Genomic DNA, 459,025 nt, shown 5'->3' with positions numbered 1-459,025 from the left:
CGCCGGGCCAGCGACCCGACCAGCGACCCGGCGAGCGTCGCCGCACGCAGCGTACGGTCGCCGAAGAACTGGCTGTGCAGGATGGCGTCCTCCAGCACACCGATCTGCTCGGCGGTGGACAGCGCCGACTCCAACTTCTCGTCGTCGCTGGTCGCGGCGGCCGCGCCGGCGCGCAGGTCGGCGAAACTCTGCAACAGGATGTCCAGGAGGGTCGGCGGGACGTCCAACTCGATGTGGTGCCGGCGTAGCAGCTCCTCGGTGCGGAACCGGACGATCTCCGCCTCGCTGCGCTTGTTGGTCACCACCGGAATCCGCACGAAGTTGAACCGCCGCTTGAGCGCCGAGGAGAGGTCGTTGACGCCCCGGTCCCGGCTGTTGGCGGTCGCGATGATCGAGAAGCCGGGTTGGGCGAAGACGATGTTGTCCTGGTCCAGCTCGGGGATGGCGACGTACTTCTCGGACAGGATCGAGATCAGGGCGTCCTGCACGTCGCTGGTGGAGCGGGTCAGCTCCTCGAAACGCCCGACCACGCCACGCTCCATCGCCGTCATGATCGGTGAGGGGATCATCGACTCGCGGGACTGGCCCTTGGCGATCACCATGGAGACGTTCCACGAGTATTTGATGTGGTCCTCCGTCGTGCCTGCGGTGCCCTGCACGACCAGGGTCGAGTTGCGGCAGATCGCGGCGGCCAGCAGCTCGGCCAGCCAGCTCTTGCCGGTGCCGGGATCGCCGATCAGCAGCAGGCCCCGGTCGGAGGCGAGGGTGACGATGGCCCGTTCGACGAAGCTGCGGTCGCCGAACCACTTCTGCGGGATCTCGCGGGACAGGCCGTCGGCCCGCTCCGAGCCGAGGACGAACAGCCGGACCATGCGCGGGCTCAGGCGCCACGAGAACGGCTTCGGGCCGGTGTCGACCGACTCCAGGAAATCCAGCTCGTCGGCGTACGTGACCTCGGCGGGGGCGCGCAGCATCTCGGACATGAGGGGTTGCTCTCCTAGGTGAGGAAGTTCTTCAACTCGACGACGAGCTTGCGGATGTGACCGGAGATGACCGGGGTGCCCTGGTCCTTGAAGCGTTGCCGGAACCAGGGGTTGACGCTCTGCTGCCCGGAGCTGCTGACCGAGCCGACCGGAATGACCTTGACGCCGGAACGGTGCACGGCCTGGAGCCCGTCGAAGACCGCCTGGTGGTTGGCCTCGTAGAAGTCGGAGATCCACACCAGCACCGTGTTCTTCGGCTCGGCGATCTTGGGCCGGGCCAGCGTCAAGGCCGCCGTGCCGTCGGTGCCGCCGCCCAACTGGGTACGCAGCAGCACCTCGAACGGGTCGTGCACCCACGGGGTGAGGTCCAGTGCCCGGGTGTCGTACGCGACGAGGTGCACGTCGACCTTCGGCAGCCCGGCGAAGATCGAGGCGAGGATCGTGCAGTTGACCATCGCGTCGACCATCGAACCGGACTGGTCGACCACGACGATGAGTCGGGACGGCGTGGTACGCCGGGCGGTGTGCCGGTAGTAGAGCCGGTCGACGTAGAGCCGCTCGTCGTCCGGGCTCCAGTTGGTCAGGTTCTGCCAGATGGTCCGGTCGAGGTCCAGGTTGCGGAACACCCGCTTGGGCGGCACCGACCGGTCCAGTGCGCCGACACTGGTCTGTTGCACCTGCGTCCGGAGCACCTCGGCGACCTCGTCGACGAAGCGCCGGATCAGGGCCTTCGCGTTGGCCAGCGCCACCCCGGACAGGTTGGCCTTGTCGCGCAGCAACTGCTCGATCAGCGACATACTCGGGGTCAGCTGGCTGGCCAGCGCGGGGTCGGCGAGCACCTCCCGCAGGTGCATCCGCCGGACCAGGTCACCCTCCAGCCCGGCGAGGGTGCCGCCCAGCCCGCCGCCCTGGCGGCGCAGCTCGCCGGGCTCGCGGCCGAGGGCCTGCTCGAACCAGCCGGCGTCGGACTGCCAGCGGGCCAGTTGGGTGGCGCTGACCGGGCCGGAGCCGGTGGCGAACACGTTCAGCAGCACCTTCGACACCAGCGCCGCCCGGCGCACCTCGGCCGCACCCGGTCGGTAGCTCGAGCCGTCGTCCTCCGGTCTGGCGCCATCCGGTTCGGCGGCGTGCGTCACGGTGCCGTCCGGCTCGGCGTACTCCGCACCGGCGGTGTCCGGCCCGGCGGCGTCCGGCCCGGCGGCGTCCGGGTCGGCGGTGTGCGGCCCGGCGGCGTCCGGGTCGGCGGTGTGCGGCCGGTCGTCGTGCGGCCCGGCTTCGGCGGAGGTGAGCAGGCCGCGCAGCTCTGCCGCGAGCGCCGGGAAGCGCTGCACGATGGTGTCCACCGAGACCGACGGGTCCAGCAGGGCGGCGGGTAACCCGAGGTCGTCGACCACGGCCACGCTCGCCGACTCCAGGCCGGGCTGCTCGTCGCGGTCGAAGAGGCGGGACAGCAGCCGCCAGTAGAGGACCTGACGACGGTTGGCGTCGGCGAACCCGCCGGTGGGGATCGGCGCGGTCATCGGCGCAGCAACCGCCCCGCGCGCTCGCGCAGCACGGCCACGGCATCGCCCGCCCGGGCCTCCTCCTTGGCGACCTTCGGATCGGTGACCCCGCACGCCCAGTCGCCATTGTGTGCCTGCACCGTCCGCCGCTTCACGGTGGCCCGGACCGCCAACGGCTGGAGCAGCCAGCGGCCGTCGTCCCAGCGCAGAAGGCCCAGGCAGGCCGACGCGGCGGCGACCAGGTCGGCGGTCAGCGGGCCGGCGGCCGGCAGCCGGTCGACGGCCAGCGCCACCCGTTCGCCGTCCACCTCGATGCCGAGCGTGCCGTCCTCGTCGCGGATCGCCGCGCCCTCGACGAGCACCGGCTCGGCGATGCCCGTCGGGTGCCGGTCGAGTGGGTCGGTCGCGGCCGTGCTCGCGGCGGGCAACAGCACGCGGGCGGTGGCGAACGGGTCGGCGGGCTCGTCGAGCTGGACCCGGTCATCGATCCAGCCCAGGTCGCCGCCGCGCAGCGGCAGATCGGTCACGACCAGCGCCCGCCGCTCGGCCAGCGCGGTGAGCAGCAGCGGGTGTGCCGACAGCAGCCGCCAGATCGCCGGCCCGACGATCGTGTCGACCTTCGCGGCGGCGACCGCCGTACGGACCAGCAGCGCCGGCCCGCCGTCCGCCGGCTCCAGGACACCGTGCAGCTGGACCTGCACGGCGGTGTCGTGACTGTGCACGTCCACACCGAGCGGCAACAGCCGCCCGGAGACCGCCGTCGCCTCGCCGGTCGGCGGTGCGCCCTCGGTGAGCAGGACGCCCCGGGCCCACAGGTCGGCCCAGCGGCGGGCCGGCACCTGCGCCATGGCGGCGACCGGCACGCAGGCCCGCAGCTCCGCGGCGAGCCCGTCGAGCAGCACCGCGACCCGGCGCAGCTCCGGAACGGCCAGGCTGGCCTCGACCACCCCGGCGGCGGCGGAGAGCAGCTCGTGGTCGACGCCACGCCAGCCGGTGACCGCCACCTCGTGCCACCACGCCCGCGCTCCGGCGAGCGCGGGCGGCGCCTCGGAGGGCCTGGTGGTCGGCGTCGTCCACGGCGACCGGGTGCGGCCCACCGCCTCGTCGAGCTGCCCGAGCAGGGCGTCGTGTGCCGCGCCGAGCAGCGCCGAGCGCGCCCCGGCGAGCGCGGCGAGGTGCTCCGGGGCGACCGATCCGACGGTGACCGCGTCGACCGCGGCGGTCACCGCACCACCCAGGGGGGTGCCGGCCAGCGCGTCGGCGAGCGCGGCGAGCGCCGCGGCGCCCCGTTCGCCGATCCGACCGAAGCCGTCGGCGAGGGCGTCGTCGAAGCCGGCGACCACGTCGAGCGCGTCGCTCAACCCGGCCGGGACCACATGCAGGCGCGCGACCTGGGCGCCGCGCATCAGCGGCCCGCCCCGGTGGCCGGGAACCAGTGCAGCTCGGGCAGCGCGACCGTGCTGACGGGCAGCTCCAGGTAGGAGAGGTGGCGCAGGAAGCGGCTGAACACCACCGCCGCCGAGGCCGGCTCGGGCTGGCCGTCGAGCCGGGACAGCAGCTCGCTGCCGTCGGCCACCCCGTCGCCGACGGCGACCCGCAGGTAGCGGGCCACCCGGTCGACGCCGTACTGGAGGACGGCCTCGTCGGCGAGCGCATGCAGGTGCTTGCACGGGATGCCGCGCAGGCCGCCGCAGGGCCGGTTGTTGTTGGTGCTGCACTGGTAGGCGTGGGTGCCGGCGGCGACCGACGAGACGTAGACCCGCTCGACGTCCGATCCGCTGGAGACCACGCCCTGCAACCGCCCGTCGGCCAGCTCGACGAAGGGCACCTTGGCCAGCTTGCGGGGGCGGGCGGGCGGCACCACCGCCACCACGCTGCGCCGCCGCCAGTCGGCTCCGTCGGCGTTCGTCACGTCACGGCCTCCCACATCGAGAAGAATCCAGGGTGGTGCGCACGCCGGCCGGTGCCGGTGCCGCTACGACGACACGATCATGGGCTACGGGTACGACAGATCCGGCTGCGGCGTCGGTCGTCGGGAACCGTTCGGCGCAGCCGGCGCGGCGTTCGGCTCGCGGCCGTGTCGGGCCGGGTCCGGGCCGCCCGATCGATAGCCGAGCGTCGATGGATTTGTTCGGAAGTGGTCGCCGTCGGCGCCGGTGAACCTCGTGCCTGCTGGCCCGGCGCCCGCCCCCTGCGAGCCCCGGTCGGCGGCGCGGATGTCGTCGGGTCCGCGCGGATGGTCGTCGCCGCTGGTCGCGATCGGCCAGGATGGGCGGGACGGCCGGGCCACGGCCGCGGCGAGGAGGCGGGCGATGCGGGTAGGCGGCTGGGTGACCCGGGGGCGGCACGCCCGTGCGGCGGCGACACTGGCGGCTCTCGTCACCGGCGCGGTGCCGCTGGTCGCGGTGCACTCGCCGGGCCCGGCGGCCGCCGGCGCGGCGTCGGCGGGGGTGCCCGTGTGCCAGGTCCGCGACAATCGGCTCACCGAGATCTCCGGGATGGTGGCCACCGACGACGGGTACGTCGTGGTCAACGACGGCGCCGACGACGAGGCCCGCCTCCGGATCTTCTTCCTGGACCGGCGCTGCGCGGTGGCGCGGACGGTCAGCTACCCCTCCCGGCCCCGCGACACCGAGGACCTGGCCCTCGGCCGGGACGGCACCATCTGGGTGGCCGACATTGGTGACAACGACCGCAACCGCGAGACGATCGCGCTGTGGCGGCTCGCGCCGGGGGCGGACCAGCCGGTGCTGTACCGGATGAGGTACCCGGACAATCCGCACGACGCCGAGGCGCTGCTGCTCGACGCGGCCGGCCAGCCGTTGATCATCACGAAGGGCGGCAGCGGCACCGTCGTGGTGTACTCGCCGGCCACCGCGCTGAAGCCGGGGGCCACCACACCGCTGACCTCGGTCGGCCGGGTGGTCCTGCCGTCCAGCACCACCAGCAACCCGTTCTCGTTCCTCGGGCGGGGCGTCGTCACCGGGGCGGCGAACGCGCCGGACGGCCGCCGGGTGGTGCTGCGGACCTACGCCGACGCGTTCGAGTACGACGTGGCCGGCGGTGACGTGGTCGCCGCGCTGACCGGCGGCACCCCACGGGTCACGCCGCTGCCCGACGAGCCGCAGGGCGAGTCGATCACCTACAGTCGCGACGGCCGGTCCCTGCTCACCGTCTCCGAGTCCGCCGACCAGCCGGCCGGCAGCCACCCGACGATCCTGCGGTATCCGGCCCCGACGGCGACGGCCGCTGCCCCGCACCCGGCGGAGTCCCCGACGGCGGCCCCGCCCGCCCGCTCCGCGGCACAGGCGGCCGGCATCGGGGGCGGCCGGGCCTGGCCGCTGGCCGCCGGCGCCGGGACGCTGCTGGCACTGTTCGCCGTGGCCGGGGTGCTGTGGCGGCGGCACACCGACCGACGCTGACCGGCGACGGCGTGCGCGGCACGGTGTGCGGGCGGGCGCCGCGTCGCGAGCCGGGGGACCGGCGCGCTGCGGCAGGATGGGTGGATGTCCGTGCTGTCCGAGCTGCGCCACCCGATCGTCGCCGCGCCGATGGCCGGCGGCCCGTCCACCCCGGCCCTCGTGTCGGCCGTCTGCGCCGTCGGCGGGCTGGGCTTCCTGGCCGCCGGCATGATCGACACCGCGCGGCTGGTCGCCGACATCGCCGAGGTACGCGCGCGTACCGACCGGCCGTTCGGGGTCAACGTCTTCCTGCCCGGCGACGGCAGGGTCGACGAGGCCGCCATCCGGGCGTACGCGCAGCGGCTCGCCCCGCAGGCCGACCGCCTCGGGGTGCGGTTGGGCGAGCCGGTGGGCGGCGACGACGCGTACCCGGAGAAGCTGGCCGTGCTTCTCGCGGACCCGGTCCCGGTGGTGTCCTTCGCGTTCGGGCTGCCCGACCGCGCCGTGGTGGCCGCCCTGCGGGAGCGCGGCACCGAGGTGTGGGCCACGGTCACCGGCCCGGCCGCCGCCACGGCCGCCGCCGAGCTGGGCGTGGACGCCGTCGTGGTGCAGGGCACCGAGGCCGGTGGGCACCGGGGCGGGATCCCGGACGACGACGACTACGCGCTGTTGCCGCTGCTCCGGCTGGCCGCCGCGCGGTGTGACCGGCCGTTGGTGGCCGCCGGTGGCATCGCCGACGGCCCAGCCCTGGCGGGGGCGCTGGCCGCCGGGGCGCAGGCCGCCCAACTCGGCACCATGTTCCTACGCTGCCCGGAGGCGGGCAGTTCACCCCTGCACCGCGCGGCGGTGGCCAGCGCCGCGCCGACCGCGTTTACCCGGGCCTACACCGGCAAGCGGGCCCGCGGCGTGGTCAACGACTTTCTGCGTACGCACGACCCGGTCGCGCCGGCCGGCTACCCGCAGGTGCTGCACCTGACCCGTCCGCTGCTCGCCGCCGCCCGGCGCGAGGGCGACGCCTCGGTGGTGAATCTGTGGGCCGGGCAGGCGCACCCCCTCGCCCGGGAGGTACCGGCGGCCGAGCTGGTCGTCGAGGTCAGTGCCGCCGCCCGGGCCGCGCTGACGGCGGCGGCGCAGCGGGCGACCCGCTGGGGCTGACCAGGCGACCTGTCGTCGGTCCGGGCGGGCGGAACGGCCCGGACGCGCAACCCGTTAGAGTCTCGCCGTGATCGAGATCGGCGCGCACGTCGACCTGTCCCACCCGCCCGACCGGGTCTGGCTCGCACTGACGGATCGGGAGCTGCTCGGCCGCTGGTTCGCCGAGGCGGACATGGTGGAGGGGGTGCCGGACCGGCTGTTGCTGCACACGGCCGGCCTGCCCGGCTTCGACGCCGACGTCGAGGTCGAGGTGACCGAGCGGCGGGTGCCGGAGCTGCTGCTGTTGCGCTGCGACGAGGCCGGTCGGCTCACCGAGCTGACCTGCGCCGTCACCGCCACCAAGCAGGGCAGCCGGTTGATCGTGCGGGAGGTCCCGACCCACGGTTCGTGGTCGGAAGAGCAACACGAGCCACGTGAACAGCAGCTCCGGCAGGCATTGACCGTGCGCCTGCCGGCCATCCTCGACTGGCTGGCGTTCCAGCAGGTCGATCTGCGGCGTGGCGTGGCGGGGATGACGACCGAGCTGCCGGTGCTCGGCGCGTCCGGTCGTGCGCCGGCCCGGGGTCGGCGCCGTGCGGCGGTCGCCGGACTGGCCGCGGTCGTGCTGGTGGCCGGGCTGGTGGCGTGGCTGACGCTGCCGGGCGAGCAGGAGCATTCCGCCGCGCCGACCTCGACCCCGACGCCGACGTCGCCGAGCATGGCGGGGGCGGCGCCGACCGGGCAGCCGAAGGTGACATCGTCGCCGCGACCGTCGCGCAGCGTCACGCCGACCACCGCCCGTCCGAGCCGCACCCCGGCGGCGACACCGTCGCGTACACCGACGGCGGCGGTGCCGCCGCCCCCATCGCCGCTGGTGGCGCGGTACGACACCGGTTCGAGCCGGCTGTTCGGCTACACGGGGGAGGTGGTGGTCGACAACCCGGGCCCCGCGCCCGTGGAGCAGTGGGTCGTGGTGGTGACCCTCGCCGTGGGCAGCAGCGTCGACGACGTCGAGGGGGCGGACTGGCGTCAGGACGGGCAGGCCATCACCTTCAGCGGCCTGGCCGTGCCCGCCGGCGGATCGCGGACGATCCGGTTCGACGTCCGCGACAGTCGGCCGAAGGCCAGGGAGCCGCAGGGCTGCACGGTGGGCGGCAACCCGTGCGCGGGGCTCTGACTAGGCTTCTCGGCATGGCACTGCTGCACCGGGCGACGCTGCGCCCCACCAAGCTCGAACTGCTGACGACCTGGCTGCCCGACCGGCCCTGGTGGCAGGGGCCGGCCGGCGTCGACGTGGTGAGTCGGGGGGCGTACCGCTTCGACGACCCGGCCGGCGAGGTCGGCATCGAGACGATCCTGGTCGCCGCCGCCGACGGGCCGGTCCACCAGGTCCCGCTCACCTACCGCGCCGCGCCCCTGCAGGACGCCGACGAGTGGCTGGTCGGCACGACCGACCACTCGGCGCTGGGCCGCCGGTGGGTGTACGACGGCTGCGCCGACCCGGTGTACGCGGCGGCGCTGACCCACGCCATCCTGGCCGGCGCCGGGCAGGCCGAGCAGTACTTCGAGGTCGACGGTCGGCGCGAGGTGCGACCGCCGACGATGGCGATCGACGTCAGCGGCGACGGCGGGGCCGTGCCGGCGATCGGCGTCGTCCGGCAGGTCGTCGACGAGGTCGACACGGTCATCGTCACCGACGCGGTGGAGTTGGTCGTGGTCCGCCGGCCGGCCGCCGGGGCGGTCGGGGCGCGGGGCGCCATGCTGAGCGGCGCCTGGGACGGGCAGCCGACGCCCGTGCCGCTGGCGTACGCCCGGAGGCGGTGACGGCGGTGACGGCGGTGACGGCGGTGACGGCGGTGACGGCGGTGGGCGGCCCGACCGATCGGGCCGCCCACCGCGTTCACCACTGAGCCGGAGGCGGTGGTGGCGCCACCGGCGGTCGGTCGTCGCAGGTGATGGTGTTGGGCAGCAGCCACGGGGCGAGCCAGCCGCCGTCGTTGCCGCCCAGGTCGGTCAGGGTGAATTCCGACCCGGCGGGGGTGAAGTGGAACGACCCGCAGTTGTTGACGCCGACCGCTCCCACGTTGCGGGCGTCCACGTTGGCGAATGAGGCCGACCCGGCCGAGCGGGCGCTGAGCACCGACGTGCCGGTGCCGTCGACCCGGACGTCACGCAAGCGCACGTTCGTGATCGAGTAGAGGTCCTTCACCGGCCAGTCGCTGACCAGCATGATCGCGTTGTAGGTGCTGTCCAGGTACGCGTCGCCGGTCACCTCGACGTTCGCGTCGATGCTGCGGTCCAGCGCGAACATCCAGATGGCGCCGAGCCCGACGTTCCAGTTCAGCTCGTACGTGCCGGCGCGGGCGGTGGTGTTGGCGGTGAACCGCAGGTGCCCGGCGAACGGCTCCGCGCCGAAGCGGGCGCCGGCGTGCAGCCCGCTGCCCTCGCGGACCGGGTCGGCGATGAGGTTGTGGGAGACGGTGGTGTCGGTGCCGCCGTAGATGGCGATGCCGTTGGCGAGCGTCGGTGACTGCACGGTGTTGTGGTCGAACGTGTTGCGGGCGTTGGCCGTCTTCTCCGACCACATCGCCAGGCCGTCGTCACCCGTGTTGCGGACGAAGGTGTGCGCGACGAGGGAGTCGGTCACGCCGGTGTGGAAGTTGAGCGCGTCGGCGATCTGGTCGACGACCATGGTGTTGGTGACGCGGACGTTGCGCATCGGGCCGTCGAACCACAGGCCCGCCTTGGTGTGTCGCAGGTGCAGCCCGTCGATGGTGGAGTCGCTCAGCGCGCCGCCGATCGCGTTGACCTGGTCGGTGTCGATGCGCTCGCGTACGTCGCCCTCGATGGCGAAGCCGGAGAGGTGGACGTCGTGGCTGCCACCGTCGGCGGCGTCGCGGCCGTAGAAGCCGACGCCGGTGTGCACCGAGCCGTCCGGCGCGGGCGTGGACAGGGCGACCTCGCGCCCCTTGAAGACCGTGTACCAGTTGCCGGCGCCCTCGATGGTCACGTCGTCGACGATGATGTGCCGGTTGACCTGGTACGTCCCCGGCGGCACGTAGACCGTCAGGTGGGTACGCCGGGCGAACGCGATGGCCTTGTCCAGGGCGTCGGCGGAGTCCCGCCGACCGGTGGGGTCGGCCCCGAACGCCAGCACGTTCGCGGCGAGCAGCCGTACGCGCGGCGGTGCGACCAGTTCGGAGTCGAGCAGGTCGATGACCGTCCACGCGGCGGCGCTGCCGGCCGGCGCGGTGAGCCGGACCGTGTCACCGGCCCGGTAGGTGCGCCCCAGCAGCAGCCGCTGCTCGTCGTAGAAGTGGGTGGGCCGAAACGGCGTGCTGATGCTCGGGTACGGCGTGGTGGCCGACGGCACGCACTGGCACTCGGTGATCCACCAGTCCGGGTGCAGCAGCCCGGCCTGCGGATCGTTGGTGAACGGGTACTGGTTGTAGAGCCACGAGTACTGCGAGGTCAGCGTCATGGTGCGGACGTGCTTGCCGTTGACGGCCACCCGCAGCGGCGCGGTGGTCCCGCCGCCGGAGGGCGCGTCCGGGATGCTGTACCGCACGGTGATCCCGTTGGCCGCGCTGGGCAGGACGAACTCGACGTACTCGCCGGGGGTGAGCTGGACGGCGCGGCGGCCGGACGCCTCGGCGGGCAGCGTGTAGGCGGACCGGTCGGGGCCGATGACCTCGCCGTTGGTCCGGGCGTTCTCGGCCTCCTGTTCGACGAAGTCGACGTCGGCGCCGCGCCCGGCGACCAGCGCCGGATCGAGCGCCGCCCGGGTGATGACCGGCTGTGCGCCGGGTGAGCCGGCCTGCCCGGCGGCGGCCACGGTGGGCCCGGCGACCAGCACGGCGAGGCCGGTCGCGAGCGCGACGGCGGTGGCGACCGGGCGGGCCGGGCGTCCCCGTGCCGGCAGGATGCTGCGAAACATCGGTGACCCTCCTGGTGGGGTGGTGGTGGAGGTCCGCCCGGCGTTCCCCCGGACGCCCGACATTGATCGTCATGATGCAGCACCGAACATCGCACTGCAAGACGTCAATTGAAGATTGAAAAGAGGCGACTATCAGGCCGCAAGAAATGGACGGTTGGTGAGTTGAGGTGTCGCGCGTCGCGTACGCCCCGGCCACCTCGGCCGGCGTAGGCTGAGCCGCGTGGATCAAGAAGACCGGATCGCCCTATTCCTCGACTACGAGAACCTGGCGTTGGGGGCCCGCGACCACCGTGGCGGCGCGGACTTCGACTTCCGGCCGATCGCCGACGCGCTGGCCGAGCGGGGGCGGGTCGTGGTGCGCCGGGCGTACGCCGACTGGTCGTACTTCGACGAGGACCGCCGGATGCTCACCCGGTCCCACGTCGAGCTCATCGAGATCCCGCAGCGCATGGGCGCGTCCCGCAAGAACGCCGCCGACATCAAGATGGCCGTCGACGCGATCGAGCTGGCGTTCGAGCGCGACTACATCTCCACCTTCGTCATCTGCAGCGGCGACAGCGACTTCACCCCCCTGGTCCACAAGCTCCGCGAGCTGAACAAGCGCGTCATCGGCGTCGGGGTCGAGGGGTCCACGTCGGCGCTGCTGCCCCCGGCGTGCGACGAGTTCCTCTACTACGACCGGCTGGAGGGTGTGGACATCCCGCCAACCCGCAGCCGGCGCGGTCGCCCGACCCGACAACCCGGCCCCGACCAGCGTCCGCCGGAGCCGGAACAGCAGCGCGAGCAGGAACACGAGCAGGAGGCCGAGGGTCGGCCGGCGGGTGAGGAACCCGGCCGGGACGTGGACGCCCTCGCCGTGCAGGTGGCCCAGACGGTGGCCGGGTTGCAGGGCAGCGCGAGCGGCGAGGTGACCGCCTCCCGGCTCAAGCGCACCCTGCTGCGCAAGGACCCGACGTTCAGCGAGTCCGACTACGGCTTCCGTACCTTCGGTGAGCTGCTGCGCCACCTCGCCAAGCACAACGTGGTCGACCTGGCCGAGGGGCCCGCGAAGGGCGACCCCGAGGTGTCCCTGCCCGAGCACGGCGATCGGGAGGTCGCCTTCGGGCTGCTCCGGGGCGTGGTGGGCGACCTCGGCAGCGCCGGGAATCCGGTGGCGCTCTCCGGTCTGAAGAACCAGCTGCGCCGGGCCCGCCCCGACTTCAGCGAGAAGAAGCTCGGCTACCGCAGCTTCCTGCAGTTCTGCAAGGCCGCCGCGACCAGCGGCGCGGTCGACCTGCGGTGGAGCCCGGAGGCGGACGACTACCTGCTCATCGCCCAGGACTGAGCGACGCTATGACGGCCCGGTCCCGTTCGACCCGGCCGTGCGGGTGGCGTTCCCGCCACCGTTCACTGCGGGTGACATTCAGATCACCGCAGAGGGTGGATCGCCGCATCCCAGCCCCTCTGGGCAGGACAGGTTGGCCAACGCCCTGGCTGACGTGTTCAGCGGTACGTGACGGGGGCCTGATTCATCGCTCAGGGCGGGGAGGAATCGCCGATGCGGTTCCTCCCCGTCGCCCGCACAGGTGGAACTGTGTCTGAGTTGCGGCTATTACGGCGGTATACGCTCACCTGCGCCGTACCCCCAGCACGAAAATTGCTATACGGTCGGCGAATGAAGGTGGAGGAACACTGGTGGAACGGTGACACGACCCCGCGCGGGCGCCGGGACGTGTATATCCGTACTGACGGGCAGGGTTGGGAGGTCCGCGCCCAGATCGGTGGGGCGTCGGGTCGTGAGCGGGTGCAGCAGTGCCCCAGCCGGGCCTCGGCGGCCATCCTCGCCGACGCCTGGCGCGGCACTCACCCATCCTGGCGCGAGCTGAAGCAGCGCTGATCCGGCACCGGGCCGGGCCGGCAACGCTCCTGGGCTCCCGCCCGGTGCGCTCCCCGGCCCGCCCGGTGCTCGACTCAACCGCCGACCGTCAACGTGTTCTACTCCACGTCGCCGATGTGGCGGCATCAGGACGCTCGGATACCGCAATGTCGCCGGACTGGAGTGCCCGGTGGCCCGGGTCCGGCGAGTGCTTTCCGTGTTCCCCGCGACAGGCCGGGTACACGGGGGCGGTCCGCGTCCGATGGAGGTCGCCCATGTCGCAGGGTCCCGACGAGGAGAACCCCAGGCTCGACGAGGAGGTCCGGGAGGCCGAGCGCCGCCTCGCCGGCCTCGCCACCTCGACGGACGACGCGCTGACCGACGACGACGCCCGCGTGCCGGACGACGCCCTCTCCGAGCAGGCCCCGTCCGAGCAGGAACCGGAGTAGGGCCTGTCCGGCAGGCAAAGCCGGACAGGCCCGTGATCCCGGGAAGGGCTCAGCGCTTGAACGTGAAGGCGAAGTCGCCCGAGAGCTTGCCGCTCAGGCGAACCGTCGAAACGATCTTCCCCTCCTCGCTCAGCCTGTCGACCTCGGCCCGGGAGAGACCGAAGCCCTCGGCGATCAGTCGCGCGGGCCGGACCGGGATGCGCGCCGCGAAGCGGACCGAGACGTCGACCACCTCGCGGTCCAGGTGCGCCGATCCGTTGGTGTCGAGACGCCAGGCGCCGTCCCAGTTTAGGACGAATCGATTGCGACGCTGCACGGCCGGATCCTGAAGCAGCTCGGCGATCAGGCCACGGTCGTTGTCGTGCAGTTGGTCGAGCAACTCAGGTCGGATGGTGCGGACTGTCGTCCGCTCCAGGACCGTGAGCTTCACCGTGTCCCCGCACCCGGTGCAGAGCGCGAGGAGCCAGATGTCGATGAGCTTGTGGTTGGCGTTGACGCGGATTTTGCCGCTCGGCCGCAGGTGCGGGGACGCGCACACGTGGCAACGGCGGCGAACGATGGGCAGGCAGATGGGCACGACGGCCCATTGTGAGAGCACAGAAGTACACCGGTTTCAGTGAGAAGTCCGCAGCAAAAAGGAGCGCGGCGCACAGGCGCGACGCGCGTATCAGCGCTCGGGAGGTCTCACAGGGTGTACAACGGGACGTCCTCGCCTCGACGACAGGTTGAGGCAGGACGCTAACGGCGCAACCGCCGCCGATCCACCGGTTTTCGCGTACCTCGAAGGGCTCGGCCGTCTCAGGCGGTCGGGACGGGCAGCACCACGCCGTCGGCCGCCGACCGGTGCGCCAGCTCGATCAGCTCGACCGTGGCGACCGAGTCGCGCGGGTCCACCGGCATCGGCGTGCCGTCGCGCAGCGCCGCCGCGACCTGGGCGTAGAAGCTCTGGTACGCCCCGGGCTCGGTCGGCGTCGGACGCAGGTCACCGTCGACGCCGAGCAGGCCGTACCGCTCCGGCGGAACCTCGCCCCAGCCGGGCTGGTCCGGTCGGCCGCCGTCGTGCAGCGCCGCCTCCTGCACGTCCAGCCCGTAGGTCGTGTAGCCGGCCCGGTCGCCCAGCACCCGCAGGCGCGGGCCGAGCTGAGCGGTGATCGCCCCCATCCACAGGTGCGAGTGCACACCGTTGGCGTGGGTCAGCGCCACGAACGCGTCGTCGTCGACCTCGGTGCCCGCGCGGCGGCGGTCGACCTCGGCGTACACCCGCTCGACCGCGCCGAAGAGCTGCACGGCCTGGTCGATGAGGTGCGCGCCCAGGTCGAACAGCGCGCCACCGGCCTCCTGCGGGCCGGCAAGCTCCCGCCAGCCCGGCTTGATCGCCGGACGGAACCGCTCGAACCGGGACTCGAAGCGCAGCACCCGCCCCAGCTCGCCGCGCTCCACAAGCCCGCGGGCGGTCAGGAAGTCGCCATCCCAGCGGCGGTTCTGAAACACCGTCAGCGGCACTCGGAGACGGTCGGCCTCCTCGACCAGCGCCCGGGCGTCGGCGGCGGTGGAGGCCAGGGGCTTGTCGACGACGACCGGCAGGCCGGCCGCGAGGGCCGCCCGCGCCATCGGCACGTGCTGCCGGTTCGGCGTCGCGACCACCACCAGGTCCAGAGCCTGCGGGGTACGCCACAGCTCGTCGGCGTCGTCGACCAGGCGGGCGTCCGGGAAGTGCTGGTGCGCCTGCTCGCGCCGTTGCGGATCGCGCGTCACGATGGCGTCCAGCCGCAGCCCGGGTGTCGCGGCGATCAGCGGTGCGTGGAACACCCGACCCGCCAACCCGTATCCCAGCAGACCGACCCGCAGCGCCTCCGCCATGCCGTACTCCCATCTCCTGGCCCGCGCCCTGGACCGGCGGCGGTGCCGATGCTCGAATCTACGCCGCGCGCGATCGGGCCTGATCCGGGCCCGGCGCTGGTCAGCCCACCGGGTCGGCGCGCAGATAGGTGAGCACGGCGAGAACCCGGCGGTTGGTGTCGTCGCTGGGTGGCAGGTCGAGCTTCAGCAGGATGTTGCCGACGTGCTTGCCGACGGCGGCCTCGGTGACGTGCAGCCGGGCCGCGATCGAGGCGTTGGAGCGGCCCTCGGCCAGCAGCGCCAGCACCTCCCGCTCCCGGCCGGAGAGCGCGGCGAGCGGGTCGCGGGGGCGGTGCAGCAGTTGCCGTACGACGTCCGGGTCGATGGCGGTGCCGCCGCCGGTGACCCGGCGCAGCGTGTCGACGAACTCGGTCACCTCGGCCACCCGGTCCTTGAGCAGGTAGCCGACCCGCTGGCCGTCGCCGCTGTCCAGCAGCGCCGCCGCGTACCCCGTCTGCACGAACTGGCTGAGCACCACCACCGGCAGGCCGGGACGCTCGGCGCGCAGCGCGACCGCCGCGCGCAGCCCGTCGTCCCGCCGACCGGGTGGCATCCGAATGTCGGTCAGCACCAGATCGGGTTGGTGGGTGCGGGCCGCCTCCAGCAGCTCCGGCGCGGACCCGACGGCGGCGCACACCGTGAAGTCGAAGCGGGTCAGCAGCGCGACCAGGCCCTCACGCAGCAACACCTCGTCCTCGGCGAGCACCACCCGGGTCAGCGGCGACATGGCAGCTCCACCCGGACCAGCGTAGGCCCGCCGGGCGGGCTGGCCAGCAGCAGCCGTCCGTCGGCGGCGGCGACCCGGTCGGCGAGACCGGTCAGGCCGCTGCCCCGGGCCGGGTCGGCGCCGCCGCGCCCGTCGTCGGACACCTCGACCACCAGGTCGCCGCCGGCCCGGGACAGGCGCACCTCGGCGCGGGTCGCCCCGGCGTGCCGGGCCACGTTGCTCAACGCCTCCGACACCACGAAGTACGCGGTGGTCTCGACGATCTCCGGCAGCGCGCCGTCGACGTCGGCGTGCACGGTGACCGCGACGGGCGCCGCGTCGGCCAGCTCGCGTACGGCGCCGGCGAGACCGAGGTCGGTGAGGCTCTGCGGCCGGATGCCGTGCACCAACTGCCGCAACATCACCATCAGCCCGCGCGCCTGATCGTGCGCCACGGCGAGTGGCCGAGCGGCGGGGGAGTCCGCGGGTACGTCCAGCCGGGCCAGGCCCAGTTGCAGGGTGAGGCTGGTCAGCCGGGGCTGCGCGCCGTCGTGCAGGTCCCGCTCGATGCGGCGCCGTTCCGCCTCGTACGCGCCGACCAGCCGGGTGCGGGAGCGGGCGACCTCGCGCAGCGCGGCCGCGTCGACCGGCGAGCCCAGCGCCCACCGCGCCACGGCGGCCTGGCCGGCGGCGAGCAGCCCCACCCCGTAGCAGAGCACCGGCAGGAGCAGCACTCCCACGACGGCGTACGGAACGGCTTCGCCGGTGCTCTCGATCGGCCGCCAGATCACGACCGGTTCGGTGTCCCCGGCCAGCCAGGGACTGGTGACCATCCCGACGTCGAGCAGCACCAGCACCAGGAACACCCAGTACGCGACCGGCACGAAACCGCCCAGCCAGAAGAGGTACGCGACCTCCCGCCAGCCGGCCGCGGTGCGGTAGCGGGCGGCCAGACCCGGCCACGGTGACGCGGGCAGCGGGCGGCCGTCCACGAGGCCGAGTCGCCACCGTTCGACGGCGGCCACCGGGAAGCTCACGATCGGCGCGAGGGCCACCAGGGTGAGGCTGCCGACGGCCAGGAACAGCATCAGCGGTATCTCCGGCGGCCTCCCGTGCAGCCGCAGCGCGGTGGCGGCGGCCAGCAGGGGCGCGCCGATGACGAGCAGTCCGACGGCGAGCACGCTGGCGATCGGCGCGGTGCTCGCCAGGTAGGCCAGCGCGCGCCAGGGCCAGGCGGAGATCAGCCAGTCGCGGCGGCGCAGCGTCGCGGCCAGGTGGCGGGGGTGTTCCGAGGTCATGCCGCAGACGCTAATCGCCGGTCACCGGGCGCCCCAGCCGTCCAGATCCCCTTTCCTGGGTATGCCCAGCACTACCGGCCGAACGGGTGTGTGGGGTCCGGAAACGGGAAGGACGCGCCGTCACGCGATCCGTGTGACCTGTGGTGGCGGCGGCTGGAGAGACATTGGGTGCCAGAACCTTCGTGGTGGTCGGCGGTACCAGCGGGCTGGGTCTCGCGGTGGCCCGGCTGCTGGTCGACGAGCACCGGGTCGTGGTGTTCGGCGACGTGCCAGCCGAGGTCGCCGCGACGACCGACGAGCTGGGGTGCGACGGCGCGGTCTGTGACGTCTCCTCCCACCAGCAGGTCCGGGACGCGTTCGCCGAGGTGGTGGGGCGCTACGGCACCGTCGACGGGGTGGCGGCGTGCGCGTCGATCTGGGCGGGCGGCGACCTCGGGGACCTGTCCGTGGAGCACATCCGGCGAGCCGTGGAGGTCAACGTCCTGGGTACGACGTACCTGCTGCGGGAGGCGCTGGAGCACCTGCACCGGCAAGGCTACGGAAACGTGGTGTACATCGGCGCGATGGCGCTGGCGGCCCCCCGGCCCGGCATCCCGGTCTACCGGGCGACCAAGAGCTACGGCAGCAGCCTCATCGAGTCACTGGCCCAGGCCCAGCACAGCAACCGGGTCAAGGTGATGCAGTTGCACCCCGGGCCGATGCCCACCCGCCTGCAGGAACGCGTCGGCGCGGAGTTCCTCGACGAGGTGTACGCCCTGCCCGAGCAGGTCGCCACGGAGGTCGTCCGGCTGCTGCTGCTGCAACCCGACGACCTCTACGTCTCCGGCGAGCGCGTGCTGCGCGCGGACGGGCGGTGGTGACGGCGGCAGCCGGACCGGGGGACCGTCCGGCCTCCGCGTGGGCGCCCCTGCGCGGCGCCGTCTACCGCAATCTCTGGCTGGCCCTGCTCGCCGCCAACATCGGCACCTGGATGCAGACCGTCGGCGCGCAGTGGCTGCTGATCCACAACTCCAACGCCTCCACGCTGGTCGCGCTGGTGCAGACCGCCAGCCTGCTGCCGGTGCTGCTGCTGGCGCTGCCCGCCGGGGTGCTGGCCGACAGCCTCGACCGCCGGCACCTGTTGATCGCCGTGCAGCTGTTCCTGGCGGCGGTGGCGGTGGCGGTGGCGTTGACCCTGCTCACCCTGACCGACCGGATGCCGCCGGCCCTGCTTTACCCTCACCTTCGCGTTCGGGGTCGGGCAGGCGCTCACCCTGCCGGCCTGGTCGGCGGTGATTCCGGAGCTGGTGCCGCAGGCGCAGCTGCGGTCGGCGTCCGCGCTCGGCTCGATAAGCGTGAACGTGGCGCGGGCGGTGGGGCCGGCGGTGGCCGGCGTGCTGATCGCCCGGACCGGCGTCGCCCCGGTCTTCGGGCTCAACGCGGTGGCGTTCGCCGTCTTCGCGTTCGCGCTGGTGCCGTCCTGGGACGAGCACCTGCGCCAGCACGGTGGCCGGTTGACGGGTGAGGACCGCGAGGCCGAGGCGCGGGCCCGGGAGCTGACCGACGGCGACCCGGAGGTGCGCCACCTCGTGCCGGCCGCCGCCGGGCCGGCGCTGAGCGACGACCGCGAAGGACTGTGATCTCCGTACGCCCCATCTCGTGGGCGATCTCCCCGCCGGCACCGCCTCGCGGTCGACGTACGCCGTACGACCGCGTTGTTAGGATGGCCGCACCATGGCGAGTGAGCGCAAGGCGACCGCGGACCCGGCTCGCAGCCTGGCCATTCTCTGGCGCACCCGGGAACCGACCAGCCGCAGCGCCGGGCAGGGCCTCAGCGTCGACCGGATCGTGCGGGCCGCGATCGACATCGCCGACGCCGAGGGCCTGGACGCGTTGACCATGCGCCGGGTCGGTGAGGCGTTGGGTGTGGGCACCATGTCCGTCTACACCTACGTGCCGGGCAAGGCCGAGCTCGTCGCCGTCATGATCGACACCGCGTACGGCGCGATGCCGCGTTCCGCTGTCGAGGGCGACTGGCGGGCCCGGTTGGAGCGGATCGCCCACGACAACCTGGCGCTCTACCAGCGCCACCCGTGGATGCTGCGGGCCGAGACGACCCGCCCGGTGCTCGGCCCGCACCTGGTGGCCAAGTACGACCACGAACTCGGCGCGGTCGCCGACATCGGGCTCACCGACATCGAGATGGACGCGGTGCTCACCCTCGTCCTCGGGCACGTGAAGAGTTCCGCGCGCGCCGCGTCCGAGGTGGTCGACCTGGAGCGGGAGACCGGCATGACCGACGGCCAGTGGTGGCAGTCGCACGCGCCCTGGCTGGAGACGTTCCTGACGGCCGAGGGCTACCCCACCGCGTCCCGCGTCGGCACCGCGGCCGGCCAGCAGCACGGCGGGGCGTACGGCCCGGAGTACGCCTTCGAGTTCGGCCTGCAACGCGTCCTCGACGGCATCTCCGTGGTGGTCGCCGAGCGGGCGACCAGCCGGTAGCCCCGACTTCTGGCGGATGAGCCGGTGCAGCCGGTCAGCTGTCACTGGGCAGCCGCTCGGACTCCGCGACCACCGCTCGGATCTTGCGCAGGGTGGCGTCCGGGGCGTGCACCGCGGCACGCCACCGGTCGAGCGTGCGGTTCAGCACCCGGACGAGAAACTGCAACTGGTTGACCTGCTCGCGCAGCAGCCCCAGCTCCGCTCGCGCGCTCACCGCCTCGCCCTCCAACTCGCTGACCCGCAGCTGGAGCGGCTGCACGAGGGTCAGGGCGGCCTCTGTCAGCGTGTCGGCGGCGTCGGCCTTGAACTTGCCCCGCTGCGACACGACCGTGGCGATGGCGGCCAGACCGGTCGTGCCGCCGAGGATGCCGAACAGGCTGAGCAGCACCTGCACCCAGTGCGGCGCTTCGGGTGTCGCTGTCGAGATCACGTGACGCCTCCCACGGCCCGTCGGTGGGTCGCGCACTGGTGGCCGTTGGCCAGACAGCGTAGGTCGGCGGCGATCAGGGCGGCCCGCCAGAAGGCGCCCACCGGCAAGGCGCTGATCAACGACGCCGCGACGAGGCCCTGCGGACCGACCACCGCCACCAGCGCCACCGCGTACATGCCGGTGATGGTGCCGAGCACCAGCACGCACGCGAACTCGATGCCGAGGCCGGTGGAGAGCCGACCAGGCCACAGGATGCCCAGCAGGCCGCCCACGCCGACCACGATCAGAGCGACCTCCCAGCCGAGCTGGACGGGTTCCGGCATGGACAGCTGGACCGACGGAGATTGGATGTCGAACACGAGCAGGAGGAATCCACAGATGGGCGTCGTAACCAGGGCGGCCACCTCGAACGGCTGGTTCTGGGCCCGGGAGCGGGGATGTCCCACGGCGACTCCTTGGTCGAGACCGGGACCGTCGGCCCGCTACCGGCCGATGTCGTGTCAGGTCGCGCGTACGATCCGATTCGCGGTGGCGGTCTTGCGGACGGTCGATGGTCGAGGCGATTGGCGACTCGCCGCCGTTGGCTGCCGGTTTCTGTCTGTGTAGCACCGGCGACCGGTTCTCGTCCACCCGGTATAACGTCGCCTTTCCGCAGCTCAGAGCCGATTTCCGGGGCCTGTGGGTGACCCACGCGCGAGGGGCCGCCGGTGCACCGGCAACCCCTCGTGATCGGGACGGAAAGTGTCGGAAATCTTACCTTCAGTGAGGTGGTCGTCCGAGTCGCTCTATCACCGCAGGAGCAGGTCACGCAGCGCCCGGACCACCACGGCCGGCGCCTCCTCCGCCATGAAGTGGCCGCAGCTGACCGTCTGGTGCTCCAGGTCCGGAGCCCAGGCCCGCCACACGCCCGCCGCGTCGTAGCCGAGCGCGGCGCCCCAGTCCTGCTGGAGCACGGTCACCGGCATCCGCAGCAGGTTGCCGGCCGCCCGGTCGGCCGTGTCGTGGGCGACATCGATGCCGGCAGACGCCCGGTAGTCGGCGACGATCGAGACCGCCGAACCGACCTGACCCGGCCGGGCGCGTCCTCCGCGCCCGGACGCCCGGCGACTTGCCTGTTCCTGTGGAACCGGCAATCGGGGTGCGGTCAGATGGAACAACCGGCGTTCGTCGTCGGCCGGGGATCGAGGGGGTACGCCGTGCAGGTGCTCGTCCTGATCGTGGTGCTGGCCGTCACCGTCCTGGTCGGCACCACCCTCGGCGGCCGGTACCGAGTGGCGCCACCGGTGCTGCTCATCGGGTTCGGGGTGCTGCTCGGGCTGGCGCCGCCGCTGTCCGAGGTGACCCTGGAGCCGGACCTGGTGCTGCTGATCTTCCTGCCCGCGATCCTCTACCGGGAGAGCCTCACCATCAGTCTGCGCGAGATCCGGGCCAACCTGCCGGTGATCGGGCTGCTCGCCGTGGTGCTCGTGGTGCTCACCATGGTCACGGTGTCCCTGACCGCGCAGGCGTTCGGCGTGAACCCGGCGGCCGCCTGGGTGCTCGGCGCGGTCCTCGCGCCGACCGACGCCGCCGCGGTCACCGGCCTGGCCAAGCGCCTGCCCCGGAAGCTGCTCACCACCCTGCACGCGGAGAGTCTGATCAACGACGGCAGCGCCCTGGTGATCTTCGCGGTGGCCGTGGGTTTGCTCACCCAGAGCGAGAAGCCGGGGGTGCTGGGCATCGGCGAGGAGTTCGTCGGGGCCGGCGTCGGCGGGGTGGTCGCCGGTCTGCTGGTGGGCGCCGCCGTGGTGCTGATCCGTAAGCGGCTCGACGACCCGCTGCGCGAGGGGGCGCTGAGCGTGCTGACGCCGTTCGGCGCGTTCCTGCTCGCCGACTCGGTGCACGCCAGCGGTGTGCTGGCCGTCGTGGTCGCCGGCCTGGTGCTGGCCTACGCCGGTCCGCGGGTGATCCGCGCCCGGTCCCGGGTGCTGGCGTTGGCGTTCTGGGACCTGTCCACGTTCCTGATCAACGGCGGGCTGTTCGTGCTGCTCGGCACGCAGATCCCTCGGGCGGTGAGGGGCATCTCCAGCACCTCGCCGGGGCGGGCCCTGTCGATCGTGCTGGTGGTCACCCCGGTCGTCGTCGCGACCCGACTGCTGTTCGTCTACCTGACGGCGGAGTCGGCGAACCTGCGCCGCCGGATGCTGGATCAGGGCGAGACGGCGTCCGACTGGCGGGTGGGGACCGTGGCCGGCTGGTCCGGTTTCCGGGGCGCCGTGTCGCTCGCCGCCGCCCTGGCCGTCCCCACGATGACGGCCGCCGGTAAACCGGTGGCCGAACGCGACCTGATCATCTTCGTCACCGCGCTGGTCATCGTCCTGATCATGCTTGTGCAGGGCACCACCCTGCCGCTGGTGGTGCGCTGGGCGGGGCTGACCGGCGACCCGGAACGCGTCGACGAGGCCCGGCAGGCCCGCCTGCGCGCCACCCGGGCCGGCCTGGACGCGCTGCCCCGGGTCGCCGCCGAGGTCGGCGTCGAGGGGGAGACGGTACGCCGGCTGCAGGCCGAGTACCAGCGGCACCTGGAGGACTTCAACGACAGCGGTGGGCGTACCGCCGAGGAACGCCGGCTGGACCGCCGACTGCGCCTCGGCGTCCTGGCCCACAAGCGGCGGGAGCTGACCCGGCTGCGCGACAACCGGGAGATCGACGACCTGGTGCTCCAGGAGCTTCAGGCCGCCCTGGACAACGAGGAGATCCGGCTGCTGGGGCGGGGCCCCAACGAGTGATCACCCGTCGGTGCGACCGGGGCCGGGCCTGACGGATTGGTGACACCGTCCCCCCGCGCGTGCGGGACGTTCGGGCACGTCGTCGGCGGGTACGGTAAGAAGCGGTTCGGCGTCCGTCGATGTGTTCGGCCCGCGAGGGGGTGCCCATGACCACCGGAGGGATCGAAGCCGACCTGCGGACGGTCACCGAGCGGGAGTTCCTCGACGAGCTGGTGGCGGTCACCCGCGAGCGCGTCGCCACCGAGTTCCTCTACCTGATGGCACAGGACGACGCCGTCATCGGGGTCCAGTGGGAGCAGCCCGGCGTGGACCACCTCCGCCGCTACCGGGTGCTCGACGCCTGCCCGCACTGCGTCGTCCTCGATGGGGTGGTGGCGCTGGCGCCGATGCTGCCGCTGGACGTGCTGCGCGCCGGGCGCACCCGCCCCCAGTACGAGACGGTGCTGCGCACCGGCCGGCTGCCCCACCTGGCGTTCGCCCGCCCGGCCGATCCGCCCGGCGCGAGCTGGCTGGGGGACTGCCACGCGGTCGATGGCGACCCGCACTCCGCCGCCGACTGCCCCAGGCATGCCGTGCCCCGGCCCACCGGCGACCCGCTGGAGCTGCGCCTCGGGTCGCTGCCCCGGGCCGTCCGGGAGCTGTACCCGCACGACGACGCCGCGACCGCCGACCTCCAGCGGCGGCTGCGGATCGCCCAGGACTGGCGGGCCGACGCGCAGGCGGTGGCGAGCGGCATCCGCGAAGCAGCGGCGACCTGGGCGTTCCTGCGCACCTCGTGCGTGCTGGGCGTGCCGGTGCCCGGCGTCAACGGTCTCGTGCTCACCCTGCCCCCGAGCCGGACCCCGGACGACCGGCCCCTGGCCGAACTGCACGCCGCGACGGTGCGCGCCGTGCCCACCGGTCGCCCGCTGCCCTACCAGGAGCGGGCCTGCCTGCTGCCGGAGCCGGCGTCGAGAACGCACCGCATGCCGACGTACGCCGGCGCGGTGGACCTGACCGCCGCGGCGCCGGTGCGCACGCTACGTCTGCCGTCGCCCCGCCGACCGCTGAGCACCACCGGCCGGGGCGTGCTGCTGCTCTACGAGGCCCGGCACGCCATGGGCCGGCACGTCGCGAGCGCGCCGGTGCGCGACGCCGCGTACTGGGATTCCGAAGCCGCGTTGAACGTCTTCGAGTTCACCCTGCTGGAGCGGGTCGCCGGGCGGCACTACCAGGAGGCGGTGGCCGCCTACCTCCAGGCGCTGCGCCGGGAGGGCGACCTGCTCGCCCGCCCGCACAAGGTGCTCGACCGGCGCCGACGCAAGGCGCTCTCGCTGGCGTTCGGCGGGCTGGACGACGAGGAGCTGCACCTGTGGGCGTCGGTCGCGTACCGCAACGCGATCCTGGAGCTGCTCGGCGACCTGAAGGCGTTCGCGGTGCACCTGCGCCTCCAGGCCGGCTGAACGGGCGTCTCAGAGCACCTGGGCGAGGAAACGGCGGAGCCGGGGATGCTCGGCCCCCTCGAAGATCCCCTCCGGCGGGCCGGCCTCCAGCACCACACCCCGGTCCATGAAGGCGACGGTGTCGGCGACGTGCCGGGCGAAGCCCATCTCGTGGGTGACCACCACCATTGTCATTCCGGCGGCGGACAGGTCGGCCATCACCCCGAGCACCCCCTTGACCAGCTCCGGGTCGAGCGCCGAGGTGGCCTCGTCGAAGAGCATCACCTCGGGCCGCAGCGCCAGCGCCCGGGCGATCGCCACCCGCTGCTGCTGACCACCGGAGAGCTGCGCCGGCCGCGCATCGGCCTTGCCGGCGAGCCCCACCAGCTCCAACTGGGCGCGGGCGACCGCCACCGCCTCGTCCTCGCTGAGCTTGCGCAGCCGGCGCAGTGCCAGGGTGACGTTGCGCAGCACGCTCATGTGCGGGAAGAGGTTGAACTGCTGGAAGACCATGCCCACCCGCTGGCGCAGCGCGTCCGGGTCGTCGCGCAGGACACTGCGCCCGTCCAGCAGTACGTCGCCGCGGTCCGGCTCGATGAGCCGGTTGAGGGTACGCAGCAGAGTGGACTTGCCCGACCCGGACGGCCCGATCACGCAGGCTGTCCCACCACGCCGCACGGTCAGGTCGACGCCGCGCAGGACGCGGTTCGGCCCGAAGGCCAGGTGGACGTCGCGGGCCTGGAGGCTGACCGAGGTGGTGGTCGCGGTGGTGGTCATCGCCGGTCTCCTTCCGGGGCCCCGGCCAGCGCCGGGTCGTCCTCGTCCTCGTCGTCGGCGGATGCGGTGGCCGGCCGGCCGTGGCGCAACCGCCGGTCGATCCAGTTCACGACATGCGTCAGCGGGACGGTCAACGCCAGGTAGAAGAGCCCGGCGAGCAGCAACGCGGACTCGTTGCCGGTGGTGGCCGCATAGTCCTGCCCGATGCGGAACAGCTCCCGCTGGCTGGCCACCAGGCCGAGGAAGTAGACCAGGCTGGAGTCCTTGATCAGCGCGATGAGCTGGTTGACCCAGGCGGGCAGCACCCGCCGGATACCCTGCGGGATGATCACCAGCCGCATCGCGTCGGCCCAGGAGAAGCCGAGTGCCCGCGCGCCCTCCAACTGGGCCGCCTCCACCGACTGGATGCCGGAGCGGAAGATCTCCCCGATGTACGCCGCCGCGATCAGCGACAGCGCGAGGATGCCCAGCGGGTACGGGTCCGGTCCCCAGACCTGCATGCCGAACGGCGCCAGCCCGACGCCGATCAGCAGGATCGTCGCCGCGGCCGGCAGCCCCCGGAACACGTCGGTGTAGACGCGCGCCGGCCAGCGCAGCCACCGACTGCGGGAGATGCCGGCCACGGCCAGCAGCAGGCCGAACACCGTGCCGAGCAGGGCGGCGGAGACCGCCAGGATCAGCGTGTTGGGCAGCCCGACCGTCAGCATCTCGGGCAGCGCCTCGCGCATCGCGTCGGCGTCGAAGAAGGTCTCCCACAGGGTGCTCAACGGATCCATCGGTCGCCTCTCCTACCGCCCCGCTCGCTCGTCACCGGCTCAGGACGCAGCCGACGCCGACGCCGACGGCGCGGCGGACGCGGACGGCGCCGCCACGGTGCCGCTGCCCGGAGTGAAGTCCGCCGGGATCGGGCGGCCCGGGTAGTACTGCGCCTGCAACCGGCTCCAGGTGCCGTCGGCGATCACCTCGTCGAGGCCCTTGTTCAGCGCCTCGCGCAGCTTGTCGCTGCCCTTGGCCACGGCGTACGCGGTGGGCGCCGGGCTGAGCTGCTTGGCCGCCACGGTGATCTTGCCGTTGCTCTCGGCGGCCGACTTCTCGCCGATCTCCGCCGGGGCGATCCACGCGTCGGCGGTGCCCGCCTTGAGCTGGTTGATCGCGCCGTTGTAGTCCGGCACCCGCACCGGGTCGAGCTGCTTGCCGGTGGCGTAGTCGTCCTGGACGGTCCCCTGCACCACCACGACCCGCTTGCCGGCGAGCTGGTCGAACCCGGTGATCGGCGAGCCGGCCGGCACGTCCAGCCCGAAGTAGCCGAAGTCGTAGCCGTTGCCGAAGTCGACGGTCTTCTTCCGCGCCTCGGTGATCGTGATCGAGGAGCTGCCGACGTCGAACTTGTGGTTGTTGACCTGGGAGAGCAGCGCGGAGAAGTCGGTGCCGACGAACTCGACCTTCAGGCCGAGCTTGCCGGCCACGGCGGTCAGCAGGTCGTTGTCGAAGCCGGTGAACTTACCGTCCTTGAGGTACACGTTCGGCGGGGCGTCGGTCAGCGTGCCGGCCCGCAGCACGCCGGCCTGCGCCAGCCCGTACGGGTTGCCGGCGGCGCCCGACGAGTCGTCGCCACCGCAAGCGGCCAATCCGCCGGCAACCACAAGGGCCGCCCCAACGGCAACGAACCGGCTCAAACCAGAAAAAGATCGCACAGGTGTCTCCAAAAGGGTGCGTTGACCCGGTCGATCATGAAGTTGTTGCCCCGACACGCCGGTCGGGCGGGCAACAACTTCATGATCGACGCGAGGGTCGCGGGTGTGGGCGTGGTGCGCCCGGGAGGGACGGGGAGGGGGAGTTAGCGCGTGGGGTGGCGGTTACACGCCGCGCTGCACATCCGCATCAGGTCCACGTGGCGACGCCGGGTCAGGGTCGGCGTGAGCCGACCGGCCGGTGGCGTGGGGCTGAGAATGCGCATACGGTCTCCCGGGTCTGTTGCTGACCTGGGTGCCAGGCCACGCTTGCGCCGGCGTTCTGCCGGTGCCTGGTCTTCACCCGGGGCACCCCACCGCGGAGGAGGGTTGCCGGCCAGCGAGCCGGGGCTTCGCGCTGGCGCTCATGACCTGCGCCGAGGCTAGCAGCTCCGACCGGTGGATCGTCCAGCGGTTATGACCACGCTCACCGTCGGCGACGGTTCGACCGGCAGGTCAACCGGCGTGCACGTGCGGCCGGCGGCGCGGGTCGGGCTCCTGGCGGCGCAGGATCTCCCGGGTGACCGAGGCGATGGCGCCCTGCCCGAACGCCAGGTAGCGCAGGATGTTGCGAACCGGGCCGTACTCGCTCCATTCGAAGTAGATGTGTGGGCGTCGCCGGCTCCGGTCGCGGATCTCCAGCAGCAGGGCGGCGAGCGCGGTGGGCACCGAGGAGCCGGTCAGGCTGAGCACCGGGTAGCTGTCGTGCGCCACGCTGCCGCGCACCAGCAGCTCGGTCTCGAAGTCCGACGGGTCGGTGACGTGGACCTCGACGAAGATGACGTCGCTGTCGTCGGGGAACTCGTTGTCCGCCATGGTCTGTGCCAGCTTGGCGCGGTACTCGGCCGGGTCGCGGCGCTCCGGCTCGTGCGCGATGAGGCGGATCCGACGCGTGGCCCGCTCGTCGATCATCCGGGCGGCGGCCGGGTCCAGCTCGACGTGGTCGACTCGCAGCTCGTAGGCCCGCATGAGCCGGGACAGCACCGACACCAGGATCATCCCGCTGATGAAACAGGCGGCGATCTTGACGCCGTCGGGGCGTTCCACGACGTTCGCCACGGTGGTGTAGACGAAGATCAGCGCGATGGCTCCGAAGGCGTACGTCCGTCCCCGCTGCCGCCGTCGTCGCGCCGCGAGGGTCACCGCCGTCGCCGCCGAGGTGATCAACACCAGGACCCCGGTGGCGTACGCGCCGCCCTGCGCGTCCACGCTGGCGGAGAAGACCACCGTGATCAGGAACGCCACCGAGGTGAAGACCAGCACCAGCGGCCGTACCGCCCGCGCCCAGGTCGGGGCCATGCCGTAACGCGGCAGATACCGGGGTACGAGATTGAGCAACCCGGCCATCGCCGACGCGCCCGCGAACCACAGGATCCCGATCGTCGACAGGTCGTAGACGGTGCCGAACACGCCGCCGAGGTGCTGGTGCGCCAGGTAGGCCAGCGCCCGGCCGTTCGCCGGCCCGCCCGGCTTGAACGCCTCCGGCGGGATCAGCAGGGTGGTGGTCACGCTGCTGGTGATCAGGAAGACGCTCATCGTCGCGGCGGCGGTGGTGAGCAGCCGCCGCGCTCCCCGGATCCGGCCCAGCGGCCGGTCCTCCGAGTCCTCGCGATCCCCCCGGATGTGCGGCATCACGGCCACCCCGGTCTCGAAACCGGACAGGCCCAACGCCAGCTTCGGGAACACCAGCAGGGACAGCCCGACCACCAGCAGGGGATCGCCGTGCCCGGTTCTCAGCGCGGTGGTCCAGTCCCCGACCGCGCTCGGGTGGGTCACCACCCGCCACAGCGCGTCGGCGATCACCACCGCGTTCAGCGCCAGGTAGACCGCGACCAGGACGACGGCGATCCCGATGGCCTCGCCGAATCCCTTGAGGAACACCGCGCCCAGCAATGCCACCAGCAGCAGCGTGAGGGGCACCTCGTGTCCCTTGAGCCCGCTCGGCCAGAACGGGTTCTCGTCGATGTGGGCTGTCGCGTCCGCCGCCGAGAGCGTGATGGTGATGATGAAGTCGGTGGCCGCGAAACCGAGCAGCACCAGCACGAACAGCTTGCCCGGCCAGTAGCTCAGCAGGCGTACGAGCATCGCGATCGAGCCCTCACCGTGCGGGCTCTCCACCGCCACCCGCCGGTACACCGGCAGCGCGCCCAGCAGCGTCACCAGCACCAGCACCAGCGTCGCCACCGGCGACAGCGCCCCGGCCGCGAGCGCCGCGATGCCCGGCTGGTAGCCCAGCGTCGAGAAGTAGTCGACACCGGTCAGGCACATCACCTTCCACCACGGGTGGTGCCGATCCTCGGGCGGGCGGCCGCCCGGGCCGGAATGCCGCGCGGCCCGCTCCGTCCCGCCCTCGAGCAGCCAACCGCGCAGCCGCCCGGCGCGCCTGTCGCCCTGCACCGGCGCTTCCCCCGTCCTCCGCCCATGGTCACCGCGAGTATCCGCCCGGCCACACGCGCCCGTTCCAGGTACGCCGAACCCGCCCGTCCCGGGTGGGGAACGGCCGGCGAGTCGGAGGGTTTCGGGCCGGGGGCAGAGGGGATGCAGCGCCTCCGGCGCGCCCCGCACCGAATCGCCCGGTCGGGCCGGGAGGCCGCCGGATCGGATGCCACCGGGAAAGGAGCGGGTCATGGTCGGCGGCCGTCGCTTCCGCCCGGGTGGTGGCTTCGGCCGTCAGCTCGACGAGCACGAGACCCGCGTCGGCGTGCCGCCACCGCCGGAGCCGCCCCCGCCCGCCGGTGGCATGGTGGACAGTGCCATCTACATCCGGGGACACCGCTTCGCCTCGCCGGCCGGTCTCGCCGAGACGTACTCCTGCCTGCAGGAGCAGGACGAGGCGATGGCCTGGATCGGGTTGTACCGGCCCGACATCGACCAGATCTCCTCGCTGGCGCGCGAGTTCCGCCTGCACGACCTGGCGGTGGAGGACGCGATCAACGCCCACCAGCGACCCAAGCTGGAGCGGTACGGGCACACGCTGTTCGTGGTGCTGCGCGCCGCCCGCTACGACGACCTGCGGGAGGAGGTCGAGTTCTCCGAACTGCACCTGTTCATCGGGCCCGGTTTCGTGGTGACGGTCCGCCACGGCGAGGTCCCCGACCTGGCCGCGGTGCGGCGGCGGATGGAGGCCGACGCGCCGATGCTGGCCCAGGGGCCCGAGGCGGTCCTGTACGCGATCCTCGACCAGGTCGTCGACGGGTACGCGCCGGTGGTCGCCGGGTTGGAGAACGACATCGACGAGATCGAGACCCAGGTCTTCGGGGGTGACCCGAACGCCAGCCGGCGCATCTACGGCCTCAGCCGGGAGGTCATCGAGTTCCAGCGGGCCGCCCGGCCGCTGCTCACCATGCTCGACGCGTTGGCCACCGGCGCTGGCAGCTACGGCACCGACGAGGAACTGCGCCGCTACCTGCGTGACGTGACCGACCACCTCACCCAGGTGGTCGAGCGGGTGGACGGGTTCCGGCACCTGCTGCAGAACATCCTCACCGTCAACGCCACCCTCGTCTCCCAGCAGCAGAACGAGGAGATGCGCAGCCTGACCGCGGCCAGCTACGCGCAGAACGAGGAGCTGAAGAAGGTCTCCTCGTGGGCCGCGATCCTGTTCGCCCCCACGCTCATCGGCACCGTGTACGGCATGAACTTCGTCCACATGCCGGAGCTGAACTGGCGCTTCGGCTACCTGTTCGCGCTGCTGCTGATGCTGCTGGTCTGCGGAACCCTCTACCTGGTCTTCAAGCGGCGCGGCTGGCTCTAGGAGCGGGGCGCGAGGCTCACTCGATGCCGCGCAGGATGTGCCGCTCGTCCTCACTGTCATCGTCACCGGCGGCGATGCGACCGAGCAGCACGGCGGCGGCCCAGATGGTCAGGGGCGTGGCCGCCCCGGTCATCCCGCCACCGGTCCGGTCGTGGCTGGTCTGGCTCCGCTCCGTGCGCGGTGGCCTGCGCTGAGCCTGCATGGGCCCTGCCTCTCCTCGTCGAAGCCGCCGCGGGCGGCGCGGTGTGCGCCCGCGCCCCCGCCGGGCGGCCCGCTCGCGCGGGTCACCACCGGTACGGCATCCACGTCGAACCATCCCACGCCCGGCCGCATCCGCACCCCCTGTTTTCGGTTTCCCGACTGTCGCCCGCCAAACCGGACATCTCGCCCTCGATGGTGCATCGACTGGCCGAGTGGGTAGCGAGGCACGGGTGAGTGAAGCTCTCGACACGGCCGCACCCGCCGTTCCCGGACGCCGGGCGTTGCCCCCCTACCTCGTCGCGGCGACGCTCGCCCGGGGTGCGGACGCCGGTGCCGCGGTGGGGTGGTCCTGTTGGCCACCCTGCCGGAGGTCGGGGCCGATCGTCCGGCGCTGCTGGGCGGGTTGCTGGCCACCTGCCTGACCGCACCGCATCTGCTGGGGCCGTTGCTCGCCCGCCCGCTGGACCGGGCACGGGACGGGCGGGGCCTGCTGGCCGCCGCCTTCGCCACGTACGCCGGAGCTGTCGCGCTGGCCGCGCTGCTGCTCGGCCGGGTGCCGGTCGGTGTGCCTGCCGCGCTGCTGATCGTGGCCGGGGCCTGCGGGCCGCTGCTGACGGGGGGACTGAGCAGCCGGCTGGCCGCGCTCCTCGCCCCAGACGAGCGGGCGCAGCGCCGGGGTCAGGGCTGGGACGCGGTGACGTACGGGGTGGGCGGCAGCGCCGTCCCGGCCCTCGTGGCAGTGCTCGCCGCCGTGGCCGGACCCCGGATGTCCCTGCTCGGGTTGGCCGCCGCCACAGTGGTCGCGGCGGTCCTGGTGGGCACACTGCCGGCGCGTGTGCCCGGACGGCACGGTACGGCGCGGACCGTGCCCGCCGCGCGCGGCGGCCTGCGGGTGCTGCTCGGGCCCGGGCCGCTGCGCCGGGTCACCGGGGTCACCATGGTCGGCGCGCTCACCGGTGGGGCGATCTCGGTGCTCGCCGTCATGCTGGCAGCGGACCTCGGCCGGGAGGCGGCCTCCGGTGCGCTGCTCGCCGCCGCCTACGGGGGCGGAAACCTTGTCGCCGCGCTCCTGGTCACGGCGTTCCCGCTGACCGGCGAGCCGGAGCGGCTCACGTTCCGCTGGGCGGCGCTCGGCGCGGTGGCTGTCGCGCTCTGCGCGGCAGTGCCCGGCTTCCCGGTGGGGGTCGCCTCGCTCGGCGCCGGACTGGCCGGGGTGCTCGCCCCGCTGGGTCCGCGCCTGCTGCTGGTGGCCGGCGCGTCGGTCACGCTCGCCGCGACGGCCGGGGCGACGGTCTCGCGGCGGCGACGCGACGCGGCCTAATCCGAGTAATTTCCAACCCTGGCTGGACGGTGGGCGCAGCCGACGGCCGGCGGTGACCGATGGTCACCTCCGTGCGGGCGGATGTGGTCGTGAGCCGTATACCTCAGAGTCATATTCATACCTCTGAGGTATACCGCTCAACAGCACATCGACACTGCGGGCGGCCACAGCGGATGGCCAGCGGCCTTCGCCGCAACCCCAGCCCGTCTTGAGTCAGGACTTACTGGTCTAGGGCAGCGGATGGGCGATGCCGCGGGCGTGGTCGGTGAGAGCCGCACCGACCACTGTCGCGGCGACTGGCAGCACCTCCAGGCAGCGGCGTACCGCGGCGGCCATCAGCGTGTTCGGCACCCGCATGGACAGCGTGCAGTGCGGCACCCAGCGCCCCGGCTGGTAGTGCTCGACCAGGCCGATGCCGGCGGCGGCGAGCCGGCCGTGCACCAACCGGTGGTGCGCCAGCAGCTCCGGCGTAGGCGCCGGGCCGAGCCAGAGCACCCGCCCGACGAACTGCCCCGCGTACTGGAAGTCGAGTCGTAGGGGAGCCGCCACGACGGTGCCGCGCAGTGCCTCCGCTACCTGGGCGGGATCGAAGCGCGGCGCGACCGCGAGCGAGACGTGCGGACGGTGCCGCTGCTCCAGCAGCGAGCGCATGCTCTGCACGCCCTCGGCCTCCAACGCGTCCCACAGCACCCGGATCCGCCGGGTGGCATCCGGGTCCAGATACAGCTCCAGCGCCGCGACCACGTGATCACCGTAGCGGCCGAGGTCTGGCTGTCGGTGTCCGGCGGTACCGTGATCGGAAACCGACCAGGAGGCGTGCCCCGTGGACGTGAGTGACCTGCTGACCGAGACGTACGACCGGCTGCCCGACCTCGTCCGCGCGGCGGTCGATGGCCTCACCCCGCAGCAGCTGTGCCGGGCGCCCGGCGAGGGCGCCAACCCGGTCGGGTGGCTGGTCTGGCACCTGACCCGCGTCCAGGACCACCACGTCGCCGACCTGCTCGACGCCGAGCAGATCTGGATGAGCGGGGACTGGGCGGGGCGGTTCGGGCTCACCGCCGACCCGCACAACACCGGCTACGGCCACACGCCCGCGCAGGTGGCGGAGGTCCGGCCGGAGAGCGCGCAGGCGCTGATCGACTACTACGAGGCGGTTTCAGCGCGTACCGGAACGTTCCTGGCCGGGCTGCGCCCGGCGGATCTGGACCGCGTCGTCGACGAGTCGTGGGACCCGCCGGTCACTCTCGGCGTGCGGCTGGTCAGCATCGCCGACGACGACCTGCAACACGCCGGGCAGGCCGCCTACGTCCGCGGCCTCGTCGAGGCCGACTGACCCGCGTCCCCGGTTCACCCGGTTCGGGTGACTCCCGCTCACCCCCCGCCGGGTGATCCTGCGGAGATGCGGGAGGTGACCTGATGGACACGACGGCGGCGCGGTTCCTGCAGGACCTGGACGCCAGCCGGCGCCCCGATCTGGCCGAGACCACTGCCGGGACGCTGCGGCTCGACATGCGCGGCGAGGGCTGCACCGATCACTGGTACCTGACCATCGCCGACCAGCACGTCCAGGTGACCCGGTCGGCCGACGACGCCGACCTGCTGGTCCGCGCCGATCGGGCGGTCTTCGACCAGTTGGCCAGCGGTCAGCTGCACCTCGCCGAGGCGCTGCTGCGCAACGAGCTGACCGTGCGCGGCGACATGGCACTGCTGCTGTTGTTGCGGCGGATCTTCCCCGGTCCGGCCGACGCCCGGCATCCCCGTGCGCTGGGCCGGGCGGCCCTCGCGAGACAGGAGGGGTCACCGTGAGGCAGGAGCAGGTGCATGTGATCGCCGGCAACGTGTTCGCGATCAGCGACGCCCAGGGCGACATGGAGGTCGAACCGCAGGCGCCGGTCGGGCTCTTCTCGTTCGACACCCGCTTCCTGTCCCGGTGGGTGCTCACCGTCGACGGGGAACGCCTCAACGCGCTCTCCCGCGACGACATGACGTACTTCGAGACCCGGTTCTTCCTGGTGCCCGGCGCGGCGAGCCACTACGTGGACGCCGACGTGTCGATCATCCGGCACCGCTCGGTGCACGACTGCTTCCACGAGCAGATCACCGTGCTCAACCATTCGTCGAAGCACGCCGAGTTCACCGTGCGGATGGAGGTGGGCGCCGACTTCACCGACATCGCCGAGATCCCCGACGTCGCACAGCCCCGCCCGCGGCCCGTCCACGCCGCGGCCGACACCCACCGTGCGACACTCGTGCTGCGGTACGAGCGGGAGCGGTTCGGCCGCGTCACCACGGTGCGCAGCACCGCCCCCGCCGAGGTCGACGACGAGGGATTCACCTTCCGGATCAACGTCCCGCCCGAGGGGACGTGGGAGACCACCCTGCACGCCAGCATGACGATTCAGGGCGAGGGTGACCGGGACATGCGCGCCGAACTGGAGTCGCACCAGCAGGTCCTGCGGCAGGGATTGGGTGACGACCTGACCGCGTGGCTGGCCCGGGCCCCGCAGTTGGTGGCCGAACGGTCCGGCCTGGAGGAGACGTACCAGGGCGCTCTGGCCACCCTGGCGGCGCTGCGGTACGAGCCGCTCGCGTACACCGACCCGGTGCCGGTCGGCGGCCTGCCGTGGGCGATGGGATTGTGCGGGCGGGACAGCATCATCACCTGCCTGCAGAGCCTGGCGTTCACCCCCGAGCTGGCCCGCGCGACGCTGCGGATGCTGGCGCTGTTGCAGGGTGGCCAACTCGACGACGACCACGACGAGGAGCCGGGCAAGATCCTGGTCCAGCTGCGCTACGGCGAGTTGGCCGCGTTCGGCGAGCGGCGCAACGCGCTGTACTACGGCGCGGCCGACACCACACCGCTGTTCGTGGTCCTGCTCGACGAGTACGAGCGCTGGTCCGGCGACGCGGAGCTGGTCCGCGAGCTGCGCCACCCGGCCCGGCTGGCGCTGAACTGGATCGACGAGTACGGCGACATGACCGGTGACGGCTACGTGCGCTACCAGCGCCGCAACGAGCGGCACGGCGCGGTGAACCAGTCCTGGAAGGACTCCCGGGACGGGATCGTCGACGCGCACGGGCGGTTGCCCGCGTTTCCCCGCGCCACCTGCGAGGTGCAGGGCTACGCGTACGACGCGAAGCGGCGCGGCGCCCGGCTGGCCCGCGAGTTCTGGGGCGAGCCCGAGTACGCCGACCGGCTCGATCGGGAGGCGGCGGCGCTCAAGGAGCGGTTCAACCGGGACTTCTGGCTGCCGCACCGGGAGTACTACGCGTTGGCGCTGGACCCGTACGGCGAGCAGGTCGACGCCCTGGCGTCCAACATCGGGCACCTGCTGTGGAGCGGGATCGTCGCGGACGATCGCGCCGAGGCGGTCGCCGAGCACCTGCTCGGGCCTCGGCTGTTCAACGGCTGGGGTGTGCGGACGCTCGCCACCGGACAGCGCCCGTACAACCCGGTGGGCTCGCACCTGGGGGCGGTCTGGCCGTCGGACAACGCCCTGATCGCCGCCGGCCTGCGGCACTACCGCTTCGACGCGCATGCGGCCCGCATCGCGGCCGGCATCTTCGACATGGCGCAGACGCTGGGCGGAGCGGTGCCGGAGCTGATCGCCGGTTACGAGCGGAGCCTGACGAAGTATCCGGTCCAGTTGCCCTCGGCCGGTCGTCCCCAGTCGTGGTCCTCGGGCGCGCTGCTGATGTTGCTGGGTACCCTGTTGGGCCTGCGGCCCACCGGCGAGGACCTGCTGGTGAATCCCGCCCTGCCCACCGGCTTCGGTGGCATCGAGCTGCTCGACATTCCCGGCCGTTGGGGGCACACCGACGCGTACGCCGGCGACCGCTCCACCCACCCCGAGGGCCGACGGCGATCGTGACTCAGCTGCCGTCGCTCCGGCCTGTCGCACCGCTGGCGTCCTGATCGATGGACGGGGACACGTGGGCCGGGGCAGGGCGGCGGTGGTGTGCCTGGGCGCGGCGGAAACCCTGCACGGCGAGGCTCAGGCCGGCCAGCTCGTCGGGACGCGGCGCGGCGCGCACCGCCGTCAGGAGCAGCACGACCGGACGCATGCCGGTCGACGGGTGGACGGGGAAACCGCCGAGCAGCCGCTCGGCGGTTTCCTGGTCTATCCGGTCCGCGTTCATCTCGTGTCCCTCAGCGCCGACCCCGCGGGCGATGTCACATCCGCGTCCGGAGCGGGAACCGGTGGCGACGGCACGAGGCGAAGCGCCGAGGGCCGGCCGGGGCTCAACCCATGGTCTTCGACCCGTCGATCGCCTCACGCAGGATGTCGGCGTGCCCCGCGTGCTGCGACGTCTCGGCGATGAGGTGCAGCAGCACCCGCCGGACCGTCCAGCTCGCACCCGGCTCGAACCAGGGCGCCTGCGGCAGCGGGTGGGCCGCGTCCAGATCGAGGGTGGCGATCAGCTCGTCGGTGTGGGCGGCCACCGCCTGGAACCGCTCGACCAGCCCGGCCAGGGTCTCGCCCGGCGCCATCCGGAACTGGCCGACCCAGTCGATCTCCTCGCGCTGCATGGCCTCCGCCCCACCCACGGCGAACAGCATCCACCGCTCCTCGACGCCGGCGACGTGCTTGATGAGCCCGCCCGGGCAGAGCTCGCTCACGGTGCTGCGGGCGGCGGCCTGCTCGTCGGTCAGCCCGTCGACGGTCTGCAGGAGGAAGCCCCGGTGCTGGCGCAGCGTCTGCAGCAGGTCGGCCCGTTCCCCGGTGAGCTGCGCGGTGCTGGTCATGGTTGCCCTTCCGTCGAATGTCCGTCGGGCGTCAGCCTAGGAGCGGGCACCGACACTTCGGGCTCGGACACGACGAGAGCGCCGGCCGCCAGCGGTTGCCGATCCGGGCGCGGGACTGTCCACTGAACGACATGGGTGTGATCAAGGTGGGCACGTCGTCCTGGGCGGACCAGACGTTGCTGAGCTCCGGCTGGTATCCGCGCTCGGTCAACACGCCGGCCGGCCGGCTGGCCTTCTACGCGGGGCGGTTCCCGCTGGTCGAAGTGGACACGTCCTACTACGCCATTCCGGTGCCGGAGACGACACAGGGCTGGGTCGACGCGACGCCCGACGACTTCACCTTCAACGTCAAGGCGTTCAGCCTGTTCACCGGCCACCCGACGCCGGTCGCCGTGCTGCCCCGGGATCTGCGCCCGGCCGCCGGCCCGAGCCGGGTCCGCCGTCGCGATCTGAGCGAGCAGGCGTACGACGAGCTGTGGGCCCGCTTCCGGGCGGCGCTGGACCCGATCGCCGCCGCCGGCAAGCTGGGCGCGGTGTTGTTGCAGTTCCCGCCGTGGTTGGCGCGCGGGGCGGCCGCCGAGCGTCGCATCGTGGAGCTGGCGCAGCGGTGCCGGCCGTGGCGGGTGGCGGTCGAGCTGCGGCACGGGTCGTGGTTCGACGGCGACGCCGCGGCCGCGACCCTGGACCTGCTGCGCGCGTACGACCTGTCGCTGGTCTGCGTCGACATGCCACAGGGGCATCCGTCGTCGGTGCCGCCGATCCTGACGCGGACGGCGGAGCCCGCGATCGTCCGCTTCCACGGCCACAGCGACGCATGGGGTGACGGCGACAAGCAGGACAAGTTCCGCTACGCGTACGACGAGTCGGAGTTGCGGGACTGGGCCGTGCGGCTGGCCGAGCTGGCCGCAGACGTCGACGACCTGCACGTGCTGTTCAACAACTGCTGCGCCGGGCAGGCCCAGCGCGACGCCACCCGGCTGGCGCAGCTGCTCGCCGAGACCATGCTCGCTGATCCGCGGGTGCCGCCCGGGCCGCGCGGACCGGCCGCCGGTCGGACCGTCGCGGCACGCGCCTCCTCGAACGGCTGACGCCACTGCTGCCCGCGTGCACCCCGTTCCGAGCGGGCACGCGGGCAGCGCCGGTTGATCAGGAACGTCGACCCCGGCTGCGCAGCGCGTCCTCGGACCGCTCGTTGACGTCCGCGTCGTCGGGGAAGCTCCGACCGCTGGGCGCCGGATCCGGTGGCGCACCTGGGCCGGCCATCGTCGTGCGGGTGGGTTCGACCGAACCGAAGCCGTGCCGACCGGCCGGACCGCTGCGGCCAGCCGGGGCGCCCGCGCGCCGCTCACCGCGCCGTCCCTCGGGCACCGCTGTCTCCTCGCTGCCCTCGTCCATCGGCGAGTCGTCGTCGGTGCCCCAGGGCGCGTCGGCGTCGAAGCCGTCGCCGGTGCCCCACGGGTTGACCGCCTCCGGTTCCGGCCGATCGCCACCGCCACTGCTGCGTCCCTCGTGTGCCGTCATGGCCACCTCGCTCGTCGGTCCGCCGCTACCGACGGACGGAATGCCCGTCTCCGGGCCGGTCCTGCCCGCTCGGCACGCCGTGGGGCGTGGCGGGCGCGCAGGGCCGGCCGGCGCCCCGCCGTCGACGGTCCGGCGGGAAGCCGGCCGGCCCGACGCTCAGCGTCCGGACATGGCCATCTGTCGCTTGCCCATGCCCATGCCCATGCCCATCTTGGCCATGCTCATCGGCGCGCTGCGGATCCCGCCGGTGCGGTTGAGGATCCCGCGCAGCACCTGACCGGGCTTCTGCTGCTCACCCATGTACGCGGTGACCACGACCAGTGATCCGGTCAGCGCCGGAATCGCCCACTGGAGCAGCTTCATCTGCCGCTGCGAGGAGGCGACGCTGGCCGGCGTCTGCCCGTTGGGCTCGGTGGTGCCGTTGACCGGCGGGCCGCCCGCCTTCTCCAACCGCATGCCGACCAACCGGCTGTAGCCGGTGACCGCGAGCGCGCCGATCGTCAGCGCCGTCTTGATGGCGCTGGCCTTGCCGACCCCGCGCTGGGCCGCCACCCGTGGGCTCTCCGTGACCAGTTCGCCGACCGCGCCGGCCAGGTGCGCGCCGATCGCGGCCGCGTTGACCGGAGTCCACTTCGACCAACCGGCCGAGGCGATCGGCAGTCGCTGGGTCGAGTCGTTGATTTTCGCCGCTGCGCCGTTGACGCCGAAGGCACCCATGAGGGAGCCGCCGAACCAGGCCGCCAGACCCAGATCGTGCATCGAGCGCAGTGCGGTGTGTCGTTCGGACATGTGATCCCCTTCCGCCGTGTCGGGCGATGCGGCTTACCCGCCGCCCGGGCGGCTAACCCCGTCGCCCGCCGGCCGATCCCCGTCGCGCCGACACGACGGGGACGTGCGGACGTCGCGGTCGGAGATCGCCTCCAGAGGAGTTGTCCGCGTGGTGGCGGGTAGATCCGTCCGACGCCGACGAAAGAGGGGAACGCGATGTCGCAGCCGGATGAGGTCCGCGAGAAGACCCCCAAGACCGACGCGGTGCTCATGCACCCGGACAACGATCCGCACCGGAACACCGCGGAGGTCGCGCCGCGCAGGGACCACGGGCAGATTCAGGTGGAACGCGACGACGAGCTGGTGCCGCTGGACCAGGAGGAGTGAGCGGGGCGGGCCGCCCCGAGCAGCCGGTACGGCTCAGCGGGGCGGCAGGTCCGCGGCGAAACGGGCGATCCGGCCGGCCAGCGGTGTGCCGGCGCGGACCCAGGTGAAGTGGTCCAGCGGCGCCCCGGCGTCCGCCACCGTGTAGCGCTCGCGGGTCACCGGTGCGGCGGTGAGCTTCGCGCAGAGGTGGTCCACGGTCTCGTGCGGGGTGTACTGGTCGTCGTCCACGCTGATCGCCAGCACCGGTGTGCGCACCGCGCGTACCGCCGCTTCGGTGTCCGTGCCGTCGAGCCGGGGAAAACGGCCGGTTCGCGCGGTGTGTGCCCAGTCGCGGATCACGCCGCGTGCCTGCCGACCGCCGAAGCCCCAGCCGGGCCAGACGCCGAGCAGCGCCGCGGTGGCGGCGATGCCCTGGGTGTACGGCAGCACGCCGAGCCCCCGGCGACCCGGATAGGTGCGCCAGTACGGGACGCCCACCGCGACCAGCGCCAGAGCGTCCACCGCGTCGCCACCGTGGCGGGCGAGGTGCAGCAACGCGGCCTGCCCGCCGAGGGAGTGGCCGAGCAGCACCCGGGTACGCCCGTCCAGCCGCGACTTGAGCGCCGCCAGGACGGCGTCGACGTCGCTGGCCAGCTCGACGTAGCCGTACCGGTCGGCGCGGCTCGGGGCGGGCGTGCTCGCTCCGGTGCCCCGCAGATCCGCGACGATCACGGCCAGGCCAGCGGAGCGCAGCGCGGCGGCGAACGGCCGGTAGTAGCGGGCGCGGACCCCCATCGCGGGCCAGATCACCACCACGGGAGCGCCGGGCGGGCCGGCCGGCTCGGGATAGACCTGCACGCCGAGCCGAGCGCCGTCGACGTCAACGAACTCCTGCGCGTACTCCGGGTCCCCGTTCACCGGCTCAGCCTACGGCCCGGCGTTACCGGCGGGTAGCCGAGGCGGTCCGGACGTGACGGAGGCCCCGCCGGGTGGCGGGGCCTCCGGTGGCGCGACCGGTCAGGAGACGGAGATCGTCCCGTCACCGGCGCGGACACACGACACCGCGCGGGCGGCGGTGACGGCCGCGCCGGCGAGGCACCGGCCGAGCACCTGGTGCCCGGTGGCGTTCGGGTGCCACGACTCCTGGCAGGTCTGGAAGTAGCTGACGCAGGTGTTGGCGATCCGCTGAATGGCGATCTTGTCCTTGCCGGCGAGGCTGGTCACGAAGGTGCCGGTCGCGCCGTCCTGCAGCCGGATGGGCGTGGCCAGCGCGCCGGTCGGGCTGGACGTCGACTCGCACAGCCGCGCGCCGTCGAAGGCCCGCTGCACGTTGAGGTAGACCAGGTCGTCGGCGGGGAACTCGGCGGCCAGGGTGTCCCGGGTGGCCTTGACGATGCCACCCAGACCCTGCGAGAAGCGGTGCCCGGGGGCGAGGCTGGCCCGGTGGATCGGGCAGCCGGCCGCGTACCGCTCCGCGCCGAGGTCACGGAACTTGTCCCGGGTGTCGTCCCGGCCGTCCTCCTCGTAGTACACCGGGTTCACCTCCAGCGGCAGCGGGTTGGTGTAGTCCTGGAGCACCACCCGGTGCTGGCCGTCCGCGTCCACCTGATCGAGGGTGGTCAGGATCTGGCGTACGGCGGCGGTGGTCTCCGCGGTCGCGGCGCTGAGCTGCGCGGCGGTGGCCAGGTCGGCGTCGCTGCACGGCTTCTGCTCCACCGGCCCGTTCAGGTACGCCCAGAACTCCCACCAGCCGGTCCAGGCGTCGGCGATGAACCGGTTGGCGCACGTCTCCGCGACGCTGCCGAAGGTGAACGAACTGTTGTTGGAACCCAGGCCGATCAGCACGAGGTCGATGTCCTGGGTCTGCGCGACGGCGCGTAGCTGGTCGAGCTGGGCGGCCACGGTTCGGCCGTTGGCCCGCGCGCCGGAGGCGGCGGCGATGTCGTGCGGCTGGCCGCCGGAGCAGGCCAGGTTGAACCGGTTCTGGATACCCGGCAGGTTCGCCTGGTGGAGCGAGGCGTTCGCCGACCGGTGGCAGAAGTACGCGTTGTTGTTCGGCGCCGTCCAGCCGGGGAAGCTCTGGGCGACCCCGTTGGCGTCGACCACCGGGGTGTACGCCCCCGCGCCCTCCCCGCTGATGAAGCTGTCGCCGAGCGCCACGGCGGCGGTGGGCAGCGCGGCGGTCGCGGGGGCGGGTAGCGCGACGGCGGTCGACAGCGCTGCCGTGACGATCGTGAGTGCCGCGGCGAGCGCGGCACGGCGGAACCTGGGCATGGGGCCCCCATCCATCGAAAGATGAAAGATTCTCTGAGGGCGCGATCAGATCACCCCTGTGCAACGGGCGTCAATGGCCCGTAACGGAATCGTTCGATGAAGGACACCCACGCCTGGTGCGCCTGGCTGGCAGTTGGTCGGGCGGGCTGCTAGCGGCGGCGCAGCGCGGCGACGCCGGCCGCGTTCAGACCCACACCCCAGATCAGCAGTACGCACAGCCACTGCACCCAGCGCAGAAGGCTCATCTCGCCGGAGAGCAGGTGGTGCACGCTGCCGAGCGGGGTGAGCCACGGCTGCGCCGGGCGCAGGGCCTGCACGGCCTCCAGCAGCCCGAACAGGCCCAGCGGCAGGACGATCGTGGCGAGGAACGCGACGACCGGCGATCGCAGCAGCAGGCCCAGCCCGGTGCCCACGAGGCCGGCGACGATCTGCACCAGCACGCTGCCCACCGCGACCGTCCCGGCGAACCGCCAGGGCTCGTCCGCCACGTCGGCGGGAGTGAGGGCCAGCGTCGCGGCGCAGATCAGCACTCCCACGACGCCGATCACGACGGCCGGCAGCACCACCGCGAGCACCGTCGGGACGACATGGACGGTGCTGGACGCCCGACGCAGGTCGCGCACGAGCAGGATGCCGAAGAGTGGCGTCAGGACCGACATCACGCTCTGCACCGTGCCCGAGAGCGCGGCGAACGTCCGGTCGGCGGGCGCGGCGGCAGCGACCAGCGCCACGGCGCAGAACAGCCCCGCCGCCAGGGTGCCCGCGAGCAACCACCGCCGGGCCCGCGTGCCGAGAGAGCGTCGCAGGGCGTTGCGCGTCAACACGTCCATCACGATCACCTTCCGACGACCGGTCGGGCAGGTGAGCCTACCGTCGACGGTGTCCGTGCGTGGTCCCGTGATCACAGCCGTACCGGACGTTCGCGTCGAGGGAGAGGCCGACCACCAACCGGTCAGGGCGCGGCTGAGGCGTCGAAACCGGACAACACCACACCGTGTCGAGGTCCGCATCCGGAACGAGGATGCGGGCCTCGACTGCGGGGTGCCGTCGTCGTGTCGCATCTGCCGGTTAGGCTCGCTGCGGCGCGCGCCGGCCGACTGACAGTTCGGACGCGGCACCACACCGCCGAGACCGGGGAGTACGACCAGTTGACCGCAGAGCCTGACACCCTGTACGGGGCCGATGACCTCACCCACCTTGAGGGGCTGGACGCCGTCCGCAAGCGGCCCGGCATGTACATCGGTTCCACCGACAGCCGTGGCGTGGGTCACCTCGTCAACGAGATCCTCGACAACTCCACCGACGAGGGTGTCGCCGGCCACGCCACCACCGTCGAGGTGATCCTGCACGCCGACGGCTCGGTGCAGGTCGACGACGACGGTCGCGGCATCCCCACCGACGTGCACGCCAAGTCCGGCATCTCCGGCGTCGAGCTGGTGCTGACCCGGCTGCACGCGGGCGGCAAGTTCGGCGGCTCGGGCTACAAGACCTCCGGCGGTTTGCACGGCGTCGGCGCCTCGGCGGTCAACGCGCTGTCCCGCCGCTTCGACGTGACCGTCCGCCGCGCCGGCAAGATCCACGCGATGTCGTTCCGGCACGGCGTTCCGGGGATCTTCGACGGCGACGGGCCGGACGCGCCCTTCACCGCCGGCCCCGGCCTGCAGGTGATCGGCGCGATGAAGCGCGGCCAGCGCACCGGCACCTCGATCCGCTGGTGGCACGACGCCCGCTACTTCGAGACCGGTGCGGCGCTCGACGTCGACGCCGTCCGGATGAAGCTGCGCAACACCGCCTTCCTGGTCCCCGGCGTGACGTACCGGCTGCGCGACCTGACCGGGGAGGCCCCCGCCGAGGAGGGGTTCCACTACCCCAACGGGCTCAGCGACATGGTCGACTTCCTCGCACCGGCCGGCGACCGGCCGGTCTCCGGCATGCTCCTGGTCAACGGCGAGGGGACGTACCGGGAGAACGCCGCCGACGCCAACGGCGTCATGCAGTCCAACGTGCAGCGTCGCGCCGAGGTCGAGGTGGCGTTCCGGTGGGGCACCGGCTACGAGCGCACCGTGGAGTGCTTCACCAACACCATTCGCAACGCCCACGGCGGCACCCACCGCAAGGGTTTCGAGCGGGCGCTCGTCCGCACCCTCGCCGACGCCGTCCGCAACACCCGCGGCCTGCTCAAGGCCAAGGAGGAGCCGCCCACCCTGGACGACGTGCTGGAGGGGATGACCGCCGTGGTGCACGTGCGGATCCCCGAGCCGCAGTTCACCTCGCAGACCAAGGACGAGCTGTCCACCACCGGCATCACCAAGGTCATCCAGACCCTGGTCGACGCGCACATCAAGGCCTGGCTGGAGGACCGGCGCACCAAGGCCGAGGCGCGTGTCGTCCTGCAGAAGATCGTCGACGCGGCGCGGGTGCGGCTCACCCAGAAGCAGCAGAAGGACGCCGCCCGGCGCAAGACCGCCCTGGAGGGCGCGTCCATGCCGCCGAAGCTGGTCGACTGCCGCGCCACCGGGATCGACCGCAGCGAGCTGTTCATCGTGGAGGGCGACAGCGCGCTCGGCACGAGCCGCATGGCCCGCTCGTCGGAGTATCAGGCGCTGCTGCCGATCCGGGGCAAGATCCTCAACGTGCAGAAGGCCAACCTCCAGCAGGTTCTGGACAATGCCGAGTGCGCCGCCATCGTCCAGGTGCTCGGCGCCGGCTCGGGGCGGACGTTCGACCTCGCCGCGCTGCGCTACGGCCGGGTGCTGATCATGGCCGACGCCGACGTGGACGGCGCGCACATCCGTACGCTGCTGATCACCCTCTTCGCCCGGTACATGCGGCCGTTGATCGAGGCCGGTCGGCTCTACGCCGCCATGCCGCCCCTGCACAAGATCACCACCAAGGGGCGCAACCCGCAGACGGTCTACACCTACACGCAGGCCGAGATGGAGGCGACGGTTCGCAAGCTGGAGAAGGCCGGCAAGCAGATCGTCACGCCCATCCCACGCTTCAAGGGCCTCGGTGAGATGGACGCCGACGAGCTGTGGGACACCACGATGAACCCCGCGACCCGCGCCGTCCGCCGGATCACCCTGGACGACGTGGACGCCGCCGAGCGCATCCTCGAACTGCTGATGGGGGAGAAGGTCGAGCCGCGCCGCAACTGGCTCATCGACTCGGCCGACCGCGTCGACCGCGATGCGATCGACGCATGAGCACCGCTGCCGCCCGAGGGGAAAGCTGAGTCATGGCACGCCGTAAGGAAAACAAGGTCGACCTCTCCTCGTTCGACCAGGCCGGAGCGCGGGTCTTCGACAACCCGCTGGTCACCGAGGTATCCGACTCCTACCTGGAGTACGCGTTCTCGGTCATCCACTCCCGTGCCCTGCCGGACGCGCGCGACGGCCTCAAGCCCGTGCACCGGCGCATCCTCTGGTCGATGTACGAACAGGGCTACCGCCCGGATCGTGGGCACGTGAAATCTGCCCGAATTGTCGGGGACGCGATGGGAAAGTACCATCCGCACGGAGATACAGCTATTTATGACGCGATGGTCCGCCTCGCGCAGGACTTCTCGCTCAACGTGCCGCTCATCGACGGGCATGGCAATTTTGGATCTCCAGACGATGGTCCGGCTGCCTCAAGATATACAGAAGCGCGGATGTCGCGCGAGGCCATGCTGCTCGTCGGGGAGCTGGGCGAGGACACCGTCGACGTCGAGCCCAACTACGACGGCTCACTGACCCAGCCGACCGTGCTGCCGGCAGCCTTCCCCAACCTGCTGGTCAACGGCGCGTCCGGGATCGCGGTCGGGATGGCCACCAACATGATCCCGCACAACCTGGCCGAGGTGGTCTCGGCGGCCCGCTGGCTGATCAACCACCCGGACGCCACGCTGGACCGGCTCATGGAGTTCGTTCCCGGCCCCGACCTGCCCACCGGTGGCGTGCTGCTCGGCCTCGACGAGGTGCGCCGGGCGTACGAGACGGGACGCGGCGTGGTGCGCATGCGCGGCAAGGTGGAGATCGGCCCGCTGGAGGGCAGCCGGGGCCGCCAGGCGATCACCGTTGTCGAGCTGCCCTACGGGGTCGGCGCGGAGAAGGTCATCGCGGCGATCACCAACGAGGTCACCAAGACCAAGCGGCTGACCGGCATCGCGGACGTCAAGGACCTCACCGACCGGGAGAGCGGCACCCGGTTGGTCGTCGAGTGCAAGGTGGGGGTCAACCCGCAGGCGCTGCTCGCCGACCTCTACCGGTTGACCCCGCTGGAGCAGTCCTTCGGTGTCAACAACCTGGTGCTGGTCGACGGCCAGCCCCGTACCCTCGGGCTGAAGGCGCTGCTGGAGGTCTTCCTGGCCCACCGGTACGACGTGGTCACCCGGCGCAGCTCGTACCGTCGTCGTAAGCGCCAAGAGCGGCTGCACCTGGTCGACGGCCTGCTGATCGCTCTGCTGGACATCGACCGGGTGGTCCGGTTGATCCGCGGCAGCGACGACGCGCAGGCGGCCAAGGACGGGCTGATGAGTCAGTTCGGCCTCTCCGACATCCAGGCGACCTACATCCTGGACACTCCGCTGCGCCGGTTGACCAAGTACGACCGGATCGAGCTGGAGGCGGAGCAGGAGCGGCTGCGCGCCGAGATCACCGAGCTGTCCACGATTCTCGACGACGAGCGGGTGCTCAAGAAGCTGGTCTCCAACGAGCTGGCCGCCGTGGTCAAGCAGTTCGGCGCCGAGCGGCGGACGACGCTTGTCGACGGCGACCTCAAGGAGGTGCTCGCGGCGTCCGCGCCGGCCGGCCCGCTGGAGGTCGCCGACGACCCGTGCCAGGTCATCCTCTCCGCGACCGGGCTGGTTGCCCGGACCGCGGCCGAGTCGGAGGAGAGCGCCGAGGGGCGCCGACGCAACGGCCGGGTCAAGCACGACACGGTACGCGCGATCGTGCACTCCACCGCCCGTGGTCGGGTGCTGCTGGTCACCAGCGCGGGTCGTGCCTTCAAGGTCGACGTTCTGCCGCTGCCGGTGCTGCCCGAGCAGGCCGGCACGGTGTCGTTGCGCGGCGGCATGTCGGCCGCCGAGCTGGTGCCGCTGGAGGCGGGGGAGACCGTGGTCGGTCTGGCGCCGCTCGGCGGTGCGGCGGACACCTCACCCGGGTTGGCGCTGGGCACCCGGCAGGGCGTGGTGAAGGTGTGCTCGCCGGAGTGGCCGGTGCGGTCCGACGAGTTCGACGTGATCGGCCTGCGCGACGGTGACGAGGTGGTCGGGGCGACCTGGCTGACCGACGGCGCCGAGACGCTGACCTTCGTCACCTCGGAGGCGTCGTTGCTGCGTTTCACCGCCGGGCTGGTGCGCCCGCAGGGCCTCAAGGGCGGCGGGATGGCCGGCATCAACCTGCCGGCCGGGGCTCGGGTGGTGTTCTTCGGCGCGGTACGCACCGACGACGCGGGGCACGGTGAGCCGATGGTCGTCACGTCCACCGGGGCGACGGTCAAGGTGACGCCGTTCAAGGCGTACCCCGCGAAGGGCCGGGCGACCGGCGGCGTCCGCGCGCACCGCTTCCTCAAGGACGAGACCGACGTGGCCGTCGCCTGGGTGGGGCCGCGCCCGGTCGGCGCGACCGGCACCGGCGAACCGGTGGAGCTGCCGGCAGCCGACCCCCGCCGCGACGGCAGTGGCTTCGCCGTGATGCTGGGCCCAACCGTGGTAGGCCACCTGATCGAACGCGACTAACCTCCCACCCCACCCCACCCTCCCACCCCGCCCGCACTCGTTGATCATGAAGTTATTGCCGCGACACGCCGATGGCGGTGACAACAACTTCATGATCAGCCCCGGGGTGGGGGATGGGGTGGAGTTAGGCGACGTTGAGCGGGCGGAACTGGACGCTTACCCTCGGGCCCACCGGGCGGGTGGTCTTGGGGATGGCGTGTTCCCAGGTGCGCTGGCAGGAGCCGCCCATCACGATCAGATCGCCGTGGCCCACCGGGAACCGCAGGCTGTCGCCACCGCGGCGCGGGCGCAGCAGCAGCGGCCGAGGTGACCCGAACGAGACGATCGCGACGACGGTGTCGCTGTGCGCGGAGCGGCCGATGGTGTCGCCGTGCCAGGCCACGCTGTCGCGCCCGGACCGGTAGAGGCACATACCGGCGGTGACGAACGGCTCGCCCAGCTCGGGGGCGTAGTGCCGGGTCAGCGCCGCCCGCGCCGAGGTGAGCACGGGGTGCGGCAGTTGTCGGTCGCCGCCGTACCAGCAGAGCAGGCGGGGCACGTCGACCTCGCTGTCGTACATGGTGCGACGCTCCGCGCGCCACGGCACCTCGGCGAGCAGGGTGTCCAGGACCGCGTCGGAACCGCGCACCCAGCCGGGGAGGTGGTCGACCCAGGCGCCCCGGCTCAGGTGGTGCCGCCGGATCGGACCGGGCAGTGGCCCCAGGGTCGGCGCCGCGTCGGTCAGGTCGAGCATCGACGGCTGGTAGGCGGCCTGCGTCATGCAGCCACCCTAACAGCACTTTCGTACACCCGTGCTAGCTACAACCTGCCGCCGCCCGCGCGGCCGCGGTCGCCGGAGGAGGGGGTTGCGTGGCTCGCGTTGTGCTTCGCCACCAGAGCCGGAAGGTCGTCTAGCGAGTCGATGCGGAACAGGCACCGCTCGGCGACGGCTGGCAGGTCGAGGATGTGCCCCCAGGGGCCGCGTCGGATCAGGCAGGTCTTCATGCCCGCCTCCGCAGCCGGGCGTACGTCGTTGTCGGGCCGGTCGCCGACGTAGAGGGTCGACGACGGGTCGCCGCCGGCGGCGTGGATGACGCGTTCGAAGAAGGCCGATGACGGTTTCGCCACGCCCCAACCGGTCGATGTGCCGATCATGTCCACGGGAAGGTCGAGGGCGTGCAGGAGCGCTTCGGCGTGGGCTGGTTGGTTGCCGGCCAGCCCCACGAACAAGCCCTGCTCCTTGAGTGCGGCGAGGCACCCACGCGCATCGGGGTAGAGGTCCTCTTCGCCGAACCACTCCGGTTTGCCGGCGGCGGCTCGGCGTTCCAGCTCGACCGCGAGGTCGAAATCGGGCCGGAAGGCCCGGAACGTCTCCTGCCAGTCCAGGCCGCGGGCGATTACGGCACCAAGGACCGCCGAGAGCGTGTGCCGTGGAACGCCGAACCAGTCCGCCCAGCTCGCGAACTCGCGGGACTCGTCAAGAATGGTTCCGCCGACGTCAAAGACAACCGCGTCGATCATGAGTGGAGCATAGGCGAGAGTCGCTGGACGGCCTGTCGCAGGCGGCGGCGCCAGCCGTTGGTCGCGGGCGGCCGTACGGCGTCGAACACTCCGTCCGGCCCCGCCCGTCGACTGTGGACCAGGCCCGCGCGGCCAGCGACGCGCGGCGCTGCGGCGAGCTGAGCAGCCCGTGCAGGGTCCGCGCCGCGGTCGCCCGGGCGGCCCGTCCGGGCACCCCGGCGACGGTCAGCTCCGGCAGCTCGCCGAGGCCGGCGGCCATGCCGTGCTGAACCACCCGTGTGTACGAAGCGCGTTGGTTGTCGACCACGCAGACCAGCGCTGCGGGTGCGCCGAGGCAGCAGAGTTCCCAGGTGGATATGCCGGCGGCGCTGACCACCAGGTTGGCCTCGGTCATCAGTGACGGCAACGAGCCGGTGGGCGGGACGGGACGCACGGTCTGCCGTCGCCCGGGGATGATCTCCTCCAGCTCGGTCTCGAGTTCGGGTCGGCCGACGACGACCGTGAGTTCCATGAGCGCGCAGGGCGCCCGCCCCGGCCGGGTCCGGCTCGTAGGAGTCGAGAACCAGCACGTCCAGCTCGTGGCGGCGGGCTGCCTCGACTAGTTCGGCCGGCGAATCCGGGCCTGGGTGCAGGGGGATGCCCCGCGCGGCGAGCTCCACGGTGGCCCAGGGAGCCGTTCGACGGCGCCGAACACGGCAACGCGGGCGCCCCGGCGTCACAGCGCAACCCGACCCGGGGGGTAGTCAGGACTCCTCCAGCTGCCTCCGTCGTACGTCGGCGTTGAGTGCGCGCGGCGGTGCGGGCGTCTGCTCATTGACCATGCGGCCACGTTCGACGACCCGGGTGGCCAGCCCCGGAACCTGATGTGGCCGACGTTCGTGGAATCTCTGAACTCCCGCCCGGCGGACGGTTGATGCCCACCGAAGGTCCGGTCCGCCACCAGGGCGGCCCGTGCCCATCCTTTGCGCGTTGCAGGGGTAGAACGCGTCCGGTTCACCAGGAGCGCCCCGGGTAGGGTACCCCGGGTACGGCCCCTGCCGGGCCGTCGCGGGCGTCGCCGTCCGATGTCGCACCGAGGAGGACACGCACGTGCTGGTGACCCTGCCGAGCCTCGGGATCCCGGCATGACGAGTGCCGCCGCGGCGACGGCTGCCCGGCCCACCCCCGCGCCGGCCCGGCTGCCCTCGCTGACCGGGCTGCGCTGGATCGCCGCGTTGCTGGTCTTCGGCTTCCACGTCGGGACCATGCGGATCATCGCCGAGCCGGACTACAAGGCCGTGGTCGACGCGCTGTTCACCCTGGGCCTGTCCGGGGTGCAGTTCTTCTTCATCCTGAGCGGTTTCGTGCTGGTCTGGTCGGCCCGCGCGGGCGAGTCCCGGCGTACCTTCTGGCGGCGACGGGTTGCCAAGATCTACCCGAACCACCTTGTGCTGTGGGGGGCGGCGCTGCTGGTCGCCTGGTGGTTCGCCGACGCGGTCCTGCCAGCGGCAGCGCTGGAGAACCTGCTGCTGTTGCAGGCCTGGGACCCCCGGCCGGGCTGGTTCTACAGCATCAACACCGTGAGCTGGTCGCTGTCCTGCGAGTTCTTCTTCTACCTGTGTCTGCCGCTGGTGCTGCCACTGCTGCGCCGTGCCCGGCCGAAGCTGCTCTGGGCGCTGATCGTCGCGCTGGCGTTGCTGATCCTCGCGCTCTGGCCGGCGCAGCAGTTGGTGCCGGAGGTGAGCCGGTGGTGGTTCACCCAGGTCTTCCCGCCCGTACGGTCGCTGGAGTTCTGGATGGGCGCGTTGGCGGCCGAACTGATGCGCCGTGGCCTCTGGCGGGGCCCGGGGCTGACCGCAGCCAGCGTGATCTTCCTGGCCACCTGGGTGGCAGCGGCAGAGTGGATTCGCGCCGAGCTGTGGACCACGCTGCTCGCGGTGGCGTACCTGCTGGTGATCACTGCCGCCGCGGACGCGGACGTCCGGGGTAAGCGTTCCCCGTGGCGGTCTCGGCCGCTGGTCTGGCTCGGCGAGGTCTCGTTCGCCTTCTACCTGGTGCATGTGCTGGTGATGACGAGCGTGCTGCGCTTCAGCGGTGACTGGGGGACCGGCTTCCAGGGCTGGCGTGGCCCCGTCGCGGTGCTTGGCTTCCTGCTCGCGAACCTGGTCCTCGCCGGGTTGCTGCACCGCTTCGTCGAGACGCCGATGATGCGCCGACTCGCGCCGCGTCGTACGGCCCGCCCGCGCGTGCCCAGACAACGCACGGCCGGGACCCGGGCCGCCGGGGATGACGCCCACCACCCCGATGCTGTCGGGACTCAAGCCGGGCCCGGCGGGACCGACCAGACCGACAGCCGATCACCGTACGTCGACTCGCGCTGACACCGTCCACCCTGGTCAGCAGGGTCGGCGCGGCGTGCGCCGACACGCCCGTGGTCGGTGCGTCAGGGCCGGCCCGGCAGTAGCGTTGGGGACGTGCTTCCGGTCGCGCTCGCCTGTCCGCTGTGGTGGGTGGCGCGCTGGGCTACGCGGGTGCTGACCAGCCTCGCCGCGGTCGCGGCCCTGGCGGTCGGCGCGAGCCCGGCCTCGGCCGCCGTGCCACCGGTGAGCGCCGTGCCACCCCTGAGCGCCGTGCCAGAGGCTGCCGTGCACCCGGCCTCGGCGGTCCGTGCGAGTGCCGCCGAGGAGTTCATCCCGGCCGGGTCGTTCGACGCGCAACCGGCACCGCCCGTTGACCAGGGCACCATCGCGACCGGCGTGCTGCCGGTGTCCGCGGCCGGGTCCGACCGGCTGCCTCTCGTCGACGCTTCGCGGGGCTGGGCTCCCCGGGGTCCGCCCCGGCGCTGAGTCACCGGGACACGCGTCCCGTCGTCGCGCCCTGTCGATCCGCCAGCTCCGACCCCGCCGATCCGTGGCCCGCCGTGGCCACGTCGCCGCCGGGGCTCCCCCGCTTTGCTCTCCCCGAGGAGCCGACCGTGGAGACTGCCGTCTTCTACCAGTTCGTGACCGAGGTGCCGCAGGCCGCCGCCATCTGGTCGACCCTGTTCCTGCTGGCACTGGGCGTGCTCGCCGTGCTGGTCGCCCGCCTGGGGGACCGCCCCGCGGACGACCCGGTCCCGGCCGCGCCGACCGCCCGCGAGGTGGCCGCGGCCGAAGCCGACGACCTGCGCCGGTACGCCGAGGAGGTGGCCGTCGCCGCGACCGGCGCCGCCAAGACGGCACGGCGGCGACGCGATGCCTGGCTCACCGCTCAGGAACACGTGGAGCGGGCCTGGCTGGGGTACGACGAGGCGGACACCGCCGCCCGCCGCTTCGCGGGCTCTGGCGCGCTGCCCACCCCGCACACCCCGCGGACACCCGCCGAGTACGCCTCCCGGGAGCGCTACCTGCACCGTGCGGCGATGGCGGCGTACTGGCGGGGCGATCTGACCATGGCGCAGCTCGGCGACGTGTTCGCCCACCGGCGCGGCTGGGATTCCCGGCGGCACCCGGTCGAGCAGGAGGTGCTGCTCAGCCGGGCGATCCGGGACGCGAGACTGGCCGACTACCAGGCCGCCGCCACCGCGGAGCGGGCCGCCTGGCGGGACGCGGAACTGGCCGCCGAGTCGGCGCGCACCCTTGCCGAGGAGGCGTACGCGGCAACGGCGCGGCTGCGGCCCAGCCCGGCCCTCGCCCGACCCGGGGCGAGCGGGGCGTCCCGTCCCACCCTCGTGGCACGGTGGCGCCCGGCTAGCGCGAGTTGAGCCTGATCCGTTACGTGAGCCCGGTCACGTCGTTCGGGAATCGGGCGTCCGACGCGTTGTGCGCGATATTTCCCGTGATTGTGGCGCGTTATCGGCGACCTGTCCGGTTGTCGCCCGTAGGCGTCTCCGTAACCGGTTGTCCCATCGAGTCGCATCATCGGCAATACGCGCAGAAATTGCCGCACCGAATCGGGTTTACGCAGGCGAACCTGGCTTGGCAGGCTGCGAACAGGCCAGTACTGTCGTCCCGTCCGGCGCGGTAACCGATCGCAACAGGCGACGCCGCGCCGACCCGCTCAATCGTGATTAACGAACCGGGGACCCATCAGTAAGTCTGGGGTGAATCCGCGAGCCACGGCCCGCGGTAGGGCGATCTTCCCGCCCGAATCCGTCAGCTAACCCGGTAGGCGGTGTCGGAAGGAGTTCCAAACCCGTGCAGCACCTTTCCACCCCTCGGTTGTTCCCACGCCTCCACGGTGCAGCGGTGCCCCCGCTCATCCGTCCAGTGACGGTGAGCTGACCCCCGGGTCATCGCCTTTCCCGCCCGGTCCCGCCGGGCGTTTCCCTGAGCGGTTCACCATCCGCGGACCACTGTCCGCGCGCTGGCGCCTGCCCGGATACCGGTCCGGCCCGTGGGTGTGCCGCTCTCCCCCCGATCCGTGGAGGACCCCGTGAAGCACACCATGCAGCGTCAGCTCCGTCGCCTGGCGACCGAGCGCCCATACCAGATCGTCGCCACCTCCGCCGCGGCCCTCGTGATCGCCACTACCACCGGCGCCCTGCTCACCGGCGCCGACGACGCGCCGGCCAGCCACCGCACCGCGACCACTGTCGCCGAGATGCGCAGTGACACCGCCGTTTCCGTCGGCGACGCGCGCGACGCGTCCCCCAGCGCCGCGCCGACGACCGCCGCCCCAGCCACCAGCGCCGCGTCGCCCGCCGCCAAGGCCAGCGCCAACCCGGATCTGACCCGTAAGCCGCAGCCGCCGAAGCCGCCCGCGACCAAGGTGCTCGACTACGACTACGAGGCGCAGAACACGTACTACAACTGCGGCCCCGCAGCCACCCGCAACGCGCTCAGCGCCACCGGCATCGACCGCACCCAGGAGGAACTCGGTGCCGAGCTGGGCACCACCGAGATGGGCACCAACTCGGCCGAGGACACCACCCGAGTGCTCAACGCCGAGGTGAAGGGCTCCCCGTACCGGACCCGGATGTTTGCCGGCGCGCCCAGCCCGGCCCAGATGGACCGGCTCCAGGCCGATGTGGTCAAGGCCATCACCGACGGCCGGGGCGTGGTGGCCAACGTCGTCGGCGACGCCACCGACACCGACGGCGGCTGGCACTCCTACGGCGGCGGGCACTACGTCGCTGTCGTGGGGTACAAGGACAACGGCCGGACCGTGCGGATCGCCGACTCGGCGAACCCGGCCGACCCGTCCTACTGGATCACCACGATCGACCTTGCCAACTGGATTGCCACCCGGGGGTACTCCGCCTGACCCAGGCACGTAGACCGCCGCGGGCGTCGTCCCCCACAAGGGGCCGGCGCCCGCGGCCTCATTCCGGCAGCCGCCATCGACGACTCTCGTACCCGGCCGCGAACCGTGGCAGACTGCGGCCGTGGTGGATGAATCGGGTGGCCGCACCGGTCGCCGGCCGGTCCTGCTGCTGCTGCACGGGATGGGGGCGACCGGAGACGTCTGGCTACCGTGGGCGCCGTTGCTGGAGCAGCACTGGCCGGGGCGGTGGCTCGCACCGGACCTCGCCGGCCACGGCTGGTCGGCCCCGTTGCCGTCGTACTCCTATGCTGGTTTCGCCGGCCGGATCGCCGACGGCCTCGCCCCCGACGACCGGCTCGTCGTGCTCGGGCACTCGCTGGGCGGGGTGGTCGGCCTGGCGCTGGCCGCCCGCGCCGCAGGGACACCTGTGGACGCGGTGGTCGGGCTCGGCATCAAGGCGCTCTGGTCGCCCGCTGAGCTGGCCCGCGCCGCTGAGCTCGCCGCACGCCCGGTGAGCTGGTTCGCCAGCCGCACCGAGGCGGCCCGCCGCTACCTGCGCGTCTCCGGGTTGGTCGGCCTGGTCCCGCCGGATCATCCGGTGGTGGACGCCGGGTTGCGTCAGGTCGACGGCCGGTGGCGCCTCGCCATGGACCCGACAGCCTTCGGCGTCGGCGAGCCCGACCTGGCCCCGTTGCTGGCGGCGACCGACGTGCCGGTGGTGCTGGCCCGCGGGGAACACGACCCGATGGTCACCGACGAGCAGCTCAAGGCGTACGGCGTACCTGTCGCCACGCTGCCCGGTCTCGGCCACAACGCACACGTGGAGGACCCGGCGGCCGTGCTGGCGCTGCTCGACCCATACCAACGTGGGTGAGCTGGATGACGCGGATGCGGTGGCTGGTCACCTGGCTCCGAGTGTCCGACGGACCCGGCCGGCGACGGTCTGCTTGATCCGCTCGCGCAGCGACTGCGCGTGGAGGGTCCTGACCTTTTCCTGGAGCGTCCGCGTTTCGTCCCGCAGCCACTGGATGCGCGTCAGCAACTCCTCCGGAGGGTAGGCGGAGACCGGCCGGACCGCAGGGGGTAGACGGTCTGACGGACCTGCTCGTCGAAGCGGATGGCGCTGTCTCCGTCGGCGAACGAGAGGCCGAGGTCGTGCTTGGCGAGGAACGCGGTGATCCGCGCGAAGCGCTCCTTGTGGCCCTCGTTCAGGGCCGTGTAGTCGGCTTCCGCATAGAGCTGAGCAGCGTCGACGTCGGCCGGCACATCGCGCAACAACCGGTGCGGGATGTCGAAGTATCGGGCCAGCTCCAGGGTGCGCGAGTCGTGCGCCAGCAGATAGCCGGGGATGCCCGAGATCAGCGCCGTGATGGTGCCGTGGATCCGGGTGCCGAAGGCGAAGTCGAACCCGGAGAGATACTCCATCCAGGGCCACGGGTCCATGGACATCCGCACCTTGTCCTCGACGAAGAGCGGGTGCGAGGTGTGGATCGGCATGTCGGCGGTCATTCCCCGCAGCTTCGGCGCGTCGCCGTAGAGCAGGGTGCCGAGGGTGTAGAGGTCCTGTGCCACGTAGCGCAGGTTCGGGTAGCGCCGGTGGTGGTGCAGGACGAGGGGGGCCAGCGCCTTGACGTACGGCGAGATGACGAACGCGAGCCGGTCGTCGATGCCCAAGGTCGCCTTCGTCTTCTCGATGCGCAGGCTGTCGCCGTGCAGGAACATCGACGGGCAGCCGATCTGCTCGACAGCCGAGAAACCCAGCTTGCGGAGGTAGTTCTCGGTGATCTCGCCGCGTACGCCGATGCTGTGCGAGTGGTCGAGCACCGCCGCCCGGCAGAATGCGCTGACCGGCTCGTCGATCGGGCGGAGCTGCTCCAGGTCGCCGTCCACGTCGGTCTGCGCCCCGACTCCGAGCACCACCACCGGGATCTTCAGCCGTTCGATCAGCCGAGCCATCGGCGTCAGCCGCTTTGCGTAGTCATGGCGGAACGCGTTGGCCAGTGGTATCACGAAGACGTCGTACTTCTCGTTGATCTCGTCGGCATCGCGTGGGTCCGCCCGGAAACGCGACGGGGTGATCTCAGCCGCGGAGGTGGCCAGTAGCTTGTGCGCGGCGTGGCTGAAGACCAGATTGCCGGTGTTCTTACCGATCCAGTCCCGCTCGTACGTCTCCTCGGCGCTGAGGACGTCGAACGGGCCCTTGCGGGCGCGCAGCAGGATCCGCTGATGCTTCGGTGGCTCCACCTCTCGTCCGGCGGCGGTGGCGTCCGACCCCGGAGATCGTCCGGCAATGTTCCGGGAGGTGGCACATCTTCACCTCCAGGCCTCGCGATACTAGGCCACCGTCCGGCCGGTGCCCGCACGCGGCGAGCGTGCCGCCGTCGCTGTGCGGAGCAGCTTGTGGGAGGCGAGCCGGCCCGGCGGCTCAGGTGGTGGGGGAGACCGGCACCAGGTCCGGCTCGACCGGCCGTCCGGGAGGCGGCGGGCTCCAGTCCGGCTCCAGCTCGCACCTGGCGGCGTCCAGGAACGCGTCGGCGTACGACTCGGCCGGGAAGTCACCGAGGTAGCGCCGCCGGGTCGCCCAGCGCCCCGGTGCCATCGGATCGGCGCCGAGCAGCTGGCCCAGCACCTCGTCCAGGTTCGTCATGTCCCGGTGCAGCACGTAGCCCGCGCCGGCCAGCGGGAACCGCTCGGTGAACCGGTCACCCTCGCCGCCCATGTCGGTCACCGCGAAGGGCTTGCCGGAGTAGAGGTAGTCCGAGATCACCCCGGAGACATCGGAGATCAGCGCGTCGGAGCGGTTCACGCAATCCACCAGGCTCAGGTCGCGGCCGGCGGTGCCCCAGACGTGCGGCCGGCCGGTCCGCGCCCGGTCCGCCGCGAGCAGCTCGGCCAGCCGACCCAGCTGCCGCGCCGACGCCGGGTTCTGCGTGGTGTACGGGTGAGCGCGCAGGATGACCGTCGCGCCCCGGTCGAGCAGCTTGCGCAGCATCGGTTCGGCCACCGGCAGCGAGCAGTAGTCCGCGTCCGCGTGGTGTCCCGTCCAGGTCGGGGTGTAGAGCACCGTGCGGGGTGCCTCGGCAGCCAGGGGCTGCGGGCGTACGTTGATTGCCTCGACCTGCGGGCGGCCCACTATCACGAACTTCTCCGCCGGGATCTGCACCCCGGCCCGGGCGTACCGGTCGATTGCGGCCGGGCCGGCCACGAAGATCCGGTCGAAGATTCCCGACACCGGGTTGGCGCTCGGCGCCTTGTCGCTGTCGCCGTGGTGGAGCTGAATGTGGGTGAGCTGGGTGAAGCGGATGCAGTGGCTGTTCTTCGCACCGTGGTTGACGTAGAACGCCACCCGTAGGCTCGGCGCCAGCGCCTCGTCCATCGCCCTCAGGGTGGGGCAGTAGACCACTGGCGCATCGGTGGCTGCGGCGATCGGGGCCAGGAACTCCGGCTCCCTCAGCACGACCATGAACGGCCGGCCGATCCGCTCCAGGTACGGCAGCCACATGGTGACCTGGTACTCCGAGCCGGTAGGCGCGGAGAAGTAGAGCAGGAACTCCGGCTGGTGCCCGCGCAACGCCCGGCCCACCGCCCCGCCGCCTGCCGGCGGCCGGAACCGGCGCCGGGCCAGACCCAGCGCGATCGTGCCGGCGCCGGCGCCGACCAGCAGGGCCGCCGCGAGAACGACCAGGGCCGGCATGGTCGCCGCGGCGGCCAGCGCCACCACGGCGAGGAGCCCGAGCAGCGCGTCGCCGAGGTGCGTGGCGATCGGCGCCGTCCAGGACCGCACCGGCAGGTTGGCCGCCTGGATCTCCTGGTTGCCGGCGTGCCGCAGCGGGCCCACCAGCAGCACCAGCCCGAGCAGCACCAGCGCGGCGGCGGCCAGTGCGGGGTCGAACCCACCGTCCAGCCGTCGGGCGTAGCCGACCAGGACGGCGGCGGCGATCAGTGTCGTCTCAGCGGCGGTGTCCGCGCCCTTGCGGATCCGTCGCTCAGCGGCGGTGGCGACGAGGGCGGCGACCGCCAGCGCCAGCCCCCAACCGGTCGCACCGGTCAGCGCCACGACCAGGAAGGCCAGCACGGCCAGCCCGATGCTCAGGCACCGTGCGATCAGTTTCCGGACCAGGTCACCACGCATGTCGCTCCGTTCACCATCGTCCCGGTCAGCAGTGTTCGGCCGTCAGCCGACGGTCGCCGAGGCGGCATTGATCTCGTCGGCCACCCGCGGCGTCTGGGCCGGCACGGCCTGCGCCGCTTCGCCCGGCGCCCGGCGCACGTCGATGACCTGCCCGGTGAGTTCCGAGATCAGCACGTCCAGCGACGACTGGGCGACGGTCTCCGCGGCGAGCAGGGTGTGCTCCGGCTCCTCGCCGAAGGCCCGCGTCCGCATCGGGGTGGCGGTCCGCTCCGGGTTGATGCAGTTGACGCGTACGCCGACGTCGGCCCATTCGTCGGCGAGCGCCTGGGTGAGGTTGACCAGGGCGGCCTTGGTGGCCGAGTAGAGCGCGTAGCGGGCCCGTCCCCGGGTGTAGGAGCTGGACGTGTAGAGCAGCAGCTGGCCCTTGGTCTGCTCGAGATACGGAAGGGCCTGGCGGGCGATGGTCACCGGGCCGACGAAGTTGACCTGCAACAGCCGGTCCATCGTCTCCTCGTCCATCTCGGCGAGGGCGCCCTTCTCCAGGATCCCGGCGGTCACCACCACGTGGTCGATCCGGCCGGTGGCCTCGAAGGCGGTCGTCAGCGCGGCCTCGACGTCCCCGGCCCGCTCCACGTGGGTGCCGGTGCTGGAACGGCTGAACGGGAAGACCTGGGCGCCGTAGCGCCGGGCCAGCTCGGTCAGCTCGTGGCCGATGCCGTAGCTTCCGCCGAACACGACGATGGTGCGGCCGGTCAGCTCCTCGCGGTAGCTGCGGTGGTCGGTCAGCCGGGGCGCCTGCGCCGCGGCGAGCTGGAAGAGCTTGTCCGCCAGGTGCACGTCGACCGGGTGGGTGACCTTGATGTTCTCGTCCGAACCGTCGATCACCTTGATCGGCGTGCCGGGCAGGTAGCGCAGCACCACGCCGCAGTCGTCGGTGGCGGCGAAGTCCGGGTCGCCCTCGGCGATCCGGTACGCCTCGCGGATGGTGCTGGAGCGGAACGCCTGCGGGGTCTGCCCGCGGCGCAGGGTCGAGCGGACCGGAATGCCGGTGATGCAGTCGTCGGCGTCGACCTGGATGATCGTGTCGGCCGAGGGGATGGCCACGTCGACCGCGGAGTACGTCCAGAGGGCGTTCACGCACTCCCGCACGATCCGGGCGCTGACCAGCGGGCGTACCGCGTCGTGGAAGAGGATGTTGACGTCGTCGTCACCGATCGCGTCCAGGGCGAGCCGGGTGGTCGCGTTGCGGGTGTCACCGCCCTCGATCACCTTCGTCACCTTGCGGAACCCGGCCTGCGCCACGACCCGCTGGGCGTCGGCGAGGTGGCTGGCGGCCATCATCACGATGATCTCGTCGATCTCGGGGGCGGCCTCGAAGACGGCGAGAGTGTGCTCGATGATCGGCTTGCCGGCGATCTTCAAAAGCTGCTTGGGGATGCCGAGCCCGAGTCGTTCGCCGGTGCCGCCGGCCAGCACCACCGCCACCGTCCGGCTGGGTAGCCAGGACGCCGGCGGAGCTGCCGACGCGGCGTCCGGGACGGGGGCCTGCTGGTGGGTCATTGCCGATCCTCACTGATCCACTGGTGCTGCGAGCTGCCAACGCCGGTTCCGGGCTCCCACCACCGTCGCGGCGGGAGCCCGGCGTGCGTCACCTGCTGGCCATGTAGTCCTCGTAGGCCTTGGTCACCTCGTCGGTGGTGCCGTCCATCCGGATCTGGCCCGACTCCAGCCAGATCGACCGCTCGCAGGTGTCCCGGATCGAGCCGATCGAGTGGCTGACCAGGAACACCGTACCGGCGTCCGCGCGCAGCTCCCGGATCCGCTGCTCGCTGCGACGCCGGAACCGGGTGTCGCCGGTCGCCAGCGCCTCGTCAATCAGCAACACGTCGTGCTTCTTGGCCGCCGAGATCGAGAAGCGCAGCCGGGCCTGCATGCCCGAGGAGTACGTCCGCATCGGCAGGGAGGCGAAGTCGTCGCGCTCGTTGATCCCGGAGAAGGAGAGGATCTCCGGGGTCATCTTGCGGACCTGCTCGGGACTCATCCCCATCGCCAGACAGCCGAGAGCGACGTTGCGCTCGCCGGAGAGGTCACCGAGCAGGGCCGCGTTCACCCCCAGCAGGGACGGCTGGCCCTGGGTGAAGATCCGGCCGCGGTTGACCGGCATCAGCCCGGCGATGGCGCGCAGCAGGGTCGACTTGCCGGAGCCGTTGCTGCCGATCAGCCCGACCGCCTCACCGCGGTACGCGGTGAAGCTGACGCCCCTGACCGCGTGCACCTCACGCAGCGTCGGCCGTTGCGGCTGCCGGGAGATGATGCGCCGCAGCGCGGCGACGGGGGAGCCGGCGTTGCCCGACCCGGCACCGTAGACCCGGTAGATGAGGTGGGCGTCGTCCACGATCACCGTGGGGATCCGCTCGCCAACGGCCGTGGTGGCCGCGTCCGCCGGTACGTTGAGCTGCTCAGCCACGACCGTACTCCTGTTCTCCGCGCCAGAAGTAAACATATCCGCCAATACTGACCACGGCCGCCCAGGCGACCGCCAGCAACCAGAGTCGCGGCGCCGACGAGGTCAGCGGCGCGTTCTCCAGCAGCGCGTGCCGGACCAGCTCGATGTAGATCAGCAGTGGGTTGAACTGCACGAGGGTGGCCAGCGCTGCCGGCAGGTTCTGCTCGAACACCTTCACGCTGTAGAGCACTCCGGAGCCGTACATCCAGGTCCGCATGACGAACGGCATGATCTGCTTCATGTCGGTCAGCTTCGAGCCGAGCCGGGCGAGGATCAGCGACAGGCCGATGTTGAAGATCGCCTGGAGCAGCATCGCGGGCACCAGCAGCAGCCACTCCAGCGTGATCGGCTCGCCGGTGATCAGCACGATCGCGATCAGCACGACCATCGCCGTGACCAGGTTCTGGAACTGGGTGATGGTCACCGCGATCGGCAGGCTGGCCCGGGGGAAGTGCAGCGCTCGGATCAACCCAAGGTTGCCGGTGATCGCCTGGGTGCCGCCGAGCGTCACCGAGCTGGTGAAGTTGAAGACGAACAACCCCACGCAGAGATAGGCGATGAAGTTCGGCACCGACCTGCTGGTGCTGAGGATCACGCCGAAGATGAAGTAGTAGACCGCCGCGTTGGTCAGCGGGGTCAGCACCTGCCACAACTGGCCCAGCCGCGCCTGACTGAACGTCGAGACGAGCTTGGCGTTGGCGTACGCCGTGATGAAGTGCCGATAGGACCACAGTTGCCGCGTGTAGAGGCCCAGCCCGGGTCTCGCTCCGGCGACGCTCAGGCCGTGCCGGGCGGCGAGTTGCGCCCCGGTGAGTCCCGAATCGGCGTCGGCCACCGCCGTGTTGGACATGTGAAGGCGCTCCGATCTTGTTGTGGGTGCTCGACGGCAGAGCGCGGCCCGCACGCGGCGCGTCGCTTCGTCGTTGCGTGGAAGGTAGTGGACGATACGTCGCGACGCAACCGTACCGTCGCTGCGGTACATTGTCCCACGTGACGACCGAGAAGAGGCGTGCTCCGGTGGGCGCGGCGGTGCTGCGTGGTGAGATCACCACGGCCATCCGCCATGCCCTGATGCAGGAGCTCGCGGCGGTCGGTTACGGACGGCTCTCCATCGAGGCGGTCGCCCGCCGGGCCGGTGTCAGCAAGACGGCGATCTATCGGAGGTGGAGCTCCAAGCCGGAGCTGGTCCTCGAGATCGTCTCCTCCGCGGCAGGGCAGGGCGTGCCCCTGCCGGACACCGGCGATCTCCGAGGTGACTTGGAGATCCTATTCATGATCATGGCCAGGGCGCTGCGTCACCCGCTGGCCGCGCAGATCATTCCGGACCTGCTGGCCGAGGCCGCCCGCAACCCGCAGATCGCGCAGATGCTGGAACAGGTGCTGCGGACCAACCAGCGCGACATCGCCGGCCAACTGGTCGGCCGGGCGATCACGCGCGGACAGTTGGGCCCGAACATCGACCGCGACCTGGCGGTCGATCTGATCGTCGGCCCCCTCTACTGGCGGCTTGCCGTCACCCGGGTGCCGTTGTCCGTGGAGGACCTGCCACGACTGGCGACCGTGGTCGCCACTGCTCTGGAGGTAGCATGCCAACCGACTGTCCGGGCAGAGCCGGGCTTCCATCCAACCCCCATGACGCCGGACATCGATCCGATCCATCCCTGACCGCGTCGGTACCACCCGTTTCGGTACCCACCGGACCGGCTAGCATCGCGTCCCGAATGAACCCCCTGTCCCGAGGAGGAAGCCCATGTCTGGGCTGAACGCGGAATTCATCCCCCCCGCCCGTCCGGTGATCGGCGAGGCCGAGATCGAGGCGGCTGTGCGCGTGCTGCGCAGTGGCCTGGTCGTGCAGGGTCCGGAGGTCAAGGCGTTCGAGGAGGAGTTCGGAGAGCTCGTCGCCGGGCGGCACTGCGTCGCGGTGAACTCCGGTACGTCCGCCCTTCAGCTGACCCTGATGGCGCTCGGCTTCGGCCCCGGCGACGAGATCATCGTGCCCTCGTTCTCCTTTGCGGCCAGCGCGAACGCCGTGCGCCTGGTCGGCGCCGTGCCGGTCTTCGTGGACATCGAGCCGGGCAGCTTCTGCATCGACCCGGAGGCGGTCGTCGCGGCGATCACGCCGCGCACCGTGGCCATCATGCCGGTGCACCTCTACGGGCACCCGGCCGCGATGGACCGGATCATGGCCATCGCCGAGCAGCACTCCCTCGCCGTCGTCGAGGACGCCGCCCAGGCCCACGACGCCGCGGTGAACGGGCGGCCGGTCGGCGCCATCGGCACCGCCGGGTGCTTCAGCTTCTACCCGACCAAGAACATGCACTCGCTCGAGGGCGGCATGGTCACCACCGCCGACCCCGAGCTGGCCCGGACCCTGCGGCTGCTGCGCAACCAGGGCATGGAGCAGCGGTACGCCAACGAGATCGTCGGCGCCAACATGCGGATGACCGACGTGGCCGCGGCGATCGGCCGGGTGCAGTTGCGTCAGCTCCCCGAGTGGACCGAGCAGCGGCGGGCGAACGCCAAGTTCCTCGACTCCAAGATCACCGGGATGGTCACCCCGCCGGTGGCCGACAACGCGCGCCACGTCTACCACCAGTACACGGTCCGGGTGCAGGGCGGTAACCGCGACGCCGCCCAGCGGCGCCTCACCGAGCTGGGCATCGGCAACGCCGTCTACTACCCGACCCCGATCCACCGGCTCAAGCCGTACCTCAACGAGGACGGCCAGCCCGGTCCATGGGAGCTGCCGGAGACCGAGCGGGCCGCCGCCGAGGTCATCTCGCTGCCGATCCACCCGTCGCTGTCGCCGGCCGATCTGGACCGGATCGCCGAGGCCGCCAACCTCGCCGGGGGTGCCCGATGAGCGCCAGCCAGGGACGCAAGCTGCGCGCCGGCCTGATCGGCCTGGGCGCGATGGGGCGCAACCACGCCCGGGTCCTCTCCGGCCTGGACGGCGTCGAGCTGGTCGGTATCGTCGACCCGGCCGGTGACACCACCGGCACCCTGCGCGCGCCGGTGGTGCCCGAGCTGGGCGACCTGCTCGCGCTCGGCATCGACTACGCCGTGGTGGCCTGCCCGACGGCGCTGCACGAGCAGATCGGCGTGGAACTGGCCGCCAACGGCGTGTCCGCGCTGATCGAGAAGCCGCTCGCCCAGTCGGTGGAGGCCGCGACCCGTCTCGTCGATGCGTTCGAGTCCGCCGGCCTGGTGGCTGGCGTCGGCCACATCGAGCGGTACAACCCGGCCCTGCAGAACCTGCGCACCCGCCTGGAGGCCGGCGAGCTCGGTGAGGTCTTCCAGGTCGTCACCCGCCGCCAGGGCCCGTTCCCGCACCGGATCGCCGACGTCGGCGTGGTCATGGACCTCGCGACCCACGACATCGACCTGACCAGCTGGGTCACCGGTCAGGAATACACCTCGGTGTCGGCCCGGACGGTCTCGCGCAGCGGCCGGCTGCACGAGGACATGGTCGCCGTGGTTGGTCAACTCGCCGACGGCACGATGGTCAACCACCTGGTCAACTGGCTGAGCCCGCTCAAGGAACGGTCGACGGTCATCACCGGTGACCGGGGCTGCTTCGTGGCGGACACCCTCACCGCCGACCTGACCTTCTACGCCAACGCCGCCATCGACACCGAGTGGGAGGCGCTGCGGGCGTTCCGCGGCGTCGCCGAGGGCGACATGGTCCGCTACGCCATCCCGAAGCGTGAGCCGCTGCTGGTGGAGCACGAGCGCTTCCGGGACGCGGTCGAGGGCAAGGACAGCGACATCGTGACGCTGCGGCAGGGGCTGCGGACCGTGCAGGTCGCGGCCGCGCTGCTGCGGTCCTCCGCGGACGGCAGCACCGTCGACGTGTCGCCGGGGAACGTCACCACCGTGCCGGTCGCCTGACGATTCCGTCTCGGCGGCTGGCAGAGAACGTCCGGGCGGGGCCGGTCATCGCAGATGACCGGCCCCGCCCGACGGGCAAGCTGGGACCCGTGGTTGCGGCCCGCTGACGCGGGCCGCACTGGCTCACCTGTTGACAACCTGGAGGACACGCATGGAACCGCCCACCCGCCGCCCCCGTCTGGCGGTGATCGTGGGGAACGGGATCACCGGCGACTCACGAGTCCAGAAGACCGCGCTCGCCGCTGCCCGCGCCGGCTGGGACGTCGCTCTGTTCGGGAGTGGCGGACGGGTGAAGCCCCAACGCTCGATGATGGGGTCGGTCGAGGTGATCCGCCTGCCCATCGGCAGCCACCTGCGGGAGCGGGCCAAGGGCCACCGGGTACGCCGGGTGGTCACGCAGTTCGGCTTCTCGGACAAGTCGGTGATGGTGCGCAAGGGCGCCGCCCACAAGACCTGGGTGCGGCAGACCACCGCGCGGATCGGCTGGCTCCGCGACAGCCAGCACCGGTCGCCGGCCGCCGCCCCGATCGCGGTACCCGCCAGCCGAGCTCTCGGCGCCCTCGTCCGGGTCAGCCGGGCCGTGCACCAGTTCCGGGTCCGGGCGTTCAACTGGGAGCAGCGGCAGGAGGGTCGGCCGACCGGCGACTGGCGGCGGGACTGGCCTCTGCTACTCGACCTCGACCTCGCCTTCGGGCCGGCGATCGAGGAGTTCAAGCCGGACGTCATCCACGCCAACGACGTCACCATGCTGGCACCGGCCGCGCTCAGCGCCGCGAGGATGCGGGCCCGCGGCGAGAAGGTCGCCTGGATCTACGACGCCCACGAGTACGTCAACGGCGTCGAGTGGCCGAAGGAGACGCAGGCCAGCGCCTACAAGGCACTGGAGCGGCAGTACATCGGCCATGCCGATGCGGTGGTCACCGTCTCCGACGAGCTGGCCAGGATCCTGCAGCGCGACCACAAGCTGGCGAAGACTCCGCTGACCGTGCTCAACGTCCCCATCCGGGGCTCCATCGGCACCGTGTCCGACCCGCCGTCGGTGCGGCAGGCGTGCGGCGTGGCCGACGACGTACCGCTGATGGTGTACGCCGGCTGGGTGGCTGCGAACCGGGGCCTCGGCACCGCCGTCGCCGCCCTGCCCGAGCTGCCCGACTTCCACCTCGCCATCGTGTCCGGTCGGATGAGCGCCGACCTGACGGCCCTGCTGGCGCAGGCAGAGTCGCTCGGCGTCAAGGACCGGGTGCACGTGGTGCCCTACGTGCCGCAGCACGCGGTACCGGACTACCTCTCCACGGCGGACATCGGCATCATCCCGCTGCACCACACCCTCAACCACGAGATCTCGCTCCCCACGAAGCTGGCCGAGTACCTGCACGCCGGGCTGCCGGTGGTGGCCAGCGACGTCAAGACACTGGGCGCGTACGTGACCGAGCACGGGGTCGGCGAGGTCTACCCGGCCGAGGACGTCGCCGCCTTCACGGCCGCCGCCCGGCGAGCCGTGGAGAATCGGGCGGAGTTGGTCGCCCGAATCACCGAGCCGATCCTGTCGGAACTTTCCTGGGAGGAGCAGAGCGCCGGCCTGCTGCGGCTGTACCAGGAGATCTCCCGGGTCGCCCCGGCCGCCGAGTCCCGGGCGGACCTGGCGTGGGCGGTGGACGAGCAGCCGGTGCTGCCGGCGACCACCGCCCCCACCACCACCGGGGCGCCGGGGCTGCCCGCCTGGCGTCCGCTGGACGTCACCCGGGTCCGGCTGGGTCTCGGGCCGGCGAACTACGCCGGTCAGGCCGGCGCCTTCGCCCAGGCGATCTGCCGGGACAACCCGGACGTCTCGGCCGAGGTGATCATGCGCAAGACCTCGCCGACGCTTGTCTACCCGGCCGACGTCTACATCGACCCGGACCGGCTCATCCGGGAACTGCCGTACCAGATCGAGCAGCTCAACCGGGTTATCGGCCGGTACACGCACCTTGTCGTCGACGCCTTCCTGCCGATCTTCGGCGCGTTGAACGGCGACAACATCGAGTTCGACCTGCCCGCCCTGCGCCGGGCAAAGATCAATGTGGCGCTGCTCGCGCACGGCAGCGAGGTGCGCCACCCGCTGCGGCACATGGAGCGGCACGAGGACTCGCTCTTCTTCGACGCCCCCGAGGGGTACGTCAAGCGGTTCACCTCCCGGGCGGAGCGCAACCGACGGGTGGCCGAGGAGTCCAGGCTTCCGCTCTTTGTGACCACTCCGGACCTGCTCGACGACCTGCCCTGGGCGACGTGGGCGCCGCTCGTGGTGGATCTGGATCTGTGGGCCACCGATGAGCCGGCGCGGCCGTCGTCCCGGCCGGTCGTGCTGCACGGCCCGTCGAAGCGCTGGACCAAGGGCACCGACAAGATCCTGCCGGTCCTGAACGGCCTGCACGACGCCGGTGCGATCGAACTGCGGCTCGCCGAGGGCGTGCCGTGGAGCGAGATGGTGGAGATGGTCAAGTCGGCCGACATCGTCGTCGACCAGATCACCACCGGCAGCTACGGCACGTTCGCGGTCGAGGCGATGGCCGCGGGCAAGGCGGTGGTGGCGTACCTCGCCCCGAGCGTCGAGCGGACCGTGGGCGAGCGCCCGCCGATCGTCAACGCCACCGCGAAGACGTTGCTGCCGGTCCTCGAGTCGTTGGTCGCCGAGCCGGACCGCATCGCCGAGTTGGGCCGTGACTCGGTCGAGTACGTCCGGCGGGTGCACGACGGTCGCCGGACCGCGCGGGCCTTCGAGGCGTTCCTCGCGTCCTGACCGGACCGTTGACGGCGAACGGGCCGGCGTCCCTCGCAAGGGGACGCCGGCCCGTTCTCGTTGGACCGTGCCGGGTCAGCCGGCGGGGACCAGGTAGTCCAGGCCGAAGCAGACCCTCGGGGCGGCGCTGCCGTACTCGGCGGCGTCACGGGCGATCTGAGCACCGAGCGGAATCGACGCCGGATCGGTGATCACCATCAGCTCTGGCGGTGCGGCCCGCAGCACGTGCCGCGCCAGCAGCGGGAACTGCCCGCCACGCTGGAGTCGGCCGTACGCGGGCAGGAAGATCCGCCGGTGCACCCGGTCGGCGATGCGCCGCTCGTACGCCTTGCCCGCGCGCTTGCTGAACGCGGCGAGCCGCCCCCGACCGGCCATCCGGAAGGCGAACCGGGGTGCCCGGAAGAGCAGGTTCTGTTCGACACGGACCGGGAGCCGACGCCGGTCGAGGTCGGCGAGGCTGACCACCCGTACCCCGGCGGGGAAGCGTTCGCGCCGCCACGCCGCGGCGTCGCTGATCAACACCGTCGCGCTGCCGCCGCCGGCCACCACCTCCGCCGACTCCTCCAGTACGGCGCGCTTACGGGCACCGCCGACCGCCAGGAACAACACCCGCTGCTCAGCCATCGAGCCGTACCCCCTGCTCCGTCGTCTCCGAGCCCGCCGCCTCCGCCGGGAACCAGGCGCGGCGGTGTGCCTCCGCCGTCGCCTCGTAGCTGTACCGGGCGGCGAGATCGCGCCTCGCGCCCGTGATGTCGAGCCGGTCGAACCGGTCGCGCAGCCGCCGGTAGCCCGCGAGCAGGGCGTCCGGAGCCTCCTCGACCTCCACCAGTTCGGCGACCTTGTCGGCCACCCCACGTAGGGTCTCCTCCGGCCCGCCGCACTTGGTGACCAGCACCGGCATGCCCGCGGCGACCGCCTCGACGATCGTCATGCCGAACGTCTCGAACCGGCTCGGGTGCACCAGCAGGTCGTGCTCGCGCATCAGCCGCAGCGCCTCGTCCGGCGGCACGGCCCCGGTGTACGTCACCGCGTCGGTGACGCCCAGCTCGGCGGCGCGCTTGTCCAGTTCGGCCCGTTGCGGTCCCTCACCGACCATGGTGAGGGTGAGGGTGGGGTCGTCGGCGCGGGCGGCGGCGAACGCCTCCACCAGCCAGAGAACGCCCTTGCGCTCGTTGAGCTGGCCCACGTACAGCCACCGACGCAGTGCCTCGACGGGCGCCGGGCGGGGTGTGCCGAAGGAGACCGGGTTGGGCACGTAACTGATCTTGTGAGCATGGTGCGGGAACGCCTCGACCAGCGGGTCACGGACCGGGTCGCCGACGGCGAACAGCCCGGCGCAGCGGTGTAGCACCTCGTCGTACATGGCCCGAGCCTCGGGCTGGGCCAGCACCAGGTTGAGGAAGGTGGCGTGCTCGGTGACGAAGACCCGGGCGTCCGGGCGGGCGTTCTGCAGGGCCGCCCAACCACCGGGAAGGCCGACGTGCGCGTGCACCACCGGTGCGTCGATCGGCTGCCCGCCCAGCGCCGCGCGCAGGGTCACCTCATGCCGCCGCGCGATCACCGCGTAGTCGCTGGTGACGATCAGCGGTACGGGCACGTACAGCATCTCGGCGCCGCCGACGGTACGACTCCAGTGCAGCGACCGGTGCATCAGCTCCAGGTGGCGCCGCTCGATCTCCGCGCCCTGCTCCGGTGTCAGCCGGTGGCCCCACTCCTCGGAGTGGTAGAGCCGGACCCGGTCGTAACCGGGCGCGGTGGCCTCCACCATCGCCTGCACGAACGCGCCGTTGAAGGGTCGTTGTCGGGTGGGGTACCAGGGCGTCACGATAGCTACATCTGCCGGTTCTGCCACGTGGGTTCCTTCTGGTCGTCTCGGGGACACCATGGTCGCACCGTCTCGGCGTCAGACGCGGGTCGGGCTACGACCGCTGGGCTGGGGGCCGGTAGGCGGCCAGCTCCCGTTCCAACTCGCGCAGCCGGTCGTCGCGCTGCGCCAGTAGCTCCCGCTGCCGCTCGACCTCTGCCCGCAGCTCGCGCAGCTGCCCGCGCAGTGGCCGGTGGACCAGGTCGGTGAGTTGGTATTCGTTCACCATCCGCAGCAGGGTGCGGGGGTCGTCCGCCCGCCCGGGTGGCGCGTGCGCCGCCCGCCGGGCCTGGGCCGCGTCTTCGAGGTGCCTCCGGGTGGCTGCCGGCCGGTCCACCCGCGCCACCACCAGCGCCGCGTACACGCCACGGATGTTGGCCGTGCTCAGCGGGACGGTCTCCAGGATCTGGCACCGCGCGCTCGTCAGCGCGGACAGCAGCAGATGGGTGGGCAGGTCGACGATCGGCCAGCCGAGCAGGAGCACCGACCGGTGCCCCGGGCGGCAGTCGGCGAGAACGGCCAGCTCCTCGGGCAGGACGTGCACCGACGGTTGGGATCCGACCAGACCGACCAGTAGCTGCTCCGCGCCCGGCGGGTCGTCCCGGACCACGGCCGGGTCACCGCGCCGGTACGTCACCTCCTCGGGCAGCTGGTAGTGCCGGACGAGGTCCACCGGCCCACGGCTGACGTCGAGCACCTCCCGAACCCCGTCCAGCTGTGCGGCGAGCAACTCGGACACGCGCATCGGTCGACCCTCTCCCTCACCACTGCCGGGTGAACACGTGGAAGCCCATCGGGTTGCGCCGGAAGCCGTACGGCCGCCAGCCGTCATGGCGCAGCCCGGCCGCCCGCAGCAGCGTCACGTACCGGTCCGGCCCTCGTACCACCTGGTAGTCGCCGAAGGTCTGGTCACCCGGCCCGCCCCAGTCGCTGACCACCAGCCGACCGTGCAGCCGGACCAGCGAGGCGAGGTTGCCCACCGAGCGTTCCCACTCCGCCTCGTCGAGGATGTGGAAGAGCACGTCGACGGCCGTGACCACGTCGTAGAGCACGGGGCTGCGCCAGCCGGAGAGGGTCGACTGGTGGAACCGGACGGCGCCGCCCTCGGCGCGGCAGGTCTCGATGGCGGTGGAGCTGGCGTCGATCGCGTCGACCTGATGCCCGAAGCGGGCCAGTTGCCGGCTGAACCAGCCCTTGCCGCAGCCGGCGTCGAGCAGTCGCAGCGGCGCGACGGGGTCGGCGTGGTGGCCGATGATGTCGAGCAGCATGCCGAGGCGGAGGATGTAGAACATCCGGTTGGCGGACTCGTCGTAGGACATGTCGCCGCCGGAGCGCAACGCGCTCTCGGTACGGTGCCGCCGATCCCAGTAGGCGGCGTTCTCCTCGCGGCTGAGCAGGGCCACGTCGGTCAACCTCTCAGAAGACTGCCCGGACGTACGGGATCTTCGACGCGCCGATCGAGACGGCGAAGGACGACACGAGCACCACGAGGTAGGCGCCGACGATCACCGGCAGCGAGTCGGCCGCGTACACCGCCGGGATGAAGGTCCGCAGTGCCTCCAGGATCAGCAGATGCACCAGGAAGACCCCGAACGACGCCTCGGAGAGACGGACCAGCCACGTCGAGGCCCTCGGCCCAGGCGCCAGCCGTGCACCGAGGGTGATTCCCACCAGGAAGATGCAGATCGTGGCGATCGCGATGCTGGTGCCCAGGTAGCTGATCGGCATCAGCGCCTGGAGCGTCCGATGCGCCGGGCTCACCCCCCACTGCCAGACACCCTCGGCGAGCAGGACCACCGCCACCGTCGAGGCCACCAGCACGGCTCGCCGGCTCAGCCGAACCGACCGCAGCGCCCAGCCGGCGACGAAGTAGCCGACGTACGGCCACCAGTGGGTCAGCGCGCCGAGGTGGATCGGCCGGGGCACGCCGATCAGGACGGACACCCCGACCGTCGCGAAGGACACCAGTGTGAAGCTGAGCGCGACGGCGGCCAGGACGCGGGCCCGCCGCTCGCCGCCCTGCGACAGGAAGGCGGCGATCACGGGCGCCACCAGGTACAGCCCGGCGATCAACCAGAGGAAGTACATCGCGGTGAAGATCTTGCCGTCGATGAGCAGCTTGATCACGCCATTGCGGGTCAGGTCCTCGCCGCGCATGAGCACCCGGGCCACGATCAGGTAGACCAGGTTCCAGACCACCAGGGCGGGCAGGATCCGCGCGAAGCGCTTCCGGTAGAAGGCCGCGGGCCCGGCCGCGTGCGCCCGAGGCGAGAGCACGAGCGCCCCGCTGAGCATCACGAACAGCGGCACGGTCCAGCTCGCACCGAGGTCGATGGCGGTCGCCACCCACCACTGCGTCGTACCTCTGAGGTCGCGGTTCGACACGACCAGGCCGATGGTGTGGATCGAGACGACGCCGCAGATCGCCAGCACCCGGAGCACGTCCAGCGAATACTGGCGTGCCGGTCGGGCGGGTGCGGCCGGGGTGCTGGGCTCCGTCGGGCCTGCGGCCCCCGAGGCGCTGGTCGAGCCGGTGGTCGCCGCTGGGACGCGCGCCTGGGCGGGAACCGGGAAGGATTCGGCTGGGGCGGACACCCGGCAGATGCTATACGCAGCTCGTCGGCGTGACCCGGGCGAAACGGTATGTCGGCTCCGTCGAGATTCGGAACTGTGTCATCGGTTGCCGTACACTCGCCGGGGTCTTTCAGCAGGACCTGTTCGACAGCCCGCGGCGGCGAGAGGCGACAAACTCAGCATGAAGGTGGACGGCACTGCCCAGACGGCCTCGCGGGGCCGGGTGGTGATGCTGGTGGACAACCGCGTCAACGGTGACTCCCGGGTGCAGAAGGCGGCCCGGTCGGCCGCCGACGCCGGTTGGGAGGTCATCCTCCTCGGCAAGTCTCCGGTCACGGAACCGCAGAGCTGGCGCTTGGGCGACGCCGAGGTGCGGCTGCTGCCGATGCCCGACCCGCTGGCCCGCCGCCGCCACGAGTTCCGCCGAGCCTGGCTGCGCTGGCCGCTGGCGTACCCGCCGAACGGGATCGCCGCGCACCGCGCCCAGTGGGTCAAGGCGTGGCGGGAGGATCTGCGGGTGCGCGAGGCGCAGCTGACCCTGGCCGCCCGCGCCGGCACCGCGACCAGGCTCGCCGCCCGCCGCCGGATGCTCCAGGTCGAGGAGGCCGGCGCCCAGATCCTGGGCAAATGGGTCTCCTTCCGCTACTGGCAGCTGACCCGGGCGCGCAAGGGGCGCAAGTTCCGCAACCCGTGGGACCGCGCGTACACCAAGTTCTGGCAGCTGGCGAAGGGTGACGGCGCGTGGCGCCGGCTGGAGCCCGGCCTGTGGGACTACGAGCTGGCCTACGGGCCGGTCCTCGACGAGCTGCGGCCCGACCTGATCCACGCCAACGACTTCCGGATGCTCGGCGTGGCGGCGCGGGCCAAGATCCGCGCAGCCGCCGCCGGCCGCGAGATCAAGGTCGTCTGGGACGCGCACGAGTTCCTGCCGGGTCTCAAGCCGTGGCAGGACAACGCCCGCTGGCTGCCGGCGCACCGGGCGCACGAGCGGGAGTACGCCCCCTACGCCGACGCGGTGATGACCGTCTCGGACGCGCTGGCCGACCTGCTGCGCCAGGAGCACGGGCTGGCCGTCCAGCCGGACGTGGTGCTCAACGCCCCGTCGGCCGGGCACGGTGACGTCGAGCCGGAGACTCCGGCACCCGACCTGCGGGCGCTCTGCGGCGTCGGCGCCGAGGTGCCGCTGCTGGTCTACAGCGGGGCCGCCGCTCGGCAGCGGGGCCTGGACATCATGGTCGAGGCCCTGCCGCAGTTGCCCGGGGTGCACGTGGCGCTCGTCGTCAACAAGCCGGCCGGTCCGTACGTCTCTCAGGTGCTGGCCCGCGCGGCGAAGCTCGGGGTGGGCGACCGGGTGCACGCCCTGCCGTACGTCAAGCACTGGCAGGTGGTGCCGTTCCTCGCCAGTGCGGACGCGGGGGTGATCCCGATCCACCACTGGCCCAACCACGAGATCGCGCTGATCACCAAGTTCTTCGAGTACTCGCACGCCCGACTGCCGCTGATCGTCAGCGACGTGAAGACGATGGCGGGCACGGTCCGGTCGACCGGGCAGGGCGAGGTGTTCCGTGCCGAGGACGTGGCCGACTACGTCCGCGCGGTCCGCGCGGTCCTGGCCGATCGGGAGCGCTACCGCGCGGCGTACGACCGTGCCGGTCTGCTGGAGAGCTGGACCTGGGAGGCGCAGGCCGAGGTGATGGACGCCGTCTACCGGCGGCTGCTGCCCGGCCGCCCGACCTCCGCGGCGGGCCCGGCCGGCACCGGAGGACTACCGGACGAGTCGCAGCCGACGGTCGGGGTCGGGGCGTGACCGCACCCGACGTCACGGTGATCACCGCGGTCTACAACACCATGCCGTACCTGACCGGGTGCCTCACCTCGCTGGTGGAGCAGACCATCGGACGGGACCGGCTGGAGGTCATCGCGGTCGACGACGGCTCCACCGACGGCAGCGCCCGGGAGCTGGACCGGTTCGCCCGGCGCTATCCGGGCACGGTCAAGGTGCTCCGGCAGCCCAACTCCGGCGGGCCGGCCGCGCCCAGCAACCGTGCCCTGGAGCAGGCCACCGGCAGATACGTCTTCTTCGTCGGCTCCGACGACTACCTCGGGCCGCAGGCCCTGGAGCGGCTGGTCGCCGCCGCCGACCGGTACGGCTCGGACGTGGTGCTCGGCCGCACGGTGGGAGTGAACAGCCGCTACATCCACCAGGCGATCTTCGCCGAGACCGTGGTCGACGTGGACCTGTTCGACTCGGCGCTGCCCTGGTCGCTGTCGAACACGAAACTGTTCCGGCGCGAGCTGATCGAGCGGCACGGGTTGCGGTATCCGGAGGACATGCCGGTCGGCAGTGACCAGCCGTTCACCATCGAGGCGTGCTTCCGGGCCGGGCGGATCTCGGTGCTCGCCGACTACGACTACTACTTCGCGGTGCGTCGGCTCAACGCGCGCAACATCACCTACCGGAGCCGGCATCTGGAGCGGCTGCGCTGCGCGGAGTCGCTCGTCGAGTTCGTCGCCGGCCTGATCGAGCCCGGCAAGCGGCGTGACGCGGTGCTGGTGCGGCACTTCGCCTGGGAGATCGCCAAACTCCTGGAGAACGACTTCCTGCGGGTGGACCGGGAGACCCAGGAGCGGGTCCGGGCCGGCGTGCAGGCCCTCGCCGAGCGGTACCTGACCGACGACATTCGCGAACAGCTCCCCGTCGAGGCGCGGGTCCGGTTGGCCGCCGCCCGGTACGGGGACCTGGACCACCTGCTCGCGGTGATCCGCCAGGACGCCGAGCAGGGCAGCCCGGCCGCCGTGGCTGACGGCGACCGCTGGTACGCCGGCTATCCCGGCTTCCGCGACCCGCGACAGGGCATTCCCGACGCCTGGTACGAGATCACCGACAGCCTGGCCGACTGGGTCGCCCGGCTGGACACCGTCTCGTTCGTCTTCGAGGGGACCAGGGCGCTGCTGGTCACCGCGCGCAGCCCGCGTACCGACCTGGCCGACCTTGCCACGGAGATCTGGATCGGCGCGGGTGACGCCGCCGGCGTCACCACCGCGGTCACCGCGGACGCCACCGGCACCACCGTGCGGGCGCGGATCCCGCTGGACCGGGTGCTGGCCGACGCCACGCCCGGCGGCGAGCTGCGGACCATCCAGACCCACGTCGAGGTGCACGGCAACACGGGCGTGGCCGCCGTCCGCGGCCCGCGGCGCCCGGTGCCCCAGCGGGCCGTGCTCCGCCGTGGATCCCGGCTGTACGTCTTCACCAGCACCACGAACCACAAGGGTCAGCTCGTCATCGCCGTAGCACCGGTGACGCCGCGCCGGCTGATGGCCCGCCTGCGACGCAGGCTCCCACAAGGAGGAAAGTAGTAGTCATGAACATCTGCGTCGTCGCGCTCGGGAAGATCGGACTGCCACTCGCCGTGCAGTTCGCGGCCAAGGGACACCGGGTCATCGGTGCCGATGTCTCCGAGCGGGTGGTGAACCTGGTCAACGACGGGGCGGTGCCGTTCCCCGGCGAGACCGACCTGGACACCAAGCTGAAGGAGGCGGTCTCCGCCGGGCTGCTGACCGCCACCACCGACACCGCGGCGGCGGTCGCCGAGTCCGAGGCCGTGGTCGTCGTCGTACCGCTCTTCGTCGACGCCGACGGCGTGCCGGACTTCGGCTGGATGGACGACGCGACCCGGGCCATCGCCGCCGGGCTCAAGCCGGGCACCCTGGTCAGCTACGAGACGACGCTGCCGGTGGGCACCACCCGCGACCGGTGGGCGCCGATGCTCGAGCAGGGCTCCGGGCTGACCGTTGGGCGTGACTTCCACCTGGTCTTCAGCCCCGAGCGGGTGCTCACCGGCCGGGTCTTCGCCGACCTGCGGCGCTACCCCAAGCTGGTCGGCGGCGTCGACGAGGCGTCCGCGGCGCACGGTGTGCGGTTCTACGAGGCCGTGCTCGACTTCGACGAGCGGCCCGACCTGTCGCGCCCGAACGGTGTCTGGGATCTCGGCTCCGCCGAGGCCTCCGAGCTGGCCAAGCTCGCCGAGACCACCTACCGGGACGTCAACATCGGCCTGGCGAACCAGTTCGCCCGCTTCGCCGACACCGTCGGGGTGGACGTCACCAAGGTGATCGAAGCGTGCAACACCCAGCCGTACAGCCACATCCACCAGCCCGGCATCGCGGTCGGCGGGCACTGCATCCCGGTCTACCCGCGGATGTACCTGTGGAACGACCCGTCGGCCACCGTGGTCCGCTCGGCCCGTGAGGCCAACGCGGCGATGCCGGAGTACGCCGTGGACCTGCTCGCCGCCGCCTACGGCGACCTGACCGGGGTCGAGGTGCTGGTGCTCGGCGCCGCGTACCGGGGCGGCGTCAAGGAGACCGCCTTCTCCGGGGTGTTCCCCACCGTCGCGGCGTTGCGCGCTCGGGGGGCCACGCCGTACGTCTCCGACCCGATGTACACCTCCGAGGAGCTGACCGCGCACGGACTTCCGGCGTATCAGGGTCAGCCGGTCACCGCTGCGGTCATCCAGGCCGACCACGCCGAGTACCGCACCCTCGGCGCGTCCGATCTGCCCGCCGTGACCGTGTTGGTGGACGGTCGTCGGGTGACCGACCCCGCGCGTTGGTCCGGTGTCCGGCGCGTCGTCATCGGCGGCTGACATCAATACCGGGGGTGTCGCACGCGCGGCACCCCCGGGCACGACTTCATGTGACGGTTCGACTAGGAGTGGCAGCGCCATCGACTCGGCAACCGGCGCGAATGGTAAGCGCCCCCGGATCCTCTATCTGTCCTTCTACTTCCCGCCCAGCCGGGCCAGCGGCGTCTTCCGGGCCAGCGCCACCGCGAACCACCTGGCCGGCGCCGGCTGGGACGTGACGGTGCTGACCGCACCACGGGAGTTCTTCACGCACTACCTGTCCGGCGCCAGCGACGAGACGCTGGAGGCGACGGTCGACCCCCGGGTGCACATCGAGCGTCCCTCGATGAACATGCGTCACTGGGAGACGGACCTGCGCAAGTTCGGCGCGCTGCGGGCGAACTTCCCGCTGATCGCCGACCGGCTGCACGCCGCGGTGCAGAACAGGATCTTCCCGGAGCCGTACCTGGGGTGGATCCCGAGCGTGCTGCGCACCGCGCTGCGGTTGCACCGCGAGCAGCGCTTCGACCTGGTGCTGGCCACCGGTAATCCGTTCGTCTCGTTCGCGGCGGCCCGGGCCCTCGGTCGCCTGCTCCGGGTGCCCTACGTGGTCGACTACCGGGACGCCTGGACGATGAACCAGTTCACCGAAGAGCTCTCCGTGCCCGAGGGCGGGACGGCGATGCGGTGGGAGGGCAAGGTCCTGCGGGACGCGGCGGAGATCGTGTTCGTCAACGACGGCATGCGGCGCTGGCACGCCGAGCGCTACCCGTACGCCGCCGAGCGGATGCAGGTGGTGCCGAACGGCTGGGAACCGGAGATCATGGGCCGGCCGGAGTTCGTCGTACCGGACCCGGACGTGCCGCTGCGGTTCGCCTACCTCGGCACAGTGACCTCCTACCTCCCCCTCGACGTGCTGTTCGACGGGTGGCGGCGGGCCCGCCAGCACCCGTTGCTGGCCGGTGCGGAGCTCAACATCTACGGTCACCTCGGGTTCTTCCCCGACAACGCGCCGCCGTTGCGGCAGCGGATCGAGCAGGAGCGCGACGAGGGTGTGCACTACCGGGGCGCCTTCGGCAAGGCCACGGCGGCGAGCGTGTACGCGCAGACGGACGCCCTGGTGCTGTGCGTTCCCGGCGCGCGGTACGTCACTTCGGGAAAGGTTTTCGAGTACATGGCATCGGGCAAGCCGGTGGTGTCCGTGCATGAGCCGGAGATCGCGGCGGCGGAGGTCCTGAGCGGCTATCCGCTCTGGTTCGCGGGCGCGCGGCTGGACACGGAGTCCGTCGCCCACTCGTTCGTCCAGGCGGCCAAGGCCGCCCGTGACCTCGACCGGGACACCCACGAGGCGGCGCTGCGGCACGCACAGACCTACACCCGCGCCGCCACACTCGGTCCCTGGGAGGCGCGCCTGCGCCGGCTGGCGGAGGGAGCACGGTGAGCGCTCCGGGAGTTCTCTACCTCGCCCCCGGCGGGAGCCGGGTCGCGGCGGCAGCGGTACACCTGGCGGCGCTCGCCGCCGAGGGCAGGGCGGTTGTGGCCGTCGTGGCGGATGTGGCGGAATGGTCGGCGGTCAGTCTGCCCGCGAGCGTGACGGTGCATCGGGTCCCGGCGGATCCGCGAGAGGCCGTCAAGGCGGCACGGCGGCTCGTTCTCGGCCGCGGTGGACTGCTGGCCGACATCGGTGTGGTCGTGGCAGGTGACCTGGAAGCGGCGCCGGTGGCCTGGATGGTGGGCCGTCGGCGGCCCGATCTGCCGATTCGCTTCGAGCCGGCCGGCGATCCGGTTCGACGGCCGGCCGCCGCGGACCTCGCGGTGGTGACGTCCCGGTATCCGGCGCCGGCCGATCCCCTCGGTGGGGAGTACGTGCGCTCCGCCGTGGCCGCGCTCGGCGCGCGATTCGAGCGGGTGTCGGTGCTGCACACCGATGAGTGGCGAGCGCCTCGGGGCACGTCGGCGACACCGCTGATTACCGTGACGATGGAACGGCTGGCCGCCCGGGCCGACCCCGTGGTGGTGGTGAATCAGCCCGAGGCCGAACTCACCAGGGTGACCGTCCCGCACCTCGCCGGGCCTCGGGAGTATCTCGCCCGGGCCGTCGCCCAGCTGGACGCGGCGCGAGCCGCGCTGCCGGCCGGCCGGATCGATGCGCCATTGGTGCACGCCTACGACGGCATGTTCGGTGGGGTGGTGGCGGCCGAGCTGGCCCGTCCGGACGCCCGGGTCGTGATCATCGAATCGGCGCCGCGGCTGCCGTCCATGCTGGCGCAGCCGGACGCCCGTAAGCGGTACGAGCGGGTGGTGCAGCGCGCCGACGAGGTGCTCTGCGTCAGCCAGCACCTGCGGGACGTCCTCGCCGAGCACTTCCCGAGCCACACGGCGAAGTTCCGGGTGGTGCCGAGCATCGTCGACGTCGACGCCCTCTCGCCGCGGCCGGCTCCGCCCAAAGAGCTGAGCCGGTGGTTGCACGTGGGGCCCCCACGGGATCGCAATGGGCTCTCGCCGGTGATCGAGGCCCTCGGTGAGATCGCCGCGACGGACCCGGCGGTGACTCTGACCCTGGTCCACGCGGCGGAGACAACGCAGAAGCTGCGGGACCGGATCCGCGAACTCAAGCTGCGCGAGCGGGTCACCTTCCTTCCGGCGATGCCCGGTGCCGAGCTGGGCGAGCTGCTGCGCGAGCACGACGTGCTCGTACACACCGGCCAGCCGGAGGCGTTCGGTGAGGTCCTGGTGCAGGCGGTCGTCACGGGCACGCCGGTGCTGGCGGTCCGTCAGCCGGACACCGAGCAGACGCTGACGGTCCTGTCGGACGTGGCCGCCTCGATGGTGGAGGTCGCTCAGGAAACCGCGTCACTGGTGGCCGGCTTCCGGAGTCTGGGTGACCGGCTCGACCGGTTCGACGTCGCGACCGCGCGAGCGGCGCTCCGCGCCCGGTACGGGCCGGCCGCGGTGCTACCGCAGCTGACGGGTGCGGACCGCACGGCCATGGCGGTCGAGACAGGCCCGACGGCCAGCGCCGAGCCGGTCGTTGCCGCACCTCCGGTGACACCTGCGGCGGCTCCCACCCCGCCGCAGGCCGCGACGGAGCGGATCGTCCTCGTCGCGATCAACGCCCCGCGCTTCTACCCCGCGCGGGACCTGGTGCTGCGGGCCGCAGAGGCGGGCCTCGGCGTCGATGTGATCACCGACAACGCGAACCTCTGGCGGGCAGCGGCCACCAGTCCTCGCGTGCGGATCCACCCGGTCGACGTGGCCGAGTCGCGACGCCCGATGCTCCGGTTCGAGCAGGCCCTCGTCTATCGCGCGCCGGGGAAGGTGCTGGCCGCGGTACGGGAACAGACCAGGCGGCGGGAGTCCATCTGGCCGGAACTTGGCGTTCTCAACGCGCAGCGGGCGCATCGGAAGCTGGCGAAGCTCGTGCACAACTCCGGCTTCGAGCGCGGCTACCGCGTCGTGCGGCCGAGGGTCATGTGGCGCGTCGTGCGGCGCGAGGTGCTGCCAAAACTGGACCTCGCGCGGACCCGCCGGGTGGTGGTGGCCGGCACGAACGGCCTGACGATCGGGTGGCAGCTCGCCCGTCGGTACCCGGAGATCCAGGTCACCACCTCGTTGAACGGCTACGAGTAGGCGGCTGCGTTGGCGGCCGGCCGGGAACGATCTCGGTCGGCCGCCGTCGCCGTCAGCCCTGTGCGGGCGGGTTCGCCACGTCCCGCGAGATGACCTCGCCCTTGGCGTCGACCCAGCCCTTCGGCCGGGCCGGGTTGCCGGCGACCAGCTGGTACGGCTGCACGTCCTTCGTCACCACGGAGCCGGCGGCGATCATCGCGTACTCGCCGACCTCGATGCCGCAGACCAGGGTCGCGTTCGCGCCGATCGAGGCGCCCCGCCGGACCAGGGTCGGCGTGATCGTCCAGTCCGGATTCTGCGCCCGCGGCCGGAAGTCGTTGGTGAAGACCGCACACGGGCCGACGAAGACCTCGTCCTCCAGCGTTACACCCTGGTAGACGGAGACGTTGTTCTGGATCTTCACGCGGTCGCCGACCGTCACGGTGGCGTCGACATACACGTTGCGCCCGATCACGCAGCCCGCGCCCACCTGGGCCGACGATCGGATGTGGGCCAGGTGCCAGACCTTGGTGCCGTCGCCGACCTGGGCACCGTCCTCGACGTCGGCGGTGGGGTGGACGAAGACCGAGGGGGCCGGTGAGGTGCTGTCAGTCATCCTTCAACTCGCATGTGTCGCAGGGCGCAGGGCGCCGTCGGTGACCCGCGCCGGCTCGGGCCGGGGACCGGGCACCGGTCGCGCGGATCGGGGCTGCCACGCTGCCCCGGGCACGGTGCGTGCCGTCGGGGCGCGGGACTCGGCGTAGCATATCGACCGCTCAGCCGAGCAGCGCCGCCACCGCCTCGGCGGCCGGGGTGTCCACCGGCAACGCCTGCGCCGCCGCCACGGCCGCAACCGGCAGCGGACCGTACAGGTGCGGGAAGAGTTGCCCGCCGCGGGACGGCTCCCAGCGCAGCGCGTCGCCCAGTCGCTCCTCCTCGACGCTGAGCAGGGTGAGGCCGGTGGCGCCGGTGAAGTGCCTCCGGGCGGTCTCCACCACCTGGTCGCCGGCGGAGAGGTGGAGGAAACCGTCCTGCCGGTCCACCGCCGAGCCGGTGAAGGTGCCGGCGGCCCGGGCGTCGTCCCACTCGGTCGTGGGCAGCAGCTTGTAGATCATTTCTGCAGCCTACGTCGGCCCGGTGGGCGTTTCGGCCGTACCGCCGCCGACCTCGGTCGCGGCCCGGCATGCTCAGGTGGAGCGGCCGGAAAGGGATGGACGATGGCGAGCTACGACGACGACTGGACCGACACCCAGCGCGGGTTGTACGACGAGTGCTACCGGGCCGGCGGTGAGTGGGCCGGGGACCCGGACACCCCGTCCGACGACGTACAGCATGTGATCAACCTGGCCGAGGCGGACGACGACGCCTTCGACGACGCCGAGATCGACTTCCCGCCCCTGGTCAACGCCGTCACCCAGGCCAGCGGGGTCAACGTCACAAGCGTGCCCGCCCGGCACGACGACCCCGGATTCCGGGGCTTCGCCGACGGCGTCCGCGACGCGGTCGCCGACGACGTCTTCGGGCTCTAGGGCCTGTAGCCGACCCGACCGGGAGGCGGCCTTCCCGCTCGCGGCACACTTCTGCCACCATTCGCAGGACGGCTGCGACGGATGGGGGCACGGTGCGGATCCTGCTGGTGGAGGACGACCGCCGGGTCGCCGCCGCGCTCTCCTCCGCCCTGACCCGCCGCGGCTACCAGGTCGAGCACGCGGCCACCGTCGCCGCGGCGCTCTCCGCCGCTCCCTGCGACCTGGTGCTGCTCGACCTGACCCTGCCTGACGGGGACGGCACCGACGTGTGTCGGGAGCTGCGCCGGCGCAGCAGCCAGCTCGGCATCATCGCGGTGACCGCGCGGGGCGAGGAACGCGACCGGGTGCTCGGGCTGCGCCTCGGCGCGGACGACTACGTGGTCAAACCGTTCTCGATGGTGGAGTTGCAGGCCCGGATCGAGGCGGTGCTGCGCCGGGCCGCGCACGCGGCACCCGAGCGGCACCTGATCGAGGCGGGGGCGGTGCGCATCGACGTGGCGGCCCGCACGGTGACGGTGGCGGGGCGCGCGGTCACGCTGACCCGCAAGGAGTTCGACGTGCTGCTGTCGCTGGCCCGCCAGCCGGGGGTGGCGGTGCCCCGCGACCGCATCCTGCTCGACGCCTGGGGCACCACCTGGGCCGACCGGCACACCGTCGAGGTGCACGTCGGATCGTTGCGCGGCAAGCTGGGCGACGCGCGCCTGGTGGAGACCGTCCGCGGGGTCGGCTACCGGCTGCGCGATGCGTGAGGGGCCGCCGTGCGCCGTCGACTGGTGATCAGTTATCTGCTGCTGATGGTGCTCGTCCTCATCGCGTTGGAGAGTCCGCTCGCCGTCACCCTGGCCAGCCGGGAGACCGAGCGGGTGCGGGCCGACCGGCTCGCCGACGCCACCCGGTTCGCCTCGCTGGCCGGGCCGGCGTTGCGCGGCGGCGAGCCCGGCCCGATCGGGGCGGAGCTGCGCAGCTACGACGAGCTGTACGGGATTGGCGCGGCGGTCGTCGACCGGGACCGGGGCATCGTCGTCGACTCGGCGAGCTGGCAGTCCACCGGGACCGCCACGGTGCTGGACGTCGCGCTGTCCGGGCAGCAGGCCAGCGCGCCGGAGTCGGTCTGGCCGTGGTCGGCGGGGCCGGTGGTGGTGGCGGTGCCCATCAACGACGGCGGTGAGGTCCTCGGCGCGGTGGTGATCGTGACCCCGGCCACCGAGATCCGCCGGGCCGTGAGCACCTGGTGGCTGCTGCTCACCATGGCCGGCCTGCTCGTCGTGCTGGCCTGCGTGCTCACCGCGTTCGGGCTGGCCGGTTGGGTGCTGCGCCCGGTGACCGAGCTGGACGCGGTCACCCACGAGATCGCCGAGGGCGACCGGGGCGCGCGTGTGCAGCACCGGCTCGGCCCGCCGGAGCTGCGCCGACTCGCGGCCAGCTTCAACCACATGGCCGACGTGGTCTCCGACGTGATGGACCGACAGCGCGCGTTCGTCGCACACGCCAGCCACCAGCTGCGCAACCCGCTCACCGCCCTGCGGCTGCGGGTGGAGGAGCTGGGCCCCAGCCTCACCGACGCGGACGGGCGCTCCGAGCACCGGTTGGCGCTGGAGGAGACCGACCGGTTGGCGCTGGTGCTCGACGCGCTGCTCACCCTGGCCCGCGCCGAACGGGAGGAGAACGAGCGGGTCACCGTGGACGCCGCCGCCGTGGCCGCGTCGCGGGTGGCCGCGTGGGCGCCGTTGGCCCGGCACCGGTCGGTCGCGCTGCGGCTGGCCACGAGCGACGCCCCGGCGTACGCGCGGACCGTGCCGACCGCCGTCGACCAGGCGCTGGACGCGCTGATCGACAACGCGGTGAAGTTCAGCGGGGCTGGCGGGGTGGTGACGGTGACCGTGGCCCGCCGTGCCGACGGGGTGGCCCTGGAGGTGCGCGACACCGGCCCGGGGATGACCGAGAGTCAGCTCGGCCAGGCCACCGAGCGGTTCTGGCGAGCGCCGGACGCGCAGAACGTCGACGGCGCCGGGCTCGGCCTGACCATCGCCGCCGTGCTGGTGGACGCCTCCGACGGGCGGCTCACCATGCGGCTGGCCCAGCCGCGCGGGCTGGTCGCCGGCCTGTGGTTCCCGGCGCCCGAGCCCGAGCCGGCGCAGGAGCCGGCGGACGGGGCCGCGGCCGCCGACCTGCGGCCCGCCCCGGCGCGCTGACGGCCCGAGCAGGGTGCGAAGCGGCCTCGGGCGCGGCCGGCGACGGTCAGGGTTTGGCGGCCCGGTACCAGGCGGCGGCGCCGGGGTGCAGCGGCAGCGGCGCGGTGGCGATCGCCGAGCGGGGGCTCATCCGTCCCGCCGCCGGATGCGCCGCGCCCAGCTCGGCCCGCCGCTCCATCAGCAGCCGGGTCACCTCCCGCACCAGCGGCTCCGGCAGGTCGGCCCGCACGATCAGGTAGTTCGGGTCGGCGACGGTGGTCACCGGGTTCATGCCGTACACCGAGCGGGGGATGTCCCGGGAGACGTAGACCTGGCCGTAGCGGGCGCGCAGCGGCTCCGTCCATTCACCGAGGTCCACGATCCGGGTGGCGCTGCGCCCGGCCAGCTCCTCGATGCCCCGCACCGGCAGACCGCCGGAGAAGAAGAACGCGTCGATACGCCCCGAGCGCAGGGCAGCCACCGAGTCGTCCAGGCCGAGCCGTTCCCGGCGTACCGTGTCGCCACCGAGCTGGGCCACCTCCAGCAGCCGGGTGGCGGTGATCTCGGTGCCGGAGCCGGGCGCGCCCACGGAGACCCGCCGGCCGCGCAGGTCGCCGATCGTGCGGACCGGCCCGCCGTCGGTCGTGACCAGGTGCAGCTGGTCGTCGTACACCCGGGCCACCGCGTCCACCGACGGGCTCTGCGTCGGGCTGGTGGGCAGCACATCGGCCTGGGTGAAACCCAGCTCGGCCGCTCCGGAGCCGACCAGGCGGACGTTCTCCGCCGAGGCCGCGGTGATCACCACGCTGGCCCGGACCCCGGGCAGTTCCCGGTTGAGGATGGTCGCGAGGGACTGCCCGAACGCGTAGTAGACGGCGGTGGGGCTGCCGGTGGCGATCCGGATCGCCACCGGCTCGGCCGGGTCGTCCCGGCAGCCGGCGGCGGTGAGGGCCGCGACCAGCGCCAGCGCCGCCGCTCCCGCGCGGCGTCGACCGGCCCGAGGAGACGAGGTACGACTCACGCGGTGCACTGTGCGCGCTCCGGCGGACGCGCGCAAGCCCGTACCCGTCAGTGCCGCCGGTGGGTGCGGCGCGGGCTTCGCTCAGCAGGCCGGACGGCGGGCCGGCTCCAGCACCTCGGCGCGGGCCGGCTCCGTCGACGCGCTGCGCAGGATGCGCTCGCGGTCCGGCCCGTCGGCCACGCTGACCAGGAAACAGCCGGTGCCCGGGCGGAGCACGGCCGGCACGTCGAGCACGGCCGCACTGCGGATCAGCACGGCGGCCAACTCCCGGTCGGTGAGTCGCACACCGAGGATGTGCCGGCGCACGTGTCGCCCGCCGGCCAGCAGCGCCGAGCGCCACGCCGCCGCCGCGAGCCGGGACATCCACCGGCGGCGGGCCGGCGAGGCGCCCGGCCCGGGACCGCCCAGCAGCTCCCGTCGCCCCTGCCACCATCCGGCGTCCACCATCCGGGCGTACGCGCCGCGGTGCTCCGGCGGCACCCAGAGCCGGTGCAGCTCGTAGCGGCGGCGCAGGCCGCCGACGGCCACCTCCTGGGTGACCGGGATGTCGAGGCGGGCGAGCAACTGCCGCATCCGCTGGGCGGCGTCCTCCCGGTTGAACTCGACGCTCGGCGCGTGCGACGGCAGCGCGGCGCCCGACCGGACGCCGGCCGGCGGCGCCGTGCAGCGCAGCAGGCAGGCGGCCTCGAACGCGTCGCCCAGGGTCAGCCAGTCCAGCGGAGGTGGCGTCGCCGGCGAACGGGGCCGGTCGAGCAGGGCGGGATCGCGGGCCAACGAAAGGCTCCCTTGTCGGAGTCTGGGTTCCCCTACCGTGGCCCCTGCGCGGCCGTTACGGAACGTGTCCCGCCCAGCCTTGAGGAAAAATTGCGGCTCCCGCGCCGCTACAGGTCGGTGACCACCAGATCCACCTGCCGCACCCGACCGGCGGCGACCGGTTCCTGCACCACGGTGTGCTTCAGCTCCCGCAGGGTGCCGATCAGCTCCGCGGCGGTGCGCGGTCGGGCACCGGCGAGGAGCAGGTCACGCACCAGCCGCCCCTTGGTCGCCTTGTTGAAGTGGCTCACGACCGAGCGGACCGGCACGCCGTCGACCTCCCGCTCGTGCAGCACCCGCACGGTCACCGTCCGCTCGGCCAGCGCGCCGCGCGGCGTCCAGGTGGCGGCGTACGCGCCGGAGCGCAGGTCCAGCACCGGGCCCCGACCGGCCGCGCCGGCCAGGACGGGCGCCAGCTCCCCACGCCAGTACGCCGACAGCGCCCCGACGCCCGGCAGGCGGGCGCCGATCGGGCAGCGGTACGGCGGGATCCGGTCGCCGAGACGCACCGCCCCCCACAGCCCGGAACTGATCAGGATCGACCGGCGGGCGGCCCGCAGCGCCGCCGACGGCAGCGTGGCCAGCTCCAGCGCCTCGTAGAGCACCCCGGTGTAGAGCCGCTCGGCCGGCGCGGTGGCCGCCGCGCGCAACCGGGCGTTGCGGCGCAGCTCGCCGCGCTGGCCGTCGCTGAGCCCGAGCGCGGCCAACGCGGCCTGCTCGTCCGGCCCGACGCTGAGCGTCACGAGCGCGTCGAGCACCCGCTCGCGGGCCGGGTTCAGCTCCGGCAGCGAGAGCTTGTCGGGGGTCCACCGCCGTCCGGTGCCGGCGTCGGCCTTGCCCTCCGAGGGCGGCAGCAGGATGAGCATCGGGTCTCCTCGAACGGGTGCAACGGCGGCCCGGCCAGCGTACGACCCGTCGTTACCGCCAGGGCCGCACCGGTGTGTCGGGGTGGTACACGCGATAGCCGCCCACCTCGCGTACCGGTGCGGCGTCGGGCCGGTCGGCGAGCAGCCGGCGCAGCCGCCGGTCCATCGGCGAGTCGACCTCCACCACGTAACCCGGCCGGGCGGCCCGCCCGACCTGCCGCCAGTACGGGCGGTAGCGGTTCTGCCCGGGGGACAGGTCCCCGTCGAGCACCCCGCAGACCACCGTCTCGTCGGTGTTGAAGATCAGCCGGTTGCAGGTCCAGTAGTCCCCGTACACCTCGTGGGGTCCGTCGGCGCGCAGCGCGGCGGCCAGTTCCCGGGCCTGACGCTCCTCGGTCCGCGACGCGGCGGTGCCGGTGGTCGCGAAGAGCACGGTGACCACCAGCATCGTCGCGGCCAGCGCCGCCAGCACGGCGGTGGCCAGCGCGCCGGTCAGCCGACCCAGCGCGCCGACGGTGCCCCGCCAGCAGGCGACCGCGGCCACCCAGAGCGGCCAGAGCACCGCCGGCAGCGACAGTTGCAGCACCGACAGGTAGCGGGCGTTGGCCAGGGGACTCGCCGCGGCGAGCGGGCTGCGCACGTACGACAGCAGGGTCAACGCCGCGCCGACGATCAGCGCGAGCTGCACCACGGGCCCGACCCGCGCGCCACGTGGCGTGCCGGTGACCGGCGTGTCGGGCTCCGCGGCCTGTGGGACGCGCGGCGTGCCGGCGGCCCGGCGGTACGCGAGGAGCGCGAGCGCCGCGGCGGCCACCAGCAGCACCGGGTACAACACGCCGAACCACTGCTGCCACCGGCCGCAACCGTCGACCGGGCAGAGCCCGTGCGCCAACGGCACCCCCTCCAGCAGGCCGCCGGAGATCCGGTCGGACCACGGCGGCATCGGGCCGGCCTTCGTGCTGACCTCCCGGAACACCGTCAGCGAATCCTCGCCCGGCCCGGCGCGCAGGTTGTCGACGAGCATCGGCGCGATCCCGACCACGAAACCCGCCACCAGCAGCAGCCCGGACCAGCCGAGCAGCTCCCGCCGCACCGCCCAGACCAGGGCCACCGCGGCGACCGCCAGGTACGGCATGATCAGCCAGTCCGACCAGGCGGCCAGCCCGGCCAGCAGCCCGAACAGCGCGACGGCGAGTCGACGGTGGCGCACCGTCCCGGCGGCCAGCCCCACCGTGATCAGCAGCATCAGCAGCAGCGCCGGCTTCACCTCCGGCCGGCCGCCGACCACGGTGAGCTGGTCACGCACCACCCGTTCCGGCCCCAGCGCCAGCAGGCCGACGACGAGGACGGCGAACCACGGCGTGTAGAGCCGGCGGGTGAGCCGGTACACGAGGTAGAGAAAGACCGCGTACAGGGCGAGCATCGGCAGCCGCAGTACCGGCCAGCTCGGCCCGGCCACGGCGAGCAGCGGCGCGGCCAGATACGACTCCAGCATGCCCATGTAGTGCTGGCCGTAGAGGAAGACGGGGTGTTCCCGGCCCTGCCCGATGTGCAGGGCGGCCAGCCCGAAGGTCGCCTCGTCGCTGTTCGACACCGGCACGGTGTACAGCGTGAGGACCAGCCGGTACCCGACACCGACCAGACCGAACAGCAGCGCGACGAGCGCCGGCCGGTCGAGTCGCGGACGCCACCGCCCGCGGTGCTGCTCTGGATGCGACACGACCACGCCCCCGTCGTCGTCCCGACCGGAGTGTTTCACGGACCAGGGGCCGGTCGGGGTGGTTCGGCGCAGTCCGGACCGCTCGCGTGGCCGTGACCGTCGACGTGTGGCAGGGTTGGCGCGTGCCACCCACACCCGCCGGCCAACTGGCCGTGCCGAACCTGCACCGGGCCGCGCGGATCGAGGACGCCGTGCACCAGCTCGTGGAGCGTCGGTTGCGGCGCACCGGCTGGCGGATGAACATCGTCGCGTACACCGGCTACGGCCGTCCGGGTTGGGTGCGGGTGATGTGCCGGGTGCTGCTGGGTCGTCCGGACACCCGCCAGCGGGGCAGGCTGGACAAGGTCCGGGGCTGGCGCAGCTTCGCCACCCTGCCCGCCAAACACGTCACCGTGCACATCGAGGCCGGCGGGGTGCGGCACGAGACCCAGGCCGACCGCAGCGGTTTCGTCGACACGCTCGTCGAGGCAGACCTGCCGCCCGGGTGGGGCACCGTCCGACTCAGCGTGGCGGACGCCGAGCCGGTCGACGCGCCGGTGCGCATCATCGACCCGGACGTGAAGTTCGGCATCCTCTCCGACATCGACGACACGGTGATGGTGACGGCGCTGCCCCGGCCGCTGCTCGCCGCGTGGAACACGTTCGTCCTCGACGAGCACGCCCGCAACGCCGTGCCCGGCATGGCGGTGCTCTACGAGCGGCTGGTCACCGCGCATCCCGGCGCCCCGGTCTTCTACCTGTCCACCGGCGCGTGGAACGTGGCGCCGACGCTGACCCGGTTCCTGTCCCGGCACCTCTACCCGGCCGGGCCGCTGCTGCTCACCGACTGGGGTCCGACCGCCGACCGCTGGTTCCGCAGCGGCATGGAACACAAGCGCTCCACCCTGGCCCGGCTGGCCAAGGAGTTCCCCGACGTGCGCTGGCTGCTGGTCGGCGACGACGGCCAGCACGACCAGGAGATCTACCGGGAGTTCGCCGCCGCCCACCCGGAGAACGTCGCCGGGGTGGCGATCCGCAGGCTGTCCCCGACGCAGTCGGTGCTGGCCGGTAGCCTGCCCGCCCCGGCCGGACGCCCCTCGTCGGGTCCGGTGGGGCAGAAGTGGCTGTCCGCGCCCGACGGCGCCGGCCTGTGGCAGTTGCTCCGCGACGCCGGCCTGGTCTGACCGCACGACACATACGCGAAACCCCCGGGCACCGCGACTTTTGCGGCACCCGGGGGTTCTCGTCGCGTACTACATCAACGAGGGCGAGCCCCAGGTGACGGTGCCGATGGCGCCGTTGCCCGGGTAGAGGGTCATGGTGCCATTGCTCCGGCGCCGGACCACCAGGTCGACCTTCCCGTCGTTGGTGACGTCGCCGAGGCCGCTCATGTCGAAGTCACGGCAGATGCCGCAGACCAGGATGCGGGGGCCCCAGGTTGGGGTTCCGCTGGCGGCCGTGTTGGGGTAGACCCACATGTCGCCGGTGCCGCTGTTGCGCATGATCAAGTCGACCTTGCCGTCGTTTGTCGCGTCCTCGACGCTCACGTTGTCGTACCCGCCGCAGGAGCCACAGAGCAGCACCCGGTTACTCCAGGTGATCGCGCCGCCAGTGGGCCCGTTGCCGAGGTACGCGTACATGTCGCCGGTGCTGTTCTCCCGGATGAAGAGATCGGTCTTGCCGTCCCGGTTGACGTCGCCGAGATCGGATACGCCGAAGTTGAAACAGCCGCCGCAGACCAGCTGGCGGGTGGTCCAGATCGGGTCCCCGACGGCGACGGTGTTCGGGTAGACGTACATGTCGCCGGTGCTGATCTGGCGCATGAACAGGTCGACCTTGCCGTCGTTGTTGGCGTCGGCGATGTTGAACGAGTCGTAGCCGCCGCACCTGCCGCACACCACGATGCCGGCGTCGAACGTCAGGTTGCCGTCCAGATTCGTGCCGCGGCGCAGCAGCACGTCGCCGTTGCTCTGCTTGATGAGCATGTCGGTCCGGCCGTCGCCGGTGACGTCGCGGATGTTGGGGGCGATGACCTGCTGGGCGTAGTTGCCGGGCGCGCTGGCCTCGGCGGGGTTGAGAGCGCGGTCCCAGTGCTGCACGTTGCTGATCTGGCCCGAGTAGTACGAGCTCGGCGCGCCCTGGTAGCGGTAGTGGCCGATCACGAAGCGCCCGGTGCTCGGCCAGGACACGGCAGCGGGGTGCGACGCCGTTCCGGCGAGGTTGTTGTTGACGTACAGGGCCATCGTGCTCGTGGTGGCGTTGTAGGTCGCCACCAGGTGCGTCCACACGCCGAGCTGCGCGTTGGGCGCGCTCTTGGCCTGGTCGTACGACCAGGCGTCGCCGTCGGCGCGGGCCATCCCGAACCGCCAGGTGTTGTCGCTCTGCTCCTGCCAAAGGATGAATCGGGCGGAGCGTGACCCCTCCTCGGAGAGGATGACCTTGCCGGCGGTGGTGGGCTTCACCCAGGCGGCCACGCTGAACGACTTGGTGGTGTCGATCAGCACGGGACTTGCGGCGCTGACCAGGCTGCCGGTGCCGCTGGCGTCCACGCCCGTGCCGGTGGCATCGCTGTTGAGCCGCAGGTCCGGGCTGAAGAGGTCACCCTCGTGCCACTTGGCGTTGCCGGTGCCGGTGAGGTTGGTGCCACCGGAGGTGTCGGTCGCGGTCGCCGCCGTGGCCCCCGCCTCGCCGCCGTTGAGCGGCCAGGTGTGCTTCGCGGTGACCAGGCCCTGCGCCTGCTGGGTGGCGATGGTGGGCGTCGTGCCGAGCCCGCTCACCAGGTACGCCGTGGTCAGGCCGTTGCCGCCGACGGTCCACAGGTCGGGGGTGCCGTCGGAGTTGGCGTCGGCGGCCCGCAGGCTCAGCGCCGCGCCCCGGTTCCAGTTGGTCGAGAGCGTGTACGGCGTGTAGGTGAGCTGGTTGGTGTCCTGGTTGTAGGCCAGGTTTTTCCAAAGGTGGAGGGCGCCCGTGCTGCTGTTCCAAAGGAACATCGCGGTGCCGCTGCTGAGCTGGGCGGTGGCGATGGTCCAGTTGTTCCAGTCCACGCCGCCGGTCGGGGTCAACGTCGTGGTGCTGCCCCCGTAGTAGTAGAGGCCGGCCGCGAAGGCCATGGGGTAGTAGTTGAGGAAGTAACCGTTCGTGGCGTCGCCGCTGGTGCCGATCAGGTCCGGGATGGTGCTTCCGGTCCCTCGGGAGTCGCCGGCGTTGGCCAACTGCAGCGGGGCGTTGCCGTTGCCGTCGACGAGCAGTTCGCCGGAGACGCTCACCTGGTTGTTGTAGGGCTGGATGACCGAGCCGTCGCCGCTGCCCCGCAGGACGATGCCGTTTCCGGCGTTGACGCCTGCGGTGTAGTAGATGAAGACGTCCTGCAACCCGGAGCCGAAGAAGTGGCCGGAGACCGCCTGGCCGCCGTTGAAGTCGGACGGGTCCTCGTTGCCGGTGACCCCGTTGCCCCGCGCGCCGAGGTCGTTGACCGTGGTGCGTACCGCGCCGCTGTTCATGCCCGTGCCGAGCCAGAGGCCGGAGGGCAGTCCGTTGCGTGCGCCGATGGTCAGCAGGTCGGCGACGCCGTCACCGGTGAGGTCCGCGTCAGCCGCCGTGTCGGCGGGATCCGCGTTGAAGGTGATGGTGGCGGTCTCGCCGAAGTTCCCACCGGTCGACAGGCTGGTCACGGCGAGGGTGTTGGTGAACCGGGTCGGCGTCACGACCACGGAGGCGGCGCCGGCGGAGGCGGAGATGTTGACCGGGGGCAGGCCGTTGAGCTGGTAGCTGTAGCTGGCCGGCTTGGTGCCGGAGCTCGGCGGCGTGACGGCGAAGGTGACCTCTTCGCCGATCTTCGACTGTCCCTGCGGCTGGCTGATCTCGGGAGCGCCCGTCCGGGTGGGGTCGAAGGTGAAGCTGCAGGTCGCCGACCAGTCGCTGGACGCCCCGAAGTCGGTTGCCTGGACCTTCCAGGAGAAGGTGGTGATGGCGCCGCCGGCGGCGGCGCGCAGCGTGGCGACCGGCACGATCAGCACGCCCGTGCTGCCGGACGAGTACGTGAGCAGGTTCGGGTTGGACGATGCCAGGGCGGTCTGCGTGGAGTCGGAGGTCTTCCAGAGCTTGAAGCTCACTCCGAGGGTGCCACCGTCGGGGTCGGAGACCGGGGCGTAGAGGTAGACCGGGTTGTCGCCGATCATCGACCCACCGGCGCAGGCGGTGCGCGGTGAGGTGGTCATGCCGGTCGGCTTGTTCGGCTTGTGGTTGTAGCGGATCTCCAGCGTCGGGCTGGTTTCCAGGAATTCCTTCCAGCTCTCGGGGTCGCTGGCCTCATTGGCGGCGATCATGCGGAGGGTGCGGGTGGCTCTCTTGTTGGCGACGTCGGTTCTGATCTGGCCGGTGATGTCGAAGGAAACGCCTGCGGCGTCGCAGCCGCTGTAGCCAAAGGCGAAGCTCTTTGACGCGGCGAGGGGGCCGTTGCTCTGAGATTCCCAGTAGTTCCAGGTGGCGTTCGACTTGGACAACGTCGCCGCGGGGGCGTAGACGTTGACTGTCTTTTTGGTGCAGCTCCATGATCGAGTGTTCTTGATCTTGAAGGTCGCGTCCGCGATCTCCGCGCCAGCGAGCGTGCTGTAGGGCACCGGGAAGTTGATCAGCGTGTTCGAGCGCTGCTCGCCAGAGTTGCCGACCTGCATCCGGCCGATCAGGTCGGGGGTGTTGTTCCAGTAGTTGGTCGACTGGTGCTGGTAGGAGATGCTGGCCCAGCCAGACATCCTCGGTCCGCTGGAGCTCCAGTTGAAGCTCGGGTCGATGTAGACCGGGTAGACGGTCGCGGCATCGGTGAGGAGCTTGCGGTCCGGCGTGAGGCCGAGCCTGCCGGGGGCGATGGAGACCTTGATCGCGGCGGTGCGGGCCACTCGGCCGGGGGCTGCGGTCGTCGACGCGGCGCCGCTGCGCGCGGTCGGTGCGCTGGTGGTGCCCGCCGAGGAGTCCCACATGACGGGCGCGGGTGCAGTGATGACGGCGTCGCCGGTGCGGTCCCGACCGCTGATGTTGCCGGCCACGTCGGCGTCGAGGGTGAACCCCTTGGCGGTGGTGGCCAGATCGAGCGTGGCTAGCTTCGGGTTCTTAGCCGCCGTCTCGTCTCGGACCACGAAGACGTGGGAGAACCCGCCCTGGGCGTTGACCGTCACGGTCAGGTCCACACCGGGCAGGACGTCGGGGTATGTCGCCGTCGGCCCAGCGAGCGTGGGTGCCGGCAGCGCGACGGGCGCGGTGAGGGTGAGTGATCGCTCCCCACTGACCAGGTGTGCCATCGGCCCGCTGCCACCGCCGGACAATGTGATGTCGTGCGTCGTGGCGGTCGCCGTGATGGCACCGTCGGCCCGTCGGAACAGGGTGGGGTCCAACTGCTTCCAGTCGTTGCCGACGCGCTTGCGGGTTGGCGCCGCGCTCTGGCTGAGCACGAGCTGACCGTCGGGACGAGCGGTCAGGGTCTCTGTCGAGGTGCCGGCGGCGGTCGCCTCGACCGGCTTGCCGGTCCGCTTGGCCTGCGCCAGGGCCGCGTCGATCTCGAGCGGAGCGGCCGGGCCGGCGGCAGGTTCCGGCTGGGCGGGGGCCGCGGCGGCGGCCGGTGTGGTGAGCGGAACCGTGGCCGTGGCGATGGCAACGGCGGCCACCGCACCCGATGCGACGGCGCGTAGACGCAGTCGTTTTCTGATCATGCGAAGTACTCCCCGTGAGTGACGTGAACGCAAAGGCGCGTCCGATGGCGGCCACAGTGAAGCAGCCACGCCCGCCTACGGGAAACGTCTCTGCTCACTCAGTGCTGTCCTTTTAGCGCTTAGTGAGACGGGTTTGATGGCATCAGCAGCTGATCATCGTTATCGGCTCGTGACCTCTTAGGACGGTCAAATGTGGAACATTGTTCGCGCCACGAGGGTGCGCGATCAATCACTCTGCGTGGTTGCTCATTCCATCGCGCAGAGGTGAGGTCAGCATGGCCGTCCACGGGGGAATACGCCTGCTCAAACGTCCCAGACGTCTGGTCGCGACTGTCGCGGCCATGTCCCTGGCGGCCAGCCTGTTGTCGGGTGCGCCTGCGGTGGCGAAGCCGAAGGGCCCGGAGGTGGCGAAGGCGCCGGCGACGTCGCCCGGTCAGTCGGTCAAGGGCGTGAAGCCGTTGCCGACGAGGTTCGTCACGCCACCGGATGACGCGAAGTCGACGTACCGGCCGACGCGGACGGTGTGGCCGAAGGCCACGTCGGCGGAGGTCGACCTGCCGGTCGTCGCGGCGGCTGGCGCGCGGGCTGCGGCCCCGGCGAAGGTGCGCGTGGCGGATACGCCGGTGTGGGTGCAGCCGGCGGGCGAGAAGGCAGGCCCGCGCAACCTGGCGGTGAAGGTCGCTGATCGCAAGGCGGCCGAAGCTGCCGGCATCGACGGTGTGCTCCTCTCGGTGGTTCCGGATGTCGCCTCGGGTGCGGTCCGTGTCGGCGTGGACTACGCGGGATTCGCCGAGGCGTTCGGCGGCAACTACGGATCACGCTTGCGGCTGGTCCGCCTGCCATCGTGCGTCCTGACGACGCCGACGGCGAGCCAGTGTCGGGTGGCGTCGCCGTTGGCGTCGACGAACGACGCCGGGGCGAGGTCGGTGTCGGCGGAGGTGCCGATGGCGACGGAGGCGCGTGCTCAGGCGGTGGGCGGCATGACCGTGTTGGCGGCGGTGGCCGCGGCCGGCGAGGAGGGCGGCAAGGGCGGTACGTACGCGGCCACGGATCTGAAGCCGTCGGGTTCGTGGACGGGCGGCGGGAGTACGGGTTCGTTCACGTACTCGTACCCGGTGACGGTGCCGCCGGCGGCGTCGGATCTGGTGCCGACGGTGGCGTTGTCGTACGACTCGGGCAGCGTGGACGGGCAGACGGCGTCGACGAACGCGCAGGCCTCGTGGGTGGGTGACGGCTGGTCGACGCCGCGTTCGTTCGTGGAGCAGACCTTCGCCTCGTGTATGGACGATCCGGGTGGCAGCGCGTCGCCGGTGAAGACGCCGGACCGGTGTTACGACGGCCCGATGCTGACGCTGTCGTTGAATGGTTCGTCGACGGCGCTGGTGTGGGACGCGACGAAGAAGGTGTGGAAGCCGGAGTCGGACAATGGCGAGGTCGTCACTCACGTCGAGAACGCCAACAACGGTTCGGGGACGTACAACACCGACTACTGGCGGGTGACGCTGCGCGACGGCACCAGCTACGAGTTCGGCCGCAACCGGCTGCCCGGCTGGGCCTCGGGCAAGGCGGAGACGAAGTCGGTGGACCACACGCCGGTGTACTCGCCGCACTCGGGCGACCCATGCTACAACTCGGCGGGGTTCTCCTCGTCGGTGTGCACGATGGCGTACCGGTGGAACCTGGACTACGTCACCGACACCCACGGTAACGCGATGGCGTACTACTACAACCAGGCCACGAACTTCTACGGCCGTAACAAGGGCGCCACGGATGTGTCCTACATCCGGGACAGCAACCTGGCGCGCATCGACTACGGCTTCACCGACGGCGGCGCGTACGGCACGGTGCCGAACCGGGTGGTTTTCAACACCGGTGACCGCTGCCTGTCGGGGACGTGTCAGCCGTTGAACTCGACGAACAAGGCGAACTGGCCGGACGTGCCGTTCGACCTGATCTGCGCCTCGGGAACCGACTGTGACGACTGGAGCCCGTCGTTCTTCTCCACGGTGCGGCTGACCTCGATCGAGGCCCAGCAGTACAACACGGCCACCAGCCAGTACGAGAAGGTCGACTCCTACGCCCTGTCGCACAGCATGCCGGCGACCGGTGACGGCACGTCGCCGACGTTGTGGCTGACCTCGATCGCGCGCACCGGCCACGACACCAGCGCCGGCGGCTCCACGGCGGCGATCACGTTGCCGTCGGTGTCGTTCACCGGCATCAAGCTGCCCAACCGGGTCGACGTCACCGGTGGCCTGCCGTCGTTCTACCGCCAGCGCATCGCCACGATCACCACCGAGACCGGTTCGGTGATCTCGCCGTCCTACGAGTTGCCGGTGCCGTGTGCCGCCCCGGTCACCACCGACCCGGCGACGAACACGAAGTCCTGCTACCCGGTCTACTGGACCCCGGACGGCTACGTGAACCCGTTCAAGGACTGGTTCAACAAGTACGCCGTCACCCGCGTCACCTCCACCGACCCGACCGGCGGCGCGGCGGCGCTGTCGACCAGCTACAAATACCTGGACGGCGCGGCCTGGCACTTCGACGAGAACGAGGTAGTCAAGGCCAAGTACCGCAGCTACGGGCAGTTCCGCGGCTACGGCAAGGTGCAGACGTTCACCGGCGACGGCGTCAACGACCGCCGCACCCAGGCCGAAACGGTCTACTACCGCGGCATGTCCAAGAACAACAACACCACCGTGCTGAACCTGACCGACTCCGTCGGCGGCACCCACGAGGACGTCGACGAACTCGCCGGCAAGGAACTGGAGACCACCAGGTATCTCGGCGAGAACGGTCGCGTCGACTCCTCCACCATCACCTCCTACTGGGTGTCCGGGGCCACCGCCACCCGCAGCAGGACGGGCTTGTCGGCGTTGACGGCGCAGTGGGTCGCACCGGTCAAGACGTACACCCGCCAGGCCGTCACCAGCGGCGGCTCGGTGACCTGGCGCAACACCGGAACCGACAACAGCTACGACGCGAACATCACCAGCGCCACCTTCGGTGAGCTGAAGAACACCTACACCTACACGGTGCCGGTCGACGCGGCCTACAACCAGTGCACCACCTACACCTACGCCCCGACCAACACCAGCAAGAACCTCGCCGGCCTGGTCAGCCAGACCGAAACCGTGTCGGTGGCCTGTGGCGGCTTCACCCAGGGCAGCCCCGCCTCGGTGCCCGGCAGCGCCAACACCCTGACCGCCCCCGGGACGGTCAACCGCCCCGCCCAGGTGGTAAAGGCCGAACGCAGTTTCTACGACGACCAGACCTTCGCCACCACCTTCCCTCAGACGACCGCCCCGTCCAAGGGCGACGTCACCCTCACCCAGGCCGCCAAGGACCACACCTCCGGCGCGTACGTCTGGCAGACCACCGAACGGTCGACCTACGACAGCTACGGCCGGGTCACCGACTCCTACGACGCCAAGGGCAACAAGACAAGCAGCGGCTACACCATGAATGCCGTCAAGCTGGTCACCGCCACCTCCAGCACGAACGCCGCGGGGCACGGTGGGTCGGTCACGCTCGACACGAAGCGCGGCATCCCGCTGACCAGCACCGATGCCAACGGCATCGTCACCACCCAGCAGTACGACGCGCTCGGTCGCGCGACGTCGGTGTGGCTGAACTCCCGTGCCACGAGCGTCGGAGCGAACTACAAGTTCGCCTACACCCTCTCGAAGACCGGAGTGTCCGCCACCACCACGGAAACCCTGAACAACTCCAGCGGCTATCAGAAGTCGGTCACCATCTACGACGCGTTGCTACGCACTCGCCAGACCCAGTCGGTCACCCCGACGGGCGGCCGGATGATCGCCGACACCTTCTACGACACGCGTGGGTGGACCCGCGCGTCGTACAACGGCTGGTGGGACGACGGGTCGTTGCCGGCGGTCAGCACACCCGTGTCGGCGGCGGAGCTGAGTAAGCAGGTACCGAACCAGACGTTCACCACCTACGACGGCCTGGGCCGCGCGGTCGTCGTGACGGCGGCCAAGAACGGCGTGACCGTCTCGACGACGACCACGGTGCACGGCGGCGACCGCACCACCGTCGTTCCCCCCACCGGCGGTGTCGTTTCCGCCACGCTCACCGACCCGCTCGGTCGAAAGAAGGAGTTGCAGGAGTACAGCGTCCGTCCGACGGTGACGACTCCGTCGGACACGTTCACCGGCACGTTCGCCGTCTCCGGCGGGACAGCGACGGTCAGCAAGTACGGCTACGACGAGCGTGGCAACCAGTCGACGCTCACCGACGCCAGCAACAACGTGTGGACCTCGACCTACAACCTGCTCGGCCAGGTGGTAGCGAAGTCCGACCCGGATGCCGGCGCCAGCAGCATGAGCTACGACGCCAACGGCAACCTCGAACAGTCCACCGACGGGCGTGGCAAGACCCTGTCGTTCACCTACGACTCTCTCGACCGCAAGACCGGGGAGTACGCGTCCACGGTGGCGAACCAGTCGTCGGCGAACCAGCGCGCGGCGTGGGTGTACGACAACAGCAACAACGTCGCGGGCGTCACCAACGCGCTCGGGAAGCTGACCACCACCATCGCCTACCGCGGTGGACAGGCGTACACCACCCAGCAGAAGGCGTTCAACGTCTTCGGTAGCTCGCTGGGCACGACGGTCACCATCCCCGACACCGAGGGCGCCCTCGGCGGGTCGTACGTGTTCGGGCACACCTACTCCTCGACGCTGGGCCTGCCCCTGACCGACACCTACCCCTCCAAGGGTGGCCTGCCCTCGGAGACCGTGCTGCACGGCTACTCCGGGGTCATGGACCTGCCCACCACCCTCGGCGGGTTGGCCGGCTACAGCCAGAGCGTCAGCTACGACGCCTACGGCCGGGTCGACCAGCAGAAAATCGGGTCGTCGACCAGCCATGCCTTCGTCACCAACACGTACGACCCCCACACCAGCCGACTGAAAAAACAACTCGTCACCCGCTCCACGAGCACCCCGTCAAACGTTGACGAGCAGGAGTACGAGTACGACCAGGTCGGCAACATCACCCGCAAGATCAGTAAGCGGCTGGGTGCCACCACCCCGGCGGAGACGCAGTGCTACGGCTACGACGGCCTGGCCCGCCTCACCGAAGCCTGGACCGGCACCGACGCCTGCGCCGCCACGCCCACCGACGCCAACAAGTCAATGGTCGGCAACAGCATCGGCGCGGGTAGCGCCTACTGGACCAGCTGGCAGATCGACCTGATCGGTAACCGCACCCAGCAGACCGAGCACAACCTCAGCGGTGGCACCGACACCAAGACCACCTACGCCTACAACGGCAACGGTCAGAACAAGCCCCACACCCTGACCTCGACCACCACGACCGGCGGGACCACCGGCACCACGTCGTACACCTACGACAACGCCGGCAACACCACCGGCCGCAACGCCGCCCAGGGAAGCCAGACTCTCACCTGGGACGACGCCGGCAAGCTCGCCGACGTCACCGGCGGCACGAGCGGCAACAACAGCTTCATCTACGACGCCGACGGCAACCTGCTACTGCAGAAGGAGCCGGGCAAGAACACCCTTTACCTGCCCGGGCAACAACACACCCTCAACACGACCACCACCGTCGTCACCGGCAGCCGCTACTACGCCCTCCCCGGTGGGGGCACCTGCATCCGCACCGGCAGTGGCACGGCGTACACCTTCGCCATCGCTGACCACCAGGGGACGCCGACCCTCTACCTCGACAGCACCGCCCAGAACCCGACCTGGCGGCAGTACACCCCGTACGGCGGTGCCCGAGGTGCGGCCGTCGCCGCACCCGACAACCATGGCTTCCTGAACAAGCCCATGAGCCCGACGGGTCTCACCACCGTCGGTGCCCGCTCCTACGACCCGACGCTCGGTCGGTTCATCTCGGTGGACCCACTCCAAGACGCGGCCCAGCCGCAACAGTGGAACGGGTATTCGTACGCCAACAACACCCCGGTGACGTCCAGCGACCCCACCGGCATGATCCCCGATGACTGCAAGTACTTCGACTGCTACGGCTACGACGTCAAGAAGGGTTGCCCGGGCGGCTGCGGTTCCACCGACAACGTGACCTACGGCAAGAAGAACAATCTGAGCAGCACCAAGCTGAAGCGCGGGAAGTATGTGCCGCCGCCCAGCCAAAGCCCGAAGCCAAAGAAGAAGGAGTGCTCGGCATGGTCCTGGGTTTGCAATGCAAGCAGTAAGGTGCAAAAGGCTTACCATTCAACCGGGGACTATCTCTCCGAAAATTGGGGGACTATTAGCAAGGGTCTGATCGTTGTCGGCGGCGTTGTTTGCATCGTTGCATCCGCAGGTGCCTGCACGGTGGTCGCCGGTGCCGTGCTTGCTGGCGGGATATTTGTCGACGGATATAAAAACGACTGGGAACTTGGCAAAATGGATTGGAAATCTCACGCGATAGATGCTGCGTTTATTGTCGGCGGAGCAGGACTAGCCCGTGGTGCGGCGGGATCTGGTGCAGCGTTTTGGCGAGAGGTCCCCTGGAAGCTCAATCCCTCGATGGGCGCGAAGATGCCAACCCGCACTACCGCGCTCGGGGACATGGTACGGTCCCGTGCGCCCGTGCCTCTAATTAACGCAGGCTATATGGCCGATGACGCCATTGCTGCCTTCCCTGCTTTGAGCTACGCTTCCGCTCGCACCAAGCAGGTGGTAAACAACTTTGATCTTGGTGCTAGCATGACTGGCCTGTCTGCCAACGCCAGTATGTGGGCCGGAGCGAACGGTGCAGACATCTGGTGAGGAGTTGAGGCGGGTATGAGGAACAAGCTGAACTGGGTGGGCGGCCTCCTGCTTTGGATGCTCTTCGGCTTCATGATGCTCATGTTCAGCCTGAATCCAGTAAATGGGTGGAGTGGGCTCATTGCTGTGGCCAGCTTTTTCGCGGCAATCTGTTACCTGATCTCGCTGACAACGATGTTCTCCTTCGTTAAGTTGACACGCGAGTCGCTCCAGATAGTCAACCCTGGAATGAGGGTGATCGTGCCATGGGGTCGAGTCGAGGGCGTTGACGCAGAGAACGGGCTGGTGGTCAGGGTGGCAGATCATCGAGATGTGGCCTGTTACGCCTTCCAGGGCTCGTTGTTGGGGAAGCTGTGGGGGAGTCGGAGGAATGTTGGTGCGGCCGAGGCTATCGAGGCATGGAGAAAGAAAAACGCCGACTCGGTACCGGGTGGCGAAGTTCTCTCAGAGGTTCCTTGGGTGCGCCATCTGCTTTGGTTTGCCGTTGGTTGGTCCGCCCTTGCTCTAGGGATCCCGATTCTGGCTCGCCTGCTTCAGTTCTGAGCTGATCTAAGGAACTCCCTACACTGTCCCAGCCGTCTCTCAATAGAACAGTTGCAGCGGATAGTTAGCTTATCAATCAATCTGGGTCGAGGTCTGCTGTATCTGCGTTAACAAATGCCGCTGTCGCCGGCAGGGACTGAACTTCACCCTGCCGGCGACAGTCGGTTGTCAATCCCCTTGTATCGTGGGGGCTCCGTTGTGCGGCCTGGCCTCCAGGGCGCGGGTCGCTGATGATTCCTAATCGATGGACGAACGCCAGTCGCTGCCGTCGCCGAGATCGCCTTCTCGACCGTCAAGGTCGACTGCGTGCACGCTGCCACTTCCGTCACACTTCCGCCGCCTACAACGGCAACGGTCAGAACAAGCCCCACACCCTGACCTCGACCACCACGACCGGCGGGACCACCGGCACCACGTCGTACACCTACGACAACGCCGGCAACACCACCGGCCGCAACGCCGCCCAGGGCAACCAAACCCTCACCTGGGACGAAGCCGGCGATCTGGTCGCGGTGACCGGGGGCGCCAGCGGGAACAACAGCTTCATCTACGACACCGACGGTGGCTTGCTGCTACAGAAAGAGCCCGGCAAGAACACCCTGTACCTGCCGGGACAGCAACTCACTCTCAACACCACGTCCACCGTCGTCACGGGCAACCGGTACTACGCGCTCCCCGGCGGCGGCAGCTGCATCCGCACCGGCAGCGGCACGGCGTACACCTTCGCCATCGCCGACCACCAGGGCACCCCATCGCTCTACCTCGACAACACCGCCCAGAACCCAACCTGGCGGCAGTACACGCCGTATGGCGGCGCTCGGGGTGCCACCGTCACGGCACCCGACAACCACGGTTTCCTCGACAAGCCGATGAGCCCAACAGGACTCAGCATCGTCGGCGCCCGCGCCTACGACCCGAGCATCGGCAAGTTCGCTTCGCTGGACCCGCTGCAGGACTCTCAGCAGCCCCAGCAGTGGAACGGATATTCGTACGCCAACAACACGCCGGTCACGTCGAGCGACCCGACGGGGCTCATCCCCGAGGACTGCCGGCACTTCGACTGCTACGGCTACGATCCACGGCCGCTAAAGGATGGCGATGGGCGTGGTGCTGGCGGATGTCCAGGCGGTTGTGGGACCGGGAAGAACAAGGACTGGGGCAAGGAGCACGGCAAGACGAGTACGAAGTCTAAGCGTGGCAAGTACGTACCGCCCAAGCCCAAGCCGGAGATCGTGAAGCCGCCGTCGCCCAAGAAGGCTTGCGGGGGGTGGTCATGGGTGTGCAGCAGTGGAGACTGGCTCGTCGAGCATCGCGGAGCTATCCTCAACGGAGCTGCAATCGTCGGGATGGGTGCCTGTGTCTTCGCTACGGCTGGTATCTGTGGAGGTGTGGCCCTCGCTGCAGCAGGAATCAGCGCTGGCTATCGCGGATATGATTTTTATAAGAGTGATAGGACTGCGGAGGACTGGGGTAAATTAGGCATCGGGGTAGCCACGGATTTCGCGCTAACCAAAATCCCGACGGCTAAGGTCCGTATACCAGGGCAGAACAAGCCCTTCAGAAGAGAGCTGGCTATTCCGCTTGGAAGGGTGGGAACCAAGTTGACGGGCGCGACAAAGCTGCACCTGTCGGCCGGGCGCTACGAGCAGGCCTATCGGATTGATCCGGCGCGAGCGTCGTACGTCGTCGCAGGCTGGTCGATAGGAACGAACCATGACCCGCTCACCAGCCTTTATAGCCAGTACGTTGGTTGACGATGGATATTGCCGAAGTATTGAAGTGGCTTCTCTTGGCTGGCATCATCCTGTTGGGATTCGTTGCCTTGCTGTTGCTCGGTTATCCGTCGCGCTTCACGCCTGGAATTGCTGATCGGAGCGAGGCAGAGCGCGCCGAGATGATCGAGGTTGATCGGCGTCATCATCATTTGGTTAATCGAGGGATGGCGATTGTAATTTCCGCCATCACTGGAGTTCTCGCGGTGGCCATGCTCGCTGATTCAAAGGGAGATCCAATTAGTGGGCTTGTCATGGCGGCGATTTCGGTGACTAGTGCCGTGGCTTTCGTGCTGCTCATTCATCGAAGTCGGCGGCGTGCTGGTCGCATTAACGACAGTCCTGATTCACGGCTTTAGGAACAGCGAGGGCTGTTGCTACTGTATTCGGATCTTCAGCCGGGCAGCCACCGTCGACCCCAGGGCTCAGGCAAGGTAAGCCTATGCCCGTTTCAGGTTTATTCCGAGCAGTTGTAGTGGTCGGTAGGGGTTTCGGCTGTTATGGCGTAGGGCTTTGGCGATGGCGGTGGTGCCGGTCAGGCGTAGCAGGCTGATCGCGGTGTTGCGCAGGGTGGCCATGACTCGGGGTGCGTTGCCGGTGCGCAGGCGGCTGGCGTCTTCGGTGTAGGTGGTGTCGCGGATGTGGTGCAGGGTTTCGATGGCCCAGTGCCCGCGGAGCCAGTCGGCCAGGTCAGCGGGGCTGGCTTGTGCGGCGGTCAGGTTGGTGATCGCGTAGACGGTGATGGTGGACCAGCGGCCGGTGGTCAGGTTCAGCCGACGGCGCCGGATCTGCAGCGCTTGCACGGCGTGCGGGAAATCGAGGGCGAGCGCTGCGGTGCAGGTGACTGCTTGCAGGCGGCGGATGTCGTAGCGGCCGTGGCCGCGTGTGCTGGTCTCGTCCTGGACCGGGATCTTCGCCCAGGGCAGGGCTTTGAGCTGCCGGTACAGACACGGCTGGTTGCGCTTGACGGTGAAGACGTACCCGGCCTGCTTCTCCTCGACCAGCCAGCGGGCATGCTCGCGTTGGGTGTGTAACGCGTCGGCGGTGACGACCGTCGCGGTCAGATCGAGCGGGGCCAGCAGCGGCTGGAAACGGGTGAGTTCGTTCGTCTTGCCCGCGACGTCGACCTGGCCGAGGACGGTCCCGGTGTGCTGGTCCAGCACTGCGAGGAGATGCACCTGCCCACCGGCCGGGCCGCTGCCCCGCAGCGTCTTGCCGTCCACGCTGTACGCCCGCCGGCCCGTGTCCGCCTGCGGCCGCGACGCGATGATCCATCGGCCGACGGTGTCGTCCAGGGCATCGGCGTCGACGCCGGCCAGAATCCTGCGGAACGTGGACTCGTCCGGCGCCCGGTACACCCCGGTGAACGGATCCCGCCACACACCCAGGCCTGCCAGCACCGGCTGTGGGGCATCGTCGGCCCACTCCGCGACCGCCGCCGCCGAGCGGGCGCCGGCCAGCACCGCCGCGACCGCGGTCGCCAGGACTCCCGCGAGCGGATGCACCACGCCTCGCGGGTCACGCCGGTCCGGCACCGCCGTCAACGCCTCGACCAGACTCGCCCGCCGCGAGGCGGGCAACGACACTGCGACCTGATCCGCGTGCAGGGCAAGCACACCGATCAGCGATGATGATCCCAACGGGCGCGGTCCTCGATTGATCTTTCTAGCTTCGACACCTGGATGATCATCGAAAGGCCGCGCCCGGCCTCATACCACCATGATCAGGAGTGTCTCCCCGAAACACCCGCAACGGTCATATCGCTACCTTGCCTGAGCCCTGCCGTCGACCCTGAGCGGTATTGCACCAAACAGGGTGCGGCGGTGGCTGCCGCGGGACGGACGATCAGTCGGCGGTGTGGGCGAAACAACACCAATATCGGTTACTCCACGGTCATGGTATTCAATGTCATTGCGGTGATCGTGGTGGTGGCGGCGCTCGTCGTACTCGCGCTCACTTGATCTCCCTCTTCAACCAGATGACGCCCAGCGGGGCACCTGGAGGGCCGCCGAGGCCACCAGTCCGTGCCAGCGCATGTCCTCGGCGTGCACAGCCCCCAGGTTGCCCACCCCGGACCCGCCGTAGTGGTGGGCGTCGGTGTTGAGGACCTCGGTCCACGTTCCGCCGGCCGGTAGCCCGATTCGGTAGTCGTGCAGCGGCTGGGCGGAGAAGTTCGCCACGCACACCAGCGTCGAGCCGTCCGGGGCGATGCGGACGAAGGAGACGGTGTTGTTGGCGACGTCGTCTCCGGCGATCCAGCGGAATCCGGCCGGTTCGGTGTCCTGCGCCCAGAGCGCCGGGGTGGCCCGGTAGACGCGGTTGAGGTCACCGACGAGCCGCTGCACGCCGGCGCGGGCGGGGTCGTGCAGCAGGTACCAGTCGAGACCGCGCTCCTCGCTCCACTCCCGGTCGTCGGCCAGTTCGGAGCCCATGAGCCCGCCGCCCACCCGGAGAACGTCGCCGGGATGGCGATCCGCCGACCGTCCCCGAACCAGTCGGTGCTGGCCGGTAGCCTGCCCGCCCCGGCCGGCCGTCCTCGGGGCCGGTGGGGCAGAAGTGGCTCTCCGCGCCGGACGGCGCCGGCCTGTGGCAACTGCTGCGCGACGCCGGGCTGGTCTGACCGACGGCCCCTGCCGGGCTACCGGCCGTCGAACACGTCTTCAAGGACAAGCCTCGCCCGGCCGGGGACCTCTTCGTCCGGGAAGATCTCGGCGCAAAGGCCGAGGACCTCTTCGGGGTTGTTCAGCCCGAGGTGCTCCACGAGGAAGCGGATGTCCTCGGCGTCTCGGCGTCGTGCCGCGAGAACCTTCATGGCAAGCAGATGCTCCGGGGACGCCGCCGAGACCCGCAGGCCCGGATGATCGAAGACTCGCGGTGCCTCCGGGTCCCCGCCAGCGGCGACGTACGCGCTCGCCTGTTCGTTCAGCCACCACTGCGGCAGCCCTAGCTCGTCCGCGACGGCCCGCGCTTCGTCGAGGACGATGCCGTGCGGCTGAAAAACGGCGTCAATGTCCCGCGTCGCCCGGCGGGCGTCGTAGGCCAGCGCCATGGCAGCTCCGCCGAAGATATAAAGGTCGGCGACCACGCCCCGCTTGGCCAGCCGGTCACCGAGCCTGCGGAAGGCGTCCTCGATGGCAGTACGATCCAGCAGCGGGTCGTCGGCGCTCACGCGACCTTCAACTCCTGCGGGGAGATGAACACCCCACGGCGCCGGAATGCCGCAGGCGCGTGCACCACGGCGTCGACGCGGGCGGCGCGCGTGTTGAAGGGGAACCAAAACTGCCGTAGCGACCGCGTCTCGACCCACGAGGGTGCGCCGCGCCCGTCGCGGGCGGAGAGATACTCCGCCAATGCCGCGAGGAAGACATCCCAATGATCGTCACCTGTTGGCGCTGGCTCCTGGATCAGCAGGTCAGCGCGATGCTCGGATGCTTCCCAGCCGTACTCCTCCAGGAACTCCGCCACCAGACGCCACCGCCTGGTGTCGTCGCCCCCGACGAGCAGGACACCCAGGCGTGCCATCGTCATCGGTTCGTACCTCGCAGCACGATTGCTCACGGCGTCAACGCTAGTACAGGTCTGCGCCTATCTGCCGTAAGCCCTGCCCCTCCAGCGATGCTGCGATACCGTCCCCCGACCCGCTGAGTGGCCGACGTGATCAGAAAGTCGGTTCCAGGAGTCTCCTGACGAATGCTCAGCATCACGTGATCAAGAGGTTGGCGGCGACAGTCAGCCTTGGCGGAGCCAGATGACGCCCAGTGGGGGCACCTGGAGGGCCGCCGAGGCGACCATTCCGTGCCACGGCACGTCCTCGGCGTGCACCGCGCCCAGGTTGCCCACGCCCGACCCGCCGTAGTGGTGGGCGTCGGTGTTGAGCACCTCGGTCCACGTCCCGCCGGCCGGCAGCCCGATCCGGTAGTCGTGCAGCGGCTGGGCGGAGAAGTTCGCCACGCACACCAGCGTCGAGCCGTCCGGGGCGATCCGGACGAAGGAGACGGTGTTGTTGGCGACGTCGTCTCCGGCGATCCAGCGGAACCCGGCCGGCTCGGTGTCCTGCGCCCAGAGCGCCGGGGTGGCCCGGTAGACCCGGTTGAGGTCACCGACGAGCCGCTGCACGCCGGCGCGGGCCGGGTCGTGCAGCAGGTACCAGTCGAGACCGCGCTCCTCGCCCCACTCCCGGTCGTCGGCCAGCTCGGAGCCCATGAACAGCAGCTGCTTGCCGGGGTGCGCCCACATGTACGCCAGCAGCGCCCGGACGTTGGCCAGCCGCTGCCAGGTGTCGCCGGGCATCTTGCCGGCCAGGGAGCCCTTGCCGTGCACGACCTCGTCGTGGCTGATCGGCAGCACGTAGTTCTCGCTCCAGGCGTACGCCAGGGAGAACGTGAGCTGGTGATGGTGGTGCTGGCGGTAGATCGGGTCCTTCGAGGTGTAGAGCAGGGTGTCGTGCATCCAGCCCATGTTCCACTTGAAGCCGAAGCCCAGCCCGCCGTCGGCGGTGGGTCGGGTGACGCCCGGCCAGGCGGTGGACTCCTCGGCGATCATCACGACCCCGGCGTGGTGCTTGTAGACCGTCGCGTTCACCTCCTGCATGAGCGCGATGGCTTCCAGGTTCTCCCGACCGCCGTACTGGTTGGGGGCCCACTGGCCCTCGTCGCGGGAGTAGTCCAGGTAGAGCATCGACGCGACCGCGTCGACCCGCAGCCCGTCGACGTGGAACTCCTCGCACCAGTAGAGCGCGTTGGCGACCAGGAAGTTGCGCACCTCGCGGCGGCCGAAGTCGAAGACGTACGTGCCCCAGTCGGGGTGCTCGCCGCGCCGGGGGTCGGGATGCTCGTAGAGCGGGGTGCCGTCGAAGCGGGCGAGGGCCCACTCGTCCTTCGGGAAGTGCGCGGGCACCCAGTCCAGGATCACGCCGACGCCGGCGGCGTGCAGCCGGTCCACGAGGTGGCGGAACTCGTCCGGGTCGCCGAAGCGGGACGTCGGCGCGTAGTAGCCGGTCACCTGGTAGCCCCAGGAGCCGCCGAACGGGTGCTCCATCACGGGCAGGAACTCGACGTGCGTGAAGCCCAGCTCGGTGACGTACGCGGTGAGCTGCTCGGCCAGCTCGCGATAGCCCAGGCCGGGCCGCCACGAGCCGAGGTGCACCTCGTACACGCTCATGGGCTCCTGGTGCGGCTTGCGCTCGGCCCGGCGGGCCAGCCAGTCCGCGTCGTTCCACCGGTACGTCGAGTGGTGCACCACGGACGCGGTGGCCGGCGGCACCTCGGCGTACGCGGCCAGGGGGTCGGCCTTGTCCCGCCACTTTCCGTCGGCGCCGAGGACCCGGTACTTGTAGCGGGCACCGACCCGCGCGTTGGGGACGAACAGTTCCCACACGCCGCTGGAGCCGAGCGACCGCATCGGCCAGCCGTCGTCCGGACCCCAGCCGGTGAAGTCGCCGACCACCCGCACGCCACGGGCGCTGGGCGCCCACACGCTGAACGCCACACCCTCGTCGAAGACCCGGGCGCCGAGCGCGTCCCACAGTCGCTCGTGCCGGCCCTCGCCGATCAGGTGCAGGTCCAGCTCGCCGAGCGTCGGCGGGTAGCGGTACGGGTCGTCGTGGACGGTGCCGTCGACCTCCAGCCGGTAGTCGAGCACGGTGCCCTCGACGTGGGTTTCGAAGACGCCCAGGTCGTGCACCCGCTTCATCGGGTGCCGCTCGTCGCCGACGAGCAGCAGCACGTCGCCCGCACCCCGGCGCATCGTGCGGATCGTCGTCCACCCGTCGGCGGGGTGCGCGCCGAGCAGCGCGTGCGGGTCGTGCGTCACGCCGGTGATCAGCTGGTCCATCGGTCGTCCTTCGGGGCGGCTTCGGTCGGTGCGGAGGCGGGCGGGCGGGAGGCGGCCGGGGTGGTCGGCGCGGTGCCGCCGGACAACTCATCCGGTACGTCGGTGACGGTCAGATCCGCCGCCTCGGCGCTGACGGGTGCGGGTGCGGCGGGGGGTGTCGGCCGGCGGACGGTCAGCACGTGCGCCGGTTGCAGGTACGGGTCGAGCCGCACCGCGTTGCGCTGACCCCAGTCGTAGCTGGTGCCGGTCAGCTCGTCGTACACGGTGAACCGCTCGTGCCAGTCGAACCCCAGCTCCGGCATGTCGAGCGTGGTGTTGCCCCACTGCACCTCGCGCGAGTCGAACGAGCAGACCACGATGACGGTGTTGCCGGTGTCCGGGTCGTGTTTCGACCAGCACAGCAGCGCCGGGTTGTCGATCTCGTGGAAGCGCAGGTTACGCAGCTGGTGCAGGGCCGGGTTGTCGCGGCGTACCCGGTTGAGGGTGGCCAGGAACGGCGCCAGCGAGCGGCCCTGCGCCTCGGCGCCGGCCCAGTCGCGAGGACGCAGCTCGTACTTCTCGTTGTCCAGGTACTCCTCCGCGCCCGGCCGGGCGACGTGCTCGAACAGCTCGTAGCCCGCGTACAGGCCCCAGGAGGGGGAGAGCAGCGCCGCCAGCACCGCCCTGATCTTGAACATCGGCGGGCCGCCGTGCTGCAACGAGCTGTGCAGGATGTCCGGCGTGTTCGGCCAGAAGTTCGGCCGCATGTGGTCGGCCGAGGCGACCAGCTCCTCGCAGTACTCCCGCATCTCGGCGGCCGTCGTGCGCCAGGTGAAATAGGTGTACGACTGCGTGAAGCCGATCTTGCCGAGGCCGTGCATGATCGCCGGCCGGGTGAACGCCTCGGCGAGGAACAGCACGTCCTCATCGACCTTCTTGACCTCGGCGATCAGCCAGTGCCAGAAGTCGAACGGCTTGGTGTGCGGGTTGTCCACCCGGAAGATCCGGATGCCCTCGCCGACCCAGTGCAGCACCACCCGCAGCACCTCGGCCCGGATGCCCTCCGGATCGTTGTCGAAGTTGACCGGGTAGATGTCCTGGTACTTCTTCGGCGGGTTCTCCGCGTACGCGATGCTCCCGTCCGCCCGGGTGGTGAACCACTCCGGGTGCTCGGTGACCCACGGGTGGTCCGGCGCGCACTGCAGCGCCAGGTCCATCGCCACTTCCAGGCCCTGCGCCGCCGCCGCCTGGATGAAGGCGCGGAAGTCTGCCGGCGTACCCAGGTCGGGGTGGATCGTGTCGTGGCCGCCCTCGGCGGCGCCGATCGCCCACGGCGAGCCCACGTCGGTCGGCCCGGCGGTGAGCGCGTTGTTGCGGCCCTTGCGGTTGATCCGGCCGATCGGGTGGATCGGCGGCAGGTAGAGCACGTCGAAGCCCATCGCGGCCACACCCGGCAGCCGCTCGGTCGCGGTGGCGAAGGTGCCGGAGCGCCCACCCGCCGCTCCTTCGGAGCGCGGGAAGAACTCGTACCAGGCCGAGAAGAGGGCCCGCTTGCGGTCCACCCAGAGGGAGTACGCGTCACCGACGGTCACCAGCTCCCGCACCGGGTGCTCCCAGAGCAGGTCGGCCAGGGCCAGCGCCGGGTCGACCCGCTGCGGCAACGGAAGGTCGGTGTCCGCGAGGGCGGTGAGCGCGTCGGCGACCCGGGCCCGGTCGGCGGCCGGCACCAGCTCGCGGGCGGCGGCGAGCACGCGTGCGCCCTCGGCCAGGTCGTTGGCCAAGTCCTCCGGCCCCTGCCCGGCGGCGATCTTCTTGGTCACCGCGTTCTGCCAGGTCAGATACGGGTCCTGGAACGCCTCGATGGAAAAGGTCCACTCGCCGACCGCGTCCGGCGCGATGGTGGCGTGCCAGCGGTCCTGGCCGGGCTCGCCAGGGCGCATCCGGGTGAACGGGCGTTGCTCGCCGTCCGGGCCCGCCCACACCACGTTGCAGCCCAGCGCGTCGTGCCCCTCCCGGTAGGCGCGCGCCGACACCGGGACCGGCTCGTCGACGACTGCCTTGGCCGGGTACCGCCCGCACGAGACGACGGGGGAGACGTCTTCGATCGGGAACCGTCCTGTCACTCCGCCAACCTACTGTGCGAGATCGGCTCGCGCGCGGCCAAGCACCCCGCTCAGCCCCCCGCGCGGTTCATCGGACGCACCGCGTAACGGTAGGTGTCACGTATCGTTCGTATTACGTGACGGAGGTACAGAGCATGCGGTTGAACAGCAAGGGCCAGGTGACCATCCCGGCCGCGCTGCGAGCCCGTTACAACCTGCACGAGGGCGACGAGGTCGACGTGGTGGAGGAGGGCGGGGCCCTGCGCATCGTGCGCGTACACGGCTCCGACACCCGGGGTCAGCGACTCGTCCGCCACATGCGCGGTCGAGGCAGCGCCAAGGAGACCGAGCACATGTCCACCGAGGAGCTGATGGAGCTGTTACGTGGCGAGTGACCGGCTCCGCGCCCTGCCGCCGCGCTCGCCGGACGCGGTGACGACCCTGGTCGACACCAACGTGCTGCTGGACATCCTGACCGACGACCTCAAGTGGGCAGACTGGTCCGGAAGCGCCCTCGCCGAGGCGCGCGACGCGGGCAACTTGGTGATCAACCCCATCGTGTACGCCGAGGTGTCGGTCCGTTTCGCCCGCATCGAGGAGTTGGACGAGGCATTGCCGGCAGGGGACTTCCTGCGCGAGGAGCTTCCATACCTGGCCGGCTTCCTCGCCGGCAAGGCCTACACGCGGTACCGCAAACTGGGTGGCACGAAACGGTCGCTGGTAGCCGATTTCTACATCGGCGCGCATGCCGCCGTGTGCCGGTACCACCTGCTGACCCGTGACGGGGCGCGCTACCGCACATACTTCCCGACCCTGACGCTGATCACGCCAGCCGACTGACCGTCCCGTCCCCGGAGCGCGGATCTTCACGAGGAGCCCGTGGTCGCGGTCGAGCGGCCGGTGATCGTTGGCACCTCAGCAGCACCGCGCTCGGTGTGTCGCACTGCTCAGCCGACAACGATCAAGGAACGGGGGTGTGTGCTCAGGCTCAGGCGGGCGGGTTCGGTGCCACGAACGAGCCCTTGCCCTGGCGAGTGACGATCCAGCCTCGCTCCTCCAAGATCCGCAGGGCGTAACGCACCGGCCAAGCGCTCGACTGGTACTGCTCTCGCATCTCGGCGATGGAGGGCAGTTTGTCGCCCGGCTGCAACGTGCCGGCCTGAATCGAAGCAGCAACGTCATCGATGATCTGCTCGTACAGCGGTGCTTGCGGCATGGTGGCGCCACCTCTCGTCAGCGCACCGATCTTCGCACTGTGGGTAACTCACCGTGCATGCTCTGTTGACTGTGAAGGCAGTGCCTTCTAAGTTGAGGGCAGAGGGTCTCTCGTCAGCAGCGGAGTTCCTCCTGGCAGGGCGGGGCGGTTCCCCCGTGTCGCTCCGCCCTGACCTGCGTCGTTACCACCCCTTCCGTCATGTTCGAGGAGGCACAGTTGGACGAGCGTTCGTCGAATGGGCCGTTGCCGCCGGCGTACCCGGTTGCCGGCGGTCGGCCTCCGCAGCCGGACGGGGATCGGGTGCCCTGTCCGCCGCGTTCAGCGCGGGCGCCGGTCACCCGACGGCAGTACGCCTACGGACTCGTGATCGCGGTGGTCGTACTCCTGTTGGTCGTGGTGGGGGTGCTGCGGTGAGCGCGACGGGCTCGCGGTGAACGAGCTGCCGGTAGGTCGCCGGGTCGCCCAGTGGCGGGTGCGGCGCAACATGACGCAGCAGCAGTTCGCCGACCGTCTCGGCAAGTCCAAGAGCTGGGTGGACAAGGTCGAGCGTGGGGTACGCCGGCTGGAGCGGGTGTCCAACCTGCGGGAGATCGCCGAAACCCTCCGCATCGATGTGGAGGTCCTGTTGCCCGCGCGGCCCGTGCGGGCGGACCCCATCGGCGCAGGGGTGGAGGAGATTCGGAGCGCACTGGCCCGGTACCACCTGCGGGGTTCGACGCAGCCGTCGATCGTCGACGAGTTACGTGCCCGGCTGGATCACGCCGAACAGAGCTACCGGCACGCCCGGTACGCGACGCTGCTCGCCCTGCTACCTGGACTGCTCGACGCCGCCCGCGAGACGCAGGCCGCTCGCCCCGGAAGGGCGACCGACGCACTGCTGGTCTCGGTGTACGGGTTGACCGCCCTGCTGCTGGTGAAGGTCGACCAGGGGGAGTTGGCCTGGCTGGCCGCCGACCGTGGGATGGCCGTCGCCCTCGCCACGAATGACGCACAGCTCGCCGGCGTTGCCACCGTGTCGCTGAGTCAGGCGCTACAGTCCCGCGGCCGGCGAAGGTCGGCTCTGGAAGCCGCGCTCGTCGCCGCCGAGCGCATCGAAGAGTCCCGGGACGGTGGTAGCTCTCCGGCCGTGTCCTCGCTGCGCGGGACGTTGCTCCTCCAGGCCGCCTTCGCCGCCGCAGGTGGGGGAGACGCACGCGGTGCCACCCGGTCGCTCGACCAGGCTGCGCGGATCGCCCAACACGACGGGCCCAGCGGCGGCCCTGCTGGCGGTGACACTGGTGGCTGGGGTTTCGGTGGCGGTGGTTCCAGTGGCGGCTGGGGTTTCGGCCGTGCGGCGGTCGAGGCAGCGCGAGTGGTGGCCGAGGCGGCCCTCGGCGACGTCGCGGCGGCGACCGTACGGCACGAGCGACTGGTAGCCACCGACAAGTGGCGGTGGCTGCCGCCCGAGCATCGGGCCGCGTACCTCCTCGACGTGGCCCGCGCGTACGCCCACGTCGGCGACATGCTCCGGGCGGGCCGGACCCTGCTCGAAGCGGAACGCACCGCCCACGGCGAGGTTCACGACCGGCCCGCGACACGGAAGCTGGTCGCGGTCACGTGGCGGTCCGCCGACGCCCCGGCCGGGCTGGCCCACCTCGCCGCCACCCTCCGCGTCACCTGACACCCGGCGCTGCTGACTGGTCCGTCGGCGCTGACGTCACCGCCGTTCTCGGGCAGGTCGCCGGTGCGCAGCAGTGCGGCGGCTTCGGTGTCGAGGATGCCGGAGAGGCGCAGCCGCCCGTTCGGCTGCTCGCTCACTGTCACGTGCCGGTCGCGGGCCTCGCGCGACTCCTGTGCCCGCAGCGCCGCCTCGGCGGCCGCGTCGGCGACCTCCGGGGCGACGTGGTCGAGGATCCGGGTGCCGAGCTTGCGCAGCAGGACGGCGTCGAAGTGCGCGGCCCAGTCGACGAGGACACCGACGGCCTTGTCGGCAGCCTCCGCACCGGCGGCGCTGTGCGGCGTCGCGCGTGGCGGCGAGCTCGACCAGACGGCGCGCGGCGCCGACCCCGAGTCGCAAGCGGTCGCGCAGCCACACCGCCGTCGAGGACGCACCCTGCGCGGTGGCGATGCCTCGACCGTCCAGCTCGCATACGAGGGCCAGCTTGACCGCGGCCAGCCGTTGCTCCAGGCGGTGGGCGGCGTCCAGGGAGGCGACGAGGTCCCGCTCGTCGGCGGCCCAGGTGGCGCGGTCGAGGCAGGCCGCCACAGCGGCCTCCGCCTGCGCCAACGCATCGATCACCCACGAAGACTAGAGCAGGTGTACGACGCTTTCGGCCGCTGTTGACGCGGATCATCGGACCCAGCGGAGCGGCTCAGGTGACGGAGTCTTCCGGCCATGATCGAACAGGTGAGAGTGGCGGCTTCGGGCTCATCGGCGGGTTCACGACCTGGTCGCATTTCATCGTCGAGTCCGATCAACTGATCGGCGTGCGGCGCAGTGGAATCGGGATCGTCTACCTGACCACCGCAGGGCGCTCGGGTCGGTCGACGACACCGCCGACGAGGCGTCCGCCGCACGGAACGCCCGCCGCCCGAGGCGCCGCCGCACCCCGACACGAGGGCGGCCGTGCGCCCCGCGCGGCGGACGCGTCGTCACTTTCCGATCTTGTCCAGTTCGGCGAGGTCTTCGTCGGAGAGCGACAGCCCTGCGCCGGCGACGTTCTCGCGTAGGTGCGCGACTGACGACGTACCCGGAATGAGCAGGATGTTCGGCGAGCGCCGCAGCAGCCAGGCCAGGGCGACCGACATCGGCGTGGTGGCCAACCTGGCGGCCACGGCCGACAGGGCCGCGGACTGGAGCGGGCTGAAGCCGCCGAGCGGGAAGTAGGGCACGTAGGCGACGCCCTGTTCGGCGAGCATGTCGATCAGCTCGTCGTCCTGGCGGAAGGCCAAATTGTACATGTTCTGTACGCACACGATCGGCGCGATCGCCTGCGCCTCGGCGACCTGCTGCGCCGTCGCGGTGCTCACGCCGAGGTGCCGGATCAGGCCCTGCTGCTGGAGGTCGACGAGCGTCTCGAACGGTTCGGCGAGCGAGCCGGGTTGCGGGCCTTCGGCGTTGCCGAGCCGCAGGTTGACCAGGTCGAGCACCTCGACGCCGAGGTTCTCCAGGTTCTCGTGGACCGCCCGGCGCAGGTCGTCGGGCTTACGGGCGGGAGGCCAACCGCCCTGCTGGTCGCGGGTCGCGCCGACCTTCGTGACGATGTGCAGCGATTCGGGGTACGGGTGCAGGGCCTCCCGGATCAGCCTGTTGGTGATGCCTGGCCCGTACGCGTCGCTGGTGTCGATGTGGGTGATGCCGAGGTCGACGACCTCGCGCAGGACGGCGAGCGCGCCGTCGTGGTCGGCGGGCGGCCCCATTACCCACGGGCCGGCGAGTTGCATGGCGCCGTAGCCGAAGCGGGTGACGTTCAGGTCGCCAAGCATCCAGGTGCCGCCGGGCACGGAAGCGCTGTCGTCGGGCAGGGCGCGGGCGTCGTCGGGAAGGGACGTGGAGCGCATGTGCAGACCTCGGATTCCAGGTGGAGTGCGGCGCGATCGGTGCCGCGCAGGTGCCTGCTTCACTATGGGCGGGTAACTTCCTGACAGGAAGTAGGCACTCTCAAGTGCGTAACACACCAACAGGTGGGGAGCGGCGCGGATGGCGACGACGACGGCGGCCCAGCAGAGAGCACAGACCAGGGCGGAGTACGACGTCTTCCTGGCCGAGTGCCCCAGCCGCAAACTGCTCGACCGGATCTCCGACAAGTGGGTCACGCTGATCCTGGCCGCGCTGGGCAGCGACGGCTCCCACCGGTTCGGCGCTGACTGCGCCGGTGAACCCCGCCCGCTGCGCTACTCCGAGCTGTCGCGCCTACTGGCAGGCGTCAGCCAGAAGATGCTCACCCAGACGCTGCGCTCCCTGGAACGCGACGGCCTGATCACGCGTACGGCGACGGCGACGGTGCCCGTCACTGTCACCTACGAGTTGACCGACCTCGGCCTCTCGCTGCACCAGATGATGCGCGGCATCAAGGGCTGGGCCCAGACGCACATGGACGAGGTGCTCGACAACCGCGCGGCGTACGACGCGCGTGCCTCCGCGGGATGACCGGGCCTGTCAGCCCGCCGCCCCGACCGAGCGGTACACGTCCAGGGTCTGCCGGGCGATCGCGTCCCAGGAGAAGTGCTCGACCGCGCGCCGCCGGCCGGCCAGGCCGAACCGCTCGGTGCGCGCCGGGTCGGCGAGCAGCGTGTTGATCGCCGCCGCCAGGTCGGCGACGAACGTCTCCGGAGCCAGCGGCGTGCCGGAGCCGTCGGTGGCCTGTTCGATGGGCACCAGCAGACCGGTCTCGCCGTCGGCCACCACCTCGGGGATGCCGCCGGTGGCGGTCGCCACCACGGCCGTTTCGCAGGCCATCGCCTCCAGGTTGACGATGCCCATCGGCTCGTACACCGACGGGCAGGCGAAGACGGTGGCGTGGGTGAGCACCTGGATCACCTCGGGCTTGGGCAGCATCTCGGCCACCCAGACCACCCCGGAACGGTTGGCCCGCAGCTCGGCCACCAGGCCCTGGACCTCGGCGGCGATCTCGGCCGTGTCAGGTGCGCCGGCGAGGAGCACGAGCTGGGTGTCCGCCGGCAACTCCCGGGCGGCCCGCAGCAGGTAGGGCAGGCCCTTCTGCCGGGTGATCCTGCCCACGTACACCACGCTGGGCAGCGCGGGGTCGATGCCGAGGCGCTCCAGCACGTCGGTGTCGGAGTCCGGCGCGTACTGCACGGTGTCGATGCCGTTGTAGACCACCCGGACCCGGTCCGGGTCGATCTGTGGGTAGGCGGCGAGGACGTCGTTGCGCATCCCCCCACTGACCGCGATCACCGCGTCGGCGGCCTCCATCGCGGTGCGCTCGATCCAGGAGGAGAGCGTGTACCCGCCGCCGAGCTGCTCGGCCTTCCACGGCCGCAGCGGCTCCAGGCTGTGCGCGGTCACCACGTGCGGCACCCCGTGCAGCAGCTTCGCGGTGTGCCCGGCCAGGTTCGCGTACCAGGTGTGGCTGTGCACCACGTCGGTGCCGGCCGTGCCGGCGGCCATCTCCAGATCCACGCCCATCGTGCGCAGCGCGGCGTTCGCGCCGGTCAGGCCGGGCGGATCGGCGTACGCGGTGACTCCCGGCTCGGTGCGCGCGAGGCCGAAGCAGTGCACCCGGACGTCGGCGAGGCGGCGCAACTCCCGGGCCAGGTACTCGACGTGCACGCCCGCGCCGCCGTAGACCTCCGGTGGGTACTCGCGGGTGAGCAGATCGACGCGCAGCGGGGTTGGTTCCGTCATGACCCCGCACCCTAGTGCAGAAGAGTCCCCGTACGAGTGGTGAAGTCCGACGCGGGTGGATAGCGTCGGGGCATGGCTGCCAAGGTGCTCGCGATCGTCCTGGCGGGTGGGGAGGGCAAGCGCCTGATGCCACTCACCACAGACCGGGCCAAGCCGGCCGTCCCGTTCGGCGGGATGTACCGCATGGTCGACTTCGTCCTCTCCAACCTGGCCAACGCCGGCTATCTCAAGATCGTCGTGCTGACCCAGTACAAGTCCCACTCCCTCGACCGACACATCACCAAGACCTGGCGGATGTCCACGCTGCTCGGCAACTACGTCACCCCGGTGCCCGCGCAGCAGCGTCGTGGCCCGTGGTGGTTCGCCGGCTCGGCCGACGCCATCTACCAGAGCTTCAACCTCATCAACGACGAGCAGCCCGACCACGTGATCGTCTTCGGCGCCGACCACATCTACCGGATGGACCCGCGGCAGATGGTGGAGGACCACATCGCCTCCGGCGCGGCGGTGACCGTCGCCGGCATCCGCCAGCCCCTGTCGATGGCCGACCAGTTCGGTGTCATCGAGGTCGGCGCGGACGGCCGGAAGATCCGTGCGTTCCGCGAGAAGCCCACCGACGCGGTCGGCCTGCCGGACGCGCCCGACGAGATCTACGCCTCGATGGGCAACTACGTCTTCACCACCCGCGCCCTCTGCGAGGCGGTCGAGCGGGACGCGGCCGACAAGTCCAGCAAGCACGACATGGGCGGCAGCATCATCCCGATGCTCGTCGAGCGGGGCGAGGCGAACGTCTACGACTTCCGCGACAACGAGGTGCCGGGCAGCACCGACCGGGACCGCGGCTACTGGCGGGACGTGGGGACGCTCGACTCGTTCTACGACGCGCACATGGATCTGATCAACGTGCACCCCGTCTTCAACATGTACAACTTCGACTGGCCGATCTACACCGAGCAGCCGCCGTGGCCGCCGGCGAAATTCGTCCACCAGTGGGGTGAGCGGGTCGGCCGCGCGGTCGGCTCGATGGTCTCGCCGGGTGTGGTGATCTCCGGCTCGCTGGTGGAGAACTCGATCGTGTCGCCGAAGGTGCGGGTGCACTCCTGGGCGCACGTCGAGGGCTCGGTGCTGATGGAGGGTGTCGAGATCGGCCGGCACGCGGTGGTTCGGCGGGCCATCCTGGACAAGAACGTGTTCGTCCCGGAGGGCGCCGAGATCGGCGTCGACCTGGAGAAGGACCGGCAGCGCTACACCGTCTCCGACAACGGCATCGTGGTCATCGGCAAGGGCCAGCGGGTCGAGCCGTGACCGTCGCACCAGCAGGAAGGTAGACCCCCGTGACCCATCCCCGTGCCGGCCAGCCCGCCGAGCCCGCCGACCTGGTCGACGTGCCGCGCCTGGTGACCGCCTACTACGCCGAGCATCCGGACCCAGCGGACCCGGCGCAGCAGGTGTCCTTCGGCACCTCCGGCCACCGGGGCTCCAGCCTGCGCAACGCCTTCAACTCCGACCACATCCTGGCGGTCACCCAGGCGCTCTGCGACTACCGGCGCGAGCAGGGCCTCGACGGCCCGCTGTTCCTGGCCCGGGACACGCACGCGCTCTCCGCGCCGGCCGCCGTGGACGCGCTGGAGGTGCTCGCCGCCAACGGGGTCACCGTGCTTCTCGACAGCCGCGACGGCTACACCCCCACGCCGGCGCTGTCGCACGCGATCCTCACCCACAACCGGGGCCGCACCAGCGGGCTCGCCGACGGCATCGTCATCACCCCGTCGCACAACCCGCCCGACGACGGGGGCTTCAAGTACAACCCCACCAACGGCGGGCCCGCCGACACCGACGTCACCCGGTGGATCCAGGACCGCGCCAACGCGATCCTCACCGCCGGGCTCAAGGAGGTCCGCCGGATTACCTACGCGCGGGCCCGCGCCGCCGACACCACCGGTGAGTACGACTTCCTCGCCCACTACGTCGACGACCTGCCGGCGGCGATCGACATCGACGCCATCCGCGACGCCGGTATCCGGATCGGCGCGGACCCGCTCGGCGGGGCGAGCGTGGCGTACTGGGGGGAGATCGCCGAACGGCACCGACTGGACCTGACCGTGGTCAACCCGACGGTCGACCCGACCTGGCGGTTCATGACCCTCGACGGGGACGGCAAGATCCGGATGGACTGCTCCTCGCCGAACGCGATGGCGTCTTTGATCGCCGCCCGCGCCGACTACCAGATCTCCACGGGCAACGACGCCGACGCCGACCGGCACGGCATCGTCACCCCCGACGCCGGCCTGATGAATCCGAACCACTTCCTGGCGGTGGCGATCGGGCACCTGTTCCGTACCCGCGCCAACTGGGGTCCGGCCGCCGCGGTGGGCAAGACCCTGGTGTCGTCCTCGATGATCGACCGGGTGGCCGCCGATCTGGGTCGGCCGCTGCTGGAGGTGCCGGTCGGCTTCAAGTGGTTCGTGCCCGGCCTGCTCGACGGGGCGGTCGGCTTCGGCGGTGAGGAGAGCGCCGGGGCGTCGTTCCTGCGCCGCGACGGCTCCACCTGGACCACCGACAAGGACGGCATCCTGCTCTGCCTGCTCGCCGCCGAGATCCTGGCCACCACCGGTCGCAGCCCGAGCGAGCACTGGGCGGAGCTGGCCGAGCGGTTCGGCGCGCCCGCGTACGCCCGGATCGACGCCCCGGCCACCCGGGAACAGAAGGCCGTGCTCGCCAAGCTCTCCCCGGACCAGGTTGACGCCACCGAGCTGGCCGGTGAGCCGATCACCGCGACCCTGACCACCGCCCCGGGCAACAACGCCCCGATCGGCGGCCTCAAGGTGAGCACCGAGTCCGGCTGGTTCGCCGCACGGCCCTCGGGTACGGAAGACGTCTACAAGATCTACGCCGAGTCCTTCCAAGGCCCCGACCACCTCAAGAAGATCCAGGAAGAAGCCAAAACCCTGGTAGACCAGGCCCTGACCCAGACCTAACCCACCCACCCCCACCCCCACCCCGAGCCCCCACCGCGGGGCGGGGTGGGGCGGGGGTGAGGGGTGGGGTCAGCAGCGTGGGGGGAATTCGTTTTCGTTGGGGTTCTGGAGTTCCTCTGGGAGTAGTGCCTTGAGCTGTTCGGGAAGGAACGGCAGGTCGAGCAGGCTCATCTTCAACTGGTTGCGTTCCTGGTACCGCAGCGGGTCGAAGCGCACCACCAGCCCGGCGTCGCGCCGGTAGCTGATGTCCACCGCACCCTCGTTCGCCGCGTCCCGGAACACCAGCCCGTCCATCTCCACCACGACGGCCGACGAGTGCGGCTCCAGCTCCAGCCGGATCTTCTCGCCCCCGGAGAGCACCACCGAGCGGGAGATGCCGGCCATCGGCGCCGACGGGGTGACGACCACCGCGTCCGCCGCCGGGGAGATCAACGGACCACCGGCGGCATAGCTGTACGCGGTGGAGCCGGTCGGCGTGCTCACCACCACGGCGTCGGCGCGGTAGTAGCCGTACTGCTGCCCGTCGACGGCCAGGGTGGCGGTGACGAAGCCCGAGCCGGGCCGCCGGACCAGCGCGATGTCGTTGAACGCCACGACGTCGTCGCCGCACACGTCGCAGGCCAGGCAGGCGTGCGACTCGATGGTGAAGTCCTTCGACAGCAGCCGGCTCAGCGCCTCGGGTAGCGCCGGCGGCTCGATCTCGACGAGGAAACCGAGCCGGCCCAGGTGCACGCCGAGCACCGGCTTCGGATCGCGGATGGCGGAGCGCAGCGCGCCCAGCATGGTGCCGTCGCCGCCGATGCTGATCAAGGCGTCGGCGCGGACGGCGACCTCGTTCTCCGGCACGGGCTCGACGCCGGCCGGGACACGGTGCTTGTCCTCCGTGCGCACGAAGAGCGACTTGTGGTGGCGCGTCGCCCACCGTTCGATGATCCCGACCACCTCGGTGACATCCCGGGTGGGGTGCAGTACCAGACCCAGCCCCGCCACCCGTACAGCTCACCACACCGGCGTCGGACGCGTCCGGCGTACCGGGGAAGGTGCGCCGACGGTCCACGGACCGCCGGCGCACCGTCGTGGCGTCAGCGGCGCGGCCGGCCGCTCAGGTGGGTCAGCGAGCGGGCGACCAGGTCGTTGCGGGCCGCCGGCGGCAGGCCCTCCAGCCCGAAGCCGAGGTACACGGTGTCCGTGGTGATCACCACCGACCCCTCCTCGAACGCCTGCTGGCTGCGGGACCAGTCGGTGGCGTTGCCGCCGGAGCCCACGGGCGGCCCGGCCACCGTCCAGCCGCCGAGGTCCTCGGACTCGAACGAGGTCTCGGTCACCGTCGACCCGTCGATGAGCACCCGCGCGTCGTCCAGGAAGACACCCAGGCCCTGCGTGCCCCAGTCGGAGACGTACGAGATCGACACCTCGACCTGCTTACCGGCGTACGCCGACAGGTCGATCGAGAAGTCCTGCCAGCCGCCGGACGCGCCGGTGGCCGCGTTCCACTCACCGGTGCTGCCGGTCGGCGAGCAGTCCGCGCCCTGGTAGTGCTCCGTGAACGGGTGGATGGTCCGCCACCCCGACGCGCAGCTCTCCCCGGCCTCCCGGGCGGTGTGCCCGTTCGCGTCGGGCAGGGTCGTCCAGTCGTCGCTGCCGACCTCGTGCGCCTCGACGATCAGGAAGTCCCAGTTCGTCTCGATGTCGTACGACGCGGCGAAGCGCAGCTCGCCGCTGGTGGCCCCGGTGAGGTCCACGGTGCGGGTGAGGCGCTTGAACGACTCGTCGGCCTGCCCGCTCCACAGGTACCAGTCACCGGTGCGCGGGTCGAACGGCGCCGACCCCGGTCGGACCCAGTCCACCGGCGCGGAGCTGGCGAACTGCGGGAACTGATCGACCGGCAGGAAGCTCGACGTGGTCAGGAACGACGCCGTGTGCTCCTGGTTGCCCGCCGACCCGGCCACGTTGAGGGTGCCGTCGAAGCCGGCGAACGCCCCCTCGGCGCCGCGGACCGGGTACGGGCCGTCCGCGCCGGTGCCGCCGTCGCTGACGTAGGTGTGGGCGCCCAGCCAGTACTGCTGGAAGTCGTTCAGCAGCGGCAGGCAGGTGGGATCCGCGCCGTCGGCGCACTCCGGCGGCGCGTCCGGGTGGTACACGTACGACCCGTTGGCGCCCTGGGCGTAGAGGGCGTACTGGCCGCTGACGAGCAGCTTGCCGCCCTCGTTGAGGTAGTCCCGCACGGCCAGTTCGGTGTCCAGCGCCGCCTTGGCCGCGGTTCCGGGCACCTGGCCGGGCGAGCGCAGGATGACGTCGTCGCCGGTCTCCCAGACCACCGTCTTGTAGTGCGACAGCACGCCGAGCGGGTGCGGGGCCGTGCGTCGCATGGCGTCGAAGTCGTACACGTCGCTGCTGCGCCCGGCGGCGGTCAGCGACGCGGCGACCTCGTCGGCGTACTTCGCGGTGGTGCCGGTCTGCGCCGGGCTCAACCCGGTGACGTCCTCCATGGCGAGGACGAGCACGTCACCGCCGATGTCGGTGTGCACCCGGTAGGTGAAGTGCTCGCTGGCCACCACCTTGCTGGCCACCACCCCGGCGCGCTGTTTGACGCCGGTGAACCAGACCTCCACCCGGTCGCCGGGCTTCGTGCCGGTGACCGTGCCGCGCAGTTCGGCGTAGTAGTCGTCGTTGGTGTCGCCGTACCGCTCGCCGCCGCGCCACTCGCGGACCCCGACGGTCTTCGGCCGGCCACCGTTGACGACGTAGTGCATCCGTACGTTCTTCAGGGCCCGGCGGGTGATCGAGGCGACCTGCTGGGTCCGCCCGTACGAGGTGTCGAAGGCGTCCACCACGAAGTCCGGGGTGCTGCGGCCCACCACCGACACCGGGTCGTCCGGGTCGGCCGCGGACTTGGCGACGGCCAGCGCGAACGGCAGGTTCTTGCCCACCTCGCCGGCGATCAGCGTCTCGTCGTCGGGGAAGATGAAGTCGCTGACGCAGTCCTCCGGGCGCCACTGGTCGTCCGGGTCGACGTTCGCCGCGGAGTCACAGGTCGACATCTCCGGGGTGAAGCCCAACGTGCCGTACCGGACGGTGGCGTGGCTGTCCGTGTCGCCGTTGGTGGTGTAGAGCTCGGCGGAGATGTCCGGGTCGTAGCCGGGAATGGCGGGGTGGGCGTCGTCACCGGCCATCGCCTGGTAGATCACGTCGTCCGGTGTCGGCGTGCTCACCTGCCAGCCGACGCCGTAGAGCAGCAGCTGGGCCGCCGAGTGGTAGTTGACGAAGAACTCGAAGCCGACCCGTCGCAGCAGCCCGTCCAGCGCCTTCGTCTCCGGCTCCGAGGCCGGGCGGGGGCCCCGGTAGGTCTCGCTGTTGGCGTCGGGCGAGGAGCCCTCGTTGTCGTACCCCCACTTGTAGGCGAAGTTGCGGTTGAGGTCGACGCCGTCGCCGGGGCCGATCTGGCCGTCGCCGTCGTTGTCGCGCAGGTTCTTGCGCCACAGCCGGTTGCCGGGGGTGAAGGTGTAGTCGTAGCCGTCCGGGTTGGCCACCGGCAGGAACCACAGCTCGGTCGTGTCGAGCAGGCGGGTGATCTCCCGGTTCGTGCCGTAGCTGTCGAGCACGTGGTGCATCAGCCGGCGGGTCATCTCCGGCGTGATCCACTCGCGGGCGTGCTGGGCGCCGGCGTAGAGCACCGCTGGTCGCTGGCCGTCGCGGACCTTCGTGGCGTCCCTGGTCACCTTGATGGCGAGGATCGGCTTGCCCTGCTGGGTCCTGCCGATCGTCTCCAACTTGGTCAGTTTCGGGAACCGCGCCGCCGTGGCGGTGATCTCGTCGCGCAGGCCACCCGGCGCGCTGTACGGGCGAAACGCCGACCAGCCCGCCGCGGCCTGCTCGCGCAGCGCCTGTGACGCGTCCTTGCCCCGAACCTTCTTCACCCGCAGGGGTACGCCCCTGTCGGTCAGCCGCTTCGCCTGCCGAGGAGTGAGGACCGTCTCGACGGCGGTACGGCCGCTGGCGTCCGCCCTGGCGTCGTGGCCGAGGTCCACTCCGGCCTCGCGCAGCAGGTCACGCTGCTTCGCGTCGACCGTGCCGACGTACACCTCAAGGCCCTCGCGGGCGCCCGGATCGGACGGTGGCCGCGCGCTCGCCGGTGGGGCCAGTGCCAGTGCGCCGAGCAGGGTGACCACGCCGGCGATCGCCAGTCGTCTCGGTCTCATCGCGCCTCCTTGGGTGCAGGACCTGTAGGCGCGAGCCTTCGGTGCGGCCTGATCAATGTCAATGGGTCGATGGGAGGGAGGTTGCTGACCGTGTCGGCGTCGCTGCCTGGTGTGATGGTCGGGGCAGTGCTGGCCCGGAGCGCCGTAGGTGCCCGACGATCGCCTCGCAGAACACCGCCTCGATGTCGCACTCCTCCTCGACGTACCGCCAATGGCCGCCCGCGCGGATGTGGTAGCCGGTCGAATTTTCTGCGGTCACTGTGCCGAAGTGCAGGCACTGGAACTCGAATAGATGAAACTCCGCGCCGTCGTAGCCGATATCCAGCGAGGTGAGCGGTGTGCCGAGGAGGTTCGAGACCTGCTCTGCGTAGTCGAGCAACGCGTTGCGATCGACGCCCGCCATGTCCGAGAAGTCGAAGTCGCCGCTGCCGCTGGCCCGGAAGTCACCGGGACGGTTACGCCGGTAGAGGGTGTAGTAGCGCTCGCCCATCCGGAGCACCTTGAAGTCACCGTTCAACCCAGGAATCAACGCCTGCACCAGGAACTTCTGCCGGTGCAGCGAGTTGGCGTGGTGGTCGCGGCGCAGCAGCCGTCGGCCGCGCTCGCGGACGGCCTCGGTGCGGTCGTGGGTCTGGCTGAGGGTGCGGGCGGTGCTCAGCAGTTCCTGTCGGTCGGCGGCGCGGGCCACAAACTGGGAGCCGGCACCGTACGCCGACTTGACAACCTTCGGCCACGGCCCGTCCAGCTCCGTCGTGGCGAGCTCCTCGTAGGTGCCGAAGGTGCGGGTGCCGAGGCGGCGGGCGTCCTGCGGGAAGAGGTGGGCGCGCACCGCCTCCATCATCACCTTGTTGTGGTGCGCCCGCAGGTAGCGGTAGCCCGGGATGACCCGCGCGCCGGCGGTCTCCAGCGCCAGCACCAGGTCCTCGATCCAACTCTTGTAGTGCAGCCCGCGATCCTCCGACGAGGTATAGAGCACCGGCACCCCGTGCAGGTCATCGCTCAGGTCCAGGTCGGCGAACCGGACGACCTCCGGTTCGAGCCCGGCACGGGTGAGGTATGCGGTGATCTTGTCAAGGTCCATCGTGCACAGACCGTGCTTGGTGCGGGCCGTGGAGTAGAACGTGCCGCGGTAGTCGGTCAGGATCAGAATTTTGGTCATGTCGGTCTCTCTGCTGGCAGAGGCTCGCGGCCGGCGGTGCGGTGTGGGCGGTCCGATGAGCCGGACGCCGGCCAGTAAAACATGCGCCTATCAGACTACAGTGGGACAAATGCAAATGTATGCAACGTTCGTGTCATGCTGGTTGCTATCCTCTGTCCGGCATTTCGCCGATTGCGGCAATGCTGGCGAGTAGGCCGAATTACACTTCGGACCGCGCGATCAATCCCACCCACAGCGAGAACCGGGGGACAGCGTTGCTCAGCATGGTGCGCGGCATGGCAAAAGCCCTGCGGGACCGGCGGGCCGCCGCCCGGGACCCGGAGGGATTCGCCCGGTCTCTCGGCGTCGACCTGCGGGGCCGGGTCCGGTTCTACGGCATCGACCGGGCGATGTTCGGCTCCGAGCCGTGGCTCGTCTCCCTCGGCGACAACGTCTACATCACCGCCGGGGTCCAGTTCATCACCCACGACGGTGGCACGCTGATCCTCCGCAAAGAGGTGCCCGACCTCGAGTGGACCGCGCCGATCACCATCGGGGACGACGTCTACCTCGGCGTGCGGACGACCATTCTGCCCGGAGTGACGATCGGCAACCGCTGCATCGTCGGCGCCGGCTCGGTGGTGACCCGGGACATCCCGGACAACAGCGTCGCGGCCGGCGTTCCGGCCCGGGTGATCCGCACCGTCGACGAGTATCTCGACCGGATGCGCGCCCGATCGCTGGGGTGCGGGCACCTGCCGGCGGCCGAGAAGGCCGCGGTGATCCGCCAGATCTACGGGGTGCCCGAGCAGGCCGGTGCCGGCCGGGCGGGTTTCTGATGCGAGTGGCTGCCGGCCGACCCGGCGCCCTCCTCGGCCCGGTGGCCGTGGCGCTGGATCGTCTCCTGTGCACCGGTGCCCGGGCCCGTCGGGCCGTCCGGGGCTTCGCCCTGGCCGGCCGGTTCGCCGCCCGCGGGGACAACTTCACCTTCGACCCCGACGGCGTCTACACCTGCGAGACGATCGAGGTCGGGCACAACGTGGACCTGGGGCACCGGCCGATCCTGATGGCGGCTCGGGCGCGGATCCGAATCGGCGACAACGTCATGTTCGGTCCCGAGGTGACCGTCCGGGGTGGCAACCACCGCATCGACCAGGTCGGCGTACCGATGATCGCGGTCGGCAAGGAACCCGACGACGCGACCCACGACCGGGGAGTGATCATCGGGGACGACGTCTGGGTGGGCACCCGGGCGGTGATCCTGCACGGTGTGATCATCGGTCGGGGCGCGGTGGTCGGCGCCGGCGCGGTCGTCACCCGGTCGGTGCCGCCGTACGCGGTGGCCGCCGGCAACCCGGCCCGGGTGATCCGACTGCGGTGGCCGCTGGAGACCATCCAGGACCATGAGCGGCAGCTCTACCCTCCGGAGCGCCGACTGACCTCCGCCGAACTGGCCGGCCTGGCCGAGCTGCCGGTGCCCGAGCCACGACCGGCGCCGGTGACGAAGTCGCTGACCACCGGCCGCCAGGCCCGGTAGTCGAAGCAGTGCGCCCGCTCGCGGGCCGCCCGGCTCATCGCCGCCCACCCTGGATCGTCGAGCAGCAGCGCCCGCTCCAGCCCACGCCGGACGTCGTCCACCCCGGCTCCGTCGAGCACGATGCCCTCGCGGCCGTCCACGATGTATCTCCGGAGATCACTGGTGTGGTTGAGCAGCACGGGGCGGCCGGCGGCCAGACTCTCCGGAACCTTGGACGGGAAGCCCGCCTGCGCATACCCGACCGGCGGGCGGACCAGCACCGAGAAGTGCGCCCGACGCAGCTCGGCGAGCACCCGGTCGCGGGGCACCCAACCGAGGAAGCTCACCTGGTCGTCGAGGTCGCCGGAGCTGGCGTCGTCCAGATCGGAGAGGCTGCCGGCCTGCTTACGGCTGATCCCAGCGATCACCAGGCGCACCCGGGCCCGGTCCTCGGACGCAAGGCTGCGCATGCCCTCAAGGACCACGGCCAGCTGGTCCTTGGCGCCGGCCGAGCCCGCGTAGAGCAGCCGGAGCCCGTCGTCGAGCGAGGGCGGGGCGGGGTCGTCGTAGCCGGCGCAGTCCACCTGTGGCGGCACCACCAGCGTCGGTCGGCCCAGGCCGACGAAGTGCCGCTCCAGCATCTCGGAGATGGCGATGACCCGGTCGGCGAGCCGGCCGGCCAGGAAGAACGCCCACCGGTGCCGGAGGAAGTACGGCGTGAGCCAGCCCCGGGGGAACTGCGCCCGGTCGTGCCGTTCGAGCACGTCCACGGTCACCGGGCAGCGCACCGCCGTGCGCAGCACCACCCAGGTGAGCAGGTTCCACAGACCGAGTGGCAGGTACACGCCGGCCAGCCCACCCGGGCGGATGCCCGCGCGGCGCAGTGCGGCGAGCACCCGCAGCGGGCGGAGGCGCTGGTGCAGCCAGCGGCCCAGGACTCCACTGCCGATGCGGCGGCGGGGCAACGTGATCAGCCGTACGTCCGGTGGCAGGTCGGGGGCGGCGGGCGGGCGCGACCCGTCGTCGGGCCAGTCGTTGACCACCAGGGTCACCCCGCCCGGTGGAGTGGCGGACCGGGCCAGTTGCAGCAGGCGGTTGGACAGTGCGTCACCGTGCGGGAACTGGTACGCGGCCAGCGCCAGCACCTGTGGCGTCGCGGTGGACCGGAGCGGGGTGAGGTGCGCGGTGGTGGTGGGCTGGCCCACGAGCTGCTCCCTGGGAATCGGGCTGCTGGCGTTTTGAGCGCTTAGTCTAGTTTGTCGTCCTGGTCCTACGCTGCGTATCCGTCGTGTCGCGTCAGCCACTCTTCGTCACCGCGTGCTGGTGACCGTCGTTGTAGGAATGACTTGTCGACGGGGGCGTGGAGGCGGCACCGCATGCGACGACCGATCACCGCGAGGGCGTGCGTCGCCGTCCGCCGACGGCACAGCGCGATCGATGAGCCGGCGAGGCTCTGCCGGTCAGCGCCCCGGCGGGTCTGATGCCGGCCCGTCACGGGGCTGTCGAAGAGACCGAGCCGACATCGACCATCGGGCGGCATCGGGCGGTCGCTGGCACGCCGCGGTCGAACCGCGCCGATCCGGCCTGGCGGCGATCCTCCCGGGCCGTCCCGCCCGAGGCGCGGAAGTCCCGGAGCCGGGTGCTCGCCAGCGGAATCGTGTCCTCGCTGGCCGGCAAGACGGTCGGGTTGGCCGCGCCCCTGCTGATCACCCCGCTGGCGTTTCACAACCTGGGGGCCGAGCGGTACGGCCTCTGGATGGCGGTCACCTCGCTCACCGGCATGGCGCTCTTCGCGGACTTCGGGCTCGGCAACGGGTTGCTGACCCGCCTGTCCGCCCTGCGCGGTACCGACGATCGGCGGGCGGCCGCCCGGGAGGTGTCCAGCGCCTACGCGTTGCTGGGCGTGGTGTCCGTACTCCTGCTGGTCCTCCTGGCCACGACCCTGCGGCAGGTGCCCTGGCCGGCGCTGCTGAACGCCACGGACCCGGCGGTCGCCCGCGACGCCCGCCCGATCGTGCTGCTCTGCTTCGGCGCGTTCCTGGCCAACATCCCCCTCGCCCTGATCCAGCGGGTCCAGTACGCCGAGCAGCAGGTCGCCCAGAGCAACCTCTGGCAGGCCGGCGGCAGCCTGGTCTCGGTGGTCCTGGTCTACGCGGCGGTCACCGGCGGGGGCGACCCGCTGCTGGTCATCGCCGCCGCGGTGCTCGCCGTTCCGGCGGTCAACCTCGCCAACGCGCTCTGCTACTTCGGTTGGCAGAACCGCGACCTGCGGCCCCGACTCCGGTACGTGCGCCGGGCGGTGGCCCGGGGGCTGCTCTGGCTGGGCGCCCAGTTCTTCCTGCTCTCGGTGCTCTCCTCGATGGTGCTCAACCTCGACGGCCTCCTGATCAGCCACGTTCTCGGGCTGCCCGCCGCGGCGACGTACGCGGTCGTCCTGCGGATGTTCGCGCTGTTGACGCTCTTCGTCACGTTGGTGAACCTGCCGCTGTGGCCGGCCAACGGCGAGGCGATCGCCCGCGGCGACCTGGCCTGGGTGCGACGTACGACCCCACGGATGATGTGCTTGTCCGCCGGGGTGGTCGCCCTGCCGGGGGCCGTGCTCGTGCTCGCCGGCAACGACGTGTTGCGGCTCTGGGTGCGCTCCGCCGACCTCCAACCGGTGCCCCGCGCCCTACTCGCCGCGCTCGCCGTCTGGTCGGTGCTGCTGGCCGTCGCGGCCCCGATGCTCATGGTGCAGAACAGCATCGGCCTGCTCCGACCCCAGTTCGTCGGGTGGGCGGCCTGCCTGCTGCTGGCCGTACCGCTGAAGGTCGTGCTGGCCGCGCGCGTCGGCCTGTCCGGTGTGGCGCTGGCCTCGGCGGCGACGTACGCGCTGACGGTGCTGCCGGCCGCCGTTCTCGGCTACCGACGCGCGGTGACCGGGGCCGTCCCGGCATCCCGCCCGCAGGCCGGGATCGCGACCGCCGTGGGCGCCTGAGCACGCCCGGCGTCACTTCGCCGCCGATGGCGCAGTTACCACCCGTAGTGCGACCAGCGCGTCCGGATCGGCTTGTCGCTGAACCGCCGTCGGAATGAGGGACGATGCAGGGCATTCACCACGTACGACCGGTCACGACGCCCGCGATCGGTGGTAGTCGCGCCGTGACCCGGCCGGTGGTGGTGCAGCACTCCGCCGGCGCTCCCGGTGCGAACGGCCCGCTGACGGCCGTGCAGCGGGTGCTCGCCTCCCGGCTGGCCGACCGGTACGAGTTCGTCCGGATGCACCAGAGCGTGGGCAACGGCGGCCTCAACCTGCCCCTGCTGCGGGAGTGGGTGGGCCTGCTCCGGCAGGTCCGGCCCGCCCTGGTGCACGTCCGGGGGTTGCAGAACGAAGGCCTGCACGGTGTGCTCGCCGCCCGCCTCGCCGGCTGCCCACGGGTCCTGGTGAGCGTCCACGGCACAATCCGCGACCTGCGTCAGCCCGGCCGCGTCTGGCGACGCCGGCTGCTGGTCCACGGTGCCGAGCCCGCGACGCTGCGGCTGGCCAGCCACGTCAGCGCCGTCTGCGAGTACGCCGCCCGACGGGACTTCCTGCGCGGCCTCGGCCCGAAGTTCGTCGGGGTGGTCCCCAACGGGGTGCCCCTGCCGGCGCGTCCCCGCGAGTCCCGGGGCCGCGTTCGCGCCGAGCTGGGTCTGCGACCCGATGACGTCGCCATGATCGCGGTGTCCCGGCTGACCTGGGAGAAGGGTTACGCCGTCCTCGCCGACGCGCTGCGCGACCTGCCGTCGACCACGGTACGCCGGCCGGGGCGCCCCGCCGCCCGTCGCGTCCTGCTGGTCGCGGGCGACGGGCCCGACCGCGCCGAGATCGGCGCCGCCCTGACCGGCGCGACCGGGGTCGACGTACGCCTGCTCGGCAACCGGCTCGATGTGCCCGACCTGCTCGCGGCGGCGGACGTCTTCGTCTTCCCGACCCTGCACGAGAACCTCTCGAACGCGTTGCTGGAGGCGATGGCGCACGGGTTGCCGGTCGTCGCGTCGGCCGTGGGCGGCAACGTGGAGGTGCTGCGCTCCGGCGGCGGCCGGCTGGTGCCGGCGGGTGACCCGCGCGCGCTGGCCGGGGCGCTGTCGCCGCTGCTCGACGACCCCGCCGAGCGGCTTCACCTCGGCGAGGTGGGCCGCAAGGTGGTGGCCGAGGGCTACAGCCTCGACGTCATGCTCAACGCCCTCGACCGGGTCTATCAGCGGATCCTCCCGACGTGACGGTGGCGCGTCGACGCAGCCCCGTCCCGCGGTGCCGCCGAGGCCGTGGCACACCCGGTGGCGTCCGTCCGGCGCGACGGAACGCGGCAGCGCTCGTTGAACCAGCGGTGACCGGCGCACGGTCGCTGCCACCGCGCCGTTGGTCGGGCCTTCGGCCGGCCGTGGGGGCGGGGCCGATCGGAGCGGGGAGACGCGGTGAAGGTTGTGGTGACCGGGGGTGCCGGCTTCATCGGCGCCAACCTGGTGCGAGCACTGGACGACGTTGCGCAGGTGAGTGAGATCGTGGTCGTCGACGACCTCTCCACCGGCCTGCTGGACAATCTGCACGGCCAGCCGGTCCGGCTGCGCCAGGGCACCGTGCTCGACCCGGACCTGCTGGACGAGGCGTTCGCCGGGGCGGCCAGCGTGGTGCACCTGGGCGCGCTCGGTTCGGTACCACGCTCCATCGACCAGCCGCTGCCGAGCCACCACGCGAACGCCACCGGCACGCTGATGGTGCTGGAGGCGGCCCGCCGGCACGGCGTGCGGCAGGTGATCCTGTCCTCGTCCTCGTCGGTCTACGGCGCCAACCCCGTGCTGCCCCGGCAGGAGGGGTTGCGGCCCATCCCGGTCTCCCCGTACGCGGTCTCCAAGCTGGCCGCCGAGGCGTACGCGGTCGCCTACGCGTCCTGCTACGGCCTCGCCGTGCTGCCGTTCCGCTTCTTCAACGTCTTCGGCCCGTGGCAGGGGGCGCACCACGCGTACGCCGCCGTGCTGCCCCGGTTCATCACCGCCGCGCTCGCCGGCGACCCGCTGCGAGTGCACGGCGACGGCCGACAGACCCGCGACTTCACGTTCGTCGGCAGCGTCACCGCGGTGATCGTCGACGCCATCGTCCGTCGGGTGTCCACCACCGACGTGGTCAACCTGGCCTTCGGCGCGCGGGTCTCGCTGCTCGATCTGATCGCGGAACTCGAGGACATCCTCGGTCACCCGCTTCCGGTGGTGCACGAGCCGCCCCGCCCCGGCGACGTACGGGACTCGCAGGCCGACTGCACCCGGCTGCGGGAGCTGTTCCCCGCGGTACGGCCGGTTCCGCTGCGCACCGGTCTCGAACGGACCGTGTCCTGGATGTCCGGTCGCGTGCTCGCCGGCTCGTAGGGCTTCGCACTGAGGAGACCGCGCCGTGCCCGCCCCACCCGGCGGGCGCGGCGCGGCGGTCTTCCGGGCCGTCCGGCCGTCTTCAGGGCCGTCCGAGCGCGTGTTCCCGGGCGCCGACAGGTCCCGGGGGTGCGGCGGCGTGCCGTGGCGCTGTGCTCCGGCCACCTCCGGCGGGCGGCAGCGCGACGGGGGCGACGGACACGAGCGCGAGGATCACGAAACACACCGGCGACACCTCCCAGTGCCCGGTCAACCAGATCGGGGCCTGGCTGACCAGGAAGGCACCGGCCAACCGGGAACAGGCGGGGGAGTGTCGGAAAGGGCCGGCGAACGCGTACGCCAGCATTCCGGCGTAGAGGCAGATCCCGACCAGCCCCAGGTCGTTGCCCAGGCTCAGCAGCAGATCGTGCGCGCCCACCCCCAGCCGGCCGGTGGCGGTGAACATGCCGGGGCCGATGCCGAGCAGGGGCGAGTCGAACCAGGACGACAACGCGTACGGCCAGATGTAGAGCCGTCCGGACAGGTCGCCGGTGGCGCGGCCCGCGAACGCGCCGTCGAGCCAGAGCGTCTCGGAGGCGAGCACCCGGTAGAGGCCGAGGGGCACCGCGACGAGGACGAGGGGGACCCCGACGACCGCGACCGTCCGGGCCAGCCGCCACGACATCGCGCTCAGCAGCAGGAAGGCGGCACCGGCGAGGATCCCGATCAGCGCTCCGCGCGTGGAGGTGAGGAGTACGCCCCAGAACAGGACGCCGGCCGCCGCGACGATGCAGAGGCGTTCGACCTTCGTCGAGGGGCGCAGCAGCATCAGCACCGCGGCGAGGGCGACGCCGGCCGCGAGGCTGTACGCGGTGTAGTTGGAGTTGACGCCCTCGACGCCGTACCGGACCGAGAAGTCCATCATCGAGTCGCGCGCCCGCGTCGAGTTGGACAGGGGATCGGCGATCAGCTTGACGCTCGTGGCGACGCAGCCGGCCAGGCAGGCGTAGCCGACGGCGAAGAAGGCGGCCCGGCTGTGGACGACATGGCGGACGGCGATGAACATGGCACAGGCCGCCCCGTACAGGTAGGCCATGCGCACGGCGGTGTCGACGTCCGCCGCCCAGAGCAGCGTGACGCAGGCCCACGCCCCCGTGGCGGCGGCCAGCAGGTCGGGTGGGACGAGTCGGGGCGCCCGGCAACTCACGAGGATGGCCAGCAGGGCGGCGGCGGCGCCGTAGCGGTTGGTGGCGCTGGTCGCCCACTGGGTGTCGAAGGCGATGACGCAGACCACCAGCAGCCCGGGAACGTGCCGTGCCGCGAGCGTGCGGTCCCCGGGTGCCGTCCGACCCGCGTGGCGTCCGCCGGCCCGGCCGTTCCTGACCCAGGCGCCGGCCGGGGTGGCCCCGGGAGCGGAGGGCCGTGCCCGCTCGGGCAGGACCGCGGTCACCGTGACCACCTCGGGGCGGTCGCGCGCTTCGCCATCGTCGTCAGCACCATTCGTCGATTGCCGCACGGTCACGGCCTGGTGGAGGTCGCCGTCAAACCACCATAAGGCCCAACAACTGCCCCTAAATAGAAAAGACAGCACATCTCCGTGCGGTCTGACCGCTTCACCTGCATAACCATTGGCCGCCACCGAGGGTTATTGCTGCGAGGCGCTCGTGCGGACGCGCCACCATCGGGAGTGGACATGCGGGAGCGCGTCGCTGGACCCCTGCGGGTCGCGTTGCTCGGTTTCACCCTGCCGGACGACGAGTTGAAGCGGGTGATGGCCGGTGACGCCACGGACGCCACCCAGACCCACACCTTCGCCTGGGCGGTGGTCAACGGCCTGCGCGACGCCGGTTGCGCCGTACGCCTGCTCTCCGCCGCGCCGGTGTCGAAATATCCGCGCAACCGTCGGATCCGCCTGCACGCCGGCCAGTTCCAGCAGGACGGGATCGTCGGCCGGCAACTGGGCTTCGTGAACGTGCTGGGCATCAAGCACCTCAGCCGGTTCCTCTCCGCCTGGTGGCACGGCGGCCGATCGATCCGGCGGGACCCGATCGACGTCCTCCTGGTCCACGGCGTGCACACGCCGTTCCTGTGGTGCGGGTTGATGCTGGCCCGTCGGCGCCGGATCGGCGTGGTGCCGATCCTGACCGACCCTCCGGGAGTGGGGCGGCCGGACGAGGGTCGGGTGGTACGGCTGCTGCGCGGGATCGACTCGGCGCTGGTCCGGGCGGCGCTGCGGCGCTGCTCGGGGGTGATCGCCCTGACGCTCCCGCTCGCCGAGGACTTCGCCCCGGGGCGTCCCCGTCTCATCATGGAGGGCATCTGCACGCCGCCGACCGTGGTGGGTCCCCGGCCGCCGGCCGACGGGCCGATCCGGGAAATCATCTACGCCGGTGGCCTGAGCCGGGCGTACGGCGTGGACCGTCTGGTCGAGGCATTTCGTGGGCTGCCCGATCCCGACCTGCGGCTGTCCGTCTTCGGACGCGGGGAACTCGAACCATGGCTGCGCGAACAGGCGTCCGCCGACCCGCGCATCGCCCCACCGGAGTTGATCGACCGTGCCCGGCTCGGTGCCCGCCTGGCAGGCGCGGCGGTGCTGGTCAACCCACGCCCCGTCGACCAGTTCTTCGTCCCGTACTCGTTCCCGTCGAAGATCATCGAGTACCTGTCGACGGGTGTGCCGGTGGTGACGACGAAGTTGTCGGGCATCCCGGAGGACTACCGGCCGCACCTCGTGTACGCGGCGACCGACACGGTCGAGGGGTTGCGGGCGGCGATCGGGCAGGTGCTCGGGATGCCGGCGGGCGACGCCGCGGCGCTGGGGGCCGCGGGGCGCGACTTCGTCGTCCGCACGCGCAGCCGTGCCGTGCAGGGCCAGCGGATGCGGGACTTCCTCGGTGGCCTCGTCGACTCCGCGGCCGATCACCGGCCGTCAACCGGGCGGCCCGCGACCGCCGGGAACGTGCCCGCCGGCGTCGGTCGCGTGGGCCGGTGACGGACCGGCCGGGCGCCCAACACTGCGCTCTCTTGTCCGAAATGACGGCTTTTGCCACGACTCATGCGCTGCCTACTCGTTGAACCCGAACGAGTATGCCCGGCACCTCGCTGCCCGGCCCCTTCCCTGACCACGAACGAAACGGAGTGCTCGTGAGCGCTGTACCAGCCGGTAGCCGGGTTCTGATCACCGGCGGTACCGGATCATTCGGTCAGACGATGACCCGCCGTCTGCTCGCCGGCGACGTCGGCGAGGTCCGGGTGTTGAGCCGGGACGAGGCCAAACAGGACGCCATGCGGCGGCAACTCGGCGACGACCGGGTGCGCTACCTGGTCGGCGACACCCGGGACGCCGACTCGGTGCTTCGCGCCACCCGCGACGTCGACTACGTGTTCCACGCCGCCGCCCTCAAGCAGGTGCCCTCCTGCGAGTTCTTCCCGCTGGAAGCCGTTCGCACCAACATCCTGGGCAGCAGCAACGTCATCGAGGCGGCGGAGCGCAACGGAGTCGGCTCGGTCGTCGTGCTCAGTACGGACAAGGCCGTGCACCCGATCAACGCGATGGGGATGAGCAAGGCCATGATGGAGAAGGTGGCCCAGGCGTACGCCCGGAACAACCCACGCAGTCGTACCGTCGTCTCCTGCGTCCGCTACGGCAACGTGATGTACTCCCGCGGCTCGGTGATCCCGCTCTTCGTGGAGCAGATCAAGGCTGGCCGCGCGCCCACGGTGACCAACCCGACGATGACCCGGTTCCTCATGTCCCTGGCCGACTCGGTCGACCTGGTCGAGCACGCGTTCCAGCACGCCCGGCCCGGCGACATCTTCATCCGCAAGGCCGCGGCGGGCACCGTCGGCGACCTGGCCCAGGCGGTGTGCGAGCTCTTCGACGCGCCGTCGAAGATCGAGACCATCGGCGTACGACACGGCGAGAAGGCCCACGAGACCCTCGCCAGTCGCGAGGAATTGGCGCAGGCCGAGGACTTCGGCGACTTCTTGCGGGTACCGGTCGACGCCCGGGACCTCAACTACGCGCTCTACGTCTCGGAGGGCGAGCTGGGCGAGGCGCCGGCCGAGGAGTTCAACTCCGCGAACGCGCAGCGGCTCGACGTACCGCAGATCATGCGGTTGCTGCAGACGCTGCCCGAGATCCGGGCCGAGCTGGCGCTGCGTGACCCGGTGCTGGCGTCGTGCTGAGGATCGCGGTCACCGGCGCCGGCGGGTTTCTCGGCTGGCACGTGCGCGTCCTGGCCCGGGCGCTCGGGTGGCCCGAACCGGTGGTGATCGGCCGGGCGGATCTGCTCGACGAGGCGACGCTTGCCGCGCGGCTGGACGGCGTCGACCGGGTGTTGCACCTGGCCGGCGCCAACCGGGGCGACCCCGTCGAGGTGGCCACCACGAACGTCGACCTGGCCGCCGCGGTGGCCCGGGGCTTGCGCCGCTGTGTCGACCCGCCGGGCACCGTCGTCTTCGCCAACTCGGTGCAGGCCGGTAACGGCACGCCCTACGGTGACGCGAAGGCCGTCGCCGCGGCGACCCTCGCGGCGGTCCGTCCGGACCTGATCGACGTGCTGCTGCCCAACCTGTACGGGGAGCACGGCCGGCCGCACTACAACTCGGTGGTGGCCACGTTCTGCCGGCTGCTCGCCGACGGGCGGACACCCCAGGTGCACGAGGACCGCCAGATGGAGTTGGTGCACGTCACCGACGCCGCGGCGCGGCTGTTGGGCGTTCCGGCCGAGGGCTCGTGGGACCCGTCGATGCCGATGCTGCGGATCGGGGTCCGCGACCTCGCCGACCGCTTGACCAGTTTCGCCGGCCTCTACCGGGGTGGCGAGATTCCGCGCCTGGCCGACCGACACGACGTACGGCTCTTCAACACCTACCGGTCGCAGTGCTTCCCGTCCCACTACCCGCTGCCGCTGCCTCGGCGTGCGGACGCGCGCGGCGAGCTGGTCGAGGCGGTACGGGCGCACGGGGCGGCCGGGCAGACGTTCAGCTCCACCACCCGACCCGGCGTCACCCGCGGCGAGCACTTCCACCTGGCGAAGGTGGAGCGGTTCGTGGTGCTGCGCGGTAGCGCCGAGATCAGCCTGCGACGGGTCGGCGAGGACACCGTGGTGCGGTTCCCGGTCAGCGGGGATGAACCCGTGGTCGTGGACATGCCGACCATGTGGGCGCACAAGATCGTCAACACCGGATCGGATGAGCTGGTCACCCTCTTCTGGGTCAACGAGCTGTTCGATCCCGCTCGACCCGACACCTACCCCGAGCGGGTGGAGGCGACCGAGCCGGTTTCGGCGGTACCGGCGTGACGAAGGGATGGGCATGACCAGGGTCATGACGGTGGTGGGCACCCGGCCGGAGATCATCCGGCTGGCCCGGGTGCTCGACCGGCTCGATCGGACGGTGGACCACGTCCTCGTCCACACCGGCCAGAACTGGGACCGGTCCCTGTCGGACGTCTTCTTCAGCGAGCTGCGGCTGCGCCAACCGGACCGGTTCCTCCGGGTGGACACCTCCTCGCTCGGGCGGGTGCTCGGCGGGGTGCTGATCGGCATGGAGCAAGCGATTGAGGAGGTACGCCCGGACGCTCTGCTGGTGCTCGGCGACACCAACAGCTGCATCGCCGCGCTGATGGCCCGCCGCATGCGGGTGCCGGTCTATCACATGGAGGCCGGCAACCGCTGCTTCGACCTCAACGTGCCCGAGGAGACCAACCGGCGGATGGTCGACCACGTCGCCGACTTCAACCTGGTCTACACCGAACACGCCCGCCGCAACCTGCTGGCCGAGGGGCTGCACCCGCGGCGGGTCCTGCACACCGGCTCGCCGATGCGGGAGGTGCTGGAACACTATCGCGACGGTGTCGAGCGGTCCACGATCCTCGACCAGCTCGGGCTCACCGCCGGCGACTACTTCGTGGTCAGCGCGCACCGGGAGGAGACCGTCGACCGGCCCGACCGGCTGCTCCGGTTGCTGGACTGCCTCCGGGCCGTCCGGGACACCTGGGGGCTGCCGGTGCTGGTCTCGACCCACCCGCGCACCCGCAAGCGGCTGGAGGCGCTGGCCGACGACGCGCTCGCGCTCGACGGCATCGCCTTCCACGAGCCGTTCGGGCTGCTCGACTACGTACGGCTGCAGACGCAGGCCCGATGCACCCTCTCCGACAGCGGCACCATCAGCGAGGAGTCGGCCATCCTCGGGTTCCCGGCGGTGACCCTGCGGGAGTCGATCGAACGCCCCGAGGCGCTGGACGCCGGCGGCATCGTGATGACCGGCTTGGACCCCGACGGCGTACTGGAGGCGATCCGGGTGGTGGTCGACCAGGTCGCCGTCGACGGCGTACCCTGCCCCGCCGACTACCAGGTCCCGGACACCTCGCGCCGGGTCGTCGACTTCATCCTCTCCACCGTGCGCCGGCATCACGACTGGGCCGGCATCCGGCGCTGATCCGCCCGTTCCGCCCGCACACGCACGTACGCCACGCACCGCCGGGCCCGGTCGCCATGACCGGACCCGGCCGTCGTGTCTCCCCGACAGCGCCGGCGGTGTGGGGCGGGTCAGCCGCGGAGCCCGCCCGGCGCCGCCGCGCCGACCTTCTCCGGCGCCACCACCGCGGGGGCCGCCGCGGATCCGCCGGGCGGCCCGAGGAGCCAGGCGGACAGCCGGCCGTGCCGGCGCAGAAGGGCCAGGCCGAGCAGGGCGCCGGTGAGCACCTCGGTGGCGAGGGTGGCGGTGGCCGCTCCGGCCGGTCCCGCCAGCGGCACCGCCGCGAGAGCCAGCGGCGTGATCAGAGCGGCGTTCAGCACCATGACGTGGGTCGCCTCCCGATAGCTCGCGTCGCCGATCTGGTTGAGGGTCACCGCCCGGACGACAGTCATGAAGGGGAGCGCGAGCGCGAGGAGGATCAGCCACATCGCCGGCCCGTGTGGGGGGAGCCGGAGGAGGTCGCCGACGATCCACGGGGCGGCGAGCGCGCTCACCGCCGTGATCGTCATCGCGCCGAGGATGGCGATCCGTTCGCCCTGCCGACCGTCGTTGGCGTGGGACAGGCCCTGCCGGCGCCGTACCCGCCCCACCAGCGACACCCGCAGCGCGGCGGTCAGTACGCCCGTCTGGGCCTGGTACACGCTGAACACCGCGCCGTACGCCCCCATCACCGGCGGCGTGACCAGCAGCGACAGCAGGACGGCCGTCATCCGGCCACCCCAGTATTCGGCGACGCTGTAGCCGAACAGGTGACGGTTCATCCGGAACGCGGTGAGGGCGCGTCGCGGCGACAACTCGCTCAGCGTGCGCGGCCGCAACCAGGACCGTCGACCGAGGAACGCCTCGGCGGCGAGGAACTGGAGAGCCGCCGCGGTGAGCAGCGCGGCGCTGAGCTGCCCCCCGGCGGCGACCAGCACCAGAGCGGGGATCTTGCACCCGCACACGGCCACCGCCGTGCTGACGAACCGCAGGTCCCGTGCCAGGTCCGCGAGCTGGAAGTCGGCGGTGTTGTTGCCGACGGCCACCAGCGCGATCGCCAGCATCGTCGGCCAGGCATAGCCGGAACGGCTGTAGAGGACGCCGATGGCGACGGTACCGAGCGCCATGCACGGCAGCGTCACGAACACCCACTGGCTGCGTACCGCCACGCGTTGTGCCGCATCGCCGCTGATGTAGAGCAGGGGCGCGCCACCGGCGACGGCGATGGACACCAGCGTCAGGGCCGCCGTGACCGCGACGTACGCCCCGATCTCGTCGGTCTGGCCGTGCCGTGCACTCAGCGCGAGCAGCGCGGCGTTCAGGAGCCCGTTCAGCAGGTTCGTGGACGAGGCGACCAGCGAGTGCCGGGTCGACGACCTGATGCGGCGCGGCTCGCGCCGGTGCCGGCCGCGCCGCATCGACGTGGTGGTGTCAGGGCCTGCGGTGCCCACGCGCGTTCCTGCCTCGCCGGGCCGCCTGGGTGAGCAGGTCGGCGAGGAGGGCGGCGTTGCTCGCCTCACTCATGTGGGTCAGGTAGAACTGACGCCCCGCCCGCCCCATGGCCCGCAGCCGGTGCCGGGGCGTCGCCCGAGCCGACCGGATGACCGAGGCGAGGGCCTCGGCGTCCCCCGGCGGGGCGGCGAAGCCGGCCTGGGCGTCCCGGGCGATGCGCGCCACGTCGCCGGGCGCGCAGACCAGCATGGGCTGACCGCAGGCGAGGATGGACTGGGTCTTGCTGGGCAGGGTGATCCGGAACAGCGGCTCGTCCGCCAGGGAGATCAGGTTGAGGTCGGCGACGGCCATCCGGGCCGGCATCCGTTCCGGGGGCACCGGGTCGAGGAAGTGGACGGTGCCGAGCCGCTCGCGCTCCACCTGGCGGACCAGCAGGTCCCGGTCCACGCCGTCGCCGACGAGGACGAGGTGGACGTCCGGCATGTCCCGCAGTCGCGCCATGGCCTCGATCACCACGTCGAGTCGCTGTGCCGCGCCGAGGTTGCCCCCGTACATCAGCAGGAAGTCGTCGTCCGTCAGACCCAGGCGGGCGCGCAGGCCGGGCTCCGGCTCGGTGGGCTGCATGACCTTCTCGTCGGCCCAGATGTAGACCACGGATACCTTCTCCGCCGGCACTCCCCGGTCGATGACGATGTCGCGCAGCCCCGGCGTCGGAACCGTCACGTGGTCGGCCCACCGGTAGGTCTGGTTGGTGAAGCGGTTCAACACCGCCTCCGCGACCCGGCGGGTCGGGCCCTCGGTGAGGAAGCCGGTGGCGAACACGTTGTCCGGCCAGAGGTCGATCACCATCGTCACGTACGGCGTCCGCCAGCGCATCTTCGCCATCATCGCCGCCGCCGTGGCGGTCACCGGCGAGGAGTACACCAGGGCGACGTCGGCGTCGCGCAGCGCGCGGGCGCCGAGCAGCGAGGAGGACGCCGCCCAGCTCGCGTAGTTCAGGGCCCGACCGAGCGCCGACCGGTCGTGGCTCGGGTAGAGCGGCGTGCGGTGCACACGCATCCCGTCGCGTACCTCGACGCTGCGGCGTCGCGCCGAGTAGCCGTCGTACACGACGCCTCTCGGGTAGTTCGGCACGCCGGTGAGCACGTCGGCGGCGAAACCCTGGTGGCGCAACGACATGGTCAGGCGCTCGGCGAGCGCCGCGGGCTCCGGAGGGAACCACTGGCTCACCAGGGTGACCCGGTCGGGTCGTTGGCCTTTGCTGGCGGCGAACGCCGACGCCTCCGCTGGCCGACCGCCTCGGTCGAGGTCACCCGTCACGTTCACTCCTGGTTGGTCGACTGGTTCAGCGGCCCGGTCCGGTGCCGCCGGCGAGGGTTCGCCGGACGCGGCGGGGTCGGGCCGCGCGTGGTGGTCGCGCGGTTTCGGTGCGCGGTGGGGGAAGGGGGGCCGCCCTACGCGTGCTGGTCCACAAAGCCGTGGATCTCGCCGGTGAGCCGGTCGATCTGCCTCTCGTCGAGCGACGAACCACTGGGCAGGGTCAGCCCTCGGGCGAAGAGTTGATCCGCGGCGCCGGTGAGTCGCGCCTCGGCGGCGGCGAACAGCGGCTGTCGGTGCATCGGCTTCCAGGCCGGCCGGGTCTCGATGTCGGCCTGCGCGAGGTGCCGGGCCAGGTCCGCGGCGTGCCAGCCGGTGAGCTGCGGGTCCACTACGATGACGGTGAGCCAGCAGTTGCTGCCCGGATCGTTCTCGGCCAGTACCTCGACCCCGTCCACCGAGGCGAACAGCTTCGAGTAGTGCTCCCGCAGCCGCCGGCGGCGGGCCGTCATCTCGTCCAGCCGCGACAGTTGTGCCCGGCCGATCGCGGCCAGGACGTTGCTCAGGCGGTAGTTGAAGCCCATCTGGTCGTGCTCGTGGTGCTGGGCCGGAATGCGGGCCTGGTTGGCGCGGTGGCGAGCCCGGGCGATCAGGTCCGCGTCGTGCGAGAGCAGCATCCCGCCGCCCGTAGTGGTGATCATCTTGTTGTGGCTGAAGGAGAAGACCCCGGCGTCTCCGAAGGAGCCGGCGTGGCGGCCCCGGTACGTCGAGCCCAGCGCCTCCGCCGAATCCTCGACGACGGGCAGCTCCGCCTCCCGGCAGAGAGCCAGCAGGGGGTCGTAGTCGACGCACGAGCCGAACATGTCGACGGGCATCACCGCGCCGATCCGCCGGCCGGCTCGGCGCAGGTCGGCGACCACCTCGCCCAGCAGCTCCACGTCCACGTTGCCGGTGGCCGGGTCGCAGTCGACGAAGACCGGGGTGGCGCCGCTGTAGAGCACGGCGTTGGCGGTCGCCACGAAGGTCACGGTGGGCACCAGCACCACGTCCGCCGGGCGTACGCCGCAGCAGAGGAGGCCGAGGTGCAGGGCGGCGGTGCCGGAGTTGAGCGCCAGCGCGTACGGCACCCCGACCCGCTGGGAGACCTCCTGCTCGAAGGCGTCCACCTCCGGCCCGAACGGTGTCGCCCAGCCGCTGCGCAGCGCGCGCAGGACAGCGACTTCCTCGGCCGGTCCCACGTCGGGAGGGGACAGGTAGATGGGCGCACTGGGCATGGAGGACTCCTCGCAGCAGGTCGGTCGCCTACGCAGCACTCAACGATCCGATCTGCGGAGAGTTTCGACATCTTCTCCGATAAAGGGCGTTTTGGCCAGTATCAACCCGCTCGGCGCGTGTCTCCGTGGTGCTCTCGCGGTCGCCGCCCGACGGCCGTCACTTTGGAAGCTCGCACCGCATCCGGACGAACCGCGCCAGCAGCGGGCCTGCGTCGACCGGTGCATCGGTGGCCGGTGCCGCCGTGAAGCAGCGCTCGATCGCCATCAGCCGGCCGAGCGCGGCGGCCAGAGCGGGACCGCCGGACGTGGCGGGTACGCGGACGGCCGAGCCGGCCACCCGCAGGCTGATCTCGATCCCCTCGACGGTGCGGACGGTGAGGTCTCCGAAGCCGTACGCGTGGTGGTGCGCCGCGAAGGCCGGCCAGTCCGTCAACCGCAGCGGGGCCGCGGTCGCGGCGTCCGCGCCGACCACCCCGTACCACCGGGAGTGGGTGTGCTCGGTGAAGCCGTGGCGCAGGTACAGCCGGCGCGTGGCCGGGTTGTCCACCGACACGTCGAGCAGCAGTGCCCGGCAGCCGAGCCGTTCGGCGAGGTCCCGGCCGTCGCGCAGCAGGCGGCTACCGAGACCCCGCCCGCGCTCGTCGCCGCGCACCGCGATGCCGTTGAGCAGGAGGCGGCCGGGCAGCAGCCGCCAGTCCGCCACGGCCCGTAGGCCGTCGGGACCGCGTACGGCGCGCAGCAGCAACGTGCGCGAGTCCGCCGGCGGCGTCAGCGCCGCGGCCAGGAACGACCGGTAGCCGCTGGCGTGGTAGGCGACGAGGCCGGAACACGCGTCGGGCACGGAGGACGCCAGCAGGTCGGTCGCCTCGCCGAGGGCCGGATCGTTCGGGTCGCCGAGCGCGTCGACCTCGACGTCGGTCAGGGCGAGACGCACTTCAGCTCTCGCTCCTTGTCGAGGTCGAGCATGTGCGCGCTGGGGTCGACCGCCACACCTCGCCCGGAGAGGACCATGGCGACGGTGGCGGCCAGGATGCGCAGATCCATCCCGAGACTCCACTGTTCGACGTAGCGCACGTCGAGCGCCAAGCGCTGGTCCCAGGCGACGCTGTTGCGCCCGTGGATCTGGGCGAGCCCCGTGATCCCGGGGCGCATGTCGAAGCGACGCCGTTCCCGGTCGCTGTACCAGGCGTCGTAGCGGGGCAGCAGCGGCCGTGGCCCGGCCAGGCTGAGATCCCCCCGGAGGACGTTGACCAGCTGGGGCAGCTCGTCGATGCTCAGGCGACGGAGCGCCCGACCGACCGCGCCGCAGCGCAGACCGTCCGCCAGCAGATCGCCGTCCGCGTCGCGTTCGTCGGACATTGTGCGAATCTTGAAGATCCGGACGGGTTGTTGCCCACGCCCACTGCGCTCCTGAACGAACAGCACGGGTGCGCCGAGTTGCACCCGGACCAGCAGCAGGGCGACCGCCAGAATCGGCAGAGTCAGGAGCAGAATCAGCAGGGAGAGCGCTATGTCAAGCAATCGCTTCACCCGATGTTGAGCACTTATCGACATGCGTCAGCCTTAGCTGTCGTCGTTGCTATCCGTACGTGTTGTATCAGTGCGGCCGCAGCCATTTCCCGATTTCGCGGACATCGCCACCGTTCAGGCGAAGCGATAGGCGGGAAACCAGCCGGCGGCGCGCAATGTCGCGGTGGATCGCCCGGTCCGCGCCGCCGCCGTTTCGACAAGCTGCCCGTACGCGTCGTCGTCGATCACGAGGGAGGCCGTCAGAAAGGGTGCCAAGGCGCCGCCGAAGGAACGCTTGAACATCAGCAGCCGATCGTCGTCGGCGGAGGTGACGCCGCCACCGAGGTGAACCCGTCGGCAGCCGTTCTCGGCCGACCACCGCAGGATCGCCCAGACCAGGAGATTGTTGGCCCCCAGGCGGGCGGCCTCCGGTGTGGACCCGGCGAGGTGGTAGTGCGCCAGTTCGGCGTGCCGCAGCACCAGCGCCGACGCGACCACCGCCCCGACCTCGTCGCGCACCTCGGTGACCAGCAGATTCTTGCCGAGGCCGTCGAGCAGGGCCCGGTAGTAGGAATCGGAGAAGAAGTATCGGGCGCTGCTGCCGAGTCGCGTCATCGTCTGCTCGTACAGTCGGCGGAAGCTGCTGCGCGACGCCACATCGGTGGCGTCGACGTAGCGCACCTCGGCGGTCAAGCCGGCCCGTTCCGCCTTCCGAACGGCGGTTCGCGCCCGCCCCGCCAGCTGTTTCCAGACGGCATCGGCTCCCCGATCGACAGGCACGACGACATTCTGGCCCTGCCAGGAAAAGTTCAACCCCGGCAATTCTCTGGTGAGATCCGACGAGCGGGCGTCGAGGGGTGAGAACCGGAGGAACAACGACACGAGACCGGCCGCGCGCCACCACTCGACGAATTGCGGCCAGAGGCGTTCCACGTCGCGCCGGCCGCACGACGGGCCGACATGGATGCCGGCGTATCCGTACGGGCTGATCCCGTCGGACCATCGCCCCTCGACCCGTCGTTGCAAAAAGGGCACCAGGATCCGGTCATCCCAGCGGGTCATGCGCCACACCGCGTCCTCCGCCGTGGCGGCCGCCCAACCGTAGCCGCGCGTGAAATAGACGTCGGGGCAGCGGTCGTCGGGCGGCGAGTGGAGGTCGGTCAGGCCCGAGATCGTCGGTTCGTCACTGCGCGAACCGACGTCCCGTTCGCGTGCCGCCATCTGCTCCCCCATGGTCGACGGTGTCGTCGTCTGTCTCTGGGAGGCTCAACGAAGCAGAGTCACACGGGGTTCGCTTCCGGCGGGGCGAACAGCACACCGGCTCATCCTCCAGTGGCGTCGGCGTCCAGGCGGCGGGCGAGCAGGTCACGCAGCGGGACCGACTCGCCGTCGCGGCCACCCGCACCGATCACGAGCGGCGCGGGGCTGGGCTGCGGGTCGACACCGAACAGCCGGGCCCGCAGGCCACCGGGCACGGTCAGCAGATGGAAACGACCGGCCACGTCCACCGCCCGGGTCTCGGCCCGGTCGACGTACCAGCCGGTCAACCGGGTCCGGTAGCGGCCGCGTCCGTCGTACCCCCGGGCCACCAGCCGCGTCGCGGGCAGGCCCCGGCGGGTCGCCTCGGCCACGAACCAGGCCACCAGCTCCGCCGCCCGCGCCTGCTCGGCGGCCCGCCGCCGCGCGTCGGCGTCGGCGTGCGCCCGCACCGCCTGCCGCTGCCGCTCCCGCCACTGGAGGCCGTCACTCTCACCCACGACCCGACGGTACGCGACACGACTCAGCGCAGGACGGCCCGCAGGGTGTGCCGGGCGACAGGGGCACTTGCCGCCGGTGTCGATGCCGCGCAGGGCGACCACGACAGCGGCCAGGTCACGGGCGAACACGTCCGGGTCGCCGATCCGGTCGAGCTGGGCGGTCGAGCTGATTTCGCCCCCGCAGCACCTCCGCGCGCGTAGATCGTGGACAGTTTCCGTCAGCGTCGAACGGAAACTGTCCACGATTCGCGGCGTGGACGCTGCCCCAGAAACGGGGCAGCTCGACAGGGCTCGCGGGAGGTCCGGTCGGTCAGGCCAGGCCGGCGCGGCGCAGGGCCTCCGCCATCGCGTCGTTGGCCGGCGCCGGCGCACCCTGGCGCTGCTGCCCGCCGCGCCCGCCCTGCCCGCCCTGCCCGCCGCGACCACCCTGCCCGCCGCGACCACCCTGCGGTCCGCGTTGCGCCGGGCCGCCACGCCCCTCCTGACTCGTCCGACCACCACCGGTGGCGGCCGGCTCGTCCTGCAGGCGCAGGGTCAACGAGATGCGCTTACGGGGTACGTCCACGTCGACCACCCGCACCTTGACCACGTCGCCGGACTTGACCACCTCGCGGGGGTCCTTGACGAACGTCCGGGACATCGCCGACACGTGCACCAGACCGTCCTGGTGGACCCCGACGTCCACGAACGCGCCGAACGCGGCCACGTTGGTCACCACACCCTCCAGCACCATGCCCGGCGTCAGGTCGCTGATCTTCTCCACCCCCTCCACGAAGGTGGCGGTGCGGAACTCCGGTCGCGGGTCGCGGCCGGGCTTCTCCAACTCGGCGAGGATGTCGGTGACGGTGGGCAGGCCGAACCGGTCGTCGACGAAGTCGGTGGCCCGCAGCCCGCGCAGGATCGCGCTCTTGCCGATCACCGAGCGCAGGTCCTGACCGGTGCTGGCGAGGATGCGCCGCACCACCGGGTATGCCTCGGGGTGGACGCTGGAGGAGTCCAGCGGGTCGTCGCCGTCGGGAATGCGCAGGAAGCCGGCGCACTGCTCGAACGCCTTCGGCCCGAGCCGGGCCACCTTCTTCAGGTCGGTCCGCGAGCGGAACGGCCCGTTGGCGTCCCGGTGCAGCACGATGTTCTCGGCCAGCCCGGCCCCGATCCCGGAGACCCGGGTCAGCAGCGGCGCGGACGCGGTGTTGACGTCCACCCCGACCGCGTTCACGCAGTCCTCCACGACCGCGTCCAGCGACCGGGACAGCTTCACCTCGGACAGGTCGTGCTGGTACTGGCCGACGCCGATCGACCGCGGGTCGATCTTGACCAGCTCGGCGAGCGGGTCCTGGAGGCGGCGGGCGATGGACACCGCGCCGCGCAGCGACACGTCCATCCCGGGCAGCTCCTGCGAGGCGTACGCGGAGGCGGAGTAGACCGACGCGCCGGCCTCGGAGACCATCACCTTGGTCAGGTTGAGCTGCGGGTGCCGGGTGATCAGCTCCCCAGCGAGCTTGTCGGTCTCCCGCGAGGCGGTGCCGTTGCCGATCGCGATCAGCTCCACCCCGTGCGCCCCGGCCAGCCGGGCGAGGGTCTCGATCGACGCGTCCCACTGTCGACGTGGCTCGTGCGGGTAGATCGTGTCGGTGGCGAGCACCTTGCCGGTGGCGTCCACCACGGCCACCTTCACCCCGGTGCGCAGGCCCGGGTCGAGGCCCATGGTCGGTCGGGTGCCGGCCGGCGCGGCCAGCAGCAGGTCACGCAGGTTGGTGGCGAAGACCCGTACGGCCTCCTCCTCGGCCGCCTGCCACAACCGCATCCGCAGGTCGGCCCCGAGGTGGATGAGGATGCGGGTACGCCACGCCCAGCGGACCGTGTCGGTCAGCCAGCGGTCGGCCGGGCGGCCCGCGTCGGACACCCCGAACCGGCCGGCGATCACCGCCTCGTACCGGCTCGGACCCGTCGGCACGGCGTCCGCCTCGCCGGCCTCCTCGGGTTCCATGGTCAGGTCGAGCACGCCCTCCTTCTCGCCCCGGAACATCGCCAGGATCCGGTGCGACGGCAGCTTCGGGTACGGCTCGGAGAAGTCGAAGTAGTCGGCGAACTTGGCGCCGGCCGTCTCCTGACCGTCGCGTACCCGCGACACCAGACGGCCCCGCGACCACATCTGCTCGCGCAGCGTGCCGATCAGGTCGGCGTCCTCGGCGAACGTCTCGATCAGGATCGCCCGCGCGCCCTCCAGCGCGGCGGCGGCGTCGGCGACACCCTTGTCCGCGTCGACGAACCCGGCAGCCGTCGCCCGCGGATCCTGGGTCGGGTCGGCCAGCAGCGTCTCGGCCAGCGGCGCCAACCCGGCCTCGCGGGCGATCTGCGCCCGGGTCCGCCGCTTCGGCTTGTACGGCAGGTAGATGTCCTCCAGCCGCGACTTCGAGTCGGCGGCCATGATCTGCGCTTCCAGGGCCTCGTCCAGCTTGCCCTGGCCGCGGATCGACTCCAGCACGGCGGCCCGCCGCTCGTCCAGCTCCCGCAGGTAGCGCAGCCGCTCCTCCAGGGTGCGCAGCTGGGTGTCGTCGAGCAGGCCGGTGGCCTCCTTGCGGTAGCGGGCGATGAACGGCACGGTGGCGCCGCCGTCGAGCAGCTCCACGGCCGCCCGCACCTGACGCTCGGCCACGCCGAGCTCGTCGGCGATCCGCTGATGAACAGACTGGGTCACGATCTCGATCCGCCTTCGACTCGATCCGCCCTCGAAGAGCGGGTACCGCCTGCATTCTGCCGGGAGGCCCCGACGGCTGTCGTCGCGCCCGGCCGGGTCGCCCCGTCTCGCCCAGCGCGCCCGTGCCGATCCGTCGACAGACCCCGCCGGGCCTGCGCTAGCGTGGCGATCATGGAATCACCTGCGGAGCCGCGCGCCCGGCGGCTCTTCGGCGGCAGCGCCCGGGCCCTCGGCGACCTCACGGCCAACCCGTTCCGCGCCGACCGGGACCGGATCGTCGGCTCGCCGTTCTTCGCCCGACTCGGCGGGGTCACCCAGGTGATCAGCCCGGTCGGCTCCGGCCTGCTGGTGCACAACCGGCTCACGCACAGCCTGAAGGTCGCTCAGGTGGCCCGGGCGATCGCCGAACGCCTGACGGCCGACGACCGGTGGCGCGGCCTGCTGGACAAGCTCGGCGGCTGCGACCCCGACGTGGTGGAGGCCGCCGCCCTCGCCCACGACCTCGGCCACCCCCCGTTCGGGCACCTGGGGGAGCGGGTGCTCGACCGGCTGGCCCGCCAGCGCCTCGGCCTCGCGGACGGTTTCGAGGGCAACGCCCAGTCGTACCGGATCGTGACGAGCACCGAGATCGGGGGCGCGGCCACCACCGGGCTGGACCTGACCGCCGCGGTCCGCGCGGCGATGCTGAAGTACCCGTGGACGCGGCTGGACTACCCCGACCCGCACCCGCGCCTGCTGGACCCGCCGCCCCGCGGCGCCACCCCGCCGCCGGACGACCCGGAGAGCGGCTCGTTGAAGTTCGGGGCGTACCGGACCGAGCTGGACGACCTGCGGCAGGCCCGGGAGCCGTTCGCCGGCCGCATCCCGGAGTGGCAGCAGACCGTGGAGGCATCGGTCATGGACACCGCCGACGACATCGCGTACGCCATCCACGACGTGGAGGACTTCTACCGGGTCGGTGTGCTCCAACAGGGTTCGGTCTCCGCCGAGCTGATGGCCTGGCAGCGCGAGAGCGGGCACCTCCGGGCGATCACCGACGCGGCGCTGGCCACCGCCGCCCGGCGGCCCGGCGCCGCCATCGAACGCCTGCGCCGCCAACTGCACCGCAAGGACGCCTGGATCGCCGACGACGACGCGTTCGCCGCCGCCGTCGAGCACGTCCGCGAGGAGTTGGTGGACGGGCTGCTGGCGATGCCGTTCGACGGCTCGATCGAGGCGGAGCAGTACGTGTCGCGGTTCTCCGCCCGCTGGTCCACCCGCTTCGTCGAGGCGATCACGGTGACCGACCAGCCGTCGGTGCGCTCCGGGTACGTGCTGCTCGGCTGCGCGCAGTGGCACGAGGTGCAGGTGCTCAAGTTCGTCCACCACCGGTTCGTGCTGGCCCGCCCCGATCTGGCCCTGCACCAGCGTGGTCAGGCCCGCCTGCTGGGCACCCTGGTCGAGGCGCTGTGGGAGTGGCTGCTCGACCCGGAGGAGGAGTCCCGGCTGCCCCGCCGGCTGCACGACCTGGTCGAGCTGGCCGAGGCCGAGCTGCACCCGCGTACACCGCACCGGCTCGGCCGGGCCCGAGGCCGCGCCATCGTGGACTTCGTCGCGCAGCTCACCGACGGCCAGGCGGTCGCGATGCTGGACGCGCTCTCCGGCCGCTCCGGCGCGCTCTGGACCGACGCCTTCGTGCTCTGAGGTGAAAGGAAGGGCCCCTTGTTAAACGCCAGGCGTTAACAAGGGGCCCTTCCTTTCACTAGGCGATCGCCTGCCACCACCCGTCGACGGCGGGCGGGTCGTCGACGACCACCCGCTCGCCGGGGCGGGGCACGGCCAGTCGCACGTCGCGGGCCTTCGCCTCCGCCCACAGCCGGTTCACCGGCTCGGACCAGTCGTGCAGGGCCAGGTTGAACGTCGCCCAGTGCACCGGGATGAACAGTCCGCCGCGCAGGTCCAGGTGGGCGTCGACCGCCTCCTCGGGGAACATGTGGATCGTCGGCCACGCCCGGTCGTACGCGCCGATCTGCATCAGCGTCACGTCGAACGGCCCGTGTTCCGCGCCGATCGCCGCGTACCCGGCGAAGTAGCCGGAGTCGCCGGTGTAGAAGACCTTGCGTCGGGCCCCGGCGACCACCCAGGAGCTCCAGAGGGTGCCGTCGCGGCGCAGCCCTCGGCCGGAGAAGTGCTGGGCGGCGGTCGCGGTGATCTCCAACCCGTCGACCCGGTGCGACTCGGACCAGTCCAGCTCGATGATCCGCTCGGCGGGCACACCCCACCGGTCCAGGTGGGCGCCCACCCCGAGCGGCACCACGAACGGTGCCGACTGCCCGGCCACCAGCGCCCGCACGGTGAGCATGTCCAGGTGGTCGTAGTGATCGTGGGAGATCAGGATGGCGTCCAGCGGGGGAAGTTCGTCCAGGCGTACCGGCGGCTCGTGCAGCCGGCGCGGGCCGACCACGCCGGACGGCGAGCAGCGGTCACTCCAGACCGGGTCGAGCAGGACCCGCCGACCCTCGATCTCGATGAGCGCCGAGGCGTGGCCGTACCAGACGATGTTCAGCTCGTCTGCGGTGTCGGCGGCGGGCGACGCGCTGGGGCGCAGCAGCGGCACGGGTGCGGTGGGCCGCCGTTTCTGCTTGCCGAAGATCAGCTCCCGGAGCAGGTTGCGACCCGGCTCGGCGACCATCGTCCGGGTGTCGGCCTGGTTGTGGAAGGTGCCGTCGCGAAACTGGGGCGAGCGGGCCGCCCGTTCGGCGCGGGCGCCGGCGAGCCGGCCACCCAGCGCCGCCGGCACGTCCCGGGCCACCCAGGCCAGGCCGGCGAGCGCGGCGAGCCCCGCCGTTCCCCGCATCAGTCGCCCGAGCGACAGTTGCCCGTCCGTGCGTTCCGCTGGCGCCATCGCCGTCCCTCCGCCGTGTCCCCGTACTACACGGTAGTTGCCCCTGGCCGTTCCCGCCCCGGCGGTGGCCCGCACCGGGCCGGTCGTCACCCGACGACCGACCCGGCAGCGGAATCAGCCGCCGTTGCTGGGTCGGCGGGCGGTCGTCCGGTACGCCGTGCCGGTGCCGCCGAGACGGTCCACCGCCGCCAGGAACTTCGGACCCATGGCGGCCCGGGCCTGCACCGCCGGGTGGGTCGCGCCGAAGTTGTCCGGGTCGGCCTGCCCGTCGGCGAAGAGCGCGTAGGTCAGCACCGCCGCACCGGACCGGTCGAAGATCACCCCGGCCTCGTGCCGGGCGTCGGCGAACCAGCCCGCCTTGGTGGCGATCCGGGCCCGCTCGTCCGACGACATGGTGCGCCGGATGCCGTCGGTGAAGGCCACCGGGGAGCGCAGCACCCCGAGCAGGTACGCCGTCGAGGCCGGCGACAGCAGCGTGCCGGCGACCAGGGCGCGCAGCAGGTCGTGGGTCTCCCGGGGGGTGCTGGTGCCGAGGAAGAACCGGTTCGGGTTGGCCACCGGCTCGACCTGGGTGTTCGGGAAACCCTTGCCCACCAGGATCGAGTTGATCTCGGCGGCAGGGGCGACCAGCCCGCACAGCCGCACCGCCGTGTCGTCGGAGACGGTCAGCAGGTTGGCCAGCACGTGCCCGAGGGTCACGCTGCTGGGGTACGCGCCGTCCAGGCTGAAGATGCCATCGCCACCCGGCACCACGATCGCGGCGGTCACCTCGACCCGCTGGTCCAGCGCCAGCAGCCCGCGGTCCACCTTGTCCAACACCGCCGTGGCCACCGCGATCTTGTTGACGCTGTACGCCTCGATCCGCCGGTCCGCGTCCGCCGCTACCGCGACGACCGGCGGGCCCGCCGGGGCGGCCACGCTGACGTACGCCTGCCAGTTGCCACCGGCCGCGGTGCTGTGCCGGGTGAAGGCGGCGGCGACGCGGTTGGCAGCCCGGGCAGGGGTGGTCGGTGCCGCCTCGGTGCTCTCAGCGGCGCTGGCCGGGGCGGCCGCGCCGAGCACCGTACCGGCAGTGGCCACTGTGCCCAGCCCGAGTGCCGTCCTGCGGTTCAGTCGGATGGTCAATCGTCTCTCCCATCGTGGGGCGCCGGAGCGCTTGCCGGCCCACCACCCTAGGCGAGTTGATCGACGCACGATGCCCCGAAGAAGTCCCGAACAGTCCCGAACAGGTCAGCCGTGCGGGGCTCGCAACACCGGCTCACTCCTCGCACTCACGGAGCCACCTTCGTTCGTGGCTGCGGGGCTCGCAACACCGGCTCACTCCTCGCACTCACGGAGCCACCTTCGTTCGTGACTGCGGGGCTCGCAACACCGGCTCACTCCTCGCACTCACGGAGCGAGCACGACCTTGATGCAGCCGTCCTCCTTCTTCTGGAACATGTCGTACGCCCGCGGCGCCTCGCTCAGTGGCAGCCGGTGGGTGCGCAGGTCCTCCACGCCCAGGGGGTCGTCGTCGCCGGAGAGCAGCGGCAGGATCTCGTCGGTCCACCGGCGCACATGGCACTGCCCCATGCGCAACTGGATGCCCCGATCGAACATCTCCATCATCGGCATCGGGTCGGCCTCGCCGCCGTAGACGCCGGAGAGCGACACGGTGCCACCGCGACGGACCGCCTTGACGGCGGCGTGCAGGACGCTCAGCCGGTCGACGCCGACCCGGTCGGTCATCGTCTGGGCGAGCTTGTCCGGCAGCAGCCCGACGGCCGCGTGGGCCAGCTTGCCGACCGGCGAGCCGTGTGCCTCCATGCCGACGGCGTCGATGACGGCGTCCGGGCCGCGCCCGTCGACCAGGTCGATCAGCGCGCCCGGCACGTCGGACAACTCGCGGACGTCGAGCACCTCGATGCCGTGCCGACGGGCCAGCTCCAGCCGCTCGGGCACCAGATCCAGCCCGATCACCCGCCCGGCGCCGAGGTGGCGGCCGATCCGGGCGCAGAACTGGCCGACCGGGCCCAACCCGAAGACGGCCAGGGTGCCGCCCGGCGGTGTGTCGGCGTACTTCACCGCCTGCCAGGCCGTGGGAAGGATGTCGGAGAGGTAGAGGTACCGCTCGTCGGCGCCGCTCTGCGGGATGACGATCGGTCCGAAGTGGGCTTGCGGAACGCGCAGGTACTCGGCCTGCCCACCGGGCACCGAACCGTAGAGGGAGGTGTAGCCGAACAGCGCCGCGCCCTTGCCCTGGCTGGTCACCTGGGTCGTCTCGCACTGGGCGTAGAGCTGACGCCGGCACATCCAGCAGCTGCCGCACGAGATGTTGAACGGCACCACCACCCGGTCGCCGGGCTTGAGGCCGGTCACCTCCGACCCGACCTCCTCGACGATGCCCATCGGCTCGTGACCCAGGACGTCACCGGGCTTCAGGTACGGCCCCAGCACCTCGTACAGGTGCAGGTCCGAGCCGCAGATCGCCGTAGACGTGATTTTCACGATGGCATCGGTCGGCTCCTCGATCCGGGGATCCGGCACCTCCTCCACCCGTACGTCCCGCTTGCCCTGCCAGGTCAACGCCTTCATGTCTGGCTGCCCTCCCTCGGTCCTGCCTGACTGCTACCCGGGCAAGGGCGGTTGAACCGGCTGCGGCCGACGGGCGTGTCGCTCGGTTGGCCGAGGGGTGTGCCGGGCCTTCGGCTGGCGTTGCTGGGCTGGTTGGTTGGGGCTGGGGGCGACCGTGCCCGGCTTCGGGCGGTCAGGCTTGATCCCTGCGCCGGGCACGGTCGCCCCCAGCCCGCGCTGGTCACCGTCCGTGCGTTCGCTGCTGGCGCCGATCGTGGTCTGGGCTGGGTCGTCGTGCGTGCGTTCGGGGGTTGGCGTGGCCGTTCGTGGTCTGGGCTGGACGGCCGTCGGTGTGTTCGTCGCTGGGCGCGGTGGTCTCTGGCCCGTGCGGGGTGGCCGTGAAGTGCTCCTGCCCTGATGGGAGGCGGTAGCCCCCTTGATCGACCCGGGTTCCAGGAAGTCGGGGTGTCGTAGGCGCAGGGACAGCCCGACTTCCTGAATGCCGAGTTGATCTGGTCGTGCTGCCCGTTCGACAGTCCCTGGAAGCGGCGAAAGTCGCGGGCATTCACCCTTTTTGTCCACCTTGCCACAAGCAGGCGGCACGTACGCCGAGGATGCGGCGGAATGATCGACTTCGTTTCGCCGATGCGGCGGCATCCGAGCGCCTCGGACACCGCCACATCGGCGATATCGAGTGGATCTTGCGCTCGGCCCAGGCCAGGCGACCAGGCTGGGTCGGGCCGCCGGGCCAGGCCGGGGCAGGGCCAGGGCCGGACCGGGACGGTCGCTGCGTTCGGCGGGTGCCCACCAAACGCCTGACCGCCGTGTCTCGAGGGTCGGGGCACGGCGGTCAGGGTGGCCAGGAGTGGCCAGGGGGTCAGGAGCCGGGGGTGTTGCCGGCGCCCTTCGTGGTGGCCGCGAGGTAGTCGCGGTTGAGCCGGCCGATGGTGTTCAGCGGAATGCCCTTCGGGCAGACCACCGTGCACTCGCCGGCGTTCGTGCAGCCGCCGAAACCGGCCTCGTCGTGCGCGTCGACCATGCCGATCACGCGGGTGTAGCGCTCCGGCTGGCCCTGCGGCAGCAGCGAGAGCTGGGTGAGCTTGGCGGCGGTGAAGAGCATGCCGGAGCCGTTCGGGCAGGCCGCCACGCACGCGCCGCAGCCGATGCAGGCCGCCGACTCGAAGGCGGCGTCCGCGTTGGCCTTGGCGACCGGGGTGGTGTGCGCCTCGGGCGCGCTGCCGGTCGGCGCGGTGATGTAGCCACCGGCGGCGATGATCTTGTCGAAGGCGCCCCGGTTGACCACCAGGTCCTTGATGACCGGGAAGGCGCTGGCCCGCCACGGCTCGATGTCGATCGTCTCGCCGTCGGTGAACTGCCGCATGTGCAGCTGGCAGGCGGTGGTGCCGCGCTGCGGCCCGTGCGCGTCACCGTTGATCATCAGGCCGCACATGCCGCAGATGCCCTCGCGGCAGTCGTGGTCGAACGCCACCGGGTCCTCGCCGTCGAGGATCAGCCGCTCGTTGAGCACGTCGAGCATCTCCAGGAACGACATGTCCGGGGACACGTCGTCGACCGGGTAGGTCACCATCCGACCCTTGTCCTCAGGGCCCTTCTGGCGCCAGATGCGCAGGGTCAGGTTCACTTGTAGCTCCGCTGCGTGGGGTGGACGTATTCGAACTTCAGGTCTTCCTTGTGCAGCACCGAAGGCTCACCGGTGGCGGTGAACTCCCAGGCCGCCACGTACGCGAACCGGTCGTCGTCGCGCTGCGCCTCACCGTCGGGGGTCTGGTGCTCGGCCCGGAAGTGCCCTCCGCAGGACTCCTCGCGGTGCAGGGCGTCGATGCACATCAGCTCGGCCAGCTCGAAGAAGTCGGCCACCCGGCCGGCCTTCTCCAGCGACTGGTTCAGCTCCTCGCCGGTGCCGGACACCTTGACCCGCTGCCAGAACGCCTCGCGCAGGGCGCGGATCTCGTCGATCGCCTTGCGCAGCCCGGCCTCGCTGCGCTCCATGCCGCAGTGCTCCCACATGATCTGGCCCAGCTCCCGGTGGAAGGAGTCCACGGTCCGGTCCCCGTCGACCGCCAGCAGCCGCTGGATCCGGTCCTCGACGTCGGTGCGGGCCTCGACCGCCGCCGGGTGGCTGGCGTCGACTTTCTCCAGCGGACCCGAGGCCAGGTAGTTGGCGATCGTGGTGGGCAGCACGAAGTAGCCGTCGGCGAGGCCCTGCATCAGCGCCGAGGCGCCGAGCCGGTTCGCGCCGTGGTCGGAGAAGTTCGCCTCGCCGATCACGAACAGGCCCGGGATGCTCGACTGAAGGTCGTAGTCGACCCACAGGCCGCCCATCGTGTAGTGCACGGCGGGGTAGATCCGCATCGGCACCTCGTACGGGTCCTCGCCGGTGATCCGCTCGTACATCTCGAAGAGGTTGCCGTACTTGGCCTCGATGGCCTTGCGGCCCAGCCGGCCGATCGCGTCGGCGAAGTCGAGGTAGACGCCGAGCTTGGTCGGCCCGACGCCCCGGCCCTCGTCGCACACGTTCTTCGCGGCGCGGGAGGCGATGTCGCGGGGGACCAGGTTGCCGAAGGAGGGGTAGATCCGCTCCAGGTAGTAGTCCCGCTCGTCCTCCGGAATGTCACGCGGGTTGCGGTCGTCGCCCTTGGTCTTCGGCACCCAGACCCGGCCGTCGTTGCGCAGCGACTCGCTCATCAGCGTCAGCTTCGACTGGTGGTCGCCGGAGACGGGGATGCAGGTCGGGTGGATCTGCGTGTAGCAGGGGTTGGCGAAGTACGCGCCCTTGCGGTGTGCCCGCCAGGTGGCGGTGACGTTGCAGCCCTTGGCGTTGGTGGAGAGGTAGAAGACGTTGCCGTAGCCGCCGGAGGCGAGCACGACCGCGTCGGCCATCTCGGTGCTGATCTCGCCGGTGACCAGGTCCCGGACGACGATGCCGCGGGCCTTGCCGTCGACGACGACCAGCTCCAGCATCTCGTGCCGGGCGTTCATCTCCACGTTGCCCAGGCCGATCTGCCGCTCCAGGGCCTGGTACGCGCCGAGCAGCAGTTGCTGGCCCGTCTGACCCCGGGCGTAGAAGGTGCGTTGCACCTGGGCGCCACCGAAGGATCGGGTGTCCAGCAGGCCGCCGTACTCGCGGGCGAACGGCACGCCCTGGGCGACGCACTGGTCGATGATGTTGACCGAGACCTCGGCCAGCCGGTGCACGTTCGACTCCCGGGAGCGGAAGTCGCCGCCCTTGACGGTGTCGTAGAACAGCCGGTGCACCGAGTCGCCGTCGTTGCGGTAGTTCTTCGCGGCGTTGATGCCGCCCTGCGCGGCGATCGAGTGGGCCCGGCGCGGGCTGTCCTGGTAGCAGTAGGACTTGACGTGGTAGCCCTGCTCGGCCAGCGTCGCCGCGGCCGAACCGCCGGCCAGGCCGGTGCCGACCACGATCACCGTCATCTTGCGGCGGTTGGCCGGGTTGACCAGCTTGGCCTCGAAGCGCCGGGTCTCCCAGCGCTTCTCGATCGGGCCGGCGGGAGCCTTCGTGTCGGCGATCGGGTCGCCCTCGGTGAAGAGTTCCATGTCAGGACACCAATCCGGTGAGAACGGCGAACGGGACCACCAGGTATCCGGCGCAGAGCGCCACGGCGAAGACGAGCGCGGCGTTGCGCGCCCGGCGCTCGCCCCGGGGCGTCTGCTGGCCGAGGCTGCGGAACGCGCTGAACGCGCCGTGGCGCAGGTGGAAGCCGAGCGTGACGATCGCCAGGGTGTAGAAGAGCGTGACGTACCAGCGCTCCGGCGCGAAGTCGGCGACCACGTTGCCGTAGGGCTTGCCCTCGTTCCCGACCGGATTGAGCGTGCCGGTGGTCAGGTCCAGAAGGTGGTAGATCACGAACAGCAGGATGATCACGCCACCCCAGCGCATGGTGCGGGCGGCGTAGCTGCCCCGGACCTTCTTGCGGTGGGCGTACTTGACCGGGCGGGCGGCGCGAGCGCGCAACGCCAGCACGGTGGCGGCCCAGATGTGGGCGACGACGGCCACCACGAGGACGGTGCGCAGGATCCACAGGAACCAGACACCGGGCAGCAGCGGCTTGCCGATGTCGCGCAGCCAGTGCGCGTAGTGGTCGAACGAGGTCTCCCCCGTGAACACCTTCAGGTTCCCGAGCATGTGCGCGATCAGGAACAGCACCAGCAGGATGCCCGTCACCGCCATGACGGCCTTGAGGCCGACGTTCGAGCGGATGGGCGACCGAGTTTTCGTCATTACCACGAGACCGACGCTAGGAGCACTTCGATCAGTCGTCCAATGCATCAAACTCGTAGTGTTAATAGCCCTAGGCTATGTAGATGCAGCTCCATCAGCTCCGGTACTTCGTTGCGGTGGCCGAAGTACGACATTTCACCCAAGCCGCCGACATCGTCGGCATAACCCAGCCCTCGCTGAGTAAGCAAATTCACGCCTTGGAGACCGACCTCGGCGCACCGCTGTTCGAGCGGGTAAGGGGCAACATCGCCCTCACCGCGGCCGGCGAGGTGCTCCTGCCGCTGGCCACCCGGATCCTCGCCGACGTGGAGACCGCGACCCGGGAGGTGCAGGAGTTGGTCGGGCTCCGGCGGGGTCGCGTCCGGCTCGGCGCGACCCCTAGTCTCGCGACCTCGCTCGCCCCGCCGGTGCTGCGCCGGTTCCGCGACGCGCACCCGACGGTCGACCTCCAGGTCGAGGAGGGCGGGTCGCAGGATCTCGTCCGCAACCTGTTGCGCGGCGACCTCGACCTGGCTCTGATCATCATGCCGGCCCAGGGCGTGGACCCGGGCCTGCGGGTCGACCCGATCCTGCGCGAGAGCCTGGTGGTGGCCTCGGTGGGGGAGGTGCCGACGGCGTCGGCCACCGGGGAGCTGCGCATCACCGACCTGCGCGGCCAGCCGATGGTGATGTTCCGGGAGGGCTACGACCTGCGCGACGCCACCATCCAGGCGTGCCGGGAGGCGGGCTTCGAGCCGACCTTCGCGGTGGACGGCGGCGAGATGGACGCGGTGCTCAGCTTCGTCGAGGCCGGCCTCGGTGTCGCGCTGGTGCCCGGCATCGTGTTGGCGCGTCGGCCCGGGGTGCGCGGTACGCCGCTGGCGTCCCCCGGCGTGCGGCGGACCATCGCGGTGGCCCGACGGCGGGACGTGGTGCCGACGCACGCGGGGCGGGAGCTGCGGCGCATCCTGCTCGACTACGTCCAGTCCGCCATTGACCAGGGGGAGCTACCGCCCGGCGTCGAGCCTCGTTGAGCAGATGTCGGGACGGCGGCGCCTGCCGAGCGTTCCGGGAAGATCATCCCTTTCGCCGTGATTGGTTAAATCGACCTTAACCTTGCAATATATGGCTCGATGTCCGACCAGGTCACCTAAGGTGGAACCTTGCACGGCGCAAAACGCTCATTCATCTCTTAACGGCTCACCGGCGGCTATTTCGCCGGCAGGAGGCTAGACATGAGGATTCTGGTTACCGGCGGCGCTGGCTTCATCGGGTCGCATTTCGCGCGCAGCCTGCTCAGCGGACGCTACGTCGGTTTCGAGCACTGCGACGTCACGGTGATCGACAAGCTGACCTACGCCAGTGATCGGGCCAACCTGCCGGCCGCGCACCCCCGCCTGACCTTCGTCCGCGGGGACATCTGTGACCGGCAGCTGCTCGCCGACCTGGTGCCGGGGCACGACGCCGTCGTGCACTTCGCCGCCGAGTCGCATGTCGACCGGTCCATCGACGACCCGGCGCCGTTCTTCGAGACCAACGTGATGGGCTCGCACTACCTTCTGGCCGCCTGCGCGCGCGCCCGCGTAGGCCGGGTCGTGCACGTCTCCACCGACGAGGTGTACGGCTCGATCAACGAGGGCTCCTGGAACGAGACCTGCGTGCTGGAGCCCAACTCCCCGTACGCGGCGTCCAAGGCGGCCAGCGACCACGTGGTCCGCTCCTACTGGCGCACGTACGACGTGGACGTCTCCATCACGCGTTGCGCCAACAACTACGGGCCGTACCAGCACGTCGAGAAGGTCATTCCGCGCTTCGTCACCAGCCTGCTCACCGGCCAGGACATCACCCTGCACGGCGACGGCAGCGCCGTCCGCGAGTGGTTGCACGTCGACGACCACTGCCGGGCCATCGCGCTGGTGCTGGCCAAGGGCCGCGCCGGCGAGGTCTACAACATCGGTGGCGACATCGAATTGACCAACCGGGCGCTCGCCGAGCGGATCCTCGGGTTGGCCGGCGCCGACTGGGACCGGGTCCGGCACGTGCCGGACCGCAAGGTGCAGGACCAGCGCTACTCGCTGGACTACCGCAAGATCTCCGAGGAGTTGGGCTTCGAGCCGCAGATCCGGTTCTCCGACGGGCTCAGCGAGGTCTTTCACTGGTACCGGGAGAACCGGGCCTGGTGGGTACCGAACGCCACCGAGACCCGCAGCCCGGCGTTGACGACGTCGGTCCGCGGCCTGCCGGCAGCCCGGGCGCTCTCCGTGCCGGTGCGCTGACGCCCCGAAAGGCAGCAACCGGGCGCCGCGAGGCCGCGTCAGCGGCCCTCGGCGTCGTCCATCGCCCGGTAGATTCGCTGTTCAGAGACGGGGTACGGGGTGCCCAGCGCCTGGGCGAACACGTTCACCCGCAACTCCTCGATCATCCAGCGGATCTGCCGGACGGCCGTCTCCTGCCGGCGGGCCGGCGGCAGGGCGGCGAGCAGATCGTCGTACTCCTTCTGCACCACCGCGATCCGGTCCTGCTGCTGCCGGTCCCGCTGGGGGTTGCCGCCCAGGCGGTCCAGCCGGCGCTCGATGGCGGTCAGGTAGCGCAGCAGGTCGGGCAGGCGGGCGTACCCGGTCTCGGTGATGAAACCGGCGTGCACCAGAGCGGCGAGCTGCTTGCGGATGTCGGCGAGCGCCGCCACCACGGCGAGGTTGCGGGTGGCGCCGAGCCGCTGCTCGACGGTGTACGCGGCGGCGAGGACCCGGCGCACCCGGTCCATCACCTCGACGACGGTGTCGACCAGGTCGGCCCGGACCTTCTCGCGCAGCGCGGCGAAGCCCTCGGCGTCCCACGCCGGCCCACCGGCATCGCCGATCAGCCGGTCGATGGCCGCGCCCGCCGCGTCCTCGATCAGTTGCTGCACACCGCCGTGCGGGTTGCGGCTCAGCGCCAGCTTCGCCTCGTTGCTCAGCCGACCCTGAAGGAACCGGGCCGGGGACGGCACGGTGAGCCGCAGCAGCCGACGGGTGCCCGCCCAGTGCGCCGCCTCCGCCTCGGCGGGGGAGTCGAACACCTTCACCCCGACCGTGGCGCCCTCGTCGACCAGCGCCGGGTACGCGGTCACCGCGTAGCCGGCGCGCACCTGCTCGATGGTCCGGGGCAGGGTGCCGACGCTCCACTCGCGCAGCCCGGTACGGGCCACCTCCGGCGCGGCGGCCGCCACCACCTGGCGTACCTCCTGGCGGAGCTGGCGTTGCAGGGCCGGCAGGTCCTTGCCCTCGGCGACCGGCTTCTCATCGGCGTCGAGCACCCGGAAGGTGACCCGCAGGTGTGCCGGGAGCTTGCCCGGCTCCCAGGCGTCGCGGGGCACTGTCACCCCGGTCATCCGCCGCAGCTGGCGGGTGAGCGCGTCCAGCAACGGCTCCTCGCCGGGCCTGATCGCGGCGAGCGCGGCCCGCGCGTAGTCCGGCACCGGCACGAAGTTGCGGCGGATCGCCTTGGGCAGCGTCCGGAGCAGCGCGATGGCCGTCTCCTCGCGCAGCCCCGGCACCTGCCAGTCGAAGCTCTCCGCCGGCACCTGGTTGAGCAGCGGCAGCGGAATGTCCACAGTGACGCCGTCGGTCGGCGTGCCCGGCTCGAACCGGTAGGTCAGCGGCAGACTCACCCCGTCGGCCTGCCACTCGTCGGGGTAGTCGCTCTCGTCCACCCCGGCCCGGCCGTCGTTGACCAGCACGTCGCGGGTGAAGGTGAGCAGGTCGGGCTGGTCCCGGCGGATCTTCTTCCACCAGGTGTCGAAGTGCCGGCCGGAGACCACGTCGGCGGGGATCCGCTGGTCGTAGAAGCCGAAGATGGTCTCGTCGTCGACCAGGATGTCCCGGCGTCGGGCCCGGCTCTCCAGCTCCTCGATCTCGGCGAGCAGCCGCTTGTTGTCCGCCCAGAACCGGTGGTGGGTCTGCCAGTCGCCCTCGACCAGGGCGTGCCGGATGAACAGCTCCCGGCTCAGCGCCGGGTCGATCCGCCCGAAGTTGACCTTGCGAGAGGTGACCAGGGGAACGCCGTACAGGGTGACCTTCTCGTAGGCCATCACCGCGGCCTGCTTCTTCTCCCAGTGCGGCTCGCTGTAGCTGCGCTTGACCAGGTGCTGCGCGAGCGGCTCGACCCACTCCGGCTCGACCCGGCCGGCGATGCGGCCCCAGAGCCGGGAGGTCTCCACCAGCTCGGCGGCCATCACCCAGCGCGGCGGCTTCTTGAACAACGCCGACCCGGGAAAGAGCGCGAACTTCGCCCCCCGCGCCCCCAGGTACTCGTGTTTCTGCGTGTCCTTCAGGCCGATGTGCGACAGCAGGCCCGGCAGCAGCGACTGGTGCACCTTCGGGGTGTCGATCTCGTCCGGCAGGTCCGCGCCGCCGCGGCGGCCCGCACCCCGGCCGGCGTACGCGTCGTCCGAGGTGTCGCGCGCCGGCCGCCCACCCCGCCGGTCGCCTTCCCCAGGGGTACGCAGCACCTGGCGCAACTGGCTGACGATGTCCTGCCACTCGCGGATCCGCAGGTAGTTCAGGTACTCCGCCTTGCACATCCGGCGGAACGCGCCCGACGACAGCTCCCGCTGCTGCTCGCGCAGGTAGCGCCACAGATTGAGGTACGCGACGAAGTCCGACTCGGAGTCGGCGAACCGGGCGTGCGCCTGGTCGGCCTGGGCCTGCTTCTCCGCCGGCCGCTCGCGCGGGTCCTGGATGGAGAGCGCGGCGGCGATCACCAGCACCTCGGTGGGGCAACCGTTGCGCTCGCCCTCGACCACCATCCGGGCCAGCCGTGGGTCGACCGGCAGTTGGGCCAGCCGCCGGCCCAGCGCGGTGAGCCGCTTCGCCGGGTCGGCCTCGGTCGGGTCCAGCGCGCCCAGCTCGTGCAGCAGGTTGATGCCGTCGGTGATGTTGCGCTTGTCCGGCGGGTCGATGAACGGGAACGCGGCCAGGTCGCCGAGCCCGATCGCGGTCATCTGGAGGATGACCGACGCCAGGTTGGTGCGCAGGATCTCCGGGTCGGTGAACTCGGGCCGGGACAGGAAGTCCTGCTCGTCGTAGAGGCGGATGCAGATGCCGTCCGACGTACGCCCGCAGCGGCCCTTGCGCTGGTTGGCCGACGCCTGCGAGACCGGCTCGATCGGCAGCCGCTGCACCTTGAGGCGGCTGGAGTAGCGGGAGATCCGGGCGGTGCCCGGGTCCACCACGTACTTGATGCCGGGCACGGTCAGCGACGTCTCTGCGACGTTGGTGGCGAGCACCACCCGGCGCGAGGTGTGCGCGGCGAAGACCCGGTGCTGCTCGGCGCTGGACAGCCGCGCGTACAGCGGCAGGATCTCGGTGCCGAGCAGCGAGCGCTTGGACTGCGCCAGCTTGCCCAGCGCGTCGGCGGTGTCGCGGATCTCCCGCTCGCCGCTGAGGAAGACGAGGATGTCACCGGGGCCCTCGGCGGCCAACTCCTCGACGGCGTCACCGATCGCCTGGATCTGGTCGCGGACGTTCTCCTCGTCGCCGTCGCCGTCCTGGTCGCCCTCGGCCACCTCGACCAGCGGCCGGTAGCGCACCTCCACCGGGTAGGTCCGCCCGGAGACCTCCACCACCGGCGCCGGCACACCCTGCGGTTCGTCGGCCGTGGGCGGGCCGGCGAAGTGCCGGGCGAAGCGGTCCGTCTCGATGGTCGCCGAAGTGATGATCACCTTGAGGTCGGGTCGGCGGGGCAGCAGCTCCCGCAGGTACCCGAGGATGAAGTCGATGTTGAGGCTGCGCTCGTGCGCCTCGTCGATGATCAGGGTGTCGTACTGGCGCAGCATCCGGTCGGTCTGCAACTCGGCCAGCAGGATGCCGTCGGTCATCAGCTTCACCAGGCTGCGGTCGCTGACCTGGTCGGTGAAGCGCACCTTGTAGCCGACCACGTCGCCCAGCTCGGTGCCCAGCTCGTCGGCGATGCGGTCGGCCACCGTCCGGGCGGCCAGCCGCCGAGGCTGGGTGTGCCCGATCAGGCCGTGCACGCCGCGCCCCAACTCCAGACAGATCTTGGGGAGCTGGGTCGTCTTGCCGGAGCCGGTCTCGCCGGCCACGATCACCACCTGGTGATCACGGATGGCGGCCGCGATGTCGTCCTTGCGGTCGCTGACCGGCAACCCGGCCGGGTACGTGATCACCGGCACCGCCGCCCGTCGGGCCGCCAGCCGTTGCTCGGCTCGGGTCAGCTCGGCGGTGATCTCGGTCAGCGCCGCCTCCCGACGCTGCGGGTCGCGCAGCTTGCGGGCACCGTCGAGGCGCCGCTGGAGCCGGCGTTGGTCGCGGAACATCAGGGGAGTGAGGCGGCGGTGCAGCTCGCGGACGGGATCGGTCGCGGCGGAGGCGGCTGGATTCTGCATGTCGTGCCCAAGGATAGGCAGCGCGGCGGCGGACCGCCCCTGGGTTACCGCTCGACGGGTGCGGCGGTGCGGGGACGGCCGTCTAGAGTTGCGGCCGACATCGAGCGCTGGGGGGCCGGGATGGAGCTGCGGGACACCGACCGGGCGTTGGTGCAGGCCGCCACGGCGGTCGCCAAACTGCGGTGCCGCGGCCAGCGCCATACCGGCGCGTCGGCCGCCCGGACCGCCGACGGGCGGGTGTTCTCCGGCGTGAACATCCAGCACGACAGCGGGGACACCTGCGCGGAACTGGTCGTGATCGGCACCGCCGCCACGCAGGGCGTGACCGAGCTGGAGACGATCGTCACGGTCACCGACCGGGGCCGCGCGATCGTCGCGCCGTGCGACCGGTGTGGGCAGGTGCTCGGCGCCTACTTTCCGTCGCTGCGAGTCATCGTCGGCGAGGTGGACGACCTGCGGGTGGTCCCCATCGAGGGCCTGCGCGGCTGACCGTCGAGGGCCCCGCTGCGCCGGCCTCAGTCGCCGGAGGCCGCCTCCAGCATCGACCGGGGCATCGGTACGCTCTCGAACCGCACGTTGCCCTCCGGCACCATCCAACTCGTCACCCGTGCGACGAGCAGGCCGGCGCGGACGGCCGGATCGTCGGCGTAGAGCGCGCGTACCTCCTCCGGCGATACCGAGAACACGACGAAGCCCCGTAACTGGCCGTCGTCGGCGTCCAGGAACGGTCCGGCCGCCAGCACCAGCCCCTGCTCCACGAACCCCGCCTGGTGGGCGAGGTGGGCGCTTTGCACCCGGTCGATCGCCTCCAGTGGCAGGGTCGGCGGATCCGACGGCCGGCTCAGGAGGACGACCGTGTGCTGGTCGAATCGCATGGTCACACCCTATGGCGCGATCGAGGCGGGATGTCCCTCATTCGGGTGGCATCGGTATTTTGTCGCACTTGTTCCCGTCCGCGAAACTCATTCTCTTATCGAGGAATCGGACGCGAATGGGGGGTGTGGTCTGGTCACCAGACCCGATTAGGTCACTTTCTGCAGGTCGGCTAAGGTTAGGCGAACCTAAGCTCGAACGTGCAGGAGATTTGTGACCACCCTCGTCGACCGGCCGACGCCGGCCCGCAACCGGTCCGGCGCCCGTACCGGCCGGCGGGTGGCCGTCACCGTCGGGGCGGCACTGGTGCTGCTGCTCGCCGTGCTGGCGAGCTTCGCGCTGGGCAGCCGGCCACTCGGTGTCGATGCCGTCTGGCACGCCCTCGTCGCGCCGGACGGCAGCGACGCGAGCACGATCGTCCGGGAACTGCGCATGCCGCGTACCGCCCTGGGCCTCGCTGTCGGGCTCGCCCTCGCCGTGGCCGGGGTGTTGTTCCAGGCGCTCACCCGCAACCCCCTCGCCGAGCCCCGCATCCTCGGCATCAGCGCCGGCGCGTCGTTCGGCGTGGTGCTCGCCATCTCCGTCTTCGGCGTCGGCACACTCGCCGGCTACGTCTGGTTCGGCATCGCCGGGGCACTGGTCGCCGGGCTGCTGGTCTTCGCCATCGCCACCCGGGCCCGCGAGGGCGCGAGCCCGGTCACCCTCGTGCTGGTCGGCGCGGCGCTCGACGCCAGCCTCGCCTCCGGGGTGTACGCGCTGCTCAGCATCGACGCCCGCACCTTCGAGGAGTACCGCTTCTGGGTCGTCGGCGGGTTGGCCGGCCGGGACCTCGGCGTCACCGCCCAGGTGCTGCCGTTCGTCCTCGTCGGGTTGCTGCTGGCGGCGCTGGTGGCCCGGGGCCTGGACGCGCTGGCTCTCGGCGACGACGTGGCCCGCGGCCTGGGCCACCGCATCGGGCTGGTCCGCCTCACCGGTGGCCTCGCCGCGGTGCTGCTGACCGGCGCCGCGGTGGCCGCCGCCGGGCCGGTCGCCTTCGTCGGGCTGGCCGTGCCGCACCTGGCCCGCGCCCTGGTCGGCGCGGACCACCGCTGGACCCTCGCCGTCTCCGCCCTGCTCGGGCCGGCGCTGCTGCTCGGCGCCGACGTCGTCGGCCGGCTCGTCGCCCCGCCCGGCGAGATACCGGCCGGGATCATCACCGCCCTGATCGGCGCACCGCTGCTGGCCGTGCTGGTCCGCCGCGCCCGGGTGGTGACCGCGTGACGACCACCCAGCGCCCGGTCCCCGGCCCGGCAGGCCCCGCCGCCTCGTCTGGGGGCGGCTCTGCGCCGCTGCCGGGGCGGTCGCTGCTGCTGCTCGGCCCGGTCAGCCTGCAGATCCGCCGCCGGGCGGTGCTGGTCGCCGCCGTGCTGACCGTGCTGCTCCTGCTCGCGATGCTGCTCAGCCTGTCCCTCGGCACCCCGTACGTCGCCCCGGCCGACGTGCTGCGGGCGCTCTCCGGCGCGGGCACCCCGTACGACCTCGTTGTCCTTGATCTGCGGTTGCCCCGGATCGTGCTGGCCGCGGTGGCCGGGGCGGCCTTCGGCGTGGCCGGCACGCTGATCCAGAGCGTGGCGCGCAATCCGCTCGCGAGCCCGGACGTCATCGGCATCACCCAGGGTGCCGGCCTCGCCGCGACCGTGGCGCTGACCAGCGGTGCGGCGGCGGTGCTGGTGGCGCCGAGCGCGCTGGTCGGCGGCCTGCTGGCGGCGGTGCTGCTGTTCGCCCTCGGCGCCCGGCACGGACTGGCCGCGCAGCGGTTCGTCCTCGCCGGCGTGGCGGTCGCGTTCGCCTTCCGGGCGCTCACCGAGGTGGTCATGCTCACCGCCGACCCGATCGACGGCCTGCGGGCGCAGATCTGGCTGATCGGCACCCTCGCCGGCAAGGGCTGGACCGAGGCCGCCTGGATCGCCGGCACCCTGCTGGTGCTGCTGCCGGTGCTGGCCTGGGCCGGCTGGGCACTGAACAGCACCGCCCTGGACGACGACACCGCGCGGGGCGTCGGGCTGCGTCCCGTGGCCCGCCGGATCGGGCTCGCCGGCACCGGTGTGCTCGTCGCCGCGATGGTCACCGCCCAGGTCGGCGCCGTCGACTTCGTGGCGCTCGTCGCACCTCAACTGGCCCGTCGGCTGGTCCGCGCCGAACGGCCCCCGCTGGTCTGCGCCGCGCTGCTCGGCGCGCTGCTGCTGGTGCTGGCCGATCTGGCCGGCCGGCGGCTGTTCGCACCGACCCAACTGCCGGCCGGTGTGCTGACCGCCGCGATCGGCGGCCCGTACCTGATCTTCCTGTTGCTTCGTGGACGGCGGCGGTCGTCGTGACGCCCTCAAGGAGTCGTGTGATGCTCTCCACCCGCGACCTGGTCGTCGGCTACGACGAGAGGACCGTGCTCGACGGGCTCACCCTGGACCTGCCGACCGACGCGTTCACCGTCATCGTCGGCCCCAACGCCTGCGGCAAGTCCACCCTGCTGCGCACGATGGCCCGGCTGCTCACCCCGCGACGCGGCACGGTCCTGCTGGACGGCACCGCCATCGGTGACCTGCCCACCCGCGACGTGGCCCGCCGGCTCGGCGTCCTGCCGCAGAGCCCGCTCGTGCCCGAGGGCGTCACGGTGGCCGACCTGGTCGGGCGCGGCCGACAGCCGTACCAGCGGTGGTGGCGGCAGTGGTCGTCGTCCGACGCCGCGGCGGTGGACGAGGCGATGAACCTGGCCGACGTGGCCGACCTGGCCGACCGGCCGGTGGACAGCCTCTCCGGTGGCCAGCGGCAACGCGTGTGGATCGCCATGACCCTGGCCCAGGACACCGACGCCCTGCTGCTGGACGAACCGACCACCTTCCTCGACCTGGCCCACCAGGTGGAGGTGCTGAACCTGCTGCACCGGCTACGCGTCGAGCGGGGCCGCACCGTGGTCGCCGTGCTGCACGACCTCAACCAGGCCGCCCGCTACGCCGACCACCTGATCGCGATGCGCGCCGGCGCGGTGGTGGCCACCGGGCCGCCCCGGGAGATCCTCACCGCGGACCTGGTCCGGGACGTCTTCGGGCTGGCCTGCGTCGTCGTCCCCTGCCCGGTCACCGGCGCACCGCTGGTGGTGCCCGCGCACACCGGCGGCCCCGCTGCCCCGCCGTCGGGCCCTGGTGCCGCGTCCGCTGACGCGGACGCCCCCGATTCGTCGACGGCGTCCGTCCCGGACGCCCGACCCGCCTTCGGCGACGCGGTCAACCCGCTCGCCGGCACGTACCCCTCGAAAGGACTCTGATGCGTCGTCTCGTCGCCGCTCTCGCCGCGGCCGTCGCCCTCGGGGCCGGCCTCACCGCCTGCGGTGAGAGCGACCCGGTCGCCGGCACCACCACCGGGGAGACCCGGGAGATCACCCACGCCATGGGCACCACCAAGGTCCCGGCCGAGCCCAAGCGCGTCGTCGTGCTCGACACCGACAAGATCGACACGGCACTCTCGCTGGGCATCACGCCCGTCGGCGCCGCCACCGCCGGTGAGGCGAAGAGCTGGCCGACGTACTTCGGCGCGGACAAGCTCACCGGCATCAAGGAGGTCGGGGTGCTCACCGAGCCCGACCTGGAGGCGATCAACGCACTCAAGCCGGACCTCATCCTCGGCAGCAAGTTCCGCCAGGAGAAGTTCTACGACGAGCTGGCCGCCATCGCGCCCACCGTGTTCACCGACAAGGTGGGCATCACCTGGAAGGAGAACCTCCTGCTCGACGGCAAGGCGCTCGGCCGCGAGCAGCAGGCCAGGGACCTGCTCGGCGCGTACGAGAAGCGGGCCAAGGACTTCGGCGCCACCCTCGGTGACCCCGCCGCCCGCAAGGTGTCGATCGTGCGCTTCATCCCGGGCAACATCCGGGTGTACGGCCCCGACTCCTTCTCCGGCATCGTCGTCGGCGACACCGGCCTCGGCCGCCCCGAGCGGCAGCTGCTGGCCAACAAGGAGGACAAGCGCTTCGACCTGGTCAGCCCCGAGCGGATCAACGAGGTCGACGGCGACGTCATCTTCGTGACCGCGTACGGCGACAAGGCCGCCGCCGAGCAGGCCAAGGTGGCGGGCGGCACCCTCTGGAAGGGCCTCGGCGCGGTCAAGGCCGGCAAGGCGTACCCGGTCTCCGACGAGATCTGGATGACCGGCATCGGCGTCGGCGCCGCCAACAAGATCCTCGACGACCTGGCCAAGTACCTCCCCACCACCTGACAACCCCTCAGCGCCCGCGCACCGCAGGCCCCGCGCTCCGCGCGTCGCAAGCCGCGCTCCGCGCACCGCAGGCCCCGCGCTCCGCGCGTCGCAAGCCCGCGCTCCGCGCGCGCCCACCCCAAGATCCGCGCAACTTCGGTGAAAGTGCTGCCTCACGACCTGGTGAGACAGCAAGATCCCTGAAACTGCGCGGATCTTGGCGTGTGTGGGTGTGGGTGTGGGTGTGGGTGTGGGTGTTCGTGTGGTGTTGGGCCGGGTCAGCGGGAGCGGGACCGGAGGGCTTGACGGAGTTCGGCGAGGAAGCCGTCGAAGTCCTCGCGGAACCGTTTCGCGGTCACGTGCAGGACGATCCAGTCCTCGCCGAGCAGGCGGTTGAGGCGGCGTCGGTCCCGGTGGAACTGCTCGGGATCGTCGTGCCACAAGCCGTCGTACTCGACGGCGACCCTGAGATGTGGCCACGCAAGATCGAGGCGGGCCACGAACCTGCCGTCTCGCTCGACGACGAACTGGGTCACGGGTGCCTGCACCCCGGCGAGCACGATCCGCACCCGCAGCCGCGACTCCGGGGCTGATTCGGCGCCGGCGTCGGCCAGCTCAGCTACCCGCATCATCCGTCTCCAGCCTCGGTTGCCGGCTCTCGACCGGGAGCCTGCGCGAAGCTCAGGGATCACCACCAGCCGTTGGCTGGCGAGGCGGTCCACGATGGCGACAGCCTCCTCGGTCGGCAGCCACTGGGCCAGGTCCCAACATGTGCGGGTCGGCGTGGTCAGCGGAATGCCCTGACGTATCGCGACGTCGGTCGCTGCGATCTCGCTGGCGTGCACGACGAGCCCCGAGACGGGACCGAACCGCTGAGCGGCGGGCACGAGCACGTCGAGGGGCTCGTGGTCGGCAACCGATGCCGCGCCGTAGAGCGCCGCCGCACTGCGACCGGCGATCACCACACCCGGTGGCAGCACCCAGCGCACCGCGGCGGCGCAACGAGTGCGATGGGTGACCTTCAGTCGGGCATCCGCGTAGACGTCGCGGAACAGTGGGCGCCATGCCCTGCCGCGCAGCTCCGTTCGGGTGAGCAGGCCTTGGGCAACGACACGGGAGCCGCGAAAGACGCGCCCCTGGAGGCTCGCAGGCCGTCGTGGGGAAACAGGCATGACGACACCTTGACCGGCAGAGGTGTGCGCCTGCAGCCCCTGTGGATAACCCCCGAACAGGTCCTGAACACCAAGATCCGCGCAACTTCGCTGTTCTTGCTGCCTCCTCACGACGTGAGACAGCAGCATCCCCGAAGTTGCGCGGATCTTGGGCGGATAGAGCGCGGCGGGCGGGTTGGGGGGTTGGGGGTGGTGGGGTGGGGTGGGTGGGGGTGGGGGTTTAGGCGGCGGTGCCCCAGATGGCGCGGAAGGCGGCGGCTTCGCCGGACAGCCAGCGCTCGATCTGGTCGGGCTTGGCGTCGCTGGGCATGCGGTGGGCCTGGCCGCGACGGATGTCGACCAGGATCGGCTCTGCGTGGGGGAGAACCGCGTCCATGTGTCGTGCCATCAGGTGCAGGGTGGCGAGCACCGATTCCTTACTCGGTGGGGCCTCGTCGAAGTGCAGCCGGACCGCTTCGGCGCGGCCGTCGGCGTGGCGTACGCCGAAGTGGGGGTTGATCTTGACCGGTAGGTCACCCAGCATTGCCAGGGCATCGCGGGTCTGGGCGAGGTCGACGGCTGCCGGATCGCCGAGGGAGTGCAGCCAGGCCGTGGCGCCGGGGACGAGCGCCTGGTAGAGCGGGCGCCAGCGTGGCTTGACCACATCGACCACGCCGGTCAGGTGCGTGCCACCGGTGTGGAAGGCGATGTCGGCCTTGAGCGCCTTGACGAACTGGCCGTGCGGGTTGAAGCCGGACCTGCTGGCGCGCTGCTTGCGCAGCCCGCCCACGAAGGTCGCTTTGGTGGGGCCGGTGCGGTCGACGTAGCGGGTGAAACCGAGCAGTGTGGCGTAGGGGGTGAGGGGCGTGGAGGCGGGCACTGTCACGAGCGTCCTCCCAGGTCAGGAACTCGATTAGTACATACATTCTAATCGACGGGTCTGACATCGCCCAGCGAATCCGGGGTCCGGAGATGTGCGGTTTCCGGAGGACCTGCGCTGCCGGCCGACCCTCACCCGGCGCGGGGTGTGTCCAGGGTCGTCAGGGCGGCGGTCAGGCGGTCGATGCCGAACGCGAAGGCCTCGTCGAGGTCGCCACCAAGGTTGAAGGCACCCGCCAGTTCCATGCTGATGAAGCCGTTCGCCCAGGCGGTGAACAGGCGCGCGGCCGACAGGGCGTGCTCGGGCCCGGCGAGTTCCGCGGCGAGGCGCAGGGCGGGGGCGCTCGCCCGGGTGAGGATGTCGAGACTGGGCCTGGTGTCTGCGGGGCCGGTGGCGAAGATCAGGTGGTAGCCCGCGGGTTGGGCGTGGGCGAACGCGCGGAAGGCGTGGGCCAGCTCGGCGAGGTCTCGGCCCGGATCGCCGCTGCCGGCTACGGCGCCGAGCTGCTCGCCGAGGTCGTGCACTGCTGCTTCGGTGACGAGCCGGATGAGGTCGTCACGGTTGCGGACCCGTTTGTACAGCGAGGGGGCGCGGACGCCGACCCGCTGGGCGACCGCCTGCATGGTCAGGCCCGGAAGCCCTTCGGACTCCAGGATCTGGCGGGCGGCCGCGACGATGTCGGCGAGGGACGTCCGGTCGGGAGTCGGCATGCGTGTTCCTTCCGGGGGTGGGCGACGTTCGTCACCCATCATAGCTATAGCCCTTAGGCATCATGGCTATGTATCGTAGCTATCAGGGAACGACGTCACCTCGGAGGAAGTCATGAAGCTCGGGCCGCACCTGCACCGCATCGGCAACGACATCGTCGCCGCGTACCTCGTCGAGACCGACGAGGGCGTGACCGTCGTGGACGCCGGCCTCTCCGGTCACTGGCCGGAGCTGCTGGCGGAGTTGTCCGCCATGGGTCGCTCGCTCGCCGACGTCCGAGGTCTGATCCTCACCCACGGCGACACCGACCACATCGGCTTCGCCGAGCGGTTCCGGCGCGACCACGGCGTACCGGTCTACGTGCACGAGGCGGACGCCGCCCGAGCCCGCGGCGAGATCAAGTCCAAGGCGCCCTTCGGGACCTTCAAGGTGGGTGCCGTGGCCAGCTTCCTGATGTACGCGGGCCGCAAGGGTGGGCTGCGCACGACGTACCTCAGCGAGGTGATCACCGTGCGGGACGGTCAGGTGCTCGACCTGCCCGGCGCTCCGCGCGTCATCGGGATGCCCGGCCACTCGCCGGGCAGCATCGCCGTGCACGTGCCGATCGCCGACGCCGTGTTCGTCGGCGACGCGCTCACCACCCGACACGTGCTGACCGGCCGGTCGGGCCCGCAGCCGGCGCCGTTCACCGACGACCCGGCCCTGGCACTCGCCTCGCTGGCCCGCATCGAGGACCTGCGGGCGACGTGGATCCTCCCCGGCCACGGCACCCCCTGGAACGAGGGTGCCGTCGAGGCGGTGCGCCGGATCAAGGCTGCCGCCCAGGCCGGGTGATGGCGGGCGTCAGAGCTGGCCGACGTCCGTGATCCGGACGACCGCGGCGCCGACCTCGTCGGAGGCCACCAGGTCGATCTCCGCGCTGATGCCCCAGTCGTGGTCGCCGTTGGGGTCGTCGAAGCTCTGCCGGACGGTCCACCGCTCCCGGCCCTGCTCGATCATGAGCAGTGAAGGCCCCCGGGCGTCCGGCCCGACGCCGATCGAGTCGTACTCCTCGAAGTACGGCGCGAGGGCGTCGGCCCACGCGTCGTAGTCCCAGCCGTCCTCGGCGTCCAGCTCGGCAAGCAGGTCCCAGCGGCGTAGCGCGGCCAGCTCGACGCGGCGGAACAGCGCGTTGCGCACCAGCACCCGGAACGCCCGCGCGTTGCGGGTCACCGCGGGTGGCCGGTCGGTCAGCGCGGCGTGCGCCTGGGCCACCTCGGCCACGTCGGACGGGTTGCGCAGCCGCTCCCACTCGTCGATGAGGCTGGAGTCGACCTGGCGGACCAGCTCGCCCAACCACTCGATGAGGTCGATCAACTCCTCGGTCTTGGCGTCCTCGGGCACGGTCTGGCGCAGCGTCTTGTACGCGTCGGCCAGATAGCGCAGGACCAGCCCCTCCGAGCGGGTCAGCCCGTAGAACTGCACGTACTCGGTGAAGGTCATGGCCCGCTCGTACATGTCGCGGACCACGGCCTTGGGGGAGAGCTGGTGGTCGGCGACCCACGGGTGGCCCTGCCGGTACATCTCGTACGCGGCCTCCAGCAGCTCGGCGAGGGGCTTCGGGTGGGTCACCTCGTCGAGGAGCTCGATGCGGGCCTCGTACTCGATGCCCTCGGCCTTCATCGCGGCGACCGCCTCGCCGCGCGCCTTGAACTGCTGCGCGGACAGGATCTGCCGGGGGTCGTCGAGGATCGACTCGATCACGCTGAGCACGTCGAGCGCGTACGACGGGGACTCGGCGTCGAGCAGTTCGATGGTGGCCAGGGCGAGGGGGGAGAGCGGCTGGTTGAGGGCGAAGTCGAGCTGGAGGTCGACGGTGAGCCGGATCCGCCGGCCGGTCTCGTCGGGCTCGGGCAGCTCCTCGACCACCCCGCCGGCGCGCAGGGCCCGGTAGATGGCGATGGCCCGGCGGATGTGCCGGCGCTGGGCGGCCGGCTCCTCGTGGTTGTCGGTGAGCAGGTGCCGCATCGCCGTGAAGGCGTCACCGGGGCGGCCGATGACGTTGAGCAGCATCGAGTGGCTGACCTGGAAACTGGAGGTCAGCGGCTCCGGCTCGGCGTCGACCAGCCGGTCGAAGGTGGGCCGACCCCAGCCGATCGACCCCTCCGGCGGCTTCTTGCGGACCACCTTGCGCCGCTTCTTCGGGTCGTCGCCGGCCTTCGCGAGGGCTTTCTCGTTGTCGATGACGTGCTCGGGGGCCTGCACCACGACCCGGCCGATGGTGTCGTAGCCGGCCCGACCGGCCCGCCCGGCGATCTGGTGGAACTCGCGGTTCTTGAGCAGCCGGGTCCGCACCCCGTCGTACTTGGACAGGCCGGTGAACAGCACGGTGCGGATCGGCACGTTGATGCCGACGCCGAGGGTGTCGGTGCCGCAGATGACCTTGAGCAGGCCGGCCTGCGCGAGGGTCTCCACGAGCCGGCGGTACTTGGGCAGCATGCCGGCGTGGTGCACGCCGATGCCGTGCCGGACCAACCGGGACAGCGTCTTGCCGAAGCCGGAGGTGAACCGGAAACCGCCGATCGCCTGGGCGATCATGTCCTTCTCGGCGCGGGTGCAGACGTTCACGCTCATCAGCGCCTGGGCGCGTTCCAGCGCGGCGGCCTGGGTGAAGTGCACGACGTACACCGGGGCCTGCTTGGTCTCCAGCAGCTCTTCGAGCGTCTCGTGCAGCGGGGTCATCGCGTACGAGAAGATCAGCGGGACCGGCCGCTCCGCCGAGCGCACGACGGCGGTCGCCCGCCCGGTGCGTCGGGTCAGGTCGTCGACGAAGCGGGTGGTGTCCCCCAGGGTGGCGGACATCAGGACGAACTGGGCCTGCGGCAGCTCGATGATCGGCACCTGCCAGGCCCAACCCCGGTCCGGCTCGGCGTAGAAGTGGAACTCATCCATGATCACCTGGCCGACGTCGGCCTTGGCGCCCTCGCGCAGGGCGAGGTTGGCCAGGATCTCCGCGGTGCAGCAGATGATCGGGGCGTCGGCGTTGACGCTGGCGTCGCCGGTGAGCATGCCGACGTTCTCGGCGCCGAAGACCTCGCAGAGCGCGAAGAACTTCTCCGACACCAGGGCCTTGATCGGCGCGGTGTAGAAGGTCGTCCGGCTGTCCGCGAGGGCCGCGAAGTGCGCCGCGATCGCCACCAGGCTCTTACCTGAGCCGGTGGGCGTGTTCATGATCAGGTTGGCGCCGGAGACGATCTCGATGACCGCCTCCTCCTGATGGGGGTAGAGGTCGAGGCCGCGCTCCTTCGCCCAACCGGCGAACGCGTCGAAGAGGGTGTCGGGGTCGGCGCTTGTCGGCAGCGCGGCGGTGAGCGTCATATCCCGTCCATGGTGCCTGGATCATGACCGTTCGCGCCAACCGGGTTGTCGCGCGACTCGCTCAAGGCGTAAGGAAGGGCCCCCTTTACAACGCCAGGCGTTAACAGGGGGCCCTTCCTTACCGGTGGCGGTAGATCAGGTCGGCGACCGGCCGCCCGGCGGTGATCGCCCGCCGCTCGAACTTCGTCACCGGGCGGTGGGCCGGGCGCGGCGCGAAGCCGCCGTACGCGTCGACGAGCCCCGGGTCCGCGTCCAGGGTCTCCCGCATCGCCTCGGCGTACTCGGCCCAGTCGGTCGCGCAGTGCAGCGTCCCGCCGGGCACCAACCGGGAGCGCAGCAGCGCCACGTGCGCCGGCTGGATGATCCGCCGCTTGTGGTGGCGGGCCTTCGGCCAAGGGTCGGGGAAGAAGATGTGTACGGCGTCCAGGACGCCCTCCGGCAGGCCGCTGACCAGCTCCAACGCGTCGCCCTGAGCCACCCGCACGTTGCCGAGGTCACCGCGGTCCACCAGGTCGAGCAGGTTGGCGATTCCCGGCGTGTGCACCTCGACCGCCAGATAATCTCGACCCGGGTCGGCGGCGGCCATCGTGGCGGTGCTGTCGCCCATGCCCGAGCCGATCTCCAGCACCACCGGGGCCCGGCGGCCGAACAGGGCGGTCAGGTCGACGGGCTCGTCCGACACGTCCAAGCCGTAGGACGACCAGAGCCGCTCCAGTGCGTCGGTCTGGCGGCCGCTCATCCGGCCCCGGCGGGGGTGGAAGGTGCGGATCGTCCGGCCGGCGGGCGGGACGGTGGCGGGGTCCGGGTCGGTGGTGGTCACAGCGACCCGAGCGTACGCGACGTCGTCCGCGGATCGGATGTGATGTGCGACCGGTAATGAGAGGATCGATCTGGTACGGCAGGCCGGGCGGTCCGCTGCCCGGCGCGGTCCTACGGCGTCGAGAGGGGGCACCGTGGCAGTGACCCGCGGCGGCGTGACCCTGTCGGTGGTGACCGTGCTCGCCGGCCCCCTGCTGGCCGCCGCCCCCGCGCACGCCGCCCCCGCGGCCGGCGGTCCCGTGGCCGCCGCGTCGGTCCTCGCCGCGCCGGCTGCCCTCGTCTTCGTTGCCGCCGCGCCCGGTGCGCTCGTCTCCGCTGGTCTCGTGCCCGTCGCCCGCCCGCTCGTGCTTGTCGCGCCCGGGGGTCAGCCCGAGGGTCAACCCGGAGGCGCACCCCAGCCCGCTCCGCCGGTGGACGTCTTCGTCGAGGTGAGCCCCAGCACGGTGCAGCCCGGTTACCTGGTCGGCATCCGGGCCAGCTGTCGGGACAACTCGGTGGGCGCCACCGTCGTCTCCGACGCGTTCGGCGCGGTCGGCGTGCAACCGCAGCGCGGCGTGCTCACCGCCGCGCCGATGGTGCGCGAGCGCACCCGCCCCGGCAACTACCGGGTCAAGCTGGAGTGCCGCGACGGCGAGACCGCGTCGACAATGCTCCAGGTGGTCAAGAAGGTGCCGTCCCCCCAACCCAGCCGAGGCCCGGCCACCGGCTTCGGTGGCAGCGCCGGGGGGATGAGCGACAGGCTGCTGCTGCCCGGCGGTGCGGCGCTCACCATCACCGGGCTGATCTTCGCCGTGATGGCCCTGCGTCGGCCCCGTACCGTCCGTGGCGTCGCGCGCCGCTGAGCCCGCCATGGAGATCTTCCGCCCCACGCCACCCCCCGCCGGCTCCCGCCCGCCCACGGGCTCGGGCCCGCCCGCCGGTTCGTGGTCGCCCGACGGCGCAGAGCCGCACGCTGGCTCGCCTCCGGTGCGCGATTCGCGAGTCCCCGCCGACCGAGCAACGGTCGCCGACCGTCCGCCGGTGGCCGCCCGTCCGCCGACCGCCGTCGCTCCTCGGCGCAGCCGTCCGTCGGGCCGTAGCCCCTGGTCGGTGCCGTTGGCTGTGGTGCTGGTGCTGGCGGGGGTCTTCGCCACCGGGGCGGGGCTGGGCCGCTCGGTGGGCCCGTTCGACTGGGCGCCGGCGGGCGGTGACCGCCCGCCCCGCAGCGAGACGGTCGGGTTGTCGGCCAGTCGCCCGGTGCGGCTCACCGTCCCGGCGATCAAGGTGGCGGCGCCGGTGGCGCCCGTCGGGCAGGCGCGGGACGGCACGATCGCCGTACCGCCGCTGGAACGGCACAACGAGACCGGCTGGTACGACCGTGGGCCGACGCCCGGCGAGCCCGGTCCGGCGGTCATCGTCGGGCACGTGGACACCAAGAACGGTCCGTCGGTCTTCTACGACCTGGGCAAGCTGCAGCCGGGTGACCTGATCGAGGTGGCCCGTGCGGACCGGTCGACGGTGGTGTTCAAGGTCGACACCGTCGAGCACTTCCCGAAGGACCGGCTGCCCGCCGAGCGGATCTACGGCCACGACGGCCCCGCCGGCCTGCGATTGATCACCTGCGGCGGCCAGTTCATCGGCGGTCGCACCGGCTACGCCGACAACGTGATCGCCTTCGCCACCCTCCAGTCGTCCCGGAAGCCGTGATCCCGGCCGGGCTCGGCATGATCCAGACGAGATCGGCGGAGTCGGGGTGTCCCGGCGGCGCTGACACCCCCACCTCCCCGAAGCCGAGTCGAGCAACCGCGGCGAGTCAGCGCAGGAAGTCCAGGAGTTGGCGCACCGTCTCGTCGGGGGCCTCCTCCGGGATGAAGTGCCCGACCGGCACCGGCCCGCCGCGCACGGCCGACCAGGTGGAACCGGTCATGACCCAGGTGCCGCATCACCTCGATCTGGTCGCGGGCGATGGCGCGCATGCGGTACGGCTCATGCTCGGCGGTGTGCCGCTGTCGCCCCAGCCCCGCAGGTCGGTGGCGACGACGGTGAAGTGCTCGGCGAGCCGGGGCGCGACCTTGTGCCACATGAGGTGCGTCTCGGGGATGCCGTGCAGGAGCAGAACGGGTGGCCCGCTGCCGCCCCGGCGTCCGTGGATCGTCGCGCCGGCCGTGGGGATGTCGAACTCCTCGAACCCGTCGAACACGGCCGGACGCTATCAGCGCAGGTCGCCGCCCGGGCGTGGTTCCGCCGAGCCCAGGATCGTCGGCAGGTGGTCAGGACTGGGGGACGTGCAGGGCCACCTCGAACTCCAGGAGGCTGGCGCCGCTGGAGACCGGCGGGCGGGGCTTGTCGCCGGGGGCGGCGGCGTGTGCCGCGCGCGAGGGGCCGGATGCCCAGGCCTGGTACGCCTCCTCGCTCTCCCACCTGGTGTAGACGAAGTAGCGGGTCTCCCCGGCCACCGGGCGGAGCAGTTCGAAGCCGAGGAAGCCGGGGGAGTTCTGCACCGCGCCGGCCCGCGCCGCGAACCGCTTCTCCAACTCGGGGCCGGCGCCCGGCGGAACCTCGATTGCGTTGATCTTCACGACTGCCATCTGCCCACCCTAGCCAGCGCCGGCGCTCAGAACGTCTCGACGGCGGGGACCAGATCCGCGTCGATGACGATCGGGGCGTGATCGGAGGGGCCCTTGCCCTTGCGGGCCTCCCGGTCCACGTACGCCGCGCGGACCGCCCGCGTGAACGGGGCCGAGGCGTACACCAGGTCGATCCGCATGCCCTTGTTCTGGTGGAACATCCCGGCGCGGTAGTCCCAGTAGGTGAACGGGTGCGGCCCCTTCATCGGCGTCGGCACCACGTCGCTGAGCCCGAGGTCGCGCAGCGCGGCCAGGGCGGCCCGCTCGGCCGGGGTGACGTGCGTCGAGTGGGTGAAGATCGCCGGATCCCAGACGTCCGCGTCGGTCGGTGCGACGTTGAAGTCGCCGCAGACGGCCAGCGGCAGGCCGCCGGCCAGCTCCGCCTCCAACGCGTCGCGCAGCGCCGCGAACCAGGCCAGCTTGTACGCGTAGTGCGGGTCGTCCGGCGTGCGGCCGTTGGGCACGTACACCGACCACACCCGCAGCCCGTCACAGGTGGCGGAGATCGCGCGGGCCTCCGGTGCCGGAAAGCCCGGCTCACCCGCGAAGCCGACGCGGACGTCGCCCAGGCCGACCCGGGACAGGATCGCCACCCCGTTCCAGCGGCCGTCGCTGTGGCTGGCCACGGTGTAGCCCAGCTCGCCCACCTCGGCCACCGGGAAGGCGCCGTCCGGACACTTCGTCTCCTGCAGGCAGACGACGTCGGGCCCGGTGCCGGCCAGCCATTCCAACAGCCGGGGCAGCCGGGCCTTCACCGAGTTCACGTTCCAGGTCGCCAAGCGCATGGCTCCACCCTGCCGCATCCGCTGCCGTGTCGCCGGGTCAGCTGCCCGGGGTGTCGCCGGGACGGGTCTGTTCGGCCAGGAACCGTTCCAGCTCCGCGCCGAGCTCGTCGGCGGTGGGCAGCGGACCGGCGTCGGGGGCGAGCAGGTTCCGCTCGCCGCGTCCGCGGGCGAACGCGTCGTACTGCTCCTCCAGGGCCTGGACCAGGGCGGCGGCGTCCTCGGTCTGGGCGACCTGCCGGTCGATTTCCACCCGGACCACCTCGGCGGCCGAGCGCAGCCCGTCGCCGGGCAGCAGCAGCCCCGTGCTGCGCGACACCGCGCTCAGCAGCACCTCGGCGGCGGCCGGGTACTCGGTCTGCGCCACATAGTGCGGCACGTGCGCGGCGAACCCGAGCGCGTCGCGGCCCTGCTCGCCGAGGCGGAACTCCAGCAGGTGACCGACGCTGCCGGGCACCTGGACCCGTTGCAGCCAGGGCTCGTACCCGCTGATCAACTCCGGACGGGTGGCGTGGGCGGTCACGCCGGTCGGCCGGGTGTGTGGCACCGCCATCGGGATCGAGTTGAGCCCGACGGTGAGCCGTACGTCCAAGCGGGCGGCGAGCCCCGCGACGGCGGCGATGAACCGCTCCCACTGCAGGTCCGGCTCGGGGCCGGTGAGCAGCAGAAAGGGTGTCTCGTCGTCGTCGTTCAGCAGGTGCAGCTCCAGCTTGGGGGCGTCGAAGCTCTCCCAGTGGTCCTCGACGAAGGTCATCACCGGTCGTCGGGAGCGGTAGTCGAAGAGCTGGTCCACGTCGAAGGTGGCGATCGGTCGGCCCTCGAGCGAGGTGAGCAGCTGCTCGCGGGCCAGCCGGCTGGCGTTGCCAGCGTCCACGAACCCGGTCAGGGCCTGGACCAGGACCGGTTGCCCGAGCTCGGGCAGGTCGTCGGTGAGCTGATAGAGCTCGTGTGGGTCGAGCACCGGTGCGGACCTCCCTGGAATGTGCCTGAGCGGATGCCGACACGGTGGACGGCACCCGATTCCGGCAACGTACCCGCCATCCTGGCGCATTCCTGCGTCGGGCGATCCGCCGACCGCCGGCTGGGCGTGATCGGACGAACCACCCGATTACGCCGATCGGCCGATGGGCGGTTCGGCTCAAAGGCCGATTTCGTCGATCATGTCGGTCCTCGCGGCCCGATGTCCGTCCCTGTCGCCGTCCGTGCCGGCCCACGTGCCGCGCCGGTTTTCTCCGGTACGCGAGGTCCCTTCCCCGGGCAGGTCGAGCCGCCCCGCTCGTCCACCCGAGGACCCCGATTCTGTGGCGAGGGCCACGTGATCACAGTGCGTGATCGGGGTTTCGGCCTGCCTAGCCTCGGTTGATGCGTGACGACGGCACCCTCGACGACCCGTACGCCCCGAGCGGCCCCACTACCGAAATGGAGGAAGGCACCTCAGCTGAACGGACAACCGCCGCGACTCGGCTTCGGGCGTACGCCCGCGACCTGACCGGTCGACGCCGCGCCCAGGTGGCCCTCGCCACCGGCGTGGTCTGCTGCCTGGCTCTGGCCGCCGTCGCGCAGGTCCGCGACGAGACCGCCGGCGCGGCGACGCGGGCCGACTCGCGCGCCAGCAGCGCCGAACTGGCGCAGCGCGCCGAGCAGCAGCGCGCGTCCCGCTCTCTCGACCGCGCCGCCACCCCTTCTGCCACCCCGTCCGCCTCCGCGGCCTCCGCCGACCCGGACACCACCTCACGTGCCCCCAAGGTCGCCCCGGCGCAGCCGACCGACCCGGCGCCGGTCGCCGGCCTGGACGACGACCAGATGGAGAACGCCGAGGCGATCGTCCGCACCGGACGCAAGATGGGCGTCCCGCGCCGTGGCCTGGTCATCGCGGTGGCGACCGCCATGCAGGAGAGCAACCTCTACAACGTCGCCAGCGGCGTACTGCCGGAGTCGCAGGACTACCCGCACCAGGGAATCGGCTGGGACCACGACTCGGTCGGTCTGTTCCAGCAGCGCTCCAGCAGCGGCTGGGGTCCGGTCGGCCGGCTGATGGACCCCGAGTTCGCCACCCGGCAGTTCCTCAACGCACTGGAACAGGTGCCCGGCTGGCAGCAGATGCGACTCACCGACGCCGCGCAGGCGGTGCAGGTCTCCGCATACCCCGAGCACTACCAGCAGCACGAGTGGCGGGCCACCCGGGTCGTCGACGCCATCGTGCCGGCGGGGCGGTAGCCTACCGACCACTGTGGACGGTGAGGGTTGACCCTGTCGCGTCCCGGGTACATCCGTTGCGGGTTCGGGGTACACATGATGCAGGGATCATCGACAGGAGGACGTCATGTCTTTGATGCAGCGGATCAGCACCTTCCTGAGATCGCCCAAGGGTCAGCAGCTGGTGGACCGGGGGCGGCGCGAGCTGGCCAAGCCCGGCAACCAGCAGAAGCTCAAGGGGTTGGCGGCGCGACTGTCCAACCGCCGTCGCTGACCGCGCCACCGGCCATCCTGCCCGTACCCACCCCTGGGGAGACCCGGTGACCGACACCCCGCCCGCCAGCGGTCAGCCCGCCGCGCCCACGCCCGAGCCGTCGGCCGGCCTGCCGGCCGTGCCGGTGGCCGCGCCCGAGGGGCCGCCGGCCCGACTCTGGGACCGGATGCGCGACGATCCGCAGTACGCCCCGGAGCACCTCGCCCTGGAGGCGGTGCGCCGGCTCGGGCCCGAGGCCGCGCAGTGGGCCGCCCGCGCCCGCAGCGAGCACCCCGGCGTCTCGTCCGACGTCCTGGCCGACCAGGCGGCCCGCAAGTTCGTCAACCTGGCTCGCCTGTCCGGGGCGGTCTCCGGAGCGGCCGGGCTGCCCGGGGCCGTCCTCGACGTCGGCGTGCTGGCCTGGACCCAGGCGCGCATGGTCCTGCACATCGCCGCCGCGTACGACGTCGACCCGCTGCACAGCGACCGGGCCACCGACCTGCTCGTGCTCCAACGGGTGCACAAGGTCGCCGAGAGCGCCCGCCTGGCGCTCGGGGTGGCCGCCGGCCGGGAACGCGCCGACGCGCTCTTCGGCCTGGGCGGCCAGCGCCCGCTTGGCCGGGTCATGGTGCAGCTCGGCGTCCGGCTGGCCCAGATGGCCGGCGTGCGGGCCGCCAAGCGACTCGTCGCCAAAATCGTCCCGGGTGCGGCGATCGTGCTCGGCACCTGGGCCAACTCGTCCGCCACCAAGGACCTGGCCGAGCGCTCCCGGGCGCTCTACCGTCGGCGGGGCACCGCCGTCCCGGAGCCTCGCCGCTCCTGAACCGCCCTCGGGCGGTTCAGTCGGCCAGGCCGGACGAGCGCCAGGTCACCTCGGCCAGCCGGTCCTGACCCGTGGCGTTGGGGTGGAACCAGTCCAGCGGGTTGAGCAGGTCCAGGGTGAAGCGGACCTTGTGCGCCGCGCCGCCGTCGTGCCGGCAGCGCGAGCCGTACGCCCGGCAGGCCGCCACCAACTGCGCGTTGTACGCGTCGATCCGGTCCCGGACGGCGGCCCGGCGGGCCTTGTCGGCGGGCGCCGTCGACGTCGCGTTGGCCAGCAGCGCCGGGCAGATGCCCCGCCGCCACGCTCGTGCCGCCCGCGCGTCGCCGTGCCCGACCTCCCACAGCCGGTAGAGGTCGGGGATGCTCACCACCAGCACCCGGGCCTTCGGTCGGCCGGTCCGCAGCACCCGCAGGCCCCGGTCGACGTCCGCCCGGAACTGGGTCACCGGGGTCATCGCGTCCACCCCGCCCCGGCAGATGTCGTTGGCGCCGATCAGCACGGTGATGTAGTCGGCCCGGTCGCGTACGGCCGCCTGGGCCTGGCCCTCGAGGGCGTCGGCGCGGGCGCCGGGCCGGGCGTGGTTGTACGCCTTGCCGCGGATCGCGGAATTCTCATCGAGCAGCCGCCGATAGTGGCTCTGCACCCGCAGGCCGTCCCCGGTCGACCAGGAGTTGCGCTCGCAGGAGGTGAGCACCAGGCAGGAGGCGAAGCCGGTGCTGATCGAGTCGCCGAGCGCGGCGATGCCGCCGGGCCCGCCGGACGACGGCGGGCTCTTCGTGGGACGGGGGGAGGCCGACGTGCCGCCCTCGCAGGCCAGCGCGACCAGCGCGGCGAGACAGGCCAGGGCGGCAACCCAGCGTCGAGGCATGACATCCCCCGTCTCGCAGCACAGAGCAACAGCGCGGTAACTCTAAGCGCTGGATGTGGTCGAGCGGGAAGTTGCTGTCGGGTATGTGGCCAAGTGCCGGCGAAAGAGCTGCGGGAGTGCTATAAGCGCCACCAGCGCGGGCGATGGCTACCGGTTAACAGCGCCGATCGGGGGTAGCTCAGGAGGTATGACGAGATCGCAGCCCCGGCGTGCCCGTGGCACGGTCGGCCACGCGTACAGCGCCTTGAACCTCCGACTCACCCTCGCCGGCTTCGGGTTGGTGAGCATGGTGCTCTTCGCGGTGCTGGCGTTCTGGGCGGGGCTCGCCTGGCTCGGCGTGCTCTGCGTGATCTTCGCAGTCGTCGCCGTGGTCGACCTGGTCGTGATCCAGCGACGCCGCGCCGCTCGCCGCCGCGAGGAGCCAGGCGCACGACACTCGCTGTTCGAGTGACAGGAGGACGAGATGCCCCACATCGCCACCACCAACCCCACCACCGGACAGGTGCTCAAAACCTACGAGGCGATGTCCACCGAACAGCTCGACGCCGCCATCGAGCGCACCGACCTCGCGTACCAGCAGCTGCGCGGCACCACCGTCGACCAGCGCGCCCGGTGGATGAACGCCGCCGCCGACCTGCTGGACGCCGAGCGCGACGAGATCGCCCGGATCATGACCACGGAGATGGGCAAGACGTACGTCGCGGCGCAGGCCGAGGTGACCAAATGCGCCACCGCCGCCCGCTTCTACGCCGACAAGGCGCCCGCGTTCCTCGCCGATCAGCCGGCCGACGCCGCCGCCGTGAAGGCGACCCGGGCGTTCATCCGCTACCAGCCGATCGGCGTGGTGCTCGCGGTGATGCCGTGGAACTTCCCGCTGTGGCAGGTGATGCGCTTCGCCGCCCCGGCGTTGATGGCCGGCAACACCGGCCTGCTCAAGCACGCCTCGAACGTGCCGCAGACGGCGCTGCTGCTGGAGGACGTGTTCCGTCGCGCCGGCTTCCCCGAGGGGGCGTTCACCACAGTGCTGGTGGGCTCGGACGCCGTCGAGCGGATCCTCGCCGACCCCCGGGTCCGCGCCGCCACCCTCACCGGCAGCGAGGCGGCCGGGCGCTCCATCGCCCAGATCGCCGGCCGGGAGCTGAAGAAGACCGTGCTGGAGCTGGGCGGCAGCGACCCGTTCGTGGTGATGCCCTCGGCCGACATCGACGCCGCCGCCGAGGTGGCCACCACGGCCCGCTGCCAGAACAACGGTCAGTCCTGCATCGCCGCCAAGCGGTTCATCGTGCACACCGACGTCTTCGACGCCTTCGCCGAGAAGTTCGCCGCGAACATGACCGCGCTGCGCGTCGGCGACCCCATGGACCCGGACACCGACGTGGGTCCGCTGGCCAGCGAACGCGGTCGCGACGAGGTGCACGCCCAGGTGCGCGACGCGGCGGACAACGGCGCGACGGTGCTCTGCGGCGGCGAGCTGCCCACCGGTGACGGGTGGTACTACCCGCCGACGGTGGTCACCGACCTCACGCCGCAGATGCGGATGTGGTCCGAGGAGGTCTTCGGGCCGGTCGCCGGCCTGTACCGGGTGTCCTCGTACTCCGAGGCGATCGAGGTTGCCAACGGGACCAGCTTCGGCCTCGGGTCGAACGCCTGGACCCGGGACGCGGCCGAGCAGGAGAGCTTCGCCACCGACCTGGACGCCGGCAACGTCTTCATCAACGGGATGACCACCTCCTACCCGGAGCTGCCGTTCGGCGGCGTGAAGAACTCCGGCTACGGCCGGGAGCTGTCCGAGCTGGGCATGCGGGAGTTCTGCAACACCAAGACGGTCTGGGTGGGCGAGGGAGCGGCGTCGGCCGGCGCTGGCGCGCACGCCGAGTAGCTTCGGGCGCGGTACGCATCACCAGACGACGCCGTGGGTAGGAAGTGCGCCCATGACGTCGTTCGGATTCCACGCCTCCCACGAGCAGATCCCTCCCCGCGCCCTGCTGGAGGCGGTGATGCACGCCGAGCGCGCCGGCTTCGACGCCGCCATGTGCTCCGACCACTTCTCCCCGTGGAGCGCCCGGCAGGGCGAGTCCGGCTTCGCCTGGTCCTGGCTGGGCTCGGCGTTGCAGGCCACCGGCATGTCGTTCGGCGTGGTCAACGCCCCCGGCCAGCGCTACCACCCGGCGATCATCGCGCAGGCGATCGGCACCCTCGGCGCGATGTACCCGGGCCGGTTCTGGGCCGCGCTGGGCACCGGCGAGGCCAGCAACGAGCACATCACCGGCGACCCGTGGCCGCGCAAGGACGTCCGCGCTGCCCGGCTGCGCGAGTGCGTGGACGTCATCCGGGCGCTGCTGGCCGGCGAGGAGGTCAGCCACGACGGTCTGGTCCGGGTGGACCGGGCCCGCCTGTGGACCCGCCCCGAAGAGCCGCCCGCGCTGGTCGGCGCGGCCGTCAGCGTGGCCACCGCCCGCTGGTGCGCCGAGTGGGCCGACGGGCTGATCACCGTCAACGCGCCGGTGGAGCACCTGCGCGAGATGATCGACGCGTACCGGGACGCCGGTGGACGCGGCCCACTGCACCTCCAGGTGCACGTCTCCTGGGCGCCCGAGCAGGCGCAGGCCGAGGCGCTCGCGTACGACCAGTGGCGCAGCAACGTCTTCACCCCACCGGTCTGCTGGGACCTGGAGACCGTCGAGCATTTCGACGTGGTCTCGGCCGACGTGCCGCCCGAGCGGATCGCCCAGGTGGTGAACATCTCGGCCGACCTGGGCCGGCACGTGGGCTGGCTCCAGGAGTACGCGGCGCTCGGTTTCGACCAGATCGCCCTGCACCACGTGGGGCAGGAGCAGCGCGGGTTCATCGACGCGTTCGGCGCCGAGGTGCTGCCCAAGCTGCGCCCGGCGGGCTGATCGGGGGTCGCTCGCCCGACCCCTAGGCTCGTATTTCATGGAAAGCCTGTTTCCGGTCGTCGTCTTCCTGGCGATCGCCACGCTCGGCGCGGCGCTGGCCCGCCGGCTCGGCCTGCTCGCGCCGATCGTGCTGGTCGTGCTCGGCCTGGCGCTCTCGTTCGTGCCGGGCTTCCCGCAGATCGAGCTCGAACCGGAACTGGTGCTGATCGGCATCCTGCCGCCGCTGCTGTACGTCGCCGCGCTGGACACGTCGGTGCCGGCTTTCAAGAACAACATCCGGCCGATCCTGCTGCTCGCCGTGGGCCTGGTGCTGTTCACCGCGTTCGCGGTGGGCGTGGTGCTGCACCTGTTGCTGCCGCAGGTCCCGTTCGCGATCTGCCTGGCCCTCGGCGCGGTGGTCGCCCCGCCGGACGCCGTGGCCGCCACGGCCGTCGCCCGCCGCGTCGGCCTGCCCCGCCGGGTGGTCACGATCCTGGAGGGGGAGAGTCTCGTCAACGACGCCACCGCGCTGGTGCTGCTGCGGGTCGCGACGATGGCCTCCATCGGCACGGCCGTCGGCACCGACAGGATCGGCCTCGAGGTGCTGCGGTCCACCGGCGGCGGCATCCTGATCGGGGCGCTCGGGGCGTTGGTGTTCGGCTTCCTGCACCGGCGGATCAGCGACCCGCTGCTGGACAACGCGCTGTCGTTGATCATTCCGTTCGCGGTGGTGTTCACCGCCGAGCACCTGCACGCCTCCGGCGTGGTCGCGGTGGTCGTCACCGGTCTGGTGCTCGGGCACAAGCTGCCGCAACTGCTGTCGGCGGCGTCCCGGTTGCAGGTCGGCGCGTTCTGGCGGCTGGTCCGGTTCCTGCTGGAAGGACTGGTCTTCCTCCTGGTCGGGTTGCAACTGCGGGAGGTGCTGCGCGAGCTCGACGAGCCGACCGGCTCGCTCGTCCTGATTACCTTCGCGGTGCTCGCCACCGTCTTCTTGACCCGCTTCGTCTGGCTCTTCCCGGCCACCTACCTGGCCCGGTTGGTCCCCCGGATCCGCCGCCGGGATTCGGCCCCGTCACCGAAGGTCCCGATCATCATCGGCTGGGCCGGAATGCGGGGCGTGGTGACGCTCGCCGCCGCCCTGGCCCTCCCGTTGACCCTGGCCGACGACGAGCCGTACCCCCGGGCCCTGTTCATCTGGTTGGCCTTCGCGGTGATCGTGGTCACCCTGGTCGGTCAGGGCGCCACGCTGCCGCTGGTCGCCCGACGGTTGAAGCTGCCCCAGGACGACCCGGTGCAGGACGCGTTGTCGGCCGCCGGAGTGCAGCAGCAGGCCAGCAGGGCCGCGCGGGACCGGTTGGAGGAGTTGGCCGAGAGCGCACCGGGGTCCGTGGTGGATCGGCTGCGCCGGGTGCAGGAGGACCGCACCAACATGGCCTGGGAGCGGCTCGGCGGCGACGAGCGGGAAACCCCGTCGCAGGCGTACGGTCGGCTGCGACAAGAGATGATCGACGCCGAGCGGGACGTGTTCCGGGCGGCCCGGGACGCCGGTCGAATTCCTGAGGAGGCGCTGGTGCGGGCCTATCGTGACCTGGACCTGGAAGAGTCGTTGCTTCGGCAGGAGGTCGAGCAGTGAGCTGTCAGCACCTGACCGAGGCCGGCACCGCCGAGCCGCGCACCCCCGACGAGTGCGCCGACTGCGTCGCCGTCGGCGACACCTACTGGGTGCACCTGCGTACCTGCCTGAGCTGCGGCCAGGTCGGCTGCTGCGACTCGTCGCCGAACCAGCACGCGAGCAAGCACTTCGCGTCCACCGGCCACCCGGTGATCCGCTCGGCGCAGCCGGGCGAGGCCTGGCGCTGGTGCTTCGTCGACGAGGAGATCGGCTGACAGGTCCCGAACGACGCCGGCCGGCCGGTCCCGCCCATCGCGGGAGCGGCCGTCGGCGTCCACCGGTCGGTCAGGGGCGTGGCGGGCGGCCGGGATGCCGCTCACCGCTCACCGGCCCGGCACCGAGGGCCGGCCACTGCTCAGGGGCCGGCCCGGCCCGGCGTCGCGGGCGGTCGAGGGCTGGCCATCGCTCACCGGCCAGCCCGGCCCGGCGTCGCGGGGCGGCTGGCCAGGGCCCACCGGGTGAGCGCGGGGCTGGCGAGGCCCACCGCGGCGAAGAGCGCGCCGACGGCCAGCCAGCCGGGCATCCCGCCGTCGAGCACCACGAGCGTCAACAGGGCGGGGCCGACGGCACGGGCCAGACCGGCCAGCATGCCGTCCGCTCCCTGGTAGGCGCCGACCGCGTCCGGCGGAGCGAGATCGTAGGCGAGTTCCGCTCCGCCAGCACTGTGCCATAGGTCGCCGGCGGTGTAGACGACGGTGGCGACCAGCAGCAGTGCGACAGCCGCAGTGGTGGGCAGGCGGGCCGTGGCCGCGTACAGCAGCATCGCGGCGGCCAGCACCATGCCGGCCCGGCGCATCGTCCGCGCCGCCGGAGCGGCGGTGTCCGCGCCCCGGCTCAGCCGCACCGCCAGCAGGACGGTGAGCACCGTGTTGGTCAGCAGCACCGCCGACACGACCGGCGGTGGCGCTCCGACCACGGTCACCGCCCAGAGCGGCACCACCAGCGTGAGGACCGTCTGGTGCAGGGCGAGCACTGCCGACGCGCCGCTCACCGCGAGGAAACGGCCGTCACGCAACGGCCGCCCACGGCGGGCAGCGGCCGTCGGGGCCGGCGTGGTCGGGGCCGGCAGGGTCGGGCGCTGCACGGTTGGGGCCGGCAGGGTCGAGGGCTGCGCGGTTAGGGCCGGCGCGGTCGAGGGCCGCACGGTTGGGGCCGGCGCGGTCGGGGTCTGCACGGTTGGGGCCAGCATGGTCGGGGGCTGCGTGGTTTGGGCCGGCATGGTCGAGGGCTGCGCGGTCGAGGGCTGCGCGGTCGAGGGCTGCGTGGTTGGGGGGACAGGCAGGCAGCCGCAACAGCAGCGCCGCCGACACCAGATAGGTGGCCGCGTTTCCGGCCACCAGGATCTGGTACGCCAGGTGTGTGTCGGCGGCGAGCGCGAACCCGGCCAGACCCGCTCCGACCCCGGTGCCGAGGTTCGCCACCGCCCGTAGCGTGGCGAAGGCGTGCACCCGACTCTGCGGGCCGGCGACGGCGGCGATCAGCGCGGCGCGGACCGCGAGGTTGCCCGAGGCCAGCAGCAGATCGAGTACCGCGACGACGAGGAACACCGGAAACGAGCCGACCAGCAGGTACGTTGCCGCGACGACCGCCTGGAGCACCTGGAGGACGGCCCGCAGCGTACGCGGGTCGCGCCGGTCGGCCAGACCGCCGAGCGGCACGCTGGCGGTCAGGCCGACCAGCCCCGCGACGCTGAGCCCGACGCCCACCTGGGCGGCGGAGAGCCCCACGTCCCGGGTGAGATAGATGGCCGCGCCGGTCAGCCACAGTCCCGAGCCGACGGTGTTCGCCAACGTGGCGAGGGAGAGGGTGCGCAGCCGCCCGGACGGCGGCAGCGGCGACACGCCCCGCATCAGCGCGAAATGACAATGGCCGAGGTGTGGTCGATGACCCGGTCGCTGTGGGTGGCGGGATCGCCGTCGGCGGCCTGGGCGTGGTGCGTGGGCCGGTTGTTGTCGGTGGCCCGTTCGAACGTGTCGCCGTTGACCGTCATGGTGGCGACGCTAGGCAGGCCGGGCGGAGTTGGCGGTCCCGAACGACGCGAGGCTTGTCACACCGCCCGGCCGCGATGGCATGGACTTCGGGGCATGCCGCTGGAGGCCGGCGACGTGCCGGTGCGCGGTATGCCTGCCGTTCCGCCGTCTTCTGGCGACCGAGTCTTATGCGGCATGAGCCGGACGTCTGGAGGGATGCCGTCGGACACCGTCCTCCGGGGGGGCGACAGTGTTGGGCACGCACGCGCGATGTCGTACGCCGGGCTCGTGCCTGGCGGGATGGGCTCCGGTCACGTCCGCCGGTGATAGTGGTTGCGGCGGGGGAGTTGGTCGGGGTCGAGCCAGGCCGGCGGGACGAAGTCGGGGTGACCGTCGCGGCCGAGACGGACGGTCCACTCGTCGTGGTGGACGTGTCGGTGGTGGTGGCCGCAGAGGAGCACCGCGTTGTCGAGGCTGGTGTCGCCGCCGTCGGCCCAGTGTCGGATGTGGTGGGCGTCGCACCAGCGGGGTGGGCGGTCGCAGCCGGGGAAGGCGCAGCCGCGGTCGCGCAGCACGAGGGCGCGGCGGAGTGGGCCGGTGATGAGGCGGCGTTGCCGGCCGACGTCGAGGACCTGGTCGGCGCTGCCGAGCACGGCGGGCAGGATGGCGGCGTCGCAGGCGAGGCGGCGGACCGTTTCCGGGGTGAGGCGGGGGCCGGTGTCGAGGGTGCCGGCGTCGAGCTGCCGCGCCAACGTGTCGAAGCTGGTGGTGACGACGATCTGCGCGGGCTCGCCGCCGTGCTCGGGGAGCTCGCCGGTGCGCAGGGTGAGACGGCAGAGGTCGGCGAGCGCGTCGTGGCGGCGTTGCCCGGGACTGCGCGCGTCGTCCGGGCCGGACGGCGCGGTCAGCGGGTCGATCGCCGCCCGTAGCAGGCCGCCGGCCTCGGCGTCCAGAGTGCCGCTCAGCCGCAGACGGCCGTCCGACAACTCGGACAGGGTGACGTGACGGTCCCGGTCGGAGCGGCGGGCCTCGGCCTCCAACGCGGCCCGGGCGGCGGCTTCGGCGATCTCCGGGGCGACGTGGTCGAGGATGCGGGTGCCGAGCTTGCGCAGGAGGGCCGGCTCGAACTGCCCGGCCCACCCGACCAGCACGCCGACCGCCTTGTCGGCGGCCTCGGCGCCTGCGGTCGTGTGCACGGTGCCGACCGTGTCGCCGATGACGCGGGCCTGCTCCACGCTGATGTTGCCGCTGGCCAGAGCGGCGCGCACCCCCGGCGCTCCGGTGTCCAGCGCGCCGGCGAGGTCGACCAGCCGGCGGGCGGCGGAGACCGTGAGTCGTAGCCGGTCACGCAACCAGACGGCCGTCGAGGACGCGCCCTGCGCCTGAGCCGTGCCGCGACCGTCCAGCTCACGCACGAGGGCCAGCTGCACGGCCGCCAGGCGCTGCTCAAGCCGGTGCGCAGTGTCGAGTGCCGCGACGAGGTCGGGCTCGGTGAGTGCCCAGGCCGGCGCGTCGACGCACGCGGCGACCGCCGCCTCCGCCTGCGCCAACTCCTCCACCATGGACCGATAATAGAACAGGTGTACGACAACTTTCGTGACACGATCCGCGTGCCCCGTGCCGCGCAATCGTCTGCTGCCGGGCGGCCATCGGCATCCACACTGACCGAGGCAGCTCTCGCTCCGGCTCGGTCATCGACGGTGCCGAGCCGTTCGGCCGACTGGGCGGGGGAGTTGTTTGGCTGGTGGAAGACGTGGAGGCGTGAATCGGCGAGCACCGACCACACCGGGCGCGAGACGCAGACCCCGCGGCACGCTGAAGCGGCCCGCACCTGCCGGGTGTGGGCCGCTTCGCTGGCCGATTGCCGCCGCCCGTCACATCGACGCAGGAGCGGGCCTCAGGGCGTGTCGCCGGAGTCGCTGGTGACGCCACTGTCGTCGGCCTGGTTGTCGTCCCCGCCGTACCCCTTGCCGCGCAGACTGCCACGGCGCTGGCGGCGCTGCTCGTGCCCGCTCGCCCGGATCGCCTGGCGGGCTCGGCGCATGGTCTCCGCGGGCCGGTCGGCCCGGGTACGGCGACGGCGCCGCAGTGTGAAGAACGCCAGGACGGCCAGGAGCAGGACTGCCGCCGCCCCGGCCAGGAGCCACCCTCGACCATCCATGCTCGTGATGGTAGGTACACAGGTCCAACCGAGCTGGTGGCCGCCCGGGGGAGGGCGGCCACCAGCCGTGCCTGCTCAGGACAGCGAGCAGGGGTTTCCGTTGACGGTGACCAGGCCCGGCCCGGGGTTGGCGCCGCCGTTGGTCGTGGCGTTGAAGCCGAACGTCACCGTGCCGCCGGGCACGATCTTGGCGTTGTACGACTCGTTCTTCGCGGTGACCGTCGCGCCGGCCTGGGTGACCTTCGCCAGCCATGCCTCCCGGACGCGCTGGTCACCGGTGAACGCGAACCGTACGGCCCAGCCGTTGACGGCGGTGGTGCCGGTGTTGCGTACGGTCAGCTGCCCCGTGAAGCCGGTGCCGCCCTGCCAGGCGCCGTAGTTGGCGTAGGTCACCGAGCAGGTGCTGGCCGGCACCGCGCCGGCCTCGTCCTGGTCGGCCAGGAACGGGGAGATCCAGGCCAACGCCGAGTTCCAGTTGATCGCGACCTCGTTGGTCGAGTACGAGTTGATGTCGTCGACGTAGCAGAACATCGGCTTGCAGCCGGCGAGCAGCTGCGCCGCGAACGGATCCTGCAGGGCCGCGTTCGCGCCACCGGCGAGGGAGCCGGCGGGCGGGCGGGGCAGGTCGGGGTTGAGCTGGTGGCCGAAGATCCGGCTGTGCTGGTTCTGCGCGTTGTGTTCGCCCCAACCCGTCACGTACGAGATGTTCAGGGCGTTGCGGCCGAGGATGTAGTCCATCGCCTGGACGGCGCCGTCGCGGTAGGCGGCGTCGCGGGTCAGGTCGAAGGCGGTGGCCAGGACGATGGCGTTGTTGATGATGCTGCTGTTGCCGCCCCAGAAGTAGCTGTTGGCGTCACCGGGCATCGGCAGCCCGTACGCCTGCCGGCGCAGCTCGGCCAGGTACGCGTCGGCGGCGCCGGTGACCGAGGCGCGGACCCGGGTCAGCTCGGCTGCCGGCAGACCGTTCGGCACGGTGGCCAGGTCGAGGCGGCCGAGCGCCGCGACGCTCTGCCAGCCGAAGCCCCGCGGGTCGAACACGTCGCCGGTGTGGTGCGGCGAGGCGCTCAGGTCGGTCAGGTAGGTCTGCTCCCCGGTGCTGAGGTACAGCTCGACTGCCGCCCAGTAGAACTCGTCGGTGACGTTGCCGTCGTCGTACGCGCCGCCGCCGGTGCCGTCGTTGGGGCTGGCGTACACCGCGGGATGGGCCTTGGCGGCGGCGTAGGCCGTCTTCGCGGCAGTGGCGCAGCGCCCGGCGAACGCCGCGTCGTAGGGGGCGAACAGCCGCGCGCACTGGGCGGCGGTGGCGGCCAGGTTGAGGGTGGCCGCGGTCGACGGCGGGTGCAGCTCGCGTGGCTGCGGGTCGTCCTGCGGGGCGAGCGGCAGCCCGGTCCAGTTCTGGTCGTGGATCTTGTGGTGGACCATGCCGGCGAGGGGCTTGCCGGCCGGTACCTGCATGCGCAGCAGGAACTCCAGCTCCCAGCGGGCCTCGTCGAGGATGTCCGGCACGCCGTTGCCGCGCTCGGGCACCCGCAGCGAGCCGTCGGCCAGCCCCGCGCCGCCGTCGGCGGTGGCCGCCGTCTTGGTCCGCTCGAACGTGTTGAGCAGCTGGTAGGTGGCGATGCCGCCGTTGACCACGTACTTGCCGTGGTCGCCGGCGTCGTACCAGCCGCCGCGCACGTCCAGGGAGTAGTCGCAGACGCCGGGCTGGCAGGGCACGTTGGTGTCGCCCTTGTTGGGGGCCACGCCGAGGTGGCCGGCGGGGCGGGCGTACTCGTCGCCGATCAGGTCACCGTCGATGGCGATGCCGCTGCGCTGGGCGTAGAAGAACTGCAACGAGTCGGCGCGCAGCCGGTCGTAGAGGGTGCCGGAGATGTCGAACGGGTGGCTGGTCTCGCCGTCGACGGTCAGCGTCAACCCACTGCCGGGCGTGCGGTAGCTGGAGAAGTCGACGGTCTGCACGTTCTGCCCGGAGGCGGCGTCCACGCCGCGCGTGGTGGTCGTGCCGCTGGCCAGGACGGCGCCGGCGGCCGAGCGCAACTTCCAGGGCAGCGGCGCGGTGGCCTCGGTGACCACGGTGGCGTTCTTCGGGCCGCCGGGCAGGTAACCGACCTGGTTGACGCGCACCCGCGGCCCGGTGTCCGGCTCGTACGGCGCGGGCGGCTCGCCGCCGCGCAGCGAGACGTCGTCCAGGCAGATGGTCTGCGCCTGCGCGCTGCCGCCGACCTGGAAGATCAGTTGGGCGTTCGGGTTGTCGTCCGGGACGGTGAAGGTCTTCTCGACCCGCTGGGCGGTGCCGGTCGCGGTGGCGTCCACGGCGGCGTACGTCGTGTACGGGGCGCTGCCGAGCTGCAGCACGGCCTTGACCGCCGCGCCGGGGGTGGCGGAGACGGCGAAGCCGAGGGTGTATTCGGCGCCCGCGATCAGCGGCACCCCGTCCTGGCCGATGCCGGCGTCCCAGGGGTTGGCCAGCCCGCCGGGGACGGTGGTGCAGAGCCGGCCGTCGGTGACCGCGAGCGCGCCGGTGCCGAAGGAGAACCAGGGGCTCACGCCGGCGCTGAAGTCGCCGTTGTCGATCTGCTCGGGGGCGTCCGGTGGAGGGTCGGCGTGGGCCGCGCCGGCGCCCGCGCCGGTGAGGGCCAGGGTGGTCGCCGCGGCCAGGAGGAGGCGGCGTCGGGATGGCGTCACGGGGAGTCCTTCCGGGACGGGAAGAGGAATGGTGATGGTGGTGCGGTGGTGCAGAACCTGGGAGCGCTCCCAAGTATCGGGTCGATGTTTCCAGTGGCGGATCGCCCTGTCAATTGATCTGACTGGATGGGTTCTGGCGCGCGACGAGGGTGGCCGGTCCGGCCGCGCACTCCCGTCGCGTCGGCCGGGCAACGTGAGATTGACCGCGCCACGCCCCGTCGTCCTGATCTCCTAGAGACAACTGCGCCCTTCGCCTGGCAGGCTGCCTCCCATGACCCTGAAGCTGCGTTCCGTGGGAACGAGCGACCGTGGGCTGATCCGCAGCGGAAACCAGGACGCCCTGCACGCCGGCGCCTGGCTCGTCGCCGTCGCCGACGGCATGGGCGGAATGGCCGCCGGTGACCTGGCCAGCTCGCTCACCATCGACGCGGTCGCTCCGCTGGACGTGGAGACACCCGAGGACGCTCTGGTGGCGGCCCTGCAGGACGGCATCGCGCTGGCGACCGCCCGGATCCGGCAGGCGGTCGCCGACGACCCCGAGCGCCAGGGCATGGGCACCACGCTGACCGCCCTGCTCTTCGCGCGTACCGGCAGCTGTTTGGCCCTCGCCCACGTCGGTGACTCGCGGGCCTACCTGTTCCGCGAGGGCGTGCTCAAGCAGGTCACCCGCGACGACACCTTCGTCCAGATGCTCGTCGACCAGGGCGTCATCACCGCGGACCAGGCGAGCAGCCACCCGCGCCGGGCGGTCGTCACCCAGGCGTTGCAGGGCGAGGACGTCTCCCCGTCGTACGCGACGATGGTGCCCCGGGCCGGCGACCGGTGGCTGCTGTGCAGCGACGGCCTCTCCAACGTCGTCCGCCCGGACACCCTGGCCGAGGTGCTCACCAGCTACCCGGACCGGTCCGCCTGCGCCGGCAAGCTGATCGACCTGGCGCTGCACGCCGGCGGGCCGGACAACGTCACAGTGGTGGTGGCCGACGTCGTCGAGGAGTAGCCCTCCTCAGCGCCGACGCGGCGCGGCACGCCGGGTGGGCGTCGCCGTCCCCGGGTCCTGCGGCCACGGATGTCGGGGATAGCGACCGCGCAGCTCCGAACGGACCTGCGCATAGCCGGTACGCCAGAACGACGCGAGATCCGCGGTGACCGCCACCGGTCGGCCGGCGGGGGAGAGCAGGTGCAGCAGCACCGGCACCCGGCCGCCTCCGATGCGCGGGGCCGCCGGCCAACCGAACGTCTCCTGGAGCTTGACCGCCAGCACCGGCGCCGCCGGGTCGGCGTAGTCCACCCGGATCCGTGAGCCGCTGGGCACCTCGATGCGTTCCGGGGCCAGCTCGTCGAGGCGCGCGGCCTGAGCCCACGGCAGCAGCCGGCGCAGCGCCGAGGTCACCTCCACCCGGCTCAGGTCGGCGCGTCGCCGGGCAGCGGCCAGTTCCGGCCCCAGCCACGTCGGCGCGGCCGCGAGCAGCGCCTCGTCGCCGACGTCGGGCCACTCGTCGCCGAGGTGGTGCCGGCAGAACGCCATCCGCTCGCGCAGCCCCCGTGCCGCCGGCGTCCACGGCAGCAGCCCCAGCCCCTCCTGGCGCAGGCCGGTCAGCAGCGCCGCCGCCACCTCCGCCCGGTCCGGGCGGTCCAGCCGCCGCGCCACCAACTCGATCGCGCCCAGCCGGGTCACCTCCCGGGCGACCACGTCCCCGTCGGACCAGCCCACCTCGCGGCGTGTGGACAGCAGCGGGCCGGCCGCCTCTCGGGCGGTCGCCTCGTCCAGGGGGGTGGCCCGGCGGATCCGCGCCGACGGCGTGCCGGGGCGGCGGTCGGCGACGGCCACCGCGAGCCAGTCGGACCCGGCCAACCCCGACCCGACCGCCAGCTCCGCGGCGGTCCCACCCGTCATGAGGTACGCGGACCCGCCCGGCCGCCGCACCCGGGCCAGCCGCTCCGGGTAGGCGAGACCGACCAGCAGCCCGGCGGCGAGATCGTCGGTGAGTCCGCCCGAGGGGGGCCGCCCACCGGCGGGCAGCGCGGCGCGTAACCGGCGTACCTCGGTGCGCCAGCGGGCCGTGGCGCCCGCGTCGACCCCGGTGCGCAGCCGACGCCAGCCGGCCACCAGGTCGTCGCCCGGGCCGGCGGCGCTCTCCTCGGCGAGCAGAGCCACCACCTCGGCGGCGCGGTCCGCGCCGACCCGACCGGCGCCGTCGAGCAGCGCACGGGCCAGCCGCGGGTGCGCCCCGGCCGAGGCGATCAGCCGACCCCGCCCGGTGATCCGGCCCGTCCCGTCGACCGCGCCCAGCGTCTCGAGGGTGTCCCGGGCCACCGCCATCGCCGCGGCCGGCGGCGGATCGGGCAGCGCCAGCCCCACGCCGTCCGGGCGCCCCCAGGCGGCCAGCTCCAACGCGAACCCGGTCAGGTCGGCGGTGGCGATCTCCGGCTCTGCTCGGGCGGGCAGCCGCTCGTGGGTCGCCTCGGACCAGCAGCGGTAGACGTACCCCGGGGCCTCCCGGCCGGCCCGGCCGGCCCGCTGGGTGGCGGCGGCCCGGGAGACCGGCACGGTGATCAGCGCGCCCAGCCCACGCGCCAGATCGATGCGGGGCACCCGGGAAAGTCCGGCGTCCACCACCACCCGCACGCCCGGCACGGTGAGGCTCGTCTCGGCCAGCGCGGTGGACAGCACCACCCGACGCCGGCCGTCCGAACCGCGGGGCCGCAGGGCGACGTCCTGCTCGGCGGCGCGCTGGCGACCGTGCAACGGCAGCAGGTCGACGGTGTCCCGCAGGTCGCCGAGCCGGCCGGCGACCGCGGCTATCTCACCGGCCCCGGGCAGGAAGACCAGCACGTCGCCGTCGTGCTCGCGCAGCGCCCGCCGGACCGTGGCGGCCACGTGGTCGAGCAGGGCACGGTCCACCGGCCCGGCCCCCGGCGGCGCGACCGGCCGCGCCGGAGGCGCCCAGATCCGCCGTACCGGGTGCAGCGCCGACTCGGCCCGGACCACGGGGGCTGCGGCGGTCCCGCCGAGCAGCGCGGCGAACCGGTCGGTGTCCGGCGTGGCGGACATCGCGAGCAGCCACAGGTCCGGCCGGAGGGTGGCTCGGGCCTCCACAGTGAACGCCAGCGCGAGGTCGGCGTCGAGCTGCCGCTCGTGGCACTCGTCGAGCAGCACCGCACCCGTGCCGGGCAGCTCCGGGTCGTGGTGCAGCCGGCGGACCAGCAGGCCGGTGGTGACCACCTCGATCCGGGTGGCCGGGCCGACCCGCCGCTCGCCGCGTACGGCGTAGCCGACCCGGTCGCCGACGCGCTCGCCGAGCAGCTCGGCCATCCGCCGGGCCGCGGCGCGCGCCGCCACCCGCCGGGGTTGGGCGATCACCACCCGGCCGTCGACCCGGTCGGCCACCGCCAACGGCGCGAGAGTGGTCTTGCCGGTCCCCGGCGGGGCCACCAGGACCGCGGCGCCGGCCGCGTCGAGCGCGGCCAGCAGCGCGGGCAACGCCGGACGGACCGGCAGGTCCAGGGTTACGTCGGAGAGCACGGCCCAGTCTCGCACCGGTGCGGGAGACTCAGCCGCGCTGGACCTCGGCGAGACCGTGCAGGAACGACCGCCAGGCGGCCGAGCCGAACGCGAGCACCGGGCCGGAGCGGTCCTTGCTGTCCCGGACGGCGATCCGACCGTCGACTGTCGCGACCTCCACGCAGTTGCCGTTGCCACTGCTGCGCGTGCTGGTGCGCCAGTCCGCCCGGGTCAGGTCGAGCGCCGTCATCCGTGGTACCCCTCGTCTGCGTCGGCGTGCCGCAGACGCGGTCACGCAAAGTTACGAGAAGCCTCCTTGAGGTGGGTCAGCGACGCCTCCGGATCGAGTGCCATCCGGCACAGCTCCTCGTGCAGAAGGCTATACCCGAGCACATGATCGGCATCTTCCAGAGCCAGACCCATCGTGAGGTTATCCAGGTAAACCACGGACGCGTCGGCGGCCTCGGCGAAGTTGAGGATCACGTACGGGGTGGTCATCGCCGGATGCTCGCCGGCCGCGAACGGCAGTACCTGAATTGTCACGTTGGGTAACTGGGCGATTCGGCTCATGTGGACCAGTTGCTCGGCCATCACGGCGGGGCCGCCGACCGGGCGCAACAGCACGGCCTCATTGAGCACCACCGACAATTCGACGGGGTCGTCGCAGTGCAGCACCTCCTGGCGGCGCAGCCGGGCCGCGACCTTGCGCTCCAGGCCGTCCTCGCCGGCGGTGCGGCGGAAGATCGCCCGGGCGTACGCCTCGGTCTGCAGCAGTCCGGGCACCGACTCGGCCTCGTACGTGCGCAGCGTCGCCGCCTCGGCCTCCAGTCCGACGTAGAACTCGAACCACTCCGGCAGCACGTCGCTGTAGTTCTGCCACCAGCCGCGCTGCTGCGCGCCCCGGGCGATCTCGATCAGCGCCTCGGCGTCCGCGCCGGTGACCTGGTACAGGGCGAGCGCGGCCCGCACGTCGCGGGGCTTGATGCCGATCTGCGCGTTTTCGATTCGGGACAGGTTGCTCTTGGACATGTCGAGCTGGCGGGCGGCTACGTCGAGGGTCATGCCCGCCCGTTCCCGGAGCTGGCGGAGCTCGCGAGCGATGCGCCGACGGCGCACGGTGGGGCTGGCGGCGGGCCGGATGGTGGAGGCGGCGGTCACCGTCCGAGTCTGTCACGACAAGATCCGCAGGTCGCGCCTGCACGGAGTGCAACTTTCAAATCTGGGAGTTGCGTTGCAGTAGCTCTCGGTGCATCCTTTCCGGGCGCAAACACTGTGGACACTGAGCGGGAGGACCGTTTGCTCATCGCCGACGAGTTCTTCCTCATCGCCCACAACGACACCCGCGGCAAGGCCAAGCTCCACCCGGCGGCGACCGGCCTCGGCCTGGCCGCCGGGCTCCTCGGTGAACTGACCCTCTACGGGCACATCACCGTCTCGGGTGGACAGGTCACCGTCATCGACCGGCGCCCACCCGCCGACGCGCTGGCGCACACCGTGCTCGACCAGTTGATCGGTGAGTCCCAGCACCGGGCGGTGAACGTCTGGCTCAGCTTTCTGGCGCAGAGCGCGACGACCTCGGTGGGCGAGCGACTCGCCCGGGCCGGGGTACTGCGCCGCCAGGAGAGCCGGCGGCTGCTCCGTACCTCGGTCAGCTATCTGCCGATCGACCTCAACGCCGTGGCCTGGCCGGCCACCCGGCTGCGGGCGCTGCTGGAACGCCCCGACCCGCCGAGCGTGCCGGATGCGCTGCTGCTCGGCCTGGTCGTGGCCGCCGGGCTGACCCGCGAGGTGCTCTGGAGCGCCGGCCCCCGCGCCCACCACCGGCTGAACGTTCTCATTCCCGCGCTGCCGGCGCCCCTGAAGGAGCTTGTCGGGCACACCGAGGCCGCCGTCGGCGCAGCCGTGCTGCGCGGCATCCCCTGATTCCCCCGGTAATTCAACCCCTCCCTTCGACGACCGGAGTAGTCGTATGCCATCGACATCGACAGTCGACCGACCCAGCAACGTCTCCGAAGCCCTCGCGAGGGGACGCCTCGGCGTCCCCTCGGTCATCTTCTTCGTCCTGTCCGCAGCCGCGCCGCTGACCGTGGTGGCCGGCGTCGTCACCACCGGCTACGGCGTCATCGGCGTGACCGGCATCCCGCTGGCCTTCCTCGTGGTCGCCGCGGTGCTCGCCCTGTTCTCGGTCGGCTATGTGGCGATGTCCCGCCGGGTCGAGAACGCCGGCGCCTTCTACGCCTACATCTCGCGGGGCCTCGGCCGGCCGGCCGGTGTCGGCGCCGCCTGGGTGGCGCTGGTCGCGTACAACGCGCTTCAGGTCGGGCTCTACGGCACCATCGGCGTCGCGGCCGAGCCGGTGCTCGACCGGATCTTCGGCGGACACCCGCACTGGTCGATCGTCGCCCTGGCGGCATGGGCGCTGGTCGGCCTGCTCGGCCTGCTGCGGGTCGACATCAACGGTCTGGTGCTCGCCGCGCTGCTGGTCGCCGAGATCGTGGTCATCCTCGTCTTCGACCTGGGCCAGCTCGGCAACCCGGCCGACGGTCAGGTGAGCTTCGCCGCCCTGTCGCCGGACAACCTCTTCGTGCCGGGGGTGGGCGCGGTGCTGGTGCTGGCCATCCTCGGGTTCGTCGGCTTCGAGTCCGCGGTGGTGTTCAGCGAGGAGAGCAAGGACCCGAAGCGGACGGTGCCGCTGGCGACGTACCTCTCGGTGGCGATCATCGCCGGGCTGTACGCGCTCTCGTCCTGGACCATGACCGTCGCCGTCGGGCCGGACAAGATCGTCGCCGAGGCCGGGGAGCAGAGCGTCGGGCTGATCTTCAACCTGGCCGCCGCCCAGCTCGGCGACACCGCGGTCACCATCGGGCAGGTGCTCTTCCTGACCTCGGTGCTCGCCGCGATGATCTCGTTCCACAACACCACGGCCCGCTACGCCTTCGCGCTGGGCCGGGAGCGGGTACTGCCGGCGGTGTTCGGGCAGACCTCGCCGCGGACCGGCTCGCCCCGGGCCGCGTCGCTGGCCCAGAGCGTCCTCGGTCTGCTGGTGATCCTGCTCTACACCGTCAACGGCTGGGACCCGGTGGTCCAGCTGTTTTTCTGGGGCGGCACCACCGGCGGGTTCGGCGTCCTGCTGCTCATCGCCACCACCGCGGTGGCGGTGATCGCCTATTTCGTCCGCCACGGCGGCGAGACCCTCTGGCGGCGGGCCATCGCACCCGGCCTGGCCACCATCGCACTCGTCGTGATCATCTGGTTGGCCGTGTCGAACTTCGCCAACCTGCTCGGCGTCGCACCCGACTCCAACCTGCGCTGGGCACTACCCGCCGTCTATCCGGTGGCGGCCGCGCTGGGCGCCGCCTGGGCGCTGCTGCTGCGCACCAACCGTCCGGACACGTACGCCCGGATCGGTCTCGGCGCGGCGAGCGCCGCGGCGGCCGTGCGGTCGGGGGAGCAGCAGGCGCGGACGCCGGCCGGTACGCGGGTGTCCCGATGAGCGTGACCATCGAACGGCTCGGGCCGCAGGACACGGCGCTGGTCGCCAACCGGATCGCCGAGGCGTTCACGGCCCTGGAGGTGACCTCCTGGCTGGTGCCCGACGCGAGCAAGCGCGAGGCCGTGCTGGCCGGGGACTTCGAGATCCTGGTCGACCACGCGATGCGGCACGGGTTCGTGCACGCCACCGCGGACCGGGCCGGTGTCGCGGTCTGGTTCCCGTCGGTCGGTGAGCCGGCCCCGCCGCCGCCGGACTACGACGCGCGGCTCGCCGCCGCGTGCGGCGAGTGGACCGACCGGTTCCAGCATCTCGACGAGTTGTTCGCGGCCAACCACCCGCATCCGGACCATCACCACCTGGCCTTCCTGGCCGTGCAGCCGGGCCGGCAGGGGCACGGGTTGGGCACCGCGCTGATGAGGCACCACCACGCCTGGTTGGACGCCAACGAGATGCCGGCCTACCTGGAGGCGAGCAGCCCGCGCAGCCGGGACCTGTACGCGCAGCACGGCTACCGGGCCGGCGAGCCCTTCCGGGTGCCCGACGGCACGCCGTTCTGGCCGATGTGGCGGGAGCCCGCCGGCCGCTGACGGGGCGGCCGGGCCGCTCCCCCTGGGGGAGCGGCCCGGCCGGTGCGCCGGTCTAACGTCCCGACGCACGACGAAGGGCCGGGTCCACGCTGACCCGGCCCTTCGTCGTGTGGCGCCTAGTACGTGCCGTCGAGCTGGCCGCGCAGCTTGGTCAGCGCCCGGGCCAGCAGCCGGGAGACGTGCATCTGCGAGACGCCGATCTGGTCGGCGATCTGCGACTGGGTCAGGTTGCCGTAGAACCGCAGGGTGAGGATCTTCTGCTCACGCTCGTCGAGGGTGGCCAGCGCGGGGCCGAGGGCGACCCGCAGCTCGGCCAGCTCGAACTCGTTGTCCTCGCCGCCGAGCATGTCACCCAGCTCGGTGGCCCGGTCGCCGTCGCCGGTCGGGGTGGACAGCGACACCGCGTTGTACGCGCGGGCGCCCTCCAGGCCCTCCAGGACCTCTTCCTCGGTGAGCTTGAGGTGGGCGGCGATGTCGGCGACCGTCGGCGAGCGGCCGAGGGTCTGCAGCAGCGAGCTGTTGGCGTCGGAGATGGCCAGCCGCAGCTCCTGGAGGCGGCGCGGCACCCGGATGTCCCAGGTGCGGTCGCGGAAGTGCCGCTTGAGCTCGCCGATGATGGTGGGGATCGCGTAGCCGGCGAAGTCGACACCGCGGGACGGGTCGAACTTGTCGATGGCCTTGATGAGGCCGACGGCGGCGGTCTGCGCCAGGTCGTCGGTCGGCTCGCCCCGCCCGCTGTAGCGGTGGGCGAGGTGGTTGGCCAGCGGCAGCCAGGCCTCGATCGCGCGGTCCCGCAGAGCGGCGCGCGACGGGTGGTTGGCGGGCAACGCGGCCATGGCGTTGAGCAGGTCGGCGGCGCTGTCGGTGAGCGCCCGCGGGTCCAGCTTGGTGGTGCTCGTCTGCTCGGCAGCCGTGGTGCTCGCCTGCTCGGTGATCGTTGGCGCGGTCATGGGTGGTCCTCCCTGCACCTCGTCCGCGGACAAAAAGGCGTGACGCTTCGGTTTAGCTTCGAATGGGCCGTTCGGGACTCACCTTAGCCTGATCGGCTCCCGGAAATCTAGCCGAAAGGTTGATGTACTTAAGGTGTGTCGAACCACAAAACGCCCATAAACGGCGGCAGTTGAGCAGGTTGTGAGGTCTCTTACCCATTTACCGGGCGAACCTGCGGCACCCGGTCATCCCCACCGGCCCGACCGGTTGGTGCCGCACCCTCCGCCAACTGGTCAACATGAAATCCGACAATCGGGCAGCAGTGTCGACTATCCGTCGTTGTCCCGTCGGCGGGACCGGCCGTAGCGTCGCTGGGTAGACACCCGGTTCGGAGGCACCATGCTCGATCCAGCCGCTCCCCAGCTCGTCGTGAACAGTCGCACCCTGTACTTCAGCTGGTTGCCAGCGGATCCCGACGCGGTCGCCGCCCTCGTCCCCACCGGGCTGCGTCCCCGTGCGGACCGGCAGGTGTTCCTCAACCAGTACGTCGTCGAGGACGAGACGCAGACCTCCGGCTTCGGCGCCTACTCGTTGACGTATCTCGGCGTCTCACTCGCGGGCGTGGACGCGCCCGGCGGGCTCAACCCGGGCGGCTGGTGGACCCACTACGTGGCCTCCAGCCGGCTGGTCCGCGAGTACGCCGCGGCGCGGGGCGCCCCGGTGCTCGCCGGCCGGACCAGGATCGAGGTGAGCGGCGAGGTGCTGCTCTCCGAGACCGAGGCGGAGGGGGCGCCGCTGATCCGCGCCCGGTGTCGGGTGGGGGAGACCGGCCACGTGATCAGCAGTGGGCACCACCGCTACTTCACGTGCCGCGACGGCCAACTGCTCAGCTCGGTCTACCCGTTCGTGGCCGAGCCGGTCGCGCCGTTCGAGATCGAGTCGGTGGAGTTCCTGCAACCCCGACACCCGATGTACGCGCTGCGCCCCGCCAACCCGCTGACCATCGGCTTCGGCTACTTCTCGCCGCGCTCCTCGTTCGCCTACCCCGGCGGGCTGACCGTGCACCCGGGCGGCGTCGGCCTGCCCGAGCCGGCCCGGCAGACTCACCAGGTGCCGGCCAGCCTGGCGCGCAGTGGCCTGCCGTCGGGGTCGTAGACCAGCCGGTACACCGGCAGCGCCCAGGTGCGGATGTACCAGGGCAGCCGCTCGGGGCGGTGCGGGCGCAGCCGGCCGGGCGGACGATCGCCGACCTGGCCGCCGTCGTACCACCGTTGCCGTTCGTCGGCCGCGGCCGTGATGGCCGCGACGGCGTCGGCCGGGTCGAGCAGGTCCGCGTCGTCCGCGCCGTCCGGGTCCCGGTCCAGGTGCTCGCGCCAGAGCCGCAGCCGCAGGTCCCGGGCGAAGACGCGCGCCCCGTCGCCCCGACCGGCCGGGTCGGTGGGCGTCCGCTCGTCGCGCGTGTCGTCGAGCACCGCACAGGACAACTCGCTGTCGTGCGTCCAGGAGCGGCGGTTGAAGTTGTCGCTGCCGACGCTGGCCCAGACGTCGTCGACCACGCAGACCTTCGCGTGCACGTAGACCGGGGTGCCGGCGTGGTTCTCCACGTCGAACACGTGCACCCGGTCCGGCGCGGCACGCTCGCACAGCGACAGCGCCTGCTCCCGGCCGACCATGTTGGGTGGCAGGGCGAGCCGGCCGTCCACGTCCGGGTGCCGGGGCACCACGGCGACCAGGTGCAGCTCGGGATTCTCCCGCAGCGCCTGGGCGAACAGGTTGGCCACCTCGGTCGACCAGAGGTACTGGTCTTCCAGGTAGATGAGCCGCCGCGCGCGGTGGACCGCCTTGGTGTAGCCCCGGGCCACGGTCCGCTCGCCGTCGGGCGCGAAGGAGTAACGCGGCCGCACGGCGGGGTAGGTGCGCAGCACCTGGATCTGGTGCGGCCCGCACTCGGGCGGGTCGGCGGGCTGGTCCGGCAGCGGGTCCGGCCGCAGGTCCGCGCCGCGCAGCCGATCCCGCAGATAGGCCATCGGGTTCTCCGAGTCCAGCGGCATCGGGTCGGTCCAGCGCTCCCGGAAGACGGTGTCCAGCGCACCGACCACCGGGCCGCGCACCGCGAGCTGCACGTCGTGCCAGGGCGGGTTCGAGCCGTACCGGGACGACATCTGCACCGGCTGGGGGTCGCCCTCGTGCGCGGCGTCGTCGCGACGGCTGTGGCACAGGTCGATCCCGCCGGCGAACGCGATGTCCCGCTCCGGGGCGCCCGGGTGCCGCAGCACCACCAGCTTCTGGTGGTGCGAGCCGCCGCGACGGACCCGCTGGTCGAGCAGCACCTCACCGCCGGCCGCCGAGACCGTCTCGCTGAGGTTGCGGTTCTCCGCCTCGCTGTAGGCCAGCACGTCGAGGTGTGAGCGCCAGATCAGGCCCTTGACCACCACGCCGCGCTGCGCGGCCTGGGCGAAGAGCTGGGCCACGGTGGGGCCGTTGGGGCGCAGCCGCTGGTCCGGGTCGCCCCGCCAGTCGGTGAAGAAAAGATGGTCACCGGCGGTCAGCGCCTCCACCTCGTCGACCAGCCGGTCGAAGTACGCCGCGCCGTGAATCAACGGCTCGGCGAGGTTTCCCCTGGTCCAGACGGGTAACTCAGAGACCGGGTTGGCGCGTTCCTGTGCGGTGAGGAACCAGTCCTGTAACGGCACGTCCAGCCCCCCGGAGGTCGACAACGTCCTCACGGTAGGACCCCCGACGCGGGTCCGCATGCCAGGCCGACCGACCGGTGACCTGGATGACGACGACGCGAGTACGCCCGAACAGCCGAGGAGGCCACACCATGCCCCGCGAAACAACGAACCCCGTGAACGAGTACCGCGAGCCGGCGGTGGAGAGCGAACGGGGTGCGCTGGTAGCGGTGTTGCTGATGGTGATTCTGGGCGTCGCGGGGATTTTCGCGGTCTCCTGAGGCGGCGGCGGTACAGCACCGCGCCGATCTTGCACTTTCGAACGTCTATATGGGTAGTTTTGGGTGCTTATGCCCAGTCAGAAAGTGCAAGATCGGCGGCGCGGGGGAAAGCGGAGGGACGTGCCTACCGGGGTGATCGTCCTCACCTGCCGATGTGGGGGGCACAAGAGCACCCGCAGCGGCAGCAATCAAGGGGCCTGCGTGGAGGTTGCCGACAACCTGCCCGGCGTCGTTGGCGTTCGGGACTCGAAGGATCAGGCAGGCCCTGCGCTGGTCTTCAGCCCGGCGGCGTGGCAGGCGTTCGTCGACATGACGAAGGCTCACGAGGCGGCCCGACCGGTGCTACGCAAAGACCCCCGGCGCGAACCGGGGGCCTTTCGCGTGCTCAGGGTCAGGGGCGCGGGCCCTGGCCGTCGGTGTGCGGCACCCGCTCGGTGGGGATGACGCCGAGCCGGCCGGCCTTGAAGTCCTCGAACGCCTGGAGCAGCTCGTCGCGGGTGTTCATCACGAACGGGCCGTACTGTGCCACCGGCTCCCGGATGGGCTGACCGCCCATGATGTAGAGGTCCAGCGCCGGGGTGTTGCTGTCCTGCTCGGGGTCGGCGCTGAAGCGCAGCGCGTCGCCCGGACCGTGCACCGCGAGCTGACCGGTGCGGACCGGCCGGCGCTCGACGCCGACGGTGCCGCGCCCGCCGAGGACGTACACCAGGGCGTTGAACTCGGGGTTCCAGGGCAGGTCGACCTGCGCGCCCGGCTGCACGGTGACGTGGGTGATGGTGATCGGCGTGAACGTCGACCCCGGGCCCCGGTGCCCGGCCACCTCACCGGCGATGACCCGGATCAGCGCGCCGCCGTCGGGCGTGGTGAGCAGAGCGGACTCCCGGCCCCGGATGTCCTGGTAGCGGGGCGGGTTCATCTTCGCCGCGCGGGGCAGGTTGACCCAGAGCTGCGTGCCGTGGAACAGCCCGCCGCTGAGCACCAGGTGCTCCGGCGGAGCCTCGATGTGCAGCAGGCCGCTGCCGGCCGTCATCCACTGGGTGTCGCCGTCGGTGATGGTGCCGCCGCCGCCCTGCGAGTCCTGGTGGTCGAAGACGCCGTCGATGATGTACGTGACGGTCTCGAAGCCGCGGTGCGGGTGCCACGGGGTGCCCTTCGGCTCGCCCGGCGCGTAGTCCACCTCGCCCATCTGGTCGAGGTGGATGAACGGGTCCAGGTCGGTCGTCGACACCCCGGCGAAGGCGCGACGGACCGGGAAGCCCTCGCCCTCGAAGCCGCTGGGCGCGGTGGTCACCGTGCGGACCTTGCGGAAGCTGGTGGACTCGTCGAGCTTGGGCAGGCGGGGCAGGACGAGGACGTTGTCAACGGTGATCGCGGGCATCGGGGGCTCCTTAACGTGTGGCGTGGGTGCTCGACGTGGCCCGGGCCGCCCGCAGGCGGCGGCCGAGCCGGTCGAAGACTCGGGTGAGGCAGGCGACCTCGGCGTCGTCGAGGTCATCCATCAGGTGGGTACGCACCGACGCCAGGTGGTGAGGTGCGGCTTCGGACAGGGTGAGCAGCCCGGCGGCGGTGAGCACGGCCTCGCTGCCGCGTCGGTCGTCCGGGCAGGCCTCCTTGCTGACCAGCCCGCGCCGCTGCATCGAGGAGATCTGGTACGTGAGTCGGCTGGGGGAAAAGACCAGCCGGCCGGCCAGCTCGCCCATCCGCAGTCGTTGCCCCGGCGCCTCGGAGAGCAGGACCAGCACGTGGTAGTCGGCGAAGGTGAGGTCGCTGTCGGTGCGCAGGTCGTCCTCCAACTGGGTGAACAGGCGCTGGCTGGCCTCGATGTAGGCACGCCAGGCGGTCGCTCGGGTGCTGTCCAGGCTCTCTGTCACGCCCACCACGGTAGCACTAGTTAAAAATTTAACTAGTGCTACCAGCGTTGCCTGCGTCACGTCTGTTCAGTTGGCGGCGTGCTTAGTGCAGTTTTGAAGAAAGCGCGGGGTAATTCGGGCGGCGGTGTCGGGGCGGTCTGTGCCAGACTCCGGCCTCGTGGAACACGTGGAACTTGCCGCCGCCGACCTGCTGCTGCGCCCGTGGCGGGAGGCGGACGCCCCGGCGGTGCGCGACGCCCTGCGCGACCCCGACATCGCCCAGTGGAACCCGCAGGGTGGCGGCCCGGTCGACGACCAGACCGCCCTGCTCTGGGTGCGTCGCCGGGCCGACTGGTCGGGCGGTGACCACGTCTCCATGGCGGTGACGAAGGCCGCCGACGGCGAACTGCTCGGCTCGGTGTCGCTGCACAGCATCCACCACGGCGACGCCTCCATCGGCTACTGGACGGTGCCGGTGGCCCGCGGGCGTCAGGTGGCGACGCGGGCCGTCGTCCGGCTCACCGAGTGGGCGTTCGACGACCTTCGGCTGCACCGGGTGGAGCTGTGCCACGCGGTGGCCAACGCGGCGTCCTGCCGGGTGGCCGACCGGGCCGGCTATCTCGCCGAGGGGACGCTGCGCGAGGCGTACCAGTACGGCGACGGGCGCCGCTACGACGAGCACCTGCACGCCCGCCTGGCCACCGACCGCTAGCCGACCGACGCCTCGGCCCGGGCCGGCGCGCGGCCCGGGCCGGCGCGCGGGAAGGGGCCTGGGCGCCTCATGGGGAGGCTGTCGAGCTGCCCCAGATATGGGGCGGGCGGCTTCGACCGCTACGCGAGTCGACGGTCGGCCCATATCTGGGGCACCTCGACAGGGCGACCAGGCACGTGGTGCAGCTCCACGCCGGCCCAGATCTCGGGTGAACCTGCCCACTCGCGGTGGCCGTGCTGGCCGGCCGATCGGGTCCACGAGGCCGTGGTGGCCGGGGCGGCACGCGCGCCTGGCTGCCGACCGCTAGTTACTCGGTGACCCTGCGCAGGAACGCCACGAGGTGGCTGGTGGTGCGGTCGATCTTCTCGGCCAGCGTGATGGTCTCGTCGATCCGCCGCCCGGCGTCCTTCTTGCCGCGTAGGTAGAGCGAGCAGGCCAGGTCGGAGCAGACGTACGCGCCCACGGAGTTGCCCTGCCGGCCGTCCCGACCGGCCTTGCGGGCCGTCATCAACGAGACGCCGTCGCCGGTGTGGGTGGTCAGGCAGAAGGAGCACATGCTGCGCCGGACCCGCCCGGTCTGCTGTGGCGCCACCCGCAGCACGACCCCGACGAGGCCGTCGTCGGCCTCGGCGATCAGGTAGGCCCGCTGCGGCGCGGCCGCGTCGCGCCAGCCGAGGAAGTCCAGGTCGTCCCAGGGGCGCATTTCGAGATCGTTCGGTACGGCCAGCCGCTTCGCCTCGCCCTGCGTGCAGTTGACGAAGGAGGCGCGGATGGCGGGCTCGGTGAGGGCTAACATAGGCATTAGCCTAGCTCTCCTAGGCAAACGATTAACGAGGCTAGATTTGGGGTGTGCTGCGTGGCACGTGCCGGATTGACCGCCGAGCGGCTGGCCCTGGCGGCGGCCGAGCTGGCCGACGAGGTGGGCGTCGAGAACGTGACAGTCGCCGCGCTCGCGCGGCACTTCGGCGTGAAGGACGCGAGCCTGTACTTCCACATCAGGAGTGCCCAGGACCTGCGGGTCAGGATCGCCCTGCTGGCGCTCGCCGAGCTGGCCGACCGGGTCGCCGACGCGCTCGCCGGCCGGGCCGGCAAGGACGCGCTGGTCGCCTTCGCCAACGCGTACCGGGACTACGCGACCCGGCATCCGGGCCGCTACGCCGCGATGCAGATCGACCTCGACCCCGAGACGGCCGCCGCGAGCGCGGGCGTCCGGCACGCGGAGATGACCCGGGCGATCCTGCGCGGCTACCGGCTCTCGGAGCCGGACCAGACCGACGCCGTCCGGATGATGCACAGCACGTTCCACGGCTTCGTGAGCCTGGAGCGGACCGGCGGTTTCCGGCACACCCCGCGCTCGACGGATGAATCCTGGGCCCGCGCCCTCGACGCCCTCGACGCCGTCCTGAGCAACTGGCCGTCACGGTGAGGTCGCCGGCGGCGACCGCCTAGGCTTGCAAGCGTGGGCGATCTCGAACTGGCCGACTGGCGGGAGCGGGTGGCCCGGCTGTACCTGTCCGACGTCGACCTCGCCGGCTTCCGCGCCGGCCGCGACGAGTTGTTCGCCACCCACCCGCAGAGCCCGATCCCGCCGGCCGAGCGGCCCGCGTTCACCGGTGTGCGCTACTTCGCACCGAACCCGGATGCCGTGGTGGAGGCGCCCCTGCGACCGGCCAGCGGCGAGCTGCGGGTGGACACCGGCGGCCCGGACGGGGTAGTCGCGTACCGGCGGGTGGCGGTGGCCGAGACGCCGTGGGGGCCGCTCACGCTGTGGTGGATCGAGGCGTACGGGGGCGGGCTCTTCGTGCCGCTGCGCGACGGAACCTGCGGGCAGGAGACCTACGGCGGTGGGCGGTACCTCACCGACACGGTGAAGGGCACCTTCGGCCGGGGCGTCGAGCTGCTGCCCGGCGACCGGGTCCGGCTGGACGCCAACTACCTCTACAACCCCAGCTGCGCGTACGACGACCGCTGGGCCTGCCCCCTCGCGCCCCCGGAGAACCGCATCGACGTGCCATTGCGAGCCGGCGAGCTGGCGTACCACGGCTGACCGGCCGCCCCGGCGAACTGCCGGGACGGCCGGTCGTGCCGGTGAATCAGCGCGAGTTCGCCGGCGTCGAGCCGGGCACCTGCATCCGGGCCAGCAGTTGCCGGGCCTGATCGGCGAGCTGTGCGTCGACGGTCACCGCGTACTGGCCAGCGCGCAGGGAGCTGGCCGAGGTGAAGTCGCGCTGCCCGCCGGTCATCGCGTGCGCCACGGCGCCGAACACGGCGCCCCAGATCGCGCCGATGACCAGGCCGACCAGGATCACCGCCAGCCAGTTGCCGACGGTGAAGATGCCGAACAACAGGCCGATGAAGAGTCCGAACCAGGCGCCGGTGCCGGCGCCGAGCAGCGCCGCGCGGCCGGTGGTCATCCGCCCGAGCACCGTCTCCACCAGCGTGAGGTTCGTGCCGACGATGGCGCTGTGCTCCACCGGGAAGCGGTTGTCGGCCAGGTAGTCGACCACCTTCTGCGCGGACGGATAGTCCGGATACGAGCCGATCGTCACCGTGGGCGGGCCGCTCTGGGGCCCATGCCCGTCCCCGGCCGGCGTCGACAGGCGGCCTGCCGGCCCGGACGGAAGCACGTCACCACTGTGTGCGCCGGGCCGCCACGCGGCGGCCGGCCCCGAAGCTGAGGTCATGAGCATCCTCCCTCGTCAGCCGACCGCGTTCCCGCCAGTGCCGGTCGGTAACGCCGGCCGCCGGAGTGGGGTGCGTGTCTCCGGTGAGGCATGCGCGGAGACGGTCCGGGTAGGCAGTCGGGTGGGGCCTGTCCGGCGAGGTGCCGATGCGGGTGCACAACGCTGAGCGCCCGGTGCTGCACGCCGGCGACTGGGTCGACGAGTCGCTGCTGGACGCCATGACCGCCCGCGCGCGGCGACTCATCGGCGTGTACGGCAACAACGACGGCCCCGCGCTGCGCGCCCGGCTGCCGGAGGTGGCCCGCGTCGACCTCGACGGGCTACGGGTCGCCGTGGTGCACGAGACCGGCCCCCGCACCGGCCGGGAACAGCGGTGCGCGGCCCGTGCCCCGCCCCTGACCGCCGAGCTACTGGCCGCGACCCGTCTCGGCCTGCAGCTCGTCGATCCGCTTGGACGCCTCGGCCTTGGTCAGGTCGTCCGGCAGCGTCGCGTCCGCCTCCCGGGCCAGCGTGGCCAGGTACGACTCCTGGACCGCCGTGGGCGGCTCGTCGCCGGTGACCCACTCGTCCGGGTCCTTGATCGCGCCACGCGGGTCGACCTGATCGTTGCTGCGGTCCGTCATCATCATCACCCTCCCTTCGAACAGGTGTACCAGTACCCCGATCGCCGCCGGTTCATGCCCGTCCACCGCGACCCTCGGCACCTAGGATCACCGGATGAGCGTGAACTCCTCGGGCGTGGTGGTGGTCGGGGCGGGCATCGCCGGGGTGGCGTGCGCGGTGGAGCTGGTCCGGGCCGGGGTGCCGGTGCAGGTCCGTGAACGGGGGCACGTCCGCGGCGGTCGGATGGCCAGCAAACGCTTCGACGGCCGCCCCGCCGACATCGGCGCCGCGTACTTCACCGTCAGCGACCCGGACTTCGCCGCCGTGGCCGACGAGTGGCGTGCCGCCGGCCTGGTCCGGGAGTGGACCGACACCTTCTGGTCGTACGACACGAACGGCCGCCGCGACGCGCCCGGTCCGCTGCGCTACGCGGCGCCCCGCGGGCTGCGGTCGCTGGTCGAACACCTGGCCGGCGCGGTGCCGGTGACCGTCGACCGGCTGGTGCTCGCCGTGGAGCCCGGGCCGACCGTCGACGGCGAGCCGTACGCGGCGGTCGCCCTGGCCATGCCGGGGCCGCAGGCCGCCCTGCTGCTCGATCCCGCCCTGGCCGACGCCACCCGGGTCGTGCAGGCGCAGACCTGGTCGCCGGCCCTGGCCGCGGTGCTGCGTTTCCCGTCCCGGCGCTGGCCGCACTTCCACGGCGCGTTCGTCAACGACCACCCGGTGCTCTCGCTCATCTGCGACGACGGCGACCGGCGCGGTGACGACGCGCCGGTGCTGGTGGCGCACACCGTGCCGGGGTTCGCCGCCCGGCACCTGGCCCAGCCCTCCGGCGCCGGACCGGCGATCGAGCAGGCCGTCCGGGACCTGCTGGGGCTGGCCGAGGAGGCCACCGACGTGCACATGCACCGCTGGACGTACGCCAAGCCGGCCGGCGACCTCACCGGGAACACCCACCACCTCGACGCCGACGGGATCGGTCTGGCCGGCGACGCGTTCGGCAAGCCCCGCGTGCAGAGCGCCTGGCGCTCCGGCCGCGACCTCGGCCGCGCGCTGGCCGCCCGCCTCGGCTGAGCGCCGCTGCCCACTGCTCAGGGGGGCCCGGCGGCGGCGACGGGCTGGGCCTCGCGTTCGGACGGGTCTTCGGTCCGCTCACCCGCGCGGTCCAGCAACTGCATGACCGGGGTCGCCGCGACGCCGTGCACCACCACGGAGACGAGCACCACCAGCCCGACGGTCGCCCACAACAGCTCCGCCTGCGGAAAGTCCGCCTTGGTGGTGGCGTACGCCAGGTAGTAGAGCGAGCCCACCCCACGGATGCCGAACAGCGAGATCACCCAGTGCTCGGCCGGCCGGCCGGGTGCGCCGCGCAGCGACAACCAGCCGACGGCCGGCCGGACCAGGAAGACCAGCGCCAGCCCGACGGCCGCCGCCGGCCAGGTCAGCGGGGCGAGCAGACCGCCCACGATCGCGCCGCCGAGCAGCAGCAGCAACACCAGGGTGAGCAACCGCTCGACCTGCTCGGCGAAGTCGTGCAGCACCGAATGGAACTCGTGGGTCCGCTCGGCGGCCCGGATGGCCCGCGCGGCCACGAACACCGCCAGGAAGCCGTACCCGCCGGCCACCTCTACCAGCCCGTACGCCAAAAAGGTGGCGGCCAGCGCCAGGAAACCCTCGGCGTGCCGGGCCAGCCGCAGCTCGCTGGGGGCCCGGAAGAACAGCTTGCCGAGCAGCCAGCCGATGAGCAGGCCGCCGCCCACACCGACGCCCACCTTCCAGAGCACGTCGACGGTGAACCACTCGGCCACCCAGGCGCGCGGGGCGAGGCTGGTCGAGGCGATCGCGATGGCCGCGTAGACGAACGGGAACGCCAGGCCGTCGTTGAGGCCCGCCTCCGAGGTCAGGGCGAAACGGACCTCGTCCTCGGAGTCCTCCACATCGGTCGGCTCGCCGACCTGCACGTCGGCGGCGAGCACCGGATCGGTCGGCGCCAGCGCGGCGCCCAGCAGCAGCGCCGCGGCCGGCACCAGGCCGGCCCACCACCACCCGAGCAGCGCCACCGCCGCGATGCACAACGGCATCGCGATGGCCAGCAGCCGCCAGGTGGAGGACCACCCGGCCCAGCTCAACGGTCGGTCGATCTTCAACCCGGCGCCCATCAGGGCGACGATCACCCCGATCTCGGTCAGGTGGGTGGCCAGCTCGGGGTGGGCCAGCGGGTCCGGTGTCGGCAGCCCGACCGGCAGGAGGAAGACCAGCATGCCGAGGGCGAGGAACGCGATCGGCATGGACAACGGGCGGCGCTCCAACACCCGCGGCAGGATGCCCGCGAGCAGCGCGCCCAGGCCCACCAGCGCGAACGCGACGTCTACCGGCTCCACGGACACCACCCTTTCGCCGCACCCGCGCGGCGCGGGCAGGTGGCCAGAGACCATGCCCCGGAAGACTTACGGCTATGCGTGTGCGCCCCGGTGAACCGGAGTGAGTCTCACCTCGGCCGGGTGAGCGGGGAATCCGCCAGCTCGGCCACCAGCGCGGCCGGGTCGTCGTACACCGCCACCGCGCCGGCGCCGGCGAGTTCTCCCCGGCTGGTGCCCCCGCAGGTCAACCCGACGCAGGGAATGTCCAGTTTGCCGGCCGCGGCGACGTCCCAGACCGAGTCACCGACGAAGACGACGCGCTCGGCGGCCAGCCCGGACTGCTCCAGCGCCGCCTCGAGAATGTCCGGTGCTGGCTTGCTCTCCTGCGCGTCCGCCGAGGAGGTGACGGTGTCGATTACGTCGTCGGCGTTCAGGGCCCGGCGCAGCGCAGCCACCTCGTGTTCCGCAGCGGAGGTGGCGAGCACCACCCGCAGCCCCCGCTCGGCGCACGCCCGCAGCAGGTCCGCCGCTCCGGGCAGCGGAGTCAGCCGCTCCCAGTACTCGGTGTACAGGGTGTTGTGCGCCTCGCGCAGCTTCGGGTCGTCGTCGCGGTCGCGCTCGGGGCCGAGCAGGTGGTCCAGCAGCTTGTCCGAGCCCATCCCGATCGAGCGGTGCACGGTCGCCATCGGCACCGGATGGTCGGCCTGGCGCAGCGCCTCCCACCAGCTCACCGTATGCAGGTAGGTGGTGTCGACGAGCGTCCCGTCGATGTCGAAGAGCACCCCGTGGGGTTGTTCGGTGGCCATGGGCGCACTCCTACCCGCTCGGCGGTCGGCTGATTCGTCCGGGATCGCCGACGCCGGTCGGACTCAGCGCGGCTCGGCCGGCGGGACGAGGATCTCGAACCAGACCGTGGACCCGCGCACCGACGGGTCGGTGCCCCAGGCGTCGCTCAGCTCCTCGATCAGGCCCAACCCGCGCCCGCGACTGCTCAACGTGTCGGTGCGGGCCCGGGTCACGGTGCCCCGGGTGCCGGAATCGGCGACCGAGACCAGCAGCCGCTCCGGACTGAGGTCGATCTCCACGCGGGCGGCCGTGCCGGCGTGCAGCAGCGCGTTGGTGGTCAGCTCGCTGGTGCACAGCACCGCCGCGCCGATCACCGACTCGGGCACCCGCCACTCGGTGAGCTGGCCGGTCATCCAGTGCCGGACCCGGCTGGGCGCGGTCGGCTCGGCCGGCACCTCCATCGCCGTCGACCGGCTCGGCTTGAGCGCGTGCTCGACCGCCAGCACGGCCACGTCGTCCTCGGTGCCGCCGGACACGGCGGCGGTGGCCACCGCGCAGAGCGCGCGGGGGTCGCTGGTGCCGGCCTTGGCCACGGCGTCGCCGAGGGCGTCCAGCCCGGCGGTGAGGCTCTGCCGCCGGCGCTCCACCACGCCGTCGCTGAACAACAGCAGGGTGTCGCCGGGAGGGAACGCGACGGTGACGGTGCTCGGGCGTCCACCCAGTCCCAGCGGGGGACCGGCTGGCAGGTCCACGTACTCGGCGTGCGACCGGCCGTCCGCGGCGCAGCGGCGGATCAGCGGCGCGGGATGACCGGCGCTGGCCAGGGTCAGCTCCCGCCGCTCGGCGTCGATCACCCCGAACGCCACGGTGACGAACAGCTCATGGGTGCCGGCCTCCACACCGAGGCTGGTCACGAGCCGGTCCAGCCCGGCCAGCACCGCGTCCGGCGCCGGGTCGGCCAGGGCCAGGGCCCGCAGCGCCGCCCGCACCTGCCCCATCCGCGCCGCGGCCTGCACGTCGTGCCCGGCGACGTCGCCCAGCACCACACCGAGCGTGCCGGTGGGCAGCAGGAACGCGTCGTAGAAGTCGCCGCCGGCCGCGTTGCCGTCCACCCCCGGGTCGTAACGGGCCGCGATCCGCAGCCGGGGCAGGTCGGGAAGGTGCTCCGGCAGCATGCTGCGTTGCAGCAACTGGGCCGTGCCGTGCTGGGTCTCGAACCGCCAGGCCCGCTCCGCGGCCTGACCGATCAGCTCCGCCGAGGCGGCCAGCAGTGCCCGCTCGGCCGCCGACCAGGAGTGCGGCACCTGGTAGCCGACCGTCAACCCACCCCGGATCACCGACGTGCCCAGCGGCAGCACAGCCATCGACCGGATCTTCTGGTCGTGGCGGTCCACGGCGGTCTCGCGCAGCGGCTGCCCGTCGTAGGTGAACGACGGCTCGCCCGAGTGGGCCGCGAGCGCGACCGGGCCCAGCCAGTCCGCCGGCGTCCGCCGCCACAGCGGCGGCAACCGCTCGTCGGCCTCGTCCATCAGCTCGCCGCGGACCCGGCGCACCATCCGCCAGCCGCCGCCACCCTCGTCCACCACGAACGCGACCCGGTCGGCGTCGAACGTGGTGATGGTGTGGCGCAGCGCGACCCGGGCCACGTCGTCGAGGGTGAGGGTGCCGGCGAGCGCGGCGGCGACCTCGCTGAGACTCTGCAACTGCTGGGTAACGTGGGTGGTTTCGGCGGCCACCGTCAGGATTCCCACGATCTGCCCGGCGCTGTCGCGGACGGCCGAGTGACCTCTGGTGAAGACCATCTGCTCGACCACTTCGGAGCTGTCCCGGATCAGGGGGAGCGTGGACTCCTTCTCCAGGAAGGGCACACCCTGCCGGTAGGCGCGCTCGATCACGTCCCCGAAGCCGGGCAGCGTCCAGACCTCCGCGTACACCTCGGCGGCCGGTCGACCGAGGGCAGCCGGGTGCTTGCTCCCCAACAACTCGGCGTAGCCGTCGTTGTAGAGCAGGACGAGGTCGTCGCCGTACGCCAGTGCCATCGGCATCGGCGAGGCGAGGATCAGCTCGACCACCGCCCGCACCGCCGGATCCCACCCCTCGCGCGGGCCGAGGGCGGTGGCGGACCAGTCGTGGGCGAGCACGGCGGCCGCACCGGGCCCGGTGGATGCGCCGGGGACCGGAATTGCTGGCGTGGGGACTCGCCCGACCGTTCCTGGCATGTTCGCAGCCTAGCCGGCCGTCGGCCAGCCGCATCCGATCATGTGCGCGGGTCGCGACCGAGCCCGACGGTGGGACTGTTAGGGCAGGTCAGGGCCCTTGTCGATCGACTTGTCGGAAAAATGGCAGTGAGCCGCGCGGACTGCCGTACCGGTGGCCGGGTATGCGCCCGGCGCAGTCCATGCGACAGGAGGGACATCATGCTGAAAACCCTCGCGGTTCGGCAGGCCAACATCGGCGATGCCATCGCCGACACCTGGAGGTCGGTGCTGCTCTTCATCCCGAAGGCAGTGGCCTTCATCGTCATCCTCGTGGTCGGCTGGCTCATCGCCAGAGCGGTCCTCAAGATCGTGGATGCGGTGCTGGAACGGGTGCGCTTCGACCAGGCGGTCGAACGCGGAGGCATCAAACGGGCACTAGAGAGAACGAAGTACGACGCCAGCGACATCCTGGCCAGGTTGGCGTACTACGCCGTCCTGCTGTTCACCCTGCAGTTCGCCTTCGGAGTCTGGGGACCCAACGCGATCAGTAACCTGATCAGCGGTGTGGTGGCCTGGCTGCCGCGCGCGTTCATCGCGATCGTCATCGTGGTGGTCGCGGCGGCGATCGCCAACGCCGCCCGTGATCTGGTCACCGGGGCGTTGGGCGGGCTCTCGTACGGCAAGGTCCTGGCCGACCTGACGGCGATCTTCATCATCGCGCTCGGCGTGATCGCCGCGCTGAACCAGGTGGGTATCGCCACCACGGTCACCACTCCGGTGCTGATCGCGGTGCTCGCCACGGTCGCCGGCATCCTGATCGTCGGCGTCGGCGGTGGTCTGGTGAAGCCGATGCAGAACCGCTGGGACGGCTGGCTCGACCGGGCCGCCCAGGAAGCCCGGGCGGTGCAGGAGCATCGGCGGGCCGCCTCGGCCGGGCGCGGCGACATGCAGCGGCAGATGGCCGACCGTGGCGGCGACCGGACCCAGGCCATGCCCCGGGTCGACGAGCAGTCGACGATGTCCGGTGGGCGCGGCACGTACCAGTCGGGTGCGGCCGACGAGACCCAGCAGTACCGCCCGTAGCGGGGCGCGACGGCACGATCGTGAGGGGAAGGGCGTCCGCGTCACGCGGGCGCCCTCTCCGCGTCCTGGAGTCGTACGGGGTGACCGGGTCGGTCAGGAACGGTTGAGCGAACGGGCCAGCGCGCAGACGGCGACGAGCCGGGTGAGCGGCCACTCCGGCTCGCTCCAGTCCACCGGGCCCCGCGGCGGCGTCCACCCGTGCTCCAGGGCGGCCTCGCGTACCCCCTCGGCGTAGCCGGCGAGCGTCGCGGCGGTCAACGGCCGCCGGTCGCCGTCCAGGCTGTCCCGCACGGCTGCGGCATGCTGGTCGACCAGCGCCAGCAGTCCGGGACGCGCGGCGGCGGCGGCGAGGCCGGCGGTGCCCACGGAGACGGTGAGGGCCGCCAGGGTGGACCGCGCCGACTCGACGGCGGTCCGGGAGTCGACCCGGTTGAACGGCACACGCATGGTGACCGAGGCTAACGGACCGGTCACCGGGTCGGCCTCGGCCGCTCGGCGGGTGTCGGTTGTGCCACCGGACGAGTCGGTGCTGGCCGCGGGGGTTGATCCGGCACAGACGGGGCAGCAGGAGAGGGACGGCGCAGCGCGGCACAGAGCGCGGGCGGCGCCGGGTGGGGCGGCAGACAGCGTGGAGGCACCGATGGGGGAACCGACGGACGGGCCGGACGAGCGGCACCGGCGGCCGGCAGGGGTGAGCGACGAGACGGTCGCGGCGCTGGGCAAGCTCGGCGAGGCGCTGGAGTGCGTGGAACGGGCCCGTGGCCACCTGTACTCGCTGCACCAGCTGATCGGGCACGCCGACCTGATGCTCGACGACGCGGTGGAGCAGTTCCGCGCCGCCGGACATCCACACATCGCCGAACGGATCGACGCTGAACTGCTCGGCCGCAACGTGATCGCCGGCCGGTGGACGTTCCAGATCGTCGAGGACTTCGACGACGGCTACCACGCGCTGTTCCGCGAGCTGGACCGGCAGGCCCGGGACGAGTTGGTGGGCGGGCGGCGTCACCTGTACGAGGCGGAGATGAAGGAGCGCCGCCGTACTCGGGGTCGACCGGGACACGAGGCCCGGCCGGCCGGCGAGGACTAGTCGGTCGCGTTGGCCGGCCGGCGCCGAGCGGCGTCGTCGGCGATGATCACGGTCGCCACCATGAGCGCGACGCAGAGGCTGAACAGCCAGGACTCGTCGGAGACGAGCCAGGCCGACACGGGCGCCTGCAGCGCGGCGAGCAGGAAGCCGAGCCAGGCGAGGCGGCGCTGACGCGTGGAGAGGATTCCGGAGCCTTGATGCATCCCGAAATTCTTACGCGAACTGGCCCGTTTGCCGTCCTCCGATCGGTCGATTCTGGCTGAGCTGTCCGCTTTCTCAACCGTCCGGACACGAGTTCTTGTCGCGACGGACGGATGACTCCCGCCGCCGGTAAGGTGCGCTGCGGCAGGATGGTGTCCCGTGTCCACCTCGCCCGCGCCGCCCCGCGCCACGCTGCTCCTGCTGGCCTATCTCGCGTTCGTCAGCCTCGGCCTGCCCGACGGCCTGCTCGGCGTCGGCTGGCCGTCGATCCGCGCGGACTTCGGCGTACCCACCGAGGCGGTCGGGCTGCTGCTCACCGCCGGCACGGTCGGCTATCTCGCCTCCAGCGTGCTGGCCGGGTTCACGCTGGCCCGCCTCGGGGTGGGCGCGCTGCTCGCCGGCAGCACCCTGCTGGCCAGCCTGGCGCTGACCGGCTACGCCGTGAGCCCCGGGCTGGCCGTGCTCGTGGGCTGCGCGCTGGTGCTCGGGCTGGGCTCCGGTGCGATCGACTCCGGGCTCAACGCGTACGCCGCCGGGGCCTTCGGCCCGCGACACATGAACTGGATGCACGCCTTCTTCGGCCTCGGCGTGGCGATCGGTCCACTGATCATGACGGCGGCGCTCAGCGCCGGGCTGGCCTGGCGGTGGGGGTACGGCATCGTGGCCGGCGCCCAACTCGCCCTCGCCACCGCGTTCGCGCTCACCGTCCGCGCGTGGCAGCGCCGCGCTCCCGAGCCGGGCGTGGGGACGACCGACGCCGCGCCGGCGGTCCGGGTGCCGGTCCTGGCCACGCTGCGGCTGCCGACGGTCTGGTCGGGGACAGTGGCCTTCGCGCTGTACGTGGCCATCGAGGTGTCCGCCGGACTCTGGGCGTTCCTGCTGCTCACCCAGGGACGTGGCCTGAGCGCCGCCGTGGCGGGCGGCTGCGTCTCCGCGTACTGGGGCAGCCTCTTCGTCGGCCGGGTGGTGCAGGGCGTGGTGGCCGAACGGCTCGGGCCCCGGTTGGTGTTGCGGGTGAGCCTGGGCGGCATGGCCCTCGGTGCGGCACTGATCGCGGTGCCCGGGTCGGCCGTGCTGGCCGTGCTCGGCCTGGTCGTGCTCGGGTTCGCCGCCGCGCCGGTGTTTCCGCTGCTCACCCTCACCACCGCCGACCGGGTCGGCGCGGCGCACGCGGACCGGGCCATCGGGTTGCAGATCGGCGCCGCCGGTCTGGGCGCGGCGCTCGTTCCGACGGGCCTCGGCGTGCTGATCAGCACCGTGTCCGTGCAGGTGCTCGGCTCGGCCCTGCTGGGGCTCGCGCTGGCGCTGATCGTGCTCTACGAGCTGGGCGCCCGCCGGCCCGCCGCCGGGAGCGGGCCGGAGCGGACCGGGCCCGCCGCCGGAAGCGGGCCGGAGCGGACCGGGCCCGGCGCCGGAAGCGGGCCGGAGCGGACCGGGCCCGGCTCCGATGCGTCCGGGCCCCCAGCGGTCGGGTCCGCCGCGTCCGGGACGCCGGCCCAGTCCCGGACCGCTCTGCCCGATGATGCGGACTATCCGTTGTCCGGTCCGGTCCGGCCAGTCGTCGACGGGCGGTAGGCGCGCTCAGGGTCGGTCGGCTCCCGCCCCGCGCCCTCGGCCTGACCGCCCCGGTCGGCCGCCGCGGGCCCGTGCCCGAAGGCGGCCTCCTCACCGGCGTCGTTGCCGGTCACGTCGTCGGCCTGCCCGTCGATGCTGGAGCCCGCCACGGCGCGCTCCAACTCCTCCAGCGGAAGCCGTTCCTCGTCGCGCCACACCCTGTCGTCCGTCATGACCTCAGCCGTACCCGGGCGCGATGATCGCAAACGGGTACCAGCCGGCCCGAGACACGGCGATGGCCGCCGGGAACTCCGGCGGCCATCCTCGGTCGATGTGCCCGATCACGGCTGCGGGCGGTCCACCGAGCCACGCCAGGCGCCGGTCTCCTGACCGCGCCGCTCGATGAACGTCTTGAAGCGCTCCAGATCGCCCTTGGCCCGCCGGTCGACGATGCCGAGCTTGTCGCCGGCCTGCTCGACCACCCCGTGCGGCTCGAACTCGAGCTGGAGGGTGACCCGGGTCTTGCTCTCGTCCAGGCGGTGGAAGGTCACCACACCGGCCTGCTGGGTGCCGCCGGTGGAGCGCCAGGCGACCCGCTCGTCGGGCAGCTGCTCAGTGATCTCGGCGTCGAACTCGCGCTTCACGCCGGCGATGTCGACCGTCCAGTGAGTCATCGTCTCGGAGAGCTGCCGGACCTCCTGCACGCCCTCCATGAACTGGGGGAACTCCTCGAACTGCGTCCACTGGTCGTACGCGGTGCGCACGGGTACGGAAACCTCGACGTGTTCGGTAACGCCACTCATCAGGAACCCTCCTCTGGTCGCGGGTGATGGCCGGATCGGGGGACGATCCTGCTCACCAGCGAGTTGTCTCGTTCTTGTGGCCGAGCGCGGCCCACACCTCGGAGACCGTCTGGTATTCGGTGCCCTCGGGCAGCCGCTCCAGCGCCGCCACGATGTCGTCGGGCGCGTCGTTCTCCCGGGCGCTGGCGATGAGCACCAGTCGGTCGCCGGGCAGCGCGCTCATGGAGATGAACCGGCCGAGCCGGCTGCGCTGCTCGACGTCGGTGGAACTCATCCCCTGCGGGGTGCCGGTGCGCAGGTCGCCCGCCGGTGCCGTGGTGGTCTCCGGCTGGTCCTCGCCGGCCGGTTCCGGCACCCGGGATTCCTCGACCCGAGAGCCACCGGTCCCCGGCCCCTGCACGAGGCCGCTGACCTCCTGGCTCATCTGTTCGTCGATCCTCGGTCCGTGCTTGCTGTTGCCACGCTCCATGCCTTCTGCGCTACCCGGCACCCCGCCCGGTAAACCGGCACCGCGTCACGAACCGGCCCCCGGGCCGGACATCCGGGCAGACACCGGCGCTCAGGAGTCGGCGGCCTTTCGTGGCGGCAGCACCGGCTCCTCCGGGGCCGGGTCGCCCGCCTGCAACTGCCGCCCGCGCTGCACCTCGGCGTTGATCTGCACCCCGAGCATGAGGGCGGAGTTGGACAGGTAGAGCCAGACCAGGAACGCGATGGCCGCGCCCAGGCTGCCGTAGGTCGTCTTGTACGAGGCGAAGGTGGCCACGTAGAAGCCGAAGCCGAAGGAGACCGCCGCCCAGGAGACCAGGGCCACCGCGCCGCCGGGGGTGAGCCAGCGGAACCGGGGCTGGCGGACGTTCGGGGCGATCCAGAACAGTAGCGACAGCAACGCCATCATGATCATGGCGAGCGCTGGCCACTTCGCCACGCTCCAGACCGTGCGGGCCAGACCGCCGGCGTTGATCAGGTCGCCGACCGCGTCGGTGACCGGCCCGCTGACGATCAATCCGAGGGCGACCACCGCGAGCAGCACCAGGGTGATCGCGGCCAGGCCGATCTGCAACGGCCGCAGCTTCCAGACCGGCCGCCCCTCGGTCACGCCGTAGATGGCGTTGGAGGCGCGGGTGAACGCACCGATGAAACCCGACGCGGACCAGAGCGCGCCGAGCAGACCGAAGCTCAGCAGCAGCTTGGGGTTGCTCTGCTGGAGCACCACGGCGCGGATCACCCCGATCACGCCGTTCTCGTCGTCGGTCAGCACCGAGCCGGCGCCCACCTGCCTGGCCAGGTCGACGACGGTGTCGACGGTTTGCTCGCCGCTGGAGACCAGGCCGACCAGGGCCACCACCACGATGGCGGACGGAAAGAGCGCCAGAACCCCGTAGTAGGTCAGCGCGGCGGCCCAGTCCGAGCAGTTGTCGGTGACGAAGTTCTGCACGCTGCGCACCAGCACTCCACGCCAGGTACGCCAGCTCAGCTGCCGCACCCGGCGCGGCACCTGCGCGTCGTCTGCGCCGTCGCGCGTCGTACCGGGCTCCGTGGTCGTCATGCCCGCTCCCTGCGCCCCGGCCACCGGATGACCGGTCGTCCGGTCGGGCCTGGCCGGGCCGATACCCGGAGCGGGAAATCGACAAACCCGGGCCGGCACGGCCGTGTTTGCCGTCCCGCCCGCGGGGAACGGTCATCAATGACCCTGTCGACACTCCAGGAGGACGAGATGCCCGGGCGCGAGGACATGCCCAGCACGCTGCGACGCTCGCCGGACAAGGCGCAGCGCACCTGGGAGAAGACACACGACTCGGCGGTGGACACCTACGGCGAGGGCGAGCGGTCGCACCGCACCGCCTTCGCGGCGGTGAAGCACCAGTTCGAGAAGGTGGGCGACCACTGGGAGCCGAAGGGCCGCAAGGGCCCGAGCGACCGCCAGGCCGCCGGCGGCGGCCCGGAGCGGCGCGCACCCACCGCCGGTGGCGTGGACGCCAACGCCAGCAAGGACCACCTCATGTCGGTGGCCCGCAAGCTGGACGTACCCGGCCGGTCGAGCATGACCAAGCCGGAGCTGGTCACGGCCATCGAGAAGGCCAACGACCGGGCCACCCGCAAGGCTCGCGGCGACTGACCCACGCACAGCACGGTACGGGCGGACGCGCCACCCCTGCGTCCGCCCGTACCGTTCACCAGTGCCCGCCGCCGGGCGCCTCGATGTGCACCGCCTTGGTGGCGCTGAACTCGTCCAGCAGCTCCGGCCCGTACCCGAAGCCGTGCCCGCTGGCCCGGCGCGGATGGGCGGCACCGCCGGGCGCCCCGCCGAACACCGAATTGATCTTCACGGTGCCCACCGGCAGCTCCCGCCAGGCCCGCTGCGCATGGCTCATCGACGCGGTCAACACCGTCGCGGCCAGCCCGTACGGGGAGTCCGCCGCGCAGGTCAGCGCCTCGTCGAAGGAGTCGACCACCACCACCGGGGCGACCGGGCCGAACGTCTCCTCCCGCACCAGCACCATGTCGTGGCGGCAGTCGGTGACCACGGTCGCCGGGTAGTACGCCCCGGGCCCGTCCGGCACCTCTCCGCCGGTACGCGCCCGCGCGCCGGCCGCCACCGCCGCGCTCACCTGCCCGTGCACGTGGTCGCGGTGCCGTCGGTCGACGAGCGGGCCCAGCTCGGTGCCCGGGTCCCGGCCCGGCCCGACCCGCAGCGCGCCGGCCCGCCGCACCAGCGCCGCCACGAAGTCGTCGGCCACATCCCGGTGTACGTAGATTCGTTCCACCGCGACGCAGATCTGCCCGGCGTTCGCGAACGCCCCGAGCGCGGCCTGCTCCGCCGCCCAGTCGGGGTCGACTCCCGCGTCGACGACCAACGGGTCGCTGCCGCCGTTCTCCAGCAGCACCTTCGCGCCGGTGTGGGCCGCGGCGGCGGCGATCGTGCGCCCGGTGGCGGTGGAACCGACGTGCGCGACCACGTCCACGTCCTGTGCGGCCAGCGCCGCGCCGACCTCCGGACCACCAGTGAGCAGGGACAGCACCCCGGCGGGCAGCGCCTCGTCCAGGGCCCGCGCCAGCAGCCAGCCCGTCGCCGGCGTTCGCTCGCTGGGCTTGTAGAGCACCACGTTGCCGGTGACCAGAGCCGCGCCGAGCAGTCCGCAGGACACCGCCACCGGGTCGTTCCAGGGGGTGATGGCGGCGACCACGCCCCGCGGCTGGGGCGTCATGAAGTCCACCGCCTCCGCCGCGCCGTTCAACGTCCGCCCGCCGCGCAGCGGGGCCAGCTCGGCGTACTGTCGCAGGGTGCCGATGCCCGCCTCGACGCCGCCGCGGGCGTCCGCGAACGGCTTGCCCATCTCCGCGGTGACCGCCGCCGCCAGCTCGTCGGTGACGGCCGCGACCGCGTCCGCCGCCCGGTGCAGCGCCGCCGCCCGCTCCGCCGGCGCGGTCGCCGCCCACGGCGCTGCCGCCTCCCGCGCCGCCTGGGCCGCCTTGCCGACCTCGTCCGCCGTGGCGACCGGCACGGAACTGACCGGTTCGCCGTCCGCCGGATCGTGGACGACCAGCTCGCCGCCGGCCCCGCCCGCGCCCCACACCCCGCCCACCAGTTGCGCAACCGTGTACATGCGGCGCTGGATGCCCCGGCCCCGGCGAGACAAACGCGTTTCGCCCGGTTGCGCGCCGGGTAGGCGGATCGGGTGACTACCGCCGGCGCGCAGAGCGCGGACGCCGTCGTCGTCGGCGCCGGGCACAACGGCCTGGTCGCGGCGAACCTGCTGGCCGACGCCGGATGGGACGTGATGGTGCTGGAGGCGACCGCCGTACCCGGCGGCGCGGTCCAGTCCGCCGAGGTGACCGCAGCGGGCTACCTGAGTGACCTCTACAGCTCGTTCTACCCCCTGGGGTACGCCTCGCCCGTGCTCGACGGGCTCGACCTGGGCCGGTACGGGCTGTCCTGGCGGCACGCCCCGGACGTGCTGGCACACCTGCTGCCCGACGGCCGGGCGGCGGTGATCAACCGGGATCCCGACGTCACGGCCGCCTCGCTGGAGCAGTTCGCCCCCGGCGACGGGAAGCGCTGGCTGGACGCGTACACCGACTGGCTCGACGTTGCCGAGCCGATGCTGACCGCCATCACCACGCCGTTCCCGCCGGTGCGCGGCGGCCTGGGCCTGCTGCGCCGGCTGCGGGTCGCGGGCGCCCTGCGGCTGGCCCGCCGACTCGTGGTGCCGGTGCGCAAGCTCGGCGACGAGCTGTTCGACGGTCCGGGCGGGCCGGCGCTGCTCGCCGGGTGCGCCCTGCACACCGACCTGTCCCCCGAGGAGGCCGGCTCCGGCGTCTACGGCTGGCTGCTGGCCATGCTGGGCCAGCAGGTCGGCTGGCCGGTGCCCGACGGCGGCGCGCGGCAGATCACCAACGCGCTCGTGGCCCGCCTGTCCGAGCGCGGTGGCCGCATCCTCTACGGCGCGCGGGTCGACCGGGTGCTCACCGCGCGCGGCCGGGCGATGGGCGTGCGCACCGAGGGCGGCGCGTTGTGGCGGGCCCGCCGGGCCGTCCTCGCCGACGTGCCGGCCCCGGCCCTCTACCTCGACCTCGTCGGGCCGGCGGCACTGCCGTCGCGGCTGGTTGAGGACCTGGCGCACTTCCGGTGGGACGGCTCCACGCTGAAGGTGGACTGGGCGCTCTCCGCCCCGGTGCCGTGGACCAACCGGGAGGTCGCCGGCGCCGGCACCGTGCACCTCGGCGCGGACCTGAACGGAATGACCACCTATGCCGGCGAACTCGCCCGCGGCGAACTGCCCCGCGACCCGTTCCTGCTGGTCGGGCAGATGTCCGTGGCCGACCCGAGCCACTCACCGCCGGGCACCGAGTCGCTCTGGTCGTACACCCATCTGCCGTTTCGGCAGGACTGGCGGGCCGAGGAGATCGCCGGGCACGTGCAGCGCATGGAGGACGTGCTGGAGGCGGCGGCCCCGGGCTTCCGGCAGCTCATCGTGGGACGGCACGTGGCCGGGCCCGCCGACCTGGAGAAGGGCGACCCGAGCCTGGTCGGTGGCGCGCTCGGCGGGGGCACCTCCGCCGCGTACCAGCAGCTGTTCCTACGCCCGGTTCCCGGCCTGGGAAGGGCGGACACCCCGGTGGACCGACTCTTCCTGGCCAGCTCGTCGGCGCACCCGGGCGGTGGGGTGCACGGCGCACCGGGCGCGAACGCGGCCCGCGCGGCCCTGGCCCGCGACCGCGCGCTGACCGGCACCGCCTACGCGGCGGCGATCGCCACCGCGCACCGAGCCGTCTACCCCCCGACCTGATCCGTCGACCGGGGGGTCCGCGACGCGAACCTCCCGGTCGACGAGGTGCGTCAGTTGGTGATGTTGCGGTGTTTGCTGCGGAGGCGGAACGGCATCAGGGCGCTCTCGACCTTGGTCGCCGTGGTCATCTTGGAAACGCCGTCGCGCCGCTCCTCGAAGCGGATCGGCACCTCCAGGATCGTGTGGCCCAGCTTGGTCGCAAGGTAGTGCATCTCGACCTGGAAGCTGTAGCCGTTGGACTGCACGCGGTGCAGACCGATGTCCTGCAGCGCGTCGGCTTGCCAGATCTTGAAGCCGGCGGTCAGGTCACGGATGCGCACCCGCAGCAGCGTGTGCACGTAGAGGTTCGCCCATCCGCTGAGCGCGCGCCGGTACAGCGGCCAGTTCTCGTCCAGCTCGCCACCGGGCACGTACCGGGAGCCGATCACCACGCCGGCCTGGGTGGAGAGCAGCGCGCCCAGCATCCCCGGCAGCGCCTCCGGCGGGTGCGACAGGTCGGCGTCCATCTGAGCCACGAACTCGGCGCCGCTCTCGAGAGCCCGGCTCATCCCGTCCACGTACGCCCGACCCAGACCCTCCTTGCCGGCCCGGTGCATCACCTCGATCCGCTCCGGATACTCGATGGCCAGCTTGTCGGCCACCTCGCCGGTGCAGTCGGGGGAGTTGTCGTCGGCGACGAGGATGCGCAGGCCCGGCAGCGGCAGCGCGAGCAGCCGCTCGACCAGCGTCGGGAGGTTGCCCGCCTCGTTGTAGGTGGGCACGACGACGGTCAGGTGTGCGTCTCGCCACGGCGACGGCAGTTGGACGGGCTCGATCATGTCGGACATCCTCAGTGTGCGGACTGGGCTACCTCAGAGGGTAGCCAGTTGCCCGATCCGAATTGAAAAGGCTCCCCGTCGGTCGGGTTGGCCGCAGGTGGCGGCGCGCTCAGCGCAGGCGACGGGCCATCGCCGTGAGGGCCATCGCGACGCCGGCGAGGGCGTACGCGCAGGCCACCGCGCGGCCCACACCGGCGCTCGCGCCGGTCACCACCACCGTCTGCGTCACCGGGAGCTCCTCTGTCGGGTGGCGATGTCGGAGAGCCGGTCCAGCGTCTCCCGGTTGCGCAGGTGCAGCACCAGGTCGTTGGCCTTGTTGCGCACCCAGCGCAGCGGACCGGCCGCGAAGTCCTCGCCGAGGCGGACGCGGGTGGCGCTGCCGTCGACCGGTTCCAGGGTGAACGTCACGATCGCCTCGCCGGCCGGCCACAAGCCGGCGCGCAGCACCAGCCGGTGCGGCGGCTCGCAGGCCAGCACCGTCGAGGCGTCCTGCAACGAGAACGGCCACGGCCCGGTCCGGTGGTGCAGTTGGCTGCCCACCCGCGGCCAGGCGTCGTCCACGTCGCGCATGTGCGCGGTCCCGACCACCCAGTCGCTGTACGTCCACCCGTCGGCCAGCACGTCGAACACCTGCTGCGGGGAAGCGCCGATCACTGTCTCCACTATCGCCACTGGGCTCCCATACCCGCCTCGCGACGGAGGTTAACGGACCGGCGGGTTAGCTTCTCGGAAGCGGCGGGTAAGGCCGACCCGGGGCACCGCCGGCGGCGTTGGCCCACGGCGCCGACGACGACGTTTACTCCTCGGGGCGCCGGGAACCCGCCGGCTGTGCGACAGGACCAGGAGGATCCGTATCAGCGCAGGCCAGCCCGGGTTTACGCCGGTGTTGGCCGGGCTGGCCGCGGGCCTGTCGAACGCGCCGGGGGAGCCCTGTACGACGCGGTCCTGCTCGACCGCGACGGCACCCTGATCGAGGATGTGCCGTACAACGGCGACCCGGAGAAGGTCCGTCCGGTGCCCGGGGCGCGGGCGGCGCTGGACCGGCTGCGGGCCGCCGGGTTGCGCCTGGCGGTGGTGACCAACCAGTCGGGCCTGGCCCGGGGCTACTTCAGCGAGGAGCAGATGCGGGCGGTGCACGCCCGCGTGGAGGAGCTGCTGGGCGGCTTCGACGCCTGGCTGGTCTGTCCGCACGACGACTGCGACCGATGCGACTGCCGTAAGCCCGCGCCCGGTCTGGTGCACGCCGCCGCCCGCGAGCTGGGCACGAGCGCGTCGCGCTGTGTCCTGGTGGGCGACATCGGCCGCGACGTGGGCGCCGCACTGGCCGCCGGGGCGGCCGGGGTGCTGGTGCCGACCCCGGTGACCCGGCCGGAGGAGATCGCCGCCGCCGGCTGGGTGGCCGCGGACCTGCCCTCGGCGGTGGACGAGATCCTGCGCCGCCAGCGGGCCGTGCAACCCGCCGAGGTCGGCGAGCGGGTGGGCACGGCGTTGGTGGTGCGTTCGGACTCGGCCGGGGACGTGCTCGTCACCGGGCCGGCGATCCGCGCCGTCGCTGCCGGCGCGCAGCGGGTGGTGCTGCTGTGCGGGCCGCGAGGACGCGCCGCCGCCGAGCTGCTGCCCGGCGTCGACGAGATCATCGAGCATCCGCTGCCGTGGATCGATCCCGCGCCGACGCCGATCGACCCGGACGTCATGCGGGGCCTGACCGCCCGTCTCGCCGCCGTCGGGGCGGACGTGGCGGTGGTGTTCACGTCGTTCCACCAGTCGGCCCTGCCGCTCGCGTTGCTGCTGCGGATGGCCGGAATCACCCGGATCGCCGCCATCAGCGACGACTACCCGGGCTCCCTGGTGGACATCCGCCACCGGGTGCCGGTGGGCGTCCCCGAACCCGAGCGGGCGCTCTCCCTCGCCGCCGCCGCCGGCTACCGACTGCCGGTCGGCGACGAACCCGTGCTCCGGCTCCGGGGCGACGCCGTGGCGCTGCGCCCGGCCGCTGCCGGTGACCCCGGTTACGTGGTGCTGCACCCCGGGTCGGCCGCGTCGAGCCGGGCCTGCCCGACCGAGCTGGCGGCGCGGATCGCCGCCGCGCTGACCGCCGCCGGGCATCGGGTGCTGGTCACCGGCGGGCCCGACGAGCGTACGGTCACCGCCCGGGTCGCGGCGGCCGGCGGCACCGACCTGGGCGGTGCGACCGACCTGGCCGGGCTGGCCGCGCTCGTCGCGGACGCCGCCGCCGTGGTGGTCGGCAACACCGGACCCGCGCACCTGGCCGCCGCAGCCGGGGTGCCGGTCGTGAGCCTGTTCGCGCCGACCGTCCCGTTCGGACAGTGGGGGCCGTACCGGGTGCCCACCGTCCGGCTCGGCGACGCGAGCGCGCCCTGCCGTGACACCCGCGCGGCCAGCTGCCCGGTCCCGGGGCACCCGTGCCTGAGCGGCGTCGACCCGGCCGAGGTGGTCGAGGCGGTACGCACGCTCGTGCCCAGCGGTGGTGGCAACCGATGAACATCCTGCTCTGGCACGTGCACGGCTCCTGGACCACGTCCTTCGTGCACGGCCGCCACCGCTACCTGATCCCCACCACAGCCGACCGTGGCCCGTACGGTCTCGGCCGGGCCCGCACCTACCCGTGGCCGGACAGCGCCGTCGAGGTCGCCCCCGACGACCTGCCCGGCAGCGACGTCGACCTGGTCATCCTGCAACGTCCGGAGGAGATCGACCTGGCGGAGCAGTGGCTCGGGCGGCGCCCCGGGCGCGACGTGCCCGCCATCTACGTCGAGCACAACACCCCCAAGGGCGACGTGCCGAACACCCGCCACCCGATGGCCGACCGCGCCGACCTGCTCGTCGCCCACGTCACCGGGTTCAACCAGATCTTCTGGGACACCGGCGCGACCCGCACCAGCGTGGTCGACCACGGCATCGTCGCGCCGGCCGTGTCGTACACGGGTGAACTGGACCGGCTGGCCGTGGTGATCAACGAGCCGGTGCGGCGGGGTCGGGTCACCGGCACGGACCTGCTGCCCGAGTTCGCCGCGATCGCGCCGCTGGACGTGTTCGGCATGGGCGTCGCGGGTCTCGCCGACCATCTCGGGCTGCCCGCCGACCGGCTCGCCAGCCACGACGACGTGCCCCAGGACCGGATGCACGCCGAGTTGGCCCGTCGGCGCGCGTACCTGCACCTGTGCCGCTGGACCTCCCTCGGGCTCAGCCTCATCGAGGCGATGGCGATCGGCATGCCGGTCGTCGCGCTCGCCACCACCGAGGCGGTGACCGCGGTGCCACCAGAGGCGGGGGCGCTCGCCACCCGGATGGACACCCTGCTCGACGCCGCCCGCCGGTTCATCGCCGAGCCGGCGGCCGCACGTCAGGCCGGCGTGGCGGCACGGGCCGCCGCGCGGGACAGGTACGGCCTCGACCGTTTCCTCGCTGACTGGGACCGGCTGCTGGAGGAGGAAGTATGCGGATCGCGATGATCTCGGAGCACGCCAGCCCGCTCGCCATCCTCGGAGGCGAGGACGCCGGCGGCCAGAACACGCACGTCGCCGAGCTGTCCGCCGCGCTCGCCGCCGCCGGGCACGAGGTACGGGTCTACACCCGCCGCGACGCCCTCGACCTGCCGGTGACCGTGCGCGCCCCGGACGGGTACGACGTGGTGCACGTGCCGGCCGGCCCGGCCGAGCCGGTCGCGAAGGACGCGCTGCTGCCGCACATGCGGGAGTTCAGCCGCTGGCTCATCGAGCGGTGGCGCGGCGGGGACTGGACGCCCGAGGTGATCCACGCGCACTTCTGGATGAGTGGCCTGGCCGCGTTGACCGCCGGTCGGCAGACCGGGGTGCCGGTGGTGCAGACGTACCACGCGCTGGGCACGGTCAAGCGCCGCTACCAGGGCGTGCAGGACACCAGCCCGGCCCGGCGCATCTCCTACGAGCGGGAACTGGGCCGCTCGGTGGACCGGGTGGTCGCCCAGTGCCGCGACGAGGTCGGAGAGCTGGTCCGGATGGGCGTGCCCCGGTCCCGGATGACCGTCGTGCCCTCCGGGGTCAACCTCGCCTCGTTCTGCCCGCTCGGGCCGGTCGCCGACCGGACTTCGGGCCGAGCCCGGATCCTGACCGTGGGCCGGCTGGTCGAGCGCAAGGGTTTCCAGACGGTGGTCCGCGCAATGGCGCTGGTGCCCGACGCCGAGTGTGTGGTGGTCGGCGGCCCACCCGAAGGGCTGCTGGAGACCGACCCGTACGCCCGCAGGCTGCGCGCCCTGGCCGAGTCGTGCGGGGTCGCCGACCGGGTGCACCTCGTCGGCGCGGTGCCCCGGGAGGAGATGGGCCGCTGGTACCGCTCGGCGGACCTGCTGGTCGCCGCGCCCTGGTACGAGCCGTTCGGGTTGACCCCGCTGGAGGCGATGGCGTGCGGCGTACCGGTCGTCGGCACCGCCGTGGGCGGCATCCGCGACACCGTCGTCGACGGCACGACCGGTGACCTCGTACCGGCCCGGGATCCGCAGGCCCTCGCCACCGCGATTCAGCGGCTGCTTGACGACCGGATCCGCCGCTTCCGGTACGCCACGGCGGCGCGCGAGCGGGTCCGATCGCACTACTCCTGGGCGGTCACTGCGGAACGCCTGGCCGAGGTCTACGGCGAGGTCGCCGCCGTGCGCCGGCCGACCCGGGTGGTGGCCTGATGCCGGCGGGCAGCCCGCTCGACGTGCACCTGACCAACCTCGCCGCGGCACTGGCGCCGTACCGCCGGTGTGAACCGCAACTGGCGCGCTGGGGCGCGGCCCTGGCGCACCGGCTGGCCGGCGGCGGACGGCTGCTCGTCGCCGGCAACGGTGGCAGCGCCGCCGAGGCCCAGCACCTCACCGCCGAGCTGGTGGGCAAGCTGCACGACGACCGCCCGCCCCTGTCGGCGATCGCCCTGCACGCCGAGACCAGCGCGGTCACCGCCATCGCCAACGACTACGGCTACCCCGACGTCTACGCCCGCCAGGTCCGCGCCCACGGCCGGCCCGGCGACGTCCTGTTGCTGCTCAGCACCAGCGGCACCAGCCCCAACCTGCTCACCGCCGCGCACGCGGCGCGCGACGCCGGCCTCACCACGTGGGCACTCACCGGGCCCGCCCCCAACCCGCTCGCCGACGCCTGCGACGAGGTGCTGGCGGTGCCGTCGACCGACAGTCAGGTCGTCCAGGAGCTGCATCTCGTGACCAGCCACCTGATCTGCGAGTACCTCGAACAGGAATTGCCCGCCGCGCTGGCCGTGACCGGTGCCGCCGCGGACGTGCCCGCCGAGCCGGCGCCGGCCGGTCGGCTCGCGTCCGGGCCGGTGCGGACCGGGGTCGAGGTGGTGCTCGACGGCGGGGCCGGACAGCAGGTCGACGCGTGAGGATGAGGAGGTAGGCGTGAGGGGACCCGTGGTGGTGGTCGGGGACACCCTGCTCGACCGGGACGTGGAAGGGGTGGTGAACCGCCTCTGCCCGGACTCCCCGGTCCCGGTGCTCGACGAGACCTCGGCCGTCGACCGGCCCGGCGGCGCCGGCCTCGCGGCGGTCTTCGCGGCCGCGCAGGGCGCCGAGGTGGTGCTGGTCACCGCGCTCGCCGACGACGCCGGGGGCGCGCGGCTCAGCGCGCTGCTCGCCGCAGCCGGCGTGCAGGTGTACCCGCTGAGCCTGTCCGGGGCGACGCCGGAGAAGATCCGGCTGCGGGCCCGGGGCCGGGTGCTGCTGCGGCACGACCGTGGCGGCGCCTCCGGTGAGCCGGGCCAGCCCTCCGACGAGGTGCTGCGGGTGCTCGCCGCCGCGTCGGCGGTGCTGGTCAGCGACTACGGTCGGGGAGTGGCCCGCCAGCCCGCGCTGCGCGCCGCGCTGGCCAGCACCCGCGCGCCGGTCGTGTGGGACCCGCACCCGCGCGGTCCGGCTGCGGTGCCCGGGGTGCACCTGGCCACCCCGAACGAGTCGGAGGTACGCGAACTGGTCCCCGCGCTGCCCGGCGCGTCCCGGCTGGCCGCCGCGTCCCGGGGCGCGCAGGGGCTGCGGCGGCGGTGGCGGGCCGGCGCGGTCGCGGTGACGTTGGGCGGGGACGGCGCGTTGCTCTGCCACGCCGGATCGACGCCGCTGGTGGTGCCCACCCCGGGCAGCGCCGAGGGCGACACCTGCGGGGCCGGCGACCGGTTCGCCGCCGCCGCCAGTCTCGCCCTGGCCGAGGGCGCGCTGGTCTCCGAGGCGGTGCAGGCGGCGGTCGCCGAGGCGTCCGCGTACGTGGCGGGCGGGGGAGTGGCCACGGCCCTGCCGCCACCGGATCAGCCGTTTGCGCGCAACCTGCGAGCCGGGTCGCACCGCGGATCGGTGAGCGGGCACGGGATCGTCGGCCCGGCCGGTGAGCGGGTGGGCGTCGCGGCGGTCGCCACGCTGCTCGCCGAGGTGCGGGGTGCCGGCGGCACCGTGGTGGCCACCGGAGGCTGCTTCGACCTGCTGCACGCCGGGCACGTGGCCACCCTGCAGGCCGCCCGGCAGCTCGGCGACTGCCTGATCGTCTGCGTGAACTCCGACACCAGCGTGACCGGCTTGAAGGGGCCGGACCGGCCGGTCATGTCCGAGGGTGATCGAGCCCGGCTGCTGGCCGCGCTGAGCTGCGTCGACGCCGTCCTCGTCTTCGACGAGCCGACGCCGGAGGCGGTGCTGTCCTGGCTGCGCCCCGATGTCTGGGTCAAGGGCGGCGACTATGCGACCGGCGGCCCAGACGCGACCGGGCTTCCCGAGGCGGAGGTCCTGCGCCGCTGGGGTGGGAACACGGTGGTGGTGCCGTATCTGGATGGTCGTTCCACAAGTGACCTGATCGCCCGCTCGGCCGGCGGCCAGGCCCCCGGCCTGGACGGACGACCGCAGCAGCCGGTGTCGACGACGCGGGAGCGCGCCCGATGACCGCCACGAGGTCCGGTGCCGGGCCCACCGTCCTGGTCACCGGCGGCTCCAGCGGGCTCGGCGCGGCGGTGGTCGCGGCGGTGGCCGCCTCCGGTGGCCGCCCGCTCGTGCTGGACCGGCAGGCGCCGGTCGACGGCGTGTCCTGGACCGAGTGCGACCTCGCCGACACCCGCGCCGCCGAGGTGGCCACCCAGCACCTCGCCGAACAGGCCGGTGGCCTGGACGCGGTGGTCACGGCCGCCGGCATGGACGTGCCGGGTCGGCTCGTCGACGTGCCGGGGGAGACCTGGGACCGGATCGTCGCCGTGGACCTGCTGGCCACCGCCGCGGTGATCCGGGCCGCGCTGCCGTTCCTGCAGACCTCTCGGGGTCGCATCGTCACCGTCGCCTCGACCCTGGGGGTCAAGGCGGTCAGCGACGCCACCGCGTACTGCGCGGCGAAGTTCGGCGTGGTCGGGTTCACCCGCGCCCTGGCCGCCGAGCTCGCCGGCCAGGTCGGGGTCACCCTGCTCATTCCCGGCGGAATGCGGACCGCGTTCTTCGACGAGCGCGACCCGCAGTACAAGCCGGGGCCGGACGCCAACCTCAACGACCCCGTCGACACGGCCGCGGCGGTCATGTTCGCGCTCAACCAGCCGCCCGGCTGCGCGGTGCGCGAGCTGGTGGTCTGCGCCGAGCAGGAGACGTCGTACCCGTGATCCTCGTGCTGCGCGCCCTCGGCGTCGGCGACCTGGTCACCGCGGTGCCGGCGCTGCGGGCGTTGCGGGCCGCGTACCCCGACCGGGAGCTGGCGCTCGCCGCGCCCGGCGGCCTGGCCCCGCTGGTCGACCTGGTCGGGGGTGTCGACCGGCTGGTGGACACCGCCGGGCTGGACGGGCCGTCCTGGCCCGGCCCCGCCCCGCAGGTCGCGGTGAATCTGCACGGGCGCGGCCCACGGTCGCATCGGCTGCTGGCCGCCGCCCGTCCGGGGCGACTGCTCGCCTTCGCGAACGCCGACGCCGGGTTCGGCGACGGGCCGCGGTGGGTCGACGACGAGCACGAGGTGGACCGCTGGTGCCGGCTGCTGTCCTGGTACGACATTCCGACCGACCGCCGTGACCTCGGACTGCGCCAGCCCGCAAGGGTCGGTCGACCGGCCGGCGCCACCCTGCTGCATCCGGGCAGCAAGGTCCCCGCCAAGCGGTGGCCCGCCGAGCGGTTCGCAGCCCTGGCCCGGGCGCTCGACGAACGGGGGCACCACGTGCTGGTCACCGGCTCGGCCGACGAACGTGCGCTGGCCACCCGGGTGGCCGAGGAGGCCGGCCTGGCGCCGGCCGCCGTGCTGGCCGGCCGGACCGACCTCGGCGCGCTGGCCGCGCTGGTCGCCGACGCCCGCCTGGTGGTCAGCGGGGACACCGGCGTGGCCCACCTGGCCACCGCGTACGGGACCGCGTCGGTGGTGCTCTTCGGGCCGGTGCCTCCGGCGGCGTGGGGACCGCCGCCGGACCGGCCCCGACACCGGGCCCTGTGGGTCGGTGAGGGGGATTGGCGCAGGTGGGACGGGGTAGGAAGCCACCCGACATTGACGGCCCTGCGCCTCGACGAGGTGCTGGCCGCCGTGGACGAGGTGGAGAGGGCGGTGCGGGTCTCCGGTGCGGTTGCGGCGTAGCGACCCGGGTCGGCCCGGTTACGGGCGACGCCGGCGCGGCAAGGGCTGGACCTTCGTCGACCCGAGCGGTGCGGTCGTGCGGGATCCCGCCGTCCTGGCGCGGCTGCGGGACCTGGTGATCCCCCCGGCCTGGCAGAACGTGTGGATCGCGCCGCACGCGAACGGGCATATCCAGGCGACCGGCGTCGACGCGGCTGGACGCAAGCAGTACGTCTACCACCCGGTGTGGCGGGAGAAGCAGGACGCGGCGAAGTTCGACCACATGCTGGAGGTGGCCCGGCGGCTGCCGGGGCTGCGGGATCGGGTGGGTCAGGACCTGGGTGGGCGAGGGCTGGGTCGGGACCGGGTGCTGGCGACCGTGGCCCGTCTGCTCGACATGGGGATGTTCCGGGTCGGCAGCGACCAGTACGCGGCCGGCGACGACCCGACGTTCGGGGTGTCCACCCTGCGTCCGGAGCACGCCCGCAGGCGTGGCGACTGCGTGGTCTTCGAGTTCCCCGCCAAGGGCGGCATCGAGCAGGTGCGCCGGATCGAGGACCCGGAGTTGTGCGAGGTGCTGGTCAACCTGCGTCGGCGTCGCCGACGGGCGGAGCGGCTGTTCGGCTACTGGGACGGCCGGGAGTGGCGCGACGTGCGCAGCGACGAGGTCAACGGCTACCTGCGCGACGCCAGTGGCGGCGAGATGACCGCCAAGGACTTCCGCACCTGGCATGCCACGGTGCTGGCCGCCGCGGAGTTGGCCGCGGCCGACCCGGCCCGCTCGGCCACCGCCCGGCGCAGGGCGGTGGCGGCGGTGATGCGTGCGGTGGCCGAGTTGTTGGGCAACACCCCGACGGTGGCGAAGACATCCTATGTGGACCCTCGGGTTGTCGACCTCTACCACGACGGAGTGGTGGCACTGGTGGATCCGGGTGCGCCTCGCGAGGAGATCGAGCGGGTCGTGTTGGAGTTGTTGGAAGAGGCCTGACCGGCCCCGCCGACGATCCTGGGGGGAAGCGACGGGGCCGGAGCCTCGGCCCGGGGGCGGCACCGGGCGGCCGCCCGCCGCATCCCACGGCGGGCGCCTCGCCACGGCCCCCGTTCGTGGCCGCTGTCGAGCCCGGTGCGCGGGCGTCGCATCGGCCACGTCGGTCGTCAGTCTGCCGGGGACGAGTTGACTCTGGACGCCAGGCGGTTGACGGGCCGCGCCGAAAGCGCGTCGCCGTCGCGACACGCCTGCGGGCTCATCCCGTACGCCGCCCGGAACACGCGGCTGAAGTGGGCCTTGTCTCCGAAGCCCCAGCGCGCGGCGATGACCTGCACGGGCTGGGTCCGCAGTGTCGGGTCGGTCAGGTCACGCCGGCACCGGGCCAGCCGAAGGTCCCGGATGTACGACGCCACCGTGGCGTTCTCGGCCTCGAAGAGGCGGTGCAGTGTGCGCAGCGAGATGTGCTGGGCGTCCGCGACGACCTGCGGGCTGAGCGTCGCGTCGCCCAGGTGGCGGTGGATGTACGCCTGCACCTGGGCGACCAGCGCCCGGCGGCGGACCTCGGTCGGCACCGCGTCCTCGGCGACGAGGTGCCGGCCGAGCATGGTGGTGGCCAGGTCCAGCCCCACCGCGCCGAGCCGGCCGGCGTCGGCGGCGTGGTACTGCTCGGGGTGCCTGGTCACCTGGAGCAGGAACTGCGCCAGCAGCGTGCCGAGCCCCTCGCTGCCGGACATCCGGCCGCCGTAGAGCGCGGCCATCCGCTGGCGTGGCAGCGGCAGCGCGGCGTGCGGGATCAGCGTGATGATCGAGGTGGCCTGGGTCCGTTGCGGCTCGGTCGAGTGGTGGCAGACGTCGTGTTCGCGGGAGGCGTCGTAGAAGGTGAACTCGCCGGCCAGGATCTCGCTACGGCGGCCGTCCTGACTGGACGTGCCGACGCCAGCGGTGGTGAGGGCGAGCACGTAGAGCTCCGGGTCCGACCGGCGGACCAGCTTGCGGGTGCGGGTGGCCTCCAAGGACGGGTACTGGTATTCGACCAGTTGGATCGCGCCGAGGTCGACGAAGTCGGCCCGGGCGGCGAAGTCGGCCGTGTGCGCGGACTGGATCCGCAACGGCGCGGAGGTGCGTGCTACCAGATCCAGCCACATGCCGAACCGTTCACCGGGTGGCAGGACGGTGGTGTCGACGGTATCGGTGGGCAGCATCGGCGCCGCCTCAGGCCGCTCGGCGGGCGATCAGCGCCTCGATGCCGTCGAGGATCCGGTCCAGGCCGAACGTGAACTCGTCGTCCGGGTCGTCGTCCTGGTCGAGGACGCCGGCGTTCAGCAGCCGCAGCAGCGCTGGGAAGCGGACCGGGTCGATGAGGCGCCCCACCATCCGGCGGTACGCCGGCATCAGCTCGCCCGGCTCGACGCCGGCCGCCCGGCTGCCCTCGGTGATCTGGTTGGTGAGCGTGGCCTCGTTGCGGACGTACCCGGTGACCAGCAGGAGGATCGACATCTTCTCGCCCTCGGCCAGGGTGGTGTCGTCGAGGCAGCGCAGCCCGTCCTCCATCCAGTCGAGCTGCTGGGGCGTGACCGGCGGGCCGGTGATCGGCACGTGCAGCAGCCAGGGGCGCTGTCGCAGCACGTCGTGTTCGGCCCAGGCCCAGCGGGTCAGGCGGGCACGCCAGTCGTCGTCCGGCGAGGCCGGGCCGGGCGACGGGCCGTACCCGGCGTCCACCATGAGCGTCAGCAGCTCGTCCTTGGAGCCGACGTGTCGGTAGAGGGCCATGGTGGCCGCGCCCAGTTCCTTGGCCACCCGGCTCATCGAGACGGCCGTCAGCCCGTCGGCGTCGGCGACCCGCACGGCGGCGTCGACGATGGCGGGCACGCTGAGGCCGGGGCGGGGGCCCCGCGTTGGCCGCTCGCGCAGGCCCCAGGCGCTCTCGATGGCCGGCGGAAGCGCCGGGCCGGTGTCGTCATTCGTCTCCGCCACATTTCCTCCTTGCCTCGCCATCGTAGTTCTGCGTATGGTCTACGCATTACAGCGTACGTAATACGCAGAAGGAGTTCTCCATGACAGCGACGACCTCACCGGCACCCCGCGCGGGCCGGCGGGAGTGGATCGGATTCGCGGTGCTGATGCTGCCGCTGCTGCTGGTCTCGATGGACGTGTCGGTGCTCTACTTCGCCGTCCCGTTCATCAGCGAGGAGCTGCGGCCCACCGCCACCCAGCAGCTCTGGATCTTCGACATCTACGGTTTCGTGCTCGCCGGGCTGCTGATCACCATGGGCGCCCTCGGCGACCGGATCGGCCGGCGTCGGCTCCTGCTGCTGGGCGCCACCGCGTTCGGCGCCGCGTCCCTGCTGGCCGCGTACGCCGACAGCGCCGCGACGCTGATCGCCGCGCGTGCCGTGCTCGGCGTCGGCGGGGCCACCCTGATGCCGTCCACGCTCGCCCTGGTGCGCAACATGTTCCACGACGCCAAGCAGCGGGGCACCGCGATCGGCATCTGGACCGCCACGCTCACCGGCGGCATCGCCGTCGGTCCGGTGCTCAGCGGCGTCCTGCTGGAGCACTTCTGGTGGGGCTCCATCTTCCTGATCAACATTCCGGCGATGCTGCTGCTGCTCCTGCTCGCCCCGGTCCTGGTGCCCGAGTTCCGCAACCCGGTGCGTGGGCGGTTCGACCTGGTCAGCGCGGCGCTGTCGCTCGGCGCGCTGCTGCCGGTGATCTACGGCATCAAGGAGATGGCCCGTGACGGCGTCAGCGCGGTCCGGGTGCTGGCCGTCGTGGCCGGTCTGCTCGTCGGAGCGCTCTTCCTGCACCGGCAGCGGACCCGGGCGTACCCGATGGTCGACCTGGCGCTGTTTCGCCGCCACGGCTTCGCCGGGTCGCTCGCGGTCAACCTGCTGGCGATGTTCGCCCTTGTCGGGTTCGCCATCTTCACCACCCAGCACCTGCAACTGGTGCTCGGCCTGAGCCCGCTGCGGGCGGCCCTGTGGAGCCTGGTGCCCTCGCTGGCCGTGGGCGGCGTCGCCCCGGCCGCCGCCGCGCTCGCCCAGCGGGTCGAGCGGGCGTACCTGATCGGCGCCGGCTTCGCGATCGCCGTGCTCGGCTTCGTGGTGCTGACCCGGGTCACGCCCGAGACGCCGCTCTGGCTGCTGCTGGTCGGCGCCAGCGTGTACGCGGGCGGCCTGGTGATGGTGATGTCGCTGGTCACCGAGCTGGTCCTCGGTGCGGCGCCGCCGGAGCAGGCCGGTGTCGCCTCCGCGCTGACCGAGTCCAGCAGCGAGCTGGGCGGCGCGCTGGGGATGGCCATCCTGGGCAGCGTGGGCGCCGCGATCTACCGCCGCGAGGTCCTCGACGAGCTGCCGGCCGGGCTGCCGGCGGACGCCCGCGACGCGGCCGGGGAGACGCTGGGCGGCGCCCTCGCCGCGACCCGGGGACTGCCGGCGGAGGTGGGTGACGCGGTGCTGCACGCGGCCCGGTTCGCCTTCACCGACGGGCTGCACCTCGCCGCGATCGCCGCCATGGTGGCGATGGTCCTCGGCGCGGTGACCGCGCTGGTGACGCTGCGCGGCGTCCGGCCGGCCGACCCGGCGGCACTGGCCGCCGAGCCGACCGAACCGACCGGTACGCCGCTGTCGGAAGCGTCGTCGCTCAGTCGTTGAGCACGTGGGCGAGCCGGTCGCGGAACCGCCGCTCGGAGTCGCTGACCGACTCGCCGCCAATGCCCAGCAGACCGCCGCTGGACGCGGCGCCGACCACCTGCTCGGCGATCTTCACCAGCCAGTGCTTGTACGCGCCGGCCTCGCCCTCGTCGACCCGGGCGGCCAGCAACGCGGACGCCTCGCCGGCCCGCACCAGCACGTCGTCGATCATCGCGCCCGGGTCGGCGGGCGCGATGACCGGCAGCTCCTCGCCGCTGTCCGGGTCGCCGACCCGCGCGACGATCTCGCCGGCCACGGCGGCGACCAGCGGGCTGGCCGACTCCCGGCCCGCGGCGATGGTCTCCAGCCCGGCCGCGTTCTCCGCCATGGTCCGGCGGGTGCCGTCGGACTCGGCGGCGCTCGCCGCGGTCAGCACCGACTGCGGAAGGCCGACCAGCAGCCCCCACTCCCCGTCGGAGAAACCGAAACCGGTGTACGCCGGCTGCTCGATCACGGCAACGCCCCTTCCGCCCTGCTCAGTGTGGTCAATCCACGGGCCCCGCACCGGTGCCCGGGTCAGGCTAGTCCAGGGTCAGCAGACCCTGCTCGGACACCACGCGCACCGACAGGGTCTTGTACCCGACCTCATCGAAGAGAACCGTCATCTTGTCGTCCTCGTAGGAGAGCACCAGGCCGTGCCCCCACTCCGCGTGGCGCACCTGGCTGTGCACCGGAAACGGCCCGACCGCGCCCTGGTCGGCCACGCTGGTGCCCCGGTGGCAGTTGTCGCAGTGCGCGCAGACCTCGGTCATCTGCTCGCCGAAGTAGGCCAGCAGGGTCTGCCCGCGACAGGCGGTGGTCTCGGCGAAGGCCCGCATCATGTCGGTGCGGGAGCGGGTCACCGTCTGCTGGCGTTCCGCCTCGGCCAGCGCCGCCGCCGCGGCGTCGGTCGGGGTGGGCGAGTAGCGGGGCGCCCCGATGCGCTGCCGGGCGCGCGGCTCGGCGGCGCCGGCCTGCTCCAGCAGCGACAGGTACTGGCCCAGCTTGCGCGGGCCGAGACCGGTGGCCTCGCGCAACTCGGTCTTGGTGGCCGGCTTGCGGCGCAGCAGCGCGGCCAGGTCCCGCAGCTCGTCGGAGTCCGGCAGGCCGCCGCTGAAGAACCGTTGCAGACCGACGTCCTCGGCCTGCCAGAGCAGCAGCACCCGGGCCGGCTGCCCGTCGCGTCCGGCGCGGCCGATCTCCTGGAAGTAGCTGTCCGGTGAGTCGGGCAGCGCCATGTGCACCACCCAGGCGATGTTCGGCTTGTCGATGCCCATGCCGAACGCCGAGGTGGCCACCATGATCGGCACCTGGTCGGCGAGGAACGCCTCGTGCAGCTCGTTGCGCGCGCCGGCCGGCATGCCACCGTGGTAGAACTGCGCCGGGAAGCCGGCGTCGGTCAACCGGGCGGCCAGCTCCTCGGCCGACCGGCGGGTCGGCACGTAGCTGATCCCCGGTCGCGCGTCGTCGCGCAGCAGCGCGATCAGCCGCCGCCACCGGTAGTCCTCGGTGGGGCAGTGCGCCACCTCCAGGAACAGGTTGGGCCGGTCCAGCCCGGACACCACGACCTCCGGCTCGCGCAGCCGCAGGCGGGCGATGATGTCGTCGCGTACCGGCGGGGAGGCGGTGGCGGTCAGCGCGACCACCGGCGGCCTGCCGATGCCCTCGATGAGGTGGCCCAACGCCAGGTAGTCGGGCCGGAAGTCGTGCCCCCAGGCCGAGATGCAGTGCGCCTCGTCGATCGCCACCAGCGCCGGCTTCAGCGCGGCGACCTCGGCCATCCGGTCCGGGTTGCTCAACTGCTCCGGCGTGATGAACAGGAACTCCGCCCGGCCCGACTCGATCTCGGCGATCGCCTCGGCCTGCTGCGCGGCCGACTCGTTCGAGCTGATCCGCACCGCCCGCAGCTCCGGACGCTGCCGCTCGTTGAGCGCCGCGATCTGGTCCTGCTGCAGCGCCAACAGCGGGGAGATCACCACGGTCGGGCCGGGGATCAGGCTGGCCGGGATCTGGTAGATGGCCGACTTGCCGGCGCCGGTGGGCAACACCACCAGGGCGTCACGTCGTTTCATCACCGCGCGCATGGCGGCGAGCTGGTTGGGCCGCAGCGCTTTCCAGCCGAAGAGGCTCCGCGCCGCGCGGCGCAACGTCATCGAGTGCGTGGACAGTTTCATCGAGGGCCGGAGGTACCCGAGCCCACGACCGCCGAAACGCGTTCGGTGATCATGGGCTCGGCGGATCCGTGGCTCAGCGCAGGTGGGGAAGCACCTCGCGCTGGTAGAGGTCGAACAGGCCCTGGTAGTGCGGGCCGGTGTTGGCCACGTACACCTCGTCGAAGCCGGCCTTGGCGTACTGGTCGATCATCTCCAGGTGCGCGTCGGCGCTGTTGCCGCAGACGAACGCGTCGCGCACCATCTCCGGCGTGACCAGCTCGGCGGCCTGCTCGAAGTGGCGCGGCGAGGGCAGCACCTGGGACAGCTCGCCCGGCACCCCGGCGTTGGGCCAGCGCTCGTACGCGATCCGCGCGCCCTCCTCCTCGCTGGTCGCGTACGCCGCCTTGAAGCCCGCCTGGCACGGCTTGTCGCCGCCGCCGTGCTCCCGGAAGCGCCGGACCAGCTCACCGTCGGGCATGGTGCTCACGTAGCCGTCGCCGATGCGGGCGGCCAGATCGATGGCCTTGGGCCCGAAGCCGGAGACGTAGATCGGCGGCGGGGTGTCGGGCAACGTGTAGATCCGGGCGTTCTCGACGGTGTAGTGCTTGCCGTGGTGGTTGACGAAGCCGCCGCCCCACAGCTCCCGCAGCACCTCGACGGCCTCCTCCAGCATCTCCAGCCGGACGTCGGCCTGCGGCCAGGCGTCGCCGAAGATGTGCTCGTTGAGCGCCTCGCCGGTGCCGACGCCGAGCACGAACCGCCCGCCGTGCAGCACCGCGCTGGTCGCCGCCGCCTGGGCGATCACGGCCGGGTGGATCCGTACGGTCGGGCACGTCACCGCCGTGGTCACCGGCAGCGAGCAGACCTGGCTGAGCGCGCCGATCATCGACCAGACGAACGGGCTCTGGCCCTGCGCGTCCACCCAGGGGTGATAGTGGTCGGAGATCCACAGCGCCTCGAAGCCGGCCCGTTCGGCGCCGCGGGCCTGCTCCACCAGCTCGGCCGGCGTGAACTCCTCACTGGACAGAAAATAACCGATCTTCATCGTGCCCCCTCGGCGCGCGTGTCCTGCTCGATGCCGAAGCCGTACCCCGGTGGCGGCGGGTCACACACCGGTTCGGGCGCGGCGACGTCACGCCACCGCGAGTCACCGTCGGCCGAACATCGCCCGGATCGCCGCGAGCAGGAGCAGAGCGCCGACCACCAGGCCGAGCAGGCGTACGCCGGGGATGTCGGCCGGGCTCGTGGCGTCGGCCAGCAGGGCGGGGTCCATCCCCGCACTCTCCCGGGAACGGTGCCGCCGGGCAACTGTAAGGTTTATTGACTATTGAATCGCTCGGTGTGACCATGGCAGCACCGCCTGCCGGTGGCGGTGCGCCGAGGGCGCGCGAGAGATGGGGTACGGGGGCCGCATGAGCGAGCGCAACCAGCGGGTCGGCGTCACAGCGCCCGCGACCGACGCCGAGCGTTTCGAGGCCACGGCGTGACCGCGCCCGCCGGGCACCTTCCGGCACTGGCCGCCGCCGTCCTGCAACCCGGGTTCGTCGGCACCACGCCGCCACCCTGGGTGTGCCGCTGGCTCGGCGAAGGGCTCGGCTCGGTGGTGCTCTTCGCCCGCAACGTCGTCGACACCGCCCAGGTGGCGGCGCTGACCGCCACCCTGCGCGCCGAGCGGCCGGACGTCATCGTGGCGATCGACGAGGAGGCCGGCGACGTCACGCGCATCGAATCCGGCCGGGGCAGCTCCCGGCCCGGCAACTTCGCCCTCGGCGCGGTCGACGACCCGGCGCTGACCGAGGCGGTCGCCCTCGACCTCGGTGTCGAGCTGGCGGCGGCCGGGGTGACCCTGGACTACGCGCCGGACGCCGACGTCAACTCCAACCCGGCCAACCCGGTGATCGGCGTGCGGTCGTTCGGGGCCGACCCGGCGCTCGTCGCGCGGCACACCGCCGCCTGGATCCGCGGGTTGCAGCGCGGCGGCGTGGCCGCCTGCGCCAAGCACTTCCCCGGGCACGGTGACACCCGCGTCGACTCCCACCACGACCTGCCCCGGATCACCGCCGACCGGGCCCGCCTGGACGCCTGTGAGCTGGCGCCGTTCCGCGCCGCCGTGGCGGCCGGCGTACAGGCGGTGATGACCGGCCACCTGCTGGTGCCCGCGCTCGACGAGCGGCTGCCGGCCACGCTGAGCCAGCGCATCCTGGGCGGGCTGCTCCGCGACGAGATGGGTTTCTCCGGCGTGGTGGTGACCGACGCGGTGGAGATGCGCGCGGTCGCCGACCGGTACGGCTTCGCCGGCGCGGCGGTGCGGGCGCTCGCCGCCGGGGCCGACGCGATCTGCGTCGGTGGTGAGCGGGCCGACGAGGGGGCGGCCCGGGAACTGCGCGACGCCATCGTGGCCGCCGTCGTCTCCGGTGAGCTGCCCGAGGAACGCCTCGCCGAGGCCGCCAAACGGGTCGGGCAGCTCGCCGCCTGGACGGTGGCCGCCCGCGCCGCCCGCTCGGACGCCGTCCACGGGGCCTCGGATGTCGGGTTGGTCGCCGCCCGTCGTGCCGTGCGGGTCACCACCGGCCCGGACGTGCCGAGCGCGCTGCCGCTGACCCGCTCCGCGTACGTGGTCGAGTTCGAGCCGCCGCGCAACATCGCCATCGGCGCGGAGACCCCGTGGGGCATCGGGGAGCCGCTGGGCGAGCTGCTGCCCGGCACGACGACCGTCCGCCACGCCGAGCCCGACGTGCCCGCCGACCCGGGCGCCGCAGCCGGGGACCGCCCCCTCGTCCTGGTGGTCCGTGACCTGCACCGCCACGAGTGGATGCGCGCGGCGGTACGGCGTGCGCTCAGCGCCCGGCCCGACGCGGTGGTGGTCGAGCTGGGCGTGCCCGAGTTGGTCACCGGGGCGGTGCACCTGGCCACCCACGGCGCCACCCGGGCCAGCGGTCAGGCCGCCGCCGAGGTGCTGACCGGCCGGGCCCGCTGACCCCGACCCGTTCGGTTACGGCTGCTCGGCGACCAGGTCGGCGTACTCGGGGTGCTTGTCGATGAACGCGGCCACGAACGGGCACTGCGGCACCACCCGGCCGCCGCGGGCGCGCACCTGATCCAGGGTGCCCCGGATCAACGCGCCGCCGACGCCCTTGCCCTGGAAGCCGCGGTCCACCTCGGTGTGGGTGAAGACCAGCACCTCCCCCCGGGGCACGTACGCGGTGAAGCCGGCCAGCGCGTCGTCGACCAGGATCTCGAAGCGGTTCTTGGCGGGGTTGTCCTCGACGAGGGTGCTCACCGGGTCATTCTCCCCGTCCGGTCGGCCACCGCGTCGAGTTCGGCCAGCAACCGGTCCACCTCGTCCGCCGTGTTGTAGTGGTAGATGCTGGCCCGCACCGCGCCGCCGCTGTCGCGCAGACCCATCGTCTGGAAGTACTCGTAGGCGTAGTAGTCGCCGGACGACAGGCAGAACCCGGCCTCGCCCAGCGCCTGCTGGGTCGCCAACGGCGACATTCCGGCGACCCGGAAGGAGACCGTCGGGCAGCGCCGCGCCGGCGAGCCGTAGACGGTGATCGCGGGCCGCGCGGCGAGACCGGCGAGTAGCCGGTCCACCAGCGCCTCCTCGTGCGCCTGCGCGGCGGTGAGCCCGGCCCGCAGCCGCGCCCGGCGGTCACCGACCGCGTCCGGGTCCAGCCCGGCGAGGTGGTCCACCGCGGCGGTCACGCCGGCCAGCAGCGCGAAGCTCGGGGTGCCGTACTCGAAGCGGTCCGGCGCCGCGTCCGCGGACGGCACCAGCTTCGCCGGGCGCAGCGCCGCCCACCGGGCCGGGTCGGCCACCATCGCGGCCAGGTGCGGCCCGGACCACTTGTACGCGCTGGTGACCAGCACGTCCGCGCCGAGCGACGCCAGGTCGGTCGGCCCGTGCGGCACCGAGTGCACCCCGTCGACGCAGACCAGCGCCCCCACGGAGTGCGCGATCTTGGCGATCGCCGACACGTCCGGCACGGTACCGATGGCGTTGCTGCCGGCGGTCACCGCGACCAGCCGGGTCCGCTCGCCGACCAGGTCGGCGTACTGGCCGCTCGGCAGCTCGCCGGTGTGCCGGTCGAACTCGGCCCAGCGCACCGTCGCGCCGGCCGCCTCGGCGGCCTGCACCCACGGGCGCACGTTGGCGTCGTGGTCGAGCCGGGACACCACCACCTCGTCGCCGGGCCGCCAACCCGCGCCGAGCGTACGGGCCAGGGTGTACGTCAGCGCGGTGGCGCTCGGGCCCAGCACCACCCCGTCCGGCTCGGCGCCGAGCAGGTCGGCGACCGCCTGACGGGCCGCCGCCACCACCTCCAGCGAGCGGCGGCCCGGCTCGAACGCGGCGCTGCGGTTGCCGACGGCCGTGCGCAGGACGTCGGTGACCGCGTCGATCACACCGGCCGCGGTCTGGGTGCCCCCGGCACCGTCGAAGTGGATGAAGCCCTCGGTCAGGGCGGGATAGGCGGCCCGGGTACGGGCGATGTCGAAGGCCATGTCGGGACCCTAGTCGGGGTGCGTTGCGCGCTCGCTCCCGCCTGGGCGTCGCGGACGTCTCGTACCCTTGCCGAGGTGACGAACCGACCCGCCACCATTCCCCTGCCGCCCGTCCGCCGCGCCGCCGGCCTGTTCGCCGGCCTCGCGCTCGGCCTCGCCGTGCTCGCCGGTTGCAGCTCCCAGGGCGCCTCCACCGACTGCGGGTTGGACGCCTGCACGGTCACCTTCGAGCGGGGTGTCGACGCGAGCGCCACGATCCTGGGCGTCGAGGCCAAGCTGGTCGGGGCCGAGGGCGACCAGGTGACCGTCGAGGTCGCCGGCGAGCAGCTCACCCTCACCACCGGCCAGCAGGCCACCGAGGCCGGCGGCTTCGCGGTCACCCTCGACAGCGTCACCGACCAGCAGGTCAAGATCCGCGTTTCCCGCAACCCGGGCAACTGACCTGGCGGGCGGTGGTGGCCGACGTTTGGGGATCTCCGAAATCGGAGACTGTGGCGGCATGTCACTCACCCGTAGCGCCGAAGCCACCGCCTCCCGCACGGCGGACAGCCGGTGGCTGGAACTTCTCGCCCGGGCCGGCTTCATCGGCTACGGCATCGTCCACCTGCTCTTCGCCTGGCTGGCCCTGCAGATCGCGTTCGGCACGTCGTCCGACGACGGCGACCAGTCCGGCGCGCTGCGGACGCTCGCCGCGCAGCCGCTGGGCAAGTTCCTGGTCATCGCCACCGCGGTCGGCCTGCTCGCCATGGCGATCTGGCAGGGGTTGGAGGCGGCGGTCGGGCACCGCGCCGAGCGCGGCAGGGAACGGGTCACCGAACGGCTCGCCTCGGCCGGCCGGACCATCGTCTACCTCTACTTTGCCTGGACCGCGTTCAAGGTCTTCTCCGACGCCGGCTCGAACAGCGCCGACCAGCAGGAGGCGCTGACCGGCAAGCTGATGACCTCCACCGGGGGCCGCTGGGTGGTCGGCCTCGCCGGGCTGGTGCTCGCCGCCGTCGGCGTCGGTCTGGTGATCTACGGGATCCTCAAGAAGTTCGACAAGCACCTGAAGACCGGCGAGATGAGCCCGAAGACCCGCAAGCTGGCCCGCCGGCTGGGCATCGCCGGGTACGTCGCGAAGGGCGTCGCGTACGGCATCGCCGGCCTGCTGGTCATCGTGGCGGCGGTGAACTACGACCCGGAGAAGGCCCGTGGTCTGGACGCCGCGCTGCACGCCCTGGGTGAGCAGTCGTACGGCACCGCCCTGCTGACCCTGGTCGCCCTGGGCATCGCCTGCTTCGGCGTCTACTGCTTCCTCCAGTCCCGGTACCGCAAGGTCTGAGCTGGTCGATATCGGGGACGTCGGGCACTATTGGGCTTTTGCCCGAAGTACCGCCCCCGGTCGAAGGGAAGCGCTCCACTCGTGCAGAGCTATTTCGAAACGGCCGTCGCCGCGCTCGCCGCGGCGGCGGTCGCCCTCTTCCTGGTCGCGGTCATCCACCGGCTCACCCGACGGTTCGGTCGGCGCTCGCTGTTGATGACCGAGTTGACCGACCACGCGCACCGCCCGATCCAGGTCGCCGCCACGGTGCTCGCGGTGCAGTTCGCCGCCCGCTTCAGCACCGGGTACGCCGTCGGTGAGAGCTGGCGGCGGCTGCTGCTGCACCTGCTGGTGCTCTGCGTGATCGCCAGCGCGGCCTGGCTGGTGGCGGCGCTGCTGGTCGTCGTGGAGGACACCGCGCTCGCCCGGTTCCGCGTCGACGTGCCGAACAACCGACACGCCCGCCGGGTACGCACCCAGGTGGTGATGCTGCGGCGGTTGACCATCGCGGTGATCGTCATCCTGACCGTCGGCGTGATGCTGATGACGTTCCCGAGCGTGCGTGGCATCGGCGCCGGCGTGCTGACCTCCGCCGGTGTGGTCGGTGTGGTGGCCGCGCTGGCCGCCCAGAGCCTGCTCGGCAACGTCTTCGCCGGGCTGCAGCTCGCCTTCAGCGACGCGGTCCGTCTCGACGACGTGGTGGTCGTCGAGGGGGAGTGGGGTCGGATCGAGGAGCTGACCCTCAGCTACGTGGTGGTCCAGATCTGGGACGACCGGCGGCTGATCCTGCCCACCTCGTACTTCACCAGCACGCCCTTTCAGAACTGGACCCGGACCGAGGCGGCCGTGCTCGGCACCGCCGAGTTCGACGTCGACTGGGCCGTACCGGTGCAGACCATGCGGGAGGAGCTGCGCCGGCTGGTCGAGGGCACCGAGCTGTGGGACGGCCGGGTCTGCGTCCTGCAGGTCACCGACGCCACCGGCGGGACGGTACGGGTGCGCGCGCTGGTCAGCGCCGCCGACGCGGGCAGCCTGTGGGACCTGCGCTGCCTCGTCCGCGAGCACCTGGTGGGCTGGATCCGGGACAACCGGCCCACCGCGATGCCGCGGATGCGCACCGAGTTGGGCGACGCCAGCAGCAACCTGCCGTGGCAGTGGGTGCAGCCCCGGCGGCCGACCCGCCGTCCGAGCGCCACTGAGGCCCCCGACGACGCGCGCGTCTTCGGCGGCAGTGACGACGGCGACGCCCGCAGCGAAGCCTTCGTCGGCCCCGACGAAACCCTCACCCCCACCCCCAGTCCCACCACCCCGTCCCCCACCCGCTGACCCCTTCGGTGATCAGGAGGTTTGCGTCAGGGAAGGCGTCACTCCTGACGCAAACCTCTTGATCACCATCAAAGGGGGGGTGGGCAGGGAGGTTTGGGTTGGCGTTGGCGGGGGACCTGCTGCCGGGCATCTCTGTCGGCGATCGGCGCGGCAACCGGACAACAGGAACGGTCACCGACCCGGGGCGCTCTAGGATTGACGGGCGGCAACTCCGGGCATACAGCGCGGTGATGAGGAAAGGAGGACAGCATGGCTGACGTGGCAAATGCCCGCACATCCCGCAATGGGAGCGAGCCCTCCACCGCCGAGCTGGTGCAGCGGGCCACCGAACAGGTCTCCCGTCTGGTACGGGACGAACTGGCGCTGGCCCGGGCGGAGTTGACCCAGAAGGGCAAGCACGCCGGCATCGGGATCGGCCTGTTCGGCGGCGGCGGCGCGCTGGCGTTCTACGGCCTGGGCGCGCTGGTCGTCACGGCGATCCTGCTGCTCGACCTGGTGCTGCCCGCCTGGGCCGCCGCGCTGATCGTCGCGGTGGCTCTCTTCCTGGTTGCCGGCATTCTCGCGCTGGTGGGAAAGAAGCAGGTCAGCCGTGCGGTCCCGCCGATGCCGGCGGCAGCGGTCCGCAGCATCCGGGCGGACGTGGACACCGTCGCCGCCGCGGTGAAGGACAGGGGCCGGGCATGACGGGCAACGGGACGGGCGACACCGAGGCGCTCCGCGAGGAGATCCGCCGCACCCGGGTCGAGCTGGGCGAGACGATGGAGGCGCTGGCCGCCAAGGCGGACGTCAAGGCCCGCCTGAAGGAGTCCGCCGAGCAGGCGCGGGAGCGGATGCGCGAGCAGGCGGCGCAGACCATGGCCCGGGTCCGCGGGCAGGCCGCCCGCGGCGCCGGGATGGCACGCGCCCAGGCGTACGACAAGGGCGGTCTGGTCCGCGAGAAGAGCGAGCTGGTACGACGCAACCCGGTGCCGTGGGCGGCGATCGCCGCCGGCGCGGTGGCCACCGTGGTGGTTCTGATGATCGTGCGGGGGAGGCGTAGGTGAGCAAGAGCATCGGCAGGGTCGCGTACCGGCCGGTCGGCGTGTTGTTGGGTATCGCCGCGGGTGCGGTGGCCGGCGCGATCTTCCGGCAGGTCTGGAAGGTCACGGCGGGCGACGGCGAGGCGCCCAACGCCACCGACGAGGACCGCCGCTGGGGCGAGATCCTGGCCGCCGCGGCGTTGCAGGGGGCCATCTTCGCGGTGGTCCGCGCCGCCGTGGACCGGGGTGGAGCGGTCGGCGTTCGCCGGATGACCGGCCACTGGCCGGACTGACCGACATCGGCGTCAGGCCCCCTTTCCATATCGACGGGAAGGGGGCCTTTCGCACGGCTCCGCACGCCGCCCAGCGACCTCGGGCATCCGTCAGGTCACATGTCGGAGAAATTCGTCGGACAGGTCGTGCAGACTTTTTGCGTACGTGATTTGCTGTTCCACGCTGTTGCGAGATGGCGTGGGTTGAGAGAAGTTCCCTTCGTGGGGGCCGCCTCAGACGCCGCTGCTCGAAAACGGCCAATCGGCCGCACGGCGTGCACGGCCGCCAGTTTTAGAAGGAGATACACATGGCGCAGGGAACCGTGAAGTGGTTCAACGCTGACAAGGGCTTCGGCTTCATCACCGTCGACGGCGGGGGTGCTGACGTGTTCGTCCACTTCTCGGCCATCCAGTCCAGCGGCTACCGCACGCTGGAGGAGAACCAGCGAGTGGAGTTCGAGATCGCCCAGGGTCAGAAGGGCCCGCAGGCCGAGCAGGTCCGTCCCCTCTGACGAGGGTGGCCGGCCCCCGCCGGTCAGTGGACGACCCGGCCAGGGGTCGTTGCAGTAAAGCCCCGTATCCCTTCCGGGATGCGGGGCTTCCCACATCCATCCGTCAGCGTCGACGGCGCGAGCGCAGGCCCCACCAGAGCACGACCAACCCGGCCAGGGCCACGATCGGGCCGATCACCGCCCAGAGCCGCTCGTCGGTCATCGCGCTGCCGCTGACGTAGCCGAGGCCCTGCACCGTCCACACCGCACCGATCACCACGGCCAGCAGGCCGAGGGTGAGCGTCAGCCACCCCCTCATCGCGCGCCCTCCTTCCCGGATCGGGCGGCACGCCGCCCGAGGCCCCCAGCATCGCCGTCGCGGCAGTGCGACGCGAGCACCCGGGGTGGGCGGCTCACCACCGGTCGTGCACCTGTGGGCGGATCAGCTCGTCGTAGACCTCGCGTACCCCGGCCAGCTGCGTGGCCGTGAGCGGCGGCAGGTCGGCCGCGGCGGCGTTGCGCCGGGCCTGCTCGGCGTCGCGGGCGCCGGGGATGACGACGGTGACACCGGCCTGGTCCAGCACCCAGCGCAGCGCGAACTGCGCCATCGTGCGGTCGGAGTCGACAAGCGGCGCGAGTCGGCGCACGGCCGCGAGCCCCTGCGCGTAGTCGACGCCGGAGAACGTCTCGCCCACGTCGAACGCCGCGCCGTGGCGGTTGTAGTTGCGGTGGTCGTCGGCCGGGAACTCGGTGTTCTCGTCGTAGCGGCCGGAGAGCAGGCCGCTGGCCAGCGGCACCCGGGCGATGATGCCGACACCGGCCTGCGCGGCTGCCGGCAGCACCTGCTCCAGCGGCTTGTGCCGGACGGCGTTGAGGATGATCTGGACGCTGGCCACGCCGGGCCGGGCGATGGCCGTGAGCGCCTGGTCGCAGGTCTCCACGCTGACGCCGTACCCCGCGATGGCCTTCTCGGCGACGAGGGTGTCCAGGGCGTCGAAGACGGCGTCGTCGGCGAAGACGGCAGTCGGCGGGCAGTGCAGCTGGACCAGGTCCAGGGTGTCCATGCCGAGGTTGGCCCGGGACCGGTCGGTCCACTGCCGGAAGTTGGCCAGGGTGTACGCCTCCGGCCGCTGCTCGACGCGCCGGCCCATCTTCGTGGCGACGGTCAGGCCGGCGTCGGGCCGGGAGCGGAGGAAGCGGCCGATCAACTGCTCGCTGCGGCCGTCGCCGTACACGTCGGCGGTGTCCAGAAAGGTGACTCCGGCGTCCACGGCGGCGCTGAGCACGGCCATGGCGTCGGCCTCGCTGACCGTGCCCCAGTCGGCGCCGAGCTGCCAGGCGCCCAGGCCAACCACTGCGACGGTCCGGCCGAGCCGGTTGAAGCTGCGCTGTTCCATGCCCCGAGCCTAGTGATCGGGTTGCCGGCCTGCCACGCGAGCCGTACCGTCAACAAGACGGACGTACGGTTTGGAGGCGGAGATGTGGGATCCGACGACGTACCTGCGCTACGGCGACGAGCGCTCCCGGCCGTTTCACGACCTGCTCGCCCGGGTCCCGGCCGTCCGGCCCCGGACGGTGGTCGACCTCGGCTGCGGCCCCGGCCAGCTCACCGCGACCCTCGCCGAGCGCTGGCCGGACGCCCGGGTCGTCGGCCTCGACTCCGCGCCGGAGATGATCGACCGGGCGCGCGCCCTGCCGACCCCGGTCGAGTTCGCCGTCGCCGACCTGCGGAACTGGCGCCCGGCCGGCGACGAGGACGTGGTGGTCACCAACGCGGCTTTGCAGTGGGTGCCCGGCCACCAGGAGCTGCTGCGTCGCTGGGCCGCTGACCTGCCCGCCGGCGCCTGGCTCGCCATGCAGGTCCCCGGCAACTTCGACGCCCCGTCGCACCGGGCGCTGCGCGAGGTCGCCGGCCGTCCGGCCTGGCGTGCCGAGCTGGCCCCGCTACAGCGCGCCCACCCGGTCGACGACCCGGCCGACTACGCGCAGCTGCTGACCGCCGCCGGCTGCGCGGTGGACGCCTGGGAGACTACGTACGTGCACCTGCTGCCGGCCGAACCCGCCGCCGACCACCCGGTGCTGGCCTGGATGGAGGGCACCGCGCTGCGCCCCGTCCGGGCCGCCCTGGACGTCGCCGGCTGGTCGGCCTTCCGGGCCGAGCTGGGGGTACGGCTCGCCGCCGCGTACCCGGTGCGGCACGGTCAGGTGTCCTTCCCGTTCCGCCGCGTCTTCGTCGTCGCCCGCACCGGCGCTCATGCCCAGGAGAACCCGTGACCGACCTGACCACCTTCATCGCCGGCCTGCCCAAGGCGGAGCTGCACGTGCACCACGTCGGCTCCGCCTCCCCCCACATCGTCGCCGAGCTGGCCGCCCGGCACGAGGGCCGCTCGCCGGTGCCGGCCGACCCGGCGGCCCTCGCCGACTACTTCGAGTTCCGCGACTTCGCCCACTTCGTCGAGGTCTACCTGAGCGTCGTCGACCTCATCCGCGACCCGGAGGACGTCTGGCTCCTCACCCACGAGGTGGCCCGGGAGCTGGCCCGCCAGCAGGTCCGTTACGCGGAGCTGACCATCACCCCGTACTCGCACGTGCGCCGGGGCATCCCCGCGCCGGCGTTCTGCGAGGCGATCGAGGACGCCCGCAAGCGCGCCGCCGCCGACTTCGGCCTCGACCTGCGCTGGTGTTTCGACATCCCCGGCGAGGCCGGCCTGCCGGCGGCCGAGGAGACGCTGCGCATCGCACTCGACGAGCGCCCTGACGGGCTGATCAGCTTCGGTCTCGGCGGCCCCGAGATCGGCGTGCCCCGGCCGCAGTTCCGACCCTTCTTCGACCAGGCCCGCGCCGCCGGGCTCCGCTCGGTGCCGCACGCGGGCGAGACCACCGGCCCGCAGACCATCTGGGACGCGCTGAACGAGCTGGGCGCCGAGCGGATCGGCCACGGCATCTCCGCCGCCCAGGACCCGGAGCTGCTCGCGCACCTGGCCGAGCGGCAGATCGGCATGGAGATCTGCCCGACGTCCAACGTACGGACCCGGGCCGTGGCCAACCTCGACGAGCACCCGCTGCCCCGGCTGGTCGAGGCCGGGCTGCTCGTCACCATCAACTCCGACGACCCGCCGATGTTCGGCACCACCCTCAACGACGAGTACGCGGTGGCCGCCCGACTGCTCGGGGCGGGCCCGGGGGAGCTGGCCGCACTGGCCCGCAACGCGGTGACCGCGTCCTTCCTGGACGCGGCCGGCAAGCAGCGGATCACCGCCGAGATCGACGCGTACCTCGCCAGCGCCGGCTGACGCCGGTCGGGCTGGGCCGCTCGGGTGAGCGGGGCGCGCGGCGGGAGCGTGGGTGTGGGGGGACCTGAGACTCCCGCCGCGCGCGCGGCTCCACCGGCGGTGTGGGTGCGCGGTGCGCTGGCCGGTGGAACTGGTGGGTTCGTGCACTGATCCTGTCAGCCCGCGAGCCTCCGACCGCCATCGTTAACCGCGATCTAAGGAAGACTTGCGCCGCCGCACAGCCCCAGTCCGCTCAGTCGATCGGAGCGCCCCCGTCGGCCGATCGGTCGACGATGGACAGTCGCCGGTACGGGGGTGCTCAGTCGTCGGTGGGGCGCTGGCGGGGCCAGCGACGGCCGCTCGTCTTCTGGTCCCGGGCGTCGCGCGCCATCCGGCCCACGAGGCCGAACCGGTTGACCTGCCGGGGCGTCGCCTCCGGATCGGCGAGCAGCATCACCACGCTGGCGCCGCCCAACCGGGCCCGGTCGATGCTGACCGAGCCGTTGGCCTGCAACGCCACCCGCTTGGCGATGTCCAGGCCGAGCCCGGTGGAGCCCTGGTCGCTGGTGCCCCGCCGCAGCGCCCGGTCCGGGTTGGCGATGCCCGGGCCGGCGTCGTCGATCCGAATCGCCACGTATCCGTCGCGGCGGGACACCGCCACCTCGAACGCCGTTCCCTGCGGGGTGTAGCGAAAGACGTTGCCGATCACCGCGTCCAGCGCGGCGGCCAGCTCGGCGCGCGGCACGGGCGCGGGGATGCGCAGCTGAGCGCCGTTGACCCGGTGTGGCCGGTTCTGGTCACCGGCGAGCGCCGCCCAGAACACCATCCGGTCCCGGACGACCTCGCTGACGTCGCACATGGCCGGGCCGGCCTCGTGGGCCACCGCCTTGCGGGTGGTCTTGATCAGCACGTCGATCTCACCTTCGAGGGTGACGATCGCCTGCCGGATCCGCCGGATGCCCCGCAGCCGGTCCAGCTCCGCCGGGCTGAACGAGCCCACGCTGGTGTCGTCGGACTCCAGCGCCTCCGCGTCCAGCCGGAGCACGGTCAACGGCGTCCGCAGCCGGTGTGACAGGTCGGCCACCAGCTCCCGCTCATCGGTGCGCGCCGCGTCCAGCCGGTCGGCCATCCGGTTGAAGGCGTACCCGGCCTCCGCCAGCTCACGGGGGCCGGTCGGCTCCACGCGTACGCCCAGGTCGCCGTCGCCGATCGACAGGGCGGCCTTGACCAGACCTCGGGTGGCGTCCACCGCGCGGGCGGCCACCCGGTCGACCACCAGCACCGCCGCGCCGGCCATCGCCGCGCCCACTCCGAACAGCAACAGCCAGGTGCCGCCGGCGCCCTCGCCCAACGTCGAGTCCGCCACGAACACCTCGACCACGGCCGTCCGGTCGCCGAGGACCACCGGGTCGAGCCGGACCACCCCGCCGTCGACGTCGGTGACCAGCGAGCGCCGCTCGGCGCGGGCCCGGTCCAGGTCGCTGCCGCTGGCGCGGCCGGCGGACTCGTCCAACCCCAGCCCGTGCACCACCGGCCGCCTCGACGCGCCGTCACCACTGGCCACGACGGCACGCTCCACCACCGCCGGGTCCGTGCTCACCGCCAGCGCCCCGGTCACCAGCGCGCTGCGTCGGGCCGCGTCGGCGATCGCCTCCTCCCGGCTCTGCTCGCGCAGGCTCAACCCGAGCGGGATCAGGAACGCGAGCGCGACGAGGCTGCACATGCCGGCCGTGAGCAGGGCCAGCGCCGTCCTCAGTCCGGTGCCACCAGCCGGAACCCGACCCCCCGCACGGTGCGCAGGTAGCGCGGCTTCGCCGCGGACTCGCCCATCTTTCGGCGGAGCCAGTACAGGTGTACGTCGATGGTCTGATCCTCGCCGACCGATGGCTGCCGCCATACCTCCTCCAAGAGTTCCCGGCGGGACACTACCCGTCCGGGTCGTGCGGCGAGATACGCCAGCAGGTCGAATTCCTTGCGGGTCAGCGCCAGCGGCTCGCCGTCGAGCTGGGCGCTGCGCTCACCGACGTCGACCCGCAGGCCGCCGACGGTGTGCACCGCGGGCTGCACCGTCCGGCTGGCCCGCCCGGCACGCCGCAGCACCGTGGTGATGCGGGCGTCCAGGTGCGCGCCCGTGAACGGCTTGACCATGTAGTCGTCGGCCCCGGCGCGCAGCAGCTTGACCACCGACTGCTCGTCGTCGCGGGCCGTGGCGATGATGATCGGGACGTCGGTGATGCCGCGCAGCATCCGCAGGGCGTCGGAACCGTCCAGATCGGGCAGGCCGAGGTCCAGCACCACCAGGTCGGGTGTCTCCGCGGCGACCCGGCGCAACGCGTCCAGGGCGGTGCCCACGGCGTGCACGGCATGCCCCCGGTCAGCGAGGGACCGCAGCATCGCGCCGCGTACGACGTGATCGTCTTCGACCAGGAGCACGGAGGCCACGACAAGACCGTACTTGGCCTGGCAAGTTGATCGCGTTGCGACGTGCCTGGGAACCGGGCAAGCTGGTACGACGATGTCCTTCATCCTGTTCGCCGACGCCCGCCTGGCGCTCGCCCGGGACAGCCTCGCCGGCCTCTCCACCGGCGACGCGCTCGGGGCGCGGTTCTTCCTGCCGGAGCCGCCGGAGGACCTCGCCGACGTCACGCTGCCGCCCGCGCCCTGGGAATGGACCGACGACACCGAGATGGCCTGCTCGGTCCTCGCCGAGCTGGCCCACTCCGGTGGCGTCGACCGCGACCGGCTGGCTCTGGCCTTCGCCGAGCGGTGTGCTCCACGCCGGGGCTACGGGGCTGGCGCGATGGCGATCCTGCGGCTGATCCGCACCGGCACCCCGTGGCCGGTGGCGGCCGCGTCGGCCTTCGACGGCCAGGGCTCCTGCGGCAACGGCGCGGCGATGCGGGTCGGTCCGCTGGGTGCGTACTTCGCCGACTCCACCGCACGTGCCGCAGCGCAGGCCCGCGCCTCGGCCGAGGTGACCCATGCGCACCCGGAGGGGGTCGCCGGCGCCGTCGCGGTGGCCGTGGCCGCCGCGACGGCCGCCCGGGGCCGCCTCGACGGGCACCGGCCAGCCCCGGATCGCCTGCTCGCCGGGGTCGCCGCCGCGCTGGATCCGGGCAGCGAGGTGCACCGGAGCGTGAGCCGGGCGGCGGAGCTGCTCGGCCGACCGGTGGACCGGGTGGTTGCGGAACTCGGCAACGGCTCCCGGGTGACCGCGCAGGACACCGTCGGATTCACCCTCTGGGTGGCCGCGACCCACCTCGACGACTATCCGACGGCGATCCGGAGGTGCGTCCGGGCGGGGACATGGACACCACGGCCGCCATCGTCGGGGCGATCGTGGCCGCGTACACGGGTGTCGGCACCCCGGGCGGGGTGCCCGAGGCGTGGCTGGCGGCCCGCGAGCCGCTACCTCCCTGGGCACCCTGACCTCGCCTCTCCCCTGGGAGCCCTGACCTCGCCTCCCCCTGGGTTCCGCGACTCCGCTGTCACCTGGGTGCCCTCAGCCGCTTCGGCCCGCGACGCCGGCCGCCAACCTGTCCTTCCGCTCCTTTGCTCTGCTTCAACCCACGCACCACTCGGGGGGCGTAAGTGTTGCGTGGGTTGAAGCAGAGCAAAGGGGCAGAGTAAGTGGTTCTGTCCGGTCTCCGGCCGAGCCGGTCAGCCGATGCGGACCGGGGTGCCGACCGAGGCCGACTCCGCGCCGGGCGCCTGGTCGACCTGCGCCTGGTCGGTCTGCACCGGCTCTGGTGCGTCGTCCCCTGCACCGGTCACCTCGGCCAGGGCCGCGTCCTCGGCCGGGTCGCGTCGGCGCCACCGGCTGACCAGCCAGCCGATCGCCGCGCCGCCGCCCAGGCCGGCCAGCAGCCCGCCGGCGAGCATCGCGTCGGCGTTGCCGGACTCCTCGCCGGAACCACCCGACCCGGCCACCGCCGCGCCCCCGCCAGCGGTGTCGCCGCCAGCAGTGTCGGCGTCGGCGGGACCGTTCGCCGCGCCGGCCGCCGGAGCGCCGTGCCCGCCGTGCCCGACCGGTCCGGCCGCACCCGCCGCCGCGGGCAACAGCGTCAGCACCGGGGCCCGGTGTGCGCCGCTGGTGTCCGCCCACCGGACAGCCATGCCGTCGGCGTACGTCTGGACGACCTCGAAGGTGAGCCGCTCCGCCTGCGGCAGCGGGCCCATCGACAGGGTCAGCTTTGCCGGTCCGGACGCGCCCGCGCCGACGCGGACCCAGGTCACCGCCGTGGTCACGGTGCTCACTCCGGAGGAGTGGATGCCGGTCACCGGCTTGTCCAACGTACGGGAGCTGATCGTGGGTGCCCAGCCGTCGACCGACATCGGATAGACCTCGGCCACCGGGGCGTCGGCCGGCAACCGGACCTCGATCCGGGTGGTCTTCGTGCCGGCCCGCTCCTCGGGCACGGTGAACTCCAGCCGTACGGCGTCGCCCTGGCGGGCCTCGGTCGGAGTGGTCGTCACGTCCGCGGCGCGCGCCGCCGTACCGGGCCAGAGCAGCAGCCCCGCGGCGGTCAGCGCGGTCACCGCCGCGATTCGCCGCGGGCGGCCTCCGCCGTGCGTGCTCGCCATCTCGTGCCCCCATCCGTCTCGACGCGACCGGCTCCGGTTTCCGGCCACACCCTCTAGTTCGGCTGGCAGGCGCGAAAGGTTCAACGCCGGACGCGAGGAAGGTGCCCTTCCCGACCGGGAGGGGGTGGACCGATAGCATCGGCAGGAGCCGAGGATCGGCGCCGTCTCGTACTGCTTGGAGGAGTCACCGTGTCCGCACCCCGTACCCCCGCCGTGGCCGACCCTGTCGTCGTCGCCGCCGGGACGACGGCGGCCGACGCGGTGGCCGCGGCCGGACTGCCCGCGAACGGCCCCAAGGCGATCGTCGTGGTCCGCGACCCGCAGGGTCAGCTGCGCGACCTGGACTGGGCGCCGACCGAGGAGACGACCGTCGAGCCGGTCAGCCTGGATTCGCCCGACGGGCTCAACGTGCTGCGCCACTCCACCGCGCACGTGCTCGCACAGGCCGTGCAGGACGTCTTCCCCGAGGCCAAGCTGGGCATCGGCCCGCCCATCGAGAACGGCTTCTACTACGACTTCGACGTCGCCAAGCCGTTCCAGCCCGATGACCTCAGCAAGCTCGAGAAGCGCATGCAGGAGATCATCAAGTCCGGGCAGCGGTTCCGTCGCCGCCGCTTCGGCAGCCTCGACGAGGCGCGCGCCGAGCTGGCCGACGAGCCGTTCAAGCTGGAGTTGATCGAGGTCAAGGGCGAGGGCCTGGACACCGACGAGGTGATGGAGGTCGGCGGCGGCGAGCTGACCATCTACGACAACCTCGACGCCAAGGAGGACAAGGTCTGCTGGTCGGACCTGTGCCGGGGCCCGCACCTGCCGACCACCCGACTGATCGGCGCGTTCAAGCTGATGCGCTCCGCCGCCGCGTACTGGCGCGGGTCGGAGAAGAACCCCCAACTACAGCGGGTGTACGGCACCGCGTGGCCGACCCGCGACGAGCTCAAGGCGTACCTGAAGCTGTTGGAGGAGGCCGCCCGGCGCGACCACCGCAAGCTCGGCGCGGACCTTGACCTGTTCAGCTTCCCCGACGAGATCGGCTCGGGCCTGGCGGTCTTCCACCCCAAGGGCGGGATCATCCGCCGCGAGATGGAGCACTACTCGCGGCGGCGGCACGAGGAGGCGGGGTACGAGTTCGTCAACACCCCGCACATCTCCAAGGCGCAGCTGTTCCAGACCTCCGGGCACCTGCCGTACTACGCGGACACGATGTTCCCGCCCATGCAGCTGGAGGGCGCGGATTACTACCTCAAGGCCATGAACTGCCCGATGCACAACCTGATCTTCAGGTCGCGGGGGCGGTCGTACCGTGAGCTGCCGCTGCGGATGTTCGAGTTCGGCACGGTCTACCGGTACGAGAAGTCCGGCGTCGTGCACGGCCTCACCCGGGTCCGTGGTCTGACCCAGGACGACTCGCACATCTACTGCACCCGCGAGCAGATGGCCGGTGAGCTGTCCACGTTGCTCAGCTTCGTGCTGGACCTGCTGCGCGACTACGGGCTGGACGACTTCTACCTGGAGTTGTCGACCCGGGACGACTCGCCCAAGTTCATCGGCGCCGACGAGGACTGGGCGGAGGCGACCGAGGCGCTGCGTATCGCCGCCGAGACCTCCGGCCTGGAGTTGGTGCCCGACCCGGGCGGCGCGGCGTTCTACGGGCCGAAGATCTCCGTGCAGGCGCGCGACGCGATCGGCCGGACCTGGCAGATGTCCACCATCCAGGTCGACTTCAACCAGCCGGAGCGGTTCGGGTTGGAATACCAGGCCGCCGACGGCAGTCGCCAGCGGCCCGTGATGATCCACCGGGCGCTGTTCGGGTCGATCGAGCGGTTCTTCGGGGTGCTCACCGAGCACTACGCGGGGGCGTTCCCGGCCTGGCTGGCGCCGGTGCAGGTGGTGGGCATCCCGATCCGCGAGGACCACACCGACTACCTGCACGGTTTCGTCGCCGCGCTGCGCGCCGAGGGCATCCGGGCCCAGGTGGACGCGGGTGACGACCGGATGCAGAAGAAGATCCGCACGGCGCAGCAGCAGAAGATCCCGTTCATGGTGATCGCCGGCGACGACGACGTGGCCGCCGGCACGGTGTCCTTCCGCTACCGCGACGGCTCCCAGCGCAACGGTGTGCCGGTCGCCGAGGCGGTCACCCACGTCCTCGACGTGGTGACCTCCCGGACGAACGTGGGCCCGTCGGCTGCACCGGAGTAGCCCGCGCCGGCGTCGCGTGTCGCGCGCCGCCCGTCATGATCGCGCTCGATCCAGGACGTAGTGGCCTCCCCGGCGCGGGAGGCCACTACTTCCATGTTCGAGCGCGATCATCGCCCGGAGGCGGTGGCCAGGTCTTGGCGGCAATCCGTCAACAACTTGCAGCACGGAGTTTCCCGGCGACGGGTGTCGCGGCCCGCCCACGCGGCTCCGTAGGATCGGCTCGTGACAGGGGCGGAGCGGCACACGGACAGCGACGGCATGACGGACGGCCTGGAACGGCTCTGGACGCCGCACCGGATGACCTACATTTCCGGCGAGGACCGCCCGGCCGAGGGCTACGAGAAGCCGACCGGCTGCCCGTTCTGTCTGGCTCCCGGGCTGTCCACCGAGGAGAGTCTGGTGGTCGCCCGCGGCGAGCGCGTCTTCGTCGTGCTCAACCTCTACCCGTACAACCCGGGGCACCTGCTGGTCTGCCCCTACCGGCACGTCGCCGACTACACCGACCTCGACGAGCCGGAGACCGTCGAGCTCGCCTCGTACACCCAGACGGCGATGCGGGTGATCCGCAAGGTCAGCAACGCGCACGGTTTCAACCTGGGGATGAACCAGGGCGGCGTGGCCGGCGCCGGCATCGCCGCCCACCTGCACCAGCACGTGGTGCCTCGCTGGGGCGGCGACGCGAACTTCATGCCGGTGATCGGCCGCACCAAGGTGCTGCCCCAGTTGCTCGGCGACACCCGCGACCTGCTCGCCCGCGCCTGGCCGTCCTGACCCGCCGGGTGCGACAGTTGCCGGCGCGAGGACCGCGCCGGGCCGGCTAGTCGGCGCGCAGCAGGTCGGCCAGCTCCGCCCAGCTCTGCACCGGGCGTACGCGGGGCAGCAGAGCAGCGTACGCGGCGACCTCCGCCCGGCGGGGCCGGAACAGGTAGCGGTGCGGCACCGAATCGAGGTAGCCGAGCACCTCCAGCCTGTCGTCCACGAAGTGGGTCAGTTCGAGCTGCCGGGCGATCGGCGCCTTGGCCGGCCGGGTCCGGCAGAAGTGCACCCGCTCGACGGGGATCCCGGTGCGGGCCGTGAAATCGTGGTGGGCCAGCCACTCCCGGGTCCGCCGCTCGGTGGACTCGCCGCACTTGGAGACGAGGTGCACCTCGTCGAACGCCGGCCCGAGCGCCGCGAGCGCGTCGAACGCCCCGTCGACCATCGGCGTGCGCAAATAGTGCGCGCCGAAGAAGGAGGTGTCGGCGTCGTCGTCGGCCGGCTCGATGAGCACACCGCCGATGTCCACGCCCAGCCGTCGCATGGCGTCGATCATGCCGCACGGCCCCGACGCGCGCCTACCGCGTTTCCGCGTGCGGGAGTTGCTACGCCCCGGCCCGTGAAGGTGGCACGATCGGCCGATGGCAGTGACGACACGGATGTTGGGGCGCAGCGGCATCGAGGTCAGCGCCCTCGGCATGGGGTGCTGGGCGATCGCCGGTCCCTGGGCGGAGGGCAGCCAGCCACTGGGCTGGGGCGCGGTCGACGACGACGAGTCCGTGCGGGCGGTACGCCGCGCGCTCGAGGTGGGCATCACCCTCTTCGACACCGCCGACACGTACGGCGCGGGCCACGGCGAGCGGGTGCTGGGGTGGGCCCTCGCCGGCCGCCGGGACGAGGCCGTGATCGCCACCAAGTGGGGCTACACGTTCGACGAGGCGACCCGGCAGGCGACCGGAAGGGACGCGTCACCGGCGTACCTGCGGCGGGCCGTGACCGCGTCGCTGCGTCGGTTGGGCACCGACCGGATCGACCTCTACCAGCTGCACCTGGCCGACCTGCCGGTGCCCCGCGCCGAGGCGCTGATCGGCGTCTGCGAGGACCTGGTCGCCGAGGGCCTGATCCGTGCGTACGGGTGGAGCACCGACCGCCCGGACCGGGCCGCCGCTTTTGGACAGGCCGCCTCCGGCGCCACCGCCGTGCAGCACGCCCTGTCGGTGCTGCGCGACGCCCCCGAGGTGCTCGCCGTCTGCGACAAGTACGACCTGGCCAGCGTCAACCAGGGGCCGCTGGGGATGGGGCTGCTCACCGGCAAGTACACGGCCGCGTCGACGTTGCCCCGCGACGACGTGCGCGGGTTGGCGCCGGGCTGGCTGGAGTGGTTCCGGGGCGGCCGTCCCGCGCCGGAGTGGCTGCGCCGGGTCGGGGCGGTCCGCGCCGCGCTGACCGCCGACGGGCGCACCCTCGCCCAGGGCGCGCTGGGCTGGATCTGGGCACGCAGCGGACGCACCATCCCGATCCCCGGCTGCCGTACGGTCGCCCAGGTCGAGGAGAACGCCGCCGCGCTGCGCCGGGGACCGCTGGCGCCGGACCAGTTCGTCGAGGTGGAACGCCAACTCGCCGCCCTGCGCACCGCCGCGCTGCGCGACGCCGATCGCCCGTACTGGCCCCGCCCCACCCACCCCACGACCCACCCCTGACCCGGACACCGCGCGTAGCGGGCACACCCTGTCCGACGCCGGTGCCGTGCCGTGCCGGGCCGCGCGGTGCCGGGCCGGGGTGCCGTGCCGTGCCGGGCCGCGCGGTGCCGGGCCGGGGTGCCGTGCCGTGCCGGGCCGCGCGGTGCCGGGCCGGGGTGCCGTGCCGTGCCGGGCCGCGCGGTGCCGGGCCGGGGTGCCGTGCCGTGCCGTGCCGGGTGCCGTGCGGTGCCGTGTGCCATGGCGGCACCGGGTGCTGTGCTGGTGTCGCGTCCTGTCGAGCTGCCCCAAATCTGGGGCAGCGCCGGTGCGGATGCGGTCCGCTCCGGCAGCGGCGCCCCGAATATGGGGCAGCTCGACAGGACGCGAACACGTAGGGCGCCCCCCACCCCGCCCGCGCGCGACGGCTCGCCTGCGACGGAGAGTCGTGCGGGACGGCGCGCGGGCAACAGGGTTAGCGGGCAAACAGGGTTAGCGGACACGCAGGGTTAGCGGACACGCAGGGTTAGCGGACACGCAGGATTGGCGGGCACGAGGGGCCTGCGTGGCTCGCAGGGTTACGGGGTGTGTTCCTTGCGGGCCTGGTCGGCCAGATGGGTGGGCATCGGGTCGTGGCGGACGAAGTGGCGGCGGAAGGTGCCCGTGCCGGCGGTCATCGAGCGCAGCTCGACGGCGTAGCGGAGCAGTTCGGTGGCCGGCACCTCGGCGCGCACGAGGGTGCGGCCCTCGGCGTCCTCGTCGGGTTCGGTGCCGAGCACCCGGCCGCGCCGGCTGGACAGGTCGCCCATCACCGCGCCCACCGAGCCGTCCGGCACCCGGACGGTCACCTCGTCGATCGGTTCCAGCAGCGTCGGCTGGCCACGCTCGGCGGCGTCGCGCAGCGCGAGCGCGCCGGCGGTCTGGAAGGCCGCGTCGGAGGAGTCGACGCTGTGCGCCTTGCCGTCGACGAGGGTGACCCGCAGGTCCACCGCCGGGTGGCCGGCGACCAGTCCGCGTTCCAGTTGGGCGCGGACGCCCTTCTCGATGGACGGGATGTAGTTGTGCGGCACCGCGCCGCCGACGATCCGGTCGACGAACTCGAAGCCGGCGCCGCGGGGCAGCGGCTCCACCTCGATGTCGCAGACGGCGTACTGGCCGTGGCCGCCGGACTGCTTGACGTGCCGGCCGTGCCCCCGTGCCGGCACGGTCAGCGTCTCGCGCAACGACACCTTGACCGGTTCGGTGTCCAGCTCGACGCCTCCGGCGCGCAGCCGGTCCAGCACGACGTCGGCGTGCGCCTCGCCCATGCACCAGAGCACCAGCTGGTGGGTCTCCGGGTTGCGCTCCAGCCGCAGGGTGGGGTCGCCGGCGACCAGCCGGGCGAGGTTGCGGGCCAGCGCGTCCTCGTCGGCGCGGCTGCGGGCGACGATCGCCACCGGCAGCAGCGGCTCCGGCATCTCCCAGGGCGCGATCAGCAGCGGGTTGTCCTTGGCCGAGACGGTGTCGCCGGTCTCGGCGGTGCCCGACTTGGTGATCGCGCAGATGTCGCCGGCCACGCAGTGCGGCACCTCGCGCAGGGTGGCGCCCAGCGGGGTGTAGATGTGCCCGACCCGCTCATCGGCGTCGTGGTCGGGGTGCCCGCGCTCGGCCATGCCGTGCCCGCAGATGTGCACGGTCTGTTCGGGGCGCAGCGTGCCGGAGAAGACCCGGACCAGCGAGACCCGGCCGACGTGGCGGTCGACGGTGGTCTTGACGACCTCGGCGACCAGCGGGCCATCCGGGTCGCAGGTCAGCGGTGGGCGGGGCGAGCCGTCCACGCCGGTGACCGCCGGCAGTTCGTGCTCCAGCGGTGACGGGAACGCGGCGGTCAGCACCTCCAGCAGGGTGTCCAGGCCGACGCCGGTCTCGGCGCAGACCGGCACCACCGGGTAGAAGTGGCCCCGGGCGACGGCCTTCTCCAGGTCGTCGATGAGCACCTCGGTGCTGATCTCCTCGCCGTCGAGGTAGCGGTCCATGAGGGTTTCGTCCTCGCTCTCGGCGATGATCCCCTCGATCAGCTCGTTGCGGGACTCGTCGATGGCCCGCTGGTGCTCCGGGTCCGGGTCACGGACGTCGGCGGGCAGCCCGGCGGAGTAGTCGAAGACCCGTCGGGTGATCAGCCCGAGCAGGCCCTCGGTGGAAACCCCGTCGTCGCCGAGCATCGGCAGGTACAGGGGCATCACGTTGTCGCCGAAGACCCGCTGGCAGAGCGCCACCGCCTCGTCGAAGTCGGCGCGGGGCTGGTCCAGTCGGGCCACCGCGACGGCGCGCGGCATGTCGACCGCGGCGCACTCCTCCCACAGCGCCACCGTGGCGGCGTCCATCCCACCGGCCGCCGAGACGACGAACAGCGCGGCGTCGGCGGCCCGCAGACCGGCCCGCAGCTCGCCGACGAAGTCGGCGTACCCGGGGGTGTCCAGCAGGTTGACCTTGATGCCGTTGTGCAGCAGCGGCGCGCAGGACAGGCTCACCGAGCGCTGCTGGCGTACGGCGGCCGGGTCGTGGTCGCCGACGGTGGTGCCGTCGACGACGCTGCCGGCCCGGCCGATGGTGCCGGTCACGGCGAGCAACGCCTCGACGAGCGTCGTCTTGCCCGCACCGGAATGCCCGACGAGCACCACGTTGCGAACCCCCGCGGGTTCGGTCACCACCGGCGTGCCGCCGGTGGTGCCCTTTTCCTGATTTTTCTGCGCCATGGGGCGCACCTCCCTCAGCCGGTGGTGGGTGGCGACCGCCGCGCGAGGTGGAAGCGGCCCGGGGCGAGTGCGCGGCGATATCCTCCGGTGGTCTGCTGCACAGCGGGAACTCAACGGGCGGGCGGGTGAGCTGGCTCACCTCCCGGCTCGATCTCACACCCGTTGCCGGACAGGCACAAGCCTGCCCCGGGCGGGTCGGAGGGACCGGCCGTATCGCCGGACCTGGGCGGACCGTTATCGTGGGGACCGCCATGGCGAAGATCTTCCAAGTGTCGGCCCGCGCGGGGATGACCCGCGTCGTCGAGCCGATCGCACGTGCCCTCCTGCACGCGGGCGTCACCCCCAATGCCGTCACCGTCGCGGGCACCGTTGGTGTGCTCATCGGCGCGCTCGGCTTCGGTGCCCGCGGCCACCTGGTCGCGGGCGCGTTGATCGTGACCGTGTTCGCGCTCACCGACCTGCTCGATGGGACGATGGCCCGGATGAGCGGCGGCTCCACCCGCTTCGGCGCGTTCCTCGATTCAAGCATGGACCGGGTCGCCGACAGCGCGGTCTTCGGCGCGGTGGCGTACTGGCTGGCCACCCGGGGCGACCACTCCGGGGTGGCCGCCGCCCTGCTGTGCCTGGCCGCCGGCGGGCTCGTCTCCTACGTGAAGGCGCGTGCCGAAGGGCTGGGCATGACCTGCAACGTGGGCATCGCCGAGCGCACCGAGCGGCTGCTGATCGTCGGGGTCGGCGGCATCCTCACCGGCGTCGGCGTGAAGCCGGCGCTGGAGATCGCGCTCTGGCTGCTCGCCGCCATCTCGATCTTCACGGTGGGGCAGCGGATGGCGCACGTCTACCGCCAGGCCCAGCAGCTCCAGCCGGACGGCCAGGCGTGAGTGGGCTGCCGCCGACCCGGCGTCGGACGACCGGCGGCCGAGTCGCGTGAACCTCACCGAGCTGGGCTACGTCGCCGGATGGCGGCTGGTCCGCGCCCTTCCCCGGCCGTTGGTGGCGGCGGCGTTCCAGGCGGGCGCGGACCGCGCCCATCGCCGCGGCGGCGGGGGTACGGCCCGACTGCGCGCGAATTTGCGCCGGGTGGTCGGCCCGGAGCTGCCCGAGGCGGAGCTGGACGATCTCGTCAAGCGCGGGCTGCGCTCGTACGCCCGGTACTGGATGGAGGCGTTCCGGCTGCCCGCGTTGAGCCGGGCGCAGATCCTGGCCGGTTTCCGGCTCGACGGCGCCGAGCTGTTGGCGGCCGACGTGGCCGCCGGCCGGGGCGCGGTGGTGGCGCTGCCGCACGCCGGCAACTGGGACGCCGCGGGCGCCTGGGTGGCGGCCACCGGTTGGCCGATCACCACCGTCATGGAGCGGCTCAAGCCGGAGGGCGTGTACGAGCGTTTCCTGGCCTTCCGGGCTGAGCTGGGGATGGAGATCCTGCCCACCCACGGTGGGCCGCGTCCGGCGTTCGACGTGCTGCTGGACCGCGTCCGGGCCGGCGCGGTGGTGCCGCTGCTGGCCGACCGGGACCTCTCCGCCCGGGGCGTGGAGGTGGACTTCTTCGGTGGGAAGACCCGGATGCCGGCCGGGTCGGCGCTGCTCGCGCTGCACACCGGAGCGCCGCTGTACGTGGCCTCGATGTGGTACGAGCCGGACGCGGCGTGCGCCTCGCTCGCCGGCCCGCTGCCGGTGCCCGGCCCCGAGGCGGGGCCCCTGGACCAGCGGGTCCGGTCGCTGACCCAGCTGATCGCCGACCGTCTGGCGGCAGGTATCGCCCGGCATCCGCAAGACTGGCACATGTTGCAGCGGATGTGGCTGGACCAGAGGAGGGCGGGGGAGGGCACGGCGCTGCCCTCGTCGGCCTCCGGCCAGGGCTGAGGGGGTGGGCTGACGCATGCGGATCGGCATCGTGTGCCCGTACTCGTTCGACGTCCCTGGCGGCGTGCAGAACCACGTCGTGGATCTCGCCGAGGCGCTGATCGTGCTCGGTCACGAGGTCAGCGTGCTCGCTCCGGCGGATGAGGATTCGCCGCTGCCGGCGTACGTGGTGTCCGCCGGCCGGGCGGTGCCGCTGCCGTACAACGGGTCGGTGGCCCGGATCGCATTCGGCCCGGTCTCGACCGCGCGGGTCCGGCGCTGGCTCACCAACGGTGACTTCGACGTCCTGCACGTGCACGAGCCGCTGACGTTGAGCCTGTCGCTGTTGGCGGTGCTCTCCGCTCGCGGCCCGGTGGTGGCCACGTTCCACACGGCGATGACCCGTTCCCGGGTGCTGGCCGCCGCGCAGGGCGTGCTGCAGATCGTGTTGGAGCGGATCACCGCCCGGATCGCGGTGAGCGCGCTGGCCCGCAAGGTGCAGGTCGAGCACATGGACGGCGGCGCGGTGGAGATCCCCAACGGGGTGGCGGTGGCGAAGTTCGCCGACGCCGAGCCGCTGCCGGGCTGGCCGGGGGAGTGTGGGCCGGGCACCGGCGGCACGGTGGGCTTCCTGGGGCGGTTCACGGAGGCGCGCAAGGGCTTCCCGGTGCTGCGGGACGCCTTCGTGGCGCTGGCGGCGACCCGCCCGGGGTTGCGGCTGCTGGTCGCCGGCCCGGGTGACCCGGACGACCTGTACGACCAGTTCCCGGCCGCGCTGCGGGAGCAGGTGACGTTCCTCGGGCTGGTCTCCGAGGCGGACAAGGCCCGGATGCTGCGCAGCGTGCACCTGTACGTGGCACCGAACACCGGCGGCGAGTCGTTCGGGATGATCCTCACCGAGGCGCTGGCCGCCGGCACCACGGTGGTGGCGAGCGACCTGGACGCGTTCCGCCGGGTGCTCGACGGTGGGCGGGCGGGGCGGCTGTTTCCGACCGGAGACGCGGTGGGGTTGCGCGACGCCCTGTCCGAGCTGCTCGACGAGCCGGCCGGGCGGGCCACGCTGAGCGCCTGCGGCGATCAGGTGGTGGCGAATTTCGACTGGCCGGTGGTTGCTCGGCGTGTTCTGGAGGTATACGCAGCGGCGATCGAGGCGACGGACGGGCGGGTCATCGATCAGGAGTGGGTGGGGCTGGGCTGAGCCGTGGGACGCATGGTGCGGCTGGTGACGCCGGTGACCGGCGCGGCCGCGCGCGACGCAGGAGAAACGGAGCAGCACTACGATGCCGCACATGTGGTGGGTGGTGGCCGCGAGCGTGCTCGTGGGGGTGCTTGCGGCGTACCTCATCTGGACCGCCGGCCGGGTCGAGCGGCTGCAGGGCCGCGCGGAGCTGGCGGCGCGGGCCCTCGACGCCCACCTGCTGCGCCGGGCGGCGGCCGCGGCGGTGCTGGCGGAGCGGCGTTTCGGCGTCGAGTTGTACGCTGCGGCCCGGATCGCGCTGGACGCTCCGCCGCAGGAGCGGGAGGCGGCCGAGAATGACCTGACCCGGCAGTTACGCGCGGTGCGGCTGGACCCGGCCGATCCGGACTGCACGGCGGTCATCGCGGCGAGCCGCCGTCTCGCGTTGTCCCGGCAGGTGCACACCGACCTGGTTCGCGACGCCCGCTCGGCGCGCAGTCGTCCGCTGGTGCGGTTGTTGCGGATGGGGCGGGGCCGGGAGTGGCCGCGCTACTTTGACATCGACGACCCGACGCTCGTCGTGCCGGCGGACGTTCCCGCCGGCTGATCAGGGCGAGCGGGGCAGCGGCCCGGCGCGGCGGTGAGCAGGGCCACAGTGCAGGCCACCGGGGGTCTGATTGGCTGTCGGCGCGGCGTTGACCAGTGCGTAGCATTTTCGCTGCCACCTCCCACCGCACGTTCAAGGAGCGTTGACCCGTGCCCGAAACCACCGCCTCGACCACCGGCACCGCCCCCGTCGTCGGCACGGCCCGCGTGAAGCGGGGCATGGCCGAGATGCTCAAGGGCGGCGTGATCATGGACGTCGTCAACGCCGAGCAGGCCAAGATCGCCGAGGACGCCGGCGCGGTCGCGGTGATGGCCCTGGAGCGGGTGCCCGCCGACATCCGCGCACAGGGCGGGGTCTCCCGGATGAGCGACCCCGACATGATCGACGGGATCATCGAGGCGGTGTCCATCCCGGTGATGGCCAAGGCCCGCATCGGTCACTTCGTGGAGGCGCGGATCCTCCAGTCGCTCGGCGTCGACTACGTCGACGAGTCCGAGGTGCTGACCCCGGCCGACTACGCGAACCACATCGACAAGTGGGCCTTCACGGTCCCGTTCGTGTGCGGGGCGACCAACCTGGGCGAGGCGCTGCGGCGGATCACCGAGGGCGCGGCCATGATCCGCTCCAAGGGCGAGGCCGGCACCGGTGACGTCTCCAACGCCACCACCCACATGCGCAAGATCCGCCAGGAGATCGCCCGGCTGTCCTCGCTGCCGGCCGACGAGCTGTACGTCGCGGCCAAGGAGCTGCAGGCCCCGTACGAGCTGGTCAAGGAGGTCGCCGAGAGCGGCAAGCTGCCGGTGGTGCTGTTCACCGCCGGCGGGATCGCCACGCCGGCCGACGCGGCGATGATGATGCAGCTCGGCGCGGAGGGCGTCTTCGTCGGCTCCGGCATCTTCAAGGCCGGCAACCCGGCTCAGCGGGCCGCCGCGATCGTCAAGGCCACCACCTTCCACGACGACCCGGACGTGCTGGCCAAGGTCTCGCGCGGTCTCGGTGAGGCGATGGTCGGCATCAACGTCGACGAGATCCCGCAGCCGCACCGCCTGGCCGAGCGCGGCTGGTGACGAAGGAAGGGCACCTTATTAACGCCTGGTGCATAGGAAGGGACCCTTCCTAACAACGAGAGGAACTGGGGGAGGGCATGGTGCCGGTGATCGGTGTGCTCGCTCTACAGGGGGACGTCCGCGAGCACGTGGCGGCGCTGGCCGCGGCGGGCGCGGACGCCCGCCCGGTCCGGCGTCCGAGCGAGCTGGACGCGGTCGACGGGCTGGTGATCCCCGGCGGCGAGTCCACCACCATCAGCAAGCTCGCCGACATCTTCGAGATGCGCGAGCCGATCGACAAGCGGATCGCCGGCGGCATGCCGGTCTACGGCTCCTGCGCCGGCATGATCATGCTTGCCGCCGAGGTGCTGGACGGCCGCGCCGACCAGCGCGGCTTCGCGGGCATCGACATGACCGTACGGCGTAACGCGTTCGGCCGGCAGGTCGACTCGTTCGAGGCGCCGGTGGAGGTCGCCGGTGTGCCGGGGGAGCCGTTCCACGCGGTGTTCATCCGCGCCCCGTGGGTCGAGCGCGTCGGCGCGGCCGTCCAGGTGATCGGGAAGGTCACCGGCGGCCCGGCCGCCGAGCGGGTCGTGGCGGTGCGGCAGGGCAACCTGCTGGCCACCTCGTTCCACCCTGAGCTGACGGGTGACCTGCGCGTGCACGCGTACTTCGTGGACCTGGTGCGGGCCGCCTGAGCGGCCGGTGGATGCCGGCGCACGGGCATGGATCCCGGCCCCCGAACGTTGGTCCTGGGCGGACTCGACGCCGTGCCGGCACCCCGGGCAGGTCCCGGGTGTGACATGGCGGGGTGCGACCTCGGTAAGATTGCCGCGGTTCGGCAGGGCCGTCGCCCGGCGCGGCACTTCCCGCGGGGCCGCCCGGCCGCCGGATCGCCGAATGCGGCGCGGAACCGGTGCGGCAGTCGACGCAGGCGTGCAATGACAGACGGAGGTAGAAGATGTCCGGCCACTCAAAGTGGGCGACGACCAAGCACAAGAAGGCCGTCATCGACGCCAAGCGCGGCAAGATGTTCGCCAAGCTGATCAAGAATGTCGAGGTGGCCGCGCGCACCGGCGGCGGCGACCCCTCCGGCAACCCGACGCTCTTCGACGCGATCCAGAAGGCGAAGAAGAGCTCGGTGCCGAACGACAACATCGACCGCGCCGTCAAGCGCGGCTCCGGCCTGGAAGCCGGCGGCGCCGACTGGCAGACGATCATGTATGAGGGGTACGGCCCGAACGGCGTCGCGATGCTCATCGAGTGCCTCACCGACAACCGCAACCGGGCGGCGACCGAGGTGCGCACCGCGCTGACCCGCAACGGCGGCTCGCTCGCCGACGCCGGCTCGGTGTCGTACATGTTCTCCCGCAAGGGCGTGGTGATCGTGCCCAAGGAGGGCACCAGCGAGGACGACGTGATGATGGCCGTCCTCGACGCCGGCGCCGAGGAGGTCAACGACCTCGGTGAGGCGTACGAGGTGGTGTCCGAGCCGACCGACCTGATCCCGGTGCGGACGGCGTTGCAGGACGCCGGCATCGAGTACGAGTCGGCGGAGTCCTCCCTGATCCCCAGCATGAACGTCCCGCTGGACGAAGAGGGCGCTCGCAAGATTTTCAAGCTGATCGACGTCCTGGAGGACTGCGACGACGTGCAGAACGTCTACGCGAACTTCGACGTCAGCGACGACGTGATGGCGGCCGTCGACGCCTGAAGGCCCGGCCCGTCCGGCCCGTCCGGCGTGATCCACACCAGGTCGCCGATGTGGGGGTGTCCGCGCGAGCGGTTGCCCCCACATCGGCGACCTGGTGTGTGTCAGCGCCCCCTTGATCGGGTCGGGATGACGGGTGCCACTGGCAGCAGCCCGGCAGGCCGCACGAAGATCGACCGTCGGGCGATCGCGTCCGGTCTCGGCCCCACCTCGTAGCCGTCGAGCCAGACCCACCCGTCATAGGTCGGCCAGTCGAGAACGCGGATGACGCGGAACAGGATCGGCCGGCTGAACTGGACACTCGCCGCACGGGTGACCTGAAAGAGGTCACCCGCCCGCACGGCCGCCGGATTTCCGGTCGCGCCACGCCTTGAGATGATCACTTGCCTCGACCAGGCGGGGGCACGAGCCGTCCGGGGTGCACCTGGTGCAGACGTTGCGATGGTGGAAGTCGATCACGTAGCTCGCCATCGTCACGAGGAATGGCGGTTCCGGCCGGGGCTCCTCACCCATCATGGTGACCACCTCGCTGGGGCGACGCCGCACTCTTCTTCTCGCTCGACGCGGGCGGCGTGGGGAGCCGGTAGGCGCCAGCCTGCTCCGGGAACCCCGTCCGCTCCACCACGTCGACTGGCTCATTCGGTCGGTGAAACCACTTCCAACGGCACATGGCCTGCCTCCCGAGATCAATGCGAGTAGGGCATCTACCAGGCACGATCCTGCAGTCGGCCAGCAATTCGCAACGTCTCACACCCGAGAACCGCGGTTCGAGATTGACGCCGTCTCGTTTGGCCGGCCATTTTGTTCCAGATGAGACAGACAGGCCACGTGAGTGAGACGGGAGGCCGGATGAGTGAGGTTGGTTCGTCGGTCCCACGGCGGCAACTCGGGCGGCTTCTGCGCCAGGCACGTGAGGAAGCGGGAATCAACCTTGAGGCTGCCGCCAATGACCTCGAATGGTCCCGCGCCAAGATGTACCGATTGGAGAATGGCCAGACTGCGCTGCGTACTCATGACGTGGTGTTGATGTGTCAGCTCTACGGCACGTCTGCCGAACTGACCGAGGTGTTGGTCAGTCTTGCCCGGGAGAGCAAGTCCCGGGGGTGGTGGCACGCCTATGACGAGGTGATCCCGGGCTGGTTCGAGTTGTATGTGGGACTGGAGGCGGCCTCCTTTTCCATCCGCCAGTACGAGCCGACCCTCATTCCCGGACTCCTCCAGACCCCGGAGTACATGGCCGCGGTGTTCGAGACCAAACCCGGGCGCACCCCGCAGGAGGTGGCGCAGAAGGTCGCCCTACGGATGCAGCGACAGAAGCTCTTGACCAGGCGTAGTCCTGCGGCCCCCCGTCTTGATGTCGTGATCGACGAAGCCGTGGTCCGTCGCCCCATCGATGACATCGAGGGCTGGCGGATGCAAATCGCTCACCTCGTCAACGCCGCTGAGGCGCCGAACATCGCCGTCCGGGTGCTGCCGCTGGGGATCGGGCCGCACCGGGCATCCGTTGCCGGAGCCTTCGTCTTGCTCGATTTCCCGGCAGTCGGCACCCGGCCGGCGGAGCCCAGCACGGTCTACAGCGAGTCGCTGACCGGTGGCCTCTACCTCGATCGTCCGGCGGAGGTCCAGACGTACTCTGAGGTCTGGCAGGCGCTTTGGGATCTTGCCCTGCCCGAGCGCGCCTCGGAGGATCTGGTGAGCACAGTGATCAAGGAGACCTACGATGAGTGATCTGACCGGTGCCCGCTGGCGCACGAGCACACGTAGTGGCAATGAGGGCAACTGTGTGGAGGTTGCCGACAACCTTTCCGGTGTCGTGGCCGTCCGGGACAGCAAGGACGTCGAGGGGCCGGCGCTCACCTTCTCCCCGGCGGCCTGGGCCGCGTTCGTGACGCACGCCAAGGCCGCCGAGTAGCACCCAACGCGTGATCGGCTCGATGTCGTGGAAGTCGGGGTGTCCGACGGGTGGGGACACCCCGCTTTCCGTGAAACGGAGTCGATCAAGCACGCCGTCGCGGGGCGGCAGTTGGCGGCCGTACGCTTCCGCGGGGGCGAACGAGGAGGTTCGGGGGGAGATGGTGGAACGCCGATTCGCGCCGGGTGAGGTGGTCGTCCGGCGGGAGATCCTGCGGGGCGAGGTCTGGTTCGGCTGCCCGACCATCTGTGTCGAGGACTCGCCCGACCTGCTCGCCCTCTACCTCCCGCCGGGGGCGGAGTTCGGCTTCCCGACCGACGGCGTCTTTCCCTGCGGTCGGCACCCGTGGGAGATGGCCGGGCACCGCTCCTGGTCAGGGCACGGCAAGCTGATGCTGCACCGGCCGGGCGAGGCGCATTCGGTAGACGTGTTCTGGACGGGTCCGCAGCGCGACTTCGCCGGCTGGTACTTCAACCTGCAGGATCCGCTGCGGCGCACCCCGATCGGAGTGGACACTCTCGACCACGAGCTGGACCTGTGGTGGGGCGCGGACGACGACCGGTACGTCTGGAAGGACGTCGAGATCTTCGCGCAGCGCCTCGTCGAGGGGCGCTACCCGGGCATGGCGGACGCGATCCGCGGCGAGGGCGACCGGATCGCCGCCCTGCTCGACGCGGGTCAGCGCTGGTGGGATCCGGCGTGGGCGCAGTGGCAACCCGATCCGGCCTGGTCGGCGCCCCGGTTGCCGGCCGGCTGGGCCACGGTGCCCATCCGCTGACGACGAGCGGCGGCGGCGCGGCCGCCGAGCGGGCGTGCCGCGCATGCCGTGCGGCACGCCATGCGGGGCGTCAGCCTTGCGGTACCGAATCGACGAGGAACACCTGGTCGGGTTGACCCGTGCACGGCTCGGCCACCGCTTCGGCAGGCACCTTGCTGGCGTCGTCCCGGATGCCCACGCACAGGTCGCTGTCCGACGGGCGGAGGCGGTACGCGTCCGGCGCCGCTTCGGTTGGTTCGAAGCGGAACAGCTGCGCACCGCTGTCGGTGCTGCACTTGTCCCACGGCTCGATGAGGTTGCGGCCGGGATCTTCGCGCCGGACGGTGAGGCAGCCCAGCCCGTTCACCGGATGGTCCCACTTGACGAAGTAGAGGTCGTCGACGACCGGCACCAGGTAGGTCTCCGGTGGGGTGGCGCCGGCGCAGGGGCGCTGGACCGCCACCGCGTCTTCGTAGCCGCCGCTGCGGTCGCGCCCCTCGCTGATGCAGAGCTGCGGGGCGAGGGCGGGACGGATCCGGCTCCGGCCGCTGGCCGGCCGCGTACCGTTGCCGCCGGCCGAGGCGCTGCCGCCCGGCGTGGCCGACGAGGTGGCGGCCGGCTTCTCCGCCGTCCGTCGCTCATCGTCGTCGGGCCACAGCAACCAGGTGCCGAACGCGGCCAGCACGGCGACGGCCACGAGCGCCGCCAACGGCACGGGTCGCCCGAGCCACCACGATCGCGTCTCGTCGGGGCCATTCGTCAGCACGTCGACCGCGCTCGCACCGGACGGCGGCGGCGCGGTCACCATCGGACCGACTGAGGCGTACGCGCCGGCAGCCAGCCGGTCCCGTGCCCGCAGCCACTCGTCGACCTGATCACCCGCGCCGCAGGCGCGCACGAACGCCGCCAGCACCTCGGGTCGCGGCAGAGTGGACCGGCGCAGGACGTCGGCGGCGGTGCTGCGGGCCAGCACGTCGCCGGCCGTGGCCGCGTGCTGTTCCAGTTGCCGGAACGTCAGCCGGGACCGGTCCTTGAGGCGGCGCAGCAGATCGACGAACTCGGCCGGGTCGGCCGCCTCGTCCGGTCGGAGGTCCCCCGTGGTCATCGCCTGATTCTCTCGACCCCACGCGCCCCGGGGCAAGGCGGCGTGCGGCGTCTGTCCGAGATGGTCGGACAAGCCCCGGACAGGCGGCCCTGAGCTGCTCGGACACCGCTGCGCCCCGACCAGGGCATTGTCTCGGCCGACCCGGCTGTCTAGCGTTTTTTCCGACGGCCGCGCCGCCGACCGGCGTACGGGCCGACGGGCTCCGACCGGCACCGGTCCGAGTCCGACCACATCAACGACGCGGGGAGATCCGATGATTGACGCTGCCCGGGATCCGGTGCCGCAGGTGGCCACGGCCGGGGAGTACGTGGTGGCGCTTCGGGACGTGCGGCGACGCTCCGGCCTGACGTACCGGGATATCTCGCGCCGGGCCTCGGCGGCCGGGCACTGGCTGCCTCCGAGCACCCTCGCCACCATGCTGGGGCGGAACACCCTGCCCCGCGAGCGGACCGTCGTGGCGTTGCTCGCCGCCTGCGGCACTTCGGCGGCGGACATCGAGCGGTGGGTCGGCCTGCGCCGCGACATCGAGGCCCGGCTCAGCGAGCCGGCGCGCTGGCAGGAGGAGTCGACCCCACCCGACACGGCGTCTTCCGACGCTGACAGCCCTCATCGGCCATCTGGTGACCTGCGTCGGGTCACCCGACCGGCACGTCGGCGGCTGCGGATGGGGGCGCTCGCGCTGGTGGGCGCGCTGACCGTCGGGGCGCTGCTGCCGCGCGGCGAGGGCATGACCACCACGTCGGCCACCGCCTGTCCGCTCGTCCTGCGCCAGGGTATGTACGGCCCCTGCGTGCAGGATCTGCAGGAGCGCCTGGTCGCCCGGGGGTTGCGCGTACCCGTGGACGGCTGGTTCGGCCCGGACACCACCAGCCGGGTGATCGCCTTCCAGGCGATGGCCGGCCTGTCGGTCAGCGGCACTGTGGACCGGCCGTTCCTCGACGCCCTGTCGGGTGATCCGGTGCTGCCGGTCCCGTGGTCGGAGAACCGCGTCAGCACCCACCTGCGAAAGACGTTCGCCCCGGACGCGGCCGAGGCGGTGCGGCTGGCGCGGTGCGTGTCCGGGTTGGACCCGCTGCGGGTGGAGGTGACCGCCGACGGGTCGCGGCGCTGGGGTCTGTTCCAGTTCAGCGACATGGAGCTGTCGCGGCGCGGCGTCGACCGTCGGACCGCCCTGGATCCGGGCTGGAACATCGCCGCCGCGCGGGACGTCTGGTCGCGTACCGGCGATTTCAGCCACTGGCGCTGCCTCCCGTCGCCCTGATCAGCCGTCGCTCCCCGCCCGGTCGACAGACCGGGCGGGGAGCCCCCCGTTCACGCTGGCGGACGACTCACGGTCGTAGCCGGTTGGCGAAGACGTACGCGCCGACGGAACGGCCGGTGGCGAGGCCGGCCTCGGCGTCGAACCGGTAGTGCACGCCGAGGTAGACCCGGCTCATCGCGTTCTCCTCGGCGGCGGCGTGGAAGCCGCTCATCTGCCGGACGGGTGCCACGGCGTGTGGGTCGTCGGTGGTGGCGTCGAAGGCGATCGCGTCGGTGCCGAAGAACCGTTGCATGACCGCCTCCCATGCTCCGGCGAAGGTGGCGTGCCCGGAGATGTAGGCCGGGAAGGCCGGCGAGAACGAGACGCCGTCGAGGCCGTGCGACAACGGCTGCCAGCCGCCGCCGATCGCGCTCTCCGGCCGCCACAGGTCGATCGGCGTCTGGTACTTGGCGTCCCACGCGGCGATGGCGGCGTCGGCGAGCGCGAGGGCGACCAGGCCGAAGAGCCGGGCGTTGGCCAGGATGTCGAGCTTGCGCTGCTCCGACACGATCCGCGTGTGCGCGAAGAGCTGGCCCGGCGGCTTGTACGTGGGGTGCACGTCGTTCGCCCAGAAGAACGCGATAGCCGTCTGCTCCGGGGTCCGCACCGTCGACGTCCGAGAACCCAGGTCGCGGACCTCCTGGACCTGCGCGTCGTACTCCGGCTTGGTGAGCAGGTCGGCGTATCCGGTGGCGCCGGCCGGCAGGCCGGGCCGGAACTGCCGGCCGGAGGTGAGCGCGAACGGAGTCACCAGCCCCCAGTTCGGGCTGACCGCTGCCTTGCCGTCGGTCGGCCGCCACGATCCGGGCACACCGTCGAGCTGGTACGCCGTGTTGTTGTCGGAGCCGTCGTTGGCGCGGGCCTGGAGGTTCGCGGCGGCGGCCGCGGCGCCGACGGTGTCGCCCCGCGCGGCCTCGGCGGCGTTCACACCGGACGGCCGCCGGCTGACGGCGATGCCGTGGGCGGTCTCGAAGGACGTGCGTCGCGCCGGGTACAGGGCCGTGAGCACGTCCACCGCCGCCCGGTCGATGGCCGCGTGCAGGGACGGCGCCACGACGTTGTCCATGGTGCCCGGATAGCTGACCGGCACCCGCAGCCGGTAGGGGTTGCCGACGCCGGTGACCGAGACCGCGGCATCGTGCATCGCCGCGTGCAGGATGGCCGCCTGCCGGGACGATGCGGTGGGTGGCAGGTCCAGCGCCCGGTAGGTGTCCAGCAGGACACCGTTCCAGTACAGGATCGGATCGGTCGCTGGGTCGATGGCCAACGGCGTGAGCGAGATGTTGTCCAGCCGCACGGTGGAGGCCGCCTGCGCCCCCAGGTGGAACAGGAGCACCGCCTCGGGGTCACCGAACGGCGACGTGAAGTCGAACGTGAAGCGGCGCATCGTGGAGGTCAACGCGACGGTCTGGTCGACCGCGGAGGTGAAGGGCGTGTCCACCCGGGAGACCGAGACGCGCAGGGTGCGGCTGACGTCGGCGTTGGCGTCGAACTGCAACCGGTACGGCTGCCCGGCCGTCACCCCGAACTCGAAGTGACCGACCAGGTCGTCCCAGGTGGGCTTGGTGGCCGGCCCGCTGGTGCGGATGCGCAGCTGGCCGGCGTTGACCGTGGTGCTGGTGGAGGCGAGGCGGGTCCACCAGGGGTCGGTGCTGCCGTTGTCGAAGCTGCCGTTGATGATCAGGTTGCCCGCCGCGGCGGAGGCCGGCGCGGCACGGACGAGGGCCGGGAGCGTACCGGCGAGCACGACCGCCAGCACCACGCTGAGCAGGCGCCGCAGGCGTCGTGCGGCGCCGGAGCGCCGCAGGTCGATCGGTGGGGTCATGGAGCGCCTTTCCGGTCCGGGATCGGCGACGACCAGGTCGTTGCCGTGAGGATCGGCTCACCGTAGGAACGCCAGCGGCGTTCGCAGCCACCGAACGGGTGTGCGGGCCGGTGCCGTACGGGCGGGGGACGGCGACGGGCGCCGGCGTCCGCTCAGGACACCGACGCCCGCGTGGGCCGTCGCCGGTCAGCCGATGCTCTCGCGCTCCCGCCAGGCGGCGCGCAGCGAGGTCCGGCCGTTGGTCCGCAGCAGCGAACCCTCGTAGACGCGGGCCCCGGCGACCAGGAAGGCGCCGGCGGCGACCAGCAGGATGGCCAGCGACACGATCGGCTCCCAGCCGGCCGCGTCGCCGGTGAACAGCCGCAGCGGCATCGCCGTGGGCGACGAGAACGGCAGGTACGACAGCACCCGCATCGCGGTCGCGTTGTCGTTCAGGAAGATCACCGCGAAGAACGGCAGCATGACGGCGAGCTGCACCGGTGTCGACACACCGGCGATGTCCTCCTGGCGGTTGACCAGGGCGCCGGCCGCCGCCCACATCGCGGCCAGCAGCACGAAGCCGAGCAGGAAGAACGGCACGAACCAGCCGATCGCCGGAGCGAGCAGGGTGAGCAGGTCACCGCTGTCGCCGATCCGCATGCCGAGGACGGCCACGAGACCGATCAGCGCGATCTGCCCGAGCGCCAGGATGCCCCCGGCGATCACCTTGCCGGCCAGCAGTGCCCGTACCGGCACGGCCGCCACCAGGATCTCCACGATCCGGGTCTGCTTCTCCTCGGTGACGCTCTGCGCGATCTGCAGGCCGAAGGTCTGCGAGGTGATGAAGAAGACGAACGCGAACACGAACGGCACCAGGAACGCCACCACCGGGTCGACCGCGTCGGGGTCGAGGAGGCGCACCGGCGGCGCGGTGCTCAGCGCCCGGACCACCTCGTCGGGGGCCTCGTCCATGGCGAGCACCGCCGGACCGCTGACGACCGCGGCGTCCACGTCCCCGTCGCGGACAGCCTGCTCGGCGGCACCGTCGTCGGCCACCACCCGGACGTCGAGCCCGGCGGCGCGCAGCGGGCCGGCCGCGTCCTGGGTGACGGCCACACTCTTCGGGCCGCCGGAGAGCAACGGCGGCAGGATGGTGCCGGCGGCCGCGATCACCAGGAAGAAGAGCGTGCCGAACAGGAAGGTACGGTCGCGTAGCTTGACTCGGATCTCGCGTTCGGCGACCAGCCGGGTGGCCTGGGTGACGTTCACTGGGTGACCTCTCGGAAGATCTCGGTGAGCGAAGGGCTGACCGGGCCGAAGGCGCGGACCGGGCCGCGGGCGAGGGCCGCGTGCAGGATGGGCTGCTCGTCGGCGCCGACCGGCAGGTCGAAGATCGCCCGCGCGCCGTCCAGCTCGACCAGGGTGACCCCGGGCTGGTCGCGGACCCAGCCGGCGTCGGTCGCCACCACCAGCTCGAAGCGGGGCGAGGTGTACGAGTCGCGCAGCTGCGTACGACTGCCGGCGGCCCGGATCACCCCGTCATTGATGATCACCAGGTCGTCGCAGAGACGCTCGACCACGTCGAGCTGGTGGCTGGAGAACAGCACCGGCACCCCGGCGGCGGCTCGTTCGCGCAACACGGCGACGACCGTGTCGACGGCGAGGGGGTCGAGGCCGGAGAACGGCTCGTCGAGCACCAGCACCTCGGGGTCGTGCACCAGCGCGGCGGCGATCTGGGCCCGCTGCTGGTTGCCCAGCGACAACGTCTCCAGCAGGTCGTCGCCGCGTTCGCCGAGCCCGACCCGCTCCAGCAGAGCGTCTGTGGCGCGGCGGGCGGCGGGGGCGTCCAGACCGTGCAACCGGCCCAGGTAGGTCACCTGCTCCCGCGCGGTCATCTTGGGATACAGGCCCCGCTCCTCCGGCATGTAGCCGAAGCGGCGGCGGTCCTGCCGGGTGAGCTTCGCGCCACCCCAGCTCACCTCGCCGGCGTCGGGGGCGAGCACACCCAGGATGATCCGCATGGTGGTGGTCTTGCCGGCGCCGTTGGCGCCGACGAAGCCGGTCATCCGGCCGGCGGCCACCTCGAAGGACACGTTCTTGAGCACCTGCCGGTCGCCGAAGCTGCGGTCGACGCCGTCGAGTTGGAGCGTTCTCGTCACGCGTCCACGCTAGATCGAACCTGTCGGCCCGCCGTCCGTCCGAGGGCTGAGCCGAGAGGTCCGTCGCGCGATGGACACCGGTCATTCGCCGGGGCGGACCACCCCGTTCTCGTACGCGAACACCACCGCCTGGACCCGGTCGCGCAGGCCCAGTTTCGCCAGCACCCGACTCACGTGCGTCTTCACCGTCGCCTCGCCCAGGTACATGGTCGCGGCGATCTCGGCGTTGCTCGACCCGGCGGCGAGCAGCACCAGCACCTCCCGCTCCCGTGGGGTCAGCGCGCCCAGCGAGGCCTCGGCGCCGGCCCTTTGGTGCGCGGTGCCCGCCGGATCACCGGGACGGGCGAACGTGGAGATCACCCGGCGGGTGATCTCCGGGGCGAGCAGACCGTCGCCGCGGGCCAGCACCCGGATCGCCTCGATCAGCTCCTCGGGTGTGCCGTTCTTGAGCAGGAAACCGCTGGCCCCGGCCCGCAGCGCGGTGAAGAGATAGTCGTCGCGGTCGAAGGTGGTGAGAATCAGCACCGCCGGAGCGCCGGGCCCGTCGTCGGTGATTCGCCGAGTGGCCTCCAGCCCGTCCATGCCGGGCATCTCCACGTCCATCAGCACCACGTCGGGGCGCGTGGTGCGGGCCATGGCGACGGCCCGCGCGCCGTCGGCGGCCTCACCGACCACCGTGATGTCGTCCTCCACCTCCAGGATGATCCGGAAGCCGGTGCGCACGAGATGCTGGTCGTCGGCGAGCAGCACCCGGATCGGTGCGGCGCTCACGACGACCGCCCCGCCCCGGCCGTCAACGACCGCCCGTCTCCGGTCTCCCGCTGCCGGACGATCACCGGATCCGCGAGCGGGAAGCGGGCGCGGACCCGCCAGCCCCCGCCGAGCCGGGGGCCGGCCTCCAGCTCGCCGTCGTGCGCGGTGACCCGCTCGCGCATCCCGATCAGGCCGAGCCCGGCGGCATCGGCCCGGCCGCCGGTCCGTCCGTCGTCGGTCACGTCGACCTCCACCTCCCGGGCCAGATAGCGGACCCGCACATCCAGCAGATCCGCCCCGGCGTGCTTCAGAGTGTTGGTCACCGCCTCCTGCGTCACCCGGTAGGCCGCCTGCGACACCGACTCGGGCAGCGCGACGGGCTCGCCGTACACCCCGAGAGTGGCCGTCAGACCCGCCGCCCGCGCCCGCTCGACCAGCTCATCGATCCGCTCGACATCACCGGGCGCGGCCCGCTCGACGTCGCTGTCGCCGGAGGCGCGCAGCACGCCGAGCATCCGGCGCAGCTCGTCGACGGCGGTGCGGGCGCTCTGCTCGATGGCGGCGAGCGCTGTGCGGGCCTTGCCCGGGTCGCGGTCGAACACCCGGCGGCAGGCGGACGCCTGCACCCCCATCACCGACACGTGGTGGGCGACGACGTCATGCAGCTCCCGGGCGATCCGGACCCGTTCGCCGAGCACCGCCCGTTCCCGGCCCTCGGCCTGGGACCGGCGCAGCTCCTCGGCCTGTTCGCGCAGCTCGTGCTCACGCCGCGTGGCCACCCAGGCGGTCTCGCCGAAGAAGTACGCGAACCCGAAGACCAGCATGTTGACCAGGACGCCGCTGACCATCGCGGCGAGCACCGGCGGCACTGGGCCGACCGCGCCGTCGAAGGCGCCGGGCGGGATGTGGTCGATCGTCACGGCGTAGTGGACGCCCAGCCAGGCGAACATCGTGGCGATCACGCCGATCCGCAGCCGGCGGGCCGCCTGGTGGTCCGGTCCCCAGGCGCCCATCGTGTAGAGGGCGCAGAACAGGGCCCACGCGGAGAACTGGGTTTCCGGCGCCGACCGGGCCTGCGCGGCGATGAACGCCACCGCGATGACCAGCAGGGTGGCGGCCGGCCAGCGCCGCCGCCAGATCAGCGGGAGCGTCACCGCGACGGTCCAGAACAGCTGCTCCGGCCCGGACGGCGGCGGACCCAGCAGGAACGCCCCGGTGCTGCGGGCCAGGGTGAGGCTGACCAGCGCCAGCCCGGTCACCGCGAGCCCGATCCACAGGTCTATCCGCCGCTGCTCCGCCGTCGGGCCCGGACGGCGCCACTCGTCGCGCTGTGCCTCGCTCATCCAGGAACGATGCCACGTCGCCCGCCGCATCCGCTAACCGGACGCCTCCGTGCCGCGTGGTGCGCGACGGCGGCGACCTGCGTGCCGGCGGCCCGGAGTGGGTCGTTCAGGCCGCAGCGCGGCGGCCCGACGCGAGGTGCACGTCGGGCCGCTGCTACCGAATCAGCTCAGGCCGTCTGCTGGCGCGTCTTCCGGGCGGTGTCGATGACGTCCAAGATCACGATCGCGGCGGTCAGCAGCGCGATGGCCAGTCCGAGGGAGTTCCGGTTCTCCGCCTCCGCCACCCAGCTCAGCCGCTCGCCAAGGGCCGGGTTGAGCAGCCGGTCGGAGAGCGCCAGCCACGCCAGCGGCACCGCGAACGCCAGGCTGAGCAGCGCCTTGACGCCGAACAGGGGCCAGGTCCAGCGCCCGATCCGGTACTTGACGATCTCGAACACCACGCTAGCGACCAGCACCACGATCAACGCCGGCAGCCAGAACGACCAGAGGGCCGGATCGACGATCGGGATGTTCTCGCCGTCGGTACCCTTCACCCACGACGACTGGTAGTGCTGGAACGGCAGGTAGCCGATGGTCAGCAGCAGCATGATCACGGATGCGATGGTGTCGGCGAGGGGGATGCCCCGACGCGCCGGGGCGTCGGGCAGTTGGTCGACCGTCCACTCCGGCAGGCCCACGGCCGTCTGGGTGCGCTCGATGGTGGCGAAGGTCAGGGTGAGCCAGAAGGCGATCTGGATGGCCACCTGCATGGCCACGACGAGGCCGGGTCCGATGGCGCCGAAACCCTGCCCTTCGCTGGCTTTCACGATGGTGACGATCGTGCCGACGATCGCCGGGATGAAGCTGAGCAGCAGCTTCAGCAGCCGCAGCCAGATCAGGTAGTAGGTGGGGCCGATGAGCTGGAGCCGGCGATCGGCGTAGCGGGCGGCCAGCCGGTCGGGGTTGCCCAGTTCGGTGAGCACCTCCCGCTCGGCGGCTGCCGCGTCCTCGCCGCTCCCGGTCCGGTCCTCGATCATGTCCTCGATCGAGGCGCGCAGCTCGGTCGAGATCTCGTCGCGACGCTGGGCGGGCACCGAGCGCAGGGTGGCGGCGAGATAGCGGTCGGTCAGGGTGTTCATCGGTCCACTCCTTGGATCAGTCCGGTGATGGAGGTCTGTACGGCGGAGAGGTCGTCGAGGAGTCGGGCCAGCATCGACTCGCCCTCGTCGCTGGTCCGGTAGAACTTGCGCGGCCGGCTCTCCTCGGTGTTCCACTCGCTGGTCAGCAGGCCCTGGTCCTCCAGGCGGCGCAGCAGCGGGTAGAGCGTGTTGGCGTCGACCGGAAAGCCGTGGTCGGTGAGCCGTTGCAGCAGTGCGTAGCCGTAGTCCGGTCGGCGGAGCGCGACCAGGCTGGCCACCACGACGGTGCCTCGACGCAGCTCCTGCAGGTGCGTCCGTAGAACATCCTCGCTAACCATGTGTCACACCATACTGTGTGCCACACACTGTTGTCTACGCCGATAACGTTGTGCTGCCTCGGCGGCTTTGGTGGGACCTGTCGGCCGGGTGGGAAGGGTGGTCGGACCCGCCTTTGCTCTGCTTCAACCCACGCAACAGATAGGGGCCGTCGGTGTTGCGTCGGTTGAAGCAGAGCAAAGGGCGCGCGGCGACCACCTCGGGCTGAAGGCGTGCCTGCTCAGGGGTCATGCCCAGCAGTCGGCAACGACCGGCGCCGGGGGCCGCGACGTGCCCAACTCCGGGGGCGGATCGTTCGAGGGGGCGCTACTCGAAGCGGGAGCTGTCTCCCGCGCCCCGGCGCAGGATCTCCGGCTCGGGCCCGGACAGGTCGATCACCGTCGTCGGCTCCTTGCCGCACTCGCCGGCGTCGAGCACGGCGTCGAGCTGGTGGTCGAGTCGTTCCTTGATCTCCCAGCCCTGGGTCATCGGCTCGTCGTCGCCGGGCAGGAGCAGCGTGCTCGACACCAGCGGCTCGCCCAGCTCGGCCAGCAGCGCCTGGGTCACCGTGTGCCGGGGTACGCGGACACCGACGGTCTTCTTGCGCGGATGCAGCATTCGGCGCGGCACCTCACGGGTGGCCGGCAGGATGAAGGTGTAGCTGCCCGGGGTCGACGCCTTCACCAGGCGGAAGACCGAGTTGTTGATCCGCACGAACTGGCCGAGCTGCGCGAAGTCCCGGCAGACCAGCGTGAAGTGGTGCCGGTCGTCGAGGTGGCGGACCTCGCGGATCCGGTCCAGCCCGTCCCGGTTGCCCAGTTGGGTGCCGAGCGCGTAGCAGGAGTCCGTCGGGTAGGCGATCAGGCCGCCGCCGCGGATCAGGTCGGTGACCTGGCCGATGATCCGGGGCTGCGGGTTCTCCGGGTGTACGTCGTAGTACCTCGCCATGTTCCGAGAATAGTCGTGGGGGAGACGCGGACCACCCTCGGCGCGGACGGTGGAGCCGCCGAGATCACCTCGGTAGGGTAGGTGCCGGTCGGCTCCGACCACTGAGATCCACACCGCCGGGGGGCGCCAGGCATGGCTGATTCGTTCGCGCATCTGCACGTGCACACCGAGTACTCGATGCTCGACGGAGCGGCCCGGTTGAAGGACCTGTTCGCCGAGGCCAACCGGCTGGGCATGCCGGCGGTGGCGATCACCGACCACGGCAACATGCACGGCGCGAACGACTTCTACAACCAGGCGATGGCCGCCGGGATCACCCCCATCCTGGGCGTCGAGGCGTACGTGGCGCCGGAGTCGCGCTACCACAAGGCGCGGGTCAAGTGGGGTCGGCCGGAGCAGAAGAGCGACGACATCTCGGGTAATGGCGCGATCACCCACAAGACCATGTGGGCGAAGAACGCGCAGGGTCTGAAGAACCTGTTCACCCTCAACTCGCGCGCGTCCATGGAGGGGCACTACGTCAAGTGGCCCCGGATGGACATGGAGCTGATCGCCGAGCACGCCGAGGGCATCATGGCCACCACCGGCTGCCCGTCCGGTGCGGTGCAGACCCGGCTGCGGCTGGGCCAGTTCGACGAGGCCCTCAAGGTCGCCGCCAGCTACCAGGACATCTTCGGCAAGGACAACTACTTCCTGGAGATCATGGATCACGGCCTCTCCATCGAGAGTCGGGTCCGCGAGGGGCTCACCGAGATCGCCCGCAAGCTGGACATCCCGCCGGTGGTCACCAACGACTCGCACTACACGCACGAGGCGCAGGCGACCGCCCACGACGTGCTGCTGTGTGTGCAGACCGGCAGCAACATCGACGACCCGAACCGGTTCCGCTTCGAGGGCGGCGGCTACTTCGTCAAGAGCGCCGACCAGATGCGCGCGGTCGACTCGTCCGAGCTGTGGCAGCAGGGTTGCCGCAACACCCTGCTGGTGGCCGAGAAGGTCGACCCGAAGGGCATGTTCGAGTTTCACAACCTGATGCCGCGCTTCCCGGTGCCCGAGGGCGAGACCGAGGAGTCCTGGTTCCGCAAGGAGACCTTCGCCGGGCTGGCCCGCCGCTACCCGAACGGCATCCCGCAGGGGCACGTCGTCCAGGCCGAGTACGAGCTGGGCGTCATCAACCAGATGGGCTTCCCGTCGTACTTCCTCGTGGTCGCCGACTTCATCCAGTGGGCGAAGAACCAGGGCATCGCGGTGGGTCCGGGTCGTGGCTCGGCCGCCGGCTCGCTCGTGGCGTACGCGCTGGGCATCACCGACCTGGACCCGATCCAGCACGGCCTGATCTTCGAGCGGTTCCTCAACCCCGAGCGGGTCTCGATGCCGGATGTCGACATCGACTTCGACGAGCGTCGGCGCGGTGAGGTGATCAAGTACGTCACCGACAAGTGGGGTGAGGACAAGGTCGCCCAGATCGCCACGTTCGGCACGATCAAGGCGAAGGCCGCGATCAAGGACTCGGCCCGGGTGCTGGGTTTCCCGTACGCGGTCGGCGACCGGATCACCAAGGCGATGCCACCCGCCGTGATGGGCAAGGACATCCCGCTCACCGGCATCTTCGACACCAAGCACCCCCGCTACGCCGAGGCCGGCGAGATCCGGGGCCTGTACGAGTCCGACCCGGACGTGCGCAAGGTGATCGACACGGCCAAGGGCATCGAGGGGCTGATCCGGCAGACCGGTGTGCACGCCGCCGGCGTCATCATGTCCGCCGAGCCGATCATCGAGCACATCCCGTTGATGCGCCGCGACGCCGACGGGGCGATCATCACGCAGTTCGACTACCCGACCTGCGAGTCGCTCGGGCTGCTGAAGATGGACTTCCTCGGCCTGCGCAACCTGACGATCATCGACGACGCCGTCAAGAACATCGAGCTGAACCACGGCCTCAAACTGGACCTGCTGGGCCTGCCGCTGGACGACAAGGCCGCGTACGAGCTGCTGGCCCGCGGTGACACCCTGGGCGTGTTCCAGCTCGACGGTGGGCCGATGCGCTCGCTGCTGCGGTTGATGAAGCCGGACAACTTCGAGGACATCTCCGCCGTCCTGGCGCTGTACCGGCCGGGCCCGATGGGCGTCGACTCGCACACCAACTACGCGCTGCGCAAGAACGGCCTCCAGGAGATCACGCCAATCCACCCGGAGCTGGAGGAGCCGCTGCGGGAGATCCTGGCGCCCACCCACGGTCTGATCGTCTACCAGGAGCAGGTGCAGCGCGCCGCGCAGATCCTCGCCGGCTACACCCTCGGTCAGGCGGACCTGCTGCGCCGGGCGATGGGTAAGAAGAAGAAGGAGATCCTCGACAAGGAGTTCATCCCGTTCCGGGACGGCTGCCGCGAGCGCGGCTACTCCGACGAGGCGATCCAGGCCGTGTGGGACGTGCTGGTGCCGTTCGCCGGGTACGCCTTCAACAAGGCGCACTCCGCCGCGTACGGCCTGGTGTCCTACTGGACCGCGTACCTCAAGGCGCACTACCCGGCCGAGTACATGGCCGGGCTGCTCACGTCCGTCGGTGACGACAAGGACAAGATGGCGCTCTACCTGTCCGAGTGCCGCCGGATGCGCATCCAGGTGCTGCCGCCGGACGTGAACACCTCGGCCGGGCCGTTCACGCCGGTCGGCACGGACATCCGCTTCGGCCTGGCGGCGGTGCGCAACGTCGGCGCGAACGTCGTCGCCTCGATCATGCGGTGCCGCCAGGAGAAGGGCGACTACACCGACTTCTACGACTTCCTGTCCAAGGTGGACGCGGTGGTCTGCAACAAGAAGACCATCGAATCGCTGATCAAGGCCGGTGCGTTCGACTCGATGCAGCACCCCCGCAAGGGCCTGCTCGCGGTGCACGCCGACGCCATCGACGCGTACGCCGACGTCAAGCGCAAGGAGGCCGTCGGCCAGTACGACCTGTTCGGCGCCGGCTTCGGTGACGCCGACACCGGCAGCACGACGGTGATGCCGGTCATCGGCGACGGCGAGTGGGACAAGCGCGACAAGCTGGCGTTCGAGCGGGAGATGCTCGGCCTGTACGTCTCCGACCACCCCCTGTTCGGCTTGGAGCACATCCTGGGCGCGGCGGCCGACACCACCATCGCGTCCCTCGCCGAGGACGGGGCGGTGCCCGACGGGGCTGTCGTCACGCTCGCCGGCATCCTCTCCGGGGTGCAGCGGCGGGTCACCAAGCAGGGGCGGGCCTGGGCCTCGGCCACGCTGGAGGACCTGGCCGGTGGGGTGGAGACGCTGTTCTTCCCCAACACCTACGAGGTGATCGGGCAGTACATCGCCGAGGACGCCATCGTGGTGGTCAAGGGCCGGGTGGACCGCCGCGACGACACCCCACGGATCATGGCGATGGACATGTCCATGCCGGACGTCAGCACCAGCGCCACCAACAAGCCGGTCACTCTCACCATCCCGGTGCACCGGTGCACGCCGCCGCTGGTGGAACGGCTCAAGGAGACGCTGGTGCTGCATCCCGGCGACACCGAGGTGCACGTCAAGCTGCTCAACGGTGGGCGCACCACCACCCTGCGGCTGGGCCCGTTCCGGGTGGCGGCGACGACCGCGCTGATGGGTGATCTGAAGAGCGTCCTCGGCCCGGCCGCCGTGAGCTGACCTGGTTGGCCCGTGGGGAATCACCAACATCGGGGAAAATGTCCGTTATTGTCATAAGGTGTCGTGTCGTCGCCTGCGGACTGTGGTCCCCGCCCTGGCACTGGTGGTCGGCCTCGCGTCCTGCACCGACCGGGGGCCCACCGACAAAGCCGATGCCGGGTCGACCGCGGCTGGGCCGACCTCAGCCGGGGCGACCGCGGCCGGGCCGGGGCCGACCGCCTTCGGCCCGCTGGCACCGGGAATGCCGACCTATCCGGCGACCGGCAACGTCTACGCCGCCGCCGGCCCCGACCAGCTGACCGAGGCGGTACGCGGCGACCGGTCGATGGTGTACGTACCAAACACCAAGAGCAATGATGTCTGGTTGATCGACCCCGGGACGTACCAGGTGGTGGGGAAGTTCCCCGGCGGCCCGGAGCCCCAGCACGTCGTCCCCTCCTACGACCTGCGGACGCTCTACGTGGCGTCCAGTCAGATCCCCCGGGGTGGCCTGATCCCGATCGACGCCCGGACCGGTGAGCCGGGCGAGTTCCGCAACCTCGAGGACGTTTACAACCTCTACTTCACCCCCGACGGCAAGCAGGCGATCGTGGTCGCCGAGGCGTACCAGCGACTGGACTTCTACGACCTGGCCAGCTGGCAGCGGGTGCGCTCGGTGCGGTTCCCCGAGTGCGGCGGCATCAACCACATGGACTACTCCGCCGACGGCCGGACGATGCTGTTCAGTTGCGAGTTCGCCAACCGGATGCTGGTGCTGGACACTGCCTCCCTGCGCAAGCTGCGCGAGTTTCGCCTCACCCGGACGCCCGACGGGATGCCGCAGGACACCCGGCTGACTCCGGACGGCCAGCACTTCCTCGTCGCCGACATGCGCGCCAACGGGGTGTATGTCTTCGATGGCCTGGCCACCCGGCAGACCGCGTTCATCCCCACCGGCCGGGGCGCGCACGGCATCTACTTCAGCCGGGACGCCCGGCAGGCGTACGTCACCAACCGCGAGGAGGGCACGGTGACCGTGCTCGACCTGGCGAACCTGAAGCGCACCGCGACCTGGCGGATCCCGAACGGCAGCCCCGACATGGGCGGCCTGTCCGCCGACGGCAAGGTGCTGTGGCTCTCCGGGCGCTTCACCGACGAGGTGTACGCGCTGAACACCTCGACCGGCGAACTGCTGGCCCGGATCCCGGTCGGCAAGGGCCCGCACGGCCTCACCGTCTGGCCTCAGCCCGGCCGCTACTCCCTGGGCCACACCAGCAACATCCGCTAGCGGCCCGGTCGACGTTTGTCCGGCCGGGCCGCGACGCCGGGTCAGCCCCGGTCGGGTGCCGCGATTTCCCGCAACTGGCCGTCGGCCAGCCGCAGCCAGCGCTGCACCCCGATCTCGGCGAGGAACCGCTCGTCGTGGCTGACCACCACAAAGGCCCCCTGGTACGCGGTCAGCGCGCTCTCCAGTTGGGCGACGCTGACCAGGTCCAGGTTGTTGGTCGGCTCGTCGAGCAGCAGCAGCTGCGGTGCCGGCTCGGCGCAGAGCACGCAGGCGAGGGTGGCGCGCAGCCGCTCGCCGCCGGAGAGCACCCCGACCGGCAGGTTCACCCGGGCGCCCCGGAACAGGAACCGGGCCAGCAGGTTCATCCGCCTGGCGTCGGGCAGGCTCGGCGCGTACGCGGCGAAGTTCTCCGCGACCGTGCGGTCCAGGTCCAGCAGGTCCAACCGCTGCGACAGGTACGCGATCCGTCCGTCGGCCCGTTTGATCTCGCCGCCGGCCGGTTCGAGATCGCCGTTGACGAGGCGCAGCAGGGTCGACTTGCCGACGCCGTTCGCCCCGGTGAGCGCGATCCGCTCCGGCCCCCGGATCACCAGGTCGGCGCCGTCGCCGCCGAACAGCTCCCGGTCGTCGAAGCGGGCCCGCATCCCGGTACCGCTGAAGACCGTCCGTCCGGACGGGACGGTGGTGTCCGGCAGGTCGACGGTGATCGTGTCCTCGTCGCGGACCGCCCGACCGGCCTCGTCGAGACGGGCCTTGGCCGAGCCCAGCCGGGCGGAGTGGGTCTCCTGCGACCTGCCCGCCGACTCCTGCGCGCTGCGCTTGAGCCCACCGGCGACGATCCGGGCCAGACCGGCGTTCTTCAGGTTCTTGGCGGCGTTGCTGGCCCGCCGATCGGCCCGCTCACGGGCCTGCTGCATCTCCCGCTTCTCCCGCTTGACCTCCTGCTCGGCGTTGCGCAGGTTGCTCTCGGCCACCTCCCGCGCCGCCTGCACCGCCTCGCTGTACGCGGTGAAGTTGCCCCCGTACCAGTTGATCTCGCCTCGTTCCAGCTCCGCGATGCGGTCCATCCGGTCCAGCAGCTCCCGGTCGTGGCTGACCAGCAGCAGGCACCCGGACCAGTCGGACAGCACGTCGTAGAGCTTGTGCCGGGCCTTTAGGTCCAGGTTGTTGGTCGGCTCGTCGAGCAGCAGCACGTCGGGCCGTCGCAGCAGTTGCGCCGCCAGGCCGAGGGAGATCACCTGACCGCCGCTGAGGGTGTGCAGCCGCCGGTCGAGCGCCAGGTCACCCAGGCCGAGGCGGTCCAGTTCGGCGCGGGTGCGCTCCTCGATGTCCCAGTCGTCGCCGATGGTGGCGAAGTGCGCCTCGTTGGCGTCGCCGGCCTCGATGGCGTGCAGCGCCGCGATCCGCTCGGCGACGCCGAGCACCTGGGCCACGGTCAGGTCGCCGACCAGCGGCAGCGTCTGCGGGAGGTAACCGAGCACGCCGTCGACGGTGACGCTGCCGCCGCTGGGCGTCAGCTCCCCGGCGATCAGCCGCAGCAACGTGCTCTTGCCGGCGCCGTTGGGCGCGACCAGACCGGTGCGACCGCCCGGGACGGTGAAGGACAGCTCCTTCAAGACCGGGGTGTCGTCCGGCCAGGAGAAGGACAGGTTCGAGCAGACGATGAACGCATCAGACATGCGAGTGACCTCAAAGGGTGGGGTGGGCGCGTCCAAGCCGCCCGACGACCAACGGGGACGGGAGAAACGACGTCATGGCCACGGCGGCTGCGCTTACGTGCGCCGAACCGATGGCCGAACATGTCCGGTCTCACCCGGAGATGTCGTCGTCACCCGCCATGTCTGGTCTCCCTGGTCGTACCACCAACCCAACGCGGCAAGTCTAACAACGGATCTTCACCCCGCCACCGCAAAGGGTGCAGTGCTCGATGTATAGGCCAGGCTATAGTTGGCCCATGTCTCATGAGCCGCCACGTCGCTGGGCGATCAGGACGACAACGGATGTCCGTAACTGGTTGCGATCCCTCCGGCCGACCGACCCGGCGACGTACCGGTCCGTCAACGTGGCGATCGACATGCTTGCGGAGGCGGGCCCTGGCGGAAGGGACGTTGCCGTTCGGGTGCTGTTCGTCTTCGATCCCTGGTCCCAGGCCGTCCTGCTGGTGGCCGGCAACAAGGCGGGAGATTGGAATCGATGGTACGACAAGGCGATTCCGGTGGCCGAGATTGCGTACGAGGGCTGGCTTGCCTTCGAGAGGAAACGGAGGGAGGGCTGATGAGCGACTTCCATGATTGGAACGACATCCGGGCCGAGCTGCACGACGGGGACGATGAAGCGCTCGACGCCGAACGTGCCCGTACCGAGGCGTGGATCAGCGCGTTCCACCTTGCCGAGGAGCGGAAGCGGCTGGGCTTGACCCAGCGGCAGGTGGCCGAGCTGATGGGTGTCACGCCCGGCCGAATCAGCCAGATCGAGAACGGTGATCTGGAGGCCAACGAGGTTGCGACGCTGAGCCGATACGCACGGGCGCTCGGGGCCCGGATGCGGATCATCTTCGATTACGGCGATGACCTCCGCCAGATCGCCTGATCCGACCGCCGGGAAGCACTCAGATCGGCAAGAAGCGCGTTCAGTTCGTCGTCCGACAGCACGTCCGGCCGGGCGAGGTCGTCTATTGAGGTGATTGGTCTAATGCCCTGACTGCGGGCCAACTCCGCTGCGGGCACGTGCCCGGCCGTTGGCCATTCGGGCATCCACTCGGCGTTGCTCGATGTCACGGCTCACCTCCTGCGCCTCGCATCGCTATACCTCTGAGTCATAACTATGACTCAGAGGTATAGCGCTCGAAGGACAAACATGCCCGGCGCGGAGCCACGAGACGGTCAGCGGGGGCGGTACTCGACCTCGGGGCGGCCGGGGGTGCCGTAGCGGGGGGTGCGCACCGCGCGGTCGATGGTCACCAGGTACTCCAGGTAGCGGCGGGCGGTCACCCGGGAGATGCCGGCCGCCGCGCTCACCTCCGTCGCCGACAGCCCCACCTCACGGGTCACGTCGGCCAGCGCGGCGCGTACCCGGTTGAGGGTCTGCGCGTCGAGGCCCTTGGGCAGGCTGTGCCCGGCGGTGCCGCGCAGGGTGGCGAACATTCGGTCCACGTCGTGCTGGGCGGTCACCTCACCGTCGGCGAGCGCCTGGGCGCGGTAGTCGGCGTAGCGCTCCAGCTTGTCGCGGAACGCCGCGAACGTGAACGGTTTGAGCAGGTAGTGGGTCACCCCGAGGGACACCGCGGTGCGGACCACCGCCAGGTCCCGCGCGGAGGTCACCGCGAGCACGTCGACGCTGCTGCCGGCCGCGCGCAGCGCCCGGCAGACGTCCAGGCCGTGCAGGTCGGGCAGCCGAAAATCCAGGAGTACGAGGTCCACGTCACCGCCGCCACCCGCGCGCAGGGCCGCCATCGCCGCCCGCGCGGTGTGCGCCACCCCGACCACCACGAAACCCGGAACCCGTTCGGTGTACGCGGCGTGCGCCTCGGCCAGCAGCGGCTCGTCCTCGACGACCAGCACCCGGATGTCGGTCATCGCGGGCCGCCGACCGGCAGTCGGACCGTGAACAGACTGCCGCCGTCGTCCGAGCGGGCCACCTCGTGACGGCCACCGTGGCGGCGGACCACCTGCCCGATCAGCGCCAGACCGAGACCCCGGCCGCTGCTCTTGGTGGACCAGCCGCGCCGGAACGCGTCCGCCACCCGGTCCTCGGCCAGCCCGGGCCCGCTGTCGGCGACCCGTACCACCAGCTCGTCGTCGACGGCGCCGACGAACACCCGCACCGTACGCGGCGGGGGCGTGCCGGCGACCGCCTCCAGGGCGTTGTCGATCAGGTTGCCGACGACGGTGAGCAGGTCGTTGGTCGGCAACGGGCTGTCGTCGAGGCGGCAGTCCGGCTCGATGACGAGGTCCACGCCGCGCTCGCCGGCCTGGGCGGACTTGCCGAGCAGCAGCGCGGCCAGGGCCGGTTCGGTGACCGCGTCGACCACCCGGTCGGTCAGTTGCTGTGCGAGGGCCAGGTCCCGGGTGCCGAGCCGGACCGCCTCGTCGGCGCGGCCCAGCTCCACAAGCGTGAGGACGGTGTGCAGGCGGTTGGCCGACTCGTGGGTCTGCGCCTGCAACGCCTCGGTCAGCGCGCGGACCGAGTCCAGCTCGCTGGCGAGCGTGCGCAGCTCGGTCTGGTCGCGCAGGGTCAGCACGGTGCCGAGCGCCGCCCCCTCGAAGCGGGCGGTCCGCTGGTTGGCCACCAGCACCCGGTCGCCGGCCAGCATGGGCTCGTCGAGGGCGTCGCGTCCGGAGTCGAGCAGCTCGGCCACGGCGGGCGGCAGGTCGATCCCGGCCACCGGCTGGTCGGTGACCGGCGCGTCGGCGTCGAGACCGAGCAACCGGCGGCCCTCGTCGTTGATCAGCGCCACCCGCCGATCGGTGGTCAGCACCACGAGACCCTCGCGCACCGAGTGCAGGACCGCGTCGTAGTACTCGTACATCCTGGTCATCTGCGCCGGTCCCAGGCCGTGGGTCTGGCGGCGCAGCCGGCGGCTGAGCAGCCACGACCCGGTGGCGGCGAGCGCGAGCGCCGGCGCGGCGACGCCGAGCAGCACGGGGAGCTGGCGCAGCAGCTTGCGGTTGATGGCCCGGGTGGTGATGCCCACCGAGACCAGGCCGACGATGCGCCGCTGCTCGTCGTACACCGGCACCACCGCGCGCACCGACTCGCCGAGCGTCCCGACGTTGGTGGTGGTGAACGGGTGGCCCGCCAGGGCGGGCCCGATGTCGCCGACGAACGGCTCGCCGATGCGCTCCCGGGTCGGGTGCGAGAAACGGGTGCGGTCGGGGGCCATCACGACCACGAAGTCGGTGCCCGTGGCCAGCCGGGTCGATTCGGCGTACGGCGCAAGGATGCTGGCCGGGTCGGCGGTCGTGAGGGCCGCGCGGACGTCGGGGGAGCCGGCCACGGCCTGCGCCACCGCGAGCACCTTCTCCTGCGCGGCCTGGCGGGAGTCGACGCGGGCCAGCCAGACGGCGCCCGCCGCGCCACCCAGTACGAGCAGCGTCACCACCACCGCCTGGAGGGCGAACAGCTGCCCCGCGATGCTCCACTGTCGTCGGGCCACCTCCAGCACCTCCTTGAGGCTTTTCGCGGTGAACAGAATGACCGCAAGGATGTCAACGGGTGAGACGCGCTTCACATTGTCGACATGGACACCACCGCATCCACCACCACGGCGGAGCCGTCGGCCCGCCGGGACCGTACCCGTTACCTGTACCTGGCCGTCATCGTGGCCGTGCTCGCCGGCATCGTGGTCGGCCTGGTCGCCCCCGATTTCGGCAAGGAACTCAAGCCGATCGGCACGGGCTTCGTCAACCTGATCAAGATGATGATCAGCCCGGTCATCTTCTGCACGATCGTGCTGGGCGTCGGGTCCGTCCGGCAGGCCGCGAAGGTCGGCAAGGTCGGCGGCCTGGCGCTCGGCTACTTCCTGACCATGTCGACAGTCGCGCTCGCCATCGGCCTCGTCGTCGGCAACCTCATCCACCCCGGCTCCGGCCTGGACCTCGGCCAGGACCTCGCGGGCGCGGGCAAGGCCGCCGCCGGAGACGAGGCCGGCGGTACGACGGAGTTCCTGCTCGGGATCATCCCGACCACGCTCTTCTCCGCGCTCACCGAGGGGGAGGTGCTCCAGACGCTCCTGGTCGCCCTGCTCGTCGGCTTCGCCGTGCAGGCGATGGGCCGGCGCGGTGAGCCCGTGCTCGGCGCGATCGCCGTCATCCAGCGGGTCGTCTTCAAGGTCCTCGCCATGATCATGTGGCTGGCGCCGGTCGGCGCGTTCGGCGCGATGGCCGCCGTCGTCGGCGCGACCGGCGTGGACGCCCTCAAGAGCCTCGCCCAGATCATGCTCGGCTTCTACGCCACCTGTCTGATCTTCGTGCTGGTCATCCTGGGCGCGCTGCTGTGGTTCGTGGCCCGGATCTCGATCTTCTCGCTGCTGCGCTACCTCGGCCGGGAGTTCCTGCTGATCCTGTCGACGTCGTCTTCGGAGTCGGCGCTGCCGCGGCTCATCGCCAAGATGGAGCATTTCGGCGTGAGCAAGCCGGTAGTGGGCATCACGGTGCCGACCGGGTACTCGTTCAACCTCGACGGCACGGCGATCTACCTGACGATGGCGTCGCTGTTCATCGCCGACGCGCTCGGCAACCCGCTCTCCGTCGGCGAGCAGATCTCGCTGCTGCTGTTCATGATCATCGCCTCGAAGGGCGCGGCGGGCGTCACCGGCGCCGGCATCGCGACGCTGGCCGGTGGGCTTCAGTCGCACCGGCCCGACCTGGTGGACGGCGTCGGGCTGATCGTCGGCATCGACCGGTTCATGTCCGAGGCCCGCGCGCTGACCAACTTCGCCGGCAACGCGGTGGCGACCGTCCTGGTGGGCACCTGGACCGGCGAGTTCGACCGGGACCGGGCGGCCGGTGTGCTGCGCGGCGACGACCCGTTCGACGAGGCCACCATGCTCGACGACCACGACGAGGACGAGTCGCCGGCGCGCAGGGACGAATCGACCGCGCCGGCCGGCGTCCCCGCCTGACCCGGTCGCGGTCTTGATCCACCCGGGATCGGCGATGTCGGGGTATCCGAACGCGTAGGACACCCCGATATCGCTGATCCCGTGTCGATCACCACCGCGAGGCGTCGGCCGACGCGTGTGAGGGTTACCGGGCGGCCGGCCGCTCGGTAGCGTGGGGCGTGGCGGCGGATGGGCCGGTACGGCGTCCCGCGCCACGAGGAGGTTCGGGATGGATTCCCTGCCGGAGTTGACCTTTGGTCAACGGCTGAAGGTCTACCGCGAGCGTTCGGGCAAGACTCGTGCCGTGCTCGGCGGCCTGGTCGGGCGTAGCGCCGAGTGGGTCAAGGCGGTGGAGACCGACCGCATCCTGCCGCCGCGTGTGCACATGCTGGACCGGATAGCGCGTGCCCTCAAGGTCGACCTGTCGGTCCTGGTCGGGGAGTTGAGCGATCGCTCCGCCATCGTGAACGGGCCGGAGCATCCGGCGCTCGCCTCGGTCCGGGACGCCGTGAACCGCTGCACGTTCTCCGGCCCTGCCGCGCCTGAGCCGTTGAGCCGCCTCGGAGACCGTCTCGCTGCGGCCTGGCAGGCACGCCATCAGGCATCCGACCACCGCACGGTGCTGGGCGCCCTCCTACCGGACCTGCTCCGGGACGCCCAACGCGCGGCGCTCACGTACGAGGGTGCCGAGCGTCGACGTGCTCAGGCGCTCCTGGCCGAGGCGCTCGGGCTCGCACAGATGTTCCTCGCCTACCAGCCAGCCGCCGAGATCCTGTGGCGGGTCGCCGACCGCGCGATGGTGGCCGCGCAGGAGTCCGGGGATCTTGAGGCGTTGGCCTGCGCGGGGTGGTTCCTGTGCCAGGTGCACCGGGACGCCGGTGACTGGGACACCGCCATGGCGGTGACGCTCGACGTCCTCTCCGCACTGGAGCCGCGCACGGCCGACGCGAACACCAATCTCCTGGCCCTCGTCGGTGCGCTCCACTTCGAAGCCGCCTACACCGCCGCCCGAGCGGGTGAGGAAGGCCGCGCCTGGCGGTACTGGGACCGCGCGGATCGCGTCGCTCAGCGCCTGCCGCAGGGCTTCTACCAACCGCAGACATCGTTCTCCCGCGTCATCATGGGTGCCCACGCCGTCACCGTGGCCGTCGAGTTGCAGAAGTCCGGCGAAGCGGTGCGGCAGGCACGTCGCCATGACGGGGCGGCCATCCCGTCGCGACCGCGCCGTGCGCGACACCTCATCGAGGTCGCTCGCGCCCACTACGGCAAGGACGACAGGGAAACTGCCATGGCGAGCCTTCGCCAGGCGTACGAGTCGGCCCCGGAGACGATCCGCTTCAACGGCTATGCCCGACAGATCACTCTGGACCTGCTCAACGGGCCGCTCTCCACCCGCAAGGACGCCCGAGATCTCGCACTGAAGGTCGGCCTCGTCTCTTGATCTAGGGGTACGAACCCTACCCATGTCGCACCACGACCATCCGTAACGTCGCGCTCACGGGATGCGGCGGGCGGTGCGGACTCGCCTGGCCGCCGCGTCCCCCTCAACCTCAGGGGCGGCTGGCCGTCCTCGTGATGACGGGGAGGGCGCGTGCGACGCGTCTCGTACGACGAATACCTCTCGGCGGTCGCCCTGACCCTGGCCCGCAGGCACCGGCCCGTCTGGTCCTGGCGGCACTGGCGACGCATCTGCCGTTGCGGAGTCGACCTGCCGTGCCGAAGCCGTCATCGCCTCCCGAACAACCGCGACCACTGGCCCAGCCAGGGCACGTCATGACGACCACTCATCAGCCGACCGCACCACTCTGGAACTGCGGGTGTTGTGGCACCGCCTGGCCATGCGAGCCGGGGCGGCGGGAGTTGCTGGCAGAGTACGACGGATGTCGCTTGTCCCTGACTGTCTATCTGGCCGCGCAACTCGTCGTTGCTACGCAACACCTGGCCCACGTCCCCGCCAGGCACCTGCACCGGCGCCTTCTCGGCTGGGTGCGGTGAGCATCCTTCGGCCCGGAGACGAGAAGTTCCACTACAGCGACGGGTCACACAGGTGGATCCCGCCCAACCCCGACTACGACCAGGAGGTCTGGGACGAGCAGGTCCGCCAGCACAAGCAGGGCCACCTGCGCAACGAGCGCCCGAAGATCCGCATTCAACGCCTGGTGTGACGCGGCGACCGCGTCAGGTCGTTGACAGCAGGGCCGCCGCACAGAACTCGGCTGGTGGCAGGTATCTGTGGGCGGCCATGTAGTGGAGCAGAAGCTGAGGTGCGGCGTACGCGACGTCATCGCCCCGTACCTCGAATTCGGCGCTCTCGCGGACGATCACGCCCTGCCGAATGGCCTCCATGGCGTCCTCGCCCATGTCCCGGACGCAGATCTCGCAGTAGTGGTACCCGCGTGTCTGACGGACCCGCACCGTGGCCAGTTCGGTCAGAGCGGGCATCAACCCGTCCGGGGGAGCGCCGGTCGGGAACGGATGCGAGGCGTCCAGCCAGCCGACGTTGAGCAGCGGCTCGTCGGATGCCCCGTGCCCGTCCTCGTCATGCCGCTCCAGGTACGTGTACGGCGTCAGATCCGCGAAGTAGGTCACGGGTCCTGTCTACCCATCCGTGCCGATGTCGAGAAGCGACTCGTCGTACCAGACGTCCTCGTAGCCGGGTGCCAGAACCACGGCCCAACCTGGTGGGAGAGCGAGGTACGGCTCAAGTTCTGGAGCGTGTTCGTCCAGGTGCTCGACGTGCAGGGGCGCGAAGAAATGGTCGTCCTCTCGGGGGATTTCCGGGCCGCGCCAGACGAACCAGCCGTTGCCGGCGCCTGCGGCCGAGTGCCGCACCGCGTTCAGCGGTTGCAGGTGACGTGGTCGCGAGAGTGCGAGCCCGACGTGTGTCCGGTGCCCGGGCGGCGCGGGCTCAACGCCGAAGCGGCGACACATGTCGCGCTGGGCGGCCGAGACGGCCGGTGCCCGTAGGCGGTCACGCCATCTGAACATGTCGCCCATCATGCGGCGTTGGCACGATATTCGTGCCATCGGTGCGCCTAGATCGGTTCGGCGACCTTCCATGATCGGGTGCTGGCGCGCCTGTCGCCCCGTGACAACGCCGAGCGACTCCAGGCCCGGTCGGCATCGAGGGTTGCGACCTGACCGTCGGCGAGGTCGGCACAGTCGGTGAGGTGCGGATGGCGTTGTACGAGCGCGCCGAGGAACGCCAGGCAGAGGTCGTCGGCGTCGTATCCGCGCTCGTCGAGCACGTCGTGGCTGCCCTCGTCCTTGATAACCCGGGCGACGGGGCGGGCGCCGGCGGCGACCGCGCGGGTCGTCAGCGCCCACGAGTCCGGGCCCGCGTCGAACGGGAACCCTGGTTCCAGCTCGCCGACCAGGCGCCAGGCGCCCTGTGGGTGTTCCCGGACCGGAAGCCAGGAGTGGGCCTGGCGGTTGCGGCTGCTCGCGGTGGCGCCGTCCTCCCACGGCCAGAGGCCGTTGCGATCCGGCCACACCAGTTGCTGGAACGGCACCGTGACTCCACGGTAGAAGCGGTAGGCCGTGCCGAAGAGCGGGTCGTGCCAGGACGGGTCCACCGCTCGAAGCTGGGTGGGGAAGCCGTCGAGCACGCCGTGGAACGGCGTCTCCTCGGCGGGCCAGCCCTGCTCGCGGGCATGATCGACGCAGGCGTTGAGCCAGTGCTGCATGCCCTCGCCGTCGAGGCCGAACATCACCACCTCGGGACGACGGAACGAGTGCCAGAGGCCGATGGTGTACGCGAATTCGATTCCTCCGCCTACCCGCAACACCGACCACCCGTGATCGCGTACCAACTCCACGGTGCGGCTGTCCCGGGTCGGCGCACTGTCGCTGCAGATCAGACATGAGCAGCCCTCGATCGTCACCGGCGGACCGTACCGCAGGGTCGTGACGGGTCGCCGCGGCAGGGCGATGGCGTGGTCCTGCGGATGAGCGCACCGTGCGCGCCACTTGACAGGTGATGTGTGAGCGTTAACATCGACAACCACCACTGCCAGTCGGGAGGTCCGATGACGCTCGTCCTCGCGCGTTCCACCGCACGGCGGATGGCCGGGTTCGCGGCCCTGGTCGTGCTGCTCGCCGTCGGCCTCACCGTCATCTCCCCGAAGCCCGCCGCGGCCTGGGACAACGGCACGGCGAACACCCCGCCGATGGGGTGGAACAGCTACGACTCGTTCAGCTGGAGTGTCACCGAGGCGGACGTGCGGGCCAACACCGACTACATGCGCGACAACCTGCGCCAGCACGGCTGGCAGTACGTCGTCATCGACTGGGCCTGGTACTACCCGGGCCAGCACAACAACAGCCCCAACCAGGACGCCAACCTCAATCCCCGGCTGCGGATGGACGCCAACGGACGGCTGCTGCCGGACACCACGCGGTTTCCCTCGGCGGCGGGCGGCAACGGGTTCAAGCCTCTCGCCGACTACGTGCACGACCAGGGACTGAAGTTCGGCGTCCATCTGATGCGCGGCATCCCGCGGCAGGCGGTCGCGGACAACGTGCCGATCCTCGGCACCACCTGCCGCGCCAACCAGATCAACAACAACACCACCGCGGCCTGGCTCAACCTGATGTGGGGTCTGAACATGTCCAACGCCTGCGCGCAGGCGTACCTGGACTCGGTCTTCCAGCTCCTGGCCAGCTGGGGTGTCGACTACGTGAAGGTGGACGACATCGCGGCCCCGACGTACCGGCAGACCGAGGTCGAGGGCTACCGGACGGCGATCCAGCACAGCGGACGGCCGATGGTGCTGAGCCTCTCGCCCGGCGCGACACCGCTGTCCAGTGGCGGGCACGTACGGGACAACGCGCACATGTGGCGCATCGTCAACGACCTGTGGGACAACTGGTCGTCGCTCGACGCGCTGTTCGACCAGTTGCGCAACTGGACGCCGTACCGGACGACGGGCGCCTGGCCTGATCCGGACATGATCCCGATCGGGCGGCTGTCGAAGTACGGCCCGGTCGGCGCACCCCGCTACTCCGGGCTCACCGCTGACGAGCAGCGCACCCTCATGACCCTGTGGGCGATCAACCGGGCGCCGCTGATGTGGGGCGGCAACCTCGTCGAGAACCGCGCCGCCGAGCTGGCGTTGATGACCAACGCGGCGGTGCTCGCGGTCGACCAGAACAGCGCCAACAACCGGCAGCTCGTCGGCGGCACCCGGCAGGTGTGGACCGCCGACGTTCCCGGCACCGACCACCGGTACGTGGCGCTGTTCAACCGCGAGAGCGCGACCGCCAACGTCTCGGTGAACCTGGCCGACCTGGGCATCGGCTCGGCCACCGTCACCGACCTGTGGACCAGTGCGAGCCTTGGCACCGTCACCGGCACGCTCACCCGCTCCATCCCCGCCCACGGGAGCGGCCTGTACCGGGTGGTGCCGCTGACCACCGCCCCCACGCCGACCATCTACACGGTGGCCGCGCGGCACAGCGGCAAGCTCCTCGACGTCTTCAACGCGTCCACCGCCGATGGCGCGAACGTCGTTCAGTGGGGCGCGAACGGGCAGGCCAACCAGCGGTGGCGGTTCTCCGACGCCGGCGGCGGCTACTCGACGGTGACCAGTGTCAGCAGCGGCAAGTGTCTCGACGTCAACGGCGGCGCGGGCGCCACCGGCGACGGCGTCCGCGTGATCCAGTGGGCATGCAACGGCGGCGCCAACCAGCAGTGGCGCGTCGAGGACCTCGGAACCGGCTACGTCCGACTCGTGGCCCGCCACAGCGGGAAGTGCCTCGACGTGCTGAACGCCGCCACGGCGGACGGTGCGCAGGCCGTGCAGTGGACCTGCGGCACCGGCGCCAGCCAGCAATGGCGACGCACCACCGCGTAGCGCGCTGTCGACTGGTGACCTTCGCCGGGCGCGGATCGGCGTCGATGACGTCACCGCCCGCGCATGGCCGGTCGCCTCGGCGGCAGGTTGGTCGTGAGTGACATACCTCGGAGTCATATCCATACCTCAGAGTCATCACGCCCTCCCCGGCGTCCGGCTGTGGGTGGCGAGCGCCGGATGCCGGGCACCACCCGCAGCTCCCCGCGGGGAGCCCGCAGGCCGCAGGACTCCGATTGGCCGTGCCCGTTCGACGCCGCCCCGCCTAGCGTCGACGACATGGAGATCGAGCAGGCACAGAAGCTGTGGCAGCCGGAGCCCGGTTGGTTGAACACCGCCACCTACGGGTTGCCGCCCGAGCCGGCCTGGACGGCGCTGCAGGAGGCCCTCGCCGAATGGCGGGTCGGCCGTACGTCGTGGGAGGTTTGGGGCGAGTCCGTAAACCGGGCCCGCACCGCGTTCGCCGGCCTCGTCGGGGTGCCGGTCGGTGACGTGGCGGTCGGTGCGGCCGTGTCCCAGATGCTGGCTCCGGTCGCGGCGGCGCTGCCGGCCGGGGCCACCGTGGTGGTTCCCGAGGTCGAGTTCACCTCGAACCTGTTTCCCTGGCTGGTTCAGGAGGATCGTGGGGTCACGGTCCGGGCGGTGCCGGCCGACGAGCTGGTCGACGCGATCGACGCCGACACCGACCTGGTCGCGTTCAGCCTGGTGCAGTCGGCGGACGGCTCCGTGGCGGCGTACGACGAGATCGTGGCCGCGGCCCGCGCGCACGACGCGTTGGTGGTGGTGGACGCCACCCAGGCGTGCGGGTGGCTGCCGTTCGACGGAAGTCGAGCCGACGTGGTGGCGGTGGGTGGCTACAAGTGGCTGATGAACCCGCGTGGCACCGCGTACACCTATCTGGCCCCGGCGTTGCGCGACCGGCTGCGCCCCGACGCCGCCGGCTGGTACGCGGGCCGCGACCCGCACGCCTCCTACTATGGCCCGCCGCTGCGGCTGGCCGACGACGCCCGCCGGTTCGACATCTCACCGGCCTGGTTCAGCTGGGTCGGTGCGGCGCCCGCACTGGAGCTGGTCGCCGAGATCGGCGTGCCGGCGATCCGGGCGCACGACGTGGCGCTGGCCAACCGGTTCCTGACCGGGTTGGGTCAGCCGCCGGGGGACAGCGCCATCGTCAGCGTGGACGTGCCCGACGCGCAGCAGCGGCTGGCGGCGGCCGGCATCCGGGCGGCCGTGCGCGCCGGACGGGTCCGCGCCTCCTTCCACATTTACTCCACCGAGGCCGATGTGGACGCCGCCCTGGAGGCGCTGACCGCCTGAGCCCCGCTCAGGCGAGGTGACCGCCGATCTTCGTGTATCCACGCAGCAGATCGCGGGAGATGATCAGCCGCTGCATCTCGTCGGTGCCCTCGAAGATCCGGTAGAGCCGGACCTGCCGGTACCAGCGTTCGATGGGCAGCTCACGGGTGTAGCCCATGCCGCCGTGGATCTGGAGCACCCGGTCGACCACCCGGTTGACCATGCCGGCGCCGTAGAGCTTGCCCATCGACGAGGCGTGCCGGGGGTCCAGGCCCTGATCGACCGTCCACGCCGAGCGCAGCACCAGCCAGCGGGCCGCCTCCAGCTCGGTCTCCGAGTCGGCGATCATCCACTGGATGGCCTGATTGGTGCCGATCTTCGCGCCGAACGTCTCGCGGGTGTTGGCGTGGTCGATCGCCATCTGCAGGACCCGCTCGGCGATGCCGATGGCGTGCGACGGGATGGTGTAGCGGCCCTTGCCGATCCACTCCATGCCGAGGGTGAAGCCCTGCCCGATCTCGCCGAGGATGTTGCGGTGCGGCACGCGTACGCCGTCGAAGATCAGCGACGCGGGCCCGCCCTCGCCCATGGTCTGGATGAACTCCGAGCGCCAGCCCATCGACCGGTCCACCAGGAACGCGGTCGCGCCGCCGTTGCGGGCGCCCTTCTCCCGGTCGGTCACCGCGACGACGATGGCGAAGTCGGCGTCGTGGCCGCCGGTGATGAAGGTCTTCTCGCCGTCGAGGATCCAGTCGTCACCGTCGCGGCGCGCGGACAGCCGGATGTTGGCCGCGTCCGAGCCGGCGCCCGGTTCGGTGATCGCGAAGCAGGACCGCCGCTCACCCTCGATCGTCGGGATGAGGAACTCCTGCTTCTGCTCCTCGGTGGCGTGGAACAGGATGTTGTCGGCCTCGCCACCGAAGCGGAACGGCACGAACGTGTGGCCCAGCTCCGTCCAGATCAGCGACTGGAGGACGGCCGGCAGGTTCATCCCGCCGTACTCCTCGGGGGTCGCCAGGCCCCAGAAGCCGAACTTGCGTGCCTTGAGTTGCAGCTCGCGCACCTCGGAGTGGTCCAGGCCCGGCTGGTGCGCCCGCTCGCGGCGCAGCACCTCCGCCTCCAGGGGCATCACCTCGCGGCGGATGAACGATCGGACGGTGTCCCGCACCGCCCGCTCCTCGTCGGTGAGCGAAAAGTCCACGGTGGTCCTCCTGGCGTCGGCGCGGCCGGTCACCCCTAAACTAGCGGTGTAAGTTTTGATGCGTCCAGCCCCTACGTCGCCGACTCGCGAGGAGCGCAGTGCCCCGACCCCGCCAGCCCCGGCTCACCCGGCAGCTGATCGTCGACACCGCCACGGCGCTCATCGACGCCGAGGGTCTGCCCGCGCTCTCCACCCGTCGACTCGCCGCCGCGCTGGGCGTGCAGGGCCCGTCGCTCTACAACCACTTCGCCACCAAGGACGAGATCCTCGACGCGGTCGCCGACGCGGTCACCGGCGCCGTCGACACCAGCGGCTTCACCGGCCGGGACTGGGCTGGCGCGCTGCGCGACTGGGCCTGGTCGTACCGGCGGGCGCTCACCGCGCACCCGAACATCGTGCCGTACCTGGCCCAGGGGCCCGGTCGCCGGCCGGCCGCCCTCGCCATGGCCGACGCGGTCTACGGCGGCCTGGTCCGCGCCGGGTGGCCACCGGCCCGCGCCACCCACATCGGCGCGGCGCTGCGCTACTTCGTGGCCGGCTCGGCGCTCGGCTCGTTCGCCCGGGGCTTCGTCGAGGACCCCGAGCTGTACGCCGCGCACTACCCGCACCTGCGTCAGGCGCACCGGCTCGCCGAGCACCAGCAGAGCGTGGACGAGGGCGCCTTCGCCCTCGGCCTGGACGCACTGCTGCACGGCCTGGCCGCCGAGTACACCCGCATCGTCGGGCCGGTGGAGTCCGGGCGACCCAGCGGGTAGCGTCCAAACTCCCAGCGCTAGTTTCACCGCCCACCGCGACCTCGCCCAGCCCGCCACCGCCCAGCCCGCCGCCCGCCCAGCGCGCCATCCCCAGCCCGTCGCCCACCCCGGAAGGGACGCCATGGACCTCGCCGCCCCGCCGTCGCTGCTGCCCGACGCCCTGCGCCTCCGGCGCCACCTGCACATCGGCGGCGAGTGGACGTCCCCCGCCGGCACCGACGTGATCGACGTGGAGAACCCGAGCACCGGCGAGCTGATCGGTCAGGTGCCCGCCGGCACGGCGGCCGATGTGGACACCGCCGTCGCCGCCGCCCGCGCCGCCTTTCCCGGCTGGGCGGCTACCGCGCCCGCCGAACGCTCCGCGTACCTCGACCGGCTGCACGCCGCGCTCGCGACGCGCGCCGACGACCTCGCCCGCACCATCGCCGTCGAGCTGGGCGCCCCGCTCAAGCTCGCCACCCGAGTGCAGGTCGCGCTGCCGTTGATCGTGCTGCGCGATCACGTGGCGCTCGCCGCCCGGCCGCCGGTCGAGGAGACCATCGGCAACTCCCTCGTCGTGCGCGAGCCGATCGGCGTGGTCGGTGCGATCACCCCGTGGAACTACCCCCTGCACCAGGTGATGGCGAAGGTCGCGCCCGCGCTCGCCGCCGGCTGCACCGTCGTGCTCAAGCCCAGCGAGCTGACCCCGCTGACCGCGTACCTGCTCTTCGACGCGGTCACCGAGGCCGGTCTGCCGCCGGGGGTGCTCAACCTGGTCCCCGGCACCGGCGCGACGGTCGGCGAGGCGCTCGCCGGGCATCCCGACGTCGACCTGGTCTCGTTCACCGGCTCCACCGCCACCGGCACCCGGATCATGCGACTCGCCGCCGACCGGATCGCCCGGGTCGCGCTGGAGCTGGGTGGCAAGTCCGCCAACGTGATCCTCGAAGACGCCAACCTGGCCGCCGCGGTCAAGGTCGGCGTCGGCAACGCCCTGATGAACTCCGGCCAGACCTGCACGGCGTGGACCCGGATGCTGGTGCACCGCGACCGGTACGCCGAGGCGCTCGACCTGGTCGCGACGGCGGTGTCCGGTTACCGCGTCGGCGACCCGTTCGACCCGGCCACCCGTCTCGGCCCTCTGGTCTCCGCCGCCCAGGCGACGCGGGTGCGCGGCCACGTCGAGCGGGCTCTCGCCGACGGCGCCCGCCTCGTCGCCGGTGGCCCGGACGCCCCGGTGCCGGCACGGGGGCACTTCGTCGCCCCGACCGTCTTCGCCGACGTGCACCCGGACAGCGCGCTCGCCCAGGAGGAGGTCTTCGGCCCGGTGCTCGCCGTTCTCCCGTTCGACGACACCGACGAGGCCGTCGCCATCGCGAACAACTCGCGCTACGGGCTGGCCGGCGCGGTCTGGTCCGCCGACCCGGAGGCGGCGCTCGCGGTGGCGCGGCGGCTGCGTACCGGGGCGGTCGACATCAACGGCGCGGCGTTCAACCCACTCGCGCCCTTCGGCGGCTACAAGCAGTCCGGCCTGGGCCGGGAGTTGGGCGTGCACGGCCTCGCCGAGTTCTGCGAGCTGAAGGCGATCCAGCGATGAGCCGCGCCGAGCCGACGGGCGATGCAGCGATGAGCGGCGCCGAACCAACGGGTGGGCCGGGGGTGGTTGCTCAGCCGGCGGCCGGGCCGGCGGTGGGCGCCGAGCCGGCGGGCGGGCCGGTCACCGTCCGCGCGCTGGTCGCGCGCGGGCGCGGGGCCGAACTGCGGGTCGAGCGGGTACGCCTGCCCGCCCCCGGCCCCGGCGAGGTGCGGGTGACGATCCGGGCCGCCGGCGTCTGCCACTCCGACCTGTCCATGGTCAACGGCACTCTGGCCGCGACGTTCCCGCTGGTGCTCGGGCACGAGGCGACCGGCGTGGTGGCCGAGGCAGGGGCGGGCACCCGGCTGCCGATCGGCACGCCGGTGGTGCTCAACTGGGCGCCCGCCTGCCGGGCCTGCTGGTGGTGCAGGCACGACGAACCGTGGCTCTGCGCCGCCAACACCACCCCGACCGTGGCGCGCGGGGAGACCGAGGACGGTATCCCGCTGCACCTCACGCTGGGTCTCGGTGCGCTCGCCGAGGCAGTGGTGGTGCCGGAGAGCGCCGTCGTGCCGATCCCGGCCGGGCTGCCCGCCGAGCAGGCCGCGCTGCTGGGCTGCGCGGTGCTCACGGGCGTCGGCGCGGTCGGCAACACCGCCCGGGTCGCGCCCGGCGAGTCGGTCGCCGTCATCGGGCTCGGCGGGGTCGGGCTCGCCGTTCTCGCCGCCGCCCGCCGGGCCGGCGCCACGACGATCCTTGCCGTCGACGTGGCCGAGGCGAAGCGGGAGCTGGCCCTCGCCGCCGGGGCCACCGACTTTCTGCTCTCCGATGACCGGCTCTCCAAGGAGGTGCGGGCACGCACCGAGGGCCGGGGCGTCGACCACGCCTTCGAGTGCGTCGGGCGGGCCGCCACGATCCGGGCGGCGTGGCGTCTCACCCGGCGCGGGGGAGCGGTCACCGTGGTCGGCATGGGCGCCAAGGACGACATGGTCAGCCTCGGCGCGCTCGACATCTTCCACTCCGCCCGTACGCTGCGCTCCTCGGTGTACGGCTCGTCCGACCCGGACCGCGAGGTGCCGGTGCTGGCCACCGAGCTCGCCGACGGCACCCTGGATCTGCGCGTGCTGGTCAGTGGCACGATCGGGCTGGACGAGGCGGCCACCGCGTTCGATCGGCTTGCCCGGGGTGAGGGCGCCCGCTGGGTGGTCACGCTGGACTGAGTCGAGCGGGCCGGCCTGGCGAGACGCGTGCCCCCGCTCGGACACCACCCGTGGTTTGATCATCGCGTCGATGCGGAGGGGGCACGATGGGGCGCAGCGCGATCATCTTCCACGGGACCGGCGGCAACCCAAACGTGGTCTGGTACCGCTGGCTGGCGCAGCGGCTGGAGGCTCGGGGCTACGCCGTCGAGGTGCCGCACCTGCCGGGCATCAACGTCGAGCCGATCGCGACGTTCCTGCCGACGGTGCTCGACGGGCACCGCTTCGACGAGGACACCGTCCTGGTGGGCCACTCCGGCGGCGCGGCCCTGCTGTTGGCGCTCCTGGAGCATGTCGAGGTGACCGTCGCCCAGGCGATCCTGGTCGCCGGCTACTGCACCCAGCCCAACACCGGCGAGGAACCGGTGCTCCAGGAGAGCTACGACTGGGCCGCGATCCGGTCGCACGTGCGCGACATCTACTTCATCAACTCCCGCGAGGATCCGTACGGCTGCGACGACCGACAGGGACGCGCCATGTTCGAGCGGCTCGGCGGCACCCAGATCGTGCGCGACGACGGGCACTTCGGCGACTACGACCAGCCGTACGAGCGGTTCGAGCTGCTCGACCGACTCATCCCCTGACGCTCGTCACATCCGCGCCCGCAGCACGTCGACCTCGCAGCCGGGCGCCGAGGGGTCGAAGCCGTGTTCGGCCAGCCAACGGATCGCCAGCAGGCTGCGCAACGACCACCACGCCCGGATCACGTCGAGGTCGAGGTCGAGGTCGACGCCGTAGCCGGCCACGACGTCGCCGAGGTGCTCCTCGTGTCCGAGAGTCGTCGGTCACCTCTGTGGGGGCGGATGCGGTGGTGCGCGGTATACCGCAGAGTCATATTCATACCTCTGCGGTATACCGCGCACCAGCACATCGGCATGGCCGGCGGCCAGAGCGGATGGCAACTCGACCGCCGGCAGGCGCTGGTCCACGCGGCATTCTCGGCGATCGCCGAGGGCGGCTTCGAGGGCGGCTTCGAGGGCGGCTTCGAGGGCGGCAACGGCGCCAACACCGCACTGCGCGACGCCGCCCTGCTCACCCGTCAGTTGTCGCTGGCCGAACTCTGCGGCTTCGCGTCACCGCTGCGCCGGATGACGTTCGGCGCGAACTGGGCCAGGATCAGCGCTCCCCGCCGGTGGGAGCGCTGATCCGCTCGACGTCGCTCACTTGCCGGTGACGATGCCCGGGTTGATGCACAGCCCCGGGTTGGCGCCGTTCTTCTCGGCGATCTCCAGGCAGCGGGTGACCTTGTCGACCTTCGCGTTGGTCTCGGTGATCTGCTTGGAGATCTCGGCGTTCTTGCGGTCCTGCTCCAGGTTGCGGGTCTGGGCGAGCTTGTCCTGGAACGCCTTGATGTTGCCCTCGGTCTTGTCGTCGTGGTTCACCCGCGTGATGGTCACCGAGAGGATGTCCACGTCGCTGGCGAGGCGGGTGTCCGCGCTGGTCTTGATGTTCGCCGCGAACGGCTTGAGGTCGACGTTGAGGTCACCGGTCCGCGCGTCGATCTTCTCCAGCGGGTTGTACGCGGCGAACGCGTCGTTGACCGCGCTGTCGAGCTGCACACCCACCCGCTGACCCCGGAAGCTGAGGAAGTCTCCCTTGTAGTCCATGAACTGTTTCGGCGCGTTCTCCGGCTTGACCTGCCATTCGATGAGCACCTCGACGCAGGCGTCGGCGAGCGTGCCGGTGCGGACGCGCACGCAGTTGTTGCCGCCGATGTGGTCGTACTTCTGCCGGCCGGCGTCCCACTCGCCGACCTTCTGCCAGGGGGCGACCCACTTCAGGCCGGAGCCGGTCACCTTGCCGGTGGGCTTGCCGAAGCTGGTGACGATGCCGACCGAGCGGATGGGCACCGAGTGGGCGCTGGAGGTGACACCGACCAGCAGGGTGAGGGCGAGAAAGACGAGCGTCGCGAGGGCGGCCATCCGCTTCAGCGGCTGTGCGGGGGCGACGAGTGCCAGGACGGCGCTGACCGCCAGGGCGGCGGCGAAGACGATCGCCATGGTGAAGCCGACGGGCATGGGGTGGGGACCTTCCGCTGGGCTGTGTGGATCATCAACCTAGGTGGTCGGGTCAAGTGGGAGGCACGCGGGGAGTGGAGTTCGCGCACGTCCCCTGCCCGCCGAATATGGAGCCCATCGACATGGCTCGTCCCGCGCGAGCCGCCGTAGGTTTCCTCCACGCGACGGGCCTGTGACCGCGGTCACCGAACCGACCGTCGCCGCGACCGTACGGAGGATGAGGCGATGGCCGGGCAAGCGCTCCTGTCGGCCCGCGGGCTGACCCGGGACTTCCGGGGCTTCCGGGCGGTCGACGAGGTCGATCTGGACGTCGCGCCGGAGAGCGTGCACGCGCTCGTCGGCCCGAACGGCGCCGGCAAGACCACCCTGTTCAACCTGCTCACCGGGTTTCTCGCGCCCAGCGGCGGGCGGATCGAGCTGGCCGGGCGGGACGTCACGGGGCTGCCGCCGGAGCGGGTCGCCCGGCTCGGCGTGGCCCGCTCGTTCCAGATCACCAGCCTCTTCCCGCAGCTGTCCGCCCGCGAGCACGTCGCGCTGGCGTTGCAGTCCCCGAGCGGGCTGGGCTGGCGGTTCTGGCGTTCGGCGAAGCTGCTGGACCGCTACACCGAACGGGCCGACGAACTGCTGGCCATGGTGGGGTTGGCCGACCTGGCGCAGGCGCCGTCGGCGGCGCTGGCGTACGGCCGCAAGCGGGCCCTGGAGTTGGCCATCGCCCTCGCGCTGGACCCGAAGGTGCTGCTGCTCGACGAGCCGACCGCGGGGATGGGCCTGGAGGACGTCGACCGCACCGTCGAGCTGATCAGCCGGGTCCGTGCGGGCCGGACCGTGGTGATGGTCGAGCACAACATGAGCGTGGTCGGCCGGCTCGCCGACACCGTCACCGTGCTCCAGGCCGGCAAGGTCCTCGTCGAGGGCCCGTACGAGCAGGTCCGCGCCGACGAGCGCGTGATCACCGCCTACCTGGGAGCCGCTGATGCTGCGCATTGACAACCTCTCCGCGTTCTACGGCGAGGCGCAGGTGCTGCGGGACGTCGGCCTCGAGGTCGCCGCCGGCGAGGTGGTCACCCTCGTGGGCCGCAACGGCGCCGGCAAGTCCACCCTGCTGCGGTGTGTGATGGGGCTGCACTCCGGCCAGCGCGGCACGGTGGAGCTGGACGGGCGGGACATCACCAGGCTGCCCGCGCACCGCCGGGCCCGCCTCGGGCTGGGCTGGGTGCCCGACGACCGGGGCAGCTACGCCACCCTGACCGTCACCGAGAACCTCACCCTGCCGCCCACGGTCGGCCCCGACCCGTGGCCGCTGCAGCGGGTGTACGAGGCGTTCCCGGCCCTGTACACCCGGCGGGACTCGGCGGCCACCATGCTCTCCGGCGGCGAGCAGCAGATGCTGGCCCTGGCCCGGGTGCTGCGCATGGGCGCGCGACTGCTGCTCTGCGACGAGCCCACCGAGGGGCTGTCACCGCTGCTCGTGCAGCAGGTCGGCGACCTGCTGCGGGAGGCCAAGCAGCACGGGGTGACCGTGCTGCTGGTCGAGCAGAACCTGCACTTCGCCACCGGCGTCGCCGACCGGCACTACCTGCTGGCCGAGGGACGTGTCGCCGAGGCGATGGACAACTCCGAGGTGCGCTCGCGCGAACGCGAGCTGCTCGCGTACCTCGGAATCTGATTCTTCTCAACGACGAGCCGCGCGACGGTGCGCGGAATGGATGGAGTGGGCATGCGCAGGACGGTGGGTGTGGTCGCGGCGTCGGCCGCGGTGGTGCTGGTCGCCGGTTGCGGCGGTGGTGGACCCCAGTCGGGCGGCGATCAGAAGCTGACCGGCGACAAGATCGTGTTGGGCGTGCTCAACGACCAGTCCGGGGCGTACTCGGAGTTGTCCGGCAAGAACTCGGTGACGGCGGTGGAGATGGCCATCGCCGACTTCACCGCGAAGTACGGCGACAAGGCGGTGACCAGGAACATCACCGTGGAAACCGCCGACCACCAGAACAAGCCGGACGTGGCCAACTCCAAGGCCCAGGAGATGTACGACCGCAGGGGCGTCGACCTCATCCTGGACGTGCCCACCTCGTCGGCGGCGCTGAAGGTCGCCGACGTGGCCAAGGAGAAGAAGAAGCTCTACTTCAACATCGGCGCGGCGACGACCGACCTGACCGGCAAGAGCTGCAACAGGTACACGTTCCACTACGCCTACGACACGTACATGCTGGCCAACGGCACCGGGAAGACCACCACCGAGCAGATCGGCAAGAACTGGTACATCCTCTACCCGAACTACGCGTTCGGGCAGGACATGGAGAAGAGCTTCTCCAGCGCCATCACGGCGGCCGGCGGCACGGTGGTCGGCAAGGACGGCGCCCCGTTCCCGAACACCAGCGGCGACTTCTCCACCTTCCTGCTCAAGGCGCCGACGCTGAAGCCCAAGCCGGACGTGCTGGGCACCATGCAGGCCGGCGCGGAGCTGGTCAACGTGGTCAAGCAGTACAACGAGTTCAAACTGCGCGAGAAGGGCGTCGGCCTCGCCGTGGGCCTGATGTTCCTCACCGACATCCACTCGCTCACCCCGGCCGCGCTGGCCGGCACCACGTACACCGACGCCTGGTACTGGAACTTCGACGCGAAGAACCGGGAGTTCGCCGACCGCTTCCAGCAGAAGGCGGGCACCCGGCCGACGTTCGCGCACGCCGCCAACTACTCGGCGGCGTTGCAGTACCTGGAGGCGGTGCAGGCCGCCGGCACCGACGACGCGGATACCGTGGTCAAGGGCCTGGAGGGCAAGACCGTCGAGGACGTCTTCCTGCGTAACGGCAAGATCCGCGCCGAGGACCACCGGGTGGTGCACGACGCCTACCTGGCCCAGGTGAAGCCGCAGGCCGAGGTCAGCGAGCCGTGGGACTACGTGAAGGTGCTCAAGACGATCCCCGCCGCGGAGGCGTTCCGCGCGCCGTCGGCGGACTGCCAGCTATGAGTGGTTTCGCGCAGAACACCTTCAACGGGTTGGTGAGCGGGGCGTTCTACGCCCTGCTCGCCCTCGGGCTCGCCGTCATCTTCGGCATGCTGCGGGTGGTCAACTTCGCGCACGGCGCGTTCTACATGCTGGGCGCGTTCGGCGCGTACGTGCTGCTCACCGAGGCGGGCGTGCCGTTCTGGGCGGCCCTGGTGATCATGCCGGTCGGGCTCGGGCTGCTCGGCATGGCCCTGGAGCGCGCGGTGATCCACCGGTTGACGAAGCTCGACCCGCTCTACAACTTCCTGCTCACCTTCGGCCTGACGCTGATTTTGCAGGACCTGGTGAAGCTGCGCTACGGCGTGCAGTCCAGCCCGTACGCCACCCCGGCACTGTTGGACGGGACCGTGAACTTCGGCCTGTTCGACTTCCCGACGTACCGCGTGTTCATCCTCGGCTTCGCGGTGCTGCTCTGCGTGGCGGTGTGGTGGGTGCTCACCCGGACCCGGATCGGCATGGTCGTCCGGGCGGCCACCGAGCGGCCCGACCTGACCCGGGCGTTCGGGATCGACGTCGGGCGCTGGGTGACGCCGGTCTTCGGCTTCGGCATCGGCCTGGCCGGGCTCGCCGGTGTGCTGGCCGCGCCGATGCGCGCGGTCAACCCGCTGATGGGCGCCGACCTGATCATCGTGGTCTTCGCGGTGGTCGTGATCGGCGGTCTGGGCTCCATCTTCGGCTCGGTCGCCGCCGGCTTCGGCATCGGCCTCGTGCAGGCGTGGGGCGAGGCGTACCTGTCGAACTTCCCGATCGTGTCGCAGACGATCGTCTTCATCGTGATGGCCGGCGTCCTGCTCTGGCGTCCCGCCGGCCTGTTCGGTCGTGAGGAGGCCCCGGCATGACGAGCACCGTGGACACTCCCGCCGACGCGTCCCGCTCGACGCCGCCGTCCGGGCTGGTCGCCGTGGCCCACGCCCCCGGCTGGGTGCGGTACGCGCTGCTCGCCGTCGGGCTGGCCGTCGCGGCCTGGCTGCCCAACGGCCTCTACCCGGCGGTCGCGGTGGACATCCTCTGCTGGGCGCTGTTCGCCGTGGCGGTGGACCTGCTGCTCGGCTTCACCGGGCTGATGTCCTTCGGGCACGCCGCGTTCTGGGGCGCCTCCGCGTACGTCACCGGGTTGGTGGCCATCCACGCCGGCCTGCCGTTCCCCCTCGCGGTGCTGGCCGGGGCGCTCGCCGCGGCCCTGCTGGCGGTGCCGATCGGCTACCTGGCCGTGAAGCGGACCGGCATCTACTTCGCCATGGTGACCCTCGCGTTCGCGCAGATGGTCTACTACGTGGCCAACGAGTGGCGCTCGGTGACGCAGGGGGAGAACGGCCTGCAGGGCGTGCCCCGTTCGTTCTTCGGCCTGGATCTGACCGACGACTACTACTTCTACTACGCGATCCTGCCGATCGTGCTGCTCGGGCTGGCCGCCGCCTGGCGGATCGTGCACTCGCCGTTCGGCCGGGTGCTCGTCGGCATCCGCGACAATCCGGCCCGCGCCCGTGCCCTGGGCTACCCGGTGCACGGCTACAAGCTCACCGCGTTCGTCCTGTCCGGGTTCATCGCCGGCCTCGGCGGCGGCCTGTTCGCGGTGGGGCACCGGTTCGTCTCGCTGGACGTGCTGCACTGGACCACCTCCGGCAAGGCGGTCATCGTGGTGGTGCTCGGCGGAATCGGCACGCTGTGGGGCGGGGTGCTCGGCGCCGCGGTCGTCGTACGCCTGGAGGACTGGTTGTCGTTCTCCGGATTCGAGGCGATCGGCCTGGTCACGGGCGGCATCTTCGTCCTCGTGGTGGTGCTCTTCCGGCGGGGCATCTGGGGCAGCGCCGCCGCGCTGGCCCGCCGGCTGGCGCTGCGCCGCCGGTAAATTCCCGCTGGCGCATCCGCCGCGCGCGCTCGCGGCGTACCCCCGGGTAGCGAATGTCTACCCGGGGGTACGTCTGTGGCTGGATCGAGCCGCTGGCCGCGCCGGTGGGCCATCTGGGCGGGCTGCCGGGCCGCCGTCGCCGCCTGTCTGGCGGTCCAGCGGGCGTGACGCCCGCCACATACGATACGGATCGGTTCCGTATCGTTAATGCCCGCCCTTAGGCTGTCCGCATTACGAGTCTGGCTCGTATCGTATTGCGCGACGGGTGCAACCGGGGGAGAACTGGGCATGGAACTGCACGAGAACACGGGACACCCGAGGAGGTGGGCGATCCTGGGGGTGCTGGTGATCAGCCTCCTCGTCGTCGTCCTCGACAACACGATCCTCAACGTCGCGCTGCGCACCCTGGCCGACCCGGTGCACGGCCTCGGGGCCAGCCAGGGCGAGCTGGAGTGGTCCATCAACTCCTACACACTGGTCTTCGCCGGGCTGCTGTTCACCTTCGGGGTGCTCGGCGACCGCGCCGGCCGCAAGCGCTTCCTGATGTTCGGGCTGGCGCTGTTCGGCCTGGCGTCGCTGCTCTCCGCGTACGCTGACAGCCCCGCGCAACTCATCGCGGCCCGCGCCCTGATGGGGGTCGGCGGCGCGGCCATCATGCCGGTGACGCTCTCGATCATCTCCAACGTGTTCGACCCGCGTGAGCGCGGCCGGGCCATCGGCGTCTGGGCCGGCGCGGTCGGCCTCGCCGTGGCGATCGGCCCGATCCTCGGCGGCACGCTGCTGGAGCACTTCTGGTGGGGCTCGGTCTTCCTGATCAACGTCCCGGTGGTCGTCGCCGGCGTGATCCTGGTGGCGCTGCTCGTCCCCGAGTCGCGTGACCCGCGCCCCGGCCGCGTCGACCTGCTCGGCGTCCTGCTCTCCGTGGTCGGCCTGGTGGCCCTCTCCTACGGCATCATCGACGGTGGCGAGCACGGCTTCGACCGTCCGGTGGCCTGGGGCTCGATCCTGGTGGGCCTCGCCGTGCTGGCCTGGTTCGTGCGGCACGAGCTGCACTCCGACCACCCGTCGCTGGACGTCCGGCTGTTCAAGGTGCCGCGCTTCGCCGCGCCGGTGGCGATCGTCGGCCTGGTGTTCTTCGCCGCGATGGGCGTGATGTTCTTCAGCTCGTTCTACCTGCAGTTGGTCCGCGACTACAGCCCGCTGCAGACCGGCCTGCTCTTCCTGCCCTTCGCCGGCGCCCAGCTGATCTTCGCGCCGCGCAGCGCCGCGATGGTCCGCCGCTACGGCGGCCGGACGGTCGCCGCCGTGGGGCTGGGACTGACCGTGGTGGCGCTGGCCGCGTTCGCCTTCGTCGGCGCGTCCACCCCGATCTGGATCGTGCTGGTCATCTTCTTCATCCAGGGCGTCGGGATGGCCAACATCATGCCGCCGGCCACCGAGTCCATCATGTCGGCGCTGCCCCGCGAGAAGGCCGGCGTGGGCTCGGCGGTGAGCAACACCGTCCGTCAGGTGGCTGGCGCGCTCGGCGTGGCGGTCCTCGGCTCGGTGCTCTCCGCGGTCTACCGCAGTGACGTGGGCGACGCGCTGACCGGCCTGCCCGTGCAGGCCCAGGATGCGGCCAACGAGTCGATCTCCGGGGCGTACGCGGCGGCCGGACAGCTCGGCCCGGCGGCGCCGACGCTGATCTCGGCGGCCAACGACGCCTTCGTCACCGCCATGCACTGGGCGGCGGCGCTGTCCGCGGTCGTCGCGGCCCTCGGCGTGCTGGTGGTGCTGCGGTGGATGCCGGGTCGCGACGCGCTGGCTCCGGCGTCGGCGGCCCCCGCCGCCGAGCCCGAGTTGGCCGGGACACCCTAGGTTCAGGGACAATGTCCGACATGATGTCCACCGCCGATGCTCCGCGGTCGCCCGGGCGACCGCGGAGCATCCGCGCCGACGAGGCGATCATCGAGGCGACCCTCGACCTGCTCGCCGAGGGCAGCACCGTCGAGGCGCTCTCGATCGAGGCGATCGCCACCCGCGCCGGCGTCGGCAAGGCCACCATCTACCGCCGCTGGGCCGGCAAGGACGCCTTGCTGCTGGACGCGCTGCGCCGGCTCAAGGGCGTCATGCCGCAGCCAGCCGGCGACTCCGTCCGCGACGACCTGCTCCTGCTGGTCGGCGCGGTCGGGCGGAATGTCGACCCCCGCGCCACAAAGATCATGCCGTGCCTGGTGCCGGCGGTGAACCGCAGCCCCGACCAGTTCCAGCTCTACCGGAACATCATCGAGCCCCGGCGTCAGCTGATGCGCGAGGTGCTGCGGCGCGGCATCGACGAGGGGCTGCTGCGACCCGACATCGACGTCGAGGTGACCATGGCGCTGCTCACCGGGCCGATGCTGATCCAACGGGTTCTGCAGTGGAACCCGGAGCTGAACGATCGAACCCTGCCCACGCAGGTCGTCGACGCCGTCCTCGACGGCATCCGCGCCCGCTGACCCGACCGCGCGCCCCCGGCAGGGTCAACCCGCCGGGGCGCGCAGGCGGTGCAGGCGCAGCGCCAACTGCACCTCCAACGCCCGATCGGGCCGCTGCCAGTCCGCGCCGAGCAGCTGCCCGACCCGCTCCAGCCGCTGGGTCACCGTGTTGACGTGCACATGCAACTGCTCGGCGGCACGGGCCAGGCTGCCGCCCACCCCGAAGTACGCCTCCAGCGTCTTCACCAGCGCCGTCCCGCGCCGGGCGTCGTAGTCGACCACCGGCCCGACCGTGGCGGTGAGGAACTGGGCCACGTCCCGCTCACCCCGGTCACCGACCGTGCCCAGCAGCAGACCGACGAAGCCCAGCTCCGCGGTACTGGCGCCCTGACCGGCGCGGCCCAGCGCCCCCAGCGCCGTCAGACAACGGTCCGCCTCGTGGAACGTCCCGGCCAGCGTCCCCGGTCCGGTCGACGGGCCGCTCGCCCCGGCCGTCACCGGCCGGCCCGTCACCCGCGACAGGTCCCGCGCGACCGCGCGGGCGCTGCCACCGGCATCCTGGCCGGGCAGCATCAGGACCACCCGACCGTCGCGCGCCGCGGCCAGGCCACCGCGCGCCGAGGCGTACGTGGTGGCCCAGGAGAGCACCCGCTGCCGCGCCGAGCCGGTCGCCGCGATCGCGTCGTCGCCCACCGCCACCAGCACGTGCGGCGCGTCCAGGTCCACGCCGAGCCGGCGGGCCCGGCTGCGCAGCGCGTCGGTGTCGCGCAGCGGCCGGGCGATCAGATCGTCCAGCAACTCGCCACGGACCCGCCCCTCCGCCTCGGCGACGGTCCGGCGGAACAGCAGCAGCAGCGCGGTCACCAGCGCGGCCCGCTCCAGGATCCGCTGGTCGGCGTCGACCAACTCGTCGTCGGGCCGCAGCACCAGCGCGCCCAGGTTCTCCGCACCGGCCACCACCGCCGCGTACCAGAGCGGGCCGCGGCGCACGCTGCGTCCCTCCGTACGCGAGGCGGCCACCGCCTCGACGATGTCCGCCCGGTCCGGCTCGTCGATCTCACCCACCCGGGCCAGCAACCGGCCCTGGGCGTCCAGCGCCAGCAGCGCCCCGCCCAGCACCTCGGTCACCGCGGCGGCCACGTCCTCCACCCCGCCGCCGCGCAGCACCAGCGCCGTCATCCGGTCGTGCGCCGCCGCGGCCCGCTCCACCGAGCTGCTGTGCGCCCGGATGGTGGTGTTCGCCGCCGACAACTCGGCCAACGCCGAGCGCGTCTCGGCCAGCAGCCGGGCCGTGTCGATCGCCACCGCGGCGTGCGCGGCCAGGGAGACCAGCAGCGTCACCTCCTCGCGGGCGAACGGCCGGGCCGAGCGGTTGGCCGAGTAGAGCACCCCGATCGAGGTGGAGCCGAGCCGCAGCGGCACCCCGAGGATCGCCACCAGGCCCTCCTCGCCCACCCCGGCGTCGATCTCCCCGGTGTGGTGAAAGCGCGCGTCCTCGCCGTAGTTGGCGGTCACGTACGGGGCGCCGGACTGGGCGACCAGGCCACCAAGACCGGCGCCCATCGGCAGCCGCAGCTGCTGGAAGCGGGCCGAGACCGACCCGTCGGTCACCCGCATGTACGTGTCGCCGCGTTCGTCGTCATTGAGCGTCATGTACGCCACGTCGGCGCCGAGCAGGTTACGGGCCCGGTGCACGATCGCCCGCAACACGTCGTCCAGGTCGCGCAGTCCGGCCAGGTCGCTGACGGTGTCGTACAGGCCGGACAGCTCGGTCTCCCGACGGCGGCGGCGCTCCAGCAGCGCGCGGACCCGCAGCGCCACGGTCTTGGCCTGCTCCAGCTCGGCCAGCTGGTCGGCGGGCATCCCGGCGGCGCGCGCGGCCACCAACGGGCCCTCGAACTCCACCGCGGCGGCCTCGCGAGCGAGCAGTTCGAGGAACTCCACCGGCGACGACATGGTCGACATTGTGCTCGCGCCCACTAGTTGGCCGTCCAGCCCCCGTCGAGCGCGATCGACGCGCCAGTGATGAAGGCCGCCGGCGGCGAACAGAGGTACGCCAACAACTCGGCGACCTCCTCCGGCTCGATCAGCCGCTTGATGGCGGCCCGCGCCAGCATGACCTTCTCGATCACCTCGGCCTCGCCGATGCCGTGGCTGGCCGCCTGATCGGCGATCTGGCTCTCCACCAGGGCGGTTCGTACGTACGCCGGGTTGATGCAGTTGGCGGTCACCCCGTGCGCGGCACCCTCCAGCGCCACCACCTTCGACAGCCCTTCGAGGGCGTGCTTCGCCGAGACGTAGGCCGCCTTGTACGGCGAGGCGCGCAGGCCGTGCACCGACGAGATGTTGACGATCCGGCCCCAGCCCCGGGCGTACATGTGCGGCAACGCGCGGCGGATCAGCAGGAACGGCGCCTCCACCATCACCCGCTGGATGTACTCGAAGCGCTCGACGGGGAAGTCCTGCAGCGGCGCCACGTGCTGGAGGCCGGCGTTGTTCACCACGATGTCCACGTCCACGTCGAGCGCGTCCACGGCCGCCGCGTCGGCCAGGTCCACGCCCTCGGCGCGTCCGCCGGCCTCGGCGGCGACCGCCTTGGCCGCCTCCAGGTTGCGGTCCACCACGAGCACCTTGGCGCCGGCCGCGCCCAACCGCAGGGCACAGGCCCGCCCGATGCCGCTGCCGCCCCCGGTGACCAGGGCGGTCCGACCGGCGAGGTCGACCTGTACGACGTGGGGGACCACCACGGGTTCTGCCGTCATGGCGCAAGAAGTTACGAGCTGTGTGCCCTGCGGCACATGGGGCAGCGACACATACTCCGTACCACTGCTGTGTGGCCCCCCTGCCCCTGCCCCCTGCCCCCATCGCCCGCGCCCGCCCCGCCGCGCGCCGGGAGCAGGGCGTGGGGTGTGGGAGGGCGTGTCCCGTGGGGCTGGTGGGAAGGGCGCCGGTTAGGGTGTCGAACACACGTACTGCTGACGGCTGGGGGAGGGGGGCGGCGTGCGGGTGCTGGGGGTCGACCCGGGGTTGACGCGGTGTGGGGTGGGCGTCGTCGAGGGCGTGCCCGGTCGGCCCTGCACCCTCATCGCGTACTACGTGGTCTACACCGACCCGGCCGACGACCTGCCGCTGCGCCTGCTGCACCTGGACCGGTCGCTGACCAAGCTGGTCGCCGAGCACCAGCCGGAGAGCGTCGCCGTCGAGCGGGTGTTCAGCCAGCACAACGTCCGGACGGTGATGGGCACCGCCCAGGCCAGCGGCATCGCCGTGCTGGCCGGGGCGCGGGCCGGGCTGCCGGTGCAGACGTACACCCCGAGCGAGGTGAAGGCGGCGGTGACCGGTTCCGGCCAGGCCGACAAGGCACAGGTGACGGCCATGGTGACCCGGCTGCTGCGGCTGGACGAGCCACCGAAGCCGGCCGACGCCGCCGACGCTCTCGCCCTGGCCATCTGCCACGTATGGCGCGGCGGCACCCGTTCCAAGCTGGCCGCCGCGGCCGATCGGGCACGACGAGGAGGAGCACGATGATCGCCAGCGTGCGCGGCACGGTGACCGCGACAGGCCCGGATCTGGCCGTGATCGAGGTCGGCGGTGTCGGCCTGGCCGTGCACTGCGCCCCCGGGACCCTCGCCGAGCTGCGGGTGGGGCAGCCGGCGCGGCTGGCCACCAGCCTGGTGGTCCGGGAGGACTCGCTGACCCTCTACGGTTTCGCCGACGACGACGCCAAGGCGTTGTTCGAGCTGTTGCAGACGGCCAGCGGCGTCGGCCCACGGCTGGCCCAGGCGGTGCTGGCCGTGCACACGCCGGACGCGGTGCGAAAGGCCATCGCCAACGCCGACACCGCCGCGCTGACCCGGGTGCCCGGGATCGGCAAGAAGGGCGCCGAGCGCCTGGTGCTGGAGTTGCGGGACCGGATCGGCCCGGTGTCGATCGGCGCCGACGGGGTGGGCGGCGTGACCGGCGGCGCCTGGCCCGATCAGGTGCGGCAGGCGCTGGTCGGACTGGGCTGGACGGCCGGTCAGGCCGACCAGGCGGTGGCCGCCGTGGCGGAGACCCTCGACGGCGCCACCCCGCCCGTGCCGGTCCTGCTCAAGCAGGCCATCCGCCTGCTGGGTCGTACCCGATGACCGCCGAGGGGCGACGGGGGGCGGCACGGTGAGCGACACCGACGGTCTCGTCTCGGCGTACGTCAGTGATGCCGACCGGGACGTGGAGGCCACCGTGCGGCCCCGGCGGCTGGCCGAGTTCATCGCCCAGGACCGGGTGCGCGATCAGCTCGACCTGTTGTTGCAGGGCGCCATGCGGCGGGGGTCGCCCCCGGATCACATCCTGCTCTCCGGGCCACCCGGGCTGGGCAAGACGAGCCTGGCCAACATCGTCGCCGCGGAGCTGGGCGCCGGCATCCGCGTGACCAGCGGCCCGGCGATCGAGCGTTCCGGCGACCTGGCAGCGATCGTGACCAGCCTCGCCGAGGGCGACGTGCTCTTCATCGACGAGATCCACCGGATCGCCCGGCCGGCGGAGGAGCTGCTCTACAGCGCGATGGAGGACTTCCGGGTCGACGTGGTGGTCGGCAAGGGGCCGGGCGCCACCGCGATCCCGCTGGACGTCGAGCCGTTCACCCTGGTCGGCGCGACCACCCGCTCGGGTCTGTTGACCGGGCCCATGCGGGACCGGTTCGGCTTCGTCGCGCACCTCGACTTCTACGCCCCGGCGGACCTGGAGACGCTGCTGCACCGTTCGGCGCGCATCCTCGGGGTGCCGATCACGGCCGACGGCGCGGCGGAGATCGCGGGCCGGTCCCGGGGCACCCCCCGGATCGCCAACCGGCTGCTGCGCCGGGTCCGCGACTACGCGGAGGTCCGGGCCGACGGTGTGGTCACCCTGGGCACCGCCCGCAAGGCCCTGACGGTGTACGACGTCGACGCGCTGGGTCTGGACCGGCTGGACCGGGCGGTGCTGACCGCGCTGGTGGACTCGTTCCGGGGCGGCCCGGTCGGGTTGTCCACGCTCGCCGTGGCGGTGGGGGAGCAGCCGGACACGGTCGAGGAGGTCTGCGAGCCGTTCCTGGTGCGTGCCGGCCTGCTGGCCCGTACCCCGCGGGGCCGGGTGGCCACGGAGGCCGCCTGGCGGCACCTGGGGCGCACTCCGCCGAATGGTACATTTGGGATGGATGTCCCGTCTGCGCCCGACTTGTTCTCCCTGGACACCGATCAGCCGTGATGTGAACGTGATCTGCGCCGCATTCGGTGTTCTCAGGCGCAGGGATTAGACTTCGCCGCGGTCTGTACAGGATGTGAGAATCCGCCTCCGCTCCGGCACTCCCGTGCCGTGGCGGGTGGCCAATGGGAAGGCAGTAACCGTGCAATACCTTGCAGCAGGTGGTGGGGCCGGCGGCTTCACGCCGATCCTGATGATCGTTCTGCTCTTCGGCGTCATGTACTTCATGATGATCCGTCCGCAGCAGAAGCGTCGCCGCGATGCGGAGGCCATGCAGTCCGCGCTGGGCCCGGGCGACGAGGTTGTCACCATCGGCGGGCTCTACGGCACGGTCACCGGCGTCGAGGACGACGCGGTGCTGCTCGAGATCGCTCCGGGCGTGCAGACCCGCTACGCCCGGCCGGCCATCGCCCGGGTGGTCACCCGCGCGGAGCTGCCGAGCGAGCCGGCCACCGAGGACGCGGACACCGTCAAGGACTGATTTCGGCCGCCGGGCGACGGTTCTGGCGTACGACCAGGCGACCGGAGCCCGGGGCCGCCCCGTCCGACGGGGCAGCGGACGCGACGTGAAAACTGGATAGTTGGGTCGACGCCGGGCGTCGGCACGTTCCCGTGACCGTCGGCGTCCCACGCCGGCGCGTCCGGCCAGCGCGCCGGCACCCCCCGTCGGCCAGGTCAGACCCGTTGGCCGGGACCCCCGGCCCGACACTCGCCGCCGCCGCGCGCAGCGGCGCGACCGTACAGGGAGACAGGACAACCGTGGCACCACCTCAGGGACAGATGCGACCCGGCCGGCAGCTCGCCGTGCTCGGGTTCATCTTCGTCGTCCTCTATCTTTTGGTCTTCTTCTCGGGCGGCGCCAGCGGCAGCTTCAAGGACCGGCTGGAGCCTCGGCTCGGCCTGGACCTGATCGGCGGCACCCGGATGACGCTGGAGGCGACCAACAGCGTCGATGGCAAGCCCCCGACGGCCGAGAACCTTGAGGAGGCCCGGCAGATCATCGAGAACCGGGTCAACGGGCTCGGCGTGGCCGAGGCCGAGGTGGTCACCGAGGGCAACCGGAACATCGTCATCTCCCTGCCCGGTGAGAACCGGAACCTCGACGAGGTGGGCAGCGCGGCCGAGCTGCGCTTCCGCAAGGTGCTCAAGGGCGCCGACGGCAGCGGGACGGCCGCCGCGCCGCCGGCCACGGCAGCCCCGGACAGCGTCAACCCGTCCGGCGCCCCCTCGGCGACCCCGTCCGGCAGCGCCGCCCCGAAGGTGAGCCCGTCGGCCAGCGGTGGTCAGGGCGGGATGGCGCCCGCGCCGTCCGCCAGCGCCACACCGACCCCCTCGGCGTCGGCGAGCGCCGCCGCGCCGTCGGCGAGCGCCAGCGCCGAGCCGGTGCCGGCGAGCATCGAGGAGCAGCGCAAGGCCGTCGAGCAGAAGGTCGGCGCCGCCGCCTGGCAGGCCGCCAGCGGTCTGCAGGCCCCCGCCGACCTGAGCGCCGACCCGTCGCTGGGCGACAAGCTCAAGCCGTTCGGCACGCTGTCGCCGCAAGAGGTCGCCGTGCTGCCGGCGCAGATGCAGTTCAACGTGCCGACGATCGGCTGCGCCCAGCTCGACAAGCGTCCCCCGGCGTCGATCTCCGACCCGAAGCAGCAGGTCGTGTCCTGCGAGGGCGGCGCCTCGAAGTACCTGCTCGACCAGGCCAAGGTGCTCGGCACCGACGTGGACGACGCCAACGCGGTGCTCGACCAGACCAACGCCTGGGTGGTCAGCCTCGACTTCACCGGCAAGGGCCAGGGCAAGTGGACCGCGCTGACCCGTGAGGCGTTCACCAACGAGGGTCAGGCCTGCGACGCGAGCGCTCTCGGTCAGGACGGCAAGTGCCGCGTGGCCGTCGTGCTGGACAACGAGATCGTCTCCTCCCCGGAGATCCAGGGTGTGCTGACCGGCAACTCCCAGATCACCGGCAACTTCAACCAGAAGGACGCCAGCGCGCTCGCCAGCCAGCTGCGCTACGGCGCGCTGCCGGTGACCTTCGAGCCGCAGGAGTCGCAGAACGTCACCGCGACCCTGGGTGCCAGCCACCTGCGCGCGGGTCTGCTCGCGGCCGGCATCGGCATGCTGCTGGTCATCATCTACGCGTTCTTCTACTACCGGCTGCTCGGCTCGGTGATCTTCCTGAGCCTGATCCTCTCCGCGCTGCTCGTCTTCGGCGCGCTGGTGGTGCTCGGCCGGCAGATCGGCTTCACGCTCACCCTCGCCGGCATCGCCGGCATGATCGTCTCGCTCGGTGTGGCGGCGGACTCGTTCGTCATCTACTTCGAACGACTCAAGGACGAGATCCGGGAGGGGCGCAGCCCGCGCAGCGCGGTGCCCCGCGCCTGGATCCGCGCCCGCCGGACGATCATCTCGGCCAACGCGATCACCCTGCTCTCCGCGGTGGTGCTCTACGTGGTCTCGGTCGGCACGGTCAAGGGCTTCGCGTTCGCCCTCGGCCTGGCCACGGTGCTGGACCTGGTCGTGGTCTTCCTCTTCCGGCACCCGATCATGACGATGTTCGCCCGGACCCGGGCGTTCCTGTCCCCGCGGGTCAGCGGCCTGGGCCGGGCGCTTCCGGCCCGCAACCAGCAGACTCAGCCCCGCAACCCGCGCGCCAAGGAGGCCTGAGATGGCTCAGAACGGTCTGGCGAGCCGCCTCTACAACGGCGAGGCCGGTCTCAACGTCGTCGGCCGGCGCAAGCTCTGGTTCAGCGTCGCCGGGATCCTGATCCTGATCGCGATCCTCAGCTTCTCGATTCGCGGGTTCAGCCTCGGCATCGAGTTCGCCGGCGGCAACTCGTTCCAGGTGCCGGCCAGCGTCGGCACCCTGAACCAGGCCGAGGAGCAGGTCAACGCCGCGCTCGCCGCCGAGGGCGGCGGCACCAAGGTGGTGACCGCGCAGAAGGTCGGCGGCACGGGCGGCGACACCTACGAGCTGCGTACCGGTCAGCTCAGCGCGGAGCAGGCCACCGCGGTCAAGGCCGACATCGCCCAGCGGTTCGGCATCAACCCGGACCAGATCAGCGGCAACCAGGTCAGCGAGGCGTGGGGCAGCCAGGTCACCGAGCGGGCTGTGCTCGGTCTGGTGATCTTCATCGCGCTGGTGATGGTCTACCTGATCCTGCGCTTCGAGTGGCGAATGGCGGTCGCCGCGGTGGCGTCGCTGATCACGAACCTGATCCTCACCGCCGGCATCTACTCGCTGGTCGGCTTCGAGGTCACCCCGTCGACGATCATCGGTTTCCTCACGATCCTGGGCTTCGCGCTCTACGACGTGGTGGTGGTCTTCGACAAGGTGCAGGAGAACACCCGCGGCATCACCGCCAACAACAACATGACGTACGGCGAGGCGGCCAACCTGGCCGTCAACCAGAGCCTCATGCGGTCGCTGAACACCTCGGTGGTGGCCCTGCTGCCCGTCGGTGGTCTGCTCTTCATCGGCGCCGGCCTGCTCGGCGCCGGCACGCTGAAGGACCTCGGCCTGGTGCTGTTCGTGGGTATGGCGGTGGCGTTCCTGACCTCCATCCTGGTGGCGACGCCGCTGCTGGCGCTGCTGAAGAGCTACGACCCCCGCATCCAGGCGCACTACAAGCGGGTGCAGGCCCGTCGGGGTACGCCGGGCCGTGGCGAGGTCACCGGCAAGGGTGCTCCGGCCGCGGCCGAGGGCGAGGTGGCCGACGCGCCGCTCGATCCCGACTCCGCCGCGCTGGCCGGCGCCGCCCCGAAGGTGGGCGCGCGGCCGGCGGGCAAGCGGCCGACCGGCGCCCGGGGCGGTCGTCCCGGCGGCGGCGGTAACCGGCCCGGCGGCGCCAAGCGGCGCTGACCGGCCCCGGAGCCGACCCGGGAGGAAACGCCTGAACGGCGTCCGGCATGCTGTGCGAGCAGCATGCCGGACGCCGTCGTCGTGGGAAGGGAAACGAACAGCCGTGACGGAGACCCACAGCACCGTGGCGCGCGGGGACAGCGGCCCGGAGGCCGCCCGGTTGGTGGCCAGCCGGGTGCTGGACGTGCCGGACTTCCCCAAGCCCGGTGTCCTGTTCAAGGATCTGATGCCGCTGTTCGCCGACGGGAAGGCGTTCCGCGAGGTCGTCGACGGGATCGTCGCGTACCACGGGCGGGACGGCTTCGACGTGGTGGTGGGCATCGAGGCGCGCGGCTTCGTCGTCGCGGCGGCCGTCGCGTACGCGGCCGGGGTCGGCGTGGTGCCCGTGCGCAAGGCCGGCAAGCTGCCCCGCCCGGCGCACTCGGTGTCGTACGCCCTCGAGTACGGCGAGGCCACCCTGGAGGTGCACGAGGACGCCTTCACCGCCGGCCACCGGGTGCTGGTCGTCGACGACGTGCTGGCCACCGGCGGCACCGCCGAGGCGACGCTGGACCTCGTCGAGCGGGCCGGCGGGACGGTCACGGGCTTCACCGTGCTGCTGGAGATCGGCTTCCTGGGCGCGCGGGAGCGGCTGGCGCCGCGCCCGGTCCATGCCCTGCTGACCGTTTGAACCCGGCCCGTCGGGCGGAGCTCGCGCCGACCGTCCGGCGGAGCGGCAGGGGACCGTCCGTGCGGGTAGCATTGCCCTTTGCTGACGTCGGCGGTACACCGTCCGGCGACGCGAGACCAGGCCGGCCGACGTTCGGCCGGTGTGTTTCCGGCGAGCGGTGAGGAGGCCGGTGTCCCACGATGTCGTCCCTCCGGCGGAGGGCACGGTGCACCCGACAGGCGACGCTGACGGCTCGGTGACCGACCGGAACGGCGACGCGCCGGCCCGGGTGACGGGCACCGACAACGGCTCCGGCAGGGCTCCTGCTGACGGCGCGACGGCTCCGACCGGGGTCACGGCGAGCGCCACCACCGAGGCGTCTGCGGGCGCCGACGGGGTCGTGGTCCCGTTCCCGACCGACGCCGGCGTCGACCCGTCGCCGACCGGTGGCTTCGGGCTGTCCAGCGCGCCCACCGGTCGGCGGGTGCGCGCCCGGCTGGCCCGGTTCAACGCGCCCTGGCAGACCTCGCAGGTCAGCGAGGTGCTGGAGCCGCTCATCGCGAGCCACCGGGAGAACCACCCGAAGGCCGACGCGCGGCTGCTGCAGCGCGCCTTCGACACGGCGGCGCGGTGGCACTCCGGGCAGTACCGCAAGTCCGGCGATCCGTACATCACCCACCCGCTCGCCGTCGCCACCATCCTCGGCAACCTGGGGATGGACACCACCACGCTGGTCGCCGCGCTGCTGCACGACACCATCGAGGACACCGAGTACACCCTCGACGCGATGCGCGCCGACTTCGGCGGCGAGGTCGCCCTGCTGGTCGACGGCGTCACCAAGCTGGACAAGGTCAAGCTGGGCGACGCCGCCAAGGCCGAGACGATCCGCAAGATGGTCGTGGCGATGGCCAAGGACCCGCGGGTGCTGGTGATCAAGCTGGCCGACCGGCTGCACAACATGCGCACCCTGACCTTCCTGCCCCGCCCCAAGCAGGAGCAGAAGGCCAAGGAGACGCTGGAGATCCTGGCGCCGCTGGCGCACCGGCTCGGTATGAACACGATCAAGTGGGAGCTGGAGGACCTGGCCTTCGGCACCCTGTTCCCGAAGCGCTACGAGGAGATCAACCGGCTGATCGGGGAGCACCAGCCGCAGCGCGAGTCGCTGCTGCGCCAGGTCACCCAGAAGGTCGGCACCGACCTGAAGGCCGCCAAGATCAAGGCGGAGACGACCGGGCGGCCGAAGCACCTCTACTCGATCTATCAGAAGATGATCGTGCGGGGTCGCGACTTCAACGACATCTACGACCTGGTCGGCGTCCGGATCCTGGTCGACACCGTGCGGGACTGCTACGCGGCGCTCGGCGTGATCCACGCCAACTGGCAACCGGTGCCGGGCCGCTTCAAGGACTACATCGCGATGCCCAAGTTCAACATGTACCAGTCGTTGCACACGACGGTCATCGGGCCCACCGGCAAGCCGGTGGAGATGCAGATCCGCACGTACGCGATGCACCGCACCGCGGAGTTCGGCATCGCCGCGCACTGGAAGTACAAGGAGCACAAGGGCACCCAGATCGTCGGCCCGCCGGCGCACATCGACGAGATGACCTGGCTGCGGCAACTGCTGGACTGGCAGCGCGAGGCCGCCGACCCGAGCGAGTTCCTGGACGCGCTGCGCTTCGACCTGTCCAGCCAGGAGGTGTACGTCTTCACCCCCAAGGGGGACGTCATCCCGCTGCCGACCGGGTCGACGCCGGTGGACTTCGCGTACGCGGTGCACACCGAGGTGGGGCACAAGTGCATCGGCGCACGGGTCAACGGCAAGCTCGTGCCGCTGGAGTCGACGCTGTCCAACGGCGACGTGATCGAGATCTTCACGTCGAAGTCCGAGACGGCCGGCCCCACGCAGGACTGGCTGGGCTTCGTCAAGAGCCCGCGCGCCCGCACGAAGATCCGCCAGTACTTCAACAAGGAGCGGCGCGAGGAGGCGATCGAGGCCGGCAAGGACGCGATCGTCAAGGCGATGCGCAAGCAGGGCATGCCGTTGCAGCGGATGCTCACCTCCGACGCGCTGATGTCGATCGCCCGGGACCTGCACCTCGCCGACGTGGCGTCGCTGTACGCGGCGGTCGGCGACAGTCAGGTCTCCGCGCAGTCGGTGGTGCAGAAGCTGATGGCCGCGTACGGCGGCGAGGAGGGCGCGGCGGAGGACATCGCCGAGACCGCCGTCGCCACCCGGCCGCCGCGCAGCCGCCAGAGCAGCAGCGACCCCGGCGTGGTGGTCCGTGGCGTCAGCGACGTCTGGATCAAGCTGGCCCGCTGCTGCACCCCGGTTCCACCGGACTCGGTGTTCGGCTTCGTCACCCGCTCCGGCGGCGTGAGCGTGCACCGCGACGACTGCGCCAACGCCGAGGACCTGCGGGCCCAGGCTGAGCGGGTGGTCGAGGTGAGCTGGAAGCTCACGTCCGCCTCCACGTTCCTGGTGGCGATACAGGTCGAGGCACTGGATCGGCACAAGCTGCTCGCCGACGTCACCCGGGTGCTCTCCGACGAGCGGGTCAACATCCTGTCCGCGACGGTCACCACCACCCGCGACCGGGTGGCGGTGAGCCGGTTCAGCTTCGAGATGGCCGACCCGAAGCACCTGGGCCACCTGCTGGCCACCGTCCGCAAGGTCGACGGGGTCTTCGACGCGTACCGGGTCACCTCGGGCGCCTGACGCACACGAAAGCGCCCGCCGGCTCAGCCGGCGGGCGCTTCGTCGTCTCGTGCGGGTGTCAGCCCTGCGGCGGGCTCATCGTGAGGTCGGTGATCACGACCTCCTTCTTCGGGTGGCCACCACCGGCCTGCTGGGCGAACGCCCCGTCGTCGCCGGCCTTGGCCACGTCCTGGACGATGTCCATGCCGCCGGTGACGGTGCCCAGCACCGTGTACGCCGGGTCCAGCGGCGAGTCGCCGTACACGATGAAGAACTGGCTGCCGGTGCTGCCCGGCTGACCGGAGTTGGCCATCGCGATGACGCCCTCCGGGTACGGCGGGCGCTTGTCGGTGGGCAGGTTCTCCTCCGGCAGCCGGAAGCTCGGGCCACCGGTGCCGTCGGTGTCCCGCCAGCCCTTGCCGGTGGCGCTCGGGTCACCGCACTGCAGCACCTTGATGCCCTCGGTCACCAGGCGGTGGCACTTGCTGTTGTCGAAGAAGTTCTTCTCCGCCAGGTAGGTGAACGCCCCGGCCGTGCACGGCACCTGCGACCGGTCGACCTTGGCCGTGATCGGGCCCAGGTTGGTGGTGATCGTCATGGTCTGCACGCCCTTGGCGGACTGCTCGTTGCTGGGCACCCCGACGTCCTTGATCTGCGGGGGCCGCTGGTCGGTCGGCATCGCGTTGTAGACGCACTCGCTGGCACCGGGCGCCGAGGCGGCGGTGTCGGTCTTGTCGTCGTCACCGCCGAGGGTCGTGGCCAGCCAGACGGTGCCGGCGACCACGAGCACCAGCACGGCGGCCGCGCCGACGATCGCCTGCGTCTGGCGGCGCTTGCGGGCCTTGGCCGAGCGCTCGGCCATCTCCTTCTCGAGTCGGGCGCGTGCCGCCGCGCGCTGCCGCTCTCTGGTGGACGTCACGCCTGGATCCTCCTGGCTGTTTGCTGCGGGGTGCCGCTCGGTTGGGGTGGGGGCGACCGGTCAGCCGGCGCTCGGGCTGCTGGCCGGAGCACCGGACGGCGCCGGTGCCGCGCCGGTGACCGGCTCGCCGACCGTGAGGCTCTGGATCACCACGTCGGTCTTGGGCTTGACCTTGGCCCCGGTCCCATTGTCCACGGTCGGCAGGGCACCGATCTTCTCGACCACGTCGAGCCCACCGGTCACCTTGCCGATCACCGGGTACTTCGGGTCCGTGGTCGTGAAGTCCTTGAAGAAGATCAGGAACTGGCTGCCGTTGGCGCCGGGCGGGTTGGAGATCATCGCCACGGTGCCCTTGGGGTACGTCGGCGGCTGACCGGGCGCCGGGCTGGCCGACGGCGACGCCGACGGCACGGTCGGCACGTCCTCGTCGTAGAACGAGTAGGTCGGCCCGCCGAGGCCGGTGCCGCTGGGGTCACCGCAGCGCAGCGCGCCGTCGGCGGTGATCTCGTGGCACGTGGTGTTGTCGTAGAACGACCGGCTCGCCAGGTGGGCGATGCTCGCCGCGGCGCAGGGGGAGTTGGCCAGGTTCAGCTCGGCGGTGATCGGCGCACCCTGGTTGGTGGTGACCGTCATCGCCCGGGTGCCGTCGGTCGGCAGGCCCTTGGTCGCCGGCGTGCCGACGTCCTTGAGGTTGGTGTTGGCGCTCGCGTCCTGCGGCGTCCAGAGGCAGGTGTCCTCCGCGGCGGTGTTCTTCTTCGGATCGGAGTCGAACGCCCCGAGCGCCCAGGCCGAGCCGGCCACGATCACCGCGAGGACCAGGAAGGCGCCGACACCGGCCTGGATCTGCCGGCGGCGCCGCGTGGCGGCGGCCCGGCGAGCCAGCTGCCGGTCGAGCTTGGCCCGCGCCAGTTTGCGCTGCCGGTCCCTGCTGGAAGCCACAGGTGCTCCCCTTTCCTTGGCCTGGTCGTCACCGGCGGCCGGGTTTCCCGGCCCGTCCGGGCGTCGCGTGTGCCACGCCACACGCCCGCCAGAGTGTACGGCTAGTGACTGGGAATGTGGTGTACGAGGTCCACCCCACCGCCAGCAGCTCATATCGTGTGATGTCACTGTGTCGGATGGGGCTGCGGGGGCGGACGCGGCAAACGCGCTCGCCCCGCCGGTTAGGCTGCTGGGCAGGACGACAGCTCGACGGAGAGGACAGCGCCCGTGCTCGTGGCCGGCTTTCCCGCGGACGCCTTCGGCACCAACTGCTATGTGGTGGCCGCCGCGCCGGGGGAGCAGTGCGTGGTGGTCGATCCCGGCATCGGGGTGCTCGACCAGCTCGACGCGCTGCTCGCCGAGCACCGCCTGCATCCGGCCGCCGTGCTGCTCACCCACGGCCACCTGGATCACACGTTCTCGGTGGCGCCGGTCTGCGGCGCGCGCGGGATCACCGCGTACGTGCACCCCGGCGACCGGGAGATGCTCGCCGACCCGGCCAAGGGCCTGTCGACCGACCTGACCTCGCTCTTCGGCGGCAAGCTGAGCTACACCGAGCCGGAGGACGTGGCCGAGCTGACCGACGGCGCGACCCTCACGCTCGCCGGCCTGGAGATCGCCGTCGACCACGCCCCGGGCCATACCGGCGGGTCGGTGCTGTTCCGGTTGCCCGGCGCCGGGTCGGGCTGGGAGGCCGACGAGATCTGCCTCTCCGGCGACGTCCTCTTCGCCGGCTCGATCGGCCGCACCGACCTGCCCGGCGGCAGCATGCCGGCGATGCTCACCAGCCTGCGCGACAAGATCCTCCCGCTGGCTGACGACACCGTCGTGCTGCCCGGCCACGGCCCCGGCACCACCATCGGCCGCGAGCGCGCCAGCAACCCGTACCTCATCGAGGTGGCCGGCGCGGCGCCGGCCGCTCCCACCCGGGGCCTCTAGTTCTTCGTCCGCGCCGCGCGCGGACCCACGACACCACCGCGCCGCGGGCGCGGGATCGCAAGGAGTACGCCGATGAGCAAGCCCACGCCCATCTCCGGTTTCCCGGAGTGGACCCCCGGCCAGCGGATGATCGAGCAGTTCGTGCTCGGCAAGATCCGGGACACCTTCGAGCTGTACGGGTTCGCGCCGCTGGAGACCCGCGCCGTGGAGCCGCTGGACCAGCTGCTGCGCAAGGGCGAGACCTCCAAGGAGGTCTACGTGATCCGGCGGCTGCACGCCGACGCCGAGGGATCCGGTGGCGACGACCAGCTCGGCCTGCACTTCGACCTGACCGTGCCGTTCGCCAGGTACGTGTTGGAGAACGCCGGCAAGCTGAGCTTCCCGTTCCGCCGCTACCAGATCCAGAAGGTGTGGCGGGGTGAGCGGCCGCAGGAGGGGCGCTACCGGGAGTTCGTCCAGGCCGACATCGACATCGTCGACCGGGACACCCTGGCCGCGCACCACGAGGCGGAGATGCCGCTGGTCATCGGGGACGCGCTGCGCGCCCTGCCCATCCCGCCGGTGACCATCCAGGTCAACAACCGCAAGATCTGGGAGGGCTTCTTCCGCGGCATCGGGGTCACCGACCCGGAGGCGGCGCTGCGCACCGTCGACAAGCTCGACAAGATCGGCCCGGCGAAGGTCGCCGACCTGCTGGCCGAGACCGCCGGGGCGAGCGAGGCGCAGGCCAAGGCGTGCCTGGCGCTGGCCGAGATCTCCGCCCCGGACGCCTCGTTCGCCGACGCCGTCCGGGCGCTCGGGGTGAGCGACCCGCTGCTCGACGAGGGCGTCGAGGAGCTGGTCCGGGTGGTGGACACCGCCGCCGAGCACTCGCCCGGCCTCTGTGTGGCGGACCTGCGCATCGCCCGTGGCCTGGATTACTACACGGGCACCGTCTACGAGACCCAGCTGCGCGGCTACGAGCGCTTCGGCTCGATCTGCTCCGGCGGCCGGTACGACAACCTGGCCAGCGCCGGCGCCACCTCGTACCCCGGGGTGGGCATCTCGATCGGGGTGACCCGGCTGCTCGGGCTGCTCTTCGGCGCGGGGGAGCTGTCGGTCTCCCGTTCGGTGCCCACCTGTGTCCTGGTGGCCCTGGCTGACGAGGAGCACCGCCCGGCCAGTGGCCGGATCGCGTCGGCGCTGCGCCGGCGGGGCATCGCCACCGAGGTGTCGCCGAGCGCGGCGAAGTTCGGCAAGCAGATCCGCTATGCCGAGCGGCGCGGCATCCCGTACGTCTGGTTCCCGGGGGCCGACGGCGCTCCGGACGAGGTGAAGGACATCCGCTCGGGCGAGCAGGTCACGGCCGACGCCCGGGAGTGGGCGCCGCCCGGGGAGGACCTCAAGCCGAAGGTCGGTTGAGTGTCACGACTAGCGCGTACGGCCGCGGGGACCTACGGTAGCGTAAGTTACGCCACCGTAGGGAGTTACTCGTGACCGTGAGCACCACACTGAGCCAGACCGCCCTGCTCGTCGAGCTGGAGCCGGTCGTCGCGCGCAACCTGGACCGTCACCTCTCGCTGGCGAAGGAGTGGTTCCCGCACGAGTACGTGCCGTGGAGCGAGGGTCGCACGTTCGATGGGCCGCTGGGTGGTGAGGCGTGGTCGCCGACCGACTCGACCATCCCGGACGTCGCCCGCACCGCGCTGATCGTCAACCTGCTGACCGAGGACAACCTGCCCTCGTACCACCACGAGATCGCCACCCTGTTCGGCCGCGACGGCGCGTGGGGCACCTGGGTGCACCGGTGGACCGCGGAGGAGGGCCGGCACGGCACGGCCATCCGCGACTACCTGACCGTCACCCGGGCGGTCGACCCGGTGGCGCTCGAGCGCGCCCGGATGACCCACATGTCCGCCGGCTACGTCAACGTGCACGACGACGAGGTGCTGCACTCCCTGGCGTACGTCTCGTTCCAGGAGTTGGCCACCCGCATCTCGCACCGCAACACCGGCAAGGCCACCGGCGACCCCGCCTGCGAGGCGCTGCTGGCCCGGGTCGCCGCCGACGAGAACCTGCACATGGTCTTCTACCGCAACCTGCTCGCCGCCGCGTTCGAGCTGGCCCCGAACCAGGCCATGCGGGCGGTCGCCGACGTGGTGGCCAACTTCCAGATGCCCGGCAACGGCATCGACGGCTTCGCCCGCAAGTCGGTGGCGATCGCCCTCGCCGGCATCTACGACCTGCGCCAGCACCGCGACGAGGTGTTGCAGCCGGTGCTGCGCCAGTGGGACGTCTTCAACGTGACCGGCCTCGACGCCGACGGCGAGGCCGCCCGCGAACAGCTCGCAACCCAGCTGGAGGCCCTGGAGAGCGCAGCAGCCCGCTTCGAAGAGAAGCGCGACGCCCGAGCCGCCCGCCTAGCCCTCCGCTAACCCCCCCCGGCCCTCCCGCCCTCCCGCCCTCCCCGCCCCACCCCTCGCCGATCTTGCACTTGCTGTCCCGGTGAATCGGGGCAATCTCCCTCATTCCGGCGACCGGAAGTGCAAGATCGCGGGGATCAGGGGAGGGGGTCGGGGGTTGGGGGAGGGGGAAGAGGAGGCAGGTGCTTGTGGCGTGGGCTATCAGGCGGGCGTTCGCGTCGGTGAGGCGGGCTTCGGCCCGGGACGTGCGGCGGCCGCGTTGCAGCACCGTGCCCTCGCAGCGCAGCGTGCCGCTGTCGACGGTGAGCGGGCGCAGGGATTTCACGTTCAGGTCCAGCGAGGTGTAGCCGACCCCGGCGGGCAGCGTGGTGTGCACGGCGCAGGCGGCGGCGGTGTCCAGCAGGGTCGAGATGACGCCACCGTGGACGGTGCCCAGCGGGTTGTAGTGGAACTCCTGGGGACCAGCTCGACGGCGCGCGCCGCCGTACCCCCTGACGCCGTCTGCGCCGCCCGCCTGGCCGCCGTCTGCGCCGCCCGCTGGCTGCCGCCGTGCTGCCCGATCCCGTGGTGATCCGGGGTCGGGGCGCGGCGGGGGTTGTGGCGGCAACGGCGTCGGTCGGCGCGTGGTGTCCGAAACGGATCCGGTGGTCCTGGGGGTGTGACGGCAGGTGCCCGCGAGTGTGTCCGCGGTGTTGCGGCGGTGTGACCGGAGCGGGTCGACGAATTCGGGCGAAACCAGGTCTTGTCAATGATCTTAAGTATGTGAATACTTCAGATCACTCGGCCGGTTTTCGCAGATCGGTCGGGTTGCCCTCGGGTCAGCCACCCCCGGTCAGACCCGTCTCCCCCGCCCAGGAGGTTTGTTACATGCGACCCACGAGGTCCTCATTCCGTGTTGCGGCGACTGTTGCCGTGAGCGGAACCCTGGTCGTCGGCTCGCTCATCGGCGCACCCGCCCAGGCCGCCCCCGCCGCCTCGCCCGACGCCGCCGCAGCCCTCTCCGCTCAGCTCGGCGACCGCTCCGCCGGCTCGTACATCGACGCCAGCGGCAAGACCGTCGTCACGGTGACCGACGCCGCCGCCGCCCGCACGGTCAGCAAGGCCGGCGCGAGCGTCCGGTACGTCACCCGCGGCGCCGCCGAGCTCAACCGGGCCACCGCCGAGCTGGAGCGCTCGGCGAAGATCCCCGGCACCGCCTGGTGGACCGACCCGATCACCAACCAGGTGGTCGTCTCCGTCGACAGCACCGTCACCGGCGCCAAGCTGGAGCGGGTCAAGGCCGCTGCCGCGCGCGCCAACGGCGCGGTACGCGTCGAGGCCGAGGCCGGCGTGCTCAGCACCCGCATCTCGGGTGGCCAGGCCATCTACACCGGCGGTTACCGCTGCTCGCTCGGCTTCAACGTGCGCAGCGGCAGCACCTACTACTTCCTGACCGCCGGGCACTGCACCAACCTCGGCACCAACTGGTACTCGAACTCCAGCCAGACCAGCCTGCTGGGCACCCGTACCGGCACCAGCTTCCCGGGCAACGACTACGGCATCGTGCGGCACAGCAACTCCGCGAACGCCGCCGGTAACGTCTACCTCTACAACGGCAGCTACCGGGACATCACCGGCGCCGGCAACGCGTCGGTCGGCCAGTCGGTGCAGCGCTCGGGCAGCACCACCGGCCTGCGCAGCGGCTCGGTGTCCGCGACCAACGCCACGGTGAACTACGCCGAGGGTTCGGTCTCCGGCCTGATCCGCACCAACGTCTGCGCCGAGGGTGGCGACAGCGGCGGCTCGCTCTTCTCCGGCAGCACCGCGCTCGGCCTCACCTCCGGCGGAAGCGGTAACTGCAGCAGCGGCGGGACGACCTACTTCCAGCCCGTTACCGAGGCCCTGAGCGTCTACGGCGTCAGCGTCTTCTGATCGATTCACCGCCCGCGGGTCGCCGGAATCCTCCGGCGGCCCGCGCCGCGCGTCCGGGGCCGGGCCGTCCGCCCCGCCGCCCGCGCCGCCTCAGGCGAGACGATCCGGCCCGTCCGTGGGAAGCAGGGGATCCGCGGGTACGACACCGGTCGTCGCCACGGCGGGCCCGAGCGGCGTGGCGCCGTCGGTGGCCCCGGCGAGGTGTGCCCGTCGGGCGGAGAGGACCGCCAACAGCGGCCAGAGTGACACGCCCACCGCCGTCACCCGTTCGGCCAGGCCGGTCCGGGATCCGCTGGTCACCTCGAACGCGAACCAGCCGAAGAGGGCGAGCAGCACGATCGTGGCGCTCAGCGCCACGCCCCGCCGAAAGGCCCAGGGCGGCTGCGGGGCTCGCGAATGTGCCGCGTCCGGGCCGCGCGGCAGCCGCAGCGCCGATCCGGCCGGCCAGAGCGCCAACGCCAGGACGGCGATGGTGGCCGCGATGCCGTGGCGGAGTGAGCCGCCGACGGCCGGCCGGGGAAAGGCGACCAGCGCGATGGTGGCCACGCCGCCGACGGCGAGCAGGAAGCGGCTGGGCAGGCCGGCCGCGTGCAGCACGGCGGCGATCGCCAGGTAGCAGCAGCCCAGCAGCAGCAGAGAAGTGATCATGATCCAGGAATCGGTGGCGTGGTGCCCCGCCAGTTCGCTGATGGTGTCGCGGACCGGGTCGTACCCGGCCGGCTGGCGGGCGCCCGCGACCGTCCAACCGCCCACCAGCAGCACCGGCGCGGCCACCGCCGTGGCGACGCCCCAGTTTGGTACGGCGCGCATTCGGCCACGTTAACCGGCGCGACGGCCCGGCGAGCCGGGTTCGCCAGGCCGCCCACCGGCAAAGCGCGCGGCCTGCCGCCTGCCCACCTGCGAATCGTGCCGGCCTGCCGGGTGGCCCCCGAGCGGTCCGGCCGCCCCTGACAGAATGCGGGTGAGGACTGTTCCACGATGAGGAGTTGCCAGCCGTGATCCGTACCCACAATGCCGGAAGCCTGCGCGCCGCGGACGCCGGCTCGACGGTGACGCTCGCCGGGTGGGTGGCCCGCCGGCGTGACCACGGCGGCGTCATCTTCGTCGACCTGCGCGACGGCTCCGGCGTGGTCCAGGTGGTGTTCCGCGAGGAGGACGCGCACGCGCTGCGCAACGAGTTCTGCGTGAAGGTCACCGGCGAGGTGACCCGCCGGCCGGCCGGCAACGAGAACCCGGAGCTGCCCACCGGCGACGTCGAGGTGACCGCGGTCGAGCTGGAGGTGCTCTCCGAGGCCGCGCCGCTGCCGCTCCCGGTGGACGACCAGGTCGAGGCCGGTGACGACCTCCGCCTGCGGTACCGCTACCTGGACCTGCGCCGCAGTGGCCCGGCGAACGCGCTGCGGCTGCGCTCGCGCGCCAGCCACCTGGCCCGGGGGGTGCTGCACGAGCGGGACTTCCTGGAGATCGAGACGCCGACGCTGACCCGCTCGACGCCCGAGGGGGCCCGCGACTTCCTGGTGCCCGTGCGACTCCAGCCCGGCAGCTGGTACGCGTTGCCGCAGTCGCCGCAGCTGTTCAAGCAGCTGCTGATGGTCGGCGGCATGGAGCGGTATTACCAGATCGCGCGCTGCTACCGCGACGAGGACTTCCGCGCCGACCGGCAGCCGGAGTTCACCCAGCTCGACATCGAGATGTCCTTCGTCACCGAGGACGACGTGATCGACCTCGGCGAGGCGATCGTCTCGGCGCTGTGGAAGGACCTGGCCGGGCACGAGATCAGCCGGCCGATCCCGCGGATCACCTGGCACGACGCGATGTCCCGGTACGGCTCGGACAAGCCGGACCTGCGCTACGGCGTGGAGCTGACCGAGCTGACGAACTACCTGCGCGGCACCGAGTTCCGGGTGTTCGCCGGCGCGATCGACGCGGGCGGCTACGTGGGCGCGGTGGTGATGCCCGGCGGCGCGGCGCAGAGCCGCAAGGAGCTGGACGGCTGGCAGGACTGGGCGAAGGCGCGCGGCGCGCGGGGCCTGGCGTACGTGGTGCTGGACGCCGAGACCGGCGAGGCGCGTGGCCCGGTGGCCAAGAACCTGTCCGCCGAGCACCTGGGCGGGCTCGCCGACGCGGTCGGCGCCAAGCCGGGCGATGCGGTCTTCTTCGCGGCCGGCGCCAACGCCCGCGAGGCGCAGGAGCTGCTGGGCGCGGCCCGTGTCGAGATCGCCAAGCGGGCCGGCCTGGTCGACGAGAGTGCCTGGGCGTTCTGCTGGGTGGTCGACGCGCCGATGTTCGAGAAGACCGACGAGGGTGGCTGGACGGCTGTGCACCACCCGTTCACCTCGCCGAACGCGGAGTGGGTGGACCGGTTCGAGGAGGCCCCGGACCGCGCCCTGGCGTACGCGTACGACATCGTCTGCAACGGCAACGAGATCGGCGGCGGGTCGATCCGTATCCACCGGGGCGACGTGCAGAAGCGGGTGTTCGATCTGCTCGGCATCACCCCCGAGGAGGCCCAGGACAAGTTCGGCTTCCTGCTGGAGGCGTTCAAGTACGGCGCACCGCCGCACGGCGGCATCGCGTTCGGCTGGGACCGGGTCTGCATGCTGCTGGCCGGCGCGGACTCCATCCGTGAGGTCATCGCGTTTCCGAAGACCCGGGGCGGCTTCGACCCGCTGACCGGTGCTCCGACCCCGATCACCGCTCAGCAGCGCACCGAGGCCGGCATCGACGCCAAGCCCAAGCCGACCCCCGCCGCGAACACCGGCACCGCGGGCCCGGCAGCCCCGGTGGCCGACCCGGTCTGACCGCACCCCCGCCTCTGCTTGGTTGATCAAGAGGTTTGCGTCATCATCGCCCCGCGAGATGACGCAAACCTCTTGATCATCGGTGGGGGAGTGGGCTGGGATGCGGGTTCTTGTTGTCGGGGGCAGCGGGTTTCTGGGTCGGGAGGTCTGTCGGCGGGGCGTCAGCGCCGGGTTCTCGGTCGTGGGGACGTTTCACTCCGGGTCCGTCGAGGTGCCGGGTGTTGTCGGGCGGCGGCTGGACGTGACCGACCGCGCCGCCGTGCGCGCGCTGGTCGCCGAGGTGCGGCCGGACACTGTGGTCGCGACCCCCTATCGGTACGACGACTGGACGGTCACCGCCGACGGGGCCGCGTACGTGGCCCTCGCCGCCGCCGAGGTGGGGGCGCGGCTGGTGCACCTGTCCAGCGACGCGCTGCACGGCGGCCGTCCCACGCCGTACGCCGACGACGACCCGCCCAGCCCGGTCAACGCGTACGGGGCCGCGAAGGCGGCGGCGGAGACCGCCGTACGAGCGATCGACCCCGGTGCGGCGCTGGTGCGTACCTCGCTGATCCTCGGGGAGGGCAGCAAACAGATCGAGCTCTGCCGGGACGCGCTCGCCGGCCGGGCCGTCCTGTTCACCGACGAGGTCCGCTGCCCGATCGACGTCGGCGACCTGGCCGACGCCGTGCTGGAGCTGGCCTGCTCGTCGTACGCCGGGCTGCTCAACGTGGCCGGCGCGGACGCGGTCAGCCGGGCCGAGCTGGGTCTGCTGGTCGCCGAGCGGTTCGGCCTGGACGCGACGGGCCTGAAGACCACCACGGCCGCCGCCGCTGGCGTGGTCCGCCCCAGCGACGTACGCCTCGACTCCGCCCGCGCCGCCGGTCTGCTGCGCACGCGGTTGCGCGGGGTGCGGGAACTCCTGGCCTGACATCCTGCACACTTCCTGTGCACAACTCTTGTGCACAGGAAGTGTGCAGAGATAGTGTGCAGTCATGGCGAATAACGAAGCGACCCCGCGGCCCGCCCCGCGGGAGGTGCGGATCGACAAGCGGCAGGTCCGGGTGCTCGCGCACCCGCTGCGGAGGCGGCTGGTCGGAGCCCTGCGGGTGAACGGGCCCGCCACCGCCACCACCCTCGCCGAGCTGCTCGGCACCAACACCGGCGCGACCAGCTACCACCTGCGCCAACTCGCCGAGGTCGGGCTGGTCACCGAGGATCCCGACCGGGGCAGCGGACGGCAGCGCTGGTGGCAGGCCGCGCACGACGTCACAAGCTGGGAGCCGAGCGACTTCGACGACGACCCCGACGCCCGTGCCGCGATCGAGTGGATCCAGGGCGACCAGGTGCGTCTTCTCGTCGAGCACGCCGACCGCTGGTTCGCCACCCAGCACGAGTGGTCCCCCGCCTGGCGGGACGCCTTTGGCATGGGCGACACCTTCCTGACCATCGGGCCGGAGCGGCTGGAGGCGCTCAAGACGGAGGTGTGGCAGGTGCTCAAGCGGTATCGCCGGGAGGCCGAGCCGGTCGACACGGCCGAGCCCGTCGACCCGCAGGCCCGCCCGGTGCAGGTCTTCCTGGCCGCCTACCCGCTGCTGGACGGCCCCCGATGAGCGCGAGGAGTGAGCCGGGTTTGCGAGCCCCGCAGTCGCGAATGGAGGTGGCGTCGTGAGCGCGAGGAGTGAGCCGGGTTTGCGAGCCCCGCAGTCGCGAATGGAGGTGGCGTCGTGAGCGCGCTGACCGTACGCCAGGTCCGGCGTCGCTACCTCACCCTCTACGGCCTGCGCTGGCTGCCCACGGGGTTGATGATCCCGGTGATGATCCTGCTGATGCAGGAGCGCGGCCTGTCGCTGCCGCAGATCGGCCTGGTCGGCACCGCGCAGGGGCTGCTGGTGCTCGCGCTGGAGCTGCCCACCGCCGGCCTGGCCGACGCGCTCGGCCGCCGACCCGTCCTGCTCGCTGCCGGAGCACTCAACCTCGCCTCGCTGGCGCTCTTCGCGGTGGCCGACTCGTTCGCGCTGTTCTTCCTGGTCTGGGCGTTGCAGGGCGTCTACCGGGCGCTGGACAGCGGCCCGCTGGAATCCTGGTACGTCGACGCCACCCTGGCCGCCGACCCGCAGGCCGAGTACGAGAAGGGCCTCGGGTACGCCGGCACCGTCATCGGCGGGGCCATCGCCGGCGGCGCGCTGCTCAGCGGCGGTCTGGTCGCGCTCGGGCCGATCGGGCCGGTCAGCGCGCTCACCGTGCCGGTGCTGGTCGCGATCGTCGCCCAGGCGGCCGCGCTGGTCGCGCTGCTCGCCCTGCTCATCGAGGAGCGGCCGGCCACCGGGGTCGCGGCGGTGCGGGCGTCGGTGGTCCAGGCGCCCCGGATGATCGGCCAGGCCGTCGGTCTGCTGCGCCGGTCCCGGGTGCTGCTCGCCCTGGTGGCGGTGGAGCTGTTCTGGGGCTTCGGCATGGTCACCTTCGAATCGCTGCTGCCGGTCCGCCTCGCCGAGGTGGTCGGCGACCCGGACCGCGCCGCCGCGCTGCTCGGGCCGGCCAGCTCGGCCGCCTGGATCGCCAACGCGGCCGGCGCGGCGCTGACCCCGCTGCTGCTGCGCTGGTTCGGGGCGGCTCCGGGCGCGGCCCTGCTGCGCATCCTGCAGGGCGTCACGGTGGTCGGGATGGGACTGTTCGCGGGGCCGGTCGGAGTGCTGGTGGCCTACCTGGCCTGCTACGCCGTGCACGGCGCGTCCAATCCGCTGCATAGTGGTCTGTTGCACCGACAGGTCGACGGCCCGTACCGGACCAGCGTGCTCTCGCTGAACTCGATGATGTCGGCACCGGCCGCCGCCCTCGGCGGGGTGGCGCTGACCGCGATCGCCGCCGCCGTCAGCGTCAGCGCCGCGATGGTGGTCGGCGCGGTGGTGCTGGCCGTCGCAGCGCCGTTCTACCTGCCCGCCTGGCTGGCCGGCCGTCGGCCCGCTCCCGCCAGCGAGCCGACAGTGGTCCCGGTCCCCGCCGGTCGGTAGGCAAGGTTTTCACCGAAGCCCGGTGTCAAAGGCCGCTCGTCGACGCCCGGTGTCGATGAGCGGCCTCAGCCGAGGCGGATCGCGGTGAGGGACAGGATGTCGGTGAAGCCGAGCCGGCGGTAGAGCCGCACCGCCTGGACGTTGTCCGGGTAGACGCCGAGCCCGACGGTGTCGTGCCGGGCCAGCAACGCCCGGGTCATGCCGGCGGTCAGCGCCGCGCCCAGCCCCCGGCCGCGCTGGTCGGGGGCGACGGTCAGGCCGGCCAGGAACCCGACGTCGCCCCGGCTGCGGTCCGCGCCGCACGCCACCAGGCGGCCGTCGGCCCGGATGCCGTACCAGTCGATGACCCGTGGGTCGTCCGGACGCGTGGTGGTGTTCGGGAACGCCTCGTCGACCAGCGCCGCAAGCGCCGGGCGGTCGGCGTCGGTGAGTCGTACGACCCGCTGCTCGTCCGGCTGCGCCGGCGGCGCCACGGTGGTCCAGTGGAAGTCCCAGTCGACGAACTCGTCCACCGTCAGCCGGCCCGCCAGCAGGGCGGGGTCGAGCCGGGGCAGGTGCATTCGGTGCTCCGGCCGCAGCACCCCGTCGGCGATCAGCGCGGCGCAGATCTCCAGCACCGGCTCGGTGCGGCCGATGGCGTCGGCGCCCAGCCCGCGCTCGGGCGGCAGCAACCACAGCACGGCGCCGTCGCGCCGGTAGCCGCGCGCCGGCACACCCGGCGAGAGCGAGTGCCGGACGAACGGGTGGTCACCGGCGGCGGCCAGGATGGCGGCCCGGTCGTGGATCGCCTGGTCGTCGGTGATCATGACGTCAGCCTAGGAGCCGCCGTACGGGCGACCGCGCAGGGCCCGGCAGCCCGCGTGCTGATCCACGGTGGAGATTGGCGAGTCGACCGATTGGGTACATCACGCGCCGACCTACTGGGAACCCCCACCGGAGGACCGACATGCTCGCCATTCTCGCGGCCATCGTCTTTGGCTTCGCCCTGCTGCTCGACCTGCTCAACACCGACTTCGGTGCCCCCGACCTGTTCAACTGGAACACCCTCGTGCTCATCGGCCTGCTCCTGCTCTCGCTCTACCTGGCCGGCGTCGGCAGCGGCCCGCGCGGCGGTGGCGGCGGCCGCTGGTACCGGGGCCGTCGTCCCGGCCGTGGCTGACCGAGACCGATCAGCGGTGACCCGGCCCGCAGCGCGATTCCGGCGTCGCGGGTCGGGCCCGGTACTGTCTTCGTGATGGAGTCCGACGCTCTCTTCTCCCTCGGTGCGCCCACCGGGCCGCGCAGCGCGCCCGAGGGTTCCGCCGGTGTCGACGGCTTCACTCCGGTAGCGGACGATTCGCCCCTGCCCGTCCGCATGCGGCCCGCGAGCCTGGACGAGCTGATCGGGCAGGACCACCTGCTCGCCCCCGGAGCGCCGCTGCGGCAACTGGTCTCCGGCGGCGCCGGAATGTCGGTCATCCTCTGGGGGCCGCCCGGCAGCGGCAAGACCACCATCGCGCACCTGGTGGCCGGCGCCACCGATCGCCGCTTCGTCGCCATGTCGGCCCTCGCGGCCGGTGTCAAGGACGTCCGGGCGGTGATCGAGACGGCCCGTCGCCAGCGCCGCTCGGGCGGCCCGCAGACGGTGCTGTTCATCGACGAGGTGCACCGGTTCAGCAAGACCCAGCAGGATTCCCTGCTCGCCGCCGTTGAGGACCGCACGGTCACGCTGCTCGCGGCGACCACCGAAAACCCGTACTTCTCGGTCATCTCACCTCTGCTGTCGCGGTGCGTGCTGCTCACCCTGCAACCGCTCGACGACGACGCCGTACGCGGCCTGCTGCGCCGCGCGGTCGCCGACGAGCGCGGCCTGGGCGGCACGCTGACCCTGACCACCGACGCCGAGGACCACCTGGTCCGGCTCGCCGCCGGTGACGTCCGCAAGGCGCTGACCGCGCTGGAGGCGGCGGCGGCCTCGGCCACGGCGCTCGGCGCCGGGCGCATCGATCTCGCCACCGCCGAGCAGGCGGTCGACGTGGCGGCGGTGCGCTACGACCGCGACGGCGACGCCCACTACGACGTGGTCAGCGCGTTCATCAAGAGCATGCGCGGCTCGGACGTGGACGCCGCCGTGCACTGGCTGGCCCGGATGCTGGTGGCGGGGGAGGACGCCCGGTTCATCGCCCGACGGCTGGTCATCTTCGCCAGCGAGGACGTGGGCATGGCCGACCCCACCGCGCTGAGCGTGGCCACCGCCGCCGCGCACGCCGTGGAGTACGTCGGCCTGCCCGAGGCGCAGCTCAACCTGGCGCAGGCGGTGATCCACCTGGCCACCGCGCCGAAGTCGAACTCGGCCACCACCGCGATCGGGGCGGCCATCGCCGACGTACGGGCCGGCCGGGGCGGTTCGGTGCCCCGTGGGTTGCGGGACGCGCACTACGCCGGCGCCCGAGGGCTGGGCCACGGCATCGGGTACCGCTACCCGCACGACGACCAGCGCGGCGTGGTCACCCAGCAGTACGTCCCGGACGACCTGGTGGGCGTCGACTACTACCAGCCCAGCCCGCACGGGGCGGAACGGTCGGTGTCGACGCGGCTGCCGGTGCTGCGCCGGATCGTACGCGGGCTGCCGGCCCCGCCCGCCCGCCCCGAAACCCCGACCGCCTCCTCGCCCGCGACAGCGGGCCCGTCGGTGGCGGCCCCGACCGCAGGGTCACCGGTAACACCGCAGCCCGCCCCGGCGCTTGTCGGTCGGAACGGCCAACCGGCCACGGAAGCGGGCGGCCCCCGCACGAAGCAGGACAGCGGCACGGACGCCGCAGGAGAGGGTCAACAGTGAGATCGCGTGGTGCGGACCGCCCCGACGAGGGCCCGGACGAGCGGCGTGATCCCCGCGCGAAGGGCCGCCGCTGGGGTCGAGGCCGAGCCGAGGCCGAGCCGGAGGAGCCGGTGGCCGGCGAGGAGTTCGGCTGGATCGACGACCTGCGCTCGGCCAAGCAGCAACGCGGCGAGCTGGGCCCGGACGGGGCCCCGGCCGAGCCCGTGCCACCGCGCACGGGCGCGTCGCCGCCGCCGGACGCGCCGCCCGGCTCACGCCGTCCAGACGCGGAGGCCGCCGGAACGCGCCGCCCGGTTGACGGCCCCTGGCCGGGCGAGGCGCCCCCGCCAGGTCGCCTCATGGACACCCGCCCGCCCGCCGAGCGCGAACACCCCGGCCGCCCACCCGCCGACCGCTCCCGGGCCGCCGGGCCCGCCGGCCCCGTCGGGGGCCAGCCGGCGGCGCGTGGCGCCCAGCCGGTTCCCGGCACCGGCCCCCGTGCCGCCGCGCCGCCCCTCGGGCCGCCGTCGGCTCGCCCGGCCGGCGGTGACGCGGCGAGCCCTCCGGGGCCCCGCCCGACCACCGGCGCTCCGGTCCGACCGCGTCCGACCGTGGGACCGTCCGGCCCGCCCGCAGGGCCAGCGGCTGCGGGCCCCCCGGCCGGCCACCGCCCGGATGCCGCCGCCCCGACCGGCCGGGCGGAGGCGAGGCCGCCGCTGCGCCGGCAGGACACCGTGCCGCCGGGCCGCGGACCCGGGCCGGACCCGACCGGCGGCGGCCGGCCGCTGACCGGTGACGGTCTGGCCGCCGGCCGACGTACGGCGGGTCCCGTTCCCGATCCGGCGCGACCCGCCGGGCCGCCCACCGCGGCCGGTCCCGCCCGGTTCGACGGGCCGCCGCCCGGCGTCGCGCCGCACGTTGCGGATGGGCTGCGAGCCGACCCCGCGATCGACAATGACCCGCGTACGGGCAGGCGTCGTCCCGGCCCGGCCGACCCGGGAGCGCCGGAGCCCGCGGGCCACGCCCGCCCGGCCGGGGGTGGTCGCCGCCGTGCCGCCGAATCGGACGCGTCGATGGTGCCCCGCTCGGGCAATGCCCCGCCGATGCCGGAGGCGTCCACCGGGCCCGCCAGCGCGGGACCCGCCAGCGCGGGACCCGCCAGCGCGGGACCCGCCAGCGCGGGACCCGCCAGCGCGGGACCCGCCAGCGCGGGACCCGCCAGCGCGGGACCCGCCAGCGCGGGACCCGCCAGCGCGGGACCCGCCAACGTCACGTCCACCGACGGCACCGGTCGCCGTCGAGCGGTCCCCGACGACCAGGGCCGACGCGCGCCGACCGGCGGTGAGCCGCGGGCGGACCGCCCGGAGCGACCGGCTGACTGGCTGCGTCAGGCCGGCCGGCTGCCGCACACCGACCCCGGCCTGCCGGTGGTCAACCGCCGAGGTGGCGACGCGCAGGCCCCGAGCGCGAACCGGCCCGTCGGCCGCCGTACCGCCCCGCCGCCCGCCGGTGATCTGACCGATCGTTCCGGTGGCCCACTCGCCGTGCCCGATCCCGCCGCGGAACGCGCCGCCGGCCGTCGTCCCGTCGGGCCACCGGCCGACCCGGGTGCGGACGCTCCCACCGGTCGCCGGGCCGCCCGGCCCGGTGCGCCAGAGCACACCGGAGAGCAGCCGAGCGGTCCCGTGCCTTATCCGCCGGTCACCGGTGAGCGGCCCGTCGGCCGTCGGGCCGCTCCGGGGTCCGCCGCGGATCCGGTCAACCGACGCCGCCGCCCGCCGGCCGAGTCCGCCCCCGACGGACCCACCGGTCGTCCCGGACCGGCCGACGACCCGTATGCCGGCCCCGCCGGCGGCGGGCGACCCGCACCGGTGCGGGGCGCCCGCTCCGCCCCGCCCGGGGGTCGGGCCCGACTCGCGCCCGGCGAGGCGCCGGTCTCCGGCGCCGGTCGCCGTGGTCCCGACGGTCCGCCCGGTCCCGGCGCCGGCACGCCCGAGCGGGGTGCCGCTCGCTCCGCCGGCCCGGCTCGCGCCGCCGTCCCGCCGGGCGCCGGTTCGGACGGTCCGCCCCGGCCTCGCCCCGAGGGCTCGGCTCGCGCGGCCGTGCCGCCCGGCGCCGGCCCGGATGCTCCGGCTCGCGCCGTCGGGCCGCCGGGCGCCGATCCGGCGCGTCCCGCTCGTGCGGCGGTACGCCCGGGCGTCGGCCCGGACGCCCCGCCCCGTCCCGGCTCGGCCCGACCCGGTCCGGACGGTCCGGCCCGTGCGGCCGTCCCGCCGGGCGCCGGTCCGGACGGTCCGGCTCGCGCCGCCGTCCGCCCGCCGGGCGTCGGGCAGCCGCCCGTCGGCGACGACCGGGCGGGCGCCGAGCACGCCGGCCCCGGATCGCCCGTGGCCGCGCGTGCTGCCGCCCCCCGACCGGCGGACCGTGCCGCGGGCCGTGCCCTGCCGCCGCCCCGCGAGGCCGACCGGCCCGAGCCCAGCGGTGTCGCCCCCGTGCCACCGTCCGGCCGGCCCGGCGAGTCGGCCGGTGTGGCCCGCGCCGCAGTCGTGGTGCCCGCCGCGACGGCGCCGGTCGCCGAGCCGACCGACGGGCCCGCACTGCGCGCGGCCGGCCAGGACGCGTCCGACGACGACGCCCCGGGCGCCCGATCCGAGGTACGCCGGCAGTCGCGCGAACGACGCCGGCTGCGGGTGGCCGTCCTGGCGCTGGTCAGCGTCGTGCTGCTCGGCGCGGTACCGCTCTTCTTCGGCGTCCGTACGCTGAGCCGGGACCCGGTCTTCGACAACCTGGACCAGCTCGGCGTGCCCGCGTGGGCCGCGACGAAGACGGTCGACGACGTCAGCGGCAGCCGCTGGTGTCTGCTCGACTGTCGACTGCGCGAGCGCACCGTCACCTCGCAGAAGTCGCCGGAGGAGACGGCGAAGGTCTACGAGGCCGCGCTGCGCGAGGACGGCTGGCGACCGTGGAAGGTGAGCCGCTGCCCGGAGCAGGAGACGAAGGGCAGTTACACGTGCTGGCGTCAGGACGAGCTGACCCTCGACCTGTGGGTGCGGGCGCCGGCCTGCGTTCCGCCACCGGTCGACGGGGAGCCGGCGATCGTGCCGTCCCCGGAGCCGTCGGCCGCTGCGGGAGACTGCGCCGGCTCGTTGGTGTCGGTGAAGGTGCGCAACGCGATCGACGACGAGCGGACCAGACCGCAGCCCAGCACCGATCCGTCACTGACCGGAGAGGACCCGTACCCGACGGTCAGCGGGGATCCGCTGAGCGACGTGACACCCACACCGTCCTGAGCCGCGCTCCATCACGGACGGTAGGGTCTGGGGCTGGCGGGCCCGCCCGTGCCCGGCGACCGGTGACGGCTCGGTGGGGTTCGGTGGGCACCAGGTTGTGCGTTCCGGGGACGTCGGGTCCGGCGGAACTCTGCTTGAGGAGGACAGGCGTGGGCGACATTTTGGCGATCGCGGCGCTGATCGCGGCGAGCGCGTTCGCGGTGCTGGTGCTCATCCTGACGCTGCCCATCCTGCGGCTGCGGCACACGGTGGACGCCACCACGCGGATGATCAACGACCTCAACGATCGGAGCGGACCGCTGCTCGGCGACGTGAACACCACGGTGAAGAACGTCAACGTCGCGCTGGAGCAGGTGCAGACGTCGCTCGACGGCGTCAACCTGCAGCTGGCGAAGGTCGACACCATGACCAGCCACGCCCAGAACGTCACCGCCAACGTCGCCAACCTCGCCACCGTGGTCTCCGCCGCCGCCGCTAACCCGCTGGTGAAGGTGGCCGCGTTCGGCTACGGCGTGCGCAAGGCCGCCGCCGGCCGCCGGCACGCCGAGACCGAGCGCGAGGTACGCGACACCATCAAGCAGCAGCGACGGGCCGCCCGGCGCGGCAACAGCTGACCGGCCGGCGTACCAGGAGGTAGCGAGACATGAGGCGCTTGTTCTGGCTCGGCATCGGCGTGGCCGTCGGCGTGATCGTGGTCCGCAAGGCGACCCGCACCGCCCAGGCGTACACCCCGGCCGGCATCGCCAGCACGTTGTCGGAATCCGCTGGCGGCCTGGTGGAATCGCTGCGTAGCTTCGTGGAGGACGTCCGGGTCGGGATGGCCGAGCGCGAGCAGGAGATCCACCAGGCGTTCGCCCAGGGCGAGGCGTTCGACGACCAGTTCGCCGAGCTGCGGGAAGACCCGCGGATCGGCGATCGAGACATTTTTCCGGAGGAACACCAGCGATGAAGACGGCGGAGATCAAGCGGCGGTACCTCGCGCACTTCGAGGCGAACGGCCACGCTGTGGTGCCGTCCGCTCCGCTGCCCGCCATCAGCGACCCGAACCTGCTGTTCGTCAACGCCGGCATGGTGCAGTTCGTGCCCTACTTCCTGGGCCAGCAGACCCCGCCGTACCAGCGGGCGGTCAGCGTGCAGAAGTGCATCCGCACCCCGGACATCGACGAGGTCGGCAAGACGAGCCGGCACGGCACGTTCTTCCAGATGAACGGCAACTTCTCCTTCGGTGACTACTTCAAGGCCGGCGCGATCCCGCTGGCGTGGGAGTTGTCCACGAAGCCGATCGCCGAGGGTGGTTACGGGCTGGATCCGGAGCGGATCTGGCCGACGATCTACCTGGACGACGACGAGGCGTACGAGATCTGGCGGTCGGTGGGGGTGCCGCCCGAGCGGATCGTGCGCCGGGGCAAGGCGGACAACTTCTGGTCGATGGGCATTCCCGGGCCGTGCGGTCCGTCGTCGGAGCTGTTCTACGACCGGGGCCCGGAGTACGGCCGCGAGGGCGGCCCGGCGGTCGACGAGGACCGCTACATGGAGTACTGGAACCTCGTGTTCATGCAGTTCGAGCGCGGTCCGGGCAGCACCAAGGAGGACTACCCGATCCTGGGTGACCTGCCGGCGCAGAACATCGACACCGGCATGGGCCTGGAGCGAATGGCGTCGATCCTGCAGGGCGTCGACAACCTGTACGAGATCGACGAGGTCCGGCCGATCCTCGCCCGCGCGGCCGAGCTGACCGGCAAGCGCTACGGCGCGCACTCCGGGCACGTGGCCAGCGAGTCGCACCCGGACGACGTCCGGCTGCGGGTGGTCGCCGACCACGTACGGACCGCGCTGATGCTGATCGGCGACGGCGTGACCCCGAGCAACGAGGGCCGTGGCTACGTGCTGCGCCGGATCATGCGCCGGGCGATCCGGTCGATCCGACTGCTCGGCTGGCAGGACCGGGCGCTGCCGGAGCTGCTGCCGGTCGCGCGGGACTGCATGGCGCCGTCGTACCCGGAGCTGGCGACCGACTTCGACCGGATCGCGCAGTACGCGTACGCCGAGGAGGAAGCCTTCCTGTCGACGCTGCGCGCCGGTACGACGATCCTGGACACGGCGATCGCCGAGACCCGCACGGCGGGCGGCACGGCGCTGTCCGGTGCGAAGGCGTTCCAGCTGCACGACACGTACGGCTTCCCGATCGACCTGACCCTGGAGATCGCGGCGGAGCAGGGCCTGAAGGTCGACGACGAGGGCTTCCGGCGGCTGATGGCCGACCAGCGGACCCGGGCGAAGGCGGACGCGCAGGCCCGCAAGACGGGGCACACCGACGTGTCGGCGTACCGCTCGGTGCTCGACGCCGGCGGCCCGGTGACGTTCACCGGTTACAGCGAGGTGGCCCGCGAGTCGCGGGTGCGGGCGCTGCTGGGCGCCGACGGCCCACGCCAGGCGGCGACCGAGGGTGACACCGTCGAGTTGGTGCTGGACACGACCCCGTTCTACGCCGAGGGCGGTGGCCAGCAGCCCGACCACGGCATGATCACCGTCGGCGACGGTCAGGTCGAGGTGCTCGACGTGCAGCAGCCGGTGCCCGGCCTGATCGTGCACCGGGCCCGGGTCATCCGGGGCGAGGTGCACCCCGGCGACACCGGCTACGCCGAGATCGACACGACCCGGCGGCGGGCGATCTCCCGGTCGCACACGGCCACCCACCTGGTGCACCAGACCATGCGCAACTTCCTCGGCGAGTCGGCCACCCAGGCGGGTTCGCTGAACGCGCCGGGCCGGCTGCGGTTCGACTTCAACACCCCGACGGGTGTGTCGCCGACAGTTCTGCGGGACGTGGAGCAGCAGGTCAACGAGGTGCTCCTGGCCGACCTGGAGGTGCACGCCTTCATCACCTCGCTGGACGAGGCGCGGCGGATCGGCGCGATGGCGCTGTTCGGCGAGAAGTACGGCGAGGAGGTGCGGGTCGTCGAGGTCGGCGACTACGCCCGGGAGTTGTGCGGCGGCACGCACGTGGCCCGCTCGGCCCAGCTCGGCCTCGTGAAGATCCTCTCCGAGTCGTCCATCGGCTCCGGTGTCCGCCGGGTCGAGGCGCTGGTCGGCATGGACGCCTTCGGCTTCCTGGCCAAGGAGCACCTGTTGGTCTCCCGGCTGGCCGAGCTGTACCGGGTGCCCAACGACCAGGTCGCCGACCGGGTGGAGCAGACGGTCACCCAGCTGCGGGACGCGGAGAAGGAGTTGGAGAAGCTGCGCGCCCAGCTGGTGCTGGGCGGGGCGGGGGCGCTCGCCGCGCAGGCCAAGGATGTGCGCGGCGTGGCGTACGTGGGCACCGAGGCGCCGGAGGGCGCGGCCGGTAACGACGTACGGACCCTGGCGCAGGAGATTCGCGGCAAGATCGACCCGGCGCGGCCGGCGGTGGTCGCGGTGGCGGCCCGGTCGAATGGCAAAGCGTCCCTGGTGGTGGCGGTCAACGCGGCCGCGCGCAACCGGGGCCTGGCCGCGTCGGATCTGGTGAAGGCGGCGTTCTCCGGGCGCGGCGGTGGCAGCCCTGACCTGGCCCAGGGTGGCGGCCTGCCGGCGGCCGAGGCGCCGAACCTGCTGCTCACCGTCGAGAAGGCGATCACCGAGGCGTGATGGACGCTCCTAGTCGACCAGGGCGGACCGATCGGTCCGCCCTGGTTCGTATGGTCCCCACGGTGACCGTCGGTGAGTAAACTGACGCGCGGGGTGCGGATTGGCGTGGACGTCGGTCAGGTGCGGGTCGGGGTGTCCCGCTCGGATCCGGACGGGGTGCTGGCCACGCCGCTGGTCACCCTCGCCCGCGATCTCACCGCCGCGCCGGACGCGGTGCCGAGCGACCTTGCCCAGCTCGCGGCACTGGTGGCCGAACATGAAGCGGTCGAGGTTGTCGTCGGCCTTCCGGTCAACCTGGCCGGCAAACACGGTCCCGCGGCGGTCGGAGTGAAGGCGTACGCTGGCCGACTGGCCGATGTGATAGCGCCCGTACCGGTAACGCTTACCGACGAGAGGATGTCGACCGTGGTCGCTTCTCGTAGGCTTGCCGAGCGTGGCGTCCGAGGTAAACGTCAACGTGCGGTTGTCGACCAGGCGGCCGCGGTGGAGATCCTGCAGAGCTGGCTGGACGCGCAGCGGAGGCGGACGTAATGATCGACGATCTGGATCTTGGTTTTGACGAGCCGGAGCGGGGTGAGAAAGGCCGACACCGGCGCGGCTTCGTCCGTAAACGTAACGGCGGCTCCAGCTCCGGGGGGCGCGGCAAGACGTTCCTGGCGCTGCTGATGGCCCTGCTCCTGTTGGGCGGCATCGGCGGCGGCGCGTTCTACGGGTTCGACCGGATCCAGAACTACTTCGTCACGCCCGACTACGACGGCCCGGGCTCGGGCGAGGTGCTGGTCGACGTCAAGACCGGTGACAGCGCGACCGATGTCGGTGCCACGTTGTACGAGGCCGGTGTGGTCAAGAGCGTCAAGGCGTTCATCGAGGCGGCGGACGCAAACTCCCGCAGCAAGAACCTCCAGGTGGGTCGCTACAAGGTCAAGAAGGCGATGAAGGCGTCCGAGGCCCTGCTTCTGCTGCTCGATCCGAAGAGCCGTGTGGTGAACGGAGTGACCATCCCAGAGGGGATGATCACCTTGGCGATCTATGACGAACTGGCCAAGGCGACGAAGATTCCGGTCACCGAGTTCAAGGCCGCGGCGAAGGACCCGGTCAAGCTGGGGGTGCCGGCCTTCTGGTTCAACCGGGGAGACGGCAAGAAGGGGCCGAAGAGCCTGGAGGGCTTCCTGTTCCCGGCGACGTACGAGATTCCGCCGAAGGCAACGGCGGCGCAGATCCTGTCGCTGATGGTCGACAAGTTCCTCGAGGTCACCGACCAGATTAAGTTCGTCGACACCGTCAAGGGCAAGCGGGGCATCTCCCCGTACGAAGCGTTGATCACCGCCTCCATCGCGCAGGCCGAGTCGGTCAACCATGTCGACTTCCCGAAGGTCTCCCGGGTGATCTACAACCGGGTGTACACCGACAAGTACCACTGCAAGTGCCTGGAGATCGACAGCGCGATCAACTACTGGTTGCGGTTGCAGGGTAAGGACCCGAAGGACTCCGACGTTCTGAAGGCCAGCGAAATCAACGATCCGAAGAACCCTTACCGCACCCACGGTGCTGACGGCCTGACGATCACGCCGATCAGCAACCCTGGCGAGGACGCGCTCAAGGGCGCGATGGACCCCCCGGTGGGCGACTGGGTCTACTTCATGACCGTCGACAAGAAGGGCACGATGGGCTACGGCTCCAACGATGCCGACTTCCGGAACCTGCAACGCCAGATGTGCCGCAACGGCGTGCTCAGCGGCGAGAACTGTTCGTGAGGGCGGCCGTGGTCGGCACGCCGATCGCGCACTCGCTCTCCCCGGTGATCCACACCGCCGGCTACGCCGCCGCCGGGCTGACCGGGTGGTCGTACACCCGGATCGAGTGCGCGGCGGCGGAGCTGCCGGATCTGGTCGCCGGCCTGGGCCCGGAGTGGGCCGGGCTGTCGGTGACCATGCCGGGCAAGGAGGCGGCGCTCGCCGTGGCCGACGCCGCGTCGCCGGTCGCCGTCGCGGTCGGCGCGGCCAACACGTTGGTACGCCGTCCGGACGGCTCCTGGTACGCGGACAACACCGACGTCGGCGGCATGGTCGAGGTGCTCACCGCGGCCGGGGTGGTGCCCGGTGCCGCTCTGACCGTCCTCGGCGCGGGGGGAACGGCCCGCGCCGCGCTCGCCGCCGCCGCACGACTGGCGTGCTCGTCGGTGACGGTGGTGGCCCGCCGGTCCGAGGCGGTCGACGAGCTGCGCCCGGTGGCCGACGCCCTCGACGTGGCGCTGACGGGGGGCGCCTGGGCCGACGCGCCCCGGCACCTGGCCGTCGCCGACGTGGTCGTCTCCACGGTGCCGAAGGGCGTCGCCGACTCGCTCGCCGGCGTGGTGACGTGGCGGCCGGATGGGGTGTGTTTCGACGCGCTGTACGACCCGTGGCCAACGCCGCTGGCCGCGTCCGCCCGTGCTGCCGGTCTGCGGGTGGTGTCCGGATTGGACCTGCTGCTGGCGCAGGCGGTCGGCCAGTTCGAGCAGTTCACCGGCGTTGCCGCGCCGGTCGTGGCGATGCGGGAGGCGCTGGTGGCGGCCCGCCGGAGCGCCTTTCTTAGCTGACGGTTAAGACGCGCTTACGGGAACTTGTCCTGCCCACGACATGCCCTGGTCGTCGATACGCTGCTCACGGTTACCGCAGCAGACACAGGGAGTTCTCCTTGACCAGGCATGGACTGCACCGCATCACCCGGCTCCGCAACGGTCCCCGGCGCAAGGCGATCTCCGTCGGCGTGGTCGGCGGTGCGGTGGTGGCCGGCATCGTGGCGACCATAATGCCGCTGCTGGCCAGCGACGACCTGTCGATCCGCGCGGTGGCGGACACCACCGCGACGATGGTGACGCAGGACGGCGACAATGCCACCAAGACGACCCTGGCGACCTGCCCGGCGCGCTGCGACGGCAACCCGCGCGGTGGCCGCGAGGCGGTCGTCGAGTTCGCCGTGACCACCGTGCCGGCCGCCGCCGTCAACGTCCGGGCGACCCTGCGCATGCACGCCTGGCAGCAGTTCGCCGCCACGGTGACCGCGCAGGCCTCGTCGTTGAGCGCCCGCGAGACGCGACCGGCCCCGGCGATGCCAGGGACCGTGCTGGACACCGTGACCGGTGTGGCCAAGGGCGTCAACGAGTGGGACGTCTCCACGTTGGTCACCGGCAACGGCACCTGGACGGTGTCGCTCGCCCAGACCGGTCTGGAGACCCGCGTCTACTGGGCGTCGGTCGAGAACCGCAACCCGGAGCTGCGACCCAGCCTGGTGATCAGCTACGACCTCGGCAGTAAGCCGACGTCGGCGCCGACCACCCGGCCGGCGCCGCCGCCCTCGCCGACGGTCGCGCCGACCACCGCCGCGCCCCGGCCCACGCCGACGGTCGCGCCAACTCGTACGCCGACCCCGACCCAGAGCCCCACCCTCCCGTCCGGCAAGTGCGGCCAGGTGTCCGACACGCTCGTGCCCTCCTGCGGCGCCTGGTGGGGGATGTACTCACCGGCCAACGCGGGCAGCGGCTGGGACCACGGCAAGGCGATCACCGACGTCGAGGCGCAGGTCGGGCGCAAGTTCGACATCGTGCACCGCTACCACGACTTCTCCAACGCCGGCAGCAACGGCGTCTTCCCCGACGCGTACGAGTCCCAGCAGATGCGCGAAGGGCGGCTGCTGTTCTTCGCGTGGGAGTCGCGCGACTTCTCCGCCGGCACCACGCTGAAGTGGTCCGAGATCTACAGTGGCCGGCAGGATGCCACGATCGACGCGGTCGCCGGTCGCATCCGGGCTGCGAAGGTGCCGGTGTTCATGGGCTTCGACCACGAGCCGGAGGACGAGCCGGGCAAGGGCAGCGACGCCGACTTCGTCCGGGCCTGGAAGTACGTGTACGAACGGTTCGCCAAGGCCGGCGCGGACAACGCCGTCTGGGTCTGGACGATGATGGGCTGGTCCGGGCACTACTCCCGGTACGCCGGCCTCTACCCCGGCGACCGGTACGTCGACTGGGTGGCCTACGACCCGTACAACTTCCACGTCTGCAACGGCAGCACCGTGTGGAAGAGCCCGAGCACCACGGTGGACGGTTTCTACCGCTGGCTCGACGAGAACGGCATCGGGGCCGGCAAGCCGCGGATGCTCGCCGAGTTCGGCACGAACTTCGACGTCAAGGACCCGGGGGCCAAGCAGCGCTGGTTCCAGGAGTTCCCGGCGGCCCTGAAGGCGCACCCGAAGATCAAGGCCGCTATCTACTTCAACTCGCCGGGCATGACCACCCGAACGGCGACCTGTGACATGACGATGAACCACGATGCCTCCGCGGTGACCGGCTTCAGCCAGGCCGGCAAGGACGCGTACCTGCGGCAGCCCGCCGGAGGTAGCCGCTGACGAGATGACGACACCGTGACGACACGCGCCGTTCATCGAGGGGCAGCCACGTGATCCTTTGGCGTTCTGTCGGCTAGCAGATTCATGCACCGCCCAATCGGCGGATGCGCCTACCAGGCTGGGCGAGGCACGCTACCTCGGGTTCTCATCCATCTTGGAGGCGCAGCGTGCCCAAACTCTCGCACTTGTGGCGTTTGTCAGTACGACGTCGTACTCGGGCGGGGGTGGTCGCTCTGGCGGTCGTCGCCGCGGTGCTCAGCGTGCCCTCGGTGTCCTCGGCGGCGGTGGTGCCGGTCCCCGGGACCGCGACCCTGGTGTCCACGAATCCCAGCGACACGACCCCGCACGCCCGCGACGGCGAGACCCGCGCCTTCGCGCAAATCGGTAACACCGTCTTCGTCGGCGGCAGCTTCACGCAGCTCCGACAGACCGCCAGCTCCGCGTGGGTCACCCAGCGCTACCTCTTCGCGTACGACCGGACCACCGGCACCATGTCGACGACCTTCCTGCCGGTGCTCGACGGCGCGGTCAACGCGTTGCTCGCCGGTCCCGGCGGCACGCTGATCGTCGGCGGCGCCTTCAAGACCGTCAACGGCGTCTCCCGCAAGAACCTGGTCGCGCTGAACCCCGCGACCGGCGCGATCATCGACAGCTGGGTCGGGCGCTCCGACGGCGGCACCGTCCGCGACCTGGTCCTGTCGGGCAACTGGCTCTACGTGGCCGGCGCGTTCAACTGGCTCAACGGCACCGCGCACGCCGGTCTCGGCCGGCTCAACGCGACGACCGGTGCGATCGACCCGACGTTCGCCGTCGACGCCACCGTCGGGCGGCACAGCACCACGTCGTACGTGTGGACGATCGACGTCACGCCGGACGGCGGCACCCTGGTGCTGGGCGGCAACTTCACGCTCGTCAACGACCTGCCGCGCAACCAGATCGCGCTGGTCGACCTCACCGGCACCCCGACGGTGCTGGACTGGAGCACCGAGAAGTACGTGCCGCCGTGCGCGTCCCCGGCCACGTTCGTGCACTACGTGCAGGACGTGCGGTTCGGGGAGGACGGCAGCTGGTTCGTGGTCGGCTCCAACGGCGGCGGCGGTTGGCCGACCGCGTACTGCGACGCCCTGGCCCGTTTCGAGACCCCCGCCCGAGGCGCCGGCCAGCTCGCCACCTGGATCGACTTCACCGGCAACGACACCATCACCTCGGTCGAGGTGGCCGACAACGTCATCTACCTCGGCGGGCACTTCCGGTGGCTGAACAACCCGAACGCCAGCGACACCGCCGGCAACGGCGCTGTCGACCGGCTCGGCATCGGCGCGGTCACCCCGGCCACCGGCCTGCCGGTCAACTGGAACCCCCGCCGCAGCGGCAGCGCCTCGATGCCCGCCGGCACCACCGCCTGGGGCTCCGCCGTGCCGGTGCTCTGGCGCGGCTCGGACGGCCTCTACTTCGGGCACAACTCCGACGGCATGGGCGAGGAGTACCACGGGCGGCTCGGCATGTTCCCGCTCGCTGGCGGGCGTACGTTCAACGCGAAGAACCCGCCGTCGGCGACCACCGGCAACCTCTACCTGACCACCGCCCCGGGCACCGTGACCAAGGTGCCGTTCGACGGCGCCGCGCTGGGCACCTCGACCGCGGTCAGCCAGCCCGCCTACACCGCGGCCGGCGCGACCTGGCGGGTCGACGACCGGATCTACTGGGCGCACACCGTCGCGGGCACGCCCACCGGCAGCCGGATCGACGTCTCGCTGTTCAACGGCGGCGCGATCGGGTCGCCGTGGGAGGCGTCCGGCTACAACGACTGGTTCAACCCGGCGCTGCTGACCGGGGCGTTCTATCTCGACGGTCGGCTCTACTACACCCGGTCCGGCACCAACAACCTCTACTACCGCTACTTCGAGATCGACGGCAACTACCTGGGCGCCACCGAGTTCGCGCTGCCCACCACCGGTGTCACCTGGTCGAGTGTGCGCGGCATGGCCTGGTCCGGTGGTCGAATCGTCTACGGTGCGACCGACGGCACGCTGCGCAGCGTGCCGTTCGACCCGACGGCCGCGCCGACCGCCGTGGTCAACGGCGCCACGGCGACGGTCATCGCTACGGCGACGCCCGAGTTGTCCTGGTCTACCCCCTCGATGTTCTTCTCCGTGCAGTAAGGGTCAACCGTTTGTAACGGAGCATCGGTAGATTGTTCGCGTTGGGTCGGCGGCGGGACCACCGCCGTCGGCCCCACGATGTGGGGGAGGGGTCGTTGGTTGGCGCCGCTGGCATCCGCGCGAAACGCGCCGTGCACCTGGTCTTCGCGCTCAAACGCGCCTGGTACAGGCTGCGCTACCGACGGCTCACGCTCGGCCGGGACGTGGAGATCCGAGGTCGGATCCGGCTGCGCCGGGGCGTACGGGTCAGCATCGGCGACCGGAGCCGGCTCAACAAACTGGTCCGCTTCGCCGGCCCCGGCGAGGTGCGCATCGGCGCCGACTGTCTGCTCAACGCCACCTGGATCGGCACCTGGACGTCGGTGACGGTGGGAGACCGTTGCCTTTTGTCCGATTGCGAACTCCTCGACAACGACTTTCACAACCTGCCGCCCGAGCAGCGGCACGTCCCGCCCGGTCCGGCCACCCGCGCCCCGATCGTCCTCGAGGAGAACGTGTGGGTCGGCGCGCACGCCCTGGTCCTCAAGGGAGTGCGCGTCGGCCGGGACAGCGTCGTGGGCGCCGCGACGGTGGTGCGCGCGGACGTGCCACCGGGCGTCGTCGTCGTCGGCAATCCTCAACAGACGGTGAAAAAGTTCCATGACTGACACGACGCCCGCCTCCTGGCCGTCGGACGGCCCGTCCGCCGGCACCGCCCGTGCCGTCACGCTCACCGACCTGCTGCGGGTGCCGATGTACCGGCTGCGGCTGGTGGTCGCGGTAGCCCTGGTCGGCCTGCTCGCCGCCCTCGGCTACGTGCTGCTCGTCCCGGCGGCGGTGAGCGCGAGCGCGGTGGTGGCGGTCCGCCCGGTGGTCACCGACGCCTTCACTCCCAGCGGTGCGGGCGCCGACCGCGCCGTCAACATGAACGTGGAGAGCGGCCTCGCCACCGGCACCCAGGTGGTCCAGCGTCTCGCCGACGCCGCCGGCAGCCAGCCACGCGACATCCGCAACGCCCTCGAGGTCGAGGTGCCCACCGGCGGGCAGATCCTGCGCTTCACCTACCAGGCGTCCGACGCGCAGCGTGCGGTGCAGGGGGCCAACCTCGCCGCGCAGGCGTACCTCGACCTGCGGCGCACCATGTACGAGCAGCAGCGCGCCGAGATGCTGCGCTCCTACGACGCCAGCATCACCAAGGTCGCCGCCCAGCAGGCCGCCGTGCAGAAGCGGGTGAGCAGCGCCAAGGGCACCGCCGCCGGCGACGCCGCGCTGGCCGAACTGTCCGGAATCAACAACCAGCTCACCCAGCTCAACGCCGCCCGTACCGAGATCGCCGCGGTCGATGTCAACCCCGGCTGGATCACCCAGACCGCCGAGCGGGCGCTGGCCACCTCCGCCGGGCACCGGCCGCTCTACCTGGTCGCCGGCCTGCTCGGCGGCGCGCTGATCGGCGTCGTGCTGGCGTACGTCTGGGAGTCGACCGACCGGCGGGTCCGCTCGGTCAGCGACGGTCGGGACGCCAGCGGCCTGCCGCTGCTCGGCACGGTGCGTCGGCCAGGGTTTCGGGGCAGCCCCCGGGCCGTCGACGCGGACATCCGCTACGTGGCGATGGCGGTGGCCGAGCGGGTCCGCCAACCGGCCCGGGTCGCGCTGGTCACCGCCCGGGAAGACGCCACGGCACTCACCGCCGGGCTGGCCGTGGCGCTCGCCGCCGACGGCCGGGAGGTCTTCGTCGCCGACGACAGCGGGCGCGTCGAGCGCCTGCGCGCCGTCGTCCTCGCCGACCGCGGGCGGCTGCCCATCGACCCGTCCCGGCCGCTGGTGCCCAAGCCCCGACCGGCCGGCGCTTCGAGCCCGGCCGGCGCCACCGCGGAGAGCCCGGCCCCTCGGCGGCCCTCCCCGCACCCGCCCGGCGCCCGCCCGTCCACCGATCCGGACGCCACGCTGACCCTGCCCCGGGTGTCGTCCGGCCGCGCCGAGAACGGCCGGCCGGCGTCTGCGGACGAGGTGACCGTGGGGGTCGGCAGCGTCCGCTTCGGCACCTGGCGGCAGGGCGCGGACCACGGGTTGGTGCTGTTCAACGCCCCACCGGCCGAGTCCGACGAGCGTGGCGTGGCGGTGGCCCGGCAGGGCAGCGCCGTGGTGGTGGTCGAGCGGGACCGCACTCGGCAGAGTGATCTGCGGCGGCTCGTCGAGCGTCTGCGCGCCGCCGGGGTCACCCCGCTGGGCTTCGTGCTGACCCGCAACGGCCGGGCCTGATCGGTGTCGGTCACCCGCGCTCCGGCCACCGAGCCGCCACCCGGCGACGCCGCCGCCCCCCTCGGGCCGGTGCCACCGCCACCGCCCCCCGCCCGGCTGCCGCTCTGGCCGCTGGCGCTGACGTTCGGGCTGGTGCCGCTCTGGTGGTCGCTCGGGGCTTTCTACCTGGGCTGGCCGCTGCTGGGCGGGCTGCTGCTCGCGTTGCTGCTCACCCGGGGTCGGGTGCCGCTGCCGCCGGCCGCCGGCATCTGGCTGCTGTTCCTGGCCATCGTTGTCGTCAGCGCCACCCAACTGTCCTCGCCGGCCTCGCTGCTGACGTTCGCCCTGCGGTTGGCCTTCTATCTGACCGCGCTGGTCGTCGGGGTCTACGTCTACACCGCCGCCCGGGAACGCGCCGACCTGGTGGCGGTGCTCACCCCGCTCTGCGCGTTCTGGTTCGCGCTGGTGGTGCTGGGCTGGCTCGGGGTGCTGGTGCCCCGGCTGGGGATGACCACCCCGATGGAGGTGCTGCTGCCCGGCGGCGTGGCCCGTACCCCGTTCATCCGGGACATGGTGCACCTGACCACCGCGGAGTACAGCGAGCGCTCGCTCAACCCGATCTACCGGCCGGCCGCGCCGTTCTCGTACACCAACAACTACGGCAGCGCGTACGCGATGACCCTGCCCTGCGTGGTGGCGTACACGATGCTGCGCCGCCGGGGGCTGCTGCGCTGGGTGCTGCTGGCGTCCCTGCCGCTGTCGCTGGCGCCGGCGTTCCTCACGCTGAACCGGGCGATGTTCCTCAGCCTGGGCGCCGGGCTCGCGGTGCTCGGGGTGCGGGCCAGCCTGCGCGGCAACGTCCGGGTCGCCGCGTCCATCGTCGGCGTGGTCGTGATCGGCGCGCTGGCCACCCTGTTCATTCCGATCACCGACCTGATCAGCCAGCGGGTCGACTCCAGTGACACCAACACGGACCGCCTGTCGCTCTACACGGAGGTGATCCGCCGGGTACAGGATTCGCCGTGGCTGGGCTACGGCGCTCCGGTGAACGTGGACACGGTCTCCGCGGCCGCGCCGATCGGCACCCAGGGGCAGCTGTGGATGGTGTTGTTCAGCCACGGCGTACCGGCGCTGGTGTGTTTCCTGGCCTGGTTCGTCGCCGCCGCGGTGATCTGCGCGCGGGCGATCTCGGCGGCCGGGCAGTGGCTGGCGGTGGTGCCGGTGGTCTGCCTCGTGCAGGTCCCGTTCTACGGCATGGCCAACCAGAACCTGTCGGTCGCGTTCTTCGCGGTCGGCTTCGCCATGGCGCTCGCCGAACGGGAACGGCTGGCGAGCGGGCAGCGGGAACGTCCGCCGCGCCCGCCCGGTACGGCGGTGCCGGCATGACCGCCCCCACCCGGCCGCCGGCCGGCGCCGGCCCCGACGGCCCGCACCGCTCGGGGGCGGTCGCCGCCGACACGGTCGACATCGGCGCGGCGGAGACGCGCCGCAGCGCACGCAGCGGCGTGGCCGGGCTGCTCGGCGCCGCCACCAGCGGACTGTTCGGCTTCGTGCTGGCCGTGGTGATCACCCGGGGGTACGGGACGGCCGGCGCGGGCGCGTTCTTCGCCGCCATCGGCGTGGTCACCGTGGCCACCGCGGTCTGCACGCTGGGCGCGGAGACCGGTCTGATGTGGGCGCTGCCCCGGCGTCGTCTCGGTGTCCCGGGGGACGCGGCGCGGGTGCTTCCGGTGGCGCTGATCCCCCCGCTGCTGGCCGGGCTCGTGGTCGCTGGCGTCGGAGCGCTGAGCGCCGACGCGCTCGCCCCCCGACTGCTGCGGGGCTCGGGCGACGGCGGCGACGCGTTGCTGACGCTCACCTTCGCCGCCGTGCCGGTGGTGGTGGCGATGACCCTGCTGCTGGCCGCGCTGCGCTGCGTACGCCCCATCCGCGCGTACGTCGGCGTGCAGTTCCTCCTGCTGCCGGTGGCCCGCCCGGCGTTGGTCGGCGCGGCCGCGCTGGCCGGCGGCGGCCTGCTCGCCGGGATGACCGGCTGGCTGGTGCCGGCGGCGCTGGCGCTGCTGGCCTGCCTCGCCCTGGTGGCCGGCCCGCTCGGCCTGGGCCGGGGCGCGGCGCTGCGACCGGGCCGGGCCGACTGGTCGACGTTCTGGCGGTTCGCGCTGCCCCGGGCCGCCTCGGCGGCCATCGACGCGGGCAGCATGTGGGTGGGGGTGCTGCTGACGTCGGTGCTGGCCGGGCCGGCCGACGCGGGCGTGTTCGGCGCGGTCGGCCGGTACGTGCTGGCCGGCCAGCTCGCGATGCAGGGGTTGCGGGTGGCGGTGTCGCCGCAGCTGTCCCGGCTGCTGGGGCGTGGTGAGCGGGCCGCCGCCGCGGCGGTGCACCGGCAGTTGACCACGTGGGGGCTGGTGCTGTCCTGGCCGGTGTACCTGCTGCTCGCGGTGTTCGCGCTCGCGTTCCTGCAACTGTTCGGCCCGGAGTTCACCGCCGGCGTGCCGGCGATGACGGTGCTCGCGCTGGCGATGCTGGTGAACACCGGCGTGGGCAACGTGCAGAGCCTGCTGCTGATGGGCGGGCGCAGTGGGCTGCACCTGGTGTCCACCCTGGCCGGGCTCACCGTGACCGTCTCGCTCGGGCTCTGGCTGATCCCCGGGCACGGCGCGACGGGCGCGGCGCTCGCCTGGACCGCCGGCATCGCCACCGAGAACCTCACGGCCGCCGCGTTCGCCCGTGCGGTGGTCGCCGAGCCGCTGGTCGACGCTGCGACGCTGCGCGCGGCGGCGGCCACCCTCGGCGGCGTGGGCTTCGCGGCGGGGATCGGCGTGCTGACCGGGGGCCGCGGCCTGCCGGGCCTGGCGGTGTCGCTGGGCGTGCTGCTGGCCGGTTGCGTCGGCTTGTTGACGTTGCCCCGGGTGCGCGCCGGCATCCGGGTGACCATGAGGCAGATCCGTGGGTCCGACGACGCGGCCACGGCCGCCAGGCCGGCCCGGAATCGACGAGAGGCAGGTGAGGGCCATCGTGGCGTCCATCCGTGACCGGGTGAAGCAGTTGGTGCCGACCCAGGTGACCACCCGGGTGAAAGAGTCCCTGGTCGACTACGGGGTGCGCACCAGTGACCGGCGACCCCTGCCGGACTTCCTGATCATCGGCACCAAGCGGGGCGGCACCACCTCCCTGTGGAACTACCTCATCCAGCACCCCCTGGTGCCGCGGCTCTTTCCCGCGTGGAACACCAAGTCGGCGCACTACTTCGAGGAGCACTGGGGGCGGGGCGAGGCGTGGTACCGCTCGCACTTCCCGACCGAGCGGCAGCGCGAGGCCCTCGCGAAGCGGCACGGCGGGCCGGTCCGGGTCGGCGAGGCCGCCCCGCTCTACATGTTCCACCCGCTCGCCGCGCAGCGGGTCGCCGCTCTGCTGCCGACCGTGAAGCTGATCGTGCTGCTGCGCGACCCGGTCGAGCGGGCGTACTCGCACTGGAAGGAGCGCCGCACCCACGGCATCGAGCCGCTGGACTTCGCCGCCGCGCTGGCCGCCGAGCCGGAGCGCACCGCGGGGGAGCGGGAGCGGCTCATCGCCGAGCCCGAGGCGTTCAGCGAGGCGTACGACTGGTACACGTACCGGGCCCGGGGGCGTTACCTGGAGCACCTGGAGCCGTGGCTGGAGCGCTTCGACTCCGAGCAGATCCTCTTCCTGCCCAGCGAGGACCTGTACCGCGACTCCCGCGCCACGTACCAGCGCACCCTCGACTTCCTCGGTCTGCCCCCGTACGACCTGCCGAACTTCAAGGTCTACAACGACCGGCGCTCCGCGCCGCTGGAGCCGGCGGTCCGCGCCGAGCTGACCGACTACTACCGCCCGTACAACGACGCGCTGCGTGAGCGGCTCGGGTTGGACCTCGACTGGGCGGACCGGGCGGCGTGACGACCGGGGTCACCCCGGCCACCGATCCCCGGTCCCGGGTGGACGGGCTGGGCTGGGTGAGCCGCGCGGTCTTCCCGGACGACCGGGTCGGCCTGACGGTGGGTGGCGCGCTGCCGGCCGGGCATCGGGCGGTGGCCCGGTACGCGGTGGTGCCGTCGGTGGCCCGGGCCCGGTTTCTCGTGCCGCTGGGCGCACCCCGGGCCGGCGCGGCGTCGTTGCTGGCGTACAACGCGTTGCGGCCGCCGAGGGTGCGGGCGCTGCGGGCGGCGCTCGGTGGGCTGGCCCGGTTCGGTGGGGTGGGCCTGGCGCCGTTTCCGACGTTGACCGTCTCGGTGCCGGTGGGGGCGCCCGTGACCGAGCTGCTGCTCACCGAGCGGCTCGCCGCCGCGCTGGGCGGTACGCCGCTGCTGGCCGCGTGCGGTGTGCGTCCGCCGGACCCGAACGTCAAACCCACCCTGCAACTGTTCACCGTCGACGGTCGTCCGCGCGGCTACGCGAAGATCGGCTGGAACGACGCCACCCGGGCGCTGGTCACCGCCGAGGCCAGCGCGCTGCGGGCGTTGCGCGCGGTGGCCGGCGTCGTCGACCATCCGGCGCCGCCGGGGCTGCTCACCGAGACGGCGTGGTCCGGCCAGGCGGTCGCGGTGATCGAACCGCTGCCGCCGGACGTACGCGGCGTGCCGGCGGACGACCCGCCCCGGATCGCGGCGTTGCTCGCGGTCGCCCGCCGCGGTGCCTCGGCCGGGGCGCCGCGAACGCTGGCCTCCTCGACGTTCCTGACCCGGTTGGCCGCCCAGGCCGAGCGGGCCGCCGCGGCCGTACCGGCCGGGGCGCGGGCGGTCGCCGCGGTCGCCGCGCTGGCCCGCCGGCACGGCGACACGGCTGTCGAGTTCGGCCACTGGCACGGCGACTGGGTGCCGTGGAACCTGGGCACGCACGACGGCCGGCTGGTGGCCTGGGACTGGGAGCACAGTGGTCCGGACGTGCCGGTCGGCTTCGACCTGGCGCACGACGCCTTCCAGCGGTCGCTGGTGCTGCGCGCCGAACCGGCCGCGGTGGCCGCCGTGGCCGTGGACGGGCAGCTGGGCCGGCACGGTGCGCGGCTCGGTCTGGGCCCGGCGCAGTGCCGGCTGGTGGCCGACGCGTACCTGCTGGAGATGTGGCTGCGGACGTGGCGGCTGGCGGACGCCGGCGCCGGATGGAACGGCGCGCTGCATCCCGCACTGTTGGACGTCATCGAGAAACGACAAAGCGACTGAAGTGGAGACTGCGCGACGCCGGGTGCGCGTCGTAGAGTGACGACATAATGGCAGGTCGTGATGACGATCGATGGGTTGCGGGGCCGACAGTGGGCCTGACCACGCCGAGTGGAGATCGTCGCCTCGTCCGGTCGCGCTGTTCGACGACCGGAAAACCTGTGATCTGCTGCTGCCTGGCGTGAATCGGAATTCCAAGCTGACTTGTGGGGAGTCGCGTGGACACGAACAACGACGACGAGCCTTCGGTGTTGCTGCTGGTGGGATCCAGCGGCGGCCACCTGGCCCAACTACTTGCCCTGCGGCCCTGGTACGAACGGTGGCGGCGCTGCTGGGTCACCTTCGACACCCCGGAGGCGGTGTCGCTGCTGGCCGGCGAGGATCTGGTGCCGGCGCACCACCCGACCACCCGCAACGTGCCGAACCTGCTGCGCAACGCGCGACTGGCCTGGCGGGTGCTGCGGGGCCGGCGGGTCGCCGCTGTGGTCACCACCGGCGCCGGGGTGGCCGTGCCGTTCGTGGTGCTGGCCCGCCTGCGTGGCATCCCGACCGTCTACATCGAGGTGTACGACCGGATCGACACCCCGACGCTGACCGCCCGGCTCTGCCGGCCGTTCCTGTCCGCGATGCTCGTGCAGTGGGACGAGCAGCGCCGGCAGTATCCGGAGGCCACCGTCGTCGGGACGCTGCTGTGAGCGGGGAGACGGGCACGGCCCGCCGCGACACCGTCGCCGACCCGTCCCGGCTGCCGCGCCAGCGCGACAGCAGGGACGTCGAGCAGACCCGGCTGCTCGTCGCGGTCGGCACCGACAAGCACCCCTTCGACCGGCTCGTGGACTGGTTGGCCCGGTGGCACGCGCACGCCGGGCCGGTCGGGTTGACCGTGCAGCACGGTCACACCACGGTGCCGCCCCTGCCGGGCGCGGTGCCCTTCCTCGGTCACGACGCCCTGCAACAGGCGATGGCCGACGCGGACCTGGTGGTGTGTCACGGCGGCCCGGCGACGATCCTGGAGGCCCGCCGGCACGGGCATCTGCCCATCGTGGTGCCCCGCGACCCGTCGCTCGGTGAGCACGTCGACGACCACCAGCAGCTCTTCGCGCGCCGGCTCGGCGCGGCCGGGCTGGTGGCGCTCTGCGAGACCCGGGAGGCGCTGCACGACGCGCTCGCCGCCGGGCAGGCCGACCCGTCCCGGTACGCGGTGGCCGCCGACCCGGCCGCGCACGAGGCCCAGCGCGCGGCCGTCGCCCGGGTGGGGCAGATCGTGGATGACCTGGTGGCCCGCTCGGCCCGGCGCCGACCCCGCTGGCGGCCCTGGCCGCGACCCGGCCAGGGCAGAAAGGAGATCCGATGACCCGACAGCCGAGCGTCAGCGTCGTGGTGCCCACCCGGGACCGCCCCGAGCTGCTGCGCGCCGCCCTCGCGGCGATCCTCGCCCAGGAGTACCCGGGCCGGATCGAGGCCGTTGTCGTGTTCGACCAGTCCACGCCCGACGAGTCGCTGACGGCCCTCGCCGGGCCGGACCGGGCGGTGCGGGTCATCAGCAACGGGCGCGCGCCGGGGCTGGCCGGGGCGCGCAACAGCGGCACCCTCGCCGCCGAGGGTGAGTTGATCGCGTTCTGCGACGACGACGACGAGTGGCTGCCGGGCAAGCTGGCCGCCCAGGTCGATGCCCTGGCCGCCGACCCGGCCGCCGAGTTCGTCTGCTGCGGCATCCGGGTCAGTTACGACGGGCACACCGTCGACCGGGTGCTCGACAAGGACCGGATCACCCTCGACGACCTGCTGCGGGACCGGTTGACCGAGCTGCACCCGTCCACCTTCCTGATCCGCGCGACGGCGCTGCGCGAGGGCTTCGGCCTGGTCGACGAGGAGATCCCGGGCAGTTACGCGGAGGACTACGAATTCCTGCTGCGGGCCGCCCGCAGCGCGCCGCTGATCAACCTGCCGACGCCGTCAGTGCTGGTGCGCTGGCACAAGCGCTCGTACTTCGCGCAGCGCTGGGACACCATCTCCGAGGCGTTGCAGTGGCTGCTGCGGCGCTACCCGGAGTTCGCCACCCAGCCGGCCGGCGCGGCCCGCGTCGCCGGGCAGATCGCGTTCGCCCAGGCCGCCTCCGGTGATCGTCGGGGCGCTCTGCGCTGGGCGCGACGCACCCTGCGCAGCAATCCCCGCGAGCCGCGCGCCTACCTGGCGCTCGCGGTCGCCGGTCGGGTGGTCCGAGCCGACGCGGTGCTGCGCACCCTGCACAAACGCGGCCGGGGCATCTGACCCCTCGCGCGAAGCCGCCCTGCGGACGGTCCCGGCCGTCCGCAGGGCGGGACGAGGCGGGCAGCGCGACGCGCCCGTCGCGCGCCGTGACAGACTGACCGCTGTGTTGCGCTGGCTGACTGCAGGTGAATCGCACGGTCCCGCCCTCGTCGCGCTGATGGAGGGGGTGCCGGCCGGCATCGAGGTGAGCACCACCGAGATCGCGGGCGAGCTCGCCCGCCGTCGGCTGGGCTACGGCCGTGGTGCCCGGATGTCGTTCGAGCAGGACGAGGTCGAGGTGATCGGCGGGCTGCGGCACGGCGTGACCCTGGGCAGTCCGGTGGCGATCCGGGTGGGCAACTCCGAGTGGCCGAAGTGGCGCACGGTGATGGCCGCCGATCCCGTCGACCCCGACGAGCTGGCCCGGCAGGCCCGCAACGCGCCGTTGACCCGCCCCCGGCCCGGCCACGCCGACCTGGCCGGCATGCAGAAGTACGGCCACCACGACGCCCGGCCGATCCTGGAGCGCGCCAGCGCCCGGGAGACCGCCGCCCGGGTCGCCGTCGGCACCGTCGCCAAGGCGTTGATCCGGCAGGCCCTGGGCGTCGAGATCGTCTCGCACGTCGTCGAGCTGGGGCCGGTGGCCGCGAAGCCCGGGCTGCGCCCGACCCCGTCCGACGCCGACCGCATCGACGCCGACCCGCTGCGCTGCCTCGACCCGGAGGCCAGCGCCCTGATGGTCGCCGAGGTGGACGCCGCGAAGAAGGCCGCCGACACCCTCGGCGGCGTGGTGGAGGTGCTGGCGTACGGGGTGCCGCCGGGCCTGGGCAGCCACGTGCAGTGGGACCGCAAACTCGACGCCCGGTTGGCCACGGCGCTGATGTCGATCCAGGCGATCAAGGGAGTGGAGATCGGCGACGGGTGGCAGCAGGCCCGCTCCCGCGGCTCCGAGGCGCACGACGAGATCATCCCGTCGGCCACCGGCGTTCGCCGGGTCACCGACCGGGCCGGCGGGCTGGAGGGCGGCATCACCACCGGCGAGCCGCTGCGGGTGCGCGCCGCCATGAAGCCGATCTCCTCGCTGAACCGTGCGCTGGCCACCGTGGACGTCGTCACGGGCGAGCCGGCGACCGCCATCAACCAGCGCTCCGACGTCTGCGCGGTGCCCGCCGCGGCGGTCGTCGCCGAGGCGATGGTGGCGCTCGTGCTGGCCGAGGCGGCCACCGAGAAGTTCGGCGGTGACTCGGTCGCCGAGATCCGCCGCAACCTGGCCGGCTACCTCGACGCGTTGGTCATCCGCTGATGGCGCCGGTCGTGGTCCTGGTCGGGGTGCCCGGCTGCGGCAAGACCACCGTGGGGCAGGCGCTCGCCGCCACCCTCGGCGTGGAGTTCCGGGACACCGACGCCGACATCGAGCAGCTGGCCGGCAAGACCATCCCGGAGATCTTCATCGACGAGGGTGAGGACCACTTCCGGGCCCTGGAGCGGGCCGCCGTGGCGGCGGCGCTCGCCGCCGGCACCGGTGTGCTCGCCCTCGGCGGCGGCGCCGTGCTGGCCGAGGAGACCCGAGCGGCCCTGGTGGGGCACCGGGTCGTGCACCTCTCGGTGGAGCTGCCCGACGCGGTGAAGCGGGTCGGGCTCGGCGCGGGCCGGCCGCTGCTGGCGATCAATCCGCGCGCCACCCTCAAGCACCTGATGGATCAGCGCCGGCCGCTCTACGCCGAGGTGGCCACCGAGACGGTGATCACCGACGGCCGGACGCCGGCGGCGGTCGTCGCCGAGATCGCCGCCCTGCTTGCGCGCTGACGCCGGCTCGGCCCGGCCGCCCGGGCGGCGGTCGGTGCGTTCGCCGCCCGGTGCGGGCCTGTGCTCAGCTGCGCGCGATCAGGTCGAGGACGTCGGCCAGCGCCTTCGGCTCGCTGAGCATCGGCCAGTGCCCGGTGGGCAGCTCGTGCAGCTGGCCGTCGGCCAGGCCGGTGAAGAACGGGTGCCCCTCGTCGATCATCTGCCGCACCACCGCCAGCGGGAAGGTGCTCGCGACCAGCGCGGTCGGCACCGGGCGGCCACCCGTGCGGCGTACCGGATCGGTCGCCGTGCGCAGGGGCTGCGCGGTGGAGCGTTCGCGCAGGAGGGACAGCGTCGGCTCGTCCAGGCCGGCCAGGTTTGTCGGATCGGCCGCCGGGTCCCAGGCCGGCGGTGGCAGCAGATGCCCGTCGCCGATCGCCGCGCGCAGCCGCTGCTGCTCCTGCGGCGGCACCGTGTCGAACTGCGCCGTGCCGTCCGGCAACGGCCCGCTCTCCACGTAGACCACCCGGGCGATGCGGTCCGGGATGAGGTCGGCCGCCTGGGCCACCGGCATGCCGCCGCCCGAGTGCCCGACCAGCAGCACGTCGCGCAGATCCTCGACCTCGATCAGCCGGACGATGTCGGTGGTGTGCGTCCGCAGGGTCACCTGCGGCCCCGCGAGGTGGTGGCGCTCGGCCACTCCCGTCAGCGTCATCGGGTGAACGTCGTGGCCCTGCGCGCGCAGCAGACCGGTCACCTCCCGCCAGGCCCAGGCACCCAACCAGAACCCTGGCACCAGTACGAACGTCGCCACCTGTCACTCCTTCACTCGGCTACCGACCGACCGTACGATTGAAACCGGACAGGATCCGCCCGGTTTGAAGGAGTGTCCCGTGTCTCATCCCGCCGGTCGGGTGCTGGCCCTGCTCGAGCTGCTCCAGGCCCGGCACCGGGCGACGGCCGGCGACCTCGCCAGCCGGCTCGGTGTGGACGAACGGACCGTGCGCCGGTACGCGGCCACCCTGGTCGAGCTGGGCATCCCGGTGGTCGCCGACCGGGGCCGCCACGGCGGCTACCGGCTGCATCCCGGGTTCAAGCTGCCGCCGCTGATGCTCACCGACGACGAGGCGGTGGCCGTGCTGCTCGGCCTGGTCGTCGCCGAACGGGTCGGACTGGCCACCGAGCTGCCGGCCACGGCGACCGCGCTGGCGAAGATCCGCCGGGTGCTGCCGGCGGCGCTCGCCGACCGGCTGACCGCCGTGCAGGAGCACCTCGGTTTCACCCTGCGGCGGCCCGAGCCCCAGGCGCGACCGGCGTCGGGCACCCTGCTGGCCCTGGCCGCGGCGGCCCGGCACCGGCAGCGGGTGAGCCTGGACTACCGCTCGTGGCGCGGTGAGCTGTCGCATCGTGACCTCGACCCGTACGGGCTGGTCTTCCACGCCGGCCGCTGGTACGTCACCGGCCACGACCACCGGCGCGACGAGGTGCGTACGTTCCGACTGGACCGGATCGGCGCCGTCACGCCAGGCGCGGCGACGTTCACGGTGCCGGACGGCTTCGACGCGGTGGCGTGGCTGACCCGGTCGCTGGCGGGCGTGCCCTACCGGCACGAGGTGGAGGTGCTGCTGGAGACCGACCTGGTCGCCGCCCGACGGCGCATCCCGGCCGGTGTGGCCGACCTGACCGCCAGCGGCGACGGGGTGCTGCTGCGGGCCCGGGCGGAGAGCCTTGCCGGTATGGCGGCGCTGCTCGCCGGGCTCGGCTGCGCGTTCACCGTGCGCCACCCGGCCGCGTTGCGCACCGCCGTGGCCGAGCACGCGCGCCGGCTGGCCGACTGGGCCGCCCGGCCAGCAGGTGGACAGACGCCGTCGCCACGCCGTCCGCTGGACTAGGCTGCCGGCGATGGACGAGGTGACCCGGATTCCGGTCGGCGGCGAACGGCCGTACGACGTGCTGGTCGGGCGCGACCTGCTGGACGCGCTGCCCGGGCTGCTGCCCGGCGCGACCCGGGCGGCGGTGCTGCACACGCCCCCACTCAAGACCCTGGCCGACGCGATCGGCGAACGGCTGCGCGGGGCCGGCGTCGAGCCGCTGCCGATCGAGGTGCCCGACGCCGAGTCGGGCAAGCAGATCGAGGTGGCCGCCGCCTGTTGGGACCGGCTGGGCGCGGCTGGTTTCACGCGTACCGACGCGGTGGTCGGCGTCGGCGGCGGCGCGGTGACCGACCTGGCCGGCTTCGTCGCGGCCTGCTGGCTGCGCGGCGTGCGCTGGGTGCCGGTGGCCACCTCGCTGCTGGGCATGGTGGACGCCGCCGTGGGCGGCAAGACCGGGATCAACACCGCCGCCGGCAAGAACCTGGTCGGCGCGTTCCACCCGCCGGTCGGTGTGCTGGCCGACCTGTCCACCCTGGACAGCCTGCCCGCCGTCGACCTGGCGGCCGGGCTGGCCGAGGTGGTCAAGTGCGGCTTCATCGCCGACCCGGTGATCCTGGATCTCGTCGAGCGTGACCCGGCGGCGGCCACCGACCCGCGCGGGCCGGTGACCCGGGAGCTGATCGAGCGGGCCATCCGGGTCAAGGCCGACGTGGTCGGCGGCGATCTGCGTGAGTCGGGCCTGCGGGAGGTGCTCAACTACGGCCACACCCTGGCCCACGCCATCGAGCAGGTCGAGGGTTACCGCTGGCGGCACGGCCACGCCGTGGCCGTGGGCCTGGTGTACGCGGCCACGCTGGCCCGGCTCGCCGGCCGGTTGGACGCGCCGACCGCCGAGCGGCACCGCCGCACCCTGACCGCGCTCGGCCTGCCGGTGAGCTACCCGGTCGACGCCTGGGAGCGGCTGCTGGCCGTCATGCGGGTGGACAAGAAGGCCCGGGGCAGCCGACTGCGGTTCGTGGTGCTGGACGCGCTGGCCCGCCCGGCGATGCTGGAGGGCCCGGACGACGCGCTGCTGGAGGCCGCCTACCGGGAGGCGGTGGCCCCGTGAAGGTGCACGTGTTGAACGGGCCGAACCTGGGCCGCCTCGGCACCCGGGAGCCCGCCGTGTACGGCTCGACCAGCTACGCCGACCTGGTGACGCTCTGCGAGGCCACCGGCCGGGAACTGGGGCTCGACGTCAGCGTCCGGCAGACCGACGCGGAGCACGAGCTGCTCGGTTGGCTGCACGCCGCCGCCGACGAGGGCGCGGCGGTGGTGCTCAACCCGGCCGCCTGGTCGCACTACTCGTACGCGGTGCGCGACGCCTGCGCCATGCTGCGCGGGCCGCTGGTGGAGGTGCACCTGTCCAACATCCACGCCCGCGAGGAGTTCCGGCACCACTCCGTGGTCTCCGCGGTGGCGACCGGGGTGATCTGTGGTCTCGGCATCGACGGCTACCGTCTCGCACTCCACCACCTGGCCACCCGCCCGGCCTGACCGATCAACCGCCCGAGTCTTACCCACGGTGAGGTCCTCTGCCGGCGGTGGCGTCAGTGTTGGTTATCGCCTTCCTTTCGCCCGCGCGGGGTTCACCCTGCTGATGCGCGCCCTTTGCTCTGCTTCAATGGGCGCAACACCTTGTGTGAGCTGGTGATTTGCGCCGCGGGTCGGTGTGCGGGCGGATCATGAGTGCAGCACGGGCCGTGACTGTTGCGTCCGTTGAAGCAGAGCAAAGGGCCGGAGGCATACGGTCGCGGGTAAATCGACGATAACGGAAAGTAACTGCACGTGGGCATCGGACGTCCGTGCACGCGGACGGACGACCACGGCGGGTAACGCGCCTCGGCGCAGCTAGTAGACTCCTAGGGTCTGTCCGCCAATTGATGATCAAGGCAGGAAATGGCCTCCACCAACGACCTCAAAAACGGCCTGGTACTCAACCTGGACGGCGAGCTCTGGGCCGTCGTCGAGTTCCAGCACGTCAAGCCCGGTAAGGGTGGCGCGTTCGTGCGCACCACGCTGAAGAACGTGCTGTCCGGGAAGGTGGTCGACAAGACCTTCAACGCGGGCACCAAGGTCGAAACCGCGACCGTGGACAAGCGCACGATGCAGTATTTGTACGCCGACGGCGAAGACTTCGTCTTCATGGATCTGGAGACCTTCGACCAGATCACCGTGCCCGGCGGCACCGTCGGCGAGGCAGCCAACTACCTGCTGCCCGAGGCGGAGGCGACCGTCGCCCAGCACGAGGGTGTGCCGCTCTACATCGAGCTGCCCACCAGCGTCGTGCTGGAGATCACCTACACCGAGCCCGGCCTGCAGGGCGACCGTTCGACCGGCGGCACCAAGCCGGCGACCGTGGAGACCGGCGCCACCGTGCCGGTTCCGCTGTTCATCACCACCGGTGAGAAGATCAAGGTCGACACCCGCGACGGCCGTTACCTCGGCCGCGCCTGATGGCTGAGGGTCCCAAGCAGCAGATGCCGGCACGCCGCAAGGCGCGCAAGCGGGCGCTGGACGTCCTCTACGAGGCTGACCTGCGGGATCGGCCGCCCGTCGAGGTCCTGGCCGGCTACCTCCAACGCATCGAACAGCCCCGCCCGGAGCACCTGGGTTACGCGGTGGGCCTGATCGAGGGGGTCGCCGAGCACCTCAACCGCATCGACGAGCTGATCGCCAGCTACGCCGAGGGTTGGACGCTGGAGCGGATGCCGGTGGTCGACCGCAACCTGGCCCGGATCGCCGTCTACGAGTTGCTCTACGTCGACGAGATCGACGACGCGGTGGCGATCAGCGAGGCCGTCGAGTTGGCCCGGCAGATGTCCACCGACGATTCGCCGCGGTTCCTCAATGGCGTGCTCGGCCGCATCGCCGAGTACGCCACTCGCTGAGCGGCCCGCGTACCCGCACGACGAGAAGGGCCCGTGCCATCCGGCACGGGCCCTTCTCGCGTGAAGAGACAGCTCAGGAGGCGAAGAACGCCCGGGGGTCGGCCACCAGCACGCCGTGCTCGGTGAGTCGCTCGATCAGACCCGACGGTGAGGCGTCGTAGACGATCGCGAGCGCCCGCAGGTCGTCGGCGCGGATGGAGAGCACCCGACCGTTGTAGTCACCGCGCTGCTGCTGGATGGCGCGGGCGTAGCGGGCGACGTAGGCCAGGTCCTCGGAGGCCTCGTCGTAGAGCCGCTCCAGGTCCAGAACGATCTTGCTGGTGGGCTCGTGCCGGACGCCGCTGCCGTCCGGCAGCAGTTCCGAGACGGGTACACGGTAGAACTCGGCCAGCTCGGCCAGACGGGACACCGTCACGGCCCGGTCGCCACGCTCGTACGAGCCGACCACCACGGCCTTCCACCGCCCGTTCGACTTCTCCTCCACACCCTGCAGGGAGAGGCCCTGCTGCTGGCGGATGGAGCGCAGGCGTGCGCCCAGAGATTTGGCGTATTCAGAGGGCATTCGGACACTCCCAGTGCTGCTCGGGGTTCTCCCGTCGATCGCTACGGAGCGTGACGGTACGGGGATTGCGACACGTGGTCAAGTGGTCGTGACCTTACCGTTGGGGAGCACCGAGGGAGTTATCCCCATTTCGTCGGCCTGATCCAGTGATCAGCGGCCGCCGTCCGTCTGCCCGGTGACCACTGGTAACGTGGCGTGAAGCCTCGGCTTGGTCTGCTCGCGCTCGCCGGCCGGAGGTGCCCGACATCCTTTAACGACCCGTCCCGTGAGGCGGGGAAGGAGGTCCGCCGTGGCATACCCACCGGCTGCCCGCTCGTCACCACCGCGACAACCCTCGGTGAAGGTGATCCTCGCCAGCGCCGACGTGCAGCGCGTGGTCGACCGCATCGCCCACCAGATCCTGGAGAAGACCCAGGGCGCCGCCGACACCGTGCTGCTCGGGATTCCCACCCGGGGTGCGCCTCTCGCGCGGCGGCTCGCCTCCCGGATCAGCACCTTCGAGGACGTCGTCGTCCCGGTCGGTGTGCTCGACATCACCCTCTACCGCGACGACCTGCGCCGGCACGCCACCCGCGCGATCGGCCCGACCCAGGTGCCCAGCGGCGGTATCGACGGCAAGCGGGTGATCCTCGTCGACGACGTGCTCTTCTCCGGGCGCACCGTACGCGCCGCGCTCGACGCGCTCAACGACGTGGGCCGCCCGGCGTCGGTGCAGCTCGCCGTCCTGGTCGACCGGGGCCACCGCGAGTTGCCGATCCGCGCCGACTACGTCGGCAAGAACATCCCGACGGCGCTCGCCGAGAGCGTCAAGGTGACGCTCGCCGAGACCGACGGCGCCGACGAGGTCAAGTTGTACGGGGGAACCCACTCATGATCAGGCACCTGCTCTCCGGCGCGGATCTGGACGCCGACACCGCCACCGAGATCCTGGACACCGCCGCCGAGATGGCCACGGTCGCCGGCCGCGAGATCAAGAAGCTGCCCGCGCTGCGCGGCCGTACGGTGGTGAACCTTTTTTATGAGGACTCCACCCGCACCCGGATCTCGTTCGAGGCGGCGGCGAAACGGCTCAGCGCCGACGTGATCAACTTTTCCGCGAAGGGGTCCAGCGTCGCCAAGGGCGAGAGCCTGAAGGACACGGCGCTGACCCTGCAGGCCATGGGCGCCGACGCGGTGGTCGTGCGGCACCCCGCCTCCGGCGCCCCGCACCGGCTCGCCAACTGGGTCGACGGGTCGGTGGTCAACGCCGGCGACGGCACCCACGAGCACCCTACCCAGGCGCTGCTCGACGCGTACACCATGCGGGCCCGGCTGGGCCGGTTGGCCGGCCTGTCGGTCGCGGTGGTCGGGGACGTGCTGCACTCGCGGGTGGCCCGCTCCAACGTCCTGCTGCTGTCCACCCTCGGCGCGAAGGTCACCCTGGTCGGTCCGCCCACCCTCATCCCCGTCGACATCGCCGGGGCCCTCGCCCCGGGCACCGACGTGTCGTACGACCTCGACGCCGTGCTGCCCGACGTCGACGTGGTGATGATGCTGCGGGTGCAGCGGGAGCGGATGAAGGACTCCTACTTCCCCTCCGCGCGCGAGTACTCCCGCCGTTACGGGCTGGACGGCCCGCGCATGCGCCGCCTGCCCGAGCACGCGATCGTCATGCACCCGGGCCCGATGAACCGGGGGATGGAAATCACCCCCGAGGTGGCCGACTCACCCCGCTCCACCATCGTCGAACAGGTCACCAACGGGGTCTCCGTGCGGATGGCTGTTCTGTACCTGCTGCTCGGAGGGAACAACCGGTGACCGCGTACCTCATCACCAGCGTGAGCATCGTCGGCGCCGCGCCGACCGACCTGCTGATCCGCGACGGCGTCGTCGCCGAGGTCGGTCCGGGGCTGTCCGCGCCGGACGCCGTGGTGGTCGACGGCGCCGGGCTGGTCGCCCTGCCGGGCCTGGTCGACCTGCACACCCACCTGCGCGAGCCGGGCCGGGAGGACGCCGAGACCGTCGAGTCCGGGTCCCGGGCGGCGGCGCTGGGCGGCTACACGGCGGTCTGCGCGATGGCGAACACCTCCCCGGTCGCGGACACCGCCGGCGTCGTCGAGCAGGTCTGGCGGCTCGGCCGGGAGGCCGCTCTGGTCGACGTGCAGCCGGTCGGCGCGGTCACCGTCGGGCTGGCCGGCGAGCGCCTCGCCGAGCTGGGCGCGATGGCCGACTCCGCGGCCCGGGTGCGGATCTTCTCCGACGACGGGCACTGCGTCGCCGACCCGTTGCTGATGCGCCGGGCGCTGGAGTACGTCAAGGCGTTCGACGGGATCATCGCCCAGCATGCCGAGGAGCCCCGCCTCACCGAGGGCGCCCAGATGCACGAGGGTGAGGTCTCCACCCGGCTCGGCCTGATCGGCTGGCCGGCGGTCGCCGAGGAGGCGATCATCGCCCGGGACGTGCTGCTCGCCGAGCACGTGGGCAGCCGCCTGCACGTCTGCCACGTCTCCACCGCCGGCAGCGTCGAGGTGCTGCGCCAGGCCAAGGCCCGTGGCGTACGCGTCACCGCCGAGGTCACCCCGCACCACCTGCTGCTCACCGACGAGCGTGCCCAGAGCTACGACCCGGTCTTCAAGGTGAACCCGCCGCTGCGCACGGCCGCGGACATCACCGCTCTGCGGTCCGCGCTCGCCGATGGCGTCATCGACATCATCGCCACCGACCACGCCCCGCACGCGGTGGAGGACAAGGAGTGCGAGTGGGCGTACGCCCGGCCGGGGATGCTTGGCCTGGAAACGGCCCTGTCCATCGCGCTTGACGTGCTCGGCCCCGAGTGGGACCTGATCGCCGAGCGGATGTCCCGCACCCCCGCCCGGATCGCGGGGCTGACCGGGCACGGCGTCGACCCGGCGCCCGGTGCGCCGGCCAACCTGACCCTGATCGACCCGGCCGCCCGTCGCACCATCGAGCCGGCGGAACTGGCCAGTCGCAGTCGCAACACCCCGTACGCCCGCATGACGCTGCCGGGTCGCATCGTGGCGACCTTCCTGCGCGGCGAGCCGACGGTCCTGGACGGAAAGGCAGTCAAGTGACCCGTAGACGTTCCGCGATCCTCGTCCTCGAGGACGGGCGCACGTTCCCCGGCGAGGCGTACGGCAGCATCGGTGAGACCTTCGGCGAGGCGGTCTTCAACACCGGCATGACCGGTTACCAGGAGACGCTCACCGATCCGTCCTATCACCGGCAGGTGGTGGTGCAGACCGCGCCGCACATCGGCAACACCGGCGTCAACGACGAGGACGACGAGTCCGGCCGGATCTGGGTGGCCGGTTACGTCGTCCGCGACCCGGCCCGGATCGGCTCGAACTGGCGGGCCACCGGCAGCCTGGAGGACCGCCTCGCCACCGAGGGTGTGGTGGGCATCAGCGGCGTGGACACCCGGGCGTTGACCCGGCACCTGCGCGAGCGGGGCGCCATGCGGGTGGGCATCTCCAGCGTCGAGAAGGACCCGCAGAGCCTGCTGGCCCGGGTCCGGCAGTCCCCGCAGATGGTCGGAGCGGACCTGTCCGCCGAGGTGACCACCGCCGGGCCGTACGTCGTCGAGGCGCTCGGCGAGCACCGGTTCACCGTGGCGGCGCTCGACCTGGGAATCAAGCGCAACGTCCCGCGCCGGCTGGCCGCGCGCGGGGTGACCACCCACGTGCTGCCGGCCTCGTCGAGCATCGAGGACCTGCTGGCCACCGGCGCCGACGCGGTCTTCCTGTCGCCCGGCCCCGGCGACCCGGCGACGGCCGACGGCCCGGTGACGCTGGCCCGGGAGGCGCTGCGGCGGGAGGTGCCGCTGTTCGGCATCTGCTTCGGCAGCCAGATCCTCGGCCGCGCGCTCGGCTTCGGCACCTACAAGCTGGGTTACGGCCACCGGGGGATCAACCAGCCGGTGCTCGACCGGGCCACCGGCAAGGTGGAGGTGACCAGCCACAACCACGGCTTCGCGGTCGACGTGTCGAGCCGCGAACAGCGGCTCGGCGCGGTCCGGGTGCCCGGCGCGGGGCAGGGCGCGGTGGTCCCCGACCAGGTGATCGACACCGACTTCGGCGGGGTGCGGGTGTCGCACGTCTGCCTCAATGACAACGTGGTCGAGGGGCTGCGGGCCGTGGACGTCCCCGCCTTCACCGTGCAGTACCACCCGGAAGCGGCGGCCGGCCCGCACGACGCCGACTACCTCTTCGACCGTTTCGCCGAGTTGATCGAAGGCCGTGGCTTCGACCGGCAGCAGAGTGAAGGCGGCAAGAATGCCTAAGCGGACCGATCTCAAGCACATCCTCGTGATCGGCTCCGGGCCGATCGTCATCGGGCAGGCCTGCGAGTTCGACTACTCCGGCACCCAGGCGTGCCGGGTGCTGCGCAGTGAGGGCATCCGGGTCAGCCTGGTCAACTCCAACCCCGCCACGATCATGACGGACCCCGAGTTCGCCGACGCCACGTACGTCGAGCCGATCACCCCGGAGTTCGTGGAGCTGGTCATCGCCAAGGAGCGCCCGGACGCGATCCTGGCCACCCTCGGCGGGCAGACCGCGCTGAACACGGCCGTCGCCCTGCACTCCGCCGGCGTCCTGAACAAGTACGGCGTCGAGCTGATCGGCGCGAACATCGACGCCATCAACCGGGGCGAGGACCGCCAACTGTTCAAGGAGATCGTGGCGAAGGCCGGCGTACGCCTGGGCGTCGACGACCCGGCCGCTCTGGTGCCCCGCTCCCGGGTGTGCCACTCCATGGACGAGGTCGAGGCGACAGTCGCCGAGCTGGGTCTGCCGGTGGTGATCCGGCCGTCGTTCACCATGGGCGGCCTGGGCTCCGGCATGGCGCACACCCCGGAGGACCTGGCCCGCATCGCCGGGGACGGCCTGACCGCCAGCCCGGTGCACGAGGTGCTCATCGAGGAGAGCGTGCTCGGCTGGAAGGAGTACGAGCTGGAGCTGATGCGCGACCGGCACGACAACGTGGTGGTCGTCTGCTCGATCGAGAACCTGGACCCGATGGGCGTGCACACCGGCGACAGCGTCACCGTGGCCCCGGCCATGACGCTCACCGACCGGGAGTACCAGCGCCTGCGCGACCTGGGCATCGCCGTGCTGCGCGAGGTCGGGGTGGACACTGGCGGCTGCAACATCCAGTTCGCGGTCAACCCGGTCGACGGCCGGATCGTCGTGATCGAGATGAACCCCCGGGTGTCGCGCTCCTCGGCGCTGGCCTCCAAGGCGACCGGCTTCCCGATCGCGAAGATCGCCGCGAAGCTGGCCATCGGCTACACGCTCGACGAGATCCCGAACGACATCACGCTGAAGACCCCGGCGGCGTTCGAGCCGACCCTCGACTACGTGGTGGTGAAGATCCCCCGGTTCGCGTTCGAGAAGTTCCCCGGCGCGGACCCGGAGCTGACCACCACCATGAAGTCGGTGGGCGAGGCGATGAGCCTCGGGCGCAACTTCACCGAGGCGCTGAACAAGGCGATGCGCTCGATGGAGACCCGATCGGCCGGTTTCTGGACACAGCCCGATCCGGCCGGCGTCACGCTCGCGGAAACCCTCGCCGCGCTGCGCGTCCCGCACGACGGCCGGCTCTACACGGTGGAGCGGGCGCTGCGCCTCGGCGCGTCGATCACCGAGGTCGCCGAGGCGTCCGGCGGGATCGACCCGTGGTTCCTGGACCAGATCGTCGCGCTGATCGAGCTGCGCGCCGAGATCGTCGACGCGCCGGTGCTCGACGTCGAGCTGCTGCGTCGCGCCAAGCGGGCCGGCCTGTCCGACCGGCAGCTCGCCGCGCTGCGTCCGGAGCTGGCGGCCGAGGACGGCGTACGGACCCTGCGCCACCGCCTCGACGTGCGCCCGGTCTACAAGACCGTGGACACCTGCGCGGCCGAGTTCGAGGCCACCACGCCCTACCACTACTCCACCTACGACACCGAGACCGAGGTCGTGCCGTCGGACCGGCCTAAGGTGCTGATCCTGGGCTCCGGCCCGAACCGGATCGGGCAGGGCATCGAGTTCGACTACTCGTGCGTGCACGCGGTGCAGGCGCTGCGGTCGGCCGGTTACGAGACCGTCATGGTCAACTGCAACCCCGAGACGGTCTCCACCGACTACGACACCGCCGACCGGCTCTACTTCGAACCGCTGACCTTCGAGGACGTCCTGGAGGTCTGGCACGCCGAGGACTCGTCCGGCCGGGCGGCCGGCGGGCCGGGCGTGGTCGGGGTGGTCGTGCAGCTCGGTGGGCAGACCCCGCTGGGGTTGGCGCAGCGGCTCAAGAACGCCGGGGTGCCGATCGTCGGCACCTCCCCGGAGTCGATCCACCTGGCCGAGGAGCGGGGCGCGTTCGGCGCGGTGCTGGCCCGGGCCGGGCTGCGTGCGCCGGCGCACGGCATGGCCACCTCGTACGACGAGGCCAAGACGATCGCCGACGAGATCGGCTACCCGGTGCTGGTCCGACCGTCGTACGTGCTGGGCGGGCGGGGCATGGAAATCGTCTACGACGACCCGACGCTGCGCGACTACATCGGTCGGGCCACCGACATCTCCGGCGACCACCCGGTGCTGGTGGACCGGTTCCTCGACGACGCCATCGAGATCGACGTGGACGCCCTGTGCGACGCCGACGGCGCGGTCTACCTCGGTGGCGTGATGGAGCACATCGAGGAGGCCGGTATTCACTCCGGCGACTCGTCCTGCGCGCTGCCGCCGATCACCCTCGCGGGGTCGCACCTGGCCGAGGTCCGCCGCTACACCGAGGCGATCGCCCGCGGTGTCGGCGTGCGCGGTCTGCTCAACGTGCAGTACGCGCTCAAGGACGACGTGCTGTACGTCCTGGAGGCCAACCCGCGCGCGTCGCGGACGGTCCCGTTCGTCTCGAAGGCGACGGCCGTTCCGCTGGCCAAGGCGGCCGCCCGAATCGCGCTCGGCGCGACCATCGCCGAGCTGCGCGCCGAGGGTCTGCTCCCGGCGACGGGGGACGGGGGCACGATGCCCGCCGACGCGCCGATCGCGGTCAAGGAGGCGGTGCTGCCGTTCAAGCGCTTCCGGACCCGGGCGGGCAAGGGAATCGACTCGCTGCTCGGCCCGGAGATGAAGTCGACCGGCGAGGTGATGGGCATCGACACCAACTTCGGGCACGCCTTCGCCAAGAGCCAGTCGGCCGCGTACGGGTCGTTGCCGACCGCCGGGAAGATCTTCGTGTCGGTGGCCAACCGGGACAAGCGCGGCATGATCTTCCCGATCAAGCGGCTGGCCGACCTGGGCTTCGAGATCGTGGCGACCACCGGCACCGCCGAGGTGCTGCGTCGGCACGGCATCGCCTGCGAGCAGATCCGCAAGCACTACCAGGCCGGTGAGGGGGACGACGCGGTGTCGCTGATCCTCGGCGGCCACGTGGCGCTGGTGATCAACACGCCGCAGGGTTCGGGCGCCAGCGCCCGCTCGGACGGCTACGAGATCCGCAGCGCCGCCGTCACCGCCGACATCCCCTGCATCACCACGGTGCCGGGCGCGGCGGCGGCGGTCATGGGCATCGAGGCGCGCATCCGGGGCGACATGCAGGTCCGTCCCCTGCAGGACCTGCACGCCACCCTCCGGGCGGCCCAGTGACCCTGTTCGAGCGGGTCGTGCGGCCGGGGTTGTTCCGCCTCGGCGGCGGGGACGCCGAGGCCGCGCACGAGTGGACGCTGCGGCGGTTGGCCGGGCTGTCGCGGCGTCCGGTGGCGTTGGCGGCCCTGCGGGCCCGCTACGCCGTCCAGGCGCCCCGCACGGTGTTCGGCGTGCGGTTCGCCAACCCGGTCGGGCTGGCCGCCGGCATGGACAAGGACGGCGCCGCGCTGGCGGCCTGGCCGGCGCTCGGCTTCGGCTTCGTCGAGGTCGGCACCGTGACGGCGCACGCCCAGCCGGGCAACCCCCGGCCGCGGCTGTTCCGGCTGCCCGGCAGCGAGGCCGTGGTCAACCGGATGGGCTTCAACAACGCCGGGGCCGCCGCGCTGGCCACCCGGCTGGACGCGCTGCCGCGCCCCATCGGGGTGCCGCTGGGGATCTCGCTGGGCAAGTCCAAGGTGACCCCGCTCGACGAGGCGGTCGAGGACTACCTCACCTCGTACCGGGTGCTGCGCGGGCACGGCGACTACTTCGCCGTGAACGTGTCCTCACCGAACACCCCGGGGCTGCGCTCGTTGCAGGATCGCACCCACCTGGACGCGCTGCTCGGCGCCCTGGTGGGGGAGAAGCCGGTCCTGGTCAAGATCGCGCCGGATCTCACCGAGGCGGCGATCGCCGAACTGCTGGAGGTGTGCCTGGCCCGGGGCGCCGCCGGGGTCATCGCCACCAACACCACCTTGGCCCGCGACGGCCTGGCCCCGGCCGACGCCGAACGCGGCACCGAGACCGGTGGCCTGTCCGGCCGGCCACTGACCGGCCGCGCCCGGGACGTGGTCGCGTTCGTCCATCGGGAGACCGCCGGCGCCCTGCCGATCATCGGCGTCGGCGGCGTGCTGGACCCGGACGACGCGGCGCGGATGGTCGACGCCGGCGCCGCCCTGGTGCAGCTCTACACCGGCTTCATCTACCGGGGGCCGGCCCTGGTCCGCGCCGCTGCCCGTGCCGCCGCCCGCGCGGCGGCCACAGCGGTGGCGCCGGACCCGGTCGCCGGGCGTTGACCGGCCCGGGTCCGATGCTGACCCTGCGCTGCGCCGCGCCGGCTCTGCGCCGGGGGTTCCACCCCCTCCGCGACGCCTTTGCTCTGCTTCAACCCACGCAACGGCCGGCGTCCGATATCCGGACACCGGGCATTGCCTCCGTTGAAGCAGAGCAAAGGATGAGAAGGAACGACCCGACCGGCGGCCTGACCACCGGCGCCCGGCCCGCCGGTGCCTTAAAGGAGCACGCGTGACGCCCGAGGAGATCCTGGCCACCGACCGGGCGCACGTCTGGCACCCGTACGCCGCGCTGCCACCGGCGAACCCGCCGTACCTGGTGCAGAGCGCCGAGGGCGTACGGCTGACCCTGGCCGACGGCCGGGAGCTGATCGACGGCATGTCGTCCTGGTGGGCGGCGATCCACGGCTACCGGCACCCGGTGCTGGACGCGGCCGTGACCGACCAGCTCGCCCGGATGAGCCACGTGATGTTCGGCGGCCTCACCCACGAGCCCGCGGTGCGGCTCGCGCGGACCCTCGTCGAGCTGGCCCCGGAGGGCCTGGAGCACGTGTTCCTGGCCGACTCCGGCTCGGTCAGCGTCGAGGTGGCGGCGAAGATGTGCCTGCAGTACCAGCGGGCCGTCGGCCGGCCACAGCGGCGCCGGCTGGCGACCTGGCGGGGTGGCTACCACGGCGACACGTTCCACCCGATGAGCGTCTGCGACCCCGACGGCGGGATGCACCACCTCTGGGGCGACGTGCTGCCCCGGCAGATCTTCGCCCCGGTGCCGCCCGGCGGCTTCACCGACCCGCCCGACGAGGCGTACGTGGCGGCGTTGGTGGACACCGTCGAGCGGCACGCCGACGAGCTGGCCGCGGTGATCGTCGAGCCCGTCGTCCAGGGCGCCGGCGGGATGCGGTTCCACCATCCGGGTTACCTGCGGGTGCTGCGCGAGGTGACCCGCGCGCACGGGGTGCTGCTGATCTTCGACGAGATCGCGACCGGGTTCGGCCGTACCGGTGCGATGTTCGCCGCCGAGCACGCCGGGGTGGCCCCGGACGTGATGTGCGTGGGCAAGGCGCTCACCGGGGGTTACCTGACCCTTGCCGCGACGCTGTGCACCGCCGAGGTAGCCCGGGGCATCTCCGCCGACGGCGTGCTGGCGCACGGGCCCACGTTCATGGGCAACCCGCTGGCCTGCGCGGTCGCCAACGCCTCCATCGGGCTGCTGCGGGCCGGGGACTGGGCGGCGCAGGTGTCCCGGGTCGACGCCGGCCTGCGCGCCGGCCTGGAGCCGCTGCGCGCCGCAGCGGGCGTGGTCGATGTGCGGGTGCTCGGGGCGATCGGGGTGGTCCAGCTCGACCACGAGGTCGACCTCGGCGCGGCCACCGCGGCGGCCGTCGAGCGGGGCGTCTGGCTGCGGCCGTTCCGCGACCTGATCTACACGATGCCGCCGTACGTCACCGACGACGCCGACCTGGCCCGTATCGCGGCCGGGGTGGCGGCGGCGGTGGCGGCCGGCTGAGCGGTCCCGGTCAACGAGTACGCCGGGAGGCGGTCCGCCGCCCGGACGAGTAGAGGGAGTGCACACAGATGGAGAGCTTCGGCACCCGACTGCACCGGGCCGTCACCGAGCGCGGGCCGCTCTGTGTGGGCATCGACCCGCATCCCGGTCTGCTGGCCCGGTGGGGCCTCGCGGACGACGTCGATGGCATCGAGCGGTTCTCCCGGACCGTGGTCGACGCCCTCGGTGACCGGGTTGCGGTGGTCAAGCCTCAGTCGGCCTTTTTCGAGCGATTCGGATCCCGCGGTGTGGCGATCCTTGAGTCAACTATCCGACAGTTACGAGAGGCCGGTTCGCTCGTTCTTCTGGACGTCAAGCGTGGCGACATCGGCTCAACGGTCAGCGCGTACGCCTCCGCGTACCTCGATCCATCCAGCCCGCTGTATGTCGACGCGGTCACGGCCAGTCCCTACCTGGGAGTAGGTTCGCTGGCGCCGATGTTCGAGTTGGCCACCAAGCACGGCGGCGGGGTCTTCGTGCTGGCCCTCACCTCGAACCCCGAGGGCGCGGCCGTGCAGCGGGCCCGTACGGCCGACGGGCGGACCGTCGCGCAGACCGTGATCGACGAGATTTCCCAGCTCAACCGGGGTGCTACCCCCCTCGGCAGCTTCGGTCTGGTGGTCGGCGCGACCATCGGTGACACGGGTCATGACCTCTCCGGCGTCGGGGGTCCGCTGCTCGCTCCGGGGCTCGGCGCGCAGGGTGCGGGTGCCGCCGATCTGCGCACGGTCTTCGGTTCCAGCCTCGCTTCGGTGCTCCCGTCGTACTCCCGGGAGGTCCTGTCGGCAGGACCGGACGCGGACGCCCTGCGGGCCGCCGCGGACCGGGTGTCAGCCGAGTGCCGGGCCGTCCTGGCTGCCCGGTGACTGACTGACGGCTCGGTCACTTTGCGATGATCATCGCGCGTCCACGTTGCCGAAAGCTCCGTTGACCGCTAGTTTTCCCCGCGCTGGGAACCATGGACCCCTTGGTTCACAGCGACACCACGTTTCACAGCTGCGGCGGTGCGCCCCGCCCGCCGCGATAGGGACCTGAGGAGAACTGGTGCCGCTCCCGTCACTGACCCCCGAACAGCGCGCTGCCGCGCTCGAGAAGGCCGCGGAGATCCGCAAGGCCCGTGCCGAGCTGAAGGAGCAGCTCAAGCAGGGCAAGACCACCCTCGGTGCCGTCCTCGAACGGGCCGAGGGCGACGACGTCGTGGGCAAGCTCAAGGTTTCGGCCGTCCTGCAGGCGATGCCGGGCATCGGCAAGATCCGGGCTACCCAGATCATGGAGAAGCTCAAGATCGCTGACAGCCGTCGCCTGCGTGGCCTCGGCGAGCAGCAGCGCAAGGCACTGCTTGGAGAGTTCGCCGCCAACTGAACCTGGCAGCGTGTAGAAACAAGCAGTGAGCACGGATGACGAGGCGCGCCCGGCGGCTCGGCTCACTGTCCTGGCTGGACCTTCGGGTTCCGGCAGGGAGAGTGTCGTCGAGCTCGTTCGGGCGCGTTTCCCGTCCGTGTGGATCCCGGTGCCGGCAACGACCAGGCCGCGCCGGGAGCCGGAGGTGGACGGTGAGCAGCGGGTCTTTCTCGCCCCGGCCGAGTTCGAGCGCCGGGTGGCCACCGGAGACCTGCTGGAGTGGTCCCGGATCGGCGCGTACCACCGGGGCACCCTCGACCCGCCGCTGCGCGCCCGGCTTGCCGCCGGGCCGGTCCTGCTCCCGCTCGACGTCGCCGGGGCCCGGCTGGTGCGGGCGCGAGTGCCCGCCGCGCGGCTGGTGCTGCTGATCCCGCCCGGGCACCGGCCCGACGCCACCGTGGCCACCGCCTTCGCGCACACCCTGACGCACGACCACACCGATCGGGTCGCCGACGAGCTGGTAGGCTTACTCGGTTCTTCTTATCCGGATCCGGCCTGGTCGCGTGTACGCGGCTGACGGCCGGCCGCCGTTGAGACTCAGCACCGCGTCCGCGCGGCTCGAAAGACGCAGAGGTTAATTCGTGGGATCCATCGCCAACCCCGAAGGCATCACCAACCCGCCGATCGACGAGCTCCTTGAGAAGACGACGTCGAAGTACGCGCTGGTCATCTTCGCCGCCAAGCGCGCGCGGCAGGTCAACGCCTACTACAGCCAGCTCGGTGAGGGCCTCCTGGAGTACGTCGGTCCGCTCGTCGAGACGACCCCGCAGGAGAAGCCCCTCTCCATCGCCATGCGCGAGATCAACTCGGGCCTGCTCACCGCCGAGCCGACCGACCAGCCGTAAGAGCGCACCCGTCGATGTCCGCCTCGATCGTCCTCGGGGTCGGCGGCGGCATCGCCGCCTACAAGGCGTGTGAGCTGCTGCGACTCTTCACCGAGTCGGGCCATCGGGTCCGGGTCGTGCCGACCGCGTCGGCGCTGAAGTTCGTCGGGGCGCCGACCTGGGCGGCGCTCTCCGGCCAACCGGTCGCCGACGACGTCTGGTCCGACGTGCACGAGGTGCCGCACGTCCGCCTCGGCAAGCAGGCCGACCTGGTGGTGGTCGCGCCGACCACCACCGACCTGCTCGCCAAGGCCGCCCACGGGCTCGCCGACGACCTGCTGACCAACACGCTGCTGACCGCCCGCTGCCCGGTGGTGCTGGCTCCGGCCATGCACACCGAGATGTGGGAGCATCCGGCCACCGTCGCCAACGTCGCCACGCTGCGGGCCCGGGGCGTCCGGGTCATCGAGCCGGCCGTCGGGCGGCTCACCGGCGCCGACACCGGCAAGGGCCGACTGCCCGACCCGGCGGAGATCTTCGCGGTCGCCCGCCAGGTCCTCGCTCGGGGCGTGTCCGCCCCCGCCGACCTGACCGGCCGCCGGCTGGTGGTCACCGCCGGCGGCACCCGCGAGCCGCTGGACCCGGTCCGCTTCCTCGGCAACCGCTCCTCCGGCAAGCAGGGCTACGCCTTCGCCCGGTCGGCGGTCGCCCGGGGCGCGCGGGTCACGCTGATCGCGGCCAACGTCTCCCTCGCCGACCCCGCCGGGGTCGACCTGGTCCGCGTCGGCACGACCGCCGAGTTGCGCGAGGCGACCCTCCAGGCCGCCGCCGAGGCCGACGCGGTCGTGATGGCGGCGGCTCCGGCCGATTTCCGACCGGCGACGTACGCGCCTGGCAAAATCAAGAAGTCGGACGACAGCGTCGCTCCCACCATCGAGCTCGTCACGAACCCGGACATCGCGGCGGAGCTCGGCCAGCGCAAGCGACCGGAGCAGGTGCTGGTGGTGTTCGCCGCCGAGACCGGCGACGCGGAGGCCAACGGCCGGGCGAAACTCGCCCGAAAGCGGGCCGACCTGATCGTGATCAACGAGGTCGGTCCGGACCGGGTCTTCGGCGCCGACACCAACACGGTGACGGTCATCGGCGCGGACGGCTCGGTGAGCCGTCTGCCGGAGCAGGCCAAGGAGGCCGTGGCCGACACCGTGTGGGACCTCGTCGTGGCGCGGTTGGCCAACCGCTCCTGACGGGTGGAACAGCGCGCGACCGATCCCGACACCGGCCGCAGCGGTGACTAGACTGCCGCGGAACGACCTCACACGCTTAGGAGTGCCGTGACACGCCGCCTCTTCACGTCCGAATCGGTCACGGAAGGCCACCCGGACAAGATCGCCGACCAGATCAGCGACGGCATCCTCGATGCGCTGCTCGCCGAGGACCCGCACAGCCGGGTCGCGGTCGAGACCATGATCACCACCGGCCAGGTCCACATCGCCGGTGAGGTCACCACGAAGGCGTACGCCGACATCCCCACCATCGTCCGGCGCACCATCCTCGACATCGGCTACGACTCGTCAAAGAAGGGTTTCGACGGCGCGTCCTGCGGGGTCAGCGTCTCCATCGGCGCGCAGTCCGAGGACATCGCGCAGGGCGTGGACAACGCCTTCGAACTGCGCACCGGTGCGTCGGAGAGCGCGCTGGACGCGCAGGGCGCCGGCGACCAGGGCATGATGTTCGGCTTCGCCTGCTCGGAGACCCCCGAGCTGATGCCGCTGCCCATCGCCCTCGCCCACCGGCTGGCCCGCCGGCTCGCCGCGGTGCGCAAGGACGGGACCATCCCGTACCTGCGCCCGGACGGCAAGACCCAGGTCACCATCGAGTACGAGGGGCTGCGCCCGGTCCGCCTGAACACCGTCGTGGTGTCCAGCCAGCACGCCGCGGACATCTCGCTGGAGTCGCTGCTCACCCCCGACGTGCGCGACTCCGTCATCGCGCCCGAGCTGGAGAGCCTCGGTCTGGACACCGAGGGCTACCGGCTGCTGGTCAACCCGACCGGCCGGTTCGAGATCGGCGGCCCGATGGGTGACGCCGGCCTGACCGGCCGCAAGATCATCGTCGACACGTACGGCGGGTACGCCCGGCACGGCGGCGGCGCGTTCTCCGGCAAGGACCCGTCCAAGGTGGACCGCTCGGCCGCGTACGCGATGCGTTGGGTGGCCAAGAACGTGGTCGCCGCCGGCCTGGCGGAGCGGTGCGAGGCGCAGGTCGCCTACGCCATCGGCAAGGCGCACCCGGTGAGCCTGTTCGTCGAGACGTTCGGCACCGAGACCGTGCCGGTGGCCTCGATCGAGAAGGCCGTCTCCGAGGTCTTCGACCTGCGCCCGGCCGCGATCATCCGGGACCTCAACCTGCTCCGCCCGATCTACCAGCAGACCGCCGCGTACGGCCACTTCGGCCGGGAGTTGCCGGACCTGTCGTGGGAGAGCACCGACCGGGCCGCCGACCTCAAGTCGGCCGCGGGAGCCTGACCGCCACCAGGCGTAGCGACCGGCGACCCGCGGAGGGGTCGCCGGTCGCGCGCGTCTGCGTGGACGTTCCGCTGGCGCACCTGGACCGGCCGTTCGACTACCTGGTGCCGGCCGACCTGGCCGACGTGGCGGTGCCCGGCACCCGGGTGAAGGTGCGCTTCGCGGGGCAGTTGGTCGACGGCTGGCTGCTGTCGCGGGCGGACGACTCCGGGCACACCGGCCGGCTCGCCTACCTGGAGAAGGTGGTCTCGCCCGAGCCGGTGCTGACCCCGGAGATCGCCCGGTTGGCCCGGGCGGTCGCCGACCGGTACGCGGGCAACCTGGCCGACGTGCTCCGGCTCGCCGTGCCACCCCGGCACGCCCGGGTCGAGAAGGAGCCCCACGACGAGCAGCCCACGCCGGCGGTCGAATCCGGCGCTGCCGGCGAAGCGGCCGGCCCCGTCGTGCCGGGGGAGATCGTCGTGTCGGGGGAGGCCGTCGACCCGCGCGGCTGGCGGGACTACCCGACCGGGCCGGCGCTGCTGCGGGCGCTCACCGACGGCCGGGCGCCCCGTGCGGTCTGGTCCGCGCTGCCCGGCGAGGACTGGGCGGCCCGCTACGCCGACGCGGTGGCCGCCACCGTCGCCGGTGGGCGGGGCGCCGTTGTCGTGGTGCCCGACGCCCGCGACCTCGACCGCCTCGACGCCGCGCTGACCGGCGTGCTGGGGCCGGGCCGGCACGTCAGCCTCTCCGCCGCCCTCGGGCCGGCCCGGCGCTACCGGGCGTTCCTCGCCGCCCGGCGCGGGCAGGTGCCGGTGGTCATCGGGACCCGGGCCGCGATGTTCGCCCCGGTGCCCCGGCTCGGACTCGTCGCCGTCTGGGACGACGGGGACGACCTGCACTCCGAACCCAGGGCGCCCTATCCGCACGCCCGCGACGTGCTGCTCACCCGGGCGCAGCTCGGCGAGGCCGGCGCGCTGGTCGGCGGGTACGCCCGGACGGCCGAGGCGCAACTGCTGCTGGAGACCGGCTGGGCCCGGGAGGTGGTCGCCGACCGGGCGACGGTGCGGGCCCGGATACCGGCCATCGCGCCGACCGGCGACGACCCACAGCTTGCCCGTGATCCCGGTGCGGCCACCGCGCGGCTGCCCAGCCTCGCCTGGACGGCCGCCCGCGACGCCCTGCGGGCCGGGCTGCCGGTGCTCGTGCAGGTGCCCCGGCGGGGCTATCTGCCCTCGGTCTCCTGCGCCGACTGTCGTACCCCGGCCCGCTGTGCGCACTGCGCCGGCCCGCTCGCGCTGCCGTCGGCCGGCGGTACCCCCGCCTGCCGGTGGTGCGCCCGGGTCGCCGCGGCGTACGCCTGCCCGCAGTGCGGCGGGCGGCGGCTGCGCGCCGCGGTGACCGGTGCCCGACGTACCGCCGAGGAGTTGGGCCGGGCCTTTCCCGACGTGCCGGTGCGGACCTCGGGGCGCGAGGAGGTGCTGACCGACGTGCCCGGCGGTGCGGCCCTGGTGGTCGCCACCCCCGGCGCCGAGCCGGTCGCCGAGGGCGGCTACGGCGCGGTGCTGCTGCTCGACTCGTGGGCCCTGCTGACCCGGGCCGACCTGCGTGCCGGCGAGGAGGCGCTGCGCCGGTGGCTGGCCGCCGCGGCCCTGGCCCGCCCGGCGCCGGCCGGCCGCGTGGTGGTGGTCGCCGACGGCGCGCTCGCCCCGGTGCAGGCGCTGCTGCGCTGGGACGCCGCCTGGTTCGCCGGCCGGGAGTTGGCCGAGCGCCGCGAGCTGGGTTTTCCGCCGGCGGTACGGATGGCCAGCGTCACCGGCCCGGCCGAGGCGGTTGCCGACCTGCTCGCCGCGGCCCGACTGCCCGGCGACGCCGAGGTGCTCGGGCCGGTGCCGGCCGACGAGGGGCGCGAGCGGATGCTGGTGCGGGTGCCCCGGGCGCGGGCCGCCGCGCTCGCCGAGGCCCTGCACTCGGCCGCCGGGGTGCGCACCGCCCGCAAGGCCGCCGACCCGGTTCGTCTCCAGGTCGATCCGCTGAGCCTGTTCTGACCGTTTTCCCGGGGGCGCGGCCACTTTCCCGGGGCGCGGCCGGCGGGTCGAACCCGGCCTGACGGGTGGCGCCCGCACACCGCGTCCGGCAAAGCGCTGGCGTCGAGGTGGTAGCATCGCCCGTCATGCTCGGGCGTACGACGGCCCCAGGTCACGGCACCGCCGAAGACGGGCGGGCCGGGAACGCGTCGGTCGGACGCGATGTCGATGATGTCAGGAAGCCGGTTATCAGGGGTGGACCAGTCGTGACCGTTCGACAATCGATCGTCTTCAACGGCGACCTCGGCAGCGGCAAGAGCACCGTGTCGGTGGAGATCGCCAAGCGGCTCGGGATGCGCCGGGTCAGCGTGGGTGACCTCTACCGGGAGATGGCGCAGCAGCGGCAGATGACCGCCCTGCAGCTCAATCTGCACGCCGAGCTGGACCAGGCCGTCGACGGTTACGTCGACCAGCTCCAGCGCGACATCGCCGCCTCCGGCGAGCATCTGATCATGGATTCGCGGCTGGCCTGGCACTTCTTCACCCACGCGCTCAAGGTGCACATGATCACCGAGCCGGGTGAGGCGGCCAGCCGGGTGCTGGCCCGCCCGTCCGGGCCGGCGGAGAGCTACGCCTCGCTCCAGGAGGCGAAGGCCAAGCTCCGCGAGCGCAGCGAGAGCGAGCGCAGCCGGTTCATCGTCCGCTACGGGGTGGACAAGGCGCGGTTGCGCAACTATGACCTGATCTGCGACACGACCCGGGCCTCCGCCCCCGAGGTGGTCGAGCACATCATCGCCGCGTACGAGGGCACGCTCGGCGCCGACGTGCTGCGCGACGGCCCGCCGCTGCTGCTGCTCGACCCGGCGCGGGTCTACCCGACCGAGGACATCGCGACCCTGCGCGGGCTCTGGGACAGCGAGTTCGTCGGCGACGTGGCCGAGGCCGGCGACGAGTCCCTGGAACCGCTGAAGATCGGCTTCACCGGGGAGTACTTCTTCGTCGTCGACGGCCACCGTCGGCTCAGCGCCGCCATCCAGAACGGTTTCTCCCTGGTCCCCGCCGAGCTGGTCGCCGAGGTCGACGAGCCGGTGGTGGGCGGGATGAGCGCCGTGGACTACTTCGCCGCGCAGGTACGCCCCGGCCTGGTCTACGACTGGGAGGCGGCCCACAAGATCCAGCTCCCGCTGCCCGAGCCGGCGCTGCTCGGCGGCGACGCCGTGCTGGCCGGGGATACGGGCGCCGGCGCCTAGCTGGCGGCGGTCACCGTCGGTCACCTCTGTCGCGGCGGATGTGGTGGTGAGCGGTATACCTCAGAGGCATATTCATACCTCTGAGGTATACCGCTTTTCAGGACAACGGCGGGGCAGGCCAGCCAGGTGCTGTCAGATGTGACGCTCTCCGCGCGAAGGCGTCAGCCCAGGACCACGCCCGAGGCGCCGACGCCAGCCATGCCGGAGAAGATGTCCTCGTAGTACATCCGCCAGGCGCACACCCGCCCGGTGGGGACATAGCCGGTACACGCCGTCGCGGTGTTGGCGTCGTCGATGGCGGTGTTCGTGCCGGTCGCCCAGACCTGGAGGGTGTTCGCCGGGTTGACGATCTCCACCGGGCCGCCGCTGTCGCCCTGGCCGACGGCGTTGGTGTGGGTGGTGTTCTCGGCCTGCACCTGGCCGCAGACCGTGCCGAAGTCGCGCACGTTGATGCACAGGTTGCGGGCCTTCACCTGGATCGAGCACCGGGTGCCGGAGTACGCGCCGGAGGTGCACACCCAGTTGCCGACCTGGCTGGCCTGCGCGCCGATCACCTGGTTGCTGAACTCGCTGACCACCGCGCCGGCCGCGTCGGTGCTGTTGTTGAAGACCCGGCCGCCGGAGGTGCCCGCGATGATCAGGGTGTCGCTGCTGACGTTGCGGCTCGTGACGACACCGATCGTCTGGCCGGTCGGGTCGGCCGCCGTGACGTTGAGGTTGGCGCAGTGCGCGGCGGAGAGCATCCGCGACACCCCGCCCTGGAAGACCCCGAAGCCGGTCGAGCAGCCGCCACCGGTGGCGGTGTTGCGCCACGCGGCGCCACCCCACCAGGGCGACGTGTCGTCCCACCGGGTGGCGGGCGCGGCGGCGACCCCGGTCTGCACGGTCACCGGAACGCCGGCGAGAGCCGTCGCGCCGAGCAGCCCGCTCTGCGTACCGACGAGCAGGCCGGCGCCGTCGGCGCGCGGCCCCACCGTGGTGATCTTGTCGCCGGCCGAGGCCCGCAGCCGGCCGGCCGCGACCATCAGCTCGGCCTGCGAGTACGCGGCGGGCAGCACCGTCGTCGCGACGGTGGCCCGGGCGTTGGCCACGAGGCGGGCCGGCGGCTCGCCCTTCCAGTAGACCTGGAGCTGGCGGGTGGTGGGATCGGCGACGATACCGGCGAAGCCGGAGTTCGCGCTGCGCTGCGCGGCGTTGGTGATCTGGGCGGCGGCGGTGTTCATCCGCTGCTGCAACCGGAGCAGCTCCGACCAGGAGGCGAAACCGCCCGGCACCGCCGTGCTGTCGACGAACGATCCGGTGGTGGTGGCCTTGCCCTTCGGCGCGGCGGTGGCCGGTGCGGCGCTCACGCCCGCGACGAGCAGCGTGAGGCCGCACGCGGTGGCGGCGATGCGACGCAGCATCGTCGTGGACCGTCGGGCGGTCGGGTGTGGACGGATCATCTGTACCCCTTCCCCAGGGTTTCGTGGCGCGGGCCGAACCCGCACCTGGGACGGTGGCACGAGACGTCGATCCCGCACGGCGATCCTGGACGGGACTGGACACCGTCGGACACCGCCGGACGGGGCAAAGGTCTGATGTGAACTGTCAGACATCGGCCGCCTCCTATCTAGCGGTGTGTGACCGCAACTAGCCTGCCCGTGTCGGCATCCGGGGCGGCCGGGTGACCGGTAGGGGGTGGGGGCCGCATGTCCGACCAACGGGTACCGTCCGGCGTTCGTCGAGCACCGCAGGGGCCGCCCGCGGCGTTCGACGTGGCCCGCGGCGGCGTCGAGGCGCAGACCTTGCAGGAGCTGGCCGGCCTGCTGCGCCAGCTGCGCCGCCGCGAAGCCCGGCAGCAGGGGGAGACCCGGCTGACGTACCGGCAGTTGGCGGCGAAGACCGGCTGGTCGCGCGGGATCATCGGGGAGTACTTCGCCGGCAACATCCTGCCCCCGCCGGAGCGGTTCGACGCGCTCATCCGGCTGCTCGGCGCGACCCCCACCGAGCAGGGGGTGCTGGCCACCGCGCGGGACCGGATCGAGGAGCGACGTCGACGTCCGACACGGGACCACGCCGCCACCGGCCGGGCAGGCGCCGGGGCCGTACGGGCCCGCAACGGCGGCACCCGGGCCGCCCCGGCCCCGGCGCGCTTCCCGGTGCCCCGCCAACTGCCCCCGGCGCTGCCCGGATTCGTCGGACGTGCCGCCCAACTCGCCCAGCTCGATGTCGCCTGCGCCGGCCCGGACACCTCCGGCGACGGCGGCCGGGCGCCGGCCACCGTGGTGACGCTGTCCGGCACGGCCGGGGTGGGCAAGACGACGCTGGCGGTGTACTGGGCGCACCGGGTCGCCGACCGGTTCCCGGACGGCCAGCTCTACGTCGACCTGCGCGGATTCGACTCCACCGGAACGGTGGTGACGGCCGTCGAGGCGGTACGCGGCTTCCTGGAGGCCCTTGAGGTGCCGCCCGAACGGATCCCCACCCACCTGCCCGCGCAGGTGGGTCTCTATCGCAGCCTGCTCGCCGGTCGCCGGATGCTGGTGCTGCTGGACAACGCCCGCGATGCCGACCAGGTCCGGCCGCTGCTGGTCGGCAGCCCGACCTGCCTGGTCCTGGTCACCAGTCGCAACCGGCTGGCCGGCCTGGTCGCCACCGAGGGCGCCCGGCCGGTCGGCGTCGACCTGCTCAGCGCCGCCGAGGCCTGGAAGCTGTTGGCCCGGCGGCTCGGCGCCGACCGGTTGGCAATCGAGCCGCAGGCAGTGGACGAGATAATCGAGCGATGCGCGCGGCTGCCGCTGGCCCTGGCGGTGCTCGCCGCGAGGAGTGCGGCGAATCCCGCGTTCCCCCTGGCCACCCTCGCCGCCGAGCTGCGCGGGGCGCCGCGTCCGCTGGACTCCTTCGACGGTGGCGACGCGGGCACCGACGTGCAGGCCGTCTTCTCCTGGTCGTACCGGAGCCTCACGCCCGCGGCGGCACGGCTGTTCCGGCTGTTCGGCTGTCATCCCGGTCCGGACATCGGGGTCGCCGCGGCGGCCAGCCTGGCGGGGCTGCCCCGGGAGCAGGTGCCCCGGCTGTTGGCGGAGCTGGCCCATGCCCATCTCGTCAGCGAGCACGCCCCCGGCCGGTTCGGCGCGCACGACCTGCTCCGGGCGTACGCCGCCGAGCAGGCCGACCGGCGTGAGCCGGCCGAGGCGCGGCGGGCCGCGATCCGGCGCGGGCTGGACCACTACCTGCACACCGCCCACGCGGCAGCGCTGCTGCTGCAGCCGGGTCGCGATCCGGTGACCCTGGCGGCGGCCCCACCGGGTGTGGTGCCCGAGGAGATCACCGACCACGCTCAGGCGCTCGCCTGGTTCACCGTCGAGTACCCGGTGCTGCTGGCGGCCGTCGCGCACGCGAAACGTGCCGGGTTCGACGCCCACGCCTGGCAGCTCGCGTGGACGCTGGTGGACTTCCTGCAACGCCGGGGACGGTGGCCGGACCTGGCCGTCGCCCAGCGGACCGCCCTGGCCGGTGCGCGGCGGGCGGGGGACCGACTCGGGCAGGCGAACGCCCACCGCGACCTCGCCCGGGTGCTGTCCCGGCTGGGCCGGGTCGACGAGGCGGCGAGCAACTACCGGCAGGCCCTGGCGCTCTTCGGGGCGCAGGGCGACCACACCGGGCAGGCGCGTACCCACCGGGCGTTCGGCGCGATGCTCGACGGCCTCGGCCGATACGCCGAGGCGCTGGACCACGTGCGGCGGGCTCTCGCGCTGTACCGGGACGCCGGCCATCTGGCCGGGGAGGCCAGCGCCCGCAACGCGGTGGGTTGGGCGCACGCCCAGCTCGGCCAGTACCGCCCGGCGCTCACCCACTGCGAGCAGGCGTTGGCGCTGCTGCGCCGGACCGGCGACCGGCACGGTGAGGCGAACACCTGGGACAGCCTTGGCTTCATCCACGCGCGGCTGGGCGACCACCGGGAGGCGATCCGCTGTTACGGGCGGGCGCTGCGGCTGTACCGGCGAATCAGCGACCGCTACGACGAGGCGGACACCCTCTCCCGGCTCGGCGAGAGCCGGCACGCGGCGGGGGACCCGGCCGGCGCGACGCGTACCTGGCGGCGTGCCCTGGGCATCCTCGATGACCTCGGTCACCCCGACGGCGAGCGGGTCCGCGCCCGGCTGGCCGGTGCGGCGGCCAGCCGGGGCGGAGCGGGGTGATGCTGGGCACACCGGCGGTGGTCGATCGAGGTACGCCGGCCGGCGCGCTCGGGGGCACTCCGTAGACTGGTACGCGCCGCTCGCCCGCCTGATGAAGGAGCCGTCCCGCGTGACCGTCCAGCCCATCCGTCTTTTTGGGGATCCGGTGCTGCGCACGCCGGCCGATCCGGTGGTCGACTTCGACGTTGAGCTGCGGAGGCTCATCGCCGACCTCACCGACACGATGCGGGGGCAGAACGGCGCCGGCCTGGCCGCGCCGCAGCTCGGTGTCAGCCTGCGGGTGTTCGCCTTCGACGTCGACGACGTGCTCGGGCACCTGGTCAACCCGGTGCTGGAGTTCCCCGACGAGGAGGAGCAGGACGGCCCCGAGGGCTGCCTGTCCATCCCCGGGCTCTACTTCGACACCAAGCGCCGGCAGAACGTCATCGCCAAGGGCTTCAACGGCTACGGCGACCCGCTGCAGATCGTCGGCACCGGGCTGATGGCCCGCTGCGTGCAGCACGAGACCGACCACCTCGACGGTGTGCTCTTCCTCGACCGGCTCGACGCCGCCGGTCGCAAGGAGGCCATGAAGGCCATCCGCCAGGCCGAGTGGTACGACCCCGCCGCGCCGCCGGTGGTCAAGGTCAACCCGCACGCCGGTGGCAGCCCGTTCGGTCTGGGTCGGTGACCCGGATGCGTGTGATCTTCGCCGGTACGCCGGCGGTGGCCGTACCCGCCCTGGCCGCCGTCGCGGCCTCCCGGCACGAGCTGGTCGCCGTGGTGACCCGGCCCGACGCGCCCGCCGGGCGGGGGCGTGGCCTGTCCCGCTCCCCGGTCGGCGCGTGGGCCGACGAGCACGGCGTCGAGGTGCTCACGCCGGCCCGCCCCCGTGACCCGGAGTTCCTCGACCGGCTGCGCGAGCTGTCCCCGGACTGCGTGCCGGTGGTCGCCTACGGCGCGCTGGTGCCGCCGGCCGCCCTGGAGATTCCCCGGTACGGCTGGATCAACCTGCACTTCTCGCTGCTGCCCGCCTGGCGGGGCGCCGCGCCCGTGCAGCACGCGGTGCTGCACGGCGACGAGCTGACCGGCGCCAGCGTCTTCCAACTGGAGCAGGGCCTGGACACCGGGCCCGTCTTCGGCACCCTGACCGACGAGATCCGCCCCGGCGACACCTCCGGCGACCTGCTGGAGCGGCTCGCCGACTCCGGCGCCGGGCTGCTGGTGGCGGTGCTCGACGCGATCGCCGACGGCACCGCGCGGGCCGAGCCGCAGCCCGCCGACGGGGTGTCGCTGGCGCCGAAGCTGACCGTGCAGGACGCCCGCGTGCGCTGGGGTGACCCGGCCTTCGCGGTGGACCGGCGGATTCGCGCCTGCACGCCGGCCCCGGGCCCGTGGACGACCTTCCGGGACGAGCGGGTGAAGCTCGGCCCGGTCGCACCGGTGGCCGACGGTCCGGACCTGAAACCGGGGGAGCTGCTGGTGGAGAAGACCCGGGTGCTGGCCGGCACGGCCACCGTGCCGGTGCGCCTCGGCGAGGTCCGCGCCGCGGGCAAGCGCGCCATGGCGGCCACTGACTGGGCGCGCGGCGTCCGCGTCAGCGCCGGCGAGGGCCTCGCGTGACGGCCCCGGAGGGGACGCGTCCGTTCCGCGGTGGTTCGTCCGCCGGCCGCGGCGGCGACCGCCGGCCGACCCGGCCACCACTGGACCGGCCACGACGCGTGGCGTACGAGGCGGTGGCGGCCGTGCACCGCGACGACGCCTTCGCCAACCTCGTGTTGCCCACCATCCTGCGCGAGGAGGGGCTGTACGGCCGCGACGCCGCGTTCGCCACCGAGCTGACCTACGGCACCCTGCGCCACCTCGGCACGCTCGACGCGATCCTCAGCGACGCGTCCGGGCGGGACGTGGCCCGCATCGACCCGCCGGCGCGCGACGCGCTGCGGATCGGGGCGTACCAGCTGCTGCACACCCGGGTGCCCCCGCACGCCGCCGTGTCGTCGACCGTGGACCTGGTCCGCTCGGTCGCGCCGGGCGCCGCCGGGTTCGCCAACGCGGTGCTGCGCGAGGTGTCCACCCGCGACATCGACGCGTGGGTGGCCAAGCTCGCCCCGCCGATCGAGACCGACCCGGTCGGGCACCTGGCGCTGGCGTACAGCCACCCGCAGTGGATCGTGCGGGCCTTCTCCGAGGCGCTCGACGGCGACCTGGGCGAGACCGCCCGGCTCCTGATCGAGGACAATGAGCGTCCCCCGGTGCACCTGTGCGCCCGTCCCGGCCTGATCGACCCGATCGAGCTGGCCGACCAGGTCGGCGGCGCGCCCGGCGCCTTCTCGCCGTACGCCGTCTATCTGCCCGGCGGTGCGCCGGGCGACGTGCCGGCGGTGGTCGACGGTCGCGCCCACGTCCAGGACGAGGGCTCCCAACTCGTGGCAGCGGCGCTCGCGGACGCGCCGCTGGACGGCCCGGACGGGCGCTGGCTGGACCTGTGCGCCGGTCCGGGTGGCAAGGCCGGCCTGCTCGGCGCGTTGGCCGCGCAGCGCGGCGCCCGCCTGACCGCCGTGGAGGTGGCCGAGCACCGGGCCCGGCTGGTGTCCCAGGCGACCCGGGGTCTGCCGGTGACCGTGGTGGCCACCGACGGTCGTGAGGTCGGCGCCGACCCGAAGCTGCCGGAGGGCCACTTCGACCGGGTCCTGGTGGACGCCCCGTGCACCGGGCTGGGCTCGCTGCGTCGCCGGCCCGAGTCGCGCTGGCGCCGCCAGCCCTCGGACCTGCCGCCGTTGACCCGGCTCCAGCGGGAACTGCTGGGCGCGGCGCTGCGGGCGGTCCGGCCGGGCGGGCTGGTCGCCTACGTCACCTGCTCGCCGCACACCGTGGAGACGCACGTGACGGTCACCGAGGCGGCTCGCCGCAGCGGCGTGTCGGTGGACTTCGTCGACGCCCGACCGCTGCTGCCGGCCGGCATGCCCGGCCTGGGCGACGGCCCCACCGTGCAGCTGTGGCCGCACCGCCACGGCACCGACGCGATGTTCCTCGCCGTCCTACGCCGAGGCTGAGTCGCACCGCAAATGAAAGGAAGGGCCCCTTGTTAACGCCAGGCGTTAACAAGGGGCCCTTCCTTTCATTTGCGGTGGGTCAGGTGACCGGTAGGCCCTTGACGCCGGCGTTCTTCATCGAGCGGGTCAGGTTCCGGTCGCTGATCCAGAGGAAGCACTGCACGCCGCGGTTGCCGTTGCGCCACTCCTGCTCGTACGGCTGGTAGTAGATCGTTCCGGCGCGGAAGTCGAGCTGCGAGTTGTCGGGCACCTTGGCGTACTTGGCGGTCACCGACTGGCACGCCCGGTGGGTGCGCTTGGTGGTGCGGTTGAACTCCGCGTAGCTGACGTCCGGGGCCTGCCAGATCCCGACGAACTCGGCGTGGTGCTTGGCGGTGCAGGACACCGCCACCATCTCCTCGATCTTGTCCTTGTCCAGCTTGGGGTTGAAGCAGCGGTACGCCAGCGGCGAGGCGCCGGTCAGTGCACCCCGCAGGCTGCCGGTGCGCAGGTCGACGGCGGTGTCGTCGATGCTGGCGATCTCGGTGACGTCACAGCGGTACCAGCGGGCCCCGCCGCCCCAGGCGGCCGGTGAGGGCAGCACGACGGCCAGCCCGAGGCGCCCGGAGCGCCAGTCGGCGCCGACCGCCATGTTGACCTCCGTCTCGCAGCCGGCCTGCGCGGTCCGCATGCCCACCGAGCCGGGCGGCGGCGGTGTGCCGCGTTCGGTGCCGGGGCCGGTGAGCGTGCCGACGTGCAGGGTCTCCACCCGGTGCGACTCGGCGCACTCCATGGGGTTGTAGCCGCTCAGGAAGCCGACCTGCTGGAAGGAGTGGTGGCAGACGCCGGCGGCGGGGACGAACTGCTGCGCCGCCACGGGCGCCGGCCAGTCGTCGGTGAGGTCACGGTCGACTCCGGCGGGTGCGCCACAGCCGGTGAGCGCCAGGGCCACCGCCGCGCTCCCGGCAATCGCCGTCAACCACCGTCGCATCGTCGACCTCCCGCCGCTGGTGACCTCCGGACGGCCCCCAGCCGGCCGGTAGCGCCACGGCGCAGCAGCATACGGCACCGCGAATCAGATCGCGGGCAGTCCCTCGGGGCCGGCGCCGCGCATCGAACGGGTGAGTTTGCGGTCGTCGCTCCACAGGAAACAGCGCACCCCACGGTCGCCCTCCTCCCATTCCCGCTGCGACGGTGGGTAGTAGATGGACCCGGCCCGGTACGGCAGGTCGCTGTTGTTCGGCACGGCCGCGTACGTGGCGATCAACGCCATGCAGCGCCGGTGCGCCTGCTCGCCCGCCCGGCTGAACTCGGCCCAGCTCACGTCCCGTTCCTCGTAGACGCCGACGAACTCGGCGCGGTGCGGCTCGGTGCAGAGCACCGGGGCCATGTAGTTGAGGTTGTCGCCGATCAGCTTCGGGTCGAAGCAGCCGTGGGTCAGCGGGGTGTCGCCGATCAACGCGCCGCGCAGGCTGCCGACGCGGTTCACCGGCCGGGTGTTGTCGATGCTGTCGGTCTCGCTGAGGTCGCAGCGGAACCAGCGTGCGCCGCCGGTCCAGGCGGGACCGCTGGGCAGCGAGAGCGTCAGGGTGAGCCGGGCCGTGTGCCAGTCGCCGCCGAGCACCTCCCGGGCCCGCTGGTCGCACTCGGAGCGGGCCGCGCGCAGCGCGGTCGAGCCCGGGCCCGGTCGGGTGCCGGCCTGCGCGGCCGGGCCCGTGAACGTGCCGACGTGGATCGCCTCGGCGAGGTGGCTGCGGGCGCAGTCGACCGTCTCGTACGTGCTGGCCTGCACGACCGAGGTGATCCGGGGCAGGCAGGTGTCGGTGGCGGGGGTGAACGGCCGCGGAACCCGCAGTGCCGGCCAGTCGTCGGTGAGGTCACCGTCCGCGCCTCGCGCCGGCCCACAGCCGGCCAGCAGCATCGTCGTGATGCCGATCAGCGCCAGCGCTGGAAGCCACCGTCGCATCGTCTGCCCTCCTGCGAGCTGGCGACCGGTCACCGCGCCCCGCGGCGCGACCCCGGCGGGCGTGCAGCCTACGGCACCGTCCCGCTTGGAGTGTCGTCGCGTTTGGGTCGATCGGCCAGCCACTGATGTCTGTTCGTCCGGAATCGATGGCCCGGACCGGCTCATTCTGCACTACTGGTCACTGCTGGGTCACAGCGTGTCGGAGTTGGTGCGGTGCTGCGGGCAGCGGATGGCCGCGTTCGTACACTGGCCCCGTGACCGTACCGCCGCCGATCGTCGCGCCGAGCATCCTGGCCGCCGATTTCGCCCGCCTCGCCGAAGAGGTCCGTGCCGTCGAGGACGCCGCGGACTGGTTGCACGTGGACGTGATGGACAACCATTTCGTGCCCAATCTGACCATCGGGCTGCCCGTGGTGCAGAGCCTGCGAGCCGCCACCACGATGCCGTTCGACGTGCACCTGATGATCTCCGACCCGCGCCGGTGGGCCCCCGGCTACGCCGACGCCGGGGCGTACAACGTCACGTTCCACGCCGAGGCGGCCGACGACCCGGTGGCGCTCGCCAAGGACCTGCGCTCGGCCGGCGCGAAGGCCGGGCTGGCCATCGACCGGGACACCCCGATCGAGCCGTACCTGGAGCTGCTGCCCAGCTTCGACACCCTGCTGATCATGACGATCAAGGCGGGCTTCGGCGGGCAGCGGTTCATCCCGCAGCTGCTGGACAAGGTTCGCGCCGCCCGTCGACACGTCGACGCGGGCCACCTGGAGCTGCGCATCGAGGTGGACGGCGGGATCGCCGCCGACACCATCGAGCAGGCGGCCGCCGCCGGGGCCGACGCGTTCGTGGCCGGCACCGCCGTCTACGGCGCCGCCGACCCGGCCGAGGCGGTCCGGCACCTGCGGGCCCTGGCGGAGCGCGCGGCGCCCGGGGCCTGAGGTGGAGCCCGAGGTCGACCGCAAGGACATCATCCTCGTCGTCGACGACGACGAGGACATCGCCCGATTCGTCGAGTTCAACCTGCGGCTGCACGGCTTCGAGGTGATCCACGCCAGTGACGGCCAGGAGGCGCTGGAGGTCATCGAGCGGCAACGGCCGGACCTGGCCGTGGTCGACCTCATGATGCCCCGCATCGACGGTCTGGAGCTGACCCGACGACTGCGCGCCGACCCGATGACCTCCGCCCTGCCGGTGATCATGTTGACGGCCAAGGGGATGACCGTGGACAAGGTCCACGGGCTCAGCGCCGGCGCCGACGACTACCTGGTCAAGCCGTTCGACACCGCCGAGCTGGTGGCCCGGGTCTCCTCGACGCTGCGCCGCAACAAGGAGTTCCGGGAGGTCTCCCCGCTGACCGGCCTGCCCGGCAACAGCCGGATCCGGCGGGAGATCAGCGACCGGGTCCGGCACGGGGTGGACTACGCGGTCGGCTACATCGACATCGACCGGTTCAAGAGCGTCAACGACCGGTACGGCTTCGTCCGCGGCGACGACTTCATCTCCGCGCTGGCCCGCAGCCTGCACCGTGCGGTGGTGGCGGTGGGCCTGCCGCCGGCCTTCCTCGGCCACGTCGGCGGCGACGACTTCGTGATCGTCTGCGCGCCGGACCAGGTCCGCCCGCTGACCTCCCGGGCGGTGGTCGACTTCGAGAAGTCCGCCGACACGCTCTACGACCCGACCGACCGGGAGCGGGGCTTCGTCGAGCTGAAGGACCGGCGGGGCAATATTCGCCGGGCGGCCCTGGTCACGCTGTCCATCGGGGTCTCCCTCTCCGACGCCGGCAAGCGGTTCACCGACCCCCTGGAGGCCATCGCGGTGGCCTCGGAAATGAAGACGGTCGCCAAGAGCCAACCCGGGTCGTACGTGGCGGTGGACCGGCGGCGCGGCGTCACCTGACGCGTGATCCCGCTGTGAACTAGCTCGCCTGGATAAGGACACACCGCGTTCGGCGTGCAAGACTGCGAAGTACCCACCACGCGCTGGCGGGACTCGGTGAAATTCCGAACCGGCGGTGATCCACGGTCCAACCGTGGTCAGCCCGCGACCCGGACGGCTCTGCCGCCCGGTGGACCTGGTGAAAATCCGGGGCCGACGGTTGGGGGCGGTTCGTCCGCGCCCAGACAGTCCGGATGGGAGACAGCGCGCGGGACGGACGGGTCTTCAGCCGGCCGCTGGCGTCAGCGTGCCGTGCCGCCCATCCGGGTCGGCTGTGCCGTACCCGGACTCCGCCGCCGCCTGCCCGCGGCCCATGCCGCCTCCCTGACCGCCCGCGCGCGGACCGGCGAGTGAGAGGGCAGGGCAGGGCGATGGCCAGCGTCTCCGTCGATGAGGCGATGCGGCGTGCGATCGAGCTGGCGGCTCGCGGGCTGGGCACCACCAGCCCCAACCCGGTGGTCGGGTGCGTGCTGCTCGACGCCGACGGCGAGGTCGTGGGGGAGGGCTTCCACGCGTACGCCGGTGGACCGCACGCTGAGATCGTCGCGCTGGCCCAGGCCGGCCCGCGCGCCGAGGGCGGCACCGCGGTGGTCACTCTGGAACCCTGCGACCACACCGGCCGCACCGGCCCCTGCAGCACCGCGCTCGTCCAGGCCGGGGTGTCCCGCGTCGTCATCGCCGTACCCGACCCGAACCCGGTGGCCTCCGGCGGCGCCGCCACGTTGCGCGCCGCCGGGGTCCAGGTGGATCTGGGGGTACGCGGCGACGAGGCCGAGGCCGGCAACGTCGCGTGGTTGACCTCGATGCGCCGGGGCTGGCCGTACGTCATCTGGAAGTACGCCGCGACCGTCGACGGCCGGTCCGCCGCCGCGGACGGCACCAGCATGTGGATCACCTCGGAGGCGGCCCGGATCGACGTGCACGCGCTGCGCGGCACGGTCGACGCGGTCGTCGCCGGGGTGGGTACCGTCCTCGCCGACGACCCCCGGTTGACCGCCCGCAACCTGCGCGACGGCAGCCTGGCCATCCGGCAGCCGCTGCGGGTGGTGGTGGACAGCTCGGGGCGTACCCCCCTCGACGCCCGGGTCCGCGACGGCGCCGCGCGGACGTGGATCGCGACCGCGGCCGAGGTGGGCGCGGGCCCGGACGGCCGGGTCGATCTGGCGGCGCTGCTCGCGGCGCTGCACCAGCGCGGAGTCCGCGCGGTGCTGCTGGAGGGCGGCCCCCGGCTGGCCGGCGCGTTCCTGGCCGCCGGCCTGGTCGACAAGATCGTCGGGTACGTCGCGCCCCGGCTGCTCGGCGCCGGCCCCACCGCCCTGGTCGACGCGGGAGTGACGACCATCGCTGAAGCCATCGATCTGGAGTTCGTCGACGTTACGCAGGTCGGTCCGGATCTGCGGATCACCGCTTTGCCCCGCAAAAGGGAGGGCTGACATGTTCACCGGCATTGTCGAGGAGTTGGGGGAGATCGTCCGGGTCACCGCCACGGCGGGCGATTCGGCGCTGGTCGCCGTGCGCGGCCCGCTGGTCACCTCGGACGCCCGCCACGGTGATTCCATCGCCGTCAACGGTGTCTGCCTGACGGTGGTGGACGCGGCCGACGGCGTCTTCACCGCCGACGTCATGGGCGAGACCCTGCGCCGCTCCGCGCTGGGCGCGCTGCGCCCCGGCGACCCGGTCAACCTGGAGCGGGCGGCGGCGCTGGGCAGCCGCCTCGGCGGGCACCTCGTGCAGGGCCACGTCGACGGCGTCGGCGAACTGATCTCCCGGGAACCGGCCGAGCAGTGGGAGACGGTGCGGTTCCGGCTGCCCGCCGCCCTGGCCCGGTACGTGGTGGAGAAGGGCTCGATCACCATCGACGGCGTGTCGCTGACCGTGGCCGAGGTGGGCGCGGACGAGTTCGCCGTCGGGCTGATCCCGACCACCCTGAAGCTGACCACGCTCGGCGCGAAGGGCGTCGGCGACCCGGTCAACCTGGAGGTCGACGTGGTGGCCAAGTACGTCGAGCGGCTGCTCGGCGCCCGGCTCACCGACACCGACGCGTTCGGGGCGACCCCGAGCACACCCGGGGTGGCCTGATGGGCCCCCTCGGCTGGCTGCTCGACGCCCAGGTGCAGGTGGCCGGTTCGCCGGTGCTGGCTCGGGAGATCGTCGGCAACGTGTTCGGGCTGGTCTCCGCGCTGCTCGGGCTGCGCCGGCTGGTCTGGGCGTGGCCGGTCGGCATGATCGGCAACGCGCTGCTGTTCACCGTCTTCCTCGGCGGGGTGTTCGCCACCCCGCAGGCCCACGACCTGTACGGGCAGGCCGGCCGGCAGGTGTTCTTCTTCGCGGTCAGCGTCTACGGCTGGTGGCGGTGGCGCCGTAACAGCCGCCTCGACGCCGACCACACCGCGGTGCTGCCGCGTTGGGCCACCGGGCGGGAGCGGCTCGTGCTGCTGCTGGCCGCCGTCGTCGGCACCGCCGTCGCGTACCCGGTGCTCAAGGCGCTGGGCTCCTGGGGCCCGCTGCCGGACGCCTGGATCCTCACCGGCAGCCTGCTGGCCACCTACGGCATGGCCCGCGGCTGGGTCGAGTTCTGGCTGGTGTGGATCGCGGTGGACGCGGTCGGCGTGCCGCTGCTGCTGCGCGGCGGGTTCTATCCGTCAGCGGCCATGTACCTGGTCTACGGCGCCTTCTGCGCCGGGGGCTTCGCCGCCTGGTGGCGCACCTCGCGCGCCACCCGGCCGACCGCCGCACTCCCGCCCACCTACACGGAGGCCGTCGCATGAGCGAGCGCAGCGAGCGAATCATCAGGTCAAGCGCCATGGTGCCGCATGACGCCACTGCTCACAGTCCGACCCCCGGCCGAGGCCGCGTGGCCCTCCCGGGCCAGACCGACCCGGCCGGGGCTCGGACCGTTCGGCGAAGCGGAGTGGCGGCATGAGCAGTTTCGGGAGTATCGACGAGGCGATCGCCGAGATCGCCGCCGGGCGGCCGGTCGTCGTGGTCGACGACGCCGACCGGGAGAACGAGGGCGACCTGATCTTCGCGGCCGAGCGGGCCACGCCGGAGCTGATGGCGTTCATGGTGCGCCACACCTCCGGGTACGTGTGCGTGGCGTTGACCGAGAGCGAGGCCGACCGGCTCGACCTGCCGCCGATGCACCACACCAACCAGGATCGGCGCGGCACCGCGTACACGGTGACCGTGGACGCCCGGGAGGGGATCAGCACCGGCATCTCGGCGGCCGACCGCGCGCACACCAGCCGGCTGCTCGCCGGCGCGGCGACCGACCCGACCGACCTGGCCCGGCCCGGGCACGTGGTGCCGCTGCGCGCCCGCGAGGGCGGGGTGCTGCGCCGACCCGGGCACACCGAGGCGGCGATCGACCTGACCCGGCTCGCCGGGCTGCGCCCGGCGGGCGTGCTCTGCGAGCTGGTCAACGACGACGGCACCATGATGCGGTTGCCGGACCTGGAGAAGTTCGCCGCCGAGCACGGCCTCACGCTGATCACCATCGCCGACCTGATCGCCTACCGGCGGCGTACCGAGAAGCAGGTAGAGCTGGTCGCCGACGCCCGGATGCCGACGCGGCACGGGGTGTTCCGGGCGCTCGGCTACCGCGCCGAGCACGACCCGGCCGAGCACGTCGCGATGGTGCTCGGTGACCTCGGCGACGGTCAGGACGTGCTGGTCCGGGTCCACTCCGAGTGCCTGACCGGGGACGTGTTCGGCTCGCTGCGCTGCGACTGCGGGCCGCAGCTGGACGCCGCGCTGGCCCGGGTCGCCCGCGAGGGCCGGGGCGTGGTGCTCTACGTGCGCGGGCACGAGGGACGCGGCATCGGCCTGCTGCACAAGCTGCAGGCGTACCAGTTGCAGGACCAGGGCCGGGACACCGTGGACGCCAACCTCGACCTGGGTCTGCCGGCCGACGCTCGCGACTACGGCACCGGCGCGCAGATCCTGTACGACCTGGGCGTGCGCTCGATGCGGCTGCTGACCAACAACCCGGCCAAGCGGGCCGGGCTGGAGGGCTACGGGCTCACCGTCACCGGCCGCGAGGGCCTGCCGGCCGGCGCGCACCCGGAGAACCTGCGCTACCTGCGCACCAAGCGGGACCGGATGGGTCACCTGCTGGACGAGTTGGACGAGGTGTCCGAGGCGCCGCTGGGGCGTCCGGTCGCCGACGACGAGATCGGAGCATGACGATGGCGGGTTTCGGCGAGCCGGGAGTCGAGGCGGTCGACGCCGCGGGGCTGACCGTCGGGGTGGTGGCCGCACGGTGGCACGGCGACCTGACCGACCACATGCTGGAGCGTGCGGTCGCCGCCGCCGAGGCGTGCGGGGCGCGGTCCGTGGTGGCGCGTGTCGCCGGCTCCGTCGAGCTGCCGGTCGTCGCCCAGGCCCTCGCCCGCCGTTGCGACGTGGTGGTCGCGCTCGGCGTGGTCGTGCGGGGCGCCACCGCCCACTTCGACTACGTGTGCCGGTCGGTCACCGACGGGCTGACCCGGGTGGCGCTGGACGAGGGCAAGCCGGTGGCGCACGGCGTGCTCACCGTGGAGACCATCGAGCAGGCCCGGGACCGGGCCGGGCTGCCCGGCTCGGCGGAGGACAAGGGCTGGGCGGCGACCGTGGCGGCGCTCGACGCGGCCCTGGCCGTCCGGACCGTGGCCGCCGGCAACGCGCAGCGGGTCGGCTTCGGCGGCTGACGCACCCTCACAGCCGACCGGCCTCGATGATGCGGCGCAGGAACTGCCGGGTACGAGGCTGCGTCGGCTCGCCGAGCACCTGCTCCGGTGGGCCGCTCTCGACGACCCGTCCCGCGTCGAGGAAGCACACCTCGTCGGCGACCTCCCGGGCGAAACTCATCTCGTGGGTGGCCAGCACCATGGTCATCCCGTCGGCCTTCAGGCCCCGGATCATCGTCAGCACCTCGCCGACGAGTTCCGGGTCCAGGGCGGAGGTGACCTCGTCGAGCAGCAGCAGGCGGGGCGAGTTCGCCAGCGCCCGGACGATCGCCACCCGCTGCTGCTGCCCGCCGGAGAGCGCGTCCGGGTAGGCGTGCGCCTTCGCGCCCAGCCCCACCCGGTCGAGCAGGTCGCGGGCCTGGGCCTCGGCCGCGGCGCGGGCCCGCCGGTGCACCCGCCGGGGCGCGAGGGTGATGTTGTCCAGCACGCTCAGGTGCGGAAACAGGTTGTACGCCTGGAACACCAGGCCGATCCGCCGGCGGACCCGGTCGGCGTCCACCCGAGGGTCGGAGATGTCCTCCCCGTCCAGCTCGATGGTGCCGTCGTCCACCTCCTCCAGGAGGTTCACGCACCGCAGCAGGGTGGACTTGCCCGACCCGGACGCCCCGATCAGGGCCACCACCCGGTGCTCGGCGACCGTCAGGTCGAGCCGGTCCAGCACGACGTGGCCGGCGAACTCCTTGCGCAGACCCCGGCAGCGCAGCAACGCCATGGTCAGCCTCCCGACTGGCGACGGGCCGAGCGCAGCGTCACCCAGTCGGTGACGGCGATCAGCGGGATCGCGAGCAGCACGAACAGCACTCCGGCCACGACGTACGGCGTGTAGTTGAACGACTGGGCGGTGGCGATCTGGGCGGCGCGGACCGCGTCGATCGGGCCGGCGAGCGAGACCAGCCCGACGTCCTTCTGCAGGGCCACCACGTCGTTGAGCAGCGGTGGCGCCACCCGGCGGACGGCCTGCGGCAGCACCACGTGCCGCATCGTCTGCCGGTAGGTCAGGCCCAGCGAGCGGGCCGCGGCGACCTGGCTGTGGTGCACCGACTCGATGCCGGCCCGGAACACCTCGGCCAGGTAGCCGCCGTAGGTGAGCACCAGCGCGAGCCCGCCGAGCACCAGAACCGACGGCATGCCCCGCAGCCGCAACCCGGGCACGCCGAGGGTGAGCAGGTACAGCACGATGATCAGCGGCAGCCCCCGGAAGGTGTACGTGTAGCCGGCGGCCAGCGCCCGCACCGGGAAGAAGACCGGGCCGCGCAGTGTCCGCAGCACGGCGATCACCAGTCCGAGCAGCAGCGCGCCGGCCGCGCAGCAGACCAACAGCCGGACGTTGAGCCAGAGCCCGTCCAGCACGGCCGGCAGCGCGTCGGCGCCGATCTGCGGGTCCAGGAACGACTGCCGGACCCGGTCCCAGCCCGGAGCGCCGGTCACGGCGACGGCCAGCAACGTGCCGAGCGCCGCCGTGGAGAAGGCCGCGATCAGCACGCTGAGCAGGCTCTGCCGACGCCGGTACGCCGACCGTCGCAGCTGCGCCGCGGAGGGGGTGTGCTCCCGCGGCGTCACTTCAGCTCGGCCGCCCCCGCCACCTGCGCGAGCCACTTCTGCTCCAGCCCGGTGAGCGTGCCGGCCTCGCTGAGCTGACCGACCGCGCCGCTGACGCAGCGGGTCAGCGGCGAGTTCTTGTCCAGCAGCAGCCCGAACGCCTCCGGCACGCCCACCTGCGGCACCTGACCGACGATCGTCGCGTCGGTGACCTCCGTGCCGGTGATGTAGAAGGCGGTCGGCAGGTCCACCACGAGTCCGTCGATCTGCCCGTTCTGCAGGGCCTTCTTGGCGTCGTCGTTGCTGTTGTAGACCTGCGGCTTCGCGGTCGGCTTGATGACGTCGGTGATCGCCTGGTAGCTGGTCGTGCCGACCTGGGCGCCGAGCCGGGCGCCGCGCAGGTCCGCCAGCGACGTCTTACCGGCGATCTTCGAGGACTTCAGCGCGATGACGGTCTGCCGCACCAGGTAGTACGGGGCCGAGAAGTCCACCGCCTGCTTGCGTTCCTCGGTGACGGAGAACTGGTTGATGTCGAAGTCGAAGTTCTTGGGGCCGGGCGCGATCGCGGTGTCGAACTTGACCCGGGTCCAGGTGACGTCGCCCCGGGCGTAGCCCAGCTTGTCGGCCACCGCGTACGCGACGGCGGCCTCGAAGCCCTCGCCGCTGTCCGGCTTGTCCTGGCGGAACCACGGCTCGTACGCCGGCTGGTCGGTGGCGATGGTGAGCTTGCCCGGCGTACGGGTGGGCAGGCTGTCCTTCGTGCAGGACGGCGAGGCGGTGGCGGTGGGTGTCGGTTCCTCGTCCTGTGGCGCGCATCCGGCGGTGGCGACGACGGCGCTGGCGAGGGTGAGCGCGTAAAGGCGTGAGCGGCTGGCCATGGCGGACAGCGTAGAGGTCCATGGGCGTCGATCGAAGATTTTCCCACCATGTTGGTAGGGAATTGTCCGCCTGCTGGGTCGCGGTGGACCCGGACTCGGGGCGTCGGCGCAGCGGCTGGAAGAATCGTTCCCCGTGAAGACGTTCGAGGAGTTGTTCGCCGAGCTGCAGGCCAAGGCCGCCGCCGGCACCCCGGGCTCGGGCACCGTCGCCGCGCTGAACAAGGGCGTGCACTTCATCGGCAAGAAGGTTGTCGAGGAGGCGGCCGAGTCGTGGATGGCCGCCGAGCACGAGGGGCCGCAGCGCACCGCCGAGGAGATCTCCCAGCTGCTTTACCAGGTCCAGGTGTTGATGCTCGCCAGCGGTCTCGAACTGAAGGACGTCTACCGACATCTGTGAGTGCGCCCCGTCGTTGATCAGGCCCGATCGAAGGAGCACTCCGTCATGTTGCGTGTCGCCATCCCCAACAAGGGCACCCTGGCCGAGCCGGCCGCCCAGATGCTGCGTGAGGCGGGCTACCGCCAGCGCACCGACCCCAAGGACCTCGTCTGCCGCGACGAGGCCAACGATGTCGAATTCTTCTACCTGCGTCCCAAGGACATCGCCACCTACGTCGGCTCCGGTGATCTCGACCTCGGCATCACCGGCCGGGACCTGCTGATCGACTCGGCCGCGCCCGCCGAGGAGGTCGTCGACCTCGCCTTCGGCCGGGCCACCTTCCGCTTCGCCGCCCGACCCGACGACATCGCCTCGGTGCAGGAGCTGGGCGGGCACCGGATCGCCACCGCTTACCCGGGGCTGGTCGAGCGGCACCTCGACGAGGTGGGCGTCAAGGCCGAGGTGATCCGCCTCGACGGCGCAGTGGAGAACGCCGTACGCCTCGGTGTCGCCGACGTGATCGCGGACGTGGTGGAGACCGGCGCGACCCTGCGTCAGGCGGGCCTCGTGGTGTTCGGCGAGCCGCTGCTGCGCTCGTCGGCGGTGCTGGTCCGGCGTGCCGGCGCACCGGCGCACGCGCAGGCCGAGCAGTTGCTGCGCCGTCTGCACGGCGTGCTGGTGGCCCGCCGCTACGTGATGCTCGCCTACGACGTGCCGGCCGGCCTCATGGACCGGGCCAGCGGCCTCACCCCGGGCATCGAGTCGCCCACCGTGTCGCCGCTGCACCGCGAGGGCTGGGTGGCCGTGCAGGCCATGGTGCTCCGCGACGACGTGCACCGGATCATGGACGAGCTGTACGACCTGGGCGCCCGCGCCATCCTGGTGACCAACATCCACGCCTGTCGCCTCTGACGCCCACGGGATCGCCGAAACGGGGGTGTCCGCCCGCGCGGGACACCCCCGTTTCGCTGACCTCGGGTGGATCGACCGCGCCGCGCCGGCCCGGGCGCGCGTCGTGGGGCGCGAAGTGGTGGCTCGGCGGGTGGTACGTCTGCGGGGCGAGGACGGGTGGCAGACTGGTGGGGTGAGTGACACCGAGCTGGTCCGTCTCAAGCCCCGCCGCATCCGGGTGGTGTGCTGGTCGGCGGCGGTCGCGCTGGTGGTGGTGTTCGCCGTGGTCGCCACCTCGCTGAGCGGGCCGACCGGCGACGGCTACGGCAGCTTCCAGCGCGGCGATCAGTTCGCCATGATCGGTCTGGGCATCTTCGGGGCGCTGGGTTTCCTGCTGTTCACCCGCCCGCGGGTGGAGGCGGACGCGCGAGGCATCCGGGTGCGCAACGTCATCAGCTCGTACGAGCTGCCCTGGGAGGTTGTCCGGGGGGTCCGCTTCGACCGGGGCGCGCCGTGGGCGAGCCTGGAGCTGCACGACGATGACCTGCTGCCGATGGTCGCCCTGCAGGCGGCCGACAAGGAGCTGGCCGTCGACGGGGTCCGCGCCCTGCGCCGGCTGCACGAAGCCCACCTCAACCGCCTCGCCCAGCGCGCCGCCGGCAGCTGACCCCGCCGCTCGGCGACCCGCCACCGTCGGCACTGCTCACGGCCGGCACTACCGTCGGCGCTGCTCACGGCCCGGGTGCCCGGTTTGGGGGCGAGCGAGGCGGCGGTGTACTGTTGTCGAGTCGACCAGGCTGTCTCCGCATGCGAGCAGACAGCCTTGAAAGCGGAGCGCCTGCTCCCACCCGAGTCGCCGCCACGGTGGCCGGGTCCGGTCACCGGTTCCGGGCACGTCCCGGTTCCGGACGTGTGATCCTGTGATCGCGCCGACCGGTCGAGCGGGCCCTGGCATGCGCCGGGGCCTTCTGCTTTCCGGGTCGGTTCCCACCCGGGGGCCGCAGGGGTCGGCGACAGAGCAGAAACGACTCGAGGAGGCCCCATCAGCGTCGAACCACGCGTGAACGAGCAGATCCGGGCACGTGAGGTCCGACTGGTCGGCCCCGAGGGTGAGCAGGTGGGCATCGTCCCGCTGGAGCGCGCCCTTCAGCTGGCCGCGGACGTCGATCTGGACCTGGTCGAGGTTGCGCCGATGGCGCGCCCGCCGGTGTGCAAGCTCATGGACTTCGGCAAGTTCAAGTACGAGAGCGCACTCAAGGCGCGCGAAGCGCGGCGTAATCAGCAGCAGACCGTCATCAAGGAAATGAAGCTCCGTCCGAAGATCGACCCGCACGACTACGAGACCAAGAAGGGTCACGTGGTGCGGTTCCTCAAGGCGGGCGACAAGGTCAAGGTGACGATCATGTTCCGCGGTCGCGAGCAGAGCCGCCCGGAGCTGGGTTACCGGCTCCTGCGCCGGCTCGAATCCGAGATCACGGAACTGGGATACGTCGAGGCCGCTCCGAAGCAGGACGGCCGAAACATGATCATGGTTCTCGCCCCGCATCGGGCCGTCAAGGCCTCCGCGGTCGCCGCTACGGCGTCTCGCGGCGGACCTCGGGACCGGGCAGCGGACGAGTCCGCCACTCCGGAAGCCGATGAGACCGCGGCGGTCAGCGAGACCGCAGCAGCCGGTGACACCGGCCTCGCCGCCGACACCAGCGGCGAGTAACAGGGGAGAAGACGTTCCACATGCCGAAGATGAAGAGCCACACGGGGATGGGTAAGCGGGTCAAGGTGACCGGCAAGGGCAAGATCGTTGCCCAGCAGGCCGGCCTCCGCCACAACCTGGAGAAGAAGCCCTCCACCCAGACCCGCCGGCTGACCGGCACGGTCGTGCTGGCCAAGGCCGACGTCAAGCGCATCAAGAAGCTGCTCGGCCGCTGACGCGCGCCACCTTTACGTAATTAGGAGTTGAGATGGCACGCGTCAAGCGGGCTGTAAACGCCCAGAAGAAGCGTCGTACCCTGCTGGAGTCCGCGAGTGGTTACCGCGGTCAGCGCTCCCGGCTGTACCGCAAGGCCAAGGAGCAGGTGCTGCACTCGATGCAGTACGCCTACCGGGACCGTCGCGACCGCAAGGGCGACTTCCGGCAGCTGTGGATTCAGCGGATCAACGCGGGCGCCCGGGCGAACGGGATGACCTACAACCGTCTGATCCAGGGCCTGCGTCTGGCCGGCATCGAGGTCGACCGCAAGATCCTGGCCGACATGGCTGTCAATGACGCCGCTTCTTTCGCGGCGATCGTCGAGCTGGCCCGGGCCGCGGTCACGGCCGAGGGCACCGGCGGCGCGGCGGCTCAGGCCGCCTGATCCCCCCGCACCAGAGCGAGGCGTCTCCCGTGTCGGCACCGCCGTCCGGGGGGCGCCTCGATCGTGCCGGAGGAACACACACCATGGCCTTCACCCCGCGTACCCCCAGGGTTGTCGCCGCCCGCCGCCTGCAACGCCGTCGGGACCGCGACGCCACCGGCCGTTTCCTGGCCGAGGGCCCGCAGGCGGTCCGTGAGGCCCTGGCCCGGCCGGGGGTGGTCACCGAGCTGTTCGGTACGCCCGCCGCGCTGGACCGGCACCCGGAGCTGGCGGCGACGGCGGCCCGCGCCGACGTGCCGGTCTCCGAGGTGACCGACGACGCGCTCGCCGCGCTGGCCGAGACCGTCGCCCCGCAGGGGCTGGTCGCCGTCTGCCGGCACCTCGACGTGTCGCTGGAGCAGGCCCTCGCCGGCGGCCCCCGGTTGGTGGCGGTGCTCGCCGAGATCCGCGACCCGGGCAACGCCGGCACGGTGCTGCGCACCGCCGACGCGGCCGGGGCGGGTGCGGTGGTCTTCGCCGGCGACGCCGTCGACCCGTACAACGGAAAGTGTGTGCGGGCCTCGGCCGGCAGCCTCTTCCACGTCGATGTGGTCCGCGCCCCCGACCCGGTCCAGGCGGTCGAAGCGCTCCGTGCCGCCGGGCTGACGATCTTCGCCACCACGGGGTACGGCGACAGCGACCTCGACGACCTCGCCGACGCCGGACGGCTCGCCCAGCCCACCGCGTGGTTGTTCGGCTCCGAGGCGCACGGGTTGCCTGAGGAGCTGACCGCCGCGGCCGACGCCCAGGTGCGGGTGCCGTTGCACGGGCGCGCGGAGAGCCTCAACCTGGCTGCCGCCGCCGCCGTCTGCCTGTACGCTTCAGCGAGAGCACAGCGCTGAGGGTGACCGCACCCGGCGCGACTGACAGCAGGGGAGAGCGTCCGTCCATGAACGCGCCACGGCGTTCGTTTAGCCAGCCCGCCGGTGTCGGCGGGCGGCGGGCCTGACCTGCTCCCTGCACAACTCCTACCGGCGGGCTGCGGCACAGCCGCGCGTCCGTAGACTCGCTTAGCCGCCCCGCTGAGGGCTGGCGCCGCCGTGAGGGAGTGCCCGTACGCCATGAGCTACCGCAACGATCCGTACGACCCGAAGCAGGTCGCCCTGCTCGACCCCGCCGCCCTGGACGAGGCTGTCGCGGACGCCACGAAGGCGTTCACGGCGGCCACCGACCCGGACGCGCTGACCGCGCTGCGCTCGGTGCATCTCGGTGACCGGTCACCGGTTTCGCTGGCCCGCCGGGAGATCGGCGCGTTGCCGCCGGCCGCGAAGTCCGACGCCGGTAAGCGGGTCAACGAGGCCCGCCGGGCCATCGAGACCGCGTACGCCGACCGCGCCGAGGTGGTGGAGCGGGAGCAGGCCGAGCGGGTGCTGGTCGAGGAGCGGGTGGACGTCACCCTGCCCTACGATCGGCGTCCGCGTGGTGCCCGGCACCCGCTGAGCACCCTGATGGAGTCGATCAGCGACCTCTTCGTCGGGATGGGCTACGAGGTGGCCGAGGGGCCAGAGGTCGACCTGGAGTGGGTCAACTTCGACGCGTTGAACATCCCCGCCAACCATCCGGCGCGCGGGCTGATGGACACGTTCCACATCGCATCCGCTGACGGCTCCGCGGGCTCGGGCCTTGTTCTCCGCACGCACACGTCGACTGTGCAGACCCGCACCATGCTCAGCCGCAAGCCACCGATCTACGTGATCGTGCCCGGCCGCGTCTACCGCACCGACGAGATCGACGCCACGCACAGCCCGGTGTTCCACCAGGCCGAGGGCCTGGTTGTCGACAAGGGCATCACGATGGCGCACCTGCGGGGCACGCTCGACCACTTCGCCCGGGCGATGTTCGGCCCGGAGGCGAAGACCCGGTGGCGGCCGCACTACTTCCCGTTCACCGAGCCGTCGGCCGAGTTCGACGTGTGGTTCCCGGAGCACCGCGACGGCCCGCAGTGGGTCGAGTGGGGCGGCTGCGGGATGGTCAACCCGCGGGTGCTGCGTGCCTGCGGCGTCGACCCGGAGGTCTACTCCGGATTCGCCTTCGGCATGGGCATCGACCGGACCCTGATGGTCCGGCACGGGGTCAGCGACATCCGCCATCTCTTCGAGGGCGACGTGCGGTTCAGCCGGGCGCTCGGGACCGGGGCGTAGGCGATGCGGGTACGAGACACGGGAACGGTGGTCTGAAATCATGCGAGTTTCTGTCAGTTGGCTGCGGGAGTACGTCGACCTCCCCGCCGACCTGCCCACCGGTGACCTGGCGCAGGCCCTGGTCGACCTCGGCATCGAGGTCGAGTCCGTGGTGGACCTGCGCGCGAGCGTCACCGGGCAGCTCGTCGTCGGCGAGGTGCGCGAGATCGAGGAGCTGACCGGCTTCAAGAAGCCGATCCGCTTCTGCCGCGTCGACGTGGGCGCCGCCAACGGCACCGGCGAGCCGCAGGAGATCGTCTGCGGGGCGCGCAACTTCGCCCCCGGTGACCGGGTGGTGGTGATCCTGCCCGGCGGTGTGCTGCCCGGCGGGTTCGCCATCGGCGCCCGTAAGACGTACGGGCACAACTCGGCCGGCATGATCTGCTCGGCGAAGGAGCTGGGCCTGGGCGACGACCACTCCGGCATCATCGTGCTGCCGCCGGACGTGTCCGCCAAGCCCGGCGACGACGCGCGGCCCGTCGTCGGCCTCGACGACGTCGTGTTCGAGCTGGAGATCACCCCGGACCGGGGGTACGCGCTGAGCCTGCGCGGCCTGGCCCGGGAGCTGTCGCACGCCTTCGACGTGCCGCTGCGCGACCCGGGGATGGCGCCCGCGCCGGGCGGCACGCCGACGCCGGCGTACCCGGTGGAGGTCCGTGACACGGTCGGCTGCGACCGGTTCACCGCCCGCCTGGTCCGTGGCGTCGACCCGAGCGCGTCCACCCCGTCGTGGATGGCCCAGCGACTGGTCACCGCCGGCATCCGCAGCATCTCGCTTCCGGTGGACATCACCAACTACGTGATGCTGGAGCTGGGCCAGCCGATGCACGCCTTCGACGCCGACCGGATCGCCGGGCCACTGGTGGTCCGCCGCGCCGAGGCGGGGGAGAAGCTGACCACCCTGGACGGCGTCAACCGGGTGCTCACCGCCGACGACATGGTCATCTGCGACGCTGGGCTGGACAACACCCTCGCGGGCGAGGGCGCCGGCGTCCCGATCTCCCTCGCGGCGGTGATGGGCGGCGAGACCAGCGAGGTCGTCGCCGGCACCACCACCGTGCTCTTCGAGGCGGCGCACTGGGACCCGGCGATGGTCGGGCGCACGGCCCGCCGGCACACGTTGTTCAGCGAGGCCGCGAAGCGCTGGGAGCGGGGCGTCGACCCGGCCGTGGCGCTGGTCGCGCTGGAGCGTGCCGTGCGGCTGCTCACCGAGCACGGCGGCGGCGCCCCGAGCGCCGAGATCCTGGACATCGACCACGTCCGGCCGCGTACCCCGATCACCCTGCCGGCGGACCTGCCGACCCGGCGGGTCGGCGTCGAGTACCCGCCGGCGCGGGTCGTCGCCCTGCTGGAGCGGGTCGGCTGCACCGTCGCGCAGGGCGCGGACCGGTTGTCCGAGGACCCGGGCGCCGTCGGCGTGGCCAGCGGCGCGCAGGTGGCGCTGAGCGTCACCCCGCCGACCTGGCGACCCGACCTGACCGACCCGGCCGACCTGGTCGAGGAGGTCGTCCGACTCGACGGGTACGACCGGGTGCCGTCGGTGCTGCCGACCGCGCCTCCCGGTCGCGGCCTGACCCCGCGCCAGCGTCGCCGCCGGGCGGTCACCGGGTCGCTGGCCGAGCGGGGGTACGTGGAGGTGCTCGCGCACCCGTTCGTGTCGCCGGAGCTGGCCGACCAGTTCGGCCTGCCGGCTGACGACCCGCGCCGGCCCGCGGTGCGGCTGGCCAACCCGTTGTCCGAGGAGGAGCCGCTGCTGCGCACCACGCTGCTCGGCCCGCTGCTCGGCATCCTCAAGCGCAACCTCGGTCGGGGTCACCGCGACCTCGCCCTCTACGAGATCGGCGCGGTCTTCCACCCGCGCGTCGGTGCCGGCAGCCCGCCGGCGATGGGCGTGGACCGGCGTCCCACCGACGCGGAGTTCGCCGCCGCCGACGCGGTGGTGCCGGCGCAGCCGGTGCACGTCGCGGCCGTGCTCGCCGGTGACGTCGACCCCGCCGGCTGGTGGGGTGCGGGTCGACCGGCCGGCTGGGCGGACGCCATCGAGGCGGCCCGCGACGTGCTCGACGCCGCCGGTGTCACCGGCGAGCGGGTCGAGGTGCGGGCGGCCGAGTACGCGCCGTGGCACCCCGGCCGCTGCGCCGAGGTGCGCGTCGACGGCGCAGTCGTGGGGCACGCCGGCGAGCTGCACCCGAGGGTGGTGGCCGCGCTGGAGCTGCCGCGGCGCACCTGCGCGCTGGAACTGGACCTCGACGCGCTGCCGCCGACCCCGGTGACGCCCGCGCCGATGGTGTCCGGCTTCCCGCCCGCGTTGATCGACGTGGCCCTGGTGGTGGACGACTCGGTGCCGGCGGAGCAGGTGCGTCGCGCGCTGGAGGCGGGGGCCGGTGAGCTGCTGGAGGACGTGCGGCTGTTCGACGTGTACTCCGGCGCGCAGCTCGGCGAGGGTCGCCGGTCGTTGGCGTACAAGCTGACGTTCCGGGCGCCGGACCGGACGCTGACCGTCGAGGAGGCGGTCGCGGCCCGGGACGCGGCGGTCGCCGTCGCGGCCGAGCGCCTCGGCGCCACCCTGCGCGGCGCGTAACCAGACCGGCCCGTCCCCGCCCCGCGATCTCTCAACTCGCGGGTTCGGGGTTCGAGTCCCTGTCGGCGCACCAAACAAGGCCCTGACCAGCAAGAAGCTGGCCAGGGCCTTAATGGTTATCTATGTGGTTTTGAACCTCCTCCCGAAAACCCCTCAGTAACCGGCTGGTACAACACTCCAGAAACCCCATCTTCCCGCCACGGCGCGGTCGCCCTGAACCCGCCACGATCCGATGCCCTCGGCATTGACCAGGCCTCCGCCGCGCGCACCCGCGACGCCGATGGGGTTGCACCAATGCGTTGGATCACCGCCGCCGGGCCGGCTGTTCCTGAGATCGTCGGTACGGCTGGCGAGTGTTGAGCAGTAGGAGCGGGAGCGGGAGTGGGCAAGGAGCGGGACGGTGCGGGTCGGGATCGGCCGACGACTTCTCTGAGCCCATCAGCGGAGTTTCCGCCCCTGTCGGCGCAGGACATTGAGGCGCTGCGCCGGCTCGGTGACCAGTGGCGGGCCGAGGAACCGGTGCGGGCGCTGCCGGTAGATCCCGAGCTTCGCCCCTCCAGGCCGGGCGCTGCCCACGCCCGAGGGGCGAACGAAGAGTTCCGGCCGGACCAACCCGGTGAGCTCACCGCGACACCAGCGGCGGAGCAATCCGACACGTTCTTGGGCCGGCTCGCCGTCCGGGCACGTCGGGTGCTGCTCGGGCCGCCCCTGTCCAGCGCGTCCATGCTGCGGGAACGCATGCGCAAACTGATCGCGCTGCCGATCCTCTCGTCCGACCTGTTGTCGTCGGTGGCATACGGGCCGGAGGCGATGCTGACCATTCTGGTCCTCGCCGGAAGTGCGGCCCTGGGGCTGTCCTTGCCGATCGCCGGCGCTCTGGTGGTGTTGATGATCTCGGTCGGCGTTTCGTACCGGCAGACCGTGCGCGCCTACCCGCACGGCGCGGGCTCCTACCTGGTGGCCAGCGACAGCATCGGCCCCCGGGCCGGCCTGACCGCGGCGGCCGGTCTCATCCTCGACTACGTGCTGACCGTGTCCGTGTCGGTGGCGGCCGGAATCGCCGCGATCACCTCGGCTCTGCCGGCGCTGACCCCACTGTCCGTACCTCTGTCGTTGGCGGCCATCGCCGCCCTGCTGATCGGGAATCTGCGCGGGATCCGCGTCGCGGGAAACATCTTCGCCGCCCCCACCTACCTGTTCCTGATCGCGATCGGGGGGCTGACACTTGTCGGGCTCGCGCAGGCCGGGGCACGCGGCTTTACCGTGACCCCGACGCCACCGGTGCCCGCGACGGAGGCACTCGGCGTGCTGCTCATCGCGCGCGCATTCGCCTCCGGCGCCACCTCGATGACCGGTATCGAGGCAGTGTCCAACGCCGTACCGGCCCTCCGCCCCACCGAGTGGCGCAACGCCCGCACCGTGCTTACCTGGATGGTCACCCTCCTGGTTCTCCTCTTCGCGGGCCTGATGCTCCTGATCCACCTCAACGGCCTGGTTCCGCGAGCGGACGAGACCCTGCTGTCCCAACTCGCTCACCGCACCTTCCCCCACGGACCGTGGTACGCGATCGTCCAGGCCGCCACCGCGCTGGTCCTGCTGTTGGCCGCGAACACCGCGTACAACGATCTGCCCCGGTTGCTGTACTTCATGGCCCGCGACGACTACGTCCCGCGCCGATTCCTGCACGTGGGTGAACGGTTGGCCCTCAGCAACGGCCTGGTTGCCCTCTCGGTCGCCGCCGCGGTGATCCTCACCGCGTTCGGGGGCCGCACGCAGGCCCTGATCCCGCTCTTCGCGGTCGGTGTCTTCCTGGCGTTCACGCTCTCGCAGGTCGGCATGGTGAACCACTGGCGGCGTCACCGTGAACCGGGCTGGCGGCGCAGGGCCGCGATAAACGCGTTCGGGGCGGTGCTCTCGGCGATCGTGCTGGTGACCGCCGCAATCACCAAGTTCACCTCGGGCGCCTGGGTGGTCGTCATCGCCGTGCCGGTGCTGGTGCTGCTGTGCCTACGGATACGACGGCACTACGACCAGGTACGGCAGGCGGTGTCCCTGCGCCCCGCCCCCGCGCCAACACAGTTGCCCTCCGAAAACAGGAGTGAGCCGGACATGACACAAGAATTCCTACCCCAACACATACGCCACCTACTCGTCGTCCCGGTCGCCCGGTTCGACCAGACAACCCTGCGTGCTCTCGCCTACGTGGTGTCGCTCGGCCAACCGTCACTTGCCGTGCACGTCAGCCCCGAAGATCAGGAAGCCGACCGGCTCCGCGATGAGTGGACGGCCTGGGGCAACCACATCCGGCTGGAGACCGTGGCGTCACCGCACCGTGAGATCCTCGAACCCCTGGCCCAGTACATCGCCCAACTGCACGACAGAAGTCCCGACATCACTCTCACGGTGGTTGTACCCGAGGTGGTGGTGGACCATCCCTGGCAGAAGATCCTGCACAGACAAATCGAGCACCGCCTCCGCAAGGCCCTGCGCCGCCTACCCCGCGTCGTCATCACCAGCATGCCCATACACCTGTCCGAGGCTCCTCCCCCGACCGCTCGCTGAGGCGCGCTCGGGCCGACCGCGGGCCCTGACTCATCCGCAGCGCGCTGCTCAGCACGTACGCCCGGCAGTTCCGCACCGCGTCGACGACATGGGGGTGGCTGTTGCGTGCCGTTGCCGGCCCCGGATGTCGGCGCAAGCCGCCGCGCTGTCGGCCGGTGCCGCCGCAACGCGGATGCTGGCCGTGATCGACCCAGCCGCGGTCGTGATCGTCTCGACCTATCCGCTGGCCAGTCAGGTCCTCGGACGACTCCACCGCTGCGGCCGGATCACCGCGGGACGCTCGCGGTCGAGCAGCCGGAGATGCCTTGATGATCGAGCCACTGGCACCTGGCCGACGGGGACGTGTTCCGTCCAGGCCGGTGTCACCGGCGAGCGGGTCGAGGTGCGGGCGGCCGAGTACGCGCCGTGGCACCCCGGCCGCTGCGCCGAGGTGCGCGTCGACGGCGCAGTCGTCGGGCACGCCGGCGAGCTGCACCCGAGGGTGGTGGCCGCGCTGGAGCTGCCGCGGCGCACCTGCGCGCTGGAGGCCGGCGTCGGTGAGCTGCTGGAGGACGTGCGGCTGTTCGACGTGTACTCCGGCGCGCAGCTCGGCGAGGGTCGCCGGTCGCTGGCGTACAAGCTGACGTTCCGGGCGCCGGACCGGACGCTGACCGTCGAGGAGGCGGTCGCGGCCCGGGACGCGGCGGTCGCCGTCGCGGCGCAGCGCCTCGGCGCGACGTTGCGCGGCGCCTGACGGAGCTGACAGGCCCTTTCCGCTGACGCAGGAAGGGGCCTGTCAGTCGTCGCTGGATTCCAGGTTGCCTAGCTTGCGCAGGCTCGGCAGATCGCGGACGGTGATCCGGCGGTAGTCGGTGTCGACCAGACCGTCGGTCCGTAGCTCCCGCAGCGCTTTCTGGATGGACGTTTCCGAGGCGCCGCAGATGGTGGCCAGGTCGGGTTGTGTGAGACGAACGTCGATGATGATGCCGTCCATGCCTTGCCGACCGTGGGTGCGGCAGAGTTCGGCGATCACTCGGGCGACACGCAGTTTCACCGGGTACGAGGTGAAGTCGATCCGGCGTCGATTGGACCAGCGCAGCCGGTCGGACACCATCGCGGCGAGTTCGAGGGCAGCGTCGGGATGTTCCTTGAGGAACCGCTTGAACCGGTCCGGCTGGATCACGCTGTACCTCGCTGGTCCGCACGTGGTGACGGTGGCGGAGCGGGGCTCGTCGTTCAGTGCCGACATCTCGCCCACGAGGTCACCTCCGACCCGGAGCGACAGCAGGGCTGACCGACCGTCCGGCAGGGTAGCGGTGATCTTGGTCAGGCCCTCCTCGAGGAGCACCAGGTGAGATTCCCGCAGCCCTTCGTGAATCACGATCTGACCAGCGGGAACCTGACGACGGACACCCAGCCCCAGTAGCGTCGTCCGAACCGACGGAGCGAGCCGTTGCAGGAACGTGCCGTATGGCCACTCGCTGCCGGACGGCTCGTGTGATCGCCGCATCTGCGGCCTCCTTCTCCAGGGACGGCTGCCGAAGCGTAGCCGTTCCTGTGCGGAGCGCGATGCCCCTGTTGCGGCGACCACCTCGACCAGCAGCCGAACGGCTATGAACGCCAGCACCGCCATCGGCGGCCATTCGAGGGTGAGCAGCAGCTCCACCAGATTCGTCCTCATGCGACAAGGACATCGCCCAGGAGCGCGGCTGACTCCCGAACAGGACGGGGTGACTGATTCTCAACTTTCGGCGGTGATGCCGTACTTCTACGGGATCCCGCTCAGCCCTCGCCGGTTCGATGGCTCCTGCGGTGCTTGCCCGCTGGGTGAGCCGGGTGGAGAGGGCGGGAGCCTGATGCAACATCCCGAACGACGACTGTTGATATCTGTGGATATGGAGAGGTACAGCCGACGGAGCAACCTCCAGCAGTACGAGGCGCAGCGGCAATTTCGAGAATTGCTGCACGAGGCGGCTGGAGCCGTGGGCCTGGACCGCGTGGCCTGGACGACCCAGCAGGCGGGCGACGGCGAACTGGCGGTCGTGCCGCGCGAGGTGTCCGAGTCCCGTGTCATCGGTCGGTTCGTGCCGGAGCTGAACCGGCGGCTACGCCACCACAACAGCAGCCGCCTCCCGGCCGCCCGGATCCGGCTCAGGGTGGCGGTGCACCAGGGGCTGGTGCACCTGGACGGTGCGAACGGCTTCCCCGGAAACGCCGTGGTCTTCGTCTGTCGGCTGTGCGAGGCCGATCCGGTGAAGAAGGCCCTGGCCGCTTTTCCTGAGGCCGGAGTGGCCCTTGTCGTCTCGACCGAGATCTTCCGTGACGTGGTCACCGAGTATCCGGAGGAGATGCGACCGGAGCGTTTCGTGCGGATCGAAGTGGCCCACCCGGACAAGGAATTTCGCGAGTACGCCCGGCTCTGTGTGGTGGACGAGGATCTTGCCGCAGTCGCGGTCCCGGGCGTCTCGCCGAGCCCCGGGCAGGGTGCTGCGCAGATCGCGAAGAAGCTGGCGGACACCGCTGAGGCAAAGCCGGCCAGCAGCGCGATGGAGCACGGTGGTATTCACACCGGCGACATCCGAGTCAAGGGCCAGAACGCGATCGGCCCGGGTGCGACGGCGATCGGCTCAGTCGGTCGCGACGTGAACTCCGGCACGAGGAGAGGCGATCCCCGATGAGCGGTCGGTCCGCCCCTGTCTCCGCCGGCAGTCTGGGGGATCTGGACAACCTTTGGCACGACGTGTTGGAGGATGCCCCTGGCGACGACCCGCTCGGTGACGTCGAGGATGGTGCGGTTCGCGGTCTCCGGGACGGGTCACCGGCAGCCGTGGAGTCCGTCGACGGCGAGGATGAGCCGGCCTCTCCTGCGGAGCCGGCCGAGGAGCCACCGGAGGAGGATGATCCGGAAGACCTCCTGGATCCTGGGGACGTGCTGCGCAGGCTGGCTGGCCTGCTGGGCGGTTCGACGATCGATGTCGGCGACGTTCGGGTTCAGGGACAGAACGCCACCGGTCCTGGCGCTGTCGCCATCGGAACGGTCAACGTCACCGCCGGACGATCCGACGGCGCCGGGCGCGTCTGGTTCGAGACCCTTGTCGAGGCCAGTGTCCGTGAGACTGCAAGCGGGTACGCGTACGCGCCGAGTGACCAGCGGCTCGACCACCATCTCCAGCAGCACCACCTGGTGTGCCTCTCCGGTCAGGCCGGGAGCGGACGGTTCACCTCGGCCACCCTGGCGGTGGTCCGGAGACACGGGTTCGAGCGGGTCCGCGTCCTCGGTGTCGACCAGTTGGCCGATCTGCTCGGCGCGGACGCACCGTTGCCCGCTGGGCACGGTTACGTGCTCCGGCTGAGTGAGGTGGCTCTTCGCGAGGCGGACGGGTTCGCGCTCGTCGCGCTGGCCGCCAGGGCCGAGACCTCCGGCACGACGCTGATCCTGATCGGGGACTTCTCCCGGCGAAAGCAGGACCTTGTCGGTCACGTCGTGGAACACCGCCGCGCCCCGGCGGTCGAGGTGTTTCGGGCGCAGCTTCGCCATCAGCTCAGAGGACAGTGCGTTGGCTGGTGCATGGGCACGTGCGATGGGCGTTGCGTGGAGCGATACGTGGATGAGGACTGCGTCGCGCATCCACTGCTGTCGGCCTACCTGGCCAGCGAACCCCGGCCCGGGGAAGTCGTCGCGATCGTCGCGACGATCGCTCGGACGGTCCCCAAGGGCGGCGCCCTGGCCGAGCGGCTGGAGCAGTTTCTGCCGCTTCAACTACGGGAGCGCGCGGCCGAGATCCTTGACGTGCGAGGCGGAAGCGAGGAGGTCGACGCGTTCCCGCACGACGAGGTGCGGGCGTTCCGCCTCTCCTGCGCGGTTCTTGCCGGGCAGCCCGTGACCGCGATACACCAGGCAGCTCAACGTCTGGCCCGGTTCGACTTCCCCGAACCCGCATCGACCAGTGCCCCTTTTCGTGGGTCGGTGCTCGACGCACTGTTGGGGGCGACGCTGGGCCAGGCCGTCACACGGCTGAACGACGCGCGCGTGCCGGGCGGCTGCCGGATCGAATTCTCGGCCGGCGCCGAGCCACTCCGGTCGGCGTTGCTGGACGTCGCGTGGACAGAATGGTGGTCGCCCAAACAGCTGCTCGACTGGTTGGCGGACCTGATCCGCGGTGACCTGCCAACGGTCCGGCAGGCCGCAGCCGGCGCCATCGGCTGGTCGGCGACACGCGACGTGCAGTCAGCCCTCGACACCGTGCGGGAACTGGCCCGGGAACGGCGGGCAGGGGTTCGGCAGGCCGCGGCGATCGTACTGATCGCCATGGCGATGCAGCCTGCGTTACGCACTCGTATTCGGACCGAACTCGATCAGTGGGCAGCCGGTTCGGCAGCTCACCCACGGGACACCGTGGCGCGTGCCTACAGCCTCGGGCTGGCCCAACTCTGGCCGGAGGCGGCGTTGGTCCAGTTGCGCCAGGTGGCGCAGGCCCGGATGCAGCGGTGGAACAACTCCGTCGCGCGGGGGCTGGTCGAGGTGTACCGCAACGGTCACGCGGCGAGCGTCGTGCCGGCGCTCGTGGACTGGACCGCGTCCGTCGACCCCGAGGTGCAGCTCCACGCCGCGCGGACCCTGCGGGTGCTCGCGGACCGCTGGGCTGAGCCGCCCAGAGAACACTGGCCGGAGCTGCTGCACCTGGTGGATCAGCGAACGATCGAACTGGCCGACCTGGCCGTGCTCTGGGCGACCGCCCTCAGCCTGCCGAAAACGGCGTACCGATCGTGGCGAACCCTCGGCTTCTGGCTGGACCGGGCGGATCAGCAGCCAGCCGTCGCCAGCCACTGCCTTCAACTTGTGCGGCACGTGATCGCTGGACAGCCGGCACTGCGGCATCGCCTGGACCATCAGCTCCACCACGTATGGCGTCCTGTGATGCCGCACAACGACCTGCTCGACGACGTACAACGACTGATCGATGAGGAGACTCGATGACCATGGGCCCCGCCGGTGGTCCCGGCACGAGACCATCCATACCTGGGCAGGTGGAACGCCGTCGTTGGTGGCACGCGTTCTTCCCGCCGACCCAACTCCCGCTTCCTCCGGCCCCGCCAGCGCCGATCGTCCCCGCCACCGTGACGTTCCGTCAGGACGTCCCGGCGCCGATCCTGGTGCCAGCGAAGGGGGACGCATTCGACTTCCGCCTGCACGCCGTCTACAACTGGACGGCGCAGAACATGACGTACGAGGAGCTTCGGCTCCGCGCCGAGCGCTATCTCGGGTGGGCTGGCGGGATCGTCCGGGAGCGGGCAGTGGACCTGGCACGTGAACATGAGCCCCACCGTTCACACGACCTCGAGCGTGCGCTGAACAATCGCCTCGGTGGACAACGGTGGCCGCGCGAGGGTGCGGTGCCGCACTTCAGCGTGCTCGTGCGCGTCAGCCCGGACGAGCGGGTCCGAGAGCGGCTGCGGCCGTACTGGGAGGATCGCATCAGGCTTGAGTGTGATCACGAGTTGCAGAAGATCAAGGCGACCCAGGCGGATGAGCTGACCCGTCGCTGGTGCGCGGTGCTGCAGAATCTTGAGGACGATCCGGTCACCTCGCATGCCGCGCGGTTGACCGGCGAGCAGTTCGCCGAGGTGTTCCGTCGGTACGTGGAAGAACGTCGGGAAACCGTTCCCGAGCTCGTGAAGCTCCTGCGCGAGGCGGTCCGGGGACACAGCGATCTCGGTATGGGGCCGAGCGAGTACACGGAGGCATGGGACGCCGCCCTGCGGACGTACGAGCGACAGCAGGGATTGTCCGAGCGGGTGTACTGAGGGTGGGTGTCCTCTGCCGGAGCGCTCCGGCAGAGGACACCTGACATCCGGGAAGCACACTTGCGTTCATCACCATGCAGTCGACTGCATGAACTTGCAGTGATTCACTGCTCTTGCTAATCTCCTCCGTATAGTCATGCGGAGGTGAGTATGGGGATCCGAGTCGCGGTCGCCGGAGCGAGTGGGTACGCCGGAGGCGAGCTGCTGCGTCTGGTCGCCGGGCACCCGGAGTTCGATCTGGTCGCCGCCACCGCGCACAGTCAGGCCGGGCACCGCGTCGACGTGGTGCACCCGCAGCTCACCGGGCTCGACCTGGTGCTCGGCCAGACCGACCCGGCGACTCTCGCCGACGCGGACCTGGTCTTCCTGGCCCTGCCGCATGGCGAGTCGGCGGCCCTCGCGTCCCAGCTGCCGGCCGAGGTGCGCGTCGTCGACCTGGGGGCCGACCACCGGCTCGCCGACCCGTACGCCTGGGCGCAGTACTACGGCGGCACGCACGCCGGCCAGTGGACCTACGGGCTTCCCGAGCTGCCCGGCCAGCGGGAGCTGATCGCCGGCTCGACCCGGGTCGCGAACACCGGCTGCTACGCCGCCGCGATCACCCTGGCGCTCGCGCCGCTGATCGCCGACGGCGCGGCCAGCCCCGCCGACGTCGTGGTGGTCGCCGCGTCGGGCACGTCCGGCGCGGGCCGGGCGGCGAAGCCGCACCTGCTGGCCAGCGAGGTGCAGGGGGACCTGTCGCCGTACCGGGTCGGCACCCACCAGCACGTGCCCGAAATCAAGCAGGCGTCCGGGGCGACCGGGCTGTCGTTCACCCCGGTTCTCGCGCCGATGCCGCGCGGCATCCTGGCCACGGTCACCGCAGTGCCGGCGCGCGGCGTCGACCCGCAGCAGGTGCTGGCGCAGGCGTACGCGGACGCGCCGTTCGTGCACGTGCTGGCGGAGGGGCGGTGGCCACACACCGCTGCCACGCTGGGCTCCAACTCGTGCCACCTGCAGGCCACCGTCGACGTCGACTCGGGTCGGCTGATCGTGCTCAGCGCGCTGGACAACCTCGGCAAGGGCGCGGCCGGTCAGGCCGTGCAGAACGCCAACCTGATGCTCGGCCTGCCGGAGACGACGGGCCTGTCGATCTGGGGAGTGAGCCCGTGAGCGCGAGGGGTGCAGCAGTCGCGACCGAAAGGCAGGCGCCGTGAGTGTCACCACCCCCCGGGGGTTCCGGGCGGCCGGGGTGGCCGCCGGTCTGAAGGCCAACGGCGGCGCGGACGTCGCCCTGGTGGTCAACGACGGCCCGGACGCCGGTGTCGCCGGTGTCTTCACCACGAACCGGGTCAAGGCAGCGCCGGTGCGCTGGAGTCAGCAGGTCGTGCAGGGCGGTGTGGTCCGGGCGGTCGTGCTCAACTCCGGTGGCGCCAACGCCTGCACCGGCCCGGCCGGCTTCCAGGACACGCACGCCACGGCCGAACACACCGCCTCCGTGTTGAGCGCGGTCAGCCCGCGGCTGCTCCTCGGCGCCGGTGAGGTCGCGGTCTGCTCGACCGGCCTGATCGGTGAGCGGCTGCCGATGCCGAAGCTGCTGCCGGGCGTCCGATCGGCGATCAAAAACTTGTCCCGCGACGGTGGCGCGGCCGCCGCCGAGGCCATCATGACCACGGACACGAGGCCGAAGACCACTGTGGCCCGGGGGAGCGGCTGGACGGTCGGCGGCATGGCGAAGGGCTCCGGGATGCTCGCGCCGGGGATGGCCACCATGCTCTGCGTGCTGACCACCGACGCGGTGGCCGGGCCGGCGACGCTGGACGAGGCGCTGCGCGCGGCCACCCGGGTGACCTTCGACCGGGTCGACTCCGACGGCTGCATGTCCACCAACGACACCGTGCTGCTGCTGTCCAGTGGCGCGAGCGGCATCGAGCCCACCCCGGCCGAGCTGGCCGCCGCTGTCACGACGGCCTGCCACGACCTTGCCCAGCAGCTCATCGCCGACGCCGAGGGCGCCACCAAGCAGGTCGCCATCGACGTGGTCGGCGCCGCCGACGAGAACGACGCGGTCGAGGTGGGCCGTACGGTGGCCCGCAACAACCTGGTCAAGACCGCGCTGTTCGGCAACGACCCCAACTGGGGCCGGATCCTCGCCGCTGTGGGCACCACCGCCGCCGCGTTCGAGCCGGACGAGGTGGACGTCGCGGTCAACGGGGTGTGGGTGTGCCGGGGCGGCGCGGCCGCCGAGGAGCGCTCGAAGGTCGACCTCACCGGGCGGGACGTGACGATCCGGATCGACCTGCACGCCGGCGACGCGGTGGCGACGATCTGGACCAACGACCTGTCCCACGCGTACGTGCACGAGAACTCGGCGTACTCCACATGAGTCTCAACGGCGATCTCACCCGCGCCCAGGTCAAGGCGGAGACGCTGATCGAGGCCCTGCCCTGGCTGGCGCGTTTCTCCGGCTCCACCGTGGTGGTCAAGTACGGCGGCAACGCGATGACCGAGCCGGCGCTGCAACGGGCGTTCGCGGCCGACATGGTGTTCCTGCGGTACGCCGGTCTCAAGCCCGTCGTGGTGCACGGCGGCGGCCCGCAGATCTCGGCCATGCTGGGCCGGCTCGGCATCGCCAGCGAGTTCCGGGGCGGCCTGCGGGTGACGACCGCCGAGGCGATGGACGTGGTCCGGATGGTGCTGGTCGGGCAGGTGGGCCGGGAGCTGGTCGGGCTGATCAACTCGCACGGCCCGTTCGCCGTCGGGCTCTCCGGCGAGGACGCGCGGCTGTTCACCGCGGTGCGCCGCCCCGCGTACGTGGACGGGCTGCCGGTCGACGTCGGCCAGGTCGGCGACGTCGAGTCGGTGGACACCTCGGCGGTGACCGACCTCATCGACGCCGGCCGGATTCCGGTGATCTCCACGGTCGCTCCGGACGCGGACGGGGTCCTGCACAACCTCAACGCGGACACCGCCGCCGCCGCCCTCGCCGTCGCGTTGCGGGCCCGCAAGCTGGTCGTGCTCACCGACGTGGCCGGCCTGTACGCGGACTGGCCGGACACCACCAGCCTGGTCTCCGAGATCACCGCGGACGACCTGGCGAAGCTGCTGCCCAGTCTCGAGTCGGGGATGGTGCCCAAGATGGAGGCCTGTCTGCGGGCGGTGCGCGGGGGAGTGCCCGCCGCGCACGTCGTCGACGGCCGGGTGGCGCACTCCACGCTGCTGGAGGTCTTCACGTCGGAAGGGTTCGGAACGATGGTGGTGCTTCAGGACGGGATGGTCGGGGCATGAGCAGCCTGGCGCAACGGTGGACGCAGTCCATGATGGACAACTACGGCACGCCGCCGCTGGCGCTGGTCTCCGGCGCGGGCGCCGTGGTGGTCGACGACGCGGGCCGCGAATACCTCGACCTGGTCGGCGGGATCGCGGTCAACGCCCTCGGTCACGCCCACCCGGCGGTGGTGGCCGCGGTGTCCAAGCAGGTCGCGACGCTCGGGCATGTCTCCAACCTCTACATCGCCGAGCCGCCGGTCGCCCTCGCGGAGCTGCTGCTGGCGCTCGCCGGCCGGCCCGGCCGGGTCTTCTTCGCCAACTCCGGCGCGGAGGCGAACGAGGCCGCGTTCAAGCTGTCCCGGCGCACCGGGCGCAGTCACGTGGTCGCCACCAACGGGGCCTTTCACGGTCGCACCATGGGTGCCCTCGCGCTGACCGGCCAGCCCGCCAAGGCCGACCCGTTCCGGCCGCTGCCCGGCGAGGTGACCCACGTCGACTTCGGCGACGTCGCCGCTCTCGAGGCGGCGGTCACCGACGCCACCGCCATGGTCATCCTGGAGCCCATCCAGGGCGAGAACGGCGTGGTCGTCCCGCCGGCCGGCTACCTGGCGGCGGCGCGGCGGATCACCGACCGGCACGGCGCGCTGCTGGTGCTCGACGAGGTGCAGACCGGCATCGGCCGCACCGGGCACTGGTTCGCCCACCAGGGCGAGGGCGTCGAGCCCGATGTGGTGACCCTGGCCAAGGGGCTGGGTGGCGGGCTGCCGCTCGGCGCGACGCTGGCCTTCGGTCGTGCCGCCGACCTGCTCACGCCCGGCTCGCACGGCACCACCTTCGGCGGCAACCCGGTGAGCTGCGCCGCCGCGCTCGCCGTGGTGGCGACGATCGCCAACGAGGGGCTGCTCGACCACGTCCAGCGCGTCGGCGAACGGCTGCGCCGGGGCGTCGAGGCGCTGGGTCATCCGCTGATCGACGGCGTGCGCGGGGCCGGGCTGCTGCTCGGCGTGACCCTCACCGCGCCGGTGGCGCCGGTGCTCGCCGAGACGCTGCGAGACGCCGGCTTCCTGGTCAACGCGGTGCAGCCGGGCGTACTCCGGCTCGCCCCGCCGCTGATCCTCACCGCCGTCCAGGCCGACGCCTTCCTCGCCGCGCTCCCGGCGGCGCTGGACGCGGCGGCCGCTGGAACCGACAGGACGCCGGCCACCACCACGGCGCCGGCCACCACCACGACGGGGACGACCGCATGATCCGGCACTTTCTGCGCGACGACGACCTCTCGCCCACCGAGCAGTCCAGCGTGCTCGACCTGGCGGTGCGGATGAAGGCCGACCGCTTCGGCCACCAGCCGCTGGCCGGCCCCCGCTCGGTGGCGGTGCTCTTCGACAAGCAGAGCCTGCGCACCCGGATCTCGTTCGACGCCGGCATCGCCGAGCTGGGCGGGCATCCCCTGGTCGTGGACACCCAGGTCACCCACTTCGGCCGGGGCGAGACGCTCGCGGACGCCGGCCGGGTGCTGTCGCGCTACGTCGCGGCGATCGTCCTGCGCACCCACGGCGACGACCGGATCGCCGAGGTGGCGAGCGGCGCGAGCGTCCCGGTGATCAACGCGCTCACCGACGGGTTCCACCCCTGCCAGCTGCTGGCCGACCTGCTCACCATCCGGGAGCGGTGCGGCGGCACGGCCGGCCGGACCCTCACCTACGTGGGCGACGGCGCCAACAACATGGCGCAGTCGTACCTGCTGGCCGGGGCGACGGCCGGGATGCACGTGCGGATCGCCGGCCCGGCCGGCTTCGCGCCGGCCCCGGCCGTCGTGCAAAGAGCGGCGGAGATCGCCGCCGGCACGGGCGGGTCGGTACGGGTGCTGACCGACCCGGCCCAGGCGGCCCGCGACGCCGACGTGCTGGCCACCGACACGTGGACGTCGATGGGGCAGGAGGCCGACGGACTGGACCGGGTCACCCCGTTCCTGCCGTACCAGGTCAACAAGGAGCTGCTCGGCCAGGCCGCATCGGACGCGATCGTGCTGCACTGCCTGCCCGCCCACCGGGGTGAGGAGATCACCGACGAGGTGTTCGACGGCCCGCAGAGCGCGGTCTTCGACCAGGCGGAGAACCGGCTGCACGCCCAGAAGGCGCTGCTGACGTTCCTGCTCACGGTGTCCGGGGAGCAGCGGTGACCGCCCCGTTGACCCGCGCCGCCCGGCACGCCCGGATCGTGGAGCTGATCCGGGACCGGGCCGTGCGGTCGCAGACCGAGCTGGCCGACCTGCTCGCCGCCGACGGCGTCGGGGTCACCCAGGCCACCCTTTCGCGAGATCTGGAGGAGTTGGGCGCGGTCAAGGTGCGCGGCGGCGACGGCCCGGCCGTCTACCTGATTCCCGAGGACGGCCAGCGGCCGCTGCGCGACGCCGAGGCGGCGCCGGCCCGGCTGGTGCGGTTGCTGCGGGAACTGCTCAACGGGGTGGACGCCAGCGGCAACATCGCCGTGCTGCGTACCCCGCCGGGCGCAGCCCAGTACCTGGCCAGCGCGTTGGACCGGGCGGGCCTGCCCGAGATCGTCGGCACCATCGCCGGCGACGACACCATCCTCGTCGTGGCCCGCGAGGCCGTCGGCGGGGCCGCGCTCGGTGACAAGCTCGCCGGCTGGGCCCGCCGGGACGACACCGTTGAAGGGAACACCACGTCATGACCGAGCGGGTCGTCCTCGCGTACTCCGGGGGGTTGGACACCTCCGTGGCGATTCCCTACCTGGCCGAGCAGACCGGCGCCGAGGTGATCGCCGTGGCGGTCGACGTCGGGCAGGGCGGTGAGGACCTCGACGCGATCCGGCAGCGCGCCCTGGACTGCGGCGCCGCCGAGTCCGAGGTCGTCGACGCGCGCGACGAGTTCGCCGCCGACTACTGCGTGCCGGCCATCCGGGCGAACGCCCTCTACATGGACCGCTACCCGCTGGTGTCGGCGCTGTCCCGGCCGCTGATCGTCAGGCACCTGGTGGCGGCCGCGCGCAAGCACGGCGGGACGATCGTTTCGCACGGGTGCACCGGCAAGGGCAACGACCAGGTCCGGTTCGAGGTGGGTCTGAACGCGCTCGCCCCCGAGCTGAAGATCATCGCGCCGGCCCGGGATTTCGCCTGGACGCGGGACAAGGCGATCGCGTTCGCCGAGGAGAAGGGGCTGCCGATCGACGTGTCGGCGAAGTCCCCGTACTCGATCGACCAGAACCTGTGGGGCCGCGCCGTGGAGACGGGTTTCCTGGAGGACATCTGGAACGCCCCGATCGAGGACCTCTACTCGTACACCGACGACCCGGCGGAGCCCCGCGACGCCGACGAGGTCGTGATCACCTTCGACGGCGGTGTGCCGGTGGCGATCGACGGTGAGACCGTCACCCCGTACCAGGCGATCCTGGAGTTGAACCGGCGCGCGGGCGCCCAGGGCGTCGGCCGGCTCGACATGGTCGAGGACCGCCTCGTGGGCATCAAGAGCCGCGAGGTGTACGAGGCGCCCGGCGCGATCGCGCTGATCACCGCCCATCAGGAGCTGGAGGCGGTGACCGTCGAGCGGGACCTGGCCCGGTTCAAGAAGAGCGTGGACCAGCGCTGGGGTGAGCTGGTCTACGACGGCCTGTGGTTCTCGCCGTTGAAGGACTCGCTGGACGCGTTCATCGACGACGCGCAGCGGCACGTGAGCGGCGAGGTGCGGCTGACCCTGCACGGTGGCCGGGCCACCGTCACCGGCCGGCGCTCCGAGGAGGGCCTCTACGACTTCGGGCTGGCCACCTACGACACCGGCGACACCTTCGACCAGTCCCTCGCGAAGGGCTTCGTGCAGTTGTGGGGCCTTCCGAGTCGGATGGCCGCGGCCCGCGACGCCCGGCTGGGTGGCTGACGACCATGGGGACCACAATGGGCGGCGTGGACGACAAGAGCCTCACCGAGAACAGCGCCGGCACCAACCGGACGAGCCTGTGGGGTGGCCGGTTCGCCGGCGGCCCCGCGGAGGCGCTCGCCCGACTGTCGGTGAGCGTGCAGTTCGACTGGCGCCTGGCCCCGTACGACATCGCTGGTTCCCGGGCGCACGCCCGGGTCCTGGCCGGCGCCGGCCTGCTCGACCCGGAGGAGCTGGGCCGGATCCTGGCGGCCCTGGACGACCTGGAGGCGGCCTGCGCCTCGGGGGCGTTCCGGCCCACCGTCGACGACGAGGACGTGCACACCGCGCTGGAGCGGGGCCTGTTGGAGCGCCTGGGCAGCCTCGGCGGCAAGCTGCGCGCCGGCCGGTCCCGCAACGACCAGGTCGCCACCGACCTGCGGCTCTACCTGCGGGACCACGCGCGCGGGGTGGCCAGCCGCCTGGTCGAGCTGGCCGAGGCGCTCACCGAGCAGGCCGAGCGGCACATCGACACCGCCGCGCCCGGGATGACCCATCTTCAGCACGCCCAGCCGGTCACCTTCGGGCACTGGCTGCTCGCCCACGTGCAGCCGCTGCTGCGTGACCTGGAGCGGCTGCGCGACTGGGACCACCGGGCGGCGATCAGCCCGCTCGGCGCGGGTGCGCTCGCCGGGTCCGGGCTTCCGTTGGACCCGGTGGCGGTGGCCAAGGAGCTGGGCTTCCGGACGTCGTTCGCCAACTCGATGGACGCGGTCGCCGACCGGGACTTCGTGGCCGAGTTCCTGTTCACCACCGCGCTGATCGGGGTGCACCTGTCCCGTCTCGGTGAGGAGGTGGTGCTCTGGACCTCACACGAGTTCGGCTGGGTGGAGCTGGACGACGCCTTTGCGACCGGTTCGTCGATCATGCCGCAGAAGAAGAACGCGGACATCGCCGAGCTGGCCCGGGGCAAGTCCGGGCGGCTGGTCGGTGGCCTGATGACGGTGCTGACCATGCTCAAGGGCCTGCCGATGACGTACGACCGGGACATGCAGGAGGACAAGGAGCCCGCGTTCGACGCGGTCGACACCCTGGAGCTGCTGCTGCCCGCCCTGGCGGGGATGATCTCCACGATGACGGTCCGGGTGGACCGTCTCGTCGCCGCCGCCCCGGTCGGGTTCTCGCTGGCCACCGAGGTCGCCGACTGGCTGGTCCGGCGCAACGTGCCGTTCCGCGACGCGCACGAGATCACCGGGCGGCTGGTGGCGCTCTGCGCGGCCCGGGAGTGCGAGTTGGAGGACGTCTCCGACGCCGATCTGGCCGCCGTCAGCGAGCACCTCGACCCGTCGGTGCGCGACGTGCTCTCGGTGCGGTCGGCCCTCGCGGCTCGGACCACCCCCGGCTCGACCGGCCCCGGCCCGGTCGCCGACCAGCTCGCCGCCGCGGCGGACCGGCTGGCCGGCTGGCGGGACTGGGCCACCGAGCGGGTCGTACCCCGCTGAGGTTGCCGTGGCGTCGGCGCGAGCCGCCGGCGCCACGGTCGGTTCAGGCCGGCGGGCGCTCCCGCTTGGGGAGCTTCGCCACGACCATGTCGTACGACGCGTCGACCGCCTCGGTCAGCTCGTCGCCGTCGATCCCGCCGTCGAGGCGCAGCGTGTTCCAGCCGGACCGGCCGATGTAGGCCATCGGGCGAGCGTCGTCGGGGTGGCGGCGCAGCCACTCGTCGGCGATCTCCCGGGTCTGGCCGCACTTGATCCCGACCGTGGGCTTTCCGTCGCCGTTGCCGAGGAACGCGAAGATCCGGCCGCCCACCTTCACCACCTCGTCGCCCTCCCACGGCCGGTCCAGCCACGCTCCCGGCTTCGCCAGGCAGTACGCCAGCATCTCCGCGCGCTCCATGGGTGCCTCCTCGTCGTGGGCACAGTCTGCCCGCCCGGCCGCCGATCCGCCGGTGCCCGGCCGATCCGCTCCGCCGGGGTCGCCTGCCGGGTCGCGGCGGGCCAGCCCGGCTCGCAAGGTCGTGCTCGATCCTGAATCCAGTGGCCGTGGCCGCGCGGCGATGCCCCTACTTCCCTGTTCCAGCACGATCGTGCGGGTCGGGCGCTGGCTCGGCCGAGCGGGCGGCGACCCGCTCGTAGCGCTGCCGCGCGGCCTGCGCGCTGCCCAACCCCAGCCCGTACGCGATGGACTGCCAGGTCAGCCCCCGGTCGCGGGCCAGCGTCAGCAGCCCCGCCTCCAGGGCGTCCAGCTCGGCGCGGACGTGCGGCAGCAGGGTCAACGCGGCGGTGAGGTCGGCGGCGTCCACCGGCTCCTCGGCGGGCTCCCGCTCGGCCCCGCCCGCGGCGAGGGCGGTGACCAGGGCCACCGCCTCCCACGGGTCCAGCACGTACGGGTGGGCCCAGCGGCCCCGCCGGGCGTCGGAGCCGGCATGCCGCTCGCTGATCCGTTGCAGCGCCTCGTGGGTGCGGTGGGCGCGGGCCCGGGACGGGTCGGGCGCGGTGAACAGCTCCTCGGTCGTCATACTCCGAGCACACCCCATCAACGCAATATTGTCAACAGATTGTTCAAGGGTGAGTTGCCGATCGCTCGTGTCCGACGTTTCCTGAAGCAGTGGACTATTCGTGGCTGCACGCCCCCGCCGCCCAGGTGCCCGAGACGGCGCAGACGCTCCTCGGCTGGGAGATCACGGCCGGCGGCGTCCGGGTCAGGCTGACCGAGGTCGAGGCGTACGCGGGCACCGGGGAGGATCCGGCGTCGCACGCGCACCGAGGCCCCACCCCGCGCACCACAGTCATGTACGGGCCGGCCGGGCACGCCTACACGTACTTCGTGTTCGGTGTGCACTGGTGTCTCAACATCGTGTGCGGCGACGAGGGGGAGGCGGCAGCCGTCCTGCTGCGCGCCGGCGAGGTCGTCGAGGGCATGGACGTCGCCCGCAAGCGCAGGGGAGACGTGCCCGACCGTGACCTCGCTCGCGGGCCAGCCCGACTGGTCGTCGCGCTCGGTATCGGCGCGACGGCCAACGGCACGTCCATGATCGACGGGAACGGCCCGCTGCTGTTGACGCCGCCGACGCGTCCGGTCGCGAGGTCGGCCATCTCCGCGGGACCGCGCGTCGGGGTGGCCGCCGCACACGACGTTCCGTGGCGCTTCTGGATCACCGGCGATCCCACCGTCAGCGCCTACCGCCGGCACGTGCCGCGTCGCCGAGCGCCCCGGAAGCCCGAAGGCTGACCGGCTAATCGATCAAGTGTTGGAATTCCGCTGGCGTCAACCCCGCCTGGCGGAGGATCGAGGCCAGAGTGCCGCGCTTGATGGTGGCGTGCTGAGGAACCACCACCACGTTTCCGGCAGAGTTCCGGTAGACCGCGTGGCTTCCCTTGATCCGCACTTGATCGAAACCGGCCTTTCTGAGCCCCGCGAGCACCTTACGCAGCGGAAGATCCGCCGGGGCTGGGCTCATGCCGCCCTTCCCACCTGGAAGGACGTCACCAGGGGGGTGGCCTCGATTGTGGGTTGGGAGACCTCTTCGAGGTAGACCTCGACCGCCTCGCGCAGATTGACCAGAGCTTCGTCGAGCGTCTCGCCCTGGCTGGCCACCTCCAGCTCCAGGCACCGCGCGACGTACCAGTCGTCTTCCTCGTGCACCGCCGCAGTGAACGTCCGAACCATCGAGGCCCTCCTTGGGAAGGTAACGCCGTCATCCTACGAGTCCGATGGTGTCGAGAGGGGCGCTGGACGTCGTCGCCGACGCACGGCGTGGTGGCCGGCGGGCCTGTCGGGGGTTGTGGCCATAATCACCCCACCTGCCCACCGACGGTTCGGAGGACGTCCATGGCAACGCTGCTCGCGATCGGCACCGCGAAGGGGTTGTTCCTCGCCACCAGCACCGATGACCGGCGCACCTGGGAGGTCAGCGGCCCGCACCACCCGCAGACGAGCGTGTACGCGGTCGCGCTCGACACCCGCTCCGCCACCCCGCGGCTGCTCGCCGGGGTGACCAGCTCGCACTTCGGCCCCAGCGTCGCGACCAGCGACGACCTCGGCGCCTCCTGGGACGAGCCCGACCACGCGCCGGTGGCGTTCCCGGCCGACACCGGTGCGACCCTGGAGCGGGTCTGGCAACTCATGCCGGCCGGCGCGGACGAGCCGGACGTGGTGTGGGCCGGCACCCAGCCGTCGGCGCTGTTCCGCTCCACCGACGGTGGCCGCAGCTTTGAACTGGTCCGCGCCCTCTGGGACCATCCGCACCGCCCGCACTGGCAGGCCGGGTTCGGCGGCCAGGCGGTGCACACCGTGCTGCCCCACCCGCGCGACCCGGCCCGGGTGCTGGTCGCCATGTCCACCGGCGGGGTCTACCGCTCGCAGGACGCCGGGGCGAGCTGGGCCCCGGGCAACGTGGGCATCCGCGCCGCCGGCCTGGCCGACGAGTGGCCGGAGTTCGGCCAGTGCGTGCACAAGGTCGCGCGGGACGCCGGCAACCCCGAGCGGCTGTACGCGCAGAACCACTTCGGCGTCTACCGCTCCGACAACGACGGCCGCACCTGGTCGTCGATCGCCGACGGGCTGCCCAGCGACTTCGGCTTCCCGATGGTGTCGCACCCCGGGCGGCCCGGGATGGTGTGGACGTTCCCGCTGGTGGCCGACGTCGAGAGGTACCCCACCGACCACCGCTGTCGGGTGTTCCGCTCGGCCGACGCCGGTGACAAGTGGGAGCCGCTGTCGGTGGGCCTGCCCGAGGGCCCGTTCTATCCGGCGGTGCTGCGCGACGCGATGTGCGCCGACGACGCCACACCGGGCGGCGTCTACTTCGGCACCCGCTCCGGCGAGGTCTACGCCAGCCGGGACGAGGGCGACTCCTGGTCGCAGGTGGCCGCGCACCTGCCCGACGTGCTGTGCGTCCGGGCGGCGGTGGTCTGAGTGGTCACCGTGCTGTTGCCCGGCCCGCTGCGCGGCGAGGCCGGCGGCGCCAGCCGGCTCAGTGTCGACGCCTGCGGCACGCTGGGTGCGGTCCTCGACGAGCTTGCCGCCGATCATCCCCGGCTGGCTCGGCGGATCCGCGACGAGCGCGGCGAGCTGCGCCGCTACGTCAACGTCTACGTCGACGGGCAGGACTGCCGGCACTCCGGCGGGCTGGCCACACCGGTCGGCGAGGGCGCCCAGGTGCAGGTGCTTCCCTCGGTCGCCGGGGGCTGAGCAGCCCGTGAGTCGCCCGGCTTGTCGCGGTCGAGGCGGCGCCCGGTGCCCGACGGCCGGCGCCCGACGGCCGGCGGGCCGGCTCGCGGCCTCGACGCGTGGCTACCGACGGCGAATCTCTGGTCGAGGCACCTTCGTCGAGAGCGGTATACCTGTGAGTCATATCTATGACTCACAGGTATACCGCTCTCCGGTCCGCATGGTCCGCGCGACGTCACGTGGCGTTACGGTCCAGGTGACCGCCGATCGACCGGAGCCACTGGGGGCACCGATGACCGTGCACCGGCCGGGTGCTCCCGCCCCGGGTCGCGGGACGGGCATTGGGGGAGTGACCGACGCCACTGCCAGGCAGGCCGCCGACGGAATAGTTGACTCGTCAAATAAGTTGTGAGCTGCGTCCGGGTACCACGACGGCGCCCGGTTGACACGCGAGGAGCTGGTCATGCAGTTCGGAGTCTTCACCGTCGGTGACGTCACGGTCGATCCGACCACCGGTCGGGAGCCGACCGAGCATGAGCGGATCAAGGCGATGGTCGCCATCGCACTGAAGGCCGAAGAGGTCGGGCTCGACGTCTTCGCCACCGGTGAGCACCACAACCCGCCGTTCGTGCCCTCGTCGCCGACCACCATGCTCGGTCACATCGCGGCCCGCACCGAGCGGCTGCTGCTGTCCACCGCGACCACGCTGATCACCACCAACGACCCGGTGAAGATCGCCGAGGACTACGCGATGCTCCAGCACCTGTCCGACGGTCGGGTGGACCTGATGATGGGCCGGGGCAACACCGGTCCGGTCTACCCGTGGTTCGGCAAGGACATCCGCGCCGGCATCCCCCTCGCGATCGAGAACTACGACCTGCTGCACCGGCTGTGGCGCGAGGACGTGGTCGACTGGAAGGGCAAGTACCGCACCCCGTTGCAGTCCTTCACCTCGACACCGCGCCCGCTCGACGGGGTGCCCCCGTTCGTCTGGCACGGCTCGATCCGCAGCCCCGAGATCGCCGAGCAGGCCGCGTACTACGGCGACGGCTTCTTCGCCAACCACATCTTCTGGCCCAGGGAGCACACCCAGCGGATGGTCGGCCTCTACCGCCAGCGGTACGCGCACTACGGCCACGGCACCGCCGACCAGGCCATCGTCGGCCTCGGTGGGCAGGTGTTCATGCGACGCAACTCGCAGGACGCGGTCCGGGAGTTCCGGCCGTACTTCGACAACGCCCCGGTCTACGGACACGGACCGTCGATGGAGGAGTTCACCCGGGAGACCCCGCTGACCGTGGGCAGCCCGCAGCAGGTCATCGACCGCACGCTCGGCTTCCGCGAGTACGTCGGTGACTACCAGCGGCAGCTGTTCCTGATGGACCACGCGGGGCTGCCCCTGAAGACGGTGCTGGAGCAGCTCGACCTGCTCGGCGAGGAGGTCGTGCCGGTGCTGCGCAAGGAGTTCGACTCGCTGCGCCCGGCGCACGTGCCGGACGCGCCCACGCACGCCTCGCTCGTCGCCGCGGCCGGTGGTGCCAAGGACAGCACCGTGCACGCCGTCGACGACGTGACGGGCAAGGCGCCGGAGGGGGCGACCCGATGACCCGCCGTACGCTCGCCGTGGTCTCGGCGGGGCTGAGTCAGCCCTCGTCCACCCGGCTGCTCGCCGACCAGCTCGCCGGGGCGACCCGCGACGAGCTGGTCGGGCGCGGCCACGAGGTCGACCTGCGCGTCGTCGACCTGCGGGAGTATGCCCACGACGTGGTGAACAACATGCTCACCGGGTTCCCGCCGACCACGCTGCGCGAGGCCATCGACGCGGTGACCGGTGCGGACGGGATCATCGCCGTCACCCCGATCTTCAGCGCCTCGTACAACGGGCTGTTCAAGTCCTTCTTCGACGTGTTGGATTCCGGGTCGCTGGTCGACCGGCCGGTGCTGATCGGGGCCACCGGCGGCACCGCCCGGCACTCGCTGGCCCTGGAGCACGCCGTCCGCCCGATGTTCAGCTACCTGCGGGCGGTGGTGGTCCCCACCGCGGTCTTCGCCGCGCCGGAGGACTGGTCGGACGGCACCGCGGACGGCGCGTTGCGTGGCCGGATCCGGCGTGCCGCCGGGGAGCTGGCCGACCAGGTCGAGCGCCGGCCACCGGCGAGCGGCCCCGCCGACCCGTTCGCCCTCACCACCGACTTCCTCCAGATGCTCGGCCGGGGCGGCGACAGCACGGTCAGCTGACCGGGTGGGCGACCAGCACCGGGCAGTGCGCGTGCTGGATCGCGGCCTGACTGACCGACCCGAGCAGCAGACCGGCGAACCCGGACCGGCCCCGGGTGCCCACGACCAGCAGCGACGCCGCGCCGCTGGCCTCGATGAGCCCCCGGGCCGGGCCGGCCGCCCGGACCGGATGCTCCCGCACCACCAGGTCGGGATGCTCGGCCCGGGCGGCGGCGGACGCGTCGGCGAGCAGCCGCACCGCCTCGGCCTGGTACGCGGCCTGCGACTCCTCGATCTCCTCCGGTACCGGCCCGTCCCCGTCCGGCGGCGGACCGACGTGCACCAGCACCAGCGGCACGGTGCGCAGCGCCGCCTCGTCCGCGCCGTAGCCCACGGCGAGCCGGGACGAGTCGGACCCGTCCACGCCGACGAGCACCGGCGCGTCCACCGGGATCGGCTGCTCGTCCGGGCGGACCACCAGCACCGGGCAGTGCGCGTGCGCGGCGACCTGCGCGCCCACCGAACCGAGCAGCAGCCCGGCGAACCCGCCCAGCCCACGACTGCCCACGACGACGAGGTCGGCCCGACGGGACTCCTCGACCATGGTGGCGCCGGGCCCCCCGGCGACCTGGCGCACCTCGACGGTGAGGCCGGGCCAGCGGTCGGTGAGGTCGGCCGCGGTACGTTCCAGCATCTCCTGCGCCTGGGCGGAGGGCGCCGGCACCCCGAGGTCGTACGGGTTGAGCGGCACGCCGTAGCCGAGCGGGTGCAGGTAGCCGTGCACCAGCCGTAACGGGCGGGACCGGAGCTTAGCGACGCAGGCCGCGTGCTCGGCGGCGACGAGGCTGGACGGTGAGCCGTCCACACCCACCACGACAGGTCGGTTCATCGGCACTCCCTCGGTCGGTCAGGCCATTGTCGGGCGCACCCACGGCGCGACGCGGGCATTCGCCGGTATGCGCCGCAGCGTCGCACGCGGTCCCCGCCCGCACCCGGGCGGACGGGGTGTCAGCTCTCTCGATCCTCGCGGTTCCGGACGATCACCACCGGGCTGTGCGCGTGGTGCAGCACCGCGTGGCTCACCGAACCGAGCAGCATGCCGGCCAGCGCGGCCGACCGCGACCAACCCGAGCATGCGGCCCAGGGCGGCGAGTCGGCGCTGCAACGGTGTGGCGGTGGGCCGGGTGTCCGCCACCAGTGTGCTGATCCGGCCCAGTGCGCTCGCCGGCCCGGTCCGCAGCACGGTGCCGGCCGCGCGTCCGGTGGTGACGACCGTCCCGGCCAGGGCGTCCTGGCCGACGGTCCGCCCCACCGGTACCGACTCGCCGCTCAACGCGGACTCGTCCAGTTGCAGCCGGTTCGCCTCGACCAGCAGCAGGTCGGCGGGCACGATGTCGCCGGCCTCGACTCGGACCAGGTCGCCACGGACCAGGTCGGCGGCGGGGACGGCAAGGTCCCGGCCGTCCCGCACGACCCGGGCGGCGGGGGCGGCCAACTGACCCAGCGCCGCCACGGCGCGGTCCGCGCGGATCTCCTGCACCACGCCGATGACCGTGTTCACCAGCACGACCAGGACGATCACGGCGGTGTCCGGGTAGTCGCCGAGCGCGGTGGTCACCACGGCGGCGGCGAGCAGCAGAGCCACCAGGGGGTCGGTGAGCTGTCGCAGCACCCGGACGGCCAGCTGCCGGCGCGGCGGCGGCGCCACCGTGTTGGGCCCGTCCGTCCGCAGCCGGGTGGTGGCCTCCGCCGCGTCGAGCCCGACCGGGACGAGCTGGTCGACGGCGCCGTCCAGCGTCCGGCCCTGTCCGCCGGTCTCTGTCACCAGGACCTCCCCGTCCCGCGCGGCGCGTCACGGGCACGCCGTCCGTCTCACCATCCCACTGTGTGATCACCCCGGGCAGAGGCGTTGCGCCCGAGGGGCTCGGGACCAAAGACCCGCGCTGGATCTCCCGGGCCCGCCTGGCGACCTGTGGATGTGGGTGGTGAAGCCCTAGCTTGTACGGTAATCCGTTTGTACGTAGTATCGACCTATGGCCACCATGGAGTCGCGGCTCGCCGCGCTGGAGACGCAGGTCGCCGCGTTGAGCGAGCGGCTGACACCGGCACCACCGGCCCCGCCCGAGTCCGAGGGCACCTTCTGGGCCCTCGACGGCCTCAAGCAGCGCCTGCCGCTCGAGGGCACCGGCGCGGTCCTCTACACCGGCACCGTCCGCGTCGCCGGGCAGCACTACGACTGGCAGTACGGCCGCACCGTCGACGACGTGCTCGCCGCCGACTGGACGGAACTGGCCAGCACGCTCTCCGCGTTGGCCCACCCGGTGCGGCTGCGGCTGCTGCGCGAGATCCTCGACGGCCGGCAGAGCACCAGCGAGCTGGCCGAGATCGAGGAGCTGGGCACCACCGGTCAACTCCACCACCACCTGCGCCAGATCACCGCCGCCGGCTGGCTGCGCAGCGCCGGGCGTGGTCGGTGGGCCGTCCCCGCCGAACGCGTGGTGCCGCTGCTGACCATCCTCACCGCCGCCGGCCGCTGACCCGCGCCCGCAGCACGACGCCCGAACGCCGAACAGCAGGGAGAAGCACCATGCGCCGGACGACCGTGGTCACCATCGTCGCCGCGCTGATCGCCGGTCTCGCCGGAATCGCGCTGATGCCCCGGGTGCCCCGCCTCGGCGCGCAGGCCACCGGCGATGCCGACCTGGCCGGCGCCGCCCGGGCGGCCCTACGCGACCCGTCGGGGCACCGCGGGCTCGCCGTCGCACTGGTCGAGAACGGCCGGATCCGCACCGCCGGCCTGGGTGACCGGGACCGGACCGGCCAGCCCGTCGAGCCCGGCACCTCGTTCGAGATCGGCTCGGTCACCAAGGCGCTCACCGGCATGCTCCTCGCCGACCAGGCCGCCGCCGGGGTTGTCCGCCCCGACGAGCCTCTCGGCGCCACCTGGCCCACGGTCACCGGCCCCGCCCGTGACGTCACGCTCGCCGAGCTGGCCAGTCACCGCGCCGGCCTGCCCCGACTCGCCCCCGGCGGCATCCTGGGCTGGGCTCGCCTCCTGTGGTCCAACGTGTCCGGCGGCAATCCGTACGCCGGGCAGGACATCGACGCCATCCGGAGCGCCGCCGACCGGGTCACCCCCGACGACGACGAGCGCGGCGAGGTCCACTACTCCAACCTCGGGCCGTCCGTGCTCGGCCACGCGCTCGCCGCGAAGGCCGGCGTCGCGTACGCCGATCTGCTGCGGGCACGGCTGCTCCAACCGCTCGGGATGAACGCCACCGTGATCGCCACCCACGCCGACGACCTGCCGGCCGGCCGCGCCCACGGCGGCCGGGCCGCCGGCCGGCCCCTCGACACCTGGTCGGGAGTGGGGTACGCCCCGGCCGGCGTCGGCCCCTGGTCCACCGCCGAGGACCTGGGCCGGCTGGCCGCCGCGACCCTCGCCGGCACCGCGCCCGGCGCCGACGCCACCACCGCCCGCTTCCGCGAGGACGAGAACACCCACATCGGGTACGGCTGGTTCACCACCCGGCACGGCGACCACGAGGTGGTCTGGCACAACGGCGCGACCAGCGGGTTCCGGTCCTACATCGGCCTCGAACGGGCCACCGGCAGGGCGGTGGTGGTGCTCGGCAACACCGACAAGGGCGTCGAGCCGATCGGGCTGCGACTGCTCGGCGTACCGGAGGAGGAGGCGGGAGAGGCGGCACCGGTGACTCCCGTCTGGATCGGCGCCGGCCTCGCGGTGGCGTTCACCTTCCTCGGCGGCCTGTCCCTGCTCGGCACCGCCCGCCGCCGCGAACTGGACCGGGTGACCCTGGTGGCGGCGGTGGTGTGGGCGTTCGCCTATCTCGGGTTGGCGCACCGGATGGGCGACTGGTCAGTGGTGCCGGTCTGGCTCTGGCCGCTCGGGGCTGGTCTGTCCGCGGCGGGAGCGACCCTGGCCGTGACCCGGTGGTCTGCCCTGCCGGTGGTCGACGCGCGGGTGCCGTGGCGTCGCCTGCTGTCGGTGGCCAGCTCCCTGCTCGCCGCCGTGCTGGTGGTCGCCGCCGTGAGCCACTGAGCGAGCCGCGCAGGCCCGCCGTTGCGTACCCTCGTCCGATGACTGATCTGCGGCTGCGCCCGGTCCTGGAGGACGACCTCGTCGAATTCTTCCTGCACCAGCAGGACCCGGAGGCCAACCGGATGGCCGCGTTCGGCCCGAAGGACCCGACCGACCACCGTGAGTTCGCCCGGCACTGGGCGCGGGTGCTCACCAACCCGGCGAACCTGGTCCGCACCGTCGAGGCCGACGGCGAGGTCGTCGGCCACGTCAGCGCGTTCCCGGTCGACGAGCAGACCGAGGTCAGCTACTGGATCGACCCGGCCCGCTGGGGCCGGGGCCACGCCACCGCGGCCCTGGCCGCACTGCTGCGGGAGCTGCCCCGGCCGGTGCACGCCCGCGCCGCCAAGGACAACGCCGCCTCCCTCGCGGTGCTGCGCAAGTGCGGGTTCGTGGTGGTCGGCGAGGATTCGGGGTACGCCAACGGCCGCGGCGCCGAGGTCGAGGAGTGGCTGCTGGAGCTGCCCGCCGACGTCCCTGACCTGGGCGGGCACTAGTCTCGCGGGGTGAACTGGTGGGATCTGGTCGGCTGGGCCGGCTCCGCGGTGCTGGTGTGGTCGCTGTTGCAGTCGCGCATCCTGCGGCTGCGCGCGCTCAACCTCGTCGGCTGCGTCGTGCTGATCGGCTACAACGCCGCTCTTGAGGTCTGGCCCATGGTCGGGCTCAACATCGTCCTCGCGGTGATCAACATCTGGTACCTGCGGGGAATGCTGGCGACTCGCCACGACGAGCAGACCTACCAGGTGGTGGAGGTCGGCGTCGGCGACCAGTTCCTGGCGCACACGCTGCGGATCCACGCACCGGACATCGCCCGGTTCAACCCCGACTTCGACTGGGACCCGGCCGCCAGCGACCGGTCGGCCTTCCTCGTGGTCACCGCTGACGAGGTGGTCGGGGTGGTGTTGTCGCACGCCGAGGCGCGCGGGGTCGCCCAGATCGACCTGGACTACGTGACCCCGAAGTTCCGCGACTTCACCCCCGGCGAGTTCGTCTACCGACGCAGCCGCCTCTTCACCGAGCGGGGCTTCCACCGGGTGGTCAGCCCGCCGGGCATGATCGCCCCCTACTACCACCGGCTCGGCTTCCGCCCCCAGGGCGACTCGTACGTCCTCGACCTGCCCGCGTCACCGGCGACCGATTCGGCGTAGCGTCACCCCGCAGCAGGATTCGACCGAGGCCGCACGGGGCACAGAATCGCGTACACCGGGCGGGCGTCGTGCGTACTCGCCGGTGCCACCACTTTGAGGGAGCGAACCGGGCGTGCAGAGCTACGGGAGCCAACTGACCCTGGTCGGGATCCTGGTCGTCATCAACGCGCTCTTCGCCGGCAGTGAGATGGCGCTGGTGTCGCTGCGGGACAGCCAGATCCAGCGGTTGGAGCGCACCAGCCGGGCGGGACGCGTGCTGGCCCGGCTCGCCAAGGACCCGAACCGCTTCCTGGCCACCATCCAGATCGGCATCACCCTCGCCGGCTTTCTGGCCTCCGCCGCCGCGGCCGTCTCCCTGGCCAAGCCCCTCGTTGGGCTGCTCGGGGTGTTCGGGAGCGCCGCCGAGACGGTGGCGATCGTGGTGGTGACCCTCGCGCTGACCTTCGTCACCCTGGTCTTCGGCGAGCTGGCCCCCAAGCGGATCGCCATGCAGTCCGCCGAGCGGTGGGCGCTGCTGGTGGCCCGCCCGCTCGACCTGCTCGCCAGTCTCACCCGCCCGGCCGTCTGGGCCCTCGGCGCCACCAGCGACCTGGTCGTACGCCTGGTCGGGCTCAACCCGAAGCACCAGCCGGAGGAGATCGGGCCGGACGAGCTGCGCGACATCGTCGCCGGCAACCACGGCTTCACCAAGGAGCAGCGCACCATCATCGCCGGCGCCGTGGAGATCGCCGACCGGCGGTTGCGGGCTGTGCTCGTACCCCGGTTGCAGGTGTTCACGCTCGACAGCGGGACCACCGCGGAGGCCGCGCGGCTCGTGCTGGCCGCCACCGGGCACTCCCGGGCGCCGGTGGTGCGCCACGGCGGCCTGGACGACACCGCCGGTGTGATCCACCTGCGTGACCTGGTCGGCGTGCCCGACGACCGGCCGGTCGACGAGATCGCCCGCCCGCCGATGCTGCTGCCCGACTCGCTGCCGGTGGTGGACGCGCTGCGCCAGTTCAAGGCCGAGCGGCAGCACATCGCGCTGGTCGTGGACGAGCGCGGCGCGGTCGACGGCATCGTGACGCTGGAGGACATCCTGGAGGAGATCGTCGGAGAGATCTACGACGAGACCGACCGGGACGGCTACTCGGTGCGCCGCGAGCCGGACGGCACGGTGGTGCTGCCCGGCACGTTCCCGGTGCACGACCTTCCGGACATCGGCGTCGAGCTGCCCTCGCGTCCGGCCGGCGACTACACCACGGTCGCCGGGCTGGTGCTGGCCCGCCTCGGGCACATCCCCACCGTCGCCGGGGAGGACGTCACCCTGGACGGCTGGGTGCTGACGGTGGCCGGCATCGACCACCGGGCCATCACCGAGGTACGCCTGAACCAGCTCCCCGCCGAGGACGGCGACGACAACGATGACGACGCCGACCAGTCGATCGAGCCGATGCTGGACGAGGCCCGCAGCTGACCGTCCCCGGTTGAGCGGTCGCCTACCCGGCTGGGCCCGTTCGAGCCCGACGGTCAGTCGCGGGAGAGATTCTGCAGCCGGACCTGACCCCGGGCCACCAGCCGCTCGTCGGCGTCGCTGATCTCCACCTGCCAGAGCTGCTGGCTGCGACCCCGGTGCACCGGGGTGCCGACCGCCCGCAGCTCGCCGTCGCGGACGGCCCGCAGGAAGTCGGTCTGGTTCGACACCCCCACCACCGTGCCCCGGTCGGCCAGCCAGAGCGACCCCCCGACGCTGGCCGCGGTCTCCACCACCGTGCAGTACACCCCGCCGTGCTGGATGCCGAACGGCTGGTGCAGCTCCGGGCGGACCTGCCAGCTGATGACCACCCGGTCGGCGGTCGCCTCCTTGAATGTGAGGCCGAGCAGGGCGACGAAACCACCCGTCAGATCCGGCATCTCCACGGCGAAACCCCTCCTCGATCAACGGGGCGCAAGCCTAACCGGAGCGGGTTGCGCCAAACCCGGTACGGGTCGGTGCCGGCGATGGGGGAGAATCGGTGACCGTGACCGACAGCAGCCTCCCGCCGCCCGCGCGGTACTCCCTGACCGACGACCTGCTCTGGCGTGGCCTGATCCAGGACTCGACCGGCCTCGACGAGCTGCGCGAGCTGCTCGACGGCGGGGAGGCCACCACCTATTACGTGGGCTTCGACCCCACCGCGCAGAGCCTGCACGTGGGCTCGCTCATGCAGGTCACCACCGCCCGGCGTCTGCAACTCGCGGGTCACCGCCCGTTGTTGCTGGTGGGCGGGGCGACCGGGCAGATCGGCGACCCGAAGGAGAGCGCCGAGCGGACGCTCAACCCGCCCGAGGTGATCGCCGGCTGGGTCGAGCGGATCCGCGAGCAGCTCGCGCCCTTCGTGTCGTACACGGGTGAGAACGCGGCGCAGCTGGTCAACAACCTCGACTGGACCGGCGAGATGTCGGTCGTCGAGTTCCTCCGCGACGTGGGCAAGCACTTCCCGGTCAACAAGATGCTCGCCCGGGAGGTGGTGCGCGCGCGGCTGGAGACGGGGATCAGCTTCACCGAGTTCAGCTACCAGCTGCTGCAGGCCAACGACTTCTTCGAGCTGCACCGCCGGCACGGCTGTCAACTTCAGTTCGGTGGGTCCGACCAGTGGGGCAACATCACCGCCGGCGTCGACTACGTCCGGCGGCGCGGTGCGGGGCCGGTCCAGGCGTTCACCACGCCGCTGGTCACCAAGGCCGACGGCACGAAGTTCGGCAAGACCGAGGGCGGCGCCGTCTGGCTCGACCCCACCCTGACCAGCCCGTACGCCTTCTACCAGTTCTGGCTCAACGTCGACGACCGGGAGGTCGACCGCTACCTGCGGTACTTCAGTTTCCGCTCCCGCGACGAGCTGGAGGAGCTGGCGAAGGCGACGGCCGAGCGGCCGGCGGCCCGGCTGGCCCAGCGGGCGCTCGCCGAGGAGCTGACCACCCTGGTGCACGGTGCTGAGGAGACCCGGCAGGCGGTCGTCGCCAGCCAGGCGCTGTTCGGGCGCGGTTCGCTGGACGATCTGGCCCCGGAGACGCTGCGCGCGGCGCTGACCGAGGCCGGTCTGGTGCGGATCCCGGGCGAGCTGCCGGACGTGGCGGGTCTCCTGCGGGACTCCGGGCTGGTGACGGGGCTCAAGGAGGCGCGGCGCGTGATCGCCGAGGGCGGCGCTTACGTGAACAACAACCGGGTGACCGAGGTGGACGCCACGGTGTCCCCGGACGACCTGCTGCACGGCCGGTACCTGGTGCTGCGCCGGGGGAAGCGGTCGTTCGCAGGCGTTGAGCTGGGCGAATAGTCGGTTGTCGACGATGTGACGGGGGACGCGTCCGGCTGATTTGACGATCATCGGGCCGGACGCGTAACTTTCTCTCTGCCAGCGCGGAACGGACGAAACAGGCGAAAGCCTGAAGCGGCCGGAGCGCGGCGACAATCTCGGGGTCAGGCGGGTTCGCCGGCCGGATCCCGCCGGGTGGTGCCCACGGAAAACGCCGCGAGGCGGATTTGGTGCGGCGGAACCGACCGGGTAAGGTAGTCAGCCGGCAGGGAAACGGGCGAGCAAGCGGGAAACCGCTGCGGCCGGCCTGCCAACACCGTGACGAGAGCGGCGCAAGCCGGTCGAGACATGGTGCCCGCAACACGGTAGAAAGCACGACGAACCGCGAAACACCGGTTTGACACGGCAGAAACCAGCGGGTAACGTAGTAAAAGTGCCTGGCGCTGGAAAGCGCTGAGCACGCGGAACGAAAAGCCCCGGGATGGTGGCCCACTGGTTGGGTCTCTGGTCGGTGTGTGGTTGTTCTTTGAGAACTCAACAGGGTGCTTGTAAAGCCAGTGCCAATTATGATTTATACCCCGGACTGGTCGGGCCTTCGGGTTTGGCTGGTTGGGATTCCTTTGGCAACATTTGTTTGTTGTCGGGATAGCTGTTCAACTCATTTTTTGTTGGAGAGTTTGATCCTGGCTCAGGACGAACGCTGGCGGCGTGCTTAACACATGCAAGTCGAGCGGAAAGGCCCTTCGGGGTACTCGAGCGGCGAACGGGTGAGTAACACGTGAGCAACCTGCCCCAAGCTTTGGGATAACCCCGGGAAACCGGGGCTAATACCGAATATTACCTGTGGTCGCATGACTGTGGGTGGAAAGTTTTTCGGCTTGGGATGGGCTCGCGGCCTATCAGCTTGTTGGTGGGGTGATGGCCTACCAAGGCGACGACGGGTAGCCGGCCTGAGAGGGCGACCGGCCACACTGGGACTGAGACACGGCCCAGACTCCTACGGGAGGCAGCAGTGGGGAATATTGCACAATGGGCGGAAGCCTGATGCAGCGACGCCGCGTGAGGGATGACGGCCTTCGGGTTGTAAACCTCTTTCAGCAGGGACGAAGCGAGAGTGACGGTACCTGCAGAAGAAGCGCCGGCCAACTACGTGCCAGCAGCCGCGGTAAGACGTAGGGCGCGAGCGTTGTCCGGATTTATTGGGCGTAAAGAGCTCGTAGGCGGCTTGTCGCGTCGACCGTGAAAACTTGGGGCTCAACCCCAAGCCTGCGGTCGATACGGGCAGGCTAGAGTTCGGTAGGGGAGACTGGAATTCCTGGTGTAGCGGTGAAATGCGCAGATATCAGGAGGAACACCGGTGGCGAAGGCGGGTCTCTGGGCCGAAACTGACGCTGAGGAGCGAAAGCGTGGGGAGCGAACAGGATTAGATACCCTGGTAGTCCACGCTGTAAACGTTGGGCGCTAGGTGTGGGGGGCCTCTCCGGTTCCCTGTGCCGCAGCTAACGCATTAAGCGCCCCGCCTGGGGAGTACGGCCGCAAGGCTAAAACTCAAAGGAATTGACGGGGGCCCGCACAAGCGGCGGAGCATGCGGATTAATTCGATGCAACGCGAAGAACCTTACCTGGGTTTGACATGGCCGCAAAACCTCCAGAGATGGGGGGTCCTTCGGGGGCGGTCACAGGTGGTGCATGGCTGTCGTCAGCTCGTGTCGTGAGATGTTGGGTTAAGTCCCGCAACGAGCGCAACCCTCGTTCGATGTTGCCAGCGCGTTATGGCGGGGACTCATCGAAGACTGCCGGGGTCAACTCGGAGGAAGGTGGGGATGACGTCAAGTCATCATGCCCCTTATGTCCAGGGCTTCACGCATGCTACAATGGCCGGTACAATGGGCTGCGATACCGTGAGGTGGAGCGAATCCCAAAAAGCCGGTCTCAGTTCGGATCGGGGTCTGCAACTCGACCCCGTGAAGTCGGAGTCGCTAGTAATCGCAGATCAGCAACGCTGCGGTGAATACGTTCCCGGGCCTTGTACACACCGCCCGTCACGTCACGAAAGTCGGCAACACCCGAAGCCGGTGGCCCAACCCTTGTGGAGGGAGCCGTCGAAGGTGGGGCTGGCGATTGGGACGAAGTCGTAACAAGGTAGCCGTACCGGAAGGTGCGGCTGGATCACCTCCTTTCTAAGGAGCACCTTCCGACGAAAGTCGGTAAGGAGCCCGCGCTGCCCGAATGTGGTGGTGGGGTGCTCGAATGGCGGAGACACTGGCAAGTTTTCCCTCGGCAACGGCCGGGTTCCTTCTAGTACAGCTGCCCTCGTGGTGGTGGGAACGAAGTCCCTGGTGCGGCTGAGGAAGAATGTGAGCACCCTGTTGGGTCCTGAAGGAACAACCCGAGTGGTTGTTGTTTCAGAGACTTGGCCAGCCTCCCTTGTGGGGGCTGGGAGTCTGCCAGGCATGGCCTGGCCTCACATACCGCTGGACCACGGGTCTGGGTTTGGTGTGGGGCGTTGGGGTTGTGGGTTGGTCGTTTGTTGAGAATTGCACAGTGGACGCGAGCATCTTTGTGGTCAAGTTGTCA

413 protein-coding genes, 2 rRNA genes, 14 pseudogenes and 3 riboswitches (2 of these 432 only partly in view) are annotated in these 459,025 nt (G+C 72.1%); of the genes and pseudogenes, 256 read left to right on the top strand and 173 right to left on the bottom strand.

Going from position 1 to position 459,025, the window contains the following annotated elements; translation table 11 throughout:
- The 4 genes in view from OG505_RS16995 to OG505_RS16980 are tightly spaced (at most 14 nt apart) and all read right to left on the bottom strand, a layout consistent with a single transcriptional unit that may run on beyond the window.
- Positions 1-983 carry the 5' portion of an AAA family ATPase gene (locus OG505_RS16995; RefSeq protein ID WP_405425614.1) on the bottom strand. The gene continues 130 nt to the left of window position 1, outside the view, so 983 of the gene's 1,113 nt are visible here — the first part of the coding sequence; its start codon is at positions 981-983; its stop codon lies beyond the left edge, outside the window.
- Positions 984-997: 14 nt separating this feature from the next.
- On the bottom strand, positions 998-2,503 hold the full coding sequence (locus OG505_RS16990) for a VWA domain-containing protein (RefSeq protein ID WP_405425612.1): 1,506 nt from the start codon (positions 2,501-2,503) through the stop codon (positions 998-1,000).
- Entirely contained in the window at positions 2,500-3,891 is a 1,392-nt protein-coding gene (locus tag OG505_RS16985) for a hypothetical protein (RefSeq protein WP_405425610.1), read from the bottom strand. Before OG505_RS16985 ends, OG505_RS16990 begins: the two co-directional genes overlap by 4 nt.
- The gene (locus tag OG505_RS16980) at positions 3,891-4,358 is read right to left on the bottom strand and encodes a hypothetical protein (protein ID WP_405434544.1); all 468 of its coding nucleotides are present in this window, start codon (positions 4,356-4,358) and stop codon (positions 3,891-3,893) included. The genes OG505_RS16985 and OG505_RS16980 overlap by 1 nt, the downstream gene beginning before the upstream one ends.
- Positions 4,359-4,797: 439 nt before the next feature.
- Between OG505_RS16980 and OG505_RS16975 the strand changes: the two genes are divergently transcribed.
- The 4 genes from OG505_RS16975 (at position 4,798) to OG505_RS16960 (ending at position 8,844) form a co-directional block, all read left to right on the top strand.
- The gene (locus tag OG505_RS16975; protein ID WP_405425608.1) at positions 4,798-5,907 is read left to right on the top strand and encodes a hypothetical protein; all 1,110 of its coding nucleotides are present in this window, start codon (positions 4,798-4,800) and stop codon (positions 5,905-5,907) included.
- Between the two features lie 84 nt (positions 5,908-5,991).
- Entirely contained in the window at positions 5,992-7,041 is a 1,050-nt protein-coding gene (locus OG505_RS16970) for a nitronate monooxygenase (protein ID WP_405425606.1), read from the top strand.
- Positions 7,042-7,108: 67 nt separating this feature from the next.
- Positions 7,109-8,197, top strand: coding sequence for a cellulose binding domain-containing protein (locus OG505_RS16965; protein WP_405425604.1), 1,089 nt, complete (start codon positions 7,109-7,111; stop codon positions 8,195-8,197).
- A 14-nt stretch (positions 8,198-8,211) separates the two neighbouring features.
- The gene (locus OG505_RS16960; protein WP_405425602.1) at positions 8,212-8,844 is read left to right on the top strand and encodes a CG0192-related protein; all 633 of its coding nucleotides are present in this window, start codon (positions 8,212-8,214) and stop codon (positions 8,842-8,844) included.
- A 76-nt stretch (positions 8,845-8,920) separates the two neighbouring features.
- Here OG505_RS16960 and OG505_RS16955 read toward each other — a convergent pair whose 3' ends face one another.
- Positions 8,921-10,957: a glycosyl hydrolase family 28-related protein gene (locus tag OG505_RS16955; protein ID WP_405425600.1), complete on the bottom strand. Its 2,037-nt coding sequence runs from the start codon at positions 10,955-10,957 to the stop codon at positions 8,921-8,923.
- 220 nt (positions 10,958-11,177) lie between these two features.
- Here OG505_RS16955 and OG505_RS16950 point away from each other — a divergent pair, with 220 nt between their 5' ends.
- The 3 genes from OG505_RS16950 to OG505_RS16940 all read left to right on the top strand — a co-directional run bounded on the left by OG505_RS16950 (position 11,178) and on the right by OG505_RS16940 (position 13,261).
- Positions 11,178-12,281 carry an NYN domain-containing protein gene (locus OG505_RS16950; RefSeq protein WP_405425598.1) on the top strand — a complete coding sequence of 368 codons (1,104 nt, stop codon included), beginning with the start codon at positions 11,178-11,180 and terminating at the stop codon, positions 12,279-12,281.
- Between the two features lie 330 nt (positions 12,282-12,611).
- Positions 12,612-12,833: a hypothetical protein gene (locus tag OG505_RS16945; protein WP_030335934.1), complete on the top strand. Its 222-nt coding sequence runs from the start codon at positions 12,612-12,614 to the stop codon at positions 12,831-12,833.
- A 254-nt stretch (positions 12,834-13,087) separates the two neighbouring features.
- On the top strand, positions 13,088-13,261 hold the full coding sequence (locus OG505_RS16940) for a hypothetical protein (RefSeq protein WP_405425594.1): 174 nt from the start codon (positions 13,088-13,090) through the stop codon (positions 13,259-13,261).
- 49 nt (positions 13,262-13,310) lie between these two features.
- Here OG505_RS16940 and OG505_RS16935 read toward each other — a convergent pair whose 3' ends face one another.
- From OG505_RS16935 to OG505_RS16920, 4 genes are all read right to left on the bottom strand, one after another.
- Positions 13,311-13,838 carry a DUF1062 domain-containing protein gene (locus OG505_RS16935; RefSeq protein WP_405425592.1) on the bottom strand — a complete coding sequence of 176 codons (528 nt, stop codon included), beginning with the start codon at positions 13,836-13,838 and terminating at the stop codon, positions 13,311-13,313.
- Between the two features lie 221 nt (positions 13,839-14,059).
- Positions 14,060-15,121, bottom strand: coding sequence for a Gfo/Idh/MocA family oxidoreductase (locus OG505_RS16930; RefSeq protein WP_405425590.1), 1,062 nt, complete (start codon positions 15,119-15,121; stop codon positions 14,060-14,062).
- Between the two features lie 100 nt (positions 15,122-15,221).
- Positions 15,222-15,887 (bottom strand): response regulator, encoded by a 666-nt coding sequence (locus OG505_RS16925; RefSeq protein WP_405425588.1) that lies wholly within the window; start codon positions 15,885-15,887, stop codon positions 15,222-15,224.
- On the bottom strand, positions 15,875-17,164 hold the full coding sequence (locus OG505_RS16920; RefSeq protein ID WP_405425586.1) for a histidine kinase: 1,290 nt from the start codon (positions 17,162-17,164) through the stop codon (positions 15,875-15,877). The genes OG505_RS16925 and OG505_RS16920 overlap by 13 nt, the downstream gene beginning before the upstream one ends.
- 164 nt (positions 17,165-17,328) lie before the next feature.
- Here OG505_RS16920 and OG505_RS16915 point away from each other — a divergent pair, with 164 nt between their 5' ends.
- The 4 genes and pseudogenes from OG505_RS16915 (at position 17,329) to OG505_RS16900 (ending at position 19,645) form a co-directional block, all read left to right on the top strand.
- A complete protein-coding gene (locus OG505_RS16915; RefSeq protein ID WP_405425584.1) occupies positions 17,329-18,024 on the top strand; it encodes an SDR family NAD(P)-dependent oxidoreductase in 696 nt (231 codons plus the stop codon).
- A pseudogene (locus OG505_RS16910) lies at positions 18,018-18,317 on the top strand (MFS transporter); the annotation flags it as partial. The gene OG505_RS16915 and the pseudogene OG505_RS16910, both read left to right, overlap by 7 nt.
- A 118-nt stretch (positions 18,318-18,435) precedes the next feature.
- Positions 18,436-18,783, top strand: coding sequence for an MFS transporter (locus OG505_RS16905; protein ID WP_405425582.1), 348 nt, complete (start codon positions 18,436-18,438; stop codon positions 18,781-18,783).
- A gap of 94 nt (positions 18,784-18,877) precedes the next feature.
- Positions 18,878-19,645, top strand: coding sequence for a TetR/AcrR family transcriptional regulator (locus tag OG505_RS16900; RefSeq protein WP_405425580.1), 768 nt, complete (start codon positions 18,878-18,880; stop codon positions 19,643-19,645).
- A 34-nt stretch (positions 19,646-19,679) separates the two neighbouring features.
- On the opposite strand, the gene OG505_RS16895 is transcribed toward OG505_RS16900, so the two are convergent.
- The 3 genes from OG505_RS16895 to OG505_RS16885 all read right to left on the bottom strand — a co-directional run bounded on the left by OG505_RS16895 (position 19,680) and on the right by OG505_RS16885 (position 21,208).
- Entirely contained in the window at positions 19,680-20,075 is a 396-nt protein-coding gene (locus tag OG505_RS16895; RefSeq protein ID WP_405425578.1) for a hypothetical protein, read from the bottom strand.
- Complete coding sequence (locus OG505_RS16890) at positions 20,072-20,521, bottom strand: hypothetical protein (protein ID WP_405425576.1); 450 nt, start codon at positions 20,519-20,521, stop codon at positions 20,072-20,074. The genes OG505_RS16895 and OG505_RS16890 overlap by 4 nt, the downstream gene beginning before the upstream one ends.
- Positions 20,522-20,863: 342 nt before the next feature.
- Positions 20,864-21,208, bottom strand: coding sequence for an alpha/beta fold hydrolase (locus OG505_RS16885; RefSeq protein ID WP_405425574.1), 345 nt, complete (start codon positions 21,206-21,208; stop codon positions 20,864-20,866).
- Between the two features lie 15 nt (positions 21,209-21,223).
- Here OG505_RS16885 and OG505_RS16880 point away from each other — a divergent pair, with 15 nt between their 5' ends.
- Together OG505_RS16880 and OG505_RS16875 are read left to right on the top strand one after the other, a co-directional pair.
- Positions 21,224-22,843: a Na+/H+ antiporter gene (locus tag OG505_RS16880; RefSeq protein ID WP_405425572.1), complete on the top strand. Its 1,620-nt coding sequence runs from the start codon at positions 21,224-21,226 to the stop codon at positions 22,841-22,843.
- Between the two features lie 146 nt (positions 22,844-22,989).
- Positions 22,990-24,285, top strand: a complete 1,296-nt coding sequence (locus OG505_RS16875; protein WP_405425570.1) for a hypothetical protein — start codon at positions 22,990-22,992, stop codon at positions 24,283-24,285.
- A gap of 9 nt (positions 24,286-24,294) precedes the next feature.
- On the opposite strand, the gene OG505_RS16870 is transcribed toward OG505_RS16875, so the two are convergent.
- The 4 genes from OG505_RS16870 to OG505_RS16855 form a co-directional block, all read right to left on the bottom strand.
- Positions 24,295-25,041 carry an amino acid ABC transporter ATP-binding protein gene (locus OG505_RS16870; RefSeq protein ID WP_405425568.1) on the bottom strand — a complete coding sequence of 249 codons (747 nt, stop codon included), beginning with the start codon at positions 25,039-25,041 and terminating at the stop codon, positions 24,295-24,297.
- Positions 25,038-25,817 (bottom strand): amino acid ABC transporter permease, encoded by a 780-nt coding sequence (locus OG505_RS16865; protein WP_405425566.1) that lies wholly within the window; start codon positions 25,815-25,817, stop codon positions 25,038-25,040. The genes OG505_RS16870 and OG505_RS16865 overlap by 4 nt, the downstream gene beginning before the upstream one ends.
- A gap of 39 nt (positions 25,818-25,856) precedes the next feature.
- On the bottom strand, positions 25,857-26,669 hold the full coding sequence (locus OG505_RS16860; protein WP_405425564.1) for an ABC transporter substrate-binding protein: 813 nt from the start codon (positions 26,667-26,669) through the stop codon (positions 25,857-25,859).
- A 363-nt stretch (positions 26,670-27,032) separates the two neighbouring features.
- A riboswitch (SAM riboswitch) is annotated at positions 27,033-27,144 on the bottom strand.
- Between the two features lie 83 nt (positions 27,145-27,227).
- Complete coding sequence (locus OG505_RS16855; protein ID WP_405425562.1) at positions 27,228-29,168, bottom strand: amino acid transporter; 1,941 nt, start codon at positions 29,166-29,168, stop codon at positions 27,228-27,230.
- 229 nt (positions 29,169-29,397) lie between these two features.
- On the opposite strand from OG505_RS16855, the gene corA reads away from it, so the two are divergent.
- Positions 29,398-30,525 carry a magnesium/cobalt transporter CorA gene (gene corA / locus OG505_RS16850; protein ID WP_405425560.1) on the top strand — a complete coding sequence of 376 codons (1,128 nt, stop codon included), beginning with the start codon at positions 29,398-29,400 and terminating at the stop codon, positions 30,523-30,525.
- A 16-nt stretch (positions 30,526-30,541) separates the two neighbouring features.
- Here corA and OG505_RS16845 read toward each other — a convergent pair whose 3' ends face one another.
- Entirely contained in the window at positions 30,542-30,727 is a 186-nt protein-coding gene (locus OG505_RS16845) for a hypothetical protein (RefSeq protein ID WP_405425558.1), read from the bottom strand.
- Between the two features lie 351 nt (positions 30,728-31,078).
- Here OG505_RS16845 and OG505_RS16840 point away from each other — a divergent pair, with 351 nt between their 5' ends.
- A complete protein-coding gene (locus OG505_RS16840) occupies positions 31,079-32,047 on the top strand; it encodes an MFS transporter (RefSeq protein WP_405425556.1) in 969 nt (322 codons plus the stop codon).
- Between the two features lie 228 nt (positions 32,048-32,275).
- Here the strand turns inward: OG505_RS16840 and OG505_RS16835 are convergent, their stop codons facing one another.
- Positions 32,276-32,791 carry a 2'-5' RNA ligase family protein gene (locus tag OG505_RS16835; RefSeq protein ID WP_405425554.1) on the bottom strand — a complete coding sequence of 172 codons (516 nt, stop codon included), beginning with the start codon at positions 32,789-32,791 and terminating at the stop codon, positions 32,276-32,278.
- A 79-nt stretch (positions 32,792-32,870) separates the two neighbouring features.
- Between OG505_RS16835 and OG505_RS16830 the strand changes: the two genes are divergently transcribed.
- The 3 genes from OG505_RS16830 to OG505_RS16820 all read left to right on the top strand — a co-directional run bounded on the left by OG505_RS16830 (position 32,871) and on the right by OG505_RS16820 (position 35,919).
- On the top strand, positions 32,871-33,380 hold the full coding sequence (locus OG505_RS16830; protein WP_405425552.1) for a DUF664 domain-containing protein: 510 nt from the start codon (positions 32,871-32,873) through the stop codon (positions 33,378-33,380).
- An 83-nt stretch (positions 33,381-33,463) separates the two neighbouring features.
- Complete coding sequence (locus OG505_RS16825) at positions 33,464-33,853, top strand: SCP2 sterol-binding domain-containing protein (protein ID WP_405425550.1); 390 nt, start codon at positions 33,464-33,466, stop codon at positions 33,851-33,853.
- The gene (locus tag OG505_RS16820) at positions 33,850-35,919 is read left to right on the top strand and encodes a glycogen debranching N-terminal domain-containing protein (RefSeq protein ID WP_405425548.1); all 2,070 of its coding nucleotides are present in this window, start codon (positions 33,850-33,852) and stop codon (positions 35,917-35,919) included. The genes OG505_RS16825 and OG505_RS16820 overlap by 4 nt, the downstream gene beginning before the upstream one ends.
- A gap of 1 nt (position 35,920) precedes the next feature.
- Here the strand turns inward: OG505_RS16820 and OG505_RS16815 are convergent, their stop codons facing one another.
- Both OG505_RS16815 and OG505_RS16810 read right to left on the bottom strand, forming a co-directional pair.
- The gene (locus OG505_RS16815) at positions 35,921-36,187 is read right to left on the bottom strand and encodes a hypothetical protein (RefSeq protein ID WP_405425546.1); all 267 of its coding nucleotides are present in this window, start codon (positions 36,185-36,187) and stop codon (positions 35,921-35,923) included.
- A gap of 103 nt (positions 36,188-36,290) precedes the next feature.
- Positions 36,291-36,794 carry a DinB family protein gene (locus OG505_RS16810; protein WP_405425544.1) on the bottom strand — a complete coding sequence of 168 codons (504 nt, stop codon included), beginning with the start codon at positions 36,792-36,794 and terminating at the stop codon, positions 36,291-36,293.
- A 131-nt stretch (positions 36,795-36,925) separates the two neighbouring features.
- Between OG505_RS16810 and OG505_RS16805 the strand changes: the two genes are divergently transcribed.
- On the top strand, positions 36,926-37,882 hold the full coding sequence (locus OG505_RS16805) for a DUF72 domain-containing protein (RefSeq protein WP_405425542.1): 957 nt from the start codon (positions 36,926-36,928) through the stop codon (positions 37,880-37,882).
- Between the two features lie 58 nt (positions 37,883-37,940).
- Here the strand turns inward: OG505_RS16805 and OG505_RS16800 are convergent, their stop codons facing one another.
- Both OG505_RS16800 and OG505_RS16795 read right to left on the bottom strand, forming a co-directional pair.
- Positions 37,941-38,315, bottom strand: a complete 375-nt coding sequence (locus OG505_RS16800) for a hypothetical protein (RefSeq protein ID WP_405425540.1) — start codon at positions 38,313-38,315, stop codon at positions 37,941-37,943.
- A gap of 156 nt (positions 38,316-38,471) precedes the next feature.
- Positions 38,472-39,104 (bottom strand): hypothetical protein, encoded by a 633-nt coding sequence (locus tag OG505_RS16795; RefSeq protein ID WP_405425536.1) that lies wholly within the window; start codon positions 39,102-39,104, stop codon positions 38,472-38,474.
- A 195-nt stretch (positions 39,105-39,299) separates the two neighbouring features.
- On the opposite strand from OG505_RS16795, the gene OG505_RS16790 reads away from it, so the two are divergent.
- On the top strand, positions 39,300-39,470 hold the full coding sequence (locus OG505_RS16790) for a hypothetical protein (protein ID WP_405425534.1): 171 nt from the start codon (positions 39,300-39,302) through the stop codon (positions 39,468-39,470).
- A 33-nt stretch (positions 39,471-39,503) separates the two neighbouring features.
- Here OG505_RS16790 and OG505_RS16785 read toward each other — a convergent pair whose 3' ends face one another.
- From OG505_RS16785 to OG505_RS16775, 3 genes are all read right to left on the bottom strand, one after another.
- Complete coding sequence (locus tag OG505_RS16785) at positions 39,504-40,367, bottom strand: alpha/beta fold hydrolase (protein WP_405425532.1); 864 nt, start codon at positions 40,365-40,367, stop codon at positions 39,504-39,506.
- A 99-nt stretch (positions 40,368-40,466) separates the two neighbouring features.
- Positions 40,467-41,723 carry a hypothetical protein gene (locus OG505_RS16780; RefSeq protein WP_405425530.1) on the bottom strand — a complete coding sequence of 419 codons (1,257 nt, stop codon included), beginning with the start codon at positions 41,721-41,723 and terminating at the stop codon, positions 40,467-40,469.
- A gap of 149 nt (positions 41,724-41,872) precedes the next feature.
- On the bottom strand, positions 41,873-42,553 hold the full coding sequence (locus OG505_RS16775; protein ID WP_405425528.1) for a hypothetical protein: 681 nt from the start codon (positions 42,551-42,553) through the stop codon (positions 41,873-41,875).
- Positions 42,554-42,820: 267 nt separating this feature from the next.
- On the opposite strand from OG505_RS16775, the gene OG505_RS16770 reads away from it, so the two are divergent.
- Complete coding sequence (locus OG505_RS16770) at positions 42,821-44,929, top strand: type IIA DNA topoisomerase subunit B (RefSeq protein ID WP_405434542.1); 2,109 nt, start codon at positions 42,821-42,823, stop codon at positions 44,927-44,929.
- Between the two features lie 32 nt (positions 44,930-44,961).
- Positions 44,962-47,445: a DNA topoisomerase (ATP-hydrolyzing) subunit A gene (locus tag OG505_RS16765; protein WP_405425527.1), complete on the top strand. Its 2,484-nt coding sequence runs from the start codon at positions 44,962-44,964 to the stop codon at positions 47,443-47,445.
- 124 nt (positions 47,446-47,569) lie between these two features.
- On the opposite strand, the gene OG505_RS16760 is transcribed toward OG505_RS16765, so the two are convergent.
- From OG505_RS16760 to OG505_RS16750, 3 genes and pseudogenes are all read right to left on the bottom strand, one after another.
- Positions 47,570-48,205, bottom strand: a complete 636-nt coding sequence (locus OG505_RS16760; protein ID WP_405425526.1) for an alpha-ketoglutarate-dependent dioxygenase AlkB — start codon at positions 48,203-48,205, stop codon at positions 47,570-47,572.
- Between the two features lie 38 nt (positions 48,206-48,243).
- Positions 48,244-48,945, bottom strand: a complete 702-nt coding sequence (locus tag OG505_RS16755) for an HAD family hydrolase (protein ID WP_405425524.1) — start codon at positions 48,943-48,945, stop codon at positions 48,244-48,246.
- Positions 48,942-49,692 (bottom strand): annotated as a pseudogene (locus tag OG505_RS16750) (hypothetical protein). Before OG505_RS16750 ends, OG505_RS16755 begins: the two are co-directional and overlap by 4 nt.
- A 377-nt stretch (positions 49,693-50,069) precedes the next feature.
- Here OG505_RS16750 and OG505_RS16745 point away from each other — a divergent pair.
- The 5 genes from OG505_RS16745 to OG505_RS16725 all read left to right on the top strand — a co-directional run bounded on the left by OG505_RS16745 (position 50,070) and on the right by OG505_RS16725 (position 55,042).
- Positions 50,070-51,305: an acyltransferase family protein gene (locus OG505_RS16745; protein WP_405425522.1), complete on the top strand. Its 1,236-nt coding sequence runs from the start codon at positions 50,070-50,072 to the stop codon at positions 51,303-51,305.
- Between the two features lie 93 nt (positions 51,306-51,398).
- Positions 51,399-51,770 (top strand): hypothetical protein, encoded by a 372-nt coding sequence (locus OG505_RS16740; protein ID WP_405425520.1) that lies wholly within the window; start codon positions 51,399-51,401, stop codon positions 51,768-51,770.
- Positions 51,771-51,898: 128 nt separating this feature from the next.
- Positions 51,899-52,666 (top strand): hypothetical protein, encoded by a 768-nt coding sequence (locus OG505_RS16735; RefSeq protein WP_405425518.1) that lies wholly within the window; start codon positions 51,899-51,901, stop codon positions 52,664-52,666.
- Positions 52,667-52,949: 283 nt separating this feature from the next.
- Positions 52,950-53,091: riboswitch (cyclic di-AMP (ydaO/yuaA leader) on the top strand.
- A gap of 234 nt (positions 53,092-53,325) precedes the next feature.
- Positions 53,326-54,168 carry a C39 family peptidase gene (locus tag OG505_RS16730; protein ID WP_405425516.1) on the top strand — a complete coding sequence of 281 codons (843 nt, stop codon included), beginning with the start codon at positions 53,326-53,328 and terminating at the stop codon, positions 54,166-54,168.
- 121 nt (positions 54,169-54,289) lie between these two features.
- A complete protein-coding gene (locus OG505_RS16725) occupies positions 54,290-55,042 on the top strand; it encodes an alpha/beta fold hydrolase (RefSeq protein ID WP_405425514.1) in 753 nt (250 codons plus the stop codon).
- Between the two features lie 27 nt (positions 55,043-55,069).
- Here OG505_RS16725 and OG505_RS16720 read toward each other — a convergent pair.
- The 5 genes and pseudogenes from OG505_RS16720 to OG505_RS16700 all read right to left on the bottom strand — a co-directional run bounded on the left by OG505_RS16720 (position 55,070) and on the right by OG505_RS16700 (position 61,656).
- A pseudogene (locus OG505_RS16720) lies at positions 55,070-56,412 on the bottom strand (polysaccharide pyruvyl transferase family protein).
- 181 nt (positions 56,413-56,593) lie between these two features.
- Positions 56,594-58,300, bottom strand: coding sequence for a CDP-glycerol glycerophosphotransferase family protein (locus tag OG505_RS16715; protein WP_405425513.1), 1,707 nt, complete (start codon positions 58,298-58,300; stop codon positions 56,594-56,596).
- 42 nt (positions 58,301-58,342) lie between these two features.
- Positions 58,343-59,860, bottom strand: coding sequence for an SDR family NAD(P)-dependent oxidoreductase (locus OG505_RS16710; RefSeq protein WP_405425511.1), 1,518 nt, complete (start codon positions 59,858-59,860; stop codon positions 58,343-58,345).
- 88 nt (positions 59,861-59,948) lie between these two features.
- On the bottom strand, positions 59,949-60,803 hold the full coding sequence (locus OG505_RS16705; RefSeq protein WP_405425509.1) for an ABC transporter ATP-binding protein: 855 nt from the start codon (positions 60,801-60,803) through the stop codon (positions 59,949-59,951).
- On the bottom strand, positions 60,760-61,656 hold the full coding sequence (locus OG505_RS16700; RefSeq protein WP_405425507.1) for an ABC transporter permease: 897 nt from the start codon (positions 61,654-61,656) through the stop codon (positions 60,760-60,762). The genes OG505_RS16705 and OG505_RS16700 overlap by 44 nt, the downstream gene beginning before the upstream one ends.
- A 179-nt stretch (positions 61,657-61,835) precedes the next feature.
- On the opposite strand from OG505_RS16700, the gene OG505_RS16695 reads away from it, so the two are divergent.
- From OG505_RS16695 to OG505_RS16680, 4 genes are all read left to right on the top strand, one after another.
- Complete coding sequence (locus OG505_RS16695; protein WP_405434540.1) at positions 61,836-62,471, top strand: TetR/AcrR family transcriptional regulator; 636 nt, start codon at positions 61,836-61,838, stop codon at positions 62,469-62,471.
- A gap of 85 nt (positions 62,472-62,556) precedes the next feature.
- Positions 62,557-63,669 carry a DegT/DnrJ/EryC1/StrS family aminotransferase gene (locus OG505_RS16690; protein ID WP_405425506.1) on the top strand — a complete coding sequence of 371 codons (1,113 nt, stop codon included), beginning with the start codon at positions 62,557-62,559 and terminating at the stop codon, positions 63,667-63,669.
- Positions 63,666-64,697 (top strand): Gfo/Idh/MocA family protein, encoded by a 1,032-nt coding sequence (locus OG505_RS16685; protein ID WP_405425505.1) that lies wholly within the window; start codon positions 63,666-63,668, stop codon positions 64,695-64,697. Before OG505_RS16690 ends, OG505_RS16685 begins: the two co-directional genes overlap by 4 nt.
- Before the next feature lie 151 nt (positions 64,698-64,848).
- Entirely contained in the window at positions 64,849-67,473 is a 2,625-nt protein-coding gene (locus OG505_RS16680) for a glycosyltransferase (protein WP_405425503.1), read from the top strand.
- A 75-nt stretch (positions 67,474-67,548) separates the two neighbouring features.
- Here OG505_RS16680 and OG505_RS16675 read toward each other — a convergent pair whose 3' ends face one another.
- From OG505_RS16675 to OG505_RS16655, 5 genes are all read right to left on the bottom strand, one after another.
- Complete coding sequence (locus tag OG505_RS16675; protein WP_405425501.1) at positions 67,549-68,097, bottom strand: hypothetical protein; 549 nt, start codon at positions 68,095-68,097, stop codon at positions 67,549-67,551.
- Positions 68,090-69,298: a glycosyltransferase gene (locus OG505_RS16670; RefSeq protein WP_405425500.1), complete on the bottom strand. Its 1,209-nt coding sequence runs from the start codon at positions 69,296-69,298 to the stop codon at positions 68,090-68,092. The genes OG505_RS16675 and OG505_RS16670 overlap by 8 nt, the downstream gene beginning before the upstream one ends.
- 94 nt (positions 69,299-69,392) lie before the next feature.
- A complete protein-coding gene (locus tag OG505_RS16665; RefSeq protein WP_405425498.1) occupies positions 69,393-70,082 on the bottom strand; it encodes a hypothetical protein in 690 nt (229 codons plus the stop codon).
- A gap of 16 nt (positions 70,083-70,098) precedes the next feature.
- The gene (locus OG505_RS16660) at positions 70,099-70,740 is read right to left on the bottom strand and encodes a class I SAM-dependent methyltransferase (RefSeq protein ID WP_405434538.1); all 642 of its coding nucleotides are present in this window, start codon (positions 70,738-70,740) and stop codon (positions 70,099-70,101) included.
- A gap of 13 nt (positions 70,741-70,753) precedes the next feature.
- Complete coding sequence (locus OG505_RS16655; RefSeq protein ID WP_405425496.1) at positions 70,754-71,932, bottom strand: acyltransferase; 1,179 nt, start codon at positions 71,930-71,932, stop codon at positions 70,754-70,756.
- A 160-nt stretch (positions 71,933-72,092) separates the two neighbouring features.
- Between OG505_RS16655 and OG505_RS16650 the strand changes: the two genes are divergently transcribed.
- The 5 genes from OG505_RS16650 to OG505_RS16630 are packed head-to-tail and all read left to right on the top strand — an operon-like array spanning position 72,093 to position 80,169.
- Positions 72,093-73,718: a glycosyltransferase family 4 protein gene (locus OG505_RS16650; protein WP_405425494.1), complete on the top strand. Its 1,626-nt coding sequence runs from the start codon at positions 72,093-72,095 to the stop codon at positions 73,716-73,718.
- Positions 73,715-75,271, top strand: coding sequence for a glycosyltransferase family 2 protein (locus tag OG505_RS16645; RefSeq protein WP_405425492.1), 1,557 nt, complete (start codon positions 73,715-73,717; stop codon positions 75,269-75,271). The genes OG505_RS16650 and OG505_RS16645 overlap by 4 nt, the downstream gene beginning before the upstream one ends.
- A gap of 5 nt (positions 75,272-75,276) precedes the next feature.
- Positions 75,277-76,560 (top strand): nucleotide sugar dehydrogenase, encoded by a 1,284-nt coding sequence (locus tag OG505_RS16640; protein WP_405425490.1) that lies wholly within the window; start codon positions 75,277-75,279, stop codon positions 76,558-76,560.
- On the top strand, positions 76,532-77,980 hold the full coding sequence (locus OG505_RS16635) for a glycosyltransferase (protein ID WP_405425489.1): 1,449 nt from the start codon (positions 76,532-76,534) through the stop codon (positions 77,978-77,980). The genes OG505_RS16640 and OG505_RS16635 overlap by 29 nt, the downstream gene beginning before the upstream one ends.
- On the top strand, positions 77,977-80,169 hold the full coding sequence (locus tag OG505_RS16630; RefSeq protein WP_405425488.1) for a glycosyltransferase family 4 protein: 2,193 nt from the start codon (positions 77,977-77,979) through the stop codon (positions 80,167-80,169). Before OG505_RS16635 ends, OG505_RS16630 begins: the two co-directional genes overlap by 4 nt.
- 52 nt (positions 80,170-80,221) lie before the next feature.
- Here OG505_RS16630 and OG505_RS16625 read toward each other — a convergent pair whose 3' ends face one another.
- Both OG505_RS16625 and OG505_RS16620 read right to left on the bottom strand, forming a co-directional pair.
- Entirely contained in the window at positions 80,222-80,764 is a 543-nt protein-coding gene (locus OG505_RS16625; protein ID WP_405425486.1) for an acyltransferase, read from the bottom strand.
- 160 nt (positions 80,765-80,924) lie between these two features.
- Positions 80,925-81,263, bottom strand: a complete 339-nt coding sequence (locus OG505_RS16620; RefSeq protein WP_405425484.1) for a DUF952 domain-containing protein — start codon at positions 81,261-81,263, stop codon at positions 80,925-80,927.
- A 102-nt stretch (positions 81,264-81,365) separates the two neighbouring features.
- Here OG505_RS16620 and OG505_RS16615 point away from each other — a divergent pair, with 102 nt between their 5' ends.
- From OG505_RS16615 to OG505_RS16605, 3 genes are all read left to right on the top strand, one after another.
- Positions 81,366-81,677, top strand: a complete 312-nt coding sequence (locus OG505_RS16615) for a hypothetical protein (RefSeq protein ID WP_405425482.1) — start codon at positions 81,366-81,368, stop codon at positions 81,675-81,677.
- A 92-nt stretch (positions 81,678-81,769) separates the two neighbouring features.
- A complete protein-coding gene (locus tag OG505_RS16610; protein ID WP_405425480.1) occupies positions 81,770-82,426 on the top strand; it encodes a response regulator transcription factor in 657 nt (218 codons plus the stop codon).
- 9 nt (positions 82,427-82,435) lie between these two features.
- Complete coding sequence (locus tag OG505_RS16605; protein WP_405425478.1) at positions 82,436-83,869, top strand: ATP-binding protein; 1,434 nt, start codon at positions 82,436-82,438, stop codon at positions 83,867-83,869.
- Positions 83,870-83,915: 46 nt separating this feature from the next.
- On the opposite strand, the gene OG505_RS16600 is transcribed toward OG505_RS16605, so the two are convergent.
- The 4 genes from OG505_RS16600 to OG505_RS16585 form a co-directional block, all read right to left on the bottom strand.
- A complete protein-coding gene (locus tag OG505_RS16600; RefSeq protein WP_405425476.1) occupies positions 83,916-84,878 on the bottom strand; it encodes a TAXI family TRAP transporter solute-binding subunit in 963 nt (320 codons plus the stop codon).
- A gap of 72 nt (positions 84,879-84,950) precedes the next feature.
- Complete coding sequence (locus tag OG505_RS16595) at positions 84,951-85,643, bottom strand: hypothetical protein (protein WP_405425474.1); 693 nt, start codon at positions 85,641-85,643, stop codon at positions 84,951-84,953.
- 107 nt (positions 85,644-85,750) lie between these two features.
- Positions 85,751-86,548 (bottom strand): peroxide stress protein YaaA, encoded by a 798-nt coding sequence (gene yaaA, locus OG505_RS16590; protein ID WP_405425472.1) that lies wholly within the window; start codon positions 86,546-86,548, stop codon positions 85,751-85,753.
- Between the two features lie 52 nt (positions 86,549-86,600).
- Positions 86,601-88,268 carry an ArnT family glycosyltransferase gene (locus tag OG505_RS16585; protein ID WP_405425470.1) on the bottom strand — a complete coding sequence of 556 codons (1,668 nt, stop codon included), beginning with the start codon at positions 88,266-88,268 and terminating at the stop codon, positions 86,601-86,603.
- Positions 88,269-88,390: 122 nt separating this feature from the next.
- On the opposite strand from OG505_RS16585, the gene OG505_RS16580 reads away from it, so the two are divergent.
- The gene (locus tag OG505_RS16580; protein ID WP_405425468.1) at positions 88,391-89,431 is read left to right on the top strand and encodes an App1 family protein; all 1,041 of its coding nucleotides are present in this window, start codon (positions 88,391-88,393) and stop codon (positions 89,429-89,431) included.
- Between the two features lie 69 nt (positions 89,432-89,500).
- Here the strand turns inward: OG505_RS16580 and OG505_RS16575 are convergent, their stop codons facing one another.
- Entirely contained in the window at positions 89,501-93,949 is a 4,449-nt protein-coding gene (locus OG505_RS16575) for a LamG-like jellyroll fold domain-containing protein (protein ID WP_405425467.1), read from the bottom strand.
- 341 nt (positions 93,950-94,290) lie between these two features.
- On the opposite strand from OG505_RS16575, the gene OG505_RS16570 reads away from it, so the two are divergent.
- From OG505_RS16570 to OG505_RS16555, 4 genes are all read left to right on the top strand, one after another.
- On the top strand, positions 94,291-100,716 hold the full coding sequence (locus OG505_RS16570) for an RHS repeat-associated core domain-containing protein (RefSeq protein WP_405425465.1): 6,426 nt from the start codon (positions 94,291-94,293) through the stop codon (positions 100,714-100,716).
- Positions 100,717-100,731: 15 nt separating this feature from the next.
- Entirely contained in the window at positions 100,732-101,259 is a 528-nt protein-coding gene (locus tag OG505_RS16565; RefSeq protein WP_405425463.1) for a hypothetical protein, read from the top strand.
- A gap of 230 nt (positions 101,260-101,489) precedes the next feature.
- Positions 101,490-103,013: an RHS repeat-associated core domain-containing protein gene (locus OG505_RS16560; protein WP_405425461.1), complete on the top strand. Its 1,524-nt coding sequence runs from the start codon at positions 101,490-101,492 to the stop codon at positions 103,011-103,013.
- Positions 103,014-103,015: 2 nt separating this feature from the next.
- On the top strand, positions 103,016-103,390 hold the full coding sequence (locus tag OG505_RS16555) for a hypothetical protein (protein WP_405425459.1): 375 nt from the start codon (positions 103,016-103,018) through the stop codon (positions 103,388-103,390).
- 228 nt (positions 103,391-103,618) lie between these two features.
- Here the strand turns inward: OG505_RS16555 and OG505_RS16550 are convergent.
- Positions 103,619-104,536, bottom strand: a pseudogene (locus OG505_RS16550) (ISAs1 family transposase); the annotation flags it as partial.
- Between the two features lie 318 nt (positions 104,537-104,854).
- Between OG505_RS16550 and OG505_RS16545 the strand changes: the two are divergent.
- On the top strand, positions 104,855-104,992 hold the full coding sequence (locus tag OG505_RS16545) for a hypothetical protein (protein WP_405425457.1): 138 nt from the start codon (positions 104,855-104,857) through the stop codon (positions 104,990-104,992).
- On the opposite strand, the pseudogene OG505_RS16540 reads toward OG505_RS16545, so the two are convergent.
- Positions 104,985-105,466, bottom strand: a pseudogene (locus tag OG505_RS16540) (alpha amylase C-terminal domain-containing protein); the annotation flags it as partial. The gene OG505_RS16545 and the pseudogene OG505_RS16540 overlap by 8 nt on opposite strands.
- Here OG505_RS16540 and OG505_RS16535 point away from each other — a divergent pair.
- Positions 105,440-105,651 (top strand): annotated as a pseudogene (locus OG505_RS16535) (ACP synthase); the annotation flags it as partial. The pseudogenes OG505_RS16540 and OG505_RS16535 overlap by 27 nt on opposite strands.
- An 18-nt stretch (positions 105,652-105,669) precedes the next feature.
- Here the strand turns inward: OG505_RS16535 and OG505_RS16530 are convergent.
- From OG505_RS16530 to OG505_RS16515, 4 genes are all read right to left on the bottom strand, one after another.
- A complete protein-coding gene (locus tag OG505_RS16530) occupies positions 105,670-106,200 on the bottom strand; it encodes a DUF6036 family nucleotidyltransferase (protein WP_405425455.1) in 531 nt (176 codons plus the stop codon).
- Positions 106,197-106,559: a hypothetical protein gene (locus OG505_RS16525; RefSeq protein ID WP_405425453.1), complete on the bottom strand. Its 363-nt coding sequence runs from the start codon at positions 106,557-106,559 to the stop codon at positions 106,197-106,199. The genes OG505_RS16530 and OG505_RS16525 overlap by 4 nt, the downstream gene beginning before the upstream one ends.
- Before the next feature lie 201 nt (positions 106,560-106,760).
- Entirely contained in the window at positions 106,761-108,863 is a 2,103-nt protein-coding gene (glgB, locus tag OG505_RS16520) for a 1,4-alpha-glucan branching protein GlgB (RefSeq protein WP_405425451.1), read from the bottom strand.
- Complete coding sequence (locus OG505_RS16515; protein ID WP_405425449.1) at positions 108,851-110,965, bottom strand: maltotransferase domain-containing protein; 2,115 nt, start codon at positions 110,963-110,965, stop codon at positions 108,851-108,853. Before OG505_RS16515 ends, glgB begins: the two co-directional genes overlap by 13 nt.
- Before the next feature lie 116 nt (positions 110,966-111,081).
- On the opposite strand from OG505_RS16515, the gene OG505_RS16510 reads away from it, so the two are divergent.
- Positions 111,082-111,339: an AbrB/MazE/SpoVT family DNA-binding domain-containing protein gene (locus OG505_RS16510; RefSeq protein WP_354856713.1), complete on the top strand. Its 258-nt coding sequence runs from the start codon at positions 111,082-111,084 to the stop codon at positions 111,337-111,339.
- Positions 111,329-111,784 (top strand): type II toxin-antitoxin system VapC family toxin, encoded by a 456-nt coding sequence (locus OG505_RS16505; protein WP_405425447.1) that lies wholly within the window; start codon positions 111,329-111,331, stop codon positions 111,782-111,784. The genes OG505_RS16510 and OG505_RS16505 overlap by 11 nt, the downstream gene beginning before the upstream one ends.
- Before the next feature lie 148 nt (positions 111,785-111,932).
- On the opposite strand, the gene OG505_RS16500 is transcribed toward OG505_RS16505, so the two are convergent.
- The gene (locus tag OG505_RS16500; RefSeq protein WP_354856718.1) at positions 111,933-112,160 is read right to left on the bottom strand and encodes a winged helix-turn-helix domain-containing protein; all 228 of its coding nucleotides are present in this window, start codon (positions 112,158-112,160) and stop codon (positions 111,933-111,935) included.
- Positions 112,161-112,358: 198 nt separating this feature from the next.
- On the opposite strand from OG505_RS16500, the gene OG505_RS16495 reads away from it, so the two are divergent.
- A complete protein-coding gene (locus tag OG505_RS16495; protein ID WP_405425445.1) occupies positions 112,359-112,574 on the top strand; it encodes a hypothetical protein in 216 nt (71 codons plus the stop codon).
- A gap of 16 nt (positions 112,575-112,590) precedes the next feature.
- Positions 112,591-113,820 carry a helix-turn-helix domain-containing protein gene (locus tag OG505_RS16490; RefSeq protein ID WP_405425443.1) on the top strand — a complete coding sequence of 410 codons (1,230 nt, stop codon included), beginning with the start codon at positions 112,591-112,593 and terminating at the stop codon, positions 113,818-113,820.
- Here OG505_RS16490 and OG505_RS16485 read toward each other — a convergent pair.
- Positions 113,718-114,251, bottom strand: a complete 534-nt coding sequence (locus tag OG505_RS16485; protein ID WP_405425441.1) for a hypothetical protein — start codon at positions 114,249-114,251, stop codon at positions 113,718-113,720. The genes OG505_RS16490 and OG505_RS16485 overlap by 103 nt on opposite strands.
- A 540-nt stretch (positions 114,252-114,791) precedes the next feature.
- Entirely contained in the window at positions 114,792-115,700 is a 909-nt protein-coding gene (locus OG505_RS16480) for an aldo/keto reductase family oxidoreductase (protein WP_405425439.1), read from the bottom strand.
- 139 nt (positions 115,701-115,839) lie between these two features.
- Here OG505_RS16480 and OG505_RS16475 point away from each other — a divergent pair, with 139 nt between their 5' ends.
- On the top strand, positions 115,840-116,289 hold the full coding sequence (locus OG505_RS16475) for a winged helix-turn-helix transcriptional regulator (protein ID WP_405425437.1): 450 nt from the start codon (positions 115,840-115,842) through the stop codon (positions 116,287-116,289).
- A gap of 9 nt (positions 116,290-116,298) precedes the next feature.
- Here OG505_RS16475 and glgA read toward each other — a convergent pair whose 3' ends face one another.
- Positions 116,299-117,507 carry a glycogen synthase gene (glgA, locus tag OG505_RS16470; RefSeq protein ID WP_405434306.1) on the bottom strand — a complete coding sequence of 403 codons (1,209 nt, stop codon included), beginning with the start codon at positions 117,505-117,507 and terminating at the stop codon, positions 116,299-116,301.
- 72 nt (positions 117,508-117,579) lie between these two features.
- On the opposite strand from glgA, the gene glgC reads away from it, so the two are divergent.
- A complete protein-coding gene (gene glgC / locus OG505_RS16465; protein ID WP_405434304.1) occupies positions 117,580-118,812 on the top strand; it encodes a glucose-1-phosphate adenylyltransferase in 1,233 nt (410 codons plus the stop codon).
- Positions 118,813-118,841: 29 nt separating this feature from the next.
- Positions 118,842-120,485, top strand: coding sequence for a phosphoglucomutase (alpha-D-glucose-1,6-bisphosphate-dependent) (gene pgm, locus OG505_RS16460; RefSeq protein ID WP_405434303.1), 1,644 nt, complete (start codon positions 118,842-118,844; stop codon positions 120,483-120,485).
- Positions 120,486-120,554: 69 nt separating this feature from the next.
- Here the strand turns inward: pgm and OG505_RS16455 are convergent, their stop codons facing one another.
- The 3 genes from OG505_RS16455 to OG505_RS16445 form a co-directional block, all read right to left on the bottom strand.
- Positions 120,555-121,475 carry an NAD(+)/NADH kinase gene (locus OG505_RS16455; protein WP_405434302.1) on the bottom strand — a complete coding sequence of 307 codons (921 nt, stop codon included), beginning with the start codon at positions 121,473-121,475 and terminating at the stop codon, positions 120,555-120,557.
- Between the two features lie 92 nt (positions 121,476-121,567).
- A complete protein-coding gene (locus OG505_RS16450) occupies positions 121,568-124,684 on the bottom strand; it encodes a M14 family zinc carboxypeptidase (protein WP_405434300.1) in 3,117 nt (1,038 codons plus the stop codon).
- A gap of 58 nt (positions 124,685-124,742) precedes the next feature.
- Positions 124,743-125,843 carry a RimK family alpha-L-glutamate ligase gene (locus tag OG505_RS16445; protein WP_405434298.1) on the bottom strand — a complete coding sequence of 367 codons (1,101 nt, stop codon included), beginning with the start codon at positions 125,841-125,843 and terminating at the stop codon, positions 124,743-124,745.
- A 275-nt stretch (positions 125,844-126,118) separates the two neighbouring features.
- Here OG505_RS16445 and OG505_RS16440 point away from each other — a divergent pair, with 275 nt between their 5' ends.
- Together OG505_RS16440 and OG505_RS16435 are read left to right on the top strand one after the other, a co-directional pair.
- Complete coding sequence (locus OG505_RS16440) at positions 126,119-126,661, top strand: DapH/DapD/GlmU-related protein (RefSeq protein WP_405434296.1); 543 nt, start codon at positions 126,119-126,121, stop codon at positions 126,659-126,661.
- Positions 126,661-127,359 (top strand): acyltransferase, encoded by a 699-nt coding sequence (locus tag OG505_RS16435; protein WP_405434295.1) that lies wholly within the window; start codon positions 126,661-126,663, stop codon positions 127,357-127,359. Before OG505_RS16440 ends, OG505_RS16435 begins: the two co-directional genes overlap by 1 nt.
- Before the next feature lie 20 nt (positions 127,360-127,379).
- On the opposite strand, the pseudogene OG505_RS16430 reads toward OG505_RS16435, so the two are convergent.
- A pseudogene (locus tag OG505_RS16430) lies at positions 127,380-127,979 on the bottom strand (glycosyltransferase); the annotation flags it as partial.
- 998 nt (positions 127,980-128,977) lie between these two features.
- On the opposite strand from OG505_RS16430, the gene OG505_RS16425 reads away from it, so the two are divergent.
- From OG505_RS16425 to OG505_RS16415, 3 genes are all read left to right on the top strand, one after another.
- Positions 128,978-130,315, top strand: coding sequence for a lipopolysaccharide biosynthesis protein (locus tag OG505_RS16425; protein ID WP_405434294.1), 1,338 nt, complete (start codon positions 128,978-128,980; stop codon positions 130,313-130,315).
- A gap of 104 nt (positions 130,316-130,419) precedes the next feature.
- Positions 130,420-131,580 carry a glycosyltransferase family 4 protein gene (locus OG505_RS16420; RefSeq protein ID WP_405434292.1) on the top strand — a complete coding sequence of 387 codons (1,161 nt, stop codon included), beginning with the start codon at positions 130,420-130,422 and terminating at the stop codon, positions 131,578-131,580.
- Positions 131,581-131,775: 195 nt separating this feature from the next.
- Complete coding sequence (locus OG505_RS16415) at positions 131,776-132,720, top strand: NAD-dependent epimerase/dehydratase family protein (RefSeq protein ID WP_405434290.1); 945 nt, start codon at positions 131,776-131,778, stop codon at positions 132,718-132,720.
- Between the two features lie 82 nt (positions 132,721-132,802).
- Here the strand turns inward: OG505_RS16415 and OG505_RS16410 are convergent, their stop codons facing one another.
- Positions 132,803-134,149, bottom strand: coding sequence for an O-antigen ligase family protein (locus OG505_RS16410; protein ID WP_405434289.1), 1,347 nt, complete (start codon positions 134,147-134,149; stop codon positions 132,803-132,805).
- A 243-nt stretch (positions 134,150-134,392) separates the two neighbouring features.
- Here OG505_RS16410 and OG505_RS16405 point away from each other — a divergent pair, with 243 nt between their 5' ends.
- From OG505_RS16405 to wecB, 4 genes are all read left to right on the top strand, one after another.
- Positions 134,393-135,691, top strand: a complete 1,299-nt coding sequence (locus tag OG505_RS16405; RefSeq protein WP_405434287.1) for a glycosyltransferase — start codon at positions 134,393-134,395, stop codon at positions 135,689-135,691.
- Positions 135,692-135,786: 95 nt separating this feature from the next.
- Positions 135,787-136,887, top strand: a complete 1,101-nt coding sequence (locus OG505_RS16400; protein WP_405434286.1) for a polysaccharide biosynthesis protein — start codon at positions 135,787-135,789, stop codon at positions 136,885-136,887.
- Positions 136,881-138,005, top strand: coding sequence for an NAD-dependent epimerase/dehydratase family protein (locus OG505_RS16395; RefSeq protein WP_405434285.1), 1,125 nt, complete (start codon positions 136,881-136,883; stop codon positions 138,003-138,005). The genes OG505_RS16400 and OG505_RS16395 overlap by 7 nt, the downstream gene beginning before the upstream one ends.
- A gap of 13 nt (positions 138,006-138,018) precedes the next feature.
- Positions 138,019-139,143, top strand: coding sequence for a non-hydrolyzing UDP-N-acetylglucosamine 2-epimerase (gene wecB / locus OG505_RS16390; RefSeq protein ID WP_405434283.1), 1,125 nt, complete (start codon positions 138,019-138,021; stop codon positions 139,141-139,143).
- Between the two features lie 110 nt (positions 139,144-139,253).
- Here wecB and OG505_RS16385 read toward each other — a convergent pair whose 3' ends face one another.
- The 8 genes from OG505_RS16385 to OG505_RS16350 form a co-directional block, all read right to left on the bottom strand.
- The gene (locus OG505_RS16385; RefSeq protein WP_405434281.1) at positions 139,254-140,612 is read right to left on the bottom strand and encodes a hypothetical protein; all 1,359 of its coding nucleotides are present in this window, start codon (positions 140,610-140,612) and stop codon (positions 139,254-139,256) included.
- Positions 140,593-141,933 carry a glycosyltransferase family 4 protein gene (locus tag OG505_RS16380; RefSeq protein ID WP_405434280.1) on the bottom strand — a complete coding sequence of 447 codons (1,341 nt, stop codon included), beginning with the start codon at positions 141,931-141,933 and terminating at the stop codon, positions 140,593-140,595. The genes OG505_RS16385 and OG505_RS16380 overlap by 20 nt, the downstream gene beginning before the upstream one ends.
- Before the next feature lie 134 nt (positions 141,934-142,067).
- A complete protein-coding gene (locus OG505_RS16375) occupies positions 142,068-143,204 on the bottom strand; it encodes a DegT/DnrJ/EryC1/StrS family aminotransferase (RefSeq protein WP_405434278.1) in 1,137 nt (378 codons plus the stop codon).
- A gap of 157 nt (positions 143,205-143,361) precedes the next feature.
- Positions 143,362-144,138: a GNAT family N-acetyltransferase gene (locus tag OG505_RS16370; RefSeq protein WP_405434277.1), complete on the bottom strand. Its 777-nt coding sequence runs from the start codon at positions 144,136-144,138 to the stop codon at positions 143,362-143,364.
- Positions 144,123-144,734, bottom strand: a complete 612-nt coding sequence (locus OG505_RS16365; RefSeq protein ID WP_405434276.1) for a sugar transferase — start codon at positions 144,732-144,734, stop codon at positions 144,123-144,125. Before OG505_RS16365 ends, OG505_RS16370 begins: the two co-directional genes overlap by 16 nt.
- A gap of 114 nt (positions 144,735-144,848) precedes the next feature.
- Positions 144,849-145,946: a lipid II:glycine glycyltransferase FemX gene (locus OG505_RS16360; protein ID WP_405434275.1), complete on the bottom strand. Its 1,098-nt coding sequence runs from the start codon at positions 145,944-145,946 to the stop codon at positions 144,849-144,851.
- Positions 145,947-146,035: 89 nt separating this feature from the next.
- Positions 146,036-146,470 carry a hypothetical protein gene (locus tag OG505_RS16355; protein ID WP_405434274.1) on the bottom strand — a complete coding sequence of 145 codons (435 nt, stop codon included), beginning with the start codon at positions 146,468-146,470 and terminating at the stop codon, positions 146,036-146,038.
- Positions 146,471-146,780: 310 nt separating this feature from the next.
- On the bottom strand, positions 146,781-149,168 hold the full coding sequence (locus OG505_RS16350; RefSeq protein ID WP_405434272.1) for a Tex family protein: 2,388 nt from the start codon (positions 149,166-149,168) through the stop codon (positions 146,781-146,783).
- A gap of 171 nt (positions 149,169-149,339) precedes the next feature.
- On the opposite strand from OG505_RS16350, the gene OG505_RS16345 reads away from it, so the two are divergent.
- Complete coding sequence (locus OG505_RS16345) at positions 149,340-150,851, top strand: deoxyguanosinetriphosphate triphosphohydrolase family protein (RefSeq protein WP_405434271.1); 1,512 nt, start codon at positions 149,340-149,342, stop codon at positions 150,849-150,851.
- Between the two features lie 58 nt (positions 150,852-150,909).
- Here OG505_RS16345 and OG505_RS16340 read toward each other — a convergent pair whose 3' ends face one another.
- The 6 genes from OG505_RS16340 to OG505_RS16315 form a co-directional block, all read right to left on the bottom strand.
- Positions 150,910-152,052: an MBL fold metallo-hydrolase gene (locus tag OG505_RS16340; RefSeq protein WP_405434270.1), complete on the bottom strand. Its 1,143-nt coding sequence runs from the start codon at positions 152,050-152,052 to the stop codon at positions 150,910-150,912.
- Between the two features lie 114 nt (positions 152,053-152,166).
- The gene (locus OG505_RS16335) at positions 152,167-153,177 is read right to left on the bottom strand and encodes a serine hydrolase (RefSeq protein WP_405434268.1); all 1,011 of its coding nucleotides are present in this window, start codon (positions 153,175-153,177) and stop codon (positions 152,167-152,169) included.
- A gap of 264 nt (positions 153,178-153,441) precedes the next feature.
- Entirely contained in the window at positions 153,442-154,626 is a 1,185-nt protein-coding gene (locus tag OG505_RS16330; protein ID WP_405434267.1) for a zinc-dependent alcohol dehydrogenase, read from the bottom strand.
- A gap of 856 nt (positions 154,627-155,482) precedes the next feature.
- Entirely contained in the window at positions 155,483-156,247 is a 765-nt protein-coding gene (locus OG505_RS16325; protein ID WP_405434266.1) for a succinate dehydrogenase/fumarate reductase iron-sulfur subunit, read from the bottom strand.
- Positions 156,244-158,181 carry a fumarate reductase/succinate dehydrogenase flavoprotein subunit gene (locus OG505_RS16320; protein WP_405434264.1) on the bottom strand — a complete coding sequence of 646 codons (1,938 nt, stop codon included), beginning with the start codon at positions 158,179-158,181 and terminating at the stop codon, positions 156,244-156,246. Before OG505_RS16320 ends, OG505_RS16325 begins: the two co-directional genes overlap by 4 nt.
- Before the next feature lies 1 nt (position 158,182).
- Complete coding sequence (locus tag OG505_RS16315; protein ID WP_405434263.1) at positions 158,183-158,866, bottom strand: succinate dehydrogenase cytochrome b subunit; 684 nt, start codon at positions 158,864-158,866, stop codon at positions 158,183-158,185.
- A gap of 83 nt (positions 158,867-158,949) precedes the next feature.
- Here OG505_RS16315 and OG505_RS16310 point away from each other — a divergent pair, with 83 nt between their 5' ends.
- Positions 158,950-159,879 carry a LysR family transcriptional regulator gene (locus tag OG505_RS16310; protein WP_405434262.1) on the top strand — a complete coding sequence of 310 codons (930 nt, stop codon included), beginning with the start codon at positions 158,950-158,952 and terminating at the stop codon, positions 159,877-159,879.
- Between the two features lie 201 nt (positions 159,880-160,080).
- The gene (rfbB, locus tag OG505_RS16305) at positions 160,081-161,121 is read left to right on the top strand and encodes a dTDP-glucose 4,6-dehydratase (RefSeq protein WP_405434261.1); all 1,041 of its coding nucleotides are present in this window, start codon (positions 160,081-160,083) and stop codon (positions 161,119-161,121) included.
- Between the two features lie 38 nt (positions 161,122-161,159).
- On the opposite strand, the gene hrpA is transcribed toward rfbB, so the two are convergent.
- A complete protein-coding gene (gene hrpA / locus OG505_RS16300) occupies positions 161,160-165,230 on the bottom strand; it encodes an ATP-dependent RNA helicase HrpA (protein WP_405434260.1) in 4,071 nt (1,356 codons plus the stop codon).
- Between the two features lie 120 nt (positions 165,231-165,350).
- Between hrpA and OG505_RS16295 the strand changes: the two genes are divergently transcribed.
- Positions 165,351-165,719: a cytidine deaminase gene (locus OG505_RS16295; protein WP_405434259.1), complete on the top strand. Its 369-nt coding sequence runs from the start codon at positions 165,351-165,353 to the stop codon at positions 165,717-165,719.
- A gap of 26 nt (positions 165,720-165,745) precedes the next feature.
- Here the strand turns inward: OG505_RS16295 and OG505_RS16290 are convergent, their stop codons facing one another.
- Complete coding sequence (locus tag OG505_RS16290) at positions 165,746-166,105, bottom strand: YciI family protein (RefSeq protein ID WP_405434257.1); 360 nt, start codon at positions 166,103-166,105, stop codon at positions 165,746-165,748.
- A gap of 211 nt (positions 166,106-166,316) precedes the next feature.
- Between OG505_RS16290 and OG505_RS16285 the strand changes: the two genes are divergently transcribed.
- From OG505_RS16285 to OG505_RS16270, 4 genes are read left to right on the top strand one after another with little or no spacing between them, the layout of a single operon-like run.
- Positions 166,317-167,363, top strand: coding sequence for a FecCD family ABC transporter permease (locus tag OG505_RS16285; protein WP_405434256.1), 1,047 nt, complete (start codon positions 166,317-166,319; stop codon positions 167,361-167,363).
- On the top strand, positions 167,360-168,457 hold the full coding sequence (locus OG505_RS16280) for a FecCD family ABC transporter permease (RefSeq protein WP_405434255.1): 1,098 nt from the start codon (positions 167,360-167,362) through the stop codon (positions 168,455-168,457). Before OG505_RS16285 ends, OG505_RS16280 begins: the two co-directional genes overlap by 4 nt.
- Positions 168,458-168,477: 20 nt before the next feature.
- Positions 168,478-169,401 carry an ABC transporter ATP-binding protein gene (locus OG505_RS16275; RefSeq protein WP_405434254.1) on the top strand — a complete coding sequence of 308 codons (924 nt, stop codon included), beginning with the start codon at positions 168,478-168,480 and terminating at the stop codon, positions 169,399-169,401.
- Positions 169,401-170,348, top strand: a complete 948-nt coding sequence (locus OG505_RS16270) for an ABC transporter substrate-binding protein (protein ID WP_405434253.1) — start codon at positions 169,401-169,403, stop codon at positions 170,346-170,348. Before OG505_RS16275 ends, OG505_RS16270 begins: the two co-directional genes overlap by 1 nt.
- Before the next feature lie 257 nt (positions 170,349-170,605).
- Here OG505_RS16270 and OG505_RS16265 read toward each other — a convergent pair whose 3' ends face one another.
- The 3 genes from OG505_RS16265 to OG505_RS16255 form a co-directional block, all read right to left on the bottom strand.
- A complete protein-coding gene (locus OG505_RS16265; RefSeq protein ID WP_405434252.1) occupies positions 170,606-171,628 on the bottom strand; it encodes a hypothetical protein in 1,023 nt (340 codons plus the stop codon).
- A 91-nt stretch (positions 171,629-171,719) separates the two neighbouring features.
- Positions 171,720-172,364, bottom strand: a complete 645-nt coding sequence (locus OG505_RS16260) for a hypothetical protein (RefSeq protein ID WP_405434251.1) — start codon at positions 172,362-172,364, stop codon at positions 171,720-171,722.
- Positions 172,365-172,489: 125 nt separating this feature from the next.
- Entirely contained in the window at positions 172,490-173,068 is a 579-nt protein-coding gene (locus OG505_RS16255) for a TetR/AcrR family transcriptional regulator (RefSeq protein WP_405434250.1), read from the bottom strand.
- Between the two features lie 112 nt (positions 173,069-173,180).
- Here OG505_RS16255 and OG505_RS16250 point away from each other — a divergent pair, with 112 nt between their 5' ends.
- Positions 173,181-173,900: an MBL fold metallo-hydrolase gene (locus OG505_RS16250; protein WP_405434249.1), complete on the top strand. Its 720-nt coding sequence runs from the start codon at positions 173,181-173,183 to the stop codon at positions 173,898-173,900.
- 9 nt (positions 173,901-173,909) lie between these two features.
- On the opposite strand, the gene OG505_RS16245 is transcribed toward OG505_RS16250, so the two are convergent.
- Positions 173,910-176,423, bottom strand: a complete 2,514-nt coding sequence (locus tag OG505_RS16245; protein WP_405434248.1) for a DEAD/DEAH box helicase — start codon at positions 176,421-176,423, stop codon at positions 173,910-173,912.
- Positions 176,424-176,541: 118 nt separating this feature from the next.
- The gene (trmB, locus tag OG505_RS16240; RefSeq protein WP_405434247.1) at positions 176,542-177,243 is read right to left on the bottom strand and encodes a tRNA (guanosine(46)-N7)-methyltransferase TrmB; all 702 of its coding nucleotides are present in this window, start codon (positions 177,241-177,243) and stop codon (positions 176,542-176,544) included.
- A 139-nt stretch (positions 177,244-177,382) separates the two neighbouring features.
- Here trmB and OG505_RS16235 point away from each other — a divergent pair, with 139 nt between their 5' ends.
- Both OG505_RS16235 and OG505_RS16230 read left to right on the top strand, forming a co-directional pair.
- Positions 177,383-178,084, top strand: coding sequence for a hypothetical protein (locus OG505_RS16235; protein WP_405434536.1), 702 nt, complete (start codon positions 177,383-177,385; stop codon positions 178,082-178,084).
- A gap of 178 nt (positions 178,085-178,262) precedes the next feature.
- Positions 178,263-178,928 (top strand): class F sortase, encoded by a 666-nt coding sequence (locus tag OG505_RS16230; protein WP_405434246.1) that lies wholly within the window; start codon positions 178,263-178,265, stop codon positions 178,926-178,928.
- Positions 178,929-179,163: 235 nt separating this feature from the next.
- On the opposite strand, the gene OG505_RS16225 is transcribed toward OG505_RS16230, so the two are convergent.
- From OG505_RS16225 to OG505_RS16210, 4 genes are all read right to left on the bottom strand, one after another.
- The gene (locus OG505_RS16225) at positions 179,164-179,421 is read right to left on the bottom strand and encodes an alpha/beta fold hydrolase (RefSeq protein ID WP_405434244.1); all 258 of its coding nucleotides are present in this window, start codon (positions 179,419-179,421) and stop codon (positions 179,164-179,166) included.
- Positions 179,422-179,491: 70 nt separating this feature from the next.
- A complete protein-coding gene (locus OG505_RS16220) occupies positions 179,492-179,809 on the bottom strand; it encodes an antibiotic biosynthesis monooxygenase family protein (RefSeq protein WP_405434243.1) in 318 nt (105 codons plus the stop codon).
- A gap of 26 nt (positions 179,810-179,835) precedes the next feature.
- On the bottom strand, positions 179,836-180,633 hold the full coding sequence (locus OG505_RS16215; RefSeq protein WP_405434242.1) for an exodeoxyribonuclease III: 798 nt from the start codon (positions 180,631-180,633) through the stop codon (positions 179,836-179,838).
- A gap of 37 nt (positions 180,634-180,670) precedes the next feature.
- A complete protein-coding gene (locus OG505_RS16210; RefSeq protein ID WP_405434241.1) occupies positions 180,671-181,591 on the bottom strand; it encodes a proteasome assembly chaperone family protein in 921 nt (306 codons plus the stop codon).
- A gap of 401 nt (positions 181,592-181,992) precedes the next feature.
- On the opposite strand from OG505_RS16210, the gene OG505_RS16205 reads away from it, so the two are divergent.
- The 3 genes from OG505_RS16205 (at position 181,993) to OG505_RS16195 (ending at position 183,902) form a co-directional block, all read left to right on the top strand.
- Complete coding sequence (locus tag OG505_RS16205) at positions 181,993-182,847, top strand: peptidase M23 (RefSeq protein WP_405434239.1); 855 nt, start codon at positions 181,993-181,995, stop codon at positions 182,845-182,847.
- Positions 182,848-182,953: 106 nt separating this feature from the next.
- Positions 182,954-183,100: a hypothetical protein gene (locus OG505_RS16200; RefSeq protein WP_355595714.1), complete on the top strand. Its 147-nt coding sequence runs from the start codon at positions 182,954-182,956 to the stop codon at positions 183,098-183,100.
- A gap of 46 nt (positions 183,101-183,146) precedes the next feature.
- Complete coding sequence (locus OG505_RS16195) at positions 183,147-183,902, top strand: EcsC family protein (RefSeq protein ID WP_405434238.1); 756 nt, start codon at positions 183,147-183,149, stop codon at positions 183,900-183,902.
- 16 nt (positions 183,903-183,918) lie between these two features.
- Here OG505_RS16195 and OG505_RS16190 read toward each other — a convergent pair whose 3' ends face one another.
- Positions 183,919-184,770 carry a GDSL-type esterase/lipase family protein gene (locus OG505_RS16190; protein WP_405434237.1) on the bottom strand — a complete coding sequence of 284 codons (852 nt, stop codon included), beginning with the start codon at positions 184,768-184,770 and terminating at the stop codon, positions 183,919-183,921.
- 187 nt (positions 184,771-184,957) lie between these two features.
- On the opposite strand from OG505_RS16190, the gene OG505_RS16185 reads away from it, so the two are divergent.
- From OG505_RS16185 to OG505_RS16165, 5 genes are read left to right on the top strand one after another with little or no spacing between them, the layout of a single operon-like run.
- Entirely contained in the window at positions 184,958-185,221 is a 264-nt protein-coding gene (locus OG505_RS16185; RefSeq protein WP_405434235.1) for a DUF6343 family protein, read from the top strand.
- Between the two features lie 12 nt (positions 185,222-185,233).
- A complete protein-coding gene (locus OG505_RS16180; RefSeq protein ID WP_405434233.1) occupies positions 185,234-186,649 on the top strand; it encodes an NADP-dependent succinic semialdehyde dehydrogenase in 1,416 nt (471 codons plus the stop codon).
- Between the two features lie 52 nt (positions 186,650-186,701).
- Complete coding sequence (locus OG505_RS16175; protein WP_405434231.1) at positions 186,702-187,667, top strand: TIGR03885 family FMN-dependent LLM class oxidoreductase; 966 nt, start codon at positions 186,702-186,704, stop codon at positions 187,665-187,667.
- Between the two features lie 37 nt (positions 187,668-187,704).
- On the top strand, positions 187,705-189,279 hold the full coding sequence (locus tag OG505_RS16170; RefSeq protein WP_405434230.1) for a Na+/H+ antiporter: 1,575 nt from the start codon (positions 187,705-187,707) through the stop codon (positions 189,277-189,279).
- On the top strand, positions 189,276-189,533 hold the full coding sequence (locus tag OG505_RS16165) for a UBP-type zinc finger domain-containing protein (RefSeq protein ID WP_405434229.1): 258 nt from the start codon (positions 189,276-189,278) through the stop codon (positions 189,531-189,533). The genes OG505_RS16170 and OG505_RS16165 overlap by 4 nt, the downstream gene beginning before the upstream one ends.
- Before the next feature lie 191 nt (positions 189,534-189,724).
- Here the strand turns inward: OG505_RS16165 and OG505_RS16160 are convergent, their stop codons facing one another.
- The 6 genes from OG505_RS16160 to OG505_RS16135 form a co-directional block, all read right to left on the bottom strand.
- Positions 189,725-190,333 carry a hypothetical protein gene (locus OG505_RS16160; protein ID WP_405434227.1) on the bottom strand — a complete coding sequence of 203 codons (609 nt, stop codon included), beginning with the start codon at positions 190,331-190,333 and terminating at the stop codon, positions 189,725-189,727.
- Positions 190,326-191,168 carry an MFS transporter gene (locus OG505_RS16155; RefSeq protein ID WP_405434225.1) on the bottom strand — a complete coding sequence of 281 codons (843 nt, stop codon included), beginning with the start codon at positions 191,166-191,168 and terminating at the stop codon, positions 190,326-190,328. Before OG505_RS16155 ends, OG505_RS16160 begins: the two co-directional genes overlap by 8 nt.
- On the bottom strand, positions 191,168-191,308 hold the full coding sequence (locus OG505_RS16150; protein WP_405434224.1) for a hypothetical protein: 141 nt from the start codon (positions 191,306-191,308) through the stop codon (positions 191,168-191,170). The genes OG505_RS16155 and OG505_RS16150 overlap by 1 nt, the downstream gene beginning before the upstream one ends.
- Positions 191,309-191,599: 291 nt before the next feature.
- Positions 191,600-192,850 carry a DUF222 domain-containing protein gene (locus tag OG505_RS16145; RefSeq protein ID WP_405434223.1) on the bottom strand — a complete coding sequence of 417 codons (1,251 nt, stop codon included), beginning with the start codon at positions 192,848-192,850 and terminating at the stop codon, positions 191,600-191,602.
- 335 nt (positions 192,851-193,185) lie between these two features.
- Positions 193,186-193,449, bottom strand: coding sequence for a hypothetical protein (locus OG505_RS16140; RefSeq protein WP_405434222.1), 264 nt, complete (start codon positions 193,447-193,449; stop codon positions 193,186-193,188).
- Between the two features lie 75 nt (positions 193,450-193,524).
- Complete coding sequence (locus tag OG505_RS16135) at positions 193,525-196,134, bottom strand: glycoside hydrolase family 9 protein (protein WP_405434220.1); 2,610 nt, start codon at positions 196,132-196,134, stop codon at positions 193,525-193,527.
- A gap of 271 nt (positions 196,135-196,405) precedes the next feature.
- Here OG505_RS16135 and OG505_RS16130 point away from each other — a divergent pair, with 271 nt between their 5' ends.
- Entirely contained in the window at positions 196,406-197,131 is a 726-nt protein-coding gene (locus tag OG505_RS16130; RefSeq protein ID WP_405434218.1) for a PP2C family protein-serine/threonine phosphatase, read from the top strand.
- 6 nt (positions 197,132-197,137) lie between these two features.
- On the opposite strand, the gene hrpB is transcribed toward OG505_RS16130, so the two are convergent.
- The 3 genes from hrpB to OG505_RS16115 are packed head-to-tail and all read right to left on the bottom strand — an operon-like array spanning position 197,138 to position 200,752.
- The gene (gene hrpB / locus OG505_RS16125; RefSeq protein WP_405434535.1) at positions 197,138-199,657 is read right to left on the bottom strand and encodes an ATP-dependent helicase HrpB; all 2,520 of its coding nucleotides are present in this window, start codon (positions 199,655-199,657) and stop codon (positions 197,138-197,140) included.
- A gap of 28 nt (positions 199,658-199,685) precedes the next feature.
- Positions 199,686-199,886 carry a DUF397 domain-containing protein gene (locus OG505_RS16120; RefSeq protein ID WP_405434217.1) on the bottom strand — a complete coding sequence of 67 codons (201 nt, stop codon included), beginning with the start codon at positions 199,884-199,886 and terminating at the stop codon, positions 199,686-199,688.
- Between the two features lie 41 nt (positions 199,887-199,927).
- Positions 199,928-200,752, bottom strand: coding sequence for a helix-turn-helix domain-containing protein (locus OG505_RS16115; RefSeq protein WP_405434533.1), 825 nt, complete (start codon positions 200,750-200,752; stop codon positions 199,928-199,930).
- A 180-nt stretch (positions 200,753-200,932) separates the two neighbouring features.
- On the opposite strand from OG505_RS16115, the gene OG505_RS16110 reads away from it, so the two are divergent.
- From OG505_RS16110 to OG505_RS16100, 3 genes are read left to right on the top strand one after another with little or no spacing between them, the layout of a single operon-like run.
- Complete coding sequence (locus tag OG505_RS16110) at positions 200,933-201,559, top strand: GPP34 family phosphoprotein (protein ID WP_405434531.1); 627 nt, start codon at positions 200,933-200,935, stop codon at positions 201,557-201,559.
- A gap of 46 nt (positions 201,560-201,605) precedes the next feature.
- Positions 201,606-203,129 (top strand): APC family permease, encoded by a 1,524-nt coding sequence (locus OG505_RS16105; RefSeq protein WP_405434216.1) that lies wholly within the window; start codon positions 201,606-201,608, stop codon positions 203,127-203,129.
- A complete protein-coding gene (locus tag OG505_RS16100) occupies positions 203,126-203,716 on the top strand; it encodes a GNAT family N-acetyltransferase (protein ID WP_405434214.1) in 591 nt (196 codons plus the stop codon). Before OG505_RS16105 ends, OG505_RS16100 begins: the two co-directional genes overlap by 4 nt.
- Before the next feature lie 116 nt (positions 203,717-203,832).
- Here the strand turns inward: OG505_RS16100 and OG505_RS16095 are convergent, their stop codons facing one another.
- A complete protein-coding gene (locus tag OG505_RS16095) occupies positions 203,833-204,666 on the bottom strand; it encodes a SigB/SigF/SigG family RNA polymerase sigma factor (RefSeq protein ID WP_007458025.1) in 834 nt (277 codons plus the stop codon).
- 379 nt (positions 204,667-205,045) lie between these two features.
- Between OG505_RS16095 and OG505_RS16090 the strand changes: the two genes are divergently transcribed.
- Positions 205,046-205,801 carry a hypothetical protein gene (locus OG505_RS16090; protein ID WP_405434213.1) on the top strand — a complete coding sequence of 252 codons (756 nt, stop codon included), beginning with the start codon at positions 205,046-205,048 and terminating at the stop codon, positions 205,799-205,801.
- Here OG505_RS16090 and OG505_RS16085 read toward each other — a convergent pair.
- Positions 205,750-207,339 (bottom strand): phospholipase D family protein, encoded by a 1,590-nt coding sequence (locus OG505_RS16085; RefSeq protein WP_405434529.1) that lies wholly within the window; start codon positions 207,337-207,339, stop codon positions 205,750-205,752. The genes OG505_RS16090 and OG505_RS16085 overlap by 52 nt on opposite strands.
- A gap of 395 nt (positions 207,340-207,734) precedes the next feature.
- On the opposite strand from OG505_RS16085, the pseudogene OG505_RS16080 reads away from it, so the two are divergent.
- Positions 207,735-207,905: pseudogene (locus OG505_RS16080) on the top strand (DUF397 domain-containing protein); the annotation flags it as partial.
- An 85-nt stretch (positions 207,906-207,990) separates the two neighbouring features.
- Here OG505_RS16080 and OG505_RS16075 read toward each other — a convergent pair.
- Both OG505_RS16075 and OG505_RS16070 read right to left on the bottom strand, forming a co-directional pair.
- Positions 207,991-208,977, bottom strand: coding sequence for a pirin family protein (locus OG505_RS16075; RefSeq protein ID WP_405434211.1), 987 nt, complete (start codon positions 208,975-208,977; stop codon positions 207,991-207,993).
- Positions 208,978-208,987: 10 nt separating this feature from the next.
- The gene (locus OG505_RS16070) at positions 208,988-209,470 is read right to left on the bottom strand and encodes a MarR family winged helix-turn-helix transcriptional regulator (protein ID WP_405434209.1); all 483 of its coding nucleotides are present in this window, start codon (positions 209,468-209,470) and stop codon (positions 208,988-208,990) included.
- A gap of 157 nt (positions 209,471-209,627) precedes the next feature.
- Here OG505_RS16070 and OG505_RS16065 point away from each other — a divergent pair, with 157 nt between their 5' ends.
- The gene (locus OG505_RS16065) at positions 209,628-210,161 is read left to right on the top strand and encodes a GNAT family N-acetyltransferase (protein ID WP_405434208.1); all 534 of its coding nucleotides are present in this window, start codon (positions 209,628-209,630) and stop codon (positions 210,159-210,161) included.
- A gap of 307 nt (positions 210,162-210,468) precedes the next feature.
- On the opposite strand, the gene OG505_RS16060 is transcribed toward OG505_RS16065, so the two are convergent.
- Positions 210,469-210,957, bottom strand: a complete 489-nt coding sequence (locus OG505_RS16060; protein ID WP_405434206.1) for an FBP domain-containing protein — start codon at positions 210,955-210,957, stop codon at positions 210,469-210,471.
- A 60-nt stretch (positions 210,958-211,017) separates the two neighbouring features.
- On the opposite strand from OG505_RS16060, the gene OG505_RS16055 reads away from it, so the two are divergent.
- Both OG505_RS16055 and OG505_RS16050 read left to right on the top strand, forming a co-directional pair.
- Positions 211,018-211,587: a TetR-like C-terminal domain-containing protein gene (locus tag OG505_RS16055; protein WP_405434204.1), complete on the top strand. Its 570-nt coding sequence runs from the start codon at positions 211,018-211,020 to the stop codon at positions 211,585-211,587.
- Positions 211,588-211,620: 33 nt separating this feature from the next.
- Positions 211,621-212,208 (top strand): DUF1684 domain-containing protein, encoded by a 588-nt coding sequence (locus OG505_RS16050; protein WP_405434203.1) that lies wholly within the window; start codon positions 211,621-211,623, stop codon positions 212,206-212,208.
- 46 nt (positions 212,209-212,254) lie between these two features.
- On the opposite strand, the gene OG505_RS16045 is transcribed toward OG505_RS16050, so the two are convergent.
- Entirely contained in the window at positions 212,255-212,845 is a 591-nt protein-coding gene (locus OG505_RS16045) for a general stress protein (RefSeq protein WP_405434202.1), read from the bottom strand.
- Between the two features lie 173 nt (positions 212,846-213,018).
- Here OG505_RS16045 and OG505_RS16040 point away from each other — a divergent pair.
- Positions 213,019-213,228 (top strand): annotated as a pseudogene (locus OG505_RS16040) (metallophosphoesterase family protein); the annotation flags it as partial.
- A 24-nt stretch (positions 213,229-213,252) separates the two neighbouring features.
- On the opposite strand, the gene OG505_RS16035 reads toward OG505_RS16040, so the two are convergent.
- Positions 213,253-213,468, bottom strand: coding sequence for a DUF3072 domain-containing protein (locus OG505_RS16035; RefSeq protein WP_405434527.1), 216 nt, complete (start codon positions 213,466-213,468; stop codon positions 213,253-213,255).
- Between the two features lie 115 nt (positions 213,469-213,583).
- Between OG505_RS16035 and OG505_RS16030 the strand changes: the two genes are divergently transcribed.
- Positions 213,584-214,522, top strand: coding sequence for an NAD(P)/FAD-dependent oxidoreductase (locus tag OG505_RS16030; RefSeq protein WP_405434525.1), 939 nt, complete (start codon positions 213,584-213,586; stop codon positions 214,520-214,522).
- A gap of 17 nt (positions 214,523-214,539) precedes the next feature.
- Here the strand turns inward: OG505_RS16030 and OG505_RS16025 are convergent, their stop codons facing one another.
- The 3 genes from OG505_RS16025 to OG505_RS16015 all read right to left on the bottom strand — a co-directional run bounded on the left by OG505_RS16025 (position 214,540) and on the right by OG505_RS16015 (position 218,813).
- Entirely contained in the window at positions 214,540-215,829 is a 1,290-nt protein-coding gene (locus tag OG505_RS16025; RefSeq protein WP_405434200.1) for a cation:proton antiporter, read from the bottom strand.
- A gap of 107 nt (positions 215,830-215,936) precedes the next feature.
- Complete coding sequence (locus OG505_RS16020; protein ID WP_405434198.1) at positions 215,937-216,614, bottom strand: HAD family hydrolase; 678 nt, start codon at positions 216,612-216,614, stop codon at positions 215,937-215,939.
- 63 nt (positions 216,615-216,677) lie between these two features.
- Positions 216,678-218,813: a SpoIIE family protein phosphatase gene (locus OG505_RS16015; protein ID WP_405434197.1), complete on the bottom strand. Its 2,136-nt coding sequence runs from the start codon at positions 218,811-218,813 to the stop codon at positions 216,678-216,680.
- A gap of 198 nt (positions 218,814-219,011) precedes the next feature.
- Between OG505_RS16015 and OG505_RS16010 the strand changes: the two genes are divergently transcribed.
- Positions 219,012-219,875, top strand: coding sequence for a mechanosensitive ion channel family protein (locus tag OG505_RS16010; RefSeq protein WP_405434195.1), 864 nt, complete (start codon positions 219,012-219,014; stop codon positions 219,873-219,875).
- Between the two features lie 93 nt (positions 219,876-219,968).
- Here OG505_RS16010 and OG505_RS16005 read toward each other — a convergent pair whose 3' ends face one another.
- Positions 219,969-220,322 carry a DUF6401 family natural product biosynthesis protein gene (locus tag OG505_RS16005; protein ID WP_405434193.1) on the bottom strand — a complete coding sequence of 118 codons (354 nt, stop codon included), beginning with the start codon at positions 220,320-220,322 and terminating at the stop codon, positions 219,969-219,971.
- A 193-nt stretch (positions 220,323-220,515) separates the two neighbouring features.
- Between OG505_RS16005 and OG505_RS16000 the strand changes: the two genes are divergently transcribed.
- The gene (locus OG505_RS16000; RefSeq protein WP_405434190.1) at positions 220,516-220,965 is read left to right on the top strand and encodes a hypothetical protein; all 450 of its coding nucleotides are present in this window, start codon (positions 220,516-220,518) and stop codon (positions 220,963-220,965) included.
- On the opposite strand, the gene OG505_RS15995 is transcribed toward OG505_RS16000, so the two are convergent.
- Positions 220,962-221,168 carry a hypothetical protein gene (locus tag OG505_RS15995; protein ID WP_234588372.1) on the bottom strand — a complete coding sequence of 69 codons (207 nt, stop codon included), beginning with the start codon at positions 221,166-221,168 and terminating at the stop codon, positions 220,962-220,964. The genes OG505_RS16000 and OG505_RS15995 overlap by 4 nt on opposite strands.
- A gap of 157 nt (positions 221,169-221,325) precedes the next feature.
- On the opposite strand from OG505_RS15995, the gene OG505_RS15990 reads away from it, so the two are divergent.
- Positions 221,326-222,741: an MFS transporter gene (locus OG505_RS15990; protein WP_405434189.1), complete on the top strand. Its 1,416-nt coding sequence runs from the start codon at positions 221,326-221,328 to the stop codon at positions 222,739-222,741.
- Here the strand turns inward: OG505_RS15990 and OG505_RS15985 are convergent.
- The 4 genes from OG505_RS15985 to OG505_RS15970 form a co-directional block, all read right to left on the bottom strand.
- Positions 222,696-222,953: a hypothetical protein gene (locus OG505_RS15985; protein WP_357497465.1), complete on the bottom strand. Its 258-nt coding sequence runs from the start codon at positions 222,951-222,953 to the stop codon at positions 222,696-222,698. The genes OG505_RS15990 and OG505_RS15985 overlap by 46 nt on opposite strands.
- A 108-nt stretch (positions 222,954-223,061) precedes the next feature.
- The gene (locus OG505_RS15980) at positions 223,062-223,523 is read right to left on the bottom strand and encodes an SRPBCC family protein (protein ID WP_357119737.1); all 462 of its coding nucleotides are present in this window, start codon (positions 223,521-223,523) and stop codon (positions 223,062-223,064) included.
- A 52-nt stretch (positions 223,524-223,575) separates the two neighbouring features.
- Complete coding sequence (locus OG505_RS15975) at positions 223,576-223,992, bottom strand: DUF2795 domain-containing protein (RefSeq protein WP_405434188.1); 417 nt, start codon at positions 223,990-223,992, stop codon at positions 223,576-223,578.
- Positions 223,993-224,082: 90 nt separating this feature from the next.
- Complete coding sequence (locus OG505_RS15970) at positions 224,083-225,069, bottom strand: YihY/virulence factor BrkB family protein (protein ID WP_405434187.1); 987 nt, start codon at positions 225,067-225,069, stop codon at positions 224,083-224,085.
- A 168-nt stretch (positions 225,070-225,237) separates the two neighbouring features.
- Between OG505_RS15970 and OG505_RS15965 the strand changes: the two genes are divergently transcribed.
- Positions 225,238-225,639: a ChaB family protein gene (locus OG505_RS15965; RefSeq protein ID WP_405434523.1), complete on the top strand. Its 402-nt coding sequence runs from the start codon at positions 225,238-225,240 to the stop codon at positions 225,637-225,639.
- 55 nt (positions 225,640-225,694) lie between these two features.
- On the opposite strand, the gene OG505_RS15960 is transcribed toward OG505_RS15965, so the two are convergent.
- The gene (locus tag OG505_RS15960; RefSeq protein WP_405434185.1) at positions 225,695-227,128 is read right to left on the bottom strand and encodes an aldehyde dehydrogenase family protein; all 1,434 of its coding nucleotides are present in this window, start codon (positions 227,126-227,128) and stop codon (positions 225,695-225,697) included.
- A gap of 72 nt (positions 227,129-227,200) precedes the next feature.
- Here OG505_RS15960 and OG505_RS15955 point away from each other — a divergent pair, with 72 nt between their 5' ends.
- The gene (locus OG505_RS15955) at positions 227,201-228,811 is read left to right on the top strand and encodes a phytoene desaturase family protein (RefSeq protein ID WP_405434183.1); all 1,611 of its coding nucleotides are present in this window, start codon (positions 227,201-227,203) and stop codon (positions 228,809-228,811) included.
- Positions 228,812-228,861: 50 nt separating this feature from the next.
- On the opposite strand, the gene OG505_RS15950 is transcribed toward OG505_RS15955, so the two are convergent.
- On the bottom strand, positions 228,862-229,629 hold the full coding sequence (locus OG505_RS15950; protein ID WP_405434181.1) for a polyprenol monophosphomannose synthase: 768 nt from the start codon (positions 229,627-229,629) through the stop codon (positions 228,862-228,864).
- A 225-nt stretch (positions 229,630-229,854) separates the two neighbouring features.
- Complete coding sequence (locus tag OG505_RS15945; RefSeq protein ID WP_405434180.1) at positions 229,855-230,283, bottom strand: SRPBCC family protein; 429 nt, start codon at positions 230,281-230,283, stop codon at positions 229,855-229,857.
- A gap of 174 nt (positions 230,284-230,457) precedes the next feature.
- Here OG505_RS15945 and OG505_RS15940 point away from each other — a divergent pair, with 174 nt between their 5' ends.
- The 8 genes from OG505_RS15940 to OG505_RS15905 are packed head-to-tail and all read left to right on the top strand — an operon-like array spanning position 230,458 to position 239,157.
- Positions 230,458-232,131, top strand: coding sequence for an HAD-IIIA family hydrolase (locus OG505_RS15940; protein ID WP_405434178.1), 1,674 nt, complete (start codon positions 230,458-230,460; stop codon positions 232,129-232,131).
- Positions 232,128-233,102, top strand: a complete 975-nt coding sequence (locus tag OG505_RS15935; protein WP_405434176.1) for a glycosyltransferase — start codon at positions 232,128-232,130, stop codon at positions 233,100-233,102. Before OG505_RS15940 ends, OG505_RS15935 begins: the two co-directional genes overlap by 4 nt.
- Positions 233,087-234,304, top strand: a complete 1,218-nt coding sequence (locus tag OG505_RS15930; protein WP_405434174.1) for a glycosyltransferase — start codon at positions 233,087-233,089, stop codon at positions 234,302-234,304. Before OG505_RS15935 ends, OG505_RS15930 begins: the two co-directional genes overlap by 16 nt.
- On the top strand, positions 234,301-235,008 hold the full coding sequence (locus OG505_RS15925; protein ID WP_405434521.1) for an SIS domain-containing protein: 708 nt from the start codon (positions 234,301-234,303) through the stop codon (positions 235,006-235,008). The genes OG505_RS15930 and OG505_RS15925 overlap by 4 nt, the downstream gene beginning before the upstream one ends.
- A 16-nt stretch (positions 235,009-235,024) precedes the next feature.
- Positions 235,025-236,542 (top strand): PfkB family carbohydrate kinase, encoded by a 1,518-nt coding sequence (locus tag OG505_RS15920; protein ID WP_405434172.1) that lies wholly within the window; start codon positions 235,025-235,027, stop codon positions 236,540-236,542.
- Complete coding sequence (locus OG505_RS15915) at positions 236,539-237,240, top strand: SDR family oxidoreductase (protein WP_405434171.1); 702 nt, start codon at positions 236,539-236,541, stop codon at positions 237,238-237,240. Before OG505_RS15920 ends, OG505_RS15915 begins: the two co-directional genes overlap by 4 nt.
- Positions 237,237-238,190: a glycosyltransferase family 9 protein gene (locus OG505_RS15910; protein WP_405434169.1), complete on the top strand. Its 954-nt coding sequence runs from the start codon at positions 237,237-237,239 to the stop codon at positions 238,188-238,190. The genes OG505_RS15915 and OG505_RS15910 overlap by 4 nt, the downstream gene beginning before the upstream one ends.
- On the top strand, positions 238,174-239,157 hold the full coding sequence (locus OG505_RS15905) for a DNA topoisomerase IB (RefSeq protein WP_405434168.1): 984 nt from the start codon (positions 238,174-238,176) through the stop codon (positions 239,155-239,157). The genes OG505_RS15910 and OG505_RS15905 overlap by 17 nt, the downstream gene beginning before the upstream one ends.
- Before the next feature lie 167 nt (positions 239,158-239,324).
- On the opposite strand, the gene OG505_RS15900 is transcribed toward OG505_RS15905, so the two are convergent.
- A complete protein-coding gene (locus OG505_RS15900) occupies positions 239,325-240,359 on the bottom strand; it encodes a helix-turn-helix domain-containing protein (RefSeq protein ID WP_405434166.1) in 1,035 nt (344 codons plus the stop codon).
- Between the two features lie 10 nt (positions 240,360-240,369).
- On the bottom strand, positions 240,370-241,131 hold the full coding sequence (locus OG505_RS15895; RefSeq protein ID WP_405434164.1) for a TetR/AcrR family transcriptional regulator: 762 nt from the start codon (positions 241,129-241,131) through the stop codon (positions 240,370-240,372).
- An 80-nt stretch (positions 241,132-241,211) separates the two neighbouring features.
- Between OG505_RS15895 and OG505_RS15890 the strand changes: the two genes are divergently transcribed.
- Positions 241,212-242,810, top strand: coding sequence for an MFS transporter (locus OG505_RS15890; RefSeq protein WP_405434163.1), 1,599 nt, complete (start codon positions 241,212-241,214; stop codon positions 242,808-242,810).
- On the opposite strand, the gene OG505_RS15885 is transcribed toward OG505_RS15890, so the two are convergent.
- The 4 genes from OG505_RS15885 to OG505_RS15870 form a co-directional block, all read right to left on the bottom strand.
- Positions 242,800-243,303, bottom strand: a complete 504-nt coding sequence (locus tag OG505_RS15885; RefSeq protein WP_007458105.1) for a hypothetical protein — start codon at positions 243,301-243,303, stop codon at positions 242,800-242,802. The two genes, OG505_RS15890 and OG505_RS15885, sit on opposite strands and share 11 nt — an antisense overlap.
- A 67-nt stretch (positions 243,304-243,370) precedes the next feature.
- A complete protein-coding gene (locus tag OG505_RS15880; protein WP_405434161.1) occupies positions 243,371-245,002 on the bottom strand; it encodes a RecQ family ATP-dependent DNA helicase in 1,632 nt (543 codons plus the stop codon).
- 73 nt (positions 245,003-245,075) lie between these two features.
- Positions 245,076-246,026, bottom strand: coding sequence for a TIGR03557 family F420-dependent LLM class oxidoreductase (locus tag OG505_RS15875; protein WP_405434160.1), 951 nt, complete (start codon positions 246,024-246,026; stop codon positions 245,076-245,078).
- Positions 246,027-246,128: 102 nt separating this feature from the next.
- A complete protein-coding gene (locus OG505_RS15870; protein ID WP_255421242.1) occupies positions 246,129-246,254 on the bottom strand; it encodes a hypothetical protein in 126 nt (41 codons plus the stop codon).
- Between the two features lie 210 nt (positions 246,255-246,464).
- Here OG505_RS15870 and OG505_RS15865 point away from each other — a divergent pair, with 210 nt between their 5' ends.
- Complete coding sequence (locus tag OG505_RS15865) at positions 246,465-247,958, top strand: glycoside hydrolase family 3 protein (protein ID WP_405434158.1); 1,494 nt, start codon at positions 246,465-246,467, stop codon at positions 247,956-247,958.
- Positions 247,959-247,973: 15 nt separating this feature from the next.
- On the opposite strand, the gene OG505_RS15860 is transcribed toward OG505_RS15865, so the two are convergent.
- Both OG505_RS15860 and OG505_RS15855 read right to left on the bottom strand, forming a co-directional pair.
- Positions 247,974-248,261: a GNAT family N-acetyltransferase gene (locus tag OG505_RS15860; protein WP_405434157.1), complete on the bottom strand. Its 288-nt coding sequence runs from the start codon at positions 248,259-248,261 to the stop codon at positions 247,974-247,976.
- On the bottom strand, positions 248,258-249,484 hold the full coding sequence (locus OG505_RS15855) for a cysteine desulfurase-like protein (protein WP_405434156.1): 1,227 nt from the start codon (positions 249,482-249,484) through the stop codon (positions 248,258-248,260). The genes OG505_RS15860 and OG505_RS15855 overlap by 4 nt, the downstream gene beginning before the upstream one ends.
- 75 nt (positions 249,485-249,559) lie before the next feature.
- Between OG505_RS15855 and OG505_RS15850 the strand changes: the two genes are divergently transcribed.
- The 7 genes from OG505_RS15850 (at position 249,560) to OG505_RS15820 (ending at position 253,913) form a co-directional block, all read left to right on the top strand.
- A complete protein-coding gene (locus OG505_RS15850; protein WP_354860975.1) occupies positions 249,560-249,925 on the top strand; it encodes a hypothetical protein in 366 nt (121 codons plus the stop codon).
- Positions 249,926-249,983: 58 nt separating this feature from the next.
- A complete protein-coding gene (locus tag OG505_RS15845) occupies positions 249,984-250,805 on the top strand; it encodes a DUF1206 domain-containing protein (RefSeq protein ID WP_405434154.1) in 822 nt (273 codons plus the stop codon).
- An 81-nt stretch (positions 250,806-250,886) separates the two neighbouring features.
- Positions 250,887-252,110 carry a mechanosensitive ion channel family protein gene (locus tag OG505_RS15840; protein ID WP_405434152.1) on the top strand — a complete coding sequence of 408 codons (1,224 nt, stop codon included), beginning with the start codon at positions 250,887-250,889 and terminating at the stop codon, positions 252,108-252,110.
- A 249-nt stretch (positions 252,111-252,359) separates the two neighbouring features.
- Positions 252,360-252,794, top strand: a complete 435-nt coding sequence (locus OG505_RS15835) for a phage holin family protein (RefSeq protein WP_405434151.1) — start codon at positions 252,360-252,362, stop codon at positions 252,792-252,794.
- Positions 252,791-253,153 (top strand): DUF3618 domain-containing protein, encoded by a 363-nt coding sequence (locus OG505_RS15830; RefSeq protein WP_405434150.1) that lies wholly within the window; start codon positions 252,791-252,793, stop codon positions 253,151-253,153. The genes OG505_RS15835 and OG505_RS15830 overlap by 4 nt, the downstream gene beginning before the upstream one ends.
- Positions 253,150-253,422, top strand: coding sequence for a DUF4235 domain-containing protein (locus OG505_RS15825; RefSeq protein WP_405434149.1), 273 nt, complete (start codon positions 253,150-253,152; stop codon positions 253,420-253,422). Before OG505_RS15830 ends, OG505_RS15825 begins: the two co-directional genes overlap by 4 nt.
- 287 nt (positions 253,423-253,709) lie before the next feature.
- Positions 253,710-253,913, top strand: coding sequence for a cold-shock protein (locus tag OG505_RS15820; protein ID WP_013732668.1), 204 nt, complete (start codon positions 253,710-253,712; stop codon positions 253,911-253,913).
- Between the two features lie 103 nt (positions 253,914-254,016).
- Here OG505_RS15820 and OG505_RS15815 read toward each other — a convergent pair whose 3' ends face one another.
- Positions 254,017-254,211 (bottom strand): hypothetical protein, encoded by a 195-nt coding sequence (locus tag OG505_RS15815; protein ID WP_405434147.1) that lies wholly within the window; start codon positions 254,209-254,211, stop codon positions 254,017-254,019.
- Positions 254,212-254,305: 94 nt separating this feature from the next.
- Positions 254,306-255,289: an aldo/keto reductase gene (locus tag OG505_RS15810; RefSeq protein ID WP_405434145.1), complete on the bottom strand. Its 984-nt coding sequence runs from the start codon at positions 255,287-255,289 to the stop codon at positions 254,306-254,308.
- 82 nt (positions 255,290-255,371) lie between these two features.
- Between OG505_RS15810 and OG505_RS15805 the strand changes: the two genes are divergently transcribed.
- Positions 255,372-256,166, top strand: coding sequence for a trans-aconitate 2-methyltransferase (locus OG505_RS15805; RefSeq protein WP_405434143.1), 795 nt, complete (start codon positions 255,372-255,374; stop codon positions 256,164-256,166).
- On the top strand, positions 256,163-257,185 hold the full coding sequence (locus OG505_RS15800; protein WP_405434141.1) for an adenosine deaminase: 1,023 nt from the start codon (positions 256,163-256,165) through the stop codon (positions 257,183-257,185). The genes OG505_RS15805 and OG505_RS15800 overlap by 4 nt, the downstream gene beginning before the upstream one ends.
- 298 nt (positions 257,186-257,483) lie before the next feature.
- Here the strand turns inward: OG505_RS15800 and OG505_RS15795 are convergent, their stop codons facing one another.
- The gene (locus tag OG505_RS15795; RefSeq protein ID WP_405434140.1) at positions 257,484-258,887 is read right to left on the bottom strand and encodes an ATP-binding protein; all 1,404 of its coding nucleotides are present in this window, start codon (positions 258,885-258,887) and stop codon (positions 257,484-257,486) included.
- A 29-nt stretch (positions 258,888-258,916) separates the two neighbouring features.
- Entirely contained in the window at positions 258,917-259,606 is a 690-nt protein-coding gene (locus tag OG505_RS15790) for a response regulator transcription factor (RefSeq protein ID WP_007458139.1), read from the bottom strand.
- Between the two features lie 73 nt (positions 259,607-259,679).
- Between OG505_RS15790 and OG505_RS15785 the strand changes: the two are divergent.
- A pseudogene (locus tag OG505_RS15785) lies at positions 259,680-260,593 on the top strand (ADP-ribosylglycohydrolase family protein).
- 231 nt (positions 260,594-260,824) lie between these two features.
- On the opposite strand, the gene OG505_RS15780 reads toward OG505_RS15785, so the two are convergent.
- On the bottom strand, positions 260,825-261,748 hold the full coding sequence (locus OG505_RS15780; protein ID WP_405434138.1) for a DUF1775 domain-containing protein: 924 nt from the start codon (positions 261,746-261,748) through the stop codon (positions 260,825-260,827).
- Between the two features lie 189 nt (positions 261,749-261,937).
- Here OG505_RS15780 and thrS point away from each other — a divergent pair, with 189 nt between their 5' ends.
- Positions 261,938-263,947, top strand: a complete 2,010-nt coding sequence (thrS, locus tag OG505_RS15775; RefSeq protein WP_405434137.1) for a threonine--tRNA ligase — start codon at positions 261,938-261,940, stop codon at positions 263,945-263,947.
- Between the two features lie 258 nt (positions 263,948-264,205).
- The gene (locus tag OG505_RS15770) at positions 264,206-264,718 is read left to right on the top strand and encodes an HIT family protein (protein ID WP_405434519.1); all 513 of its coding nucleotides are present in this window, start codon (positions 264,206-264,208) and stop codon (positions 264,716-264,718) included.
- Between the two features lie 46 nt (positions 264,719-264,764).
- Here OG505_RS15770 and OG505_RS15765 read toward each other — a convergent pair whose 3' ends face one another.
- The gene (locus OG505_RS15765) at positions 264,765-265,247 is read right to left on the bottom strand and encodes a hypothetical protein (protein WP_405434135.1); all 483 of its coding nucleotides are present in this window, start codon (positions 265,245-265,247) and stop codon (positions 264,765-264,767) included.
- Between the two features lie 97 nt (positions 265,248-265,344).
- Between OG505_RS15765 and OG505_RS15760 the strand changes: the two genes are divergently transcribed.
- Positions 265,345-266,403: an aldo/keto reductase gene (locus tag OG505_RS15760; RefSeq protein ID WP_405434134.1), complete on the top strand. Its 1,059-nt coding sequence runs from the start codon at positions 265,345-265,347 to the stop codon at positions 266,401-266,403.
- 554 nt (positions 266,404-266,957) lie between these two features.
- Here the strand turns inward: OG505_RS15760 and OG505_RS15755 are convergent.
- A complete protein-coding gene (locus OG505_RS15755; RefSeq protein ID WP_405434132.1) occupies positions 266,958-269,114 on the bottom strand; it encodes an elongation factor G-like protein EF-G2 in 2,157 nt (718 codons plus the stop codon).
- A gap of 251 nt (positions 269,115-269,365) precedes the next feature.
- Here OG505_RS15755 and pgsA point away from each other — a divergent pair, with 251 nt between their 5' ends.
- The 7 genes from pgsA to OG505_RS15720 all read left to right on the top strand — a co-directional run bounded on the left by pgsA (position 269,366) and on the right by OG505_RS15720 (position 275,497).
- Positions 269,366-269,995, top strand: a complete 630-nt coding sequence (pgsA, locus tag OG505_RS15750) for a phosphatidylinositol phosphate synthase (protein ID WP_405434130.1) — start codon at positions 269,366-269,368, stop codon at positions 269,993-269,995.
- Positions 269,996-270,041: 46 nt separating this feature from the next.
- Positions 270,042-270,974 (top strand): phosphatidylinositol mannoside acyltransferase, encoded by a 933-nt coding sequence (locus tag OG505_RS15745; protein WP_405434128.1) that lies wholly within the window; start codon positions 270,042-270,044, stop codon positions 270,972-270,974.
- 16 nt (positions 270,975-270,990) lie between these two features.
- The gene (locus OG505_RS15740) at positions 270,991-272,151 is read left to right on the top strand and encodes a glycosyltransferase family 4 protein (protein ID WP_405434126.1); all 1,161 of its coding nucleotides are present in this window, start codon (positions 270,991-270,993) and stop codon (positions 272,149-272,151) included.
- An 82-nt stretch (positions 272,152-272,233) separates the two neighbouring features.
- On the top strand, positions 272,234-272,737 hold the full coding sequence (locus OG505_RS15735; RefSeq protein WP_405434124.1) for a hypothetical protein: 504 nt from the start codon (positions 272,234-272,236) through the stop codon (positions 272,735-272,737).
- Between the two features lie 149 nt (positions 272,738-272,886).
- Positions 272,887-273,804: a pyridoxal 5'-phosphate synthase lyase subunit PdxS gene (gene pdxS / locus OG505_RS15730; protein WP_405434122.1), complete on the top strand. Its 918-nt coding sequence runs from the start codon at positions 272,887-272,889 to the stop codon at positions 273,802-273,804.
- A gap of 77 nt (positions 273,805-273,881) precedes the next feature.
- Entirely contained in the window at positions 273,882-274,481 is a 600-nt protein-coding gene (gene pdxT, locus OG505_RS15725; protein ID WP_405434120.1) for a pyridoxal 5'-phosphate synthase glutaminase subunit PdxT, read from the top strand.
- A 263-nt stretch (positions 274,482-274,744) separates the two neighbouring features.
- Complete coding sequence (locus OG505_RS15720; RefSeq protein WP_405434118.1) at positions 274,745-275,497, top strand: YebC/PmpR family DNA-binding transcriptional regulator; 753 nt, start codon at positions 274,745-274,747, stop codon at positions 275,495-275,497.
- Between the two features lie 101 nt (positions 275,498-275,598).
- Here the strand turns inward: OG505_RS15720 and OG505_RS15715 are convergent, their stop codons facing one another.
- On the bottom strand, positions 275,599-275,835 hold the full coding sequence (locus tag OG505_RS15715) for a hypothetical protein (protein ID WP_405434117.1): 237 nt from the start codon (positions 275,833-275,835) through the stop codon (positions 275,599-275,601).
- A 508-nt stretch (positions 275,836-276,343) separates the two neighbouring features.
- Here OG505_RS15715 and OG505_RS15710 point away from each other — a divergent pair.
- The 3 genes from OG505_RS15710 to OG505_RS15700 all read left to right on the top strand — a co-directional run bounded on the left by OG505_RS15710 (position 276,344) and on the right by OG505_RS15700 (position 278,184).
- The gene (locus OG505_RS15710) at positions 276,344-277,222 is read left to right on the top strand and encodes a helix-turn-helix domain-containing protein (protein WP_405434116.1); all 879 of its coding nucleotides are present in this window, start codon (positions 276,344-276,346) and stop codon (positions 277,220-277,222) included.
- Positions 277,215-277,406, top strand: a complete 192-nt coding sequence (locus OG505_RS15705; protein WP_405434114.1) for a DUF397 domain-containing protein — start codon at positions 277,215-277,217, stop codon at positions 277,404-277,406. The genes OG505_RS15710 and OG505_RS15705 overlap by 8 nt, the downstream gene beginning before the upstream one ends.
- Before the next feature lie 160 nt (positions 277,407-277,566).
- A complete protein-coding gene (locus tag OG505_RS15700; RefSeq protein WP_405434112.1) occupies positions 277,567-278,184 on the top strand; it encodes a DUF402 domain-containing protein in 618 nt (205 codons plus the stop codon).
- A 70-nt stretch (positions 278,185-278,254) separates the two neighbouring features.
- On the opposite strand, the gene OG505_RS15695 is transcribed toward OG505_RS15700, so the two are convergent.
- On the bottom strand, positions 278,255-279,268 hold the full coding sequence (locus OG505_RS15695; RefSeq protein ID WP_405434111.1) for an RICIN domain-containing protein: 1,014 nt from the start codon (positions 279,266-279,268) through the stop codon (positions 278,255-278,257).
- A gap of 253 nt (positions 279,269-279,521) precedes the next feature.
- Here OG505_RS15695 and OG505_RS15690 point away from each other — a divergent pair, with 253 nt between their 5' ends.
- Positions 279,522-280,529 (top strand): peptidoglycan-binding protein, encoded by a 1,008-nt coding sequence (locus OG505_RS15690; RefSeq protein ID WP_405434110.1) that lies wholly within the window; start codon positions 279,522-279,524, stop codon positions 280,527-280,529.
- A 67-nt stretch (positions 280,530-280,596) separates the two neighbouring features.
- Here OG505_RS15690 and OG505_RS15685 read toward each other — a convergent pair whose 3' ends face one another.
- From OG505_RS15685 to OG505_RS15650, 8 genes are all read right to left on the bottom strand, one after another.
- The gene (locus OG505_RS15685) at positions 280,597-282,393 is read right to left on the bottom strand and encodes a carbohydrate binding domain-containing protein (RefSeq protein WP_405434108.1); all 1,797 of its coding nucleotides are present in this window, start codon (positions 282,391-282,393) and stop codon (positions 280,597-280,599) included.
- Between the two features lie 186 nt (positions 282,394-282,579).
- Positions 282,580-283,641 (bottom strand): ABC transporter permease, encoded by a 1,062-nt coding sequence (locus OG505_RS15680; protein ID WP_405434106.1) that lies wholly within the window; start codon positions 283,639-283,641, stop codon positions 282,580-282,582.
- Positions 283,638-284,531: an ABC transporter ATP-binding protein gene (locus OG505_RS15675; protein ID WP_405434104.1), complete on the bottom strand. Its 894-nt coding sequence runs from the start codon at positions 284,529-284,531 to the stop codon at positions 283,638-283,640. Before OG505_RS15675 ends, OG505_RS15680 begins: the two co-directional genes overlap by 4 nt.
- Positions 284,532-284,612: 81 nt before the next feature.
- Positions 284,613-285,302, bottom strand: a complete 690-nt coding sequence (locus tag OG505_RS15670; protein WP_405434103.1) for a response regulator — start codon at positions 285,300-285,302, stop codon at positions 284,613-284,615.
- Positions 285,299-286,627, bottom strand: a complete 1,329-nt coding sequence (locus OG505_RS15665) for a sensor histidine kinase (protein WP_405434102.1) — start codon at positions 286,625-286,627, stop codon at positions 285,299-285,301. The genes OG505_RS15670 and OG505_RS15665 overlap by 4 nt, the downstream gene beginning before the upstream one ends.
- A gap of 167 nt (positions 286,628-286,794) precedes the next feature.
- Positions 286,795-287,745, bottom strand: a complete 951-nt coding sequence (locus OG505_RS15660; protein ID WP_405434101.1) for a permease prefix domain 1-containing protein — start codon at positions 287,743-287,745, stop codon at positions 286,795-286,797.
- On the bottom strand, positions 287,742-288,083 hold the full coding sequence (locus OG505_RS15655) for a PadR family transcriptional regulator (protein ID WP_405434099.1): 342 nt from the start codon (positions 288,081-288,083) through the stop codon (positions 287,742-287,744). Before OG505_RS15655 ends, OG505_RS15660 begins: the two co-directional genes overlap by 4 nt.
- Before the next feature lie 304 nt (positions 288,084-288,387).
- Positions 288,388-289,008 carry an L-threonylcarbamoyladenylate synthase gene (locus OG505_RS15650; RefSeq protein WP_405434098.1) on the bottom strand — a complete coding sequence of 207 codons (621 nt, stop codon included), beginning with the start codon at positions 289,006-289,008 and terminating at the stop codon, positions 288,388-288,390.
- 132 nt (positions 289,009-289,140) lie between these two features.
- On the opposite strand from OG505_RS15650, the gene dnaE reads away from it, so the two are divergent.
- Positions 289,141-292,671: a DNA polymerase III subunit alpha gene (gene dnaE / locus OG505_RS15645; protein WP_405434097.1), complete on the top strand. Its 3,531-nt coding sequence runs from the start codon at positions 289,141-289,143 to the stop codon at positions 292,669-292,671.
- Positions 292,672-292,729: 58 nt separating this feature from the next.
- On the top strand, positions 292,730-293,938 hold the full coding sequence (locus OG505_RS15640; RefSeq protein ID WP_405434095.1) for a YncE family protein: 1,209 nt from the start codon (positions 292,730-292,732) through the stop codon (positions 293,936-293,938).
- Positions 293,939-293,979: 41 nt separating this feature from the next.
- Here the strand turns inward: OG505_RS15640 and abc-f are convergent, their stop codons facing one another.
- Positions 293,980-295,617 carry a ribosomal protection-like ABC-F family protein gene (abc-f, locus tag OG505_RS15635; protein WP_405434094.1) on the bottom strand — a complete coding sequence of 546 codons (1,638 nt, stop codon included), beginning with the start codon at positions 295,615-295,617 and terminating at the stop codon, positions 293,980-293,982.
- 275 nt (positions 295,618-295,892) lie between these two features.
- On the opposite strand from abc-f, the gene OG505_RS15630 reads away from it, so the two are divergent.
- The gene (locus OG505_RS15630; RefSeq protein WP_405434092.1) at positions 295,893-296,213 is read left to right on the top strand and encodes a type II toxin-antitoxin system RelE/ParE family toxin; all 321 of its coding nucleotides are present in this window, start codon (positions 295,893-295,895) and stop codon (positions 296,211-296,213) included.
- Entirely contained in the window at positions 296,213-296,527 is a 315-nt protein-coding gene (locus tag OG505_RS15625) for a helix-turn-helix transcriptional regulator (protein WP_354855989.1), read from the top strand. The genes OG505_RS15630 and OG505_RS15625 overlap by 1 nt, the downstream gene beginning before the upstream one ends.
- 293 nt (positions 296,528-296,820) lie before the next feature.
- Here OG505_RS15625 and OG505_RS15620 read toward each other — a convergent pair whose 3' ends face one another.
- Positions 296,821-297,513: a response regulator gene (locus OG505_RS15620; protein WP_405434090.1), complete on the bottom strand. Its 693-nt coding sequence runs from the start codon at positions 297,511-297,513 to the stop codon at positions 296,821-296,823.
- Positions 297,510-299,093, bottom strand: a complete 1,584-nt coding sequence (locus tag OG505_RS15615; RefSeq protein WP_405434088.1) for an ATP-binding protein — start codon at positions 299,091-299,093, stop codon at positions 297,510-297,512. The genes OG505_RS15620 and OG505_RS15615 overlap by 4 nt, the downstream gene beginning before the upstream one ends.
- Positions 299,094-299,177: 84 nt before the next feature.
- On the opposite strand from OG505_RS15615, the gene OG505_RS15610 reads away from it, so the two are divergent.
- The 3 genes from OG505_RS15610 to OG505_RS15600 all read left to right on the top strand — a co-directional run bounded on the left by OG505_RS15610 (position 299,178) and on the right by OG505_RS15600 (position 302,704).
- On the top strand, positions 299,178-300,560 hold the full coding sequence (locus OG505_RS15610; protein ID WP_405434086.1) for a cation:dicarboxylate symporter family transporter: 1,383 nt from the start codon (positions 299,178-299,180) through the stop codon (positions 300,558-300,560).
- A 208-nt stretch (positions 300,561-300,768) separates the two neighbouring features.
- Positions 300,769-301,980 carry a helix-turn-helix domain-containing protein gene (locus OG505_RS15605; protein ID WP_405434085.1) on the top strand — a complete coding sequence of 404 codons (1,212 nt, stop codon included), beginning with the start codon at positions 300,769-300,771 and terminating at the stop codon, positions 301,978-301,980.
- A 550-nt stretch (positions 301,981-302,530) separates the two neighbouring features.
- Positions 302,531-302,704: a hypothetical protein gene (locus OG505_RS15600; RefSeq protein ID WP_405434083.1), complete on the top strand. Its 174-nt coding sequence runs from the start codon at positions 302,531-302,533 to the stop codon at positions 302,702-302,704.
- Between the two features lie 13 nt (positions 302,705-302,717).
- On the opposite strand, the gene OG505_RS15595 is transcribed toward OG505_RS15600, so the two are convergent.
- Genes OG505_RS15595 through OG505_RS15585 form a run of 3 tightly spaced genes read right to left on the bottom strand, consistent with a single transcriptional unit; the run spans position 302,718 to position 304,423 of the window.
- Complete coding sequence (locus OG505_RS15595) at positions 302,718-303,128, bottom strand: hypothetical protein (protein ID WP_405434082.1); 411 nt, start codon at positions 303,126-303,128, stop codon at positions 302,718-302,720.
- A gap of 9 nt (positions 303,129-303,137) precedes the next feature.
- A complete protein-coding gene (locus OG505_RS15590; RefSeq protein ID WP_405434081.1) occupies positions 303,138-303,527 on the bottom strand; it encodes a hypothetical protein in 390 nt (129 codons plus the stop codon).
- 47 nt (positions 303,528-303,574) lie between these two features.
- Complete coding sequence (locus OG505_RS15585; RefSeq protein ID WP_405434080.1) at positions 303,575-304,423, bottom strand: DUF4262 domain-containing protein; 849 nt, start codon at positions 304,421-304,423, stop codon at positions 303,575-303,577.
- Positions 304,424-304,567: 144 nt separating this feature from the next.
- Between OG505_RS15585 and OG505_RS15580 the strand changes: the two genes are divergently transcribed.
- Positions 304,568-306,394 (top strand): alpha-galactosidase, encoded by a 1,827-nt coding sequence (locus OG505_RS15580; protein WP_405434078.1) that lies wholly within the window; start codon positions 304,568-304,570, stop codon positions 306,392-306,394.
- Positions 306,395-306,670: 276 nt separating this feature from the next.
- Positions 306,671-307,708 carry an aminotransferase class V-fold PLP-dependent enzyme gene (locus OG505_RS15575; RefSeq protein ID WP_405434077.1) on the top strand — a complete coding sequence of 346 codons (1,038 nt, stop codon included), beginning with the start codon at positions 306,671-306,673 and terminating at the stop codon, positions 307,706-307,708.
- A 7-nt stretch (positions 307,709-307,715) separates the two neighbouring features.
- On the opposite strand, the gene OG505_RS15570 is transcribed toward OG505_RS15575, so the two are convergent.
- Positions 307,716-308,888 (bottom strand): acyl-CoA dehydrogenase family protein, encoded by a 1,173-nt coding sequence (locus tag OG505_RS15570; protein WP_357497593.1) that lies wholly within the window; start codon positions 308,886-308,888, stop codon positions 307,716-307,718.
- 98 nt (positions 308,889-308,986) lie between these two features.
- On the opposite strand from OG505_RS15570, the gene OG505_RS15565 reads away from it, so the two are divergent.
- From OG505_RS15565 to OG505_RS15550, 4 genes are all read left to right on the top strand, one after another.
- A complete protein-coding gene (locus OG505_RS15565; RefSeq protein ID WP_405434076.1) occupies positions 308,987-309,643 on the top strand; it encodes a TetR/AcrR family transcriptional regulator C-terminal domain-containing protein in 657 nt (218 codons plus the stop codon).
- A 121-nt stretch (positions 309,644-309,764) separates the two neighbouring features.
- The gene (locus tag OG505_RS15560; protein WP_405434075.1) at positions 309,765-311,219 is read left to right on the top strand and encodes an aldehyde dehydrogenase family protein; all 1,455 of its coding nucleotides are present in this window, start codon (positions 309,765-309,767) and stop codon (positions 311,217-311,219) included.
- Complete coding sequence (locus OG505_RS15555; RefSeq protein WP_405434074.1) at positions 311,216-312,418, top strand: zinc-binding dehydrogenase; 1,203 nt, start codon at positions 311,216-311,218, stop codon at positions 312,416-312,418. Before OG505_RS15560 ends, OG505_RS15555 begins: the two co-directional genes overlap by 4 nt.
- A gap of 86 nt (positions 312,419-312,504) precedes the next feature.
- The gene (locus OG505_RS15550) at positions 312,505-313,041 is read left to right on the top strand and encodes an RBBP9/YdeN family alpha/beta hydrolase (RefSeq protein ID WP_405434073.1); all 537 of its coding nucleotides are present in this window, start codon (positions 312,505-312,507) and stop codon (positions 313,039-313,041) included.
- A 6-nt stretch (positions 313,042-313,047) separates the two neighbouring features.
- Here the strand turns inward: OG505_RS15550 and OG505_RS15545 are convergent, their stop codons facing one another.
- Positions 313,048-313,203 (bottom strand): hypothetical protein, encoded by a 156-nt coding sequence (locus OG505_RS15545; protein ID WP_405434071.1) that lies wholly within the window; start codon positions 313,201-313,203, stop codon positions 313,048-313,050.
- 129 nt (positions 313,204-313,332) lie between these two features.
- Between OG505_RS15545 and OG505_RS15540 the strand changes: the two genes are divergently transcribed.
- Positions 313,333-313,602 (top strand): hypothetical protein, encoded by a 270-nt coding sequence (locus OG505_RS15540; RefSeq protein ID WP_405434070.1) that lies wholly within the window; start codon positions 313,333-313,335, stop codon positions 313,600-313,602.
- Positions 313,603-313,617: 15 nt separating this feature from the next.
- Here OG505_RS15540 and OG505_RS15535 read toward each other — a convergent pair whose 3' ends face one another.
- The gene (locus tag OG505_RS15535; RefSeq protein ID WP_405434068.1) at positions 313,618-314,475 is read right to left on the bottom strand and encodes an SPFH domain-containing protein; all 858 of its coding nucleotides are present in this window, start codon (positions 314,473-314,475) and stop codon (positions 313,618-313,620) included.
- A gap of 225 nt (positions 314,476-314,700) precedes the next feature.
- On the opposite strand from OG505_RS15535, the gene OG505_RS15530 reads away from it, so the two are divergent.
- The 7 genes from OG505_RS15530 to OG505_RS15500 all read left to right on the top strand — a co-directional run bounded on the left by OG505_RS15530 (position 314,701) and on the right by OG505_RS15500 (position 321,808).
- Complete coding sequence (locus OG505_RS15530) at positions 314,701-315,462, top strand: ABC transporter ATP-binding protein (RefSeq protein WP_405434066.1); 762 nt, start codon at positions 314,701-314,703, stop codon at positions 315,460-315,462.
- The gene (locus tag OG505_RS15525) at positions 315,449-316,141 is read left to right on the top strand and encodes an ABC transporter ATP-binding protein (protein ID WP_405434065.1); all 693 of its coding nucleotides are present in this window, start codon (positions 315,449-315,451) and stop codon (positions 316,139-316,141) included. The genes OG505_RS15530 and OG505_RS15525 overlap by 14 nt, the downstream gene beginning before the upstream one ends.
- Positions 316,142-316,192: 51 nt before the next feature.
- Positions 316,193-317,443: an ABC transporter substrate-binding protein gene (locus tag OG505_RS15520; RefSeq protein WP_405434063.1), complete on the top strand. Its 1,251-nt coding sequence runs from the start codon at positions 316,193-316,195 to the stop codon at positions 317,441-317,443.
- Positions 317,440-318,321 carry a branched-chain amino acid ABC transporter permease gene (locus OG505_RS15515; RefSeq protein ID WP_354856017.1) on the top strand — a complete coding sequence of 294 codons (882 nt, stop codon included), beginning with the start codon at positions 317,440-317,442 and terminating at the stop codon, positions 318,319-318,321. Before OG505_RS15520 ends, OG505_RS15515 begins: the two co-directional genes overlap by 4 nt.
- Positions 318,318-319,331 carry a branched-chain amino acid ABC transporter permease gene (locus tag OG505_RS15510; RefSeq protein ID WP_405434061.1) on the top strand — a complete coding sequence of 338 codons (1,014 nt, stop codon included), beginning with the start codon at positions 318,318-318,320 and terminating at the stop codon, positions 319,329-319,331. Before OG505_RS15515 ends, OG505_RS15510 begins: the two co-directional genes overlap by 4 nt.
- A 288-nt stretch (positions 319,332-319,619) precedes the next feature.
- Positions 319,620-321,188: an MFS transporter gene (locus OG505_RS15505; RefSeq protein WP_405434060.1), complete on the top strand. Its 1,569-nt coding sequence runs from the start codon at positions 319,620-319,622 to the stop codon at positions 321,186-321,188.
- Between the two features lie 11 nt (positions 321,189-321,199).
- A complete protein-coding gene (locus tag OG505_RS15500) occupies positions 321,200-321,808 on the top strand; it encodes a TetR/AcrR family transcriptional regulator (RefSeq protein ID WP_405434058.1) in 609 nt (202 codons plus the stop codon).
- 24 nt (positions 321,809-321,832) lie between these two features.
- Here OG505_RS15500 and OG505_RS15495 read toward each other — a convergent pair whose 3' ends face one another.
- The gene (locus tag OG505_RS15495) at positions 321,833-323,752 is read right to left on the bottom strand and encodes a helix-turn-helix domain-containing protein (protein ID WP_405434057.1); all 1,920 of its coding nucleotides are present in this window, start codon (positions 323,750-323,752) and stop codon (positions 321,833-321,835) included.
- A gap of 14 nt (positions 323,753-323,766) precedes the next feature.
- Positions 323,767-324,549 carry a 3-hydroxybutyrate dehydrogenase gene (locus OG505_RS15490; protein ID WP_405434056.1) on the bottom strand — a complete coding sequence of 261 codons (783 nt, stop codon included), beginning with the start codon at positions 324,547-324,549 and terminating at the stop codon, positions 323,767-323,769.
- Between the two features lie 238 nt (positions 324,550-324,787).
- Between OG505_RS15490 and ruvC the strand changes: the two genes are divergently transcribed.
- From ruvC to OG505_RS15450, 8 genes are all read left to right on the top strand, one after another.
- Entirely contained in the window at positions 324,788-325,315 is a 528-nt protein-coding gene (gene ruvC, locus OG505_RS15485) for a crossover junction endodeoxyribonuclease RuvC (RefSeq protein ID WP_234583505.1), read from the top strand.
- Positions 325,312-325,914 (top strand): Holliday junction branch migration protein RuvA, encoded by a 603-nt coding sequence (gene ruvA / locus OG505_RS15480; protein WP_405434055.1) that lies wholly within the window; start codon positions 325,312-325,314, stop codon positions 325,912-325,914. Before ruvC ends, ruvA begins: the two co-directional genes overlap by 4 nt.
- Positions 325,915-325,942: 28 nt before the next feature.
- Positions 325,943-327,010, top strand: coding sequence for a Holliday junction branch migration DNA helicase RuvB (gene ruvB, locus OG505_RS15475; protein WP_405434053.1), 1,068 nt, complete (start codon positions 325,943-325,945; stop codon positions 327,008-327,010).
- Between the two features lie 139 nt (positions 327,011-327,149).
- On the top strand, positions 327,150-327,488 hold the full coding sequence (gene yajC, locus OG505_RS15470) for a preprotein translocase subunit YajC (protein ID WP_405434051.1): 339 nt from the start codon (positions 327,150-327,152) through the stop codon (positions 327,486-327,488).
- Between the two features lie 278 nt (positions 327,489-327,766).
- The gene (secD, locus tag OG505_RS15465; protein ID WP_405434050.1) at positions 327,767-329,662 is read left to right on the top strand and encodes a protein translocase subunit SecD; all 1,896 of its coding nucleotides are present in this window, start codon (positions 327,767-327,769) and stop codon (positions 329,660-329,662) included.
- A gap of 1 nt (position 329,663) precedes the next feature.
- Positions 329,664-330,857: a protein translocase subunit SecF gene (gene secF / locus OG505_RS15460; protein WP_405434048.1), complete on the top strand. Its 1,194-nt coding sequence runs from the start codon at positions 329,664-329,666 to the stop codon at positions 330,855-330,857.
- A 103-nt stretch (positions 330,858-330,960) separates the two neighbouring features.
- Complete coding sequence (locus OG505_RS15455) at positions 330,961-331,527, top strand: adenine phosphoribosyltransferase (protein WP_405434046.1); 567 nt, start codon at positions 330,961-330,963, stop codon at positions 331,525-331,527.
- 169 nt (positions 331,528-331,696) lie between these two features.
- On the top strand, positions 331,697-334,225 hold the full coding sequence (locus OG505_RS15450) for a RelA/SpoT family protein (protein ID WP_405434044.1): 2,529 nt from the start codon (positions 331,697-331,699) through the stop codon (positions 334,223-334,225).
- Positions 334,226-334,283: 58 nt separating this feature from the next.
- Here the strand turns inward: OG505_RS15450 and OG505_RS15445 are convergent, their stop codons facing one another.
- The gene (locus tag OG505_RS15445; RefSeq protein ID WP_405434043.1) at positions 334,284-335,123 is read right to left on the bottom strand and encodes a peptidylprolyl isomerase; all 840 of its coding nucleotides are present in this window, start codon (positions 335,121-335,123) and stop codon (positions 334,284-334,286) included.
- A gap of 60 nt (positions 335,124-335,183) precedes the next feature.
- On the bottom strand, positions 335,184-336,062 hold the full coding sequence (locus tag OG505_RS15440; protein WP_405434041.1) for a peptidylprolyl isomerase: 879 nt from the start codon (positions 336,060-336,062) through the stop codon (positions 335,184-335,186).
- A 267-nt stretch (positions 336,063-336,329) separates the two neighbouring features.
- On the opposite strand from OG505_RS15440, the gene OG505_RS15435 reads away from it, so the two are divergent.
- From OG505_RS15435 to OG505_RS15425, 3 genes are all read left to right on the top strand, one after another.
- A complete protein-coding gene (locus tag OG505_RS15435) occupies positions 336,330-337,040 on the top strand; it encodes an MBL fold metallo-hydrolase (protein ID WP_405434040.1) in 711 nt (236 codons plus the stop codon).
- Between the two features lie 72 nt (positions 337,041-337,112).
- Positions 337,113-338,441 (top strand): histidine--tRNA ligase, encoded by a 1,329-nt coding sequence (hisS, locus tag OG505_RS15430; RefSeq protein WP_405434039.1) that lies wholly within the window; start codon positions 337,113-337,115, stop codon positions 338,439-338,441.
- 71 nt (positions 338,442-338,512) lie between these two features.
- Positions 338,513-339,454 (top strand): acyl-ACP desaturase, encoded by a 942-nt coding sequence (locus OG505_RS15425; RefSeq protein WP_405434038.1) that lies wholly within the window; start codon positions 338,513-338,515, stop codon positions 339,452-339,454.
- Between the two features lie 148 nt (positions 339,455-339,602).
- Here OG505_RS15425 and OG505_RS15420 read toward each other — a convergent pair.
- Positions 339,603-339,902 (bottom strand): annotated as a pseudogene (locus OG505_RS15420) (PaaI family thioesterase); the annotation flags it as partial.
- 407 nt (positions 339,903-340,309) lie between these two features.
- On the opposite strand from OG505_RS15420, the gene OG505_RS15415 reads away from it, so the two are divergent.
- Complete coding sequence (locus OG505_RS15415; protein ID WP_405434037.1) at positions 340,310-341,353, top strand: S1 family peptidase; 1,044 nt, start codon at positions 340,310-340,312, stop codon at positions 341,351-341,353.
- Between the two features lie 90 nt (positions 341,354-341,443).
- On the opposite strand, the gene OG505_RS15410 is transcribed toward OG505_RS15415, so the two are convergent.
- Entirely contained in the window at positions 341,444-342,163 is a 720-nt protein-coding gene (locus tag OG505_RS15410) for a DUF998 domain-containing protein (RefSeq protein ID WP_405434035.1), read from the bottom strand.
- A 185-nt stretch (positions 342,164-342,348) separates the two neighbouring features.
- On the opposite strand from OG505_RS15410, the gene aspS reads away from it, so the two are divergent.
- The 4 genes from aspS (at position 342,349) to OG505_RS15390 (ending at position 347,144) form a co-directional block, all read left to right on the top strand.
- A complete protein-coding gene (aspS, locus tag OG505_RS15405) occupies positions 342,349-344,154 on the top strand; it encodes an aspartate--tRNA ligase (protein WP_405434034.1) in 1,806 nt (601 codons plus the stop codon).
- Between the two features lie 100 nt (positions 344,155-344,254).
- Complete coding sequence (locus OG505_RS15400; RefSeq protein ID WP_405434032.1) at positions 344,255-345,064, top strand: SDR family oxidoreductase; 810 nt, start codon at positions 344,255-344,257, stop codon at positions 345,062-345,064.
- A 64-nt stretch (positions 345,065-345,128) separates the two neighbouring features.
- Positions 345,129-345,746, top strand: coding sequence for an ArsR/SmtB family transcription factor (locus OG505_RS15395; protein ID WP_405434030.1), 618 nt, complete (start codon positions 345,129-345,131; stop codon positions 345,744-345,746).
- 114 nt (positions 345,747-345,860) lie between these two features.
- Positions 345,861-347,144 carry an MFS transporter gene (locus OG505_RS15390; RefSeq protein WP_405434028.1) on the top strand — a complete coding sequence of 428 codons (1,284 nt, stop codon included), beginning with the start codon at positions 345,861-345,863 and terminating at the stop codon, positions 347,142-347,144.
- Positions 347,145-347,209: 65 nt separating this feature from the next.
- Here OG505_RS15390 and OG505_RS15385 read toward each other — a convergent pair whose 3' ends face one another.
- A complete protein-coding gene (locus tag OG505_RS15385; protein WP_405434026.1) occupies positions 347,210-347,950 on the bottom strand; it encodes a GNAT family N-acetyltransferase in 741 nt (246 codons plus the stop codon).
- A gap of 140 nt (positions 347,951-348,090) precedes the next feature.
- On the opposite strand from OG505_RS15385, the gene OG505_RS15380 reads away from it, so the two are divergent.
- From OG505_RS15380 to OG505_RS15275, 22 genes are all read left to right on the top strand, one after another.
- Positions 348,091-348,303: a hypothetical protein gene (locus tag OG505_RS15380; protein ID WP_007458297.1), complete on the top strand. Its 213-nt coding sequence runs from the start codon at positions 348,091-348,093 to the stop codon at positions 348,301-348,303.
- Between the two features lie 75 nt (positions 348,304-348,378).
- Positions 348,379-349,962, top strand: coding sequence for an AAA family ATPase (locus OG505_RS15375; RefSeq protein ID WP_405434025.1), 1,584 nt, complete (start codon positions 348,379-348,381; stop codon positions 349,960-349,962).
- Between the two features lie 2,576 nt (positions 349,963-352,538).
- Positions 352,539-353,231 carry a hypothetical protein gene (locus OG505_RS15370; RefSeq protein WP_405434517.1) on the top strand — a complete coding sequence of 231 codons (693 nt, stop codon included), beginning with the start codon at positions 352,539-352,541 and terminating at the stop codon, positions 353,229-353,231.
- Positions 353,232-353,380: 149 nt separating this feature from the next.
- The gene (locus tag OG505_RS15365; protein ID WP_405434024.1) at positions 353,381-353,845 is read left to right on the top strand and encodes a DUF948 domain-containing protein; all 465 of its coding nucleotides are present in this window, start codon (positions 353,381-353,383) and stop codon (positions 353,843-353,845) included.
- A 29-nt stretch (positions 353,846-353,874) separates the two neighbouring features.
- Positions 353,875-354,180, top strand: coding sequence for a hypothetical protein (locus OG505_RS15360; RefSeq protein ID WP_357497670.1), 306 nt, complete (start codon positions 353,875-353,877; stop codon positions 354,178-354,180).
- Positions 354,177-356,855 (top strand): alanine--tRNA ligase, encoded by a 2,679-nt coding sequence (gene alaS / locus OG505_RS15355; RefSeq protein WP_405434023.1) that lies wholly within the window; start codon positions 354,177-354,179, stop codon positions 356,853-356,855. Before OG505_RS15360 ends, alaS begins: the two co-directional genes overlap by 4 nt.
- A 72-nt stretch (positions 356,856-356,927) precedes the next feature.
- On the top strand, positions 356,928-357,386 hold the full coding sequence (gene ruvX, locus OG505_RS15350) for a Holliday junction resolvase RuvX (RefSeq protein ID WP_405434021.1): 459 nt from the start codon (positions 356,928-356,930) through the stop codon (positions 357,384-357,386).
- Complete coding sequence (gene mltG / locus OG505_RS15345; RefSeq protein WP_405434020.1) at positions 357,386-358,609, top strand: endolytic transglycosylase MltG; 1,224 nt, start codon at positions 357,386-357,388, stop codon at positions 358,607-358,609. The genes ruvX and mltG overlap by 1 nt, the downstream gene beginning before the upstream one ends.
- Positions 358,606-359,433 carry a shikimate dehydrogenase gene (locus tag OG505_RS15340; RefSeq protein ID WP_405434018.1) on the top strand — a complete coding sequence of 276 codons (828 nt, stop codon included), beginning with the start codon at positions 358,606-358,608 and terminating at the stop codon, positions 359,431-359,433. Before mltG ends, OG505_RS15340 begins: the two co-directional genes overlap by 4 nt.
- 98 nt (positions 359,434-359,531) lie before the next feature.
- The gene (locus tag OG505_RS15335; RefSeq protein WP_405434017.1) at positions 359,532-361,238 is read left to right on the top strand and encodes a glycosyl hydrolase; all 1,707 of its coding nucleotides are present in this window, start codon (positions 359,532-359,534) and stop codon (positions 361,236-361,238) included.
- Between the two features lie 194 nt (positions 361,239-361,432).
- Entirely contained in the window at positions 361,433-363,400 is a 1,968-nt protein-coding gene (locus OG505_RS15330; protein ID WP_405434516.1) for a hypothetical protein, read from the top strand.
- Between the two features lie 95 nt (positions 363,401-363,495).
- A complete protein-coding gene (locus tag OG505_RS15325; protein WP_405434016.1) occupies positions 363,496-364,047 on the top strand; it encodes an acyltransferase in 552 nt (183 codons plus the stop codon).
- Positions 364,040-365,638, top strand: coding sequence for a lipopolysaccharide biosynthesis protein (locus tag OG505_RS15320; protein WP_405434015.1), 1,599 nt, complete (start codon positions 364,040-364,042; stop codon positions 365,636-365,638). The genes OG505_RS15325 and OG505_RS15320 overlap by 8 nt, the downstream gene beginning before the upstream one ends.
- Positions 365,639-365,641: 3 nt before the next feature.
- On the top strand, positions 365,642-367,003 hold the full coding sequence (locus tag OG505_RS15315) for an O-antigen ligase family protein (protein WP_405434014.1): 1,362 nt from the start codon (positions 365,642-365,644) through the stop codon (positions 367,001-367,003).
- A complete protein-coding gene (locus OG505_RS15310) occupies positions 367,000-368,649 on the top strand; it encodes a lipopolysaccharide biosynthesis protein (RefSeq protein WP_405434013.1) in 1,650 nt (549 codons plus the stop codon). The genes OG505_RS15315 and OG505_RS15310 overlap by 4 nt, the downstream gene beginning before the upstream one ends.
- On the top strand, positions 368,633-369,535 hold the full coding sequence (locus tag OG505_RS15305; RefSeq protein ID WP_405434514.1) for a sulfotransferase domain-containing protein: 903 nt from the start codon (positions 368,633-368,635) through the stop codon (positions 369,533-369,535). Before OG505_RS15310 ends, OG505_RS15305 begins: the two co-directional genes overlap by 17 nt.
- Entirely contained in the window at positions 369,532-370,794 is a 1,263-nt protein-coding gene (locus OG505_RS15300) for a hypothetical protein (protein WP_405434012.1), read from the top strand. Before OG505_RS15305 ends, OG505_RS15300 begins: the two co-directional genes overlap by 4 nt.
- A 215-nt stretch (positions 370,795-371,009) precedes the next feature.
- Positions 371,010-371,486 carry a UDP-N-acetylglucosamine--LPS N-acetylglucosamine transferase gene (locus tag OG505_RS15295; RefSeq protein ID WP_405434011.1) on the top strand — a complete coding sequence of 159 codons (477 nt, stop codon included), beginning with the start codon at positions 371,010-371,012 and terminating at the stop codon, positions 371,484-371,486.
- Between the two features lie 92 nt (positions 371,487-371,578).
- The gene (locus OG505_RS15290) at positions 371,579-372,145 is read left to right on the top strand and encodes a glycosyltransferase (protein ID WP_405434513.1); all 567 of its coding nucleotides are present in this window, start codon (positions 371,579-371,581) and stop codon (positions 372,143-372,145) included.
- Positions 372,142-373,062: a glycosyltransferase family 2 protein gene (locus OG505_RS15285; protein WP_405434010.1), complete on the top strand. Its 921-nt coding sequence runs from the start codon at positions 372,142-372,144 to the stop codon at positions 373,060-373,062. The genes OG505_RS15290 and OG505_RS15285 overlap by 4 nt, the downstream gene beginning before the upstream one ends.
- Before the next feature lie 103 nt (positions 373,063-373,165).
- Positions 373,166-374,344, top strand: a complete 1,179-nt coding sequence (gene aroC, locus OG505_RS15280) for a chorismate synthase (RefSeq protein ID WP_405434009.1) — start codon at positions 373,166-373,168, stop codon at positions 374,342-374,344.
- Positions 374,344-374,847, top strand: coding sequence for a shikimate kinase (locus tag OG505_RS15275; RefSeq protein ID WP_405434008.1), 504 nt, complete (start codon positions 374,344-374,346; stop codon positions 374,845-374,847). The genes aroC and OG505_RS15275 overlap by 1 nt, the downstream gene beginning before the upstream one ends.
- Positions 374,848-374,911: 64 nt before the next feature.
- Here the strand turns inward: OG505_RS15275 and OG505_RS15270 are convergent, their stop codons facing one another.
- On the bottom strand, positions 374,912-375,640 hold the full coding sequence (locus tag OG505_RS15270; RefSeq protein ID WP_405434007.1) for an alpha/beta fold hydrolase: 729 nt from the start codon (positions 375,638-375,640) through the stop codon (positions 374,912-374,914).
- A gap of 79 nt (positions 375,641-375,719) precedes the next feature.
- On the opposite strand from OG505_RS15270, the gene OG505_RS15265 reads away from it, so the two are divergent.
- The 5 genes from OG505_RS15265 to nusB all read left to right on the top strand — a co-directional run bounded on the left by OG505_RS15265 (position 375,720) and on the right by nusB (position 379,630).
- Positions 375,720-376,718, top strand: a complete 999-nt coding sequence (locus OG505_RS15265) for a helix-turn-helix transcriptional regulator (RefSeq protein ID WP_405434006.1) — start codon at positions 375,720-375,722, stop codon at positions 376,716-376,718.
- 10 nt (positions 376,719-376,728) lie between these two features.
- Positions 376,729-377,808 (top strand): 3-dehydroquinate synthase, encoded by a 1,080-nt coding sequence (gene aroB, locus OG505_RS15260; protein WP_405434005.1) that lies wholly within the window; start codon positions 376,729-376,731, stop codon positions 377,806-377,808.
- Positions 377,805-378,236: a type II 3-dehydroquinate dehydratase gene (gene aroQ / locus OG505_RS15255; RefSeq protein ID WP_405434003.1), complete on the top strand. Its 432-nt coding sequence runs from the start codon at positions 377,805-377,807 to the stop codon at positions 378,234-378,236. Before aroB ends, aroQ begins: the two co-directional genes overlap by 4 nt.
- A 402-nt stretch (positions 378,237-378,638) precedes the next feature.
- Positions 378,639-379,196: an elongation factor P gene (gene efp / locus OG505_RS15250; protein ID WP_405434001.1), complete on the top strand. Its 558-nt coding sequence runs from the start codon at positions 378,639-378,641 to the stop codon at positions 379,194-379,196.
- 23 nt (positions 379,197-379,219) lie between these two features.
- Entirely contained in the window at positions 379,220-379,630 is a 411-nt protein-coding gene (nusB, locus tag OG505_RS15245) for a transcription antitermination factor NusB (RefSeq protein WP_193376622.1), read from the top strand.
- Between the two features lie 73 nt (positions 379,631-379,703).
- On the opposite strand, the gene OG505_RS15240 is transcribed toward nusB, so the two are convergent.
- Positions 379,704-380,192: a transcriptional regulator gene (locus tag OG505_RS15240; RefSeq protein ID WP_007458348.1), complete on the bottom strand. Its 489-nt coding sequence runs from the start codon at positions 380,190-380,192 to the stop codon at positions 379,704-379,706.
- Positions 380,193-380,481: 289 nt separating this feature from the next.
- Between OG505_RS15240 and pyrR the strand changes: the two genes are divergently transcribed.
- The 15 genes from pyrR (at position 380,482) to OG505_RS15165 (ending at position 398,415) form a co-directional block, all read left to right on the top strand.
- The gene (pyrR, locus tag OG505_RS15235) at positions 380,482-381,066 is read left to right on the top strand and encodes a bifunctional pyr operon transcriptional regulator/uracil phosphoribosyltransferase PyrR (RefSeq protein WP_234588133.1); all 585 of its coding nucleotides are present in this window, start codon (positions 380,482-380,484) and stop codon (positions 381,064-381,066) included.
- Complete coding sequence (locus OG505_RS15230; protein ID WP_007458351.1) at positions 381,063-381,989, top strand: aspartate carbamoyltransferase catalytic subunit; 927 nt, start codon at positions 381,063-381,065, stop codon at positions 381,987-381,989. Before pyrR ends, OG505_RS15230 begins: the two co-directional genes overlap by 4 nt.
- Complete coding sequence (locus tag OG505_RS15225) at positions 381,986-383,263, top strand: dihydroorotase (protein ID WP_405433997.1); 1,278 nt, start codon at positions 381,986-381,988, stop codon at positions 383,261-383,263. The genes OG505_RS15230 and OG505_RS15225 overlap by 4 nt, the downstream gene beginning before the upstream one ends.
- Positions 383,260-384,471 (top strand): glutamine-hydrolyzing carbamoyl-phosphate synthase small subunit, encoded by a 1,212-nt coding sequence (gene carA / locus OG505_RS15220; protein ID WP_405433996.1) that lies wholly within the window; start codon positions 383,260-383,262, stop codon positions 384,469-384,471. Before OG505_RS15225 ends, carA begins: the two co-directional genes overlap by 4 nt.
- Positions 384,464-387,811 (top strand): carbamoyl-phosphate synthase large subunit, encoded by a 3,348-nt coding sequence (gene carB, locus OG505_RS15215; protein WP_405433995.1) that lies wholly within the window; start codon positions 384,464-384,466, stop codon positions 387,809-387,811. The genes carA and carB overlap by 8 nt, the downstream gene beginning before the upstream one ends.
- Positions 387,808-388,866, top strand: a complete 1,059-nt coding sequence (locus tag OG505_RS15210) for a quinone-dependent dihydroorotate dehydrogenase (RefSeq protein WP_405433993.1) — start codon at positions 387,808-387,810, stop codon at positions 388,864-388,866. Before carB ends, OG505_RS15210 begins: the two co-directional genes overlap by 4 nt.
- A 229-nt stretch (positions 388,867-389,095) precedes the next feature.
- Positions 389,096-390,370 carry an adenosylmethionine--8-amino-7-oxononanoate transaminase gene (locus OG505_RS15205; RefSeq protein WP_405433992.1) on the top strand — a complete coding sequence of 425 codons (1,275 nt, stop codon included), beginning with the start codon at positions 389,096-389,098 and terminating at the stop codon, positions 390,368-390,370.
- 68 nt (positions 390,371-390,438) lie between these two features.
- The gene (gene pyrF / locus OG505_RS15200) at positions 390,439-391,275 is read left to right on the top strand and encodes an orotidine-5'-phosphate decarboxylase (RefSeq protein ID WP_405433990.1); all 837 of its coding nucleotides are present in this window, start codon (positions 390,439-390,441) and stop codon (positions 391,273-391,275) included.
- A 178-nt stretch (positions 391,276-391,453) separates the two neighbouring features.
- Positions 391,454-391,771 (top strand): integration host factor, actinobacterial type, encoded by a 318-nt coding sequence (gene mihF / locus OG505_RS15195; RefSeq protein WP_053655462.1) that lies wholly within the window; start codon positions 391,454-391,456, stop codon positions 391,769-391,771.
- 25 nt (positions 391,772-391,796) lie between these two features.
- Positions 391,797-392,327, top strand: a complete 531-nt coding sequence (locus tag OG505_RS15190; RefSeq protein WP_405433988.1) for a guanylate kinase — start codon at positions 391,797-391,799, stop codon at positions 392,325-392,327.
- A gap of 64 nt (positions 392,328-392,391) precedes the next feature.
- A complete protein-coding gene (rpoZ, locus tag OG505_RS15185; protein ID WP_030335666.1) occupies positions 392,392-392,655 on the top strand; it encodes a DNA-directed RNA polymerase subunit omega in 264 nt (87 codons plus the stop codon).
- A 14-nt stretch (positions 392,656-392,669) separates the two neighbouring features.
- Positions 392,670-393,878 carry a bifunctional phosphopantothenoylcysteine decarboxylase/phosphopantothenate--cysteine ligase CoaBC gene (gene coaBC, locus OG505_RS15180; protein WP_405433986.1) on the top strand — a complete coding sequence of 403 codons (1,209 nt, stop codon included), beginning with the start codon at positions 392,670-392,672 and terminating at the stop codon, positions 393,876-393,878.
- Positions 393,879-393,965: 87 nt separating this feature from the next.
- Complete coding sequence (metK, locus tag OG505_RS15175; RefSeq protein ID WP_405433985.1) at positions 393,966-395,159, top strand: methionine adenosyltransferase; 1,194 nt, start codon at positions 393,966-393,968, stop codon at positions 395,157-395,159.
- A 59-nt stretch (positions 395,160-395,218) separates the two neighbouring features.
- Complete coding sequence (locus OG505_RS15170) at positions 395,219-397,186, top strand: primosomal protein N' (protein ID WP_405433983.1); 1,968 nt, start codon at positions 395,219-395,221, stop codon at positions 397,184-397,186.
- 245 nt (positions 397,187-397,431) lie between these two features.
- The gene (locus OG505_RS15165; RefSeq protein ID WP_405433982.1) at positions 397,432-398,415 is read left to right on the top strand and encodes an AAA family ATPase; all 984 of its coding nucleotides are present in this window, start codon (positions 397,432-397,434) and stop codon (positions 398,413-398,415) included.
- A 161-nt stretch (positions 398,416-398,576) separates the two neighbouring features.
- On the opposite strand, the gene OG505_RS15160 is transcribed toward OG505_RS15165, so the two are convergent.
- Complete coding sequence (locus OG505_RS15160) at positions 398,577-399,857, bottom strand: hypothetical protein (protein WP_405433980.1); 1,281 nt, start codon at positions 399,855-399,857, stop codon at positions 398,577-398,579.
- Positions 399,858-400,103: 246 nt separating this feature from the next.
- Between OG505_RS15160 and OG505_RS15155 the strand changes: the two genes are divergently transcribed.
- The 4 genes from OG505_RS15155 (at position 400,104) to OG505_RS15140 (ending at position 405,631) form a co-directional block, all read left to right on the top strand.
- Positions 400,104-402,596, top strand: coding sequence for an ATP-binding protein (locus OG505_RS15155; protein WP_405433979.1), 2,493 nt, complete (start codon positions 400,104-400,106; stop codon positions 402,594-402,596).
- A 109-nt stretch (positions 402,597-402,705) separates the two neighbouring features.
- On the top strand, positions 402,706-403,266 hold the full coding sequence (gene def, locus OG505_RS15150) for a peptide deformylase (protein WP_405433978.1): 561 nt from the start codon (positions 402,706-402,708) through the stop codon (positions 403,264-403,266).
- A 5-nt stretch (positions 403,267-403,271) separates the two neighbouring features.
- Entirely contained in the window at positions 403,272-404,198 is a 927-nt protein-coding gene (gene fmt / locus OG505_RS15145; RefSeq protein WP_405433977.1) for a methionyl-tRNA formyltransferase, read from the top strand.
- A complete protein-coding gene (locus OG505_RS15140; RefSeq protein WP_405434511.1) occupies positions 404,153-405,631 on the top strand; it encodes an RsmB/NOP family class I SAM-dependent RNA methyltransferase in 1,479 nt (492 codons plus the stop codon). The genes fmt and OG505_RS15140 overlap by 46 nt, the downstream gene beginning before the upstream one ends.
- Positions 405,632-405,710: 79 nt before the next feature.
- Here the strand turns inward: OG505_RS15140 and OG505_RS15135 are convergent, their stop codons facing one another.
- Entirely contained in the window at positions 405,711-406,601 is an 891-nt protein-coding gene (locus OG505_RS15135; protein WP_405433975.1) for a septum formation family protein, read from the bottom strand.
- An 84-nt stretch (positions 406,602-406,685) separates the two neighbouring features.
- Positions 406,686-407,576 (bottom strand): septum formation family protein, encoded by an 891-nt coding sequence (locus tag OG505_RS15130; protein ID WP_405433974.1) that lies wholly within the window; start codon positions 407,574-407,576, stop codon positions 406,686-406,688.
- Between the two features lie 254 nt (positions 407,577-407,830).
- Here OG505_RS15130 and rpe point away from each other — a divergent pair, with 254 nt between their 5' ends.
- The 7 genes from rpe (at position 407,831) to ribH (ending at position 414,196) form a co-directional block, all read left to right on the top strand.
- Entirely contained in the window at positions 407,831-408,511 is a 681-nt protein-coding gene (gene rpe / locus OG505_RS15125; protein WP_405433972.1) for a ribulose-phosphate 3-epimerase, read from the top strand.
- A gap of 1 nt (position 408,512) precedes the next feature.
- Positions 408,513-409,469 (top strand): response regulator, encoded by a 957-nt coding sequence (locus OG505_RS15120; RefSeq protein ID WP_405433970.1) that lies wholly within the window; start codon positions 408,513-408,515, stop codon positions 409,467-409,469.
- Between the two features lie 78 nt (positions 409,470-409,547).
- A riboswitch (FMN riboswitch) is annotated at positions 409,548-409,718 on the top strand.
- Between the two features lie 161 nt (positions 409,719-409,879).
- Complete coding sequence (gene ribD / locus OG505_RS15115; RefSeq protein WP_405433969.1) at positions 409,880-410,941, top strand: bifunctional diaminohydroxyphosphoribosylaminopyrimidine deaminase/5-amino-6-(5-phosphoribosylamino)uracil reductase RibD; 1,062 nt, start codon at positions 409,880-409,882, stop codon at positions 410,939-410,941.
- Between the two features lies 1 nt (position 410,942).
- Positions 410,943-411,587, top strand: a complete 645-nt coding sequence (locus tag OG505_RS15110; protein ID WP_405433968.1) for a riboflavin synthase — start codon at positions 410,943-410,945, stop codon at positions 411,585-411,587.
- Positions 411,587-412,276 (top strand): nicotinamide riboside transporter PnuC, encoded by a 690-nt coding sequence (gene pnuC, locus OG505_RS15105; RefSeq protein ID WP_405433966.1) that lies wholly within the window; start codon positions 411,587-411,589, stop codon positions 412,274-412,276. Before OG505_RS15110 ends, pnuC begins: the two co-directional genes overlap by 1 nt.
- A 151-nt stretch (positions 412,277-412,427) precedes the next feature.
- Positions 412,428-413,693 (top strand): bifunctional 3,4-dihydroxy-2-butanone-4-phosphate synthase/GTP cyclohydrolase II, encoded by a 1,266-nt coding sequence (locus tag OG505_RS15100; RefSeq protein WP_405433965.1) that lies wholly within the window; start codon positions 412,428-412,430, stop codon positions 413,691-413,693.
- A gap of 2 nt (positions 413,694-413,695) precedes the next feature.
- Positions 413,696-414,196, top strand: coding sequence for a 6,7-dimethyl-8-ribityllumazine synthase (ribH, locus tag OG505_RS15095; RefSeq protein ID WP_234589790.1), 501 nt, complete (start codon positions 413,696-413,698; stop codon positions 414,194-414,196).
- Positions 414,197-414,203: 7 nt separating this feature from the next.
- Here the strand turns inward: ribH and OG505_RS15090 are convergent, their stop codons facing one another.
- From OG505_RS15090 to OG505_RS15080, 3 genes are read right to left on the bottom strand one after another with little or no spacing between them, the layout of a single operon-like run.
- Positions 414,204-414,947, bottom strand: a complete 744-nt coding sequence (locus OG505_RS15090; protein WP_405433963.1) for an amino acid ABC transporter ATP-binding protein — start codon at positions 414,945-414,947, stop codon at positions 414,204-414,206.
- A gap of 2 nt (positions 414,948-414,949) precedes the next feature.
- Positions 414,950-415,795 (bottom strand): amino acid ABC transporter permease, encoded by an 846-nt coding sequence (locus tag OG505_RS15085; RefSeq protein WP_405433961.1) that lies wholly within the window; start codon positions 415,793-415,795, stop codon positions 414,950-414,952.
- Positions 415,792-416,652 (bottom strand): ABC transporter substrate-binding protein, encoded by an 861-nt coding sequence (locus OG505_RS15080; protein WP_405433959.1) that lies wholly within the window; start codon positions 416,650-416,652, stop codon positions 415,792-415,794. Before OG505_RS15080 ends, OG505_RS15085 begins: the two co-directional genes overlap by 4 nt.
- 133 nt (positions 416,653-416,785) lie before the next feature.
- Between OG505_RS15080 and OG505_RS15075 the strand changes: the two genes are divergently transcribed.
- The 11 genes and pseudogenes from OG505_RS15075 to OG505_RS15025 all read left to right on the top strand — a co-directional run.
- Positions 416,786-417,049, top strand: a complete 264-nt coding sequence (locus tag OG505_RS15075; protein WP_234589761.1) for a phosphoribosyl-ATP diphosphatase — start codon at positions 416,786-416,788, stop codon at positions 417,047-417,049.
- A 45-nt stretch (positions 417,050-417,094) separates the two neighbouring features.
- Positions 417,095-417,940 (top strand): ATP phosphoribosyltransferase, encoded by an 846-nt coding sequence (gene hisG / locus OG505_RS15070; RefSeq protein WP_405433958.1) that lies wholly within the window; start codon positions 417,095-417,097, stop codon positions 417,938-417,940.
- A gap of 172 nt (positions 417,941-418,112) precedes the next feature.
- Positions 418,113-418,586, top strand: coding sequence for a PH domain-containing protein (locus OG505_RS15065; protein WP_405433956.1), 474 nt, complete (start codon positions 418,113-418,115; stop codon positions 418,584-418,586).
- Positions 418,587-418,979: 393 nt separating this feature from the next.
- Positions 418,980-419,630: a translation initiation factor IF-3 gene (gene infC, locus OG505_RS15060; RefSeq protein WP_091401946.1), complete on the top strand. Its 651-nt coding sequence runs from the start codon at positions 418,980-418,982 to the stop codon at positions 419,628-419,630.
- A 20-nt stretch (positions 419,631-419,650) separates the two neighbouring features.
- Positions 419,651-419,845, top strand: coding sequence for a 50S ribosomal protein L35 (gene rpmI, locus OG505_RS15055; RefSeq protein WP_007458415.1), 195 nt, complete (start codon positions 419,651-419,653; stop codon positions 419,843-419,845).
- Between the two features lie 32 nt (positions 419,846-419,877).
- Positions 419,878-420,270, top strand: a complete 393-nt coding sequence (gene rplT, locus OG505_RS15050) for a 50S ribosomal protein L20 (RefSeq protein WP_030488429.1) — start codon at positions 419,878-419,880, stop codon at positions 420,268-420,270.
- Positions 420,271-420,353: 83 nt separating this feature from the next.
- Positions 420,354-421,151 carry a TrmH family RNA methyltransferase gene (locus OG505_RS15045; RefSeq protein WP_405433953.1) on the top strand — a complete coding sequence of 266 codons (798 nt, stop codon included), beginning with the start codon at positions 420,354-420,356 and terminating at the stop codon, positions 421,149-421,151.
- 219 nt (positions 421,152-421,370) lie between these two features.
- Positions 421,371-422,450 (top strand): phenylalanine--tRNA ligase subunit alpha, encoded by a 1,080-nt coding sequence (pheS, locus tag OG505_RS15040; protein WP_405433952.1) that lies wholly within the window; start codon positions 421,371-421,373, stop codon positions 422,448-422,450.
- 40 nt (positions 422,451-422,490) lie between these two features.
- Positions 422,491-425,070, top strand: a complete 2,580-nt coding sequence (pheT, locus tag OG505_RS15035; RefSeq protein WP_405433951.1) for a phenylalanine--tRNA ligase subunit beta — start codon at positions 422,491-422,493, stop codon at positions 425,068-425,070.
- 381 nt (positions 425,071-425,451) lie between these two features.
- Positions 425,452-427,632, top strand: a complete 2,181-nt coding sequence (locus tag OG505_RS15030) for an APC family permease (RefSeq protein ID WP_405433949.1) — start codon at positions 425,452-425,454, stop codon at positions 427,630-427,632.
- 340 nt (positions 427,633-427,972) lie between these two features.
- A pseudogene (locus OG505_RS15025) lies at positions 427,973-428,365 on the top strand (phenylalanine--tRNA ligase subunit beta); the annotation flags it as partial.
- 42 nt (positions 428,366-428,407) lie between these two features.
- Here the strand turns inward: OG505_RS15025 and OG505_RS15020 are convergent.
- Entirely contained in the window at positions 428,408-429,121 is a 714-nt protein-coding gene (locus OG505_RS15020; protein WP_405433947.1) for a Crp/Fnr family transcriptional regulator, read from the bottom strand.
- A 103-nt stretch (positions 429,122-429,224) separates the two neighbouring features.
- Between OG505_RS15020 and OG505_RS15015 the strand changes: the two genes are divergently transcribed.
- Positions 429,225-430,289, top strand: a complete 1,065-nt coding sequence (locus OG505_RS15015; protein ID WP_405433945.1) for a hypothetical protein — start codon at positions 429,225-429,227, stop codon at positions 430,287-430,289.
- Positions 430,290-430,426: 137 nt separating this feature from the next.
- Here OG505_RS15015 and OG505_RS15010 read toward each other — a convergent pair whose 3' ends face one another.
- On the bottom strand, positions 430,427-430,792 hold the full coding sequence (locus OG505_RS15010) for a hypothetical protein (protein ID WP_405433943.1): 366 nt from the start codon (positions 430,790-430,792) through the stop codon (positions 430,427-430,429).
- A gap of 108 nt (positions 430,793-430,900) precedes the next feature.
- On the opposite strand from OG505_RS15010, the gene OG505_RS15005 reads away from it, so the two are divergent.
- From OG505_RS15005 to argH, 10 genes are all read left to right on the top strand, one after another.
- Positions 430,901-432,589, top strand: coding sequence for a hypothetical protein (locus tag OG505_RS15005; protein WP_405433942.1), 1,689 nt, complete (start codon positions 430,901-430,903; stop codon positions 432,587-432,589).
- Positions 432,586-433,416, top strand: coding sequence for a hypothetical protein (locus OG505_RS15000; RefSeq protein ID WP_405433940.1), 831 nt, complete (start codon positions 432,586-432,588; stop codon positions 433,414-433,416). Before OG505_RS15005 ends, OG505_RS15000 begins: the two co-directional genes overlap by 4 nt.
- Positions 433,417-433,566: 150 nt before the next feature.
- Positions 433,567-434,568: an N-acetyl-gamma-glutamyl-phosphate reductase gene (argC, locus tag OG505_RS14995; protein WP_405433938.1), complete on the top strand. Its 1,002-nt coding sequence runs from the start codon at positions 433,567-433,569 to the stop codon at positions 434,566-434,568.
- Positions 434,569-434,608: 40 nt separating this feature from the next.
- The gene (gene argJ / locus OG505_RS14990) at positions 434,609-435,781 is read left to right on the top strand and encodes a bifunctional glutamate N-acetyltransferase/amino-acid acetyltransferase ArgJ (protein ID WP_405433936.1); all 1,173 of its coding nucleotides are present in this window, start codon (positions 434,609-434,611) and stop codon (positions 435,779-435,781) included.
- Positions 435,778-436,683 (top strand): acetylglutamate kinase, encoded by a 906-nt coding sequence (argB, locus tag OG505_RS14985; protein ID WP_405433934.1) that lies wholly within the window; start codon positions 435,778-435,780, stop codon positions 436,681-436,683. Before argJ ends, argB begins: the two co-directional genes overlap by 4 nt.
- Positions 436,680-437,912, top strand: a complete 1,233-nt coding sequence (locus OG505_RS14980; protein ID WP_405433933.1) for an acetylornithine transaminase — start codon at positions 436,680-436,682, stop codon at positions 437,910-437,912. Before argB ends, OG505_RS14980 begins: the two co-directional genes overlap by 4 nt.
- Positions 437,909-438,844 carry an ornithine carbamoyltransferase gene (gene argF / locus OG505_RS14975; protein ID WP_405433932.1) on the top strand — a complete coding sequence of 312 codons (936 nt, stop codon included), beginning with the start codon at positions 437,909-437,911 and terminating at the stop codon, positions 438,842-438,844. The genes OG505_RS14980 and argF overlap by 4 nt, the downstream gene beginning before the upstream one ends.
- Positions 438,841-439,356, top strand: coding sequence for an arginine repressor (locus OG505_RS14970; protein ID WP_405433931.1), 516 nt, complete (start codon positions 438,841-438,843; stop codon positions 439,354-439,356). Before argF ends, OG505_RS14970 begins: the two co-directional genes overlap by 4 nt.
- Positions 439,353-440,555: an argininosuccinate synthase gene (locus OG505_RS14965; RefSeq protein WP_405433929.1), complete on the top strand. Its 1,203-nt coding sequence runs from the start codon at positions 439,353-439,355 to the stop codon at positions 440,553-440,555. Before OG505_RS14970 ends, OG505_RS14965 begins: the two co-directional genes overlap by 4 nt.
- 17 nt (positions 440,556-440,572) lie before the next feature.
- Positions 440,573-442,036 carry an argininosuccinate lyase gene (gene argH, locus OG505_RS14960; protein ID WP_405434510.1) on the top strand — a complete coding sequence of 488 codons (1,464 nt, stop codon included), beginning with the start codon at positions 440,573-440,575 and terminating at the stop codon, positions 442,034-442,036.
- 43 nt (positions 442,037-442,079) lie between these two features.
- Here argH and OG505_RS14955 read toward each other — a convergent pair whose 3' ends face one another.
- Both OG505_RS14955 and OG505_RS14950 read right to left on the bottom strand, forming a co-directional pair.
- Positions 442,080-442,433, bottom strand: a complete 354-nt coding sequence (locus tag OG505_RS14955) for an MmcQ/YjbR family DNA-binding protein (protein ID WP_405433928.1) — start codon at positions 442,431-442,433, stop codon at positions 442,080-442,082.
- Between the two features lie 166 nt (positions 442,434-442,599).
- Positions 442,600-443,055, bottom strand: coding sequence for a DNA-binding protein (locus OG505_RS14950; protein WP_405433926.1), 456 nt, complete (start codon positions 443,053-443,055; stop codon positions 442,600-442,602).
- A gap of 89 nt (positions 443,056-443,144) precedes the next feature.
- Between OG505_RS14950 and OG505_RS14945 the strand changes: the two genes are divergently transcribed.
- Positions 443,145-443,768, top strand: a complete 624-nt coding sequence (locus tag OG505_RS14945) for a DNA-3-methyladenine glycosylase (protein WP_405433925.1) — start codon at positions 443,145-443,147, stop codon at positions 443,766-443,768.
- A 4-nt stretch (positions 443,769-443,772) separates the two neighbouring features.
- Here OG505_RS14945 and OG505_RS14940 read toward each other — a convergent pair whose 3' ends face one another.
- Positions 443,773-443,997: a type II toxin-antitoxin system HicA family toxin gene (locus OG505_RS14940; protein ID WP_405433923.1), complete on the bottom strand. Its 225-nt coding sequence runs from the start codon at positions 443,995-443,997 to the stop codon at positions 443,773-443,775.
- Positions 443,994-444,206, bottom strand: a complete 213-nt coding sequence (locus OG505_RS14935; protein WP_405433922.1) for a type II toxin-antitoxin system HicB family antitoxin — start codon at positions 444,204-444,206, stop codon at positions 443,994-443,996. The genes OG505_RS14940 and OG505_RS14935 overlap by 4 nt, the downstream gene beginning before the upstream one ends.
- A gap of 162 nt (positions 444,207-444,368) precedes the next feature.
- Between OG505_RS14935 and OG505_RS14930 the strand changes: the two genes are divergently transcribed.
- From OG505_RS14930 to OG505_RS14915, 4 genes are all read left to right on the top strand, one after another.
- Positions 444,369-445,454: a WD40/YVTN/BNR-like repeat-containing protein gene (locus OG505_RS14930; protein WP_405433921.1), complete on the top strand. Its 1,086-nt coding sequence runs from the start codon at positions 444,369-444,371 to the stop codon at positions 445,452-445,454.
- Positions 445,455-445,730 carry a ubiquitin-like small modifier protein 1 gene (locus OG505_RS14925; protein WP_405433920.1) on the top strand — a complete coding sequence of 92 codons (276 nt, stop codon included), beginning with the start codon at positions 445,455-445,457 and terminating at the stop codon, positions 445,728-445,730.
- Between the two features lie 442 nt (positions 445,731-446,172).
- Positions 446,173-447,315, top strand: coding sequence for an LLM class flavin-dependent oxidoreductase (locus OG505_RS14920; protein WP_405433919.1), 1,143 nt, complete (start codon positions 446,173-446,175; stop codon positions 447,313-447,315).
- Complete coding sequence (locus OG505_RS14915; protein ID WP_405433917.1) at positions 447,312-447,947, top strand: FMN reductase; 636 nt, start codon at positions 447,312-447,314, stop codon at positions 447,945-447,947. Before OG505_RS14920 ends, OG505_RS14915 begins: the two co-directional genes overlap by 4 nt.
- On the opposite strand, the gene OG505_RS14910 is transcribed toward OG505_RS14915, so the two are convergent.
- The 3 genes and pseudogenes from OG505_RS14910 to OG505_RS14900 all read right to left on the bottom strand — a co-directional run.
- Positions 447,940-448,821, bottom strand: a complete 882-nt coding sequence (locus OG505_RS14910; RefSeq protein WP_405433915.1) for a universal stress protein — start codon at positions 448,819-448,821, stop codon at positions 447,940-447,942. The two genes, OG505_RS14915 and OG505_RS14910, sit on opposite strands and share 8 nt — an antisense overlap.
- A gap of 113 nt (positions 448,822-448,934) precedes the next feature.
- A pseudogene (locus OG505_RS14905) lies at positions 448,935-449,036 on the bottom strand (universal stress protein); the annotation flags it as partial.
- Positions 449,037-449,052: 16 nt separating this feature from the next.
- A pseudogene (locus tag OG505_RS14900) lies at positions 449,053-449,751 on the bottom strand (cation-transporting P-type ATPase); the annotation flags it as partial.
- A 208-nt stretch (positions 449,752-449,959) separates the two neighbouring features.
- On the opposite strand from OG505_RS14900, the gene OG505_RS14895 reads away from it, so the two are divergent.
- The 5 genes from OG505_RS14895 (at position 449,960) to OG505_RS14875 (ending at position 454,632) form a co-directional block, all read left to right on the top strand.
- On the top strand, positions 449,960-450,463 hold the full coding sequence (locus OG505_RS14895) for an ArsR/SmtB family transcription factor (RefSeq protein ID WP_405433913.1): 504 nt from the start codon (positions 449,960-449,962) through the stop codon (positions 450,461-450,463).
- Between the two features lie 50 nt (positions 450,464-450,513).
- A complete protein-coding gene (locus OG505_RS14890) occupies positions 450,514-451,989 on the top strand; it encodes a serine hydrolase domain-containing protein (RefSeq protein WP_405433912.1) in 1,476 nt (491 codons plus the stop codon).
- Positions 451,990-452,027: 38 nt separating this feature from the next.
- Positions 452,028-452,525, top strand: coding sequence for a GNAT family N-acetyltransferase (locus OG505_RS14885; RefSeq protein ID WP_405433911.1), 498 nt, complete (start codon positions 452,028-452,030; stop codon positions 452,523-452,525).
- A 9-nt stretch (positions 452,526-452,534) separates the two neighbouring features.
- Positions 452,535-453,176 (top strand): hypothetical protein, encoded by a 642-nt coding sequence (locus OG505_RS14880; protein ID WP_405433910.1) that lies wholly within the window; start codon positions 452,535-452,537, stop codon positions 453,174-453,176.
- Between the two features lie 112 nt (positions 453,177-453,288).
- Positions 453,289-454,632, top strand: a complete 1,344-nt coding sequence (locus tag OG505_RS14875) for a hemolysin family protein (protein ID WP_405433908.1) — start codon at positions 453,289-453,291, stop codon at positions 454,630-454,632.
- 53 nt (positions 454,633-454,685) lie between these two features.
- On the opposite strand, the gene OG505_RS14870 is transcribed toward OG505_RS14875, so the two are convergent.
- Positions 454,686-455,069: a PaaI family thioesterase gene (locus OG505_RS14870; protein ID WP_405434509.1), complete on the bottom strand. Its 384-nt coding sequence runs from the start codon at positions 455,067-455,069 to the stop codon at positions 454,686-454,688.
- A 107-nt stretch (positions 455,070-455,176) separates the two neighbouring features.
- On the opposite strand from OG505_RS14870, the gene tyrS reads away from it, so the two are divergent.
- The 3 genes from tyrS to OG505_RS14855 all read left to right on the top strand — a co-directional run.
- Positions 455,177-456,469, top strand: a complete 1,293-nt coding sequence (tyrS, locus tag OG505_RS14865) for a tyrosine--tRNA ligase (RefSeq protein ID WP_405434508.1) — start codon at positions 455,177-455,179, stop codon at positions 456,467-456,469.
- A gap of 644 nt (positions 456,470-457,113) precedes the next feature.
- A 16S ribosomal RNA gene (locus OG505_RS14860) occupies positions 457,114-458,628 on the top strand.
- 384 nt (positions 458,629-459,012) lie between these two features.
- Positions 459,013-459,025, top strand: a 23S ribosomal RNA gene (locus OG505_RS14855); it runs 3,095 nt beyond the window's last position.
- Together the 16S and 23S rRNA genes form the textbook arrangement of a ribosomal RNA operon.

This window comes from Micromonospora sp. NBC_00617, from assembly GCF_045161355.1.
Taxonomy (GTDB): Bacteria; Actinomycetota; Actinomycetes; order Mycobacteriales; family Micromonosporaceae; genus Micromonospora.
Note: the sequence above shows the minus strand (reverse complement) of the source record. Positions and strands in the feature narration are given on the sequence as shown.

Bases quoted from the DNA above. Each gene is read 5' to 3' on its own strand.
- OG505_RS16990 (WP_405425612.1), bottom strand. From the start codon at position 2,503: ATGACCGCGCCGATCCCCACCGGCGGGTTCGCCGACGCCAACCGTCGT.
- OG505_RS16985 (WP_405425610.1), bottom strand. From the start codon at position 3,891: ATGCGCGGCGCCCAGGTCGCGCGCCTGCATGTGGTCCCGGCCGGGTTG.
- OG505_RS16975 (WP_405425608.1), top strand. From the start codon at position 4,798: ATGCGGGTAGGCGGCTGGGTGACCCGGGGGCGGCACGCCCGTGCGGCG.
- OG505_RS16970 (WP_405425606.1), top strand. From the start codon at position 5,992: ATGTCCGTGCTGTCCGAGCTGCGCCACCCGATCGTCGCCGCGCCGATG.
- OG505_RS16960 (WP_405425602.1), top strand. From the start codon at position 8,212: ATGGCACTGCTGCACCGGGCGACGCTGCGCCCCACCAAGCTCGAACTG.
- OG505_RS16955 (WP_405425600.1), bottom strand. From the start codon at position 10,957: ATGTTTCGCAGCATCCTGCCGGCACGGGGACGCCCGGCCCGCCCGGTC.
- OG505_RS16945 (WP_030335934.1), top strand. From the start codon at position 12,612: ATGAAGGTGGAGGAACACTGGTGGAACGGTGACACGACCCCGCGCGGG.
- OG505_RS16940 (WP_405425594.1), top strand. From the start codon at position 13,088: ATGTCGCAGGGTCCCGACGAGGAGAACCCCAGGCTCGACGAGGAGGTC.
- OG505_RS16930 (WP_405425590.1), bottom strand. From the start codon at position 15,121: ATGGCGGAGGCGCTGCGGGTCGGTCTGCTGGGATACGGGTTGGCGGGT.
- OG505_RS16925 (WP_405425588.1), bottom strand. From the start codon at position 15,887: ATGTCGCCGCTGACCCGGGTGGTGCTCGCCGAGGACGAGGTGTTGCTG.
- OG505_RS16920 (WP_405425586.1), bottom strand. From the start codon at position 17,164: ATGACCTCGGAACACCCCCGCCACCTGGCCGCGACGCTGCGCCGCCGC.
- OG505_RS16900 (WP_405425580.1), top strand. From the start codon at position 18,878: ATGGCGAGTGAGCGCAAGGCGACCGCGGACCCGGCTCGCAGCCTGGCC.
- OG505_RS16880 (WP_405425572.1), top strand. From the start codon at position 21,224: ATGGAACAACCGGCGTTCGTCGTCGGCCGGGGATCGAGGGGGTACGCC.
- OG505_RS16875 (WP_405425570.1), top strand. From the start codon at position 22,990: ATGACCACCGGAGGGATCGAAGCCGACCTGCGGACGGTCACCGAGCGG.
- OG505_RS16870 (WP_405425568.1), bottom strand. From the start codon at position 25,041: ATGACCACCACCGCGACCACCACCTCGGTCAGCCTCCAGGCCCGCGAC.
- OG505_RS16865 (WP_405425566.1), bottom strand. From the start codon at position 25,817: ATGGATCCGTTGAGCACCCTGTGGGAGACCTTCTTCGACGCCGACGCG.
- corA (WP_405425560.1), top strand. From the start codon at position 29,398: ATGGTCGGCGGCCGTCGCTTCCGCCCGGGTGGTGGCTTCGGCCGTCAG.
- OG505_RS16845 (WP_405425558.1), bottom strand. From the start codon at position 30,727: ATGCAGGCTCAGCGCAGGCCACCGCGCACGGAGCGGAGCCAGACCAGC.
- OG505_RS16825 (WP_405425550.1), top strand. From the start codon at position 33,464: ATGGACACGACGGCGGCGCGGTTCCTGCAGGACCTGGACGCCAGCCGG.
- OG505_RS16815 (WP_405425546.1), bottom strand. From the start codon at position 36,187: ATGAACGCGGACCGGATAGACCAGGAAACCGCCGAGCGGCTGCTCGGC.
- OG505_RS16810 (WP_405425544.1), bottom strand. From the start codon at position 36,794: ATGACCAGCACCGCGCAGCTCACCGGGGAACGGGCCGACCTGCTGCAG.
- OG505_RS16805 (WP_405425542.1), top strand. From the start codon at position 36,926: ATGGGTGTGATCAAGGTGGGCACGTCGTCCTGGGCGGACCAGACGTTG.
- OG505_RS16800 (WP_405425540.1), bottom strand. From the start codon at position 38,315: ATGACGGCACACGAGGGACGCAGCAGTGGCGGTGGCGATCGGCCGGAA.
- OG505_RS16795 (WP_405425536.1), bottom strand. From the start codon at position 39,104: ATGTCCGAACGACACACCGCACTGCGCTCGATGCACGATCTGGGTCTG.
- OG505_RS16790 (WP_405425534.1), top strand. From the start codon at position 39,300: ATGTCGCAGCCGGATGAGGTCCGCGAGAAGACCCCCAAGACCGACGCG.
- OG505_RS16780 (WP_405425530.1), bottom strand. From the start codon at position 41,723: ATGCCCAGGTTCCGCCGTGCCGCGCTCGCCGCGGCACTCACGATCGTC.
- OG505_RS16775 (WP_405425528.1), bottom strand. From the start codon at position 42,553: ATGGACGTGTTGACGCGCAACGCCCTGCGACGCTCTCTCGGCACGCGG.
- OG505_RS16765 (WP_405425527.1), top strand. From the start codon at position 44,962: ATGGCACGCCGTAAGGAAAACAAGGTCGACCTCTCCTCGTTCGACCAG.
- OG505_RS16760 (WP_405425526.1), bottom strand. From the start codon at position 48,205: ATGACGCAGGCCGCCTACCAGCCGTCGATGCTCGACCTGACCGACGCG.
- OG505_RS16755 (WP_405425524.1), bottom strand. From the start codon at position 48,945: ATGATCGACGCGGTTGTCTTTGACGTCGGCGGAACCATTCTTGACGAG.
- OG505_RS16745 (WP_405425522.1), top strand. From the start codon at position 50,070: ATGACGAGTGCCGCCGCGGCGACGGCTGCCCGGCCCACCCCCGCGCCG.
- OG505_RS16715 (WP_405425513.1), bottom strand. From the start codon at position 58,300: ATGCGTGGTGACCTGGTCCGGAAACTGATCGCACGGTGCCTGAGCATC.
- OG505_RS16710 (WP_405425511.1), bottom strand. From the start codon at position 59,860: ATGACCCACCAGCAGGCCCCCGTCCCGGACGCCGCGTCGGCAGCTCCG.
- OG505_RS16705 (WP_405425509.1), bottom strand. From the start codon at position 60,803: ATGTTTACTTCTGGCGCGGAGAACAGGAGTACGGTCGTGGCTGAGCAG.
- OG505_RS16700 (WP_405425507.1), bottom strand. From the start codon at position 61,656: ATGTCCAACACGGCGGTGGCCGACGCCGATTCGGGACTCACCGGGGCG.
- OG505_RS16690 (WP_405425506.1), top strand. From the start codon at position 62,557: ATGTCTGGGCTGAACGCGGAATTCATCCCCCCCGCCCGTCCGGTGATC.
- OG505_RS16685 (WP_405425505.1), top strand. From the start codon at position 63,666: ATGAGCGCCAGCCAGGGACGCAAGCTGCGCGCCGGCCTGATCGGCCTG.
- OG505_RS16680 (WP_405425503.1), top strand. From the start codon at position 64,849: ATGGAACCGCCCACCCGCCGCCCCCGTCTGGCGGTGATCGTGGGGAAC.
- OG505_RS16675 (WP_405425501.1), bottom strand. From the start codon at position 68,097: ATGGCTGAGCAGCGGGTGTTGTTCCTGGCGGTCGGCGGTGCCCGTAAG.
- OG505_RS16665 (WP_405425498.1), bottom strand. From the start codon at position 70,082: ATGCGCGTGTCCGAGTTGCTCGCCGCACAGCTGGACGGGGTTCGGGAG.
- OG505_RS16650 (WP_405425494.1), top strand. From the start codon at position 72,093: ATGAAGGTGGACGGCACTGCCCAGACGGCCTCGCGGGGCCGGGTGGTG.
- OG505_RS16640 (WP_405425490.1), top strand. From the start codon at position 75,277: ATGAACATCTGCGTCGTCGCGCTCGGGAAGATCGGACTGCCACTCGCC.
- OG505_RS16625 (WP_405425486.1), bottom strand. From the start codon at position 80,764: ATGACTGACAGCACCTCACCGGCCCCCTCGGTCTTCGTCCACCCCACC.
- OG505_RS16620 (WP_405425484.1), bottom strand. From the start codon at position 81,263: ATGATCTACAAGCTGCTGCCCACGACCGAGTGGGACGACGCCCGGGCC.
- OG505_RS16615 (WP_405425482.1), top strand. From the start codon at position 81,366: ATGGCGAGCTACGACGACGACTGGACCGACACCCAGCGCGGGTTGTAC.
- yaaA (WP_405425472.1), bottom strand. From the start codon at position 86,548: ATGCTCATCCTGCTGCCGCCCTCGGAGGGCAAGGCCGACGCCGGCACC.
- OG505_RS16575 (WP_405425467.1), bottom strand. From the start codon at position 93,949: ATGATCAGAAAACGACTGCGTCTACGCGCCGTCGCATCGGGTGCGGTG.
- OG505_RS16570 (WP_405425465.1), top strand. From the start codon at position 94,291: ATGTCCCTGGCGGCCAGCCTGTTGTCGGGTGCGCCTGCGGTGGCGAAG.
- OG505_RS16565 (WP_405425463.1), top strand. From the start codon at position 100,732: ATGAGGAACAAGCTGAACTGGGTGGGCGGCCTCCTGCTTTGGATGCTC.
- OG505_RS16560 (WP_405425461.1), top strand. From the start codon at position 101,490: ATGATTCCTAATCGATGGACGAACGCCAGTCGCTGCCGTCGCCGAGAT.
- OG505_RS16555 (WP_405425459.1), top strand. From the start codon at position 103,016: ATGGATATTGCCGAAGTATTGAAGTGGCTTCTCTTGGCTGGCATCATC.
- OG505_RS16525 (WP_405425453.1), bottom strand. From the start codon at position 106,559: ATGACGATGGCACGCCTGGGTGTCCTGCTCGTCGGGGGCGACGACACC.
- glgB (WP_405425451.1), bottom strand. From the start codon at position 108,863: ATGGACCAGCTGATCACCGGCGTGACGCACGACCCGCACGCGCTGCTC.
- OG505_RS16500 (WP_354856718.1), bottom strand. From the start codon at position 112,160: ATGCCGCAAGCACCGCTGTACGAGCAGATCATCGATGACGTTGCTGCT.
- OG505_RS16495 (WP_405425445.1), top strand. From the start codon at position 112,359: ATGTTCGAGGAGGCACAGTTGGACGAGCGTTCGTCGAATGGGCCGTTG.
- OG505_RS16480 (WP_405425439.1), bottom strand. From the start codon at position 115,700: ATGCGCTCCACGTCCCTTCCCGACGACGCCCGCGCCCTGCCCGACGAC.
- OG505_RS16475 (WP_405425437.1), top strand. From the start codon at position 115,840: ATGGCGACGACGACGGCGGCCCAGCAGAGAGCACAGACCAGGGCGGAG.
- glgA (WP_405434306.1), bottom strand. From the start codon at position 117,507: ATGACGGAACCAACCCCGCTGCGCGTCGATCTGCTCACCCGCGAGTAC.
- glgC (WP_405434304.1), top strand. From the start codon at position 117,580: ATGGCTGCCAAGGTGCTCGCGATCGTCCTGGCGGGTGGGGAGGGCAAG.
- OG505_RS16450 (WP_405434300.1), bottom strand. From the start codon at position 124,684: ATGAGACCGAGACGACTGGCGATCGCCGGCGTGGTCACCCTGCTCGGC.
- OG505_RS16445 (WP_405434298.1), bottom strand. From the start codon at position 125,843: ATGACCAAAATTCTGATCCTGACCGACTACCGCGGCACGTTCTACTCC.
- OG505_RS16440 (WP_405434296.1), top strand. From the start codon at position 126,119: ATGGCAAAAGCCCTGCGGGACCGGCGGGCCGCCGCCCGGGACCCGGAG.
- OG505_RS16435 (WP_405434295.1), top strand. From the start codon at position 126,661: ATGCGAGTGGCTGCCGGCCGACCCGGCGCCCTCCTCGGCCCGGTGGCC.
- OG505_RS16420 (WP_405434292.1), top strand. From the start codon at position 130,420: ATGCAGGGCATTCACCACGTACGACCGGTCACGACGCCCGCGATCGGT.
- OG505_RS16405 (WP_405434287.1), top strand. From the start codon at position 134,393: ATGCGGGAGCGCGTCGCTGGACCCCTGCGGGTCGCGTTGCTCGGTTTC.
- OG505_RS16400 (WP_405434286.1), top strand. From the start codon at position 135,787: ATGCCCGGCACCTCGCTGCCCGGCCCCTTCCCTGACCACGAACGAAAC.
- wecB (WP_405434283.1), top strand. From the start codon at position 138,019: ATGACCAGGGTCATGACGGTGGTGGGCACCCGGCCGGAGATCATCCGG.
- OG505_RS16375 (WP_405434278.1), bottom strand. From the start codon at position 143,204: ATGCCCAGTGCGCCCATCTACCTGTCCCCTCCCGACGTGGGACCGGCC.
- OG505_RS16360 (WP_405434275.1), bottom strand. From the start codon at position 145,946: ATGGGGGAGCAGATGGCGGCACGCGAACGGGACGTCGGTTCGCGCAGT.
- OG505_RS16345 (WP_405434271.1), top strand. From the start codon at position 149,340: ATGGAATCACCTGCGGAGCCGCGCGCCCGGCGGCTCTTCGGCGGCAGC.
- OG505_RS16340 (WP_405434270.1), bottom strand. From the start codon at position 152,052: ATGGCGCCAGCGGAACGCACGGACGGGCAACTGTCGCTCGGGCGACTG.
- OG505_RS16330 (WP_405434267.1), bottom strand. From the start codon at position 154,626: ATGAAGGCGTTGACCTGGCAGGGCAAGCGGGACGTACGGGTGGAGGAG.
- OG505_RS16320 (WP_405434264.1), bottom strand. From the start codon at position 158,181: ATGGAACTCTTCACCGAGGGCGACCCGATCGCCGACACGAAGGCTCCC.
- OG505_RS16315 (WP_405434263.1), bottom strand. From the start codon at position 158,866: ATGACGAAAACTCGGTCGCCCATCCGCTCGAACGTCGGCCTCAAGGCC.
- OG505_RS16310 (WP_405434262.1), top strand. From the start codon at position 158,950: ATGCAGCTCCATCAGCTCCGGTACTTCGTTGCGGTGGCCGAAGTACGA.
- rfbB (WP_405434261.1), top strand. From the start codon at position 160,081: ATGAGGATTCTGGTTACCGGCGGCGCTGGCTTCATCGGGTCGCATTTC.
- hrpA (WP_405434260.1), bottom strand. From the start codon at position 165,230: ATGCAGAATCCAGCCGCCTCCGCCGCGACCGATCCCGTCCGCGAGCTG.
- OG505_RS16295 (WP_405434259.1), top strand. From the start codon at position 165,351: ATGGAGCTGCGGGACACCGACCGGGCGTTGGTGCAGGCCGCCACGGCG.
- OG505_RS16290 (WP_405434257.1), bottom strand. From the start codon at position 166,105: ATGCGATTCGACCAGCACACGGTCGTCCTCCTGAGCCGGCCGTCGGAT.
- OG505_RS16275 (WP_405434254.1), top strand. From the start codon at position 168,478: ATGCTCTCCACCCGCGACCTGGTCGTCGGCTACGACGAGAGGACCGTG.
- OG505_RS16270 (WP_405434253.1), top strand. From the start codon at position 169,401: ATGCGTCGTCTCGTCGCCGCTCTCGCCGCGGCCGTCGCCCTCGGGGCC.
- OG505_RS16265 (WP_405434252.1), bottom strand. From the start codon at position 171,628: ATGCTGCTGTCTCACGTCGTGAGGAGGCAGCAAGAACAGCGAAGTTGC.
- OG505_RS16255 (WP_405434250.1), bottom strand. From the start codon at position 173,068: ATGCCGACTCCCGACCGGACGTCCCTCGCCGACATCGTCGCGGCCGCC.
- OG505_RS16250 (WP_405434249.1), top strand. From the start codon at position 173,181: ATGAAGCTCGGGCCGCACCTGCACCGCATCGGCAACGACATCGTCGCC.
- OG505_RS16245 (WP_405434248.1), bottom strand. From the start codon at position 176,423: ATGACGCTCACCGCCGCGCTGCCGACAAGCGCCGACCCCGACACCCTC.
- OG505_RS16220 (WP_405434243.1), bottom strand. From the start codon at position 179,809: ATGGCAGTCGTGAAGATCAACGCAATCGAGGTTCCGCCGGGCGCCGGC.
- OG505_RS16215 (WP_405434242.1), bottom strand. From the start codon at position 180,633: ATGCGCTTGGCGACCTGGAACGTGAACTCGGTGAAGGCCCGGCTGCCC.
- OG505_RS16205 (WP_405434239.1), top strand. From the start codon at position 181,993: ATGCGTGACGACGGCACCCTCGACGACCCGTACGCCCCGAGCGGCCCC.
- OG505_RS16200 (WP_355595714.1), top strand. From the start codon at position 182,954: ATGTCTTTGATGCAGCGGATCAGCACCTTCCTGAGATCGCCCAAGGGT.
- OG505_RS16190 (WP_405434237.1), bottom strand. From the start codon at position 184,770: ATGCCTCGACGCTGGGTTGCCGCCCTGGCCTGTCTCGCCGCGCTGGTC.
- OG505_RS16185 (WP_405434235.1), top strand. From the start codon at position 184,958: ATGACGAGATCGCAGCCCCGGCGTGCCCGTGGCACGGTCGGCCACGCG.
- OG505_RS16180 (WP_405434233.1), top strand. From the start codon at position 185,234: ATGCCCCACATCGCCACCACCAACCCCACCACCGGACAGGTGCTCAAA.
- OG505_RS16175 (WP_405434231.1), top strand. From the start codon at position 186,702: ATGACGTCGTTCGGATTCCACGCCTCCCACGAGCAGATCCCTCCCCGC.
- OG505_RS16170 (WP_405434230.1), top strand. From the start codon at position 187,705: ATGGAAAGCCTGTTTCCGGTCGTCGTCTTCCTGGCGATCGCCACGCTC.
- OG505_RS16155 (WP_405434225.1), bottom strand. From the start codon at position 191,168: ATGCGGGGCGTGTCGCCGCTGCCGCCGTCCGGGCGGCTGCGCACCCTC.
- OG505_RS16150 (WP_405434224.1), bottom strand. From the start codon at position 191,308: ATGACGGTCAACGGCGACACGTTCGAACGGGCCACCGACAACAACCGG.
- OG505_RS16145 (WP_405434223.1), bottom strand. From the start codon at position 192,850: ATGGTGGAGGAGTTGGCGCAGGCGGAGGCGGCGGTCGCCGCGTGCGTC.
- OG505_RS16140 (WP_405434222.1), bottom strand. From the start codon at position 193,449: ATGGATGGTCGAGGGTGGCTCCTGGCCGGGGCGGCGGCAGTCCTGCTC.
- OG505_RS16130 (WP_405434218.1), top strand. From the start codon at position 196,406: ATGACCCTGAAGCTGCGTTCCGTGGGAACGAGCGACCGTGGGCTGATC.
- OG505_RS16120 (WP_405434217.1), bottom strand. From the start codon at position 199,886: ATGACGGCGCTCGACCTGACCCGGGCGGACTGGCGCACCAGCACGCGC.
- OG505_RS16105 (WP_405434216.1), top strand. From the start codon at position 201,606: ATGCCATCGACATCGACAGTCGACCGACCCAGCAACGTCTCCGAAGCC.
- OG505_RS16100 (WP_405434214.1), top strand. From the start codon at position 203,126: ATGAGCGTGACCATCGAACGGCTCGGGCCGCAGGACACGGCGCTGGTC.
- OG505_RS16095 (WP_007458025.1), bottom strand. From the start codon at position 204,666: ATGACCGCGCCAACGATCACCGAGCAGGCGAGCACCACGGCTGCCGAG.
- OG505_RS16090 (WP_405434213.1), top strand. From the start codon at position 205,046: ATGCTCGATCCAGCCGCTCCCCAGCTCGTCGTGAACAGTCGCACCCTG.
- OG505_RS16075 (WP_405434211.1), bottom strand. From the start codon at position 208,977: ATGCCCGCGATCACCGTTGACAACGTCCTCGTCCTGCCCCGCCTGCCC.
- OG505_RS16060 (WP_405434206.1), bottom strand. From the start codon at position 210,957: ATGTTAGCCCTCACCGAGCCCGCCATCCGCGCCTCCTTCGTCAACTGC.
- OG505_RS16045 (WP_405434202.1), bottom strand. From the start codon at position 212,845: ATGACCTCAGCTTCGGGGCCGGCCGCCGCGTGGCGGCCCGGCGCACAC.
- OG505_RS16035 (WP_405434527.1), bottom strand. From the start codon at position 213,468: ATGACGGACCGCAGCAACGATCAGGTCGACCCGCGTGGCGCGATCAAG.
- OG505_RS16020 (WP_405434198.1), bottom strand. From the start codon at position 216,614: ATGGCCACCGAACAACCCCACGGGGTGCTCTTCGACATCGACGGGACG.
- OG505_RS16015 (WP_405434197.1), bottom strand. From the start codon at position 218,813: ATGCCAGGAACGGTCGGGCGAGTCCCCACGCCAGCAATTCCGGTCCCC.
- OG505_RS16010 (WP_405434195.1), top strand. From the start codon at position 219,012: ATGCTGAAAACCCTCGCGGTTCGGCAGGCCAACATCGGCGATGCCATC.
- OG505_RS16005 (WP_405434193.1), bottom strand. From the start codon at position 220,322: ATGCGTGTGCCGTTCAACCGGGTCGACTCCCGGACCGCCGTCGAGTCG.
- OG505_RS16000 (WP_405434190.1), top strand. From the start codon at position 220,516: ATGGGGGAACCGACGGACGGGCCGGACGAGCGGCACCGGCGGCCGGCA.
- OG505_RS15995 (WP_234588372.1), bottom strand. From the start codon at position 221,168: ATGCATCAAGGCTCCGGAATCCTCTCCACGCGTCAGCGCCGCCTCGCC.
- OG505_RS15985 (WP_357497465.1), bottom strand. From the start codon at position 222,953: ATGACGGACGACAGGGTGTGGCGCGACGAGGAACGGCTTCCGCTGGAG.
- OG505_RS15980 (WP_357119737.1), bottom strand. From the start codon at position 223,523: ATGAGTGGCGTTACCGAACACGTCGAGGTTTCCGTACCCGTGCGCACC.
- OG505_RS15975 (WP_405434188.1), bottom strand. From the start codon at position 223,992: ATGGAGCGTGGCAACAGCAAGCACGGACCGAGGATCGACGAACAGATG.
- OG505_RS15970 (WP_405434187.1), bottom strand. From the start codon at position 225,069: ATGACGACCACGGAGCCCGGTACGACGCGCGACGGCGCAGACGACGCG.
- OG505_RS15965 (WP_405434523.1), top strand. From the start codon at position 225,238: ATGCCCGGGCGCGAGGACATGCCCAGCACGCTGCGACGCTCGCCGGAC.
- OG505_RS15960 (WP_405434185.1), bottom strand. From the start codon at position 227,128: ATGTACACGGTTGCGCAACTGGTGGGCGGGGTGTGGGGCGCGGGCGGG.
- OG505_RS15950 (WP_405434181.1), bottom strand. From the start codon at position 229,629: ATGATCGAGCCCGTCCAACTGCCGTCGCCGTGGCGAGACGCACACCTG.
- OG505_RS15935 (WP_405434176.1), top strand. From the start codon at position 232,128: ATGAACATCCTGCTCTGGCACGTGCACGGCTCCTGGACCACGTCCTTC.
- OG505_RS15930 (WP_405434174.1), top strand. From the start codon at position 233,087: ATGCGGATCGCGATGATCTCGGAGCACGCCAGCCCGCTCGCCATCCTC.
- OG505_RS15915 (WP_405434171.1), top strand. From the start codon at position 236,539: ATGACCGCCACGAGGTCCGGTGCCGGGCCCACCGTCCTGGTCACCGGC.
- OG505_RS15900 (WP_405434166.1), bottom strand. From the start codon at position 240,359: ATGCTGCCCACCGATACCGTCGACACCACCGTCCTGCCACCCGGTGAA.
- OG505_RS15890 (WP_405434163.1), top strand. From the start codon at position 241,212: ATGACAGCGACGACCTCACCGGCACCCCGCGCGGGCCGGCGGGAGTGG.
- OG505_RS15880 (WP_405434161.1), bottom strand. From the start codon at position 245,002: ATGAAACTGTCCACGCACTCGATGACGTTGCGCCGCGCGGCGCGGAGC.
- OG505_RS15875 (WP_405434160.1), bottom strand. From the start codon at position 246,026: ATGAAGATCGGTTATTTTCTGTCCAGTGAGGAGTTCACGCCGGCCGAG.
- OG505_RS15870 (WP_255421242.1), bottom strand. From the start codon at position 246,254: ATGGACCCCGCCCTGCTGGCCGACGCCACGAGCCCGGCCGACATCCCC.
- OG505_RS15855 (WP_405434156.1), bottom strand. From the start codon at position 249,484: ATGGCCTTCGACATCGCCCGTACCCGGGCCGCCTATCCCGCCCTGACC.
- OG505_RS15845 (WP_405434154.1), top strand. From the start codon at position 249,984: ATGTCACTCACCCGTAGCGCCGAAGCCACCGCCTCCCGCACGGCGGAC.
- OG505_RS15835 (WP_405434151.1), top strand. From the start codon at position 252,360: ATGGCTGACGTGGCAAATGCCCGCACATCCCGCAATGGGAGCGAGCCC.
- OG505_RS15830 (WP_405434150.1), top strand. From the start codon at position 252,791: ATGACGGGCAACGGGACGGGCGACACCGAGGCGCTCCGCGAGGAGATC.
- OG505_RS15820 (WP_013732668.1), top strand. From the start codon at position 253,710: ATGGCGCAGGGAACCGTGAAGTGGTTCAACGCTGACAAGGGCTTCGGC.
- OG505_RS15815 (WP_405434147.1), bottom strand. From the start codon at position 254,211: ATGAGGGGGTGGCTGACGCTCACCCTCGGCCTGCTGGCCGTGGTGATC.
- OG505_RS15810 (WP_405434145.1), bottom strand. From the start codon at position 255,289: ATGGAACAGCGCAGCTTCAACCGGCTCGGCCGGACCGTCGCAGTGGTT.
- OG505_RS15805 (WP_405434143.1), top strand. From the start codon at position 255,372: ATGTGGGATCCGACGACGTACCTGCGCTACGGCGACGAGCGCTCCCGG.
- OG505_RS15795 (WP_405434140.1), bottom strand. From the start codon at position 258,887: ATGTGCAGCCTCGTCGCGCTCGCGTTCCTGATCCCGCTCGGGTTGAGC.
- OG505_RS15780 (WP_405434138.1), bottom strand. From the start codon at position 261,748: ATGGCGAGCACGCACGGCGGAGGCCGCCCGCGGCGAATCGCGGCGGTG.
- OG505_RS15770 (WP_405434519.1), top strand. From the start codon at position 264,206: ATGACGGACGGCCTGGAACGGCTCTGGACGCCGCACCGGATGACCTAC.
- OG505_RS15765 (WP_405434135.1), bottom strand. From the start codon at position 265,247: ATGCGACGGCTGGGCGTGGACATCGGCGGTGTGCTCATCGAGCCGGCC.
- OG505_RS15760 (WP_405434134.1), top strand. From the start codon at position 265,345: ATGGCAGTGACGACACGGATGTTGGGGCGCAGCGGCATCGAGGTCAGC.
- OG505_RS15755 (WP_405434132.1), bottom strand. From the start codon at position 269,114: ATGGCGCAGAAAAATCAGGAAAAGGGCACCACCGGCGGCACGCCGGTG.
- pgsA (WP_405434130.1), top strand. From the start codon at position 269,366: ATGGCGAAGATCTTCCAAGTGTCGGCCCGCGCGGGGATGACCCGCGTC.
- OG505_RS15740 (WP_405434126.1), top strand. From the start codon at position 270,991: ATGCGGATCGGCATCGTGTGCCCGTACTCGTTCGACGTCCCTGGCGGC.
- OG505_RS15735 (WP_405434124.1), top strand. From the start codon at position 272,234: ATGCCGCACATGTGGTGGGTGGTGGCCGCGAGCGTGCTCGTGGGGGTG.
- pdxT (WP_405434120.1), top strand. From the start codon at position 273,882: ATGGTGCCGGTGATCGGTGTGCTCGCTCTACAGGGGGACGTCCGCGAG.
- OG505_RS15720 (WP_405434118.1), top strand. From the start codon at position 274,745: ATGTCCGGCCACTCAAAGTGGGCGACGACCAAGCACAAGAAGGCCGTC.
- OG505_RS15710 (WP_405434116.1), top strand. From the start codon at position 276,344: ATGAGTGAGGTTGGTTCGTCGGTCCCACGGCGGCAACTCGGGCGGCTT.
- OG505_RS15705 (WP_405434114.1), top strand. From the start codon at position 277,215: ATGAGTGATCTGACCGGTGCCCGCTGGCGCACGAGCACACGTAGTGGC.
- OG505_RS15700 (WP_405434112.1), top strand. From the start codon at position 277,567: ATGGTGGAACGCCGATTCGCGCCGGGTGAGGTGGTCGTCCGGCGGGAG.
- OG505_RS15695 (WP_405434111.1), bottom strand. From the start codon at position 279,268: ATGACCACGGGGGACCTCCGACCGGACGAGGCGGCCGACCCGGCCGAG.
- OG505_RS15690 (WP_405434110.1), top strand. From the start codon at position 279,522: ATGATTGACGCTGCCCGGGATCCGGTGCCGCAGGTGGCCACGGCCGGG.
- OG505_RS15685 (WP_405434108.1), bottom strand. From the start codon at position 282,393: ATGACCCCACCGATCGACCTGCGGCGCTCCGGCGCCGCACGACGCCTG.
- OG505_RS15665 (WP_405434102.1), bottom strand. From the start codon at position 286,627: ATGAGCGAGGCACAGCGCGACGAGTGGCGCCGTCCGGGCCCGACGGCG.
- OG505_RS15660 (WP_405434101.1), bottom strand. From the start codon at position 287,745: ATGAACACCCTGACCGACCGCTATCTCGCCGCCACCCTGCGCTCGGTG.
- OG505_RS15655 (WP_405434099.1), bottom strand. From the start codon at position 288,083: ATGGTTAGCGAGGATGTTCTACGGACGCACCTGCAGGAGCTGCGTCGA.
- OG505_RS15650 (WP_405434098.1), bottom strand. From the start codon at position 289,008: ATGGCGAGGTACTACGACGTACACCCGGAGAACCCGCAGCCCCGGATC.
- dnaE (WP_405434097.1), top strand. From the start codon at position 289,141: ATGGCTGATTCGTTCGCGCATCTGCACGTGCACACCGAGTACTCGATG.
- abc-f (WP_405434094.1), bottom strand. From the start codon at position 295,617: ATGTCTGATGCGTTCATCGTCTGCTCGAACCTGTCCTTCTCCTGGCCG.
- OG505_RS15630 (WP_405434092.1), top strand. From the start codon at position 295,893: ATGTCTCATGAGCCGCCACGTCGCTGGGCGATCAGGACGACAACGGAT.
- OG505_RS15625 (WP_354855989.1), top strand. From the start codon at position 296,213: ATGAGCGACTTCCATGATTGGAACGACATCCGGGCCGAGCTGCACGAC.
- OG505_RS15620 (WP_405434090.1), bottom strand. From the start codon at position 297,513: ATGACCGACATCCGGGTGCTGGTCGTCGAGGACGAGCCGCTGCTGGCC.
- OG505_RS15610 (WP_405434086.1), top strand. From the start codon at position 299,178: ATGGACACCACCGCATCCACCACCACGGCGGAGCCGTCGGCCCGCCGG.
- OG505_RS15605 (WP_405434085.1), top strand. From the start codon at position 300,769: ATGGATTCCCTGCCGGAGTTGACCTTTGGTCAACGGCTGAAGGTCTAC.
- OG505_RS15590 (WP_405434081.1), bottom strand. From the start codon at position 303,527: ATGTTCAGATGGCGTGACCGCCTACGGGCACCGGCCGTCTCGGCCGCC.
- OG505_RS15580 (WP_405434078.1), top strand. From the start codon at position 304,568: ATGACGCTCGTCCTCGCGCGTTCCACCGCACGGCGGATGGCCGGGTTC.
- OG505_RS15575 (WP_405434077.1), top strand. From the start codon at position 306,671: ATGGAGATCGAGCAGGCACAGAAGCTGTGGCAGCCGGAGCCCGGTTGG.
- OG505_RS15560 (WP_405434075.1), top strand. From the start codon at position 309,765: ATGGACCTCGCCGCCCCGCCGTCGCTGCTGCCCGACGCCCTGCGCCTC.
- OG505_RS15555 (WP_405434074.1), top strand. From the start codon at position 311,216: ATGAGCCGCGCCGAGCCGACGGGCGATGCAGCGATGAGCGGCGCCGAA.
- OG505_RS15550 (WP_405434073.1), top strand. From the start codon at position 312,505: ATGGGGCGCAGCGCGATCATCTTCCACGGGACCGGCGGCAACCCAAAC.
- OG505_RS15540 (WP_405434070.1), top strand. From the start codon at position 313,333: ATGGCCGGCGGCCAGAGCGGATGGCAACTCGACCGCCGGCAGGCGCTG.
- OG505_RS15535 (WP_405434068.1), bottom strand. From the start codon at position 314,475: ATGCCCGTCGGCTTCACCATGGCGATCGTCTTCGCCGCCGCCCTGGCG.
- OG505_RS15530 (WP_405434066.1), top strand. From the start codon at position 314,701: ATGGCCGGGCAAGCGCTCCTGTCGGCCCGCGGGCTGACCCGGGACTTC.
- OG505_RS15525 (WP_405434065.1), top strand. From the start codon at position 315,449: ATGCTGCGCATTGACAACCTCTCCGCGTTCTACGGCGAGGCGCAGGTG.
- OG505_RS15520 (WP_405434063.1), top strand. From the start codon at position 316,193: ATGCGCAGGACGGTGGGTGTGGTCGCGGCGTCGGCCGCGGTGGTGCTG.
- OG505_RS15515 (WP_354856017.1), top strand. From the start codon at position 317,440: ATGAGTGGTTTCGCGCAGAACACCTTCAACGGGTTGGTGAGCGGGGCG.
- OG505_RS15510 (WP_405434061.1), top strand. From the start codon at position 318,318: ATGACGAGCACCGTGGACACTCCCGCCGACGCGTCCCGCTCGACGCCG.
- OG505_RS15505 (WP_405434060.1), top strand. From the start codon at position 319,620: ATGGAACTGCACGAGAACACGGGACACCCGAGGAGGTGGGCGATCCTG.
- OG505_RS15500 (WP_405434058.1), top strand. From the start codon at position 321,200: ATGTCCGACATGATGTCCACCGCCGATGCTCCGCGGTCGCCCGGGCGA.
- OG505_RS15495 (WP_405434057.1), bottom strand. From the start codon at position 323,752: ATGTCGACCATGTCGTCGCCGGTGGAGTTCCTCGAACTGCTCGCTCGC.
- OG505_RS15490 (WP_405434056.1), bottom strand. From the start codon at position 324,549: ATGACGGCAGAACCCGTGGTGGTCCCCCACGTCGTACAGGTCGACCTC.
- ruvA (WP_405434055.1), top strand. From the start codon at position 325,312: ATGATCGCCAGCGTGCGCGGCACGGTGACCGCGACAGGCCCGGATCTG.
- secF (WP_405434048.1), top strand. From the start codon at position 329,664: ATGGCTCAGAACGGTCTGGCGAGCCGCCTCTACAACGGCGAGGCCGGT.
- hisS (WP_405434039.1), top strand. From the start codon at position 337,113: ATGAGCAAGCCCACGCCCATCTCCGGTTTCCCGGAGTGGACCCCCGGC.
- OG505_RS15415 (WP_405434037.1), top strand. From the start codon at position 340,310: ATGCGACCCACGAGGTCCTCATTCCGTGTTGCGGCGACTGTTGCCGTG.
- OG505_RS15410 (WP_405434035.1), bottom strand. From the start codon at position 342,163: ATGCGCGCCGTACCAAACTGGGGCGTCGCCACGGCGGTGGCCGCGCCG.
- OG505_RS15400 (WP_405434032.1), top strand. From the start codon at position 344,255: ATGCGGGTTCTTGTTGTCGGGGGCAGCGGGTTTCTGGGTCGGGAGGTC.
- OG505_RS15395 (WP_405434030.1), top strand. From the start codon at position 345,129: ATGGCGAATAACGAAGCGACCCCGCGGCCCGCCCCGCGGGAGGTGCGG.
- OG505_RS15385 (WP_405434026.1), bottom strand. From the start codon at position 347,950: ATGATCACCGACGACCAGGCGATCCACGACCGGGCCGCCATCCTGGCC.
- OG505_RS15380 (WP_007458297.1), top strand. From the start codon at position 348,091: ATGCTCGCCATTCTCGCGGCCATCGTCTTTGGCTTCGCCCTGCTGCTC.
- OG505_RS15375 (WP_405434025.1), top strand. From the start codon at position 348,379: ATGGAGTCCGACGCTCTCTTCTCCCTCGGTGCGCCCACCGGGCCGCGC.
- OG505_RS15360 (WP_357497670.1), top strand. From the start codon at position 353,875: ATGAGGCGCTTGTTCTGGCTCGGCATCGGCGTGGCCGTCGGCGTGATC.
- alaS (WP_405434023.1), top strand. From the start codon at position 354,177: ATGAAGACGGCGGAGATCAAGCGGCGGTACCTCGCGCACTTCGAGGCG.
- mltG (WP_405434020.1), top strand. From the start codon at position 357,386: ATGATCGACGATCTGGATCTTGGTTTTGACGAGCCGGAGCGGGGTGAG.
- OG505_RS15320 (WP_405434015.1), top strand. From the start codon at position 364,040: ATGACTGACACGACGCCCGCCTCCTGGCCGTCGGACGGCCCGTCCGCC.
- OG505_RS15310 (WP_405434013.1), top strand. From the start codon at position 367,000: ATGACCGCCCCCACCCGGCCGCCGGCCGGCGCCGGCCCCGACGGCCCG.
- OG505_RS15285 (WP_405434010.1), top strand. From the start codon at position 372,142: ATGACCCGACAGCCGAGCGTCAGCGTCGTGGTGCCCACCCGGGACCGC.
- OG505_RS15275 (WP_405434008.1), top strand. From the start codon at position 374,344: ATGGCGCCGGTCGTGGTCCTGGTCGGGGTGCCCGGCTGCGGCAAGACC.
- aroB (WP_405434005.1), top strand. From the start codon at position 376,729: ATGGACGAGGTGACCCGGATTCCGGTCGGCGGCGAACGGCCGTACGAC.
- efp (WP_405434001.1), top strand. From the start codon at position 378,639: ATGGCCTCCACCAACGACCTCAAAAACGGCCTGGTACTCAACCTGGAC.
- nusB (WP_193376622.1), top strand. From the start codon at position 379,220: ATGCCGGCACGCCGCAAGGCGCGCAAGCGGGCGCTGGACGTCCTCTAC.
- OG505_RS15240 (WP_007458348.1), bottom strand. From the start codon at position 380,192: ATGCCCTCTGAATACGCCAAATCTCTGGGCGCACGCCTGCGCTCCATC.
- OG505_RS15230 (WP_007458351.1), top strand. From the start codon at position 381,063: ATGATCAGGCACCTGCTCTCCGGCGCGGATCTGGACGCCGACACCGCC.
- carB (WP_405433995.1), top strand. From the start codon at position 384,464: ATGCCTAAGCGGACCGATCTCAAGCACATCCTCGTGATCGGCTCCGGG.
- pyrF (WP_405433990.1), top strand. From the start codon at position 390,439: ATGGAGAGCTTCGGCACCCGACTGCACCGGGCCGTCACCGAGCGCGGG.
- coaBC (WP_405433986.1), top strand. From the start codon at position 392,670: ATGTCCGCCTCGATCGTCCTCGGGGTCGGCGGCGGCATCGCCGCCTAC.
- OG505_RS15160 (WP_405433980.1), bottom strand. From the start codon at position 399,857: ATGATCCGTCCACACCCGACCGCCCGACGGTCCACGACGATGCTGCGT.
- OG505_RS15155 (WP_405433979.1), top strand. From the start codon at position 400,104: ATGTCCGACCAACGGGTACCGTCCGGCGTTCGTCGAGCACCGCAGGGG.
- fmt (WP_405433977.1), top strand. From the start codon at position 403,272: ATGCGTGTGATCTTCGCCGGTACGCCGGCGGTGGCCGTACCCGCCCTG.
- OG505_RS15135 (WP_405433975.1), bottom strand. From the start codon at position 406,601: ATGCGACGGTGGTTGACGGCGATTGCCGGGAGCGCGGCGGTGGCCCTG.
- OG505_RS15130 (WP_405433974.1), bottom strand. From the start codon at position 407,576: ATGCGACGGTGGCTTCCAGCGCTGGCGCTGATCGGCATCACGACGATG.
- ribD (WP_405433969.1), top strand. From the start codon at position 409,880: ATGGCCAGCGTCTCCGTCGATGAGGCGATGCGGCGTGCGATCGAGCTG.
- OG505_RS15110 (WP_405433968.1), top strand. From the start codon at position 410,943: ATGTTCACCGGCATTGTCGAGGAGTTGGGGGAGATCGTCCGGGTCACC.
- pnuC (WP_405433966.1), top strand. From the start codon at position 411,587: ATGGGCCCCCTCGGCTGGCTGCTCGACGCCCAGGTGCAGGTGGCCGGT.
- OG505_RS15100 (WP_405433965.1), top strand. From the start codon at position 412,428: ATGAGCAGTTTCGGGAGTATCGACGAGGCGATCGCCGAGATCGCCGCC.
- ribH (WP_234589790.1), top strand. From the start codon at position 413,696: ATGGCGGGTTTCGGCGAGCCGGGAGTCGAGGCGGTCGACGCCGCGGGG.
- OG505_RS15090 (WP_405433963.1), bottom strand. From the start codon at position 414,947: ATGGCGTTGCTGCGCTGCCGGGGTCTGCGCAAGGAGTTCGCCGGCCAC.
- OG505_RS15080 (WP_405433959.1), bottom strand. From the start codon at position 416,652: ATGGCCAGCCGCTCACGCCTTTACGCGCTCACCCTCGCCAGCGCCGTC.
- hisG (WP_405433958.1), top strand. From the start codon at position 417,095: ATGTTGCGTGTCGCCATCCCCAACAAGGGCACCCTGGCCGAGCCGGCC.
- rpmI (WP_007458415.1), top strand. From the start codon at position 419,651: ATGCCGAAGATGAAGAGCCACACGGGGATGGGTAAGCGGGTCAAGGTG.
- rplT (WP_030488429.1), top strand. From the start codon at position 419,878: ATGGCACGCGTCAAGCGGGCTGTAAACGCCCAGAAGAAGCGTCGTACC.
- OG505_RS15045 (WP_405433953.1), top strand. From the start codon at position 420,354: ATGGCCTTCACCCCGCGTACCCCCAGGGTTGTCGCCGCCCGCCGCCTG.
- pheS (WP_405433952.1), top strand. From the start codon at position 421,371: ATGAGCTACCGCAACGATCCGTACGACCCGAAGCAGGTCGCCCTGCTC.
- pheT (WP_405433951.1), top strand. From the start codon at position 422,491: ATGCGAGTTTCTGTCAGTTGGCTGCGGGAGTACGTCGACCTCCCCGCC.
- OG505_RS15020 (WP_405433947.1), bottom strand. From the start codon at position 429,121: ATGCGGCGATCACACGAGCCGTCCGGCAGCGAGTGGCCATACGGCACG.
- OG505_RS15015 (WP_405433945.1), top strand. From the start codon at position 429,225: ATGAACGCCAGCACCGCCATCGGCGGCCATTCGAGGGTGAGCAGCAGC.
- OG505_RS15000 (WP_405433940.1), top strand. From the start codon at position 432,586: ATGACCATGGGCCCCGCCGGTGGTCCCGGCACGAGACCATCCATACCT.
- argC (WP_405433938.1), top strand. From the start codon at position 433,567: ATGGGGATCCGAGTCGCGGTCGCCGGAGCGAGTGGGTACGCCGGAGGC.
- argB (WP_405433934.1), top strand. From the start codon at position 435,778: ATGAGTCTCAACGGCGATCTCACCCGCGCCCAGGTCAAGGCGGAGACG.
- OG505_RS14980 (WP_405433933.1), top strand. From the start codon at position 436,680: ATGAGCAGCCTGGCGCAACGGTGGACGCAGTCCATGATGGACAACTAC.
- argF (WP_405433932.1), top strand. From the start codon at position 437,909: ATGATCCGGCACTTTCTGCGCGACGACGACCTCTCGCCCACCGAGCAG.
- OG505_RS14965 (WP_405433929.1), top strand. From the start codon at position 439,353: ATGACCGAGCGGGTCGTCCTCGCGTACTCCGGGGGGTTGGACACCTCC.
- argH (WP_405434510.1), top strand. From the start codon at position 440,573: ATGGGCGGCGTGGACGACAAGAGCCTCACCGAGAACAGCGCCGGCACC.
- OG505_RS14955 (WP_405433928.1), bottom strand. From the start codon at position 442,433: ATGGAGCGCGCGGAGATGCTGGCGTACTGCCTGGCGAAGCCGGGAGCG.
- OG505_RS14950 (WP_405433926.1), bottom strand. From the start codon at position 443,055: ATGACGACCGAGGAGCTGTTCACCGCGCCCGACCCGTCCCGGGCCCGC.
- OG505_RS14940 (WP_405433923.1), bottom strand. From the start codon at position 443,997: ATGAGCCCAGCCCCGGCGGATCTTCCGCTGCGTAAGGTGCTCGCGGGG.
- OG505_RS14935 (WP_405433922.1), bottom strand. From the start codon at position 444,206: ATGGTTCGGACGTTCACTGCGGCGGTGCACGAGGAAGACGACTGGTAC.
- OG505_RS14930 (WP_405433921.1), top strand. From the start codon at position 444,369: ATGGCAACGCTGCTCGCGATCGGCACCGCGAAGGGGTTGTTCCTCGCC.
- OG505_RS14920 (WP_405433919.1), top strand. From the start codon at position 446,173: ATGCAGTTCGGAGTCTTCACCGTCGGTGACGTCACGGTCGATCCGACC.
- OG505_RS14915 (WP_405433917.1), top strand. From the start codon at position 447,312: ATGACCCGCCGTACGCTCGCCGTGGTCTCGGCGGGGCTGAGTCAGCCC.
- OG505_RS14895 (WP_405433913.1), top strand. From the start codon at position 449,960: ATGGCCACCATGGAGTCGCGGCTCGCCGCGCTGGAGACGCAGGTCGCC.
- OG505_RS14890 (WP_405433912.1), top strand. From the start codon at position 450,514: ATGCGCCGGACGACCGTGGTCACCATCGTCGCCGCGCTGATCGCCGGT.
- OG505_RS14885 (WP_405433911.1), top strand. From the start codon at position 452,028: ATGACTGATCTGCGGCTGCGCCCGGTCCTGGAGGACGACCTCGTCGAA.
- OG505_RS14870 (WP_405434509.1), bottom strand. From the start codon at position 455,069: ATGCCGGATCTGACGGGTGGTTTCGTCGCCCTGCTCGGCCTCACATTC.